This window comes from Aquimarina sp. MMG015, assembly GCF_018100855.1.
Classification (GTDB): Bacteria; Bacteroidota; Bacteroidia; order Flavobacteriales; family Flavobacteriaceae; genus Aquimarina; species Aquimarina latercula.
Genome location: NZ_JAGJEB010000004.1, coordinates 1 through 425350 on the forward strand (window position 1 = coordinate 1; position 425350 = coordinate 425350).

Here is a 425350-nt window from a genome sequence, read left to right on the forward strand (position 1 = left end):
TGCTAAAAGACGTTATAGGTAATTCGGAAATCTAATTATTCATCAATCAAAAACTAATCATCATGAGAACTTTACAAAACATACGAAACATATCACGAAATAGTGGTACTCCGCAATATAGCAGATTCGTAAATTATATCACGCAATTCTACGATTATGAAGGAAATATTATTACTGGAAACAAACGGTACACTTACCAAGTTGAACGATAAAACAATAAACTGAATTATGGAGTTTATACCATAATTCAGTTTTATTTTTTATATCCACTAAACTCTACATCTTTTCTAAACCATTCTTCTTTCTCCCAACTATGATCCAATGTTATTTTATAATTAACGATACTGGTAACATCAGCTATCAAATCTTGTTTCATAAATTCTAAATAATGTGGCTTAACAATATATCCACCCCAATAATCAGGTTTAGTAATTTCTTTATTCCTAAATTGAATTCTATATTTTTTCAAACGTTCCTCTAATACGTTTCGAGAAACGATTACTTCGCTTTGATTAGATACCCAAGCACTTAATTTACTTCCTTCTGGACGAGATTCAAAATATCCTTCTGAAATATTTTCTGAAAGCTTCTCTGCCCTGCCTAAAATTAATATTTGGCGTTTTGAGTTCACCCAATTAAACAGTAAAGAAACTTTACTGTCATTTGCGATAGCTTTTCCTTTTTCGCTATTGTAGTTTGTAAAAAACAGAAACCCTTCCCAAGTAAATTTTTTAAGCAATACTACCCTACTTTTAGGAAAACCATCCAAACCTTTTGTCGACAATATCATGGCGTTCGTTTCATCTTCGGGATATGATTTATCTACTTCAAAAAACCATTTCTGAAAATGTTCTATTGGATTGTGATCATCAGATCTATACATCATTGTTTGAGTTTTATCTTTCTTCCGATATAATTGGTTAAAATGGTTACATAAATAATTACAGAAATAGAGCTTAACGGCATTAGTATAGCCGCCACAATAGGAGATAGTTGCCCAGTAACAGCAAAATACAACCCTATAACATTATATAAGAAAGATAAAACAAAACTTGATTTAATGACCTTCATTGTCTTTCTAGAAATTATTAAATATTGTGGAATTTTGTCAAATTGCGAAGCATCTAAAATAGCATCGCAGGCTGGAGAAAAAACATTCACATTCTCGGAAATAGCAATCCCTACATTACTTTGCGCCAAAGCACCTGCATCATTAAGACCATCGCCTATCATAATTACTTTTTGTCCAGATTCTTGTAATGATTTGATATAATCTAATTTATCATCTGGCTTATGATTAAACTTTAATGTCGTTTTTTCTGGAAGTATATTTTTCAAATGTTCTCTTTCTCCTTCGTTATCTCCAGAAAGAATAGATAGTTTATATCCGCTATTAAGAATATCAAAAACATTCTTAATATTCTTTCTGTATTGGTTATGAAAAACATATCTCCCTTTATATTTATCATTCGTACTTATGTGCACATTGGTGTTTTGTGTTTCTGAAAATTGATTATTTCCAACAAAGTTCGAAGAACCTATTTTAATAGTACTTTCAGATATCTTGGCCTCAATTCCTTTTCCTATGTGTTCCTGATATTCATCAAGCGTATAAATATCGTGATCTTCTAGTATTTTATATAATGCTCTACTTAGCGGATGATTAGAAGCTCTTAGGCTATTTTTAAGTAATGATTCTTCTTCAGAAGTTAACTCGACTCCCTGATACTCGATATTACTTTCAGTATTAGTAGTAATAGTTCCAGTTTTATCAAATATTATACTATCCATTTGAGCTAATCGCTCTATTACATCCGCATTCCTTAAATAAAATTTATTTTTTCCAAAAATCCGCAACATATTCCCTAAAGCAAAAGGTCTAGCTAACGCCAATGCACAAGGACAAGCAATAATCAAAACAGCAGTAAAAACATTAATAGCTTTATTGACATCAATAAAGAACCAAAAAAGGGTTGTGATTACGGCAATGCTCAAAATAATAAGTGTGAAATATTTACTAACCGCATCTGTTAGATTAGTAAAACCGATAGACTTATCTTTTTTAAATACATCATTACTCCATAAACTCGTAAGATAACTTTGTTCTATAGTTTTAGTGGCTTCAATTTCTATAGCTCCATACAATTGCTTTCCTCCTGCAAAGAGTTTATCACCTGATACTTTGTCAATCCATTCACTTTCTCCGGTTACAAAACTATAATCGATTCTTGCTCTTCCTTTAATCAATACAGCATCTACAGGTATTAACTCTTCATTACGTATAAGCAATCGGTCACCTTCTTTGATGTCATACAGCTGAATACCTTCTTCAATATATTTCTTATTGTTTTTAGTACGAACTAATCTTGTAACTGCAATTGGAAAATAGGATTTATAATCTCTTTCAAAAGATAAAAAAGAATAGGTTTTTTGTTGAAAAAATTTACCTAACAATAAGAAAAACACCAACCCAGTCAAACTATCAAAAAAGCCTGTTCCCAAATCAAATATAATTTCAGAGGTGCTTCGAATAAAAAGTACTGCAATACCCAATGCTATAGGCACATCTATATTCAATATTTTAGATTTTAGTCCCTTATATGCAGAAATAAAATAATCCTGAGCTGCATAGAAAACAACAGGTAACGAGAAGGCAAACATTAACCAACGGAATACATGTTTATACTGTTCTAACCAATATTCTGATACCTCAAAATACTCAGGAAAAGATAAAAACATAACATTACCAAATGCAAATCCAGCAATTCCTAACTTATATATCAAACTTCTGATATTATTCTTTTTACCTTCTGAATAATCATCTAAGCTTATATATGGCTCATAACCAATTGAATTAAGAAGTATAATAACTTTTTTTAGCGATGATTTTTCTTTATTAAAGGTGATTCGAACTGTCTTCTTTGGAAAATTGACCTGTGAATTAATAATAGAAGGTTCTAACTTATGTAGATTCTCTAAAACCCAAATACATGAGCTACAATGTATATCAGGAATATAAAGTGTACAAATTGCTGTAGTATCATCACTAAACTCAATTAATTTTTCTGCGATAGAAATAGTATCAAGATAATTATATTTTTTTTCAATCTCTTTAGGAATGTTACCAGGTGCAGATTGTAGATCATAATAACAATCTAAATTATTACTAGAAAAAATATCATATACTGTTTTACATCCATTACAGCAGAATGTTTTCTGATCGTACGTAATTCCTAATACAGCATCACAATCACTTCCACAATGATAACATGTAGATTCTATCATAAGTATCTAATTTGAAATACAAAAATGAAAAAGACAACAAGTATATAATATGATAAAAATCATAGTTTTAGCTCTAACGAAGATTTAGTTTTGGAATATCACTTTAAAACTACTGATGATGAAACGGATTCTATTACCAACTGATTTTTCTGACAATTCTTGGAATGCTATTGACTACGCTACAGAACTCTTTAAAGATGAAGACTGTATCTTCTTTCTATTAAATGCTTATAGTAAGATTATTTATGAATCAGTGCATATTTCCGATGTACCTCACAAGCGAAGTATTGAAAATACTATAAAAACGAATGCTATAACCAACCTAGAACATATAAAGAAAACTATTAAACACACTACCATCAATGAAAGACATAAGTTTAATATCATTGCATCGTTTGGAACGCTAACTGAAGTAATACAAGAGTTTGTGAAATCTAAAAAAATAGATCTTGTCATTATGGGAACAAAAGGTGCATCCGGAACAAAAGAGGTATTTATGGGTAGTAATACTGTTCGTATTATTAATACTATCAAAAATTGTCCTGTTATAGCCGTTCCCGAAAACTTTACCTTTATATCAAAACCATCGGAGATTACATTTGCTACAGATTTCACTCATTTCTATAGCAAAGAAGAGCTTCAACCTATAGTAGAATTAGCAAAATCATTTGACGCAACCATTAGAATAGTTTATATACAACAACAAAAGGGCGTTCTAACAGAAGAACAAAAATTTAATTTAAGAATGCTTCAAAAATACTTTAAAGACATTACCTATTATCAACACACCCTTTCTAAAAGCGACTCAATTTCAAAATCAATACAGGTTTTCTCTGAAGAGCTTGACATTTATCTACTTGCTATGCTAAATTATAAACATAGCTTTATGGACAGACTTACTAGAGAACCTGTAATTAAAAATATGGCATTCCATACGCAAATACCCTTAATGGTAATTCCTGAATTGGGTATTAGTTCTGCCCTTTCTAAGACTATAAAAAGTAATTCTAAACTAGAAGAAATTAAATAGTATTTCAAACTTTCTTAAATAAGAATAATTGGTCATTATTATTACTAATAATGACCAATTATAACAATCAAAGTTGTTGTTTATATCTTCATATTTTTTATTAGAAAACAACCAAAGCATATTAATTATCAATCAGGATAACTGATCTTTTAAAAGTAAGTAGCTGATAAAAGTCATAGTTTTAAATTCTATTCTTCTCTAGTTTTGAGAAAACAACTAATAATAGTTAGAATAATGAGAAAAATATTAATTCCCACCGATTTTTCAGAAAATGCAATGAATGCAATTAAATATGCAACAGAGCTATTTAAATATGAAAAGAGTGAGTTTTTTATCTTTCATGCCTATGCAGATGAAGTATATGATAGCAATGAGCTAGTTTCTAGAGAAACTTTAGAAAAACTAAAAGAACAGACACACAAAAACTCTGATAACCAGTTAGAAAAAATACAATCTACACTGCTTACGATTTCTCCAAACCCTAGGCATGAATATAAAATCTTATCAATTTTTGGAACACTTGTAGATGAATCTAATGATCTCGTAGATCGAGAAAATATAGACATCGTTATTATGGGCACCAAAGGTAAAACAGATGATCGTGACATCACATTTGGGAGCAATACATTACAAGTACTTAAATATGTAAAATCTCCTGTATTAGTAATACCAGAAAATTATAAGTATCAACAACCAAAAAACATTCTTTTTCCTACAGATTATATGTTGCCTTATAAAAGACGAGAATTAAAATTACTCAGTACATTGTCTAAAAGTTTTAGATCTTCTATTAATTTTTTATATGTGTCAAAATATAAAAAACTTTCTATTCGACAAGAAGATAATAAAGTCTTTATTCGAGAATGTTTACCAGATGCAGAAATGTTCTTTCATACTATTGATGATAAAGATGTAACTACGGCTACAAATCAATTCATTGAAAAAAACGAAATCAACATGTTAGTTATGGTAAACTCTAGACATTCATATCTTGAATGTGTATTACACCAATCCACCATAGATCAGATTGGGTTACATATAAAAATACCATTTCTAACTATGCAAAATTTACAACGAAATTAAATTACAAGAATTATGAAACGGATTCTATTACCAACTGATTTTTCTGACAATGCATATAACGCAATACGATATGCGATGCAATTTTTCAGAAACGAAAAATGCACATTTTACCTCCTTAACACCTTTACACCAGTATCTTATAACGTAGGGTATCTTATAGAAAATCCAATGCCATATGGTTTGGAAGATATCGCAAGGATGAATTCAGAAAAAGAGATCGAACTTATAGAGACTAAAATAAAAGAAGAGTTCAACAACTCAAAACATAGTTTTGAAAGAATTTCTGCCTTTAATATGTTGATTAATGAGATTAAAGATACAGTAGAGCGTTATGATATAGATTTGATCGTAATGGGGACCAAAGGAACAACAGGTGCCAAAGAAATATTTATTGGAACCCATACCATGTATACAATCAAAAATGTAACATGTCCTGTATTAGCAGTGCCTTCTGGTTTCGAGTTTGAAGAACCAAAAGAAATCCTCTTCCCTACAGATTATTACCTTAGTCCAACTAATAAATATCTTTCTTTTATAAAAAACATCTGTGATAATCACACATCAAGACTACATATTCTTAATGCATATTATGGTATCCCATTAGATAAAGATCAGGAAAAGATAAAAGATTTCGTGGATAACTATTTTAAAAACAATGCTCATATTTTTCATATTGCAGATGGCATGGATGTTATAGAAGCGATTGAAGATTTCCAAAAAATGAATATCATAAATATGCTTGTTATGGTACATAATAAACATTCTTTTTTTGAAAACCTTTTGTTTAAACCTGTAATTAATCAAATAGCACATCACACTAACATTCCATTTTTAGTAATCCCTTCAGAAAAAAGAATAGGATCAAATAAAAAAAGTGATCACATCGACATAAAGGGAAAAGAAAAAGAGAACCAAGATATAATCATATAACAAAAAGTCAGAATAGTTAGGTGAATAAGAATACGTTATAGAAAGATGAAAAAAATATTAGTAACAACAGATTTTTCTAACAAAGCTTGGAATGCTCTTGTATATATCCTTGAATTATATAAGAACATTCCTTGCGAACTTCATATTCTTAATACGTATGATCTAAATTCTGCCCAATTAGTTACTACGATAAGCTCACAAAGAGTTGGTAATTTCTATACATCTATCAAGATAATGTCAGAAGATCGATTAAAAAAAACTCTAGAAGATATTCAAAACACCAAACTCTCTAAAAATCATACATTTCAAACAGTTTCTAAACCTGGTTCATTAACCAAAGTTTTAAGACAAATGACTGCACAGTACAAGTTTGACTTGATTCTAATGGGTTCCAAAAAAGTTTCAAATTCGAAACAATTATTTTTAGGAAGTACTGTAAAAAGAGTTTTAGAAAGTGAATTTAACTCCCCTATCCTTATAATTCCTGAAGATGTAATTTTTAAGCCAATCAATAATATAGCATTTGCTACAAATTTCGAAAGGATTTATTATAAATCAGAAATTAATCCAATTATTGATTTAGCCAAACACAATAATGCCACTGTAAAAATGGTCCGTGTTTACGATGGATCAAAACTAAATACAGTACAACATTATAACACCACCACTCTAGAGGGCTTTTTCAGAAATGTGAAATTTGATTTTCACATGATACCAGATTCTTCTAATATAGAAATTGGAATTCAATCTTTCATAGAAGAACAAGAAATAGACCTATTAGCAATGATTACATATAAGCATAATTTTATTGAACGTCTAACCAGAGAAGCTGTTATCAAAAAAATAACATTCCACACCAAAATTCCTTTCCTAGTAATTCCCGCAGATCATATCTAACTATAGAGATAATTAATTAGTAATCACCTCCAAAAAGGTACTGTTATTTTATTTCAAATATGAGAATTATCATAGTATTCATAGTGTTTAAAAAATACTTTTATAGTAAATAAACAAAACTAAAAAACAATGAAAAGAATACTTGTTCCCACCGATTTTTCAGACAACGCATATAGTGCTCTTTTTTATGCTACAAGATTATTCCAGAATCAACCGTGTCAATTTTATATTCTTAATACTTTCGAAGTTAACACACCACTACTTACTGGAAGAATTGATACTAGCAAAGGAGATGATTTATATCAAGAGTTAAGCACTAAGTCCAGTGACTCCCTAGCAACAACATTTCATTCAATCGTTAGAGATTCGGAAGATCTTAAACATACCTTCGAAACTATCTCTATATCAAAAGATTTAACGGAAACAATTAACAAAACTATCAAAAATAAGGATATTGATTTGGTCGTTATGGGTACAAAAGGAGTTACTGGTGCTGCCTCTCTTTTTATGGGAAGTAATACCGTAAAAGTGGTACAAAAAATAAAACATTGTCCTGTTTTAATTGTTCCTAATGAGTTTGATTTTGATAAACCAATAGAAATTGCATTTCCTACTGATTTTAAACGTTTTTATCTAGAAGCAGAAATAAAGCCATTATTGGATATCGCCTCTTTATTTGATTCCAACATACGTATTTTTCATATCAACGAAGATGAAAATTTAGACGATATACAAGAATATAATTATAATCTATTGAAACGACATCTTTCAAAATTCACCCATAGTATACATTGGATTTCTAAAACTGGACAAAAGACTTCACTAATCAATGAATTCATTGATGAATTTGATATCAACTTGGCTATTATGATTAATTACAAACATAGTTTAATAGAAACCATAACACATGAACCTGTAATTAAAAAAATAGGATTCCATCCATCCATACCTTTTTTGGTAATTCCTGATGCTACCTGATAATTATCATATTTTTTAACTATGATCAATTATATATTTATCTCATTAATCTTTAAAAACCGATCTGATGAAAAAGAAAATTTTATTACCAACGGATTTTTCTAAAAATGCATGGAACGCAATAAGTTACGCAATCGAATTATATAAAAATGAAGAATGTGATTTTTATATTCTTAATGCATTTAATGCTACTGGATATGCCTTAGAAAGTATGATGATTCCTGAACCAGGAGAAAAGATGTATGACGAAGCTAAGGAAAAATCAGAAAAAGGATTAGGAAAAATATTACAACGCCTTTCTTTTAGAGATGAATCTACAAATCATAAGTTTATTATGATTTCTCAATTCAATAGTTTACTAGAAAGTATAAAAGATATAGTAAATAAACAAGATATCGAAATGGTAATCATGGGAACTAAAGGATCCACAAACGCAAGTGATATTATATACGGTAGTAATGCTATTCAGGTCATGGAGAAAATAAGAAACTGTCCAGTGATGACAATTCCTGAAAATACAATCTACAAAGAACCAAAAGAAATCGTGTTTCCTACTGATTACAAGACACAAGTAAAACGTCGAGAATTACAATATCTAATTGAAATTGCAAAAATTAGCAATGCAGCTATACGTTTTTTACACGTTTCTGAAGAAGATACTTTAGATGAAGAGCAAATAAATAATCAAAACTTGTTAAAAGAATATTTTGAACATATACCTCACACATTTCATACGCTACATAATGTAGATGTAAAAGGAGGACTCAGTGCTTTTGTAGAAAGTAGAAATAGTGATCTGATTACTTTTATAAACAGAAAACATTCTTTCTTCGGAAGTATATTTTCCAGACCCCTGGTTAAAAATTTAGGATACTATTCTAAAGTACCAGTATTAGCATTACACGATATTAAAAATTAAATCAAATTGATTATGAAAAACATAGGAATATGGATGGATAAGGAAAAAGCTTATATCATCAACGTAAAAGAAAACAACGAAGAAATGATTACAATTTTTTCGGAAATAGAAGATTACAGAATACATGGAGGTTCTGGAACTAAAATAAAAGGTGGACCTCAAGATGTTGTTCAGGACAGCAAATTCTTAGAACGTGAAAAACATCAATTCAAATCTTATTTTAAAAAGATTATCCCTCTTATTAAAGACTCTGATGCTATTGTAATTTATGGCCCAGCAGAAGCTGGAGAAAAATTCAAAAAAGAATTAGATGAAAATTATTATAGTCTTAGTAAAAAAGTAAAAGCTGTTCTTAAATCAGATAGTTTGACCGAAAACCAAACGAAAGCTTTGATAAGAGATTATTACAAAAATAATAAGTCACATATTCTTAGATAAGTATCCTTCATACTTATCTAAGAATTCTAATGTATTAAACTTTTAAGCTTTTAAATCTATGAAAAATGAAGATTTCAATATCAGAAAATCTTCTGGTAAAAAAGTGAAGTTTTCATTGAGTAAATTAAAGAGTTCACTTAGTAGAAGCGGAGCAGATAACAAAACAATAAAACATATTGTTGACACTGTAAAAGATGAATTATATCAAGGGATTTCTACAAAAGAGATTTACAATAGGGCTTTTTCATTATTAAAGAAGGAAAAAACTGTATTTGCTTCAAAATATAAACTTAAAAAAGCCATCTATGAATTAGGCCCTACTGGATTTCCTTTTGAACGGTTTGTAGCCGCTGTATTAAAATTTTCTGGATATCAGGTTCAAGTAGGACAAATTGTTTCTGGCAAATGCGTTACTCATGAAGTTGATATTATCGCAAAGAAAAACTCGGATTTCATTATAATTGAATGTAAGTTTCATAGTGAAGAAGGGCGTAACTGCAATGTTAAAATTCCATTATATATTTATTCTAGATATCAAGATATCATTGCGCACTTTGGAGACAAAGAAAAAGATCCATTAATTCCTAATCAAGGTTGGGTTGTTACTAATACTAGATTCACAAAAGACGCTATTCAATACGGTAGTTGTATCGGTTTACATTTACTTAGTTGGGATTATCCTAACGGGAATGGCCTTAAAGATCGAGTCGATCGCTTAGGATTATATCCCATTACAGTATCCACAATTCTTACCAATCGCGAAAAACAGTTTTTGCTAAGTAGAGATGTTGTTCTTTATCAACAACTAAAAGGAGATGTATTTTACCTTGACCATTTAGGAATTTCTGAAAACAGAAAACAAAAAATACTAAATGAGATAAAAATGTTATGTGATTTATAAAACATTAATATATGCCATCTATTAAAATTCAATTTCTTGGAGCAGCAGGAACTGTGACTGGATCAAAAATCTATATAGAAACTCCACAAAAAAACATATTAATTGACTGTGGTATGTTTCAAGGCATTAAGGAATTAAGAAAGCTAAACTGGACACAATTACCAATTAAAGCTTCAGAAATTGATATAGTTCTATTAACTCACGGACATCTAGATCATACAGGGTATCTTCCTAGATTAATTCAACAAGGGTTCAATGGTGAAATCATTGGAACAGCACCAACCCTTGCAATTACAGAAATCATTCTGAAGGACAGCGCAAAAATTAATGAAGAAGAAGCAGATAGGGCTAATAGAGAAGGATACTCTAAACATGATCCAACATTACCTTTTTACACCATAAAAGAAGTCGAAAAAACAGTACATCATTTTAAAGCTAGAGAAAAAGACATCTGGTTTTCTTTATCAAAAGATATTGAATTTAGATTTAGATATAACGGACATATTATCGGTGCGTGTTTTATAGAATTACATCTTTTCGGAAAAGATTTCGTTTTCTCAGGTGATATAGGGAGACCAAAAGATCTACTACTTAAGCCTCCTGAAAAACCGGAATGGGCAGATTTTCTTTTTATAGAAAGTACCTATGGTAATAAACTTCATCAAGATCAAGATATTGAAGAGAAACTAATTGGATTAATCAAAGAAACATTATATAAACAAGGAACGTTAATTATACCTTCTTTTGCTGTAGAACGTTTACAAACTTTAATGTACCTTTTGTGGAAGTTATATCAAAAAAATCGAATCCCCAATATCCCAATCTATGTAGATAGCCCGATGGGAAGTAACGTATTATCCGTATTTGAAAAATTTTCGGATTGGCATAAATTATCCAAACAAGATTATAATTCTTTATGTGATCATATCAATATTGTTACATCATACAAAGAAACTTGGGAAGTAATTGATAATCTCAGACCCAAAATTGTAATTGCCGGAAGTGGAATGGTAACTGGGGGCAGAGTATTAACATACCTAAAACAGCTTGTAGATAATACAAATACTTCTATTCTTTTAGCAGGATATCAAGCTGAAGGTACAAGAGGCAGACAATTACAAGATGGAGTTCATGAAATCAAATTATATGGTAAATATTATACTGTAAAAGCAGAAATACATCATATAGAAAGTCTATCAGCTCATGCTGATCAATATGAATTATTAGATTGGGTAAGTAAGATCAAAAACATCCCTGAAAAGGTTTTTCTAATCCACGGAGAGCCATCTGCATCGGAAGCATTTGACACCAAATTAAAACATACTTTAAATTGGAAAACACATATCCCTAAGCTCCATGAGGTCCTAAATATTACTGTTTGAAATATATTAGAAACGTGACCATTATCATTTTTCAGGTTTTAATCATTAGCTAATTTACTACTATAAATATGATATAATAATCATTCTTTTAGTAACCATTAAAAATTAAACTATGACAACTGAAACAAACACAATGAGCAGTGACTTAAAGGATATCCATTTTGATACTCTAGAATGGAAGTCCAGCCTTCAGTTTATAGAAGGAGAACTATTGTTTATCAATCAGCTATTACAATCCTATGTTTTCGAACCAACTACTCCTAATCTTTTTGAACGATTACAGCAGTTTAGACAAGGAATCGAAAATATTGAGAAAGAAATCAGCAAACTGCACCAAAAAATAAGAAAACATGAAAGTGAACTAGGTGGTATGTTGGAATGTGACACTATCTCCTGTGATCATTATTATTTCGATGAGCATAAAGAACTTCGAAATCATTTCTACAATTTTTACAAAAACTTTCGTGCACTAAAATCAGAGGTGTTTCAATATGCAGGAGGAATTCTCAAAAAAAACAAAAATAATTAAATAAGCTGATAATTGTCATTTTATTCAACCTAACAACTAACTACTTTTATTTCAATTAATTAAAACACTAATAATTAAAACCTAAACATTATGTCAATAATTAAATTTAACAAAAACAGATTCCCGTGGTTTAACGACAAAGTTTCCAATTGGATGGATACTGACAACTTTTTTTCCGATGATTTTTTCGTTAAAGATAGAAATCTACCGGCAATGAATGTAAAAGAACGTACGGACGATTTTGAAATTGAGCTTGCAGTTCCTGGGTTTTCAAAAAAAGATATTGAAATAACCTTGGAAGATGATGTGCTACATATTTGTGCAGAAAAACGCAATGAAGAAGTAGAAGAAGATAACGATTACGCCCGTAGAGAATTTAACTACAGTTCCTTTGATCGAAGGTTACAAATGCCTGCTAGTATAGATCAAGACGAAAAGATTAAAGCTACATACAATAACGGAGTTCTTACTCTTAATCTATTAAAAAAAGAAGAGGCAAAAGAATTACCTAAAAAAGTAATCGCCATAGATTAATCTCATTCATAAAGGCGAAGGATAATTATATGTAGTTATTTTTTGCCTTTTAATGTTTTATTATAAAATTAATAATGAAACCACAACCTATAGATACTAAATATATAGAATGGAAAAGTGCAGAAGAATTGCATCAAATTTCCATGAATTGGATTTCTGAACTAAAATTCATCAAAGATGAACTTACATTTTTAACGGATCTTATTATAAATGTTGCTTCACCAATAATCTCAAAAAAGATTTTTGCAAAAAGTAACAAATTAATTAAAGAACTAGATCAGAAGAAAAAAGAACTTAATCCAATATTAAAAAAACTGATTGAACACTGTAATAAGCTCATTATACTAATCGACGGTGTTGATCAGCTAAAGGAAGAAAAAAAATACAAAAAAGAGCATCAAGAAATATCAATAAAAATCAGTAATTATTTTGATAATTATAAAAAAAACAAAAGAGAAACTTTTGATCTTGTTAAGGATATTATTAAGAAAAAGAAACAAAAGAAATTACTTAATTAGTTTGATAAGCTTTCGATGAAAAAAATGAAAAAAATAGTGTTCACCGTTATAGCTCTTTTAATCGGAGTCTGGGCATGGTATGAATATACATATTCTATGGATACTGTTATTCCTTTTGAGGTAAATAACAAAAATGCTAAAACAAAAATTTTAATAGCATCTCAGGGCAGTAAATTTAAAGATTCAGTAGTTCAAGGAATTTTAAGAAAATACGAAAAAGATACTATTTATTTTAAAGTAATCGATGTATATACACTATTTACAGTAAATATTGAAAAATGGGATGCCTTAATACTTATCAATTCATGGGAATATGGTAGTCCTCCAAAAAATGTAAAAAAGTTTATTAAGAATCATCCGAACGAACTAAATAAACTTATCGTTTTATCAACAGTTGGAAGCAGTAATATTGTTTTAAAAGATGTAGATGTGATTTCTGGAGAATCTATTATTGAAAAAACATCTACATATGTAGAAGTTGTAACGAACCGACTTAATCAAATAATAAAAAAGAAACAATGAATAAAATAGAAACATATATCATTTTGTTAATCTTGGGATTCTTGACAAGCTGCTCATCCAGTGAACTTATAGAAGTTTGGAAAAATCCTGATATTGAAAGTTTTGAGGCTAACAAAGTATTGGTAATAGGCATGACCTCTGATCTTGATGGGAGAAAAGTATTCGAAAAAAAGCTCACTGCAGCACTCAAAAAAAATGGAGTCAAATCAGAGAAAAGCCTTGACTTCTTCCAAAAATCATTTACCGATTCTCCAAAAACAGAAGAAGACCTAATAACTATGGAAGGTAAGCTTTTAGAAGCCGGCTTTGATGCTATTTTATTATCCAAAGTATTAGCTGTAGAAGATCGATTAACCGTAGTACAAGCTTATCGAAATATGGATAAAGATTTCAGAAATTTCAAAGATGATTACTACAAAAACCAAGATATTTACTACGAAGAAGATTATTATGAAGAGTATGAAATCTATCACGCAGAAACATCTTTGTATTGCATATGCCCTGATAAAGAAAGAGAATTAATTTGGAAAGGATCTATCGACATTACAGAGCCCGAAAACGTAAAAAAGGCTGTTAGTGATTACGTAAAAGTATTGATTTGGGCATTAAAAGGACAGAAATTATTAATTATTGAAGAAGAAATTACCAATGAAAATATTGATCTATAGTGCCAAGGATTTTGAAATACCTTTTCTTGAAAAAGCAAACAAAGATATCCATCAGATAAAATACGCCCCAGAAAGGCTTACTTCCAAAACGGCTATGATGGCTATAGGTTTTGATGTAGTTTCGATTTTTTCCGCGGATGATGCTTCTTCAAAAACACTTCGATTATTAAAAGAATTCGGAATAAAATATATCACCTTGCGATCTGCTGGTTATGATAACATACACTTAGGAACTGCAAAAAAATTAGGTATTAAGGTAGCCCATACCCCAGATTATTCTCCATACGCAATTGCAGAACATGCTATAGCATTGTTATTAGCATTAAACCGAAAACTAATTTTATCAAATCAACAGTTCAATGATTACAATTTTTCCCTAAGTAATTTAATTGGATTTGATCTTTACAATAAAACAGTTGGTATTATTGGAACTGGTAGAATTGGAAAAGTAATTGGAAAAATATTACGAGGATTTGGTTGCCATGTAATTGCAACTGATATTTATCAGGACATCAACTTTTCTCAAACAAATAATATCAAATATGTTTCTTTAGAGCATTTATGTAAACAATCTGATGTTATTATGCTAAGTATGCCTCTTAATTCAGAAACTCATTATATGATTAATGCAGACCTAATACATCTAATGAAAAGAGAGGCATATATCATAAATATTTCTAGAGGAGCCGTTGTAAATACTTTAGAACTCATAGAAGCCTTAAAATGGAATAGAATCGCTGCTTATGGATCTGATGTGTATGAATATGAACACGATTTATTTTTCTACGATCACTCTAAAAATAAACCTGATGACTCGTTATTGAAACAATTAATAGATTTACCCAATGTTTTAATAACTCCACATCAAGCATTCGCAACAACCGAAGCATTAACTAACATAGCAGAAACCACCTTTTATAATATTAATTGTTGGGAACAAAATAAAGCTTCTGATAATGAAATCATTCCAGAATTAGTGGGGTAACCTATCTTTAATCAAACCGTATAGAAATGTTCCTAAGATGGAAGCTATGATCACTATTACAATTGGTAAATACCCTGCACCTAACAAAACGAACATTGGTCCTGGACAAGCTCCAGCTAACGCCCAACCTAGACCAAAAATAATCCCTCCTATCATATAACGATAAAAACTTTTTTCTTTTGATAGAATAACTATTTTATCTCCAAAAAAAGATCTCACTTTATATCTTTTAATAAATTGAACGATAACAATACCAAGTCCTACAGCGGATCCTATGATACCATACATATGAAACGATCCAAATTGAAACATTTCATAAATTCTAAACCACGAAGCAGCTTCTGATTTAAACAAAACAATTCCAAAAAAAACACCAATTACTAAATATACAACTGTACGCATATGCTTAAAATAATAAAGGAAAAATTAAATGGATCATCACCAAACCACCAATAAAGAAACCAACAACAGCAATAAGTGATGGTATTTGTAAATTACTTAAACCCGAAATCGCATGACCAGATGTACAACCTCCTGCATAGCGAGCACCAAAACCAACTAATATTCCACCAATCACAAGAATAATTATTGTTTTTGGAGTCATCATAATTTGATCAGAAAATAACCTACTTGGTATGTAACTTTCTCCAGCATCCGCAAAACCTTTTGCTTGAAGATCTTTTACCACATTAGCATTCAGATTTACTTTAGTATCAAAAGACAAGTAATTTTCTGCAATAAAACCACCTATAATTATCCCAAAAACTACTACAAGATTCCATCGCTGGGATTTCCAATCAAATCTAAAAAAATCAGCAGTTTTACCAGCACCGCAAATAGTACACATTGTTCTTAGATTGGAGGACACACCAAACTTTTTACCCATCATAAGCAACAAAAACATTACCAATGTTATCAATGGTCCTGACACATACCAAGGCCACGGTTCATATAACCAATTCATTCTTTTACAAATTATATTTTAGTGCAATAACTTACATTTTTTAGCTAGAATCAGTAACCTAAGTTACACAAGAATATTTTTGAAACAATTAATCAAAATTTTTTTTGGAAAGAAACGACCTGTAGCCACTTTGTATGCTTTATACTCATCGAAAAATTCAAGTAATTTTTCTTCTTCGTATTTAGTCTTGAAATAAAAAAGTATATAAATAGTAGTTGCTACAATTAATTTAAAAATAGAACCTATATAAAGTCCATATCCAAATACAACATATAATATTCCTGCATATAGAGGATGCCTTATAAATTTATAAAGACCTGTTTTAACTAATTTTGAATTTAATTTTGGCGTTGGAAAAGGTGATAGGTTTTTATTTAACTGTAATAAAGCAACTAACACAATCAAAACACCCAAAACAAACGTAAATAAACCTATTCGATTTATAAATGGTAACCAACCAATACTTACTATTTTTACATCAATTACGTACACAAAAAACAGTACGAATTGTACTAAAACGAAAATAAAATCATTGTTTTCTAATTTCATAATTTAAAAAAATAGATTCATATCTAAAAAAACCTGTCATCATTTAAATGACAGGTTAATAAGCAACATCATTAATTAAGTTTAGTTCTTTACTTTACAGGTATTTAAACCTACCAGTGAGTATAGAGGGCAAAAACTAACAAAACCAGTTACAGCAAATATTCCTGCTAATCCCAATAAAACATATGCAACGGCACCTTGAATAATGTTAAAATAATAAAGTAGCGCAATTGTAATAGCAACAATCAATCTCAAAATACGATCTGTATTTCCCATGTTCTTTTTCATAGTATATAATATAAAATTAGGTTTTAAAAAATTGAATAAGAAGAATTATTATGGTAGTAATGCTTATACATAATAAACAGACTATTAAAAATTTAATCTCCTTACGCATTTTCATCTTCAATATTTTGGGTTATTGAGGAACAAATTTATCTTAGAGGAAGAATAAAAACTGTGACAAATGTTACAACTACACAAATTTTATGATGACCATTCAAAATTTAAGATCAGGACTAGGTAATATTGACATCTACTTATTAGATCAAATACTAAAAGATAGATATTCCCAAAATGATAAGATCTTAGATGCAGGATGCGGAAATGGTAGAAATATACATTGGTTTTATGAAAATAAGTTTAACATCTATGGATTAGATCGGGATGTAGAACAGATCGAATATGTGAAAAGTATATATCCTGATTGGAGTACTAAATTTGATGTATCCTCTTTAGATACACTGAAATATCAGAATAATTTTTTTGATCATATTATTTGCAGCGCAGTACTACACTTTGCTTCTAGTACAGACCACTTCAATTCCATGTTTTCAGAACTTATACGTGTATTAAAACCATCGGGAACTTTATTTATAAGAATGACTTCTGATATTGGAGTAAAAGATAAGATATCCCATATACATAAGGGTGTATATAGATTAGGAGATGAATCAGATCGATTCTTGCTAACACAAGAGTTACTCTCTTCTATTATGCATAATCATGGGCTATCATTTTTAGAGCCCTTAAAATCCACTAACGTACACGATCTAAGATCTATGTCTACGGTAGTACTTCAGAAGATTTAAGTTACATCAATCAGTTCTATCTCACCTTGTTTTAAAAATATATGACCTTCTTGCTCTAATTTTTTAAGTAATCTAGATATTACTTCTCTAGAAGACCCTAGATCATGCGCAATATGTTGATGCGTCGTATTAAGAACATTTCGCCCTTTTAACTTGGCTTCTTTTTTTAAATACTCTAATAATCGCTTATCCTTATTAGAAAATGTCAATATTTCTATAACATCTAATAATTCTTCGAACTTAAGGTTAAAGAGGTCATAAATAAACTCATTCCATTTCGGATATTTCTTTGCAATTACTAGTGCTTTATCTGCTGGTATGACCACCACTTCAGAATCTTCTTCAATCACCGCTTTTACCTGACTTTCTTGATTACGAATTAAAGTAGTAACTGACATTACACAACTTTCTCCTGGCTGTATATAATACAATAAAACCTCGTTTCCATTAATCGGCTCTTCTTTAAATACTTTTGCTAAACCCGATATTAATAGTGGGATGACTTTAACATATGAGCCTTGTCTAAGAATAACCGTGCCAGCCTCAAATTTATGAATACTACTAATTGCTACAAGCTCTTTCTTTAAATCTGGCATTGTAGTCAATTTTGGAAAGTAAGTATCTAAAGCTTCAGAAATCAACGGTGTTTATTTTTTACTAATTTAATCAATAATTGATTCTATATTATATCATTTTTCTGAATACGAACTCCAAGCTTTATAACCACCTTTAAAATCATATACTTCATTAAAACCTAGTTTAACTAATAATTTAGCAGCGCGATGACTTCTCCAACCAGAATAGCAATAAATATATACTGGTTTTTTTTTATTTAGTTTTTGAAATTCTGAAACAAATTTTTCTCTATTCGCAATACTTATATTTATTGCGTCATCTATATAACCATTAGTATACTCCTCTACAGTACGTATGTCAACAAATTGCACATTCTTACCAATTACTTTTTCTTTAATTGAATTGACATCAACAATCTTTATTGAATTGATTTCTTTAGTAGAAGAATTTCTAAAATAATCCTGAGAAAAACCAAAAAAGATGTTTCCTAAAATTAATAAAAAAGTTACATAATATTTTAACGATATTATTTCAAATCTTACTACATCTTTCATGAATTATTTTAAGGTAGTTGGACATACGTAATCTGTCGTTTCTAAACCAGTTTCCTTAATAGCAGCAAAACCACCAGCAACATCTATAAGATTATGAATACCTCTACTCTTCAAGATCGAAGCAGCAATAACAGATCGATATCCTCCTGCACAATGTATATAAGCCATTTTATCCTCTACAAAATAATGCATATAATCATTGATAAAATCTAATGGCGAATTTTTTGCATTCTCTAAGTGTTCGGCAGCAAATTCACTCTCTTTTCTTACATCAAAAACATGTACTTCTTCTCTTTCAATAATGTTTTTAAGCTGCATCGCTGATATTGATGATATTGTATCAACTTCTTTTTTAGCTTCTTTCCAAGCTTCAATTCCTCCTTCTAAATATCCTAAAGTACCATCAAAACCTACTCGAGATAATCGAGTAATCGTTTCTTCTTCTCTACCTATTGGTGTTACTAATAAAATTGGTTGTTGCACATCTGCTATCAAAGTACCTACCCAAGGAGCAAAACTACCATCTATTCCAATAAATATAGATCTTGGAATATGAGCTTTTACATATTCGTTTTGATGTCTAACATCTAATACAATCGCACCGGTTTCATTAGCCAACATCTCGAAATCTTCTGGAGACAATGGTCTTATTCCTCTTTCTAATACCTCATCTATATCTTCGTATCCTTCTTTGTTAAGTTTAACATTTAAAGGGAAATACTTTGGTGGAGGTAACAATCCATCAGTGACTTCGTTTACAAATTCTTCTTTAGTCATATCTGCTCTCAATGCGTAATTCACTTTCTTCTGATTACCCAAAGTATCAACCGTTTCTTTCATCATATTTTTACCACAAGCAGAACCTGCTCCATGTGCTGGATATACAATTATATCATCATTTAATGGCATAATCTTATTTCGCAAACTATCAAATAACGTTTCTGCCAATTCTTCCTGCGTAAGGTGAGCAGCTTTCTGAGCTAAATCTGGACGTCCAACATCCCCAAGGAATAAAGTATCTCCACTAAAAATGGCATGATCCTTACCATTTTTATCACGCAATAAATATGTAGTACTTTCCATAGTGTGGCCTGGAGTATGTAAGGCTACAATAGTTATATTTCCTAATTTAAACTCTTGTTCATCACTAGCAATAATAGCTTCAAAAGAAGGATTGGCATTTGGTCCATAAATGATCTTCGCACCTGTTTCTTTAGCGAGTGTTACATGTCCACTCACAAAATCCGCATGAAAATGTGTCTCAAAAACATATTTAATTTTTGCTTTGTCATTTCTAGCTCTTTCTATATAAGGTTTTACTTCTCTTAACGGATCTATAATTGCAACTTCACCTTCACTTTCAATATAATATGCTCCTTGTGCTAGACACCCAGTATATATTTGTTCTATCTTCATTTGTTCTATTTTTTATTTTTAAAAATACTACTCAGATTGTCATTTTACAGTAACAATTGTTACAGATAAAACAATCTAAATTTTTGTTAAGTCAATTCTTTTATCAGTATATAAATTCCCATTATTAAAACGAACCATCCAAAGCCTTTTTCTAATTTTTTTCCTTCAATAAAATTGGATAAATATATCCCAAGAAAAATACCTAGGATAGAAATTCCAGTAAAGGAAATTAGGAAAATCCAATCTATATCTAGATTTTCTACATCGCCCACAAACCCAATCAACGATTTGATTGCAATAATTAATAGTGATGTAGCCACTGCTTTTTTCATTGGTAATTTTGCGAATAAGACCAATGCTGGTATTATTAAAAACCCTCCTCCTGCTCCAACAATTCCGGTTAATACACCCACTATGAAACCTTCTATTATAATTAAAGGATAATTATATAAAACTTCTTCCTTTTTCTGCAATGTATCTTTTCCGTTTTTTATCATAGAAACCGAAGCCAATAACATAATCATTGCAAAAAACACCATGATTCCTATATTTTTAGTAATCACAAACTCTGCTACAGAAAAAAGATTGTCCGGTATCGCAGGAACCAAAAACTTTCTTGTACCATACACTGCTATAAAAGCCGGAATTGAAAATACCACTGCAGTACGTAAACTAACAATGCCTTTTCTCAGGTTCTTAATAGCTCCAATTAATGCCGAAGACCCTACAACAAATAATGAATAAGCAGTAGCAGTCACAGGATTAATATGCATTAAATAAACAAAAATCGGTACTGTTAGTATGGAACCTCCTCCTCCTATTAAACCTAGCACTACTCCAATTATCAATGCGCCAAAATATCCAAGAACTTCTACTATTTCCATCAATTTTTTTTGACAAAAATAATTTTAGCTTATGTTAGTCACAGTAACATTAGTTACACACTATTATAGACTTATGACTTTTATACTATTTCTATTTAATTCTATTCTACCATCCACCTCTAGTTTTTTTAACAGTCTAGAAATTACCACTCTAGAGGTATGCAAATCATAGGCAATTTCCTGGTGCGTATTATGTACAATAGTATCGCTATTTACTTTGATTTTATCTTTAAGATATTTTAGTAATCGTTCGTCCATATTAAGAAAAGCAATGTTATCTATAGCCTCAATTGCTTCCATCAATCTTTTATGATAACTTTCGAAGACAAAACTTCTCCATGAACTATATTTTGTGGTCCACTCTTCCATTTTTTTTATTGGAATCATGATAAGTGTAGAGTCCATCTCCGCGATTGCTTTTATTTCGCTTTTATGATGCCCCATACAACATGAAAGGGTCATTGCGCAAGTATCCCCTTTTTCTAAAAAATAAAGTAACAACTCATCGCCTTCCTGATCTTCTCTTAATATTTTGATTGCTCCATTAATAATCAAAGGCATTGACTTAATGTAACTACCCGGCTTAATAAGTATATCACCCTCGAGTACTTCTTTAGTTATAGAAACCTTACTAATTTCTTCTAAAAGCTCTTTCTCAAAAAAATGACCATAATTATTATTCAGTTCTTCAATCATTCTGATTTATTCTATTTTTGGTTTTCAAAATATTGTTCTAATTGTTGTTTGGCTTCCTGATAACCCAACTCAAAAATTTGATCTAAATTTCCACTACTAAAGAGCCCATGATTGGTAAGTTTCTTTGGTTGAATCACCAAATCACATTCATCAAATTTTGTTTCAGAATTGGGCATAGCTCTTAAATAATATGCTCGTTGCATAACATTATATGCATGCTTAAAATCTGTGAGTTTAGGTTTTCGGATAGGAGTAACATCAATTCCTATGATCATATCACATTGTTTTTTTATCGGCGTGATCGGAAAATTATCCAAAATTCCTCCATCAGAATATAATTGATCTTCAATCTGTATCGGAGAAAACACACCCGGAAAAGCAGCTGAGGCCAATATAGGTTTAATTAATTCTCCCTTATTAAAAACCGTTACTGTTCCTGTCAAAAGGTTCGTAGCAGTAACAAAAAGTTTTTTCTCCAGACTTTCGAAAGAGTTTTCATTAAAATAATTGATTAAATCATCGTAAAATTTTTCTGAATCTAAAAACCCTGCCTTTTTTCTGGTAAACCTATTTAATTTAAACAGCGGTGTTTTACTAAAAAAACTCTTAATCTTTTCTATAGAATGTCCAGCAGCATATAACGAACCTACAATTGCTCCTGCACTGGTCCCAGAGACATAATTCGGAAACAAACCAGCTTCTTCTATTGCTTTTATTGCTCCTATATGTGCTACACCTTTAAACCCTCCGCCAGAAAGGACAAGACCAACATTTTTTAAAGTTTCCATCTTTTTATATTTTAAAGAACTGGGCTAAAAATTTTAGCTGCTCCTTCTTTTAGTTTTTCTACCCAAGGTCTATCTACAAAAGTACTATAGTTCAGCTGAACACTTTGTTTACAATCACTTAAAAAATCATTTTTCAATTCCATAGCAAAACTATCATCATATATCACCACATTTACCTCGTAATTTTGTTCAAAACTTCTAATATCTAGATTAGTAGTACCTACCGAAGAAACGGTATCATCAGCAACAATTGTTTTACTATGTAAAAAACCATTAGAAAATAAGTATATTTTAACACCAGCTTCCATCAACCCTTCAAAATAAGATCGCACACACCATCTAACAATTATGTTATCAGAAACTTCCGAAAGCAGTAACCTAACTTCTACTCCACTCAGCGCAGCTACTTTTAGGGCTTCCAAAATAGCCTCTCCAGGAATGATATATGGATTGGCTATATATACATAGCTTTTGGCTTCGTTTATTAAAGAAAAATACATTTGCTGAGTAGACGAAAAATCCTCATCTGGACCACTATGTACCGTCTGAGCTGTCATAGTTCCTATTTCTTTATAACTTGTAAAATAAGATGTATTTAAAATATTTTCATTATTACTTACTAGGTACCAATCCATCACAAAAATAGCCTGTAAACTATGTATTATTGGTCCTTCTAATTGCAAATGCATATCGTTCCACATTCCTAAATCAGAATCTCCTGTAACATATTTATCCGAAACATTAATACCACCTGTAAACGCTATTTTATTATCAATTACAATAATTTTTCGATGATTACGGTAATTTAATGATGAAAGAAATTTACCGAATTTGATTGGCAAAAACCCATATATTTCTACACCTATATCTTCAAGCTTTTTGATATATTTTTTACTTAATGATAAACTTCCGATACCATCATATAAAATGCGTACCTGAACACCTTCTTTTACTTTCTTTTCAAAAAGCTCAAAAAGCCCGTCAGCCAATATTCCATTCTCGAAAATATAATATTGCAAATGGATAAAATGCTCTGCTTTTTTTAAGCTTTCGAATATTGCTCGAAAAGTGGCATTACCGTTTTTAAGAAGTTTCAATTCATTTCCAGCACTTGGTGAGAAACCACAATTCTTCGTAATAAGTTCTATTAATTTTTGATGTTCCTGATATTCATTTTGCTGTACCGGTTGATAATAACTTTCAGCTTTTTCTAAATATGTATTAATCTCACCCGTTCTTTTTAATTGAAATAACTTGTTTTTCCTTCGATTTCTGCCAAGTAACAAATAAAACAACATCCCACCCACAGGGATTGTAAAAATAACAAGTATCCAAGCTAACGTTTTGGTAGGACGCATACCATAAAGTATCAGTCTAATAACAATAACTAAGCCCGCTAAAAAATATATGATAAGAAAAGTAAAATATACCATTTATATTTCTTTATTAAAACATCAATTCTTCATAATAAGTAAAGGAACTCTAGTTCTATAACTGATTTTCGAAGCCTCAGAGCCATAGAAAAATCGTTCAATAAATGTTTCCTTTTGAATAAACATAGCATTCATATCGATATTCATTATTTGGACAAAACTATCAATTGCTAATGCACTAGGAACATTGGTAATTGAATGAAAGGTATGATTAATATTCTTAAAAAAATCTTTTAATTGTTTCTTATCATCAAATTCTGCAATAGTTACAGTATCATCTTCTTTTATTTTTAGAATTCTTAAGGAGGACTTATACTTTACCACCGTATCTACTAGAGGGTCCATACCTTCCGTATTAAAATGATCGTTATCATCAAGTGTATATAACACAGTTTTTAAATTTTCAAAAACATATCCTTGAGGAATCACAAGAACAGGGCAATCTACCTTACGAATTACATTCAGTGTGTTACTTCCAAAAACCACTTCTCTGGCCCCAGTGGCTCCATTTGATCCCATAATAATCAAATCAATTTTTTTAGATTTTACTGCCTGTTTAATCGCATCAGTAAAAACATCATAATCCGTAATTCCTTTAAAAGAATACTTCTGATTTGTAGTTTCCTTTTGGAGGTATTTTGTTAACTCATTAAGTTTTTCTTTAGATGTATTAATCACAGATTGATGAACCGAGGTATTCATAGGTGCAGCCATAAGATCATCAGTCATATAAAGAGAAGCTTTTTGAACGTTTAAGATATAAAAAGTACAAAGCTCATTTTCAAAAAAACGCATTGCATAATTAATAGCATTTCTTGAATTTTCTGAAAAGTCGGTAGGAAGCAGGATATTTTTCATTTTAAAAAGATTTTATATGATAAAAATAGCCTAGATACCTATTAAGAACTATGATATTTATCAGCATAAAAAATAATCAATCCGTTAATTTTGTTTAAACATTTTTAATAAATGTTAAACATTTCATATCTTTACAAAAAAGAAGATTTGAAACTTATTAAAAAAGCTTTAGAGTTTGGGAGCAGAAAGATAAGTAATATGACTACTAGTAATCGGGTAGCGGCATCCAGAGAGGCTAAATCTCTAATTCTGGCTATTAATGAAATCTATAAAAAGACACAAGAGTCTAATATTATGGGTATTAGGAAGCTTGTTACTGCGAAGAAAAGAAAAATAGAAAAACGTCTTAAAGGCGTGCCTACAATATGATTGTTTTTAATGCACAGAAAATTAATTAAGTATGCTTTTAGAAACCACATATAGAAATAAAAAAAACAAAGCTCTCATTAATGATTTGGTAGGAAAACCATTTTCTATATTAAATGCAATTAAACTTAAGGGCATTGGATCGAAACGCATGATTATTGAAGATGTTAGTCCTAATCTAAAAAAGGTTATTAATAGTATATCTGATGTTAATTATGGTAGTATAGAATTACGACCAAATGGTATTCTAATAGCTATCAATAAAGGATTGCAAAATTTCACTTGGGCAATACCTTATTATCAGTTTTACCTTTATAATACGAATGGAATAAGTATTCATGCACAAGGAAAATTTGTTCATTTTAGAAATAATCGTACACATCAAGAAAACGCTTCTTTCTTCAAAAAATTAATGCGATTAAAAGTTGAATATGATCAACGGTTTCCACATGTTGATTCTATTTAAAATAAAAGAACTATAAAACTCCAATTCACTTCAAACCTTATTATATAAAAGTCTCCGATATGCTTTAACAATAATAGATACCGTTAAATCATATCCTAAAAAAACAGTTTATATTCGTTATTCCAATTCCTTGTAAGGGATAAAAAATTATAATACCTTTTATTATTTAATTTAAGAATTAGCATATGGGGAACGCCAAACAAACATTTTATGGACATACACCAGGACTAGTTCCTGGATCTGTCGTATACGTTGGTAAAAAAAGCACCAGTGATTTATTTATAGACGTATTCAACTATAATAAAGAATCTTATGAAGAAAAAGAATTAAAAAATATTGAAGAAGCATATTCTTTTATTGATTCAGAACCTACAACTTGGATAAACGTTAATGGTCTTAACCATATAGAGACAATTGAAAAATTAGGCAGGCACTGCAATTTACATCCTTTAATACTTGAGGATATCGTTAACACCCAACAAAGGCCTAAGATTGACGAGTATGACAATTACCTTTTTGTAGTTCTAAAAATGATTTATTTTAATGAAAAAGGAGAGCTTTCTATAGAACATATTAGTTTCGTTTTGGGAAATGGATTTGTCATTTCATTTCAAGAATCAGATGGAGATGTTTTTGATTCCATTAGAAATCGTATTCGAAATAACAAAGGTAGAATTCGAACTATGGGATCGGACTACCTTCTTTATATTTTGATGGATGCTATAGTGGATAATTATTTTAACCTAATCGAAGTGATCGGTGATAAAATAGAAGAATTAGAAGATGATCTTTTTGAAAATAAACAAAATGATAATATTACCTACCAAATACAAACGCTTAAAAAAGAAGTTCTTAAAATTAGAAGAGCAGTACTCCCACTTAGAGAGGTAGTTAATAGAATCGAAAAAAGTGAACATAAATTAATTACAAAAAAAATACGATTATACCTTAGAGATCTATATGATCATATCATTCAGGTATCCGAAAATATTGAAATTTATAGGGATATGATTTGGGGGTTAATGGATATGTATATGACAACTATTAGCAATAAGATGAATGAAGTAATGAAAGTACTAACGATTATTGCTACCATATTTATTCCCCTTACTTTTATTGCTGGGATATATGGTATGAACTTCGAACATATTCCTGAACTTAAGTTTAAATATGGTTATTTTGTGCTTTGGGGAGTAATGATATTTATTTTTGTAGCTCTTATATATTTTTTTAAAAGAAAAAAATGGCTTTAAAACAATATCCAAAAATCAACATTCATGTTAAAGTATCAAACAGAAATTTTTCTTACTATCGTACTGGTGATCATAATGATCATATTATTATTATTAAGTAAAAAAGCGATACAACGATTTGGTTTTATTAGATCCATCGAAGCGAATCGTAGAAAAATCATCTTTAAACTAAGTCATCTTCTAATTTACGTGATTGCCATATCGATACTTGCAATTATTTGGGGAGTAGATCGCAAACAATTTGCTGTTTTTATTTCATCTGTAATGGCCGTTTTAGGAGTAGGATTCTTTGCTCAATGGTCACTACTATCCAGTTTGACTGCAAGTGTTATCTTATTTTTCAATCACCCTGTTAGAATAGGAGATCGCATCCGTATCCTTGATAAAGATTTTGATTGGACAGGTGAGATTATTGATATTACTGGTTTCTATTTATTTATGAAAACAGATGATGGAAGAAATATAACAATCCCTAATTCATTAGTAATGCAAAAAGGGATTGAAATACTTGAGAAAAAATAGTATCTGTTATTCTTTTATTGCTTTTTTAAATGCATCTATACCACCTACTATAGGAACCGTAATAGATGTTTCATCTAGATCAATAGTAAGTTCAGTCCCAGGTTTTGGTAATAGTGTAAACTTACTATCACTAGAAAAAATCATTAATCCAATTTGTTGTCCTTTTTTAATTACCTGATCATCTGGTTGTAAATCAAAAGACAGTTCATAGAATGAACCTGGTTTTAGCGGTTTGCTTTCTGTTAACGATTTATGATTTTGTGGATCAGCCCAACCACGAGTAATTATATTATCCGTGATTTTTTTCGCATTCTTTTCCCAAGGTAAAGAGACTAACCAAACCGAGAAATTAGCTGCAGGTTTGCTACTAGCAAGTTTTACAGTTACTTTGGCAATTCCTGATATGTGAATATCTTCTGTTAGTACCGGAGTTGAATATAGCAAACGATGGTTAGATTCTTTTAATATCGCTAACGAATCACCTGAAAAAGTATAGTCATCGATCAATTTTTCTACACCTAGTTTAATTGGTTTTTTAATACTTAACAACCCAACTTCTAATCCTCCAATATTGGGAAAAAGAGCCACATCTGATGCATCCGGATTAGGATATTCTTTATAGGCAACCGGATGCTCTCGAGAATCGTTTTCTCTAACAATCCAAGCACGAGCATCTTTTTCTACTCCATTTTCTATTCCGTGCAAGTATCTTGTAAACCATCTATTCATTATTCTAATTGGAGGAGGACCTCCATGACCATTTTGATGATAATAAATCTGAGATGGAATACCCATTTCTTTAGCTTTCCTATATATCCTGTAACTATGTTCTGGCATTACATTCCAATCATTAAATCCATGAGACATCAATAATGCGGCTTTCATAGGCTTCATATCATTTAGATAATCTCTACCTGCCCAGAAATCGTTATAATCGCCTGTAATTCTATCCATTCCATTTTTCATCTCAGTATCTCGTACTGTTTTATTATTGTATGGACGTTTGGACTCATCTCCACTATGAATAAAATCATATAGTACATCTATATCCTCTCCTAAATATCCACCTGGAGAACGTACCAAACCATTAGATCTATAATAATGATAATACGAGGTATTTGGTGCAATTGGAATAATAGCTTCTAAACCTTTGACTCCAGTAGTTGCAGCTGCTAACGGAATAGTTCCGTTGTAAGAAGTTCCCGTCATCCCAACTTTTCCTGTAGACCAATATGCTTTAACTTTCTCCGTACCTTTTTTTTCAGTGTATCCATCAATGCGACCACATAACCAATCAATCACTGCTTTCGGAGCTAACGATTCGTTATCACCACCCACGGTTGGAGCTCCTTGCGATAATCCAGTACCCGGAGAAGATGAATGAACTACAATATATCCTCTTGGAATCCATTTTTTTATATGCGAATTAGAAATAATTGGTCTTTTACCTCTACGCACTACTTCTGTATGTGTTCTTGGTTTTGGTTGTTCCCCTAATTCATGATGTACATCCCAAAACAATCCATCTATGTCGGCAGCAACACCCGCAAAATATGGACTAGAAACATAAATAACAGGTAGCTTCAATCCTTCTGTTTCTGTTTGATACGGACGTGTCACAGATACGTGCATTCTATCCAATATTCCATCACCATCTGTATCAAATTCTGTAGGCACCCATAGATCGTGACGAATCCATTTAGCAGGTGTATTAAAAGCTTCTACTATTTGCGCTTCGCCATCCTTAAACAAAGGAACTGCTTTTTCTTGTGCGTTTATTGAAGTAATTGAGAATATAAATAATACTAAAAAGTGTATGGTGATTTTGTGAGTCATTGTTATAATAATTTATGAAATATCATCCCGTAGTCAAAAAACGATAGTCTATTCACTGTGTCAAACAAATATAGAATACAAATATGATTTTTTTTATTTCCGAAAGAGAAAACAAAAAACTTTACATTATTTTAAGAGAACAGTGTAAACTTTAAAAGAAACTTAATCTATAAAACATTTAATATACTCTTTTATATTTATATTTAATCTGATAGTATAAATACACCTCTAGAAATATTGCTTTATAAATTAATATACCTGTTTAGAGTATTCTATGAAGACTCCAAACTAAAATTTTGATACTTTATATATTACAAATAGAGAATTCTGATTTATCTTCATAACTAACTCTATTAATTAAGTTAATCCTACAAAAATAACTCTTTTGTTTTTTTTAGGTGTTTAAACCAAAAAAATGTACCTTTGATCTAACACAATCAACTTTTTTGAATAACATAATAAGCTTAAGGTTAAAATTCATTAACAACCCCTATTAGAATTTTAAAGTTTATGAGGTTATTATGGTAGTATCTAAATTAGAAATTTCTTATCCACAAAAAATGATGAACCAGGTTGCAGGTTTCATATTTCGTTTATTTCTGGGGTTCTTTACATTTGTAATAGGCGTATTATCTATTGTTTATATTTTATTATGGGATTTTATACGTGAAAAAATACTTCGAAGAAAACCTATTGAAAGCCCATGTTTTGAAAAAGTCTTACATAACGATGAAGTTCGTATGAAAAATGAAATGATAGGTTCTTCTAAATCAGAAAAAACAGTTCCAGAAGTAAAAAAAATTGATTTATAAAATTGTCTTTTACTAAAAAAGAAAAATACAATATTTTCTATATCATATAATAATTAAACATTTAACCCAGAACCTTAATTTTTAATAAAGATTCCGGGTTATTTGTTTCTAGAATATAAAACTATTCAATTTATCTTTTCACTATTCTACAGGTTTCGTTAACACCTTTTCCAATTATTCTCAGTAAATAAATACCGGTTGGTATAGAATTGTTTTGATTAATACTATAGTATATCATATTATCTCCTTTATCAAGACTTTGATTACTTATATTTTGTCTTACTCCATTAATATTATACAGTTCTATATTTACATTTTGATCTACTTTGGAGTGTATTTCAATAGTTAACTGATTATTATTTTCATCTACTATCGTAGGATATACTTTAATATTATTTTCTACAATATTATCGCAGGACTCTACCATGATTAAAACTTCATCAGTAGCCTGGCATCCATTTTCATCAGTAATAGCAACGGTATATGTTGTAGTTTCTGTAGGAGACACATTAATGGTAGAAGTAGTTTCATCTGTCGACCATTCATAAGTCACTCTACCATTAGAAAACACTATATCAATATCGCCAATAGTATACTCACTATCTGTTGTTTGTATCCACCCAGAAGCTCCATTAGCACTAGATTCAATTTCTGTACTATTTGCTCCTGTTCCTATCTGAAATGCAGGTCCTCGCCTTATAAATGTTGTAGACCACGATCCATCCGTAGACGATATAATTCCTGAAATATTTGTATAATACTCCCAACCATCACTATTAATTTCATTACAGATGCTTGGTTTAGGACTACCTTCCGCAGCTACTATAGTTCTACCTGAAAAAGTAGCTTCAAAATTAAACACTTCGTTTGTTACTGTATAATCCAGAATTGTTCCTTCTAAGGTTGCTGTACCATTGTCCAATTCTGTCCACTCTAAATCAATATTTGAAAAATATCTATTAACTTGTCCATTGTATAACCATAAAACGTAATTCTGAGGATCACCAGTACAAATAGTTGTATTTAATATATCTCCTTCAGAAATAGTACTTGTTACTATCGGAGTAAGATCTACATCTTCTCCAGAACATATTGTAATATCATCTCCCAGATCTACGGATAAGTCACATGCTTCCACAAATATTGTAATCGTATCTATTATTATACAATCACCTATCGTCGCAGTAACAACATATGTTGTGGTTTCTATCGGTGATACTATTGGAGCTTGTGATGGAGAAACTGTTGTAAAGAAAACGTTTCCATCTACAGACCATTCTCTATATTCTACATCAGAAATTGCATTTAAACGAACCGATTCACCTTCCTGAATCGTTCTATCATTTCCTGCATCAATCATAATATCATCACAAGAAAGAACAGTAATCACTACCATATCTTCAGCAATACATTCTCCAAACCTAGCTCGAACTGTATAAGTAGTAGTCTCAGTAGGAGAAACGGTAGGTGATGCAGATGGAGAACCTGTAGAGAAAAACACATTTCCATCAATAGACCATTGAACAAGATCAGCTCCTGAAACAGGTATCAATGTAACTGAATCTCCTTCTAAAATAGTTTGATCTTCTCCAGCTTCAATAGCCACTTCATTACTAATAACATTAATTGAATCTGTTGCCATACAACCATCTTCATTTGTAACTGTCACTGTATATTCTCCAGCTTCACTAATTTGAATACTAGCAGTATTTTCTCCTGTAGACCATTCATAAATCATGGATCCATTTACAACACAGTTCCCTAAGTTAAAATTAAAGTCTCCTATCTCATATAAATCTTCATCTGTGATGAACCAACCTGAACCTCCTGCTCTTCCGGATACTAACTCTGTATCATTAGCGCCTTTTCCAACTTGAAAAGAAGGTCCTCTTCTTGACACATTAATAACATCATTGGTTGTTAATGATGTAATCGTTCCATTGAATTCTGGATAATATTCCCAACCATCTGCATTTACATCAGAAGAACAACCATGTAGTCTAGGACTTTCTGCTGGTGGAATTGTTGTTTTCTGTGTAAATACCACAGAAATTTGATAAGTATCATTTGCATCTTGACTATTTACCGCAATTCCTTCCATTCTAGCTGTAGTATCATCAACTTCTTCCCACTGTACATTTTCGTTAACCAAATACACTCTATTCTGCTGATTACCCAGACTTACAAGATATGTATTGATACCACTACAGAAATTAGTATTCTCTACATCAAAAGTAGTACAAGCTCCTGCATCGTTTCCGGAAATAATCGGTGTAATAGTAATAGGCTCGTTATTACAGATTGTTCTATCATCTCCTAAATCTATCGAGAAATTACAAGGTTCTACTGTAATTGTTACTGTATCTTCATAAACGCACTCTCCCTTAAAGGCACGAACTGTATATGTAGTTGTTTGTTCAGGAGATACTGTTGGGGATCTGCTTGGAGAAACTGTAGTGTAAAATATAACTCCATCTACAGACCATTCTCGACGATCGATTTCAGGATCAGATATTGGATCTAAAGTCATAGAATTACCTTCTACAATTGTTTGATCTTCTCCTGCATCTATTACAAATTCCTCGATTACAACTTCAACGGAATCCATCGCATTACATCCTTTACAATCTTCAACAGAAACAGTATATGTACCACTTTCTGAAACAGTAATTGATGGTGTAGTTTCTCCATTAGACCAAAGATAATTTACTTCGTCCGTTGTCTCTGATGAATTACACGGTCCAATATTTATATTGAAATCTCCTATTTTATATACGCTATCATTAGTATCAAACCATCCAGAACCTCCTAATCTTCCTTTCTTCTTTTCTGTAATATTAGCACCTTCTCCTAATTGAAATGCTGGTCCTCTTCTTGAAAGATTTATTGACCAACTATTATCTTCTTTAACAATAGTTCCAGAAAATTCTTTATAATATTCCCAATCTGAAGAGTTTTCTTGATTACACCAATGCTCTTTTGGGCTACCTTCTGGGGCTGTTTTAGTTCCATTTGTAAAAATAACATCAACAATATAATTATCGCGACCATCTGTTACCATACCCTTAAGCGTAGCCTCTTCATTTCCTAGTTCTTTCCATTCTAAATCTACATTAGAGAGGTATTTAACATCACCATTATCATCAGATAGCCAAACCACATATTTGTTTTCTTGTCTATCACAAAATTTCGTATTCTTTATCTTATATCCAACACACGAAGTACACTCTTTCTGATTAGCAGAAGTAGCTGTTAAGGTTACCATCTGTTCGTCACAAACAACCTGATCAGTTCCTGCATCTACAGAAATTGTACAAGAAGTTCTATTTTCAATGTTCTGTGCACTAATTGAAGATATCAAAAAGAGACCTATTAGCATCATAACAGATCTTAACATGAATGCTTTTTCTCTAAAAATATCCAAGTGATATTGTTTCTTCTTTCTATTCTCTAGAAAAAAAGGTTGAGTAATCTTCGGAGCCATAATTTTATATTTTAGAATTAATTAAGTGATTTATGTAACCATAAATTAATAATATTTAAATTTTAATTTACGATCTAGCTAAAGAAATAATAACGAAAAACGTTAAAACACAATATTATATCTATAAAAAGCAAAGCACTATTAAAAATGTAGGATGAAATTGTATTTTACTCAAAAATCATTCAATTCATTTAACTGATAATCAACGGATAAACTTAAAGCACAACTTCAATCAAGGTTACATGATTAAAAGTTATAAAAACTCTTTACTTTATTTATTATTCATAATTCTCTTCTTCCACCACGGTTTTTTCTCTATTACACCACCACCATATGTATATCCATAATAATTTTTACTATGTGTCTCGACATCGTTAATTAAAACAGTCATACTAGAAAAACGTTTATTTTGATAAAGGCTATCTGCTACAGATAAAAGCCTCTTATCTGTAAAACCTGATCTTACTACATAAATGCATAGATCTACATAATCCGTGAACAATAATGCATCGGCAACTAAACTCACTGGCGGTGTATCAATAACAACATAATCATACTGAGTTTTTAATGCTATAATTAATTTTTGGAAACGTTTACTTTTTAACAACTCAATTGGATTAGGAGGAATAATTCCAGAATTTATTACATCCATATTTGGAACATTGTCTAAGCCAATAATGATATCCTCTAAAACAAGTTTTTCATCTCTTATATAGTTAGTCACTCCCACAGAATCTTCTAAATTAAGATACTCTAAGATTTTAGGTGATCTAAGATCTAATCCTAACAAAGCCACTTTCTTATCTGGGTCGGCTAAAGCAATGGCAAGGTTTGTAGAAATAAACGTTTTACCTTCTCCTGTAGCAGAAGATGTTACCAAAATAGTTTTTCCTTTATCTGCATTTTCAGAAAGTAAAAACTTTAGATTACTCTCAAAAATTCTAAATGACTCAGCCACTATAGAGCGATTATCTCTAGAAATAAGAAATTGTTCCTTAGTATCTGTACCTGGTATTTCAGCAACTATCGGTATATCAGTAAGTTTCTGAACTTCTTTTTTCCCTTTAACTTTTACATCCAAAAGATCATAGAAAAAAATCACTATTGAGGGCAGCAAAAAGGATAGTAGTATGGTTACTAGAAAAACAATACGTTTTTTAGGTTTAACCGGGAATTTAGAGCTATAAGCTCTTTCTATTATTTTTGCATTAGCAACGGTAGCAGCAAGTGAAATTGCAGTTTCTTCTCTTTTCTGTAATAAATAAAGATATAATGTTTCCTTAATTTCTTGTTGTCTAACGATATCTCTTAACTCTCTTTCTTGTCTAGGTAAAGAATTGATTTTAGAATTCATCACCGCATCTTGTCGCTCTAAATTTCTTAATTTAATTTTTAAAGAAGTCTTCTGATTATTTAGACTCTGTTTTAAACTTAATTTGAGGTTTTCAAGTTTCTCATTTAGGCTAACAACAATAGGATTTTTTAGGGTAGTCCCATTAAGTACCTCATCCCTTCTAAGAGCAATTTCATTATATAGAGTAATTGTACCTGAGATAGAACCATCAGAAAAACCAAGATTTGCTGGCAATAATCCTTCACTATTCTTTTTTAAGTAATCGTTCATAAAGTTAACGAGTCCAATTTGAGTACTGGTTTCTAGAACTTCTTTTTTATTTTCGGATGAATTTTCTAAAAACAATTCTGCTTCAGAGGTTACATTCGTTAGACTATTAGAAGTTTTAAAAACTTCTACTCCTTGTTCTATATCCGATAATTCTGAATTGATAATAGTAAGTCGTTCTTTAATAAAACTTGCTGTATTTTCATAAATCAAGTTTTTGTCCCTGATGGCATCAAGATTATATTCTTCTATCAATCCATTTAATAGATCTTTAGCCTTCGCTCTAGTAGTAGTATTTATGCTCAAAGAGATCACATTTGCATCTTTATTAACCAAACCGATACTCACTTTTGATTTATACTCTTCTACCACATCCATTATTGGTTGTACAGAAAGATAAATTTCATTGTCTAGAAAAAGTTCTATAAAATTATTATCTGGAACGAGAATAACATTACCTATTCTTGTTGATATTACTTCGCCAAAAACTCCTTCTTTAATAAAATCTTTTTCTTCTTCTTTAATTGTAAATGAATTTTTCGAATGAATTGTAATTGTAAAATCGGCCGATATATCCTGTAGCAATGAATCCTTTATAAACTTGGCTTCAAAAGGTTTATTCTCATATAATTCTACTAATCTTTTCGAAAACTTTGTCTTGGTAAAATATTGATGATGCGCATTAAGTTTCCTTATTACATTCTCAAACAATGGTCGAGATTTTAGAATCTCTATTTCATTTTCTACCTCTTTATTATTTGTCTCTACAATATTTAAATCTTCAAAAGCGGAGAGTTCAGATAACATTCCTGTTTTTTCTCCTTTGATCAAAATAGTTGCTGTTACCTTATATTGAACCGATGTATATTTTAGATACAGAAACGCTAATATGATGAACAAAATACCTGATACAAGAAACAGTTTCCAAAATCTTAGATATTTACTTATATGATCTTTTAAGGTAAGATTACTTGATTCTTGTTGATATTCGTAATCCATGTTTGTATTTTGCTTAATCTCCACAGAATTAACGTGTTAATAATATTCCTAAAGACACTAGTACAGATGCTACAGATATCCAAATTGGAGTGTTCTTATTGTAAGAAGATGACTTTATCTGTGCGTTATTAGGTGTCACATATATTGCATCGTTTTGTTTTAAATAAAAAACTGGGGAATTAAAAATTTGATCAGAAGTAATATCTACTCTATAGTATTTATATACTCCTTCTTGTTCTCTAATTACTAAAATATCATTTCTTACTCCTGTAATAGTAAGATCCCCCGCCAAGCCTAACGCCTCAATAATACTAATACGTTCGTTAGGAATTGTATAGGTGCCTGGGTTATTTACTTCTCCTAAAACCGTTACTTTAAAATTAACCAATTCTATATGGACTATAGGAGTCTTTATATAAGATGATAATTTTGTTTTCAGTAATTCTGTTGCCTCTATTAATGATAATCCAGCCAATGGTACCTTCCCTAAAACTGGGAAATCAATTGTCCCATCTTTTCTTAATAAATAAGTAAGCTGTTTTTGTTGTCCAACTGCACTACCTGGAATCGCATTGAAAGAAACCGCGGGTAAGTTAAAAGGCTCTAGTCCTTGCATATCAGAAGAAGAAACTGTGATAGCCAGTAAATCATCTGCTTGAAACGTAGTATTGTATTCTATTTTAATTTCCTTCTCTTGAGCATTTCTTATATCCTTAAAATAAACTACATCTTTACGAGAAGCACAAGAAACTAACAAAGATATAATCAATACGAAAAAAGGAAAGTTTTTCAAATTTTTAATAATCATGTATAAATATTTAACAGAATAAGGGTTAATTAAGTTAACAACTTCTTTTACCACGAAGAAGTATATTTTTCATGATTTTAATTAGATAATCGATATCAGTTTTTATCGGAGCTTTTTCATATGCTTCCAGATACTTTGTTTCTGAAGCAACAATCTCGTCTAAAGTTTTTGGCATATCCGCATAAAACGGTGGAAGTAAACCTGGTTTCACTTTTGTTCTTTTTTCCTGAAGTTCTTTAGGATATAAGCTAAAGTAATGACTACTTAAAGGTCTTACTCCGATTAGTTTCATTTCATTTTTAATTAAATTAATAATCATCGGAAGTTCATCAATCCAATACTTCCTCATTATTTTTCCTTCATGTGATATTCTAAAATCATTTTTGATTTTACCACCTTCCTTTAGATTGTTTTTTTCAAAAACATATTGTTGTAAATATTCAGAAAACGGATACATAGTTCTAAATTTATAAACCTTTATCGTCTTCCCATTTTCGCCTAATCTATTTAATTTTATCAAAGGACCATATGTTGGATCGTGATCAAAAATAGGTTCCTTTATTTTTCTAGCTACAAAATAAAGTTCATTATTAATTGTTCTTTCTTCTAAAATTTCGAATCCACAAGAATATAAACGTCCAAAGGTTTCTGCTTTTGTTAGCACTCTTCCCTTTCCTTTAGTAATATGAAAATACAATCCCTTGGTCCATTTTAATTTAGGAATCACTCGTGTAAGAATAACGTCACCTAAATAATACAAATAATTTAATGGTTTTGGGAGTTTTTTGAAAATCCTATTTTTCCGAACAGCGTGAGTTTCTACTTTATTTATAAAAACTCCTCCCTTAGGTAGTTTAGAATTAACAGACTGAAAGTATTTATTTATTCTTCTAAAATCATTAACCCTCTTAAGATTAACAATTGTTCGATATCTATCTTTCGTTATTTTCTCTATATTAAATCTTGTTCGTGTAGAGATAATATGAACGTCATTGGGTTTATAAGTAGCATACTCTGAAATAAAATCAAAGATTTCTTCTCCAGCTTCTTTAACAACTAACTCTTTAATACTCACGTCCCAATCTTGATCAGAGATGGCATAAACATTCTCTAAATCTTCAGAACTCAATAACTTTTCGATTTGTGAATCGACAAATGGGGCAAATTTGGTAATCATTTTTGTGTGAGCCTTTAGTTAAGTGTGAATGACCCATATAAAGAATAACAATTATTCAAAACAATAGTATTTTAGGAACTATGTAAATAATTAATTATCAAACCCTATACTACGTATCAACGGTTTTATTTAAATAATATTATATTAATTTCAAGCAACTTATATAAGTCTAATGACAAAACTTTTAGATACATTAAACATGTTACTTTTACACATAAAACCAAAAATCAAGTTATCTATGACTAAATGAACTATCAATTTAAATTTCTAAAATCAAATTAAAAATGTTTCTAACTTACTTAATAATTTATCCAAAAAATTTGAATGGTTTTTCGATAAAATGAAATAAAAACTGCTTAAATGCAATTTTTACTACAACTTATTTATGATTCTTAAAAGACTTAAATAATTACAAAACCCTTGTAGCTCTATTCTTTATTTACTCACAAAAAAATACTTTTTCACAAGGTTTTTCATGTTTTGTAATATAAGTTCTTTAGTCCATAATACTCTGTTATCACTCCATCGTTGCGGATGGAATGTAAACATTAATTGATCAGCCAAAGAATCGGATGATTCAATAATTTCCGTTGTTGTATGAAAAGTTTTATTAAATGATGTTTGTACCTTATCTCTAACACTAACTGCATGACCATCCCAACGACGACCAGTATCTGTAATGTAATAAACTTGTTCAAAATCTACATCAAAATAAGGCTCTGCAATAATCTCAAAATCTTTATAATTGTAAGTTTTCCAAAGATCCTTAGAATCATACTTAGACATTGGACTACCATGCATACAGATTGTTGTTACGGGAGCCAACTCACGAAGCGCTTTTAAGTTTTTACTAAAATCTTCTATCCCTTTTTTCAAATCTCCATTACAGGTTGTTAAGCATTCATAGTGATATCCTATTTCATGTCCTAAAGACGCTATCTGCTTGATGATATCTTCATCCCAACTTTGAGGAACCGCTCTAAAATAATATGTTCCTTTCACTCCTTTATTGGCTTGTATTTTTGCAAATTCTAAAGAATTTTGAGGTAATAAATCAACATCATGCCTCAATACAATGGCTCTTTTATTAGGCCTGTTTATGAATTCCTCGAATGTCTGAAATGAATAGTCTTGATTAATTAATGACTGTAATAAGTCCTTATACTTTTTTACGGTAAAATCCATTAGCTAAAATTATGGTAATATTTTGGGTCGTTTTTCATAGTCCGATGGCTCTGAGGAAAATTTTCCACAAACCATATTAAAAATGCAGTAACATCTATTTTATCTTTTAAAAGTTGTTCTCTCTTTTTTCCAAAAGCCTCTTGCAGATTAGAAGTATTTTCTAATTCCTTAATTTTCTCCATAACTCCTTCTCCTTTCTGAAAATTAAAAAGTAATCCATAATCTACCTGCTCATCAATTGTACCTGCCATAATACTATTTATATATATTGCGGGAGTACCTAAAATTGCGCTTTCTGATGCCATCGTAGCGCCTTCTCCAATGAACATTTCCGCAAAAGCCAATACATCATGCATTTTTTCTGGAGGTATTTTTATTTGATATTCTTTAAACTCATCGGGTAACTGACCTTCTGAAGAAATAAAAACTTTATATTTTTTATCTAAATGTTGAAGTAACTCTCTTTTCTCTGTCATAGTCAACCCTGATTGATTAACATCATGGCTTGCATTCCAAGACACAAATCGTAAAACAACGTAAGGAGTTTGTTCTGGTATACCCAAAGTGTGATAAACTTTAACATCAGAAGTAAAATAATTCGGATGTAAATATGCCAACTCGTGATATCCTGCATATTCGATTTGTTTGTCTCCTAAACTCTTATGAAAAGCTGTAGAAGTAAGGACACTTTTTGTAAACGGCAAATACAATTTTACCTGTTCCATGTTCCCTGTATCTTCTAGAGATACATGAGGTTTTCTTAATATTGCTGAGGCATGAGCTGCATAAGGTGACCCGTGACTCATAAACAAATCTGGTTTAAATTTAAGTCCTTGTACAACTGTCATGAAATCGAACTTTAATAATCCAAACATTTTTCCAACTGTAGAATTATATTTTTTACCAAATGAGACAAATTCAAAACCTTCTGCTTTCATCAGTTCTATTTCAAACTCTTTTTGTCTACATGTAAATAAGAAAGTATGCCCTTTTTTCTGCATTTCTTTAGCCAAGTTCTTAAACAAATGCACATGACCTGGGTGACCTATATCGATAAGTATACGCATTTAAATACTTTTTAAAATTTTTACAGCTGTTTTTCCTACTTTATATAATAATGGTTGTGTGACATTGAGAAATCTACCGTGTTCAACCTGCTCTCCACCAAATTTAGATTTAAATTCTCGTACACCATAATCTTCATCAGGTTTTCCTGCTCCCATAAAATCAAATCGAGGAATTTTATTTTTAACAGCGTAATCCATTGCTGCCCAGGTAGCTAATATACTAGGGTATATATTTTTATAAACTCCATCTTTACCGCAAACGAACCATTCATAAATAACTTTGTTATCCAAAACGGGGCATACAATTCCACCAAGTACTTCTTCCTTATATATTATCAAAAAAAACTTAGCAACCTTATCTTTCCACATTCTAATAAAATAATCCAAATTAGGCAATGGAGTTTTAACTTTGGTCTTATATAAATTCTCAAGAATCGCATAGTATGCTTCTATTTCGTTTTGATCTTGCGCTTCCTTTATCTCCGCTCCTTCTTTTAAACTCTTTTTAACTTGTCTTAGTTTACTACTGCTCATTCGTTTACGCATAACAGCCTCATCCACACAGTTTAAATGAAAATTAAGATGTGGTACATACTCAAAACCTGCTTTTTTGAATACTTCTTTATAATCTCCATAATCATTTAAATTTCTCATCTCTATATATATTGCTTTCTTTTTAAGATAACTTACAGCATATGTTAATACTTCCAAAATATTTTTCTCTTCTGCATTGTCTGATATTATTGGACCACCATAAATAATCGCGCGACTAGTAAGACCAGCTTTCACACCTTTTTCTTTCTGAATAATTCCTGAAAGAAAAACTACAATTTCCTTGTCTTTTTCTAAAGCAAAAGTAAAAACTTCAGTTCCTACAGATTCAAAAAAATGAAGTGCTACTTTAGATTGAAAAAAATTGGCCGTATTACATTTAGACAATTCTGTCCACTGTTTTTCTGATATATTATCTATATTGGATTGTATCATGTTTAGTTTCTTAAGGCTGAGAGTTTTTATAAACATTCACCAATTGATGTGCAATTAGTTCCGAATCTAAATAATTAATATTTGCTCTTCCTTTGGTTTTATCCTCTAAATTGAGGGCTTCTTTTATTTTTTCTGAAATTTCTTTTGGATCAAATTTTGTTACAAAACAGCCTTTAGTGGATGAAATAACTTGTTTTATATCCCCCACATTAACAGCTACAATTTTACAATTGCAAGCCATTGCTTCTTTAATCACATTTGGTGATCCCTCCCAAAGACTGGTTAATAAGATAACATCAGATGCGTTAAAATAAAATGGCATTTTCTTATTAGGAATATCCACTAGTTTTTGCAATATTACCTCATCATTATCTATTAAGGAAAAAGCTTTCTTCGCCAATGCAAAATTTTTCTCAGGTCTATCAGGGTTCGCAGCAAATAAAATATGTTTCTTATTATAATCCCAGCCTGTTTCTATAATTGCCTCTGATCTAGGAATCTGCTTAAACTTTTTAAAGTTTACTCCATTAGGTATAACATTGGCTTTCTTTAATCCTGAATCATCCTTCATGTCCTGAGATTTTACAATAACTTGTTTCCAAAACAACCAGCTAAAAAGTTTGATTACATATTTTAATATTGCCGACGCCTTAACGTCACTCCCCATCAATGAAACAATCAAGGGTTTTGCACCAGCTAAGGATGCAACAATAGCGCTTAATGAGTAATGCGCGTGTACCACATCAAAATGTGTGTTTTTTAGAAATTTATTTAACGTAAAAATGTTTTTAAAATACCCTATAGCTCCTTTTCCTTTAATGGTAAAAAAAGTTACCTGATGACCTAATTCCATAATAGATTCTCCTTGATTTTTAGTCAATGAAGAAATACCGTTTTTAGAATTTCCGCTACTTACAAAAAGTATATTCATTTTGTTTACTACTTCAAAAAGGATATGATACTATCGACATATACTTTTTCGATTTCTAATTTTTCCTTTACAAATTCCCATCGCCCTTTTTTGTTAGAAAAATACCCTTTTGAGTAAGGTATACCTGCCGTTCCAAAGTACAGAGATTGAAACTCTATGATATAAAATTGTTTTCCATCATATGCTATATCTATAGAAAGATGTGGTACATTTAATTTTCGAAAAACATCGAGCGCCACATCAAACATTCCTTCTGGCGCCTCAGCATCTAAATCATATAAATAATTATCATATCCACCACCACTTGCTTTAATACCTCTTCCCTTTAATATCGGTCGTTTAAAAGTATATAGTCTATCTCCAAAAACATATACTTTCCAATCGTTTTTAAGGTTAGGAATAAAATCTTGCACAATAAACTTATCACGATAAATAGATTCTTTGATATACCCTTTATGTTTTAAAGCCCTACCATAATCCTTAGCATCTTCTAGGTAGTTCCTTTTTTGACTACTTGCTTTTACCTTAGCAATTAATTCTTGCTTACTTTTCACGAGGGCTACTCCCCTACCAGACGCCCCCTCGGATTCTTTAAAGACACAAGGAAAAGAAAGTTCTTCTATCGATCTTTCAAGATCAGACATGGAACCAAAAACTCTTGATTTTAATGGAGGCTGCATATCATAAACTTCGCGCATTAATTCCATAAACACTTTGTTATTGTTAGCTCTAAGGTGCTTATATTCTGGAAGAACTTTAGTCCCTACAAGTTCCAGTGCAAACACGACATCTTCTATATATGATTTATAGCGATATCCTATATCTTCTGAAGAGGTATAGATTACAGGAATATTTTTGATATCTTCATCCTGAACAGATATCTCGTTAAAGCATTTAAAAATTATCTCATAGTCTGAATCTTTAAAATAACTTGATAATTTATTTTTATCCATACCACTGCGGTAAGGAGTATCGAAATGCTTGGATCCAAATTTTTCTTTATAATCGGTAAGTGCTATAATTTTATTCATTAAGCAAGTATTTATTTGATTGATTAGGGTTTTGTTTTAGCGCACTTATAAGAGAAATACTCATCAATAAAGTATCTCTTTCTTTTTCATTAGTATAAGGGGAGAGTCTATCTAAAATATTGAGTACATATTTTTGATCTATCCATTCTGTTTCTTGGATTAGACTTTTAAAGTTATTCTGTTGCGCTAAGGTTCCTGAAATAATTCCAAGGTTATCCAGGTTCGTTTGTTTAACTTTTCTTTTTAATCGCTTTTTAATAAATGGGAACAAAATATTGAATAAACCAAAAGGTTCTCTTACATCTTTTGGACGATATCCCTTTCCTGTTTTTTGATGATAAATTTGAGTATTGGTTTTTTTAATAATGTCCGCATATATGTACTGACCCTTCATCCTTTTCAAAGGGTTTTCTGTAAAAAAATCGTTATTCGCACCTGCGTATTGTGTTTTTAGAAGTTCTTTTATGAAGGTATAATCCAGAAAAGGAGTTCTTACCTTGATATAGCTCATCTGGATATAAATCCATTGCCCAAAAAACTTCCTAAAAATCTCTTCAAACACAAACGTGTAGAATTGTTGGTTTGGTGTAAGGTCCTTCGGGATTGATTCTTTATAGTTAATTAATTCTTCTATTAATTCCTCTAATTCTTCGGCAAAATCTTCTCTATTAATAATCAATAAAGGCTTTGCTTTTAATATTCGATCTCTAATTTCATCTGCAGTAGTACTAGTGAAAATATCCACCAAAGCTTGTGAAGTTACAGCTCCGGTTAAATGTAATGCCCTGAACAACTCACTTCCTACGACTCCCGAAATAAGATATTTAGATTTTTTGGCTATTTCTTTAGTACTATACAAAAAATGTGAATAAATCAATCCGTTACCACTAGGGTATAAACTATTATATTCATTTGCATTTTCTATGTAATGTTCTTTAATATACTCCTTGTCCCCTAAGTCAAAATATTGATAAGGTATATTAATATCCTTAGCATTCTCTTTCGGTATTGCTACGTCCTCATTTTCTAGTTTTCCAAAAGAAAAAGTATTGAATTTTTTATCAAAATGTGTAGCGCAACTTACTAATGTTCGACCATCAAAACCACTAGTGAAAGCAATATCAAAAGTATCTTTCGGAAAATACTCTTTAGTAGTTTCTATGAATAATGCACTTATTTTATCCGCAGTTTTTGATCCTTTATAAGGTTCTTTAGTAAAAAGAGAAACCGTATCGAAATGTTTTTTGATCGTACTTTTTTCTTTAGTTAATTCTAAAAAACAATGACAAGGTGTTAGTTCTATTCCTTTATAGAGTGTTCTATTAAAGAATCCATAATTAAACAACAAACTCTCTAAAATGAACTTTTTGTCCATTTCGAATTTCTTATCTGATTTTTTACGGATATATTCTATTGAAGAGGATATATATTCAAAATCTGAGGTATGATAAAGAGGTAGAACATTTAGAAAACTGCTATATATTTTCAGGTGATTTTCTTCTATTACAATAGCATAAAAATTACCTTTCAATTTAGGAATTTGATTAACATCTATTGTAAACAATTGCTCTTTAGTCCCTATATAATCTCCAAAAACTAGTATTCTAACATCTCCTTCAAGATATTCTTCATACTTTTCTCCATCAATATTTAGATACCAAGCATCAGTTAATTTTAGTTGATGCTCCTTAGGCAATTTATCTTTTGATTTTGATATGATAAAATGATCCATCATTTATAAGAGTCCTCTGTTAGAAAGTTTAAATAAGTTCCACATTAAAATAGCTAGGAAAATGAAGCATAAGTATATTTTCCAATGCATTATTTTTTTTAGATAATTTGTAAAAATTCCATCTGCCATGAAAATGATTAAAAATGGTAATGCTAATACCTGAAATCTATCTTGAAATGAAATTCCAGAAATTGCTAGAATTAAAATATATCCTATAGAAAAGCTGGATATAAAAACAGACCCTTTATTTCTATGTTTTACAATCCTAAAAAGTCCAACAAAAACAAAAAAGTACAAACTGTTTCGTATGATCTCATTAAAAAAATGCGCATAGATTCCTAATTGAGCTTCTTCAAAATTTAATAAGGATGGAAATGGGGTAACAATTGCTCCGGCAATTAATAAAGGTGCTACAATCGCTTTGGTATAACTAATACCTCTCGATTGTGCCGCATATGACAGTTCGTTATCAAATTGATTTTGGCTAGCGGCAATAATAGTATCAACACTCTCCTTCATCCCTAATTGTTCCACAACAATATAGCTGCCATAGACCATTAAAACAGAAACACATATAGATAATATACGATAATTCTTTTTTCTAGTTTTTAGAAATATAATCTGTAGTAAAATACATATCAACAATAAAGGAGCTATTACCGTTCTAAAATATAACGTAATTGCTACCTGAAAGACAATAAGTGCTAAAATAAGCCACTTAAACCTAGCATTGTGTACTAGTTTTATTATCAAATATCCAACATTGACAATAATAAACATCAAAAAGGTTTCTTTTAGCACCATACTACTAAACCACAAGAGAGGCGGCATTAGCATCACTAAGATTCCAGATAATCTGGCTCGTTTTTCATCAAAAACATACTGCGTAATTTGATAAATCCTTATTGCTATCAAACTCCCTACAAGAATATTAAAGATTTTAACGACCAAAGGATACGCACCAAAAATATAATATAGAAAACCAATAATAACTGAAAAACCATAATCCGAAGCTCCTTTCCAAAACCCTGATAGTTCATTCTGAATGCTAATTCCCTTTTCAAGTGCTTGCTCTACCAATTCTCCCGAAATATGGTAATTTACAGAATCAATCGCACCAATTTCAAAAGGTAGACTATCCGCATCAAAAGACATCGTAAGCACATACATCGCAATTACCGCCAATGTTCTATATACGACACTATGTAAAAATAGTTTCTTTTTGAATTGTTTTGTAAATTCCCAATACTTTGCATATTGATATAAGGCTACAAAAAACAGAAATATAGTTCCTAATCCTCCTAATAGAATTAACAATGGCATCGTATATTCCGAAAACAACAATATGTGGAATAACAATACTACTATTGAAAATAGTATTGCAATACTTGAGTATGTTTTATTCCAGATCATAGCGCTTTATAAGCTTTTAAGTAAGATTGATGAACTTGATTAATCGAATATTTCTTTGAAAAAGAATCTTTCGCATTTAATTTCAACAACTTTCTTTCTTCTTCTGATAACCGTAAAAAGGTTAAAACATTGTTACAAAATGATTCTATTGTAAAATCCTTTGTAATAAATCCATTATATCCATGATTAACTACGTCCTTCATTCCTCCTGCAGGAGTAGAAATTACAGGAACTCCCAAGGATAAGGCTTCTAAAGCAACAATTGGCATTCCCTCTTCTGTAGAAACCACACATAAAGCATCTGCTTGTGTTATAAAATCAGCAGCATCATTCTGTACTCCAGAGAAAAAAATGTTTTCAGATATTCTTTTCTCTTCGCTTACGTTGCCTACCACTAAACACTTTATTTGAGGATACTTCATTTGTAAAATCTTACAGGCATCAATCAGTAATGAAACATTTTTAAATGGAGAATTATTAGCTATCATTAAAAATTTAAAATCCGTTTCCTTACATTTCAAACTTTGATTCCAATAATCTTTAACCTGCTGCTGACTTCTTAGTGGTTGATACCTTTGTATTCCGTTTTCTACATATGTAGTTTTTAATTTAGGAAAATTCAGTTTTAATTCTTCATAAATTGATCTTGACACACAAATGTGCAATACACTGTTATTTAAAAATCGTAACCTATTGCACAACCTCATAACTGGTTTCCAAATAGTAAAACTATTATGCATGGTATGCACATACTTATACTTCTTTCTTATGAATGATAATCCGTATACATAATATAGTGGATTGTGTAAATGCACATGAATGATATCGGGTCGTTCTATTTTTAAAATCCGATCTAATTCAATAAATTGAATACCACTATACTTCTTTTTCCAATCAAGCTGAATCAACTTTATTCTAGCGTTAATTTTAGAAATATAATTATGATATCCATCTGATTGCCTCAGTACAACGACTATTATTTCATCAGTCTCAGATTGTTGGTTAGCGAATTGAACCACAAAATTCTCAGCACCACCTAAATTTAAAGTTGATATGATATGTATAACTCTCAAGATGCTTTTCCTATTTTCTTTCGGATAATAGATTTTATTTCTTCATATTCGTCAAATTTCAAAAGATGCGCGCAGACTATATATCCAATTCCTACAGTACATATTCCTAATACAAGATATAATAATTGATCCTCTATAAAACTCCACAAAAAATAGCTCCCTGCAGTTAAAAATATACTAACAAAGGCATATTGTAACATGTCAATTATTTGTTTGAAACCAGAATAACCGATATATTTTCCACTATAATAAGCATATGTAAAAAAGCCTATAAATGATACTATGACATATCCCACAGCGATTATTTCTATCCCAAAACTATAGGTGATACCCAATGTTATTACAATGAGGATATTATTAATAATTTCTAATTTTAAGAATAAATCAGAACGTCCTTTTGCATTAATAAAATTAGAGTTGATCGCATTGATAGGAAAAAATATAACTCCAATTGCCAAAATTTGAAGTAAAACAACTGTTGGTAACCATTTTTCTGTTAATAACACTAGTACTAGTGGATTTGCAAAAGCTATTAAAATAGTTATCATAGGAAAAAGAAGAAAGGAAGTTAACCGAACACTTCTTTTCATAATTTTCCTAACACGTTCATCATCTTCTATAACATCTACCAATATAGGAAATGTAACATTTTGCATGATCGTTGTTACTAATGTTGCGGGAATTTGCTTAAAAAGAGTAGCTCGGGTATAATACCCTAATTCTTCAGATTTGTATATTTTACCAATTACTACTAAATATATATTTTGAAAAGCAGCATATAATAATGTAGATGCTAAAATTTTTGACCCAAAATTAAATAGTTTTTTTAAAGCGTTTATACTAAATATAAAGGAAGGTCTCCAATCATTAAAAATCCAAAACAAGACTGAAGTAGCAAAATTTCTAGATAAATATTGTAACACCAATGACCATACTCCTAAACCTGAGAGTGCACAACCAATCCCAACAAAAGCACCGATTAAGCCAGAAGTAATATTCACAATAGCTTGTGCCTTAAAATTGATTTTTTTAATCAAAATAGTTCTCTGAATGATCGCAAAAGATGAAACAATTACATTAAGGCCAACTACTTTAATAAGGTCTATCAACAAAGGCTCTTCATAAAAGTCCGCAATAAAAGGAGCTACTATATAAAGTATTCCATAAATACAGATACTTATCAAAAAGTTAAAAAAGAAGGTTGTAGAATAATCTATCTGATTTGCTTCTTTTTTTTGGATCAGAGCTCTACTGAAACCACTTTCTACAATAGCCTGAGATACGGTTATAAAAATAGTGATCATTCCTATAAGTCCATAATCTTCAGGCAATAATAAACGGGCTAATACAATTCCAAAAACAAATTGTATCAACATCGTTGATGATTTATCTACGCCACTCCAGATTACTCCGCCAACAGCTTTTTTCTTGAGGCTGGTCACTTATCCAAATAATTTAAATGTTTAATCTATGAGATTAAACATTACTTTTTAAAAGTCCATCCTTAGTAGACTTTAGAAAAGGATGATAATCATTCTTTAATTCGGAAATAGAAGCATTTCGGATATCGTGAACAATTTCTATAGATTGTCTTGCATCTTTTAGTCCATAACCATTGCCATTTAGGATTGATTTGTAACTATTTGTATGCAATTCAGTAAATCCTCCACTAAATTCAATTTCTTCTCCATTTACGGTAATTGATCGGTAAGTTCTTTTTCCTTCTTTTTTAACCTTTTCAGGAATATTATTGTAATCAATAGATAAAAACCATCGTACTCTTGCTTTCTCAAATTCTAAATATCCTGCAGCCGTATCATCGGTAAGTTTATGAACCACATTTTTAGTTACTTTACCAAATATCCATGATAACATGTCATAAAAATGCACTCCTATATTTGTTGCTATTCCTCCAGATTTAGAAACATCCCCTTTCCAAGAAGTATAATACCAATTTCCTCTAGAAGTTAGATATGTTAAGTCAATATCATATATTTTATCTTTTGGTCCTTGATCAACTTTCTTTTTTAAAGCAATAATACTTTCATGAATTCTAAGCTGCAAAATCGAATATACATTATGTTCTGATTCATTTTCAATCTCTATCAGCTGATCCACATTCCAAGGATTTATAACTATTGGTTTTTCACAAATAGCATGTGCTCCTCTTCGTAATGCCATCCTTATATGAGAATCATGAAGGTAATTAGGAGTACAGATACTAACATAATCTAATGCTATGTTTTTCCTCCTTTTTATTTTCTCTATATGCCTATCAAACCTTTCGAACTCCACAAAAAAATGAGCTTCCGGAAAATAACTATCCATAATTCCAACACTGTCGAATTTATCTAAGGCTGCGATTAAATTATTATTGGTATCCTTAATAGCTTTCAAATGACGGGGTGCGATATATCCTCCTACCCCTACAATAGCAAAGTTTTTGTTCATTTTTTTTGTTTTGAGACAGTTTTATTTTCTAATCTATATGTTTCGTTACTTTCTGGGCAAACAGACCATCCATTGGTATCAAAATTTAATCGATGTCCATATTCACTCATCCAACCTATTTGTTTTGCTGGATTACCAACTACTAGAGCATATGATTTAATAGTTTTTGTTACTACAGCACCAGCGCCTATAAAAGCATATGCGCCTATATCATGCCCGCATACAATGGTAGCATTCGCTCCAATGGAAGCACCTTTGCCGATATGAGTTTTAGTATATTGCCCTCTCCTATTAACTGCACTTCTTGGATTAATCACATTGGTAAATACGCAAGAAGGCCCCAGAAAAACATCATCATCACAGATCACTCCTGTATATACTGATACATTATTCTGAATTTTCACATTATTACCAATAATCACTTCTGGAGATATCACTACATTTTGTCCTATATTACAATTTTCTCCAATTTGACTTGAAGACATTATATGAGAAAAATGCCATATTTTGGTTCCTTTACCAATGCTACAGTTATCATCCACATAAGATGATTTGTGCACAAAATATTCTTGGTCCATTTATTATTTAGTTAAAATCATCATCCTTAAGTCTTATAATAAAACCAAGGTTATATTGAATATAATTACTTCCTACTTTACTATTATCCACTGAAAAATTTCCAGTAACCTGTCCATTAAGACGTAAACTCTCAGTAATATAGTAATTAACACCTATACCAACATTAGCCGTTGTTGCCATTTCGCCATTATAAAATCCAACGCCAACGCCAGAACTCATATACCCTTCATACATTGCTCTATACTTATTAAGATATAGATTTGTTAGGTAATATTTAAACATTCCTTCTATTCCAAAAAAATTGGTATCCTCTCTTGCTATACTTCCATTTACATTTTTACCTTCCAAAAATCTATTAAAAGATCCAGCAACTTCAAAACCATAATCATTCTTAAATCTTTTCTCTATGACAATTCTAAATGGATTACTATAATTATAGTTGTCTTTAACATCAAAAACTCCATTAATTCCTTCTCCAGAATCATAAATCACATTTAATCCAAATCCAAGAATCCAAGGATTATCATCATCAAGATATGCTTGTGAATTAACATCTATCGTCGTAAACATAAAAAAAAGACATAAGCATATGCTAACAACTTTCATCATACATTTTATTAATCATAACGTAAAGAGAACATTTATTCGTATACCTCCATAACATTTTACAGCTTTGGAATACACATATTTTTCATTACTCTGATAAGTTTATAGCAATTAGTACAACCTAAATAGACAATCATAATCAGGTTATTTTTAATCACAATTTTTCCTATATATCACGAATTTTACAATTTTCAATCTTAATACTTCTATTGCGTATTTTAAAAAGTGCTTATTATCGATCAAAACGCAAAATTTTCGTTAACTGTAAAACAAAACTAGAATTACAAACTTCATTTTATAAAAAAACAGGTTACCAAAAGGCGACCTGTTTTCTATATAAATGCTTTTAAAATTAATATGTTAAAAAATTCTATCTAATTTCAATTTTAGTAGTAAGGTTTTTGTCATCAATATTTAATTGAAGAATATATATCCCTGTTCCAAGTTGAGAAACATCAACAGTATTTACTGTATTCTTCTCTAAATTCTCTGAAATCATTTGTTTTCCTATAATATCAAAAATTTGAACAGTTCCTTTATTATATAAAAAAGGGATTTGAATATTTACTTCGGATAATACAGGGTTCGGCCAAATTCGTGTATTACTTTCATTAAATTCATCTACAGAAAGTGTATTTCCTAATCCAATACCTGCACCTCCACTAGAAGTAAACACATACAACTCTAACGCTTGATCTTCATTTCCTGATGAAGGTGTAAGCAAACCACTTGCTATAATTGTTATAGATTGCCCAATAAATCCTGATATATCCGCATTACTTTCATTAAGCACATTTGTTGTTCCTTCTTCTCTTATCTCCAAAACATAAGCTGTAGGGTCTAATGTTTGGTATCCGTCAAAATCGGTATATGAAATATTATCAACTAATTCCGCTCCATTTGTAATTGCTGTTTCGAAAATATCTACTGATGGAGTATCTGGTGATCCGTGATGTACTAAAACATCTACTTTAGTATTATCATTAGCTGCTTGTCTTGCTAAATCATATATTTCATAATTCAATGCACTAGCGCCAGAACCATTAACTAAACCATCTACCACAATAATATAATCGTTATTTTCATCTAGAGTTACTATTTCCGATAAAACTGGAATAGAAGTAGCAGTAGCATTAGCAGGTCTAACATCAATTTTGAGGTTAATTTTTGCAAACGTTTCGAAAAAAGGGCTCGCTACTCTAAAATTCACATCCTCAAATGTTAATACATTTTCTACATAAACATCTACTGGGCCAGCATCCGGACTATTATGAATCAACTGAACTGAAGCCTTAGGAACTGCAGGAATTTCTAATCCAACGCCACCTCCTCCAAGTGCACTAAACACGAATAATCCAAAATCATCTCCATCACTATTTACCGTAGGATCTAAAAATCCACTAGCAACAAGTACAACTGCATCACCAGCTAAATTAACCCCTTCTAAATCGGTTAACGTGGCATCATAAGCTTCTATAGTTTCTACAGTAGCTTCATCAGTAACCTTTATAACATAATCAATAGAAGGCAATGATTTATATCTTCCATTAGTAGTTTCAGAATTATCTCTTCCAACAAAAGTTCCATAATCAGCACTATTAAAAATTGCTGGTGCTCCCGGTGCTGCCGCTCCATCAATAATATCAATCTCTGTTGGAGCATCCACTCCTCCGTGATGCAAAACAATATCCGTATTAGAAACTCCATTTAATCCAGATTCTTGTCCAAAAGCATAACTAAAAACATCAAAAGGAATATTTGGTTCATATCCTGTGTCACTTACTATACCATCAGCAACCAAAATATATGTAAATCCATCTGCTAGGTTTAGTTGTTTGGTAAAAATAGGACTACTATTATCCACTGCATCAGGAGCAGTAATATCAATTGTTAATGCCGTATCTGTTGGAACGGTTAAAAATGGAGAAGCTGTTCGAAACATTATGTTATCCAAAGAAGCATCTGGGATACTTCCATTTACATAAATATCTACCGTGGCGGCTGCCAAATCTGGTGAATTATGTATTAACTGAACTCTCGCTGTTTGAGCGATTGTATAATTCCCTATTAACAGGAAAACAAACATAAATAGGTAAGTTGATTTTTTCATGGTTATGACGATTAGTGTGTAATAATTTACTTAACACACTCAATTTAAGGTATTTAAAAACCTTAAGCATTCGAACATTTAATAAAATTTTACCAATAAAATGTTATAAAAAACCAAATTTTAGCAAACCTCTTTGGAGTTTACCAGTAGCGTATTTATCAGAAAAACAGGATCAAGCTAATATTATAAAACAAAAAAAAGACAAGCTAAATGCTTGTCTTTTTGAGTGACCCAGGAGGGATTCAAACCCCCAACCCTCAGAGCCGAAATCTGATGCGCTATTCAGTTGCGCCACTGGGCCTATTATTTTTTTAAGACAACTTAGCTTTTACAATAGTAGAGATCGTTTTTCCATCAGCTTTACCAGTTAATTGTCCGGACGCCATTCCCATCACTTTCCCCATATCTTTCATACCAGAAGCACCAGTTTTAGCAATTATACCTACAATTACCTTTTCTATTTCTTCCTCGCTCATTTGCTCAGGTAAAAACTGCTCGATTACTTGTGCTTGATCAATTTCTGGTTGTGCTAGATCATCTCTTCCTTGTTCGGTAAAAATACTTGCACTATCCTTACGTTGTTTTACTAATTTCTGTAATAGTTTTAACTCTTGATCTTCTGTTAATTCTTCTTTTGCTCCACTTTCGGTTTGAGCTAATAAAATAGCAGATTTAATAGCACGCAATGATGTTAAAGCATTGGTATCTTTAGCTTTCATTGCTTCTTTCATGGCTGTCATTACTTTGGCCTGTAAACTCATAACTAGTGGTTTTAATCTTTTGGATTGCGAAGATAAAAAATAAACCGATAATCCATTTTAGATTATCGGTTTAGTTTATTTATTATTACTAAATTTTTGGATTCCAGTCTACACTGGAATGGCAAATATTACATCCTTTCGAACAATACTAATAGATTTTTAATCTACATTATCATGTAAAAAGGAATTGTTTTTTCGTAATTGAATATCATCATTGCTATCTGTACCTAATGAAGTTCTAGACAATTCAGACGACCCAGGCTTAGAATCTACATCTAATCCGGCACGTTTATAAGCAGGTTCTTTCTCAATATCATCAATATTAGAAGCATTATTTCTAAACTTATAATTAAACTCCTTCATTTTAGCTCTGCGTTCTGCAGCTCTAGCTTTTAGAGTTTCTGAAATCGGTTGATCTACAGGATCAGCGTTTTCTGAAGGTTCTTGTTCTGGAGTTGGAGCAACAGTCTTCTTTTCAAAAGCTACTTCCTTATCCTCCTCTATTACCTCAGCTGCAGGTTTAGCATCAGTAAGTCTTTTCTCTTCTTCCATATACTCTTCAAGACTATACTTACGAACTCCTCCCGCTACTGTTTCGCTTACTGGAACTACTTCTATAGGTTCATTTACCTCAACTTCTAAAATATCATCTGTTAGATCGAAAACAATTGGTTTTTCTTCTTCTTCCTGTTTTACAACAGGAGGTGTAGGATCAATCGCTTCTATATTTTGCTCTTCATTTCCACTTACAGGCATATCAAAAGCCAATGTAAATTGGTCTTCCTCCTTCTCCTGTTCTTCCTTAGCTAATGCTATTTCATTTGCGTCATTAACCTCTATTTGATTAATAATATCTTGAGCATTAATAATCACAAAATCACTATCTACGGAGAAAGGGCTTACCTCTTCATGATCTACAACATCTATATTCTTTAAAAATTCTGTTGTCGGTAATAACAAAGATTCATTAATGTCCTCTTCCTCTTCTTCTATTAACTCATGTTTAATAATTATCGGTTCTTCCTTAACCACTTCTTTTTGTGGTACAGGAGTTATCTCAGGAGTACTTTTAGAAGTTGATTTAGGTGTTAAATCTTGGGTTGTTGCTCTTTGTTCTTCTTCTAATGTATGAATTATTCTTTTTGTTTCAGTATTAACAATTTCATCTTGTTGTTCTACATCAAAACCGGTCGCAATAACAGTTACAGAAATTGCATCTTCTAATGACTCATCTTCTCCAACTCCCATAATGATGTTGGCACCATGACCAGCTTCTTGTTGAATATGATCATTAATTTCTCCAATTTCATCAATAGTAATTTCTTCTTTTCCAGAAACAATTAGCAATAATACATTTTTAGCTCCTGTAATTTTATTATCATTAAGTAATGGTGAATCCAATGCTTTTACAATAGCATCGTGAGCACGTTTAGCTCCTGAGGCATTAGCAGACCCCATTATTGCTGTACCACTATTACTAAGTACTGTTTTTGCATCACGTAAATCTATATTCTGCGTATAGTGATGTGTTATTACTTCTGCAATTCCTCTAGATGCTGTAGCTAATACCTCATCTGCTTTAGAGAAACCTGCTTTAAAACCTAAGTTACCATATACTTCTCGTAGTTTATTATTATTAATAACAACTAAAGAATCTACGTGCGCACGAAGTTTTTCTACACCTAACTGTGCTTGTTCATTACGCATTTTTCCTTCGAACTGAAACGGAATAGTAACAATCCCTACCGTTAGAATATCTAACTCTCTTGCCATTTTAGCAATAATAGGCGCCGCACCTGTTCCTGTTCCTCCACCCATACCAGCAGTGATAAAAATCATTTTGGTATTGGTGTCTAACATTCGTTTTATCTCTTCATAACTCTCTACAGCTGATTGCTCACCCACTTCTGGATTTGCACCAGCTCCTAATCCTTCTGTAAGAGACACTCCCAACTGTATCTTATTCGGAATAGGACTATTTTCTAATGCTTGCGCATCTGTATTACAAATAACGAAATCAACTCCTTTGATCCCCTGCTGGAACATATGATTAATGGCATTACTACCACCTCCTCCAACTCCAATAACTTTAATTACATTTGATTGATTCTTGGGTAAATCAAAAGAAATGTTTTCGAACTCCTCGTTGTCACTCATAATTGCTAATTTTCTTGTTCTCTTACTTTTATTTTTAAATATCTTAATTTTTTATTCTAAAAAGAGGCTTACTTATCTACATCTTCAACGCTCGGTTTTACTCTGCGTTATCAAGAAACTCCTTGAACTTTTCCGTCCATTTCTCCAGAATATTTTTTCTAGGTCTGCTATCAACTACTGGCTTTTCTTCCTCGATACCTTCTCCCTCAATAGTTGCTGTTTCTTCTTTCTGCTCCTCTTCTACTACAGCTTCTTTTACCGCTGCTTTTTTCTGTTTACTAATATGTACAAGACTATCCATAACCAAACCAACTGCTGTCGCATACATTGGACTTGTAGTTTCTGGATCACTATTACCTGCTAAATGCTCATTTGGATATCCAATTCTGGTATCCATACCTGTTATATATTCTACTAGTTGTTTTAGATGTTTTAATTGTGATCCTCCACCTGTTAATACAATTCCTGCAATTAACTTTTTCTTTGGTGACTCATGACCATAATTTTTTATTTCTAAAAAAACCTGTTCTATAATCTCCACTACACGGGCATGAATAATTTTAGATAAATTTTTTAACGTAATCTCTTTTGGTTCTCTTCCTCTTAATCCTGGAATGGAAACTATTTCATTGTCCTTATTTTCTCCTGGCCAAGCAGATCCAAATTTAATTTTAAGCAGTTCTGCTTGTTTTTCTATAATGGAACAACCTTCTTTTATATCCTCGGTTATTACGTTCCCTCCAAACGGTATAACCGCTGTATGACGTATAATTCCATCTTTAAAAATTGCTAGATCTGTAGTTCCACCTCCTATATCAATTAATGCTACACCTGCTTCTTTTTCTTCTTGACTTAACACAGCGTTTGCAGAAGCTAGCGGCTCTAACGTAACATCCGATAATTCTAATCCAGAACTTTTGACACACCTTCCGATATTACGAATAGAAGTTACCTGACCAACTACCACGTGGAAATTAGCCTCTAAACGCCCACCATACATTCCAACAGGTTCTTTTATTTCTGCCTGCCCATCGACTTTATATTCTTGCGGAAGTACATGCAATATTTCTTCTCCTGGTAGCATTACCAGTTTATGAACCTGATTACAAAGTGTATCAATATCATCTTCATCAATAACCGCATCTGCATTAGGACGTGTGATATAATCACTATGCTGTAAACTTCTTATGTGTTGACCAGCTATTCCTACTGTTACTTCACTTATTTTTACTCCAGAAACACTTTCTGCTTCCTGAACCGCTTGTTGTATAGATTGTATTGTTTGTGTAATATTATTTACTACGCCACGATGTACCCCAAGGCTTTTGGACTTACCAACACCTAAAACTTCCATCTTTCCATACTCATTATACCGCCCGACCATAGCAACAATCTTAGTTGTTCCTATATCTAATCCTACCGCTATTTCATGTTCTTCTCTTGCCATATTGGTATCATTTTATTGTACACACAACTTGATTCCTAAACTGTAAACTAACTTTCTTATATTTTTCTAAGCTTTTATCTTTTAAAGCTTTTTGATAAAAGGCTTTAAAATTTCTAACCTTACTACCTAAATTTTCAATTTTTCCAAAAACTACGTCGAAATCATAAACACGCAATCCTAATTCATAATGTCCGCTTACATTTCGATAAACACTCACTACGTGTTTTTTTAAAAACTCATCTTTCTGAATTTTTCGTAATAATGGAAAAACTTCTGAAACTTCTCGTTCTGAAACATTGCTTACTAGAGGAACATGAGCTGAATAATTATCCGATAATGGCATCGTATTTCCAGTAACATCAACATAAAAAGGAATAACCGCATTTACCCTAGCTATTGGAGTACGCTGTTTAATTCTCGCCTTAAGTTGCCCGTTTACTGTAAGATACACATCTGAATCTTCTATCATTTTGTGTGTATCCAGCCCCTTCTCTACAATATTCAAAACTAAAATTTCTTTACCTACATCCGTCACCCCTACCTGATTTTGTATTAACAATTTATTAACCGTTAATTCATTTATGTAAGGATTCTGTTCTTCAACGAATTCTATTTCTACTTCTTTTATCTTTCTTTTCTCGTTTCTACCCCCTGTAAAAGCAAAAAGAAATATGATCAATCCAACGAGACCAATAAACTTTGCGTATGTTAAAATCTTCTTCATACCGTCAACAATGCTTCTTTTATAACACTTACTTCTTCTCCTATATCCCCTGCTCCAATTGTGGTAATCACCTGAGCATTACTTTTCAAAATTTCATCTACTAAATGATTCTTTTTTACTAATTTTTTATCGTCGAGATGTATCATTTCTAATAACCATTCTGAAGTCACCCCATCTATTGGCAATTCTCTAGCAGGGTATATATCTAACAATAATAATTGATCAAATTGCCCTAAGCTTTCTGCAAACTCTAATCCAAAATCTTTTGTTCTGGTAAACAAATGTGGTTGAAAAATTGCCAAAACTTTTTTTCCTGGATGCATTTCTCTTATCGCTTGATGTAATGCATTAATCTCTGTAGGATGATGTGCATAATCGTCTACAAATACAAGATCATCGGATTTAATTTGATAGCTAAAACGTCTTTGAACTCCTTTAAAAGAAAATAAAGCCTTTGCTAAGGCAGCGGTCGGGGAGCCGTAAAGCATTGCCATAGCAAAGGCTGTGATAGCATTTAACAAGTTATGTTTACCTGGCAGGTTTAAATGCAAATCCTTAATAACTTGAGTTGGTGTTTTTAAGTCAAAAATATAGGTCCCATTATCAATCTTAATATTTTGAGCACAATAATCAGCTCCATCTTCTACCCCAAATGTACTGCCCGATAAAGGCAAACCATTACAGACTAAAAGATGATCCTTCGCTCTAGAAGAAAACTCAATAAAGGATTCTTCTAATGCATTTGCTTCTTTATAAATATCAAGATGATCAGCGTCCATAGAGGTAACAGCTACAACATCTGGATACAACTGTAAAAACGACCTATCAAATTCATCTGCTTCTACCACTACCACATCATTTCCTTCTAGAACTAGGTTCGAATTATAGTTCTCACTTATGCCGCCTAAAAAAGCGGTAACTTTTGCTCCACTCGCTTTTAATAAATGTGCTAAAATAGCAGTTGTTGTTGTTTTTCCATGAGTTCCAGCCACTGCTAACGTATACGTTCCTTGAGTAATAACACCTAAAACTTCTGCTCTCTTTTTAATTACAAAATCATTACTCTTTAGATGATTTAATTCTGAATGAGTAATAGGAATTGCAGGAGTATAGACAACCAATGTTTCCTTAACATTTAAAAATGAGTTTGGAATTGCCTTGATATCATCTTCGAAATGAATAGAAATTCCTAGATCTTCTAAATCTGATGTTATTTGTGTGGAGGTTTTATCATACCCTGCCACATTTTTTCCTAAAAACTTAAAATATCGAGCAAGCGCACTCATACCGATACCACCGATACCGATAAAATATATATTCTTTATATCTTTTAGTTCTTTACTCATTATTCAACCTAACCATTATCTTTTCTAATTAGTTGCTCTATTTCATCAACTATATCTTTCGTAGCATTTGGTAATGCCATTTTTTTTATTGCGTGTGTTAACTTAATTTGCATTGCCTCTGATGACAGTAATTGAGAAACAGTTTTCTGAAACTTTTCATCTAGCTCAATTTCTTTTAACATCTTAGCCCCATTTTTACTTACGATTGCATCAGCATTTTTAGTCTGATGATCCTCAGCTACGTTTGGAGAAGGAATAAACAAAGTTGGTTTTGCTACAATACATAATTCTGAAACAGAACTAGCTCCAGCTCTAGAAACAATTACATCAGCTGCCGCATATGCCAAGTCCATGGTATCTAGAAATTGGTGAACCTGAACATCTTTATTACCATCGTATTTTCTATATTCATCGTAGTACAACTTTCCACATTGCCAAAGTATTTGAACTCCTTTTTCCTCAAAAAACATCAATTCTTTCTCTACTAATTGATTCACTCTCCTAGCTCCAAGACTTCCTCCGATCACCAAAATTGTTTTCTTTTCAGAATCTAAATTATATTTAACAATCGCATTCTCTCTTTTACTTTTAATTTCTAACAAATCTTGCCGAACCGGATTGCCTGTTTTCACTATTTTATCTTTAGGAAAAAAGCGATCCATATTATCGTAAGCAACACATATTTTATTAGCCCCTTTTGCTAACCATTTATTCGTAATACCTGGATAAGAATTTTGTTCCTGAAGCACTGTTGGGATTTTTGCTGAATTTGCTTTCTTTAACAAAGGTCCACTTGCAAATCCACCTGTACCTATTACTACATCAGGAGCAAACTTTTTAATAATCTTTTTTGATTTCCAAAGACTACTCAACAACTTAAAAGGAAACAACAAATTACTCAATGATAATTTACGTTGGATACCACTTATCCACAATCCCTCTATCTCATAACCCGCTTCTGGAACCTTTTGCATTTCCATACGATCCTTAGCTCCTACAAATAATATAGCCGCTTCTGGGTACCTAGCCTTTAATTCATTAGCTATAGAAATTGCAGGATAAATATGTCCTCCTGTTCCTCCACCTGATAATATGATTCTTGGTTGTTGTTTCATATTGCTTCGCTCAACACCTCTAACGGGTTTTGTTCTTTAGTATCTAGATTATCTTTTACAGTATCATCAGTAGTTCCTTCTTCTTCTGACACACTTCTTTTACTACTTATACTTAACACCATACCTATTGCCATACAAGTCATCCAAATTGATGTCCCTCCGCTACTAACCAAAGGAAGGGTCTGACCTGTAACTGGAAACAATTCTACAGCAACGGCCATATTAATTAATGCTTGAAATACGATGGGCAATCCTACACCTATTACTAATAATTTCCCAAAAACATCTTCACTTTTATGGGCGACAATAACCAATCTAAACAACAACATTAAGTAAAGAAACATTAGAAAAACTCCTCCAACTAATCCCCACTCTTCTATAATAATTGCATAAATAAAATCCGAAGAAGATTGTGGCAAAAAATTTCTTTGCACACTTTTGCCAGGACCTTGACCTATTACTCCGCCTCTTGCAATAGCTATTTTTGCTCGTTCTATCTGATAATCTTCTGGCGTATCCTTATCATTAAAAAAGTTTTCTGCTCTACTTACCCAAGTATCAACCCTATTAGGAAAAGCATCCGGAAACGCTTTTGCGGTAAGAATAAAGAATGTTAGTGCTAACAAACCTGTTCCTAATACAACCACAATATGTTTCATTGGATATCCTCCCAAAAAAACCAACATGATTACCATAGAAAAAATAATGGCAGCAGTAGAAAAATTAGCAGGTAAAATCAACATCAAAATGACAAATACAGGCAACCAAAGCGGTATTAACGACTCTTTAAAAGTTATTTTTTTATCTCTTATTTTAGATAAATATCTCGCCACATAAGCCATCAACACAACCGCAGCTAAGGTGGAAGTTTGAAAAGTAACACCAACAAATGGCAAACGAATCCATCTACTTGCATTAGCACCTCCGATAGTATTATTCTGAGCCATAGTAAACAACAACAAGACTACAACAACTGGCAACATAATAATCGAAAGTCCTTTAAAATAATGATATGGGATCTTATGGACCCAATACATAATTCCAAACCCTAAAAGCAAATGTGCAAAATGCTTTACCAAAAACACAAAGGTGTTTCCATTCCCATATAAATATGCTAAGTTACTACTCGCACTATAAACAGGTAGAAAAGAAAATAATGCCAACAGAGCAACGATTGCCCATATTACCTTATCCCCTTTTATATTTCTTAAAACCTTTGTCACTTTATATTTCTATTATTTTAATATTACAATTCTCGAACTGCCTCTTTAAACTGTCTACCACGTTCTTCATAGTTTTTAAAAAGATCAAAACTTGCGCAAGCAGGCGATAATAAAACATTTTCGTTTCGTTCCGCAATCTTATACGCCATATTCACAGCTTCTTTCATAGACTGCGTCTCTACAATATTATCTACGCAATTACCAAAAGCATTAATTATTTTAGAATTATCTACTCCAAGACAAATAATTGCTTTTACTTTTTCGTTAACCAAAGGATACAACTCTGTATAATCATTTCCTTTATCAACACCTCCAACTATCCAAACTGTCGCAGACTTCATGGCATCTAATGCATAAAAAGTAGCATTAACATTTGTGGCCTTCGAATCATTCACGTATTGAACATTATTAATTTTCAATACATTCTCTAATCGATGCTCTACTCCATGAAAATTCTCAAGACATTCTCGTATAGTAGTCTTTCTTATTTTCAATAATTGTGATACAGTGGCAGCAGCCATAGCATTTTTCACATTGTGATTTCCTTTTAATGCTAAATCTTTTGTTGGCATAGTAAATTCGTTGTTGTCTATTGTTATTGTTATTTTTTCTCCTTCCAAATACGCTCCATTTTCTACTTTATTTCTTAAAGAAAATGGTAGCAATCTTGAACGAACAGGATGTTTTTCTATATACTTTTTGATTACTTCATCATCTCCATCATAAATAAAATAATCCCGCTCTGTTTGATTCATCGTAATCCTAAATTTTGAAGCGATATAATTCTCAAATTTATAATCATATCTATCCAAATGATCAGGAGTTATATTAGTCAGTACAGCAATATGAGGCGCAAAATCTTTAATACCATCAAGCTGAAAACTACTTAGTTCTAGCACATAACATGGAGCATCATGTTCTACAACTTGTTTAGCAAAACTATCTCCAATATTTCCTGCTATATTCACATCTATCCCTCCATTTTTAAGCACATGATGTGTAAGCATTGTGGTAGTAGTTTTTCCATTACTTCCAGTTATACCTACAATTTTTGCAGATGTAAATTCTGAAGCAAATTCAATCTCTGAAATTACTGGAACTCCATTTTGATGTAGTTTTTTTATCAACTCTACCTTATCCGGGATTCCAGGGCTTTTCATGACTACATCGGCAGTAAGAATTTTATCTTCTGTATGCTTTTGCTCTTCCCATTCAATTTCAAAACTTCTAAGAACGTTTTTATAATGATCTGTAATTATTCCTTTATCAGAAACAAATACCTTAAACCCTTCTTTTTTACCAAGAATAGCCGTTCCAACCCCACTTTCTCCTGCTCCCAATACAACTAGTCTTTTCACCTTATCTAACTTTTAAAGTAATCACCGCTATAATTGCCAGAAAGATTCCAATAATCCAAAATCTAGCTACAATCTTACTTTCATGAATTCCTTTTTTCTGATAGTGATGATGCAATGGTGACATTAGAAATATTCTACGTCCCTCCCCATATTTTTTTCTTGTATACTTAAACCAACTCACTTGCATCATTACAGATACGACTTCTATAAAAAAGATTCCACATACAATAGGGATCAAAAACTCTTTTCTGATAGCAATCGCGATCACAGCTATTATTCCTCCTATTGTTAAACTCCCCGTATCGCCCATGAAGACCTGAGCTGGATATGTATTATACCATAAGAAACCTACTAAAGCACCGGCAAACGCAGCAATATAAATGGTCATTTCACCAGAATTTGGTATATACATAACATTTAAATAATCCGAAAAGACGATATTACCAGATACCCAAGCAAACAATGCTAGTGTGAGCACAATAATTGCAGATGACCCCGCTGCTAACCCATCAATTCCGTCGGTTAGATTAGCGCCATTAGACACTGCTGTCACAATAATAATTACGATTGGTATAAACACCAACCAAGCATACTTACCTAAATCAGGGCTAATCCAAGTAATTAAACTTGAGTAATCAAATTCATTATTCTTAAAAAAAGGAATTGTAGTTTTTGTAGATTTAAATGCAGGATTAAAATCCGATTCTCCATCTACATTAGTAATTTGTGCAATATCTGCTCCAGGTTTCTCTTCTTTAATAGTGATATCTTCGTGGAAATACATTGTACAGCCTACTATAAGACCTAGACCGACTTGACCGATAACTTTAAACCTACCTGCTAAACCTTCTTTATCCTTCTTTTTAATTTTTAAATAATCATCAGTAAACCCTATAACACCCATCCATAAAGTAGTAATAATCAACAAAATGATATAGATATTATCCAGCTTAGCAAAAAGTAATGCAGGAACAAGTGTGGCTAAAATTATTATTATCCCACCCATTGTTGGCGTACCTGCTTTTTCTGCTTGCCCTTCTAACCCAAGCTCTCTGATACTTTCCCCCATTTGTTTTTTTCTCAAAAAATCAATGATACGTTTACCATATATAGTAGAGATCAATAGCGATAAAATAATTGCCATGGCAGCTCTAAATGTGATAAACTGAAACAAAGATGCTCCAGGAAACTGGTACTCATTTTCTAAATATTGAAATAAATAATATAACATATGTATCTTTACCTTTTACCCTAATTCAAATCAGACTTAATGCAGAGGATTTATTTATTTTCCTATTTTTTTTAGTTCTTCTTTTACTATTTCGAAATCATTAAAATCTATCCGTTCTCCATTAGTTTCCTGATAGGTTTCATGACCTTTTCCTGCTATTAAAATAATATCATTCTCTTCGGCAAACTGACAAGCAGTTCTTATTGCTTGTTTTCTATCGGAAATAGATATTATTTTTTTATAATTCTGCGGCTCAACTCCCTTTTCTATATCTTCTATAATCTGCTCAGGATTCTCCGTTCTAGGATTATCACTAGTAAAAACAACCTTATTACTTAATGTTGTAGCGATATTACCCATTACTGGTCTCTTTCCTTTATCTCTATCTCCTCCACAACCTACTACCGTAATCAAAGTTTCGTTATTAGTACGGATGTCATTGATAGTCTCCAAAACATTTTTAAGCGCATCTGGAGTATGAGCATAATCTACTATAGCTGTAATTTTTTTACTAGAAATCAAATATTGAAATCTACCACTAACACTCTCTAGATCACTTAATAACTGTAGAGTCTCCAGTGTTTCTAACCCTAGCAATTCTGCTGTTCCAAAAATTGCAAGAAGATTATATGCATTAAAGCTTCCTATTAGTTTCGTCCAAACATCATTATCATTTATTTTTAACAACAATCCTCCAAGACCATTTTCAAGAATCTGCCCTCTAAAATCCGCATAGGATTTAAGAGCATAAGTATATTGTTTTGCTTTTGTGTTTTGAAGCATGAAGCTTCCATTCTTATCATCCTTATTAGTTAAAGCAAATGCTTTGTTACTTAACTCATCAAAAAATACTTTCTTCACATCTCTATATTCTTTGAAAGTATTGTGGTAATCAAGGTGATCATGTGAAAGGTTTGTAAATACTCCTCCTTCGAAAACCAATCCAGATGTACGTTTTTGATCAATTCCATGAGAACTTACCTCCATAAAACAATACTCAACTCCAGTATCATTCATTTCCTTTAAATATTTATTGATAGTCAAAGAATCGGGCGTAGTATGTGTCGCTTTATATGCGGTATCATCTACTAAAATTTTTACCGTAGACAACAGACCAACTTTATAACCTGCTTTCTTAAAAAGCTGATACAATAATGTAGCAATAGTTGTTTTTCCATTGGTTCCCGTTACTCCAACAAGTTTTAAATTCTCTGAAGGAGATCCATAATAATTAGCAGCAATAATAGCAAGTGCCTTTTGAGCGTCTTCTACCTGAACATACACCAAACCATCTACCAAAAATTCCGGCATGGTTTCGCATACAATAGCAATAGCTCCTTGATTGATTGCTTTCTCTATATAATCATGACCATCTACAACAGTTCCTTTAATTGCTACAAAAACATCGTCATGTTCAATTCTTCTAGAATCAAATTCTACCTTATTAATACTCGTTGCTGTGTTTCCAACAACGGCATCCATAGAAACTTTATATAAAATATCTTTTAATTCGATCACGATAATTCTATCCTAATAGTTTGATTTATTTTTACTTTAGTGCCTGGTTCAATTGATTGACTTTTCACTTTACCAGAGCCTTTTACCTCTACTTTTAATCCCATATTTTCTAAAAGAGAAATTACATCCATCGCCGGCATTCCTTTTAAATTTGGCATTATGGTTTTATACTTTCTTGCTTTCTGAAAGTACTCCTCATAACTCTCAGATATCTCTTCACTTTCTGCGATATCAGCAGAAACTTCATCAATTACAGGTATATCATTATATACTTTTAAAGCAATGGTTTTAAATACGGGCGCTGCTACTATATTTCCGTAATACCCTTTTTCTTTATTTGGTTTATGAATAACTACAATACAAGAATATCTAGGATCATCTGCTGGAAAATATCCAGCGAAAGAAGATATATATTCTCGTTCCTTATCTTTTCCATAATTACCCCAACAAGTCCCTGTTTTTCCAGCTATCTGAAAACTCTCTGTATGTATATTATCAGCAGTTCCTCTCACCACAACATTCTTCATCATTTCCTGAACAATCTTTGCTGTTTCTTTAGAACATATTGCTGAATTAAGAACTTCCTTATCAAATCTTTCTTTGGTTTTATCCCAAGCTTTTACTTCTTTTATAAACCTAGGTTTCACCATCTCTCCGTCATTTGCAATAGCATTATAAAAAGCTAATGTCTGCAGAGGAGTTACAGCTACTCCATATCCATGAGCCATCCAAGGCAATGTAGTACCATACCAATCTTTATCACCTGGATATGGAATCTTTGGCTTACCTTCCCCTTTAATAGATAGTCCCAATGTTTTATGTAATCCCATATTCATTAATCGGTTTACAAATTTCCTTGGATCATCTTTATAATTTGCATCTATAATCTTAGCAAAAGCTGTATTGGATGATAATTCAAATGCTTTTGCAGCTGATATCTTACCATACCCTCCCCATTTAGAATCTTTTACAACTCTATCATAAAACTTAACACGACCATTCTCTGTATCTACTATATAACTAGAATCAATAACCTTATCCTCTAAGGCTGCTACCATTGCCATCAACTTAAAGGTAGAACCTGGTTCGTGTGATTCTCCAACCGCATAATTCAGCTTCTCATAGTACTTCCCAGATTTTGTTCGTCCGAGGTTAGAGATTGCTTTAATCTCTCCTGTTCTTGTTTCCATAACAACCACAGTTCCATGCTCCGCTTCGAATTTCTCTAATTGAGCCAATAAAGCATGGTGAGTAATATCTTGAACATTAACATCAATTGTCGAAATCACATCATACCCATCTTGAGGTTCCACTTCATTAGCATCACCAATAGGTTTCCATTGATTTTTTGCTATTTTTTGCTTTTTACGCTTCCCTTCTTTCCCTCTTAAAAACGGACCGTATGCACCCTCTAATCCAACTCTAGTATAATACCCTTGCTCATCTTGGCGCTCATAACCTACCGTTCGTTCTGCTATTTTTCCAATCGGATGTTCACGAATCGTGCGTTGTTCTACAATAAGCCCTCCTCTATTAGCCCCATATTTAAAGAGAGGAAAACCTTTAACTCTTATGTATTGAGAATACCCTAAATTTCTTTTTATTAAAAAATATCTATTCTTATTATCTCTTGCTCTTCTTAATTTATCATCATAATATTCTGATGATCTTCCGAACTCTTTTGCTAATGCTATAGACAACTCCTTAATATTCTCTCTAAAATCCTTATCCGTAACCGTTACAGCATCAAATCTAATATCATACTTAGGTACTGATGTAGCTAATAAATTACCTTTACTATCATATAAGTTACCGCGATTAGCAGGTATATCAAATGTTCTAAAAACACGCTCTTCTGCTTTTGCACGATACATATCCCCTTCTACAAATTGTGTTTTCACAAGCTTTACCAAAACCAAAATTGCGAAGATAAACATACACCCCGAAATGAAGTATAATCTATTTAATATGTTCTTATCCTTTACTGCCAAAACAACTTACTCTTTTACTATTATTTTTTGTGGTGGTTTCGTTGGTCTTTTAATTCCTTTTTTTGTCATTTTTTCGATTACAGAAGATTCCATTTTTAACTGCATCAATTCTGTTCGTCCATCTACAAATTGCGTTCTTAACTCCCTAACTTCATTATTAAGTTTTGCAATCTCATGGACTTTACTTTCTGCATTATGCGAGCTAGCAATCATAATAATTGCCAAAAACGACAAAAAGAGTAGCATACGCCAATTCTTCATCGCATCATCAGCAATAAGAAATTTTCCTTTTAATATATCGTATACCGTTTGCTTCAAATCTTTTCTGCTATTCTTAGTTTAGCACTTCGCGCTCTATTATTTATTTTAATTTCTTCTTCATTTGGAACAATCAAACCTCCTACTTTCTTAAAAGGAACTGACACATTACCATACAAATCCTTTTCTGGTTCCCCCTCAAATAATCCGCTTCTGATATACCTCTTTACTAATCTATCTTCTAAAGAATGATATGATATCAAACTTATTCTTCCTCCTTTACCTAATACTTCTTCCGTTTGTATAAGAAACTCCTTAAGAACCTCTATTTCTTGATTTACTTCTATTCTTATAGCCTGATATATCTGTGCTAAAATCTTATGTTCTTTATGTCTAACCATAAAAGGTTTCAACACCTCTTTTAGCTCCGCACTAGTTTTAATCGGTTTATCGTTCCTAGAATTAACAATTGCTCTAGCTAGTTTAGGAGCATTTCTTAATTCTCCATACTGCAAAAACATTTTTCTTAAGTCTGATTCATCATATTCATTAATCACATGATAAGCCGATAATTCGCCATCTTGATTCATCCTCATATCCAAGTCAGCTTCAAATCTGGTAGAAAATCCTCTTTCTGCAACATCAAACTGATGAGAGGAAACTCCAAAATCCCCTAAGATTCCATCTGCTTTTTTAACCCCATAAAAACGCAGAAAACGTTTAATGAACCTAAAATTCTCATTAATTAAAACAAATCTATCATCATCGATTGCATTTAGTAACGCATCTTTATCTTGATCAAAAGCATATAATTTACCATTTACTCCTAATCTCTTTAAAATCTCTCTAGAATGTCCTCCTCCCCCAAAGGTGACATCCACATATACACCATCTGGTTTTATCGCAAGACCATCAACGGTTTCTTTTAGTAAAACCGGGTTATGATATTCCATCTGTTTCATCATCTAATCCCATTACTTCTTCTGCGAGATCTGCAAAATCAACAGCGGTATCATCTATCACTTTTTCATATTGAGTTTTATCCCATATCTCAATAATATTGACAGCAGATGACAACACTAACTCCTTAGTAATCCCAGCAAAACTGACTAAATCCTTTGGTATCAAAAGGCGCCCTGTTGAATCTATTTCAACAACTTTAACTCCTGCCGTAAACCTTCGGATGAAATCATTATTTTTCTTTTTGAAGCGGTTTAACTTATTCATCTTTTGCATCAGAAGATTCCATTCTTCCATCGGATACAATTCTAAGCAAGGCTGAAAAACAGCTCTTTTTAGCACAAACCCCTCCTGCAAAACAGGTGAAAGTTGTTTTTTAAAAGCTGCAGGTATCATCAGACGCCCCTTAGCATCTGCTTTACATTCGTATGTACCTATAAGATTTACCACTTTTTCTTTCTTACCTCTATAATTAGTCAAATATATTGAAAAATTTACCACTTTTTACCACAATCTACCACATTGTTAATAAGTTGTCATCAAAAACCAGTCAAAGAAGCATGGATCAACATTAATATTTTGTTAATCAACAGAATATTCTTTTAGCTATAAAATCTTGGTTTTGACGTATTCAGGATCAAAAAAAATGACCGATTAAAAAAAACTAAAAAAATCATATCGCACTATTGATAAAAAATCTTCAAACTAATTATGAAAATGCTATATTTGCTTTTAATTCTTGTAAGAACTATTAATGAAGCACGAATTAAAAAAAGACGGAAAATTTAGTTATCTGGAACTCGGAGAAGGCACGCCAATAGTTATTTTACATGGACTTATGGGCGGTTTAAGTAACTTTGATGGTGTAAGTAATTATTTTCCAGAAAATGGATACAAAGTATTGATACCAGAACTTCCTTTGTATGAAATGCCGTTGATAAAAACCAGCGTAGGTACTTTTGCTAAATACCTTAAAGATTTTATCGATCAACTTGGATACAAAGAAGTAATTCTTTTAGGAAATTCTCTTGGGGGACATATTGGATTATTATGTACTAAGATGTTTCCCAAAAAAGTTAAAGCTTTGGTAATTACAGGAAGCTCAGGTCTATATGAAAGTGCCATGGGAGAAAGTTATCCTAAGCGTGGTGACTATGAATACATTAAAGCTAAGGCAGAAAATGTTTTTTATGACCCTGCAATCGCTACCAAAGAAATTGTTGATGAAGTGTACGCAACAGTTAATGATAGAAATAAGTTAATTAGAACACTTGCTATTGCAAAAAGTGCTATTAGACACAATATGGCTAAAGATCTTCCTAATATGAAGACGCCAACATGTATCATATGGGGTAAAAACGATAATGTTACTCCTCCAGAAGTTGCAGACGATTTCAATAGACTATTACCAGATTCTGACCTTTACTGGATTGACAAGTGTGGACATGCCGCTATGATGGAACACCCTGAGGAATTTAACACTCTATTACATTCCTGGCTTAAAGAACGTAATTTCTAAGCAACAAAATTTATGAAGATTAGCAGTGCTGAATTTGTAATGAGTAACAGCGATGTAGCGAAATGTCCTAAAAACAATTTGCCAGAGTATGCCTTTATAGGAAGATCAAATGTTGGTAAATCCTCTTTAATTAACATGCTAACCAGTCGAAAAAGTCTAGCAAAAACTTCTGGTCGACCCGGAAAAACTCAATTAATAAATCATTTTCTAATTAATAAAAATTGGTTTTTGGTAGACTTACCAGGATATGGCTACGCAAGAGTTTCTAAATCATCTAAAAAAGTATTTCAGAAGTTTATTACTGCATATTTTTCTAAAAGAACTCAACTAGTATCTGCATTCGTATTAATAGATTCGAGACATGAGCCACAAAAAATTGATTTAGAATTTATGCAGTGGCTTGGAGAGAATCAAATTCCTTTTTCCATAATTTTTACTAAAGCTGATAAACTCACAAAAACTAAGTTACCAAGCAATATTGAAGCGTACAAAAATGAAATGTTACAATATTGGGAAGAAATGCCTAATTATTTTATCACCTCCTCTTCATCTGGACTTGGCAAAGAAGAAGTACTAAATTACATAGAAGAAATCAATCAGCAAGTCGCTAAATCTTAGATTAGCTTAACACTAAGAATTTCTATTAGATCTTCTACCGATTTAATAGATTTTAATTCTTCGGATTTAACCAGAATTTCTAATCCACTCTTTTTTTGCTCTAAGATTACTGGAAATATAAGCTCTTGGTATTTAGGTTTTTTATGCTTTTTCAAAAATTCATTTTTATATGAAAAAATCATTGTATTTGAAGATTTCTCTCTAAATACTTTCCAGACTTTCTTTTCCGAAAAATTCCCATGAGTCAAATTACATAGGCCACAAGAATACGTGGATGGACTTATTATCTTATGAGCAAAATCTAAATATTTATTCCAACTACTGGAATCCGCATTATAAACGAATAAAATTGTCCTTTTCAAAATCAATATTTCATCTATTCATGATAACAGCAGGCCAATCAAACTCACTGAACACACAAAAAAATTACTTTTGTTTAAGCTCTAGTTTTTCTGCAAAATAATCACAGAAATCTTTCATTGTAGCTGACATTTTTTCGTCTTGTGTCGCTCTATTAAAAGTTTCACTCATAGAAACTAATGTCTGATGAAAAAATACTTTCATTTCATCCACAGGCATATCTTTTGTCCACAAATCAATACGAAGACTTTCTTTATTTTTATTATCCCATACTGATAATAACATAGCCTTAGTTTCTTCATTCTCTATCCCTCCATCCTTTGCGGTCCAATTTAGTTTTTCCGGAACTTTATTCTCATCAAGTTCTATTTCAATTTTGATTTCGGATTTATGCGTGTTTGCCATTATCTTGCAGGTTTATATTTAGAAGCGTTAAAAATTGTTTCGGCGTCTGTTAGTAATAATTGACGCAAAGATACATTGTTATTTTTCATATATGAACTAACAATCTTCCAACCTATATACTGACCAACCCTATCTGGTGCTTCTTGATCAATTTCCTCCAAATAAAACTTAGAAAAAGGTCCTGGATATAGAAATCGAGGTAGAAGATCTGCCTCTGTACTATATAATAATTGACGATCAATAAAGTACCTCCAAATTTCTTCTTCATTTGCTTCTATCCAAGCAAACTGATCATCTTTATACGCCATTTTCTCGCTATCCTCAAAATCCGGCAAAAACAGGTCTTTCAGATACATTTCTTTCCCATAATATATCATATTTGCTAAAAAAGTTCTGCTTCTAGGAAATTCTACTAATTGTCGAGCATAGATTGTAGCCACATCAGGTAAAATCTGAATTCTAACAAAACGATCCTTTAAATATGCCTGAATACCGCTATAAAAATAATGATCTGATCCTAAATAAGTATCAAGAGAAATAATCAATAAATTATCTGACAATATTACTTTACGCTGGTAATCTACATTAGAGGTAACAGTAATAACCCTAGGCACTGTAACTTCTGGGAAATAATATTTTATATGCTGCAATAGCGATTTTAGTTCCTCTTGCTCATTTGTGAAGTTACTGAACTTCTTTTCTACTTCTCGATTAATCTCTAATTGCAACGTATCCTTAGTCTTCTGTATCCAAATACTATCGTCATATTTTTCTGGAAATAAAAAGGGATATTTAGACTTTACATCTGCTAAATTCTCAGGTGTTACATCCGCAAAAACTCTGTCAAAACGTTCAATTCCAATTTCTACAGGTATTTTTGCTATCTCTTCTTCTATTTTATTTTCATCAGCACAAGACCATATTATGCAAAAAATCACTATTATTTTTAAAAATTTACTATACTTCATTCAAATATTATAATATCTATATAAATAATTACTCTTACTCTTTAACGCTAGCTTTTTTTATTAATTTTATAACCACAAATGTACTATTATCAAATTAGGTTTTATACACTAGTAATAGTTTAAAGACATATCATCTTAATAAAGAATTAAAAAATATAAAATATGCAAACTGAAAAAGTAATTGATCACATTGTAAATTGGCTTAAGGATTATGCTACGAATGCAAATATCAATGGTTTTGTTGTAGGAATAAGTGGTGGAATTGACAGCGCAGTTACCTCTTCTTTATGCGCCAAAACGGGTCTTAATGTATTATGTGTAGAAATGCCTATACACCAGGCTCAAAGTCAAGTAAATCGTGCACAGGAACACATTTCTCAGTTAAAAACTCGTTTTAATAAAGTATCCGATACACGAGTTGACCTTACACCCGTATTTGAAGGGTTTAAAAAATCTGTTCCGGAAGGTGATTCTGAAAGCCGGTTAAACCTTTCTTTAGCTAACACCAGAGCCAGATTAAGAATGACCACATTATACTATTTAGCAGGTCTAAATAGCTACTTGGTTGCGGGTACTGGAAATAAAGTTGAAGATTTTGGTGTTGGTTTTTATACTAAATATGGTGATGGTGGCGTTGATATAAGTCCAATAGCAGATTTATTAAAGAGCGAAGTTTATGAATTAGCAAAGGTATTAGAAGTACCGGAATCGATACAAACTGCTACTCCTACAGATGGTTTATTTGGAGATAGTAGAAGTGATGAAGATCAGATTGGAGCAAGTTACGACGAACTGGAATGGGCTATGAAAATGAAGGATTTAGGTAAGAAAAGTGATGATTTTTCTGACCGAGAGCAAGAAGTTTTCAAGATTTATTCTCGTCTAAATACGGTAAATCAACATAAAATGATACCGATTCCTGTCTGTGAAATACCCGTTAATCTGATTTAATTAACGCTTTATCGATAACTTCATAAAAACAAGTTTACGACTGGTAGTTCTTATTAATTTTGCATGGAAAACAAATATCAGAATTACCCCTAGAGATGTTAACCCTTTAAAACAAAAAATTAACATTTATCAATTGTAAACAAGAATGACAAACGTACTAATCGCAGATCATCATCCTATTACTAGAAAAGGGATCGTTTCTTTACTTAGGAACTCTGAAGATTTTGAAATCATCGGAAAAGTAAGTAATGGAAATGAAATGTATGATATTTTGAAATCTAATACTCCAGATATTTTAATCATGGAATTAGACTTGCCGCAGATCAATGGCATTATGGCATTGCGAACCATAAAAAAAGAATTCACAGGAATTAAAGTTATAATTTTTAGCTCTCACCCTGAAGAAATGTACGCACTAAGTGCTATTAAAGCAGGTGCTTCTGCATATTTATCAAAAACCGTTGCTACAAAAACGCTTAAAAAAGCTATCGAACGTGTAGCGCGTGGTGGTATTTATCTTAATGACAACTTAACTCAGCAGTTGGCGAATGGGAACACCAACGAAAATAACATGGTTGTTAAATACAAAAAGCTTTCTTCTCGAGAAATAGAAGTTTTAAATCTATTATCCTCAGGAAAGCGTAATAAGGATATTGCCAGTACTTTATCTATTAATGAAAAAACGGTAAGTACATACAAAACAAGATTATTAAAGAAACTTAAAGTAGACAATCTAGCTGATTTAATCCATCAATCTAGATTACTACATATCAATTAGATAACTCTATTAAGTTTTCGGTATAATAGTCTTCTTAGAGTATAATAATTATTTATATCCTCTAGGATGTTCCTATTATCTTCAAAATTTTGAGCTTTCACTTCTTGTGAAAGCTCATTTATTTTTTTATTTATTAAGTATCTGCGTAAATTCAGGATTGTATCTGACACATATTGAGAAACAGAATGTTCTTTTTTCTTAACATGTATCTCCATATCCGACCATCTATGAAGTGCATGGCGTTCTTCGTCCATCATAATCTCCGTAATTTCATAAGCTACTTCTGGAGGTATTTGATTTATAAAATGATCAATCTTAAAATTTTCTTGCTGATTTAATTGATCTATTAATATTTTATACACTTCTTTAAAAGTGCTTTGAGTAAACTCAATTTCATCTTCTTGAAGATCCAAGTATATTTTCTCAAAAACTTTGGTAGTGTATAATTCTGGCTCTAAAAACAACTCTCCTTCATCATTTTCTTTCATCACTAAATCCTCAAATTCCTCTTCATTAGTGCCATATAATAGTAGAATTTCAATAATTTTTTTCTCTAAACCATTTTGCTCATTAATCTTAGGTTGTTGCTGAGTTTGCTGTTTTACAACTTCTAAAGGTTTCTCGGACTGCTTCTGCTGTTTTCGTTGATCTTTGATATCAACATTTCTGAGTTGAGCTAAAGTATCAAATAACACATCTTCTGAGATATCCATAATGCGAGAACACTCTTGCACATAAATTTCTCTTTTAATTACGTCAGGAATTTTAGAAATACTAACAACCATATCCCTTACCAATTCTGCTTTCTTAATCGGATCTGTTTTAGATTCTTCCTGAAGCAATGAAGCTTTAAACCTAATAAAATCTTGAGCATTTTCCTGAAGATAAACAGTCAACTCCTCCAAAGTATTCTGTTTCGCAAAACTATCAGGATCCTCGCCATCAGGAAAGCTACAAACTTTCACATTCATCCCTTGTTCTAGAATCAAATCGATACCTCTGATTGATGCACGCATACCAGCAGCATCACCATCAAATAAAACTGTAATATTTTTAGTAAGTCTATTTATTAATCTGATTTGATCCGAAGTCAGGGCTGTTCCAGATGAAGAAACAACATTCTTCACTCCTGTTTGATGAAACTGAATTACATCAGTATACCCTTCTACAAGAAAACAATTATCTTCTTTTGCTATCGATTGTTTTGCATGGTAGATACCATAAAGCACCTTACTTTTATGATAAATATCACTCTCAGGAGAATTTAAATATTTTGCGGCTTTTTTCTCGTTAGTTAAGATCCGCCCTCCAAAACCTAATACTCGACCAGACATAGACTGAATAGGAAACAAAACCCTTCCCTTAAATCGATCAAATTGTTTTTCTTCCTTAATTATAGTGAGCCCAGTTTTTTCCAAAAACTCGAGCTTATATCCTTTTCTTATAGCTTCAGAAGTAAAAGCATCCCAGGTATCAGGAGAATATCCTAGACCAAACTTTTGTATAGTTTCAGTCGTAAATCCTCTTTCTTTAAAATAAGATAATCCTATAGCCTTACCTTGTTCTGATTTATGTAAAATATTCTGGAAGAAAGTATTAGCAAATTCACTAACAAGATACATACTTTCTCTTTCATTAGCTTGTTCTTTTTGCTCATCAGTTTGCTCTGTCTCCTCTATTTCTATATTATATTTTTTAGCCAAATATTTTATCGCTTCAGGGTAGGTGAAATGCTCATGTTCCATAAGAAATGCAACGACATTACCACCTTTTCCACTCGAAAAATCCTTCCATATTTGTTTAACAGGCGATACCATAAAAGAAGGTGTTCGCTCTTCACTAAAAGGACTCAATCCTTTAAAGTTACTACCCGATTTTTTTAGCTGGACAAAATCCCCTATCACTTCTTCTAGTCGTGCAGTTTCAAATACAGCATCTATGGTTGATTTATGAATCATTAAGCAAAAAACATAACGTTATATAGCCAACAAAAATAACATAATTAATAGATTCATTCCTTTCTAATAATATAAACAAAGAGGCTGCCTTAAAAAAGACAGCCTCCTTGTGGCTAAATTATATTTTTAAATAATTTATTATTCAGCAACAACAAACTTTCTAGTTATCTCTAATTCTTCTTTATTAGAAACAAAACGAATAAAATATGTCCCTGAAGCTAAGTTACTTATATCAATTTGCTTTTGAGTTCCTTGGTTAGAAATTTCTTTCACCAATTGACCATACATAGAAAATATCTTAACATTATCGATTGATCTATTCCCTGTAGCTACATTAAGAGTTCCTGTAGCAGGAATAGGATAAATTTTGAAAGCATCAGCGTCTTCTGATCTAAGATCACTTAATGGATAAGTATCTATTCTAGCTCCTGATCCTTCTACACAGAAATCAGTAGCCTCTGAAGCGGTAAATTCTCCTCCACTTACAATAGTACCAGCATCACTAGATAGTGTATATGAACCGTTTCCAAATCCACAGCAAATTCCATCGCCAAATGAATCAGAAATTGTAAATGTGTAGGTACCATTTCCTAAGTCAGAAATAGTCTCAGTAACAGTAGATCCGTCAGGATTAGCAGTAGAATAACTCTCAGAAGCAACCACACTTCCTTCAGAATCTGTTAACGTCCAGGAAGTTTCTTGTGGATAGTTATCAAAAGTAATACTTAAGGTAACATCTCCAGAAACACAATCTCCACCGCCTGTTCCACCATCAGCTGTTACTTGCACATTATCTATTGCTGCATCAGCTCTCCAAGTACCACCAGTAACTCTATTAAATCTTAATTGCACACCTGTACCTGCATAATCAGCTAAATCAATACTAGCAGTTTGCCAAGAATTACCTTGGTTTCCACTTCTTGTCCAAATACTAGCCCAAGTTACACCTTCATCATTACTTGCTTCTACACTAAGAGATCCAAAGTCATTTGCACCAAACATATGATACTGGAATGAGAAAGAAGCAGAAGTAGCTCCTGTAAGATCAAAACAAGGAGATGTTAAAATTGCTTGCTTATTAGGGAACCCTGTACCACTACCTGAAGCTTCTACATATATATAATTAGATCCATCCACAGCACTAGAAGGACCTGTTCTATTTGATGGAGTTCCATTAGCATCTACAGTCCAATCAAGATCATCACCTGAATTTTGTATCCAATCTCCAAGACCAGCCTCAAAACTTTCTGCGTATGGAGGCAATACACCACCTAAACATCCTGAAGCCGCTGGTGTTGTTACACTCGTTGCATCACTTGCTACAGATTCATTTCCTGCCGCATCTTTTGCTATAACAGTAAATTCATAGGTAGTTTCTGCAGTTAACCCTGTAATTACAACAGTAGTATCAGAAACTGTAGCTACTACTACACCATCTTGTAATACATCATATTCTGCTACACCAACATTATCGGTTGAAGCATCCCAACTAAGCGTTGTTTGACCTGCAGTAGTATTCGAAGCAGTCAAATTCGCAGGAGCAGTTGGAGCTTCCGTATCAGGAGCTTCTGTAGTTACTGATAGCGCTGCACTAGCTGCAGATTCATTTCCTGCAGCATCTTTAGCTACAACAGTAAAGTCATAAGATGTAGATGGTGTTAATCCAGTTATATCTGCAGAAGCCGTAGCAACTGTAGTTACTAAAGTTCCATCTTGAAATACATCATATGCTGTAACTCCGATATTATCTGTAGAAGCATCCCAACTAATTGTTGTAGAAACATCTGTAGTATTAGAAGCCACTAAGTTCGTCGGAACTGTTGGAGCTTCTGTATCTGGAGTATCTGGTTCTAGTTTAAAAGCAACTACATGACTTCTTCTAACATTAGGAGCTGGCCCTTTCATATATTCACCAATATGCCAGAAGGTCATATCATCCGTAGGATCTATTGTCATTTGAGCATAATCCCCATAACGTCCATCACCTCTGTTATTTTGAGCATCCCCATCAACAACACTTTGTTCCACTAGTGTCATTGTTCCTGAAGGATCACTTGCTAATCGTCCAGTATATCGTATCGATGTAAATACAGTACTACTTACTACTGTATAAGCAAGACCTATATTACCCTGTGCATCTTGTGCTATACTACCACAAAAAGCACTCAAACCATCTGGTTGCACATACGTACCTTCTTGGAAAATAGTCCATGGTTGACCATCACCAGTTTGTCTTAATTCATACCAACGAATACCTGCAAGACTATCCGTACCATCTAAATCTACTACAAAATTTAGTACAATAGAGTTATGCGTTCCAAAACGTCTATAATTTGTCATATACATCATAGTAGCTTGTAATGCATCTATATCAGGTCCATTGCCTGGTTCATCCAAATTCTGGAAAGACCCACCATCAAATACACTATCAAAAGGTGTAGTATCAATTTCTTGAGGTTGAGAAATAGTTGAATTAGCAATATTTGTCCAATCTACGTCGGTTGTCCATACTTTTATATGATCCTGAGATACTCCTGCCCATGCATCATCTTGTAAATATAAAATTGAATGCCCTACTCCCACTGGTGGTAAGTTAGGACCTGTAGAGTTTGATCCACCTGGGCTATAAAAACCACTCGTTGAAACGCCTGGCAACGGAAAACCTACAAATTGAGCATTTGGATCTCCAGCTAACATTAAATCTCTTTCTAAAGCATATACCACTTGACTAGTATCAGCTGAGTTTTGATCTTTATTAGCTGTGATATAATATCCATCACTCCAAATAGATAATTTTTCATAATCCGGAAACGATCCTGTATTAAATCGATAAGTAAACCATCCGTCATTCACTGGATCAGGTCCTTGTCCTATCGCTAGTAAAATACCATTTGGAGTATTACTAAATTCCATAATGATAAATCTATCAGCATAGTTATCATATACCACTATAGGATCTCCTAAAGTTTCGCCAGGAAATAAAGTACCTAAAGATGCTTCTGGCACTAATACATTACCTGATCTATCCAAAATACCAAAACCTGAGTTAAATGCATACACATAATGATTTGGTCCAATAGCACCTGTAGGATCATTTAGTACTGTACCAATATGAGCATCAAAAGAAGCAACTTGAGTACTAGTAGCGGTTCTGGTAGTGTTATTTTTTTGTCTAGCCATTAAAGGATCATTCTGACCAACGGCCGGTACTCCTTTTCCTGGAACAAAAGTATTAGAGCCTAACCTTTTTGGTGGAGCGGTATGTTCCATTCCTTTCGCAGCAATGATATTATCCATTTTTGACAATGCAGGTACGCTTCTCACGTATTCAGCTTTACCTAACAAGCTGGCTTTTTGGGGGTTTTGTTGAGCTATAAGCCCAAGACTACAAAGCATAAAAAATGCTACATAATAGAATTGTGTTTTCATATCTAAAATTTGGTTAACAGTTACATAGTTATATACCAATTTTTAGCATAAGTAGTATTTCAAAAACTTGTACTTGGGCAAATACAAGCCTGACTGGACTATTAAAAAAACCTTTATAATTTGACTATCAAAAGGGATTCTAAATATATACTATTTAGATTAAGAATAAAAAAAAATACATGTCATAAAATACTTACAATCAATAACTTACTTTAAAACCGTAACGTTTTTAAGGTATATATCTTCATTTTTATATTTAACAGTTAACGATTTATTGTTTATTATTTAACAAAAATAAAACTACTCTACTTTTCATAGTATTTTAATAGAGTATTCTTGACACCCTGCTAAATCTCAATAAAATAACTCACATATTTTTTTAAAAACAAAAAAGAGTTGTGATTACACACAACTCTTTTCCCCATAAAAAACGGTTAACACTTAAAAAATAAATTATAATAAAATTTGTTCTCGTTCTAATTCCAAAATAAAAATTGAATAGAGAACCTTACCGATTATGGTTATTATCAAAGGTCAAAACGCAACCCCAACGACACATTGTTCTGATCAACGGTCGCATTTTTGAATATTGGAGATAAATCATACTTAGCATATATAGACATATCACCAAAACCAATATAGGTACTTAATCCATATATTAAATCGCTAGTATTATAATCTCTTTTTATTTTATCTTTAATTCTATCTCCATCTTCCTTATATTTTAATTTTTGTCTTGTACTAATGTTCGCTCCTACATATCCTCCCAATCCAATTCTAAATTTTCCATGTGTTTCGAACCTTAATTTTTCTTCAGTTTCTACTTTTTTTGAAGCACCAAACTCTAAATGTAAAGGCACTACGATATTATCCATTCTAAATTTAGATTTATCCAACTCCACTCTAAACTCTTCTAATTCCGTTTGATCTCCGTTTTGCACAAAATATCTATTATCTGTAGGCTTTAACCCGTTAGATTGATATGAAATCCCGTATTTAACCCTCATAAAGTTTGAATTCTTAAAAACCCTTGTTTTCCAAGCTAATCCTATCTCAAAAAACCTACTACCGGCTATTTTATAGTCAGAATCATCCAACGATTGCCCATCGACTATTGCATTATTTAATCCAAAAGCTACTACTAAATCTGAATATGTTCTTCTATCATATCGTACCTTGGTCTTCTTTCCATTTTTTACATTAATCCCAAATAAAATGTCTCCATCATCTCTATCTTTTGCCCCTATACCAATGGACAATTTGGTTTTACCATTTAAATAATTAATATCATTTCGTTCTAATAATGCTATTTGATTATCAACAATTACTAATCTATTTTCGATATTTAAAGCATGTTTTTGAGCAGCAATTTCTTTTAACTCTTGCGCTTCTGCTGTAGTTAACTCTCCTTTTACCAATCGCTCGTTAATAGCTTCTACTTCTTTCTTTAAACTCTCTTTTTCCGATAATACTATTTCTTCTTTTTGCTGTTTTAATATTTCTATTTCTTCTGAATTATTTACATCCTGCGCATTTAAAAAATGGACACTAAGTGACATGGTCGTTAACACGACATACATTATTATTGTTCTCATAAAAAATTTGATTTCCACTTACTTTCCCCTCTCAAATTAGAGAGGGAATTAGTAAGAATTGATTGATGAATGTTTATTAATTATCTCTCTCAGCAACGGTTGTTTTTAATTTTTCAAAACCTGTTTTAAGTGCTTCAAAAACACGATTTTTAAAAGACTCATCTAGTTCTGATTCTACGTCTAGAAGCAGAGCTGATGCACTTACCGTATTTGATTTTAAAATTTGTTGTGTTGTGATTTCGAGTTGAGCTTTTCGGAGTAATGCTTCTATCTCTTGATCAGTAACTTTTTTATTATTTTTTTCAAGTTCTTTTATTTGAGCTACCAAACTAGAAACCTTACTTTCTATAAGCTCTGTAGTTATATCCAGCGAATTGCTTTCTTCAGTTAATTTACTATCAATTGTATCTGTTCGCAAGGTTATAGCTTCATTTGTTTTTTCATCAAACATATTTTCTGGAATTACTATTTGGTCACTCTTAGGAGTTTCCTTTTTAACATTCTCATGTTTTTCCGTTCTCTTAGTTTCTTCCTTGTTTAGATCTGCTACAACAATTTCGGTTACTTCTTTTTTAGTTTCTTGTTTATTCTCAATAATATTAGATACTTGTTCGGGCTCTATAATCTCCTCTACTACGGCATCTTTTAACATATCTTGGTTAAAATCCTCTTCTGTAACATTAACAAATTGAGGGTTTGATGGTTTTATTTTATTATTAGATCGAATTAGAAATGTGGTTACAATTAATAATCCTACAAAACTAGCTGCAATACCAACCCACCAATATTTTTTAATTTTTTTTTGACCTAGTTGATTATCTAACTTATCCTCTAATTTATCCCAAGACCCGTGAGACGGACGTATTGAACGCTGCTCCAACTTCTCTCGTATACTATCTTCAAATTTTAATGGCGCCATTACTAATCTTATTTTGTTGGTTTAACTTTTGCTGTAACATTTTCCTTGCTTTAAAAAGTTGCGACTTTGATGTACCTTCACTAATTTCAAGCATTTTGGCAATCTCGTTATGTTTATATCCTTCTACAGCATACAATACAAACACCATTTTATATCCTTCTGGCAGACTATCTATCAAATCCTGAATTTGTTCTACTCCTAACTCTATATTTATATTATTCCAAGATTCTTCAGTATGATAAGCAATATCTTCTGTGAAAACTACTTGCTTTTGTTTCCTTAAAAACGATATTGATTCATTTACCATTATCCTTCTTATCCACCCTTCAAAACTTCCTTCGAAATTAAACTGTTTTAAGTTTGTAAATACTTTTAAAAAGCCACTTAGCATTACTTCTTCTGCGTGATGAATATCTCTTACATAACGACGACATACTCCCAGCATTTTTGCCGAATGTTTTTCATACAACTGATGTTGAGCATCTCTATGCTTATTTGCAGCCTTTTTTATCAGCTGTGTTTCGTTTTTATAAAACTGAATAACTTTCAAAGTAAAATCAATTATTTAAGACTCTCTATTTACATAGACGCAATTAAATTCAAAAAGGTTGTCTGGCCACAGAAAAAAATATTTTTTTTAATCAAGCTTTTCTATATCATCTATAACCCACTGTAATTCCTCGTCTTTATCATTTAAAGTTTTTTTGATAGAGATATCCGGCTTAATCCCATAACCATCAGGCTCTATTTGATAAGGTGCATTTATTTTCATTAATCCTACTCTCATATTAATTCTAGAATTGGGTAATTCTACTTTTGCATACATCCCTGCTACTGTTCCATTATAAGCTCCTCCGGTTTCTTCTCCAACAAATGTAGCTCGTTTAGTTGCTTTTAAATGAGTAGAAAGAATACTACTTGCAGAAAAACTTTCTCCATCAATCAACACATACACCTTACCTTTAAAAGAATTTGGCTTAGGTTTTCTTAATTTACTATGCTTAAATTTAAAATAAGCTTCGCCATCTTCTTGCTTTACTTTAAACATTTGATATATTCCTAATATAGGTGATAGCATTGTAGCCATGGTTTTTGTTCCCCAAGACTTTGTATGAAAATATGGATATAAAAAACTTAAACGTCCTGTCATTTTAGATTTTTCTATAAACACGTATTCTTTATCCGTTAAATAGGAATATAAATCATCAATCTCTGTAAGTCTACCACCAAGATTACCTCTTAAATCAAGTACTAAATTTCTGCATTTTGAAGAATCAATTTTAGCAAAACTCTCTTTATAAAAATCTTTATACCCGCCATTGGTAAAACTTCTAATATTCATATATCCAACTAGTGTATCGGATTCTAAAAATGAAAAATTTCGATTATAATCTTTTGTTTTTTTGTTATAACCATATTTAAAATTTTTCTTCCGCGTTTTCTTTCTAAGTTCTTTAGCTATTTTCTTATCGACTTTACTCCACTTTTTATCTTGAACACTAGTAGAATCTTTTTTGGTTGAAACTTTAGTTTTATCATAATCTGCATATATATATTTAGAATACAGACTATCCTTTAATTTTAAATGCAACAATATGCTATCGTTTGGTTTATGAGTATTTGAATAAAAAAAACCGAAACGACTGCCTACAAACTTCGGCATAAACGTCTTATTAAAACCATCACTAGCGTGCAATTTATTAAAAGAATCAAGCAAATCATTTACATTTTCATTCTCTACTTTAACAACTTCTGATCCTTCTATTATAGTTGTATCTCCTTTAAAAATTTTTCTTACAAATAGTTTTTTATCGGATGTTTGAAACGATACAGAATGAAAAGGTGACGACCTTTTACCTTTTTCTTTTATCTGCTCTTTAGTTTGTTTTATAGATGGAACATGTATTGATAAATGGCCTTGTTTTATACTGGTAAAAACTGGCGCAAATAAATTATAAAATTCTTTTGTAGTTAATGGCTTTGTTAACTCACTCTTTAATTTATTTATGCTTTCTTCCAACTCTTCCTTAGATACATACCAATAAACATCAGGGTGTAATTTTACCAGTTTTTTATATGCATAATCAACATCTTCTCGTAAATCAATAGGGTTGTGAGTTTTATTTATTTGTTGGTTGTATTTCTCTACAGATGCACAACCGGATAATAATAAGATTGAGAGATATAAAAATAGTTTTTTTTTCATAGATATTTTTATTTAAAAATCGAGCAACTTTATTCTAAATGATAGACGTCAAAAAGAATAAAAAGGTTGTCTTGGTACAAAAAAATAATTAACTATTAATATCAAAACCAATACCATAATTATGTTTTTTAGATAAAAAACACGGTAATTACTTGATTTTGGATGTTGGAATTCTGCTTAGATTATTTCTTACGGTCAATAACGTAATTAACCATTAATTGTAAAGAGGATTTATATTCGGATTCTGGATATTCTGAAAGTATAGTTAACGCCTCTTCTTTAAACTTATGCATTATAGTTGTAGCATATTCTAGTCCTCCACTTATTTTTACAAAATCAATAACTTCTTTTACCCGTTTTTTATTCTTATTATGATTTTTAACAGAGTTAATTAGCCATTTCTTTTTTTCTTTGGAGCAATGATTTAAAGTATAGATTAGGGGCAATGTCATTTTTTGTTCCTTAATATCTATTCCCGTAGGTTTACCTATTGCTGTATCCCCATAATCAAATAAATCATCTTTGATTTGAAACGCCATCCCAATTAGCTCTCCGAACTTCCTCATCTTTTCTACGGAATCAGAATCTGGTTCCACAGAACAAGCACCGACGCTACAACATGCCGCTATTAAAGTAGCTGTTTTCTGACGAATAATCTCATAATAGATTTCCTCTGTAATATCAAGATTTCTTGCTTTTTCAATTTGTAACAACTCCCCTTCTACAATCTCTCTAACTGCAACTGAAATAATTTTTAATAAATCAAAATCATCGTTATCAATACAAACTAACATGCCTTTTGATAGTAAATAATCACCAATAAGTACGGCTATCTTATTTTTCCAAAGCGCATTTACAGAAAAAAAACCTCTTCTACGATTAGAATCATCAACTACATCATCATGAACAAGACTTGCTGTATGTATCAGTTCTATAACAGAAGCTCCTCGATAAGTACGTTCTTTAACCTCTCCGCCAGATACCATCTTAGCAACGAGAAAAACAAACATAGGGCGCATCTGCTTTCCTTTTCTGTTTACTATATAATGAGTAATCCTATTAAGTAAAGCAACTTTGGAATACATTGATTGAGAAAACTTTTGCTCAAAAAGCTCCATCTCATCAATTATAGGTAATTTTATTTGCTCAACAACTTTCAATCTAAAGTAGATTATTTTGTTTTCTAACTAGTTGCGAAGATAGTACAATCCATAATTAGGGTCAAAACACTTGATAAATAATTTACAAGGAAGATATGTTCTAAGATTTATTTGCCAATTGTCCACAAGCTGCATCAATATCTTTACCTCTGCTTCTTCTAACATTTACCACAAAACCTCTAGACTCTAATGCATTAATATATTGCTCTATCGCAGAATCAGGAGCTTGTTGAAATTCTCCATCATCAATTGGATTATACTCTATCAAATTAACCTTACAAGGAACGTAAGAACAGAACTTTAATAACGCATTTATATCCTCTTTCCTATCATTTATACCTTTCCAAACAACGTATTCATATGTAATCCTACTTTTCGTTTTCTCATACCAGTACTCTAGTGATTCTCTTAAGTCTGTAAGTGGGAAATTCTCATTAAACGGCATAATAGCAGTCCTAACTTCATCTATTGCCGAGTGCAACGAAACAGCTAACCTAAACCGTACTTCGTCATCGGCCATTTTTTTTATCATTTTTGGCACTCCTGATGTAGAAACGGTAATTCTTTTCGGAGACATTCCTAGTCCTTCTGGAGAAGTAATCTTATCAATTGCTTTAATAACATTATTATAATTCATCAACGGTTCACCCATACCCATAAAAACAATATTGGACAATGGGCGGTTGTGATATAATCTACTTTCATTATCTATAGCAACAACTTGATCATAAATCTCATCTGGATTGAGGTTTCTCATTCTTTTTAGACGTGCCGTAGCACAAAATCTACAATCTAAACTACAACCTACTTGAGAAGAAACGCAGGCAGTAGTTCTGGTGGGTGTAGGAATTAAAACAGATTCTACTACTAATCCATCATGAAGTCTAACGGCATTTTTAATCGTGCCATCAGTACTTCGCTGCATTTGATCAACACTGATATGATTAATAACAAAATTATCTTCGAGTATTTCTCTTGTAGTTTTTGAAATATTCGTCATATTATCAAAACTATGTGCTCCTTTACTCCACAACCATTCGTATACTTGATTTCCGCGAAAAGCTTTATCTCCGCTTTCTACAAAGAATTCGCGTAATTGCTCTTTAGTTAAAGCTCGTATATCTCTTTTTTTTGACTTCATTTATATGCAAAAGTATGTAAAAGATATAGGATCTCTAACAGAAGGTATAAACTATTTAAGAAATATCGCTAGAGGGGATCTAGCATTAGAATTTTACAGTACGAAAATCTTCTCTGTTATCTTTTTTGGATGATTTAATACGCTTCCATTGCTGCACTCCACCGCTACCGCGATACTTAACATTAAGCACATCGCTGTCATCTTTATCAATCCAAATCTGGCACTCGGATATTTTTCCAGTTCTTATATCAGTAAACTTACCATTAGTGTACTTAAATTCACTTTTATTCTTCAAGTGTTTAAGTATAACTAATCCTTCTACTGGTTGATTTTTATCATCACCTTGACACTCGTAACAAACTGCATCTCTTTCTGATTGACGCAACATCTGTTGGATAGAACCAAAAACCTGATTTTTGATCATATATAATTGAACTATATTGATCGCTACTCCAGTTTTTTTATCATATGCTTTCCATTGTCCTAGTACTGGATTGGCATCATACGTTCCTAACAAATCTTCTTTAAGTTGTACATCAACAGGATTCTCTCCTAACCATATTTTAAAAAGAGCTTGCTTAAACTCTAAACTATTGGTAACAGCTCCAAGTCTTTCTTTGTTTTTATACAAAGTTAGCTTTTGATCTTTTGTATATATAATTTTAAAAATCTCATACTTGTTAATTGTTTTAGGAAGAAGTTTGATAAAATCCCTTATTTGATCTTCCATCAAATAGCTGTTTCCATCTGTAGCTCGCTCTAATCCGTTTCTAATAATCTCTTTTAAATCATCATTAGTAATATCAGAAATTGTCTTGATGGTAAGTGCCATCGTAGCATCTTTATCGGCTACCATAAGACCATCTTCCACTCCGTCAACTTCGAAATCCAAATATAAACCGATTGTATAGAGTTTCTCTCGCTCTCCTGCTCCATTAAGCATTAGCTCATTATTTTCAAATACATCTATATCATTATAGTGAAGATTACCTACCTTGGTTTGAGAAAATGAAAATAAGGTTACAAAAAATAAAACAATGTGTAATATTCTGTTCATAGGTTAATTTTAAAATTACTTAGGGTGCTCGCAAGAAACGATTAATTTTTCAAAAATATAGAACCAACAATTAGCTGTATTCATTTTTTCGACAAAAAACCAAATTAACCGACATCTTACTCTTTTTAAAACTACGGTAAAACCGTATTTTTTCAAAAAGCTCCGCAAAATACTTATTTTTTATGAAATAAACATTATAACTGATTAATTTTAAGATTTCTACAACAAATATTTAAATCTATACTTTATGTACTCACAATACAAAATGTAGGATTTACAATACATAAGCAAACAAAAAGGCTCCACTTTTAAACAAAATAAAGTGAAGCCTTTTAGTATACATTTTATAAAATGTTAGATGATTAACATTGCATCACCATATGAGTAAAACTTATATTTTTCTTTTACAGCTTCTTCATAAGCTTCCTTAATAAAATCATGACCAGCAAAAGCAGACACCATCATTAACAGTGTTGATTTTGGAGTATGAAAGTTCGTAATCATACTATTTGCTATACTAAAATCGTAAGGAGGAAAAATAAACTTATTTGTCCATCCTCTAAACTCATTCAAAGTATTATCTGAAGAAACAGAACTTTCTAATGCTCTCATAACCGTAGTTCCCACTGCACAGATTCGTTGCTTATTAGCAATTCCATTATTGATAGTTTCTGTTGCACGAGCAGTAACATATGCCTCTTCACTATCCATTTTATGTTTAGATAAATCTTCTACCTCTACCGGATTAAAAGTACCTAAACCAACATGAAGTGTTATTTCTGCAAAGTCTACTCCTTTTATTTCCAAACGCTTCATTAGATGTTTAGAAAAATGCAATCCGGCGGTTGGAGCTGCTACCGCACCTTCATTTTTTGCATAAATCGTCTGATATCTTTCTTCATCTTCTGGTTCTGCATCTCTTTTTATATATTTTGGTAAAGGAGTTTCTCCTAAGTCCGTAAGCTTTTGTCTAAACTCATCATATGATCCATCATATAAAAAACGAAGTGTTCTTCCTCTAGAAGTAGTATTATCAATAACCTCTGCAACTAAACTTTCATCATCTCCAAAGTATAATTTGTTTCCTATTCTGATCTTACGAGCAGGGTCTACCAACACATCCCAAAGACGTGTTTCTGAATTTAATTCACGTAATAAAAACACCTCAATTCTAGCTCCAGTCTTTTCTTTGTTACCATACAATCTAGCAGGAAAAACTTTAGTATTATTTAAAACCATAACATCATTAGGCTCGAAATAATCTATAAGATCTTTAAACTGTTTATGCTCTATTGTTTGATCCTTTCTATTAAGAACCATTAGACGTGCCTCATCCCTGTTTTCTGAAGGATATTCTGCTAATAGATCTTGTGGAAGGTCAAAATTGAAATGTGATAACTTCATTAGTGTCTGTTTTTTTTGGAGGTGCAAATATACAATCTCGACATAGGGGTTGTCAAGTAAATCACCATTTAAATTTTTATTTACAGTACTTTAAAATCTAATTTTTTCAAATCATTCCAAAAATCAGGGTACGATTTTGATACCACATCTGCATCATTAATAAGCAATGTTTCTCTTAGTGCTAAAGGAGCAAAAGCCATCGCCATACGATGATCGTGATACGTATCTATAGATATTTCTGACTTAATTGATTTGGAAGCTGCCAACCTTAAGGAATCATCAGTAATTGTAACATTTCCTCCTAATTTTTCTATTTCTATCTTTAGCGCTTCTAATCTATCTGTTTCTTTAATTTTTAATGTATGCAAACCAGTAAGATAACACGATTTACCTAGCCCAAAACAAGTAACAGCAATAGTCTGTGCAATATCTGGAGAATTAGATAAATCTAATTGTAACTCATCTGACTCGATAGCCGCAGAACTTTTGGTTAGTGTTATTTGATTGTTATGAAAAGTAGTTTCTACCCCTAGTTTTTTGTATATCTGCGCTAACGCAGAATCCCCTTGGTAACTATTTTGCTTATAACTACCCAAAGTAACACTCCTATTGTCCGACAAAGCCACAATACTATAAAAATAAGAAGCAGAACTCCAATCTGATTCTACAACAACCAATTTTGGTGTAGCTACTTTTAAAGGATGTATATTAATAACATTATTTTCGAAAGTTCCTTGAATCCCAACATCCTTAAGCAAACTTAAAGTCATTTTTATGTAAGGAATCGAGGTTACTTTTCCCTCTAAAACGATCTCCAAACCTTCCGGCAAAGAAGATGCAATCAACATTAAAGCAGAAATATACTGGCTGCTTACATTCGCGGCTAAAGAAACCTTATTTGTTTTTGGTTCTTTTCCAATAATTCTAATTGGCGGATATCCTTCTTCTTTCTCATAAGTTATTTCACATCCTAATTGCCTAAGTGCATCTACTAGGATTTTTATTGGTCGCTCTTGCATTCTTTTACTCCCAGTCAGAATAGTTTCTCTACCATTCTTTACTGCAAAATAAGCTGTAAGAAACCTCATTGCTGTACCCGCATGGTGAATATCGATTACCTCATCAGTACTTGCCAATGCCGCCTGCATTAATTCTGAATCATCACTATTTGATATATTCTCTATTTTAATTTCAGGATACAATGATTGTAAGATTAACAATCTGTTTGTCTCACTTTTAGAACCAGTAATTTGTAGAACATTATCCTTAATATTCGAAATGTGATTTAATTTCAAATTCATTTTATCTATTGGATTTACGTTTTCTTAATTCAAAATAATACCCCAGAATCATCCCATATGTTAATCCTCCTACAACACGAGAAGTTATATACCTTACCCAAAGACCATTATTTATTTTTTCATCTATAAAAGTATCGAATGCCAAGCCACCATATTGCATTAAATGTTCAATAATACTAAACAACACAACAAAAACAAGACCTAAAAGAAGTACAGATTTCCAATATCTTTTTGAGGAAATAATTGATTTAAACATTATTTTAATTTATTATTATTATGGTGACGATCGTGATCTCTTTTTGTCTTAATATCCAACTTTTTATCGAAAGCTTCTTGAAGATCGATACCCGTTTGGTTTGCTAAGCATAATACTACAAACATAACATCTGCTAGTTCTTCTCCTAAATCTTTATTTTTATCACTTTCTTTTTCACTTTGCTCACCATATCTGCGCGCTATTATCCTTGCCACTTCTCCTACTTCTTCGGTAAGTTGTGCCATATTGGTAAGCTCATTAAAATATCTTACTCCATGATTCTTAATCCAATCATCTACCGCTTTTTGCGCATTTTGAATATCCATTCTTTATATTTTTTTAAGAACTACTTGTTCGTTCTCTTTTTTTATCACTTGATTATAGAATTCCTTAATAGTTGGGTAATAGTTAGCCGGAATTACTGGAGATGTAACTGTTTCATCCACCATAACCTGAATTACCCCATTAGAAACATTTGATCTAAAGACAAATTTACCCATATTATCTGGTAATTTAAATGCTGATGTTTTTGGATACTCCACAACCTCATACCCTTCAGGTATTTTAATATTTACCATATATTTATTTGAAAAACCATACCCGAAATCTATAGGATATTTTCTGTCATCAGATTTAAAAACATTTTCTTTATCCCTCAAAAATAATAAAGGTGAAAAGAATATCTCGTTATCAATAGCCTCTATTTGATCTTCTATTACAAAATTAAATTTTTCATTAACACCTTTTCCATACTGGTTCACTCCTTTTACCGTGTATTCTTCTAATTCAGTAATTCCATATTTTTTCTCAAAACGCTCCGCTTTGCTTTCATCATCTTTAGATGAATTTTCAACTCTATAACTATGAGCTACATAATCCTTATAATCAACACTTAATTTACCTTTTGCAATACCTTCTTGATCTATTTCACATTGCATTCTATAGGATTTAACAGAAGGTTTTACTGGTCGAAAATTAACCATTTGGGAAGTACCATTTTTAGCAATTACTCTTCCCATTCCTTTTATAATTCTATCTGGCAAAACATTAGGAACTCCATGTTTGTCGGTGGCATCTAAATATATTAAGCTACCATCTGCTAGCTTAACCCTACTTATTACATAATTAAAACCATCAATTGTTGGGAACAATGAAATTACCTTATCACTTGTACTACAAATCACTGGATTAGCATCAACACCTGCATAAACAAGCATAGAAGTAAGCATTAAATTTATTTCGGCTACACTACCAGTATTTTCTTTATAAGCCTTTTTAGTTCCTATTTTTGTAAAAACTCCTCTTCTCTTATCCCAAGACATCTTTTTCTTCAAATAATCATAAATCTTTACAGTTTTGTCTAATTCACTACTAACATCACTTACTAGTTTGTTTATATCTTCTTTATAATAATTATTTCTTTTAAGCTCATCTCCAAAACTTGGGTTTTCATAAATAGTTTTTGCAACATCTTCCCAAGTGGTTGAACGGTAATCTGCCGGTTCATTAGGATATTTAACATAAGATAACTCATAATTAATTGAGGATATATAATTCTGTATATTTCCAGAATATGGCTCATATTTAAACGCAGGAATACTAGATGAATTAATTGTATTAATATTAATACGATAATCAACTTTACTATTGGAGTACTTAGTATTTCTACCTTGGGTACTTACACCACTTGACCTAGACTTTGATGTCAGATTAATAACATCTTGAGCACTTGACTCCTTAAGATTTATTGGTAAATACCCACTAGTAAGTTTCTTGAAATTAAAATATTCCGGCATCTTAATTTGAACTTCAAGCTTATTTATCGGTATTATATTTTGCAAGTAAATTCTATCGATACTGTAAACAAAAGGAGACGTGATTTTATATTTAAACTCTATTACAGACCCATCTTGTAGGGATGGCATTGTAAATTTTATCTGATCTCTATTTTCTGTGTATTCATTTTTAAATATACCGTCTTTCTTTAATTTAGTTTCTATGATTTTATCTCCTACATAAGAATAAGTAACCCCTTTAAGACCACTCACTTTCTCTTTATTCCCTCCATATTTATACAAAAAAATCTCTTCTGTTGCATGATCAGAACCGTTTTTATTATAAAGCTTAATACGCTTAAACACTTCTGTTATTAACTGAAAACCGTTTTGCTGATTAAAGTTATAATAAACCTTCTTATTTTCATATAACACTGCAGCATTTGCTGAACTATCTAGTGGATATGATTTTTCGATTAATTCTGCTTTTGATACTTTACCAAACTTATATTCTTGTGCAATTGTATTTACTGATACCATCAGCAATACAATTATAATTGCTTTATGTAATTTTCCCATTGATATTGATTGATTAGTTGTTATTGTTGTTTTAGTACTATTTTCGTTTTATCAGCTTTCTGGATTTTAGACATAAATTGTCTATATTCTTCATACTTTTCTTTAGGATATCTACCGTCGTTGATTCTTAATTTTCTAACATACTTAAGAGTAGATTGATCCACTTGCTCTATACTACAAGAATATGTCCCAAAAATTGTTTCAAATACTTTTTCCTGAGGAAGTTTATTAACTATATACCCTACGGGCACCTTTATTATATATTCGTCTGTATCAACATACCCTCTAGAGATTACCAGAGCTGTTTTTCTGTCTTTATATTTAGGCTTCTTACTGTTAACTCTATTAAAAACATTAGGTATAATTAAAAGCCTACTGCCAGCTTTGGTAGCATAATTTGTAGCATTTACCTTCACTGTCTCATTATAGATAACATCATCCTTATTGTCACTAAGTTCCAAAGACATAACATTTAGATTATTGATGTAATCCCAATACTCTTTATAATATAGTTTTTGATCTTTAACAGACTTTAATTTTGTTAAATACCTCCAGTCATACTGTAACCCTTTAGATGTTGAAGTAACTTCACCTACCATGGAAGCATCTTCTTGCAAGTAAATTGTTGCTTTAGTATCTAAGGTGTTTTCTTCTGGTTTATATTTTTTAGTTCTTTTAATTTTCCCCCCATCTGGTGTAATAACTAGAACATCTCGATCATCAGTAAAATCTCCAATAAAATTAAATGGAGCAGTTTGACTTGTACATTCTAACCAAATATCTTCTTCGTTATCTACATCAGGTATATTTAAAATTACATGATTACCTTGCATTGAAGCAAAATCATTATCTATATCTCTTTTTTTAGAATCTCCATATACGATAGTATAATACGCTTTAATATCTTGAGATTCTAAAAGCGCTTTTGTATAATTTGTTAAAGCTTTACAATCTCCATACCCCAATCTATCTACATCTTCTGCTTTCATGGGCATCCATCCCCCAATTCCCAATTGCACACTTATGTATCTAGTCTTGTTTTGCACATACTCATAAATCAATTTTGCCTTTTCTTTTTTAGAAGTAGCGTCCGAAACTAAATCAGATATTTTTTTGATGACCTCTTCTGGCAATTCATCTCTTCCAGAAACCAAATTTTGATATTGCCATTTACCCATAGTTTCCCAATCATCTGCTGCACCTTCAACATTAACTAAAGAAAAACTTCCTAAAGTTATTTTACCTGTAGGTACCAGTTCCGAAAAAGAAGGGCTTTGGTATTCTTTTTTAAGGGCGGGAACTCTAGATAAAGTATAAGATACTTCTTGATTTACTTTTTTAATTTCTACTGAATATCCTTCAAATGCCTTTTCTTTTGTTCTTAAAGGTATTTTTTTAGGATTAATAATAGTATAAGATGTGTTCTCGATACTTAAACCATAATCGGTAATAGGAAACCAAGGTTCTATAAATGCCGAATTTTTAGTTTCTACCTCACTTTCATAAACCAATGTATAGGGATACTCCACTGGAGTATGTTCAAAATAAATAAATCGATTATCTCCTATTAAAGAAAATCCATCATACATACTTCTATCACTAAAGTCTTTTCTCTTAAACTTCTTGATTTCTTGACCTAAAGCATTAAAGACTGTGGCGCGTGCTCTTTTTATTTTTGTTTCGGGGTCATAAGGCTCATAAGAATCAGCTAAACGATTACCATATTTATTCAATACAGTTACAATCCGCTTTGTTTTAACTACAACAGAATTTATAGAATTAATCTCTATTACAACATCTTCTGATCTTACTATAGCATTTGCATTATCCGTAAGTATTGAGTCTAAAAGTATGACCTGTAAACTAAAATCTTCTTGGCTATTAATTCCTGAAAAAGTACACAGGAAAAAGGCAACTAAAATTAGTTGTAATTTTTTAAGCATATCAAATTTTATTCTGGGGTGTGATTAATTATTCTTTGTTCTTAGTATCAATAATTATGGTTACTGGTCCGTCGTTAAGTAATGAAACCTTCATGTCTGCTCCAAAAACTCCAGTTCCTACTTTCTTTTTTAAGTTTTTTTCTAGCTCTTTTATAAATTCTTCATATAAAGAAATTGCTTTTTCTGGCTTTGCAGCTTTAATAAAACTCGGCCTATTTCCTTTTTTAGTGCTCGCATGTAATGTAAATTGACTAACTACTATTGCGTCTCCATCAATATCAAGAATACTATTATTCATCATATTATTCTCATCACTAAATATTCTTAGCCGACTTATTTTTCCTGATAACCATAATACATCATCTTTAGAATCTTCATCTTCAACTCCTAACAAGATGAGAAGACCCAAACCAATCTTCGAAATCTTGTCTCCTTTTACTTTAACTGATGCTTCAGAAACTCTTTGAATTACAGCTCTCATTATGTATGTGTCTTTTATAGAGGAAATGTTACCCTGAAAAATAAAATTTTATTCTTCATCGTAATTATTTTTTCGATAATGCTCTTCTTCTCCTTCGAGGATTTGCAAATAACTTTTATATCGAGACCAAGCGATCTCTTCCTTATCTAGCGCTTCTTTAACAGCACATTTTGGTTCATTTATATGTAGACAATTATTAAACTTACATTGTTGTTTTAGTTCGAAAAATTCTGGAAAATAGTCTCCAACTTCTTCTTTATCCATATCGACGATTCCAAAACCTTTGATACCCGGAGTATCAATAATCTTAGCATCAAAACTAAGGTCATACATTTCAGCAAAAGTAGTAGTATGTTGTCCTTGTTGATGTTGATCACTAATTTCGGCTGTTTTAAGAGATAAATTAGGCTCTATTAAATTAACCAATGTAGATTTTCCCACACCACTATGTCCAGAAAACATACTCACTTGACCTTCCATTAAGGTTTTAACTTTGTCAATATTTTTTCCTGTTTTTGCAGATATCCCTATACACTCATATCCTATATTTCTATATAAAGCAGCTAGATACTTTATTTCTAGGAGTTCATCTTCATCATAAGTGTCAATTTTATTAAACAATAAAATTGCCTTAATATCATAGGCCTCTGCAGTAACTAAAAAACGATCTATAAAAGCCGTAAAAGTTGGTGGATTATTAAGAGTTACTAATAAAAAAACCACATCAATGTTTGCCGCAATGATGTGAGTTTGTTTAGAAAGATTTACTGATTTTCTAATAATATAATTCCGGCGTTCTCTTATATTTTCTATAACACCGGTTTCTCTATCATTATTAGTTTCTACCTTAAAATCCACCCTATCGCCTACAGAAACTGGATTGGTACTTTTTATACCTTTTATTCTAAATTTACCTTTTATACGACACTCATATACAGTGCCGTTATCAGTTTTAACGGTATACCAACTTCCGGTAGATTTATAAACGGTTCCTGTCATAAACGCAAAGATGCAAATAAATCTCTATACCCAATAGGTATTATACACATTTAAGATTTAGCTACTTTTTTCTGATGATTTATAGACTCTTGATGGATTGCTTTATAAATTCTTAACATGAACTCTTCACTTAATCCCTTTTCTTCTCCTTCAAGAATCATTTTACCTAAAATTTCATTCCAACGTTTAGACTGCAATATCGCAACATTCTGTTTAGCTTTGGCTTTACCAATCTCATCAGAAATTTTCATTCTTCTGGACAAAACATCTAATAATTGATTATCGGCTACATCGATTTTTGCACGTAATTCATTTAAAGTTCTTTGGTATGATTCATCGACTCCTACTTCTTTACGAATTCTTAAATCTTTCATATGTTGAACTAAAGTTTCTGGTGTAATCTGTTGCGCGGCATCACTCCAAGCATTATCTGGATCATAATGCGTTTCGACTATTAATCCATCAAAATTTAGATCTAAAGCCGTCTGCGAAAGGTCAAAAATCAAGTCTCTTCTTCCCGCAATATGGGATGGATCTAAAATAAGTGGTAAATCTGGAAAACGATTTTGCAAATCAATTGGTATTTGCCATTCTGGGATATTACGGTACTTCGTTTTTTCATATGTCGAAAACCCTCTATGTATTACCCCCAAATTTTTAACATCGCACGTATAAAAACGCTCTACAGCTCCTAACCAAAGTGATAGATCTGGATTAATTGGATTCTTGATCAATACTGGATTATCAATCCCTCTACAAGCCTCTGCAATATCTTGCACTATAAAAGGAGAAACTGTACTTCTGGCACCTATCCATAATACATCTACTCCATGTTCTAGGGCCAATTCTACATGATGAGGATTTGCTACCTCAGTAGCTATCTTCATTCCTGTTTCTTCTTTAGCTCGCTGTAACCATTTCAACCCTAAAGCTCCAACACCTTCAAAATTACCTGGTCTAGTTCTTGGTTTCCAAATTCCAGCACGCAACACTGTAGCGTCAGAATCTTTAAGTTGATGCGCTATCTTAACTACTTGTTCTTCTGTTTCTGCACTACAAGGCCCTCCTATCACCAATGGGTGATCCAAGTTGTATTCGTCTAACCAGTTTCTAAGTTCTTTTTTATTCTCCATTTTTATTTTTTTATTCTCTATTAATAATCTGTTTTTAAGTGGTTATTTTATGAAATTCCTTTCAAAATTGTTCTTATATGATTAGTGTCTTCCATTTCTTTATAAATTTCTACAAAATTATCTTCTTCCATCAACTCTTTAAACTGTGTGAGATTTGCTATATACTCAGTTAAAGTTTCGACTACATTTTCTTTATTGTGTTTAAAAATGGGTGCCCACATTTCGGGAGAACTTTTAGCTAATCTTACCGTAGATGCAAACCCACTACCTGCCATATCAAAAATATCACGTTCATTCTTTTCTTTCTCAATTACGGTTTTTCCTAACATAAAAGAACTAATATGTGACAAATGAGATACATATGCAATATGTTTATCATGAGAAGCAGGGTCCATATATCGTATCCTCATTCCTAATCTTGTAAAAATCTCCATTCCGCGCTCCTGTAATTTAAAAGCCGTCTTTTCTACTTCACAAATAATGTTAGTTTTACCTCTATACAAATTAGCAATTGCTGCCTGCGGTCCTGAAAACTCTGTTCCGGCTATCGGATGTGCCGCCAAATAATTTCTTCGTTTCGGGTGATCACTTACTGAATTACATAATTTCTTCTTAGTAGAACCTACATCAAATACCAAACAGTCATCATGTATAATATCTAAAATTTCCGGTAATAGTTTCACGGTTACATCTACCGGAATCGAAGTTATAACAACATCTGCTTTTTCTAATGCTGAAAAATTTGCTTTCTCATCGATTAACCCAAGAGAAATTGCTTTATCCAAATGCTCTTCATTTTTATCTATACCGTAAATTTTCGCTTCGTTAAATGCCGCTTTGACATCAATTGCAAACGAACCTCCTATCAACCCAATACCTATTATGAATACTTTCATGCTTCTACTTGTAATCTTTTTATTGCTTCGTTTATATTCTCTTTAGTAACACATAAAGAAAAACGAATATAACCTGCTCCATTACTTCCAAAAATATCACCTGGAGTTATAAAAACACTATTTTCATATAATATCGTATCGATAAACTCAACAGCGTTAATTCCTTTTGGTAGTTTTGCCCAAACAAACATTCCTGTCGCTGTTTTATCATAGTTGCAACCAAGAATTGAAGCTAATTCCCAGATTAACTTTCTACGTTCTTTATAAATAGCATTCATATTAGAATACCAATCATCAGATATATTCAATGCAGCTATAGCTCCTTTCTGAATCCCTTGAAACATACCACTATCCATATTACTTTTTACTTTTAGAATAGCTTCAATTTTTTCCTGACTTCCATTAACCATTCCTACTCTCCATCCGGCCATATTAAATGTCTTACTCAACGAATTTAGCTCAAGTGCAACATTTTTAGCTCCAGGAACAGATAGAATACTTATTGGGTTATCATTTAGAACAAAGCTGTAAGGATTATCATTAATCAATAAAATATTATGATTTGTTGCAAAATCTACTAACTTTTTAAACAAATCCATACTACCATTGGCTCCCGTGGGCATGTGGGGGTAATTAATCCACATAATTTTCACCTTACTTAAATCATTTTTAGCTAAAGCTTTTAAATCTGGTTCCCACCCATTCTCCGCCACCAAATCGTAATAAACAGGTTTGGCTCCAACTAAATTAGTTACAGATGTATATGTGGGATATCCAGGATTGGGAACCAAAACCTCATCTCCTTCATTAAGATACGTTAATGATATATGCATAATTCCCTCTTTGGATCCCATCAAGGGTAAAATTTCATTTTCTGGATCTAGAACTACCTTATATTTATTTTCGTAAAAGTTTGAAATAGCTTCCCGTAATTCTGGGATCCCCTGATAACTTTGGTACTTGTGAGCTCCATCTAAAACAACGGCATTTTGAATAGCTTCTACAACTTTTTTAGGTGGATCCAGATCGGGACTACCTATAGCCATATTTAGAATTGGCTTACCTGAAGCCGCTAGCGCCCTTACCTCTCGTAATTTTTTAGAGAAATAATATTCCTCAACCGTTTCTAATCTTTTTGCAGTTTGAATACTCATCCGTTTTGATTTTTATATTCTCCTAAAATTTTAAATTCTAATGCCATTATTTTTAATAAAGAAACAGCTTTTTGATAATCCTCATATGCACTAAACGTAACATCTACAAAAAAGGAATATTTCCAAGGCATGTTAATTACCGGCAATGACTGAATCTTAGTAAGGTTCAAACCACAATCGCTCATAACATTAAGAACTGTTGCTAAACTTCCTCTTTTATGATCCGTTAAAAATTTTAAAGATGCTTTATTAATTTCTTTACTATCCACTCCAGAATCTTCTCTAGTTGTTAGTATAAAGAATCGTGTACAATTTGATTTAATTGTCTGAATTTCTTTTGCTAAAACATTTAATTGATAAATATTAGCAGCAGTTTCTCCTGCCACAGCAGCAACGCCTTTTAATCCTTGTTCTTGAATTCTTTTTGCAACATCTGCGGTATCTGAATCTTCTACTAATTTAATATGTGGTTGGTCTCTAAAAAATTCTTTGCACTGAAGCAAAGCCATAGGATGAGAATATACCTCTTTTATATCGGAGATTTCTTGTCCCTCTAAAGCCATTAAACAATGATGAATTGGCTGAAAATACTCCCCACATATTGTTAGATTATGTTCATCAATATATGCATAATTAGGAATAATCGAGCCTGCGATAGAGTTCTCTATTGCCATCACAGCATCAGTACTTTTCTTTCTCTCTAGACTATGAACCAGTTCTTGAAAAGACATACATTCATCTACATCTATTTGATCACCAAAATATGCTTGGGCAACCCCATGATGATATGATCCTTTTATTCCTTGTATAGCAACTTTCTTTCTCAAACGTTTTAAATTTTTATTTCAAAAAAAAATCCCGATTTTTCATCGGGATTCTAATTTATAAATTTTGGCTTATTCATTTACATAGCGATCCCGATCTTACTTTTAAAATAAAAGAAGAAAAAATAAAATCGGTTCCAAGTAAACAAATTGCTCATTGTTGTTTCTTTAATACGTTGCTAAATTAGCTAAAACTATTACCATACAAAATATTTTTTCATTTTTTTCATTGATTCAAACCTATTATCATCAAATATCAAATTTTTAATATGAATCAATGAAATATTTTAAACAAATCAACCTGTACAATAAGAATCTTTTAAGTTTTTAAACACTAACAAACGTTAGTAATTATATTACTCCCAGCTCTTTACCTACTTTAGTAAATGCTTTTACTGCTTTTTCTAAGTGATGTCGATCATGTCCAGCAGATAATTGTACTCTTATACGAGCTTTACCTTTTGGTACCACGGGATAGAAAAATCCAATAACATAAATTCCCTCATCTAATAATTTTGCAGCAAACTCTTGCGCTAAAGTAGCTTCATAAAGCATCACAGGAACTATAGGATGATCTCCAGATACTATATCAAATCCTGCAGCAGTCATTTCTGATCTAAAATATTTAGTATTCTCCTCCAATTTATCTCTAAGTACAGTTGAAGAACTTAACAAATCAAGTACTTTAATCGAAGCTCCTACAATTGATGGTGCTACTGTATTAGAAAACAGATAAGGCCTAGATCGTTGCCTTAGCATATCTACAATTTCTTTTCTTGCTGCTGTAAAACCCCCAGAAGCTCCACCAAGCGCCTTACCATAAGTACCTGTTATAATATCAATTCTTCCCATTACATCCCGGTACTCATGAGTTCCACGTCCAGTTTTTCCAAGAAAACCTGTAGAGTGACACTCATCGATCATCACCATGGCTTCATATGTATCAGCCAAATCACAAATTTTATCCAATTGCGCAATGGTTCCATCCATAGAAAAAGAACCATCTGTTACAATCAATACCCTTCTAGATCCTTTTGCTGCTTGTAATTGTTTTTCTAGATCCACCATATTATTATGTTCATATCTAAAACGCTTTGCCTTACACAATCTGATCCCATCAATTATAGAAGCATGATTCAATGAATCTGAAATAATAGCATCCTCCGCTGTAAGAATAGGTTCAAACACTCCTCCATTTGCATCAAAAGCTGCTGCATATAGAATACAATCTTCCATTCCAAGGAATTCTGCAGTTTTCCGTTCTAATTCTTTATGAATATCCTGGGTACCACAAATAAACCTTACAGAAGATAATCCATATCCATGAGAATCTATAGCATCCTTACCCGCTTTTATAACATCTGGATGAGAAGAAAGTCCTAAATAATTATTTGCACAAAAATTTAAAACATGTTTTGTGTTTGTAGTATCTATTTCTGCTCCTTGTGGAGTAGTTATTACTCTTTCTGATTTATACAAGCCAGCAGATTTAATATCATCTAACTCTTTTTGTAAATCGTCTTTAATATTTGAAAACATTACGGTATTCTTTATTTTATTATTTACTAATTAAACTCAAATTATAAGTCTATAAAACAAAATTTCTAAAACATTAGAAGTTCTTTACTTTTTGAACCTGTTTTATATTTCTGTTGTAGTTTTTCAATCATAATTTCAGTAATATCTTTGAGATCATAACGTGGTTGCCATCCCCAATCTTTTTTAGCAGAAATATCACTAATTGATTTTGGCCATCTAGAAGCTATTTCTTGTCGGAAATCAGGGGTATAATTTACATTAAAATCAGGGTATAATTTACGAATTTCGGAGACTACATTTTCCGGAGAAAAACTAATTCCCGAAATATTATAAGATGTTCTTACTGCTATATTTTCTTTTGGCGCCTCCATTAATTCTATCGTAGCTCTAATAGCATCCTCCATAAAAATCATTGGAAGCATCGTATCTTCTTTTAAGAAGCAATCAAAGTCTTCTCCTAGTACTGCTTTATGATATATATCTACCGCATAATCGGTTGTACCTCCTCCAGGTAACGATTGATAACCAATCACACCAGGATACCTTATAGACCTAACATCTAAACCATATCTAAGAAAATAATACTGTGCCCAATTTTCTCCCGCAGCTTTACTAATACCATATACTGTAGCAGGATTAAGATATGCATCATCTGGTGTGTTTTCTAAAGGTGCACCTTCTCCAAATACCGCAATTGAACTTGGGAAAAATACTTTATCGATATCATTTTTTCTTGACACCTCTAGTACATTAAACAAAGTCTTCATATTAATATCCCAAGTAGCTAATGGTGTTTCCTCTCCTTTAGCTGATAAAATTGCCGCTAAATGATAAATTTGGGTAATCTTATATCTTTCTATAACTTCTTGAATCCTATTCCTATCAGTAGCATCAACAATTTCAAATATGCCTTTAAAATCCTCATTTTGTCTAAGGTCTGAAGCTATTACATTTTCTATTGTATACTTTTTTTGAAGCTCTTTTGTCAATACGGAACCTAATTGTCCATTTGCTCCAATTACTAAAACTTTTGTATCCATATTCCTCTTAAAATTTTAACACACAACAAGTATTATTCACTTACTAAATTAGCAAATACAACTTTTATATCCGATATATACCAATATTTAAGTAATTATTCCTTTATATTGCCCATTATATCGTTTTAATTACTTTTAAAGGATGTGTAACTCTCTGTTTTAAAGTAATTTTTAATTAACATACATGGACCATTTAGATCAAACTGACATCACAATTCTTAGAATTCTTCAAAAAGATTCTAAAAAAACGGCTAAAGAAATTGCTGCTATTCTTAATTTAACACCATCTCCTGTTTATGAAAGAGTTAGAAGGCTAGAAAAACAAGGGATTATAAAAAAGTATGTAGCTATATTAGATAAAAAGCTAATAGACAGATCTATAACTACTATTTGTCAAGTATCTATGAGATATCACAATGAAGCATTTATTGAAAAATTCGAAGAACAAATTCAAAATTTAGAAGAAGTGCAAGAATGTTACCATATGGCCGGGCAAGTAGATTTTATCTTAAAAATCCACACTAAAAGTTTAGAAGAATACCATGATTTTGTAAAGACCAAACTTTCTAAAATTGAAAATATTGGGGTTTTAAATAGCACATTTGTTTTAAAAGAAATCAAACATTCATCAGAATTCTATATTTAACCTGAACGATTGGATAAATAATCTTTAAGCCAAAATGCTGTTTTTTTCATTTTTCTATTGAGTGTAATTTTATCCATACCAATTATTCCGAATTTTGGAATATATCCTTCGGCCCATTCAAAATTATCTACAAGCGTCCAAAGTAATATCCCTTTTAAGTTGATTTCTTGATCAGAAACCTTTTTCATACCCTCTATAATATGTGTGTAGTATTCTATCCGTTTAGCATCATCTTCTTTTTCTGATAAGGCCATTCCACATTCTGTAAGCCACAATGGTTTTTCTGAATCATACATCGAAAATCTTTCCAAAAAATACTGAATCCCATTTGGATATGTTTCCCATCCCATAATAGAAACAGGTGCTTTTCTTTTGCTTGGTTTAACAGGGATACTACCTAAATAAGGAATGTACCACGCACTTTTAACCACTTCTCGAGCGTACGTCTGAATTCCCCAAAAATCAAAATCAACTTTCATTTCTTCCATATCACCCTGTTGTACAAACCGCTTAATTCTTTTTACGAGAGGAAGTTCATTCTCAGGGTACCCCAAACCTATATAGGGTTCAATACATAAACGATTCATTAATGCATCTATTCGACTCGCTGCTCTTAGGTCTTTTTTTCTTTTGGAATGCGATTCAATTTTTGTGCAACTAATAGCGGTGCCAATTTTTATATCTTTTTGACCTTTTAAAACTCTATAACCTCTGGCCTGAGCTAATAAAATATGATGAATACTAGCACTAAAACTTTTAATCCCTCGCTTGCCAGGAGCGTGTATTCCTAGAAAATATCCTGCTCCAATACACACAATCGCTTCATTAATAAGTATCCAATTTTTTACTCGGTCGACAAAATAAAGCTTAAGTACTTTAATATAATTTTCGTAATCAGTAATTATATCTCGATTTTTCCAACCACCTTTATCTTGTAATTTCTGAGGTAAATCCCAATGATATGTGGTAATCCATGGTTCTATACCAACTTCTATACAATAATCAATTACTTTATTATAGAATGCAATTCCTTTTTCATTAATTACTCCTGATCCATTGGGTAAAACTCTTGACCAAGAAATTGAAAAACGAAATATTTTCAACCCTATTTTAACAGATAAATCAATATCTTCCCTATATCGTTCGTAAAAATTTGTTGCAACCTGGTTATTTGATTTATCCTTAATACTTTTTGGTTTATTAGTAAACGTATCCCATATAGAAAGGCCTCTACCATCCGCATTAAAACCACCTTCAGTTTGGGCTGCTGCAGTTGTGACTCCCCAAATAAGATGGTCAATATTACTCATTGATAAATAAAACTCAAAGAAAGAATAGTTACTAATGCTTGAATAAGCTCTTCTTAATGTATGGATATATAATAAAGAAAATTACCTTTTGAATATTATAAATCACCTTGGTAAAAAAACGAACTATGTTATTATTTATTCTACTAACTAACATATAAATTGGTTTTGATTTTTAAAGTTAATAAAACAGATCCAACATATGTTTACCTAAATATTATCTAAATGTTATGATCAGTTTTTTAATTTTTTATTGGTTATCGATACAATAAATATCGTTTTATGTACTTTTGAACATAACGGGTAGTTATAATATGTGTTTATGTCAATTTCAGTTTCAAATATTACGAAAATATATGATAATCAAAATGCTTTAAAAGAAGTTTCTTTTAAAGTAAGTCAGGGAGAAATTGTTGGTTTTTTAGGACCTAATGGTGCTGGAAAGTCTACGATGATGAAAATCCTAACTACCTATCTAGCCCCAACCGAAGGAGAAGCTATCGTTAATGGTTTTGATATACATAAGGAGCCTATAGAAGTACAAAAAAGTGTTGGATATCTTCCTGAACACAATCCTTTGTATTTGGAAATGTACGTTAGAGAATATTTATTATTCAATGCGCAGGTGTATAAAATATCAAAATCTAGAATAGAAGAAGTAATTACATTAACTGGTCTACTCCCAGAGTCTAATAAAAAAATCAGTCAATTATCCAAAGGATATCGACAACGTGTAGGGCTGGCATGTGCTTTACTACATGATCCAAAAGTTTTAATACTTGACGAACCAACAACAGGTCTTGACCCTAATCAGTTAGTAGAAATCAGAGAACTTATCAAATCAGTCGGTAAAGAAAAAACAGTTTTTCTATCTACACATATTATGCAGGAGGTGGAAGCAATGTGCGACAGAGTGATTATAATTAATCAAGGCGAAGTTGTCGCTGATAAAAACTTAAATGAAATGACTGATCAAATGGATCAACTCATAGAAGTTGAATTTGATTATAGAGTAGAAGAAGCTTTTTTATTAAAATTTGAACATATAAAGAATGTACAAAACATCCATGGATTTGTATATCAACTTACATTTGACACTACTACAGATATGAGATCAGCAGTTTTTGATTTTGCTCATGATAATGAATTGAAAATTCTTCAACTTTCAAGAAAAAATAAAGATTTAGAAAGTCTATTTAGAGAATTAACTAAATAGTATTTTTTAATAATAGTATTAAAAAGCACTTTCAAAATCATTCAAAACCTCCTTCAATTTTGCAACTGATATAGGTTTTACTATATAATCACTTACTCCTTCGTAAGATGTAGCTTTAAGAACATCCTCTGGATCAACTGATGAAGAAACAACATAGATAAGTATTTCTTTCTCGCAAGGTATCTTAATGAACTCATCCAAAAATTGCCATCCATCCAATACTGGCATATTTAAATCCAACAAAATAATATCTGGTAGCTTTTCCTTTGCCGAAATAATCGCTCTTAAATTATTTAATGCTTCTTGGCCATTTTTAAAAACCAATATTCCTTCACAAAAGTCAATGAGTTGCATAACCTTTTTAATCCCAAAAACAAAAATAGGGTCGTCGTCTATAACACAAGCAATATCAATTCTTCTCATATTTCATATAAATTTTAAAAGTTGTTCCTTGATTAACCGTACTAATTACTTCTATCTTTCCTCCAATTGCTTCTACTTGATTTTTAGTAATAAACAATCCTATTCCCCTCGAATTTTTAATATTAGGATGAAAGGTTTTATACATTCCAAATAGCTTAGATCGATGCTTAACCAAATCAATACCCAATCCATTATCCGTTATCGATAAAACCACGTATTTCCTATTTGCAACTGCACTAAGGGTTATATGACTCTTTCGTTCCCTTGATCTATATTTAATACCATTTGTAATAAAGTTGAGTAATATACTATCTAAATAAGCTGGAATAGCTAATACATCAATATCATCATCAACTAAATTATTAATTTCTACTTTAGACTCTAATGCTATAGCAGAAACACCTCTTACGACCTCATCAATAACATCTTTAAGCTGTATTGGCACTAAACTTTTATCAAGCGAAGTATTGATCAAAACTACCTCATTTAAATGAGCAATAGTATCAGAAAGATTACTTGAAGCAGTCTTAAAAAGTTTAATGATTTCATTGTCTTCTATTTCCGGGTTTTCCTGTAAAAATAGATCCAGCAACATTTCAAAATTTCCTGAATGAGATTTAAGATTATGAGAAACGATATGAGCAAAGTTTTTTAATCTTCTATTCTGCTCTTCTGCTACCTTCAATAATGACTTTAATTCTTCCTCTTTTTTTATTCTAGTAATATCCGAAACATGAATTATAAGACCACCTATTTCAATATCATCTGAATACCAAGGACGTAACTCCCAAGATAACCACTTAAATTTGCCACTTTTAGTTTCTATTTTCTCTTCATAATTCTTAACTATATTTCCTTTTAAACAATTATCAATATTTATTTTCCTTGCTTCACTGATTTTAGAAAAAATCTCATAATATGATTTACCAATAATTTCAACATCTTCTATCTCATACACTTCTAACCATTTTTGAGAAGCTGCTAAATAATTCATTTCATTATCTAGCATTGCAATTGCGCTAGGAGTTTGCTCTATAAAAAGTCTGTTTCTCTCAAAATCTCTCTTCTTTTTAGTAATCTCTTGATGGGATCCAACCATCCATTCAGGATTTCCATTTTCATCCCAGCTTACTACTTTTCCTCTATCTAAAACCCAAATCCATTCACCATTTTTGTGTTTCATTCTAAATTCACACTCGTAAAAAGGGGTTTTATTAAGAAAATGATCTTTTAGAAATTTGTTTGATCTATCTTGATCTTCTTTAGTGGAATGTTCTAACCAAGTACTTAAAGAAATTGGTTCTAGTTCTGAAAGTGAGTATCCTATAATTTCTGCCCAACGTTCATTGAGAATTGTTTCTCCTGTTTTAACATTCCATTTCCAAGTACCTAGACCGGTTCCATCAATTATGTGTTCAAAAAAAGCTGACTGAAGTTTAAGTTCTTCTTCTTTTATTTTAATATCTGTGATATCAGTATGTGCGCCTAACATTTTAACAGGCTTCCCATCTTCATCTCGTAACATCATACCTCTGCACCGAACCCACACAGTATGTCCTAATTTATGTCTAAATCTAACTATCTGATCATAAGGGCAGGTAGGATCTTCTGCATGGCTTGCAAAATTGGCATATACATTTTTTAAATCTTCTTTAAACACAATATCCTGCCAAGAATCTACTTTATGAGGCATTTTCTTGGGATCATATCCAAATGTGGTCCAATAACTAGAGTTCATCCATACGTTTTCTGGGTCTAATAGATCCCAAAACCACAGCCCGTCCAACGCTCCGACTTGTAAAAAATCGAATATTGAACTTTCTTTTTTAACTAGATCGTATAATTCTTTTTGCAAATAGTGTTCCCCGCTATCCAAAATTGGATCTACATCTATCTTTTTTTCAAGTTTCATTGTCTTATTCATTTTATTATAACAGAAGGGGTATGTAAGTAGGAATTTACTTAAAGTTAAGGAAAATTCCCTTAAAAAATATGTTAATAAACCTCAATAATATTATGGTCTCAACTTTATAAATATATTTTTAGATTATCCTGTATAAACTAAACCTCGTAAAAGTTAATCTAAATTAGTTGTAATAGAATTATTGATTTTAACTACATCATTTAAATCCTTGATAGTATCTGAAAGCTTAGATGATGTAATTTTAAACATCTTAATAATATCAGATTCTTTTATCTCAGGATTTTCTTGTAAAAATTTTTCTAAGAGTCTTTCTAAATTACTTGAGTGTAATTGTAATTTATGAGATACAATATGAGCAAAGTCTTTTAAACGTGTGTTTTGATTTTCGGTTACTTTTAAAATTGACTTAAGCTCTCTCTCTGCTTTTTTTATATCACTAATATCGGTTGCAACACCTAAATAACCTATTATATTTCCTTTTTCTTTTATTGCAGTAATCGTAAGTTGCACTGGGAATTGAGTTCCATCTTTTCTTACAAGTGTCCATTCTCTCGTATAGTATTTTTCTTTATTTGCTAATTCAATAAAAACCTTAAACCCTTCTTTATACTCCCCTAACTCTGTTGACAACTCAATTTCAGCCATCTTTATCTCATCTTTTAGATGAATAATAATTGGACTTTCTTTCAATAAAAGTTCATCTCTAGAATATCCCAATAAGTTTTCTGCTCCTTTATTAAATATGTTAATGATACCTGATGTATTTGTACCAATAATAGCAACTCTAGTACTCGACTCTAAAACTCCTTCTAATTTTGCAAGGGCCTTATGTAATTTCCTCCTAGTATTTATATTCTGAGTAGTATCCGTTATTTGAGAAATGAAATAAAGTGGTTTTTGATTTTTATCCTTCACCAAAGAGACTGATAACAACGTATAGACTTCCTGACCGTTCTTATGAATATATCTTTTTTCTAAATGATAATACGGTATTTCATCTTTTAAAAGTTTATTCAATAATCCCAGATCTTTTTTTAGATCATCAGGATGGGTAATATCCTGAAAAGTCATCTTAGTAAGTTTTTCTTTAGAATACCCAATCATATTGCAAACTGCATTATTCACTTCGATCCATCTTCCGTCTAAGCCAATGATCGCCATTCCTATAGCTGCATTTTCAAAATTTCCTCTAAATGCTTCTTCACTCACTTTAAGTTTATCTTCAGCCATTTTTCTTTCAGTAACGTCATGCATAGCCACAACCGCACCTTTTATTTCTCCATCTGCTCCTATTAACTGAGAACCATTAGTTACTACTTTTCTTATAGGACCAATTTTAGGGATTATAGTTAACTCTTGATCTTTTACCTCTTCTCCTTTTAAAGCTTTTAATAGTGGTATTTCTTCTTCTTTTAATGGTGTTACACCATCTCTCTTATAAAGACCATAGTGTTGAGATAATTCTGTAATTGGAATAGATCGTACTGGTAAACCATGCCATTTTTTCGTCGCATTATTAAATAAAGTCAATTTACCGTTTTGATCACAGGATACTATCCCTACGTTAACACTGTCTAAAATTGCTTCTAAAAAAACTTTACGTTCTTCATTAATGGCTTCTGCTTTTTTTAGTTTAGAAATGTCAGAAGTATGCATTAAAACTCCAGCAATTTTTCCTTCTCTATTATACCAAGGCCTGAGTTCCCAGGAAATCCATTGTAAACATCCCTCTTTACCTTTAAGACAATCCTCTTCTTTTCTAAGAACATTTCCAGTGAGACATTCTTTGTAATATTCGTTCCATTTTTCTTCCATTTCTGGAAAAACTTCATACTGAGTTTTTCCAATTATATTTTGACCTACAATATTATAATCTTCAAACCATCTTCTAGATGCCGCCAAGTACCTCATATTTGTATCAAACATTGCCATTGCACTTGGGGCTTGACTTACAAACAATCTATTTTTTTCTAATGCTTTTTTATTATCAGTAATATCGACCTGAGACCCTACCAACCATTCTGGATTATCCTCTTTATCCCAGCTAATTATTTTACCTTTAACCAAAGCCCATATCCATTCTCCATTTTTATGTTTTAGTCGAATCTCACATTCATAATACGGTATTCTTTTTTCATAATGTTCCTGCAATATTTTAGTTGTCTTAATATGATCCGAAGGATGCATAAAACTAACCCAAGTATCTAGAGAAATAGGCTGTAATTCAGCAAGTGAATATCCAATAATATTAGCCCATTGTTCATCAAACAACACCTCTCCTGTCCTTAAATTCCATTCCCAAGAACCTTGATTTGGACCTTCAAGAACATCCTCATATTTTTCGACTAATTCTTGTAATTTTTCTTCAGTTCTTTTTAATTTACTTAGGTCTGTATGGATTCCCAACATTTGAGTTGGTTTTCCGTCATCATCTTTTATTATTAAACCATTAAATTGTAGCCAAACGATATGCCCTAATTTATGCGTATAACGAAGAACCTGTTCGTAGGAATCAGAAAGGTGATGAGAATAGTTTTCAAGGTTATCTGAAATTTTTTTTAGATCTTCATCTTTCATAACATCCTGCCAAGAGGATATTTTATCAGGCATATGCTTTGGATCATAGCCCAACGTATCCCAAAAATTTTTATTAACCCATTCATTTTTAGGATTTTTCAAATCCCAAAACCAGAGGCCATCCCATACAGAATCTTGAATAAAGTCAAAAATCTTATCTTCCTTCTTAATAAGTTGATAGAGTTTTTCTTTTAAAAAATTTTCATTTAGGGGAATAAAATCTCTAGACGTAGTTTCCTCGCTATAGGCCATACAATTTTGTTAAGATTAAAATGTTTGATCAGCGGGGTACTTAAATTTACGCAATATCATTAACTTTTTATTACGGAAAAACCTTTTATTTTAAAAGCTTAAACCACAATAAAATTACACGTAAAAATGAGTGTTTTACTTTTAATACAAAAACATAAACTACTCATTAACAATCATTTGTATTAAAAAACATTATCAATTGATTATAATAAAAAAACAAATAGAGTATGAAAAAACTAACAAAACCATATTTAAAAAAAAGGGAAAAATCCCTAATATTAGTTATGATTTAAATAAAATCAGGAAATTAATTAAAAATAAGTCGGCCAGTAAAAAATTCATCAACCTCTATTATTGGAGGTGTATTTACAGAAATCACATCACCTGTGCTTCTTATTTCACCTTTTATGGATTGTTGAGGATTTACAATGATCTTATTTGTACCTCTATGAAGAATTTCCACATGTTCAGAAATAAGCTCAGCTCCATCAAATCGTCCTGTTCCAGAAAAAAAACCGACATAAAGTTCTGTAACTTTTCCTTTAACAAAGAAAGAAGCTATATTATTACCCACAACAGACAAGCTTTCATTATCCAATTCCATAATAAAAGTGCCTGTAATATTTCCTCCATTATCTTCGTTAAAGTCTTCTGACAATAATCGTAAAGAGGGATATCCTAGTACTCCATCTGAAGAAATATCAAATTGCGTTTCACTCCTAATTTCAGTAATATTTGGAGAAGTAACAAAAACTTTAGTTTGATTAAAATCTCTCACAAAATTACAATCATTGCTATTACTTAACACTAAACGATCTCCTTCAACCGCCGCGGATACTTCATCCAATAAGTTATCACCTGTCTCTATTACGACCGAAGCTACTTCTCCCTCTTTTAAGATTAACTCTACATTAGGATTTACTAAGATTCTTGTAAAATCAGCAACCTCAACCTCTTGTCTTATTATACCTCCCGTTCTTTGAAAACAGTCCAACGCATTTTCAGAATCACAGGAAACCAGACACAAACCTAATATTATTATGATAACTCTTTTCATAATCTATACCCTATTGAAAACTCTACTGCTTCCGCTTTAGCTGCGTGAGATCTAACAGTAATTGAACCAAATATATTTTTGTTAAAATAATATCTTGCACCAAAACGATTATACACTTGACCTTCGAAATCGTATGGATAATACACATAATATCCTAACTGTGTCAAAATCGATATCTTATTAATTCGTAATTCATGTCCTAAAAAAATACCAACTCTTTTGGAATCTTCGTCACCTGTAGTTCCGTCTTCAAAATTTCCAGTTGACCTAAAATCTATGAACTTTTTTAAAGCTTCTGAAAAGAATAATTCCGCTCCCAATTGAACACTACTCTTTTTATTCAATCTCTTATCTGCAAACGCTGCAATTGTATAAAATGGATGCTGACCAGATCCAACAACATCACTTTCATTAATTCCACTGCGGAACATAAAACCGTAAGAAATAGGTTCCGAACCTTTAACGTCCCCTTTTTCTTTTTTAATATATTCTGGATACGTACTATCCAAGACATAATTAAACCCTGCGTTAAAAACTAGTGTATTTGTACTTTTATTAGGAGCTTTAAAATTAGCATTAGAATAATGAATTACCCCAAACCCTAATTGCACTCCAAGTCCACCTATTAAATTTTCTTTTTTTAGATTCAACATTGCAAAGGTAGAACTCATAAAATGAGATCCGTAAGCTACATTTCTAAAATTATTATCTTCATCATATGGGTTTGTATTATAAGCTAACCCCTGTCCAAGTCTAAGCATTAAAACCCGCTTAAAAAAATAAAAATTATAATGAGCGTAGAGTCCGAAGTTTTCTCCTAAAAACTCATTATCCATATCTTGATAAATAAATGATACTCCATAATCGGGAGAATTATATAACCGCTGCCAGTCTTTGTTTCCAAAAGTCTTTCGGTTTATTGAAAAAAGAACTCCAGAGGGATGCCCAGTAATTAAATGAGAAATATCCGGATTGTGTTTCAGGATTGTTCCATAAAAATTATTGATATCAAAACTATAATATGGTTTATCTTCTTGAGATTGCACCAAATACCCTAGAAGAAAAAGTACTAAACAAAGATGTTTTATCATTCCGACAAATGTAAGATAGCATCATTAGGTTTCCAAAACCTTACTACTTTTTAAAATACATTTGCTGCAATTTTTTTTATGTTATCAGATTTACCCATTGAATAATAATGCAAAACAGGTACTCCGTATTCCATTAACTCCTTAGATTGCTGTATTGCAAATTCAATACCGACTTCTCTTACTTCTTTATTAGTTTTACAACTCTCAACTGCCTTAACAAGTTCATCTGGCATATCTAACTTAAATACCTGTGGAAGTAATTGCAAATGTCTTTTTACAGCGACTGGTTTAATTCCTGGAATGATTGGCACATTAATCCCGGCTTCTCTTGCTTTTTCGACAAATTCAAAATATCTTTTATTATCAAAAAACATTTGAGTTACAACATAGTCTGCACCTGCATTAACTTTATCCTTCAACCTTCTTATATCCGAATCCATAGAAGGAGCTTCTAAATGTTTTTCGGGATACCCTGCTACTCCAACACAAAAATCAGATTGGTTATCACTCTCTATAACTTCATGTAGAAACCTACCACTATTCATATTCACAATTTGTTCTACCAATTCATTGGCATAACAATGACCTCCTTTTGTAGGATTAAAATACTTTTCCTCCTTCATTGCGTCTCCGCGTAACGCCATAACATTATCTATCCCTAAATAATGACAATCAACTAATAGATATTCTGTTTCTTCTTTTGTAAAACCACCGCATAATACATGCGGAATAGTATCGACATTATATTTATGAGTTATCGAAGCACAAATCCCAACTGTCCCGGGACGCATACGAGTAAGCTTTTTATCTAGTAACCCATCTCTATCTATATAAATAAATTCTTCTCTAGAAGTAGTTACGTCGATAAATGGAGGTTTAAACTCCATTAAAGGATCAATGTTATTATATAATTCTTGAATACTTTTTCCTTTTTGTGGTGGTATTAGTTCAAAAGAAAATAATGTTTTTCCTTTTGCATTTTTTATATGATCTGTAACCTTCATCTAATTTATAGTTCTTAGTTGGTAATCTTTTATTTTAGTCAATAATATTAGGACTTAACCATTTTTGCGCATATTCGAAGTCAATATTTTTTCTATTGGCAAAATCCTTCACCTGATCTTCTTTTATTTTCCCTAATCCAAAATATCTAGCTTCTGGGTTTGCAAAATAATATCCCGAAACTGATGCTGCAGGCCACATAGCAAGTCCTTCTGTCAATTCAACCCCTATTCTATCTTTTACTTGTAACACTTCCCAAATTGTTAATTTTTCTAAATGATCTGGGCAAGCTGGATATCCTGGTGCTGGTCTAATACCCTTATACGATTCTTTAATTAATTCTTCATTTGATAATTTCTCTTCTTTAGCATAACCCCAATCTTCTTTTCGAATTTTCTGATGTAAACATTCTGCAAAAGCTTCGGCAAGACGATCTGCTAAAGCTTTAATCATTATCGAATTATAATCATCCAGATCTGCTTCAAAAGCTTCTGCAAGTTCTTTGGTTCCAAAACCAGTAGTCACACAAAAACATCCCATATAATCTTGTATCCCACTTTCTTTCGGGGCAACAAAATCAGCCAATGCAAAATTAGGTTTGCTAGCATGCTTCTTTAATTGCTGTCTCAATGTCCTAAATTTAAAATCTTTTGAGTTTGATTTAATTAAAACATCATCATGATCCACAGTATTGGCCTCAAACAAACCATACACCGCTTTTGCGCCAAGTAGTTTTTCATCAAATACTTTTTGTAATAATTCTTGTGCATCTTCATACAATGAAGCGGCTTGTTCCCCAACAACTTCATCTGTCAAAATTGCTGGATATTTACCATGTAAATCCCATGATCTAAAGAAAGGTGTCCAATCAATAAAAGATTCTAACTTTCTTAAATCAAAATCTTCAATAACCTGAATTCCTAACGTATTTGGTTTTATAATTTCTGAAGAAGACCAATCGATCTTATATTTATTTTTTCTAGCTTCTTCAATAGACAAGTATTCTTTTTGTTTTGTTCTTTTAAGAAACCCTTCTCTAAATTTTTCATAATCATCTTTGAGATCTCCTACATATTTTTGATTACTTCTTTTATTCAACAAATCTCCAACAACAGTAACTGCTCTGGACGCATCATTTACGTGAACTACCGCATTTTTATATTGAGGATCAATTTTAACAGCGGTATGCGCTTTTGATGTAGTAGCTCCACCTATCAATAAAGGAACCTTAAAATTCCTACGCTCCATTTCTTTTGCTAAAAACACCATTTCATCCAGTGAAGGTGTAATCAAACCACTTAATCCAATGATATCTACTTGCTCATCAATAGCAGTTTGAATAATCTTTTCTGGGGGGACCATTACTCCCATATCCACAATTTCATAGTTATTACACCCTAGTACTACAGACACTATGTTTTTTCCTATATCATGAACATCTCCTTTTACCGTAGCCATAAGAACTTTACCCGCAGAACCATTACCTTCGGCCTGTTTGGGATTCTTTTTCTTTTCTTCTTCGATATAGGGTAATAAATAAGCAACTGCTTTTTTCATCACCCTAGCGGATTTCACTACTTGTGGCAAAAACATTTTACCAGATCCAAAAAGATCTCCTACTACATTCATACCAACCATCAAGTTACCTTCGATCACTTCAATTGGTTTCTCTGCAGCTAATCTTGCTTCTTCTACATCTTCAACTATATATTGATCAATCCCTTTAACGAGTGCTCTAGTAATTCTATTTTGTAAAGATTCTTCTCTCCAAGAAAGGTCGACCGTTTTTTCTTTACTAGTCCCTACAACAGTTTCTGCAAAATCCAATAATCTTTCTGTGGCATCATCTCTTCGGTCTAAGATCACATCTTCTACATGTTCAAGGAGATCCTTAGGAATATCATCATACACCTCTAACATTGCAGGATTTACAATACCCATATTCATACCAGCTTTTATGGCATGATATAAAAACACTGAATGCATTGCTTCCCGAACAGGATTGTTTCCTCTAAAAGAAAAAGAGACATTACTAACACCTCCGCTTACACTGCAATGTGGTAGGTTTTCTCGAACCCATCTTGTAGCTTCAATAAAATCAATAGCGTTTTTTCTGTGCTCCTCCATTCCCGTGGCAACAGGAAATATATTTAGATCAAATATGATATCCTCAGGAGGAAAATTCACCTGATTTACTAAAATATCATAAGATCTTTTAGAAATTTCGATTCGACGTTCATAATTATCAGCTTGGCCAACCTCATCAAAAGCCATAATTATTACAGCAGCTCCATATCGTTTAATTTTTTTGGCGTGAGCAATAAACTCTTCTTCACCTTCCTTAAGACTAATAGAATTTACTACACATTTTCCTTGTACCACCTGTAAACCAGCTTCAATAATATCCCATTTAGAACTATCAATCATAATAGGAACTCTTGCAATATCTGGTTCTGCCATAATTAAGTTTAAAAACCTAACCATCGCTTCTTTTCCATCAATTAGGCCATCATCCATATTGATATCTATCACCTGTGCACCACCTTCTACCTGATGCCTAGCTATATCTAAAGCTTCGTCAAACTTTTCCTCTTTTACTAAACGTAAAAATTTACGTGATCCAGCAACATTTGTTCGTTCTCCTACATTAATAAAATTAGTTTCTGCTGAAACAATCATGGGTTCCAATCCGGATAATTTCAGATATTTTCTTTTTTGCTCCGTACTCATAATCTATGCTACAACTTCTACTGATCTTGGTTCATACTTTTTAGCTAAATCCGCAATCGCTTTTATATGCTCGGGTGTTGTTCCACAACATCCTCCGATAATATTCACTAAACTTTTATCCATATATTCCTTAATCTGAGATGCCATTTGTTCTGGAGTTTCATCATATTCTCCAAAAGCATTTGGTAATCCCGCATTAGGATGTGCAGAAACTCCAAAATTAGCTTTCTGGGCTAACACTTCTAAATGGGGAGTTAATTGACTTGCTCCCAAGGCACAATTAAAACCAACTGATAGCATTGGTATATGAGATACCGAAATTAAAAATGCTTCTGCAGTTTGTCCGGATAGTGTACGGCCACTTGCGTCGGTTATCGTACCACTTATCATAATTGGCACTTCTATATTTCTTTCATCTTTCACCTCTTCAATTGCAAAAAGTGCAGCTTTTGCGTTTAAAGTATCAAAAATAGTTTCAACTAAAAGAATATCAGAACCTCCATCAAGTAAAGCTTCTACTTGTTGTTTATACGCCACTCTTAGTTCATCAAAAGTAACTGCTCTAAACCCAGGATCATTTACATCTGGAGACATACTTGCAGTTCTATTTGTAGGACCAATGGACCCTGCCACAAATCGAGGTTTATGAGGTTCTTTCTCTGTAAATTCATCAGCTACTTCTTTTGCTATTTTAGCAGATTGATAATTTAGTTCGTAGACCAACTCTTCCATCTCATAATCTGCCATCGCAATTGTAGTCCCCGAAAAGGTATTGGTTTCCACAATATCGGCTCCTGCCTCGAAATACAACCGATGCACTTCTTTTATAGCTTCGGGTTGTGTAATGCTTAATAAATCATTATTCCCTTGCACTGGAATCGGCCAATCTTTAAATCGTTCTCCTCTAAAATCCTCTTCTGTATACTTATGACGTTGGAGCATAGTACCCATAGCACCATCAAGCACAAGAATTCTCTCTTCTAATATTTTTTTTATGTCTTTCATTTATCCATCTTCAAGCTAATACTTCTTAAATCTATTTTTAAACGATAATGAAATACTAAGGCGGGCTTTATATAACATTATCGAATAACATTAAATCTCCTTTATAAAAGGAATATTTTAAAATATATCAAGAAAAATAAATGGAAATAGCAAAAGCTATGGTCATTTGTTATCTATTTCGTTTAGTATACGAATAGAACGTAGCACCTTCTTTAAAAGATAAAGGGTTGCTAAGGTATCATAGGGTCTATTCCCTCCACCTTTCTTGATAACATTTAATAATTATATGAACTAAACAGTTTTATAACCGTTATGATTACAAATTAAAGGCATAGCCTTTTGTTTTGCAAGTTTATTCTACATTTTTAAGATTCAGGAGCTAATTCTACTTCTAAACCATCTAATTCTGGAGTAATTGGAATCTGACATCCAAGTCTACTATTATCCTCTACATAAAAAGCTTCTGCTAACATTAAATCTTCATCTTGGCTCATTTCTGGAAGCTCATGATCTGATAAGACATAACATTGACAAGATGCACACATCGCCATACCACCACAAGTTCCTTCTACAGGAAGTTCATAGGCTTTGCACACTTCCATAAGGTTCATTGCCATATCAGTAGGAGCCTGTACTTCATGAATTTCTCCTTCTCTATCTTTTATCTTTATGGTAACGTCTGACATATTATCGTCTTAATCGTATAAAAATCCTCGCAAATATACCGAAAAATGATCAGTATTAATTGCGAGGATTATGATATAATAAATTCTATACTATTGCTTTTACTACTTCTTTTTTAGCTTCTTTTTTAGATCCATCAAATCCTTCAACTCCTCCAACGGTAGTATACTTCATTACATATTTCTTGTCTGGGAAGATCCTTTGATAAGCACTTTGACACATAATGGCTGCTTCATGAAATCCTGAAAGAATTAGTTTTAGCTTTCCTTTATATGTATTAACATCTCCTATTGCATAAATACCAGGAATATTTGTTTGGTAATCGTAAGAGTTATCTACTTTTATTGCATTTTTTTCTATTTCTAATCCCCAATCACCTATTGGTCCTAATTTTGGCGAAAGTCCAAATAATGGAATAAAATAATCTGTATCAACATTGATATCTCCCTCTGTTTTATGTTTGATCCCAACAGCGGTAATATGATCATCTCCTTTTAGTTCTTTTACTTCTGCTTGAGTGATTAAATTTACTTTTCCTAACTTAGTTAATTCAGCAACTCTTTCTACAGAATCTAAAGCTCCTCGAAACTCATTTCTTCTATGTACTAGTGTTACCTCACTAGCTACATCTGCTAAGAAAATAGTCCAATCCAATGCAGAATCTCCTCCTCCAGCTATCACAACTCTTTTATCTCTATATACTTCTGGATCTCTAATAATGTAAGCAACTCCTTTATCTTCAAAATCCGTAATATTTGGAATAGGTGGTTTACGAGGTTCAAAAGAACCCAATCCACCAGCAATTGCTACTACAGGCGCATTGTGTTTTGTTCCTTTATTGGTGGTTACCAAAAAGGTATCATCTTCTAACTTCTCAATAGTTTCTGCTCTTTCTCCTAAAGTAAAACCTGGTTCAAAAGGCTTTATTTGTTCCATCAAATTATTCACTAAATCACCAGCTAAAATCTCAGGAAAACCTGGAATATCATATATTGGCTTTTTAGGGTATATTTCAGAACATTGTCCTCCTGGTTGAGGCAATGCATCTATAAGATGTGTTTTTAACTTCAGTAATCCAGCTTCAAAAACAGTAAATAAACCTGTTGGTCCAGCTCCAATGATTAGAATATCAGTCTTGATCATGTTCAACTTCTTTTTTTCCTATTAATCCTTTGGTAAATTCATTAAGTGTTTCCACTTTTTCTTCGAAATCACCTTTTATTGTTTTTCTATATTCGTTTAAATTCTTAACTAAATCATCTATGTTTTCTGGAATTACTTCTTCGAAAAACTGACGTAGTCGTTTTGCTGTTGTTGGTGACTTTCCATTTGTCGAAATAGCCACTTTTACGTTTCCTTTGGTTACAATACCTCCCATATAAAAATCACAATACGGAGGATTGTCCGCTACATTTACCAATTTACTTCTTTTCCTACAGTCTTTATACACTTGTACATTGACTTTTGGAACATCTGTAGTAGCAATCACAATATGTTTCCGTTTAAGAAAACGTCTGTGATATTTCTTTTTAATCATCTCCACCCCAAACTTATTAGCTAAAGTAATTGTATCGTCTCTATACATTGGGGACACCATTGTTACTTTAGCATCTGGACTAGATTTTAGTAAGAACGTAAGTTTTTCTTCGGCTACATTTCCCCCTCCTACAATTAGGATCTCAAGGTTTTTAACTTTCAGAAAAACGGGATATAAATTATTTCTTTCTTCCATCTCTACATCTATCCTGAACTATCAAGATACGATTTCTTCTTTTACTTCTCTATAAATCGAAGCTAATTTTGCTCTTTGCTCTACTACTTCTCCAATTACAATAATCGCTGGTGATGATAGTTTTTTATCTAATACAACCTGCTCTATTGTTTTTATTGAACCAAATCCAAATTGCTCATTTTCAGTAGTTCCATTCTGAATAACAGCAACTGGAATATCCTCCTTATTTTCGGCTGCAAAGATACTAACTATTTCGCTTAGCTTGCTCATCCCCATTAAAATTACCACAGTTGCATTTGATTTAGCTGCCAGGCAAACATCCTGCGATAATTTATGGGATTTCGTTGTTCCTGTAATTACCCAAAAACTCTCGGAAAACCCTCTTTTTGTTAACGGAATTCCTTGATATGCTGGAACTGCTAAAGAAGATGATATCCCTGGTACCATATTAGTTTCTATACCAAATTTTTGAACATAATCAATTTCTTCCGCTCCTCGTCCAAAAATAAATGGATCACCTCCTTTTAATCGTATTACATGTCCATGACTTTTAGCTCTACTAACGATTAACTCATTAATCTGTTCTTGTTGATATGAATAACATCCTTTTCTTTTTCCTACAAATATCTTTTCTGCTTTAGGCGAATATTCTAATAAGGATTCATTGATAAGTGCATCATATAACACCACATCTGCAGACTCCAATGCTTTAATAGCTTTTAACGTAATCAAATCTGGATCTCCTGGTCCTGCTCCAACTACCGTTAATTTCGGTGTTTTAGTACTCATTTCTATTTACTTATTATCTTTATTTTAAATATTTTACAACCTTGTAAAGATATTATACATTTTCTACTTCCAGTGCTCTAAATGCTTGCACTTTTTGCAAAAATTGCCCTGCTTTTTTAATATAATCCACTGCAAAATCCTTGCTCGGTGCGTTTTTTTGAATCTGATATATCAAATCCGCGAACGTTCCATCAAGATTGATCTTCCCACTTACTACAAATTCTGTATCAAATTGACTTATAATACTCGCATGTGTATTTGTTTTCTTGTTCTCTGCAAGTAATAATGCTTTAGCGGAATTAACTAAAGAACTATATGCATGATATATAGCATCAGAATATACTTCATTCTCAAAAGATACTTTTGCATTTTCTATCTTTTCTTCACTTTCTAAAAATAATGTTGCTATTAAATCAATTACTACACCAGCACATTCTCCAATCCCTATTGCTTTTACATATTCTTGTTCAGTCCCCCAGTCTATAAAATCTTCTTGAGTTAAATTTTCTACATTGGACAAATCCGTAAGTAAGTTATAAAAATACTTTTCTCCTTTGTCTTCATAATATGTTACAAAAGTCTTACCATTTGCATTTTCTTCATAATCATCTAAAATTCTACGTAATGCTTCTGGGCCTCTTCTACTAGGAATTTTTACTACTTTATCTGCAAAACGTCCTTTTCCATCACCTAGGTTTCCTCCTCCTAATAACACTTGTAATGCCGGTGCCACCAACTTATCTTTGGTTCTTACTGACATTCCCTGAAAACCGATATTAGCCATATTGTGTTGACCACAAGCATTCATACATCCACTAATCTTAATTACCAGATCCTCTTTTTGTAAATATTGAGGGTATTCAGTTTTTATAACTCTTTCTAATTCTTCGGCAATACCAGTACTACTAGCAATACCTAGGTTACAGGTATCAGTTCCTGGACAAGCAGTAATATCAACCGCTTTATTATATCCTGCTTCTACAAATCCTAATTTTTCTAATTCTTGATAGAAAAATGGAAGCAATCCTTCTTTTACAAAAGGAATTAAAATATTCTGACGAAGAGATAATCTTATTTCTCCTGCAGCATATTTCTCTACTAAATCAGCTAGTAACCTGGCTTTATCTGTGTAAAAATCACCTAATAGAACTTTAACACCAATTGCTACATATCCTTCTTGTTTTTGAGAAATCACATTAGTAGATTTCCATAAATCAAAAGCTTTTTGGTTCTTAACCTCTACCTCAGGAATTTCCACCGATGCTGGAATTGATGCCACATAAGCTTCTGCATCAATGGACACTGTTTTCTGCGCAATTGCTTGTTGTTCTGCTTCTACTAATTCTTTAAAAGCTTCTACACCAATATCCTTTACCAAGAACTTCATTCTTGCTTTTGCTCTACTCTTACGTTCCCCATGACGATCAAAAATTCTCAAAACTCCTTCCATTAAAGGAATAATCTTATCGGTCGGCAAGAAGCTATATAATTCATCTGCATGTCTCGGTTGTGAACCTAATCCTCCTGCAAGCATCACTTTAAACCCTCTTACCCCATTTTCTATTTTGGCAATAAAACCAAGATCATGCATATAAGATAATCCTGTATCTTCTTCTGTTCCTGAAAAAGACACCTTGAATTTACGTCCCATTTCCTGACATATTGGATTTCTTAAAAAGAAACGAAACAACGCATCTGCATACGGTGATACATCAAACGGTTCTTTTGGATCAACCCCAGCAGTTTCTGAAGCAGTGACATTACGAACGGTATTACCACAAGCTTCTCTAAGTGTTACATCATCTCTTTCTAACTCCGCCCAAAGCTCTGGAGTTCTATTTAAATCCACATAATGAATCTGAATATCTTGTCTTGTTGTTATATGCAATCTACCCCTAGAATATTCATCCGAAACGTCACAAATTCTTCGTAATTGATTGCTCAACACCTTACCATAAGGTAATTTAATACGAATCATTTGCACACCTTCTTGCCTCTGCCCGTATACTCCACGAGCTAGACGTAGGCTACGAAATTTCTCTTCATCAATCTTCCCTTTATGGAATTGCTCTATTTTATTCGCTAATTCAATAATGTCTTTTTCGACAATTGGGTTTTCTATTTCTGTTCTAAAACTTTGCATTTTCTTTCGTATTTCAACCTTTAAAAAAGGACATACTTATGACTTTTGTATAAAGGTTTTTTAATTCTAAAAATTCCTGTTTTTTCTTATCAGTAAAAGATTTTTATCTATTGGATAAAACCTACTCCTGAAGTATTATTGGTTTGAGAATCTATTAATATAAATGACCCTGAAGCTTTATTCTTACTATAAGAATCGATAGCCAAAGGTTTACTTAATTGTATTTGAACTTTTCCTATTTCATTTAGACTTAGTGAATTCTTAGCGGTATCTTCTCCAGAAAAATCAGTAGCAACTGTTCCACTAATATTCTTCACTTTTGCTAAAACTCTACTACTTCCACTTTGGATGAAATAATTTGTTCCAGGATTTAGGTCTTTATTATCCATCCAACAAATTGTTGCGGTTAATTGCTTTTCTACCTTAGGCTTCTCCGACGATTTTACAATCATATCACCACGACTTACATTTACATCATCTTCTAATGTAATCGTACAAGAACTACCTCTACCTGCTGTATCAAATTTTTGATCAAAAAAGAAAATCTCTTTCACTTTGGATGTTGTTAAAGAAGGTAAAATTGTTACCTCATCACCTACAGAAATATCTCCTCCATATAATTTACCAGCATATCCTCTAAAATCATGAAATTCATCTTTTTTAGGTCGAATTACTGTTTGTATTGGGAAACGCACTTCTGCTTTTTCATACACATCTTGCGCATCTAATTCTTCTAAATGTTCTAGTAATGTTTGACCACTGTACCAAGGAGTATTCTCTGATTTGTCTACAACATTATCACCCTGCAAAGCACTAACTGGAATAAAAGTGATGTTTTGTTCTTTGTAATCACTTTTAGCTATCAACTTTTCAAAATCTTCTTTGATCGCCTCATATTTATCCTGAGAAAAATCAACCAAATCCATTTTGTTTACCGCCACAATCACATCTTTTACTCTCAATAAATTATTAATAAAAAAGTGACGATATGTTTGTTCAATTACTCCTTTTCTAGCATCAACCAAAATAATAGATGCCTGAGAAGTCGAAGCTCCAGTAACCATATTTCTGGTATATTCTATATGACCAGGAGTATCAGCTATAATATAACTTTTCGTTTTTGTAGAAAAGTAAATGTGTGCTACATCAATAGTAATACCTTGCTCTCTTTCCGCAACTAATCCATCAGTAGCTAATGAAAAATCTAGGTAATCAAAGCCATTGGCTTTACTTCTAGTTTCGATTGCCTCTAGCTTATCTGTTGTTAATGACTTTGTATCGTATAAAATACGTCCAATCAAGGTACTCTTACCGTCATCTACACTTCCTGCTGTTGCTATTTTTAATACGTCCATTTTATTACTCATTGATCGTTTACAGTTAGTTATCAGTTGATTGTTTAAATCTTACAAAATCAACCTACTAATACGATATATTCTCAATTAATTCAATTCTTATTTTCTTTTATCTGTTAACCATCAAAGATTAACTAACAACTATCAATTATTTCTAAAAATATCCTTGTTGTTTTCGTTTTTCCATGGCTGCTTCAGATCTTTTATCATCAATACGAGCTCCTCTTTCTGAGATCGTAGACTCTCTAATTTCTGAAACTACCTTATCAATAGTAATTGCATCAGAAAGCACTGCTGCTGTACAAGACATATCTCCTACGGTACGAAATCTAACTAATCGTTCCTCTACTAATTCATCATCTTCTCTATGCACGACATCATCTTCTGCAGACCAAATCATACCATCTCTAATAAATGTTTTTCGTTTATGCGCAAAATATATAGAGGGGATTTCAATATCTTCTTTTTGGATATAACTCCAAACATCAAGTTCTGTCCAATTACTAATCGGAAATACACGTACATTCTGACCTAAATCAATTTTACCATTAAGATGATCAAAAAGCTCTGGTCGCTGATTTTTTTCATCCCACTGACCAAAATCATCTCTTACAGAAAATATACGTTCTTTTGCTCTCGCTTTTTCTTCATCTCTTCTTGCTCCGCCAATTGCAGCATCAAATTTAAATTCTTCCAACGCATCAAGAAGTGTAGTCGTTTGCAAACTATTACGACTAGCATACTTACCTTTCTCCTCTATCACTTTACCTTGATCAATAGAATCCTGAACATTACGAACTATTAATTCTACTCCAAGTTCTTTTACCAAACGATCTCTAAACTCAATGGTTTCAGGAAAATTATGCCCTGTATCAATATGTAAAAGCGGAAAGGGAATCTTACCTGGATAAAATGCTTTTTGCGCTAATCTTACTAGAGTAATAGAATCTTTACCCCCCGAAAAAAGTAATACAGGCTTTTCAAATTGGGCCACGACTTCTCTAAAAATATAAATCGCCTCACTTTCTAAAGGATTCACTTTTAGCACTTTTTCATCCACAATTTGTTCTTTTATATGTTCAATTACTTCCATGTAATTTAATCTTTTTTTTATATATCTTGACCTAATTAGTATGAATCCCGCATTCTCTATTATCTAGAACTTTTGTTGGATCGAAATACTTAAATTCATTTGGTAAATTATGTTGTTCCAAATACACATCTAACTCCGCATCACTATAGTAATAAAAAGGGCTTACTTTTAAAACTCCATCATTACCCAAACTCAAAATATCTAATGAATCTCTTAATGCCGTTTGTCCTTTTCGAAGATTGGTAAACCATACATCCGGTTTAAAATCATTCATAGCTCGTTTAAAAGGTTCTAGCTTTACTTGTTGTGTAAAAATTTTATGTTTTGGATCATCAATATCAGGAATACCCATCACTACATCCCTATGCGCAGCTGTTTGTTTTGGAACGTACAATTGTACATTAAGTTTAAGTAAATTAATCACTTCTTCTGCATGCTTATATGTATTAGGAGTATTGTATCCAGAGTCACACCAGATAACAGGAATATCAGATAATGCTATAGAACTCACATTAAGAATAGCAGCTTCATACGATCTAAAATTAGTAGTTACTACTGGAGTTTTCGCATTTAAAACAGCCCACTGAGTAATCTCTAAAGGAGTTTTATCCTTTAAAGCATTATTTAAATTCTGTATTTCCTTTTCTGTAAATTTCATTTTTTTAATTCTTTTTCTGTTACTTCTAATTTAATCAAGAAGTAAACCAGCAATTATCTTCCCCATTTAATACGATTCCAAATTCTTTCATGAAAAAAGTAAAGGATCATTTTTGTTACAAAATCAATTGATGCGATAGATGTAGCCAATGCTATTTCGCCAGTTAACACATAAGAAACAATTAATGTGTCCAACGTGCCAACTACTCTCCAACTTATAGCCTTGGCGATACTTCGCAATGGTTTCTCCGAAGTCCTATCAGTCTCATACGATGTTTTCTTCGTAGCTACTTTATCTAATATCATTTGATCTACAATCATTTTTTACTTCAAAACCTATTACCCTATCGGAATAGTAGATTATTAAACAAATGTATATATAAAAATCTATTTCTTAGTCTTAAAAACTTTAAAAAATTACTAGAAATGAAAGAATTATGATATTATTAATAAAAAGCCTAGTGATTTAGTAGATTATTATTCAAACAAGTCATGTTATAAGGAATCCAGCACAATAATTTCGATTTTTTGACTACTACTATTATTGAAAACATCCCAAACTTTAATTTCTAAAGTATGGTGCCCTTTTGATAATGTATCTAATGGATAAGAGATAAACCCTTTCTTATAACTATTGTCATAATTGGAAAAATAATTGTTTAATATTTTCTTTTCTCTTGTATGTCCATCAATAGTCATTGTCATTTGATGCCCAATTCCCATTCTAGAAACATTGATTCCGTCCTCATCAGCGATCTCTATTTTTAGTTCTGCATTAGCCTTAACAACATTAATTACCTTTGTTTTTTCACCTTCAATAAAAACTCTGATCTCTGGTCCATTGATATTCGATGATTTTACTTTTGATAATCCACCCAACAATATATCTTCTTGCACCCCAACAGCGTCTTCTAAAGCATTTTCAACTTTAGCATATAAGATTATTTTACACTTCCCTACAGATAGGTTTATATCTTTTGGGATCACAAATTCGAAATCAAACAATCCCTTTTTAATTTCAAAACTTCCATCATATATTACAACGTCTTGATCTTTGTATTTTAACTGTATAAGATCTCCTTTTCTATTTTTAATTCTATTATTACCTAGTGTCTTTTTACTAAATTCTTTGTCAAATATCTTAACATAAATCTCCCCATCATATTTTTTTATAACATCTTGAGACACATCTAATAGTTCTCCAGATATTCTAATCTTGTCTAGAGCTCTAATTGTATCATTAAACTTTTTAATTGGTATTTCATTAATCTTAGTAATACGAATAGTAGGTAAAGGCATTTGAAGAGACATTACTGGGTCTCCAATAAAAAACACACTTCTTTTATCTTGATACCCTAGTTCATTTTTTAGTTTTAACACTACTTCTGATGGTTTCAAATGAGAATCTTTCTCAGAAAAAAGAGAATTGATTATTTTATTATTTATTCTAACTCCAGCACTCATAAAAATTTCTCTAGTAGTTGCAATCATAGCTATTGCACCTCCGTTTGGGTTTTTAAAAATATGCTCTCCAACAGAAACTTCGAAAGGATTATCAAACCGAGTAGCCAGACAGGTAACAGTAACAAACAACGGTAGCTTATCTTTATTTTTAAGTTTGATTGCTTCTTTTTTAGTAAAGAAAAACTCCGTACCAAACCCTTCCTCTTCAGCGTGTCCAAAATAATCTAAAACAGCAACACCTTCCTCGATTTTCTTTATTAGTGTCTTCGTAACGTTTGGATATCGCTCACCGCTGGATGTTGATTCTTGAATAAATGCATCGCTATATACTTTAGAGATATTTAAAAAAGGATATTTTTTAATCAAAGAATTTCCTACATTATCTAAGCTTCCTTGGATACGTTGCTCCCAGACTTTATCCACATCATCCGACAGTAAGAGTATGTTGTTTTTCCAATCCCCAAAAGAATTTTTCTGATGATATCCTATAATTTTATTAACTACATCATTAGCAGCTATATCAGTATCAACCAATATTCGTCCAAGAGCAATATCTAGATTATCTTTCAATTTCATTTCTCCTTCTTCTGGATCCATCATTGCAAAAAAATCATCTGACACATACGATCTAATGTTTGAAAAACTATTATAACTCATAAAACTTGGAACATCATTCTTTTTATATATCTGATTCCCTTCTGTATCCATCATTTTATGTTTATAATCGAATGTAGCATTTCCTAAGAAACATACATATGCCAGTTTTTTAGCATCAGATGAAGCATTTTCATAGACATATCTTATAAAATTTCTAATCGCTCCTATGTCTTGTTTACCGCTACTAAATTCATTATAAATTTCATGCACGGGTGCTACTTTGACATTCATATTATTATGCTCCCTATGAAAATTTGCCAATCGATTTGCCGCTAAAAGTTTATCTTTTGATGTAATTATTATATAATCTAAGTCTCTAAAATTATTCTCTTTATCTAAGAAAACAGTTCCTTTCAAATCTTGATTTTCTACTTTGCAATTATTTGGCTTTAATGGATAATAAAAATCATTCTTAGGAATAGCAATAAACCTTCTTGTTTGATTAAGGCTTGTCTTAAAAGAAAACTTTTCTGAAAAAGAAATATTCCTAAAAACGGCTATTGAATCTGTATTAGTCACATCCCATATTTCGGTAATTTCTTTGGTATTCTTTAATTGTATCTCCCCTATTTTTTTAACGGAATTAAAAGTAGGAATTTCAAACTTCAATTGCTTATCAGATAAAACCAATGATCTTTCTGCCGAAATCTTTATGTAATCTAAATAACTCTTTCCTAATACCTGATTTTCTGTTTCATATTTAATGTTAATATGGATAGAATCTGAATTATTCGTCATCATTTTTTCTACCCAACCTTCTTTAGCAATACTTCCTTTTGATAACTTTTGAAACTTAACACCTTCTACTTCTTTTTGGTTTATTTTGACACTAAATCTAGAAGACTTATCGGATTGAGCAGCTGCAACAATAGTATAGTAAACCGGCATAAAATCCACCTTGTTAGGAAAATAAAACGAAAACTGCTTTTCTTCATTATTTTTAATTTCATCTCCTAACCACCTGCGCCCCATCAACCCAAGATTATATTGATCTATTTCATAAAACTGACCTTCTCTAAATGTAGTAATAACTGTATCGACTTTTTTGTTTACAGATTCTGAATTGAATATTCTATTTCCTTTTTTTCCAGATGTAGTAATAAAATAATAAGATTTATTATCATATGCATTGATATGAGTTTTACTATCGGTATTATACCCTTTGGTACTTTGACCATAAAAGAGGATGTAGTCATTTTTAGAAAGAACACCATTTTCTCCCCCAACTACTTTAATAGCATTTTCCTTTAAATCAAACTCTTTATTTTCGCTGTTTTTAAGAGGAATCATTTGCCCTCCATTTCCGTAAATTTTTATTGTCGTAGGATCTATTGTAGCAACATCGACCCCTAAATCAGATAAAAAATCAGGAGTAATTTTATATACCCCTGTTTTCTCAATATAAAACTTGTACCAATCCCCTTTTGCCAACACAGAATTAGACATAGGGATTTTTTTTAGAACTTGCCGGGCTGTGCTCGTTCTTTTTTTAGGAATTTGTTGTATTTGATTTCCATAAAGCGAAGCACTCAATAAAACGATAAAACATAATAAAACACTTCTTTTCATAAAAATAAAATGATAAAATAAATATACATTTTATATCTCACGAATTGTTCCATTGTTATCTATAAAGAAATCATATTAGTGATGATTTGAAAGTTCTTTGTATCTAATCATTAATTATAAATGAGATTACACTTGCTAGGAAAATTATATTTCTTCTAGTGCTTGTGCAATATCAGCTATTACATCATCAATATGTTCCAACCCCACAGAACATCTTACCATTCCATCTGTAATACCAACAGCTAATTTATCTTCAACTGCTAATTTACTATGCGTTGTAGAAGCTGGATGTGTAACAATAGTTCTGGTATCACCCAGATTTGCAGAAAGTGAACACATTTTAATACTATCAAAAAATGTCTTTCCTCCCGCTACACCATTTTGAACTTCGAAAGCAACAATATTACCTCCTAATCGCATCTGTTTCTTAGCCACTTCATATTGCGGGTGTGATTTTAAGAAAGGATATTTCACCCAATCCACCTTAGGGTGAGATTCTAAAAACTCAGCTAATTTTAAGGCATTTTCGCAATGTCGATCTACCCTAACAGCTAAAGTTTCTAGGCTTTTGGATAATACCCACGCATTAAATGGTGATAACGCTGGTCCAGTATTACGAGAAAACAAATAAATCTCTTTTATCAATTCCTTCTTACCGACAGTTACTCCTCCTAATACACGTCCTTGCCCATCAATTAATTTTGTAGCTGAATGAATCACAAGATCAGCTCCAAACTTTATCGGATTTTGTAAATATGGTGTTGCAAAACAATTATCAATAACCAATAACAGTTTATGCTTTTTTGCAATCTTACCTAACAACTCCAGATCCAATACATCTACTCCTGGATTTGTTGGAGATTCTGCATAAATGATTTTTGTATTAGGCTGGATTAAACTTTCTATTGTATCAACCTCATTAACTGGAAAATAACTTGTTTCTATATTCCATTTAGGAAAATACTTCGTAAACAAAGAATGTGTTGATCCAAATACTGACCTAGCAGAAACGATGTGATCTCCTGCGTTTAATAATGCGGCAAAGGTAGAAAACACCGCAGCCATTCCCGTTGCAAATGCATAACCATCCTCTGCTCCTTCTAATTTACAGATTTTATCAACAAACTCTGTTGTATTGGGATTACTAAAACGACTATATAAATTACGATCTTTCTCTTCTGCAAAGGCAGCTCTCATTTCTTCAGAATCTTCAAAAACAAATCCAGATGTTAAATACATCGGTGTAGAATGTTCTAAAAACTGAGTTTTCTCAGTTTGAGTCCTTACCGCTTGCGTTTCAAAATTTTGGCTTTTTAAGCTCATACTTCTTCATTATTAACTACAACCTTATATGTTACAGTAGCTGTAGGCTCCAATGTTTTAGACACGGAACAATATTTTTCGAATGATAATTGTGCTGCTCTTTTAGCTTTTTCGGGTACTATCTCTCCTTCTAAATAAACCGTAACAGAAATCTCTTTGAATGGTTTTGCCCCATCGACTTCCACTCGTGACCCATCAACTTCTGCTCTGTAATCAGTAATTTCCTGACGTTGTTTCTTTAATATAGAAATAACATCAATAGCGCTACAACCAGCTACCCCCATCAACACATATTCCATAGGACTTGGTGCCAAATCATGACCTCCAACTTCTGCTTTGCTATCAATATGGGTTATATGACCTCTTTCATTTTTTAATTCAAAATGATAATCATTATCTATTCTTTTTAATTCTATTTTCATATGTTCAAATTTTTTTAATCACTTATTAATGCATTAAAAATTGAGATCGAGCTCAGTAACTACGTTCTCTTTTTTTAAAATTCAAATATCTTTCATAAACTAAAAATAACTTTAATTCGTAGTTATTCTAATTTATCTTTTTTCAGTTAACCTCAATATATCTCCAAAAACTCCTCTGGCAGTAACCGCAGCTCCTGCTCCTGCTCCTTGTATCACTATAGGTTGATCTCCATATGACTCTGTATAAATCTCGAATATAGAGTCGGAACCTTTTACTTGTCCTAACGCACTGCTTTCCGGAACAGATACTAATTTAACATCTAAAATTCCTTTTTCTTCAAATAAATCACCGTGAAGATCCCCAATATATCGCAAAACATGATCGGGTTTCTGTTCTTCTTTTATTTTTTGATATACTGGGTCTAACTCTTTTAACCTTCCTAAAAACAAATCAGCCTCTCCTTCTCTTAAACTTTCAGGAATTAAATTATGAATATTGACATCTACAAATTCATTACTCAAGTCAAGTTCTCTAGCCAAAATCAATAATTTTCTTCCTACATCATTACCACATAAATCCTCTCGAGGATCAGGTTCTGTAAATCCTTTATCAATAGCCTCTTGCAGCACTTCACTAAACAGTCTTTGTTCTTTAGAAAAAGTATTAAATAAATAACTTAATGAACCAGAGAAAACTCCTTTGATTCTAGTAATATTTTCTCCAGATAAATGTAACAACTTAATAGTATCTATTAAGGGCAATCCAGCACCAACATTAGTTTCATACAGATATTGTTTTTGAAATTCTTCTAACTTTCTTCTAAGTTCTTTATAAAAATCAAAACTTAGCGTATTTGCCACTTTATTAGAGGACACCAAATCAAATCCATTTTCAATCAAAATGGTGTAATTATCAGTAAATTCTTTACTAGCAGTATTATCTATAGCGATCAGATTTTCTAAATGATGCTCATCAGCAAATTTTATAACATCTTCAATACCATAAGAGTTCCCTTGTTTTAGATCAGTTTTCCAATTAGTATCAACTCCATTTTTATTAAAAAGTACTTTTTTAGAATTTGCAACCGCAAAAATATTAAGATCAATCTTTTTTCTCTTTTCAATATCATCTGCAGATTTTAAAATTTGATCTATCAAAGTTCCACCAACAAGTCCATGTCCAAACACAGCAATATTTATTTTCTTTGCTACTCCAAAAATCTCCCCATGAATAACATTTAATGCTTTATGAAGTTGACTTTTATATACAACTAAACTCACATTCTTACCTGTAACTGTATTGTTAAAAAGTAATGGGATTACCTGATTTTTAATTAATGAATTATAAGGTTTATGAAATGTACTTAAATCTTGTCCTATAATAGAAATTACAGAAACTTCATTTATTATTGTAATTCTATTTACATCTTGCTTATGAAAATCCACTTCGAACTCTTGTTCCAAAACTTTTTTAGCTTCTATTGCTTTTTCTGAAGTTACAACAAGACCTATTCCTCTCTCGGACGAACCTTGTGAAATAATGCTTACACTGATATCTTTATAAGCTAACGCTTTAAATATTCTAGCATCCACTCCTACTTTTCCTAAAAGTCCTCTCCCTTCTAAATTGATTAAAGAAACATTCTCCAAAACAGAAAGAGATTTTATTCCTTTATTACTATTCTCTGCAGTAATTAATGTTCCATCATTATGACCGTCAAATGTATTTAGAATACGAAGAGGTATATTTTTTTCAATTAATGGTATTATAGTTTTAGCATGGAGAATATTAGCTCCAAAATACGCCAACTCATTTGCCTCAGTAAAAGATAATTTTTCAATCTTTTTTGCATCACTTACTAAATCCGGATTCGCTGTGTAAATTCCACTTACATGGGTAAAATTCTGTAACTCTTCTGCATCTAAGTAATTGGCTAAAAGCGCAGCAGTATAATTACTTCCATTTCTTCCTAAAGTTGTTGTTTCATTATTAGTATTAGAAGCAATAAAACCAGTTACAATATTAACCGTTGAACCATTATATTTTTTAAAATGTTTAATAACATTTTCTTTAGATAGCTTATCTAACGGTTGTGCTTCTCCAAACTTACCATCGGTTTTTATTAACTCTCTGCTATCTGTAAAATTGGCTTTTATTCCTTTTTCTTTAAGTATGTGAGTAAGTAACTTAGCAGAGATTACTTCTCCTTGAGATAATACTTGATCTTTAATTCTTTTGCTGTAGTCACCTAACAAAGAAACTCCTTCAAAAAGCTTATCCAATGTTTCAAACTCCTCATCAACTTTAAAACTACCGTAATCATTTATTTGATATTGTTTAAAAGCCTGTAGTTGTTCTTGATAACTTTCATTTTTAACAGCCCTATTCAATATTTCTTCTAATTGATCGGTAGATTTCCCTCTAGCAGAAAGCACAACAGTAATTAACTCACCATTATTAACCTTATCTTCTATTATATCAACCACTTTATGGATACCTTCACCATTAGCAAGTGATTTTCCTCCAAACTTTAAAATCTTCATTTTGTCCTATTTTAAAATACATCTGACAACAACCTACTCAGTTGGTCAAATTCTATAAGAAACGCATCATGTCCGTGAACCGAATCAATTGTATGATGCCAAACATTTTGCTTTACTTCCTTTAACTCCTGAAAAGTAATCTCATCTTCTTTTGCCGTAAAAAAGCCATCAGAATTGACACTTACGATATGAATATTCGATTTGATATTAGCCGCCAAATCCTTAAAACATCCTCTCCCTTCTGTTATATCAATATTGGCAAGTATATAGTTCAGCTCTTTATATGCGGAAAGAGTAAATCTTTTATTTAACTTTTTCCCATGATGAAACAACCAACTTTCCACATTATACATTCCCTTTTCACCATTAAAAGTCCTATGAAACTTTTCCTTAAATGACTCAGGCGATCTATAGATAAGCATCGCATGCAATCTTGCATCATGCACAGGATTCTTAGAGTTTAGTAAAATCTGCTCTTGTATTAAACAATTAGCTTTTAACCAATCTGTAGATTTCCAGTCTGTAGCTACTGGAATTAAATGATTAATCAATCCTGGCGCTAATGCTGCAAGTTCCCAAGCAATACCTCCTCCAACCGATCCTCCTATAGCAGCATATAGTTTTTGAACATTCAGTTGTTTTATACCTTTTTCAAAAATCGCTGCGATATCCCTTGCCGTAAAAAGTGTATAATCCGTAATTAAATTTTTCTCATCTCCATCATATCCATTACCTGGAATATTAAATGAGAGCACCGTATATTTATCTGTATCAATACATTTACCTTCTCCAATCAGTCCATTCCACCAACCATTGGGGCCACAAACATCAGAATTACCCGTTAACGCATGATTAACCAAAACTACGGGGCCTTCTAACAAAGGTTTACCAAAGACTTCATAAAACAGTGGAATTCGTTCTATTTCTAGCCCTTTGGTAGTTATAAAATCTAATATTTCAATTTTTTGGAGCATATATATTAAGCCTACTATTTATAAAGAGTCTACTTCCCCTTCTTCTAATCTCAAGGAAAGGGTTAGCATCTCAATGCTTGTCAATCTTAATTACTTTACTTTTTCACCTACTTTAGAAAATGCGCTTTTTAGATCCGTTTTTAAATCTTCTATATTTTCTAAACCAACAGAAAGTCGTATTAAGTCCTGTGTTACTCCTGTTGATTCTTGCTGTTCTTCGTTTAACTGTTGATGAGTAGTACTTGCAGGATGAATAATTAAAGATTTTGAATCTCCTATATTTGCTAATAAAGAAAATATCTCGGTTTCATTTGCAACTGTTTTTGCTGAATCGAAACCACCCTTTATTCCAAAAGTAACAATACCACTCTGCCCCTTTGGAAGGTATTCTTTTGCAAGTTGATGATACGTATCACTTTCTAATCCTGGATATTTTACCCAAGTAACCTCATCTTGCTCTTTTAACCATTTTGCTAATGACAAGGCATTTTCACTATGTTTTTTAATTCTAATCTCTAAAGTTTCTAAACCTTGTAAAATCTGAAATGCATTAAAAGGACTTAGTGCAGCTCCATAATCTCTCAATCCTTCTATTCTTACCTTAGCAATAAAAGCAGCAGCACCTAAAGCATCGTGATATACTAATCCATGATATCCTGGAGAAGGTTCTGTAAACTCTGGAAACTTGCCACTTGACCAATCAAAGGTTCCTGCGTCTATAACAACCCCTCCTAAAGAAGTTCCATTTCCGCTTATGTATTTTGTTAATGAATGAATAACAATATTAGCACCATGTTCTATTGGGTTTAATAAAGCTGGAGTAGCCACCGTGTTATCTACAATAAGTGGAACTTTATATGCTTTTGCTTCTTTAGAAATCGCCTTAAGATCTAATACATCTAGTTTTGGATTACCTAATGATTCTACAAAGAAAACTCTTGTATTTTCCTGTACAGCATTCTTGAAATTCTCAGAATCCGAAGGGTCGACAAACGTAGTTGTTATTCCAAACCTAGGTAACGTAACGTTTAAAAGATTATAAGTTCCTCCGTATAAACTACTAGAAGCTACAATATGATCTCCTGATTTTAGTAATGTTAACAATGTAGTATTAATAGCTGCTGTTCCAGATGCCGTAACTACAGCAGCAATACCGCCTTCTATTGTAGCCAATCGCTGTTCTAAAATATCATTTGTTGGATTATTTAATCGAGTATAAATAAAACCTGGTTCAGATAAATTAAAAAGATTAGCCGCATGATCTGCATCATTAAAAACATAAGATGTAGTCTGATAAATAGGAACTGCTCTTGTCCCTCCATTGTTTTTCACGTCATGTCCTGCGTGTAAAGCTTCTGTTGCAAATTTTTGTGCACTCATAATTTTCTATTTTAAATTTTAAATAATTGATAAAATTCAAATACATCAAACACTCTTAAAGCGTATGGTATAGAAAATTAAAAAGAAAGGAAACGACAATTACAAGTACTGCAATTTGTATCGAGTTATCTTTTTCGTCTACAACGAATAGAATTTAGCACCTTCTTTATAACTAAAGGGTTGCTAAGGTTTCATAGGGTCTATTCCCTCCACCTTTCTTAATAACTTACTAATATGTATAAGAAACTTCGGGACAAAGCTAGTAATTATTTTTAAACTAAAAACAATTTCCATAAAAATTGTTTTGATCGAAAAAATCACCCTTAAAAGGTTTTTTTTATTGGAAGAAAATTAATGATACGTTAAATCCTTTCCAATATTATCATTTTTTTTACCTTTGCCGCATTATTAAAAAGGGATAGATTTGACTGATTGCAACCCTAAAGAGCTGAAATTATAGTATTCATATCAAAACTGATAGAATCAATTCAGTAAATAAATGCTAAAGCAGTTCGGTACAATACTATAATTATCGAAAGCTTCTTTATTGCAATCCTGTCATAATTTATTATAGTTTATTCTATAAAAACAACGAAGAATGGCGTATTTATTTACTTCAGAAAGTGTATCTGAAGGACATCCGGATAAAGTGGCAGATCAAATTAGTGATGCTTTATTAGATAACTTTTTAGCCTTTGATAAAGATTCGAAGGTAGCTTGTGAAACTTTGGTAACTACTGGACAAGTGGTTCTTGCTGGAGAGGTTAAATCAAAAACATATTTAGATGTACAGCAAATTGCAAGAGAAGTAATTAACGAAATTGGGTATACCAAAGGAGCCTACCAATTCAGTGGAGATTCTTGTGGTGTAATTTCTCTTATCCACGAGCAATCACAGGATATCAACCAAGGTGTTGATAGAGAAACTAAAGAAGAGCAAGGAGCAGGTGACCAAGGAATGATGTTTGGGTATGCAACCAAGGAAACTGAAAACTACATGCCCTTAGCATTAGACATTTCTCATAAAATCCTTATTGAACTTGCTAAATTAAGAAGAGAGGGTACAGAAATTCCATATTTACGTCCTGATTCTAAAAGTCAAGTTACTATTGAATATAGTGATGATAATGTACCACAACGTATTGTAGCAATTGTTGTCTCTACTCAGCATGATGATTTTGATATAGATGATGATGTTATGCTGGCTAAAATAAAAAATGACATCGTTTCGATTTTAATTCCTAGAGTAGTTTCTCAATTACCAAAATATATTCAGAATTTATTTAATGATCAAATAACGTATCACATAAACCCTACTGGTAAGTTTGTAATCGGAGGACCACATGGAGATACTGGTCTTACTGGACGTAAGATTATTGTTGACACTTACGGAGGTAAAGGTGCTCATGGTGGAGGTGCTTTTTCTGGAAAAGATCCTAGTAAAGTTGACCGTTCTGCAGCTTATGCATCTAGGCATATAGCCAAAAATTTAGTTGCTGCTGGTGTTGCAAATGAAGCATTAGTTCAAGTTTCTTATGCCATTGGAGTAGTAGAACCTACTTCTATTTTTGTTGACACTTATGGCACTAACACGTTAGGTATTACTGATGGAGAAATTGCAGAAAAAGTAGCTGAAATATTTGATATGAGACCAGCTGCAATAGAAGAACGTTTAAAATTACGTAACCCTATATATAAAGAAACTGCAGCATATGGACATATGGGAAAAGAACCAAAACTAGTTACCAAAGTTTTTGAAAGCCCATATTCTGGAAAAGTAGAAAAAGAAGTAGAATTATTTACTTGGGAAAAACTAGATTATGTTGATCAAGTGAAAAAAGCTTTTAAAATATAATTTATTTAACGTAACTTTATAATCTCCAATACTTTATATATCTAACTTTTAAGAATTAGTCATTTTTCTAATGTAGTCGGATACTATAACATGACCTACGAATACTAAATAATTGAATTGCCTGTTATTAATAAAAGATATATTTAAGGCGCAATGATCAAATTATCAAAAAGTACTAAAATGAGATTAAAAATTGGAATTACTTTCATTATGTTTTGTGTTTGTAGCTTATCCTTTGGACAAGACTATAAAACCAATACAAAATCTATAAAAGAGGTTGATGTAAAAATTGAAGAAGGATCTTATAATCAAGATAATTCAGTTTCTGCGGATAGACTTATTATTAAAACTTCTGAACAAGGAGCATCAGAACAACAAGGTTTTACTTCTTCCGCAAGTTACAGTGATGAAGAATGGGCTGACATAAAAAAACAAATATTAGATACTAAAAAAAGAATCAATGATGGGCGAGAGATTTTTGCTTCTAAGGTAGTTGATACTATTTTTGTTACTATACCGGCTTTAAGTAGTAAAGAATCTCAATTATCTGGCTGGTAAATTAAATACCACATTATTATAAATTAACAAAAGATCGCTTTTCCAAGCGATCTTTTTTTTTATAATTCGTTATAAATCAGAACCTTTTTTAGGGTAAGGGAATATGCACTATTAAAAAAAGGGGTGTTTTCCCTCTAGAAACAACTTTATATATAACGTAAATTAGCATCTGAAAATCAACCCATTATAAAAAAAGAAAAGTTATGAAATTTAAAATGGTAATCATAGTAGTTTTGATCTGGTTTGGTCAAAACGCATTTGGACAAGCTAACACAGAAAAAAATAACACAGTAGAAGACACTCCTCATAATACTATAGTAGTAACTAATGAAAATAGTGAAGTAGTATACAATGATAAGGAATGGAAGAAAATAAAAAGACAAATTCGAAGAAATAAGAAAAGAATTACAAATAGTAAAAACGGAATTCATAGCTACAAAAAAGTAGACACCATATTTTTAGAAATAAAAATCTCTAAAACCAATTCTCAAATTACTAATTGGTAACATCAACTTATTGCATACAAGGGTCATTTGTTAAAAGGGTATTTACCTATTTTTTTGAATGAAAATAGGGGTATTTACCTGATACAAACATTACGGTTTTAATGTAATTTAGATTCGGATTTAATTTGTAGTTTCATACCATATATAATTATACAATGAATCTTGGTATTCATAGTGTACTGAAGTTATAAATATAAAATAAGTCCCCATCTATATTTGAATTTAATCAACCAAAAAAGTATCAATAACTTAAAACCATACCCGTCATGCCAAAATCAAATTATTGTTTAATTGACCCTGATGGAGGTCCCTTAAAGGTTAAGGTAACCGCTAATAATGGAATTAGATCTGGTTCCATATTTATTCTTTGGGAATTGCAGAATGGAAAGTGGGAAAAGAAAGAAAAATTTAATGTAATTACTGGAGACGATGGCGTAGATGAATTTATTCTTCTAGAAAAACCAAGTGATATTGAAAATGATTCTCTTGCTTGGTCTATCAATGCTTGTTCCATGATCAATAATGTAGAGCGAGGAGAATTCAGCATTACAGTAATTCAAGACGAGGAAAAACGATGGACAAAAGATTCTTCACGCCTTGTACCTAAATGTTCTGATGGAAAACAATTAAAATTTGGAAATCACGTAATCTTCAAGCATCTTATTAATGATAATTTCTCAACATCTGACTTATGGAAAGATACAGAATAAGTTGCTCAATTTTGATACTCTTGATAATGCTCACAGGGTATTCGCAAGATGCTGAACAGCCAGGCGATAATCAGGAAGCATATTCTTTTAAACTAGACTATAATGTTCCTGAAAGCCCCGCTTTTGCTGTGCTAGATGCTAACCCTACTACTGTTATGCGTGCTAGTACTCCTCAAGAAATCATTACACAATTAGCCAGTAATTTTCTTAGTGGAAATGAAGTTAGTCCAGGATTAGCTTTTGATTTCAACCCATATTTCACATTTGGAGGGAGATTAAAAAACGTAAAAGAATATCGAAATAATTATGGAAAGAGATTTCTAGCAAATCTTCAACTCTCATTTGCGACCATAAATTCAATGGACTTTCCGGATGACCTATTATTTTCTGGAGGGATAAGAGCTACTCTTTTCGACAGTAAAGACATCATATTTGACCAACAACTAGGACAAGATATTGACAATGCTCTTCTTCCAAACGACTCTGACGAACCAGGACCTATGAATTCTGACGACCAAGGAACTATAGTAGACAATCCAGCATTAAAACAAGCATACATCAATGCTAAAACACGCTATATGGAAAAAGCTGGAGGTTCGCTTGCTCTTGGTTATGCGATTGCCGGAAGAGCTAGAGATAATTCTTTTAAAACAGATAGTATTGTTACCTATAGACATCAAGCTTGGCTGGTGGGACAATATGATTTAGGTAAAAGTGGGATGAGTATTAACGGAATGATCATGTATCGATATGATCAAACACCACAGACCACGGATAATGATGGTTTGATTAGCGGGATTGCATTAAGAAAATATGGACAGAAATTAATTCTATCTGCCGAGATTTACCATGACAGCATGAAAGAAAGTATTGATTTCGGCGGGTATGCAGAAGCATATCTTATACCAAGTATTACACTATTTGTATCACTCAAAAAAGAAACAAACGCTATCACCGGTGATGAGGATGTTATATTAAAACCAGGAATAAAATGGAACTTTAGTCAAGCTAAGAAATAAGAGTTTTTAATCATGAAACCAACTGTTACAATCATTTACAATGTTGTTCTTGCAATAACTTCGGTATTATTGCTATACAGTTATTTTTATGTTCTCGTATATGATAAGGATTTTTTCACTGAAGAACATACACATAATAGATTAAGTGAAAATGCCAAAACAGTTGAAGATTCTTCTTCGGTTAACATACAACCGATGCCCGCTAGTCCCATAAAAATAGATACGATCATAAGAGATACCTCTAAAACTACCTTATCTAAAACAAAAGTAAACTTATCAGTTTCAACAGATCTTGAGAAAAAAGATTCATCATTAAAGGAAAAAGAAAAAGAAGTTGAACCCGTAAATTTCTTAGATATGTTGGTCGTTATGTTTTTAGCTGGTATGTTAGGAGGAGTACTAGCAAATCTACGTGGAATTTTTGAGTTTTATCGTGAAGAAAAAATGTTCCCGGATCACTTATTTATTCCCTATTTAATAAGACCATTAACCGCAGCAATATCTGGATTATTAATATTTTTCATATCACACTTAATTATTTCTTCGACTGCAAATCCTACCTATGACAATGAGTATATATCTTTTAGAGGAATGGTTTCCTTTATGAGTCTTGCTATTATTTCGGGTTTTGCATCACAAGAATTTACAGAGCGATTAAAAGCTGCAGCAGGAACATTATTTGGGATTTCTCCTGCTCAGACTTTGGAAAAACCAAAGAGTATTACCGAAGAACCCGATCCAAGTAATCCAAATCCCGCCGCTGATTCGGATAGTGACAATCCTGATCCAAATGCAGAAAAACCTGCTCAAAACACAACATCTCCATCTAATCCCCAAGCGTCCCCATCGATCCCTCAAGCTCAGCAAAAAATGGGAAAATCGAGATATATAAATCGAGATTAAGAACACCCATTTTACACGTTGAAGATTGCAACTCCACTTTATGATAAATAAAACGGAGATAGATTTTATAAAAACAACATAAAATAATAAATCATGGGAAAAACACTTCGTGTCTGTCTGGCAATGGGAGGAGGAGTCTCTTTAGGTTCTTTTTCTGGTTCGGCATTAACCGAGGCATTAAAATTATTAGTGCTTTATGGTAAAGACAAAAACAAAAATGATTATGATAAAATAATCGTTGATGGAATGAGTGGAGCTAGCGCCGGCGCAATTGCTTTGACTATAATGCTTAAATGCCTTATTGATTACCAAGCAATGATGCCACTATTTAGTGAACAACTTACCCAGAAAGAATTACTTGATGAAATTATAAGAGACTACTTTAACGGAGATATTTCGAAAGCAGAAGAATACAAAGATAAGTTTGAAACATTAAAAGCATTACAACTTGCTCAAAAGATCCAATATAAATTATGGGTAGACGAAGTGAACTCCTTAAAACTATACGGTTCCAAAGCTCAGGATGACTATGAGCCAAAACCTAATGAATCTTTTTCTTTACTAGACAGAAAACTTCTAGAAGATCTTACCAAAAAATATTTAATGGCTTCTGATGGAGTAGATATTTCGAGAAGACAGCTTTTAGATCCAAAACGAGTCATTTTTGCTTGTTCCTTAACCAATTTATTACCAATTGAGATAGATTTTTTTAAAAACGGTAATTCCAACAAGGATCGATTACAGCAAAACTTTTTGAAATCTGTAGGGTCAGAAAATCATTCAGAATTACGTGTTATAGATTTTGTGTTTGATGAAAACGAAGTGCAAAAAGCGCAAAAAGAAACAGATTCTAGATGGTTAAAATTTTGTAATACTCCCGATCCAAATATCCCAACACATTTTAAGATGACTGATCAATCTGCCTGGGCGACAATTTCGGCTTCTGCACTTGGCTGCGGAGCATTTCCTATTGCTTTTGAACCCGTAGTCTTAAAAAGGTTTAAACAAGAGTTTGGTGATAATGATAATAACACAAACTGGCCTTCTTCTTTTATCAAAATACAAAACGAAATCGACACTCATACATCGAAGGATAATACCATCTTTAAACAGAATAGTTTTTTTGCAGAAGAAGGAGAAAATATACTAGACTATAACAGCTTCAATTTCCCATATATTGATGGAGGAACTTTCAATAATGAACCGATTCGTGAAGCATTTAAAATAGGAACTTTTCAAGATTTTGGACGAATTACCGAAAACGAAGAAAGACTCATTCTATTTGTAGATCCAATTGTTAGAAAAGAACAATATCATTCATTTAAAGTATCGGCCTTCTCTCCTATTAAAATGTCCAACCACGAAGTAACTTTCAAAAAAGAATTAGGTAAACTTCTGGGGAACACTTCTAGTATTTTAGGTGTTTTAACAAACCAAGGTAGTATCAAAGAAGAACATAAAATCATTGACATAAAAGAAAATTTCGAACTGCGAAACACTATCTTCAATTATCTAGACGCTAATAGTGATATGAGTAGTAATCTAAATATTGAAATTATTGCTACCGCTTTCAATAAAATTGCTAAAAATCTCAAAAATGGAATCATATCTTTAGGTACCAGAGATCCTATGATATATTTTTTAGCAGAAATTAAAAAGAACTGCGATAACAAAAATGGTGATCAAAATACTTGTATTAAAATACTTCAAGAAGATTTACTAGCTCTTAAAGATCTTATTGATGAAAAAATCCGAAAATCAGAACCTCTTAAGATTGATAAAGTATATGAAAAACTTCAACTAACTAAGAAAGAGGATAAAAACATTTTTGCTCAGACAGTATTTAAAGTAATCGCTGATTTTGCATTAAATACAGATGGAAAAAATGAAAATGCATATCGCGCAGCAATACTACCAATTAATAAAAATCTAAACACCATAGAGTTACCAGGAAGCGAAATTGAGGCTTTTGGTGGGTTTGCATCTCTAAAAGCTAGAAAATATGCTTTCGAATTTGCTCGTTTAAGCACTCTATTATCTCTAAAAGAAACTACTGGTGGGTTTAGACCAGAACGTCCTTTCATTGCTAATGAAGGCTTTTCTACTTTAGAAAATCAATTTACCAATAAAATTAAAAGCATCGATTTTTTTAATGATAAAAATCAATATGCTGATGAACTAGAAAAGAATCTTTTTAATCCATCAATTGTTCGTATAAAAGGAGTTTTATTAAGTAATAAATACTTAAAATTTATATTATTAAAAGTCCCTTTTGTGGCAACATCATTATTGGGAACTATCGCTATGCCATTCGTATCTATTGGATTATTAGCATCCTCTATTTTTAAGAAATCACCTTGGCGTGGTTCTAATATTTTGAAAGATATCATCAGTAAAAGTGTAGATTCGATCAATTATATGCCATTAGAAGCCGTAACGATTTCAATTTTAAGTGATACACAGCTCAATAAAAAACTTTTAATAAGGTGCTCCGATAATTCTATAAAAAAACGAAATTCCATAGAACATATAGTAGAAACATCGGACAATAAAATTAGATATCAGTATTATTTTCAGGTTTCACTTTTAGAATATATAAAACAAGAGAATTCCATTCACGCAGATACCATATCGCAAAATGCAGATTCTTTAAAAATAAATTCTCAATTTATACAACGACTTGGGTTATCACTTTCTAATAAAGTAAAAATGCCTAATGATATTGATGGAAACCTGAATCCAGAAAATAAACGCATCGCCCTAGAGAATAATTACACAGATATTATCACTGAAATGCGAATTGACAGATTTAATCTACCACTTTTAAACAATTCAATAAATAATGCTTCAACAGCGCTACATTATTCTCTAAAGAATATCAATTACCACGTAAATCCATTATTAGAGATTGATTTACAAAAACTAACAGAAGGGTGGTATTTTAAAGAACAAACCGAGTCACTGGATAAAAAATTACTTCGTTAATTTATCATATAATATATCGGTGTAGTTTTTGATATACTATAAAAAAAACATCATATTATGAAAACTGATACCTATACAAAATCTATTCTAACAATTATTGCAATTGCTTTAAGCATTATCGCAATAAAAGACATTGATATTATACCAAAAGCATACGCTAATGACAACTCTATATTACCAAATTATGGATTGATTCCTATTAATGAAGACGGAACGATCACAGTTAAATTAGCAACCAACGAGGAACTAGATGTAAATATCAAGAGTATTAGTACCTACGATAAACTCAAAATTGACATTAATAAAGTCAGCACAAGCGAGGAATTAAATGTCAACATTGATGAAATCGGCGGAAGCTATGTTTCCAGTGGTGGTCCTATCAAAGTAAAAGTCCAGAATTAGTCGTGGATACAAGTAAATTTCATTCTCAAAATATTATAAAAAAACTAAGTATGATTATAATCCTGCTGCAGCCGAAGTAATTTTATCCAACGCTCCGCTTATCTTATTTAGCACCTCTTCCTTATCCAGTATATCATGACGTTGCTGTAAGTATTTAGGATCGTTATAAGAAATTTTCACAGTACCGGAATCATCTTGAAAAACTAAAATTTTCTGCGGAAGATCTAATCCTGTAGTTTGAGCACTTTGCATCAATGGAGTTCCCAATTTAGGATTTCCAAACATTATAATTCTAGTTGGATTTAACTCTAATCCAACAGATGCTGCATTGGCTTGATGATCTAATTGCGCTATGATTTTTAGATTCGGATTATCTTCAATAATTGTTACCAATTTATTATAGGTATCATCAAAACTGTTAGTACTTTGTTTTGTTATAATTCCTTGTTTCGGTGTAATTTCCATTTGTTTTTCTAATTCAGGTTGCGCACTATTAGACGTATCCTTTTTAACTTGATTACAAGAAAATAGGAGTATATAAAAAACAAAGCAAAAAACTATTCTTTTCATAGTGAGTTTGGTTTAATATAGTGGTTGGTCATCATTTTTACTGTAATCACAATCATTGACATTAACATACCAGATCATTTTTACGTTATCAGAAAACTCATCACTTTGGTTAACATCAGAATTATCAAGATATACTTGTGTCATTTCTCCGGTTGTTCCTAAAATAGAATACCAAGAATGTGTTTTTATTAAGTTCAAATGAGGTAGTTCTCTAGAGGGTGCTTGGCCCATGATTTCTGATAATTGGGCAAAAACATGGCCTTTACTAATGGTAATAAATTGAGCTTGTGCAGCATGCTCTACAGTTATAACTTGTTTTAGTCCGTCTTTTTTGTACTCATTATAGATCCCCCAACCTACTCTAATGTTACAACCTTGACGAACTGCTTTTTTTAAATCACTTATATCCCCGGACAAAGGATTTCCTTCGCTATCATTTCTGTAGATTTCTTGCCATCCTTTAATCTCATTAGTAGCGTTTTCATGTTGTTTTCCAATATTACAAGAACTCCATAAAACTACTATGAAGAGCATCGTTATATTTCTAACCATCCAATTACTTTTTACTCTAAAGATAGTCGAAAAGCAAAACAAATTCTAATTTCGCATGCTTATATTTGTGCTCTCAAGGGATTTTTCAACCTTTATTATGTTCGTAATTACTGAGGTATTAGGAGGGAATTTAATAACCAAAGAAGAATACTAATTACTTATCCAGTTATCAGCCTTTGGAAATTTAAAAGGTCTGTCGGTGTATAGTTCTTATTACACGTGATCATTTATTTCTTAGTCCCAATTGCTATATTAGTACTTCCTTCTGGATACAAAAAATATCCATTATCTGTATAATGAATTACAAAATTAACAACTGTGGGAATAGCAGCATTAACAGTTTTACGAGAAATACCATTCCAACCATGCTTAGGCATTCTGTCTTTCAATATTCTTGGTGTCCAACTGCCAGAATTTAAAATTAAATATTTGATATCTACAGTCTCATCAATAGCAACTGCACTGCTATTTTGGATTTTAATATTTTGAATAGTTCCCGTTGTAGAAATTACAAAACTGCATAAGGAATATCCTTTTTTATTATTTGTGGTATATGTTTTCCCTAAATATGAATAAAAATCATTCCCTTTTTGTGAAGATTGATACCCAACATTTTTATAACCTACCATATACTTAGTACAAGATTTACATTCTTTTAAGCTTATAGTCTTAGAAACTTCTATATTTCCATCTAACGAAATATAAGGATTTGAAGAATACGTGGTTTTAGACAAAGCTCCTAATGGATACTCTTCTCCCTTTATAAACTTCCCTTCATTATATTCTTCTTTATAGATCAATCGATTATTGGACTTGCTTTTTAAAGTCCAAATACCATCTGGTAATCCACTCTTTACTTTTCCTTTTACAACAGCATGCCTTCTTCCTCTATCGTTCTTGAAACTTCCATACCCATTCTCTACTTTCTTATTACCTCTTTTTGTGTAATATTCTAGTATTTTAACCTGATCATCTTCATAATTATAGGTTATGTAAGGTTTACCGCTTTTATACCAATGTTTCCAGACACCTACTTTCTTTCCTTTTTCATAATTACCTTCCATTAATTTATTACCATTATCAAAATAAACCACAGCATTTCCTTCTAACTTACCATTTTCCATTGTAGTTTTTACCGCTATACTATTATCCATGTAGTAATCTTCAAAATAGCCATCAATAATAAGATTCTCTGGATTCACCTTAGCTAATCTGTAGAAATAAGCACAGTCTTGAGTTATCGGTTGTTCGGCACTATCTAGATGAATTCTCACACTGTCTTTTGCTATAAACTGAAAACAAGGATCTGTTCCTTTTTGAGCGTTAATGTGTTGAATACAAAGTACTAAAACTACAATTATATATTTATTCATTTTCTATTTAATTCAGATTCTATAATTATAGTGTCATTAAAGCATAAAATGTTACCACTTCTATTTCACTTTTTAATTGTATAAAAAAAGTATCTGGATTAACTAGTTTTTGGTATATTACCTAAATCTCCTATAGTTTTGTTATTGTTTTTTATTAGAACCTAAAATCTAACTTTAACATTATAAATCTAGGTAACAAACGATACTCCGTCGTAGAAGAACTAAAATCATTAATAGAATTAGTTATAAACCTTCTTGTATTCAATAAATTTTTAGCTAATAATGATAATGTCATATCCTTCTTTTTAAAAACATATTTACCTTCTAAATCCAAAAAGTAATAGTTGCTATTATTATCTGTATTATTAAAGCCATACCTCTCAGATTGCACTTCTAAATTTAATTGATCATTTATTCTCACAAATAGATCCAAAAATGAAAGGTTGTTATTAAATGAATTTTTGGTAGTAACCTTCGTTTCTGAATATGAAAACTTGGAACCTAAGTGATAATTAAATCTACCACTAAAACCCGAACGTAACTCAAAACCAAGTGTATAGTTTCTAAACTCTATATTTCTTATGTCTGCATTATTTATAATATTCTGATAATCTGAATAAGAATAATTCATTTTAAACTTTAAGCCTGATCGGATATACTTCAGGTATAGATTCATATTTGAACTTACAAAAATTCTGTTTCGATCATTTATTTTTATCTGCTCTATAAGTGAATACTCACTTTCTATGATAGCATTTGTAGAAAAATAATCATCATCTTTAGTATAAAAAGCTGTAATATTACCAAAAAAATTATCCCCTAAGTTTCCTATATTATAATTCACTGAATAGCTTGAAGAAGCAAGTTGATCAAATTCTCCAATACCTTTATTAAATGATCGAAAATCTGTTAATATATAATTATCATAAACATCTAAAACGGTAGTATTAGATGTTTTGTAACCATAAGAGAGCGATAGTTCATTTTTTTTATTGATTTTCAATTTGGTAATTAATCGAGGGTTAAAATAAAAAGGATTCGACTTTTCATTAATTACTAAGCTTTTAAACTCATTTTGCAAATAATAAAAATCCCCATGCAAAACTATATCAACAGGTTTTAGCTTATATCGATACTTCATCTTTGTATAAAGATTTTGCGTAGTATATTTACTAGAATTTTGAAACCCATCAGGTAAGACCAGACTTGATTCATCTTGAACAAGAGAAAACGAAGAAACAAGTTCATCACCACGATACGTGTTTCCTATTTTAATTTCCAATAAATTACCTTTTTTAGTTTTATTAAAAAAATGAGCTTCTATACCTGAATACTGTAAATTATTAGTAATACTTTGAAAAGCACCATCCATGTTACCGAATTCTGGAAAAAGGTTATCGTATAAAAATCTATTGATTTGATAATTCTGTGGAGCTTTCTGTTCTAAATAACGAGCGGTTACTAATAGAACTTTATTATTACCAAACTTGTTTGTGTATAATAGTTTTTTATCAAGAAGTTTATTTTTAGTTTTTAAGGTTTCATTAGTACTTTCTTCATTAAAAAGAAAACTATTTGTATTTCTTTCTAAAAGATTATTATAACTAGTCTCATATTCTAGCATTATGTTTTTAGAAAAATTGTAAACCAAATCGAACTTCACAGAACCAGTTTTATTGTTTTTTCTCAAACTTTTATTAGTACTATTGATAAAGGTTTCATTATCTAGATTAAACGTTTGTAGTTCGTTTGTTCGAAAACTATTTTCATCACTATGATAAGAGCCTTGTACTTTAATTTTTGTTTTAGGACTAATTCTAAAGATAGAATTAGCCGAGACAAGCTCCGCATTATTAAAATTAGTTCTCTCTCTTTTTAATACAGGGAAAAAAGAAGGGAAGAACAGTAAAGATTGGATACGTTCATTGTCACCAATACTAACCTGCTGTCTTTTTTCAGGTTGTAATAATTGATCAATATCTCCAACAGCATCGTACCCAATATTATTAAAATTGGTCAAAAAGTAATATTTATTCTTTTTAGAGACCGATATTAAATTTGCTTTTAGTTCATACCTGTTATTTAAAGTTATATCATAACCAGTGGATATATTCCCGAACCATTTTAATTTAACATCTTCATCCAACTTTAAGTTTAATGCTATCTTATCACTATTTTCAATACCTTTTAATAACCTATTGTCAGAATATTTCTGATAAACCTCCACTTTACGAACTGATTGTTCCGGCATGTTTTTGGTCAACACTTTATATCCTCTGTCGAAAAAGTCATCCCCTTCTATCATTACCTTTTCTATTTCTTGACTACCTATTTTTATGGTACCGTCATCTGTAATATTAAAACCTGGTATGTTCTTTAGTAAATCCTCCACTGTACTCTCGTTTCCTTTTCTAAACGATTTTGCATTAAATATTACAGTATCCTCTTTTACCGTTATTGGTCGTTCTGCTTTAATAACTACTTCAGATAATTGATAAGATTCTTTATCCAAGACTACATCATATTGATGTTTCTTATGGTTCTTAGTAAGATCTACAGGTATTTTTTTTTCTGCATACTCCAATGAAGAATAAACCAGATCAAATGAACCTATTTTCCCTGTTTCTATCGTAAAATTACCTTTTTCATCAGTATAGGTATAGGCAACGGTAATTTTGTTTTCTAATCGTTGTAAAGAGACACTAATATTTTCTAAACCAATACCATCAACCCCTAAGACAGTTCCGGTAATTATATGCTGCCCTTGTATATTTTGAAAAAAAACTAGAAATAGAAAAAAAGTAATACAAAAACTAATTTTTCTTGTCATTATCTTTCGTTTTCTCTTTATCCAATCGTTCCCCACAATCATCGCAATCACCTCCACTTAGACGAATTGGTGAACTTCCTTTAGGTCGAGAAGCATTTAATCTACTTTCTAACTCTTTAGTTTCTTGTTTTGCAATTTTGTTATATTCTTCTTCGCTTATTGCTTTAGAAAAATTAACACCTTTTACTTTCCCTTTAATATCTATAACTTCTGTATTAATACTTATAGATTTAGCCAAATAATATAGTATCTGATTTTCCTCATATAGTTCCAGAATCATTCCGCCAAGACCGTGAAACATTGCAGGTCCGAAAGGAGCAGGAATCTCATTAGTAAACCAAGCAATATAGGTTCGGCCTTTATAAACAGTTTCGGCTCTTTGACAAGTAAAACGATCTATTTTTTTAGTTTCCTCTAATAATTCCCAATTAAACCTATGATATGTGTTTTTTACTAAGCGTTCTTTATTTCTATTAAACAACCTAATATAAAATTCTTTGTTCTTGTGATTATGTAATTGAAATCTAGAGGTTCTTTCGATTGAACTATCTGTATTACTCGGATATATTGTTGATCCATCTTGTAAAGTTTTAACGTTTTTACTTTTTTCGAACCATTCAAAATACGATTGTTCTTTATTAAAATACAACGTCTTTTCTTTAATATTCATTTCTGGATTTCTGTATATTTCTTCATAAGTAATTCTACCAGAATATTTATCTTTTTCTTGTCCATAACTATTAATATTACTGGTAATTATGAAAAAAAACAAAAATGTTCTTTTAATCATGTCTTGGTTATTTTATTATATCCGAACCATAAAGGTCCGGATATAACTTATTACTAAATCTTATTTACTGTGCTGGTTGAATATCTCTACAATCTACTTCTTCCCAATCACTGCACTCCTTATACTCATATCCATCAGTACCAGTTCTCGTTACACAATGCCTTGCATAACAAGTCGTTGAGCCATCTTCAGCTTTTTCAACTAGGTATTCAACAATTTTATCCTGGTCATTGGATGATGTCTCAGAACCAAGAGCAAATATAGCCGTTGTAGCAACGAGCAACATTAAAGTTAGAACGATTTTTTTCATTTTTATTATAATTAAAATAATTTGCACCTACTCTATTATCTAAAGGCTTTTCGGTTTCCGCCTTGTCCGTTGCGCAACGGTTTTTTATTTAGATTATCTATACCGTAAGATTGTAGGGTCTTTTGGTATTTATATCTTATATTATAATTATAGAGCTTTAAACCCTATACTTCGAGAACCTCAGTCCTCTTATTAGTAACTAAGCCTAATAAAGTCCTACTAAACAACTGTTATACTGTTAATTCGGCATAGATAGGATCGTTTTGTACCATCTGAAATAAACGATCTTTAATCATACACTTCTTTTTTCTGGTATACCCTTCTGTATACCCAGTACTATTAGCAATGTCACGCATGCTTTTTCCTTCAAAAAATAATCCTAATACCAATCTGCTGCTATCCGTAAGTTTAGTTATATGTCTATAAAACACTTCTTCTTGATCCCTAATAGTCATCTTATCGTACAAAGACGTATCATTGTCCTCTGCTTTTTGAACGATAGGTTCGCTGTATTCTAACATCCTTTTTTTTCTTGATTGATTCTTCCAAATATTTTTACAAACCCCTATAAAATATGCATGAATCGATTGGTGCAATTCTAGATCCCCTGTTCGTAATTTATGATACACTAATATCATTGCTTCCTGAAAAACATCTTCTACATCCTCTGTTGTGCCTTGATATTTTAGAATAATCTTTCTAACAGCTGGTAAGTTTTTCTTATAGAATGATTTTAGGACATCGTTATTTCCTGTAATGATTCCTTCTACGATATATTGATTTTTTGTTGAGTTCATATTTTATTTTCCTTACTTTACTTTTTTACTCTTTTCCTTTAAAATTTGAATGCAAAGTCCCTGTCGATGACAACAGACATCGCCTATAAAACTTCGCAACACTTGGTTGCAACAGCTTATTTAAAAAACTTTAATTATTGGGTTATTAGGATCGGACTAATTAGCTTAATTCTTAGACACTAAACTTTTTAAGCTCATTACGGAAACCTATAAGATTACTATTAATTTTTACAGTAGTTTTGTAACTGATCAGATTTTTGAACTACGTTTTAACGTTGAAGCAAATATATGGGTGAGAATTACGTTAGTGCAAGGGGAAGTGGTCTCAATTCTAGAATATCGAGTTCGATATTCTAGAATTGAGACTATGAATTCTCTGTTTAAAAAAAACTGATTTTAAAACCTTAATGTTATGTTTATTTACCAAAAAATTGTATAAATGTAATATCTCTATATTTGCTAGGTCATTTATTTGGAATAGTTATCCCTTAAATTCTTGTCAATAATTATTAATTTTTTAAAAGAAGAGTTTTATGCTCAAAATGTACTTACGAAATATTATTTATTTTATAATATTTATGTTTTGTCAAAGTCATCTTAGTCAGGAACAACATTTACCCTTTTTAGACTCTTTGGAAAATTTAGACATTAAAGAATTAACCAATAAATTTAACAAAAAGATAAAAACAAGTAAGGAAGAAGCCAATATTTATGCTAATTTAATACTACAAAAACATAAGAATAATGGGGATAAAAAAGGCATAGTAGAGGGGTATACTTTAATGGTAAGATTACACCAAAATGATTTAGAAAAAAGAATAATTTACTTGGATAGCGCGATTTCGTTAAGCAAGAATTCTAAGAATATATATTACCCAACTATCCTCTTTGTTTATAAAGGAGTTATATATGCAGACAATGGCATATTCAATAAATCACTTAATAGTTATCTCAAAGCCTTAGAGTCCGCTAAAGAAAAAAAAGATCTTGTTTATGAATATATTATATATCATAATATAGCCTTGTTAAAAAGAAGAATTGGTAAGTATGATGAGGCTAAAATTCTTTTTAAAAAATGTTTAATATATGAAAAATCGAGATTAGATAAATCTAAAAATGTTTCAAATAGTTATCTAGAAACGCTAACTGAATTAGTTACTACCCATAGAAGGAATAAAGAGATAGATTCAGCTTTAATTCTAAATAAAGAAGGATTAGCAATTTCAAACCAAAGAAAAATCCATTGTCTTTTTAAACTAAATGAAGGTATTTTAAATTATTATAACAATAATTATGTTAAGGCTGTTAATGATATTAAAATTGCGTTGAATGAACTTTATAAACCAGAAAATGATTCTTACTCGGAGTATTATAATCTTATAGATGGATATTTTTTTTTAGGAAAATCTTATGAAGCTATAAAAGAAAGAAACACAGCAATTAAATATTATAAAAAAGTTGATTCACTGGTTAGTTCTACCAATTATTTAGTCCCAGAAATTAGATCTTCTTATGCCACAATAATAGATTATTACAAATCGGAAAAGGATGTAGAGAAACAGCTTCATTATATAAGAAGATTAATTAAATATGATAGTATTTTAGATCACAATCTAGTTGATTTGAATGTTAGTTTAAGTAAAGACTATGATACTCCTAACTTGTTAATGGAAAAAGAAAGACTTATTAATTCATTAAGAACAAGAAATAAAGAATCGAATGTACACTTGAAAATATCAATTATTTCGATAATAATAATTTTTACACTTTTCCTATTTAACTACAAAAGGAAAAAGAAATATAAGTTACGTTTTGAGGAACTGATGAACAAAAATCAAAGGAAAGAGCCTATCAATATAGGTCAAGAAAATGAATTGGAAGAATTGTCTTTAGATATCTCAAAAATTTTAATAAACAAAATTTTAAAAGGTTTAGATGAATTTGAAAGTAACAATGGCTTTACGCAAGTTAACTTAACGTCTAACTTACTTGCTAAACAATTACAAACAAATTCCAAATATCTTACTAAAGTTATTAAATATTATAAGCAGAAGAATTTTTCACCTTATATTAATGATTTACGGATTGAGTATATTATCAATAGAATAAAAACTGAACAGAAATTACAAAATTATACCATAAAAGCCTTGTCTAAAGAAGCTGGTTTCAATTCCACAGAAGTATTCTCAAAATATTTCTATAAGAAAACTGGAATCTATCCTTCTTATTTTATTAAAAAAATACAAAATACTGATAACAAGTAATTTAAGGCATTTAACTTACTCTTAATTCTAGAATTAAGAGTACATCTAAGAAAAATAGTTTAATTAAAACCATTATATTTTTAGATTTGATGGTGAATTAAAACAATAAAGAAATATGAAAAAAAGTAAGAGATTAAATTTAAAAAAAATTACGGTATCCAAATTAAATGATGTTCAAGCAAGACAAATTTATGGAGGTACACAAGACAGTCCCAATTGTGGAGAAAAATCAAAACCAGGAGAACCAATATGTCCTGATCAAGACCCCACAAAAGATACTAATTGTCCAGATCATTAATTATTTTAACAAATATTTATTAAAAGTAAAATAGATATGAATTAAATGTATCAAGAATTTTATTTTCGATACATTTAATTCTTAATTAACCTTATGAAATCCTAGAAAATGACTTCTAAAAAAAGTTTGCTGTTCAACATTTTTTTTATTTTTATTTTATCCGTTTCCAGTTGTTCAAAAAAAAATAATAATAATTATCTAGTGAATTCAGTTCTATCAGTAGATACATATCATGGCAAACAGATTGAAGACCCATATCGCAATCTTGAGGATTTGGAAGATTCAACTGTTATTAAATGGCTTAAAGAAGAAGGTAAGTCGGCTTTCAGTACTTTAGAAAAAATACCAGGAAGACAAAAACTAATTAATAAACAATCTTCCTATACGAAGAAAAATGAAGCTTCATTTGGGATCATAAAATACAGTAGTAATGGAAAGTTTTTTTATACTAAAGGAAACTCTAACGAAAAGGCATCTAAGATTTTTTACAGAGAAAATTTAAATTCGAAAGAGATTTTCATATATGACAGTAAAGATTATTCTGATAAAGATGATTATTCCATTAGTTATTTAAAACCAGATTGGAAAGGTGATAGAATTGTAATCGGTTTATCTAAAAAAGGTGAAGAAACATCTGATATTATTGTTTTAGATGTCATAACAAAAAAAATACTACCTGGAATTATTAAGGATTGCTTAACCAGTTTTGCTGGTGTCCATTGGCTTTCTGATAATACCGGTTTTATTTATTTATATAGCGTTAATAACGACCCTAAGAGTGATCAGTATTGGATGGATATGCAATCAGTACTATATAAACTAGGAAGTGATCCCAACAAAAAAAATATTGTTTTTTCCAAAAAAAATAACAAGAAGCTTGGATTGTTGTCAGCGGACTTCCCTCTTGTCTATAACTATGATTCAAAAGATGGTTATTTATTTGCAGTAGTTGGAGGTTCAGATTCTACTTATGATATTTATTTTAAAAGAGAAGAAGATATTTTAAACAAAAATATTTCTTGGGAATTATTAGCTAGAAAGGAAGATAAAATAAAAAGGTTTAGAATTAATCGAGATAATCAATTGATTTATTTAACCACTAAGAATGCTCCAAATACTCAATTGTGTATTACTCCAATGTCAAATATTAATTTCGAGTCTCCTAAGATTTTGGTTAAAGAAAAAAAAGAAAGTACAATTACTAAATTTCACATAACCAAGGTTGGTCTATATTTTACAGTACAAAAAAATGGAATAGAAGAAAAACTATATAAATTAGATAAAGGTAAAGAGGTAGAAATAAAATTGCCAAGAGAAGATGTCGCGGATATAAATATTCAATCTCAAAGTATTGAACAAAATTTTTTAAAAATTAGCACATGGGGCCATCTATCTTCTGCGATACACTATATCTACAATTTTAATACTGAAAAATTCGAAATCGAACCAATTATTCCTGTAAAAGAATACTCTGATTTCAGTAATTTAAAAATTAAAAATTTAGAAATACCTTCTCACGATGGAGTTTTAGTTCCTATTACAATAATTTACAAAAAAGATATGATAAAGGACGGAGAGAATCCAACACTTTTTTATGGGTATGGTTCTTATGGATCAGCTAGTGGTGTTTCATTTAATCCAAGTTTTCTAACTTGGGTAGTGGAAGGTGGAGTCTTGGTTTATTCATATGTTAGAGGTGGAGGACAAAAAGGTGAAGCTTGGCACAAAGATGGTTACAAAACTACTAAACCAAATACTTGGAAAGATATGATTGCGACTACTGAGTATCTCATCAAGGAAGGTTATACTAGTTCTGAAAAAACTGCTATATGGGGATCCAGTGCAGGAGGAATACTCGCAGGAAGGGCAATGACAGAAAGACCAGATTTATATAAGGCTGTAATACTAACTTCTCCTGCTTTAAATATGTTAAGATCAGAAGTCCAACCAAATGGTCAAAATAGCATAAAAGAGTTTGGTACAGTAGAAATAAAGGAGGAATTTGAAGCTTTACTTGAAATGGATTCTTATCATCAGATTCAGAAAGGAATAGAATACCCAGCTACTCTTGTAACTGGTGGAATGAAGGATGGTCGAGTAGCAATATGGGATCCTGCAAAGTTCGTAGCCAAATTAAGAGAATACAATAAGGAAGATAATCCGATTTTATTTGCAGTGAAATTTGATGAAGGCCACGCTGGAACAGGTGCTTCTAAAACAGGGTATTACGAAGTATATGCCAATACTTTTGCTTTTGCTCTATGGCAAATGGGTTATGAAGAATATCAACCTAAGTTATAGAGAATCTTAATAACGAGATTGTGAAGTTTTTCTATCTAATTAGAAAAGCTTCACTCCATTTAAAGGAGGTCTTTGAACTTAAATAATAAAGAATAGATAATCCCATTCCAGCAACACCGCCTAACAAATTCATAGAAGAGATCCATTGTTCTATATTTGAGTATTCCTTGTATCCTGCATAACCATCTTTATGTACAGCTAAATCAAGGGCTATTTTACTCCAGTTTTTTGAGGATTCCATAAACGATAAATCGTTAGTCTCGTTATACAAATGTTGATAAATATGCATCACTCCATATGCTCCATGACATATTCCACCATCCTTTATTCCTGCCTCAACCATGTCCTTTCTATAAGTAGTTTTTTTTAGAATGCGGATACTTTCTTCCAAAAGTATATCGTCTTTTAAAATTTGACCCGCTTTTAAAAGTGAAACTCCAATTCCCAAATCCCCGTAACACCATGCTAACCTAGAATTATAGATATCGGATTCTTCTTCCACGATCCAATTAGGGAATGATGATGTTAATTTAATACCCTGATGCCTACAACTTAAAATATAAAAACAAGAGGGACTTAGTAGTTTTTCTATTTGGTGAGAAAACTCTGAATATACTGCTAACCTTGAGAGAAAATTGATAATACTTGGTATTCCATGTGCCAACCCTAGATTGTAGCCTTTTGCTATATATTCTCCAGATCTGATCTCAGATTCCCATTTTACAACTCCATTTTTAGTTATTGCTTTTTCAGAAATAGCATCAATTAAAACGTTAAGGTAATCTTTATATCTATCCTTTAAAGCTTTAGACGTTACATTTTGATATCGTTTTAAGTAGTAAAAACCAATCCCAATAGCTCCATGCATAAAATCAAAATCATTGTCTGCAATAAATGCTTTCATTTTATCAAAAAGATATTCATCTACATCTTTCGTGATGATATCCTCTTCTAATTCTACAAAATGCTCTTCTTTTAGTAATTCTAGAACCCAGAGTGCTCCAGCAATACCATCACAAAATGTAGGATAGCTATAACCCTTTTCAATTCTGTTAAAAACTTCCTTGATAATCTGACTTCCTTTTTCTCTATGTTTATCATCACTCTTATAATCAGCATAGTAAAAATGAAACATAGCATTTCCAGAAATACCGGTTAAAGCACCAATTTCAACATTATCATCATCTAAATGTAAGAGACAATCAGCTATTTCATCTAATTTATTCTCAAGGCGTTCGTTTAAGGTCATATGTTTCTAAATTCATTGATATAACAATATAATCAATAAGTATTTTATTTAAAAAACTTCATTTTCAAAGGTAACATTATTCCATCTTAGCACACTTATTAATATACTGTTATTAAAAACATCAATTCGCAAAATGAATAAAATTATAAAACTACTGATTGTATTGGCTATCTTTCATCAATATGAAATATCAGCACAAACCAAGAAAGTATCTAGAGATTGGACTTCTTTTACACAAACAATAGAAGTAAAAACGGACAAAAAAACAAAATTCAAATTACAAGGGCTGATTAAAGTAGATAGAACAGACACTACAGGAGTAGCTGCATTATGGGCAAGAGTAGATAACACAAATGGAGAGAGTGGTTTTTTTGACAATATGATGGATCGACCGGCTACCAAAAACGAATGGAATACATATACCATTGAAGGTGAAATTGACAAAAATGCTAAAAGCATTAACTTCGGAGGATTATGCTTAAATAATGGTAAATTTTATTTTGATGATATAAAGTTATCCATACAAAGCAAGAAAGGGGATTATGAACCAATATCACTTACCAATGCGTCCTTTGAAGATCCTGTGAAAAATGAACTTATTCCTGGATGGAATCAAGGTGTTGGTAGAGGAAAAGTAGTTCTCATCAAAGAATTCACAGCGCAATCTATAAAAAATGATGGCAATACATCAAAAAGTTTATTGATCGAAGGAAAAAATATCGTAAACAGTTATGTCATTAAAACGGATGAAGAATTTTCTCCACAGATAGGAGTTATGATATCAATGCTCAATAACCTAAGTACCCGTGTAGAAAGACGAGTGCAGGATTTAGACATCCGACAAACCGATCATCTAATGGATGAAAAAGCCAATCGTATCGGTGCCCTAATTATGCACCTTGCTGCCGCGGAAGTTTATTACCAAGTTTATACTTTTGAGAAAAGAGGTTTTAACGAAGAAGAGAAAGAAAAATGGATGACGGCTTTAGACCTAGGAGAAAAAGCAAGGGATCTTTATAAAGGGAAACCAATAGATTATTATCTAAATATTTATAAAGAAGTGCGTACTAAAACTATAGAAGAGTTTAAAAAACGTAATGATTCTTGGTTAAATGATATGAGGCCTGGATCTATTATGAATAATCACTATGCTTGGTTTCATGTAATGGAACATCAGTCCAGTCACTTAGGGCAAATGCTAATGATGATAAAAAGAATTCCTGAAGAAAAAGAGCAGAAAAAAATCGAAGTAAAGAAAAATATCGATCAGTAATCTAAAATCTCTTATGAATCAATTGCAAAACATCACTCAATTTATTAAAACCAATATTTTATATTTAATAAGAGTAGCCTGTAGATATTATATAGCATATAATATGTTCTCATATGCTTTTGGTAAGATTCTTAAAACCCAGTTTAACATGGGGCTTAGCTATCTCACTGATACGGGACTTGATAATTTTAATGGTTTTATGTTTACTTGGCTTTATTATGGATACTCTAGAAGTTATGGGTTGGTCATAGCCACTACGCAGATCATCGCAGGATTGCTATTATTGTTTAGAAAAACAGAACGATTAGGGGTTGTATTATTCCTAAGTTTTATGGTAAATATCTTATTTGTAGATTTTTTTTATGAGATTGATGGCGCATTATGGCATGCGGCAAAACTTACGGCTTTAGGTTTCTTTTTACTATTTTCAGATTGGAAAGGATTTAAAACCTATTTCCTAAAAGCTTTTGAAACAGTACAACTAATACCACAAATAGTACCGCAGAAGTTTAAAAAAATATACTGGCTTAAGTTTTTAATTATTCCAGTTATGATCTGGTACGCTTATGATTACATAAATAATCTTAAACAAAATTATATGACCGAAAATGAACTTCATGGTATTTGGAGGATCGTTTCTGGAAATCACGATCCATCTAATCGATTGTATAAGATAACATTTGATTATCACAATCAAATCAAAATTAAAGATTTCTCCAAAAACCTATATTTTGGAAATATTGAGTTAGATACTGTGACCAAAACAATCCAACTACAAGGAAAGCATTATTCTGAGGAAGCTTATCATTTTCTAAATGATAGTTTAGCAAAATTACCAGTTGCTCAACAAGAAGATAAGAACCTTAGTAAAGAAATAAAAAATTATTACCATACGATCAATGAATCATTACCTTTTGACAATGTGAAATATACATATCGTATAAAACAAGATACTTTAATTCTAAGTTCATCAACTCATCGAGAACTAAAGTTTATAAATTGTACTGAGGATTATATAAATTGAGTTTTTAGAACTCTTCTCTAGACTAAAAAACACTATGCAAACCATTCAAAAAAATAGCAAGTTACTATTATTTATATTCTTCTTTATTTGCATTTCGCTTATAAATAGAACTTCTTATTTTGATCAACAGACTAAACTGTATTTAGCTATAGGTTGCGCTGTAGTTGCTATCTCATTCGTGATCTTTTATTGGTCTAAAAAGGAGAATAGAAAATCTTATAAGAACAATACATTTAAAAACAAAATAGGCATTCTTATTGGAGCTGTCGCTGTGACTTTAGCGATATATGTTTACCAGATGATATAACGGAAAACTACTGACTAGTTACTTGTTCCTTTTAAATATTGCTCAATTTTGCTTATTTCTTTAGTTTGTTCTGGAGCATTATAGTTCAACCAAAACTCTGCATTGTATTCGCTTGAGTGATTTTCTATACTACTATCAGAATTCATATTTCGAGTAAATGGGTATTTCTCTACATTATCTACAATGATTTTGTTTACGAACAATTCTTTTTTTGGTTCTTTTACGAATAGTAATTTACTAGGAGTTTTAGTATCATAAATATTCCAAGTATCTTCTTCCCTTTGATATTTTAAGTACATTTTGTTCCTATATTCCTGATATTCAAAAATTACATTATAATACACTTGTTCTCCTCCGTGTGTTAATCTTCTTTTCCACGATTTTCCTTTATATGCAGTTCGCGTAAGCTCCATTCTTACAAAGGCAAAAGATTCTGTATCTATGTATAGTGTTGCTTTCTGAAAAGGTGCATCTGTTCCTTTTATTTTATATACATACTTCTGATTATAAGGCAAGATATCCTCCAACTCATATTTCCATCCATTTTTTCCTTTAATGGGTCCATAATCAAATCTTATAAAATCATCTTCTATTAAGTCGATAATTGAATTTTTTCTTTCCCACTGTTTGTTCCAAGGATTTTTTTCTGCGATATAGCTATTTCTTATGGCTACAAGCTCTACTTTAGCTTCGACTTCTTTATTTGTAGGTTGATTGTAAAACTTAGCTGCACATTCTAAATACTCTACATATGTACTATCTTCTTTTTGCAAATCACGAACAAAACCTTCCAGAATATAAGACTGATCAGGGTAGTTATTAGGAATCTCCTGATATGCCTTTTTTACTATCTGTTTTGCCGATAATTTCTTCTTTTTTGTCGTTGTAATCACCACTTCACTAAGAGCATTTACTTCTGCACTTAGAAATATTTGCTGATCAAGATTAAAATCATCAACATTTTTCTCTATAGAACTATATCCTAAACTAGATATTATAACTGTGCCATTTCCTCTATTAGAAATATGAAAAACAAACTTCCCTTCTTCATTCGATATTGTACCAATTGCCTGCCCTTTTAGATATATAGAAGCAAATGAAATCGGTTGGTTGTTTTCTTTATCTAAAACTTTCCCTGTGATGGTTTTGTTGCCATTTTGTGCAATGGAAATAACAGTGCATAAAAAGACACTTACGGAAATAACAAATCTAATAATTGTATGCATAGTAAGATGACGAGCCAAAACTAATTTCGTTACTTTTTTTGAATACTAAAATCTTTTTTGCTTGAACATGTAACTTGCCACACTCAATATAACTATACACCTCATCAATCAATTTTAGCACCAATCTCCTATTATCAAACGAGATACACCTATAAAACCTAAACTACTTATGTCAATATTGTATCGCTACTAAAACCAAAATTACAGATTATATTTCACACTTAAAATCCAATATCTTGGTTGCACTACATAGCTAGATGTACTATTAAATAATTCATTAAAACTATCTCTATTGATACTTTCAGTATCTAATAAATTGGTAACGGAAAATTTATACTCCCATTTACTATCTGGTTTCTGATAAAATACCTCTGCATCCCAAAAACTATATTCATTTAAGGTAGTTTCGGTATCTCGATAATTATAGTAACTATAAGAAGATTTTAAAAGGAAGCCTTTGGCAAAAGTCCAATCTAATCTGGCAAAAGGGCGACTGGTATAGAAAGTACTTTCTGCACCATTATTATCATAATCATTCACTGTAATACTATAACCAAGATCAAAATTAGGTCCTTTCTTAAAATTTGTAGACCATTCTGTCTGATACGTTTGTGTAAGACTAATACTCTCACTAGGCAATGTGTTGACTATATTATTAAAACTAGACCAACTTACATTAGCACTTAGGTTTCCTTTGATCTTACCAAAAGTCCTCGTAAAATTACCACTACCGGATAAAACCTGATCGGCAAGATTAGAATTTATCGGTGTATTTACCCTATTGATCCCAGATACAACACTCGTATTCTTAATAGGATTACGTCTATTGGTATAACTTAATCTAGCGAAGATATTGGTGTAATTAAACATATTGAAACTAAAATAGTTTAAAGAGTAGTTATCGTACAATGCATTCTCTAAACTTCTATTTCCCTGAGATAATGAGTTATAATTATTAAAAACATATCCTTCTGCCAGATTATTTATATCTGTATAGTTGGCGGTAATTGAATAATTAAATCGTAGACTCTCACTTTTTTTAAACTGTACTAAAGCAAAAAAATCTGGTAATACCTGCCACTCATTCTGATTGATCGTTGTATCCAATTGCTCATCTTTTAAATCATAATTATGAATACTAACTCCTGGATTAAAGGTAAAGATTCCAGTAATAAACTTATAATGTACTCCAGCATATAAATCATTAAAATTATAAGTAACATCATTAGTAAATTCTTCTGACTCAAAATTATTTTGATTTCCATCATCTAAAATTTGAAAAATATCAGAATCAAAGTTTTGTTTACTGAATGTGGATCCTAGCGTAAAATTAAGATTACTCTTTTTGTTCAACACATAGTAATAATCTAATTTAGCATCTAGTTTACTGGTAGTTACATTTTTTTGTTGATTGATATTATATCGTTCTGAAGATTCTAAGGGATCAAAGGTATCCACATCCGGATCAGCAGGGTCATTAATTTGTGTAAAAACTCCTCTAAAAGGAATTTCTGACCTAATAGCGTTATAAAATGGATCTTCTTCTTGGAATAAATGTTGAGCTTCAAAAGAGAAGATATTTTTTGAATTTAGTGTATAATATGCATTTAAATTTTGTTGTACAGAAAAAGGGTCATTTTCTAATCGTTCGTTAATATCTTCAGAAATATCATCTCTTACAGAAAGAAAAGTATCATCCTCTTCTTGTTGAGAAAGTTTCCCAAAAACATCATAATCTAATCGAAAGTTACTACTCGGTCTATAACTTGCACTTAGTTTTAACAATCCTAAAGTGCTACGTTGCTCTGTATTATCAAAAGTTTCCTCTATTGTATTGTCAGTAGGATCAGCAGTATCATCAATATACGTTCTTCTTGTATTGGTGATCAAATCTGTTTTAGTATTGCTTACAATTCCATATCCACTAATATCTAATGTTTTACTAGCAGACATACTAAAATTGGCAGCTCCAAACTTGGTGTTAATTTCATTAGCTCGATCATTCTGTAGCACGGCAAATGCCAAATCATCACTTGTTATATTAAACGAAGTCCCTCCTCTACCTAAATTTCTAAAACCTCCTGTAAAATTAAAGTAGTCCCTTCTAGAAAATGGTACTTCTCCTATATCATTAAAATCGGTTAAAATATTAATACTATATTTTGGATTATAATAAAACAATTTAGGTTTTACCAAATATCGTTCTGTTTCTCCTACTCCTGCTCCTACGGTTATATCTCCGAACCAAAAATTCTTTTTACCTTCTTTCAGTTTTATGTTAATCGCTACCTGATCCTGGTTATTACGAAGGCCGCGCATTTGGCCAACATCTTCATAATTTCTTAATACTTCTACCTTATCTAATGCATCTGCCGGAATATTTTTTGTCGCCAATTTAGAATCTCCATCAAAAAAGTCTTTTCCTTCTACCATTACTTTAGAAACTGTTTTTCCTTCGACTTCTATTTCTCCGTCATCATTTACTTCTATCCCCGGTAGCTTATCTAAAACATCACCTAATTTTTTCTCATTACCATTGGTAAAAGAATCTGTATTATATACCAATGTATCTCCTTTTACTACTACTGGTATCTCATAAACGATTTCTACTTCATCAAGACTATTTGCTTCTGAAGTCATCTCGAAATCTACTTTTACATCTTCAGTCTTTACAATACTAGTTTTATCTTTTGCAGAAAGCCCTATAAAACTTACCTTAAGTAAATAGGTTTCATTAGCAGGAACTGATAAACCATATTTTCCTTTACTATTCGTAATTCCATAAGCGGTCATGGAATTATCACTTTTTTTATAGGCTATTACATTTGCCATTTCTAATGGATTACCAACTGAATCTTTAACAAATCCCGTAATCTGAACTTTCTGTGCAGACATAGTGATTCCTACCAACAATATGGCATATAGTATTTTTTGCTTCATTTCTTTGATTAATTTTTTTAAACGAATTTTAATTTCTGCGTCCTCCGCCTAAGCCTCCTCTTCCTCTTCGTTGTGTACTGAATTGTTCGATCATTTCTTCCACTTTCTTCTTTGTAATTTCATCAAACTCAGCTTGTGAAACATCTTTCCCTTTTGTTGGTGGTTTGATTTCTTCTTTTTCTTCGGCGTTTAGCACAATTTTATTACACAATAGTGTTGTTCTTCCCTCTTGTACTTCTAATATTAAACCTGGTAATCCCCAATAAGATCCTGGTCCTTGGTTTACCGGAATTTCTGGTGTATACCAAGCAGTAACTTCAATTTCTTCTAGTGATTCTGGCATATCCGGAGCATTATCTGCATTTGCCTGATCATCAGATCCGTTTTCTCTTTGATCTCTTTGTTCCCTAGCCTTTCTTCTCATAGCTCTAAAGTCCATCACTTCATTCACTTTTTTAGTAGTGGTTGCTTTAAAACAGGTATAATTTCCAATTTTTTTAGTCTCATTAACTAAAGTCCAATTATATTTTGCTAGTGAATCTTTGATCAAGAAGTTTTTTCCATAAAATTCTCGTTGATCATAATATTGACCATCTTTTATACTTTTATAATAATTATTAGATGTAAAACCAGAAAGCATAGCTCCCCATCTTCCACCACCTCCACCAGATGCATCTAATTGTGCTTCTTCCTTATAGGTCGCGGCACTTTTATTAAAAGTAAGCACAAAGGTTTTTTCCATGACAGATTTCATTCTATCGGCAATAGCTTTTTTCTGGTCTTCCGACATTTGTCGTCTACCAAAATCCATATCCATTCCTGTTTTACTGAAATAATAGGCTTTTCCCTGAAAATCCTGTGCGATTGTTAAAGAGGTTACAAGAATAGTAACCCATGTACATATAGTCTTCATATTAGGCAGTTTTAAAATATTTAGACTCTATGATTAGCACTAGGTTTAATCAATAAAAGTTAATTATATCCTAAAAAAACAACAGTCTTCTATTAGATTAATCGTTTCAATAAAATAACTACTCGATGTACTTCCCCTGATTTATTTTTTACTTCTATTTCTACCTTTTTTTGATCATGCTTTAAATGCTTCTTCCAGAAGTTTAGTTCCTTCCCACCATATCCATCTATTTTAAGTAATTCATCTCCTTCTCTAATACCTTTTTCATACGCTTCACTAGATTGTACCACATGACTTACTAATATTTTGCCTTCTACCTTTTCTATACCTATTCCGCTAGTAGGAAATTCAAATGGAGTATTAAACTTTTCATTAGGTTTGAAATAAAATAATTTCTTTTCATAATCTAGTACCATGTCGAATCTATTAATAATTTGTGCTCCTAAGATTCCAGTATAATTGGAAGAGCCTGATACTCCTTCTTTGCCTTCTGAAATATCAATTGGTAAATCAGTAAATTCGAAATCGTTGAATCTTAATTTTTCTATAGTTCCTTTCGTATAAGTTGTAGATTTATTCAGCCCTCTTGCCTTGCCTTTAATTGTTTTTCCTGATCTATTTCTAAGATCATTTTTTACAGCATATGGTGTATTAAACAATACATTCATATTTGCACCACTATCAAATAGAAAATTTCCAGTTAGCGTATTACCATCATTTAAAGTAAAGGTTAAATCAATTTGAGGAATAGGTGTTCCATCAAATTTCATTGGAATCTTAGTGTATAAATCCAATCCTGAAATCAAATCACCTTCATTATATAATGTGATCATTTTTTTCTGAAAATCAAAGCTTGTTCGATACTTCCTTAAAACATCATACCCTATGATACCTTGAATTTTTCTACCAGATCGTTGAGAAAGCTTTTGTAAATCTACAAGAACTAAATTCGAGTTATCAAATACGACTGCTCCTATCTTGACAGTTTGATTTGTAGCGATATTATAGGTTTGCGATCCATTTGCACCTTGTGCATTTTGCGAATAATTAGATTTTATATTCAATCTTTCGGCCACTGCACTGTCCAAAACTCCAATCGATGCTCCAGTATCGAACACAAAATCTAAATATTCTTCTTGATCATTTACCCGTACCTTTATAAAAACGAGGCCGTCTTCTTCAAAAGGTATAGTGGTTACTTGTGCTTTTATGTTAAAAAACACAAGTATGAATAATACTAATAAAATCCTGTTCATTTTTTGATTGTTTTGATCGATGATTATGATTATCCTCCTATTCTAATTTCTATACTATTACCATCATCTCGGCGCGGCATTCTATCTTGCATTTCTTTCATTTTTTTACGCATGATTTCTTCAAATCTGGTCTCAGTTACTTCTTTACCCTTTGTTGGCTCCTCAATTTCTATTTTTTTACTTGGATTTAAAACAATTTTATTACATAAAACTCGCAAATCTCCGTCATTAACCTCCATAATGAGTCCTGGTAAACCCCAATAGTTTGCTGGACCATTGTTTACGGGTATTTCTGGCGTATACCATACTACTACTTCAATCTCTTCCGTTTCTGGTTCGGATTTTTCTTCTTCTCCATTAACTCGTATATCCCTAATAATTTCCTGAGTTCTGGTCATGGTCGCTTTATAACAATTATAGTTTCCTATTTTTTTAGTTTCATTAGATAGTTTCCAATTATAATGGGTTAAAGTATCTTTTACTAAAAACATTTTGCCTAACATATCTCGTTGTGCAACAAACTTCTCTTCCTTTGTATTTTTGAAAAGAATATCTGAGGCTCCAGATCCTGCGATCATTATTTGCATTCCTGAAGCGGGTTGTGGAGCTCCTAAACTTTCTTCTTCCTTATAGACTGATGTTTCTTTATTGAATCGTAGTGTATATTCTTTTTGAAATTGCTTACGCATCATTTCATGAATCTGTTTCTGCATTTCAGAATTCACCTGTGTACTATCTAATTGTATCTCTAATTTCCTATCTGTGCTATAGGTTGCTATCCCTTGAAAATCTTGTGCCGAAATTTTTGCTATAGCGAATAATGTTATTAGTATTATTAATCTTATCATTTTTGTTTATTTTAAAAGGGTTTCTAGTTTACGTTTTAGTTCTGTAGCTTCTCCCATTTTCATTCCACCATTTTCATCTCTTATATAAGGTATTCCACCTTCTATATTTTTTACTACGCCGTTTTTATCAAGTATAATATTATTAGGGAACGATTTCATTTCTAATGCGTCTGTATATTCTCTAGCGTCTATAACATGTCTGAAATCAAACTTATATTTCTTTAGAAATTTTTCTACTTTTTCTTTGGATTCATAGGTTATAGCAACAAAATTTACACGTTCTCCAAAATGTTCTTTTAACTTATTTAATTCTGGCATTTCGTCAATACATGGAGGACAATTAGTAAACCAAAAATTAAGCAACGTTGGTTTTCCTTCTAAATCGCTAATATTTATTTGATCCCCTTGTAATGTTATTAAAGAAGACGCTAACATTTTTTTTCCTTTATATGAATTAAGCTTTGTTTTTAAATTTAAAGTACCATTCAGATTTACATGAAAACCAAAATCATGGATTATCGAATCCTTTCTAAAATCTGTGTCTTTTATCTCTATCTCAACTACAGCTTTTTTATTGATCTTTTGGATTTTATCTTTCATTTTACTTTCTGCTTCTTTTAACTCTGCCTCATCTAACAAAATTCCATCATGACCCCTATAATACGTTGATTGTGCGCGGTTAATAAAAGAAGTCAAAAGAAGAAAAAGAGTAACTACTGTTAAGATCCGTGTTTTCATGTTAATTTTAGTTTATATGATTTGTACACTACAAATATGGAAGCCAAATGCTAACCAAACCGTTAACCAGTGTTAACGAGTGTTAACTGGTTCTTTTTATATCAGTTAAGAATCCTATTTTTGAACTATGCAAAAAAATAGTTACAGAAGTATATTGTATTTTATTGCCTTTGTAATTCTAGTTACTCTGAGCATTCAGGTATATTGGAATCTAAAGAATTACGAAGCAAGTAAACAACAACTAATTAATGAAGTACAGATAAGTTTAGACAATGCCGTTGATCAATATTATACCGAATTAGCAGAAAAAAATACGATTGGTTTTTCTTCAGACTCCTCTAATATTGGTAGTTTTCTAAAGAAAAGTAGTTTTTCAAACCTTTTAAAAAAAATAGATTCGGGAACGGTTGATTTTAAAAGTTATACATTTTCTGAAGGCTTAGATCATAGTGATATAAAAATATATAGAGGTCTTTCTGTAGATAGTATCGATCGAATGGATCAGCATCCAAACTTTTGTATAGATTCATCTAAAATCATCGAATTTCCAGACGGATTAGAAGAAATAGAGAATGGTGATTCTAGAAAAAAAGCTTTTGAGCAACTTACATCGAAAATCATAATTTCGATTAATGAAGATTCGCTACAACTAGAAGTTTTAGACACTATAATAAACAATCAATTAAAGAGGAAACAGTTAACCATTAGTTATGGAATTACGTTTCAAGATCAAACCGGAACATCGTTCTTATTTAATGAAAATGTTATCAATCAATCTGATTTAAAAACTAAGACAAAATCTTACTATTTACCTAGAGGAAGTTCTTTAGAACTATCTTTTATGAATACTACACGTACAATTCTAAAGAAAAACTTATTCGGTATTGCTTTATCATTTTTATTAGTTAGTGCTGTAATAGGATGTCTTTTATATCTTTTGAATATTATTAATCGTCAAAAACAATTAGCTGAATTAAAAAATGATCTCATCAGTAATATTACTCACGAATTTAAAACTCCGATTGCTACAATTAGCGTAGCCTTAGAAGGTATACAAAATTTTAATCGTGAAAATGATCCTGAAAAAACTAAAAAATATATTGACATGTCTTCTAATCAATTGGGCAAGTTAAATACCATGGTAGAGAAAATATTAGAGACCGCTACACTGGATAGTGAAGAACTAGAGTTAAATCTCGAAGAAGTAAACTTAGTCGATTTAACCCAAACAATAACTAATAGACATCAAACAAATACTACAGAAAAAAACATTAGTTTTCATCATACTCATGAAAATATTTGGAAAAAGGTGGATGCATTTCATTTCGAAAATGCTATTAATAATATCATTGATAATGCCATTAAATATGGAGGTAATAACATTGATATATATTTAAAAAATACACATCCTAATATTACACTAGAAATTAAGGATAACGGAACATCTTTAATTAGATCACAAAAAGATAAAATATTCGAAAAATTTTATAGAGTTCCGAAAGGAAATACGCACGATGTAAAAGGATTTGGTATAGGATTATTTTACACCAAAACTATTATTGAAAAACATGAAGGAACAATAGAATTACTTCTAGATCAAGATCAAACTAATTTTAAAATCACACTACCCAATGGATGAAATTATCGAAATAGTACTAGCAGAAGATGAGCCATCTTTGGGGCAAATTATAAAAGAAAGTTTAGAAACCAGAAACTTTAAAGTGCATCTTGCCCAAAACGGCGAAGAAGCCTATAAAATATACAAATCCATAACCCCAAAGTTATTAGTGTTAGATGTTATGATGCCCAAAAAGGACGGATTTACTTTAGCAAAAGAAATCAGATCAGAGAATGAAACTATTCCAATAATATTTCTTACCGCAAAATCGCAAACACAAGATGTCGTAGAAGGGTTTACTATCGGAGGAAATGATTATCTAAAAAAGCCATTTAGCATGGAAGAGCTTATCGTTAGAATCAATAATTTACTCCATAGGACTAAAACACAACAAAGTTCAGAATCATTAGAGATAGGAAAATATACCTTTGATTTTCCTAAACAACTTCTTACTTACGATAATCAATCACATCAACTCACGCATAGAGAAGCTCATTTATTATTTCACCTCATTAAAAACAAAAATCAAGTATTAGATCGTTCTATGATTTTAAAAAAACTTTGGGGTGATGATGATTTTTTTAATGGCCGCAGCATGGATGTGTTTATTACCAAACTAAGAAAAAAATTAAAACAAGATGATTCTATACAGATTATCAATGTAAGGGGCTTTGGTTACAAATTAGTTTGTTAAAAACGGCCTTATTTTTGTACTTTGCTATTTCATGAAACAAATTATTCTGTTTTTAATCTTATTAGGGTTTATTCATAAGGGGTATACCCAGAGAAACGTAATAGCACAAGACACTATAGCATTAAAGGCTGATCAGTTTTTAGGAATTGATTCTTTTGGTGCAATTTATTATGCTAAAGACAATATTTTTTATAAAAAATGGAATAATCAAGAATGGCAATTTGGTGATTTTATTCTTGGTCAACTTACTCAAGCATCGGTATTAAATCCTTTAAAAATCTTATTGTTCTATGAATCCTCGAACACTATTGTGTTAGTTGACAAATATTTATCGGAAATAACCCGAGTGAATTTTAATACAATTACTGAGTTTAAAAGTGTTTCTCTTGTTTCTCCAGCAAATGATAATAGCAGTTGGCTTTTTGACAACAACACTCAACAATTAGAGGTATTTAACACCAATTCTGAAAAAACATTAGTCGCTACACAACCCATTAATGAACTCCCTACATTATTACGCAGTAACTTCAATTATTGCTGGATACTTACTTCCGAGAACCTTTCTCAATTCAACATTTATGGAAGTTTGTTAAACCGAAATGAGAACGAGGGATATAATGATATCAGAATTATAAATAATGATTTGATAGTTCTAAAAGATGATGGTTTATATTATCGTTACACAAAGACCGGAGAAATTGAAAAAATAAATCTTCCTGAAATTCATATAAAACAGTTTTATGTTACTAATGAAATCCTTTATATTTACGACCAAAGTAAGATTTACAGTTTTGACCTAACACTCCAAAAAAAATAATCACTTATGCATGTAGCTATTGCAGGAAATATTGGTGCCGGAAAAACAACACTAACCAAATTATTAGCCAAACATTATCGATGGGAACCTCAATTCGAAGATGTATTAGAAAACCCTTATCTAGAGGATTTCTATAATAAAATGGAGCGCTGGTCTTTTAATTTACAGATTTATTTTCTTAATAGTCGTTTTAGGCAGATCCTAGAAATACGCGAAAGTGGTAAAGATATTATTCAGGACAGAACCATTTATGAGGATGCATATATTTTTGCTCCTAACCTACACGCTATGGGACTTATGACGAATCGTGATTTTGAAAATTACAAATCACTTTTTGATCTTATGGAAAGTGTTGTCGAAGGTCCTGACTTACTAATCTATTTGCGCAGTAGTATTCCTAATCTGGTTGCACAAATCCATAAACGCGGACGTGAATATGAGAACACCATTAGCATCGACTATCTTAGTCGATTAAATGAACGATATGAAGCCTGGGCACACGGATACGACAAAGGTAATTTACTTATTGTAGATGTTGACCATCTTAATTTTGTCGATAACCCCGAGGATCTTGGTAGTATAATTAATCGTATTGATGCAGAATTAAACGGATTATTTTAAAAATAATAAAGGCCTTTCATACTGAAAGGCCTTCTTTTTCAACTTACATTAATAAGTTTTCTACTCTAACGTCTTCTTAAGATGTTTGTTCACCACCTTCAGTTTCTGCCTCCTTGTTATCTTCTTTTACCGCTTTATCAAGAGTACTTTCTACTTCTTCTCCAGCTTCTTTTACTGCTTTTTCCGCTTCTTTTTCGATCTCTTCAGCTTCTTTTAAAGCTTCTTCTGCAGTATTTTCAACTTCTTTTTGTACTTCGCTGGTTTCTTCGGTAGTACTTTCTGTTTCCTTATTAGTTTCTCTACAAGAAACAAACATTACATTTAAAGTAAATAAAAACGCTAAGGCCAAAATTACTTTTTTCATAATTAAAAAATTTTAGTTGTTATTATATCGGTATAACGGTATTCTAATCCCACTATTTCTATTACCTTGGTAATGTTTTCACAAAAAATCTTAATTTTTTTAACAGAATGAATTTCAGCGATTTATTTCAATTTCTTTCAGAATTACAACAAAATAATAACAAAGAATGGATGGATACTAACAGAAAATGGTATCAACAAATTCGAAATTCTTTTATAGATTGGTTAGATCATCTGGAGGTAGAACTTGCCAAAATTGATCCAGAATATTATCCGACTTCAGGAAGAAAAGGAATCAATAGAATTAATAACAACTTACTTTTTCATCCTAACAAACCTGTATACAAAGATCATTTCGGTGCAGGATTAGATCAATTATCTAAACAGGGAGACTTCTATATCGAAATAGGCCTTTCTCAATGTGTCTTAGCTGGAGGATATTGGCGACCAGAAAGTAAAACACTGCAAAGTATTAGAGAAGCTATTGATTATAATGGAGAAGAATTAAAAAAAATTCTTGCTAAAAAAAGTTTCCGAAATACCTTTGGTAATTTATATGATGACGGCAATTCTCTTAAAAAAGCACCTAAAGGGTACTCTATGGATCACGAACATATAGATTTATTGCAAAAAAGAACTTTTGCAGTAGCTTATGAATTACAAAAGGAAGATGTACTACACTCTGATTTCACGCAAATAGTGATTCAGGTATATCGAGAAATGCTTCCATTTAGAAGGTATCTAAGAGAAGCAATATCTGTTTAGAGTTTTGCAATCTTCTCGGTTAAATAAGCAACAATCATATCCGTTGCTCCGGTATTGCTATTGATAAAGTGTCCAGCGATCATTCCAGTTTTTTCTCTAAATTTCCGATCATCAACTAATTTATTCATAATAGCACTAAATTCTTCAGAAGTAGATATAGAATATAAACCTGCTAACTTTTGCAATTGTTTAGCTTCTCTAAATTTTTCAAAATGCTGACCGATAATAATTGGAATCCCAAAAGTTGCTGGCTCTAATATATTATGTAATCCAGAGGTACCCATTGCTCCTCCTACATATGCGATATCGCCATAACTATATACTCGCGATAAATAACCAATTGTATTCATAATAAAAACCTGATGGTTTTGTAAACTCTTTCCTTCTTTTTCTGAAAAAATAATAGTCTTTTTGATTATTTTTTTCTGTAAAGACTGCACTCCACTATTTTTTATTTCATGCGGGGCAATAATAAAACATAAATTTTCACTAGCCTGATTTACAAAATCTGTAAATACTTCTTCATCTTCTGACCAAGAGCTACCTATAACTATACAAAGTCTATCTCCTATAAATTCTGAGATAAAATCTACTTTATTATCCATTTCTATTTGATGAGATACCCGATCAAATCTAGTATCACCACTCACAGTAACGTTGTTGAAATCGACTTGACTTAATAATTGCTTAGAAATTGTATCCTGTACAAAGAAATGATCTACCGTTTTTAAAGCATTACGCATAAAACCTCCATACCACTTAAAGAATGCTTGATCTTGTCTAAATGCTGCAGAAATTATGGTAATTGGAGTATTGTTCTTTTTTAACTCTCGTAAGTAATTAGGCCAAAACTCATACTTTACAAAAATTGCAAGCTTAGGATTCACCAATTCTACAAATCTTTTAGCATTTTTCTTTGTATCTATTGGAAGATAAACAATACTATCAGCGAGGGTGCTATTTTTTTTTATCTCATATCCTGAAGGGGAGAAAAACGTCACCAATAACATATAGCTAGGATATTTCTTTTTTATCATCTCCATCACAGGAACACCTTGCTCGTATTCTCCAAGCGAAGCACAATGAAACCAAACTATTTGATCTTCTTTTTTTAGTTGTTCCTTTAAAATTTCGAAAACTGTTTTCCTTCCTTTTACGAACAAAGTAAGTTTAGGACTTAAGAGTCCTATTATAGGAAGCATACTATTGAAAACTGAAATAAGGAAATTATAGAAAAAATTCAAAAGTCTTGATTTAATACATCGCTAAAATACGGCTCTTTCCTGTAAAAATTGATAAACATACGGTGCAAAACCTGAAATTTTCAAATTATCAAAAACACATAATAATTATCATTTTACTAAAAATATATTTAAAATTTTACGTTTTTAACAAATTTTGTTTATTAAAATTCTTAAATTAACACCAACTATCACGCAAACTCAAATCTTATGAAATTAAAACTTACTCTAATTGCTTTACTATCCTGTGCAATACTTTTTTCTCAGAATTTTTTAGAGGTACAACTGCCTACACCTGATAAACTCAATCCATTTTTTGTTGGTCCGCTTTTTAAATCAACCATTCATTATGGAGCGACCCCTGCAAATTATAACGGAAAAGTGATTGTTTTTAATCACGGATATATTGATCTAAATCAAAGTCAATTTTTATTTGATAATTCTTTTTATCAAAAAACATATAATGAAGGATATCAGGCTGTTTTCGTTGCTACAACAAGAGGTGGTGGCATATGGGTCAATGGAGAACTACTTGCAGAGTCCATTGACATTGTTACAAACAAATACAATGTCGCAGATGTATATATCATAGCCCATAGTAATGGAGGGAAAGCCGCAGAAGCTGCTATGATTCAATATGGAAAAAAAGATAAGATACAACAAGTTTTTGCTTTGGGAACTCCATATTGGGGAACTTATCTAGCCGACATTTCTCAAATGCCTTGGTTAAACTGGGCTTGGCGATTGACTGGTTTAAATGAAGGTGCTAGAACCTCTACCACTTATTATTGTCGAGATGTAGTTCGCCCATATTTAGATAACAATGAAAATAACGAGCCAGAAAAATTTGTTGTTTTAGGAGCTTCCGGATATTTCAATGGATCAAATCTTCTTGCCAGAGCCGCTTTTACGGTTACCGGTGGAATTTTACTTCCTATCCAAGGTGCAAATGATGGTGTTGCACCTTATAGAAGTACGCTAAGGCCTGGAGCAACATATGTCTTTAAAAAAAATGATTATCGCGCATTCTTTGATCATATAGATGTAAGTTTTGGACAATTTAGTTGGCCTTATGTAAAATCATACATACAAAATCGTTCTCAAAAAAGTAATCCATCTTTTGAAAACATAAATCCAGAGAATTACATCACCACTAGTAACTATTACATCATACATTCTGAAAATGAATACGACGAAATAATTTTTGACAAAAACTCTAGATTTGCAGTAGCCGAAATTATACACGAAAATCCTAAAGCTACGTTTCAAGGCATTAACAAAAAACAAACAGATCAGTTAAAAATTAATACCCAAGGCAATCATAGATCTGTAATCTCTCTTACTTCTAATAATATCAAGTTACAAAGTAATTCTCGTTTTGCTGCCTTTGTAAAACAAAATAATGGAATCACGATGTCATTAGAAAATCAAATAAGAAATAAATATCCTTTATTAAAAGTTGATATTTCTTCAACACAAAAAAACAATTCTTTACTTACAAACATAGAAACACGCGGTGTAATTATTAGAACTTCTAATATTGATGGAACACAAGTACAAAGTGATCCGGAAGTAATTACTTTTGATAAAATCAACGATAGTTTTTATTTCGATACCAAAAATCTGGAAGAAGGTGTATACAGCTTGTTTCTAAATTCAGAAAGTACAGGTAATTTTAAAAGAAGTATTATCTCTGGTTTTGTAGTAGGAGATATTAATAAGGCTTTGACTTTTAATACGGAAGTAAATAAGCCTTTAGATAAAAACGAAAAATCAATAAAATTATCACCAAATTCGGTAAAAAATTATGCTTTACTATCACTACAAGGATATTCTATATCCGATAAAATATCTTTAGCAGTATACGATATAACTGGCAAAAAAATGAAGAGTTTTGAAGTGAAAGTAACCCAAAATTCAGAATATAATATTTCAGAAAAATTAGAGCAATTATCCTCTGGGATATACCTTTTACAAGTAAATCACGAAAAAACAATAAAATTCGTTAAGGAATAGTTTTATAAATATCTAGAAGAAAGGCTGTTGCTAAAATGACACTATTTTGATTTTATCCGTTAATAAAAAACAGATCAAAACTAAGTATCACATTGGCAATGGCATCATTATTTTGTACTTTCGTCCGGTTACAAAACACATCCTATGAAGAAGATTCAAATGGTTGACTTAAAGGGTCAATACGAACAAATAAAAGAACGTGTAGACTCCTCTATTCTAGACGTTATTTCATCTGCTGCATTTATTAATGGCCCTGAAGTACATAGTTTTCAGAAAGAATTAGAGGAATATCTTGATGTAAAGCATGTGATTCCGTGTGCGAATGGAACAGACGCTTTACAAATAGCAATGATGGGATTAAATTTGAAACCAGGAGACGAAGTAATTACTGCAGATTTTACTTTTGCTGCGACAGTAGAAGTAATCGCATTATTACAGTTAAATCCGGTACTTGTGGATGTAGAAAAAGATTCTTTTAATATTGATCCCGATGCTATACGTAAGGCAATTACTCCTAATACAAAAGCGATCGTACCTGTTCATTTATTTGGCCAGGCTGCCAATATGGATGAAATTATGAAAATAGCAAAAGAACATGATCTATATGTAATAGAAGATAATGCTCAAGGAATTGGTGGTAGTTATAAATTTAATGATGGTAAAGTTGCTAAAACGGGAACTATTGGTCATGTATCTTCTACTTCATTTTTTCCTTCTAAAAACTTAGGATGCTATGGTGATGGTGGAGCTATTTTTACGAATGATGATGATCTAGCACATACCATTCGTGGTATTGTAAATCACGGAATGTATAAAAGATACCATCACGATGTGGTTGGTGTAAATTCTCGTTTAGACTCTATTCAGGCTACAGTACTTAGAGCAAAATTACCTAATCTGGATACTTATAATAATGCTAGAAGAACAGCGGCCAGAAAATATAATAAAGCTTTTGAAGGAATTGAGAATATTATCACCCCAAAAGTGAAAGGAAATAGTTGTGACACTAATGAGAATATAATTTGTGACACTTGCGATTGTCACGTATTTCATCAATATACATTGCGTGTTGTCAATACAGATAGAGACGCGTTAGTACAACACCTTAATGATCAAGGAATTCCTTGTGGTGTATATTATCCAATACCCTTACATAAACAAAAGGCTTATCAAGATGATCGCTATGATGAAGCAAATTTCACAATTACTAATCAGCTTATAAAAGAAGTGATTTCATTACCAATGCATACTGAATTAGATAATGAGCAAATTGATTTTATTACAAAAAACGTTATCGATTTTGTAACGAAATAGACAAAAAAGCTAGTAAAATTAGGTTAGAAAATAATTTTAATCTCTTTTACATATATATAAATAACCCCGTAGTTAATAACTAAATACAACCAATAAATACCCACAATGGATTCACTTTGCATCTGTTATAACCTAGTTGACCATAATAATTTACCTGGAATCCCTCCATTACCAGAAGCGTATATTGTACCTGTTACAAATGACCGATTAGGATATGTAGAAAAACAGGCTACTCCAGCAACATTAAAAAGTTTTGAGATACCATATTTAGAAACAGCTCATGAACAATTGCTAGAAATATGTTCCAGTTTAAAAACAGCTGTTTTAGAACAACAGTTTAGACCCGCTAAAAAAAGAAAAACATTCGGTTTAGCTGACATTCTAAAAGATCCTAAAATTAAAGATGTTGTTATTAATTATGTAAACAATAAACTTTCTGACTTTTATGAGTTAGTTATAAAAAACGAATACTCTGTAATACATAATGCGCAGAGAAAAGATCCGTTTGAAGTACATAGATTATCGATTGGAAAAAGTATCCTCAACCCTATTCTAGAATTTACAAAAACTGATGAAGGAATTGATTATGCCTTTTCGTTAAAGGATGAAGAAAAGGTAATAATCCCTCAAAACCATAGTATTCAAATTTTATTAAATGAACCGTCTTGGATTGTTGTAGATAAATCCATACACCACATTAACAATCTGAATGCCAACAAACTAAAACCTTTCTTTAGCAAAGAAAAGATTACCATTGCTAAGAAACACATTAAAACATATCTAGATAAAGTAATTATTCCTGTTATCAAAAATGTAGATGTAATTGCTAATGGCTTCGAAATTGTAATTCATAAAAACATAGCATCCTACAAACTAGAAATTATCCAAGATTTTATAAAGGAAAATTATGTTGCTAAGGTAATTTTTAATTACGGAGAAGCTAGTTTTGATTACAATAGCAATAAAAAAACATCTTCTGATGTACATTTTGGAGATAACGAAGAAATCCAGATCACCCAAATAAAAAGAGATCCAAAGGCTGAAAAAGAAATAATAGATTTACTAGAGTCTAAAGATTTAAAGGTAAATGCAAACCTTTTATTAGAAACTACAACTTCTGATGATCCTTTAGCAATTTTTAACTGGGTACAGAATCACCATAAAGATCTTGAAAAAGAAGGTGTCGAAATCATCCTACCGGATTTAGATAATAAATCTGTAAATCTTGATTCACACGAAATCGAGATAAAAAATAAAAAAAAAATGACTGGTTCGATGTCAAAGGAATAGTACAAATTGGTACAAAAGAAATTCCTTTTTCGAAATTTATTAAATACATAAAAGATAATAATCGCTTCTTTCCAATGGATGATGAAACCATTTTCATTATTCCATTGGAATGGATGACTCGTTATAAAAAATTAGCAAATTTCGGAAAAGTAAAAGAAGATAGTATCCTTGTTAACAAAGGAAATTACACACTACTTAAAGAAATCGTTGACCCAGAAGAACTAGAAATAAAGGATACAATTGATTTAAAATATCAATCATCTTCTAAACTAAAAGCTACATTAAGACCATATCAAGAAGAAGGCGTAAAGTGGTTAGTAAAACACCAAGGAAATCATCTGGGAGCTTGTCTTGCTGATGATATGGGACTTGGAAAAACATTACAAACTATTGCAACTCTTGTTTTTTCAAAAGAACAACTAAAAACAGAACAATCAACTCCAAAAACCGTTCGACTAGATCTATTTAGCGATCCCCTGGAAATAAAAACGTATTTAAAAGCTCTAATTGTTTTACCCTCTTCTCTTATTTTTAATTGGGCGCAGGAAATACTAAAATTTGCTCCGCACCTTACTATTACAAAGTACATCGGGAGTGATCGAAAAAAAATAGCTCCTTATTTAGAAACCTATGACATCATACTGACCACCTATACCACTTTAGCTAAGGATATTTCTATTTTACAAAAAACAACATTCACCTATTTAATAACAGACGAAAGTCAGCAGATTAAGAATAAAGAATCTAAAATATTTAAAGCTATTAATGATATTAATACAACTCATAAAATTTCGCTAAGCGGAACTCCTATAGAAAATTCATTATCTGATCTTTGGTCCCAAATGGAGTTTATCAATCCAGGAATGTTGGGAAGTTTTCCGTTTTTTAAAGATCATTTTAAAATTCCGATTGAGAAATATCAGAACGAAGAACGCATTAAAGAACTAAAAACACTCATAGAACCTTTTATATTAAGAAGAACCAAAGAACAAGTTGCAAAAGATCTTCCTGAGTTATCTGAGCAAATTATCTACACAGAAATGCTTAATGAACAAGAAAAAGCATACGAATCTCAAAAATCAGCTGCAAGAAATCTATTACTAGGTATTGATCCTATTGCCACTAATAAAATACATGTTTTAAACACCTTAACTAAATTAAGACAACTAGCCAACCACCCTAAACTATTAGATTCCACAACAGAAGATTCTTCGTGTAAATTCAAGGATGTTACTTCTTATCTAGAGACCTTAGCTAAATCCCATAAAAAAGCCCTAGTATTCAGCTCTTTTGTATCTCATTTAGAGATCTATCAAACTTGGTGCAAAGCACAAAACATATCCTTTGTTAGTCTTACTGGTCAAACAAAAAACGCTGATAGAGAAAAAATAGTTAATGAGTTTCAGAAAAATGATTCCATCTCTTTATTCTTTATTTCACTAAAAGCTGGTGGAGTTGGTCTTAATCTAACCAAAGCTTCTTATGTTGTTTTATTAGACCCTTGGTGGAACCCATTTATAGAAAAACAAGCTATTGCTCGGGCCCATCGTATTGGACAAAACAACAATGTTATGGTTACTCGTTTCATCACTAAAAATACGATAGAAGAAAAGATTCTTCAATTACAAGAAAGAAAACAGCATCTTTCTGATGAAATCATAGATATCGATACTATACCTGACTATATAGAAAATGATCTAGTAGAATTATTAAGGTAACATTTTACACACACTTAACTTTTTGTAATATCTATACAGGTTAAGTGTCCTTAAGAAAAAGTAAACAAATGAAACGATTTTTTTTAGTTCTCTTAATTATTATAAATCTTTACTCATGTTCATCTCAGGAATCTATAATTCTAGAGAAAAAGAAAATTGATTGGCAACTTTATCCTAAAGTATTTACAGATTCTTCTAAAACTAAATTTAAAGATAGATTTCGTTATTCCGAAAATGTAGACATGTTCGAAATCACTTATCTAAGTGATGGGCTAAAAATTCAGTCTTTCGCTTCAGTTCCCAAAGGAGACAAGAAATATCCAGTTATTATCTACAACAGAGGAGGGAATAGAGATTTTGGTAATTTAAATGTATTGTGGGCATCCATTAGGTTTTCAAAACTAGCAAGTGAAGGTTATATTGTAATTGGTTGTAATTATAGAGGATCTGGTAAAAGTGAAGGAATGGAAGAATTTGGAGGAAATGATATAAATGATGTCTTAAATTTATCTAAAGTAATTAAAGAGCTACCAAAGGCAGATACAACACGTATTGGGATGTATGGTTGGAGTCGAGGCGGAATGATGACATATATTGCTCTTACCAAAATGAACAATATAAAAGCGGCTGTTACCGGAGGCGCAAAGTCTGATCTGAGAACAATCGATAGACCTAATATGGAAAAGGGTGTTTATGCTGAGTTAATTCCCAATTATCATCAAAACAAACAAGCTGAACTAGAAAAAAGATCAGCAATAGTATGGGCAGATAAATTCTCTACTAAAGTTCCTATTTTATTATTACATGGTAATGCAGATTGGAGAGTAAAATCAACCAATTCCTTAAAACTAGCTTTAGAATTTGAAAAATATCGAATACCCTATAGATTAAAAATCTATGAAGGAGCAGATCATGGTATCAGTCAGTTTAAAGAAGAAAGAGATCAAGATATAATCGATTGGTTTAATAAATATTTAAAAGGCAACGCAGCATTACCTGATATGAAATTTCATGGTAAATAGCCATTATTACCAGCCTATATTTCTAAAAGAAATCATAATCTATTAATCAATTAGATTAATTTATTTTAAATTGTTCATCTGATAATATACACAAACAATTTCACTCAATTTATTAGCTTATGAAATTCTTTTACACTTTACTTTTTGTTTTAATAAGTATTACAATTACTGCACAAGACACATATCTGCATTGCGGAAAATTAATTGATAGTAAAACTGGAAAAATTCTTCCTGAAAGAACCATTGTGGTTTCTGGAAACAAAATAAGCAAGGTAGAAATCGGTTATACAGAGGGAGATAGCAATGATATAATTGTTGATCTCAAAGACAAAACAGTTATGCCGGGACTTATCGATATGCATGTTCATATGGAGAGTGAATCCAATCCGAAGGCATATTTAGAACGTTACACTCATAATGATGCAGATGTTGCCTACAACTCTGTAGGATTTGCCGAAGCTACTTTGTTGGCAGGATTTACTACTGTAAGAGATCTTGGAGGAAGCGGTGTAAACATCTCTTTAAAAAAAGCAATTGCTCAGGAAAAAATAATAGGTCCACGAATTTTTACGGCCGGAAAAATTATTTCTAGTACTGGAGGACATGGAGATCCCACTAATGGAAGTAAAAAATCTATTATAGGAGATCCAGGACCTAAAGATGGTGTTGTAAACGGCGTAGAAGATGCTAAAAAAGCTGTAAGACAACGTTACAAAAACGGAGCAGATCTTATTAAAATAACTGCCACAGGAGGTGTATTAAGTGTTGCTAAAAGTGGTTCTAACCCTCAATTCAAACTAGAAGAAATAAAAGCAATTTGCGAAGCCGCTAAAGACTATGGATTTCATGTTGCAGCTCACGCACATGGTGATGAGGGTATGCAACGTGCTTTAAATGGTGGAGTAACGACCATAGAACATGGGACTCTAATGAGTACTAAAACAATGGATCTAATGAAAAAAAAGAAAGCTTACTTAGTACCTACGATTACCGCTGGTAAAGAAGTAACCGAAAAAGCAACAATTGATGGGTATTATCCAGCCATTATTGTTCCCAAAGCATTAGAAATAGGTCCAAAAATTCAAAATACATTTAAAAAAGCTTATAAACGAGGAGTACGAATTGCATTTGGTACCGACGCAGGAGTTTTTAAACACGGCCAAAATGGAAAAGAATTTGGATATATGGTTGAAGCCGGAATGCCAGCTATAACAGCTATACAATGTGCAACTATCGTTAATGCAAAAGTATTAAACATGAGTAAAGAATTAGGGCAAATAGCTCCAGATTTTATAGCGGATATAGTTGCAGTAGACAAAGATCCTAGAGATGACATCAAAACTATGGAAAATGTAGTTTTCGTTATGAAGAATGGTAAAATCTATAAGCAATAGTTCTTTACAACTATAAATTATTAAAAAAGATATATCTCAAATAAAAGTGAAAAAAATATCACAATACATTATTCTAGGAATTATTGTCTTATTTGGGGTATTCTATTTATATACAAAATTTTCGGCAGCAGAAAAAGGAGATTTAGCTCCAGATTTTGAAACGACTCTTATTGATGGCACTCCTTTTAAATTATCAAATCTACAAGGAAAATATGTACTGTTGGATTTTTGGGGTTCTTGGTGCGGTCCCTGTCTTAAAGAAAGTCCTGAACTGGTCGCAATCTATAAAAAACATGATAACCAACTTACTATAGTTACGGTTGCTCTTGAAAAGAATCTAAAGTCTTGGAAAAAAGTGGCTGATAAATTTGGGTATACATGGAAGAACCAAATTGTAAATCAAAATCGTTTTGTTTTATTATCTGATATTGCAAGAAAATATGGTGTTTCAGAAATTCCAGCTAAATTTTTGATCTCCCCAAAAGGGGAGCTTATGGGAACTTATACATTTGAACAAATTGATTATTTATTATCAAACTCCATTAACAATTAATACAACTATTTTTAACCTCTTATCTATTAATATAAAAATATCCCGCTCTATCTTTTGCTCCAGTTATGTTCAATACATAATAATAGGTCCCCTCAGGCAGTTCTGATTTTTGAGAAATTGTGACTCTACCTTCAGAAATACCAGCAAAGTTTTGATTTTCATGATATGCTTTCTTCTGAAAAACTAATACTCCCCATCGATTATATATAAATAATTCGTTATCCGGAAAATTTGATAATCCCTGAATCTTAAAGGTATCATTCATTCCATCTCCATTAGGTGATACAGCAGTAAAAATTTCTAAATCTCCATCTAATAATCTATTTGATGATCCAAAAGTTAATACTTCATAATCATCCGGGATAATTGCTTTAGAAGAAATTTCACCTTTGTTTACATCACCAAACACTGAGGTATTTCCTAAATTAACCCACTTACGAAGTTCTTTACTCCAACCTACCACTCTTAAATCGTTAAGATCTCCAACTAATGTAGGTATATTACTATTACTATCCCATGTTAGAGTAACTCTAGTTTCATTACTACCATCTAAATCCCAAAATTCGAAAATACTTACACCAAATAATAAATCTTCATACATCTCAGTATCAAAGCTATCAACAAAAAAATTTGGCGTATTAGGGTTTTCAAAAAAGTACGCAGCTCTGGAGCCATTACTAGCAGCTTCATTCTCAATTTTTATAGGTCTTAACCTAAAATCATCACCTACAGGAAAAGAAAAATCTAAGTTTCCATTTAAAGTAGCATACCCATCGACATACCTATCATCATGTTCTCCTAAATATGGAGCATCATTTATGTAGTCTAATGAAACACTTTTCTCATCTCTATCAGTTATTACTCTACCATTTACAAATTCTTGAAAGTTAGTAACCCCTACGCCGATTTCTAAAACCAAATCATCTTTAACATCGATTTCTAAATCATGAAATACTGGTTCGTTATTTCCAGAAACTGTTAAACTATTATCGTTATAAAAACCTGTCTTTCCTGCGTTATTGTCAAACTCTCCATTATTGATAACATTTATATGAAAACCTATCTGAGCGGTTGAATGAATTTGAACATTACCGAAATTATGAAAAGCCTCTTGAGTAAATCCAGAAAAGCCAATTAAAGTGATTATTATAATTCTTAAATACGACATTTACTTTGGGTTTTTGTATTCGTTACCGTAAATATAATTTGAGAAGTCCCATAAAAACCTTGGAGCCAGATAGGATGACATTTTATACCCGCGAATGGAAAAACACCTCTGTTAAGTCGTTATATGTTCGTTAAAACGGAATAAGTATCGTTCAATGGAAGTTATTAACCGATGAATAGAACTGTGAAGTAAAAAGTATTATTTTAAATTAGCAGAATAGAACTTTTAATAGATAAAAAAGCTCTATTCATTCAGTATTAAATTATTATTGTATGCAATGTAACATTATCAAACTCGCAGTCATTTTTTTTTCGTTTATTAAACTAATATCGGCTCAAGAATCAAATCTTGTTGTTTTCGAAAACCTGATTGATAAAGAATGGAAAGCTATTGGTACTTGGGGAGATGGAACGGCATTTAAACAAGAAACGATATTTAAATTTGACCTTAACCGTACAATTGTCATAGCAAAATCAAAAGGGTTTATAGATAAAAAACAAACTAAATATGGTTCGCGAAATCATGGGATACGAAAATTTGATCAGGAAACCAATACCATTAAATTTTGGGAGTTCGATATCTTCGGAGGTGTTACTGAAGGAATTGTTATAGTTGATGGAAAAAATATTTTATACCAGTATCAATATGGGAGTTCATTGGTAACTGATATGTGGGAATATATAGATAATAACACTTATAATTTTAAAGTCGGAAATTATGTAGACGGGCGCTGGAAACAAATATATCTAGAGACTCAATTTAGAACCGAAAAAATCAAAAAAAAGTAACTAAAAACAATTTTTAAATTAAGTATTATCAATAAAAAACCTCGAAAACTATTTAAATTTTCGAGGCTTCCTTATAATTCTTTTATATTAAATAGATGCAGAAATAGTTTCCATAGATCTATCTACTTTTTTCACTAATCCCGATAGTACTTTTCCTGGACCAACCTCTGTAAATGATGTTGCTCCATCTTTCATCATATTCTGCACACTTTGTGTCCATTTTACAGGAGCAGTTAACTGAGCAATTAAATTCTTTTTGATTTCCTCAGGATCAGTCACTGCAGTTGTAGTCACATTTTGATATATAGGGCAGTTTGGTGTATTGAAAGTTGTTTCTTCTATTGCTGCTGCTAACTCTTCTCTAGCAGGTTCCATTAACGGTGAATGAAAAGCACCTCCAACCGGTAATACCAAAGCTCTACGAGCACCTTTTTCTTTCATAAGCTCACAAGCTTTTTCTATAGCTTCTACTTCTCCAGAAATAACTAACTGACCAGGGCAATTATAATTTGCAGCCACTACAATACCATCAATTTCTTCACATCCATTTTCTACTACCTCATCATCTAATCCTAAAACGGCAGCCATTGTAGAAGGTTTTAATTCACAAGCGCTTTGCATCGCTAATGCTCTCTTAGAAACTAATCTAAGTGCATCTTCAAAATTTAATGTTCCGTTAGCCACTAAAGCAGAAAACTCACCAAGAGAATGACCTGCTACCATATCTGGTTTAAAACTATCTCCTAATACTTCACTTAAAATTACCGAATGTAAAAATATCGCCGGCTGAGTAACTTTTGTTTCCTTTAACTCATCAGCAGTACCTTCAAACATGATTTTAGTTATTTCAAAACCTAAAATATCATTGGCTTTATGAAAAAGTTCTTTTGCAATTTCTGAATTCTCATATAAGTCCAGTCCCATTCCTGAAAATTGAGCCCCTTGACCTGGAAAAACATATGCGTTCATGTACTGTGTCTTTTAAAATTTTAACAAAAGTAAGTATAAATACCAAGAGTAATTAACTTAAAAAATGTTTTTAAATAGCCTATTTGATTTTAAAACTTCTAAAGAAATCTACTTTCCTGGTTTTAGAAATGGATAACTTTTTTCCATCGTCCATTACGACAAACCCTCCATCAGACTTACTAATACGAGTGATGTGATCTTTATTGATTAAACTAGAGTTGTGTATCCTTAAAAAACCAAAACTCTCCAGCAGATACTCATAATATTTTAAATTCTGCGAAGCCAAAATATGTTTATTATTATTTAGTGTCAATTGAGTATAACTTCCATCTGCTAAACAATATAAAATCGAACTTATGGAAACAATTTCATAGCCATCAAAGGTGGGAATAGATATTTTATTAAACTTATCTTTTTCTAACTTAAGTTGCTCTATCAGTTCTTTTGCATTATTAGCAAAATATCTTCTCTCCAAGCCTTCTAAAAGTCTATTGATAGCTTTTTTAAAGTCATCAATATCGATAGGTTTTAAAAGATAATCTAGTGCCATATACTTAAAAGCTTCTAGCGCATGATTATGTGCAGACATGAAAATTATCTCAAAATCAATTCTTGTAAACTTTTCTAAAAACTCGAAAATACTTCTAGTACCAATCTGAATATCTAAAAATGCTACATCAATTGTATATGATTTCAATAGAGTCTGGGCCTCTTCGAACGTTTGTGCAGTACCTATAATTTCAATTTGCGGATAGAATGTTACTAGTAAAGATTGTAAATTTTCTATACCGTTCAATTCATCATCTACTATAATGGCATTAATTATTTTTGTCATACATATTCTTTAATGGCAGAATTAATATACTTCTAGTTCCTTTTACCTCATTATTTTTATCAAAGAGATCTTCAAAATAATATCTAGCATCCTTATACCCTGATTTTACCAGTATGTCTATTCGTTGTTTTGTATTAATCGAAGTAATTCCGATAAAACCTTTTGGCTTAGACATTTTTATTTTTTGAGCTTCTTTTCTTCCAATTCCATTATCTTGTACAATAATTTTTAAGTTACTATTAAATGGTTCTATTGTTAAAGAAACATGGCCTCCATCTGGTTTATTACTAATACCATGAATTATGGAATTTTCTATGATAGGTTGTAAAATCATTGCAGGAATATAGGGGTTCTGTTCTTCGATATTGCAATCTACCTTTAATGTAAAATCCAGTTTATTTCTGAATCTTATTTTTTCTAAATCTACATACACTCTAATAAGGTCTAATTCCTTTTGTAACCTGATAAACGAATCATTCGAATTATCAAGAATTAACCTAATTGATTGAGAGAACTTACTTAGGTAGTTATATGCACTAAACTTATCTGACTTTAATATCGAGTTTTGCACTCCATTTATCGTATTAAAAATAAAATGAGGGTTCATTTGAGATCTCAAAGCAAATAATTTCATCATAGAAATCTGCTTCTGCTTTTCTACCAAATACACTCTATTGCGATATACATATACTACAATCATTCCTATAATTGCTATTAAAACAATACTTACTATCCAAATGATTCTTTCTATATCCGATTCGAATTCTTTTTTATCTTCTGCTTTCTCTTTTGATAAAGAAGCATAAGCAACATCTTTTTGTTCAATTACTTTAGAAGATTCTATTTTTGAAATTTGTTCAGAAAAATTCTCATCTAATAATTTAGATTCGAGTGAATTAAACTTTTCATAATACAAAAGTGCTTCCTTATAGTTTTCCGTTTTTTTATGATATCTACATAAGTCTTTATAGGCATCAATAATCGCTGTCTTTATTTCGTACTCTTCTGCAATTGACAAAGCTTTATTAAGATTATATTCTGCTTTCTTATAAGCTCCTATATCAAGATACACATTGCCTAAAGTACGATAGGTTTGTCCTACTCTACTATCAAACAATTTATCTGGCTTAATTGCTAAAGATTTTTTGGCATAGACAAGACTAGAATCATACGCTTTTACTTTATAATAGTTAAATGCTAGATTGTTATAACACGTCCGTCTTTGATTATAATACGTCAGATTATCGTCTAGAATTTCACTTAATATCTTCTTATACAATACAATTGCATTTTCAAAATTTTCTAATTGAGTTTCTATTACTGCTAAATTTATATAACTAGTAATTTCTCTATCTTTTTCACCCAATAATATTGCAACTTCTAATGCTTCAGAGAATATATCTATTGATCTATCATTTTTATTTAGCTTAGAGTATAAAATTCCCAGCCTATTTAATGATTTATGCTTTTCTACAGAAGGTTTTTCATCTTTAAAAAAGTAATATGCTTCCATTAGATTGCTCAATGATTCTTTATAATCACTTTTTCTTTGAAATAATAACCCAATGTCTGATTGAATATCTGCAATTAAAAAATAATCTTTCTCATCATTTGCAATACGTTTAGCTCTATTAAAATAATTATACGCTAAATCCGCATCTTCCGAATACATATAAATGACACCTAATCGTTTTAGACTACGAGCATATAGACCATAATCCTTATGTTCTAAGGATAATCTCTTAGAAACTTCTGCATATTGTAAGGAAGTATCCATATCTACATCCTTGTAATACAAACTAAGATGATAAGATGCTCTAGCCTGTTCAACATCTTCACAAATGGTATAAATAGTTAACAAACTATCTTTTATCCCAACGTTTTTCTTAGTTTGGGTTTGCGATACTGTTACTAAAGTAAAAAGTAAAAAAAACCAACATATATTTTTATTATACAATTTCAACTTGATAGCATAAGTTTTTCATCCATAACTGTGTTTTTTTTGAATACTACTTTAAAATAGATAAAGCAGATAATTTTAGTAATTACCTGCTTGATTAACTGTATTTTGGTTAAATCTATTGCGAATGATTTTATTCTTTATAAATTTTAATAGTTTTTTGGTCTCCACTAATCTTAGAATATATACTTATCAAATACATCCCTTTAGGAAGATCTTCTATAGCAAAAGTCGATTTGACATCATCGGTTTTGGACTGAAATGACTTAAGAATTTTCCCCTCTAGGTTTATAACCTTAATAGAAAGTGATTCATTTTTTATATGCTCTATAAAAAATGAATTCGATATCGGGTTAGGATATATTTCTAAGGCCTCCATTGTTGTCTCTCCATTTCGGTTTTGACCACAAGGAAGGTTTCCAAAATCAAAATTCCCATTACAATATAACCATTCTGAAGAACCACATCCTGTTCTACTAGAATAATCTTCTGTTTGATACAAAGTATCACAAATTTTAATCCAATCGATATAGGCATTTAAGTCACAAGAACTATTATCATCATTTACAAAAGCTATCTTAATATTTTGACCTTCCTTATAATTGACATAACGATACACTTCTATATCATTAGTTAAAGTAAACTGAGCTACCGATTCATTGTCCAAAAGTATTTCTATTTGCTCGCCAGAGCAATTTCCTTTTGCTCCTACTTCTAAAACTTGAGTGACAGTATTTCCCGAAACGCAATCAATATTTGGCTTATTTAGGTTACCTAATCGATTGTTCCAATCTCCTCCAACCGAAGTTATATAGACCTGAAACTGATATTTACCTATTCCTAAAGGAGTGTTTTCTGGTATAAAAACCGGAATATCGATAGTTCCTAAGCCTTCCGAAACTCTAATCCTATTAGTTTTATAAACAGTATAAGGGCTAGAATCTAATTGAAAAACAATGGATATATCTCTATTCTCTTTTGCTTCATATGATACTGTGATATTTATTTCCTGCCCACCGACGACTTCATTAGGAACTAATGTAGAAACAATCATATCATCAAATGTATTTATTGTTCCTTGAAACTCCTTAGCTCCTATATCAATTGATCCTCCTATAATAGTTCCAAATCCTACATTAACGCCTCTATCGATAGCGGGACTATTAGATTGAAGATTCATATCCTGAACTGGAAAATTATTATTTTCGGTAGGAGTAAATAATTTTGCAGAAGCTCCATTGATATTAAACGGATTCGATGTAGTTGCTAGTAGGATAGTTTGTGATTCACTTAATGCTTGAATGTTTTTTAATTTTGGATTTACAATAAAATCATTAGAATTTATCGGCTCTGGATTACCAGTTATGTTCCAATGTATATTTTGATCATAGGTTATATTTTCGTCCTGATATCTAGATATTGTAGTTTTTGAATCATTAGAATTATATAAAATATTATTCTTTACACGGGCATTTTTAACTCTTCCTATCGATAATTGAGAATCTCCAACAGCAATCGGATATGCAGGATTAGATATGCGTGTACTTTGTGCATTATCAAATAAAGTATTGTTGTATACATCAACATTGTCACTAGAGAACACATTAATTCCTTGCCCTCCATTACCATAACAAATATTCCCTATTAATAGTGTTCTACTATTATATGGAACTCCGTTTTCTTTTTGATCTTGGATGTGATCATCAACAATGATTCCATTACCATCCGTAATTCTATTACCTCCACCAAGAAAACCTCTAAGATTCACATTATATCTAGAAACATTATTTTTATATATAATTCTATGATTTGGATATTCTGGAAAGCTGCTAACATCTAAATTTGCTGGTTGATATGACGAAATTCCGCTATTTCCATTCTGACTTCGAAACGCACAATGTTCTACTAAATTTCCTTCTATTAAAACGACTTCTGATCCACCAATAGCAATTCCATTTCCGGGAAAATCATGTACATAATTATTACGAATAATAATATGATGCGAGCCGTTATCTATTCCAATAGCTCTTCTTGCTCTCCAAAGCTCCAAACCAAAAGAGGGATTATCTATCATTCCTTTCACATCTTGATTAGCAGGAACAAATTCTAAGTTTTCTATAATTACATACGAAGACCCTAACATATCAATTCCTTTTACTGAAGCTGAAACTATTGTAGGTAATTTTCCTTGTGCATCAGGTATTCCGGAAAAAGTTATGTATTTTCCTTCGGATCCAGATATAGACATAAATATTTCGCTCCATGGACTATCATTCCCACCCGTATATATTCCTGATAGAATTCTTACAGTATCACCTTCATTTACAGAATTTACTGCTTTCTGAATTGATTTAAATGCTACATTTTGATCTAGTCCTGAGTTATTGTCATTCCCGTTTTGAGAACTCACATAATATGTTTTTTGTGCACTTGCAAAGAATCCAACCAACACACTTAACATTATTATTAATTTCATTTTTTTCATAATATTATTCTATAAACAATGGATATACTTACTGTAAAAAAGAAATATCAAGTACAATTACTTGATATTCCTTTTCAGTTTAATTAATGATTATCTATAAGGATTTTTTTGGTCTCTTTTGTTTTAGTAGTCAAGTCGTACAACTTTAGTATATACAAACCATTATTTAGGTGATTTGTTAAAATGATACTCGTATTAGATACATTATTTTCTTCATAGACCTTTTTACCTATCATATTATAAATTACTACTGTATATTGTTCAGAGCCTTTTATAGTAATCTTGCTATCAGTTACAGGGTTAGGATATATCTCAAAAGTGTTCTGAATACTCTCATCCGGAGTTTTATTATCACAACCAATAGCGCCGAAATCGAAATTACCATCACAAAATAACCACTCCGAATTTCCGCAACCTGTTCTGGAAGCAATATCTTCCGTTTGATATCTTGTAGCACATACTTTTATCCAATCTATATAAACATTTTTATCGCAATCGTTTATGTTGCCATCATTTATAAAAGCAACTTTTATATTCTCATTATTTTTATATCCTTCATAAGTATATACTGATATATTCGTGTTAAGAGACCATTCAGATACTTTTTTGTTGTCAATTAACAACTGAATTTTTTCGCTTCCACAGTTTCCTTTCGCTCCTATTTCAATAGTTCCTACTTGATTTGAATTAGCTCCGTTTCCAAAATTAATGTAACCATTACAGTGAATTGCTTGTGTAAAACTTCCTCCACCACAACTTACCTCCCAGGCACCTGTATTTTCTTCCCTAGATTCTGCCTGGATTCTTTCTCCATTGATTTCTAACCAATCGATTTCTACATCTCGCCCAGTATCATCATTGATAAAAGCGACTTTAAAGTTTCCTGAAGTCTCTGGAACTGACAAACTATAATTAGCAAAATTATTAGTAAGCGTTATAGCATTATCAATTCGCACATCATTATAGCGTACTTCAATTTTCGAATTATTAGTTCCTTTTGCTCTAACTATAATATTGTCCGGATTATCAACATTATCAATACAATCAATATTTACTTTAGAGATAGTATGTAATCTTTCATTCCAATCCCCACCTTGTGGTGCTATAAAAACTTGAAATTTGTAATCATTATCAGCTACAGGAGTATTTGCATCAATAGGAACTTCTAATTCTATAGTATCTGTCCCTTCTTGAACATTTGTTCTTTTTGATCCATAAACGGTATACGGGCTTCTGTTCAATTGAAAAACAATTACAAGATCTCTATTAGTACTCGAGGAATACTCTATTTCAACAAAAGCGTTTTCTCCTTTCGCAACTTGATCAGGAGTTATTAAAGACTTGATCATATCTTCATCAGTTCCTCCTGTATCATCACAAGATGATGGAGGTGTGTTTACAGTCCTAAAATGATCCCTGTTCCATTTCCCTTCTGCAGTAAGATCATTATTATAATTCCAATTACCATTTGGACTAGCCGATCTATTAAGGGATGAACTAATTTCGTTTTTATTACTTAATGACCACTTACAATAACTAATATCATTATTATCCATCCATTGTTCCCAACGGTTCCACTCGGCAGCATCTAGATTGTTATTAGGTCCATAATTAGTTCCAACTCTTCCACATTCAGTCATAAACAATGCTAAGCCTTTATTAATTGCATAATTACCCTTATCTCTCAATGATTGTTTATGCGCTCCGGCATATGCATGTATCGTATAGGCTATATTACTTACTGGTTTATTATTAATATCTACGGTCAAAGGATTGTCTGCTGCTATGTCTACTCGTTGCGAATAAAAAGGCGTCCCTACTACTATAATATTATTGGGGTCATTTGCTCTTATCTCCGCTATTACTTCTCTAGAATAACTTTTTATCTCGTTCCAAGTACCAACTGCATTTCCATAATCTCCAATAGGTTCATTCCAAATCTCATAGATAATATTAGGATATGCTCCATACTCCTTAGACATTTGCCTAAAAAAAGTTTTAGCTTGTTCTTTATAATTAGGATGGGCATGAAAATCTATTACCACATAAATCCCATGTTCAATAGCAGCATCTACAACTGATCTAACCTGATTTACAGAACCAACAGGATCATCTATATAATCTCCACCCCCTCCGCGAACACCCATAGCAGCTCTGACTATTTCTACTTTCCAATCATCCCTTAACCATTTTAATGCATTGCTATTCCAATATTCGCCTCCTTCCCATTGATGCCAGAAATAACTCATTCCTTTCAACTGAGTATTTCTATTACATTTATCCTTTATTTTCGTTCCCTCTACTCTTAATTGTCCGTGTCTTTCTACAATTGTTTGGGCTGACAACTGAAATATCGTGAATAGCATCATTACGATCATTAATAGGTTTGTTTTTCTCATAATAAAGATTGATTTGTGTTAGACCTCTAAAATAAAAGCTAAAACGATCGGTAGAAATGCTCAATTTGATGAACGACCATTCTCAATCAATGGTTGACCTCTATTAATTTGCAGTGCGTTTTTATTAAAAAAGAAAAGAATACTAAACCATTCCTTAGGAATATTTTTTAAGTATTGATTGAATTTGTGGTAAATAAGAATCTCCAAATAAATTAAGATGCACTAATAAATAGTATAATTGCCAAATTTCCATTCTTTTTTTCCAACCATCTATTAATGGGAAAATGTCATTATAAACCTCAAACAATTCGTGTTCAAAACCTCCAAAAAGATGCATCATTGAAATATCCATTTCTCTAGGAGCATAAGCCACTGCTGGATCTATTAAACAAGGAAAACCATTAATATCAATTATAAAATTACCACTCCACAGATCTCCATGTATTAAACTAGAAACTTCATCCGAAATTTCGTTTTCAATAGCAACATAAAAACTATCCAAACTCGAAAAAGAAAAACCTCTTTTAATAGCCATTTCGAATTGTGGTTGTAATCGCTGAGTTATATAAAACTCTGAAGCGGAAGAATATTTGGAGTTATATTGTGGTAAACTTCCAATGTAGTTATCACCTTCAAAACCAAAATAGGGTTTACTTTGCTTATGTAAATTTGCTAGTCGTTCACCGAATATTGACCAAAAATCTGGAGTTTTATTTCCAGACTTTATATATTCTAAAAGCAAAAAAGATACATCAGCATCTTTACCAAACAACAGCACCTCAGGTATTTTAAATATAGTAGCATCTATCAATTCTTGTAAGCCCCTTGCTTCTGCTTTAAACATTCCAGGAAATTTAGACACACTATTCACTTTAACCACCATTTCTCTATTATTTGTGGTTAAAGAAAATACTTCATTGATATCTCCGCCGGATAAAGATTTAGTAGAAATGATTCTCTCAGAAAGAAGATTTTCTAGATGTTTTATGAGTCTTTTTGACAACAAACCAAAAACTCTTACTTCTTATTATAGGTCAAATATGTAAATGCATATTCATGTCGCTCATCTGCACCATGAAGCTCTTTTTTATCAACAGTCCATTTCTCCATATCGATTTCTGGAAAAAAAGTATCTGCTTCGAATACCCCATGAACTCTTGTAAGTTCAATACAGTTAGAATATTCCATTCCAATATCATAAATCTCTCCACCACCAATAATAAAAGGCTGTGGATCATCTTTAGCTATTTTTAAAGCTTCTTCCATAGAATGAACTACAATAGCTCCTTCTGGCTTATAATTTTGATTTCTAGTTATTACAACATGTACACGATTTGGTAATGGTTTTGGAAATGATTCAAAAGTCTTTCGACCCATAATAATATGATGTCCAGTAGTTAATTGTTTAAAACGTTTAAAATCATCCGGTAAATGCCAAACCAGATCATTATCTTTTCCTAACGCATTGTTTTCTCCTGCCGCCGCAATCATTGTAATTATTTGGTCTTTCTTAGATACTACAGGCGCCTCAATAACTTTTGATTGTTGTTGTTTAATAAATTCTTCTTTCTTTTTAACCAATTCATCTTTTGGATACATCTGATCAACATCCTTCTGAATCAATGCTATTTCGGCTTTTTGTTTAGCAATCAATCGTTCCATCTGCTTACTTGTCCATTCCGTACCCATAAACTTGTGAAATAACCATACATTACAAAAGTGTAATACCAACAAAAATGCCCAACAAACTACGGCTATCAAACACCAGTCAATACCAAAAAAAGTAATCTCCTTACCAATTCCGACTAATAGGTTTAGAATAATCAAAAACACCGATCCAACTAAAAATACTATAAAATGCTGAAATAGTCTTTTCTTTTGAACAATCCGTTTACGAGCATGTTCATATAATTCGCGCTGTACAGGATCAATTTGTGGAGTTTCTTTTCTTTTTGAAAACATTTTAATAGTACCTTAGTAATGCTTGATTAATTATCAAAGTAAATATAAAGGTTTTACCAAAAAACCGTAAAATAACTTATGAAGAATTTAAAAAAAGAATTTCCCGTATTATCTCAAAACACATATCTTAACACGGCCTCCTCCGGCTTATTATATGATTCATTATTAGACTATAGACAGGAGCATGATCTCGATTTTCTCATTGGAGGAAGTATGTTTAGGGAACATCAAGAAAAACTTTTAAATTCAGTAAGGACATCAATTGGTTCGTTTTTAGGCTGCAAATCAGAAAATACTGTATTAACACCGAATTTTTCTTTAGGTTTTAATACCATATTAAACGGGTTAGAAAAAAATAAAAAAGTACTTCTTCTAGATGAAGATTATCCTTCTATAAACTTTTCTGTAATAAATAAAGGGTTTAATGTATGCTATGCTAAAGTGAACACCTCGTTAGAGGAAAATATCGAAAAAGCTATCGCTAAATATAACCCTACTGTTTTTGCTTTTAGCTTAGTACAATACATTAGCGGTGTAACAATAAATCTTGAATTCCTTAAGAAATTAAAACTAAAAAATCCTGATCTTTTAATAATTGCTGATGGCACACAGTTTTGCGGAACTAGAGTTTTTGATTTTGACACTTCAGGAATTGATATTCTTGGATGTAGTGGGTACAAATGGTTATTAGGAGGTTATGGCAACGGATTTTTATTATTTAAAGAAGGCATTCTTAATAAAACAACACCGGATACTTATAAAAAAGCTTCCTCAACTGCTAATTATGATCCTTCATACACAAATCTACAAGCAAGATATGAATGCGGACATTTGGACACCTATAACTTCGGAAGTTTACAGTTTTCTTTGGAATTTTTATCCAAAATTGGTCTTCCTAAAATTGAAGAAAACATACAAGAACTAAAAGAGTACACAAAAACAAAATTAGCCTCCTTAAACTTATTAGAAACTGATGTAATAGAGAGGAATGATCATAGCTCTATTTTTAATATAAAAGGAGATCAAAAATTATATAATACACTAAGGGAAAGAAATATAATCACCTCTCTAAGAGGAAATGGAATACGAATAAGTCTGCATTTTTATAATACTATCGAAGATATTGACACCCTATTAACCTACCTATAAAACCTTTTCATGACACGTGCATTATTTCTACACTAGTTGTAGAAATAGTATAAATAAATATTGGGTTAAAATATGTAATCAGCGATTCTCATTCAGGTTTTAAAAATGGTATGATTTTTTGAAGTAAATAAACAATTATTGCAGAACTGATTACCAACCACAAAGTTATAACAGATAACTACAAATTAGTACTAACCAAATATTGCTTTAATATATATAAATATACTAGCAAAGAAGTACCTTTCTTGTTATAACGATATAACCATATAGATTGCTCAATTTTCTTAAAACGTAACACAAAATATCATGAAAAAACTTAACTTATTACTCACCCCTTTATTTTTATGCATTGCTTTTTTAACTACTTCGCAAGAAGTACCGATATCTAATATCGAATCAAACGATATAATTGCTAAAGTTATAGGAAAAGAAGATAAAGTATTACACATGTCTGCTAATCTAGTAGTAGATGAACCAGAAGATTTATTTGTTTATATTGATAGAGCAAAAGCAGCTGGAGCGAATACTGTTCTATATTCTGATTCTAAATTAAATACGTATGGACTAGAAGGGACTGCAGGGTCTAGATGGGATGAGCGAATCCAAGTATTGGTTGATGGAATTAAAGAAAGAGGAATGAAATTACATTTCATCACTATTTCCATGGGATTTGCAGGTTCACTAATAGCATCTAACCCTAATTTAACTACTGGATATCCTATTGAAGAACAAGAATTAAAAGCTATAGATGGCGAACTTAGACCTATTAAATCTTCTAATCTAATTAATGGAGATTTTGAAGACTTTGATGGAAACAAAGTTCTGCAATGGAAATTTCAAGATGCAATCGGAGAACGAACTTTTATTGACACCAATATTAAAAAAAGCGGTAATGCTTCTTTTAGAGCAGAAGCTACTAACAATGAAGATTCTAGAATTTTTACAGTTTTTGATGTGAAACCATTTCATCAATACACATTAAAAGTTTGGATCAAGACCGAAAATCTAACTGCAAGAAACTTAGCAGCATTAATTAGAGATGAAAATAATAAGGACCGTACTTTAACAAATTTACATATATCTCTTCCAAATGATAACGGAGGTAGAAAATATTACAATAGTCCTAATAACTTAACTACAGAAGATTGGGAAGAAATACGTATTGGATTTAACAGTTTAAATGCTACTGAAGTTAATTTAGCATTAGCGGTCTTTGGAGGTCAACAAGGTACAATTTGGTGGGATGATTTAGAAATTATTGACTCTCCAACTCTTAACTGGTTAAATCGAGAAGATTTACCAACATCTCTAAAACATAATAATGGACAAACACTTACATTTGGAACTGATGTAGCTCCAATATCAGATGATCAACTTGGTGTTTCTGGATTTTCTGGAGCTTTCGACACGCAACATTTATCACCTAAAATACTCATTAGCAGTACTACAAATATAAAAGAAGGCGATATAGTAAAAATAAGCGGATATCACGGACTTCCTACCGCAAGTGGACAAGTATCCGCTTCTTGGAATCATCCCGAAATATATAGTAGAATGCGAAGAATTCATCAAAAACTAAGTAATGATTTTGAACCTGACGGCTTTTTATTGAATTATTCTGAAATAAGAACAGGAGGATGGGAACCTTTAGATACTCAAATCGGAAATTCTGGTGCTGCCTTATCAGCTAGTATCCAACGATCTTTTAAAGATCTTTTTGAAGTTGCGCCAGATGCAGCATATTATTTTTGGAGTGATATGATTGATCCAGAGCATAATGCCATTGCAGATTATTATCAAATTAATAATACCCTAGATCAGTCTTGGGTTAGCGTAGATCCAAATAAAGTTATACTTGCAACTTGGTGGGAAGGTCAAAAAATTATAGATAAAGGTACAAAATCGCTCAAGTTTTTCTCTGATCTAGGCTTTAAACAGATTGTAGGAGCATTTTACGATGCAGATGTTGAACTTAACTTTAATCAGTGGCAGACAGCAGCCCAAGATACAGAAAACATCATTGGATCTATTTATGCTACTTGGGTTAAACCTCGTAATTATACACAAATAGAAAATTTTGGTTCCCTTTGGTGGTCACAAAATCAAGCAAACGATGAAATCGTATCTATAGATGGTCCTGACACAATTTCTCCTGGTGGTACCGGAATAATAAATTTAGAGTATTCAGCATCGGTAACTAGAGATATTATTGTTTCCTTGCAACTTAATAGAGCTCCGTGGACTAACTATGGTGTTAAAATCACTACAGTTCCCGCAGGAACAAATAATATAGAAATTGAAGTTGTAGTAAATGAAGATATACCAATAGCGGATAACGATTATAAATGGTTATCCTATATAGTTCCAGAAAATGAAAATTGGAATAACCGTTTTGATGATCTTCAAGAAATTAATATTAGCGCTATAAATAATGACACAGAAATAGATATTAGTGGAACACTATGGAGATTAGAAAATAAAGCTACCAAGCAATGGATAAGAACTAGAGGATGTTCGAATGATTATAGTGAAATCACGCCATTAGTAATGACTTCAACCAATAATACTGGAAATTGCACAATCTTTGAATTCATACCAACAGATGAAGGATATTACTATCTACAAAACAAAGGAACAAATGGAAGATATCGTCCAAAAAATTGTAGTAATACTGCCAATGATTCTATCGAAATAGTTCAGGTAAGCTCAGCTTCTTTTGGCTGGTGCGAGCAATGGAAATTAATAGAAACGGATGAAGAAGGGTATTTTAGAATCCAAAATAGACAAACAAACAACTGGATAAGATCCAAAGGTTGTTCCGCTAATATTGACGAATCTATTGCAATCACACAGGTATCACAGGGCTACACAGGCAACTGTACCAAATGGAAACTAATTGATACTAGTAATAATCAAATTAACAGAGATTTTATAGACACTAATATAGATGATATAAAGCTATTCCCAAATCCGGCCAATAGCGAAATATCCATTCAAAAATCTACAAGTAATACAAACGAAATTGTAGCTATTAATATTTATGACTTACAAGGAAGAAAACAACTAACGGTTGATTCTCAAAAACTCATAAGTAATGGAAACAATATTGAGGTATCACATTTAACCACTGGTATGTATATATTATCAGTTGACTATCATAAAAAAGAAACTCAGAATTTACAATTCATGATAAGTCATTAATATTTTTCTCTAAGTTTATGTAATGGTTTAACTTCTAAGAATTACTGTAGAATTATAATACTAGTTTAGGTTAAAGATACTACATCGTTATCGTTAATATTTAATTGTTAATTGTTCATTAAATTATTGAAAATCCGAGAGTTTACACTTTTATTTTTTAATGTTTTGTGGTAATTTCCCTTAAATTTTATTAACCAAGAATTAATTTTAAACTAAAATTATGGCAATAACCAAACAATACTTAAAGTCAAAACCTATCTGTAAAGTTACTTTTTCTGTTCCGGCAAAAGAAGCAACTAATGTTTGTGTGGCTGGAGAATTTAATGAATGGAATACTGAAGCAACGGTATTGAAAAAGTTAAAAAATGGTACATTTAAGGGGACTTTAGATCTTCCGAAAGATCAAAAGTTCGAATTTAAATATGTGGTAGATGGTCAATGGACCAATGAAACTGAAGCAGATGGATATCAATGGAACGATTTTGCTGCTGCAGAAAATAGTTTATTGGTTCTTTAACTAATATAATTTTAATTGGGGTTGTAGTTATTATTCTACAACCTCAATACCTTTCCAAAATGCAACGTAACCTTTTATTTGCTTAGCAAGGTCACTTGTTTCTGGATAAAACCATGCCGCATCTGTATTTTCCTTGCCATTTACAGTTACTGTATAATAAGATGCAACTCCTTTCCAAGGACAGTTGGTATGCGTTTCACTTGATTTAAAAAACTCCTTTTTAATAGCTTCAGGAGGAAAATAATGATTATTTTCAATCACTTTGGTATCATTGCTTTCTGCAATTATTTTATTATTCCATATTGCTTTCATAACTATTTTATATGCTTTTTTTTAGATCTAAATTATCTATTCTGATTTCTTGAACACATAATTCTTATAATATTTATTTTCATCTGTAAACGATTTACTTATCTCTAATCCAGATTCTTCTGCAAGCCATTTTACTGTATCATCATCATACTTCTGAGAAATCTCTGTATGAATACTTTCCCAAGCTTCAAAGTGAACCTGTATCGATAAACAATCAATATCAACTGTTTGCTTTTTAGTACTTACTAGATAACTTTTAGCGGTTCCGCTTTCTGGATCATACACTTCCCAATGAGTAAATGCATCCAAATCAAAATTACCTCCTAGCTCTTTATTGATTCTAGCCAAAACATTCTTATTGAACGCGGCCGTTACACCAGATTTGTCGTTATAAGCATCTAAAACTTTCTGAGGATGCTTCTTTTGATCGAATCCCATAAAAATAAGATCATCAGGATGCATGACAGCGTTTAATTTTTTCAAAAACTGAATCGCTCTAGGATGTAAAAGATTACCAATATTAGAGCCCAATACCATAATAACTTTTTTACGATCACTAATATGCTGCAATCTATCTAACACTTCAAAATATTCTCCTATCTGACCTTGTACACTAAGACTAGGTAACTCTTGTTCTAGATTAGAAACCAAACCATCAATTGCATTTTTACTAATATCTATGGGATGATACGTAACAGGATATTCTTTTTCGAGCAGTTCTCTTAATAAAACTTTTGTTTTCTTTCCATCGCCCGCACCAAGTTCTACCAGATCAAATCCTTCTTTATCAGAATCAAAACTTTTTAAAATATCGGCCTTATGTAACTGAAAAATATTAAACTCTGCATTAGTTAAATAATACTCTGGCAAGTCCATAATCTGCTGAAACAACTTATCACCTAATTCGTCATAAAAAAATTTGGAAGATAAATATTTAGGAAAAGCTGTTAGTCCTTCGTTTACTTCTTTGCCGAAAGCACAAAGCAATACATTTTGATCTTTAGAATTCATGTAATGGGGTTATTTATTTTTTACTAGTCGCAATCCATTAAATTGCCATCTTAGTTGAGGGTGAAAAAAATTACGATATGTAGGTCTTGTATGATTATTAGGAGTAGCCACAGAACCTCCTCTAAGCACTTTCTGATTTACCATAAATTTTCCGTTATACTCGCCAAGAGCTCCAGGAGCTTTACTATAGTTAGGATAAGGCAAATATGCACTTTCAGTCCACTCCCATCTTATCCCCCAATCAAAAAACTGTTGAGATGCTTCCCATTCAAATTCTGTCGGAAGACGCTCTCCTTTCCATTGAGCAAATGCAAAGGCTTCATAATATGATATATGAGTAACAGGAGCTTCTAAATCCAATTCTATTAATCCCCTCAATGTATACTGAGAATATCTTTCATCTATATTATGCCAATAAAGCGGTGTCTTAATATCATTAGAATTAATCCAATCCCAAGCTTCTGCATGCCACAACAAACTATTCTTATACCCTTTATCATTTATAAAATCAAGGTACTCCCGATTAGTTGTCAAATTATTGGCAATATGATACTCCTCAATAAACACTTTATGTGAACTAAGTTCATTATCATAACAAAATCCTTCTCCCTTATAACCAATCTCGTACAACCCTTCATTAATCTTATGATATCCAGTTGAAGGATTTACTTTCGGATTCTCATTAAACGTATCATTATATTTTGGTAATAACGGATTGTTACCTAGAATATATTTTATATCCGTTAATAATAACTCTTGATGTTGTTTTTCATGATGAATACCAATCTCCACAAGTGCTCTAATCTCTGTATTATCATTATCTTCTAAAAATGAATACAAACTATTAGTTACATAGTCTCTATACTCATAAACTTCACTAACCGTAGGTCTAGAAAGATTACCTCTATTAGTTCTTATAACTCGTTTCCCTACACTTTCATAATAACTATTAAAAACATATGCAAAATCATTATGAAATCGAGTATAATCCGTTTTGTATTTAGCAAGAATAAACTCTTCAAAAAACCAAGTAGTATGTCCTAGATGCCATTTTGGTGGAGAAACATCAACTATGGGTTGAACAACATAATCTTCTGTTTGAAGGGGGGCACAAATTTCTTCTGTATGAGATCTTGTAGCTAATAAAGAAGAAAGCAAATTATCAGTAATTACCATAAAAAAAGAGCGTATTCGATTTACGAATACACTCAAATTTAATGATTTTTATTATTTCACTACTTGATAACAGAGTTAATCCAATGTTAAAAACTCAAATATCTATTTTGGTTTGATAAAAGTAATTGGCACCTCATATGCTATAGCAATAGGCTTTTTACCCCATTTTCCAGGTTTCATTTTAGGAATAGCTCTAATAATTCTAACAGCCTCTCTTTGTAGATGTCTATGACCTCCTTTAACATCTATTACCTCAGCCTTACCTTTGTTATTAATTATAAAATCCACAGTTACTGTGCCTTCTAATCCATCTTTTTCCGCAATTTCAGGATATCTAAAGTTTCTAATAATATGGTTTCTAAGATTATTATCAAAACATTTTATAGGAGTTTGTCTTGATTTATCGCATTTAGGCCATATAGGAGTAATCCCTTTTTCATTAGCATTATCTTGAGACAGGATAACATTATCCTGAGCAAATAAAAAGGTGGAACATAAAATTGTTGCAATAAGTAGTAGTTTTTTCATAGTATTCAGTTTAAGTTTTGGGGGGTTAAACTGCAACTGCACCTTTAATATGAGGGTGCGGATTATAGTCTTCCAGTATGAAGTCATCAAAAACGAAGCCAAAAATATTTTCTACCTTAGGATTGATCCTAATAATTGGTAATTTTTTAGGAGTTCTAGACAACTGTAATTCTAATTGTTCTTTATGATTATTATAAATATGAGCATCTCCAAATGTATGTACAAACTCTCCCGCTTCATAACCGCAAACTTGTGCCATCATCATTGTAAACAAGGCATAAGAAGCTATATTAAATGGTACTCCTAAGAAAATATCAGCACTTCTTTGATATAACTGACAAGATAATTTCCCATTAGCTACATAAAATTGAAAAAAGGCATGGCAAGGAGGCAATGCAGCTTTTCCATTCGCCACATTTTCCGAAAAAGATTTAGATGTATCCGGTAAAACACTAGGGTTCCACGCAGATACCAACATTCGTCTACTATCTGGATTATTTTTTAGAGCTTCGACGATTTCTTTAATTTGATCAATTTCATCTCCATTCCAATTACGCCATTGATGTCCATAAACTGGTCCTAAATCTCCATTTTCATCTGCCCATTCATTCCAAATACGAACTCCATTTTCCTGTAGATACTTAACATTTGTATCTCCATTTAAAAACCATAATAGCTCGTGTATAATAGACTTTAAATGAAGTTTCTTGGTAGTCACCATTGGGAAACCTTCGCTCAAATCAAAACGCATTTGATATCCAAAAACACTTTTGGTTCCTGTTCCCGTTCTGTCTTCCTTTTCATTTCCATTTTCTAGCACATGACGTACCAGATCCAAATATTGCTTCATACTCCCTTACTAACTTTCTTTTTGAGTTTGTTAAAATTATACTAATTCCTGTCAAATATACAAAAAATAGGTTTTGAGATATCGTTTAATGCGTAGATTATGAAATACTTGTAAAATCTAATCCACAATTACATTTTTAACAAAAAAATCTATCTTATTTTATCCGATAATCATTCCGGCGATAGTGGCTGATAAAAGTGAAGCGATCGTACCACCTATTAAAGCTTTCATTCCAAACTCTGATAATGTTTTTCGTTGTCCAGGTGCAAGAGAACCAATCCCTCCAATCTGTATTCCAATTGATGCAAAGTTTGCAAAACCACATAACATATACGTAGCCATGATTACTGATTTATTATAAGTCAAATGTGTCACGTTTGCTACATTTTTTAAATCGGCTAATTGTATATAACCAACAAACTCACTAGCAGCTAACTTAATACCGAGAAGTTGTCCCATTAAAGCGATGTCTTCTTTTGCAACTCCAATTAACCACATTAATGGTGCAAAAATATAGCCCAAAATAAGTTCAAGAGATAAACTTTGGTATGCTGTGTTTGATGCAATCCAAGTATTAACAGATGTTATATCTCCGACCCAACCTAACATACCATTAAGCATTGCAATAAAAGCCACAAATACTAACAACATAGCTCCAACATTTACTGCCAGTTTCAAACCTTCAGTTGTTCCATTTGCAATAGCATCTAAAATATTAGATCCTATTTTTTCTGAAGAAACATATACATCGGTATTAATTTCTTCTGTCTGTGGAAATAATATCTTAGAAATAATAATCGCTCCTGGTGCAGCCATTACAGATGCAGCCAACAGGTGTTTTGCAAATTGCAATCTCAAAATCGGATCGTCTCCTCCCAAAAAACCTATATATGCTGCTAATACAGCTCCCGCAACAGTTGCCATACCACCGATCATAACCAATAGCATTTCGGATTTATTCATTTTTTCTAAGTACGCTTTAATCAATAAAGGCGCCTCTGTTTGACCTAAAAAAATGTTACCAGCTACACTTAAACTTTCTGCTCCTGATATCTTTAGCGCTTTAGTTAATAACCAGGCAAGTCCCTTTACTACCTTTTGGATGACACCTAAATAAAATAATAATGAAGTTAAAGCCGAAAAGAATATAATAGTGGGTAATACTTGAAAAGCAAATATAAAACCAAAAGTATCCATATCAACAACCAAACCTTCAAACAGAAATTTACTTCCTGCCCTAGTAAAGTCTAATACACTAACAAACAGGCTTCCTACCCATTCGAATATTGTTTGAACAAACGGAACTCTCAAAACCCCAATAGCAATAACTAACTGAAAACAAACACCTAGGCCAACTGTTTTCCAATTAATTGCTTTTCTATTACTACTAAATAGAAATGCAATAGCTAGTAAGACAATCATTCCTAAAACTCCTCTCCAGAAACTCGAAAAAGAAAAACCTTGATTAGGAATTAGTTCACTATTTGTTGGTACAGGAGCAACGTCGGTTATTTCCTTTTTAGGAATAAAAGAATATATCACATCTCTTTTAGATAAAACTAAAGTAGAATCTGTAGTACTTCGAATTTTATATTTTATAATAGAGTCCTCTGCGATATCAGGAAAAAACAACAACACATTACCTTGAGCAAGGTAATCACCTTTAAGATTTTCTAATCGATTATTAAACTTATAAGAAAACAAACCTTCTTCTAAATTTAAATAATCGTTGTCTCCAACTTTAAATATATTATCAGAGGCTCCTTCAACATTCTTTAGAATCCATTCTTTTTCTATAGACTGTGCTGATAAAATAGTAATAGTAAATAATGATAGTAGGAGAAATAGTAGTCCTTTTTTCATATAATTAGAAAGTAATAATATATTATTTCGGAATATGTGATAAACGTCTTCAAAACTAACCTCGTTTTGAAATTTCATCTCTTATTCTGGCTGCCAATTCATAATCCTCATTGCCAACAGCTTGATCCAACATGCGATTTAATTCTTCGAGAGATAAATCTTGATAACTAGTTTCTTTACCTACCATTTCTACATCATCTGAAACTAATTCATCTACAAGTAGACTTTCAGCATCATCATCATCTTTCTTAGGATTTACCTTAAGATAAATTCCCGCTTGATCCAAGATGTTTTTATACGTAAAAATAGGCGCTTGAAAACGCAATGCAAGTGCTATGGCATCACTCGTTCTAGCATCTATTATCTCTTCGATCTTATCACGCTCGCAAATAATACTTGAATAAAAAACACCATCCACTAACTTATGAATGATTACCTGTTTAACCACTACATCAAATCGATCAGCGAAGTTTTTAAATAGATCATGAGTTAATGGACGAGGAGGTTTAATCTCCTTTTCTAAAGCAATTGCTATGGATTGTGCCTCGAATGCACCAATAACAATTGGTAATTTTCTTTCTCCATCTACCTCGCTTAAAATTAATGCATAGGCCCCATTTTGGGTTTGACTGTAAGATATTCCTTTTATGTTCAGACGAACTAAACTCATAGTAATTTTCAATAAAAAAAAGGCTGTTTGAACAAATGGACTTTACCTGAGTTCAAACAGCCCTTGATTGGGCACAATTTATGAAAATTATGCGTTATTCGCCTTAAATTCCTTTAATTTTTCAATTAACTGAGGTACTACCTCAAAGGCATCACCAACAATACCATAATCTGCAGCCTTAAAGAAAGGTGCTTCAGGATCATTGTTTATTACTACTTTTACCTTACTAGAATTAATTCCTGCAAGATGTTGAATTGCTCCAGAAATCCCAACAGCAATATATAAGTTGGTAGCTACAGGCTTTCCTGTCTGTCCTACATGTTCACCGTGAGGTCTCCACCCCATATCACTTACGGGCTTAGAACAAGCAGTAGCGGCTCCAAGAACATCAGCTAACTCCTCTATCATTCCCCAATTCTCTGGCCCCTTAAGACCTCTACCTCCAGAAACCACAACTTCTGCATCTGCAATAGATACTTTATCCGTTGCCTTATCTACTGATGTTACATTAACACCAAAATTTGCATCCGATAATGATGGATCAAAACCTTCTGCTGCCGCAGCACCTTGAGTTTCTTTTAATCCGAATGCGTTATTAGATAATCCTACTATTTTTACATCTGTAGAAATCTCCGTAATATTAAACGCTTTATTCGTAAAAGCTGTTCTTTTTACAGTAAAAGGAGCTACATTTTCAGGTAATGCAACAACGTTAGAAGCATATCCTGCATCAAGATTAACAGCTAACATAGAAGCTAAAAACTTACTATCCGCACTAGAACTAACTACTACAACTTTTGCTCCTTCTTTTTCCGCCGCTTGCTTCAATGAATCTGCATATGCTTTTGCACTAAACGTAGCTAGTTTATCGTTTTTAATTTCTAAAACTTTATCTACTCCATATGTTCCAAGATCACTACTATTCTCCACGTTAACGCTAACTGCGGTAACAGTAGTACCTAGCATATTTGCTATTTCTTTTGCATAGGATGCAACCTCAAAAGCAGCTTTCTTAAATTTGCCTCCTTCACTTTCTGTGTATACTAAAACTGACATATATACTGTTTTTTTATATTGAATCTAATACCATTATTATGATAGTAGACATTCTTTAAAATTATTATATTGCTTTAGCTTCGTTATGTAATAACTCAACTAATTGACCTACATTATCAGGAGAAACCAAAGTTACATCTCCTTTTGGAGCTGGTTTCTCGAACTTAACAGCTTTTGTTTCTTGTGTAGCCTCTATAGCTTCTATAACGGTAAGCGGTTTTTTACGAGCCATCATAATTCCTCTCATATTAGGAATTCGAAGATCACTTTCTTCTACCAACCCTTTTTGACCACCAACTACAAGTGGTAATGTAGTTGTCGAAGTTTCTTTTCCTCCATCAATCTCACGAACTGCAGTGGCAGTATCTCCTTCTATCTCTAATCCAATACAAGTATTTACAAAATTAGCACCTGTTAGGGCAGCTAACATACCTGGCACCATACCTCCATTATAATCAATAGATTCTCTTCCTGCAATTACAAGATCATATCCCCCATCTTGCACAACTTTAGCCAGTTGCTTTGCCACATAAAAACCATCTGTAGCTTCTGTATTAACTCTAATTGCATTATCTGCTCCAATAGCTAAAGCTTTTCTTAAAGTAGGTTCAGTTTCAGCTCCTCCAACATTTACAACATCAACAGATGCACCTTGTTTTTCTTTAAACCACATAGCGCGTGTTAATCCAAACTCATCATTAGGATTAATTACAAACTGTACTCCATTTGTGTCAAACTTTGTATCTCCTTCAGTAAAATTAATTTTAGAAGTAGTGTCCGGCACATGGCTAATACAAACTAATATCTTCATTTTATATAGGTATTTTTTGAGAATTTAATAATAAAAGCGAAGGTACAAATAAAATGTCGAATTTACTATGCGTGCATAGTAAATTTTTCAATTTTCAATGATTAGTAAAAGGTATTAATTGCTACTTTTGCCTTTCGTGTAGCACAAAAATAATTATTTTAGAAATGAAAACGATACAATTCAGAGAAGCAATTTGCGAAGCAATGAGCGAAGAAATGCGCCGAGATAAATCTATTTATCTTATGGGTGAAGAAGTAGCTGAGTACAATGGAGCTTATAAAGCTAGTAAAGGTATGCTTGATGAGTTTGGCCCAGATAGAGTTATTGACACTCCAATATCTGAGCTAGGTTTTTCTGGTATAGGGGTTGGTAGCGCAATGAATGGTAATCGTCCGATCATAGAATTTATGACTTTCAACTTTTCATTAGTTGGAATTGACCAAATCATTAATAACGCTGCAAAAATGCGTCAAATGAGTGGTGGACAATTTAATATTCCTATCGTATTTAGAGGACCTACTGCATCTGCTGGACAATTAGGTGCTACACACTCTCAGGCTTTTGAAAACTGGTTTGCAAATACTCCAGGACTAAAAGTAGTAATCCCTTCTAACCCTAAAGACGCTAAAGGTTTATTAAAATCTGCTATCCGTGATAATGACCCAGTTATTTTCATGGAAAGTGAGCAAATGTATGGAGATAAAGGTGAAGTACCCGAAGGAGAATACACAATACCACTTGGTGTTGCAGAAACTATTAGAGAAGGTGCTGATGTAACAATCGTGTCTTTTGGTAAAATTATTAAGGAAGCCGTAAAAGCTGCAGATGAACTTGCGAAAGAAAACATCACCTGCGAAATTATAGACCTTAGAACTGTACGCCCTCTAGACTTGGATGCTATTTTTACTTCAGTAAAAAAGACAAATCGACTTGTTATTCTAGAAGAAGCTTGGCCATTAGCAAATATCGCATCTGAAATAACGTATCAGGTTCAATCTAATATTTTTGATTATTTAGATGCTCCTGTCATAAAAATAAATACAGCTGATACTCCAACACCTTATTCACCGGTTTTATTTGAAGAATGGTTACCAAACAGTAAAGATGTTGTTAAAGCTGTCAAAAAAGTAATGTATAAATAAAAGGAACCCTTTTTCTTTGCGTCTGATAGATTTTTAAATTTTGATTTGCTGCATCATAAAAGTTGGCTCGAAATTTGATGAAATATCACAAGTTTACAAACGTCAATTTTTAGGGCACTTTGAAATTTTGAGTTTATATATTTAAAAATGTTTTGTGTTAAGCTCTATAATCAAAAGCTTAACACAAAACATTTTTGGATTTGTAAAATATAAGAGGTAGGGTTTTTATATATTGATGTGTTTTAGATAGAGCAACATTAAATTGATACTATAGAATTAGGTTACAACATACTAATTGACTAATAAAAAAAGGGCTTAATTGCTCCTTTTTGATTTTTTAAAATCAAATTAATTTAATGATGCTAATCATAATTATTTAAAAATATTAGATGAAATATTGGGTTTTAGGGTTATTATTTTTTGCTTTTAGCAACTCCTTCGTTTTCGCACAAACTAAAGTAAGTGGTTATGTTTATGATAGTAATAAACAATCCGTTCCATTTGCAAACATTGTTTTCGTAAATTCAACTATTGGAACTATTACGGATGAAAATGGTAAATTCTATATGGAATCTGATCAAAATCACAGTAGTATTAAGGTATCTTTTATTGGTTTTGAAACAAAAACAATAAAACTTTCTAAACGCACCACTTATAACATGGAAGTTGTTTTAGAAGAAGAGGCGGCCTCATTAGACGAAGTTGTCATTTATAAAGGAAAGACTTCTAAAAAAAATAACCCAGCTATAGATATTCTTCGTAAAATTTGGGATAATAGAAGAGAAAATGGTGTTAAAAAGTTTAAGCAGTATAATTATGATAAGTACGAAAAACTTGAATTCGATCTAAACACCATTGATAGCGCTCTAGTTAATAGTAGAATTTTTAATGGTATGGAATTTATTTTCGAAGATATTGATACTTCGAGAATTACCGGTAAAACCTACCTCCCTATCTTTCTTAACGAAGCAATTTCTAAGGTATATGGTGATAATGAGTTAAACGAACTTAAAGAGGTTTTAAAAGGTAATAAAAATGCAGGTTTTAGCGATAATCAAACTCTTATAGCATTCGTAAAAGATTTATATTCTGATTACGATATCTATGACAATTATCTAAAGTTTTTTGACAAAAGTTTTACCAGTCCTCTTTCTAGAACTGGGATCAATGTATATAATTACGTCTTATCAGACAGTGCTTACATAGGAAACAAATGGTGTTATAACATTATCTACTATCCTAGAAGAAAAAATGAACTTACTTTTAAAGGAGATTTTTGGGTAAATGACACTACTTGGGCAATCAAAGAAATCAACCTAGAAGTTACCAAAAGTGCTAATATTAACTGGGTAAAAGACTTATACATCGAACAGGAATTTGATGTTCTTAATGATTCCATTTTCCTTATTACCAAAGATTATTTTCAATCAGATTTTGCTTTTAATAAAAAGGAGAAATCTAGGGGAATGTATGGTAAAAGAACTACCCTTTATGATAATTACAAATTTGACCAAAAGAAAGATAAAAAATTCTACCAAAGCCAAGTAGACCCTTATAATCAAGATATTTATAATAGAGACGATTCTTTTTGGACTAACGCCAGAATGGAAGATCTGAACAAAGACGAACAAAAAGTATACAAATTACTAGACACCCTTAGAACAGTAAAAGCTTTTAAAAGACTTTATAACGTAGGTACCATATTAGCTACAGGTTATGTAGAATTTAATGGATGGGATTTTGGTCCTTTATTCTCTACAGTGGGATATAATACGATTGAAGGGTTTAGATTAAGAGCTGGAGGTCGCACGTATTTTACTGCAAATGATAGATGGAGGATAGAAGGATATGGAGCTTACGGTTTTAGAGATAATAAGTTTAAATACGGAATTTCTGGAAAATATCTAGTAGACAGAAAGTCAAGATTAATAGTTTCAGCTGGAAATCGAAGAGATGTAGAACAATTAGGAGCCAGTCTAACTAACACAAACGATGTCGAGGGACGAAGTTTAGCCTCTTCATCGATAGTTGCCACAGGTGATAACAGTAGATTAACATCAATTAACCTATCGGCTTTTTCGATGCAAATAGAACCACGAAAGAATTTCACTATAGGAGTCACTGGATCATATAGAACATTAAAACCAGCAGATGATGATTTATTTAGTCTTGACTTTTTCGATCCTGAAACTGGTGAAATAAAATCTGAAATTAAGCAAGCAGAAATAGCTACTACGCTGGCCTATTATCCAGGACGTAAAACAACCGGATACGGTGTAGATAAAATAACAGTAAACGATGGCGACTATGCACAATTATTCCTTAATTATTCTTTAGGACTAGATCATATCTTAGAAAGTGATTTTGAGTATCAAAAACTTCAATTCTTCTATAGGCAACCATGGAATATTGGTGGTTTTGGTGTTCTTAGTAGCTCTTTAGAAGTAGGTAAAACGTTTGGAGAAGTACCTTTAGGACTGCTAAGTGTTGTACCTGGTAATCAGACATACTTATCAATTCAAAATACATTTCCGTTATTAAATTTTTACGAATTTGTTACAGATACTTATGCCGCTGTACATATTGAACATAATTTTAATGGTAGAATTTTTTCTAGAATACCGTTACTTAGAAAATTAAATTTACGAGAACTTGTTGGCATTCGAGGAGTTTGGGGTGAGTTATCTGATGAAAATATCGCACTAGATGCCTCTGGTTTCTTACAAACTGTAGGAGCTCCGGATGAAGAAATCTACTGGGAATATAGTGTTGGAGTTGGAAATATCTTTAAAGTATTCAGAATTGATTTTCACTTTAGAGGAAATTACTTCGATAACCCTGATGCCCGTGATTTTGGAGTAACAGGATCTTTCGGGTTCTATTTCTAAAAGAGATAAATTCTATATGATTTAATCTCTTTTATCAAGCTTTATATTTTTGCTTATTTATTTTATAAACTGTACTATTATTTTTACGAAAAGGTTTAAGGTTACCGTAACATTAAATATTAGCACAAAAATCTGTTATTTTTGGTTATAAATTTTAACCAAACCCTTGTAATACTTATATTTGCCGCCCATAAAAATGAGAATAATAATATGAGCGCAGCAAATCGCGATAGTTTCGATGTACTAATCGAAATTCCAAAAGGAAGCCGAAATAAATACGAATACGATTTTGATATAAAAAAGATCCGCTATGATCGCATGATCTTTTCTTCTATGATGTATCCAGCAGATTATGGATTTATCCCAGAAACTTTGGCATTAGATGGTGACCCACTTGATGTTCTAGTATTGGTAACAGAACCTACATTTCCTGGATGTGTAATAGAAGTTAAACCAATAGGTGTTTTTCATATGACGGATGAAAAAGGTCCAGATGAAAAAATCATTTGTGTACCTGTAGCAGATCCTATCGCTAGTCGTTTAGCCGATCTAAAAGAAATGAATCCACACCTTATAAAAGAAATAGAACATTTCTTCCAAGTATACAAAGATTTAGAAGAGAAAAAAGTAGATGTTGGTGGCTGGGGAAATATAGATGAAGCCAGAGAAATTATCAAAGCCTGTGTAAAACGTTTTGAGGATATGCCAAATAAACCAAAAGGTTTATTCAGTATTCACTAAAGTCCATACAAAAAATAAATAAAAGCGCAATATTTTGTAAAGAATATTGCGCTTTTTCTTTTTAGCTTTATTTTACTACATTTAGTGACTAATTAACTAAAAATACATTTAATGGAATCAAATATGATTTATATGCCAATTGTTTTGGCATTACTAGGGCTTATTTATATGCTGGTTAAAAAATCTTGGGTAATGAAACAAGATGCCGGTGATGGAAAAATGAAAGAAATTTCAGATCATATATACGAAGGAGCCTTAGCTTTCCTAAATGCAGAGTATAAATTACTTGCAATATTTGTAGTAATAGTAAGTGTTTTACTTACCATTGTATCTTTTGTAGTACCAACTACTCATTGGTTAATTGTTATTGCTTTTATATTTGGAGCGGTTTTCTCTGCCTTTGCAGGTAATATAGGGATGAAAATTGCTACCAAAACAAATGTAAGAACTACACAAGCAGCTCGTAATAGCTTACCAAATGCGCTAAAGATTTCCTTTGGTGGAGGTACAGTAATGGGTCTTGGTGTTGCAGGTTTAGCAGTTTTAGGATTAACTGCTTTTTTCATTGTCTTTTTTCATTATTTTATGGGAGGACAATGGACCAACACATCTGATATGACTGTTGTTCTGGAAACTTTAGCAGGATTCTCCTTAGGAGCTGAATCTATTGCTTTGTTTGCTCGTGTTGGTGGAGGAATTTACACAAAAGCCGCTGATGTAGGAGCAGATTTAGTTGGAAAAGTAGAAGCAGGGATCCCAGAAGATGATCCTCGTAATCCCGCTACAATTGCGGACAATGTTGGAGATAATGTTGGAGATGTTGCAGGTATGGGTGCAGATTTATTTGGTTCCTATGTAGCCACAGTATTAGCGGCAATGGTATTAGGTAATTATATCATTAAAGATATGGGAGGAAATATTGTCAGTGAAGGGTTTGATGGTATTGGACCTGTTTTATTACCTGTTGCAATAGCAGGAGCTGGAATTATTATTTCTATTATCGGAACGATGCTTGTAAAAATAAAAAGTAACGATGCTAAAGAAGCCCAAGTTATGGGAGCTCTTAATATCGGAAACTGGACATCAATCGCATTAGTAGCTGCATCTTGTTTTGGTCTATGTACATATATGCTTCCTGAAACCATGAAAATGGAATTTTTCGGAGAAGGTTTAATAGATATTTCTGCAATGCGGGTATTTTACGCTACATTGGTTGGTCTTTTTGTAGGAGGAGTAATTTCTGCCGTTACTGAATATTATACAGGTTTAGGCAAAAAGCCTATATTAGAAATTGTACAAAAATCAAGTACTGGAGCAGGAACTAACATTATCGCTGGTCTAGCTACTGGTATGATTTCGACTTTTTCTTCTGTCTTATTATTTGCAGGAGCTATTTGGGCATCTTATGCTTTTGCTGGATTTTATGGTGTAGCTATGGCTGCATCTGCTATGATGGCTACAACGGCAATGCAATTAGCAATTGACGCTTTTGGACCTATTGCTGATAATGCAGGAGGAATTGCAGAAATGAGTGAACAAGAACCAATCGTAAGAGAGCGAACTGATATTTTAGACTCAGTAGGAAACACGACAGCCGCAACTGGAAAAGGATTTGCTATTGCATCTGCAGCGTTGACTTCCTTAGCTCTATTCGCTGCATATGTAACATTTACAGAAATTGACGGAATCAACATCTTTAAAGCACCTGTATTAGCCATGTTATTTGTTGGTGGAATGGTACCTGTAGTATTCTCTGCTTTAGCGATGAATGCTGTAGGAAAAGCAGCAATGGAAATGGTATATGAAGTGCGTCGACAATTTAAAGAGATTGCCGGAATTATGGAAGGAACTGGAAAACCAGAGTATGACAAATGTGTCGCAATTTCTACTAAAGCCTCTTTAAGAGAAATGATGTTACCAGGATTGCTGACTATAGGGTTTCCATTAGCAATAGCTTTTATTCCCATGATTTTTGGAATGAATAATCAGGCTATAGCAGAAATGTTAGGTGGATATATGGCCGGAGTTACAGTTTCTGGTGTTTTATGGGCTATATTCCAAAATAACGCCGGTGGAGCTTGGGACAATGCTAAAAAATCATTTGAAGCAGGTGTAGAAATAAATGGAGAAATGACTTACAAAGGTTCCGATGCTCACAAAGCAGCCGTAACGGGAGATACAGTTGGAGATCCTTTTAAAGATACTTCTGGACCATCCATGAACATCTTAATTAAATTAACATGTCTAATCGGTCTTGTAATTGCACCTATTCTTGGCGGACACACTTCTGAAACTGCCGTTGCAACAAATGAAATAGAAGTTATAGAAACAACATCTTCTTCTGATAAAATAGGAAAACTAATTCAAGTTGAAATGAATATGGATGGTGATATGGCAAATGCTAAAGTTACCATAACTAAAACTGTCAATGGAAAAACTTCTACCGAAGTAAAAAAACTTAAAGGGACTGAGAAAGATGTAAAAATAAAAATTGAAGAAATTAAAGCTTCAATAAAATAATATTTAAAGCTATTTAATAAAAAACCTCGCTATTTAGCGGGGTTTTTTATCTTTATATTGCAGCATAATTACAATTATAATGTTCAAAAAAAAACCATTACGAATTAATTCTTACTTAGGATATGGAACTACAAACAGATTAAGGGCAACTGGAAGAGCACTAGAAGATGAGAATGTCAATTTCGATGGAAATACAGGAACTTTCAAAACATTACGAAACATTTATCGACAGTTCGAAAGTGATGAAATTAGAAAAGCGCATATCGATCTAAAATTATCTAATGGACAAAAATACACTACAACCACGGATGCCGAAGGATACTATAATTTTGATGAAATTATATCAAACTCTAATGAATTACTAAATAAAGAAGGATATATTAATTATATAGTTTCCTATCAAACTACAGGTAACAAGAATGTAATTCAATCAAATATCTTTAAGGGAAAAATGTTAGTTCCTTCTAAAAAAGCTTCTTATGGTATAATCAGTGATATTGATGATACAATTCTGCATACTGGTGTAGCATCTATCTTAAAGTGGCGAGTAATTGCAAACACTTTTTTTAAAAATTTTGATAGGAGACTGCCGCTTGAAGGAACTGTCCAATTTTATCAGAAACTTAAACTAGGCAAAGCCAAAAAATCAACTAATCCAATTTTTTATGTTAGTAATAGCCCTTGGAACTTATATGATTATTTAACCGCTTTTTTAAAAAAACATTACTTCCCAGAAGGACCTATTTTATTAAGAGATTTTAGAACACCCTTTGACAAAACACCAAAACCAACGGCTCCACATAAACAGTCAGAAATTTTAAATATCCTAAAAATATATCCTAATTTAAAGTTCATACTTATTGGAGACAGTGGCGAAAAAGATGCACATATTTATACAGAAATAGCAGGACAATTTCCCGACCGAATATTAGCAATTTATCTGAGAAGTGTTAATCACAAGAGAAAAGAAAAAAGAATCATGGATATTATTAATTCTTTTACCATTACTCCTATCCTACTTGTTCACTCATCACAAGAAGCGGAAGAACACGCAAGAAAGCATGGATTTATAGATTAATTTTTTAAACTTCTAACTTCAGAAGTCAAAACCATCATTGCATCCTGTAATTGTTTAATACTTGCAGTATCAGAATTTGCATCAATATTAAAACTCAGTTTACTGTTCACTTCCCAAACCTCTACTATTTGATGTGTGTGGATTGTAAATGGTAAGTAATCAGTGTTTAGAGAAATTAACGTCAATACCGAAGAATCTTCATTCTTTCTAACTTTCTTTACCACTACACTATCCTGTAAAACTACAACATACAAAGCATTACTACTCAATTCTGAAAGACTATTTATAGCTTTTCCAATAACCCACTCTTTAGGCTCCAAAACAGGCAACATACTATCTCCTTCTACCTGAAACCCTCTATACGTAGCATTCCTATACTCTGGCAATGGTATATCAAACGCAGGTAATTGTTGATACCAATCCACATCCTGAACGTTATGCGGATAACCAGCTGCCGCCTTTACATTTACAAGAACAATATTTTCATTATTCTCCGAATCCACGGTAACAACCTTAGGTGTAACATCACCATTATGTAACTGAATTCTCTTTTGATCACTCTCGCCAAACAACCATAAAGGATTCACTCCAAACTCCTGAAGTAATTTAGAAACTACTTTTCCTGAAATCTTTGTTTTTCCTCTTTCTATATCCGCAGTAGAATTTTTAATATTCAAAATTTTAGCAAAATCAGATTGCGTAAAATGATTTTCCTCGCGGATTGATTTAAAGCGTTGAATGGTTTGGTTAGTTAAATTATCCATACAACTATTATTTATTTATTAGCATACATTTCGGTTACTCCGGTTAGGGATAATTATGTAACAAATATACTGTTTTTTGGAATAATTCCAATTTTAACACTATTTCATTTTTATTTTATTGGAATAATTCCATAAATTTGGAAAAATTACTAGTCAACTATAATCTTATGAGATCACAAATTGTATTACATCGACCGGAATCGGAAAAAATCATTAAGTATTCATTAAATAATTCTATCCCAGCAACAGAAGAACTTTATGAGGGTTTAACCAAAAAAGGATTTTATTTCATTAGGAATCATAAGGTTGGCAATTATATTTTTGACTTTTATTGTCCTGTATTAAAAATTGCTATAGAAATAGATGGATATGCCCACGAATTTTCTGATGTATATAGTCAGGATGCTCCTAAAAAATTGCACATTCATTCTTTGGGTATAACCGTATTGCGTTTTACAGATTATCAAATCCTTGTTGACATTGAAGAAATATTTAGAGCATTAAAGCACGAAATCAAGACATCCAATCAAAATTCGTATGTCGTTTGATAGAATCACTGAAAAACTATCGATTCTTGCCGATGCAGCTAAATACGATGTATCTTGTGCAAGTAGTGGAGGAAAAAGAGCAAATACGCAAAAAGGATTAGGCAATAATACTGGAATGGGTATATGCCATAGTTATACAGAAGACGGACGCTGTGTATCCTTATTAAAAATTTTACTTACCAATCACTGTATATTTGATTGCGCATACTGTGTTACAAGAAAAAGCAATGACATAAAAAGAGCCGCATTTAAAATCCAAGAAGTAGTCGACCTGACCATAAATTTTTACAGAAGAAACTATATAGAAGGTTTATTTTTAAGTTCTGGAATCTTCAAAAATTCTGATTATACAATGGAACGCTTAGTAGCCGTGGCAAAGAAACTAAGACTAGAAGAGAATTTTAATGGTTACATTCATTTAAAATCAATTCCTGGTTCAAGTGATGAACTTATGAGAGAAGCTGGACTTTACGCTGACCGATTAAGCGTTAACATAGAAATTCCTACAATATCAGGACTAAAACTTTTGGCCCCAGACAAAAAACATGAAGATTTTATAAAACCTATGAGAAAGGTGAAAAATGAAATCATTCGGTATAAATCTGAACGAAAATCGATAAAAAACACTCCTAAATATGCTCCTGCAGGTCAAAGTACTCAGATGATTATTGGAGCGACAGGAGAGAGCGATAGAGATATTATGTATTCTGCAAACTATTATTATCAAAAATTTAATATGCGTAGAGTCTATTACTCAGGTTATATACCAATAACCACGGACAATCGACTACCTTCTATACAGACTGAGGTGCCAATTTTAAGAGAAAACAGATTATACCAAACTGATTGGTTACTTCGCTTTTATGGATTTTCAATCCAGGAATTATTAAACGATCAACATAAAAACCTAGAGTTAGATATAGATCCTAAATTGAGCTGGGCTTTACGAAACATGGAAGTTTTTCCGATTGATATTAATACAGCTGATAAAAATATAATTGCTAGAGTACCTGGAATCGGAATGCAATCCGTATACAAAATACTACAAGCTAGAAGATTTAGAAAATTAGATTGGTCACATCTTAAGGCAATTGGTATCTCTCTAAACAGGTCCAAATATTTTATAACCTGTAACTCTGCAATTTTTTTTCATAAAGATATAGCTCCATTAAACTTAAAAAAACTTATTGTGAATACTTCCAAAAGTAAGCACAATAAATATTTTACAAATCAACTAAGCTTATTTCCTTAAACGTAATACTATGAATCCACAAACTATTTTACAATACGATGGAAGTTTTGATGGATTCCTATCATGTGTTTTTATGATCTATGAACAAAAAATTGATTCGCCAATTATACAAAAACAACAAGAAATAAATAATCAACTATTTACGATTTCAGAAACAATCTATACAGATAAAGCTAAAGCCAAAAGAGTCTGGAAAGGTATCAAGGGTAAAACTGACATATCACAACAGAAAATTCTTTTCAGGGCATTCTTAAGTGAAATTAAGGGTGTCGAAAACACAATATTTTCCTATATAAAGAATACTTTTAAGGCCACAAATTCTAAATTCATTGATTATAGCAACAAAGATATTCTTAAAATAAGTCAAGTAGCTAAAATGGTTAGTAGAGAGAAACACCGTATGGAAGCTTTCGTAAGATTTAAAAAAACCAAAGATAAAATCTACACTGCTACTATAGAACCTGATTTTAATGTACTACCTTTATTAATACACCACTTTACGGATCGCTATGCGGATCAAAAATGGTTAATCTATGATATTAAAAGAGCTTATGGAATATTTTATAACCTTCAGAAAGTAGAGATAATTACTTTAGACTATTTTTCCAAACACACTACTACAATTAACAAAGAATATTATACTAATGATGAGTTGGAATTTCAACAATTATGGAAAACGTATTTTGACAACGTTAATATAAAATCCAGGAAAAATTCAAAACTACATATACAACATCTTCCAAAAAGGTATTGGAAATACTTGATCGAAAAAAACAATATATAAAATAAAATGTTAAATTTGGCGTTCAATAACCCAATTAACTATATCTATCAATTATGAAAAGATTATTTTTAGGAGCAATTGCTCTAACGTTAGCTGTTTCAGTAACTTCTTGTAAAGACACAACAAAAGCAGAAGATGCTGCTAATGAAGCTGTTGAAGAAGTAAAAGAAGCTGCTGAAGAAGCGAAAGAAGCTGCTGGAGAAGCAGTTGAAGAAGCAAAAGAAGCTGCTGGAGAAGTAGTAGATTCAGTAAAAGCTGCTGCTGGAGAAGCAGTAGACGGTGCGGTTGATGCTGCAAAAGATGCTGCTGGTGATGCAGTTGATGCTGCAAAAGACGCTGCTGGTGATGCAGTTGATGCTGCAAAAGATGCAGTAAAAGACGGAGCTAATAAAGCTACTGATGCACTTAAAAAGCAATAATATATAGTCATATATATGTAAAAACCCTTCCAATTTGGAAGGGTTTTTTATTTACTAATCGAACCATTTTACTTTCTCTTCGACTGGATTTCTTTTAGAAGATAACTCATCTTCTTTATCGTAATTACCTATATAAAGAAAACCTAGGCACCTTTCTCCTTCTTCAAGTTCAAAAAACTGGTCTGCATATTTTATTGATACGGGACTACTCCAATAGCATCCAACGTTATTAGCTGCGCATGTAAGCCACATATTCTGGACAGCCATAGCAGTTGCAGCTATTTCTTCCCATTCTGGAACTCGTTCTTTAGCATCTCTTTGCATACATATAGCTATAATAGTATCAGACGCATCACATTTATCTTTAATCTTTTTGACTTTAAATGGCGAAAACTTATCATCTGGTGTGATATCCGTATAGGTATCCGATAAAAAACTTCCTAATCTATCTTTTGTTCCTCCACGTACGACCTTAAAACGCCATGGTTCCGTTAAACGATGTGTAGGAGCCCAATTTGCATTCTCCAATAAGTTTTTAATAAATTCTTTAGAAACTGGCTTATTATTATATTGAGAAGGAAAAATTGCCCTTCGTTCTCGAATAACCTGATTTAAATATTCATTATTCATGAATTTTATGTTTTTAATGTAAAGTTATTATTAATATTGAGACCAATAAAAAATAAATCCCAATTTAGATCTTGAATTTGCGAATTCGTCTTCATACAAAAGAACAACTTGATAATTTATCGCTATCTGGAAAGAAATTATCAAAAGTATTAATAAGCTTAAAATTAATCAATAAACTGTTCGGAAATCACAAGCAGCTAGCTAAAAGTACTCTTGATTATTGTATTAAAAACCCTCAAAAAAAACCAATTCGTATTGTTGATATAGGTTGCGGAGGTGGTGATAGTATTTATAACGTTTTTAGTAAGCTTAATAATAATGGTATTCAAGGTAATTTTCTTGGAATTGATGGAAATCCACAAACTATTAACCACGCTAATTCTTTATATGCTAAAGAGGATCAAATACAATTCGAGATTGGTGATATTCTAGATCCTGCATTTATAATTCCTGATTGTGATATTATCATAAGTAGTCATTTTATATATCACTTTGAAGATGAAGAACTAATTAAATTTATAAAAAGAATACAAGAAAAAGGAATTAAGCATATTATATTTAGCGAATTAAAAAGAAGTAAAACTGCTTATTTTTTATTTAAGTATTCAAGTATTTTTTTACCCATTTCTAAATTAGCCAAACAAGATGGATTAATTGCAATACAAAGGGCTTTTACCATTAATGAATTAGAAAATATTATTAATAAAAGTGACGTAAAAAAATATACTGTACACAAAAAAACATGGTTTAGAACCTTAACCAAAATAGATCTTTAATTATGAAAGAAATCCTTATTCAAAATCTAAAAGAAATAAAGGAAACTCCTAAAACAATGATCTTCACATATATTATAATATATTTTTTATGGGGATTAGGAATGAATCAGTTTGGTGCAGAAATGGAAATTGCAAGATTTAGTTATTGGTGGCAGGTAATCACTTGTTATATCTTGTATATGGTTCCGATTTCAATTTTATTAAAAAAATACAACTTCTTTAATCAATATGCATACGGATTAGTGGCTATGGGTATTCTCGAGTTTCTGGGGTATTGGTTACAAACTTCTTATGTATATCCAAATAACATACTAGACCTATTATTTAATCCTCAGAATTTTAGTTTGGGAATGGCTTTATTTTTTGCTTTATACTTTCCTGCTGGAAACTGGCTAGTTAACAAAGTTCATAGCCTAATTTTCAAAAATTGATATAAACTTTGTTTTTTACTTTTTAACCAAGATAAATTGCTGCTTGCCTTGTTTTTTAACTCGATATTTATCTTGAATATCTTCTGCACCTTTTAGATCCAAAGAATCCTTAACAAAAGTTATCCAATCTTGTCGATGCACAATCACATTATCTAAAACCACATCTGATAAATCAGCATCATCTAACTTAGTTCCCCATAAAGTAGCTTCTGTTAAATCTGCTTCTGTCAAATCTGCTCCATATAATTTCGCATTTGTTAAATCACAACTTAATAATTCTGAATTGGTTAGATCGGCATTAGTAAGATTAGCTCTTTTTAATATCGCATCAGATAGATTTATTCTTTTTAAATTAGCGTACACCAATTCCGCTCGCTCCAAATTAGCCGCAGGAAGATTAACTTCTGATAAATTAGAATGGTTTAAATTGATATACTTTAAATTAACTCCTCTACCCAAGAATATATCTTTAAAATATGTGTAACTAAAATCAGAAGCATCTAAAATCTCTCTATAAGATTGATCTGCTAGGTCACTTCTTATCAAACTAAATAACAATTGACCTTTTTCTGGACTGATTTTTTTATCAATAAGCTCCCCATCTTCTTCATATCTATAGGGTTTCATCGCTCTAGACAAGCTCGCTATTCTTGCTTCTAAAACGGGACTAATATTACGCTCACTAGAACCCTTATATTTTAGTTCCTCACTTAGATCAGAAAGCAAATTATCCATAATAAAAACTAAAGAGGATCTTCTCTCGGCTTCTATTAATTCATTTTGATTATCTACTAACTTATTCTGGTTAATTACCAGTTTTGTTTGGTATAACAATATAACAGAAGGTATAAGTGTCACAAACAACCCAAAAAGACCAATTCTAGTAATACGCCAGATAATATTAGAAGAAACATCAGAAACGGTATCGACAGAAACAGTTTTCGTTTCCTTGTACTCACTGATAGCATTAGTAATACTTTTCTTAAGTTTTATTCCTAAGAGCGGAACACTAGATTTTTTAAGTAACCAAAAACCAACACTTTTTTTCTTTTCTTTTCTTTTTTTAATCTGATCTAATCGATCCTGAAGTTGTTGTTTTTCCTTCTCTAGCTGCTTTATTTGTTCTTGCTCGGTCACTTTACTCTAGGGTTTGGGATTTTGAATCTCCAATATATTAAAGTTAAATGATTAATACCAATTAAAAAAAAGAAAGCCTTTTTATAAAAAAAAGGCTTTCCAAATCTAACATAATAAAATATAGTCCAAAAAAACCATACCCTTACTTTATATAATTAGAAATATCTTCTGTAATACTTTCTACCAACGAAGTTCGTTCTCCATCATCTACTTGATTAATAATCTTTGCTAAAAGCAGTAAGTAACTCGCAACATAATCACTTTTCTTATTCTCATTCACATACTCTTTACCCTCAACCGCTATGAAGGTAATTAGATTACGTATAACCTCTCTTAAATCCGAAATACTTAACTCCTCTTTCATTTTTCAAGTAGATTTGTTTCTAAATTTTATAATGAAAGTAAGGTTCTAACTTTCTAAAAATGAATATAAAACTTTAGAAAAATAGTAATTCTCGATAAAAGGCAACTTTTATCGATTTAGAGAATTTTGTAGAAATTTAAAGGAAAAATGTACAGTTAACGAAGGCTCATAAAAGCGCTATCATTAAAATAGTATAATTGATTAAAAGTTTAATCAAGTTGTTCTAACAACTCTTTAGCTTCTAGTTTTTTAAAATTCAAACCATTGTCAATCAATAATTTAAACTCATTCTTCGCTTTCTCCAGCTCATTAATCTTTAAAAAACATAACCCTAAATACCAATGAGCTTTAGAAGAATCAAGACTATCATTGTTCAGTAATTTTGTAAAAGATTCAATTGCATCTTCATTCATATTTAGTTCTAATTGATTGGCTCCTAAATACAAAAGAATTTGTGAATTCAACTCTTGATTATTTTTTAACGTAAGTTTTTCTATCAAGATTAATGATTCATCGTATTTTTTACTTTTGAACAGTTTTTCTATATTGACTAACTCAGTAGCGCTATCTCTTTGAGTTAAAGAAGGCAGTACATTCCAATCTTTATACTCCGCATATAATTGACTATTATCAACATCTTTATTAAACTGCCCTAAAAGAAACAGTCCTGCGATAAAAATAGCTGCTATTCCACCAGCATAAACAAAAATGCGTTTCATTTTAGATGTTTGTGACTCTTCGAAATATGATTGTTCTGCTTTACCAATTGCGTCTTTAACAGACCCTCCTTTATCTCCCTTAAAAAATTCTTCATACTCTCTTACTTTTTTATAAGAAGGCTTTTTATCCGTTAAGTTCCAATTTTCACTATCGTAAATGGTATTCATTTCTTGATAAAGAGTTAGAGCTTCTTTTGCATCTGGATTTCTATCTATTTTTTTTAGAAAAACGATCGTTTCCTCCTTGGTCATTTCACCATTGAGGTATTTCTCTATTTCCTGCTCCATAGTATTCAAAACTCTTTTAATTCGTTATAACGCATATCGGCATGTATAGCTTCTTTTAATTTCGATTTACACTTAAAAATCCGTTGTCTTACCGTATTTTCTGATCCATACCCTAGCTTTTCTGCTATTTGTACATAAGGTACTTTATTAAAAAAAAATGCTAGTACTTCTCTACAATTCTGCGATATTTCTAATAATTTTTCTTGAAATAACTCCCACTTCTCCTGTTCATATGTCGCCAAAGCTATTTCTCTTTCTTCATGAACAAGATCCATAACTCCTTCATTTGTTACCCTCATTTTTGATAATTTTGAAGCTCGTCTCCATAAATTCTTGCAGATCGTTATAAAGTACCCTTCAAAACTAGAAGTAATCTTGAAATTTTCATTCTGTGCTCTGGCAGATAATTGTAACAATGCTTTTTGCATTACATCCTTTGCATCATCTTCTGATCCATCGTGACTAACTATGTAAGACTTTACTTTAGGATACAACCTATTATATATTTCCTTAATACCCTTATCATTACCTGATTTAAGGCTCTGTAACAGGTAATCATCAAGCTTTTTATTTGCCATGGAATCTCTAAGTAATTATAGAATAATTTCTATACGAAGAACACAAACATAACTATAATTCGTGAAACTTTGTTAGGGGAATAAGACTGTTTTTTTATGGGTTAACTGCTCTTATTAATTGACTTTTTAAGAAAGAAAAAGGGAAATATAATTATCTATAAACCGCACAAAAAACACTACTTAAATACGCTTAAAATCAAATGATTAACGTCAAAAAATAATTTCAAAGCCAAATCAAATTATACTATTTAAACAAATTATCTTAAATATTTGGGTAACATTTCTACTATTTTCGAATCCGGTCTATGAATATCAACTAAAAATGTGGTTTAGGAATATATCATATGACTTTACACATTTTAAAAAACAAACTAATTATCATGAAAAAAAGTATCATAATAGTAACATGGATATACATTGCATTAATCGGAGTATGGGGATGCTCCGTTGATGAAGATATTATAACTCAAAACACTGGTTTCGGAGAAGTTTTAGAAAAAAATATTCCTAACAATCCTATAGTACCGGAAATTATTAGAAATCAAGTTGTGGTAAAATTTACGGATTCCACTTTAAACGAGACCCAAAAAAAGAACCTGCGATCTGATCTTGAGCAAACTTATGATTTTAAAATATTACAGAAGGAAGTTTGTGACTGCGATCCCCAAGGGCCAGAATTATGGACAATAGATACCCTATATACAGATTTTATGGGAGTACAACACTTAGTAGAAAATCTAGTAACTAATTACGAAGATAACTCTGGTGAAGAAGAAGTTGAAGAAGGCAGAGCTATATTTGATTATCAATTCTACATAACTATTGCCAATAAGACTTTATCTGGTCACTACAGTAGTCGTTTAGGGGATAAAATAATATCATCAACCAATCCTGATTATGTAAATATTGCAATAGTGGACACAGGAATTGACTATGATTATTTTAATGACCCTATCTTATACAGTACAAGGGGTGAATCGAATGGAAGCTTTGGAGATTCTGGATGGGATTATGTGAATCACGATAAAGATATGAGAGATGATAATGGACATGGTTCTAAAGTAGCAAAAATCATTAATTCCGAATTAACAGCTAATCAAATTCCGCATCAACTATTATCTATAAAAGCCTTTGATGAGAATGGACGTGGTAGTTATTATGATATCGTTTGTAGTTTAAACTATATTTCGAAATTGAACAATATCGATATTGTAAATATGAGTTTTGGATGGTATGGTTTAAAAAAACAAAAAATTCTAAAAAACAGCATTGAATCTATGGAAAATAATGTACTATTTATTGCTTCTGCTGGTAATCGAGGATTAAATGTTGATGAAGAAATCGCTCATTTTCCATCTGGATATGCAATAAAGAATCTTTTGGGAGTTGGTGGTTATGAAATTGAGGTCAGTGAGCAAGTGGAGATGCCAGATTTACTAGATTTCATATCTATAGTAGAATCAAATTATGGCCCATCGACTATAGACATAGCTGCACCAATAAACGGATATTTCTATACTATGGATACCGAATCAAACCTCACAATTAACCCTACAGGAACCTCTTTTTCCGCAGCCTATATAGCAGCTATAGCCGGAAAACTATATGACAAAGAACTCACTTCATTACAGCTCAATAACGCGATATTAAATAGCGCATATAAGGTACAAGGATTACAAAATTTTATTCAACAAGGTAGAGTGATCGTTAGAAGATAATATAAATGCATATGTCCCTACATTCAAAAATTTAAAAGCAATAAATCGTAGGTATAATTTCATTGCTTTTGTAAAGTGTAATTTTCATATTTTTAATGTATGAAAATTACACTTTTTTTCTTGCTACTAAGTATTATTCCTTTCACCATATATTCGCAACAAGACAAAGATGAATTTAACAAACTATTGAGTTTATCTATAGATCTGGAACTGAAAGAGCGCAAAATAGATTCTTTCTTTGAACACACAAAGGAGCAATATGATATAGTCCTTGCCGACAATTATCATGACTATGGAGTCTTTCTATTTAAAAAACGGAAAAAAACTAATGAAAGAGAAAACCTTCGTAAAGCAATTTTGTTTACAAAAAAATCCTTGTCAATTAAAGATAGCCTACAAATTAAATCATCCAAATCATTAGATAAAACATTATATAATTTAGGGTTTTTCAATTCTAGAATTCAAGAATATTTTAAAGCTATTACTTACCTCATACGTTTATCTGAAACAGGGCAACTTGATAAAAAAATAGTTGCTAACTCAGAACTTTCTATAGCATATAAAAATATAGGGGACTACCACAAAGCATTAAGCACTATAGAAAAAGCTATTGGGTTGTGTCCAAATAATTCTAAATATGATAAAAAAAGAGTTAATTTCTATTTGCTCAAGGCCGACATATACTCTTCTATGGGGTATAAAAGACATTCAAATAAAATTAAGTCAAGTCTTCAAAAAGCGGATTCTATCCTACAATCCGTTTCTTACAACCCTGTAAAACAAAAAAACAGCATATTCCAAATAGAAGGAAACCTACTTCTTAAAACAGAAAACTATCGTGAAGCCATTACCAATTTCTCTAACGCTATTAGTAGATTACATCCTCTGGATTCAAACTATAGAGCCATAACGCACAATAGTTTAGGGCTTGCATTTTTAAAAATAAAACAATTAGATAGTAGCAAACTGCATTTGGAAGAAGCAATTAAATATAATCCCAGTTATACGCCTGCCTACGAAAATCTTGGTGATTTTTATATCACTAAAAAAGAATTCAAAAAAGGATTACTGTTCTATCAAAAAGCTATACAATATACTTTTGATCCAACTAAGACCTATGATTACAAAAACATTATTAAAGAAGAAAATTTAGAACTAATACCTAATAAATACTATACTCTAAATCACTTAATCCAAAAAGCCAATGGTTGGATGCAGTATTATAACCACGACAAAAACCAAGATCATCTCATACAGGCTTTAAAAACTTTTAAAATTGCAGATAAATTAGTTGATATTATTCGTTTCGAGAGCTCTGAATATAAATCTAAGTTATATTGGAGAGAACAAGCTTCATCTTTGTACATGAAAGCTGTAGAAGTATCTTTTCTATTAAAAAAATCTGAAGACGCCTATTATTTTATGGAAAAAAATAAGGCGATACTCTTATTAGAAGATATTACTAATGAACAAGCAAAAGAGAATGCTCAACTACCTTCGGAACTAGCTAGCAGAGAATATCAGCTAAAACAAAGTATCTATCTATCAGAAAACAAATTAAATATACTAGACAACACATCAAAAGATAGTATTCTAGCAGTGAAAAAAGAAATCTATCAACATAAGCGCAGCTATGAGGTCTTTGTAGATTCTCTTAATATCAAGTATCCCGAGTACGCAATTAACAAGCAAAAAGTTAAGGTTCTACCCTACTCGAATTTTACAAAGAAGTTTATTTCAGACAAAGAAGTTGTATTACAATACATTCTAAATGATGATCAAGGATATGGAATTCTTCATGCGAAAGGCAAATCCATAATTTTCGAGATTCCTAATCCAAAAGAATTAATTCGGGATATCAGTATCGCAAACCATCAAGTTACTACTTGGTTTAAAGATCAAGACCAATTAAGAGCTTACCACAAAATAGCACATCATATTTTTAATCAACTTATCCCAGAGAATGTTTATTCGGTAATTAAAGAAAAAAATGTAACAATCATTCCTGATTATGCATTGCAACAACTTTCTTTTGAAACATTGATTACATCAAAACATGATCATAGTTATTTAATTAAAGACACCGAAATTAGGTATGCTTATTCTATGAGTTATTTAGATCAAAATAAAAACAAAAACAGAAACCCTGAACTCAATTTTTTAGGTGTTGCGCCAATAGATTTTAATATAGATAATTTAAGCTCTTTAATTCATAGTAAAAAGGAAGTGACCAACATATCCGATATCGTTTCTGGAGATATCTTATTAAAAGAAAAAAGCATTAAGGATAGTGTTATTAGCAATTTTGATAAATACAATATCTTACACCTATCTACACATGCTGATGTTGGAGCTATAACAAATCCTTGGATTGCTTTTAGAGATCAAAAAATGACATTACAAGAAATATACGCCACCAAAAATCAATCAGAAATGGTAGTGCTTAGTGCTTGTAAAACCTCTTTAGGAAAAATCAACAAAGGCGAGGGTGTAATGAGCCTAGCCAGAGGTTTTTTCTATGCAGGTACCAATAGCGTAGTCTCTTCTTTATGGTCCGTAAATGATAAAGCTAATCAAGAATTGATGATTGACTTTTACAAAAATATCAATAAGGGATTTACAAAATCTTCCGCTTTACGAAATGCTAAACTACACTACCTAAACACTCATGATGGTAGTGAATTATCTCCTTTTTATTGGGGTTCGTTAATACTTATTGGTAATAACACTCCTATTTCCTTGGATCAAAGTATTAACAATTGGTATTGGTTTTTTACATTTTTTATGATCGCATTAGTTGTTTTTATTTATTATTTAAAAAAATCATAATTGACACTGCACTCTCTGAATAAATTAATCCATAAACCCATTATAAATTTAAAATACACCTCATAAAAGAAGAATATTTCCAAATCTAGAATGGGTTTATTGTTTTTATATTAAATCAATGCAATCGCTATTTCTTATTTGCAACAATTATTTTATGTGTTTTTACAAAACCATTATTATCAGAAAATTTAATAATATAAATTCCTTCCATATAGGAGCTCATATCAATTTGGTGGCTATTTTGTTTAACATTTTCAGAAACTAATTTAACTCCTTTAAAATCAAATATTTCAACAGCAACTCCATCCGTATTATAAATATTAGATTCAATTTTCATATATATCTGATCCGATACCGGATTAGGGTATAACGTAATTACATAGGGATTAACTTTGTCTATTTCCTGAGACAATAATGTACTATCTGTACTTTGCTTATTATGCAATTCATTACTGCGATACATACTAGATAGTTCGGGCCACTTTTCATAATACAAAAAATCATATCGTTCATAATATTTTAATGCAAGTACATGTTTTTCATTATGTGGTGTTGCTTTTACCGTTAAGTAATCATTTTGAACCCCGTTTAAATACCAATTATCAAGCCTCCCTGTTCCTGAATTATTCCAGTTTTGCTGAAAATCAGTTCCATTATAATCAGCAGTTGCTGACCAAACATTGTTAATATTCAAAACCTCATCTGTTGGATCTTGATCAAAATTACCTATCAATATTTTTTGTTCATTATTTAGAGGTAATATCTGCATATGTGCAAATTTTGAGTCTCCGTATTGACTCCAAACCCAATTCCACTGAGAAGTATTTGTATTAAATCTCAAAACTGTAACCCAAGTATTTACCCAAGTCAACAATTCATCTGTATTAGTGACAGTAAATTTACCAGGTGTATATCGATTCCTATAACTTGCATCCACTCCTCCTATTCTGCCGCTACCACTATTGGTCCAACGTTGGCTAAAAATTCCTCCATCAAAATCAAACAGACTCGACCAATTATAGGAGAACCCCAATAGTTCATCTTTTCCATCTCCATCAAAATCTCCTATCTGAAACTGATCCGAGGATCTAATATGCCAGGTAGAAATATTAAAACTACCATAATTACTCCATTTAAAATACCATGAATTAGTTGTTGCATCAAATCCTTGTAAGGTTGCCCAAGCATTACTTACAGACATAGACAATAGATCCGTAATTCCATCACCATCAAAATCCCCTGTAAAGTGTCTATCACCATCATTCATATACCAAGACCCAATCCATCGACTTCCGTTATTATTCCAGATATCATACCAGTCTGTTCCTGTATCACAAGAAAAATCTTCCATTCCGGACCACGTGGTACTACTCATAAAAAGAAGTTCTTCGTCCGTATCTCCATCAAAATCTCCTACCAACTTATGGTCTCCATTATTAAAATACCATCCTCCTAATCTTCTTTTATTTCTTTCATTAGTCCAAGTCATCTCCCAATCATTTCCTACAGTAGAAGAATTTATATTATTTAGACAACTACCATACGAAGTGAGATGATTCTGAGTTCTAATTACGCTAGACGGGTTAAAAAAATACCCAGTAGAACCATAGCACATAATACCTGGATTTATATTACATTCTGTATTACCAGAAACTTCAAATGGATGAGGCATATCTAATACATGCCCTATTTCGTGTGCAATCGTCATAAACGCGCTAGAAACATCACCAATTACCGTACAGGCATAAGTAGGAATGCGACAAACTGTTCCTAAATAAGCAATTCCCCCTACAGTTAAGCTTCCGTTATCATTTTTCATACGTCTTAATCCAGTAAATAGCATATTTAGATCTCTGTTCACCCCGGCAAAAATCGAAGGACTATTTGCTCTCAATTCTCCCAATCGATCTTCTGCAATAATAGATGTATATGGATCTGTACTTGATGTATGTACGTTCTGACCAGTAACACTAAAAAGAATATTAAAATAAATAGAAAAAATTCCTTCTGTTTGGTTTAACAAGGATAAGATTTTGGCATTAGAACCTCCACTATTTCTATATTTTTGATAGTGTTCATAATCCGCATCGGTTGCGATTTCCAAATATTTTGGTGTACAATTTGTTGTACCACTTTTTGCAGTAAAAGTTTTACCTCCAATACTGATTTTTTCCTCGTCTTCTATTGCTACAATTACCTGTTGACATGCTCCTAATGACTCTTCTTTTAGGTCATTCATTCGGTATACCAACAATAAATTTTTCACTTCATTATTTTTCAAAAAACTACGAGTGGACTCAAAAAACAACCAATCATCTTTTTCCTTATCATAGATATATCCCCAAAAGTTATCTTTTGTGATAGTTACTCTAACTACATTATTTCTGTTTTTATCTGCAAATCCTTTATATGTATCAACATGATCAATAATGTTGGTAGTTTCTCCTCGCTCATTAATAATTTCTCCATTAATCGCTTCTACATACTCTGGGCTTCTGATATCATTAGATTGTAAACTTATTATATATTTCCATTTTTCTGCAGCTATCACTAATTCAGAAACATAATTATCTTTATTAACATGTTTATAAACCTCTTCAAAATTAAAATCAAAAAGCTCATATCTCTCTATATACTCCTCTAAACCGGCTACTGTTTCGTTAGAAGTTGTTAATTGAAATGTCTTGGGCACATACGTATCGATGTGATCAAAATCACTTCCTTCTTTTATTTGTTCTTGTCCATAAAGTATGGTAATCCCAAAACTTATAAACAAGAGATTTTTTATGAATGATTTCATTGCTTCAGTATATTTTATCCACCTCCATATCTTTTACCTATAGAGGTGGATTGTTATATTAATTATTTATGGTCCAAACCCCAAGATCTGTACATCCAGAAGGATTCATTGTCACTGTAGACAAGTCTATAATAGATGTATGGATTGGTCCCCCAGGGATACATAAACACAAACAAGCATTTAATTGAAATACGCTATCAGGACATACCCAAAACTCTACAAATCCATTTGCATCTGGTGTAAAATGTCCAGAAAAACCATTATAAGTAAGTCCGGTAGCCCACACATAACATCCTGGGTCACCATTCGTATATACAACCTGTACACGTACACATACTAACGCATTTGCACAAGGATCATCTGCATTCCATGAACTATTAACCGATGTAATCTCTCCGCGTAAGACGTTTCCTTGGTTAATCAAAACTCCAGAGATATCCCAGTATCCTGTATCTCTATTTAGCTCATATAAATTGACTTGTTCTGGAGTATTTTCTGTCCGTATGGGAAATGAAGTATCAATAGCAACGCCTTCGGCCAAATCTAAAGGAATATTTTCTTCAGGAATTGTTGCTGTTATTTCGATCATACCGAAAGAAGTTAACGGATATAGAGTACCATCTTCTTCGTTTTCTGCAATGTAACTTCCTGGAGCACTTCTTAACTCTAACTGATTTGTTATATCTATATAAGTTGCTCTAATCTCTACTAAACCACTGTAAGGTTTTCCTTTATAACTGAATGCATTTGGCGGTATTGTTATCTGTCCATCAGAAGCTACAGAGATTTCTGCTCCTTTTTTAGAATCAATCACATGAGCTTTAGCTCTTTCTTTCATCAAAACGAACAATTTTGTGTTTTCTTCAATTACTTTAGATACAGTCACAAAACCCTGATGTTCTATAGTTAATACATCACCAAGACTAAAACTATTTTCTTTTAAGATAAAGCTTCCTTCTGCATCACTTATTCCTATTATTTTTCCTTTAAGTTTTATCGTTGCATTATCTATTGGTTTATTATTTGTAGTCTGAAGCGTTCCACTCAGTCGATCTAATACTCCTTCTTTTTTCAAAGTGGTTTCCAATACAACCTCCTTTTCTGATGCTGTAAACTCATCATTACAAGCATAAAAAAAGGTTATAATTGCTAGCAAAGTGATCAAAAAAAATGATTTTAAATTTTTCATTTATTCTATATTTTAAGTTGATTTAAATCTTTATTGTATTGCTAACTGTTGGGTTATTACTTCACCAGAATTTCTTATAATTCTAACAAAATACATTCCTTTAGAAACCCTAGAATCAATCTCCAAAATGATATTCTCTTTCTGAACTGAAAAAGATAACGAGGTACTTTTTCCAGAAAGCTCCACCAGTTCTATACTTTTAATTGGATCATTAAAAGATCCCGAAATGGTAAGTGTATTTCCTGACTGTACCGGATTAGGATACATCTCTAACTTAGATAGATTAGTATCTTTATCATCTGAAGAATTCTCTCTTTCATATTCTTCATATAATTCATAAATAGCACCCGAATTAACTAACTCATTAATTTCTTTGGTATAAGCACTATCTGGCTCAAAAGGATACTCTTTAGTTTCTAAAATAAAACCTCCAATATTATTTTCACTTTCTTGTATCTGAACTCTAAAATATTTTCTAGTTTCTTGCCATTCTTTGCAATCATTCCAGATTCCGTGTTTCACATAATACCAAGTATTTATTAAAAGTCCTTGAAAAGAAGCCACATCAGAATTACAGCAAAATCCACTGATTACATTATGGTTTACATCATACACCTGCCATCCATGATACACTGAAACTGGATTGCTATCTGCCTGCACATTTACACTTACCTGACCATTAAAATTAGAACTTACACTTAATGCAAAATCAGTAGTGTATCCAGCCCAACTAACAGAACTAGGAATAATTTTTCTAGTTTCTTGCCACGGATAACAATTTTCATCAGAATCTTTCCAAACTCCATGTTTGATATAATAATTTTTAGTCCTACTCAGTCCACTATACGTTACGGTTGTTCCACCTTGGATAGGTCCTATTTGTGTACCTCCATTAGCAATAGAAGTTGGTGTTTCGAATAATCCCCACCATTGATACGCATTTGGATTTGTTGCTGTTACCTGTACTGTAATGGTTCCATTACCAGCACAGCTAGTATTCATGATAAAATTAGAATCTAATCCTACATTAGGCAATACTGTAAATCGCTTGGTTAAAGGCAACCATCCGATACAATCATTACCCAATGCTACTTTGATTTCATATTCATATCCAGCTTCAAAATTCACATTATTACCGGCAAATAGAGTCGTTAAATTAACTGTTTGCAATTGTCCTGTAGTCCAACCTAATCCAGATACATACTGAAAACTACCCGTACTCCCTATTGGTCTTCTCCATGCATCTATAAAATAACGAACCTCTCCTTGAGAAGCGCTTCCGTTTAATAGAATTGTCTCTCCATCACAAAAAGTATCTTTAGTATTAGCATCAGTATCCTCAAAATGAAAATCTACTTCAAGATTTTGTTCTTCGATCACGATATCATCAATTGCCATTTCTGCCTGCTTTACTCCTCCTGTATATAGCGGATTTATTAAAAGTCTAGCATAGTTTGCATTAGGTGTAAATGTAGTTGTAACCAAATGCCAGTTGTTTCCTAAATATGTGCCTATGGTATTAGAAAAAATAGTTTGTTCATTCAAAATAGTTCCATTCTGGAAATTAACAGCTCTTACATTTATAGTACCGTGATCACTTATATCTTGATTACCTCTATCATTAGTTCTTACTTTAAAAGAAACTGCATAACATTTTCCGGTCTCAAATGCGATAGGAGTTTGTATACTTTCATAATGATTAGTGGACCCTCCTGACCACATCCAAGCATGTGGATTAGACGATACGCCGTGCAATGAAGGACTCCCAGAAAAGGAGTTCCAATTAGGAACGCAATTATTGCTGGTGGTAGTAAACGCAAAACTATAATCATTACAATTTGTATTGTAATTAGAAAAATCTCCGTTAGTAACAAGATTTTGTGCTACCCCCAAGTTAACCGACACTATTGTAAAAAATAGTAGTAAAATATTTTTAAAATTCATTGTATTAGTTTTAAAAGAAATGCCTACTCATACGCTTTTCGGCTGCCGCGTTTTGCTTCACAAAAAATTATACAGGTTGATCAGACCTAGAAACAATTGCTTATTTGGTAGGAAGAGCATGTTTATATCTAAATGTTACCCTGGGTTTTTATTTTTTTTTGAAATAGATGATTTTTCATAATAAATCATCAGTGATATACATCAAAAAATAAGTGAATCAATAAGGAGAAAAGAAGAGCAGAAATGAGATGAGTACGAAACCAGAATGTGAAATCATTATATTCGAACTAAGTAATTATTTTGAATTAGACTTTATTTAACTTACTAAATGTGTTCTTTTAAAATGGTGGTTTTAATGAAACTCGAATTTGAGAAGTCTGAAAGACGCACTCAAATCCGTAAGTTGAATTAATCCCGCCTATGCGGCGGGATCCCATAAATTCCGCCTCTAAGCCCATTAAGTTCAATAAATCGGTTCATTTTATAAGTTTACGAATTCACATATAATTGAACTTTTTTTTATCTAAAGATCTCTTATCGATATTCCTTCTCAAAATTTCATATGCAATAGGTGTATTACAAAATGTATATAAAATTTCAGGGAAAAAATAGTCTATTAATTTTATTTAGTTAACTTAGAAGCAACAAATAATTATAATCACCCCATGTCTGAAGATTTCTTCGGGTATGGGGTGGTTTTTATTAAAACTAATTGAAAATATATGGGATATATATTCCATATATCATTGTTGTACAAAATGCAAAACCAAAATTATGGCGAAAAAGAAGGTCACATCTAAAAAAGTTGCAAAAAAAGCTTCATCTGTTTTAAAAAGCAAAAACACTTCTAAATCATCTAAATCAGCAGCTGGAAGTGCTTTGTCTCAAACTAAAGCACCTAAAAAAACAACTTCAAAAAAAGCAGCCTCAAGTGCTTCAAAAGTTTTAAAAGACGGCAGAACTTCTAAAGCATCAAAATCTGCTGCTGGAAGTACTCTAGCTCAAAAGACATCAAAAAAGAAGAAAAAATAACATCATTAATAAAAATGACTACATATCAAGTTACAATCTTAATTTTGAATTTATTATTTGTAATAGCCGCTTTAGCCTGGATGTATTTTCAGAGTTTTTTAAAAGCAAAAGGTAAAAATTTAGCAACCAAGCAAGACATAGCAGATATCACTAGAAAAGTTGAGTCTGTTAAACTTGAATATTTGAGACAAATTGAGGATTACAAAAAGGATTTAGAAATAAGGTATTCATTAGAACCGACTATTTTAAAGACGAAAATATCCGTTTATGAAACAACTACAACACTGCTTAAAGTAATATTTGCAAGAAAGAACAACATTGGTAATGAATCTCAATTAAATCAACAAATTTTTAATGACATCCTCAAATTGATAATAATTATTAATTCTAATTTCAAATTAAGAGAATTTTTAAAAGATGAAATCAAAATGCTACAAGAAGAGCATAATAAAATAATGGAATACATTGATCATTTAAAACAAGCTAAGCAAGAAACATACGAAATAAAACTAGACTTAATAATTGAAGGCTTAGAAGATCTTCAACAAAAAATAGTTCAATAAAACGATAATCATAAATCTTTTAAAACCATGGAAGAAAGAACAAATCAAATTGTGGAAGAAGTTAAATCTATATTAATCAAAAATCATCCTGAAATAGTAGTGTGTGGCACCCCATATCCTGATGAAGAAGTTATGATAACTGTGTTTTGGAATAGACTAAGCGCTATAATGTGGAGAGATAGTAGCTCTTTTAAATTTAAGATAGATGATTATGATCAAACTCTTAACGAAACAATAATTCCTTTTTCTGAATCTAATATTTTTAAAGTTCAATAAAACGACACATGAAATTCAATAAGTTATTAGCATTGATTGGAGAGTTCAGAGAAAAACCTTGGGAATTTCGTATGAAACTTTTTAGTTTGGATTATGCTAGTAATTGGAGTGGAGGGATTTGGAGCCCAACAAACAATTATATAGAAGTTTCTAGTTGTTTAACTGCGTTTTCTGATTTAGAAAACATTCAAATAAATCCAATTGAAGACAGGTATATAGGAAGATTAGTTCCTAATATAATTTATGATCATACTCAGGATGTTTGCGATATACTAAAACATCATGATCTGGAATATAAAATACAAGAAAAAATAATATTGATAAAAGTTCAATAAAACGATTAAAACCTGTATTATAATGTATGGAGGATCAAGAAGAGATAAAAAAACAGATTTCGGATTTAGAGACTAAATTATTAGAACAAGAACATAGACCTCTAACTATTCTTAGAAATTATTCTAATCGTAATAAGTATCCAAAAGGAGACCCTAGGAGAAGAGCCGTTTTTGTATCTTTTTTTTGGAGAATGTTTTTTTCCCCAGGAGTAATCGCTACAGGTGGAGGAATTATTGCTCTTATATCGTTAGTTTTACTTTTTTGGCAATCAAAAATTCTAATTCAACAAAATGGACTTATTGTCGATCAAAATAACTTGGTAAAATATCAAAATCAAAAAATTACAGATCAGAATTATTTAGTGGAAGCACAAAGAAGATCTACTCTTCAGTTTGAAATATCTGAGATATTAAATCGGGTTGATGAAGAATTGAAAAAAGACAAGGAAAGAAGATTATCTAACCAGTTAATTGGAAGAATAATAGCTGCCACAAATTCTTTAAAACCCTACAGGAGTTATGAGAATGATACTTTAAGTCAACCATATAGTTACGAAAAAGGTCACTTATTTATCAGCTTAATTAAAAGTAAAATTAGTGGTGAAGATTTGTCTGTTATTTTCGCTGATGGTGATTTTTCTGGTATGATTTTAAAAAACATTACTTTAGGAGAACGTATAAAAATTAATCAAAAAGATAGTTTAAATGTTAATGAGAAATTATCCTCAGGATCTTTAGTTAAACTTGATAAAATAAAATTCAGCAATTGCTATTTTAAGAATGTAATAATGTTTTCAATGCATTTTTCTAATGAAATCATTTTTGAAAATTCTATCGTAGATAATCTTTCATCAAATTTCTCACTTTCAAAAAAAATAGTTTTATCAGAAACCCTTATCTCAAATTCGTATATTCAAGTAGGAATTCTAAAAGAATCGGAATCCATAAAACCTATATCTTATGGGGATGTGGGTGATGCCCTTTTTAATGAGCCAACAACAATTCATCTTAACAATTCTGATATTGAAAACTCTATAGTTAGATTATCATACAATAATACTAAATTTAGCAAAGATCATTTATTTATACAAAGTGATAATAATAATCATATCCGTAACTCTTCATTCATAGGATATGAAGCTTTATTTTATTCTAGGCTCAATGGTAATTTGAAGATATCTAATTGTTACTATTCTCCTCCTAAAAATAATAGAAAAATCTTTTTATCAATGGGGAAAATTAAAATTCAAAATTTATATAGTAGAGATTCAATAGAATTAATTGATATAGGGTCGGATAAAGTAATACAACCTAAAATGATGCCTAGAATATCGTTCCCTGAAAAACCTCCTTTCAAGTTTTTAGGTGAATACCAAAATAGCTATTTATTAAGTGAAAGTACAGATCCAGTACATGTATATAATACTTACTATAGCTATACATTAGATGACAAAATAAAAACTCAATAAATTGATGGATGCTACTGTGAAATATCATAACAAATAAAGTTCAATAAAACGATGGGAAAAAGATTTGAGTATAGAGATTTAATTGAAATAATAAATGAGTCTGACACATCATATCTGTCATATAAAGTTTTATTGTTTACTAATGAATGGAAAAAATTTAGGGATCAGATAGTTAGAAGGGATAAGGGGCAATGTAAAAAATGCGGTGAATTACCAAATCAGTTAGCTTGGCATATCGGTCAAGATTGTGGGATTTATGAACGCCCTCCAACTTGGTACGAGAAGGAATACATGGGAGAACAAATTATTTATTGTTCCAGACACGTGGTACTAAATGTTCACCATAAATACTATATAAAAGATAAATTTCCTTGGGAATACAGCTTAGATGCATTAACAACTCTCTGTTCAGAATGTCATGAACAAGTTCATCAAAATGATGATATTTATATATACCAAGATGAACATTTAAACAAATTTACAATTTTGAAGAATTGCACAAAATGTAAAGGAACTGGGTATCTAAAAGAATATTATTATAATGAACATGGGATTTGTTTTGATTGTCTTGGGTATGGATCCAAAGATAAAGCATTCACATATAACATTTAAAAGTTCAATAAAACGATAATTAACAATGAGTATTTTATTTATTTCAATCGGAGCTGTTATCGGAATAATTATTTTGGGCATAGGAATTGTTTATTTGCGATATTTTATTCCATTGCGTTCACAAGAAAATGGATTTGAATATGTATATGTAAATAGTGATGGAAATGTACGAGAATTATATGATGATGAGATTGAATATTTGAATGAGAAATTTAATCCAACTGATAGCGCAAGACCGTATATTAAAAGTAGATATAAATCATTAGCCTCAGATCAAAAAATGTCAGGTTTTATACAACGGAATAGAGTTCCAAGAAAAGTAGAAATAAAAAACGTTGTGCGGCAAAGTATCATAAAAAAAACAGAACACGAAGTTGATGAAACGGGAGCTTCAGGTATATTTACGAAGTCACCAAATTTCTAATTTAGCTTTTAGAGTAAAAGTTCAATAAGTTATTAGCATTGATTGGAGAATTCAGGGAAAAACCTTGGGAATTTCGTATGAAACTTTTTAGTTTGGATTACGCTAGTAATTGGAGTGGAGGGATTTGGAGCCCAACAAACAATTATATAGAAGTTTCTAGTTGTTTAACTGCGTTTTCTGATTTAGAAAACATTCAAATAAATCCAATTGAAGATAGGTATATAGGAAGATTAGTTCCTAATAGAATTTATGATCATACTCAGGATGTTTGCGATATACTAAAACATCATGATCTGGAATATGAAATACAAGAAAAAATAATATTAATAAAAGTTCAATAAAACGATTATAATAGATAAAATTACATGGAATACAAAGGACATACATCCCTTATATTTTTGTTGCGGCACATATGAAAAAGACTTTTCTAATATTGATTAATATTTTTATCATGATGATTTTGATTTCTTGTGTAACCAAATACAAAATTCAAGAAACGGAATATCAATTTATTCCGTACAAAGGAAATGAAGTGTTAGTATTTGAATCGAATAGAAGTAAAAAAGATACAATTAGTTTAAAAACATACAAAGGTTGGTATAAAACAGAAAGAGTTCCTTATAGAATTTTTCATAATAAATATGAAAAATATGGGATTGATTTAGTACATCATAGTTCAAAAATCGTAGATTCTATTCCAGATTTTTTAATCGAAATATTCGCATTTGATTGGAAAGGATTAAGAATAAATATAAGAACCAAATCTGACAACCATAACTATGTAAACAAAACGAGCTTTACTGTGTTTGAATTTGATAGTATACCAAATACAGAAATGAAAATTAATCAAATTATATATTCAGACGTAAAAGTAATTTTAGGTGAGAATGATGAAAACAAAACTGGGAATCAGGTTAGTCAATTTTATTGGAGTGAAAAGAATGGGTTATTGGGATGGGATATCAATAATGTTGAATGGAGATTGAATAAAAGATACGTGCCACAACAAAATATAAAAATGGATTAAAACACCTTTTACACTAAATATTAAAGTTCAATAAAACGATGATAGTACTTGAATTTATAGGCGCACTATTAAGATTTACATACTACCGAATAATTAAAAACGAGAAAATTTCATTTACTGATATTTGGAAAACTTTTGATTTTAAACATAAAGATGCTTTTTCAAACGATCAAACAAATTCTGAAGTAGGTATATTATTTACTATTTTTATTATACTTATCATAATTCTGTTTTTTTGATTTGGTAGGTGGAAAATAATGAGAGATAAAACTTAAATAAACGATGAATTTACCTAAAAGCATAATAGTATTATTTTTATTCATAATTGGCTGTAATAATAATGATGATGGGATAGCTCTTGTAACCCGAGAAGATGGCTCTACAGAAATACCAATAACAAGTGTACTTCAAATTCAAGGAACTTGGAAATTTGTAAAAATAACATCAAATGTGTCAGTAGATTTAAATAACGATAGCATTAATAATTTTGATTTATTTAATGAGTTAGATCCTTGTATATTAGATGATCAATTATATATGAGTGAAGGAAGTTCCTTCAATATAAGAGCTAAAGATTTAACCTGTAATGATTTTGAGGAAATCAATAGTGTAGTTCTAGGAGGAACTTATGGATTAGTGCTTGATCCTAGAAGAAATTTTATATCTCTATTACATAATTCCATTACCGATTACCCTCTTAATAGTAATGGAATTATCTTATGTTTAGACATAATTGAATTATCTTTTCCAGATGATGATAAAAATTACATAGAGTTTTTAATAGAAAATGGAATAGGTTTTGAAGGAGCTAATGGTGTTATTTTTCTTATGCAAAAAGTTCAATAAAACGATAATTTGAAAGCATTCTTAATCATATTTTTTTTAGTAGTAATTGTTATTGTATATTTTGTTTGGTATCTAAATAAAAACCGATGTCCTAAATGTAACGCAAGCTTTTTTTACTACAACACTATAGAGAAAAAAGATTTAGGTTATGATCCACATTATAATTTTGTAAGAATCAATCAACAAACGTACAATTGTTTAAAATGTAAACATACCTGGAAAGAAATAACCAAACATGATGAAAGGAATTATTAAAAGTCTAAATAAACGATGAACATACTTCAGGAAAATCCGGAATTGGTAAAAACTCTAATCGCATTACTTGTAACACTAATAATTTCAATGCTATCAGATAAAATTATAAAAGCTTTAAAACTAGGAATATCAAATAAACAGTTTATAGTAATTGTATTCGTCGTTTATCTTATTCTAGATTTTATAGTATTTTAATTAAAAGTTAAAATAAGTCGACAATTAAATAACTATAGATAAGATACTATGATAAAATTAAATCAGTCTTTAAATTTCGAAATAATTAATAAACAGTCTTCAAATAAAATTAAAGGCGGGGATCACGGAACTAGAAAATTTATTGAATTTCCTGGTATTCCAATTAATGAATCATCTTTTGAAACAAATGAAGGAGGGTGATTTTTAAATCCATAGTTGGATAAAGTAATGATCACTCAATAGAAATATAAATAAGTCTAAATAAACGATATAAACATACAGAATGATTGATATTCACAGTAGAAAAGAGTTTATTAATTTTCTAGAAGGTCTCTTAAAAGAGTATCAAGAACATCCAGAGAATTGGGAAAACCATAAGATGGAAGATTTTTTAGAAGCTATGATACGATATTCTGATGCTGTTCAGCAATATTATAAAAACACAGATCAAGGTATTAATGCAGATGAAGCCCAATGGAAAGTATTTGCAGATATTATCAAAGGAGCTTCTATGTATGAATAATCAATATATTTAAAATAAGATGTTATTAAAACTACTAAAAAAACCATACTTACTTTTCTGGGGTATTATTCCCTTATTATTGCTTCTTTCCTATTATGAAGTTGATCAAACATTAGATATAAATATTCATGACACTTATTATGTTTTTTCACGGCAACAATTAATAACCCTAATAAGTATCCTTTTTGGCCTAACTGGTTTTACATATTGGTTGTTAGAACGTTTCAATTTTAAAACTGCAACCTTATTAAATCTCTTACATTTAATTTTTACGATTGGAATTATCTTGATAAATAACATCCAAGAACTTTTAGGAGACTATTTTTTAGGCAAAAGCTACTATACAAACTCTAATGTTCCCAATTCATCTATTTGGCTCTTTATTTTGATTATCAGCATAGGACAAATCATTTTTGTAGTAAATATTTTTTTAGCTATTCTGAAAGGAAGAAGTTATACAACTAAAGTCTAGTAAACTGCCAATGTTGGGGTCTTCTGTTCTTGAAAGCCTTACCTAACTTATCGAAGTGCATTTCTCTCAAAGTTGTAGCCATCGAACTAAGGTATTTTTTTCAAAACAAGAAACGCTTAAAAACAAAAAAGCCTTCAAAATCAAAAGATTAAGAAGGCTTTAAGTACTCGGGACGGGACTTGAACCCGTACGTCCTAATGGACATTGGATTTTAAGTCCAACGTGTCTACCAATTCCACCACCCGAGCGTGGTATATTTCCTCAGAGCGAAAGACGAGATTTGAACTCGCGACCCTCACCTTGGCAAGGTGATGCTCTACCCCTGAGCTACTTTCGCAGTAATTTTATGAACTTCGCAATTCGTTATTGCGGATGCAAATTTAAAACATTTCTAGTAATACCAAAGTCTTTTCGCAAAAAAGTGTAAAAAACTTTACACTGTAGAAGCTTTCTTCCTGGTTAACATACGTTTAATCTCATTTAATTTCATCAAAGCTTCTACAGGAGTAAGCGTATCAATGTCAATATTTACAATTTCATCCTTAATTTCTTCCAATAGTGGATCATCTAGGTTAAAAAAGCTTAATTGTAGCTCATCCTCTTCCTGAATCCCTTTTATCTTATCCGTAAGCTCCTCGCTACTATGTGATTTTTCTAACTTCTTTAGCATCTTATTTGCTCTATGTAGCACTTGTTGAGGCATTCCTGCCATCTTAGCTACATGGATTCCAAAACTATGCTCACTGCCTCCAGGAACTAGTTTACGAAGAAACAATACATTATCTTTTAATTCTTTTACTGCTACATTGTAATTTTTAATCCTCTTAAAGGTTTCACACATTTCATTAAGCTCATGATAATGCGTAGCAAATAAGGTTTTAGGTCTCGCTGGATGTTCGTGAAGAAATTCGCTTATCGCCCAAGCAATAGAAATTCCATCATAGGTACTTGTACCACGACCTATTTCATCAAGCAATACCAAACTTCTATCGGATATATTATTTAGAATATTTGCGGTTTCATTCATCTCTACCATAAACGTGGATTCTCCCATAGAGATATTATCGCTTGCTCCTACTCTAGTAAATATTTTATCTACGGCTCCAATTTTAGCCTCATCTGCGGGAACAAAACTTCCCATTTGTGCTAATAAGACGATTAAGGCTGTTTGTCTCAATATTGCAGACTTACCACTCATATTAGGTCCCGTAATCATAATCATCTGCTGATCTTCCTTATTTAAAGAAACATCATTAGCTATGTACTGTTCTCCTGGTGGTAATTGTTTTTCAATTACTGGATGACGTCCATTTTTAATTTCTAGCGTATAGGAATCATCTATCAACGGACGTGTATAGTTGTTTTCTTCAGCTAATTGAGCATAAGAACATAAACAGTCCAATTGTCCGATCAAACTAGCATTTAATTGCACCGGCTTGATATACTCATTCATCCAAATAATTAAATCACTAAACAACTGTTGTTCTAGCGTTAGAATTTTTTCTTCGGCTCCAAGAATTTTAGCTTCGTATTCTTTTAACTCTTCTGTGATATATCGTTCTGCATTAACCAGTGTTTGCTTCCGTATCCAAGTTTCAGGAACTTTATCTTTATGGGTGTTACGTACTTCGATATAATACCCAAAAACATTATTGGAGGCTATTTTTAAAGAAGTTATTCCGGTAGCTTCTGTTTCCCGCTCTAACATCTTATCTAGATAATCTTTTCCAGAAAATGCAATCGAACGTAATTCATCTAATTCGTCTAAATAACCATCCGCTATGGAATTACCTTTCAGAATATTTACAGGAGCTTCTTCATTCAGCGTTTCTTTTATTTTGTTCCGCAACAATTCGCAATCATGCAAGGTATCCCCTATTACTTTTAAGGCCTCATTATCACTATTAGTTGCTTGCGCTTTTATGGGAACTATTGCTTCTAAAGAGTTTTTTAATTGAATAATTTCTCTAGGATTCACTTTTCCTGTAGCAACTTTAGAAATCAAACGTTCAATATCTCCAATTTGTTTAATCTGATGTTGGACCTTCTGGTGTAGTGTTCCATTATCTAAAAGGTATTGAACTACTTCATGACGTTTTTGAATACTAACTACATTTTTAAGTGGTAAAGCTAACCAACGTTTTAGTGTACGTCCTCCCATTGGAGAAATTGTTTTATCAATAACATCTATTAATGTTACAGCATTTACCGCATTAGGGTTATACAATTCCAAGTTTCGAATTGTAAAACGATCCATCCATATATACTCATCCTCTGCAATCCGTTGTATGGAAGTAATATGTTGTAATTTATGATGCTGCGTTTCTCCTAAATAATGAAGAATTACCCCTGCCGCTATAACACCTTCTTGTAAATGATCTACTCCAAAACCTTTTAGAGATGTCGTCTCAAAATGAGCATTTAATGTCTCATTTGCATAATCCGTTTTAAAAACCCAATCTTCTAGAAAAAAAGTATGAAAATCATTTCCAAAATCATTTTGAAAAGCCTGTTTTTTAGGTTTAGGTATTAACACTTCACTTGGGCTAAAATTACGTAGTAATTTATCCATCTGTGCTACATCGCCTTGAGCAGTCAGGAACTCTCCTGTAGAAACATCTAAAAATGCAACACCTAATTCTTTTTTACCATAATGCAGCGCACACAAAAAATTATTAGTTTTACTCTGTAATACCTCATCATTTAGAGCAACTCCAGGAGTTACTAATTCAGTCACTCCCCTTTTTACAATCGTTTTTGTCTGCTTAGGATCTTCTAATTGGTCACAGATTGCCACTCTTTCTCCTGCCTTAACTAATTTAGGCAAGTATGTGTTTAGAGAATGATGCGGAAATCCTGCCAATGCAGTTTCGTGCTCACTTCCATTACCTCTCTTGGTCTGTACAATATTAAGAATCGCTGCTGCCTTAATAGCATCTTCTCCAAAAGTCTCATAAAAATCACCTACTCTAAATAGTAATAATGCATCCGGGTATTTAGCCTTAATAGCATTATACTGCTTCATTAGCGGTGTTACTTTCTTTTCTTTTTTTACTTTTTTTGGTGCCAAGAGTATCTAATTTTTCTACTGTGGCTAATGTAGGTATTCTCCATTTTTTTTTGAAACCTAACCAACAGGAGTTATTCATTTTTATTCACAATTTATTTAAAGGCAGTTGGCAGTATTAAGTTTCCAGTCGGCAGTGTAAAACCAAATCTAGAGCATAAACATTCCAAAACCTCTTCGTAGTTCTATTAATATTATATAATATGCAAAAGAGGAAAATTATACCTTTGACAAAACTTCAAAACAAATATGGATTTTAAAAATCTACTAGCATATAAAAAATCTTTTGATTTGGCTATGAAAATATTTGAGATTACAAAAAACTTCCCTAAAGAAGAAAAATACTCCCTTATTGATCAAATAAGACGATCTTCGAGAAGTGTAACTGCAAATATTTCTGAATCATATAGAAAACGAAAATATCCTAAACACTTTATAAGTAAACTAACAGATTGCGATTCGGAAAATGCAGAGACTCAGACTTGGCTTGAATTTTCTTTAGCTTGTAAGTATATTGATCAAAAAACTTTTGACCAACTCATTTCGCTGAGTTTAGAAGTAGGAAATCTAATAAATTATATGATTAACAACCCCCAAAAGTTTGGTGTCAAAGAATAGATTAAATCATTAACACAAAACATTTACTGCATATTGCCAACTAGGCACTATAAACTTTTAGAAATGAATAGAAAATTAAAAAATAGCGAACTTGATCGTAAAACGGTTGCTGAATTCAAAGAAGCAGAAAAAACTCCTTTGATAATCATTCTAGATAATATTAGAAGTCTCAATAATATTGGATCTGTCTTTAGAACTGCAGATGCTTTTTTAGTTAAAAAGATATATTTATGCGGTATTACTGCTACTCCACCACATAAAGACATTCAGAAAACCGCCCTTGGAGCAACAGAAACTGTAGATTGGGAACACATAGAAGACACTATGGATTTAGTTATTAAATTACAATCTGAGAATATAAAGATTTTATCCATAGAGCAAGCAGAAAATGCTACTATGCTACATGATTTTAAACCAGAACCTAATCAAACCTATGCGGTGATTTTTGGGAACGAAGTAAAAGGTGTTCAACAAGAGGTCGTTTCTGCAAGTGATAGTGTTATAGAAATCCCTCAGTATGGTAGTAAACACTCTCTAAACATTTCGGTTAGTACTGGAGTAGTAGTTTGGGATTTGTTTTGTAAGTTTAAGGCTCACTAACTCAATTATTATTTCATAATGAAACACATCTCTATACTACTGGCCATCTGTTTAACTTTAATTGGTTGCAACCAAAAAAAAGAAGAACCTAAAAAAGAAGAATCCATGACAGAGGCTCAACTAATCTCCAAGGCAAAAGAAATACATAAAAATGTCATTACATTAGACACTCACTGTGATATTAACATAAAAAACTTTACCGACTCTATTAATTACACGCAAGATTTAAACTCTCAGATTACATTACCTAAAATGAAAAAAGGTGGTTTAGATGTTGCTTGGTTTATTGTATACACAGGTCAGGATTCATTAAATACAGAAGGATTTAAAAAGGCCCATGAAATCGCTATGTCTAAATTTGATGCCATCCATCGATTAGTTGACACTCTAGCTCCTGATCAAATAGCATTAGCAAGGAATTCTGATGATGTACGCAGCATTCATAAATCAGGTAAAAAAGTGGCTATGATAGGTATTGAAAACGGATATCCTGTCGGAACCGATATCAGCAATGTAAAAAAGTTTTATGACCTTGGTGCCAGATATATGTCATTATCCCATAATGGTCATAGTCAACTGTGTGATTCTAATACGGGTGAAGCGGACGACATTTGGTTACATAACGGACTAAGTGATCTTGGAAAAGAAGTTATTGTAGAAATGAATAAATGGGGTATTATGATTGATGTGTCTCATCCATCAAAAGAATCTATGCGCCAGATGATCGAACTTTCTAAAGCTCCAATTATAGCTTCTCACTCATCAGCTAGAGCTTTATGTGATCACAGTAGAAATCTAGATGATGAACAACTACAATGGTTAAAAGAAAATGGCGGTGTTGTTCAGACAGTAGCTTTTACTTCGTATCTAAATACAGAAAAGTTTGAAAAGAGAGTCGTTAAAGAAGTAGAAATTGGTAAACAGATAGCTGATTCTATGGGAGTAACTTGGCTAGAACGAGAAGAAGTAATGAATCTTAGTTCTGAAGAAAAAGAGACTTATTACGACTTTTTAGGGAAAATGGCCGCGATACGAAGAGCTAAAGTTAAAACAATGAATGATCTTCCTCCCGCTGTTGATGTTGTAGATTTTGTAAATCACATAGATTATATGGTTGATAAAATTGGTATAGAACACGTAGGTATTAGCTCTGATTTTGATGGTGGTGGTGGAATTGAAGGCTGGAGTGATGCTTCAGAAACTTTTAATGTAACCCTAGAACTAGTAAAACGTGGATATACCGAAGTCCAGATCGAAAAATTATGGAGCGGTAACTTACTTCGTGTATTGGATGAAGTTCAAAAAGTTGCTAGCGATCTTCAAAAAGGATAATTTAATCCTTCAATTGATCTAGAATCCAGATATAATCTAATCTGTTTGAAATAAAATCCCTTTCGGATATATCTATAATCTTAACATTAAGGTGTGACTGTGCTTTTATAAATCGCAAATACCCTTTATTGATTTTATCCAGATATTCGGCAGGGATTTTCTGTTCATAATCACGTCCCCTTTTTTTAATATTTTCTAGCAAACGCTCTGTATTTTGATACAAATATACATAGAGACCTGGCTTAGGTAAATCTCTGTACATTATATCAAAAACCTTTTTGTACAATTTATATTCATCTTCCTGAAGCGTTACTTGAGCAAAAATCAGTGATTTAAAAACATCATAATCACTTACCACAAAATCTTTAAAAAGATCAAACTGACCAATATCATCTTGCAATCGCTGATATCGATCGGCTAGAAAGGACATTTCTAAAGGAAATGCGTATCGCTCCATATCCTCATAAAACTTTGGTAAAAAAGGGTTATCTGCAAAACGCTCTAACACCAATTTTGCATTAAACTCTTCTGAAATCAAATGAGCTAAACTTGTTTTACCCGCACCAATATTACCTTCTATGGTTAAATATTGAACTGCAGATAATGAATATTCATCTTTTGGATTTAATATAACCTCTTTTACCCTTGTTACCTCGGATGCATCCTGAGTACTCTCTAACAATTGACTCACTGTTTGTTCTAAAATCGGATGTTCATATCCTCCTGATATTTCTTCCAGAGGTTTCAACACAAATATCCGATCTTGCATTGATGGATGTGGAACCACGAGCTTTTGAGTTTGTATAATTCCTTCAGAGGAAAAAACAACGTCTAAGTCTATTGTTCTAGCTTCATAACCTTGTTTATCTGTTCTGTTTCTTCCTAAAGAGTTCTCAATCTCTAATAATTTATCCAAAACTTCTTCAGTTGTATAAAAAGTCTTTATTAAGACACAAGCATTATAAAAATCATCACTACTAAAACCCCAGGCTGGAGTTTGATAAACCCCAGAAATTTTCACAACATCACCTATAGTATGATAAACAGCTCTTATAGCTTTTTGAAGATAATCTAACCGGTTTCCGATATTACTACCTAATGAAATATGTATATGATTGGGTGTTTTCAATTTCGGGTTTTTTATATTCTGATAATAACTCCGTATTTTTAAGAGCAAATTAAGGAAAACAAAACCACTTCACCTTATTTTTGCGCGAAGTATTATGAACTAATTGTATTTTGAATAACACTCCTCTGAATCTAAAAGACAAAATCGTAGCATACAGAATTTACTTAATTCTTGGAGCTTTATTTATTTCCTCATTAGTAGCCTCAAACCTTATATTTCAGAAGTTTTTTTATTGGGATTTTTTCGGTGTGTATACTTTCGAGATTTCTGTTGGAATATTACCGTATCCTATTACTTTTTTAATAACAGATATTATTAGTGAAGTATATGGAAAAAGAAAAGCTAACCAAATAGTTACCGCAGGTATTTTTGCTTCTTTCTTTTCCCTACTAATTATCTATGCTTCTAAAGAAGTTCCTGCAACCAGCTGGTCACCGATCAATGACGATACATTTACAGAGGTTTTTGGTGCAACCGCAATAGCTGTTTTTGCATCGATGATGGCATATCTTTTTGCTCAATATATAGACATTCAGGTTTTTCACTTTTGGAAAAAAGTTACGAAAGGAAAACATCTTTGGATCAGAAATAACTTCTCTACATTTTCTTCGCAATTTATAGACACACTTACCGTCCTGGTATTATTATGCTCTACAGAAATCATCGATTGGGATCGTTTTGGAATACTTTTACTTAATGGTTTTTTATTTAAAATATTAGTAGCCGCATTAGACACTCCTATTCTTTACCTAAGTGTTTTTATACTAAGAAAAAGGTTCAAATTAAAACAAGGAGGAGAATTAGCATTAGAAATTTAAAAAATCTAACAAATAGTTAACTCAAATACCGCAACATTGTACCTTTGTAAATCGTTACTTTACACAAAAAGCAATCATAATGGTTAAAAAAGCCCTCAAAATCTTCGGTATTCTTATAGTTATTCTTGTAATAGCAGTTATTTCTATTCCTTTACTTTTTGGAGGAACCATTAAAGATAAAATACGATACTTAGCAAACGAACACGTAAATGCAAAAGTCGATTTTGCAGATGTAGACATTAGTTTACTCAGAAGTTTTCCAAAAGCATCTGTAATCATTGATGAGCTTTCTATTATTAATTTTGCTCCTTTTGAAGGAGATACGCTAGCGTATGCTAAAAAGATATCTCTGGACATGTCCATAAATGAACTTTTTAAAGGCGCCGAAGAAGCTATTAGTGTTCAAAAATTCATAATCGACGAAGCCAATATTGCTATAAAAACAGACTCTTTAGGGAATTCCAATTTTGATATAGCAAAAGAATCAGGAGAAACAAAAACTACCGATAACGAAGAAGGAGGTTCTTTTACTTTCGAATTAGATCATTATGAAATAAATAACAGTAAGCTATTGTACAAAGATGATGTAGGAAAGATTGCTTTACTTATGACTAATGTAAATCATAGTGGTGACGGATCTCTATCTGGAGAAAATATTATATTAGACACTGAATCTAGTTCTGAAGTCTCTTTCAGCTTAGATGACACCCAATACCTGAATAAAAACGCACTAAAACTTGACGCAGAATTAGAACTAGATCTAGAAAATCAACGATACGCTTTTAAAGAAAATAAAGCACTGGTAAATCAATTGCCATTAGAATTCGAAGGATTTGTACAATTATTTGAGAAATACACCGACGTTGATCTTAGTTTTAAAACACCAACTTCAGATTTTAAAAACTTTCTAGCGGTTATACCAGAAGTCTATGCTAAAAACCTAGATGGCGTACAAACCACAGGAGATTTTTCGGTTAATGGTGTTATTAAAGGAAAAGCTGATGATGTATATATCCCAAAAATGGATATCCAAATTGCCTCTCACAATGCTTCTTTTAAGTATCCAGATCTTCCAAAGAGTGTTCAAAACATTAATATCGATACTCAAATAAAAAATGATACTGGTTTAGCAGATGACATCTATGTTAACATCGGAAATCTTACTTTTAAAATTGACCAAGATACTTTTGCTGCCAAAGGAAGCCTAAGAAATGTTACTACAAATATGATTGTGGATATGGCAGTAAACGGGACTTTAAATCTTGCTAATTTGGATAAAGCATATCCTTTAGAACTAGAACAACAACTTAATGGAATACTTAAGGCAAATGTAAATACGAAATTTGATATGCTATCTTTAGAAAAAGAACAATATCAAAACGTAAAAAGCGCTGGAACCATTAGTTTGGATAAGTTTACGTATGCATCACCAGAATTACCGAGTGAGATAAACATAGAAAAAGCAAATGTAAATTTTAAACCAGAGACCATTACACTGGATAAAATGCAAGTGACTACAGGAAAATCGGATCTTGCTGCTCAGGGAACTATAAACAACTTAATGGGGTTTCTATTTTCTAAACAAGATCTTAAAGGAACCTTTGATGTTACTTCCGAAGTTTTTGCGGTAAATGATTTTATGGTCGCTGGAAATGAAACAGCTGAAGAACAGACTGAAGAAGAAACATCAAGTGACCCTCTTAAAATCCCATCTTTTATTGATGCTACGTTGAATTTTGATGCAAAAAAAGTAATTTACGATAATCTAGAATTACGAAATACCAAAGGGAGTGTAAAAATAAATGACGAAACAGCATATTTACAGAACGTAACATCTAACCTTTTTGATGGTGGATTAGCGTTTAATGGGAAAGTATCTACTAAATCCGAAACTCCGAATTTTGGGATGAATCTAGATCTAAGTAAAATAAATATTGCGAAATCATTTTCAAGCCTAGAGCTATTGCAAGGTTTAGCACCGATCGCAAAAGCACTAACAGGAGCATTAACAACACAAATCAATATAAATGGTAACCTAAACAATGATCTTACTCCAGTTCTTAATTCTGTAAAAGGAAATGCACTAGCAGAAATATTAAATGCTAAAGTAAACACTGCGCAAACACCACTACTATCTAACTTAGATAGTCAGTTAAATTTTTTAGACCTAGACAAGCTAGACTTAAAAGACATTAAGACATCTCTTAGTTTCGATGATGGAAAAATCAATGTAAAGCCATTCGATTTTGATATAGAAGGTATTAAAATAACTGCAGGAGGAAGTCACAGTTTTGATATGAACATGGATTATAACGTATCATTGGATGTCCCTGCAAAATATTTAGGTAACGAAGTTGGTGGATTACTCTCTAAACTTAGCGATCAAGAATCTAAAGACATGACAGTAGCACTTCCGATTGGAATATCAGGAAATTTTTCGAACCCGAAAATCAATCTTAATACTGGTACAGCAGTTAAGCAACTTACACAACAAATTATAGACAAACAGAAGGAAAAAGCAACCGGTAAAATCGTTAACGAAGGAACTAAGGTACTTACAGATTTATTAGGTGGTTCTAAAAAAGATAAAGACTCAACAAAAACAACTACGGACAAACCAGAAGATAAATTAAAAGATGCAGCCAAAGATATTTTAGGAGGTTTTCTGGGCAAGAAAAAGAAAAAAGACACAACAGGAACTAAGAATTAAACTTGTTTTTATCTATCCTATATAGAAGATTCTTATCATTTTTTTAATTATAATGTGCTAATACTCCATTTTGCATAAAAATTACTATTGGAATTAACCATCATTAGTAATAAATTTTTTTTATGTTTATTTCTTAGTACATTAGTACTGGGAAAACTACAAAAAAGCATGGGATTTTAATTGGATATAGCAATATTTATAAACCTTTTAAAATCAAAATATTAAAACTTCGCAAACGATATCTCGTATATTAAAAAGTTATTTCATTAAAGAAATAATGGTTGTCGCACAATAAATTTGTTAAAATTGGATTAACTATTTAGTAAAGTTAGATCCAATACCTCTAATTCTTATAATTATAATTTTACCCGAAAAATAAACCCCGCAAAAAGTTATGAAACCAGCTATTTTCCCCCTTGCATTTCTTATATTTTTCCCTTTGTTTTTATCATCTCAAAACGCAATGAATGATAATCCTATGAAATGGACAAAAGGATGGACCAACTTTGACCCTAATCACGAAGCATATCCAGAACCTGATAGCGACATTCCCAATATCATTGATAGAGACACTTATTTATCAAATGATTCAGTATACCTATTGTCTGGTAATACTTATGTAACCAACGGAGCTACGCTAACTATTCAAGAAGGCACAATTATTAGATGTGATAATGAAACCTCTACAAGCTTAGTAATTACTAAAGGATCGCAACTAATAGCAAGCGGACTTAAGGGGCAACCTATAGTTTTTACATCTAGCAAATCTCCTAAAGCGAGAAAAAGCGGAGATTGGGGAGGAATAGTAATTGCGGGATCTGGGATTATAAACTCTCCATCAGAAGCAGGAATTATTGAAGGAGATTTTCTTCCTCATTATTCATTATATGGAGGAAACGATGATCAAGAAATGACTGCAATTATGACTTATGTGAGAATTGAGTATGCAGGAAAAAAAATCAATCAATCAAAAGAGTTAAATGGATTATCTCTGTATGCTTTAGGAAAGAAATCTATTCTAAACAACATTATGATTAGCCATTCTGCCGATGATTCTTTTGAATTTTTCGGAGGTACATTTAATATAAATAATCTAATTTCTTATAAAGCCAAGGATGACGATTATGATTTTACCTTAGGATATAGAGGAGAATTATATAATATTGTAGCCGTTAGACACCCTTATATATCAGATGTTAGTGGATCTTATGCAATTGAGATAGATGGATATGATAAAAAATTAGGGTTGACCTCTAAAAAACTCTCTTATGTAAAAATTTCGCAGGCTACTTTAATTAATCTCTCTGACAACAGCAATTACCAACATACTACTGCTGCGATTTCTTCAAAAAATTTAGCACAACTAAATTTTCTAGATTCAAAAATATCGGGATTTGCTAATGTGGTAAAATTTGACAATTCTTATAGATCTTTTACTGAGTTAGCTAATTCATTTTCTTTAGAAAATAGTATCTTTAACGTACACGATGCAAATGTTTTAACCAATTTAGAACCAAAATCAGAAGCGCAGAAATTATTAAAATATAATATGTTTACAACACAGTTTAGAAATGTTTCTGATCTATTTGAGAAACCTCTAGACAATAAAAACCCAGAATTTACATTAAAACAAGCACGTGATAGTTACACAGTAATGCAGTAAAATAAAATTTACGCTATAATTATTTAACAACCTAATGATGAAATCGATTACTAAAATATTTTTTTTCCTTTTTATAGTTACTACCAGTTTTGCTCAAACTAAAAACAATATTCTTTTTGACCAGAGCACAATGATTAACAAGTTTCACACTATTGATGAATTAGAAAATCTAAAAAAGGGACAACTTGTTAAATTATATATAGAGAGAGCAAATGAAATCATTACCGTACTTCCATATATAGCATTAACTAATGAAGCTAATGTTAGTCTTTCAGATATTGGAATAAAAGAAAACTCGGACAATCAAAAACTTCTAAAAAAACATCACGAGACAACTACGGATGCCTTTGGAAGCACTAGTAATTTAATAACAGAGTTCGTGCCTTATGCTGATACTGAAAAAATAATATGGTCCATTTTATATTATGAAGAAATGATCAAAAAAATTCGGATCGGAGTCAACGGAAATTTTTAGAACAATATTAAAAACAGCCTGATGGCTGTTTTTTTTATCCCAAAACCCCCTATCCTATCTCAACTAATCTCAATTAAAAAATCTTGTACTATAACTTAGAAAGAGTGTAGTCAAGAATCCTTTCTACTTACTAATTCTTACAAAAAAATGTTAATAAATCATTTTTTCTGTAATCTTTATTACGTCTTATCGAACTAAATGGTGTTACTAGTTAACAAACCTTGATAGAAAAACTGATCAACTACAAAAGATCTAGTGAAGGTATAACTTAAAAAAAGAAGTTATGAAGACAAGAGCAATATTAAGTTTATTTTTAATTATTACAATATCAGTTTCGGGCTTATCTCAAAATGATTTCAACCCAAATACCATGAAATGGATGAAAGATTGGACCAATTTTTCACCAAATAACACCAATTACCCAGATTACGAAGAGCAATTACCAAACATTATCAACGAAGACACCTTTTTGAGTAGTGATATTGTCTACTTTATTTCTGGTGATGTATATGTTGTAAACAATGCCACTTTAACTATAGAAGAAGGAACACTAATAAAAGCAGACACTGAAAAATCAACAAACCTCATCGTATCTAGAGGAGCTAAACTTATCGCCAATGGAACTAAGGCATCACCCATCGTATTTACCTCTAACAAATCCAGAAACTCAAGAAAAAGTGGAGATTGGGGTGGAATAACTATTATTGGATCCGGTAAAGCCAATACTGTAGAAGGAGAAGGAAGTATCAAGGGTAAATTTAATCCTCTATACACCATATTTGGAGGAAACAAAATGGAAGAAGAAACTACAATATTAAAGTTTGTAAGAATCGAATATGCAGGTAAATCTACAAATGGATTATCCTTATATGCACTGGGAAGCAAGTCTGTGGTAGAAAATGTAATGATAAGTTATTCTGCAGATGATTCTTTCGAATGGCACGGAGGAGCCTCTACCTCTAGAAATCTAATCTCATATAAATCAAATGATGATGATTTTGATTTTACGCAAGGATACCGAGGAGAGCTTATCAATATTTTAGCAGTTAAACACCCATATATCACAAGTAATAATGGATCATATGCAATTGAAGTAGATGGTTATAATAAAAACCTAGGTTTTGACAATTCCAAAATATTATCCAGTATTGATATCACCGGAGCCACATTAATTAGTTTAGCAGATGAAAGCAATTACAACCACACTAGAGCTGCAATTTCTATAAACAACTTAGGCGAGCTTTATCTTAATAGCTCCAACATATCTGGATTTTCTGATGTAGTAAAACTAGATAAAACATTTTCTACCCTTAGAATGATAGAAACGGCTTTTAAACTAGACAATAGCTTTTTTAATGTACACAAGGAAGGTGTAGTTACCCATAACAATATCAAAGATGACACATTTAACCTTTTGAAATACAATCGATTTACTAAAACATTTCAGCAACCAGAAGAAATATTTAGTGATCCATTAGATAAATCAAACCCAGATTTTTCATTAAAAAACTCACTAAATAATTACATGGTAATCCAGTAAGTAATCCAACCACAAACAAAAAAAAAGAACCATGAAAAAAACAACTATACTATTACTATTAGTGCTTACAATAGGTACTTTAAGTGCACAAACTAAAAAGAAGGGAGTCCTCTATAATGATGATAAACTAATTAATAGATTTCATACTATAGATGAACTACAAGATCTTAATAAAGGAGCCTTAATTGAATTATACTTGGAACGAACAAGAGAGATTTTTATAGTACTACCATACTTATCGTTATCGAATCAACCGGGAACTAGTCTAAGTGATATTGGTATTAAAGAAGACTCTGATAATATTAAAGTTGTAGAAAAAAATAATGAAATAGCGGATAGAGCTTTCGTTTATACTACAAACACCGTAAAAGAATTAGTCCCCTACTCAGATACGGATAACATTATATGGGCAATCTTATATTTTGAAGAAATGATTAAAAAGATGAGATTAGGCAAGGATGGAAATATATAAATTATTGCCCAGTCAAAAAGGGAATTAATCATCGACAAAAGGTGCAAAAATCACGTTTATAATTCACTGAATTAAACGTGATTTTACTTTTTTAATAATGAAACATTTACATAAAGGAGAAAAATTAATCAAATTTCAAAAAAACGTAAAAAACACAAATACTTAGAAATCAATATTTTAAATAAAAAAAGATTTTGAAAATAAACTAAAAAACTCTTTAAGATCATTATTGTTTATCTTTTTCATTAAATAATTAAACAATACATAAAATACTGAAAATCAACACCGTAAAATCTTATTAAGTAGGAATAATACTCTTAAAATTTTCATAATTACATGTAAAATGACGACGAACGTACATATTTTACGGTAAACACGTAACCAACTATCAGAAAAGTATATTAACTTAGTAACCCTAAAGTAGAAGAGAGAATTTTCTTCTAAATTTTAACCCCAAAATTAAACTTTTATGAAACTAAGATGCGCCTTAATTACGTCTATTCTTTTATGCATTACTATTTTAAACTCTAACGCACAAGATTTCAATACTAATGACAGCAAATGGACTAAAGGTTGGACCAATTTCACTCCAAACAGCACAAACTATCCTGAAGCAGAAGAAAAACTTCCAAACATTATAGCAGAAGACACTTATCTAAGTAATGATACAGTGTATCTATTATCTGGTAATGTATATGTAATAGGAAATGCAATATTAACCATACAAGAAGGAACCGTAATAAGAGGAGATCATGAAAATCCTGCGAATCTAATTATTAGTAAAGGTTCTAAACTTATTGCGGTTGGTACAGAAGCCTACCCAATTGTTTTTACCTCTAACAAAGCTCCTAAATCAAGAGCGAGTGGAGATTGGGGTGGTATCATAATAGCTGGCTCTGGAAACGTAAATTCAGTTTCTGGAAATGGTATTATAAAAGGAGATTTTAACCCTCAATATGCCGTATATGGAGGAAATAATCCAGATGAACAAACTACAGTACTAAGATATGTTAGAATAGAATTCCCAGGTAGCAAATCAAAGGGAACTGATCAATTAAACGGTTTATCGTTATTCGGAATTGGTGCCGCTTCTATTGTAGATCATATAATGGTTAGCTATTCAGGTCAAGATTCATTTAATTGGACTGGAGGTAATAACAACATAAGAAACATGATTTCTTATAAAGCAGAAGACGATGATTATCAGATTTCTGAAGGTTTTAAAGGAGATCTTGATCAACTTATGGCAGTTCGTCATCCATACATCAACAGCCCAAAGGGATCTTTTGCTATAGAGATTGACGGATATGATAAAAATCAAGGATTCTTAAAGCCAAATGCAATTACTGATGTAACTATTACTAATTCGACTTTTGTTAATTTATCTGATAACTCGAATTATATGCATACGGCGTCTGCCATTTCTGCAACAAATTCTGCTTTGGTGTATTTACACAATTCTAAAATTTCAGGATTTTCTAATGTTGTAAAATTCGATGAATCATATACTTCTCTAGCTGTACTAGAAAGAGCTTTCAAAATGGACAACAGCTTTTTCAATATTCATGGAGAAGGTGTAGAAGTAAGCTACAAACCAAATGCTGGAGTTTTAAATATTTTGAAATACAATCGATTTACTAAAGACTTTGTTAGTGTTGATAAATTGTTTGAAGACCCTACAAGTAAATCAGCACCAAAGTTTCATCTTAAAAAGGCAATGAATAATTATATGGTAATGCAATAGATGCTGACCATACCTATTAAAAATAACATTTTTTTGTCCCAGGTTCCCCAAATCCTGTAAACGAATTTAATCCGGCAATACAAATTATGCTTAAATCAAAACTATTAGTAGGTTTCATCTTTTTCTTGTCCATCCATTATATCAATGGCCAGCAAAAAGATGAAGCCGTTTTTTTCAATCAAAGAGACCAAATAACTAAATTTCATACTATACGTGATTTAGAAGATCTAAAAAAAGGACAACTCATTCAACTTTATCAAGATCGTATAAAGGAAATCATTACTGTTCTTCCGTTTCTATCTCTTACTAATGAGCCTGGAGTTAGATTAAGCGACCTAGGAATTAAAGAAGATTCGGGACACATAAAATCTCTTAAAAAAAGTGTAGAAACTAACAAAGAAGCAATCAACGTAACTCAGAATTCTATAGAAGAACTGGTCCCCTACGCGGATACAGAAAAAATCATACTAACAATTTTATATTTCGAAGAAATCATAAAGAAAATGAGAATCGGAGTTACTAAAAACTTTTAACTTGAGGTTTAAATAAAAAATTAAGAAAAAGACAGTATTAATACTGTCTTTTTCTTTTGCAATAGATAAAATATCGTATATTATTGTAAGGGTATTTTAGAATTCACTACTAAGAAAACATGATTACATTTTATCTGTTTTTGGGAATATTAACTTCGATCGCTGGCGCGCTTCCACTTGGAGCTGTAAATATTGCTGTAATCAATACTACTATTAAAGAAGACACAAAAAAAGCTTTCCGAATAGCTTTAGCTGCTGGTGTTGGCGAAGTACTATTAGCTCTTTTCGCATTACATTGTAGTATGGAATTGACAGATTTTTTTGAAAACAATCGATGGATTCAGATAGTAATTATTTCTATATTCTTAATTATCGGAGTTTATTTTTTAGCAAGAACTAACAAAACAGAAACTGTCAAAGAAATTAAAAAAAATAAGTTTGGAAAGTCTAAATTCTTAACCGGTTTTTCCCTTGCTTTTCTAAACCCACCTGTTATCATATATTGGATAGTAGCAATATCATTAACCAATAAACATCTATTTGAGCTTACGCTATACACACCACTAATTGCCTTATTTCTTTTCTTTTCTGGTATATACTTAGGTAAAATTGGAACGCTTTATTTATACAGTAAATGGGGTAATAAAATGGCAAGTAAATCTAACAACTCTAAGACTAAATTATTTAAAATTATTGGAATTGCTTTAATAGTAATTTCAGTTGTTCAGGGATTAAAATTCTTCATAGTCTAAAGGCACAATTAACATATACTTTTTTAAAACTGTTTTATACCTATTTTAATATTCAAAAACAGTCTACATTTGCATACGATTTTGATAAAAAGATGCAATGAAGGAAAACCACCTAAATCCAGAATTAATATTGTCCAAGGATGATATGACACAATATGGATATACAATAATAGATCATATAGTAGAACATTTTGACAATCAAGACTCTAAAAAACCAGTAGCAATAGCAACTCGCGAAGAAATGGATAATCTACTAACTGAAGATATTCCAACCAACCCTACCGATGCCAATAAAGTTCTTGATTTTGTCATGAAGGAGATTATACCACAAAGTACGATTGTATCCCATCCAAAATCATTTTCTTTCGTTCCGGGACCAAGCAATTACATAAGCGCAATGGCAGACACGATAGCCACGGGTTTCAATATCTTTTCAGGTGGTTGGGCGGCTTCTCCGGCAGCAGCAGAATTAGAAATTCTTACCATGAATTGGTTATTAGAAATTTTTGGGTTTGGTACTAAACAAGGAGGTGGTATTTTTACTAGTGGTGGATCTATGGCTAATCTAACTGCTCTAGTAACCGCAAGAAGAATTAAATGCGGAGATGACTTTTCTAAATCAGTAATCTATTTATCGGATCAGGCACACTCTTCGAATATTAAAGCGATCAAAGTAATTGGCTTCAAAAAAAGTCAAATAAGGATTATACCGACAGATCTCGAGTTTAAAATGTCTTTAAACAAATTAAAAAATGCAATTGCCAAAGATCGTCTACAAGGGTTAGAACCTTTTTGTATGATAGCTTCTGCTGGAACCACTAATACAGGAACCGTAGACCCATTAGACGAAATTGCAAAAATCTGTACCAATGAAAAGCTATGGTTTCATATAGATGGAGCCTACGGAGGAGCTGCAATATTAGCTGATAATGGGAAAGAATTACTAAAAGGTATTGAAAAAGCAGATTCGTTAACAGTAGATCCTCATAAATGGTTTTTTCAACCATATGAAATGGGATGCTTACTTATAAAAGACCACAATTGGCTAAGTGGAACATTTAGCGAAAAACCTGAATACTTGCGAGATGTCGAGGGAAATGAATCAGAAATCAATTTTTATGATCACGGGATTCAATTAACTCGCAGTTTTCGTGCTCTAAAATTCTACATGTCATTAAAAACTTTTGGTTTAAATTCTTTCAAAAAAGCGATACAATACAATATAGAATTAGCAGAACAAACTGAAAATATTCTCAGAAAAAGCTCTAAATGGGAAGTAATTTCTCCAGCTACGTTAGCCGTTATTAATTTCAGGTATCATCCAATTGACAAAAATTTATCTGAAAAAGAAATTGATATTATCAATCAGAAAATCTCTGAAAAAATAATGAACTCCAGAGAAGCATTATTAGTTACAACAGTGCTTTTAGGGCAAGTAGTATTAAGAATGTGTTTAATAAATCCTAGAACTACAATTACTCACATAACTGAAACTATTGAACAATGCGAATTATATGGAGATGCTTTACTTTCCTTAGAGGAAGTCAATTAAAGCATGGTTAACTGTACCACATACCCTTCATTATTTCTAACATTAAAAACGGTATCATCTTCAAAAATTAGATATTGACCTTTGATACCTTTCAGAATTCCTGAGTATTCGGGTGTTTTCTCTAAATTTAAACTTTTTAATTTATTAGGGTAGTCCAATACAGGAAAATCAAGTTCTGTTTCTTTATTATTATCTATAAAATATTCCTTAGCCTCTTCGGGTATGAATTCTTTTAGCTTATCACGGTATTCTTTTAAATCCTTATCTTCAATCTCATTCTTAAGCATTTTACGCCAATTCGTTTTATCAGCTACATGATCCTTAAGAGCAACTTCGGTAATTCCGGCTAAATATCTATTGGGAACCTCAACAATCTCTATTGCCTCGTGCGCTCCTTGATCAATCCATCTCGTTGGCACTTGAGATTTTCTTGTAACTCCCACTTTTATATTACTCGAATTAGCTAAATACACAATATGAGGTTGAAGTTGAGCTTTTTTCTCAAAATCCAAATCTCTATCTTCTATCCCTAAATGTGCCTTACTTAATTCTGGACGCATCACCCAATCTCCAACCTGAGGTTGATTATAAAAATCATCATAACAATATCCTTGTCGATAAATTTTTTTGTTTTTGCCGCAAGCCAAACATTTATACCCAATAAATTTTATGCTTAAGGATTTATTCAATAACTGATTTACATGGATAAAGTCCGAATCAAACACTAAATAATACTGAATTGGACTCCCTATCTCTGTCTGCATTTTAGTAAGTACTCCCTGATATTGCATAAAAAGTTTAGTTATAAGTTAAATCTTATAAAAAGAATGTTATTATTTTTATTATTTTAGTTTCCGATGAAAGTCAATCACACAATCATATTAATGCTAATTTCAGCTCAAAGATACATCAAAAAATGCCAATCCCTTTAGTCAATTCTATAGCTAGCTGGTTCTTAAAAAAGCGTTTTCACCAGATGGAGCTCTTCCTTAAGTACCCCAATGAAGTACAGCTAGAATTATTACATGTTCTACTGGAAACAGCCAGAAATACTGAGTTTGGCAAAACCTATGACTTTTCTTCTATCCATAATTACGAAACCTTTAAAGAACGAGTTCCTATTAGATCTTATGAAGATTATGAAGAAATGATCGAACGGAGTAGATTAGGAGAACACAATATATATTGGCCTACCCCAATTAAATGGTTTGCCAAATCTAGTGGAACTACAAATGCAAAAAGCAAATTTATTCCTGTTAGCCAAGAATCTCTAGAAGATTGTCATTATGCCGCAGGGAAAGATCTATTATGCATGTATCTTAATAACAACGAAAATTCCAAGCTATTTACAGGAAAAAGTCTTCGGTTAGGCGGAAGCAAAGAATTATATAAAGAAAACGGCACCTCTTTTGGTGATCTGTCAGCTATAATCATTGATAATATGCCCTTTTGGGCAGAATATAGCTCAACTCCAAGCAATGAAGTTTCTTTAATGAGTGATTGGGAAACGAAGATGACGGCGATCGTTAATGAGACTATTCAAGAAAATGTTACAAGTCTAGCTGGAGTTCCATCTTGGATGCTAGTTTTATTAAATCAAGCACTAGAGACCACTGGACAAGAGCATTTATTCGAAATATGGAATAACATAGAAGTATACTTCCATGGAGGAGTTAGTTTTGAACCATATATTGATCAATACAAAAAAATATTGCCAGGAGATTCCTTTAAGTATTATGAAATCTACAACGCATCAGAAGGTTTTTTTGCAATTCAAGATCAAAACGAATCTTCCGAGCTTTTATTAATGCTCGATTATGGAATCTTTTATGAATTTATACCTATGAATACCTATGGCACAAATAATGAAAAAGTAATTTCTTTAAGTGACGTAGAAATTGGCATCAATTATGCCGTTATAATTACCACTAATGCAGGTCTATGGAGATACAAAATTGGAGATACCGTACGTTTTACTTCTATAAATCCTTATAGAATTAAGGTCTCCGGAAGAACTAAACACCATATTAATGTGTTTGGAGAAGAATTGATTATAGAAAACGCAGAAGAAGCTTTAAGAAAGACTACAAAAGATACTGATTGTGAAATTGTGGATTATACAGTAGCTCCTATTTTTATGGAAGGTAAAGAAAAAGGAGCTCATGAATGGATGATTGAATTTAAAAAACAGCCTAAAGATCTTACGCTGTTTACCAAAATCTTAGATCAAAACCTTCAGAATATCAATAGTGATTATGAAGCTAAAAGATATAACAACACTACTTTAAATATATTAAAGGTTAACAAAGCAAGACCTCAATTATTTTATGATTGGCTTAAGAAAAATAACAAATTAGGAGGTCAGCATAAAATCCCAAGGCTTTCTAATTCTAGAAAATATCTTGATGAGTTATTACAATTAAACAAGGTAAATTCTTATTCGATTTAAGGATGTTATAAATTGTAATTTAGCGAAGTAAATCTCCCAGAATCTATTTTTAGAAATACGGTTTTACCACAAAAACAATACGTAATAAATTCTGTTTTTTGTTAAAAAACAAGTATTTCATCGGCAAAAAAAAACGATTTGTCTAAAAAATAAAAAATATCTTTCGTACCCTTTATTTTCATATTAAATTTGTTTTCAGTTAGTTACAAAACAAACGTCCCAAATATGAAAAAGTTTTTACTCAGTATTGTTTTTATTTCGTTCTCTATCGCTGCAAGTGCACAGGAAATCAACACAGAAAAAAACATTGAAGAGAATACCACTTCTAAAGAGTTACCTTTGATAAGTAATCATATATCTTTATCGACAATCAATACTACAGCAAAAACTACAAAACTAGATAATGTATGTTACGGAGAGACTTCTAAAGTTGCATTTTATGAAGTTTTAATATCTAAAAATGGTTTTGATATAAACCTTAAAGATAGCACTGATCTTGTTATAAAAAACACTGAGGAAATTATTTCAAAAAAAATAGAAGAGACTTTATATTCTGAAGAAGAAGAATAGTAACCAACCATATATTGTAAAGCACAATAAAAAACTCCTTAGATATTAAATCTAAGGAGTTTTTTATTTCTATTAGGTAAAGAACTTACTCTATGAAACTGCTTTAAGTTTATTGATAGTGGATTTATTTAGTTTTTTCTCTGCATAATCTTTAGTTACCCTTAATTCAGTTTCTTCACTTTCTGGTAACTCATACATTGCATCTGTAAGAATCGCTTCGCACAATGAACGTAATCCTCTAGCTCCTAACTTATACTCTACAGCTCTTTCTACAATATAATCTAAAGCTCCAGGTGTAATCGTAAATTCGATATTATCCATTTCGAACAGCTTTTTATACTGCTTTATGATAGCATTCTTAGGCTCTGTTAAAATTGCTCTTAATGTATGATTATCCAATGGATTCATATGAGATAATACTGGAAGACGCCCTATAATCTCAGGAATCAACCCAAAATCTTTTAAATCCTTAGGGATTATATATTGTAATAGATTATCCTTCTCTATAGTATCCTCTGACTTAGATGCGCTAAATCCCATGGCCTGCATATTCAATCGCTTCTGTATAGCATTTTCGATACCATCAAAAGCCCCTCCTGCAATAAAAAGAATATTCTCTGTATTTACCTCAATAAACTTTTGATCTGGATGCTTTCGTCCTCCTTTTGGCGGAACATTAACTACAGTTCCTTCTAACAGCTTCAATAAAGCTTGCTGCACTCCTTCTCCAGAAACATCTCTTGTTATACTAGGATTATCACTCTTACGTGCAATTTTATCGATCTCGTCAATAAAAACTATACCACGTTGCGCTTTTTCTAAATTATAATCAGCAGCCTGCAATAAACGTGTAAGAATACTTTCTACATCTTCACCAACATATCCTGCCTCAGTAAGAACAGTAGCGTCAACTATTGCTAATGGTACGTTTAGCATTTTAGCGATAGTTTTAGCTATCAAAGTTTTACCAGTACCTGTTTGCCCTACCATAATGATATTACTTTTCTGTATTTCAATATCATCATCAGTACTTGGCTGTAATAAACGTTTATAATGATTATACACGGCAACAGACATCACTTTCTTAGTGAATTCTTGACCGATTACATATTCATCCAAAAACTTTTTAATAGCCATGGGCTTACGAAGCATTAATTCAGAGCTCAGTTCTCCTGTCTCTTCATCTCTAGCCTCTTCAACAACAATTCCGTGAGCTTGAACAATACAACGATCACATATGTGAGCGTCCAAACCTGCAATCAATAAATTGGTCTCTGGCTTTTTTCTTCCACAAAACGAGCATTCTAAATCTTCTTTCGGCATAATTATCTATTTCAAAAACTTGTTTGCTATTCAAAATTATAACAAACATTACTAGGGGCGCAAAATATAAACTTTGCTTTTATTTTAATTATATATTATTCTCTTGTAAGTATTTCATCAATCATACCATACTCAAGAGCTTTATCAGCTTTCATCCAATAGTCTCTATCACTATCTTCATAAACTTTATCATATGTCTGACCTGAATGTTTTGCTATAATTTGATATAGTTCTTCTTTTAATGTCAATATCTCTCTCGCAGTTATTTCGATATCACTTGCCTGACCTTGGGCTCCTCCAAGCGGCTGATGAATCATTACTCTACTATGAGGTAATCCAGAACGCTTTCCTTTTTCTCCAGCACATAATAATACAGCTCCCATAGATGCTGCCATTCCTGTACAAATAGTAGCCACATCTGGTTTAATAAATTGCATTGTATCGTAAATCCCTAAACCTGCATAGACACTTCCACCAGGAGAATTTATATATATCTGTATATCTTTAGAAGAATCAACACTTTCTAAAAACAAAAGCTGCGCTTGTATAATATTCGCTACCTGATCGTTAATACCAGTACCCAAAAAGATAATACGATCCATCATTAATCGAGAGAATACATCAAAAATAGCTACATTCATTTGACGTTCTTCTATAATATTAGGAGTCATACCTACTGGATACATACTACTTATAATTTGATCATAGTAATTACTATTGATACCGTGATGTTTCGTAGCGTATTTTTCGAATTCTTTTCCGTAATTCATATGTTCTTTTTCTGAAATTTTGTTTTTATAAAAAAGGCGTTAACCAAAACTTGGTTTAACGCCCTAAATATAAGTATAAATTCCTTATTAGTATGTGTTGATTATTTGTAAACTTCTTTTACAAAATCATCAAAACTTACTTCTTTTTCTTTCAATTTAACATTCTCTTTATAGTATCCAAGTAATTTCTGGCTCATAAGTTGCTCAGAAATCCTTTTTACCTCATCCTGATTAGATAAAATTCTTGCTGCTATATCTTCTAACTCTTTATCTTCTGGAGACATTTGACCAAACTGAGCCATTTGTCCTTTTATCAGGTTTTTAGCGAATTCTTTTAACTCTTCAAAAGTAACCTGAAGGTTATTATCATTAATTAGCTTTCCTTCGATTAACTGAAAACGTAATCCTTTCTCGCTTTTCTCATACTCATCTTTTGCCTCATCCTCTGTCAAAGGTTGCTCTCCAGTAGCTTGAATCCACTTTTGTAGGAACTCAGCAGGTAAATCAAATTTAGTATTTTCAAGTACACTTTCTGTCACATCATTTAGCAACTGCTGATCCGACTGCTGAACAAACTGGCGATCTGCATCTTCTTTGATCTTTTCCTTAAGTTCAGTAACAGTTTTTACTGTATCCTTACCGTAAATTTTATCAAATAAATCTTGATCTAATTCAGCTAATTCTTGATTGTTAATTTCAGAAATAGTAAAAGTTACTTCAACTTCTAACCCTTTAGCATCCTCTTGACTAACTTTTAACGCATTTATCAAATCTTGATCATCAGAAAATAAGCCCTTTGTTTTCAAAGTAAGTACATCACCAACTTTAGAACCAATAAACTTATCTAAGTTTCTTTTTCCTTTGATCTTATCTAACGAAATAGTAGTTTGATTGTTAATTTCTTTTTCTTCGTTAACAAAAGTACCAGCAATTAAATCATCCTTCTCTGCAGCATCCTTTGGTACTAATTTACCATATTGCTTTTGGATTGTTTTGATTTGATTATCGATCATTTCTTCACTAGCTACAATCTTGTAATGTGTTATAGCTTTCTTACCATTAAGTTTTACCTCAAATTTTGGCGCCAAACCTAATTCAAACTCAAAAGAATAATCATCAGAATCCCAGTCAAAGTTTTCTTGCTCTTTCGGTAATGGATTTCCTAAAACATCTAATTTCTCCTCTGTTAGATACTTATTTAGAGCATCTTGTAACAATTTATTTACCTCATCTACTAAAACTGCTCTCCCATATTGCTTTTTTACCAATCCCATAGGAACATGGCCTTTTCTAAAACCAGGAATATTGGCATTTTTGCGATAATCTTTAAGAATGTTATCTACCTTATCGCTATAATCTGCTTTTGCAATATCTACTGTCACTACAGCATTTAAATCGTCTAATTGCTCTTTTGAAATATTCATTATCTCTACTTTTTTGTACTAAAAATCGGGTTGCAAAAGTAATACTTTTTTACAACTCAACAAAGTTTTAACTTCCTGAAAAACAGTTAGCTTTTATCTTTCTTTAAAATAGAGTATAATATAGATTGAAACACGGATAACAAAACACTAAATATTAATGCCCATAACCAACCGTTAACTCCAAAACCTGAAACAAAATGATCTGCTATTAATATTATCGCCGCGTTAATTACCAATAAAAACAATCCCAAAGTAACAATAGTAACTGGAAGCGTTAAAATAACCAACAAAGGTTTTACGACAGCATTTAGAACTGCCAAAAGTACCGCCACAATAAGAGCGCTAACATAACTATCCACATTAACTCCCGGTAAAATCTCTGCCAACACCAATACAGCAATTGCACTGAGAATCATTTTTAATAAGAATTTCATTATATATAGGTTTAGATTGATTCTCAAATTACCAAAAAACAATACAATAAAAAAACCTGCTATTAAAATAATAGCAGGCTTATATATTTTATATTAACTTAAAGCAAATTAATTCACCTCGTTACTAAGTGTAACAGTTCCGTAGTCTCCAGGATTAACAGAAGGCAAAGTAGCTCCATAAGTTTCTTCGATCTCTTCTAGCACTGCATTCGTTAAAATCGCATGTGCTCTTGGTGTAGGATGCACTCCATCTAAAGAGAATCCACCACCAGTTACAAAAGCTGAAGTTACAACTCCAGAATCAAAAGGAATACCACTACCCGCAGCCTGACTTAAGATTGACTTTACATCTACAAAAGCTAGACCATTAGCAGCCGCTAATGCTCTTATAGTAGCGTTAAAAGAATCCTGAGCACTAGTTACTGCAGCTTGTTCTGCTTCTGTTAATACATCAGCATCTCCTAAAGGAACGGAAACCCCTGTAATCAAACTACCGTCTCCTGTAAGATCAACACCTATATTACCTGCTGATGTTAATGGAATTAAGTCTGAAGAAGTAGCCTGTCTTAATTGACCTAAAAGCCCAGCTGTTTGAGAATCTAAGTTAAAAGGAGCTCCTTGTATAATTGTTGAGATATCAGTTAATGATTCATCTACTATAGTTACAAAGTTCTGACCAGCTACAAAATTAATTTGTCTGCTTCCAGCTTCTTCAGCAGTTATTACACCAAGTCCCGCCAATCCAGGAAGTATTTGAGTATTATAAGCAGCAAATTGCGAATTTAAAAACGCAGCAGTCTGCGCATCTAAAGGTACTGCATTAGTTGGTACAGTTGTAAAAAATGGAAGTGATGTTACACTTGGCAAATTAAGAACTACACCTTTTGCTCCATTTGCAGTAAGAGCATCTAACAAATTACTATAAACAGAAGCAAAAACATTACTATTAGTAATATCACTTCCTCCATAAGTAGTAGGATCTATATTTCCAGTAACATTGTGATCTTCTCCCACACCTCCGGAAGTAGCATAACTTAAGATGTCATTATTACCTATCCATAAACTAAAGAATGTTGGACTTTGTGCAACTGCATCTGCAATAACTGTAGCGTCTGCAGAAGAAGCAAATCTAGCAAAATAAGGGTTTGCTAAACCTGCAGCAACACCTGCAACATTTCCATATCCAGGAGCAGCTAAATGAAAACTTTTAGCTCCTGGAACTCCCATATTATTAAAAGAAGCACCTAGGTTATTTGATATTTCAGTTGTCGGCATCGCGCCTGTGTAAGGTGTAGGGCCAGGATTACCGTCTGCATCAAAAGCTAATACCAATCTATTTCCTAAAATCTGAGTCCCTCCCAATAAGGCTCCACCAGCATTATCCGCCATTAAAGGCTGGGTAAAGTCTCCTCCACCTGCTAAAGCAAATTGTTGAGATAATATGTTTGGGTATGAATTCTCTTGCCCCGTTATATACAAAGCATTATCTGCAAAACCAGCAGTTAGCGAATTTCCTAAAGCTACATAATTAGAAAAATCAGCTTCTCCACTAGTATACACACCAGCATCATCAATTGGATTGTCAAACTCTGGCTCACAAGCTACTAAACCTAATGCCAGAATTGCTAAATATTTTATATTGTTTTTCATCTTCATTTTATAATTTATAAGTTAAACCAAGTCCTGGCGCAAATGCGCTTGATTTATATGTTCCTCCAAATGGAACATTCTGCCCATTTTCTTCATAAAAATCGTAGGATGCATCAACCTCTTCAAACCTTAGATAAAAGAAAGAAGCGTCAATTGCTAACTTAGGAGTAATTGCAAAACTTACACCTCCTGAAAAACCTTGAGAATCGTTACGAGGTGTTTCTGGTGCAAAAAATCCAGATTGAACAGGAGATTCATCAATATAGTATCCTGCACGAAGTGAAATCTTAGAAGTTGCGTCATATTGCAATCCAAAACGATAAACCGAAGAGTTCTTATAATTACGTGGATTAATAGAAGTTGCTCCATTACCAAACTGTAAATCTAAAGATTCGTACACATCCCAGAACTGTCTGTTATAATCAAAAGCAAACAACCACTTATCATGGAACTGATAAGAAAGTCCTACTGTCAATTCCGCAGGCAATGGCAATTCTGCGTTAAAAGTAGTAGTTCCATTTGCAGGAACACCGGGAGCAGTAGTAACAGGGAAATTAGAAAAAGTCGCCTCTCCACCTTCTGCTTCAAGAATAATTTCACTACGGTAACTAAATCCTAATCTAAAATTTTCTGTTGGGTTAAACATAGCACTTACGCTCCAACCCCAATTATTAACTCCAGAATCATCTATAGTAATATTAGCACGATTTCCATCAATATCCGTAGTCGTTCTATTAGCATTTCTATTAAAATTCACAGAACCTGTAACAAAAATAGGTCCTCCCCCAATACTAAACTGGTCAGATAATTTAATAGAAACTACAGGTTGAATATAAATTGCAGCTAATTCAATATTATTTACTAAATGGGAACCAGCCCAATCTGTTGGCCAAGTTACCTCACTACCATAAGGAGTGTACACCCCAAGTCCTAGTGCCAACCAATCATTCACCTTATAAGATCCATATAAGTTAAGCGGAGTCCCAACAGAACTATCAGTTTCTGAAGAAATCCCAAGATCTGAATTTTGATAAATAACATCGGTAAAAATACCGCTCGCACCAGCACTTATATTCAGCTTATTTTCTAAATATACAAGACCAGCTGGATTAAAGAATACTAACTCCGCACTATTTACCACGGCAACACCTGTGTGCCCCATAGCCATAGCTCTCTGTCCTTGCACACTAACTCTATATCCACCGGCATATGTGACCAATGTCACTAAGGCGAATAGAACTAATAATAGTAGTTTTTTCATAATAAATTAAAATTGTTTTTGTTTTTATAAGAATAAAGCACCAAATTTAGTAGAAAATACCAATTATCCAACTAAATCATTAAAATATTATGCATACATAACATTTTTTGTTCAATTTTTGAGAAATTCCAACAAAGTCAATAAAAATTCTGAAGGGTTCTCGGCATGCAACCAATGTCCAGCGTTAGAAATCTCCCCTATTTTTGACTTAGGAAACTGTTTCTTTATAAGATCTATATCTTCGTCTATTATGTAATTAGATTTTTGTCCTCTCAGGAAAAGAGTATCGCCAGCGTACAAGTATTCTTCCGATAACGCAACCCCTATTTCAGAAGAATTACGAATCAAACTATTTAAATTCATGCGCAAACCTAGTCGACCTTTTTCTTTCCAAAACAGATTTTTCATTAAAAACATACGGACACCAGCATCTCTGACATAAAGCTCTAATGCTTTGTCAACATCTCCTCTACTTTTTAAAACTTCAAAATCTAAAGAATCCAATCCATCTAGGATATCCTGATGATGTAACGGATAATATTTCGGACCTATATCCGCTACCACCAATTTATCAACAATGTCAGGATACTTCGCAGCAAAAAGCATTGCCGTTTTACCACCCATAGAATGACCAAGCAACACTATATCCTCAAGCCCATGATCTCTACAATACTCCAACAGATCTAAAGCAAGAATTTCATAATTAAACTCATCACTATGTGGACTCCGCCCATGATTTCTCTGATCGATCAAATGTATTTGATAGCCTTGTTCAGATATTTTCTTAGCTAGGGTCTTCCAATTATCTCCCATACCAAGAAATCCATGTAATATTACAAATGGAGTACCTTCTCCAAAAACATTTGCATGTAACTTCATTATTTATTTGAGTTTATGTAGATACATATTTACCACATTTTCTAATCCAAGATATAGTGATTCACTTATCAGAGCATGTCCAATAGAAACCTCAAGCAAACCAGGAACATTTCCTTTAAAAAACTTGATATTATCCAGCGAAAGATCATGACCTGCATTCACACCTATATCAAGATCCATAGCAATCTTAGCACACTCCGCATATGAACTAATAACACTTTCATCTCCCTTTGTATACGCTGATGCAAAATCTTCAGTATATAATTCTATTCTATCAGCTCCCGTTTCTTTTGCACCTTCTACCATATTCTTTATTGGATCCACAAAAATCGAAGTTCGAATACCATTTCTTTTAAATTCTGATATAACTTCAGACAAAAAGCTCTTGTTTTTTATAGTATCCCAGCCTGCATTACTAGTTATAGCATCTATTGAATCTGGAACTAATGTTACTTGCGTAGGTACAATATCAGTAACCAATTCTATGAATTTTGGAATTGGATTCCCTTCAATATTATATTCTGTATGTACAATTGGTTTTAAATCATAAGCATCCTGATATCTTATATGTCTTTCATCAGGCCTAGGATGTATCGTAATACCTTCTGCCCCAAAACTCTGAACATCAGCAGCAACTTTAAGTAAATCTGGAGTATTACCTCCTCTAGAATTACGTAATGTTGCAATTTTATTGATATTAACACTTAACTTTGTCATAGTTTTTGATATAACTTTAATAAATAACAAAAATACGAACTTGAGAGTGCCTCGGTTACATATTTTTGATTAATTTGCACAAAAAGCCCCGGGAATATGAAGACAAGTTTATACATAGTAAATGAAATAGCGCCACTTGCCACTTCTGCTAAAGTTGTGGATGCACAATTATTATTTAATGAGCTTACGTATACTCATTTCCCTGTTTTGAATGACAAAACGTATGTAGGTTGTATTTCTGAAGCAGACGTTAGGTGTTTCGAAACTGAAAAAAAATTAGAATCCTATGTATACGCTTTGGAAGGTTTTTTTGTTAGAACTGATGCTAATTGGCTTGATATATTAGAATCATTCGCTCAAAACCACTCTAATATTATGCCTGTTCTTGATGATGCAAACAATTATCAAGGGTATTTTGAATTAAGAGACATCATGAATCTCTTTAACGAAACTCCATTTCTTAGTGAACCAGGCAATATTTTGATTGTAGAAAAAGGTGTTTTAGATTATTCTTTTAGTGAGGTTTCTCAAATTGTAGAATCTAACAACGCTAAATTACTTGGACTTTTCATTTCTAATATGGAAAATGATGTAATTCAGATTACGTTAAAAATAAATGACAGTGACATCAATAATATTGTACAAACCTTTAGAAGATATAGCTACAATATTGTTTCTAAACACCACGAAGATTCTTTCCTAAACAACCTTAAAGAAAGATCTCAATATTTAGAAAAATACCTTAATATATAAATTAAGACATCGAGTAATAACTTAAACAAACTAAATTATAATGAAGATAGGTATTTACGGCCAGTTCTATCATGAAAAATCTGGGATATACATCCAACAATTACTCGAAGCTCTAGACAAAAATAATATCGAAGTAGTAATTGAAAAGAACTTTCTTGAGTTAATTGATCTTCATGATGATATTGACAAAAGTTACTCCCATTTTAGCACGTTCGAGGAATTAGACCATTCTTATGATCTTTTCTTTAGTATCGGTGGAGACGGAACGATATTAAGGACCATTACTTATGTAAGGGATTTAGGAATTCCAATTGCCGGTATTAATACGGGAAGATTAGGATTTTTAGCAACTATCCAAAAAGAAGAGATAAAAGATACTATTGATTTAATTCTAGATAAAAAATATTATATATCACCAAGAACGATTGTAACTATAGATACCGTTCCTCCTTCTAATAAATTCGGAGTGTTAAATTTTGCTATGAACGAAATTGCAGTCAGTAGAAGAAATACAACTTCTATGATTACTGTACACACAAGTCTTAATGATGAATTTTTAAATTCATATTGGGCTGACGGTTTAATTGTATCATCGCCTACAGGCTCCACAGGATATTCGCTTAGCTGCGGCGGTCCAGTCATGATGCCAGATGCAGAAAGTATGGTACTTACACCTATAGCTCCTCATAATCTTAATGCTCGGCCGTTAGTTATTCCTGATGACAAAGAAGTTAAACTACAGGTTTCTGGAAGAGAAGACACTTATCTCGTATCGTTAGATTCAAGAATACATACCTTACCAAATGAAACCACTGTTGTTATCAAAAAAGCTCCTTTTAAGATTAATATGGTAGTTTTAGAAGGTGATAGTTTCCTAAAAACATTGAGAAAAAAAATGCTTTGGGGTGAAGATAAACGTAATTAAACAATAAAATCTACTAAAAAGTGTTTTTTAATTCATACTATTTTACTCAAATTCTTGTGTAGTAAAGTTAATTGTTATATTTGCAAACTTTTGAAAATCTATGAGATACTTAGCATCCTTTGTATTAATTTTGTTTTTTGGACAAACTATCAACTGCCAAACCTATGAGGTTGGGCTAATGCTTGGTGGTTCTAACTATATTGGTGATGTAGGATCTTCCTATTATATAGCACCAAATGCGCTTGCTATTGGAGCAATTGGAAAATGGAATAGAAGTAAAAGACATGCTTTTAGAGCATCCTTTTTATACGCTAATCTAAAATCAAATGACGCTAACGGTGATGATAGAAGAGTCCAAAGAGGTTTCAGCTTTAATAATTCTGTAAAAGAATTTTCTTTAGGATTGGAATTTAATTTCTGGGATTGGTATCTATATGATTCTCAACCACAGTTTACTCCATACCTATATACAGGTTTAACCGGTTTCAATTATAGTGCAAAAGCAGTTGATCCTATCAATGGAAATCAGATTAGCTCCTACAGCGAAAGATGGAGCGCATCAATTCCTATGGTAGTTGGAATTAAGAAAACAATTGGAAGGCACTGGGTACTTGGTGCAGAAATTGGAGCAAGATATACATTCACTGATAATTTGGATGGTAGTGATCCAGACAGTGCATTTGGGACAGGATTTGGTAATTTGGATAATAATGATTGGTATGTATTTACTGGAATAACATTATCCTACACATGGGGAAGAATACCATGTTATTGTGCATTTTAAAATAATGATTAATAAAGAACAACTTAATTCTAACATTCCAGAACACGTAGCCATCATTATGGATGGTAACGGAAGATGGGCTAAAAAGAAAGGGCTTTTTAGAGCAGTAGGTCACGAAAATGGAACAAAAGCGGTTAGAGAAGCAGTAGAAGGGGCTGCCGAAATAGGTATTAAATATCTTACACTATATGCGTTTTCTACTGAAAATTGGAACAGACCAAAGTTAGAAGTAGAGACTTTAATGAAACTTTTAGTAAGTTCTTTAAAAAAAGAAATTAAAACGCTACAAAAAAACAACATCCGCTTAAATGCAATTGGAAATCTCCAATCTTTACCTCAAAAAGCAAGAAAAGAATTACTGGAAGTCATTGAAAAGACTAAGGACAACAAGCATATGACACTTTCATTAGCACTTAGTTATGGTAGCAGAGAAGAGCTAATAAAAACTATTCAAGATATAAGTATTAAAGTTAAAAATAATGTACTTTCGCCACATCTTATAAATGAAGCAGTCATTAATGAGCATTTGTATACCAAAACACTACCAGATGTAGATTTATTAATACGTACCAGTGGAGAACAACGTATTAGTAATTTCTTATTATGGCAAATTGCGTATGCAGAATTATATTTTACTGAAATATTATGGCCTGATTTTAAAAGAACAGATTTGTTTGAGGCCATTTTAAATTATCAACAAAGAGAGAGAAGATTTGGAAAAACTAGTGAGCAGCTTAGTTAAAAAGATGACAAAAAAATTACCTTTTACGTATTTAGCATTCATTGTAATCTTATTAAATACGGTATCAATTTCAGCACAAAATTTGCCTGGAACTTCAGGAAAAGAGTATATCATTGGCGATATAAAAGTTACAGGTATATCTACTTACAGTGAGAACACTATTATTACCTTCACAGGTCTTAAGAATGGTGAGCGAATTGCATTACCTGGAGACAAAATAAGTGCGGTAATAAAAAAATTATGGGATCTTGAATTATTTAGTGATATTAATTTTTACATCACGAAAGTTGAAGGAGAAAAAGCATTTCTTGAGATCAATATTCAAGAGGTTCCGGAATTAAATCAAGCAAGAATTGAGGGTGTTAGAAAACGTAAAGCTGAGGATTTAGTAAAAGACAATAGTCTTAATCCAGGAGCTAAAGTAACAGAAAACCTAATTACTACCACTCGAAATTTTATTACCAATAAATATCGTAAAGATGGTTTCCTTAATACAAAGGTTATTATTAACACTACTCCTGTAAAAGACACTATACCTACCAATAAAGTTAATATGTTGGTTCGCATAGATAAAGGCGATAGAGTAAAAGTTGATAAAATTAGAGTTGAAGGAAATGAGCAATTCTCTGATGGTAAGGTGAGAGCAGCGATGAAAAATACCAAGCAGAAAAAATTCTGGAGATTCTGGAAACGCTCAAAGTATATCAAAAATGACTATCAAGATGATAAAGAAAGTATCATTAGCAAGTATAAAGAAAAAGGATATAGAGATGCGCGAATTACTTCTGACTCCTTAATCGTAGAAGACGACAATAGTGTTTCTTTAAATCTTGCCATAGAAGAAGGGAACAAATATTATTTTGGAAATATTAATTTCCTAGGTAATAGCGTCTATACAGATAATCAGTTAGCAAGACAATTGGTAATTAAAAAAGGTGATGTCTATAATGGGGTTTTACTAGAGAAACAGATTGCAGACAATACCAAACCAGATGCAAATGACCTTACCAATCTATACCAGAACAATGGATACCTATTTTCTAACATTGATGCTGTAGAGACGAATGTAAAAAATGATACTATCGATTTTGAAATACGAATTCGAGAAGGAAAATTAGTTCACTTTGATCATATTACTGTAACTGGAAATGACAAAACAAATGATCATGTTGTTTATAGAATCTTAAGAACAAAACCTGGTCAGATTTATAGTAAAGATTTAGTTGTTAGAACAGTTAGAGAAATTGGACAATTAGGATTTTTCGATCCAGAACAATTAGAACCTCAGTTTCAAAATGCAGATCCTCAAGCAGGAACTATAGATATTAATTATCCAGTTGTTGAAAAAGGAGCTAGTCAAATTGAACTACAAGGTGGTTTTGGTGGTGGAGGTTTTGTTGGGACGTTAGGATTAGCATTCAGTAACTTCTCAATTAGAAATATTTTTAACAAAGAAGCTTACAGCCCACTTCCTATGGGAGATGGACAAACCCTACGGATAAGAGCACAGGCAAGTCAGTTTTTTCAAACCTATAGTTTATCTTTTGTAGAACCTTGGTTAGGAGGAAAAAGACCATTTCAGCTTTCTACTTCTTTTTCTCATACGATTCAGTTCTTATTTAATCAAAGAACTAGAGATGTAAATAGAGATAGTAAATTCTTGATCACTGGTGGTTCTATAGGAATTGCAAAAAGATTAAACTGGCCTGATAATTATTTTACTTTATCCCAAGCAGTAAGTATACAGCATTATAATCTTAAAAACTACAACACACGTTTATTTACTTTTGGTGATGGATCTTCAAACAACCTTGCTTATACTATTGGAATTAATAGAAATAACACAGCTGTAAATCCTATTTTTCCAACATCTGGATCAGAGTTTAATCTAATTGCCAAACTTTCATTACCATATTCTATATGGGATGGAACCGACTATGGCGAATTAGCTGAAGAAAGAAGTGATTTACTTGCAGAGCAAGAAGATCTTGTAGTTAATGATCCTACAAACACTAGAATTGGAGAGATCAGTACTGAAATAGGAGAAATAGATCAAGAACGTTTTGATTGGTTAGAATACTATAAAATTAAGTTTGACGCTACTTGGTACACAACTTTAACTAAATTAGGTAAACAACCTTTAGTATTAAGAACAAGAGCTGAATATGGTTTTCTTGGAGCATATAACAATAATCGAGGAAATATTCCTTTCGAAAGATTCTTTTTAGGTGGAGATGGTTTAGGTGCAACAGCACTTGACGGAAGAGAGGTTGTAGCCTTAAGAGGGTACCCTAATCAATCACTTATTCCACTAAGTAGAGCAAATGATCCAGATTTTGTTGAAGATGGGGCAACAATTTATAATAAATATTCGTTAGAACTTCGTTATCCAATTACTCTAAAACCATCAGCATCCATATATATGCTGGCGTTTTTAGAAGGAGGAGCTTCATATGATAGCTTTAGAGGATTCAATCCATTTCAATTAAATCGTTCTGCTGGAGCAGGTTTACGTATCTTTATGCCAGCCTTTGGATTGCTGGGTATTGATTTTGGGTACGGTTTTGACCCAATTCCAGGTACGACAGGAAATAATGGATGGGAGACTCACTTTATCATTGGACAACAATTTTAATTTTGGCACGATTATTTCTATAAACAAAACAGGATCATGAAAACAAAAGTTCTTTTAGTATTAGCAGCTATCCTTTGGTTATCTTTCTCCAATACAGCTGAAGCTCAAAAAGGTATTAGAGTCGGATATATCGATATGGATTATATTTTAGAAAATGTACCTGAATATAATGAAGCCTCTGCAGATTTGGAGACAAAAGTTCAGAAATGGAAAGTGGAAATTGAAGCTGAATTAAAAGAAGTTGAAGAAATGAGAAAAGACCTCAATAATGAGCGTGTTCTTCTCACTAAAGAATTAATCGAAGAAAGAGAAGAAGATATTTTCTTTAGAGAAAAAGAGATCCTAGAATATCAACAAAAGCGATTTGGTCCTAATGGCGATTTGTTTATTCAAAAGAAACGATTAGTGCAGCCAGTACAAGACCAAGTTTTTGTTGCAGTACAGGAAGTAGCAAAAAATAAAAAATATGATTTCATATTTGACAAATCGGCAGACTTAGTAATGCTTTATTCTGCTGACAGACACGACATAAGTGATCAAATATTATTAAGAATCAATAGAGCTTCTAAAAGAAAGCAAGTAAACAGTAAAAAAGAGAAGAAGGCATTAGAACGAGCTGAGAAAAGAAATTCTGAACAAGAAAAAGAAGTAACAGATAGAGAAAAGTCAACTTCTAAAAAACAAGCTGAGAGAGAAAAGCTATTAGCCGAAAGAAAAGCTGCAAGAGATTCTATCAGAGCAGCAAAGAAAAAAGAATTTGAAGCTAGAAGAGCTAAACTGTTAGAAGCGCAAAAAAGAAAAAAAGATTCTATAACAGCATTAAAAGAAAAATTAAAAAATGACTCTCAATCTGACGATGATGATAATAAAGATGGAGAAACTAACGATAATTAGAGAAATTAATTTTTAAATTTATAACACACTTAATATTATTAAAATGAAAAAGTTTAGAACCCTATTAGTAGCTTGTGCATTAATCCTTGGAGCATCAAGTTTCGTAAATGCACAATCCAAAGTAGCTCATATTGCATCACAAGAGCTTGTGGAGGCAATGCCTGCTTTTAAAGCTGCCAAGAGTGAAATTGAAAAACTAAACAAAACATACGAAGCTGAAATCAGAAATATGGTTTTGGAATTACAGAATACAATGAAAAAGTACCAGGCAGAAGCTCCTTCTAAGACAGAAGAAGAAAATGCTAAAAGAGCGCAAGAAGTTCAGGCTACTGAAAAAAGTATCGGTGATTACAGACAAAATGCTTTACAAGATCTTCAGAAAAAAGAAATTGAATTGTTAAAGCCGATATATGAAAACGCTCGTGTTTCTATCCAGAAAGTTGCGAGAGCACAAGGATTTCAGTATGTATTAGATTCTACAACAGGAACAGGAGTTATCCTAGCTGATGGTAAAGATTTAATGGCAGATGTAAAAAAAGATTTAGGTATCTAAAAAATTACTTTTAGAACATAAAATAAAAAAAACAGTGAGTCCAAATACTCACTGTTTTTTTTATTTTTGAGAAGTACATCATTATAAAAATGAAAAAACAAGCAATCGGTATTTTTGATTCAGGAATTGGAGGGACATCTATCTGGAAAGAAATTGCAATTGCGCTTCCGAATGAAGACACAATTTATTTAGCTGATAGTAAATTTGCCCCCTACGGAAAACGTAGTAAAGAAGAAATAATATCACTAAGTATTAAAAACACAAAAAAACTCTTAGAGTTAAATTGTAAAATAATTGTTGTGGCCTGTAACACCGCGACGACAAATGCTATAAAAACTCTTAGAAATCAATTCGATGTCCCATTTATTGGCATAGAACCGGCAATAAAACCTGCCGCTCTTAAAACAAAAACTAAAAAAATAGGCATCTTAGCCACTAAAGGCACCTTATCTAGCGAACTCTTTGCTACTACATCAGATTTATACACTAATAACACAGAAGTAATAGAAGTAATCGGAACAGGCTTAGTAGAACTCATTGAAGCTGGTAAAATCTATAGCGAAGAAATGCTTACCCTCTTATCTTCCTACATCCAACCTCTTGTAGAAAAAGACATAGATTACCTTGTATTAGGTTGTAGCCATTACCCCTATCTAATTCCGGTTTTAAAAAAGATTCTTCCTAAAAACATCATAATTATCGATTCTGGTGAGGCCGTAGCAAGACAAACTAAAGTTATTTTATCAAATAATGATTTATTAAACGAAAACGCTTCAGAAGGATCACATATATTCTTTACTAATGGAAGACTTTCGGTTCTTCAAAATATCCTTAAAAAAAGTAATATCTCAACAGACACTAATCAATTAGAGTTTTAAAAGTATCTTAATTAAAAAACTTCTTTTTAATAATTTTAGTTAAAAAAAGCGCATTTTGTTGATTTTTAACACTTCATATATTCATTGAGATTATTTTTTTGTTTAATTCGATAATCTATTAGTTGTTAAACACTTACAGCCAACAAGATATTAATAAACCTTTTTACCCCTATAGTAATTATGAAGAGGAGCATTATAGCGCTTTTTGGATTATTATTTTGCGCAAATACCATTATTGCTCAAAATGATGTCAAAATTGATGGAAGACTGAAACCACACTTAGATAAATTCTTTGAATATTGTAAAGAATACAATATTCAATATTATGATAAACTATTTAAACTTAAAAATATTGATATAGTCGATACTCTTACCGTCTCATCCAAAGGATCTACACTAGGTATGTTAACCAGAGATAAAAACAACAACGTAGAAAATATAATAATTAACTGGATTACAATGTTAGATCCAGAAATATTGAAAGTAGTTGCATTTCATGAATTTGCACATTATTTTCTGGAGTATCAAAAACATATTTGTGATGACTGCAACCAAATTATGGCTGTAGTAAATACTAGTTATTTCGATATTATAAAAGATTGGGATAATCAAGTAAAAACATTATTCTTAGATTCTCCTGCTTATAAAACAAGAAAAACGGTAGCATATATTGAACCCTACAACACCAAAAACACCATAGCTAATTGAGTCTATTTTACTTAAAGTAATCGAGTAACGTACCTTTTTTAGAAGAAGATACCATAAGCTCTTTTCCTGATGATAATTGGACACTACCTCCTTTACCCTTTTTATATTTTACTATAGTGTTTACATTAACCAAATAACTCTTATGGATTCTAACAAAACCATGTTCTTTTAAAGAATCCTCGAAATACTTCAATGTTTTGCTGACCAACTTTTGTCCTTGATTGAGAAATATCTTTGTATAATTATCATCGGCCTGACAATATAAAATTTCGGAAACTTTTAATACCTCAAAACCATCTTGTTGTGGTATCGTAATCTTGCCATCAACTGTAGGAGATATTTTTGGAGTTAATACTTTATCTTGTAACTCCTTCTCACGTTCTTTTATATGACCAACATGATCTACTGCCTTTATTAGGTTATCAATTGCTATAGGTTTCAATAAATAATAAGTAGCTTGTGCATTTAAAGCATCTACAGCATAATGATCATAGGCAGTTACAAAAACAGTTTCGAATGTTCTATCTGGTACTTGCTCCAATAAATCAAAAGCATTTCCATAAGGCATTTCTACATCAAGAAATAACAAATCCGGATTATTCGATTCCAAAAGTTTCAATGTTTCCTGAACACTGGCTGCCTCTCCCAAAACCGTCACAGATGGGCAATATTTATTCAAATAATTTTTAAGAATCGCTCGGCTATTTGCCTCATCATCCACTACAATTGCTGTTAAATTCACAGTTTTAATTTATTTATAAGTTATTATATTTTTTAAAATCAATTATCCTTGTTAAGTAATAATTTAACTTTAGTTCCTGCTCCATCCTCCTCATGAGCTAAATCGGATATAAAAACATCAACTTTATCTTTATACATAGTATTGAGTATCTGAATTCTTTTTTTGATATTACTCATCCCTTGTGATTTCTGCTTCTTTTGGTTTAGTGTTTTTAATGACATTGACTTTTCTCTTCCAATTCCATTGTCTGCTATTATTATTTCGATAGTATCGTTATCCTTCTTTTTAAAATCTATAGACAACAACCCTTTTTCCGATTTATATCGTAATCCATGCCAAACAGCATTTTCCACATATGGCTGTAATAACATTGGAGGTATCATATATTGTTTAATATCTATTTCTGGATCAACATCTATCCTATACTCAAACTTATCCTGAAACCTAAAATGTTCTAATTGCACATATAACTCCAGTAATTCTATTTCTTTTTCCAAGGGAATAAAATCTTCTTCACTATTTTCTAAAACAGCTCTCATTAACAATGAAAAATCTGTAAGATATCTATTTGCTGCTCTTTCATCGCTGGTTGCTATAAAAGTGTTAACAGAATTTAAAGCATTAAAAATAAAATGAGGATTCATCTGAGAACGCAAAGATTTAAGCGCTAATAAATTATTAGCATACCGTTGTTGTTTTATGTTTCGGTACATTAAATAAGCAGCAAAAAACAATAAAACAGATAAACCAATCAATGAGTAGATAATTACTTTTTGTTGTTCGGCTAATTCTTGAGATTTAAATGCCAATTGATACCTACTCTCATTAAGCTCTCTATCCTTTTCTAAAGTTGCTATACGATTAGCTTTTTGAACAAGTTCGCGATTAAATCTTGTCGCTTGTGATATTTCTTGTTCTTTTTGAATATATAATTTATCTATGATAACTTCATATTCTTCAAAAGCTTCAGAAGCTTTTCCTAATTCTCCCTTTTCTCTATATACCTCACCTAATTTCCTTGTAGCATCTTTCTGAACAACAAGATCATTTTCTGAAGCAGCTTTCTTAATACTTTCTTCTAAATAAGGTATCGCTTCATCATATTCTGATTGAGCAGCAAATGCATTTGCTATTTTATAATTCTGAACTTGTGAAGTAATTGCTCTGTCCTCAGCAGCATTAGATTCGCGTGTAACACTATCTTTTTTGATTGGACTAAACGCTTCTTTCTCTTCTATATCCTGAATATCCTCTAGAGCTTCTTTACGTAACTGTATCTCTTTATCAAAGCTATTATTCTTATTATAAAAATCAGCGGCTTTTGCCCTTTGTATAGCTGAAGATTTTTTACTTCTTTTACTTGCAAGCTGCACGGAATTTCCAAGATATTCTTCAGCATCATCAAGATTTCCTTGAATCTGAAGCATTTCTGCAAGTTTAGAATTTAATTCAATAACATTGTCTTCGGCATTGTTCTTTTGAGCAAACGACAGTGCTATATTATAATTACTAATTGCATTTTCGTTATCTCCATTACCTTTATAACTATCTCCTAATCCTCTATAAATTTGTATTCGTTGTGTCGCGTTTAATCTTGATTTCTTTAACTGATTAAAAGTTCGCAGAGAAGCATCATAATCTTTAATCTGTAATTGAGCGTTTCCTAACTTAATTTTTACGTCGGCGTTAAACTTATTACTTAAACTAGTTATATAGTTAGTTTCCGCTAAATCCGGTTGTTTCCAATATGCATAAATATCACCCAAAGTCTCAAAAAGTTCAGCCTTTTTCTCATCTCCAAAAGTATCACCATCTTCTATGGTTTCTAAAGCTTTTGTTACATAATCAATACTAGTGGTTGCATCTTTTTTCATAGAACTTCTTGCAGCAGCAAGATGTAATCCATATTCTGCGGATAATTTCTTTTGCTTTCTATCACTTCCTCTACTTAATGATTCTGGATCTTCTTGAACTTTTACATCAATTCTTTCTCTACTTTGAATAGTATGATAAACCGTGTTAAAATTATCGTGACTAATAATAATCTGATCTCCTATTTTAGCTTGTATTTTAAAATCCCCTAAATTATCAGTGCGGTATGTCTTACCACCTATAACTCTAATTTCTACATTTTTTAAAGGACGCAGACTTTCATCTTCCTTTACAGTACCTCTTATTGTAACAGTATTATTACTGGCATTCTCAAGTGTTCGTGCATTATCCTGAGCGTACTCAACATTTGGCAAAAACCACATTATCAGTAAAATAAAATAAAATTTATTCATCATATATTAAATAGTCAAGGTAAACTTAATCCAATTATATGGGATATTAAAATTCGAATTTGACGAGAATTCCTATTTTCATCCATTTCTATATAAAAAAAAGATACTTCCCTAACTCAATAGCGTTTTTCACTCATCCATAATAGTTTCTTGCTCATTAATGATTTTTATCTAAAAAAGATCATCATAGTTTTAGCCTAAATTAAAAAAAGTAACAATTATGAAAACAATATATGTATGGAGTCTATTATGCTTATTAATCGTTCCTATCTCCTGTAATGCTAAAAACAATAATGATTCTAACCTAGCATTAAAGACTGAAAAATCATATGAAATTTACACTACTAAAACAGATCCAGATACAAGAAACATTCAGGTTGCTCTGTTATTAGACACTAGCAACAGTATGGATGGTTTAATTGATCAAGCAAAAGCTCAATTATGGGAAATCGTAAATGAGTTATCCTATGCAAAATGTGGTCATTATAATATAAAACTTCAAATTGCTTTATATGAATATGGTAACGATCGTTTACCTTCTCAAGAAGGTTATATTAGACAGGTACTACCTTTTTCTGATGATCTAGATGAAATATCTAAAGAACTTTTTTCTTTAACGACGAATGGAGGAAATGAATATTGTGGTAAAGTAATTAACACATCAATAAATCAACTTGATTGGAAAAAAAATAATGATCACCTTAAATTAATTTTCATAGCGGGTAATGAACCATTTACTCAAGGTCCAATAAATTATAAGGATGCTGCCACTGATGCAAAAGAGAAAGACATTACTATTAACACTATATTTTGTGGTAATTATAAGCAAGGCATCCAAACTAAATGGAAAGATGGAGCCAACCTTACTAATGGAGAATATAGCGCTATTGATCATAATAGAGAAACTATACATATAGCTACTCCTTATGACGATATTATCTTACAACTAAATAGAAAACTAAACAATACATATATCTACTACGGTAACGAAGGTTCTAAAAAAATCGGTTTACAAGCGGAACAAGATCGTAATGCGAGATCATATAGCGCAGCTAATGCTGTTAGTAGAACTATTAGTAAAAGTTCTGGATTCTACAAAAACAAAAGCTGGGATCTTGTGGATGCAGCCGAAGACAAAGATTTTGAATTAGAAGAAATTGAAAAGGAAGAACTACCACAAGAGCTTAAAGATAAATCCAAAACAGAAATAAAACAATATGTAGCTCAAAAAAGTAATGAACGAAAAGAAATACAGAAGAAAATACAAGAGTTAAATAAGAAGCGTTTGGTGTATATCAAAAATAATAACAAAAAAGATGATGCCAATTTAGAAGCCGCATTAATCAAAGCGATTAAAAACCAAGGAGAAAGAAAATCTTTTAGTTGGAAAAAATAAAACATATGAAAACGATAAAAAAAAGTCTAGTCATTTTACTAATCCCAATAACTATGATCTCTCAAAAAAACAATGAACTACAACACTCAAAAGTTGATTATAATTCATTTATAGAAATTACAGAAGAAGTTATGGAACATAGACAATCGAGATTAATACACTTAGATACGTTCCTTGATTTTGCCACCGAACCAAATACCATTTTATTAGACACTAGATCCGAAGCAGCTTTTAACAAAAAACATCTAAAAGGAGCAGTCAATTTAAATTTTTCAGATTTTACTAAAGAAAAATTAGCGAAACTCATCCTTAACAAGGAAACCAGAATCTTAATCTATTGTAATAATAATATCGATGGGGATACTATAAATTTCCCTTCAAAAAGTATTCCTTTAGCGTTAAATATCCCTACATATATTAACCTATATGGATATGGTTATAAAAACGTTTATGAATTATCATCTTTGGTTCCAATAAAAGACAAACGACTAAAATTTACCGGAACAGACGTTAAATAAAAAAAGCAAGCTTTGAAAAGCTTGCTTTTTTGTTTTTTATCAATGTAAATATTCTTAATTGTTAACGGCAGGACAATGACAATTCCATCTTTCTTTTCGTTTGCCAAAGTCATATCCTAATGTCAGCTGATGAAAACCTCCATTACTTAAGACAACTGAATTGGATTGATAACTATAGGTGTACCCTACCATCCAATTCTTATAATTTATTCCTAGAAAAGGAGTTATATATTGAAGTTTTTGACTTTCAATTTCTGCACCTGTTTGAGAAAATTCTGCACCATCAAAACTTCTTCTATAAGACAGTCCTCCCCACAATGTAGCCAATTCTCCAAATCTTCTATATACTTTTAAATTTCCATCTATCGTACTTTCTTTAGTTTGATCTGTTGATTGATATAAAATTGATGGCTCTAAGCTCCAAGGACCATTTGATAGTCCAAACACATATCCTACCGAAAAAATATACCTTCTCTGGTTATTTGATTCTAGGATAGTATTATTAGCATTATCAAAAATTTCTCTGGTAGAAGGTAAAATATTCTTAACCGTAAAATGAGCATACCAATCAAGATAATGGTAAGACATACCTACATCCAAATTAAAATATCCACTTTTTTGTTCTCTTCCAATAATAACAGGATCTGGATCTAATGGATCATCTAGTCCTCTTTCATCTACATTAGACTGTATAAAAGCTCCACTAATCCCAAAAGACAACATATTAAGATCAGTTCGATCTCTCGAAAACAATAGATGATACGCAAAAGTCGTAAATACTCCCGTTTGCGAGAAACGCCCATTCTCATCTCGATATACAATAGCTCCCAGACCGACTTTATCACCAGTTCTAAAATTAACATTAGCCGATTGTGTACTAGGCGCATTATCAACATCAAACCACTGTTTTCTAGCAGTAAGTCTTATTTTATTCGCATTAGAAGCTCCTGCCATAGATGGGTGAACCAAATATAGATTGTCAGAAAGATAATCTGCATAAACTGGAATTCCTTCCTGAGAAAAAATAAGTTGTGAGGTCAATATAGCAAACAACAAATAATATTTCTTCAAATTCATTAGAGGCTTTAGGTTTAAAAAAAAGGAAAAACTAGGTTAATTATTTCAATATAAACTATTTAATACAGCTTATATTGTGGGGCTTTAATATTTCTTTTCCCAAATTAAAATATTATTTCTTGCCAGCTTCAAATATATAAATTTTTACAAGAACATATCTTTAAAGCCCAGTATTAAAACATTCTTAATCTTATAAACCCTACTCCATATGGAATTACTTTTTAGTAAATTTGCCAAAAATTAGATTATGGAAAAGATTTTTGAAATAAAAATAGAACCAACTTCTAATGCAAGTATTATAAAGTTTGAGGCCAATTATTTTTTAACTCAACATACTAGCTATGAATTTGAAAATATAGATCACGCCAAAAATTCTCCCTTGGCACAGCAGTTATTTTACCTTCCTTTTGTAAAAAGAGTATTCATTGCTCAAAATTTTATTGCCATAGATAAATTCGATATTGTGGAATGGAGTGATGTACAAGACGAAGTTGCAGAACAAATAAAAACCTATTTAAATAGCGGGCAACCTGTTATTAGCGAAACTTCTTCAACAAAAAAAGTACCTATTACTATTTATGCAGAAAGTACACCTAACCCTGCGGTACTTAAATTTGTAGCAAATAAAAAATTAGTAACAAGTGGGCACGAATTTAAGAGCATTGATGATACTAAAGAAGCTCCTATCGCAGAAAAACTATTCCATTTTCCTTTTGTAAAAGAAGTATACATTGATGAGAATTATATCTCAATTAATAAGTACGATATGGCAGATTGGAATGATATCACCTTAGAGATAAGAGAGTTCTTAAGAGAATATCTAGAAGAAGGTAAAGAAGTTTTATCAGAAAACGCTACTGCATCAAAAAGCCAAGTAGAGAAACAGGCAGAGGCTGATTTTGAAAAACTAGATGACACCTCTAAAGATATTGTAAATATTATAGAAGAATATATTAAACCCGCTGTTGCTAGTGATGGAGGTAATATTATGTTCGATTCTTATGATCCAGAGAGTAAAGGTGTAAAAGTAATTTTACAAGGAGCCTGCAGTGGATGTCCATCCTCTACTTTTACATTAAAAAATGGTATCGAAAATATGCTAAAAGAAATGCTAAAAGACAAAGTAGAGTTTGTAGAAGCTATAAATGGGTAGTTTATCGAATAATCTTTAATGATATCGAAAAAACCATAAAAATAATAGCGGTAAATATTAAAAAAAGAACAAAGTATCTTGTATATTAGAGACTCTTTTATAAAATATTAACCAAAAAATTATTAAAATGGCAATTGTTAAAGTAATAGAAGTAATAGCATCATCAGAAAAAGGTTGGGAAGATGCAGCTAGAAATGGTGTCAAAGAAGCTAGTAAAACAGTTAAAAACATCAAATCTGCTTGGGTATCTGATCAAAAAATGATTATTGATGACAATCAAATTAAAGAGTATCGAGTAATTTTAAAGATTTCTTTCGAAATAAAATAATTAATTACTTCTATATTATAAAAAGCATCTCACAAATAATGAGATGCTTTTTATATATCTCATTAAAAAGATATAAATCTATTTCATTCATTCAATTATCAAAAATTTAATTTTTTTTAAAAAAATATATTATTAATTCAATCCTATTTTTATAGCCTCTCGTAATATTTGTTTCAATAAGTAAATCAAGCTTTTAGCTTTTTATTTGAAGTTTTTTCTTACAAAAAAACATCGTTTTCGTTCATTTTTTACTGTTTTACCACAGAAAAACGATGCTAATTTTTTAATAAAATTCAATATTTCTAATTGATATACCGTAAAAAATGTTATTCTATTAAAGAATTGATAAAAATTATGTATTAAAACTTATATTTTTGCATTTAAACTCCCTTTTCATTAAGTTTAATTCACCTAAATCAATATACCGTGAGAAAAATATTACAATTTCTATTTCTAATAATGTCCCCGGTTTTATTTGCACAATTACCGCAATCTTTATTAAAACCAGCCAAGAGAGTTACTACTTTTGATGAGTATGATGGTTCCATATTTAAGAGCCTTAAATACAAAAATGCAAGTGTCATAGATGAAAAGTCTGGAACTTTTGACACCAAGCTCCGTTATAATGCCTATAATGATGCTTTAGAACATAAAAAAGGTTCAGAATTATTTGAACTTGTAAAGAATCCTACAGCTCATGCCAGGATAGATGGAGATTATTATTACTACTGTAGTTTTAAGACACAACGTGGTTTAAAAAGACCAGGATACTATGTTCTTGTTGAATTAAACGAGCAATACAGAATATACAAAAAGTATAATGTAAAAATTACTGAACCGGATAAAAGAGGATCAGCCAGTGGTACGGCTACTCCAGGAAAGGTTCAAATAAAAACCAAATACTATTTAGAAGAACGTGGTGTAATCATGGAACTTCCCATGAATAAAAAGAAGGTTTTAGCCGCTCTTGGCGATAAGGAAGAGGAGTTAAAAATGTATATGAAAAAGGAAAAGATAAAGGTTAGAAAGGAAGAAGATTTAATCCGTCTCGTTTCTAGATATAATGCACTAAAAAATATGGATGGCAATCCTTCGAGAAGTCTCCTAAGCACTAGAAGTAGAAGGAATTAAAAACCTTAGAAAAATATAAGCTCTAATAATTTAGAGTAAATAATTAAAAAAGCTGTCTATGTAGATGGCTTTTTTGTTTATTATATCCTTTCACAACAATTAAGGAATGGTATATCTATTAACCTGCGACAAAATCTTTTAAGTAATAAGGCTCAAAATAACTAACATCTTCAAAATCCTTTTCTAAAAACTTAGTATAGCCTAAGATTCCCATCTCCACAGCGGATGGTAACTTATCAGTTATAAACTTAGCATTCTTATGATTACAGATCTCTTCGAACTTAGCTACCCCATTACCTATAAAAAATACTTGCTTGTTTTCTAAATACGTACTAAAAGAGTCCTCTGAAAGCACTTCTGCTTCAATGGTTCGTACTTGTTTATAATCACTTGAAAAAACCGCAGAATATACTTCCATTCTCCTTGCATCTAGCATAGGAACAACAAAACCTTCCATTGATTTTACTTGTAAAGCAAGTCCTTTTAATGTACTAACAGATATTAGAGGAATATTTAAGCCAAAACACAAGCCTTTTGCAGCAGAAACACCAATTCTAAGACCTGTGTACGAGCCGGGTCCTTTGCTTACAGCAATTGCATCAAGTTTATCTAAAGCTATCCCAGCTTCTTTCATGACAATTGTTATGAACTGATGTAAACGTTCTGCGTGAGAATATTTAATGTCGTAATCTTCCTTAAAAGCAATTACTTTACCATCTTTAGACAAAGCAACCGAACAATTAGTTGTAGAAGTTTCTAAACAAAGAATATAAGGCATCTTTTAAAAAAATTTATGCAAAGATACCCTTATTTATTATATTATTCTTTAGTCTCTTTCTTATCGCTTTTAGAAGATACTTTATCGCCTGTTTTTAGTGTTTTGGTCACGACATTATAAGGTCCTATAATAACATCTTCTCCAACCTCTAAACCTTCTGTAATTTCTATATTACTATCGTCCTGAATACCTGTTTTTATCACTCTTAATTTAGCCGCTCCTCCATCTTTCACAAATACACATTCGAACTTTTCATCAGACTCCTTTAGCTTTTCTTTCGTATAAGATCTCTTCACATTACTAGAAGTGTCACTTTTTATAACTATCGCACTGATAGGTACACCGATCACTTGTTCTCTTTTATTGGTAATAACATCCACAGTTGCGGTCATTCCTGGTCTAAAAGGAGAATAGCTCTCTGGTTTATCTTTTATTAAGTCTTTATATGATTCTTCAAGAATACGAACCTTTACTTTAAAATTAGTAACCTGATCTGCACTCAATGTGCTTTCTGCAGAATTTGCAATTTCCGTAACTAACCCTTTAAACTGCTTTTTAAGATAGGCATCAACCTCTACTATAGTAGAATCGCCTAGGGATATTTTTACAATATCATTTTCATTAACATCTACTTCAACCTCCATGTTACTTAAATTGGCAACTCTCACTATTTCCGTTCCTGCCATTTGTTGTGTTCCTACCACTCGCTCCCCTAATTCTACGGATAGTTTAGAAACGGTTCCGCTCATAGGAGCATAAATAGTTGTTCTACTAAGGTTATCTTTTGCTTCATTTACAGTAGCTTGAGAACTCTTTACACTATAAAAAGCTGACTGCTTTGCTGCTTCTGCCACCTCATATGCAGAAACAGAACTATCCCATTCTGCTTTAGAAATAACTCCTTTATTAAACAGCTCTTTGTTACGATCATAACTTAGCTTTGCTTCTTTAAGACTTGCTTCTGCCTGTCGTAAACCAGCTCTCGTATTTTCTAAAGCCGCCTGAGACCTATTCAATCCTGACTGTATAATATCTGGATTAATTCTTACTAACAAATCTCCTTTATTTACTTGTTGCCCTTCTTTAATTGGTAAATCAATTATTTCACCCGAAACCTCAGAGGATAACTTAACCTCCACTTCAGGCTGAATTTTACCTGTTGCAGAAACAGTTTCAATAATATCAAGTTTTTCAATTGTCGATATTTCAACTTCTTTCAAGTTTCCGTCTTTACCAAACAATCCTGCCTTTTTACCAAAGACCAGTCCTATAACCAAAACGACAACAATTATTAATATGATTAGTAAAGTTTTTCTACTCATGGCTTACTTTAAAAAATTAATTCTATTGGATGAAATTACGATCTTTTGGGTAACAGCCCAAATAGACCATTATTTATTTACAATTTAATATCTGCTATTTTTATTCCAAAATAAAGCTCTAACACCTTAATTTTGAATATATAATCAAACTTTGCTTGCACCTCATTACTTTGTGCATTTTCTAATCTAAACTTTGATTGACTAAAATCAAAGGCATTAGTTCTTCCTACATCGTACCTATCTTTAGCGTACTCATATGCCCTTTCTTGAGCTTTCACTGCAACAAGAGAAGCTTCATATGCTTCTGCGGATCCCTTGGCATCTAAATATGCCTGATACACATTACTATCAAGATCTAATTCTGCTTGCTCTAATTGAAACGCTGTCTGTTTTACATTAACCTTACTCCTTTTTACATTTACTCTTGACGAAAACCTATTTAAAATAGGAACACTTAATTGTAAACCATAAGAAAAACCATCATTTTCATACAATTGTTTCACAAGACTTCTATCAAAAAAATCGTTATCAGCCCATCTTGTATTATATCCAAAAAATGCACTTAAGGTTGGGTAATATGCTCCTCTTGCGATCTGTAAATCCTTTTCAGCAATTAATTTATTTTGTTCAGCTATTTGAACTTCATATCTAGCTCCTCTAGCACTAGACCTGATTTCTTCAATTGATTTATTTAGAATAGATGCTGAAGGAATTAGATATTCTTGTTCTGCGATATCAAACTTCTCATAATCCTTAATTAACAATGTTTGCGCTAGTCCAACGCGAGCAATTAATACTGCATTTTCTGCCTGTACAATACGCGTTAATTCATCTGCCGAAGTAGCTTCTATTTCTAATAGATCTCCTTGTGGCAACACACCAGCATCTACTAAATCTTTGGTACGTTTAAGTTGTTCTAAAGTAATATCATGTTGTTTCTCTATTACTTTTAAAGATTCTTTATTTAATAAAACTTGCAAATAACTATTAGCAACAAACAATGCAATATCATCTTTTGATTTACCTAAATTATATTGACTTAATAACTTATTCATGTTAGCTCTTTGTAACTGTCTAAAATTACGTAAACCATCAAACAAAGTAAGCCCTAAATTAGCACCACCTGTTAAGGATGTAAATGTATTACTCTCGAAAGTATTGGTTACTGGGTTAATATTGGCTCCTGTGTTTGAAGAAAGGCTAGCCGAGGTATTAACTGTAGGCACAAAATTTCCTATTGCCGCTAATTTATCTATCTCAGCAGTTTCGATATTAAGTGCAGATTGCTTAATTGTAATATTATTTTCTAAAGCATATTCTACGCACTCCCTTAACGTCCACTTTTTTTCTTGTGCTTGCGTAGCGATCATCCCAAGAAGGATACAGCAAATAATTGAAATTTTAACTTTCATCCGTTTTTCTTTATTTTAAGAGGTCAGAATGGAGGCTCACCAAAAACAATAAAGTTTTTTAGTTTACTTCACAATACCTATTTGTATACTATTGATTGTTATTGTTACACTTTTTGTTAAAAAAAATTAATTCCCAAACTCTGGCTTCTTAATTTGATTCCAAACTTTGATCTTATCTTCTTTGGTAATTCCACTTTTTACTTCAACATTAATCCCGTCACTAACACCTAACTCTACATCTCTATTTTCAAATTTTTGTTCTCCTATAGCTACTTCTACAAAAGGTTTTTGGGTTTTAGGATCATATTGGATAAGTGATTCCTTTAAAGCCATCACGCTATCGACTTTTGCTAAAATTATGGATGCATTAGCACTTAATCCAGCTCTTATAAAAGTTGTGTCTTTTTTATTTAAAGTTCCTTTTATTTCAAATTGAATTGCTCCATTTTCTTCTTTTCCTTTTGGTGCAATATAATCTAAAACCGCATCAAATTTTTTATTCTCTATGGCTCCTACCGTTATTTCTAAAGGTAAATTTTCTTTTATTTTTCCTACTTCACTTTCGTCAACATTACCCTCAAAAATCATCTGACCTACATCAGCAACCGCGGCAATTGTAGTTCCATCATTAAAGTTATTAGACTCTATAACCTGATTTCCTTCTTTTACAGGAACCTCTAGAATCATACCTGTTACAGTCGAACGAATTAAGGTGTTTGCCGCACTTCCCAAACCTCTGGTAGTACCAGTTCTTACAATCTGATAATTCTGTTGAGCAGCTTCATAGTTCTGTTTTGATTGTTTGTATGTAACATCTGCACCATCAAATTCATTCGCCGATATTACTCCTTTGTCAAATAGTTCTTTCTGACGATTAAAAACCTTTTCTTGATTATCTAAATCTATTTTTGCAGTTTGTACTGCATTTTTAGCACTCTGTAAAGAAGATACATTAGGAATCACCCTAATTTTAGCTATTAAATCTCCTGACTTAATCTGATCACCAGCCTCGATATAAATTTCTTCTATTATTCCAGAAATGTTCGGCTTTATTAAAACCTCTTCTTTAGGAACTATACTTCCGGTTGCAACGGTTTTTTTTATAATTGTTTCTGTCGTGCTCTGCTCTGTTTTATAGGTAACAGGATCTTCTTGGTTTTTTTGATATAAATAATACAAGGCCCCTCCGAATATAACTACAATGAGAAGCAAAATAATAACAGTGATTGTTTTTTTCATTTTCAGTATTTATTGATTCTTTACTATTGTAACAGTAAATTTGATTGATTTTACATTTAATCTGCTCTTAAAGCATCTATTGGTTTAGTTTTTATAGCTACTTGCGCTGGTATCAAACCTGCTAACAGCCCACTAGAAATTAAAATTAACAAAGCTACGAAAACCACTGTAAGGTCCACACTAGGATTAGCAAACATGGTTTCATCACTTGCTGGCATTCCTTCTAACAGTTTATTTACCAAAAATATAACACCTGTAGAAACAGCAATACCTGTCATTCCTGATATGATTGTTAGAAAAATCGATTCTAATAATATTTGTCCTCGCACGGACCAAGGTGACGCTCCCAAAGCTCTACGAATACCAATTTCTTTGGTCCTCTCTTTTACTACAATCAGCATAATATTACTAATTCCAATGATCCCAGACAACAACACTAAAGTTCCAACAAAATATGCTACTCCCCTAAGTGCTATAAAAAGTCCATTAATTTTGCTAAATTCTTCATACAAATCGAAATTTCCAACTGCTCTATTATCTTCTGGGTGAATTGTATGATTCGTTTTCACAACATCGATAATACTTTTTTTAAGACTTGTAATTGAGTTATCATCCTCTGCGGTAATTGCCATCCAACCGACATTATCTGCACGATTAAAAGCTTGCGAAAAAGAAGTAAAAGGAACAAATATCTCTTTCTGACCTTGTTCACGGTCTCCATTATTAGATTTTTTCATGTAAGTTCCAATTACCATAAAACTTACTCCTTGTATTTTTATATACTCTCCTATTGGTTCTTCCCCAAATTTAAATAGCTCTTTCTTCACTCCTTCTCCAATTACTGCTACTTTTCTATTATTATCTATATCACCATAGTTAATAAACCTGCCAGAAGTAATTGTTATTGGATCTTGATTAATTATTTCTGGATAATCTCCATATACATTGAATGCACCTGCATTAAGACCTCTAATAACATTGTTTGTCCCACCAAAACCTCCTAATTGGTTTCTGGGTGATATATATTTCAATCCAGGAACCTTTTCTCTAATAGAGCCAACATCTCCTATCTTAAAATTATATCTTCTCCCTTTTGGTAATCCTTTATATGGCTTAGAAGCAACTTGAGTCCACATAAACATCGTATTAGTCGCTATATCTCCAAAACCGCGCTTAACACCATTTTCCAAACCTTTACCTGCTGCTAATAAAATAACAAGTATAAAAATCCCCCAAAACACTCCAAAAGCGGTAAGTAAAGTTCTAAACCAATTCGCTGTCAGCGCCTCTATAATTTCATTCCATCGATCTCTATTAAACATATTATTCGTCTCTAAGTGCTACAATAGGTTTAATTTTTGCTGCTCTCCAGGCAGGAAAAAACCCTGCAATTGCTCCTGCAAAAATCAATATAAATACGGTCGTCAAAGCGACATTAAAATTAACCGAGGGACTAGATATAAAATCAGTTTTAATCATTGGGCCTAATAGCTCTAATAAAATTAATCCAAAAATTAATCCTGTAAACCCAGCAATAGCGGTCACAAATATTGCTTCGTGTAAAATCATACCAATTATAGAAGAAGGCATTGCTCCTATTGCTTTGCGAATACCAATTTCTTTAGTTCGTTCTTTAACAATAATAAGCATGATATTACTTACACCTACTACTCCTGCAATAATTGTACACACACCTACCCACCAAAAAAATGCCTTAATCATAAAAATTAGACTATAGAACCTTTTAGCTTGTTCCAAAGAATTCCCTATACCAATAGCTCGTTCATCTGTTGGAGCTATTATATGCTTATTTTTCAAATATGTAGTTATTCCTGCAACGAATTCTTCTGACTTAGCAACAGCCGTTTCAAAATCTTTTTCTGGTTTAAGAGTATAAGACAAGTTGTTGATATTTTGCCCTCTATTAAATACTTGTTGCGCTGTGGTGGATGGAACAGAGACCTGTTCTTCTTCGCGTTCACCACCTTTATCAGTATATACTCCAACTACTTTAAAAGGGATATCATTTAATTTTATATACTTTCCAATAGGATCTTCATCATTTTTGAATAAAGCTTCCTTTACTTTGTTACCAATTGCTACAATTTTCCCTTTTTCATTAATATCTTGTTGATTAATGAATCTACCTGAAACCATTGATTGATTTTCTATAAATTGAAAACCCGGAAAAATCCCTTCTATCCTATAATTCCCTGACTCCTTTTTGTAAGAAATAACCGAATTCCATATTCTAACTCTAGAAGATTCATACTCGATCACATCCTCATTCGTTTTATGAATAAAGTCAAAATCCTCATTAGTCATACTAAAAAATCTCCCTGGATTTAAGCCTTTGTATTCTACAGAAGTTGGTCTTGTCCAAACCCAAATACTATTGGATGCATCCCCTTCAAATTCTTGAGAAATTCCATTCTGCATTCCCTGACCTACTCCAAGAAGAATTACTAGAATAAATATCCCTGAAGCAACTGAAAGTCCTGTTAAAAAAGTACGTAGTTTATTCTTAGCAATCGTATCAAATATTTCTTGCCAACGCTCTATATTAAACATATGAATTTGCTCTTACTTGTTCTACTATTCCATCATCAATGATAAGACCATCCTTAAGATTTACTATTCGTTTACTCATATGAGCTATATCTTCTTCGTGGGTTACAATAAGAATAGTTTTCCCTTCGTCATTAATTCCTTGTATTAACTCCATAACCTCATAAGAAGTTTTAGTATCGAGTGCTCCTGTAGGCTCATCTGCTAACAAAACCTTTGGCTCAGAAGCTAAAGCTCTAGCAATCGCCACACGCTGCTTTTGTCCTCCCGATAACTCATTCGGAAGATGAGTTGCCCAATCAGCCAAACCAACTTTTTCTAAATAATGAAGTGCTTTATCTGTTCTTTCTTTTCTCTTAATACCTTGATAATACAATGGCATTGCTACATTATCTAGCGCATTTTTATAATTAATAAGATTGAATGATTGAAATATAAACCCTAAGAATTTATTCCTATACCTAGCTGCTATTTTTTCATTCAAGTCTTTAATAGGTATGTTATCCAAAAAATAACTTCCTGTATCCGCTTCATCTAACATTCCAAGAATATTAAGCAACGTAGATTTTCCAGAACCCGAGGATCCCATAATAGCTACAAGCTCACCTTCTTTAACATTAAAATTGATTCCCTTAAGGACATGAAGGGAATTGCTTCCCATTTGGTAAGATTTATGTAAGTCTTTGATTTCAATCATAATACTAGATTAAGATTTAATAGACATCAAATGATGCCAGCTTCAATTTAAAATAAGACTTACACTATACGGTGTAATACATTATAATTGATGAATTTCTAGTCTCCCCTCTAGAAATAATTTAAATTGGTTAGTGTAGTCTTATACCATAAGACTTCTCCTACACCACATTCGTTACACTTCAATATGTTATGAATATGTTAAAGATTTAAAGTCAAGAAAAATTAAAATAAAATCAGTCTTTGATCGGCTTCTTTTTATTTCTGTAAATGAAGTACCCTACAACCCCAATAAGAACATAAGGAATAATCATTAAATACACGATTCCATTGTTAATCCCTTTAGCTGTGTTTTGTCCTTCTTCACTTTCTAATACCGCTCTGCACATAGCACATTGCGCATCCATTGAAACTGTAAAGAATAACAACAAAACTAATATGTAGAATATTTTTGTTCTCATTTTGAAATATTATCTAAGTGAATATGATCAATTAGACTTTTAAATTTACGTATAATATGGTGAAATCATCAAATAAACTATTACCCCGGTAATTGCTACATACAGCCATATCGGAAATGTAATTTTTGCAATCTTCCGATGTCTATCAAAACTTTTAGCCAAAGCTCTAACATATGTTATTAAAACAAATGGGATCACAACAATAGATAAAACAATATGTGTAATTAGTATGAAGTAGTAAACATATTTAATCAATCCTTCTCCACCAAACTTTGTAGAATCACTTGTCATATGATACGCTACATACATCACTAAAAACAAAACAGAACATGTAATCGCAAATTTCATGAGATTTTCGTGTAATTGCAACTTCTTATTTTTAATAGCCCAAAGTGCTGCTATAAGAACCACAGCAGTCAATCCATTAATACTCGCATAAATTGGTGGCAAAAAGGTAAGCGGTTCAACATCATAACCCAATTTACGAAGGTTTACACCAAATAATGCTGCTACAGCTAGCGGTATTACTATGGACAATATAACAATCCATTTATTATATTTTTTTTCTACCTCAGAAGTACTTTTACTCATTTTCTTTTAATAACTTTTTAATATCCTCCAATAGGATTGTTACCTGTTCTTCTTCTCCGTTTTCGTCCTTTTTTTCATCAACTCCGATAGTTCCTCTATAATAAATGATAGGATTTCCGGAGGCATCATAACGTGATCTAATGTAACCTTCTTGATCTATTAGTGCAAAATACCCATTATGTTCAAATCCTCCTGGAACCTCTGGGTTTTCTGCTGCATAAATATTAAAACCAGCATTAGCCAATTCATATAAATCTTCTCGCTCCCCTGTGAGCAAATGCCAATCTGGATTTACTATTCCATAATTCTCTGCATACTTTTTAAGAATCCGTGGTGTATCTCTTTTGGGGTTAATCGTAAAAGATGCAATTCCAAAATTTTGATAATCTTTAAGTTTATTTTGTAAATAAGCCAGATTTCGACTCATTTTTGGGCAGATAGTAGGGCAGCTAGTAAAGAAAAAATCTACTACATATACCTTTCCCTTATAATCATGATTAGTAATTAACAAACTATCCTGATTTAAAAATGCAAACTCCGGAACTTTTCTAGGCTTACCATTAATCTTTATGTATGAAAGTTTTTCATTAGCCACAGGATTATCCGCACTCATTCTATCATTTTTAACAATAGAAGTATCCTTTACTCTATTTACAATTTTAGGGATAAAAATGATCCCAAAAATCAGAATTATAAATGATATACCAACGTATGAATATTTTTTCATCCCTTATTTTTCTTTTCGATCTGCTTTATATTTCTTAAGAGCTAAACGGTACTCAGCTAAGATAACTTTTACGTCATCAACCATTACATTATTTAAATCCGCAACAGAACTAGTATCATATCCATAGACCTCTAACTCATTTTTCTCTTGATTCTCTTCTCTACCCCTTAGATTTACATTCTTATCTATAATAAAAACAAAATTAGAAGCATTTTTTTGATTGAGTTTATAAGGCGTCTGAAGTCCTTTAAACAAGCGTTGTACACTCTCAGGTGTTCCGAAAACAAATTTCCAACCGGATACATCAGTAATGTCATCTAACTCTTCTAAAAGATCTTTTACTGCATTCTCGCTACCATATGGCAATGCCATTACTAATTGAAAATCCCTGAATTCGCGATTTTTATTATAAATCTTTTGATTTAAATTAAAAACATTTCCTTTTTTATCCTGAATATCTTCACCAAAAAAACCTAATATTGTAATCTTATCTTCTAATGTAATTTGTTCTCCTGTAAGGCTTTCAAAATCGTCCAAATTTCCTATAGACTCTTTTAACACAGGAAGTTTAGAAAAATTATCAACTGCTGAAGCAAAAAACAGATACATCACTATTGGTAGTATAAACAGTATTCCAAGAACTAAAAATTTTTTCATTAAATCGTTTACTTTACTTCGATTACAAAAATAAAAAAGACGGCTGAAAACAACCGTCTTTTACTATCTTTTATTATGCTTTTAACTTAAAAACACAAACGGATTTTAAATTAAAAGTCCCAGCTTTTGTGTCCAGCTTTAAATACTTCATAAATATAATCACCTTCTGTTAATAATATAAATATTAAATAACTGATAAGGAATACTGCTGTCCATACTACTGCTCTACGCAAACCTTTAGTTTCACCTTCCATATGCATAAAAGACCAAGTAATATAATACGCCTTATATATAGTAAGAATTATGAAAATCCAATTAAGTAATTTCATACTAATTACTGTAGTCTCTATCAAAAATGCGGGTTTAATAATACCCAAAATTACTTCTACTATCGTAACTACAGATAATAAAATAAATACTTTCCAGATTTTAGCCGTATTCGATTCGTGATGTGCTGTATCGTGTGCCATAATATCTATTATAAATTCTTTTAATTATTAAACTAGGTAGAAGAACGTAAATACGAATACCCAAACTAAATCTACAAAGTGCCAATAAAGCCCTACTTTTTCGACCATTTCATAGTTCTTCCTTCTCTCGTATGTTCCCAAAATCACATTGAAAAATATGATGATATTAATTACAACACCTGATAATACGTGAAATCCATGAAATCCAGTAATAAAGAAAAAGAAGTTAGCAAATAGAGGTGTTCCGTACTCGTTATGAACTAGGTTAGCTCCTTCTACGATACCAACAGCATCCGTATTCAATCTTCGTAAAGATTCTTCTCTAGATAATATTGTTTTTTCTCCTTTTTCAGTAAGTATCTGCGTTCTTATAAGAAGATCACTTCTTTTAGAAAACCCTTCTCTGATCTCATCAACAGTATATGTAGGTAGTGTACCTTCCTTATCATACCAAACACCCAATTTACTTTCATGCTGAAGCCTTTCTTTGTGATTATCCACTACAGCAATATCATGCAATGCCACTCTATGACCATCTTTATCAACAAATTGTAGTATTTGACCACCCTTTGTTTCGACAGCACCATATTCTCCTTTAATGAAATTTTTCCACTCCCACGCCTGTGAACCAACAAAAATAGCTCCTCCGATAATAGTAAGGAACATATATAGTATTACTTTCTTTTGTTTCATTTGATGGCCAGCATCAACGGCTAACACCATAGTTACAGAAGAAAATATCAATATAAATGTCATCAATGCAACATAGTACATTGGTGCATCTACACCATGAAGAAACGGAAAGTGATTAAACACTTCATCCGCTATTGGCCATGAATCAATAAATTTAAATCTTGAAAAACCGTAAGCAGCAAGAAACCCAGAGAATGTAAGCGCATCAGACAGGATAAAAAACCACATCATCATCTTACCATAACTCGCCTTGAGTGGTTGATTGCCTCCGCCCCAAGTTTTACCTTCTGTACCTGTATTAGTAACAGCTGTTTCCATATAAAGAATTTGGTATTGTTAAATTTTCCACAAAAGTAATCAATTTTATTATCTCACGAAATATAAAAATAAAAAGAGATAAACCCACAAAACATCTACGAAATGCCAATACATAGCACCCAGTTCTAAACCAAGGGTTTGCCCTCTTTTATACTTTTGTTTAAAATGATTATAAATTACGACTAAAAGTACTAGTAGCCCAACAATTACGTGAACTATATGTAATACTACAATGATATACAAAAAAGTTGGAACAATATTCGCAGAGGGCCCTGTAAAATAATAACCCTGTGACATAATATCTTCAAAGCCTTGAAACTGCATAAAAACAAACAGCACTCCTAAACCAAATGTAGCTAACAATAAGAATGTTGCTAAACCTCGGTTTTCATTATCAATAGCCTTTTTGGAAAGAAAAAAGGATATACTACTAGCTATAATTACCAATACACTTAAAATAAAAGCATTTGGAAAAACTAAGTCTGTTAACCAATCTTCTCTTGTTTTACTTACTACATAAGCACTGGTAAGACCAGCAAATGTCATGGTCATGCTAATCATAGCAAACCACATCATGGTCTTTTTTGCTCTTTTTTGTTTTTCGCTTGTTGTTCCTTGGGTTAAATCCATGCACGAATAAATTTATCTGCTACATATATAATCTGTAACAATGTAATATAAGACACACTAGCTAACATTAATTGTTTTGCTGTCTTAGCATCTTTGACTTTATATAAACGAATTGCATATCGCAATAAAAAAGCTCCTAATATTAGTATCAAAACTCCAGAAACAGGAGTAATATATAATTTACCAGTAACACCAAACACTGGTATTAGTGAAGTTACTACTGTCCAAACAGTATATATAACAATCTGCGTTGCTGTACTTTTATCCTTTTTACCGGTAGGCAACATAAAGAAACCTCCTTTTTTATAATCATCAAACAAGAACCAACCTATTGCCCAAAAATGAGGGAATTGCCAAAAAAATTGTATCATAAACAAGGTGCCAGGTTCTATTCCAAAATCATTAGTAGCTGCAACCCAACCTAACATAAACGGAATAGCACCAGGAATAGCGCCTACAAATACAGACAAAGGCGTTTTCGTTTTTAACGGTGTATATAGACTTACATAAATAAATATAGAAATCGCACCAAACATTGCTGTTTGAGGATTAATAAAATACAGCACGGAAATACCAGAAATAGTAAAAACCGCTGCTATAATAAATGCGGTATTAACAGACATTCTTCCAGATGGAATAGGCCTATTTTTGGTCCTATCCATTAAAACATCTAAATCTCTCTCTATAATTTGATTAAAGGCATTAGAGGCTCCAACCATAAAATATCCTCCTATTGATAAAAGCAGCAGTGTACTCCAAGAAATAGTATCTACTCCTAAAAGATAACCAGCTACAGAAGAGAACACTACACTTAATGCCAAACGCATTTTAGTGATCTCTTTAAAATCCTGAATAACAGAAACTTTGGCAGTATCGACTTGGGTTATACTCAAATTTTGCACGTTAACTAAATGTCTTTTTAAAAAAGTTGTGCAAAGATATGCCTTAAATGGATTATAGACAACTTATAACTATTTATAATTCACCTTTTAACAACTGTTTTATCTTAATACAGTCATTTAACCTTAATTAAAAGACTAATTATGAAGCATGATTAACTTTTAGAAAAAATACACTTTTAAAGAAAACCCATCTATCCAAGACAAATGGGTTTTTAAAACTTAATTTTGAATTTTAAATGTAATTGGTAAAATATATTTAACCTTAACAGGCTCTTTTCCTATCTTCCCAGGTCTCATATTCGAGAATTTTTTCACTACTCTTCTTGCTTCTTTTTCTAAAGCCGGGTGTGGCGCTCTAACCATAACCTCATTTATAACACCATCTTTATCCACTTGAAACTGAACGTGAATCCTTTGCAAACCCTTAAGACCATAAATTGCTCCTAGATCAGCATTAAATTTTTTTGAAACGATTCGTTTAATTTTACCAGAAAGACAAGATATTCTTTCATCATTAGTACTTAAACCTTCACATCCTGGGTAAATAGGCGCTATTGCAACTTTATCAATGTCATAAATAACTTCCTCTTTATCAACTACATCAGAAATAGAATCAACCGGAACTTCTTTAGAGTCTGAATCACCTCCTTCTTCGATTAGTGCTTTTTTAAACTTTTGCAAAACAATATCATCATCGACCTTTTTTAGCTTTGTCCAATCCGGCTCCTTTATCGTTTTTGTTTTAACTACAATCTTTTTCTTAGTCTTTTCTTCAACCTTAAAAACATCCATTGTAAAACTTACATCTTCCTTTTCGTTAGAGGCAACATCAGGAGGATCTACAACAGAAATAGAAGTATATGTCTGGAACATCACATAAGTGAATAATAGGCTTGCTATAAGCCCAATTTGAAAGTTTACCAATGTACTTTTTCGTACATTCGCATCATGCTTGTTACTCATACTATTTAGTTTTAACGTTACAATTAAAATCTGGATCAACAAGCATACCAAAAAAGAATCCCGTTTACGATTATCGTAACGGGATTCTCATATTATATATCAACTATACTTAATCCTGAATCTTAAATACTATAGGCAATTGATATTTTACCGTCACTGGTGTTTGACGTTGTTTTCCAGGAGTCATTGTTGGAAATAAACGAATTACTCTCTCTGCTTCTTTTTTTAGTTTTGGATGTGGGGCTCTTACTTGTATATTCTGAATCGTACCATCTGCTGCCACATCAAATAAAGCATATATTCTCTGCACTCCACTAAGTCCATAATCACTTCCTATACCCGTATTAAATTTTCTAGAAATGATTTTACTAATCTTCTCAGAAAAACAGGCTGCTTTTTCTTTATTCGTTTTTAAGCGTTCACAACCAGGAAAAATAGGCACATCCTCTACTACTGAAAAAGGTACATTCTCAGGAATTTCCTCCTCTTCCTTATCCTCTATTGCATCCGGATTAAATGAAGCTGTCTCCTCAGGCTCTTCATTCTTAAACTCTTCCGTTACATCATCTAAAGTCACATCATCTTCTACAACTTCAAAATCCGTTGGATCTGGAATAGGCACAGGCTTCTTTTGTGCGACCACTTTTTGCTCTGGCTCTTGATAAACCTCAAATGCTCCATCCCAAACAAATGACTCATCTTCTAAAACTACTTCTTTATCTGAAGCTTTATTGATAGGCTGCGAGGTGTACACCTCAAACATCACATAAGTGAATAATAGACTTGCTACAAGTCCAATCTGAAAGTTTACCAATGTACCCTTTCGCACATTAGCATCATGCTTGTTACTCATATTATTTAGTTTTAACGTTACAGTTAATTCTAAACACAACAAGCATACCAAAAAAAGAATCCCCTTTGTAATAATTACAAAGGGGATCTAATATTTTAAAAAAGTACTTTACTTAATCCTGAACCTGGAAAACAATCGGTAAAGAATACAGTACACCTACTGCTTTACCTCTTTGCTTACCTGGCGTCATTTTAGGTAACATTTTTATAACTCTTTGAGCTTCTTTTTCTAATCTTGGGTGTGGTCCTCTCGCTTGAACACCAACAATCTTACCAGTTCTATCAATTTTAAAACGAACATATATTCTGTTCACTCCCGAAAGACCTAGTTCACTCCCTAATTCTGTATTAAATTTACGGTTAACAAATTTCTTAACCTTATCACTCATACATTTCTTCTTTGCAGTATTACCAGCTTCTTTTTCACAACCCGGAAAAACTGGTACGTTTTCAATTACAGCAAAAGGAACGTCCGCAATTTCTTCTTCCTCTTCAACATCTTCTACTTCTTCTACCTCAACAATCTCTTCTTCCTGATTAGTTTCCGTAGATTCTATAATAGTTTCCTCTACCTCTTCTTCATCTTCAACAACATCAATAATTTCTGGTGCTGGTGGTGGAGGTGGTGGAGGTGGTGGAGTATTTAAATTTTGAGTAATAGGAACTTCCTCTTCCTCTAATTCATCAAGGTTAACTTGACCTATGTCGATATTACTTCTATCATAGGTTTTCCACTCTATACTTTGCCAAGTGACAAACAAAACTAAAATTAGTCCCAATTGTAAAAATAAGGCACTTTTTTTGGTCAAATCTGCTTTCGGATTTTTCTTCGGTTCCATACTACAATGTTATTATATGATTGCTAAAATAGCTAATTTCTTTTGTAATTTCCAATTAAACGTAAAAATGTAAACCTAAAAATCCATTTTTTAACTTTTAAGCACACATCATATCTACTTCATAAAACGTGTAAAATGCCACAAAATCAATATTTACGACACTTTCATCCTAAAGCTAACTAATTTATTTTTAAGCACTACCATTACTATTACTGCCAAAATAATGCCAGAAGTATTTGCTAAAACATCATTCCAATCAGAATTTCTGTAGCTTGTTAATACAGCTTGAAAAAATTCCATTAACAATCCAAACAGGAATCCAAAAATAGCTGATAACCATAAACTCTTTGAAAAACTCATTGGTTGCTTTCTTGAAAAAAAGAAAGGTAAAAACCAAACAATTGCAAATACAAAATATGCTAAAAAGTGTCCGATTTTATCGCTTCCTTCAACCTTAATATCAATTGGAATAAAAACTTTTGCTAAAGATAACCAAGTTATCACACAGGTATACAATACCGCTAGCACAAGCAAATATCTACGCACCGATAAGCTCTTTGTACCCATCAGCAGATAAAAGATCATCTATTTGAGATGCGTCTGCTATTTTAATTTTTACCATCCAACCATCACCATATGGATCATTATTAACTAATTCAGGATCGCTCTCTAAAGTCTCATTGAATTCTGTGATTTCTCCTGTTAATGGTAGAAATAAGTCTGAAACTGTTTTAACAGCTTCTACTGTTCCAAAAACTTCTTCTTGTTCCAGCTCTTCACCAACTGTCTCAACTTCTACATAAACGATATCACCTAATTCACCTTGTGCAAAATCAGTAATCCCTACTGTAGCTATATCTCCATCAATCTTGATCCATTCGTGATCTTTTGTATATTTTAATTCTGAAGGAATATTCATCCGAAATAGTATTTATATGTTGTTATTATTTTGAAGACGAAAATAAATTTATTTTATCAAATTTTAGAAAAACAGCTTTAAAATTTATAAAAATTTAATTATTCACTGATTGAATAGAAAAAAAGCAACAAATCTTTTCTAATATATTACAATCTATCCTTATTAGTTCCCAAAATTATACCTTAATGTAAAACCTCCTCTAATTGTAGTTTGCGGGAAAGCTGTAGAAATTGAATACTTAGAAAAAGTATGATCATAAAACAGTAACGCCGTTAAGTTTTTACTTAATGCGTAGTCTGTAGTAAACTTAATACCATATATATCCTGTCCCGCAGTAACTTGCGTATTATCTATATCTAAATATCTAATTATCGTTTCATTCTGACGCAATGATAAATCAGCTCTAAAATTAAGATCACTTTTTAAAGTAGTCTTTTTCCCAGCAATCTTAGTAACAAAAGTTAGATCTTGCACCCTATACCCAAGACCTATAATATATTCATTACCCTGAATCTCCGTAAGTAAATTATTATCAAAACTTAGTGAAAGCGCTCGATCTTTTTTCCATTCGGCAAGAATTTTTATAGAATTTTTCATTTCCATATCTAGCCTAATCAATGGACTAAATTGCTCCGTAAGATTAACATTAGCATATAATTCAGGATTCTTAAAATTATCTCCTTGATCTAATTCATCTGGATTATTAGGATTAAACTCTAGGTTTGTCTGAAATTGATTAATCGTATAATTAGCGCGATATCCGTGTGCCATTGAGAACCTCTTGAAACGTTTTTTAAACCATTTTAAGTTCATCAAACCAGTATATTTAATATCCCAATTAGGTAGAGGAACATCTCGGAATGCTCCTTTCTGAACATTTTGAGGATCTGCTCCTGTATACGCTGCTAGGAACGCAGGCAAAAGAACCGCTTGATTCGTAGGACCTAGACCAACCGGAAAATTATTTCCAGTTCCTGGATCTATTCCTCTTTCCAGCGCTAAACGCCTTGCTATAACGAGTCTATTTTCTCGAAACTTATCGAAAGTTTCTGAGTTAAATTCGTCGCTTTTCTTAAAAGCAGTCCCAATTAACAAAGTGGAAACAGTATAGTTACCAAAAGTATTACCCGTTAAAGACGAATATGGATTATCTAAATTTATATTCCCATCAAAATTATCCTCTACATCTAAATTAACTCTATAATTCTCCGTATATGTTTCGGAATAATTTCTATTAGCACTAATATCAATCTTAAGATCCTTAAGTAAGTCTACTGAAGCCTGTATATTTAGTTGCCTACCTTCTACTTCACGATATTGTTGGTTAAAATCCTGATACAAAGTCAACCAACCATTTCTTGCAGCTAAATCCCTTATCTCTGCTTGACTACCAAATGTAAAACCAACCGTAGGTTTTAAAGTTCCAACAAATCCTGGTTCCCGAATATAACCTGGCAAGAAAATACCGTTATCCTGTTGATAATTAATATTAACTTTCTTAACCGCAGTCACCAGACCTATTGCAGTATTAAGCACTTTATCTCCTATAGTAAGTTTACTAGATTTCTTTTTAGTTCTTTTCTTGGAATCAGCTAAAGCCGGTTTAGCAGTATCTTTACCATCAGCTTCTTTTGATTGCTTCTTTTTCTTTGCTCTATTCCTTCCAGGTTTCTTCTTGGTTAAACCAACATATTTATACAAGGTTCCCATATCTAAAGAACCATTTACAGTATGAATATTTGCATTCTGTATTGTATTACCCAAATCAGGTATCCCATCCAGATTCTTCAGAGCTTCACTTCCTTTAGTCCATTGAAAATCTGCAGAATAAGAATATGTTGTCCTCAAGAATTTTAACAATGGAATTTTATTAAAAGGAATCTCATAATTAACCTGCAACTGTTGGCTATGGAAGTTAGGATCACCAACATCAAACAAACCACTCCAAACACCTATGGAGTCATCCACATTACCTTCATCATCAATAAAGTTCTTTACAATTCTATTATTAGCCGAATTAAAACTAAAATTAAGCGATTTTGTTAAATTGTAATTAATCCCATATTGCCAATCAAACAAGAAATTACGTTGAGTAAGTGCAGGCAACCTTAAATCATTTGGGCCTAGTGTTATATCTCTAAACACTTGCTCATTAAATTGCCTAGTAATATTAGAATTAACAGAAATACTTGTTGGTAATAGATTAAAATTAAAATCCTTAATTAAATCAAAATACTTACTCCTACCTAAAAATTTTATCTTTTTAAAGGGTTCAACTTCTTTAGGCTGAAAACTAAAATCATATGTTCCACCTAAACGAACACTCTGATCTAATGAATTTTCTATTTCAAAATCATGATGATCAGTTTGATTGTATGTCCCCGAAAAAGCCAAATTTTCTACATCATAAGGCATAGGTTTACTATCACCAGTTCTATCCTTTCGAAGCCCAATTACGTTAAAACTCTGTCTTTTGGTATAATTAACAGATTGCCTTCTTATACGCTCTTTTTCTTCAGGATCTGTCTCATTATCAAGTCTATCCTGTAATTCTAAATCCAGAAATTCCGGATCATATTGTGGCGTGATAAGCTCTTCTCCTCTACTATAGTTAAAAGGCACTTGTAACCCCCATTTCTTCGGCAATAGTTGACCTAAATTTACATTCGTAGTAAGGTCATATTGTTTAACATCTTCGATACTTCGTTCATTTGGCCCTTGTTCTATACCGCCAAAACCTATTGTACTAATCCTACCAGAAGCACTTACCGTAGCAAAATCCGCAATATTAGCATCCATACTTCCTACAGCTGCCCAACCACCTCTATTCTTAAGATCACTTAGACGCATTTCGTTAAACCAAACAGAACCAGATTCATTTGTATTACTAGCATTCTTAACACCAACCATCATCACCTGGATATCTCCAAAATTCGGATTTCCTTTGATCCCAACTCTTAGATTATTTGGGCCATTAAAAAAATTAAGGTTTGTACTACTTAAGGAGCCATCTCCTATTACTGTTGCTTTTACTTCTTGCAAAAACTCTAAAGGTAAATTTAGTCTATTAGCTTCAGGCCAGACTTCATCTGGAACTCTAGTAGCTATGTCTGAAACTTGAAGTGGTAATTCTATCTGATAAAAGTTATTTGTAAAATCATTCCCCATCCTTACAAAGGCAACTAACTCGTCATTTGTCAATGAAGATTGTCCTGGAAGATTTTCTGCATGTAAGAATAATTCAAGGTTTTCATATTGACGCATGTCTACATTAAAATTTTTGTAAACACCCCTAGAATCATCTGTTTGAAGATCATTAACTGTTAACGCTAAGGATCTTTCATCTTCCCGTATTGTGGTATTATTATTTATCAACTCTTCCCTTCTTACTCCAGGAGGAGTTACGTAATTAGGAGTTTCTTCTTCACTAACTGAAGTCACTAACACTTCATTATCTCCAAAAATATTTAATCCACTTGTAGGATCATTTGTAACATTTCCAAGCTGGACGTACCTTCTATAATCTCCTCGAACAAGATCCATTGTCGCGAATCTTAATATTACTGGCTCATCAAAACCAGTAACAACCATTCTCATAAATCTAATAGATCTAAAATCACTTATATTTCTTGCGTTTGTTGGTTCATAAATAGGGACTTTAAAACGAAGCCATCTATATCCATGATTCTGACCATTTAAGATAGTTCTGTTTCCTTCTCTAATATCAGTAACAAATCCTGTACCTCCATCAGCACCAACATCCATACCAGGAAAGATTGGTATTTCGTACTCAAAATAACTATCTATTGTATTCATGGTATTATCACGATTCACATCCTCTGCAGTTGGAAAAGTGGTATTCCCCCGATCTTCATTAGAAACACTTGTTGGGGAGTTCCCTTGTGTACCATTATAATCGTTATAACGCTGAACGATATCTCCTTCTGCCTGTAAAAAATATCTATAATTATCATTTGCTGGATCAATAGGATCGAAATTTGGAAAAGAAGCTCCTTCTTCAGTATCACTTAACCCATCATATCCTGCATCTTGATTTACTCTTGCCTGACCTTCTGAATCAAACGCATAGATCAAAGATTGATTAATTGGAACTTTACCGAAATCCGTAGGAGAAGTATCAGTATCTGTGCCATCCGCAGGAAGTCCATTTTCGTACTGCTTCCTACCATCTTTTAAAACATCCTCACTAATATTACCTAGGTTAAAAACAATCGTACCGCCTGTTGCATTTGTCAATGGAGCACCTCCACCTCCTGGATCAAAAAATGGATCCATTAACCAAAATTCGATAAACTCTACATTTGATTGCTCAAAATTAGTAGATGTCAATTGACGAGTTATTCCTGCAAAATTATCTTCAGGATTCGGCAAAACATTATCAGCAGCAGCCAGATCATTATAATTATAAGGGCCACGCTCTGATGGTCTATAATGAAGATCTAAAGGAAACAACGACAATGTCTGTCCAGGTGGTCTATCTGTATCAGGAAAAATTTCATCTAGAAACACCCTTCTTGCTGGGTTAAACTCCTCATCCTCATCAGAAATACCACTAGGCTTGTCATTCGTATAAAAAATAGGATCAACTGTATACCAAGATAAATCTGCCCTTCTAAATCCTGATTCAATTCCATCTAGAACAGCATCACTACTTCTAGAATCAAAACCAATTGGCACACTAGATAATTCCCAAGATAATGCAGAACTCACATCAATTTGTGTCTGCGCTCCTTCAAAATCATCTATATAAGTCGTTACTTTTCCTCCAAAATCCGCACCTTTGGGAGCACCAGCAATCAAATAAGCACCTTCTGCTCTAACAGAAACATTAGAAGGTACATCTGTATCTATATTAGGTAACTTATTAACCATCCTAGTTAGGAATGGAACTTCCGTAGAGTAATTAACATTAAAACCTAACAAGGTATTGTTTATAGGTTCAAAGTCGTAACTAGATTTCTGAGTAATCGGCCTTTCATTAAGATTTAAATAGGTTCCACCAAGAATAAAATTATCACTGAATTTATGCTCTATATTAACTCCTGTAAAACGTTTAGTTTGCTGTCCAAACACAGCATTATTTTCAGTAGAAACCTGAATTGGAGTATTAGAAGCCAATAGGGCTTCATCTAATATATTAACCCTACCTAATTGATAGTTTACAGTATAATCGACTCCTTCTTGTAGCGTTCTTCCACCTGCAGTAACCGTAACAGATCCCTGCGGAACATTAAATGCTCCTAAAGGTATTCCATCTTGCCCAGAGGATTTATACCTACCTTTTAGTTGAAAATATTTATTTTCGGCAGCTTGTTGATCTGCTATTACTTTTGTCTCTGTATATAATTCTCTAAATACATATTTACTTTGATTTCCATTATAATTTAATGGATTATTATAATCATCAGGGTTAGTAATTCCGTCATTATCTAATTTATTAAAAAGATGCTGTCCGAAAGGTTCTACGGTTGTAAAAATCACTCTTCCATTTTCTGGATCAATGGTTAATCCAGGAACATAATCAAAGAAACCATCTCCCGAACCATCAGCTCCCTGCACTGGGTCATTATTAGGATTTAACCGATCCATATTAAAAACACTCAACAACCTTGTCTCTGCAACATCATCAGGAAGCACTGTTGTTGCACCCTCTGCCTGTGTAATATAATTCACTGGAGACGGATTGGTATACACTATATTTAATCTAAAATCTTCTGAATTTAATCTAAATGCTCCTGTACTATAGATGTTCTTCATCATTAGATCCCAAATCGGAAGATCTACATTAGTTATAGGACTTTTTAGCATTTTCACTACCAAACTATTACTAGAACCTGCTTCAATACCAGTACCTGAATCATCTCCGATAGTAGCATCCACACCATCATTTGCGAACTCCCCTACCTGAAACACTTCTCCTCCAACGGTGTATTGAAAAGCAACAGCGAGAACTTCGTCGTTATTTAATTTTTGATTTAAGGATATATACCCCAATTGTGTATTTAGCGTATACTCGCTTTGATTTAATTGTCTCGCATTTTCTAAAACCGCATAATCAAATCCCTCATTAAATCCTGAAATTGCACCTGTAAAACCTTGTTGCACAGTTGGTATCTGACGAACAGCATCCGTAATAGGTCCTCCAGGACCTATTGCAGAAGGATCTAAATCATTATTTCCATTATCAGGAAAAGATCCTGCTGGCTGATTAAACAAAGAAACTGGTATTGTAAAATTACCCGTATCAGGAGATTCTCCTAAATCCTGAATTGCAACAATATTTCTCGCATCTGTTAGCGTTTGTGCACTCGTAGCTCTATTCGTTAACCAAACCTCTATCCTAGTAATTTGAATATTATTATTAATAAAAGGATAATTAGTTAAAGCTTGATCATAAGTATCTCTAAAATAATGAGATAAAAAGTAGTGCCTATTATCATCATACTCTAAAGCAAAAATTTCAAAATCTTCTACGGTTCCTCCTCCCTGAACATTTACGGATCTTGTTTCTGACCTTTGTTCAGAATATACAGCAGTAACACTAGTTTTACCAAACTGCAATCCAAGTTTTGCTCCAAAAAGACTCTGAGATCCTTGAATTAATGAGTTATTAATTGGCATTGTAACATTACCAATTTCGATACTTCTTATGATATCATCTTCCGTAGGAGTATATTCTAACTTTATTTGATTTTGGAAATCAAAGGTTGATTCTGTATCGTAATTTGCGGTAATCTGCAATCTTTTTCCAACTTTACCTAACAAACTAAGACTAATTCTTTGATCAAAATCAAACGTAAAATTACTTCTGTTTCTTGGTGAAAACGCTGGATTATCTTGTTTTGTATACAAAATTCCCAAATCCATTTCAACAGATCCCTGGGGTATTATCTCAATTTCATTTCCGCCGAAAATCGATTCAAAAAAGTTTGAGTTTACATAAAAAATAGGGAGAAGATTTTTACGCTTCTCTTCGCTCCCGTCTGTTTTTCCACTAAAAGCACTTATTTTTTCTTTAAAGTAATCTCTTCTTTGTTCTTGTTCAACTAGAGCTTCAAATTCTTCTGGAGTAAGAAATAAAGGATACCTAACATTAAACGACCCTAACATTTCACGATATATATAGCGATTTGTTATTGGATCATATTCATACTTGGCAACTATACTATTAGGATCTGGTAAGGAAATTTCTCCTAAAGAAAATGTAGTACTTGTGGAATCTCTTACTGTTTCATTCTCTTGACCAAAAAGTACTCCCCCATATAGTACGATTAAACAAACTAGTCTTTTCAAAAATTTAAAATATAAGGAATGTAATGAACTCAATGTTTTTATAAATTTTTTAGTGCTTGTTTAATAATATTTTCTACTGTTTCGTCGGGGCTAACCTTAAGAATTTTATCAACAACTTTTTCTGATTGTTTTCTATTAAATCCAAGGGTTTCTAATGCAGATAACGCTTCATCTTTATTAGTATTGTTTTGGGATACAGAAAGTTCATCAATATTATAAACTTTAAGAATTTTATCTTTTAGATCAATAATTACACGTTGGGCCGTTTTCGCTCCAATTCCTTTTATAGATTGTATGGTCGCTACATCATTAGATGCTATAGCATCTTTTATCTGATCTGGATGCAAAGAAGAAAGCATAGTTCTTGCTGTACTTGCCCCAATTCCGGAAACAGAAATCAAAAGTCTAAAAATCTCACGTTCTGATTTTTCTGCAAAACCAAACAATGTATGAGAATCCTCTTTTACCTGTAAATGTGTATATAATTGTAAAACTTCCTGATCTGGAATTAAAGAGAATGTATGTAATGAAACATGTAAAAGATATCCGACACCATTACAATCTATTACTACGTCTGTTGGATTTTTTTCTACAAGTCGCCCCTTGATTTGTGTAATCATTAGTCAAATGAGTGTTAAGCATCCAAAAGTAAGAAAATTATCCTACAAAACCGTTTAAAAAAATAAGCTTCAAAAACTTATATTTTTTGAAGCTTATTTTACTATTAAAATTTTGTAAATATCACTTAACAACTATACATCACTCGACGTAAGTGAGAACATTTCTTTTTCTCTTTTTTCCTTTTCCTGGGCATCTATTACAGCAACCGCTGCTACATTAACCATCTCTTCTACACTAGCACCTAACTGAAGTATATGAACTGGTTTTTTCATTCCCATCATTATCGGTCCTATGGATTCTGAGTTATTTAATTCTTTCAGCATTTTATACGTACTGTTGGCAGAATCTAAATTAGGAAAAACTAAAGTATTCACTTTACGACCGTTAAGCTTAGAGAAAGGGAATTTATCTTTTCGCATATCTCGATTTAAAGCAAAATCCATTTGCAATTCTCCATCCACAACTAAGTTAGGATAATAACGATGTAAGTATGAAACTGCGTCTTTTACTTTAGAAGCATTAGGATGTTTTGAAGATCCAAAATTAGCGTAGGATATCATCGCTATAACGGGGTCAACACCGAACATCTCTACTGTTCTTGCCGTCATTTGAGCTATCTTCGCTAACTCCTTAGAAGTAGGATCAATATTAATAGAAGTATCGCTAATAAACAATGGTCCTTTATTCGTCATCATTACATTCATGGTAGCAATCCTAGTAGCTCCTTTTGCCAATCCAATAAGCTCTAATATTGGCTTTAATACTGTTGGATAACTTCGAGAATATCCTGACAACAATGCATCCGCATCACCTTCATTAACCATCATCGCAGCAAAGTAATTACGCTCTCGCATCAATCTTTGAGCTCCATAAAGAGTTATTCCTTTTCGGCTATTATCTTGCCAATATTTCTGAGCATACCTGTTTTTTCTATCAATTTCTTCATCTGCCTTAGGATCGATAATAGTAACCCCAGCAGGATCAAAATCAAGCTCCTTCATTAGTTCTGCAATAATATCTTTACGACCTAATAATATTGGAAAAGCTATTCCTTCTTCTTTTACTGTTTGTGCTGCCTTTAAAACATCTAAATGATCTCCTTCTGCAAAAACAACTCTTTTGGGGCTTAGCTTGGCGCGATCCATTAACAATCTCACCAATTTATTATCATTCCCCATTCGTTCTAAGAGCTCACTTTCATACTTATCCCAATCCTCGATCGGTTCTGTAGCTATGCCGCTTTCTATTGCAGCTTTAGCAACTGCTGGAGGAACTTTGGCTATCAATCTAGGATCAAAAGGCTTTGGTATAATATAATCCCTACCAAAATTAAGTCTAGTTTCTCCGTATGCTATATTTACTTGCTCTGGCACTGGTTCCTTAGCCAAATCCGCCAGCGCTTTTACAGCCGCCATTTTCATTTCTTCATTTATACCAGTTGCCCTTACATCTAATGCTCCTCTAAATATAAATGGAAAACCAAGAACATTATTTACCTGATTAGGATGGTCACTTCTTCCTGTAGCCATAATAATATCCTTACGCGTTTGTACCGCTAAATCATATCTTATTTCTGGATCAGGGTTTGCCATGGCAAATACAATAGGGTCATTAGTCATTGACAACAACATTTCTGGATCCACTAAATTAGCCATAGATAAGCCTATAAACACATCAGCATCTTTCATAGCATCTGCAAGGGTATCAAGATTTCTATCTGTTGCAAATTCTGCTTTTTCTGGAGTTAGGTTATCTCGATCTTTACGAATTACACCTTTACTATCAGTCATTACTATATTTTCAGCTTTTGCTCCAAAAGCTTTATATAGTCTTGTACAAGAAACTGCTGCAGCTCCAGCTCCACTAACCACTATTTTAACTTTATCAATATCCTTTCCAGCGATTTCTAGTGCATTTAACAAGGCTGCGGCAGAAATAATAGCTGTTCCATGTTGGTCATCGTGCATTACCGGAATATCTAGTTCCTCTTTTAGACGCCTCTCTATTTCAAACGCTTCTGGAGCTTTAATATCCTCTAGATTGATTCCTCCAAAAGTAGGTGCTATATTTTTTACTGTTTCAATAAATGCATCTACATCTTTAGTGTCAACTTCAATATCAAATACATCAATATCTGCAAAAATTTTAAACAACAACCCCTTTCCTTCCATAACAGGCTTAGAAGCTTCTGGACCAATATCACCTAGTCCCAAAACAGCAGTACCGTTAGATATTACCGCTACTAAATTTCCTTTTGCAGTATACTTATATACATTTGCTGTATCTTTTTCAATTTCTAAACAAGGTTCTGCTACACCAGGAGAGTATGCCAATGACAAATCCCTTTGAGTTGCATATTTTTTTGTAGGTACTACTTTGATTTTACCAGGAGTGGGTTTCGCATGATAAATTAGCGCTTCTCTTCGTTTACTTTCGATACTCATATTATATCAATAAAATTGTGTGCTATACAAAGGTACAAGTCTATGCGAGATGCAAAAGACAAAACTAGGTAATCTTTAAAAAAATTAAGGTTTCAAAAAACTTTGTAGTTTTTTGTGAATTATATTGTAGATTATATAATTATTTACCTCTTTTACTAAATATATCGTTAGGATCTACTAACTGATCTAATTGGGATTTTAATTTTTCATCTAAAATATTTAATCCTAATTGATAAGATGCGTTCATCCACCCAAATCCACTTGGAGTTATATAATCAAATTCTGTCCCGACATTGCCATATTCTGCATATACTTTATGCGTACATTTTACTACATCATACTTTTCGGGAATAGTTCCGTTATAATTAACGGCGTTTTTTGTAATCATCCATAACCAGCGATAAACCAATTCTTGAGCTTCTTTTTCATAACCATAGTTTATAAGACCTCTCCATATCATCATCTGATGTGGTGCCCAACCATTAGGATAATCCCATTGACGTTGTGGTGCATTCGGATCTTCTTTATTAGAGATATCTGTAGTTGCTGCAACACCCCCTTTTTGAACTAAATTATTAAACAAACTTTCTACCAATGAAGCAGCCTGATCTTTACTACTTAATCCAGCCCAAAGCGGATAATAATTAGTTGCTGATTCTATCTTTTGTTGTGTTTTAGACACAAAATTATAATCATAATACATCTTCTTTTCTTCATCCCACAACAGATCATTCATTATCTTTTTTCTTTTCTCTGCTTTTTCTAACCAAAAGTCAGATGAAAATTCTTTAGAATCAATACTAAACTTATCCTGAAATGCTTCTCTTATCAAATATGCTATATCCTGTTCGTATTTATACAAAAGACTATTAATCCCTACAGTATTTAAATGCACACACACATCATCTAATCTATTAGAAGTATCATGTCCGCTTTCTCTCATTGATCTATCATGGGTAAAATACAAATCAAGTTCTTCATCTATAATTTCGCCTGAATCATATTTCTCTACAAACTCATCTAAATTAAGCTTATGTTTTGCTGCATACTTATTTAATATAAAATCAAAATGTCCTTTTTCTGTTTCTGGTGGAATCCCAATTCCCTCTCCATAGAAACGACTTAACCCAGTACTTGTTAAACGAACATCTTTTTCTGACCAAACAGTTTCATATTCTTTAATCACCATTTTTAGATTATCTGACAACCAGTTTCTTGATACGTTTGGATTCTTCTGATATATTTCTCTTACTAAAGAACTAAAAAATGGAGGTTGTGTTCTGGTAAGATAATAACTTCTATTAGCGTTAAGGATTTTACCATAATGTTCAATCTGATACCCAAAATTATCCGCCATAGACATGGCTAAATCTTCTCGACCATCAATTAATAATCCAACAGACTCAAAATAGCTATCCCAGCCATACATTTCATTAAATCTTCCTCCAGGAACTACGAAAGGTTTTGCTTTATAATTTCCGCTTTCATCTATCTTATGAGCTAGATTTAATATTCCAGAAACTTTATTTAATGTTTTTACATATGACGGAGTAATATTCTCTGGTAATATTATAACTTTTAACTTTGGAATATCTGATTTTATAGTTTCGAAATAAGTAATTGCTTCTTGATCATTAAATGGCACATACAGCCTAAAAGTATCAGTCTCTGATTTAGTATCCTCTAATACTTTTGCTAATCCTTTTTTATCCACTGATCTTGTTAGGTTATCCCAATATCTAGTTTTAATTAATCTTGAAATTCGACTACTTGGAGACTCTATAATTCTATCCAAAGAAATAGTATTGTTCTGATCTGCAATAGCCAATTCCTGAAGCAAATTAGACAAATGATAAGTACCTTCTATCAAGTTTATTTCTCCATATGAATCAATAAATTCGAATTGTTTGGGGCCTTTATCATCAATGGTTATTTTCTTATCACCATCTGTATCTTCTTGTAGAATCAACTTGTCAAGTGTTTTTTGATGACCCAAATATTCAATTTTCTTATCTTTATTACAATTAAAAAGGAGTACCGAAAGTAAACACGTAATTAGAACCCTAAACTTAAAATTTCGCATATTTAATTATTTAATTTACCAGAAAAAACCAACTACAAGAGCCGTTATTACCAAAAGTATTACAGATAAAATTCTATAATTTTTATACCAAGGTAAACCTATTAGCTCCTTAGATTCTTCTTTAAACATTTCCTTTTTATAAGTATACTCCTTTATTTGCTCTTCTGATTGTGCTCTTGTCATCAAACTTACAATCATATGAAGAATGACACATATAACAAATAACCAAGTAGCTTTTGCCAAGAAATGTAATTCATTTATAACAGGTATCCAATCAAAAGTTTGTGATAAAATCATAAACACAGCCAAAGAAAAACCTGTTAATAAGCTTACAATTGAACCGTTTCCATTAGCCCGCTTCCAAAAAAGACCTAATACAAAAGTAGAAACTGCTGGAGGACATGTATAAGCAATCACTAACTGCAAATACGTCCACAAAGAATCACTTACACTTTCGATAAATGGAACCCAAGAAATAGCCAAAACTACTAAAATGACTGTTGTAATTTGTCCAACTCTCACTAGTTGCTTACTGGTAAGTTCAGGTTTTAGCTGTTTCACAAAATCCATAGTAACCAAAGTTGACGCAGAATTAAATGTCGCAGAAACGGATGACATCATTGCTGCCATTAGTCCTGCTACTACCAAACCTAACACTCCCACTGGTAATAATTGAAATAATAAAACTGGATAGGTAAGATTTGGACAATCAGAAAGGTTGTTACAAATAGTTCCATCGGTTAACGTATAGTTCAAACTAGTAATATCCAAAGTACTAAATAGCAGTAATGCTAATACACCCGGAACCACCATAATAAAAATCACTGGTAATTTTAGAAATCCTGCAAACAATGCTCCCCAACGACCATGATTAAGGTCCTTTGCTCCCAAAACACGTTGCACCATAAATTGATTATTTGCCCAAAAATAGAACCCTAATAAAGGGACTCCTGTTAACAAACCCCACCAAGGCATAAACTCATCATTACTAGGCCTGACTAAACTAAATACTTCATCAGCATTGGCTGGTATATATTTCCCTTCATCTAAGCGATTCCCAAAATTAACATCTCCAGCAGATAACATAGTATCCAATTTTGCCATCATTCCTGACCATCCTCCTCCTAATTGATCAAAAGCAAAATATGTTAACAGACAGGAACCAATAATAAGCAATATTGCCTGAATAACCTCTGTTTGAATTACTGAATTCAATCCACCTGGAATAGTATATGCTGCAGCCGCAACTGCCAAAATAACCAAGATTAATGTAGAATCCATGGATGGAAACAATAGTGTCAATACAATTTTACCTACATAAAGTCCCGCTGCAGTATCCACTAAAATGTTACCGACTACGGTGATAAATGAAAAATAATAACGAGACCTCTTATCATATCTTCGCTCTAAAAATTCTGGCATTGTATAAACTCCAGATCGTAAATAAAAAGGAAGAAAGAATATTGCGAAAAAAATCAGTACTACAACTGCATACCATTCATAATTATAAACATTAATGTTTGTCTGATAAGCATCAGATGCAAGTCCAACTAAGGTAGAACTAGAAATATTTGCAGAAAACAATGCAATACCTACAATTGGCCAAGTCATTGTTCTTCCGCCTAAAAAATAATCTTCTGAACTTCCCCTTTTTGATTTTGATATTCCGTATATAATAATTCCGATGAGATACACTACAATTACTGTAATGTCGATATAAGATAATTCATTCATGTGTGAAATGTTTAGTACTTGATACTGTATTAGAATCTTAACTTAAACAATAAGACAAGTTAAAATTAGTCAATATTTTAGCTAAAAATCCAATGAATATACAAGTTTCTTAAAAAATTATTAACGTTTTGATACCAAAAACAGGTAAAACAATATATACAACCGTTTGTATTATCAAATCGTCAAACAATCAACATATTTATTTTAAAAATTGGATGTTCCTATGTAAGCCAGAAAATTTAGTTCGTTTCACTGCGGATTTTTGAAAAACTTTAGAAAAAACTTCTTGGGTAACTTCTTCCCAATCTTTCTTAGTCATCTCTAACAATTCTGGTTTAGGATTAAAAAGTGGTTCACTATGTGATTTAGAAAAACGATTCCAAGGACATACATCTTGGCATATATCACAACCAAACATCCAGTTATCAAATTTTCCCTTATAGTCCGAAGGAATCTCTTCTTTCAATTCAATTGTAAAATAAGAAATACATTTACTACCATCTACCACATATGGATCTACGATAGCCTGAGTAGGGCATGCATCTATACAAGCAGTACATGTTCCACAATGATCTGTAACGGGTGTATCATATACCAACTCCAAATCAATAATCAATTCTGCTATAAAATAAAATGACCCAACTTTTTGAGTAAGCAGGTTACTATTTTTACCAATCCATCCTAATCCACTTTTTGCTGCCCAAGCTTTATCCAATACTGGAGCGGAATCAACAAAAGCTCTTCCGTAGACATCGCCTATCTCTTCCGAAATAAATTCTTGGAGTTGCTTCAGTTTTGATTTAATCACATGATGGTAATCTTGACCGTAAGCATATTTGGAAATCTTAGGAGCATCTGAATCTTTTTGCGTCTCGGAAGGAAAGTAATTAAGAAGTAATGATATTACACTTTTAGAATCCGGAACTAACTTTGTCGGATCGAGCCGTTTGTCAAAATGATTCTCCATATATGACATTTGTCCGTTCATATTTTTATGCAACCATTTTTCTAACCTAGGTGCTTCTTCTTCTAAAAACTCTGCTTTACTTATACCACAAGATAAAAAACCAAGGCGTTTAGCTTCGGCTTTTATCAAAGATGCATATGTTTCAGATTTATTAATCATAAGCAGTATATGAAAACGTTTTTGAAAGCTTTAAATATATGGCAAGTTGTGTAGAAAATAAACGATTACTTCCGGTTTAGCTACAAGCCAAATCACTTTATTTTATTTTTTTATTCTTCTTTTATTAATACTAAATCATAAAGATTTGGATACTTTGCAAATAACCCCTAATCTTTTGGCTGAAAACTAACCTCTCTATCAGGGAACTATAGTTTAGCTTGTAAGCTTATTTCTTTTTACAAAGAAGTATTACTTCTTTTTCGTACTTATCGTCCGAGTTACACCATTCGAGTTTTTTATTCACTTCTTGAGGAACAACCTCTTTTTGATGTTTCTTAAATCCAAATTTGGAATAAAAACCTAGTAGATTTTCAAATGGTAAGCACCAAATTACAGACTCTTTATAAGGATTTTTGTCACATAGATTGCTTACAATATTTTCAGCAACCTTTAAACCTCTAAAATCAGGAAATGTATAAATCCCCCCAAGTTCGATATTGTTTTCATCAATCTTTACTAACCTTCCAAGTCCAGCGTTATTATTCCCGACCTTAGCAATAACAATAAATTCACTATAGTAATTAGATTTTACAAAACCAATTTCAGCATACTTCGAATTAATCCACTCGATTTCATTTTTGTCAGCTTGAACTACTGTGACTGTTTTCATATTTACTTGACTTACATACAACACAAAGATAAAACAACTCTATATTCATTTGGCAAATTGTATCTTTAGACATCAATTATTCAAGTACATGCGACAACTCTTTTTATATACTTTCTTTTTTATTATACATTTTGGTTATTGTCAACAAGAATTTCCAGCTTCTGAACAAGATAACTATTTTGAATTCTTAAACCGTATTGCTAGCAAAGATTCAACAATTAATAATACATATAAGAGATATAAGTGCTCCGAAAATTTCTTCGGAACCATCGACTACTATCGAGAAAATGAAAAACTTCGTTTTATTATTCACGCCTATAAGCCCCACGCTTATGAGGATGCAATTCTTGAATATTATTATATAGAGAATGACTCACTAAAAACAAATGCTGTGTTCAACTATATTATTAAATACAACACAAAAAGTTTTGAAAGTAAAAATGTTCAAAAATTTGGAGCTGAGAAAATTACAGAGATTCAAGAGGACCTAAGTATTTTTAGTCCCAAAATGAATTCATTAAATTGTTTTACAAGAATGCTCCCAAGTGATGGAGAGTCTTGGATTAAAGATGCTTATTTAAATAAGCTTACCCTTTACAAAAAAGCACCATGTAAGGAGGCTGCAGTCGAAATTCTTGACAAATATAACCAATTACGAAAGGCTGAAAAGAAACTAATCACTTACCATAGAACACTCGGATGTTTGTTCCATCTATGGTAATTCTTTTTAAAGATACTACTGATTTATTATTTATTTCTTGGAGTAAACTTCAGAATTGCATTTACTGGTTTCAAAGTAATCAATGGCTTAATCTCAATTTCTGATATGGATGTAGAAATTTTATATTTTCTGATTAATTCACTAACTGCATAAATCATTTCATACATCGCAAAATTACTACCTACACACATCCTTGGTCCTGCACCAAAAGGAAAATACCAATCAGAATATTTCTTTTTATTATCTGGATGAAAACGATCTGGATCAAAAACAGTAGGATTCTCCCAGAAATCTTTATGTCTATGTATCTCAAAAAATGAGATAAGCACTGTCGTACCTTTTGACAATTCTATATCATTAAACTCATCTTTCTCAATATTTACTCTATCCGAGAAATATGCTGGCGGGTACAAACGCATAGATTCTTCAATACATTGAGCAACATATTTACTCTTCTCGAATTGCTCCATTAAGGATAATTCTTCTCCGTCATATTTCGCAATTTCTGTATATGCTGATTCCTGAATTTCGGGATGTAATGCCAACAAGCTTAAACAAAAAGATAATGCATTAGAAGTAGTTTCGTGTCCTGCAACAAACAAAATCAATATCTCATCTATCAATCTTTCATTATCCATCGAACTACCATCTTCATATTTAGAACTTAACAACATGTCCAAAAGATCATCATATGTATCTTCAGATCTTCGTCTTTCTTCAATAATGGTATTCAATATATCTCTTGCTTCCTGGGTTAACGTAAGTGTGCTTTTTATTTGACCGCTAAGATAAAACCACCATCTTTTATATGGCTGTCTAATTTCTCTAATTAAGGATTTTTGCGCAGCTTCCGTTATATGTTGTAATCTAGCCATAGTATTCCCAGTATCGGTATAGCTAAACAATGATTTTGCTACTACCTTAAAAGCCAAATCATTCATTAACGGATAAATATCCATAGAAACATTAGGCTCTATTCTGGACAGTTCTTCGCATATGGTTTCTCTAATGGTTTTTGCAATTACATCTATTTTCTTTTTATAAAATGCTGGCTGTATCAGTCTCCGTTGTCTTAACCAATGATCTCCATTGGAAGTTAACAAACCATTACCTATATACTTTCCTAAGTCTTTAGTTTGTAGTGGAGATTTATAATATTTTCTATGTTGATTTTGCAACATATGTTTTGCAAAACCTGCATCTCTGGTAAAAATAACAGAATTACCAAATCCTAAATTAACTTCGAAAATATCTCCATGTTTTTCAAAATTCTTATTATGAAATGGCAATGGGTTACTAAGAATATTTTTAGCATTCTTAAGAACTTTAAAAAAAGAGACTTTAGGGACTGGCATATTTTTAATACTTTTTATTATAAGACTAAAACAATCCTCCTTGGATTCCTCCTTTTACTCGTCCTAAATGTTTATAAGCTGCTTCTGTAACCTCTCGACCTCTTGGTGTTCTCATAATAAACCCTTGTTGAATCAAAAAAGGTTCATAAACTTCTTCAATAGTTTCAGCACTTTCACTTACAGCTGTAGCCAACGTAGTAATCCCAACCGGACCACCTTTAAACTTATCTATTAATGTCGTAAGAATTTTATTATCCATTTCATCTAGTCCATGAGCATCCACATTGAGCGCTTTAAGGGCAAATTTAGAAATCTCTATATCAATCTTACCATTACCTTTAATTTGTGCAAAATCACGTACTCTACGCAATAACGCATTAGCAATCCTAGGAGTCCCTCTACTGCGACCTGCTATTTCTATAGCCGCTTCTAATGAAATAGGAACATTTAATATATGAGCACTTCTTTCGACAATCGTGGCAAGTAATTCGGTTGTATAATATTGTAATCTAGATTGAATTCCGAAACGAGCTCTCATAGGTGCTGTTAAAAGACCTGACCTAGTTGTTGCTCCAACTAATGTAAAAGGATTTAAATTAATCTGTACTGTTCTTGCATTAGGACCACTTTCGATCATTATATCAATCTTATAATCCTCCATAGCCGAGTATAAATACTCTTCAACTATTGGGCTTAATCGATGAATCTCATCTATAAATAAAACATCTCGATCATCAAGATTGGTTAACAAACCTGCCAAATCACCTGGTTTATCCAAAACTGGCCCGGATGTTACCTTTATACCTACTCCTAATTCATTGGCTAAAATATGCGCTAATGTAGTTTTACCTAAACCTGGAGGGCCATGAAACAGTGTATGATCCAAAGCTTCATCTCTTAAATTAGCAGCTTGCACAAAAATCTTTAGATTCTCAAGAACCTGATCCTGTCCCGAAAAATCCTCAAATGCAAGAGGTCTTAATGCTCTTTCTATATCAAGATCTTCATTAGAGTAATTTTCACTTGAAGGATTCAAATTTTCGTTCATTACTAAAAGTATATTTTTTAAAGTGAATTCTGAATTATATTAACCGCATAAACAAATATACTAGAAAAAGAAAGATCGGCTTTAATATAACAATGCTTTACCCACTTAATTATTAAATTCAATATATAACAAATGAAATAGCTTAAAATTATACCTTGTAATAGATATCCTATAAATTATATGCTAAATAAAATTAGATCCTTTAGTTTCTTCCATTGGCTTAGTACTTACCAAGAACTTTAGATAAAATAACATAGCAATTACATCTACAGAATATATAATAGCTTCAAAAATAACATTGTTATAATATAACTCTTGAATAGGAACTAAAGCATTAACTAAAGCACAACTACTTGCTGCAATTAGTAGGTAGTAAGAATATTGATACTTATTTCTCAAGTAAATAATAAAACAACACCCTAAGAAGTAGAGTAGAGAAATAACTATTATTACACCATAACCAATAGCATCTTGAAAGCCAGGCATGGTCATATTAAAAATAGAAAGAGTAAGATAAATAACTAATAATACACCTATTACCACAGAAGGAGAAAGCATTTCTTTATACTTAATATCTTTTAAAGAAATAAACGGCAGTAACAAGTACGAGCATAAAAAGTAATACAACATCAATAATATGCTTATATATTCAAAATAAAGATCAAAATTCTTTAAAACAAGAACATCATTTATAATAATGATACCGATAATTAATGGATACAGCACACTTACCTTCTTCCTATTGTCAAAATAAATCCAAATCAGTGTTAAAGAAGAGATTGGTTTTATAAAAACCAACACTGAGTTCCCATAAAACAACCCACAAAAAAATACTACTACAATACTTATATAACAAAAGACATATGCCGGGGATAGGTAGCTCAATTTTGAATTTTCTATTTATACTCTAAAATAGCATTAAAATTATACTTAACAAACTACTTAAGTATACTTCTATATACCATTAATAAAGTAAAATAATATCCTCAAAAATAAATAAGCCCTTTTGAGATTAACTCAAAAGGGCTTATTCATTTTTATAATAGATCAGTTAATGATGCATTTCCTCTTCTCCGTCCTGTAATGGAGTGATTTGAGAAACATAATCCTGTCCAGGAATTACATACTCACCATCTTCTCTAGTTTTACTATAATCATAAGGCCATCTATATACATGTGGAATTGCTCCAGGCCAGTTTCCGTGCATATGCTCTACAGGTGTTGTCCATTCCATAGTATTAGATTTCCATGGGTTTTGAACCGCTTTCTTTCCGTAGAAAATAGAATGTATAAAGTTATAAAGGAATACCAATTGTGCAGCTGCTGTAATCAAAGCAAATACAGTAATTAAAACATTGGTATCCGCTAAATCATCAAAATATGGGAAATTACTGTTTGTATAATAACGACGTGGCAATCCAGCCATTCCAATAAAGTGCATTGGGAAGAAAACTCCATATGCCCCTATCGCTGTTACCCAAAAATGAACATATCCAAGATTTTTATTCATCATCTTACCATACATCTTAGGGAACCAGTGATATACTCCAGCGAATAAACCATACAATGCCGAGATACCCATCACCAAGTGAAAATGCGCTACTACAAAATATGTATCGTGCACATTAATATCAAGTGTACTATCTCCAAGAATAATTCCCGTAAGTCCACCTGTTATGAATGTAGATACTAGACCTATAGAAAATAACATTGCAGGATTGAGTTGTAGATTACCTTTCCATAATGTCGTAATATAATTAAACGCTTTTACCGCAGATGGTATTGCAATTAATAAGGTTGTAAATGTAAATACCGATCCCAAGAACGGATTCATCCCTGAAATAAACATATGGTGACCCCATACGATAGTAGATAAAAATGCAATTGCCAAGATTGAAGCAACCATGGCTCTATATCCAAATATAGGCTTACGCGCATTCGTTGCAATAATCTCTGATGTTATACCCAAAGCCGGTAATAATACAATATATACTTCTGGGTGACCTAAGAACCAAAATAAGTGTTCAAAAAGTACAGGTGATCCCCCTTGGTTATGCAATACTTCTCCGGCAATATAAATATCACTTAAGTAGAATGAAGTTCCAAAACCCCTATCCATTATTAATAATAATGCCGCCGAAAGTAAAACCGGGAAAGATACCACACCAATAATCGCTGTTACAAAAAATGCCCATATTGTTAATGGCATACGCGTCATTGACATCCCTTTTGTTCTTAAATTAATTACGGTTACCACATAATTTAATGAACCTAATAATGAAGAAGCGATAAAGATTGCCATAGATACTAACCATAAAGTCATACCAGTACCAGAACCTCCGATAGCTTGCGGTAAAGCACTTAATGGCGGGTAAATAGTCCATCCAGCAGATGCAGGTCCTGCCTCTGCAAACAGAGATAAAACCATTATTACACTACTTAAAAAAAACAACCAATATGAAACCATATTTAAGAAGCCAGAAGCCATATCTCTAGCACCTATCTGCAATGGAATTAGAAGGTTACTAAATGTACCACTTAAACCTGCCGTTAATACGAAGAATACCATAATCGTACCATGTATCGTCACCAAAGCAAGATACATACTAGGGTCCATTACACCATCTTCTCCAAACTTACCTAATAAGACCTCAAAAACAGTAAATTTATGATCAGGCCATGCTAATTGCATTCTAAACAATAAAGACATTGCAATACCAATGATTCCCATAATCAATCCAGTAATCAAATACTGCTTGGAAATCATCTTATGATCTTGACTAAAAATATATTTAGTTATAAATGTCTCTTTATGATGATGTCCGTGATCGTGATCTTCTGCGTGACCATCTACGTGTGCTATTGCTGACATACAGTTATTCTTTTAATAAAAATATAATAATTTCTCTTTTTCTCTTTCTTAGTTGCTTGCTTGAGCAGATAATTGCTCTTTAAATGTCTGTTGTGTTTTTAACCAAGCATTATAATCTTCTTCTGATTCCACTACAATCTTCATTTGCATATTGTAATGAGAAGCACCACAAATCTTGTTACATAATAAGTAGTAATCAAATTCGTAATTTTCTAAAGCTTCATCTCCTGCTGCAACCAATTGTTTGCTCTTTTCTCTTCTAATCTTATTAATAGTGGCTACTTTTTCTACCATAAACTCACTATTACGCATTTCATCAGAAGTTAATATCGGTGTATATGCAAACTCTGTAATCATACCAGGAACTACATTCATCTGTGCTCTAAAAAACGGCATATAAGCAGAATGTAATACATCCTGAGAACGCATTTTAAAGATCACTTTTCTATTAACAGGAAGGTGTAGTTCATTTACTATTTTATCATCCATCCCATAAGAATCAGATGCATCTAACCCTAAAGTATTAACACCTTCTATAAAACGAACATTAGCCTTTCCTAAAACATTATCTTCTCCAGAATATCTTGCTCTCCAATCAAATTGATATGCATATAATTCTATAATTAACGGATCACCTTCTTCCTCATCGATATTCATAATATCAGTCCAAGTAAACAATCCATATATAATCAATCCCGCTAAAACAATCACAGGAATAATAGTCCAAATAAACTCTAACTTATCATTATCAGCAAAGAATAATGCTTTGTTATTTTTATTTCCTCTATACTTATATGAAAAGAAATGTAACAATCCTTGAGTGATGATCTGAACAAACATAATCAACACCATAGATATTAACATTAACCTATCGTATTCAATCCCGTGCTCAGAAGCCGATTCTGGAAGGAAAAAACTATTATATTGAACAAAGCAAAATATGGTTAGGATATATATGAATACAACAAAAGCAAGCATTAACTTACCTTGTAAGTTATTATCCTTGTCGTTAGCTACTTGAGAGTTATCAGCTCCTTTAACTTGAGATAACTTCAATATTTTAGACATCTGCCATAAGGAGATTCCTATAAGTGCTATAACTACTATGGTTAAGAATACAGTCATTTTTTATCTATCTTCTTTTTTACGATCTAATTTTTAATAATGAAAGTGTTTACTTTCTTCAATATAAGGATTCCCTTTAGCTAATAATGGTGCTTTAGTAAGTGCTTTGAATACTACGTATAAGAATAATCCTAAAAACAACAATACCGCGCTAATTTCCGTAACACCAATAAACCAAGATTCACCTACTGTAGCCGGCATTACCATATTAAATATATCAACATAATGTCCACATAAAATAATAATACCTGCCATCACTACAAACCAGTTAATACGTTTATAATCACTGTTCATAAGAACTAATAAAGGGAATATAAAGTTCATAACTAACATACCAAAGAATGGTAATTTATAATCCTCAATACGAGTTATAAAATATGTTACCTCTTCAGGAATGTTAGAATACCAAATCAACATAAACTGAGAGAACCAAAGATATGTCCAGAATATACTAACACCGAACATAAATTTCGCTAAATCATGAATATGACTATTATTCACAAATTCCATATATCCTTTAGACTTAAGGTAAATAGTTATTAATGCAATCGTAGTTATTCCTGAAACAAATAAACTTGCAAAAACATACCATCCAAACAAAGTACTAAACCAATGTGGATCAAAACTCATAATCCAATCCCAAGAAGCCATAGATTCTGTATAAATAAAGAACACCAAGAATCCTGCTGAGATTTTAAAACTCTTTTTATACCACTTGTTTCCAGTAGCATCTTCATCTTGTTTTCTAGAGTATTTTACCGCAAAATGACGATACAACATCCATCCTCCTAAGAAAATAGCCGCTCTAATTATAAAACCAGTTCCATTTAACCACCCAGATTTACCTTGAATTAATTTATCATGAGCAACTACCTCAGGATCAGCCCAAACAAATAAATGATTTACATGAAACCCTGATAAGGCCAGTATTACAAATAATATTATACCTCCAGGCACCAAATATGCTGTGATCGCTTCCATAACTCTAAAAAGTACCGGAGACCAACCTGCTTGCGCAGCAAATTGAATTGCATAAAATGCTAACACACCTAACGCAATCATAAAGAAGAAAAAAGCAGCTACATATAATGCTGCCCATGGCTTATTTTGCAATTGATGTAACGTATGTTCATAATGTGAATCTCCTCCATGCGCATCTTCTTTACCATGGGTTTCGGTTCCATGACCTTCAGATGCGTGTGAATCAGTTGTTGCCTGCGTATCACCATGTCCACCTCCGTGAGCATCGTGTGCTGCCATCATTTCTTTTACCTCTTCGATAGTATTAGGAGCAGAAAGGAAACCATAAGTTAGCCCTATTGCACCAATAACTACAAGAATGATAGAAAATAATCTTAATTTACTTGATAGCGTATACATATTTATATAATATCGTTATTCTTAACTTTTAACAAATGCACTAATGTGCGTTATCGTGGTTCTCTTCTGTTGTGTTGTGAGCAGTCTCTTCTACTTTTGCAGAAACCACTTCTGTATCAATACGAGCAGGTTTCCCTTCAAGATCAGTCTTTAACTTTTGTACATATTGTACAATCTGCCAACGTTCGTTCTCATTTGTCTGAGAAGCATATGATCCCATAGAATTAATACCATAATACATTACGTGATAGATACTCCCTTCAGTAATTGCTCTACCAATATCGTCGTAACTAGGAACACCAAGAATTTTTTCCCTTTTTACCAAGGTTCCTTTTCCATCTCCTTTTTCTCCGTGACAAATCGCACAGTAAATATCATACAATGCTTTTCCACTCTCCTCATTCTCCTTAGTATATCGAATAGGGTTTCTTAAAGAATCTTTAGCTAACTGATATCCCTCTGGTGCATTCTTATAATCATAAGGCATCCAACCTCTTGGAACAGAACCCTCCGCAGGTAACATAGCTTCTTGACCTCCTGGAAAAACTCCATACTGGCCATAAGTTTCATAACCTACAGGCTCATACATATTAGGCATATATTGATAATTAGGTTTTGAATCTTTTTTACAAGAAACAATTGTAATCATCATTATTGCAACTACTATTATATTTAAACTATTCTTCATTATTACTAATGGTTATCTTCTTGCTTATCTATTACTTTAATCTCTACAGCTCCCGTATTGCTTAAGAAACTTGTCATCGCATCTACATCTTGATGACTTGCATCTATTTCCATTAAGAAATGATCATCTGTAGTTCTTACATCCGGATTTTCTGCTTCTTTAAATGGCCATAGTTTACTTCTCATATAAAAAGTTATAACCATTAAATGCGCTGCAAAAAACACAGTAAGTTCGAACATGATTGGAACAAATGCAGGCATGTTTTCGATGTAGCTAAAACTTGGCTTACCACCAATATTTTGTGGCCAATCTTCTATCATAATGAAATTCATCATAGTAATCGCTACTGTGAGTCCAACACACCCATACATAAAGGATGTTATTGCAAGTCTAGTAGGAGCCAATCCCATTGCTTTATCAAGACCGTGAACAGGAAAAGGTGTGTAAACCTCTTCAATATGATAATGTTCTCCTCGAACCTGCTTCACAGCGTCCATTAGGACATCATCATCTGTATATAATGCATGTATAACTTTAGATGCCATACTTCTAGTTGTTTTTTAATTTTTCAGCTTGCCCAGCCCAATCGTCACGTTGTGCTCGTCCTGGGAAAGACCCTGTAATACTATCTAATAAATTGTACTCTGTTTCGGTCATCTTACTTACCTGATCGAAAGTATAGATTCCAATTTCATTCAATTTTTTCTCCATTACTGGACCAATACCGTTCACTTTCTTAAGATCATCAGCTGTCTGTGTAGCCGAATCAAAAGTTCCTAAGTTACCTAATAAGTTATTGATATCATCTTGACTAGTATCCTCTACATTCTTAACTTCTTCAGACACCTCTTCAACTATCTTTTCCTCAGATGTAATCTTAGCAGCTACTTTAGGCAACTCATCTCTATGATCAATACCAGCCTCTCTTAGCTTTTTATATTTCTCTCCAGAAGATTTCAATATTGTTTTCACTTCTGCTTGTGCAATTACTGGGAATGTACGTGCATACAATAAAAATAATACAAAGAAGAATCCGATCGTACCTATAAATATTCCAATATCTACAAATGTAGGAGAGAACATTGTCCAAGATGATGGTAAATAATCTCTATGAAGCGAAGTAACAATAATCACAAAACGCTCAAACCACATTCCTATATTTACTACGATAGATATAATAAATGAGAACATTATACTTCTTCTCAATTTTGGAAACCACATAAACTGAGGAGAGAATACATTACAAGACATCATCGCCCAATAAGCCCACCAGTAAGGACCAGTTGCTCTATTTAAGAAAGCATACTGCTCATACTCTACTCCAGAATACCAAGCAACAAACAGTTCGGTTATATACGCAACTCCAACTATTGAACCCGTAATCATTATTACAATGTTCATTAATTCTATATGTTGTATTGTAATATAATTTTCTAGGTTCGACACCTTTCTCATTATAATAAGTAATGTGTTTACCATTGCAAATCCAGAGAAAATGGCACCTGCCACAAAATAAGGAGGGAATATAGTTGTATGCCATCCAGGAATAACAGATGTTGCAAAGTCAAAAGATACAATTGTATGTACAGAAAGTACTAATGGTGTTGCTAAACCTGCAAGTACTAAGGAAACTTCCTCAAAACGCTGCCAATCTTTTGCTCTACCACTCCATCCAAAAGAAAGTATACCATATATTCTCTTATTAAATGGTGTAATAGCACGGTCTCTTATCATCGCAAAATCAGGCAGTAATCCAGTCCACCAGAAAACTAAAGAAACTGAAAGATATGTAGAGATCGCAAATACATCCCAAAGTAATGGAGAATTAAAGTTTACCCATAAAGATCCGAATTGATTCGGAATAGGTAATACCCAATATGCCAACCATGGACGTCCCATGTGAATTATTGGAAATAAACCTGCCTGAATAACCGAAAATATGGTCATCGCTTCTGCAGATCTGTTAATCGCCATTCTCCATTTCTGACGGAATAACAATAATACAGCAGAAATTAATGTTCCTGCGTGACCGATACCTACCCACCATACGAAGTTGGTAATATCCCACGCCCATCCTACTGTTTTATTAAGTCCCCAGGTACCAATACCTGTGGAAATTGTATAAATTATACAACCTATTCCCCAAAGGAAAGCAATAAGCGCGATAGAAAAGACAATCCACCAAGATTTATTTGCTTTTCCTTCAACCGGTGCAGCCACATCCACAGTTACATCGTGGTAGGTTTTATCGCCAGTTACTAAAGGTTTTCTTATAGGTGCTTCGTAATGAGACATAATCCTTTATAATTGAATTGATTCTTTATTTAGTTAATTAGGCTTCCGTAGTATTTCTTACTTTCGTTTGATACATAACATTTGGTTTAGTACCTACGTGTTCAAGTAAATGATACATACGATTATCCTCTGTTAATTTAGCTACTTTACTATCCTTATCATTTATATCACCAAATGTCATTGCTCCAGAAGAACAAGCAGCCGAACAAGCAGTTTGGAATTCTCCATCCTTAATTGCTCTTCCCTCTCTTTTAGCATCCAAAATTGTTTTTTGAGTCATTTGGATACACATAGAACATTTTTCCATAACCCCTCTTGAACGAACAGTTACATCTGGATTTAATACCATACGCCCTAGATCATTGTTCATATGATAATCAAATTCATCGTTTTCATTATACAAGAACCAGTTAAATCTACGTACTTTATAAGGACAGTTATTTGCGCAATATCTTGTTCCTACGCAACGGTTATAAGCCATATGATTCTGACCTTGTCTTCCGTGTGATGTTGCCGCTACTGGACAAACAGTCTCACAAGGTGCGTGATTACAATGCTGACACATTACTGGCTGAAATGCAACTTCTGGACTATCAGAAGGAACTTCCATTTCACCAAATTCAGATAAAGAACTACCTAAACCAGAAATAGCATCTTTCTTATTATTATCACCTTCAAAACTTTCTTCTGAAGAATAATAACGATCAATACGCAACCAATGCATATCACGCGATCTTCTAATCTCAGACTTCCCAACTACAGGAACATTATTCTCAGCATGACAAGCAATAACACAAGCTCCACATCCTGTACAAGCATTTAAATCTATAGAAAGATTAAAATGATGCCCAACAGAACGATCAAACTCATCCCAAAGATCAACTTCTGGCGAAGTAACATCAAACTCAATATGATCTTTACTTACCTGAGGCATCTTATTCCAATCTTTTGGATTGCCCGTATTAAATATCTCAAGAGTCGTTTCTTTAATAATATCTCCACGACCCATCAATGTATTATGTAACTGTACACAAGCAAATTCATGTGTACCCTCAGCCGCTGAAACAGAAACAGATTGTACCGCATTTTGATTCTGGTATAATGCAAATGCATTAACACCTACTTGCATTTCTTCTTTTACACCAACTATCTTACCGTACCCTAAAGCTAAACCAATAGTTCCTTGTGCTTGCCCTGGCTGAATGATTACCGGTGCAGTCACATTAACTCCATTCACCGTAACAGTTGCATAACTACCATTTAAAGCTCCATTCGCGACATTTTCATTCATCAAGCCATTAGCCTCTGCATCTGCTCTTGAAACTGTTAGATAATTATCCCAAGAAGCTCTGGTTATAGGATCAGGCATTTCTTGTAACCAAGGGTTATTAGCCTGTTGCCCATCACCTAAAGCAGTCTTCGTATATAATGTAAGTTCTAATCCATTTGATTTTGCAGTAGATAATCTCCTAGCAGCTGCACCAACATTAGGTCCAGCAGGCGCCGCATCTACTACTTCTGCATCACCCTCTGGAGTAGCTATTGCTGTTTCCAAAGATTCCTTAGCTAGTATTGGCTTCACCAACACTCCATCGTGTAATGCTTGATTCCATGAAGTACCTCCTAGTACGCCTGTCCAAGCATCCTTAATATAATCGTTATAAGCAGCAGTATTACCTGTCCACTTCAATAGTGTTTCTTGAAATTGTCTAGTATCGAATAAAGGGCGAATAGTAGGCTGCATTAAACTGTAGCTACCTTTCTTTAATTCTACATCTCCCCAAGACTCTAAATAATGAGGTGTAGTCGCAACATAAGTACACTCAGATGCGGTAGCATCATTATGCATACTAAATGCAACAGAAACGTCTACTTTCTTAAGACCTTCCTTAAACTCACTTGCATTCGGAAGAGAATATGCTGGATTAACACCTGCTATTAAAAGTGCACCAACACGTCCTGCATTCATATCCTTCACCAACTGAGCTACCGCCTTGGCATTACCTTGACGAATTTTTCTTGGTGTAGTTTCATTAAATGCTTTACTACTAATATGCTTATTAATAGCTAAAACTAACAATTGAGCATCCACATCTTGAATACCAGAAACTACAACTGCATTGCTCCCTGCTTTCTGTATATGTTTAGCCGCTTTAACAACTTCGGCATCCAAACCAGCATCCAATGCTCCTTTAGATCCGGCACCAGTAACATATTTATATAAAGCTGCTAACACCTGTTTTTGTTGAGTAGGCGTTGCTTTTACTCTTTTATCAGCATTTGCTCCAGATAATGACATATTTGCTTCAAAATGGATATGTTTAGACATTTTCCCATTTTTAGGAACACGTCCTTGTGCATATCCACTGTCATATCCTCCTCCTTGCCAATCTCCTAAGAAATCAGCAGCTATACTTACAATAGTATTTACTTTAGAGAAATCATAATCAGCTAATGCTCTTTCTCCATACATCATTTCGTAAGCGTCTAATGCTTCACTATACGATATAGCATCATATACAACTTGAGAAACATTAGCATATTTTGCTTTAAACTCTGATATCAATTTAGATGTAGAAGGGCTAGCAAATGTCTGAGTTAACAATACAATTTGTTTTCCTCCTAAACTATTTAGTTTAGTTCCAACCTCTTTATCAAGGACATCCCAACTAATATCTTCATCTCCTTTTTTGGGACCTTGCAAACGGGTACTATCATACAATGATAATACTGAAGCATGAACTCTAGCATTTGCCTCTCCATTAGAAGTAGCCAGATTATTATTCTCTACCTTGATTGGACGACCTTCCCTTGTTTTTATTAAAACACTTGCAAAATCATAACCATCTGCAATAGTAGTCGCATAATAATTTGCAACACCAGGAACTATTCTTTCTGGCTGCACTACATATGGTATTGATTTAATTACTGGTCCTTCACAAGCTGCTAAAGATGCAGCCGCTGTACTAAAACCTACATATTTAAGAAAGTCACGACGTGAAGTCGAAGAACTTTCCAGAGATGATTTATCTCCTAAAAACTCATCCGTAGGAATCTCCTGAACGAACTCATTTTGTTGTAGCGTCTCAACAATAGAGCTATTTTCGTTTAGCTCTTCAACACTTTTCCAGTATTTCTTGTTTGATGACATATATAATTGATATTAGCTTCTTACTTATTTTTTCGCTTAAACGACGAATAAATCATTTTATTAATAGTGGCACTTACCACATTCCAGACCACCCATCTGAGCAGCTGTTAACTTATCCACTCCATACTTCTTAGACAACTCTTTGTGTATCTTATCATAATACTCATTGCCTTCCATTTTCACATTAGTCTCTCTGTGACAGTTGATACACCATCCCATTGTCAATGGAGCATGTTGATACATAATTTCCATTTCTTCTACAGGTCCGTGACATTTCTGACACTCTATACCCGCTACACTTACGTGCTGAGAGTGATTAAAGTATGCAAAGTCTGGTAAATTATGGATACGCACCCATTTTACAGGCTCAGTTTCGCCAGTATAAGACTGAGAACTCTCATCCCAACCAACGGCTTTATATAACTTCTTAATTTCACCGTCATAAAACTCCTTCGAGTAATCAGCTGTTGCGGTACCTTCAGCAACCTCACTAATTGATTTGTGACAGTTCATACAAACATTAAGCGATGGAATTCCTGAATGTTTAGAAACTCTAGCTGAAGAGTGACAGTACTTACACTCTATCTTATTGTCTCCTGCATGTATTTTATGAGAATAATGTATTGGTTGAATTGGCATATATCCCTGATCAACTCCAACTTGCATAAAATAACCATAAACAAAGTATCCACTAGCAAGCAATACAAATATTGCAGAAACCAACACTAAAAATTGATTTTGCACAAATGCTTTCCATATTGGAGTTCTAGCTTCTGCTTCAGGTAATTCCACACCATTTGCTTCTGCAAAACTCCTAAGTGTTTTATTAACTAAAAACAACACTACTACCAACATTAGGAACACTAATGCTAAAGCTGCTAAAATTAAATTAGAAGACACTCCAGAACCACTAGATTGACTTGTAACTTCACCAGGTGGCGGTGGAGGCGGATCAGCTTTTGGCACCATAACATATGCCAAAATATTATCAATATCCGTATTTGTTAATTGAGGAAAGGCATTCATCGGAGTCTTCTTGTACTCTTCAAAAATCGCAACTGCATCTGCATCTCCAGAAGCAATCATTGCCGCACTATTCTTAATCCAAGAATACAACCATTCTGTATCTCTTCTCTCGGTAACTCCAAACAATGCTGGACCTGTCATTTTCTTATAACGCTTGTGACAAGCAGCACATAGCGATTTAAATAACGCTTCTCCCTTTGCAACATCACCACCAGCAGTAGATTCCACAGCAGCGGCTTCAGTTAACACAGCTTCTTCCTGAGCAAAAACTGGATTCAATAAAGAGAACAAAAAAACAGTTCCTAAGAGTAGGAGTTTTGAGGCTGAATTTCGGTATTTCACCTGTTTCATATTATTAAGTAGAATTATCGTCTAAATTTTGGTATGGTTTTTTCATTATTTGTAAAAAATGATACAAAAACCACGTCCATTTAATTCGACAGCAAAAGTACTATAATAAGTCGATTTTAGAAATGTTAGCGAAGTGTTAAGTGGTAATTTATAATAATTCTAAATAATATTTTTAAAGGATTTTGAGTTATTAAACTTTACCTTTGTATCAAATCTATTTGTAATGAGAATTTTAAACAAAAAAAACAACCTTTTATTATTAGGTTTTTGTTTTACAGGAATCACCTATATAAGCGCACAAGATTCTACTAATTTGGATAATCCAACTGTTTTTACCACTGTAGAGATGACTCCACCAGCCGAACCAACCATTACTATCAACCAAGATCCACGAATCAACCAGCTGCTAAACATTAAAACCAAAATGGATAAAGACGGTGTTCTCAGTGAGAACTACAGGATTCAACTATATACGGGGGACCTAAAAAATGCAAACACAATTAGAAACAATGCAGAAAAGTCTTTCCCTCAATGGAGAGCAGACATCGTTTATGAAACTCCAAATCATAAAGTATGGATAGGTAATTATCGAAGTAAATTAGAGACAGATCGAGCATTAAAAGAGATAAGAGAAGAATTTCCTAACGCATTCCCTTTTAAACCAGAAAAAAAATAAATATCAAAATCCATATCACAAACATAAAAAAGCCTGATCAATATTGATCAGGCTTTTTTATTATAATCCTATATGTATATCGGTTTTATAATTTTTTCTTCACAGCAACTTCCTGGAAAGATTCTATTACATCACCTATCTTAATATCATTGTAATTTTTAACCTGCAATCCACAATCATACCCTTTAGAAACCTCTTTCACATCATCCTTAAATCTCTTTAAAGAAGCAAGCTCTCCAGTATACACAACTACACCTTCACGTATCAAACGAATTCCAGCATTACGTATAATTTTACCTGTCTGAACCATACAACCTGCAATTGTTCCAACTTTAGATATCTTGAATGTTTCTCTAATCTCAGCAGTACCAGTAATTTCTTCCTTCATCACAGGAGAAAGCATACCTTCCATTGCATCTTTTAGATCATTAATCGCATCGTATATAATCGAATATGTTCTGATATCGATTTCTTCTTTATCAGCAACCTGACGGGCATTACCTGCAGGTCTCACATTAAACCCTATTATAATAGCATCAGAAGCAGATGCTAGTAACACATCACTTTCTGTAATTGCTCCTACTGCTTTATGGATTATATTTACATGAATCTCTTCTGTCGATAGCTTCTGGAATGAATCCGTTAACGCTTCTACCGAACCATCAACATCACCCTTAAGAATAATATTTAATTCCTTAAAGTCTCCAAGTGCAATTCGACGTCCAATTTCATCAAGTGTAATATGTCTCTGTGTACGTACTGATTGTTCTCTATGCAACTGAGCTCTTTTAGAAGCTATATCTTTTGCCTCTCTTTCATCTTCTAAAACACTAAACTTATCACCTGCCTGAGGAGCACCATCTAGACCCAAAATAGATACTGGTGTTGAAGGACCTGCTTTCTTAACGTTCTTACCACGTTCATCCTGCATTGCTTTAACCTTACCACTATTCTTTCCGGCCAATACATAATCTCCAACTTGTAGTGTACCTGTTTGTACTAAAATTGTTGACACATATCCTCTACCTTTATCTAAAAATGCTTCTACCACAGTACCAGATGCCAATCTATCCGGATTCGCCTTAAGTTCTAATATTTCTGCCTCCAGAAGTACTTTTTCTAAAAGTTCTTTAACTCCTTGTCCTGTCTTAGCAGAAATATCATGGGATTGAATTTTTCCACCCCAATCTTCTACCAATAAATTCATAGAAGCTAATTTTTCCTTAATCTTATCAGGATTAGCTTCTGGTCTATCTACTTTATTTATAGCAAAAACAATCGGAACACCAGCAGCTTGCGCATGACTGATCGCTTCTTTTGTTTGCGGCATTACGTCATCATCTGCAGCTATCACAATAATTGCTAAATCCGTTACTTGAGCACCACGAGCACGCATTGCTGTAAACGCTTCGTGACCCGGTGTATCTAGGAATGCAATCTTTTGACCATTTTCTAATTGAACACCGTACGCACCAATATGCTGCGTAATACCACCACTTTCTCCTGCTATTACATTCTCTTCACGAATATAATCTAACAGAGAAGTTTTACCGTGATCAACGTGTCCCATTACAGTAACAATAGGTGCTCTAAGTACAAGATCTTCTGGAGCATCTACTATTTCTTCTATTGATTCTTCAATATCAGATGTTACAAAATCAACTTCATATCCAAATTCATCTGCAACAATAGAAAGGGTTTCCGCATCTAAACGTTGGTTCATAGTCACCATAATACCTAATGACATACAAGCTGATATTACTTGAGTTGTAGGAACATCCATCATCGTCGCCACCTCAGAAACCGTAACAAACTCAGTTACTTTAAGAACCTTACTTGCCTGTTCTTGCTGAGCCACATCATCTTCCACTTTTTGGCGATGCTGATCACGCTTATCTCTACGATATTTAGCTGCTTTGGATTTATTTGATTTCCCTTGAAGCTTCTCAAGAGTCTCTCTTACTTGTTTTTGTACTTCTTCTTCACTAGGCTCCTCCTTAACTACAGCAGGTCTCTTTCCTTTTCCTGGACCTCGGTTTGGACCTCGGTTTCCTGGACCACGCCCACGATTACCGCCTTGTCTATTACCTGGTCCTCCAGATTTAGCTCCTCCACCATCTTTGCTAATTCTTCTACGACGTTTTTTTGGATCGCTATCGGAAGACTTCGATTTATCTTCTTTCTTTTTTGGAGGTTTCTGAAACTTAGTTAAATCAATTTTTTGACCAGTAAAATTCGGACCATCCAACTTCTTATACTGAGTTTCTACCTTTACAGGTTCTCCCTGAGGTTCCGGTTCCTTAGAAGCAGGAGATTCCTTTTTAGCTGGCTGCTCTGCTGGTTTAGAAGCTTTCTTTTGTTCCAGATCTATCGCTGCAACTTTAGCTATTTTTATACCTTTTTTAGCAGGCCTATTAGAAACCACTTCAGGAGCCTTTTCTTTCACTTCCTCTTTCTCCTTTTCAACTTCTTTTACCTCTTCTTTCTTAGGAGCTTCTTCTGTTGCTGCTTTTTCTTCGGGCTTCTCAACAACTTCTTCTTTCTTATCCAATTCTATTTTACCTACTTGTTTCGGTCCAGTCAATTGGGCTTTGGCTTTCACAACTTCACGAGCTTCAGCGCGCTTACGTCTCTCCTCTTGTTCCGTTTCAATCTGCACTCTGAGCGCTTCTTTCTCTTTTCTTTTTTCCTCACCAACCTCTTTTGAAGCTACCTTCTTACTCTTGTCTGTCTGGAACTCATCAAACAACAGCTGATAGATCTCCGAAGAAATCTTTGTGGTAGGACGCGAGTCTATCTCATGACCTTTTGAATTCAAAAAGTCAACAGCCCGATCTAGCGAGATATTGAATTCGCGTAATACCTTATTTAATCTCATTGTTTTTGCTTCAGCCATAAATGCCTTATTATTTTATGCTCAAATATAAATTAATTGAAGTTATTAATCTTCAAATTCTGATTTTAATATTCTAATAACTTCACTAACAGTCTCTTCTTCAAGATCTGTTCTTTTTACTAAGTCTTTAATATCTTGCTCCAAAATACTCTTAGCTGTATCTAATCCTATTTTAGCAAATTCTTCTATAATCCAAGAGTCTATTTCATCAGAAAATTCTGATAATTCAACATCTTCTTCAACCCCTTCTCTAAACACATCAATTTCATAACCTGTTAATTGACCAGCCAATCTAATATTGTGCCCTCCACGTCCGATTGCTTTAGAAACTTCTTCTGGCTTCAGCATAACTTCTGCTCGGCTACCCTCTTCATTAAGCTTAATAGAAGTTACTCTTGCTGGACTTAAAGCCCTAGTAATAAACAACTGAAGGTTATTCGTATAATTTATAACATCAATATTTTCATTACCAAGTTCTCTTACGATACCGTGGATACGAGATCCTTTCATACCAACACAAGCTCCAACTGGATCAATTCTATCGTCATAAGAGTCTACAGCTACTTTAGCTTTTTCTCCTGGTATTCTAACAACTTTCTTAACAGTAATCAAACCATCAAAAACCTCTGGAATCTCAGACTCGAACAACTTCTCCAAAAACAATGGAGATGTTCTAGACATAATAATTGCTGGTTTATTACCTTTTAACTCCACAGATTCAATAACTCCTCTTACATTTTCTCCTTTTCTGAAAAAATCTGAAGGTATTTGTCTATCCTTTGGTAAAATAATCTCATTACCCTCATCATCCAACAAAATAATCGCTCTATGACGAATATGATGCACTTCTGCAGTATATATCTCTCCTTCTAATTCTTTAAACTGCTTATAGATATTAGTGTTATCGTGTTCATGAATTTTAGAAATTAAATTCTGACGTAAAGCCAAAATTGAACGTCTACCTAAATCTATTAACTTCACTTCTTGAGAAACGTCTTCTCCTATTTCAAAATCTGGTTCTATTTTTTGCGCTTCAGAAATTGATATTTCCTGATTTCCATCCTCAACTTCACCATCAGCAACAACCACACGGTTTCTCCAAATTTCTAAATCCCCTTTATCAGGATTTATAATGATATCGAAATTATCATCACTACCAAATTTCTTTTTTAATGCATTTCTAAACACATCTTCTAAGATCGCCATTAGCGTAACACGATCGATTAACTTATCATCCTTAAATTCTGAAAATGACTCTATTAATGCGATATTTTCCATATCAATTTATAATTAAAATGTTATCATAACTTTAGCTTCCTGTATTTCATCATAAGAAACAGAAGCCTCCTTTGTTACCGTTATTTTTCCTTTTCCTACTGGTTTTGGCTCTCTTGCTTTCCAAACCAAATCTATACTATTATCAGACACAGAAACCAACTCTCCTTCAATAGTATTACCTCCTTCGGTTTTTACCTTTAACTTTCTACCTATATTCTTTTTATACTGACGTCGATGAACTAAGCCTTCAGAAACTCCAGCAGACATTACTTGTAAAGAAAAATCTTCTTCTTCTCGGTCTAAATTATGCTCAATCGCTCTGCTTAAAGCTATACAATCCTCTACAGTTATACCACCATCACCATCAACAATAATCTCTATGATGTTACCAGGATGTATTTTTTGACTGATCAAGAAAAGAGAAGGCCTTTCTTCTAGGGCTTCTGCTAATAAACTTTGAACTTTATCTTTTAATAACATAGGCAGATAAAAAGAGGGGACTTTTCGTCCCCTCAATCTGGTTTTTTAATTTCAACGGTGCAAAGATAGTAATAATATCTTAGATTCAAAATCTACTTAAGAATGAATTTATTCGTAAATTTAAATGACTGTTAGCTTATTACAACCTAACGATTTTAAGAATCATAGGGGAAATACATTTTTTAATCTACAGTTTACGCAAACAAAAAAATAACTAACCTAAACCAAGTACTACTTGGATATTGATAAATTTCTCTTAAACACACTTAACCATGATTAAAAGAATTCTAGTACCTACTGATTTTTCTACTCAAGCAGAAAGCGCCTTAAAAGTAGCAGCGCAAATCGCTAAAAAGAACGATTGTCAGATCTATCTTTTACATATTTTAGAAATGCCAGTTCATCTGGTCGATTTAATGTCTTCTGGAGCTTCCGCTTCTGCGCCGGAAGCCATATTTTTTATGAAACAAACACATAAGAAGTTTGAAGAAGTTTTAGCTAGTGACTACCTAAAGGATCTAGAAGTAATCGAAACTGTTAGTTTTGAAGATGTTCTCCGTGGAATTATGGATTCGTGTGACAAGAATGATATAGACATGATTATAATGGGTTCCCACGGATCCTCCGGGTTTGAAGAATTATTTATTGGCTCTAATGCCGAAAAAGTAGTTCGAACTTCAGAAAAACCTGTGCTTGTAATTAAAGAAGATTGTGACATTTATAATGTTAACGACCTTGTGTATGCTACTAATTTTGATGATGAAGATAAACCATCATTAATATCAGCGCATGAATTTGCTAAACAACTAGAAGCAAAATTACACTTAGTGTGGATAAACACAGCAAATAGTTTTAAAACAACTAGAGAAACGGAAGAAAAAATGAATCTAATGATTGCTGATCTACCTATTGACAACTACTCACTAAATATTTACAACGACATCAATGTAGAAAAAGGAATTTTAAATTTTGCAAATTCTGTAGATGCAGGCCTTATAGGAATTAGCACACACGGAAGAAAGGGATTATCTCACTTTATTAATGGAAGTCTTGGAGAAGACGTGGTAAACCATGCTAAAAGACCCGTTCTAACCTTCAAAATATAATTTAATCTTACTTATAAATAAAAAAGAGCTACACATTATGTGTAGCTCTTTTATGTTGGTCTACTAGGGCTCGAACCTAGACTCTTCTGGACCAAAACCAGACGTGTTGCCAGTTACACCATAGACCAATGCGTCATTGCGGGTGCAAATTTAATATATTCTTTTTGGTCTGCAAACATTTTTTTAAAAAAAATTCATTCTTTAGTTTTTATCCTATTTATTGAGCCAGTTTTATTTATCACTTATCCAAAATATAAACTTCTGTTAAGCGTTTGCTAAAAAAACTAATAGAGAAGTATTTTTATTACTAAATTCGCCACACGTTATAACAGTTATATCTTATGAGCACATTCAACTTTAAAAAGTGGAATAAAATATTAGGATGGGTAGTTTTTGGAATCGCCCTTTGTGTATACTCCTTAACCGTAGAACCAACAGCTAGTTTTTGGGATGCAGGCGAGTATATAGCTACATCGTCTAAATTACAAGTTGGACATCCGCCGGGAGCACCTCTATTTCAAATGATAGGCGCTTTTGCTTCCATATTTGCTTCAGACCCCACGCAGATAGCGCTTGTTGTTAATATGACCTCAGCTTTCGCTAGTGCTTTTGCCATTCTCTTTATGTTTTGGTCAATCACTATCCTTGTCAAAAAATTAATTATAACGGATGAAAGTTTTACGGATGGTAAAGCTTTGGCAACCTTAGGGAGCGGCTTAGTTGGGTCTTTGGCATTCGCTTTTACCGATAGTTTTTGGTTTAATGCAGTAGAAGCAGAAGTATACGCAATGGCTACCTGTATTTTATCTGTATTGTTTTATTTAGGATTACTCTGGGAAAGAGACATGCATAACCCGAGAGGCAACCGATGGTTAATTTTAATTGCTTTTATTGCTGGACTTTCATTTGGAGTTCACTTTATGGGATTACTTTCCATACCAGCAATAGGATTGTTATATTATTTCAAAAACTATAAGGTTACTATAAAGAATTTTATTGTTGCTAACATCGTAGTGGTAGCAATACTTTTATTTATATTTAAGTTACTACTACCTTCCACTTTAAAATTGTTTGGATGGTTTGAGGTTACTTTTGTGAATAGTTTTGGAATGCCATTTAACTCAGGGACTATATTTTTAGGCCTCATTATAGCAGCGGCATTTTATTTCATTCTTAAATACACGCGCAAAAAGGAATTCCCTTTAATCAACTCTGCTGTACTATGCGTGTTATTTATATTCATTGGTTTCTCTTGTTGGATCATGCTTCCTATAAGAGCTAATGCTGGAACAGTCATAAATGAAAATAATCCAAACAATGCTCGTGAATTACTCGCTTATTATAACCTAGAACAATATCCAGAAACTCATCTATTTTATGGACCACAATTTACTGAAATATATGCCGGACTCGATGAAGACGAACCTTATGAAGATGACAAACCTAAATATGAGAAAAATCTAAAAACTGGGAAGTACGATATTGTAAACGACTGGAAAAATGCTAGACAAAACATAGATGATGATCATAAGGCATTTTTACCAAGAATGTGGAGTACCGAGCATATTTCCAATTACATGGACTTCACCGGACCGATTAGGTTCACTATAAAACCAGAGTACCAAGATGAATCCGAATTACTTGAAGCTGTTACGCAATTTAGAAGAGAATATGCGGTAGGTAAATTAGACAATGACGACTACAATAAATTCTTACGCTCCTTTGGTGATTATTTAAATGTAGAAAAACCATCTTTTGCATCTAACGTTTTATATCTCCTTGAATATCAAATAGGATATATGTATTGGAGATATTTTATGTGGAATTTTGTGGGTAGACAAGATGATAATCAGGGAAAATATAGCAATCTAGAAGGTAATTGGCTTAGTGGAATTAAATTTATTGATGAAATACACTTAGGATCTCAAGACAATTTACCTGGGGATGTATTAAAAAACAAAGCTCGTAACACCTATTACTTTTTACCATTATTGCTTGGTCTCATTGGTTTTGTGTTCCAAGTACAAAAGGATAAGAAAAATTTCTGGGTGCTATTAGCTTTTTTCTTATTTACAGGATTGGCCCTAAAAATATATCTTAACGAAAGACCTTTTGAACCAAGAGAAAGGGATTATGCCTTAGTTGGTTCATTTTATGTATTCGCTATATGGATAGGTTTTGGAGTATATGCATTATTCGACATTCTTAAAAACTCATTAAAACCAAAATTACTAGCTCCTCTAGTAACTACAATATGTTTACTCGCCGTACCCGTTTTACTGGCTGCTCAGAATTGGGATGACCACGACCGTTCGAATCGATATACAGCACAAGCTATGGCAAAAATGTACCTTCAATCATGCCAAAAAGACGCTATACTTTTTACAATAGGTGATAATGATACATTTGCATTATGGTATGCTCAAGATATAGAAGAATACAGAACTGATGTAAGAACAGTAAATACTAGCTTATTTGCAACAGATTGGTACATCGATCAGATGAAAAAAGCTGCATATGATGGTAAACCAATCCCATCTCAGTTAACACACGAGTTCTATAGGTTTGGAAACAATGATGCTATTTATTACAAACCAGTCACTAATGATACTATGCTTATCAAAAACTGGATGCGATGGATTGAGACTGATGATCCTAGAACCAAAGGTGACTTACAAAATGGAAAACAAGTAAACACTTTTCCAACGAAACACATAAGAATTCCTGTTGATAAAGAAGCCGTTCTTAGAAATGGAATCGTATCACAAAAAGATGCTCATCTTATAGTTCCTTATATAGATATACATTTAAAAGGTGATCTACTATTTAAAAATCGATTGCTAATGTTAGACATGATTGCTAACAATAACTGGGAAAGACCTGTATATTTTACTGGTGGAAGTTTTGGTGATGATGATTATTTATGGATGAAAGATTATTTACAATTAGATGGTGTTACCTATAAACTAGTTCCTATTAGAACTCCAATAGACAAACGAAACCCTTATGACATGGGACGTATTGATACAGACCTTATGTATAACAATGTTACTAGCTGGGATTGGGGAAATAGCGAAAACCCCAACATTTACCATGATCCTGAAACTCGAAAAAACGCTATTACTTATCGTAGTAATCTAGCTAGATTAGTAGAAGCATTGATTAATGAAGGCAAAAAAGATAAGGCTAAAACAATTCTAGACCTTGGGATGGAAAAAATGCCAATAGAATTCTATGAGTATTACACGCTATTAGAACCATATGTAAGTGGATACTACGAAGTAGGAGAAAAAGAAAAAGCGCGTGATTTATGGAATAAAATCGCAAAAAAATATCAAGAACAATTGACATACTTCGGGAGCCTTACTTTAGAACATCAATATGAATATGCTAGTGAGATAGTAAGTAATGTAGAAAGATATAGAAGTGTTGTAGATCTTCTAATAATCAATCAAGACAAAGAAATGATTGAAGAAAAGGCTGAAGAATTTAATAGATACCTAAGATTATTTACAAGACTTTATTCTGAAGATGAAGAGTATGACAATCAAGATGTTTTGGAAGATCAAGAGCAAGATTTGCAAAAAGAACTTCTAGATAGTCAAAAACCATTAGATACTTTAGAAGAACTACCAAAATCATAACACAACTGAGCCTTTTAACTAAGGCTCTTTTTTTTGATCAATTTGGATTTAATACCTAATAAAACGCCTAACAGTATTAAGTTACTATTTCCCAACTATACTTGGGATTTCTACACTTGCGAAGAAAAGAAGATTTATCTAACCTTTGATGATGGCCCTATTCCCGAAGTAACCGATTTCGTATTAGATCAACTAAAACTGTATAACGCAAAAGGCACTTTTTTTTGTATTGGTGAAAATATTAGGAAAAACCCAATGATTTTTAAAAGAATAATTTCAGATGAACATAGTATTGGTAACCACACTATGAATCACTTGAAAGCGAGGAAAAATAGCTTTTCTACATACATTGAAAATGTTTTAAAATGTGAAAATGAAATTTTAGAACACACTAAAATTAACCACAAACTGTTTAGACCTCCTTATGGACAATTAAATAAGCGTAAATTATCAGAGTTAAGGAAACTAAACTATGAAATTATATTATGGGATGTGTTATCCAAAGATTGGGACAAAAATACCTCACCAGAACAATGCTCTATTAATGTCGTTGCAAACGCAAAAAAAGGTAGTATTGTTGTTTTTCATGATAGTATTAAAGCATTTAAAAACCTTAGGGTAGCATTGCCTAAAGTACTTAAGCATTTTTCTGAAAAAGGATTTATATTTGAAAAGATTTAATCTTAATCAATCTAAGAAAGTTCTTTTTTAAACATACTCTTTCATAAGACCTATAAGCGTGTTCGCATCTTGCTCTCCGCTTTGTCTCCAAACCATTTCTCCTTCTTTATAAATCATTAATGTAGGAAGACCTTTAATACGAAGCGCTGTAGCCAACTCCTCATTTTTATCCACATCTATCTTTATCACTTTAGCTTTATCGCCAAGAGCAGCAGCCACATCCTTTAACACAGGATGCATGGATACAGAAGGTTCATTCCATTCAGTATAAAAATCCAGCAAAACCGGAACCTCAATACCTATTAACTCTCCAAACTTTGACATGTTCTAAAAATTTTATTATCTAACTATGCTATACTAACGAACAAAGCTGATATATAATTGTAAATATAACACTTTCTTCGAATTATGCGGGTTTAGGACCTTTTCTCAATTCTATAACAGTAATTTCCGGCCAAATCCCTACTCTTCCGGGAAAGGCATGAAAACCAAACCCTCTATTTACATTAAGATAACGCCCCATATCATTATACATACCAGCCCATTGTTTATAAACATACTGTACAGGACTCCACTTTAAAAACCCAGGGATTTCTATTCCAAACTGAAATCCATGAGTATGCCCACTAAGCGTTAAATGATAATGATTATCATGCTTTTTTACCTCATACTCCCAGTGAGATGGATCATGACTTAATAAAATTTTAAAATCTTCTTTGGAAACACCATTCGATGCTTTTGCCAAATCTCCTGCCTTTTTAAAATTATGCCCCCAATTCTCCACACCGACTATAGCTATTCGGTCATCATCTTTTTCTATAAACGAATTATCATTTAACAACAATTGAAAATCAATTTTAGAATGCACTTCTTTAATAGCTTCAAAATTAGCTTCTTTTTCTTCTTCTGAATCCCAAGTTACATATTCACCATAATCATGATTTCCCAAAATAGAATATTTCCCAAAAGAAGGTGTTTTTAAACCCTTAAAAATATCAATCCAATCATCCATTTCACTAGCCATAGTATTTACAATATCCCCAGTAAAAACTAATAAGTCAGTTTGCTGCTGATTTATTAAATCTACAGCATATTCAATCTTTTCAACCTCATCAAAACTACCAGAATGAATATCCGATATCTGAGTTAACCGAAAACCATCAAATGCATTTGGTAAATCATCAAAATATAGAACATGATTAATAACTTTAAAATTATACTTACCTCTAAATATACCATGCACTAATCCTGCAAAAGGTATTGCAGCTACCCCTAAAGCTATTTGACTTATAAATTTTCTTCGACTTGGTAAATATTGAGTCGCATTTCCGTCAAAAAATGTATTTGTAAGATAAGTATACCCTGCTACGCAAAGCCTTATAATATCCTCCCCAAACATAAACAACACTAAAATCAACTTAGGAACTAAGGTGACTAACAACAAACCACTTGCTCTTAATGAATATTTTGTAGGACCTACACTTCTATCGTAGTTAGCAAAAACATATATAACATACCCTATTATGAGTAATGAGATAATCAAATATACTATTTGGATCCATTGATTTTTTGATAAAGTGCGAATTACTTGATAAGCATATAATTCTATTAAAACATAAAGCACTAAAGGAATAATCCAACGCATATTAATTCTAAGTTTTATTTACTTAACAAAACTATCTCACCTTTTGTCAATCATAAGTATATTTAAGTAAAAATTAACTGTTTATCATTGAATCATTATAAAATACTATCATTACTAAGATACACATATATCAAACACCATAAATCTTAGAATTTTCTTTCATATGTATAATTTTTATTCGTACCTTCGTTCAACTATTTAACTATAGGGATGTACAAAAAAAATCTACTTTATTCATAAAATATTACTATCGTATTTATAGCAATTGATAACATTGTTATCAATTTTATTTTGGGGCGAAATGCCGTCATTCATTGACGGCATTTCTTATTTAGTATAATTTTGAAACGATTTTCAGCAATCTTCTTTTTATATTGCATTTCTAAAAACTGAACATACACTATGTCACAAAAACGTCTTTTTCTTCTGGATGCATTCGCACTTATTTTTCGCGGATATTATGCTTTAATTAAAAATCCAAGAATCAACTCTAAAGGGCAAGATACCTCAGCAATTATGGGGTTTGTAAATTCACTTTTTGATGTAATCAAAAGAGAAAAACCAGATCACTTAGCAGTTGCATTTGATAAACAAGGAAGCAAGGATCGTTTAGAGATATTTCCAGAATATAAAGCTAACAGAGACGAAACTCCTGAAGCTATAAAAATAGCTGTTCCTATTATACAGGAAATCTTAAAAGCAATGCATATCCCTATTATTGAAAGAGCTGGAGTAGAAGCTGATGATTTAATCGGAACCATTGCTAAACAAGCCGAAAAAGAAGGGTACCAAACATATATGGTTACACCTGATAAAGATTATGCCCAATTGGTGTCCGAAAACATTTTTATGTATCGCCCAGCTCGCATGGGCAATGGTATTGAAATCTGGGGAATACCCGAAGTACAAAAAAGATTTGAAGTAGAACATCCAGAGCAGGTGATTGATTACCTTGGAATGATGGGAGATGCTGTAGACAATATTCCCGGCTTACCAGGAGTTGGTGATAAAACTGCCAAGAAATTCATTGCTGCTTATGGATCTATGGAAGGTCTTTTTGAGAACATAGATCAGCTAAAAGGCAAGATGAAAGAAAAAGTAGAAGCTAATCAAGAATTAGGACTTCTTTCTAAAAAATTAGCAACGATTATCCTCGATTGTGATGTTACTTTCGACGCAAAGGATTATGAAATTTCTGAACCGGACGCAAAAAAAGTACAGGAAATTTTTGAAGAGCTCGAGTTTAGAAGATTGACTGATCAATTCACTAAAATCTTCTTTCCATCTGAATCTTCTAACCCAACAAAAACTGCTTCTTCAAATAAGCAATCGGAACAAGCTGGTGCGGGTCAATTTTCATTGTTTGGTGGCAATCAAGATACCAATACTGCTACAGATTCATTTTCTAGTAGAAAAACAATTGCAAATACAGAACATTTTTACCAGAGTGTAGCTCCTGGAATGGCAATGAAATTATTTATTCAAAATCTACTTAAGCAGAAAAATGTTTGTTTTGACACAGAGACAACTGGACTCGATCCTCTTACTGCAGAATTGGTAGGAATCTCATTTTCTTGGGAAGCAGGAAAAGGGTTCTACATTCCTTTTCCTGAGAATCAAAATGAAGCTCAAGAATTAATCGAACAACTAAGACCTTTTTTCGAAGATGAAAATATTACCAAAATTGGTCAAAATTTAAAATACGACATCAAAGTATTAGCCAAATATAATCTAGATGTAAAAGGAAAATTGTTTGACACTATGCTAGCTCATTATCTAATCAACCCAGATATGAGACATAATATGGATGTCCTTTCAGAAACCTATCTTAATTACACACCAGTTTCAATAACTGAGCTGATAGGAAAAAAAGGGAAAAACCAATTATCTTTCAGACAAGTTCCACAAGAAAAGCAAACGGAGTATGCAGTGGAAGATGCCGATATTACATTTCAACTTAAAGAACACTTTACTCCAGAACTTAATGAAGCTAATATATTATCTCTTTTTGAAGACATAGAAGTTCCTTTACTAAGAGTTCTAGCAGCGATGGAGATAGAAGGAATTAATCTAGACAATGAATTTTTGCAGTCATTATCAGAAGAACTGAACAATGACATTAAAACGTTAGAAACTGACATATATAAAGAAGCTGGAGAAGAGTTTAACATTGCTTCGCCTAAGCAATTAGGAATCATTCTTTTTGAAAAAATGAAATTGGTCGACAAACCAAAGAAAACAAAAACTGGTCAATATTCTACCGCAGAAGATGTTTTATCGTACCTAGCTAAGGATCACAAAATCATTCAAAACATACTAGATTATCGTGGATTATCTAAACTAAAAAGCACCTATGTAGATGCATTACCTAACCAAATTAATGAATCTACAGGTCGTGTACACACAGATTATATGCAAACTGTAGCCGCAACTGGGCGACTTAGTTCTAATAATCCTAATTTACAAAATATCCCGATTAGAACAGAAAGAGGAAGGCAGGTTAGAAAAGCATTTATTCCAAGAGATGCTGAACACATTCTATTAGCAGCCGATTATTCTCAGATAGAATTAAGAATCATTGCTGCATTAAGTGAAGAAGAAACGATGATCAATGCTTTTAAAAGCGGAGAAGATATTCATGCATCTACCGCAGCAAAAGTTTTCAATGTACCTATTGAGGAAGTTACTAGAGAACAACGTAGTAATGCTAAGACTGTAAATTTTGGAATTATATATGGCGTCTCTGCATTTGGACTGAGCAATCAAACCGATCTTTCTCGAAGTGAAGCCAAAGAACTTATAGACACCTACTACAAAACCTATCCTAAACTACGTAATTACATGAGCGAACAAGTAGATTTCGCTAGAGAAAATGGTTATGTCCAAACAGTATTAGGAAGACGTCGTTATCTTAAAGATATTAACTCCGCTAACGCCGTTGTTAGAGGAGCAGCAGAACGAAATGCAGTAAATGCACCAATACAAGGTAGTGCTGCGGATATTATCAAAATTGCAATGATCAATATTCATCAAAAATTAAAAGAGGATAATTATAAGACAAAAATGCTACTGCAAGTACATGATGAATTGGTTTTTGATGTATACAAACCTGAATTAGAAAAAATACAATCTCTTATAAAATCAGAAATGGAAAATGCATATACACTTGCAGTTCCTTTAGATGTAGATATGGGGTTAGGAGAAAATTGGCTAGAAGCCCACTAACCTGTAACTGCACTTAGTATTATTATATTCATATTTAATAACATAACCAATCAACACTTATTTTATGGAACAACTTTTTACCGTTGAAAGTCTCATTACCCTATTAATGCTTGTACTACTGCAAGCGGTTTTAGGATTTGATAATCTCCTTTACATTTCTTTAGAATCAAAAAAAGCACCTCCAGAAAAACAAAGTTTCGTAAGAAAAATGGGAGTTGGATTAGCAATTGTACTTCGTATAGTTTTGCTTTTTGTACTTATGTCTGTAATACAATTTTTCCAAGAACCTTTCTTTAGTCTTCATGACAATAACATTCTTGAGTTCGAATTTAATGTCCATAGCTTAATTGTTCTTGCAGGAGGTGTATTTATTATATATACAGCAATCAAAGAAATTTGGCACATGATGTTACTTAATGAGCACGAAGAAATAGAAAAAGATGATAAAAAAGGTTCTATAAACAAAGTTATCTTATGGATCGTAATTATGAACTTGGTTTTTTCTTTTGACTCTATTTTAAGTGCAATGGCGTTAACCAGCGATATGGAATATGTACCGCAACTTGTTTTGATGTCTATAGCAATTGTACTAGGCGGTGTTTTAATGATCGTTTTAGCTGATAAAGTATCTAACTTTCTTCAGAAAAATAGAATGTATGAAGTATTAGGGCTTTTTATATTATTCATAGTAGGTATTATGCTATTATCAGAAGGAGGTCATTTAGCACATCTCCATATTTTTAATAATGAAGTTACACAAATGAGTAAAACAACATTCTATTTTGTAATTGTTGTACTTGTAATTGTAGATATTGTGCAAGGTCGTTATCAGAAAAAACTATTAGCAGAAAAGCAACACCAAGAATCACTAGCAAAAAAAGACAAGTAACTCCTTTTTTTAGTAAAAAGAAATAAAAAGCGCTTCCCTGTTTAAGGAAGCGCTTTTTATTTTAACCACAATAACAAATAACTTATTGACGCGTAAAAACTAAATCTACAGCTCCTAAGTCTTCAACTTCATCTGTAAAAGAAAGTGTTGTCTCTGTAAGTGTAATCATCACTGTTCTTGGATCCATTCCAGTTGGAGTAAATGTTAATTGACCACTTGCTAGAGCCCATTCACCTGTTACCTCAAGTATAAGACCTGTGCAGTCAGCAGTAACTACCGGAGGTAAATCTGGAGTTACATTAACATCAATCTGTGTTACATTTTGATTATATGTGTTATCATCACTTACCACAATTGTATCTTCAAAACAAGGTAATTCTTCTAATAAATTAGTAGAAGCATTTCCGTCCATATCTAGATCAACTGGCAACGCTCCAGAAGCAGAAGTAAGCTCCCAAGTTCCAACTAATGAGACCATATCCGGGACCACATCCCCTCCATTGTCGTCATCGGAACTACAAGAGGTAAAAAACAATGCAATAGAAATAGCAAAAAGAAAAAAATTAGTTTTCATGATTTTTGAGTTTTAAATATTAATAACGATTTATTGTTCCTTCTTAGTATTTGCAAAATACACCTTATTTACTTGAAAAACCATTCACTCTCCACTACCCTCCCATTGTTGCAGTAAAAAAATCATAGTAATTCAAAAATGTCGGTATTACTGGACCATTAAAAGTGTTTGGCCCATTAAACAATACGCAAACGCCTATCTTATTTTCTGGGTCTATCATTAATTGCGTTTTATACTGATTTACATTTCCTCCATGATAGACAACCTTTCTATCTCTGTAATCTAAAACCCTCCATCCTTTTGCATAATAAGAGTCAGAAACACCATCCCACAAATTCACGTACGTATCTTTATCACTTGTGCAGATCATCGGATTAAATATTTCTATTAAGCTTTCTTTAGAAATAATATCAGGACGATTTCCAAGTAGCACTTTTAAATATTCTGCCATATCAGAAATAGAAGCATTAACCCCTCCAGCGGCAGCAACATTATAATAGTTTTCATGAAGATTTGTTAAATAATATTTCTTAGAATAATGATTCCATTTATGTGGTAACGCAACATTAGGGTTTTTCTTAATATCTGAATAACTACTGGATGCATTTTTCATTCCTGCAGGCACAAACAATCGTTCTCTTAACAATGCTTCAAATGACTTTCCCGTATTATTCTCCATCACCTTCTCTACTACAGAAAAAACAGCATTCTGATATTCATATTCAGTGCCTTCTTTAGCTACAACACCATTCCTTTTAAAGTTTGCAATAATGTTCTGCAATGACATCCCTTTATGAATCAATTTAGAATTAGTATACTTATATAATCCTGACGTATGAGACAACAAATGATTAACAGTAAGTCTTTCTGCTTGTGCTTTATCTCTTAAGTTAAATATACCTACTGATTTTTTAACATTTTGCTTCCACTTAATCTCATTATTATCAGCCAAATTTCCAGCTAGCACTGATGTAACTCCTTTTGATAGACTTGCTATTCTAAATACCGTATTCACATCTACAGAATCAGTTGTATGGATCTCTTTTACACCAAAACCTTTTTTGTACACAACTGTAGAGTCTTTAACAATCACTATAGCAGCTCCAGGACATTCTGAAATATTAAAATTAGTTGCAAAAAACTTCTCGTAATGATCCAAAAAAAGTGACAATGAATCTTTTTTAGTTAACACAGGCTCTGGATCAGTAACAACAACCTTTTTCTGTTCAGTTTTAGAAGTAGTACATCCGATAATACATATAGAAACAAAAAGCCCTAAAATTTTTTTCATATTATAATCTTCTTAAGTATTGCAAAATACACGTAAAAAATCTTGATGAAAAACTTTCTTAAAACCTTTTTAAAAATTTTATAATACGAACCTATAAGTAGCCTTAATCAAAAATGTGTTTTCTGGTTGCTGACCAAAAATCTGATTGTCTAAACTCCTAAAAAGATGATCTCCTGGATCACCCAAGCCATTAACTCCTTGTGACCATACAAGAAAAATCTCTGATCCTGGTATATACTCCCAACGTAAAACCAAATTCGATCGAAACTGTACAAAAGCAAAATCAGGATTATCAATAGTATAATCTATTACGCCATCTAAGTTTTCATCCACAGAGTATAAATCATCCGCAAAAGAAATTTGATTATCATTATACAATGTAACTCTCTCATTTAAATCCGAAGCAATAGGATTATTCACATAATTAAAATCTGTATAGGTACCTCTGGAAATAAATGGTTGTCCATAATATTGAATAGTAAGATTAGGGTTGATATTATAATTTAGACGAACACTTGCGCTTAATGTCTGCTGATCGATTCTAGCGGTTATATATCTTGGGGTACCTGCAAAATCTACTTCTGTTACATACTGAGTTTTATTAGGATTCCTCTCGAATTCTGGATTTAAGGAAATACTTAATGCATTAAATGGTTGGTATCTCATCCTTAACACATATCTATGAAAGGTAAAATTATTTTGTCTAGCGCCAGAATTAACATACCCCATAGTAAAATTAAACTTTTTCCTACTGTCCGAACCAAAAAACAGAAAGGCAAAATTCTCTTCAGAAAATCTCCAGCGAGGACCCCCTCTTAATACTGTGTTTGTATAAATTCTGGGCTTATGAGCTGCTCCTACTTCTGTCCACCAGTTATTTTTATAGTTAATAAAACCATTAAACTCATATTGAATTCTATTAAAATTTCCTTCAAAATCAAATGCCGAAGTTTGCTCAAAATTCAGATTTGCTCTTCTATAAAATTTAGTAGGTTTTAAAAACAAATATCTAACATTAGCAAATTGTCTGATATCATCAGCTTGCCTTAAAAACCCAACGTCATTTAACTCTAATTCTGGCGACCTCCAAAAAACCCCTCCGGTATACCTCCAATTTCCACCACCTGATTTACCACCGATAAGCTTACCGCCAGTACCCGTAAGTGAAGTTCTATTAGGATCTACTTTTACATGATCTGCATCTACTCTTTGAAAAAGATGTGTTAATTCATTTTGGGTCGCTTCTATGGCTTCTTTAGACCCTTCTACATGACTTGTTACTAAATTTCCTTCGACAAAATACTTTCTATCTTTCCAATTATGTCTAAAATCTAATCCTGCGGTATATGCTGATTTTCTTAAAAAATTTAGATTATTTTCTCTTAACCCAACTAATTCTGAAGTCTCATCGGTATTAGGATCTTCATAATCAATATTCAAAATATCACCGAGATTTCTATTCGTAGCCGTAAAAATACCTCCAATATACGTATTACGATCATTAAAATCTTTCTGAACTCTACCAACAAAATAATTTGTCAAAGGCTCTACAATAGTTTCGCGCCTGTTACCATCGGCGTCTTCTACTTTCGCTATTTCTCGCTGTGTTACACTTTCTAAGACTCCGATTGACCAACCATTCTTTGTTTTTCCACTAAACTTAGCAGCACCTAATATTGTTGTATTAGTTGGCCTATCAACAAACTCTGTATTAATAGGACTAGATCCTATAGAACCTTGTGGACTTCTTCCAATTCTTCTGGAATAAAAGACATTATCTTGACCATTCGCAAAACGATAATCAAAAATATTTTTATTCTCCACAAAAAACGGTCTTTGCTCTCGAAAAAATATCTGAAAACCATCCAATGCTATAGCCGCAGGATCTGCTTCTACTTGTCCAAAATCAGGATTCACCGTTAAATCCATTGTAAGATCATTAGTAATCCCAATTTTAGCATCTAATCCTCCATTCAATTTAAAATCATCTCCATCTCTAAAGGGGTTACCATCTTCTTCGGGGAAAGTGTCATATTGAGTAACAACAAACGGTTGAATCTCTAACTGTTTTTGCGGCTCTATATCAATTAATCCGTGTAACTCGCCAAACTCACTAACCCATCCAGGCGCATCCTGAGGTACTCGCTGCCATACAGATCGCTCTTCTTTTCTAAAAAATCTTCTGTTTACCTGTAAACCCCATATTTGTTCTTTACTCTTACCAAATTTTAATTGACTTAAAGGAATCTTAACCTCTGCTGTCCATCCTTGATCATCTATATTAGTTGCTGTATACCAGATAGGATTCCAACTACCATCCCAATTATTACCATTATCAGATATAAACTCATCTCCTTTTACACCTGCGGCAGTAATTGTAAAAGAGAAGCCTGTTCGTTTATCATGATAACTATCTAAATTAATTTCTACCCAATCTCCAGCAAAACCATCCCTTCTAGATAATCTCTTTTCTATTTTGTCGGGTTCTGTATCATAACATCTATAAGCGATATATAGGTATTTTTGATCATACAAAATTTTAAATTTTGTTTGTTGACTTGGAGGTGTATTCTCATCTGGCTCATTTTCAATAAAATCTCCAGACCATTCTACCAGATCCCAACTAGATTCTTCAATTAATCCATTAATTGTTGGTGCTTCTGAACCATTTAGAGGTTTCGTAGTATAAACTCTTTTTTTCACCACTGTAGAATCTTGAGCATTCGAAAACAGTGTAAAAAGAAGGAATCCTAGCACATGGATCGCGTACTTCATGTTGATTAGTTTTGTTGATTGATGTTTAATACAGGACATAAATTATGAATCTTTGTCACAGTTACTATCTATATTTAGTAAAAAATTAACACCAAAAAGATATTTTAAGTTTAAAACCCATAAAAAATCATCAGAAATTGATCTATCTGAAAACCAACGCATCATAGACACAAAATAATATCAATTACCTGTTTGCTATATAAATATATAATTGTACATTTGCACCCCTATTTTATATAGGAAAGGAATGTTTAATTAGTAAAATTAGTTAGTGTGGACACATTAAGTTACAAGACAGTATCTGCCAATAAGGCAACCGTTTCTAAGGAATGGTTACATATAGATGCTGAAGGACAGACTTTAGGACGTCTATCTTCTGTAGTAGCAATACTATTAAGAGGAAAGCATAAGCCTAACTTTACCCCACATGTTGATTGCGGTGATAATGTAATTATTACAAATGCCGAAAAAATCAATTTAACAGGAAAAAAGTGGACTGATAAATCGTATATCCGTCATACTGGTTACCCTGGAGGGCAAAGAAGTCTTACTGCTCAGGAGTTATTTGACAAAAACCCAGAGCGTTTAATCGAAAAAGCGGTAAAAGGAATGTTACCTAAAAACAAATTAGGAGCAGCTTTATTCCGTAATTTAAAGGTACATGCTGGAGCAGATCACAAGCAAGATGCTCAGCAACCAAAAACTATTAACTTAAAAGAATTTAAGTAATGGAAGTTATTCACAAAATTGGTCGTAGAAAAACGGCTGTAGCTCGAGTTTACCTTAAAGAAGGTTCTGGAAAAGTTACGATCAACAAAAAAGATCTTAACGATTACTTTCCTACCGCTACATTACAATACAAAGTGAACCAACCTTTTGCCCTAACAGACAATGAGGAAAAGTTCGATGTAAATGTAAACGTATATGGAGGTGGTATCACAGGACAGGCTGAAGCAATTCGTCTAGCAATATCTAGAGCGATGTGCGAGTTAGATCAAGAAAACAGAGCAACCCTTAAACCAGAAGGTTTATTGACAAGAGACCCAAGAATGGTAGAGCGTAAGAAATTCGGACAGAAGAAAGCTCGTAAGAAATTCCAGTTCTCTAAACGTTAATTTATTAAAACAGTATTTGTTGTTATCCCCGATTTTAGGGAGGTTAGTTTAGCATCTAAATATTCAAGGCCTTATCAAAAGCGATAGCCACTTGAATATTGCTAATTCAACAGAACGTAAACTATTACAAAAATGGCAAACAATATCGAAGTAAAAGACTTACTTGATGCAGGTGTACATTTTGGTCACCTGACAAGAAGATGGGATCCTAATATGGCACCATATATTTATATGGAGCGTAATGGAATCCACATCATCAATTTATACAAAACAGCTGCAAAGATTGACGAAGCAAGTGAAGCTTTAAAGAAAATCGCAGCATCTGGTAGAAAAATTCTTTTTGTTGCTACCAAAAAACAAGCAAAAGAAATCGTTGCTGAAAAAGCAGCAAAAGCAAACCAACCTTACATCACTGAAAGATGGCCTGGTGGAATGCTTACTAATTTCGTTACTATCCGTAAAGCCGTAAAGAAAATGGCTGCTATCGATAGAATGAAAAAAGATGGTACTTTCAACACATTATCCAAGAAAGAGCGTTTACAAGTAGACCGTTTAAGAGCTAAATTAGAAAAGAACTTAGGTTCTATCTCTGATATGACTCGTCTACCTGGTGCATTATTTGTTGTAGATATTACTCGTGAGCATATTGCGGTAAAAGAAGCTCAGAAATTAAACATTCCAATTTTTGCAATGGTTGATACTAACTCTGATCCACGTCAGGTTCAGTATGTAATCCCTGCAAATGATGATGCTTCTAAATCAATCGACAAAGTAATGACTTATGTAAGTGATGCTATTATCGAAGGATTAAGTGAAAGAAAAGCTTCTAAAGAAGCTCCTAAAGCAGATGCTTCAGCAAAAGCTGAAAAAAAGGCACCTGCTAAAGCTGAAACTCCAGCAGCACCTGCTGTAGAAGCTCCAGCTAAAGTTGAGGAAGCTCCAGCAGTAGCTGAAGCAGCCAAGCAAGAAGAAGAATAAACATTCATTGATTGCTTTCAATCATTAAGAATCATATTATTAAAGAATAAGTTACAAAACTTAACTTTAATATAAATTAATGAGTCGTTTAGTTCTTTACTTTCACAATAGTAAAAACTAAGCGACTTGTTTTTTACACAAACACATTAAATATTTAAACGATATGGCAAAAATTACAGCCGCAGAAGTAAGTAAATTACGTAAAGCTACAGGTGCCGGAATGATGGATTGTAAAAAAGCACTTGTTGAAGCTGATGGAGATTTTGACAAAGCAATAAAAATCCTTAGAGAAAAAGGACAAAAAATAGCTGATAAAAGAGCTGACAGAGAATCTTCTGAAGGAGCAGTTATCGCAAAAGTTAATGACGCTAAAAATAAAGGTGTAATTGTTTCTCTTAACTGTGAAACTGATTTCGTAGGTAAAAACGACTCTTTTGTTTCTTTAGCAAAAGAATTAGCAGAATTAGCTCTTAACAGTTCTTCTAAAGAAGAATTATTAGCTGCTGATTTTAACGGAATGAGTGTTCAGGACAAGCTTATTGAACAAACAGGAGTAATCGGTGAAAAAATCGAAATTGGAGACTTTAAAGTTTTAGAAGCTCCTTTTGTAGGGTCTTATATCCACGGTAATAAAATTGGTGCTCTTACAGGATTATCTTCTAGCATTGATTCCGCAGAAGCTCTTGCTAAAGATATCTCTATGCAGGTTGCATCTATGGGTGCGACTACATTATCTTACAAAGATTTTGATCCAGAATTTGTAGCATCAGAAACTCAAGCAAGAATCGCTGCTATAGAGAAAGAAAATATTGAGCTTGGTAGACTTGGTAAAACATTAAAAAATGTTCCTCAGTTCATCTCAAGATCTCAGTTATCTGATCAAGTAATAGCTGAAGCTGAAGAAAAACTTAAAGCTGAACTTAAAGCAGAAGGAAAGCCAGAGCAAATTTGGGACAGAATCCTTCCTGGTAAATTAGAAAGATTTATTTCTGACAACACTACTCTTGATCAAGAGCAATGTCTTCTTGATCAAAACTTCATTAAAGATGAAAAGAAGACTGTTGGAGACTACGTAAAAACATTAGGAGATGTTTCTGTAGTAAGTTTCGAAAGAATCTCTCTATAGTCGAACACTAAAAATAAGGATTAATTTCCTGTGTTAAAAATCAAAAACCGCTTCGATTGAAGCGGTTTTTTCGTCATTTTTCGAAATACTTTCTAGTAGTTTCCGAAACATTTTCTTTAACATTTTGGACCCCTCCAAAATGCTACCCCAAAAAAGACTAACTCCCCAATCAGTCTAGAATACAAATCACACTTTCGTGAATTTGTAAGTTCAAAAAACGCTTCTTCACTATTTCAAAAATATTCCTCATCTCCCTCTGTTATGTTTTCCTTTGGCAAACCTATGACATTCTTAAAGACCAATCAATAGGGGCGTCAGGGGAAAAGAACCCTTTTTTATTAGTCATTCGATATTTACAATACTCTAAAGCTTTTATTTTTAGATTTACCTTTACTTAGTAAAGTATTTTCTAAATTAAGAATATCATTATATTTGCACCACAGTTCAAGCAAATGATGAAATACAACAGAATATTACTAAAATTATCAGGAGAAGCCCTGATGGGAGAACGTCAATACGGAATCGATCCTAAAAGACTAGCAGAATATGCTAACGAAATCAAACAGATAACTGATAGAGGTGTAGAAGTTGCCATTGTTATAGGAGGCGGTAATATTTTTAGAGGTGTTGCAGGAGCCAGCAAAGGCATGGACCGAGTGCAAGCCGATCATATGGGAATGCTTGCTACTGTAATTAATGGATTAGCATTACAAAGTGCTTTAGAAGATGCCGAAATTCCAACAAGGCTTCAATCTGCAATAAAAATTAATGAAGTAGCTGAGCCGTTCATCAAAAGAAGAGCGATTAGGCATTTAGAAAAAGGAAGAGTTGTAATTTTTGGTGGAGGAACCGGTAACCCTTATTTTACTACAGATTCTGCAGCAGTATTAAGAGCTATAGAAATTAACGCCGATGTTATTCTTAAAGGAACAAGAGTAGATGGAATCTACACAGCAGATCCCGAAAAAGATTCTCAAGCCACTAAATTTGATTTTATTACATTTGATGATGTTTTAAGCAAGGGACTTAAAGTTATGGATACAACCGCCTTTACGTTAAGCCAGGAAAATGAATTACCTATCATAGTTTTTGATATGAATAAAACAGGAAATTTATTAAAGGTCATTTCTGGAGAATCTATCGGAACAAAGGTAAATCTGTAACAAGACAAAAAGTGGCTCGTTTTTTGATCAACTAAAAAAAGAAAAGAATTATATTACGATGAACGAAGAAGTAGATTTTATTCTGGATTCAACTAAAGAATCTATGCAGGGTGCTATCGCCCATTTAGAAAAACAACTAATTGTTATAAGAGCAGGAAAAGCATCACCAGCAATGCTTAGTGGCGTTATGGTTGAGTATTACGGAAATCCTACGCCATTAAACCAGGTAGGAAATGTAAATACACCAGATGCAAGAACAATTACGATCCAACCATTCGAAAAATCTTTAATTCAAGAAATCGAAAAAGCAATTTTGATGGCTAATCTTGGTTTTAATCCTATGAACAATGGAGAAAGCGTTATCATTAGTGTACCGCCTCTAACCGAAGAACGTCGTAGAGATTTAGTAAAACAAGCGAAAGCAGAAGCAGAAGACTCAAAAGTTGGTGTACGTAATGACCGTAAAAATGCCAACAATGAAATTAAAAAATTAGAAAAAGATGGTTTATCTGAAGATATGGCAAAAAATGCCGAATCAGATATTCAACAATTAACTGACAGTTACATCAAAAAGATTGATGAAATGTTATCAGTTAAGGAAAAGGAAATTATGACTGTATAATACTTTTTCAAAAACAATAATATACAAAAGTGTTTTAAGAACAAAACACTTTTGTATATCTTCAATTACTATGAATCAAATCGGATAATGCAAAACAAACTCTTCTGTTTATTATTTTTTACTCATTTTGTTGTACTATCTCAAATTAGCATTACCGGAAAAGTAATTGATCAAAGCACCAACCAAGCATTGCCGTTCGCTACGGTAAAAACGGATCATAATTCATATGCACTAACCTCATCGACTGGAGAATTCGTAATACGATGCGAAAGTTATCCAATAAACTTAACTGTTAGCTACATAGGGTACACTACCAAGAACTTCTCCATTAAATCAGAAGATATTGTTAAGGTAGAAATACAGCTTTCTCCTAAATCAGAAAATCTAGCAGCAGTAAAACTTGATATCCCAGGAAGCGTTGCTTCTAATATTATCAAACAAGCTATATCAAATAAAACAAAAAACAACCCTAACAAGGCATTAAAAAGTTATAGCTATAAAACTTATAATAAATTTAAAATTACTGAAGATAATCAGGCTACGTTTGAAACTCCGGACACTACAAAAGTAGATATGGAACGGATTTTTAATGACGCACATTCTTTTCTTTCAGAAAAAGTTAGCCTACATGAGTTTAATAAGGGGCGTGATGAAAAAGAAAGCGTTCTTGCTTCGAGAATGACAGGTTTTAACAAACCAGTTTACAATGTTCTAGGCATTAAAATTCAATCCAATTCGCTGTATAAAGAAAACTATGTAATCTTTAATAACAGATATGCTGGACCTTTATCCAATAGGGCCCTCAAAAACTATTATTATAAAGTTTTAGATACTACCCAAGGAAAAAGGCCTGCATACGTAATTCTATTCCAACCTAGAAGATCCAAAAGAATTGCCAGTTTAGAAGGTGTTTTATACTTAGACATGGAAACACTTGCTATCCAAAAGGCAGTAGCAGAACTAAGAGGAGAACTCAATGTCCTAGTAAATCACGATTTTAAATATGATCCAAAAGAAAAATTATGGTTCCCACTAAATCAAGAAGTTACCATAAGACCGGGGATCGGAAAACAGAAAGTAACTTTGTTTGGTGGACAAATATCTGTCGGTAGATTAGGGAATGACAAGAAAAGTTTTACCGGCAATAATGATTTTCTAATTTCAAAAACAGATTTCTTTGACTACAATACCAAAAAAGATGTCAAAATTAAACTGCAACAATCTGCTATAGAAATAGATCCTGAAGCCACTACCAGAGATGAAGATTATTGGAATAAATATCGAACAAGTGCAATTACAGCAAAAGATCTAAATTCTTTTTCAATAGTAGACAGTATTGTTCAAGCTCAAAATATTGAAAGAAGAATAGACGTTATTCAAAGTTTTAATATTGGGTATTATCCCGTTGGTTTTTTTGACTTTGACCTAACCTATCCTATAAAATATAATAATTTTGAAGGTTTACGTTTAGGAATCGGAGGTTTAACCAATGAGAAATTCTCTAAACGATTCCGCACCGAAGGATACTTAGTTTATGGATTTCGAGATGGAAGGTTTAAATTCGGTCTTGGCGGCGGTGTTTTACTTAATAAAGATTCAGGATCTTGGTTAAACATAAATTACACAGATGACCTCAAAGAAGTTGGAAGTTTCTTTTATCTAACCGACAGACGTGTTTATTCTTTATTTGAACCACGCTTAGTAAATATTGATTTTTATTATAAACACAGAACCTGGAGCACAAGCTTACAACATAGAATTTTACCTAAATTATTATCCGAAACTCAATTTTCTGTAAGTAACATTGATCAAACAGGAGGCTATACATATCTCAATAATGGTAATTCCTTCTCCAGCTACAAAACAGCAGAATCCACAATTGCACTTAGATGGAGTCCATTTAGTAAATTCTTAAAAACTCCGAGCGGATTTAAAGAAATACAAGATGGTTATCCAAAAATAACAGCTCAATACACCCAAGGATACAAAGGCGTATTTGATAGTGATTTTAACTATAGTAAAATTGGAGTCAAAGCGGAATACATTATTAACCGCCTTAATCAATCGAGCACTAGCTTACTTCTTGAAGCTGATGTTGCCAGCGGAGATATCCCATTAACACATTTATACCACGCATATCCCAATGCCCCAACAAAAGAAACTATCTTTCAGAGGTTTTCTGTTGCAGGACGAAGAAGTTTTGAAACCATGTATTTTAGTGAGTTTTTTAGCGATAGATTAGCTACACTGCAAGTCAGACACCGATTAAGGCCTTTTAAAATAGCTAGTTGGCTAAAACCTGAAATGGTTTTAATAACTCGATACGCTATTGGAGATGTAAGTAATCGTGATAAGCACCAAGGAGTTAATTTCAATTCCCTACAGCAAGGATATCAAGAATCTGGATTCGAAATAAATAAGCTTTTTGCTGGCTTTGGGTTGAGCTTTGCCTATAGATATGGGGCATATCATTTACCAAAACTAGAAGACAATATCGCTTTTAAATTCACTTTTTACTTAAAGCTTTAACTCATTATTATTTATTCATTTTCTTTTGAATATTTTTTAAGTATTAAAACCTCAAATTCTTACATTTGCACAAGGAAAATAGAGAATGGCAAAGTTATTAACTTTCGGGTTTTGGAATACATTGGCTGGAATTATACTCCGTAATAGAGCAGCTATATTTATAATTATTATTGGAATTACAGTTTTTCTAGGTTTTCAATGGAAAAATATGCGATTTTCTTTTACAGAAGCAAATCTTCTTCCAGATGATCATGAGGTAAACATAAAGTATCAAGAATTTCTAGAGAAATTTGGTGATGAAGGCAACCTTATTGTTATGGCCGTAAATGATAGTTCTCTATTTACTCCAACAAAATTAAAGGCCTGGAATGATTTTAATAATTCATTCAAACAATATAGTGAGATTGACCTCGTGATTTCTGTAAGCGATCTAAAAACGCTTAAAAAGAAGGATAATCCAGCTAGATTCGAGCTAGTATCTTTTATAAAAGATAGTATTTATACAGATGAGAAAGTTTCTGCATATCAGCACGAACTCTTTAACAAATTACCTTTCTATGAAGGCTTAATCTACAGCAACAAATCAAACACCATACAGAGTGCTATTTATTTAAACAAGGATATTGTTAATACAATTGTTCGAAAAAAGTTTATTGAAAATACTTTAAATCCAAAAATCAAAGAATTTGAAGAAAAATTCAATATGGATATAAAAGTATCTGGTATGCCATATATCAGAACTATGAATTCTCAAAACATCATGGATGAGATTCAAATATTCATTTTAGCAGCATTGCTAGTTACCTCCTTAATCTTCTTTTTCTTTTTTAGATCATTTAGAGCCACTTTTATTTCGATGACAGCAGTTATTATAGGTGTTATGTGGGCATTTGGTCTACTAGGCTTATTAGAATACGAGATTACCGTTCTTACGGCAATTATCCCTCCTCTTGTAATCGTTATTGGAATTCCCAATTGTATTTTCTTAATAAATAAGTATCAACAAGAAATAAAAAAACACGGAAATAAAGCTAAATCATTACAACGAGTTATTACCAAAGTCGGGAACGCCACTCTAATGACTAACGTTACTACCGCAGCTGGTTTTGCAACCTTTGCCTTAACGGAGAGCAAACTACTAAAAGAGTTTGGTATTGTCGCTGCGCTAAACATTGTTGCACTATTCATATTATGCTTATTAGTAATAACCATTATTTACAGTTATATGCCTCAACCAAAAGAAAGGCATTTAAAACATCTAGGTAAGCGATGGGTAGAACGACTTGTAAACTGGATGGAACACGCTGTTAAAAATCGAAGAATCACTATATACACATCCTCTTTAATCATCCTTATAGCAAGCATAATCGGCATTTACACGATTAAAGTTTCCGGAAGTTTACTAGAAGACATGCCTAAATCGGCTGGGTTTTTCCAAGACATTCAATTTTTCGAAGATGAATTTGATGGTATCATGCCATTAGAAATATTAATCAACACAAAACGTAAGCAAGGGGTTCTAAAATTACCAACCTTACGTAGAATGGAGCAACTGAGCGAATTAATCGAAGAAACACCAGAATTATCTAAACCTATATCAATAGTCAATTTAGTAAAATACGCTAAACAGACTTATTATAATGGAAATCCAAAATACTATCAGTTACCAACAAGTCAAGAACGAAATTTTATTCTGCCTTATGCCAAAAGCTTTGAATCCGAAGCTGGAGCTATGAATAGTTATGTAGATTCAACAGGGCAATACGCCAGAATTACCACATTCATGAAAGATGTTGGAACTGAAGAAATGGAAAGAATAGAGGCCAATCTAGCACCAAAACTAGAAAAACTATTCCCAAAAGATAGATATGAAGTTACATTTACTGGTAAAGCTCTAATATTTCAGAAAGGAACCACCTATTTAGTTTGGAATCTTATCTTTTCATTAGGATTAGCAATTGTCTTGATCGCACTTTTTATGGCATGGATGTTTAGGTCATTTAAAATGATCATTATTTCCCTTATCCCAAACCTACTACCACTACTTATGACAGCAGGTTTAATGGGGTTTTTAGGAGTTCCAATAAAACCATCTACAATATTGGTTTTCAGTATTGCTTTTGGTATCTCTGTAGATGATACAATTCATTTCTTAGCTAAATACAGACAAGAATTAAAATCTAACCATTGGAGGATTCGTAAATCCGTTTTTGCTGCTTTAAAAGAAACTGGCGTAAGTATGTTTTATACATCCACAGTTTTATTCTTTGGGTTTTCGGTATTTATGATCTCAAGTTTCGGTGGAACTAAAGCACTTGGAGGATTGGTATCTGCTACATTGCTTTTTGCAATGTTAGCCAATCTTTTACTACTCCCTTCTTTATTACTTTCTTTAGAGCGAAGTATAGCAAATAAGAAAACCTTAAAAGAACCTGCTTTAAAAATTATCGCAAGTGATGAAGAACTTCTTGAAGAAGAAGAACAATAATATTGCTATAATTTAATCTAAAAAAAGAAGTCTCACTAGTAAACTAGCGAGACTCCGTGTAAGATAGATTACCCCAAAACCTATCGAACTAAACTTAACGTAAACACAATCGTCATAATTGCATATGCAATATACATCCCCTTTTTGTATTTTGAAACCCATTCATGGGGGGGAATTCCCCCTTTCGATAAAATAAACAAAGGTTTAACTTTTTTTTTGTAATCCAAAATTGGATTAAAAAACCATAATCACTTTGTAACCAAATACTTAAAAAAAATTATTTTGTAAGAATTTTTTACCTTCTTTTTGAAAAAAGCAATAAAAAAAACTATTTTTTCCCCAAAAAACTATACTTTTACGGTTTTTACATAGAATTCATCTAGAAAAAACCGTCGGATTATATAATCGCTTAAAATCACTCTATTTTTGTTATCACAAAAAAATGAAATTCAAGATCTATAGAATTTAAGTATTTTTTGAAGAGTAAGACTATGCATCAATTCGATTAAAAATTTATCTTTGCTACCTTGAATTTTTTAACGGATAATCTGGAATAAATTCAAATTTAGGTAGTTCCCTAAAAAGTATAGAAATAAAAAGTAACGCAACTGTATTATTAAATAGATAATATTGATTGTGTATTGCATCCAATAGATGTAAAACATACAAAAATAAGATTGATGAAACATACTAAAGTAATAGACGTACTACAAAGTGATCAGCTATTGCAGCCTGTCTGTGTAAAAGGATGGGTTCGTTCTTTTCGTAATGATCGTTTTATAGCGATAAATGACGGATCAACAATTAAAAATATTCAATGCGTAATTGAAGATAATACAATAGATGCTTCGATTATAGAAAAAATAAATATCGGCGCTGCACTTTCAATTACTGGTACGTTAACAGAAAGTGAAGGTAAAGGCCAACGTGTAGAAATAAAAGCTACAAGTATTGAAATTGAAGGCGAAGCTGATTCTGAAGAATTAAAACTAACTATCCTTTCTCCTAAACGTCATAGTTTAGAAAAATTAAGAGAGCAAGCTCATCTTAGGATTCGTACCAATACATTCGGAGCAATTATGCGCATGCGATCGAAACTATCGTTCGCTATTCACGAGTATTTTCAAAAAAATGACTTCTATTATGTACATACTCCTGTAATTACTAAAAGTGACGCAGAAGGAGCAGGAGAAGCTTTTAAAGTAACGAACCTTGATCTTAACAACATCCCAAAGGATGGAAATGGCGAAGTAGATTACAAACAAGATTTCTTTGGAGGAGAAACAAACCTTACAGTATCTGGTCAATTAGAGGCAGAAACTTACGCAATGGGATTAGGTCAGGTGTACACTTTTGGACCTACATTTAGAGCAGAGAATTCTAATACTTCTCGTCATCTTGCAGAATTTTGGATGGTAGAACCTGAGGTTGCTTTTTGTGATTTAGATGGTAATATGGATCTAGCAGAAGATTTTATAAAATATGTTATTCAATTTGTTTTAGATAACTGCCAAGACGACCTTGCATTTTTAGAAGAACGATTAGTTCAGGAAGATAAACAAAAACCTCAAGCGGAAAGAGCAGAAATGCTACTTAGAGATAAGTTAAAATTTGTTTTGGAGAATAATTTTAAGCGAGTTAGTTATACTGAAGCTATTGAAATATTAAAAAACTCTAAACCTAATAAGAAAAAGAAATTTAAATTTCCAATTAACGAATGGGGTGCAGATTTACAAAGTGAACACGAACGTTTTTTAGTTGAAAAACATTTTAAATGTCCAGTAATATTATTTGATTACCCAGCTGATATTAAATCTTTTTATATGAGACTTAATGAAGATGGAAAGACAGTGAGAGCAATGGATATTTTATTCCCAGGAATTGGAGAGATTGTAGGAGGTTCTCAGCGTGAAGAAAGACTTGATGTGCTTAAAGAAAAAATGGCAGCTTTAAATATCCCTGAAGAAGAATTATGGTGGTATTTAGACACACGTCGTTTTGGAACTTGTAAACACAGTGGTTTTGGACTAGGTTTCGAAAGACTGGTATTATTTGTTACTGGAATGGGTAATATTCGTGATGTAATCCCTTACCCTAGAACTCCATTAAATGCAGAATTCTAAAAACATAGTTTAATTTCTATGTTTCTTTAATAAAATCTCAGAAATTAGATCATAAATCACCTTTTGATTACCATCTAGTTCCTGAGATTTATTTTTTGCTTTTTGAATTTTTTCGTAATGTGGAACCTTTCCTGTTTCTGCCAATAACCTCATTGCATCTTCAAAAAAATCATCCAAAATAGGCATTACGTACTCACTTGCGGTATTAGTATCCCTAAGTCGAATAAACTTCTTTGCATATGCCAAAAACACCTGAGGATACTTAGCAAAAGTAATAATTGCTTCCGTAAAATTTTTCTTGACCTCTTCAGAGGTAACCGAATTTCTAAATTTTAATTTTGTGTTATCAATATGCTTTAGAGTATACAGAAGTGCACTTTCTTTTATAAAATTACCATAATCATTTACAGAGTAATAATAAATCTCCATACCGACATTGGTATTTATTATTAATACTTCATCTCCTATACTATCTTTAAGAAAAGACTGAAAAGTAGCTAAAGTGGATGAAGACATTAACAAACGCCTTTTTATATCGGTAGAACGAATATTAACAGATTTTATATATTGTACAACTGAATTAATACTCATTAAATTACATTCGATAATTCTGAAAAATCAATTCCCTGATTCTCAGCATGCATTGCTGCAGTATATCCATTATTATCCTTAACACCAACGTCTGCTCCATTTTGAATCAACAATTTTATAATTTCTTTCTGACCAAAAGTTGCTGCAAATATTAAAGCAGTGGCATCATTGTAACTTTTAATATTAACATCAGCACCCGAAGAAATCAATAATTCTGCAATCTCGTAATGCCCTTTAAAACAAACACCCATTAGAGCAGTGTTTCCAGAAGCATCTTGTTCGTTTATATTTGGGTTATAACTAATAATAAGTTTAACAATATTCAGAAAACCGTAATAAGTAGACAATAAGAGAGGTGTAGATCCTCTTTGATCTTTTGTATTAACCAAACTACCATCCTTGGCAAGAAAGTTTTGAACACTTTCTAAATTCTGTGATCTAATCGCATCAAAAATTGTATCCATTGAAATAAAGTTGCAATAATTTTATATAAATAAGCTAAATACGCCTAATAACTACTGAAGATATCAAAAAAAAGATCAGCAACATTCTAATTAGGAGAAATTTATAATTTCTAAGGCAAAACTTACACTAAAATCTAATTTTTTCTAAAAGCGGGTGAGTTTTACTCGATGAATCAGTCATTACACAGAAATCTCCAGAAGCTACTATCAAACTTATATCAAAAACATTTAACAAATGAATACCTTTAGCACTTTTTATAACGAACCGCTTTTCATACCCATTCCGCCCATGCTGAATTGCTGATCTCAATATATTTTTAAAATCATACATGGGTATCATTAATAAATTTTTCTCCTTAAGAAACAGATCAGGATCAATAATTAAAAATAGGTTCAAAAAAAAGAGAAGTTAAATACTCCTCTTTTTTATATATTATGGATAAAATAATTATCCTAACTTTTCTTTCATTCTAAATAATTCCTGCTCTATCATCTGTAATTTACCTTCCATCCCATCCGCAAATTCTGGGATACGTTTACAAAATACGTAACGTACTCTCCACATTTCTTTTATTTCCGAAATCGGATACTCGTCATCCTCGATATTTTTATGATCTGCACGTAACACCACGCTATTTTTAGTAATATATAATCTTCTAAAGATTAATTTAGTGTCCGTTAAAGCAACTACCAAAGTTCCATTATTCAATTTCTTAATGACATCCGATGGTACTTTTTCTCCAATTACAATATCTTTTGGATAAAATCCTTGATCATGATTAGTCATTTCTAAATTCAATACGGTATACCCTCTAAAAACCTTAGCTGGATTTACCGGTAATTGAATCGTAGGAAGCTCTTTTATAAAATTATCTTTATTATATAATGATATATACTCCCCAGATGTACTTTCAGTAATACAAGGAATTAGTGCAAACTGTTCACGTTTTACATCTTCTGCATATGTAGTTAGATCTCCCTTAAACTTTAAAAGCTCATTTACGGTCAGTTCACTAGTTAGCAACTTATCTATTTCAATGCTAAAATAATTAGCTATTTTAATAATCGTATCTATCTTCGGTTCACTCCTACCTTCCTCATAAGCCCCTAAAGTCCCTCTTTTTAAGTCAAAAAGCTCCGCAAAAGCTTGTTGACTTAAACTTTTTACACTTCTAATTTTTTTAATATTTTTTCCAAAAAATGACATTTTTGCTAATTTTATTTGCAATTATAAAAATTTATTGTACCTTTACACTAACAATATTAGCTAATATATTTAATAAATGCTAATTTTAGTAGAAATACTTTTAAATAAGTGTATTGATTTTGGGCAAAATCAAAAAACATACTAAAAATTTTAGCAAACAACTAATTCATTAATCATAAAAAATAACATACCCATGATATCCGCAGTGCAATACATTGTCAATTTAGCCGTCGATATAGTAGAAAAGTTATCGTACTTTTTGTAATATTGATATAAGGTCAGAAACAAGAAATAAATTACTAATAATCAGTCAAAACAACCATCACATGCAAGATCACTTCCAATTGGTGAAAGATTATTTATTGAAACTTAATTTTAACATCATTCACGAAAACAGTGGAGATGGAATTATTATGATCAGTAAAGAAAATGAAGGAATTAAAAATCTAATTATTGGCGTAGCATTACCAATTTTGATTATTGAACAACATATTTTCAATATAAAAAACAAAAACGAATTGGTGTATCGTAGCTTACTTCAAAAAAACAGGGACATCGTTCACGGAGCTTTTGTTCTGGATGAAACTGGAGAAAAAGTAATCTTTAGAGACACCTTACAATTAGAAAATCTAGATTTAAATGAGTTAGAGGGAACCCTAAATTCTTTAAGCCTACTATTAAGTGAATACTCGCAACAAATTATAAATTTTTCAAAATATTAATATTATGAACTTTTTCAAAAGACTATTTAAAATAGGTGAAGCAGAAGCACATTCTGCTATAGATAAGATGGAAGATCCAATCAAAATGACCGAACAAGGAATACGGGATATGAAAGTTGATCTCGAGAAAAGTCTAGAAGCTTTAGCACAAGTAAAAGCTTTAGCTATTCGATCTAAAAATGACACCGAAGAGTTTACAGCAAAAGCCGAAGATTATCAGCAAAAAGCGATGCTTATTCTTAAAAAAGCGCAAAGTGGAGATCTAGACAGTGCGGAAGCAGACCGATTAGCAAAAGAAGCATTGATTAAAAAAGAAGAATCCTTACAGCACGCAACACGTGGTAAAGGGGAAACAGAAAAATTCGAAGGCTCAGTGTCTCAATTAGAAAAAAATGTAGATGAGATAAAACAAAACATAAGCAAATGGGAAAATGAGTTAAAAACTCTAAAGGCAAGAGTAAAAGTATCTGCAGCTACTAAAAACGTAAATAAGCAAATGGCGGAAATAGATAGTTCTAGTACTGTTTCTATGTTAGAAAGAATGAAAGATAAAGTAAATCAAGAAGAAGCGTTAGCAGAAGCTTATGGAGATATTGCCAATGCATCAAAATCTATTGATGAAGAACTTGACAAAGCAGTTGATATCACAAAAACAAATGCAGAAGATGATTTAGCGAAGCTAAAAGAGCAATTAGGTCTGAATGATAAAAAGAAATAGAAGTGATTAATAATCAGCTACTTTTAGTCTAATCAGCAAAGTATTAACAAAAAAACTAATAAATCATGGTAACATCTACGACAGAAAAGATACCTAATAAAGAAGTAATTCAAATTTTAGGAATAGCAAGAGGAAGTACAGTGAGAGCAAGAAATATTGGTAGAGATGTTTTTGCAGGGCTAAAAAACATAGTTGGTGGTGAAATTGAAGAGTACACCAAATTGCAAGCGCAATCCAGAGAACAAGCTTTACAGCGAATGAATCAAGATGCGCAACGATTGGGAGCAGACGCAGTTATTAATGTTAGACTCACAACCTCAATGGTAATGCAAGGAGCATCAGAAATCTTGGCATATGGGACAGCAGTAAAACTTAAATAATTGAGTTATGGAAGAACTATTTGTAATACTGTTTTGGGGAGCCATCATAATAACCCTTGTTGGTCTTGCTATTAGAAGAATTATGATTTACAAAACAGAAGACTTTGAAAAGAGGGATAACTAAAGAACTATTGATTAACTAAACAACTAAAACATTGAAAGAATTAGTAGAAATAGCTTTTTCGCAAGTAAACATTGTATTAACCATATTAATGATTTTATTAATCTTGTACTGGTTATTCACAATGATTTCAGGAGTTGATTTCGACTTAGATGTTGACGTAGATATTGATGTGGATGTGGATGCAGATCTAGATATGGATACGGATAGTAATATCGAAGGAGGCAATCTAGATTTTGAAGATATTGCCAATACAGAAGTAAATAAAGAAGATATTGTTGGAAAAAGAAGAAAACCTTTAAAATGGTGGCAAATTCTATTAATTTATTTCAACTTCGTTGGGCTTCCATTTATGTTCACATTTACTTGCTGGATATTTATATGGTGGTTATGTACTACAATAACAACAAGTTTGACTTACAGTTATAATAGTGATATTGGATTCATTTTTTTCCTTGCTGCAATTATCCCTTCTTTATTAATAACTAAAGTTTTCACTACTCCTTTCAAAAGTTTTTTTAGAAATCTAAATAAAGATGGAGATGCTCCAATCGACTTAATAGGTAGAAAAGGAGTAATTCAATCAACAATATCAGAAGACAAAATGGGTTCTGCAGAAGTAGTAGTAGAAGGAAATCCAATGTCTATATATGTCAAGTCTTTAAATGGAGAGCAAATAAACTATAACCAAGAAATTTTAATTATAAAACAATCAGGAGACAAAAATTATTACTATGCGCAGTCTTATGATGACTAAAATAAGGAAAATATGTCCGAAAATTTAATTCCATTTATGGGCATTGCTATTGGTTTAATAATATTAATTATACTATTTAATTTTATAATCCTTATTATTTCGTATAAAAAACCTAAACAGGGACAAGCAATCATCCGATCAGGATTAAAAGGCGTTAGGATTGGACTCTATAGAGGAATTTATGTAATACCATTATTTCATAAAATGGAATACATCGATCTTACTTTAAAAAAAATAAATATTGAACACAAAGAAAATCAAAGTGTTATTTGCAAAGATTTTATTCGAGCGGATATAAAAGTTAATTTTCACTTAAGTATATCAAATACTCCGGATGACATCTTGAGAACTTCAACCCTTATCGGATGTGAGAAAACTTTCGATGAAACTAAAATAAAAGATATATTTCTAACTAAATTTTCGGAAGTTTTAAAAACTATTGCTTTCACATTTGAATACGGAGAATTACATAATAAAAAAACACAATTTAGAGATGAGATTATAATACTCATAGGAACTGATCTTTATGGCTACGTTCTAGAAGACGTTATTATTGAATATATAAAACAGACTCCTATCACTTTTCTAAATCCAAATGACGTATTAGATTCAAAAGGAATAAAAAAAATAAAAGAATTAACTGAAATTAAAAATTTTAAAAACTAATAAACACTAAACTATTATGACAGGCATCTTACCATTCATTGGCATAGGAATAGGCTTAATTCTATTCTTAATCATTGTATACTTTGCGATCATCGCAATGTTTTATAAAAAAATCCCTCAAGGACAAGCACTTGTTCGAACAGGGTTCAAAGGTACTCAAGTAGCAACCGATAAAGGGCTTTACGTAGTTCCAGTATTTCACAAAGTGGAAATTATGGATATATCCGTTAAAAAAATTCAAATAGAACGTTTAGGAGGAGATGGATTAGTCTGTAAGGACAACATGAGGGCAGATATAAAAGTTGCCTTTTTCGTAAGAGTTAATAGTGATGTAGATTCTATTAAAAAAGTAGCCCAAACTATTGGTTGTGAGAGAGCATCTGAGGTATCAACTCTAGAAGGACTTTTTGAAGCTAAATTCTCTGAAGCCTTAAAAACCGTAGGTAAGAAATTTCAGTTCACAGAGTTATATGAAGCACGACGAGAATTTCGAGGAGAAATTGTAAACATTATTGGTACAGATTTGAACGGTTATACATTAGAAGATTGTGCAATTGATTACTTAGAACAAACACCCGTTTCATTCTTAAAAATGGACAACATATTAGATGCTGAAGGTATCAAAAAAATTACAGAATTAACCGCTGCACAAAATATGAAAGCTAACCTCATCAAGCGTGATGAAGAAAAAGTGATTCGTAAACAAGATGTAGAAGCGCGTGAAGCAATTTTAGAATTAGACAAGCAATTAGCAGAAAAAGAAGAACAACAAAAACGTGAAATTGCAAATATTAAAGCACGCGAAGAAGCAGAAATGCTAAAAGTGTCAGAAGAAGAACGTTTAAAATCAGAAACTGCACGTATTGCTACAGAAGAAAAAGTAAAAGTTGCAGAAGAAAATATGCAGCGCCAGATCATCGTAGCAGAAAAAAACAAACAGCGTACTGATGCCGTAGAAACGGAAAGAGTAGAAAAAGATAGAATGTTAGAGGCTACAGAACGCGAGCGTATCGTAACCTTGGCTCAGATCGAAAAGGAAAAAGTAGTAGAAGTTGAAAAGAAAAACATTCAAGATGTAATTCGTGATCGTGTTACCTTAGAAAAAGGAGTGGTAGAAGAGCAAGAAAACATGAAAGATATAGAGGCTTTTAAAACTGCTGATCGTGAGAAACAAGTAAAAATTACTATAGCAGAAGCGAATGCAGAAGAAGCATTGATTACTACAATCAAAGCTGCTGAAGCGCAAAAAGAAGCAGCTAAGCAAAAAGCAGAAGAAATTAATATCGAGGCACAAGCACAAAAAGAAGCTAGTGAAAAAGAAGCTGAAGCTCGTAAAACACTTGCTGAAGCAACTGCCAAAGAAGAAGCGACTATTGGTATGTCTGAAGCACAAGTAATGCATGCAAAAGCAGATGCTAACGAACGTCAAGGATTAGTAGAAGCAAATATTATAGAGAAAAAAGCGAAGGCTGAAGCGGCTGGTATATTAGCTAAAGCTGAAGCAATCAAGGAAGAAGGATTAGCAGAAGCTGAAGTAATTAAAGAAAAAGCAATTGCAGATGCTGCCGGAATCGAAGAGAAAGCAGAAGCTATGAAAAAACTTGATGGTGTTGGTAAAGAACACGAAGAGTTTAAATTGCGATTAGACAAAGAATTACAAGTAGACTTGGCTGAAATAAACATCCAGAAAGAAATTGCAGATGCACAGGCAGAAGTAATCGGAGAAGCACTTAAAGCTGCTAACATCGATATTGTAGGTGGAGAAACTATGTTCTTTGATCAAATAGTTGGTCAAATAACTAAGGCCAAAGGATTTGATAGACTGGTAAAACACTCTGATAATATTCAGGATGTAAAAGATGCTATTTTAGGAAGTGATGATGTAAAAGGAAATCTTTTAGAAAAAGTAAAAGAATTTGCTACCAAATACGGAGTATCATCAGAAGATATCAAAAACCTTACAATCGCTAACATTTTGATGGATCTAAAACAGAAATCTAGCAATGAAGAAGAAAACACTTTATTCAGTAACCTGTTTAATCTAGCAAAAGGACTAGGGTTATCAGACCAGAAATTGAAATAAAATTCATAAAAATTCTCCTCCTTTATTTGGAGGAGAATTAAATCCGCTTAAATGTGGAAATAAAACAGTAGGAATCTGCAATACTTTATGAATACCATCATAAATACATTTTTAGACCCATAAAAGTCAATCCCAGAAAGTCTCGAACTCTCTTTGGGGTAGCGAGTGATTGACTAGATGGGATTTGTTTAACTTTTAAATACGGTTTAATTATGAGCATAGCAGCCATGGTTGCTTCGATTAAGTTTAATGATCGAAGAAATAGAAGAGAAGCCTTTAGTAATATAAGCGGCACTATAGACACCAAAAGTCAAGGCATTAAAATAGAGCCCGTTTCTGAAGAAACTTTGAAAGAAATCAGAGATAAGCTAAAAAAACAAAGATTAACAGTTTTTAAAAAGCAATTAATAGTTTCTGTGTTTTTAGTAGTTCTTATTACATCCTTCATAATATACATAGTTTAGTTATGGGAGGATATGGCCATAACTTAAGCAATCTTCTTAAAAACAGTAGAAGAAAAGAACGAAAAGCCTATGATGGATGGACAGAAAGTGACGAAGAAAGTCAAGCGATCAAAGTAGAACCTATTTCTGAAGAACAATTGCAAGAAATTAGAGATAAATTAAAAAAACAACGACAAGCACTATTTAGAAGAAGATTGATTGGTTTTGGATTGATAATGCTTTTGGTTGTTGGAATTATAGTTTATACATCTATTTAAAAGATAAAATTATGAACAAAAAATTTATAGGATTAATAGCAGTTTTATTAATGGCAATTGGAGTTTTAGCATTCAACACCTATTATAAAAAAGAAGGGTTGATAAAAAATGGCACTAGCACAATCGCGGTAATAGAAAAAATTTCGACAAACAAAATTGACAATGAATTCTCACCCACTGTAGAGAATATTCATGTCAAATATAAATACACAATTAAGAATAAAGATTATACGAAAACACAGGAGATTTCAAGACATGAACACGATTTGTATTTCTCTAAAACTGGTAAAATAGGAGATTCTGTTATGATAATCTATGATTCTGAAAAACCTACGAATTCTAGAATTGAAAAAATTAAACTCAAGAAATAGTTTTGTAAACTCAGCGTGACATCGGAACTAAAGATTAAATAAAAATCTTTACAAAAATAAGAGATATGACAACTGACATTCATTATACAGAGAAGCAAAAGTTTAGCCAATCTTGGTTATGGCTGTCAATACTCATTTCTGGAATCGTAGCTTTACTCTATCTATTTAATAACAAAGATGTAGGAACTACTACCCTTGTAATCACTGCTTCCTCTTTTGCATTAGTAATTTTAATTTTTGCTTTAATGAAGTTAGAAACGCAAATAAAAAATGACGGAATTTACATCCGATTTTTTCCATTTCATATTAAATTCATACAGTATGATTGGGGTAGTATTAAACAATTATATATTAGAAAATATGACCCAATATATGAATATGGTGGATGGGGAATAAGAATGAATATTAGAGGAAAAGGCAAAGCCTTTAATATTTCTGGAAATATAGGATTACAATTGGAATTCCTAAACAACAAAAAATTATTAATAGGTACCAATAAACCTGAGAAACTTTCTGAAGCTTTGAAAAAAATTGGCAAACTTTAATCGACGCTAAAAACACGTAGAGTAACAACTATGGAAGAAACCAACACAAATAACATACAACTAGACGGCGGAACCTACGAGATCATCCAAAACCGTTTGCAAAAACAAAAAGGAGAACTCCAAAACCGTTTAACACAATTAAATGACGCAAGAAAAGAGGTTTTCGGTAGTGTAGAAACAAAGCTTATTGCTAATAATCGTATCAATACAGAGAATAACTGTATTGCAAGAGATATTGTAACTATAGGAAAGTTTTGTCTTTTTGGATACAATGTACATTTTGGGTTACGAACGGAAATAAAATTAGATGATGTATTTAGTATTTACACATACGCTGATGATCACTTTATAAATAAAAAATTAGATCTTATCAACGATGCTGTTTTTATTGATGACTTCACCAACTTATATAAATACTACAGAAACACCATCTTCTCCAAATTCGCTATTGTTGGTAATTACCTACACATGGTCTTTCAGCTAAGCGAAAGTGTTTCTGACATAAAAACCTTTAAATGGTTAATAAACGAAGACACACTTACCTATGTGGATAATCGTAGTGAACATGAGTTTAAATTTCCAAAACAATATGAATTCGAATGGGTCGAAGTCACACGTGATATGCATCGGTATGGAACACACCCACATATTTCAATTTTAGACAAAGTATTTGTAGAAACTGTAGGTGGAGATCTTACCATTAAAATAGAAGATAATACCGATGATGGAAAAGGAATATATGATGAAGCCGTAGAACACGTAGATCAGACACTTGATGATGGTCAATATCGATATGCCAATCTTGGCAATTTAATTGCGTTAGAGATTAAGCCGTTCCAGGAAGCTCCTAGATATTTTGTGTATAATCATAAAGTACAAGAGGTTAAAAAAATTGAATGCATTAAGGATGCCTGTGTATTACTGCCAGATGATCAAGGAATTATATATCCTAATGGATATTACTTACAATCTGGGGAAGTAAAAATATTCACCAATGAGATTTCTGATGTACAATTTCAGGAAAAAATCAGCTCCCCTAATGGAGAGGATTTCTTATATGTATTCTATGAAAGTGAAAAAGGGTTATATACCTTAATGTCCTATAATGTTATAGAACAAGAAGTAAAAACTCCTATTATCTGTAATGGTTTTACGATTTTACAAGATGGCGAGTTATGTTATTTCAAGACGGAAGATGAGCAAACTAAACACCATGTTATTCAGATATGGCAAACACCGTTCTTAAAAGGAAATGAAATCCCTTCAGAACATACAGATACTTTATTATATAAAATTGGCAATAAAGATATTGTAAAAGCAATGGCAGAATGTCACGCCCTCATTACATTATTAAATAAAGAGGATAACTATGATGGATTGTATGATGATTTGGCCAAGTCATCCAGTGATATTATAGATAGTTATTATTGGATTAGAGAAGATGATACATGTAGATTAGATATCCCATTAGGAGAAATTAGTAATGCGGCTAATGCGGCTATAGATGAGTTCGAAAAAGTAGTACAGCTTAGAAGAACCGCTGCCAATGTGACTAAAGAAACAAAAACAGCCGCTGAAGGTATTTTTGGCAAAATAAAAAGTAGTTCTTTTCGGTCTATTGATGATTTTGTACAAGTATTATCTCAACTACGAACTTTACGTGGAGAAGTTATTGGTTTAAATGATATACGGTACATTGACAAGCAATTTATTACCGATCTTGAAACCGAAATTGCAGAACAAACTGATAAAATCTCTAAGCGTTGTGTACAATTTCTGCTTGATGATAAAGCATTATTACCATACCATGCTCGCGTAGAAGAAAAGCAACAAGAGTTAGAAACCATCAAAAAAGTAATAGACGCTAAAAAATTAGAAGATGAAGTAAATCAAATTGCTAAAGATCTGGAAATGTTGATTGATATTGTGTCAAATCTACAAATCGAAGACACTTCGCATTCTACCAAAATTATTGATAATATCTCTTTAATTTTTGCAACTATTAATCAGCTCAAAGCTGGTATCAAGAATAAAATAAAATCATTGGGAAGTAAAGAGGCTAATGCCGAGTTTGCAGCTCAGTTAAAACTTGTAGATCAGAGCATTATTAACTATCTCGATATAGCAAATACTCCCGAAAAGACAGACGAATTATTAAATAAAGTGTCTGTACAACTAGAAGATTTAGAAGGAAGATTTGCCGATTTCGAAGAGTTTATTACTCAGATCATTGAAAAGCGCGAAGAAGTATACAATGCGTTTGAAGCTAGAAAAAACAGCTTGATCGAAGCTAGAAACAAAAAAGCTGTTGCCCTTGAAAACGCGGCAAACCGAATATTAAAAGGTGTAACCAAAAAAGCATTAAGTTTTGATTCTACAGCCGATATTAACGGATATTTTGCATCTGACCTAATGATCAACAAACTCCGAGACATCATTACGAATCTAATGGAGTTAGACGATGCAGGTAAAGCAGAAACTATTGAAACTGCTTTAAAAGTTGCTAAAGAGGATGCAACAAGAAAACTAAAAGACAAACAAGATCTTTATGAAGATGGTGAAAATATTATCAAACTAGGAAAACATAAGTTTGGTGTAAACAAACAACCATTAGACCTAACAATTGTATATAAGGACAGTACATTACAATACCATCTAACAGGGACTGATTTTTATCAAGAAATTAAAAATGAAACCTTACTAAAATCCAAAAAGTATTGGGATCAAGAATTAATTTCTGAAAACCAGGTGATCTATCGTTCTGCATATTTAGCGTATAAATTATTTACTACTAAAAAAGACGAATTAGCAAATTTAGGAGAGAATGAATTATTAGAACTTATAAAATCCGAAAGTAGTAAGAACTATGCAGAAGGGTATGTAAAAGGAGTTCATGACGAAGATGCTGCAATGATTCTAAAAGTTTTGGTAAACAAAAACAAGGATCTTGGTTTATTACGATATGACTCACTATCTAGGTCGTATGCGCAATACTTTTGGCATAGTTTAAATACTGAAAAGAAATCCTATTGGAATGAAACTATCAAAGCCTCTGGAGAAGTTTTAAAAATCTTCTCAGATAGTACAGAATATAAAACTGTACTTAAAGATTTAGAAAACGAAATTGTAATTTTCGCTGATGAAGCAAAGTTATTTGACAAAAAATATAAAAATACTATTAGCAATTATCTTTTTGATGAATTACAAACAGATGACATCTTTTGCATTAGTCAAACTGCAAATGAATTACATGATTCCTTTTTAACTGAATTAAAGAAGAAAAAGGTACTTACCAAATTTAAGAAGTCATTAGAATTAACAAATGAAAAAAGTCAGAAAGATTTAATACGCTTAACATTACAATGGATAACCGCCTATCTAAAAACACATCATCCTAAGAAAATTGAGTATGCACAAGAAATTGTTTGTGTTTTATTATATAAAAAGGAATCAATTTCAGAAGTAGTACATGTAAATCCTTCACAAACTATAGAAGGTTTAAATGGAAGTCACCCTACTATTAATGATGGTAACTTTGACTTTAGTTATCACCAATTTATTACTGAATTATCAGATTTCGCTACTATAGAAGTTCCAGCATTCGAAAGATATCGAGAAGCAAAACACACAGTAACCGAAAACTTGAAATCAGATCTTAAACTTGAGGAATTTAAACCTAGAGTATTATCATCTTTTGTGCGTAACAAATTAATTGATCAAGTCTATTTACCATTATTTGGTGATAATCTTGCCAAGCAATTAGGAAGCGTTGGAGATAATAAACGAACGGATAGAATGGGAATGCTATTATTAATTTCCCCTCCAGGTTATGGTAAGACGACTTTAATGGAATATATGGCTAATCGATTAGGATTAGTATTTATGAAGATTAATGGTCCTGCTATCGGTCATGAAGTTACCTCTGTAGATCCAATGGCAGCTAATAATTCTGCAGCAAGAGAAGAGTTAAAAAAATTGAATTTAGCCTTCGAAATGGGTAATAACGTAATGTTATATTTAGATGACATTCAACATTGTAATCCAGAATTTTTACAGAAATTCATTTCACTAGCAGATGGAACTCGCAAGATTGAAGGCGTCTACAATGGAAATCCTAAAACCTATGATTTACGCAGTAAAAAATTCTGTGTGATTATGGCAGGAAACCCATATACAGAAAGTGGAGACAAATTCCAGATTCCTGACATGTTAGCCAATAGAGCTGACATTTATAATCTGGGAGATATTATTGGTGATACAGCAGATTTATTTAAGTTAAGCTTGATCGAAAATGCATTAACTTCCAATCCAGTGTTGCACCAGTTGAGCAGTAAATATTTCGAAGATATTTATGGCCTAATTGAAATGGTCGAATCTGGAACGCAAGAAGGCATAGAATTACAAGGAAATCATACCAAACAAGAAGTACAGGATTATCTAGCGGTATTAGAAAAAGTAGTGACAATTCGAAATACAGTAATGCAAGTAAATGCCACCTATATTAAATCAGCAGCGATGGAAGATTCTTACCGAATTGAACCTTCGTTTAAGTTACAAGGATCCTATCGTGATATGAGTAAACTAGTTGCCAAAGTAGTTCCTATTATGAATGAGAAAGAATTACAAACCTTACTCCTATCTCATTATGAAAATGAATCTCAGACATTGACTAGCGCCGCAGAAGCAAACCTTCTTAAATACAAAGAATTAACTAACACTATTGTTGATGAAGAAACTGCACGTTGGAAAACCATCAAGGAAACCTTTGTAAAAAACAATAAACTAAAAGGGTTTGGTGATAAAAACGAAATGGCGCAGGTATTAGCCCAGATGATGCAATTTAGTGAACATTTATCTGGTATTCAGGAAGTATTAAAAAAGGGATTAGAAAAATAGTAATATGATAAGGTTTAAAACAATAGTCGGTTCCTTAATTTTGTTTGTTTGCATTTGTTCTCTAAACGGTTGTACAAGAAATGATAACACACAATTAGTTAAAGATTATTACAATCAACTGAACCAGAGTAACTATTCTGAATTATCCGAATTTATTGGAGATAGTATAACTATTAGCGAAGGTGATTATAACATGAACTATTCTACAAACGATTACTATCAATTCTTTCAATGGGACTCTGTATTCAATCCTAAATATGAAATATTAGCCATTAAAGAAATTGATAACAAAGTAGAAATAAGTATCTCCAAAACATGTACTCGAATTGAATTTCTAAACCAAAAACCTCTCATCTCTACGGAAATAATAGAAATCAAAAATCAAAAAATTTCCAAAATCAAAAATATAGAAATGGACTCTGATTTTAAGCTTTGGAATATTAAGAGAGGTCAAATGGTAACTTGGATCAAAAAAAACCATCCAGAATTAGATGGTTTTATATATGATCAGACCAAAATAGGTGCACAAAACTATTTAAAAGCAATCGATTTGTATACTAAATCTGAGAAATAAGAATAAAATGATTAAATATGTAATTCGCTAAAACAAATTATCAATGAAGATAAATTACAGCGACTTGGTGTTAAATAAAAACATTCAATATACTCACAACCCTTTTGGAGGTATTGATGACGAAGAGCTATTAGACATTATTGATCCTAAACATTCTTTTGAAGAATTAATCAAAATATTAAACCAAGATCATCCCATTATTATTCAGTTTTTGGGTAAAAAAGGAAGAGGTAAAACTACGCATTTAAGAGCACTACATCAATTAATATCAAATTCGGAAATACACTTTTTAGACCGTAATAGTTATAAAAAAATAACCAACCCAGATAATAGGAATTTATTAATCGATAGCGTGCATCACATCCCTTTAAGAAAAAGGTTGCAATTATGGAAAAGCTCGAACACTTCTTACGTGGTCACAACTCATATACCTCGAAATATAGAATTTCTTTTTTGTAAAAGAAAGTACAAAACTATCCATTTTAAAGGGTTGTCATTAATAAAATTAGAAAGCATCTTAAAGAAAAGGATTGCTCAATATTCATCTATAGAACAAAATAAAGTTATTATAGACACTACAGCATTAAAAATGTTATTGAAACATTATGGAGATAATATAAGAGGGTTATTAAATTTTTTATACGACTGTTTTAAAGTAGAATTTTATGGCTATTAAAGATTATATAAATGTATTTTATTCATTCGAAAACAATAATGGTTTTTCGATAAATACAGGAAATAGTTTTGATATTCGTATTAACCCACAATTGGATATGACGTTTGATCGTGTTATATGCAGTTTACAATACCAAGTCATAGGCAAAGCAATTAGTAATAAAAGTAAAATATCTTCTTTAACTATTGATCAAAATGGTTCATGGAAAAAAAAGAATAATTACAATTATGCCGGAAAATTTGAATTAGGAGATCTACCTCCATCATATAATGGAAAAAATCTGCAAATAATTTGGTGGTTATATTTAGAAGTAGAATTTAAGGAAGAATCTAAATCTAGAATCCAAAACTTACTCTTAAAAGATGTTTTTATTTTTAGCCTCATTAAATCATTTGATGGAAAACATCAAAACAAAAATGTAGTCTCTCTTACAAATCCCAACTACGAATACGCTATTAATAATTTTGATAAAGTATATAAAATTGATCCTTACCTATATTTTATTATAGGGGTTTTCATAATGATCATTACAATGATACTTTATTTTGGTGATATCCTTAAAAAATATTTCTGGATACCAGCAATTGCAGGAATAGGTATCGCTGGGTATGGTCAATACAAAATAAATAGTATTGGATTACTTAAAGAGATTAGGTTTAAAGGCACTCATATTGATAACGAAAAATTTAATTTAGAAATCGCCATACTTAAAAACGAAAAGAAGATATCTTCAGCAAAAATTCGTTATAAGATAATAGAAGAAGTCATTGATGATCGAGGAACTACATCTACTACCTATAAGGAAAACATCTATAACTCAGAAACCAAATCAATCAATCAACCAGTAGCTAAAGTTTTAAGCATTGAATTACAATATCCTTCAAGAAATATCCCTATAGATTTTTCAAGAACAAATGTTCGTTTTTATAGCCAGATTGAAATTAGCTTTCAATTTAAAAACAATACTAGCGGAGTTATAAAACAAGTTTTCCCTTTGACCAAAATTTCATAAATTTCACCTAAAAACTTATAATCTCATAAAAAAAGGGCTGAAATTACTAGTAATTTCGGCCCTTTCAGAAAAATAGTTAGGTAGTTAGTTACCTCTACTGTTTTATAAACTTTAATGTATTCTGATTTTTTCCATCTCTTAGTACCATAAAATAAACCCCAGAAGGGATTCTAGATATATCAACAGTATTACTTTCAGATTCCGAAATAGTTATAGAAGACATAACTTTTCTTCCCGTAATATCGTAAATAGCCGCTTTTCCTTTAGTCAGTCCTTGTATATTAATAATATCCTGGGCTGGATTAGGATATAAACTAGATTCTTGAAGATCAAAATCTTCTACGGATAATGCACAGTCAACCAAAACTTCATCCGGTCCTGTTCCCGTTGGTTTGGTATAAGTTTGCGATAATACAAACTTATCCATTTCTACTCCATCTTCTCTCATAGAAAAAGAAATAGTATGTATTCCAGCAGATGGAACATCTATATATATTAGTTCGGCTTCTCCACAATGGTTTGCATTAGTTCTTTGTTTACTTTCCCAAGTCCATTGATTTTTTCCAGCACACCACTGCATTCGTTGTCCTGATGCTGGCCAAGTACCATTAATCCCAACATGAATTCCATTATCTTCGGATCCTGTGGAATATAATCGTACCCATACAAAATACCTTCCAGGAGTAGTAAATTTCACTTTGTAATCCAAAATACCAACCACACCAGGTGTATTAGAAAAACTTTCTCCATTAACTAGTGGATCATCGTGCGTAACTCTTGTATCTGGTAAAATTTCCAAGTAACCATCTCCACTAGCAGAAGCATGGTGACTAGGGTCTGGATCTGGTGTTGGCGTAGAAACAGTTCCATCTTGAAAATACCATTTTCGCTTATCCGTTTTTGACTGGCTTTCAAAATGCTCTGCCTCTACAGCAACGATTCCATTTTCTTCTAAAGCTACACAACTATTGCTTTCATCTCCACCGCCTCCATCATCATTACAATCTAATTCTAACATAAGTCTTGGAGCATTCGAACCTTCTTTAGATGAAAAAGAAACGTCATTCCCTCCAGTTTGTTTAATTACCAAAGAAACTGTTTCTCCCGCACTAATCCCAGATAAATTCCATTCATATGATTGTCCGTCACTATAGGTCGTATTTAACGATCCTAAAAGAGCTCCTTCTTCAGGTTTATTGCTATTCGACAAGGTACTTTCTGTCCAGTTATTTGATGTTCCTTTATACACTTCGATAAGTCCATTACCTCCATCCGTACTAACAGAAAGTTGAAGTTTTACTCCCGTAATAGTTTCTGATGGAGTTGGCACCACAAACTGTAAATAAGACACTCTATTACCACTTTCTACTCTCAAGTCTGAAGTATTAAACAACGTAGTTCCTTGCAAATAAGCATCCTGAGAAGCCGAAACATTTTGCAAATTATTACAATCTGTTCCATCAGATTCTCCCTTAATTAAAGCTACCCAGTCATTATTGTCTGGTGCTGAGATCGAACTAGACACGGTAGTTGCACCACTTAAACTCCCACCTGATCTTGGGTTATACCATTGCACTTCCCATGTTCCTGAAGGCAAATCTATATTAGTAGATCCTCCATCAGGGAGATATACTGCATAGACTTCACCAGCTTTAGCAAAAACATAATCATTACCATTAGAAGTAATTTCATCTGCACTTATCATTTCTGTCAAGTAAGGCTGTAAATAATTATTGAAGAAATCAAGAGCATATCCTCCTTCTTTATACTTATTACCTCGTTTCCTATGATCATTTCCATTGATATCTCCATCATCATCTGTGTAACCACTATAATACTCCACTCCTGTTCCTCCAGCCATTAATGTAGCCCATAAAACATCTTCTCTTACTTCTTTGTCAGAAACTCGAATTCCTTCTCCAGCGCTACCTTGTTCATCATTAGCAACGATCCATTTTTTACCAGCATTTCTTGATTTTTCAAGCCATCTTCTTACATCATTATGCACATTACTTTTATTAGTCTGTATGGATGCTCCTGTAAGCTCAGAACTAGATCCTAGTAATGGATCATATCGTTGATCTTGTTGATTCGGGTATGTATGTATTACTATATTGTGATCATAAGGGTCTAAGTCTTTAATGTAACTAGCTGTACTTTTTGCAACATTATCAGTAAGCGTTGTTTCTTCGGTAAGGTTCCAATTAAGTGCTAAATGATGCCCAAAACGAGCAATCAGCTCTCGATAATATAATTTTCTTTCTCTTCCAAAACCATTTCCATCCATCAAATTATCATTTTCAGTTTCCATGGTTTTAAAATGTAGATAAATACCTTTTTTATCAGCATATTCCATGACTTTTTCCCATTGTGCCATCTTAGAAACATCAAAACGATCTTTATTCACTTTACTCCACTGCTGATTTCGCGCAGTATTTCCATATTCCTCAAGAGACACTTGTAAAGTATGCGGAAAAACTGCTCCTCCATCTCCACTCGAGTTCCAAGTCAAAAAAGACATTACATTAGCACCTTGCTCAGAAAGATAGTTTAACATTCCTAAAATCTCTGTTCCCTTATCATTGTCCCAAGTATAAGTGCTTGCATCTGCGGCAACATAATCTTGTTGATGTGGTTGCCAGGTTTTACTTCCTATCTTGTTTAAATTATTATTATAACTAGGTGTAGCATCAAAATCTACATAATTCAGCGCATTTTCTGGAGAGTCAGCTCCTGCCTTTATAAACCAAGGACCATTAGGGTTATCTGGATCATTTCCTATATGCTTTAAGTAATGTTCTCCTACATATTTTAACCTTCCTAGGTCTTTACTTCTAAAATCCCTTCCTAATTTATCAGATTCTATCACGTTAAAAGACCCTGTCACTCCATCCATAAATCCAGCACTAGATCCACCGGCATTAATAGCCACATCAGATCCTGTAGTAAACTGGGCGGACCAATTCCAAGTTCCTATTTGACTAGGACTAAAATGTACTTGCCAGATATTACCCGCATCACAACTGGAATCAGCAGCATCAGAACATCCCGCATAAAAACCTGGAACTACATAACTCAAACTTCCATTAGTAAATGTTACATCCAATCTATAATCCGAAAATGGATTTGTAGTTGCAGATTCTGAAGTATTAGGCCCTTCAAAAGATAATGTGATTTTATGCCAACGTTTTAGTTCTCCTTGAGGATCTTGGGCACTGACAGCAAGTACACTAAATACACATAGTGCAATAAGTTTTAATCGAGTTGAAATAATCATTGTGTGGTTAATTTTAATATTGAGTTCTTTTTAATTGACTCCGAAAAATTTACGAATTTAAAATCCCTAATTCTCAGTTATAAGTTCAGTTATATTCAAAAAAAGTGTAATTAAACTATAACGTAATCAAGCACACTATAGTGTGCTTTGTCTACCTCTAAATAGTATTCGTAAACAAAAAACCAATATTCGCAAACATTTGATTATTATTCGAATAGAGCCTATAAAGATCTGTTTCTTCAGAAAAATCTAACTAAAAAACTTGTACCTCTTTAGATATAAAGCAATTCATATTTTGTAATAGTTCTAAAAAATGTTTACTTTTACATAAGCACTTATATAAATACTTATGAAAGATTCTTTACAAGAATTTGGAGAATTAGGTTTAGGTTCCAGATTAAATAGATTAAGTGAATACTTAATGAAAGAAACTCAAATTATATATAATAGATTACAGATAGATTTTGACCCCTATTTATTTCCAATTTTTAAAATTATCGTGGATCAAAAAAACACTACAACTTCAGAAATACAAGAACAATTACAATATACACAACCAGCGATCACACAAGCTATAAAAAAGCTTCTAACAAAAGGGTTAATTAAATCCGAAGTAGATAAAACCGATAAAAGAAAAAAACTTTTCCAACTATCTCCCAAAGGTAAAAAAACACACGTCCAGCTCATTCCTGTCTGGGATGCTATTGACAAACAAGTAAAATGGCTTACCGAAGGATCTTCTATTAGTTTAACTCGTCATTTAACGTATATGGAAAATCAGTTTAAAGAAAAATCTTTAAGTAAACGCATATTAGAAAACATAAAATAATCACTATGGACTCCAAAGGACAAATAGAAATCATCCCGTTTGACTCAAAATACTCAAAAGACTTTGCAGACCTCAATGTTGCCTGGCTAGAAAAATATTTTGTAGTAGAACCTCACGACGTTGATCTTTTAGAACGATGTGAAGAAACCATTATCCAAAATGGAGGATATATTTTCTTTGCTAAGTCTAATACTACAATTGCAGGAACATTTGCACTCATCAAAAAACAAAATGGAATTTATGAATTAGGTAAAATGGCCGTTTCACCAGAATTTCAAGGACAACAAATAGGGCAAAAATTGATGTCATTTTGCATAGATTTTGCAGAAAAACAACACTGGACAAAAATACTTTTATACTCTAACACTGTCCTAAAAAATGCAATTCACATATATAAAAAATTCGGTTTTGTAGAGATTGATTTAGAAAACGATTCTCCTTACCAACGAAGCAATATTAAGATGGAATTAAAATTTTAAATAAAATAAAGCCCGCCTTACAAACACACATGTTAGGCGGACCTTTTCATTAGATAAACGTCTCTACTTAATTACTAGAATTTATGGTTATTGTATAATTTTTTCCGTAATTATTATCCCAATATTCCTTCCCGTTTACTCTGTAAACTACCGCATATTCCAGTTGATTTTGTGAAGCATTCAACCCCACATACCCTTGCCACCTTTCTATACCAAAATTGTTAGGACTCCGTATTGTATAAAATGGGCCATTTGACCAAAACTGTCGATATATCAATGGCAAATACTTTTGGGTTTCCCATCCATCAGAAGAATAAACTACTCCAACTTCTTTGTTAGGAGCTAGATTTCTAACATCTACAGTAATACTGAACCTATTTTTATCTTCATAAGGAGAATACGAGAAGCTTGCAAAATCAGTATCTACGCTAACATTAAGGCTTGCGTCTGCAAAGAAAGCACCTTCTGTACGTGACATTGAATAATTAGACCCATTATTGTTATCCCAATATGTAACTCCATTAACATCGTACCTTATAACAAATTCTTTATCGTATACTTGATCAACACTATATCCTCCTAAACTATATGTGCCAGACCAAATCTCATTTTGACCATTATCTATACTCCTATCATATGCTAATGGTATTTCGTCCCAACTTCCATCTAATTTTTGATGATATACATTCACATTCTTATCGTAGGCCAAGTTTGCTACTTTGACCGTAAATTTTCTAGTATAGGACTGATAACCTCTATAGAAACTATAGCTTGTCCAAGCTTTTGTAAGCTTTACAGGACTTAAGTTTTTAAGAAGCGGATCATTCTTAGTTATAGTGTCTTTTTGGTTTTCAATAAAATCATCTTCTGTGTTACAAGATAGAACGACTAAACTGATAAATAAATAGAAATACTTTTTCATTATAAATGATTTGTGTTTATATAGTTGATTAATAATTAACTTTATTTAAGGTGTAATTATTTCCATAATTATTATCCCAATATTCTTCTCCATCCACTTTATAAACAACAGCAAATTCAATAGATTGCACATCATCCGGGACTCTAATAGATGTATTATAAATGTCAACATCAAACTGATTTGGACTCATAATATAATGCGCATATCCAACCCTAAAATATCTTTGATACGTTAGTGGAACGGTACTTTTTGTTACCCAACCATCAGTAGTGTAAACAACCTCTGCTGTAGCCACTGCTCCATAATTACGCTTAGCATTTATATTGATAACAAAAGATCTTCCCGCAGATCTTGTAAAACTTTTATTTATCTCAACTTCTGTTTCTGAAGATAAATAACCTCCAGTATTTACCAACATACTGTAGTTCTTACCTTGATTATTATCCCAATATGTTTCTCCATTTACTGTATATTTTACTACAAAATCTGTACTATAGACTTCGTTGTCAGGAGTAACCTCTCCAACCCAAATCTCCTCATCATCTCCAATAGATTGTTCATATGCAAGGGGAATATCAGTCCAATTACCATCATTCATTAGATGATGAATGGCTACTTCTTTTTGATATGCTAAATTTTTGATCTTTACTTTAAACTTCCTTTGATAATTTATCTGCACAGGACTGCTTCTATTCGCTGTCCAAGCACTCAATAGTTTTACATTCTCAGAACTGTTTTTTGAAGCTAGTTCAATCGATTTTGATTCAAAGTTCATAGTATCTATATCCGAAGTACAAGAATATAGAGCTAGAATTACACTTAGTACTACATAAATTTTTCTCATAATTTTGGTTTTAAGTTTTTGTTGTTAAGACGATAATTGCAAAAAATACTTTTCGAAAAGTTTAGTTCTTAGCTTTTGCAGCTACTATGAAGTAAGCGAAGAAAAATTCCCTTAACAATTTCAAGGGATATTTTTAACATATTTTTTAACGAAAAACGTTTTCGGAAAGACTAGATTTTAACTTTTTTTTGTGCTTTGTTTTTTTGGAATTATGGAGTGTAATTATTTCTGCTTTTTAAATAAGAAAACTATTGTTGATATCGAAAATATTTCGTCTTAATTCCGAAAATATTTAGTAGGCATACCCAATAAAAATTGGCAAAACGCAAACAAAATTAGTTTTATAGTTCTTATCAAGAAAAAATACTCCTACAATAAAAAACCACAGTTAATCCACTTTTTATCAAAGGGGTCTTTCCCCCTTTTTTTCAAAAAGACAAAACAAAACACTATCCATTTTAGCGCAACAAAGCCACTGTAAATCAAGACTTTCTTTAGCTCAATTTGCAATTGCAGCCGTTCTAAATTTTTTAAAACTATTTAAAATGGTATTTTTAATTCATAAAGCTTAACAAAAATTAAGTTTTAGCTAACTAATATTTTGGTTAAAACCAAAATCACACAAACACTTATTAAACCTATCAAAAAATGAAACTACAAACCAACCCTATCAAACAGTACCTGATAATTGCTTTTGCATCTTTATTAGTGATTTCCTGTAAAGACAGTGTACAGACTAACACAGCAGAGGTAGAAAAATTTAAAACTACTATCAAACAAAAAGACAGTGTTATTAACGAGCTAAAGAGACAATTAGGCAATATCTCTAATGACAAAAGGGCTCCTGAAAACATCATACAGTCTGGTTTTGCTAAGAAGATTTATCATTTATACAATGACAGAGAAGATCTAATTAACGAAGTTGTTGGAAAAGATGGTGTAGGTGAACCGTTTAAAGCAACACGATCATTATTTTATGACATCGATGAATTACAAAAATACATTCGATATGTAAAAACAAAGTCTCGTAAAGCTGGAGAGAAACCATCTGGATTTAGATTCTATTTTGCATTATACCCAGAAGATTATGTTAGAAATAAAGAAGATAAACGATATGCTAATAGACAAACTTTTTTCATTGCACCTACGAAAGCAGTAAAGGATGCTGCAGGAAACATAGAACACTTAGGATATACACTAGACAACAATTTTACCGTAGAATTGTTAACTGAAAAAATTGGACTGGATAGTAGAATGGACAAAGATGGAAATTTGCAGAAAGCAAGCTTTTTTAACTTTAGCACATTGTTAGAGGATGAAGAGAATAGTTTGATTGCTAATGAATTAACCGGATCACCTCCAAAGGGAAAACAATAGTAAAACAAAAATGAGTTTAAGTAATGAGTTTTTAAATATCTTAATGAAAATCGGTATTGGAGTAGAAACAACAACCGCTATTTTTGCTACAATCTATTATTATAAATATAAAAATACCGTTTTATTAAAATATTTTATTTATTTACTATGGTACGTGGTATTTAATGAATTACTAGGGTATTACATAAGATCATTGGATCTTAAAAATGCAATTATTCATAATATTTACAACTTAGTAAATTTCACTTACTTGTTATTATTATACAGACATCATTTTAAAAACAAAAAAAACAAAAAAGCAGCAGTACTTTTTATTATTTTGTACATTTTAACTTTTGTTGTTAATGGTTTTTTTGAAAATTATTTAATAGAACATCAAAGGTTTCCGTACATAATTGCTGCGATATTTTTAGTAATTACTATTTTACTGTACTTTTTTGAAATCTTAAATTCAGAGCAGGTTCTACATGCCAAAAAGAATCTACTCATTTGGATAAGTTTTGGACTATTGATCTACTTTGTAGGGAATCTCCCTTTTAGAATTTTAAGAAATTATTATTTAGAATTGACCGATGCTACGATACATTTTTTAGTAATATTCACTTTAACAGTTATAATGCATTTTTGTTTTATTATTGGGTTTATATGGAGCAACAGGAAACAGCAATATTAATAGCCACTGCAGTACTTGTAGTATTGGTAATACTAATTCTAACACTTTTTTGGGTATTCCAAAGAAGAAAGAACAGTTTATTATTACAACAAAAGGAGGCAGAGAAAAAGTTTGAAAGAGCTATTGCTGAGACCCAAATAGAAATACGAGAAGAAACTTTGCGTAATATCAGTTGGGAATTACACGATAATATCGGCCAACTACTTACCTTAGCAAAAATACAGGTAGACGTAGCTAAAGAAGATCCTAAAAGACTTCCCGAAGTAACAGAAACGATCACTAAGAGTCTTACAGAGCTGAGAGCTTTGTCTAAATTGATCAACCCTGATGCTATTAAAAGCTTAAGCCTTACAGAAGCAATCGCGCTAGAGGTAGAACGTTTTAATAGATTACAATTTATTGAGGCTACCTTAAGCAGTAATACCGAGGTAAGAGCATTAGATGATAAAGCGGAGATAATTATTTTTAGAATATTACAAGAGTTTTTTAGTAATACCATCAAACACTCTAAAGCCTCTAAACTTAATGTAAACGTTCGGTATGATCAGGAAAAACTGGTCATTGACGCAAAAGACGATGGCGTAGGATTTGATATGAAAGATCTTAAATCAAAGAAAAAAACTGGTATAGGATTATGTAATATGCAAAATAGAGGTAAATTAATAAATGCAGAAGTTAGCCTAAACTCTGCTAAAGGTAAAGGAACAGCTATTAACTTGATGTACTATTATAAAAAAATAGAAACAGAAGAGGAAGACAACTTATAATAAAGCCTAAACAACAGGTTTTTCACACAAAACATATACCCATGAAATACTCAGTAGTTATTGTAGAAGATCATATCTTATTATCCCAGGCATTAGCAGGGTTAGTAAATGGATTTTCTAAATTCAAAATATTATACCTGTGTAAAAACGGACGCGAACTACTCACGAGACTAAAAGATCCAAAAAATATCCCAGATATTGTACTTATGGATATCAACATGCCCATCATGAATGGAATCGAAACCACAATTGCGCTAAAAGAGGAATATCCAGATGTTAATGTACTCGCTCTTTCTGTAGAAGAGGATGAAAAAACAATTCTTAAAATGCTTAGAGCTGGTGCCAAAGGATATTTACTAAAAGACACTGAAAAAAGTATTTTAGAAAATGCATTAGTCGAAGTACAAGAAACAGGCTTCTATCACACCAAAGATGTCACTAATTTATTACTAGGTTCTCTAAATCCTAAAAAAGAAAACAAAGTTGTACTAAAAGAGCGTGAAATGGAATTTATTAAACACGCCTGCACGGAAAAGACATATAAAGAAATAGCTAGCGATATGTGTCTAAGTCCCAAAACTATAGAAGGCTATCGGGATTCTATTTTTGAAAAACTACATTTAAAAAACAGAACTGGTTTGGTAATTTATGCAATAAAGAATAAAATTTTTATTCCGTAATTTCTGTAATCTATCATTATAACGATTGTAAAAAATCTTCTTGATTAAGGTAATAAATCGATTTTGGCGCGTTTATTGATCAGTTGCATAAAATAGTTTTATGTAACACATATAAAACTATCATCTTTTTAAGAAAACTAACCATCGATTACCTACAGAAATACGCCGTATTTTGTTTATTTTTGTGAGTATAAGAACATTGACATTTTTATGCTAAAGCAACAACTAAATTTTAAACTTTCTCAAAAACTTTCTCCTCAACAAATACAGTTGATGAAGCTAATTCAGCTTCCAACTCAAGCTTTTGAACAACGTTTAAAGCAAGAAATGGAAGAGAATCCTGCACTAGATAGCGGTAAGGAAAAAGCTGATGAATACGAGGATGCGTTTAGCAACGAAAATACGGGTGAAGACGATTACGGTAACGAAAAAATAGAAACCGACATCAATGTAGATGAATATCTTAGTGATGATGAAATCCCTAGTTATAGATTAAGCTCCAACAACTATAGTGCTGATGACGAAGAAAAAAATGTTCCATATGCATCAGGAACATCATTTCATCAACATTTGGTAAATCAATTAAACACCTATCGATTTGACACAGAAGAGCGTGAAATTGCAGAATTTTTAGTAGGAAGTATTGACGAAAGTGGTTATATCAGAAGATCTGTAGCTGATATTTTAGATGATCTTGCTTTTACTCAAAACGTATATACTACCGAAGAAAAAATTGAAAGTATTTTCAAAACGGTACATCAATTAGATCCGGCAGGTGTTGGAGCAAGAAATCTTCAAGAATGTTTGTTGATCCAACTCAATAGAAAAGAAACTACCATACCGATCAAATTGGCAACAATGATCTTAGAAAAATCTTTTGATCACTTTAGCAAAAAGCATTATGAAAAGCTTTTGACTAAATTTGATATCAACGAAGATTTATTAAAAGAAGCAATTGAAGAAATCGAACACCTTAATCCTAAACCTGGTGGAGCTTACGCAGGAAACAATAAACTCATAGAGCATGTAGTCCCAGATTTTACTATTAGAATTGCAGAAGGTGAGTTAGAACTTACACTAAATGGTCGTAATGCTCCTGAATTACACGTATCTAGAGAATATAACAATATGCTTCAAGGCTATAAAGCTAGTAAAGAGAAATCAAAATCTCAGAAAGATGCGGTTATGTTTATAAAGCAAAAATTAGATGCTGCCAAGTGGTTTATTGAAGCAGTTAAACAGAGACAGCAAACACTTTTTTTAACAATGAGTGCAATAATGCACTACCAACAAAGTTATTTCTTAAGTGGAGACGAGCGTAATCTTAAACCTATGATCCTAAAGGACATTGCTGATGAGATTGATATGGATGTAAGTACAGTTTCGAGAGTAGCGAATAGTAAATATGTGGATACACCATACGGAACTAAATTAATTAAAGAATTTTTCTCCGAATCTATGACCAATGATCAAGGAGAAGAAGTTTCTACAAGAGAAATCAAAAAAATACTGGAAATTACAATAGGAGAAGAAGACAAGAAGAAACCGCTTACTGATGAGAAGTTAGCTAAAATTCTAAAAGAAAAAGGATATCCTATTGCCAGAAGAACTGTAGCCAAGTATAGAGAACAATTAGATATCCCTGTCGCTAGACTACGAAAAAAGATTTAATGAACTTTTTACTAAAAAGTATTTCTTATATTTTTCATCCTATATTGATGCCTATAGCAGGCTCAGTTATTTATTTTATTACCGCTCCAAGGTTTATTCCAGAAAATATTATTCAAGCTAAAATTTTTGGACTGGTGGTAGTCACAATACTTATCCCAATCGTGCTTTATTTCTTTCTTCGTACAATTGGTGTTGTAACCTCTATCCACCTAGAAGATGTAAAGCAGCGTAAGATTCCTCTACTTTTACAATCATTAATACTACTTTTAGTAGTTAAGATGATTATAGATGCATACAATTATCCTGAATTATACTTTTTCTTTCTTGGTGCATTATTGTCATCTTTAACAGCAATTTTTATTGTATTTTTTGATATAAAGGCTAGTTTACACATGATTGGTTCTGGAGCAGTAACCATGTTTACTATTGCGTTGAGCATTCATTTTGAGACAAACCTTATACTTCTTATTGCAGCAATGATTTTTGCCAATGGTTTAGTAGCCACATCAAGATTACATTATAAAGCGCATACGAACCTTGAACTCACATTAGGTTTTCTGATTGGTGTAATTCCCCAATTGACTTTAATTAATTTTTGGTTATAAGATATAGAACATCAGACCTATCTTAGCAGTAGTTAGACCAACTTCTTCATTGCCAATCTTTGCATTATCATTAAATAGAGGGTTTAAACTATAATAAAAATGAAAATTAAATGTATTCCAACCAAAAGTAAAGGTTGCGCCTACCCTCCAACGATTTAATTCATCGATTTTAGTTTGTCTAACTCGATTTCCCGGTTGTTCAAATTTAGCATCAAAATAATAAAGGTAACCAATCCTTAGCCCAGTATAAATTCTCCAAAACTTATGAGTTTCCGGCACAGATGTTCTCCACCTAAACTCTAATGGTGATTCTACGATATGAGTAACGAATTTATTTTTATCAAAATCAACACCATCAAGACTACTAAAAATACTCTGTCCAGAATCTAAGTCTTCACCTATAAAAAGATTTTGACCATATGTATTTACAGAATATCCTAACCCTAACCCTATAGCTATATTTCTTTTCTTATTTATTGGCATATCCCTAGTATACCCCAAATGCAAGCCTCCAGAAAATCCTGATTGACTTATATCAGAAGGAGTATTCCAAAGCAAATTAAAAGTAAAACCCGCATAAAATTGATCTTCTCTATATAAAGAATCTAGCACTTCTTCTTTTTGCAAACCTAGCGTATCCACCTCTTGAGCATATCCAGAAATCGTAGCTATAGAAGCACACACAACTACCAATAGTTGCTTAACTTGATTAACATATTTATACATCAAACTCATATAGTTCACTAAAATAAATCTATTTCTTTAGAAATAATGGCACTTTTTAAAAAAGAATAAGAATTCCACGAGTACTCATGGAATTCTTATAAACATCCTTTACTACATCATTCTAAATTTTTAATCGCATCACCTGTTTGTGTGGTATAATTAATCTTAAGCATTTGAACGGATCTTAACTCATTTTTGATATCACCTACAAGTCCCATTTTAGTACTCTTATCAACTTTTAAAGCGGTCGTTAAATATGGTCTCAATTCTTTTGGTTTTGACTTCATCTCCTCCAAAACAAAAGGTTGGATTTCTCGAATATCAGCAAATTTATCATTAAGCTGAACTCTAGCTTCAGTACCGATATTTTTATATCTAGAGCTAGGTTTTCCTGCATAAATATGTATTACCATATTCTTTTTATCCAACTTCTCTACCTGATCAGCATATGGTAATTCGTTTTTAACAATCAACGTATCCTTACGCATAACAGTCGCAACCATAAAGAAAAACAGTAGCATAAAAACAATATCTGGTAAAGATGCTGTAGAAATTACTGGTAAGCTTGCTTTTTGTTTATTTTTAAATATAGACATAATCAATGGTTTTTAAATTATTATAATGAAGCGGTAACTGGTTCAGCTTCTGAAAGCTTTTCTGGATACATTAACCTAATTTGTTTTATTTGATCCTTAAGAAGTGTTTTATCACCGGAATAATTAGCATCCTTAAGATATGCTTTCATTAACTTAAAAGACATCCCATAGACCCTAAGAGCCTCCCTATTCCTTAATTCCTCATATGCACTTATAAGTTCATTCTGAACTGCTATATAAGCCTCATAGTTCGTCTCTCTACTATTTACAAGAGATATAACTGCTTTATCAGGATTGTCCGAAGACTTAGGGTCTCTTGCCCCTTTGCAATAGCTACAAGACTCTGCTTCTACTCCACCACCGTTATCTAAAAAGGCGATTGCTGCCGTTTTCAGATCTTTTAAAGCCAAAGGTCTCTTCTCTACAAACAATTCATTTAATTGATTTAGCTCTACTCGAAACAAATTTTTCTCTTTAATAAGGATATTACTCTGTTTATCCTCTGGTGGCGGAGGCAACCTTCTACTAATACCATAATCAGTCTCAATCGTAGTACTTACTAAAAAAAAGATCAATAATAAAAAGGCGATATCCGCCATGGATCCTGCGTTTACTTCTGGTGCTAATCTTCTAGCCATAATAATTTATATTTAGTTAATAATCACTTACTAAATCACAGGTGATATTATTAAAAACAAGTATTTGGAAATCCAACAATGCTACTCTACAAAATCACATAAGAGCAATTCGTGTAAAACATCAATTAGATTGTAACCGTATATTTCTATCAATTCAATATCACAATTTGGAAGGTTAGATATTGATCATATGAGCAGACCACAGTTACATTATAAGCAACAATTGTTATGCCACTATAGCGTATTAGCAGAGAAGAATATCAAAATAATTATAAACCCTTAAATATAAATAGCAAGTAAAACTATAAAAGATCATATTGGTTTTGAAGAATATAATGGCTAATTTATGAGGTATTAAACAAAAAAAAACCTGCTACTAGAGCAGGTTTTTTTTAATATATTAAAGTAAATCTTTAACCGTTACTGTATATTACCGGTAGCTTCACCTTGTCTTGTGGTATAGTTAATTTTCAGCGCTTGAACTTCTCTCAATTCTTTTTTAATATCGCCAACAAGACCCATATTTGTTTCTGTATCCACTTTTAGAGCAGTAATCAGAAAAGGAACTTCCTCTTCCCTTTTAGCAGCTCTTTCAGCTAAAATAAAAGGTTTGATATCACTTACTTCAGCAAATTTATCATTTAACTGAATTCTCGCCTGAGTACCAGCACTTGCTGAATATCTCGAACTTGGTTTTCCAGCATAAATATACATTACTAAGTTTTTCTTATCCAACTTTTCTGTCTGATCAGCTTGAGGTAATCTATTTTCTATTTTAAGATTATTCTCCCTCATTACTGTTGCAACCATAAAGAAAAACAGTAACATAAATACGATATCAGGTAAAGACGCTGTTGAAATAGCGGGTAATTCACCACCTTTTTTCTTTTTAAACTTAGACATAATTACGTTTTTATGTTTTACTTATTTCTTTGGTTCTGCTTCAGATAGTTTTTCAGGAAACATTAACTGTATCTGTTTAATCTGATCTTTAAGTCTGTCTTTACTACCTGAGTAATTCACATCCTTAAGTTCTGATTCCATCTGAGTAAATGACTTCCCGTATAATCGCTCTGACTCTCTATTTCTTAGTTCTGTATATGCCGCAACTAATTCATTTTGCACAGCTATATACGTACCATAACTAGTTTCCCTGTTATTACGTAGAGAGATTACAGCTTTCTCCGGGTTATCCGAAGAACTTGGACTTTTTTCTCCTTTACAGTAGCTACAAGCTTCATCACCGCTTCCTCCACCATTATCCAAAAAGGCAACAGCAGCAGCACGTAAATCCTCCAACTTCATTGGAGCTTCCTCTACTAAAAGGTCATTATTTTTGTTCAATTCTACCACAAAAATATTTTTTTGCTTAAGAATTGGAGGCTCAACGGTTTCATCTAAAGGCGGTGGTAACTTACGACTAATACCTCTATCCGTATCAATGGTTGTAGTAACCAGAAAGAATATAAGAAGTAAAAATGCAATGTCCGCCATAGATCCTGCGTTAACCTCAGGTGCTGATCTTCTTGCCATATTATTTACCTATTAATTTTTTAACTCCAGATAATGCCATCATACCGACAGCTATTGCTGCTAAAAAGTAGAAGGCATAAATACCAGTTCCTACTAATTTAGATCCACTTGCTGAAAGCACTTCTCCGTCTTTCATCGGTGTTTCAACTCCTTCAGCCATAACATATCCTATACCAATCACCACTAAAAAAGCAACGATTCCTATACCAGCTTTCTTAAGACCTGCAGGGTTTTTAGCTAATGCTGAAAAAACTGCAACCAAAGTTGCTATTACAATAATAACAAAAATTACTAAAGTAAGATTGTACATAGGGCTAACCAATGAAGTAGCTTCTGCGAAAGCCGATGAAGAAGTATCTTTCACCAAATCCTTCGCTTCTGTAATACCATAGTTATCCATAAGTGTTGTAAAATTACCATTCATTAAGAACAATAATATAGCACCTATTGCACCTACCGCGAGAACAACGTATGATAATATTTTTGAAATTTTCATGTGACTAATTTTTTACTGAGCTGTTATTATACATAACAACTATATAATTAATAATAAATGTTTTTATACTCTATCGATTTTATTAATCTGAAATAAAATCTAAAAAGGCATTTACTATTTTTTGTTTTTGTAAGCTACTAACATATCGATTAAAGTAATCGATGCATCTTCCATATCATTTACTATACTATCGATCTTAGCAATAATGTAGTTATAAAATACCTGAAGGATAATTGCAACAATAAGTCCAAATACCGTAGTAAGAAGTGCTACTTTAATACCACCTGCTACAAGAGATGGTTGCATATCTCCAGCCGCTTCAATTTTATCAAATGCATCAATCATACCGATTACTGTACCCATAAACCCAAGCATTGGTGCAAGAGCAATAAATAAAGATACCCAAGATACATTCTTCTCTAATTGTCCCATTTGAACACCTCCGTAAGCTACTACTGCTTTTTCCGCAGCATCAATGCTTTCGTCAGCTCTATCAAGACCTTGATAATATATAGATGCAACAGGTCCTTTTGTATTTCTACAAACTTCTTTTGCTGCTTCTACTCCACCACTATTTAAAGCATCTTCTACATTTTGTTGAAGTTTCTTACTATTCGTAGTAGATAAATTTAAAAAGATAATTCTTTCAATTGCTATCGCAAGACCAAGAATCAAACATAAAAGAACGATTCCCATAAAACTAGGACCTCCTTCTATAAAACGTTTTTTCAGGTTTTGGTGAAAGGATTCCTCCGCTGCTGCAGGCTCATCTGCATCCTGAATAGTTGTTGTTACTGGAGCAATTAATAATTGCACGTTTGCCGTTAACTGGGCTGGAGCAGTAGCTGCTTGTATATTTCCAAAAGCCATTACTGTTGCGATTGCCAGAATAGAAAATAGTCTTTTCATTGCGCTGATTCTTAATTTTAATTAGTTAAAGGGTTAAAGATAAAAAAATATTACAAAATCCATTAAAAATTTAATAATAATGCAGAGAGGAAGGGATTCGAACCCTCGATACGCTTTTGACGTATACACACTTTCCAGGCGTGCGCCTTCGACCACTCGGCCACCTCTCTAAAAATTTTTGCCTAAAATGGTTGAGCAAATAACAAAAAAAATGTTAACTACTAAAATTTGGGGCGTTAATTTTCTGACATTTCACCTCGCAATGAGGTTTCATAAATGGTTTTGAGGACTTTAAGAGGTAATTTTTCTCCTAGTAAATACATTAGTTTCGCTATTGCTGCCTCTGTTGTTATGTCTTTTCCTGATATAACTCCTACCTTTTTTAACGCAACGCTAGTATCATACTTCCCCATTTCCACACTTCCACCTACACATTGTGTCACATTTATTACAGGTTTTCCTTGTTTTATCTGTTCAGAAATAATATCCAAAAACCAAGATTTCGTCGTTGTATTTCCTGACCCATAAGTCTCAATAATTGCTCCTTTTATCGATTCTGAAGAAAAAATACCCTGTAAGATGGCTTCATTTATTCCAGGAAACATCTTAATCACTACAATATTATTATCAAAATGTGTATGATATACCATTTTCTTTCTACGATTAGTTACTCGTAAAAAAGAAGTGTTCACTTTTAAATGCACTCCAGATTCCACTAATGTAGGATAATTAAGAGATTGGAACGCCTTAAAATGCTCCGCATTTATTTTTGTGGTTCTATTTGCTCTAAGCAATTTATACTCAAAATACAGTCCTACCTCTGTCACTACAGGCTTTCCTTTTTTTTGTAAAGCTGCTATCTGCACTGCAGTAATTAAGTTTTCTTTAGCGTCTGTTCGAAGATCACCAATTGGTAATTGTGATCCCGTGAATATAATTGGTTTCCCAAGATTTTCGAACATAAAACTTATGGCAGAAGCCGTATAAGACATCGTATCACTACCATGTAGTACCACAAATCCATCATACATTTCATAATTACTATTTATAATACCACCTAATTCTTTCCAACGCTCTACATCCATGTCGGAAGAATCAATTGGCTCTTTGAAACTTTTAGTTTCAATATTACAATCTAGCTGTTTTAATTCGGGTATTTTTAGCAGTAGCTCATCAAAATCAAAAGCAACTAAAGCTCCTGTTTCGAAATTTTTAACCATACCAATAGTACCTCCAGTATAAATCAATAAAATATTTGGTGAATTCTTCATTGCAAAACCTCCATTTGTTGGTCTGACAAATGAACAAAAATAAAATTAAAACACATTCACTATATACCGAATATATCCTTGGAGTTTTTGGTTGTTATGCTTGCTATTTCTTCTGGTGACTTCTTATAAACATCGCATAATTTTTCTACAACTTGAACTAAATAAGAACTCTCATTTCGTTTACCTCGATATGGAACTGGTGCTAAATAAGGGGCATCTGTTTCTAGAACAATATGTTCTAAAGGAAATTCATTTAAGAATTTATCAATTTTTCCATTTTTAAAAGTCACAACACCTCCAATACCTAATTTCATATTATATCCTATTGCACGTCTGGCATCATCAATTGTACCAGTAAAACAATGAAAAATCCCAAACAAATCTTCGCCTTTCTCGGATTCTAAGACCTCGAAGACTTCTTCAAAAGCTTCTCTACAATGAATAACTATTGGCAGTTTATATTTTTTAGCTAATTGAATTTGAGATCTAAATGATTCTTGTTGTTGTTTAATAAAAGTTTTATCCCAATATAAGTCTATACCTATTTCTCCTACAGCATAAAACTTTCGATCACCCTCGTTATCCAAACGTTTTTTTATCTCTTCTTCTACATGTTGAAGTTCTTCTTTGTAATTTTCTTTAACATGAGTTGGATGCAACCCCATCATTAAAAATACATTATTAGGATATTTTTTTTCAATATCATACATGGATTGGGTGTATCCCGAATCAATAGCTGGCACAAAAAAACGTTCTACTCCTGCAGAAATTGCTCTTTGCATCATTTGATCTTGATCTTCTTCAAAAGACTCACTATAAATATGGGTATGCGTATCGGTAAGTATCATGCCGCAAAAATAACCAAAATTTACACAAAGAATTTTGCATAATTACAATTAAAGCATGCTACGATTTAAAAACGAATACATAGTAAATTAAATCATATTTGTTTAAGCAACTCTTGGGCTTTCTGATAATCTTCGGCTTCATTAGGTAATTGTTTCAATAGTGACTTACATTGATCTTTTTCTCCTTGTTTCAATTGGTTCAAAGCCTCAAACCAAATCGCTTTATACCTATATACAGACTTCCCATTTTGTAATTTACCAAAAACCTCGGAAGCTTTTTTATATTTATCCTGTTCTACTAAGGTAATCCCTAAATAAAAATTATACTCAGAATTATCAATATCATTTTTCAATAACTCAGAAAGATGTATCTCTGCTTCTGAATACTCTGCAGAATTAAATGCATCTTCAGCTTTTTTAATCAACTCATCATCAACACCTCTCTCTGTGATTGATAGTTCCGGAATTGATACAAAATCATTATATGAGGAACCCGTTTTCACAAAAGTATACACACCTAAAAGAATTGCTAAACTTGCCGCCACAGCATATCCCCAAGAAGGAATTTTTAATACCTTGGTTTCTTTTTGAGTTTGTTTCTTTTCAAAAAATGATTCTCCTATACTTTTTAGATTATTTTCCAAATCAGCTCTTTCTTCATCAGCATTAACGTTAGCTTCTAAATAAGAGCTCCATCGTTTATAAAGTCTAAATTCTTCAGCTACAGATTTATCTTGCTCTAAGATTTTAGAAAATATTTCTTGCTCTTCTACAGAAAGCTCATTGTTAATTTTACCTTCAAAAAGCTCGTATTTTTTTTCTGGGGTCATAACAAGTTTTTTATTTTATTATACTTAGGAGAGCTTTGCATCATTTTTGTTAATTGACCGATACATAGAGATTTTTTCTTTCTGACATACCCATAAGATTGCCCTAATTTTTCAGCAACTTTTTCCATTGATTTTATAGAAAACGTTGCTTTTAACAATTCTTTACAAGCATTTCCTAATTCGTTAAATATCTCTGCAAAAAGTGCATTCTTAGCTTCAAAAATCATTGTTTCTTCTACATACTGCATGTTCTCATCATTTATAGATACAACCTCTTCGTTAATTGTTACCTTATTTACAGAATTCTTTTTTAGTTCATTAAGCCATTTTCTCTTGCAGAGCAAAAAGAAATACGCATCAAAGGGACAAGTAAGTATTAATTTCTTTTCTCTAGCCTGATTATATATTGTAATCAACGTTTCCTGAATGATGTCCTGAGCATTGGAATCATCTCCACTATTCTTTTTTATATAGTTAACGACTTTTGGTGCAAATTTTTGATACACCTCTTTAAGCACGATACTATCATTATCCAAGAGCGCTTGTATATATTTTTGATCTGAATGTGCCTGGTTTTTTTCCATAAACGATTTGTCTGGACAACTAAATTAAAAAAGTTTTTAAGAAAAAGGGTAACAAAAAATCAATGGTGTTGATATGAAGATGTAAACAATAAAAATAAGAAAGTCCGAAACGGATATTAAAAACAAAAAACATGAAAACAAATAGTACAACAATTACTTTACTGAAAAATAGTAAGAAAGTAAAACAGACAATGACTCATTTTTTATTCTTGGGGTTCTCTATTTTGCTATTGGCCAGTTGTAGTAAAAATGATGATAATGACATTATCATTACGCAACCAATTTTAGGAGGATTAGAATTACAAACTGAAATATTAGAAAATAGAGAAGACGCTTTACAAAGTTTTACCTTAAACTCTGGAGGTGCTGGAGAAGTATATGGAGAAGACGGTACCATTTTATATTTTCCTGCTAACAGTTTTTTAGACCAAAATGGAGATCCGGTAACAGGAGTAGTAGATATAGAATTAATTGAAATCTATAACAAAGCAAAAATGTTACTTACTAAAATGCCAACTAATGGAAAACGTCCTAATGGAGATGTAGAAACACTGGTGTCAGGTGGAGAGTTTTACATAAACGCAACTCAAAATGGAGAACAATTAGAACTTGCTAATGACTTTATGCTTTTTGCTCCAGCAGATGAATTTGATGAGGATATGAGAATATTTAATGGTGAAGATAATGACTGCGATGGTGAAAATTTAGAATGTGATATTGTATGGGAAGAAGATGAGCAAGCAGGTTTAGAACCAATGCAAAGAGAAGGTCCTAATGGGCAAGGAGTAAGCGGATATGGAGGTTTTCTTAGTAATTTTGGATGGACAAATATTGATCGTTGGTATAATGATCCAAGGCCAAAAACAATGCTACAAGTTGATGTGCCAGAAGGTTTTGACAACACCAATAGCAACGTATATGTATCCTATGATGGAGAACCTACTGCGCTAGCCTTATTAGACATCTATGATCCAGAAACAGGTCTTTTTTCTGAGCATTACGGATTAATCCCTATAGGCTTAGAAGTTCACATTATTTTCGTATCCGTTCAAGATGACCAGTATGTTTATGCAATCCAAGGAACTACTATAGAGGAAAATCACTTAGAAATAATTGGAACTACAAATACTGGAACTGAAGCAACATTAGTTGCATTAATAAACGATCTCCCGTAAAAAACTCACACTGGAATATGCATATTAGGTAATGGGGGTTACAGCAAATTTCAGCAAAAATTCCGGAAGGGTTTACTTTCCGGAATTTTAATTCACTAAGGATATAAACTTAAGTGATTTAACTTTTTGTTTATCTTTATTAACACTAACAAAAAATCATGAACAAATCTGCGGCTTTAATATTCATTATATTTTTTCATTTTTTCTGTAATGGACAAACAATAATTAATGACACTATCGCCAGAATAGCTCCAATATCTCACGAAATACAGGGCAATCAAGTAATTTATGGAGCAAAAATGCCCGTTCTTAATCAAATCGCTGGTGCACCAAAAGCCTTTTACACCTATTATTGGGAATTTGGTGATGGCACGTATAGTTTTAAAGAAAAACCAACACACTCGTACAAAAAGAAGGAAACCTATACAGTTAAACTATGGGCTACTAATAATTATGACAATGGAAAACCGCCAATTAGTAGACCGAAATCTGTAACAATTACGGAGACAGAAGATGAAGTTTCCATTGAAAATACATCTCCGTTTAAAGAAGATCAAGATTTAATATTAAAACGAAATCGTGAACCAATTCCTAATCAAGAAATGGTGTTTATCACTAGTTATAAAAACAATAACAATTATGCTTCTAGCGGAAAGCTTTACTTATTTTACAATGACCGTCAATTTAAAAATGATAATTTTATATTAGAAGATACTCGGTTACATCATGGAGAACGAATTACACCATTAGATCTTATTTCATCTAATCTTCCTGAAAATGATAGCCATACTTTTTTAGCGTCTAATAATACTTCTTTTTTGTATAACAAAACTCTTGTTACACAGGACACCACTAAACGAAAAAATCTACCGCTTACATTAGAAGAATCAAAAGCTTTATATCGAAATTATCAAATAATAGAATTTGACAACATGAAACCTGGAGAGGAACGAAATATTTTCCGAACATTGCAAACCACTCCAGAAATGATTAAAGACACTAGTGCAATTGTCACATTAAGAAGTGTCTATGTTCCTGATAATAACTTTGATAACCATACTGTAAAAGACACTGAAATGGAAATTGTCACTTCACATGACCCTAATAAAATGTCTTCTAATGGCTGGTTAATGAATTATCGATTAGTAAGGTTTAAAAAGCTAAAACTCAAAGTACGATTTCAGAATAACGGAGAAGGTCCTGCTAATACTATTAAATTAAAAGTTGACACTCCAGAAATGTTTGACAAGTCTACTTTAAAAATAGATAGCATGTATCCCGAATGTCCAATTTGTCCAAAAGAACGGGAGGTGAACTACAGCTGCTTAGATACGATTCTAAAAAAGGATAAAATTATTTTTCAATTTAATAAAATCTACCTTCCTGGAAGTGAGCAAAAAAACGTAGAGGAGATTGACTCCACCAAAGGTTTTGTAAAGTACTCTATGAAGTTTGGTAAGAATTTTCATAAAAAAAAGACCCGAAGCAGAACAGCAATATATTTCGATAAAAATGAACCTATTATTACCAATTATGCCACCACTAGATTCTCTCCAGGAATTTCTATCGGAGCAAAAGCCGGTTACATCTTAGTTCCTGAATTAAATAGACAGAGAGAATACTTCGTTGGTGCAACGCTATCGCCATTTAAATCCTACCGAATGTACTATCAGGCAGAATTATTATTTTCTTCTGCTTCTTATGATGATATCCAAAATTTTGAAACTAATACCATAAATCCAGATGGATCCAGAAACTTAGTAAGATTTTCAGAATTAAATCAATTTAACAATATATCTATATACGCCGTACCAGGATCGATTAGATACAATTTTAATAATTATCTAGCAATGGGTGCTGGTTTACAATTAAAATTAGATATGACCAGCAGTAATGACCAAGAAACCACAGGAGAAGCTTTTATTATCGGCAACAACGGAGATCTCAACCCTAATCCAGATCTAAACTCTTTTGTAGAAAACACTATAGATGATAGTTTCACAAATCTACAAACAGGAGTATTCCTAGGTATGAATATCGGAGCTGTTCGTATCGGCCCCAGTATTGGAATTCGATATGTTTATAATTTTGATACTCCAAACTCTCAAATTCAATTCTATGGAATTTGGAAGTTTTAGAAGCATCATTTTAATTTTTGTTTTATTGTACTTTGGAGATTCTGCAGCTTATTCACAGCAAAAAAACAAAACTTCGGATTTTTTATACCATCAATTAGACCAATTCCTTTCGGATCCTACCGCTTCTAATTTAAATAGACTAACTAAAATAATTAATTCAAAAGAAAACCAACTACAGACTACCGAAGATAAATTAGCCTGGGTTATAACCAATACGAATATCGGTTACTATAAGACCCATTTTAACAATCTATCTGGCGCAATAGTCCATTATGAAAAAGCCTGGAAAGCTTTTCAAGATAACAACATTAAAAACTATGATATTGTTGAAAACTGTCTACAACCTTTAGGAAATTTATATCTTAAAATTGGTGATTTACAAAAAGCAAAAAATACAATAACAAGCTATTTATATTTAGCAGAACAGCAACAAAATTTGCCTCAGATAATTTCAGCGATTACAAACTTATCTATCGCATACAACAATCAAAGTAATTATCAACAAGCTATAACCATACTCCAAAAAGGAGAAAAACTTGATTCTAAAAACGTAAACATCCTAATCAATTTAGCAACGAATTACTTAGGTATTAACGAACCAGAGAAAGCCCAAAGCTATGCCTTAAAAGTAATAGCTATTGATCCTTCGCAAACTAATGCTTATCAACTATTAGCAGCAATCGCGTTGGAAAATAACGACATACATAATGCTCAGCATTATATAAATAAAGCAAAAATTCAACTATTAGAACAATCAAATACCACAACTAGAGATCTTGCAAAATTACAATTAGCTTTTGTAGATATTTTACTTTCTAAATCTTCATTTACCGAAGCAATAGAAATTATAAAAGAAATTTACAGTATTCTTTTACCTACATATTCTAAAAAAACTGATATCCCTAAAAAAAACCATCTTATAGCGGACAGAATTCTACTTAAAACTCTTGATGTACAAGCATATATTTACGAACGGTTAAACAAACCTATTTTTGCAATTGAGTCTTATGAAGCTGCTTTCATAGTAAATTCTAAATTAAACACAGTATATCCATTACAGGACACAAAAATAATTCAGCACAGTCAAAATCGAAATCGGACGGAACAGTATATAGATATTTTATATTCTTTGTATAGGAAAACCAAAAACATTAAACATATACATAGAGCATTTGAAGCAGCTGATAATTCTAAAGCACCTTTTGTAAACGAAGCACAACTATCAAAACAATTGCTATCCGCATATAAAAATGATTCTTTAGTAAAGAAAAACAAACAACTAACATATCAACTTGCATCCTACGAAACCAGTATCTTACAAGAAAAACAACAAGCTGATAACGCTGATATTGAAAAAATTCAAAAATGGACCAATCTACATAACAATAAATCTATTAAGCTTAAGGAATTAAACACCATATTAAAAGAAAAATACCCCGAACTATTACCCCCTCATAACACCATATCTATTCAAAAACTCCAAGAAAAGCTAAAACAAGATGATATTACTTTAATCGAATATTTTTTCGGAAAAGAAACCACATATCAGTTTAGAATTGATGCTCACTCTATCAGTTTACAAAAAATTGGTAATAGTGAAAATTTTAGAAAAACTATTAAAAGTTACATTTCCTATTTTAATACCCCTTCAGCTATTAACGATGATGTGATTTCATTTTCAGAAAGCAGTTTTAATGTGTATAAAATTTTAAAAATCCCAAGTTCTAAAAGAATACTAGTTGTTCCTGATGGATTGTTAAATTTCATTCCTTTTGAAACATTACTTACTAAAAAAACAAGTTCTTTTAGTTTTCAAAACATGCCATTTTTATTAAAATCTAGTGTTTTGGTTTATGAAAACTCCGCCAGTAAATACGTGAGGTCTATTAAAAACACAAACAACGATAGAAGCATATTAGGGATATTTCCTGTTTTTGAAAAAACCAACCTAGAACTTCCCTTCTCAATAAAAGAGCAACAATATATTGAACAAAAATTTAATGGTACTTTTCTCAAAAAAGAGAATGCGACCTATACAAATTTTCTCAATAAATCAAAAAGTCATACTATTTTACACCTATCAACCCATGCTGAAGCTGGAAATTTTTCTAGACCTGCTTCTATACAATTTAGAAATCAAAACATCCCGGTAAATCAATTATATGGACTAGCATTAGAAACAGACTTAGTTGTTCTTAGTGCTTGCGAAACTGGCATAGGTACTCTAATTTCGGGAGAAGGACCTTTGAGTATCGGTAGAGGATTTCAATATGCAGGAGTTCCTAATGTATTATTTTCACTATGGAAGGTTAATGACAAAACTACTTCTGAACTCATGAACTATTTTTACCAAAAACTATACGCTACTAATTCGAACGCAGAAGGATTACATAACGCAAAATTAGACTATCTCAATTCTAAAAAAATCTCTAATATTCAAAAATCACCGTATTACTGGGCTGCATTCATTTATTATGGTGCATACCAGACTCCAACCTCAACCAATTATAACTGGATTTGGATAACAGGTATTTTCTTATTAATTATACTATTTTTGTTTGCGATCCGACAAAAAATAAAATGACTACACTACGCCAATTCCTAATTAACAAAGAATATCAACGTATCAGACTTGTATACACCAAAACAAATCATTTTGAGGTAAAAGCAAAGCTTAATGGTATAGAAGGAAATTTTATTTTAGATACGGGAGCGTCTAATTCATGTGTAGGTTTTGATGCTGTGGAAAAATTTAATCTTTTTGCTCAAGATAGTGATGTAAAAGCAGCTGGTGCTGGCGCGACCGATATGGTTACTCAACTTTCTAAAAAAAACACATTACAATTAGGCAAATGGTCAAAAAACAATGTTTCCCTTGTTTTATTTGACCTAACACATGTAAATACTGCTTTAACCGCTCATCAAGCCGAACCTGTTGATGGAATAATTGGCGCTGATATTTTAAAAAAAGGAAAAGCAGTAATTGATTACGAAAGAAAGTGCGTATACTTAAAATAACCTACCATTCCACTTATTAGATCATTTTTCTCTACTACATATTTGTCTGGTTAGCTTAACCGATCTTCCTAAACTTTCTTAAAACAAGAATACACTCCTAAGTATTTTTCACCACAAAGAATTGCTTAATAGGATTTTTTTAAATTCAGGTGATTCTACGTATACCATATTTTTTATTCTTCACATAACTTTGATTCAAAGGGAAAATTACAACTATCTATTTATGAAAACAATTCTCATCGGAGCATTTCCAATTTGCCTATCTATCTACAAATATCTTTCTGAAAATGAAATGTTAAGCGCTATCTGTTTTGAAGAGTTGGTAGGACAAAATTCAAACAATTTTTGGTCCAATTCCATACAAAATGAAGGATATGAAACATATAGAATTGACAAACAAAATATTCATACAGATTTTAGAGAATGGTTAAAAAATAAAAATCCTGATTTAGTATTAGTTTGTGGTTTTTCTATTAAGGTCCCCGAAGATATTTTGGCAATTCCAACATACGGGTTCTTAAATGTACATTTTGGGAAATTACCTGAAAATAAAGGCCCTGATCCATTATTCTGGTCTATAAAACAAGGAAAAAAACAAACTGCAATTACAATTCATCAAATGAATAAGGATTGGGATACTGGTAAAATTCTATTAGAACAACCTATTCCTATAATTCCCGGCGAAACGTTGGGAATGGCTAATTCTAAAATGAGTTATATGCTTGATGGACTTATTAAAAAAGGAATTCAGCTGGTAAGTGATATTAAAAACTTTAAACCTCAACCTACAAAAGAAATTACGTATTACAATAGGCCTTCAGAGAAGGATACCACAATATCTTGGGAGACACAAACTGCTGACGAAATAGAAAATCTGGTGAATGCTTGTAATCCCAAATATGGTGGAGCAACCACCTACTACCAAGGATCACCGATAAAAATAATAGAAGTTTCTCCTGTGGATAGTCAACCCTTATTAGGCAAAACCGCCGGTGAGATCATACATGCACATCCTCAAGAAGGACTATATGTATACTGCAAATACGGGAAAATATTAAGAATAAATATAATCAGCTCGGATGCAGGTATTTTATCTGGAGTAAAATTCGTTCATCTCGGAGTGCGACAGGGGCATTATTTCAACAACAATATAGCATACAAACAGCGTAGTGTTGTCTCATAAACAACAACTATATAACAGACAATAATCAAACCAAATTATTAATCTTAAATCAATTCAATATGGAAGGATATACTTCAGAAATACGCTTATGGGGGCCAAATTGGGCTCCAAGAAACTGGGCACTTTGTAATGGTCAATTATTATCCATCGCTCAGAACACAGCATTGTTTTCTTTAATAGGAACTATCTATGGAGGGGATGGGAGAACTTCTTTTGCATTACCGGACTTGAGAGGTCGCGTACCAATTGGTCCTGGTCAAGGAATAGGATTATCTCTACGCCGAGAAGGACAAAAAGGGGGAACAGAAATTAACACATTGAATGTGACACAAATTCCATCACATACTCATGGTGTGATCATTAACAATCCAGGAGAAATCGCTATACCTGTTAATACATCGTCTGGAGATGAAGATGAATCGAATCCTGGAGCAGGAGTTTTAGCAAATACTGGAGCAGACAATTATGCAAGTTCGCCAACAGCAAATGCTAGTTATGCCGGTGCCAATATCCCTGTATCCGGATCACAAATTGATATCGGAAATACCGGTGGGAATCAGTCAATTAATAACATGCAACCATATCTGGGGGTTAATTACGTCATATGTCTTCAGGGAACTTTTCCGTCTAGAAGCTAATCTTTAAAACTTTAAGAAATCATGGAAGGATACATTTCAGAAATTCGTTTATGGGGTCCCAACTGGGCTCCAAGAAGTTGGGCCTTGTGTCATGGACAACTATTACCAGTCTCGCAGAATAATGCTTTATTTTCTTTGATAGGAACTATCTATGGCGGGGATGGCAGAACTACATTTGCACTACCAGATTTAAGAGGACGAGTACCGATAGGGCCAGGAAATGGACCAGGATTATCTCCGTATAGCGAAGGACAAACGGGTGGTACCGAAATAAACACATTGAATGTTACTCAATTACCAATTCATACACATAATGTAATTATTAATAATGCTGGAGAAATAGCAATCCCTGTTAATACCACGTCAGGAGATGAAGATGAATCAAACCCTGGAGCAGGAATTTTAGCAAATACCGGAGCTGACAATTATGCAAGTTCTCCAACAGCAAATGCTAGCTATGCCGGTGCTAATATCCCTATATCCGGATCACAAATTGATATTGGAAATACTGGTGGAAGTCGACCTATTGGGAACATACAGCCCTTTTTAGGTTTAAACTACATTATATGTCTTCAAGGAATTTACCCTTCCAGAAGCTAATCATTAAAAAAAGAGAATATTCCCTGTTCTCTTTTTTTTGCTTAACTTGTTTCAAAGAATTTTTCTAAAATTATTTATGTAACAAAACTACTAACGAATGAAACCAATCTTAAATATTGCAAAATTACCTTTAATCTTTATCTTATTATTTTCAATTAATTCTAGAGCTCAAATTCAGGATGGAACTATCGATGATCCAGGTGATATTGCTTTTGTAGGGTATAATGACAATCCAGATGGATTTTCTTTTGTCTTTTTAGATGATTGCCCTGACGGCACTACAATTAGATTTACGGATGAAGAGTGGACAGGAACCGCGTTTGCCACCCCGACCGGAGAAGGAGAAGTTCTGTGGACAAATAATACTGGAAGCATTATATCTTCCGGAACAGTAATCAACATAGAAAACGCCAATGATGAGATATTAATATCTACGAATCTAGGAACTGCATCAGAAATAGAAGGAGGTTTTGGAACAGCAGTTATTGATGAGCTTTTTGCTTTTACAGGTACCAGAGCAGCCCCAGGTGTGTTTTTATCATTCATAGGAGATATTCTTGGAAATTCATTAGCTGGTACAGGATTAACTAATGGAGTAAATGCACAAATCATTGTTAATGAAGGATATTATTCAGGAACTACATCTTGCAATGGAACAATTGCAGAATGTGCAGCGATGATTAATAATTCTTCGAATTGGACTTTCGGAACTTTTACGTTTCCAACAATGGTTCCAGGTTCTTTTACAGGTACTGCTTTTGGAGGCTGTTCGGATCCAGATGTACCTACAGTTACTTTCTTACCTGCTACGGTTTGTAATGGTAGTAACGCTACTTTAAATATTTCTGGTAATTTAAATGACGCAACACAATGGGTAGTATATACTGGTTCATGTGGCGGAGCACAAATTGGCACCACATCAACGGCTTCAATTATAGTTACTCCCACTTCGCCTTCAACAACATATTTTATAAGAGGAGAAGGTGGTTGTGTAACACCTGGATCGTGTGGCTCTGTTTCCGTTACAGTGAATAATCAAGATGATGCTTCTTTTAGTTACAGTGCGAGTGCGTATTGCGCGAGTGATGCGGATCCTACTCCAACAATTACTGGACTTACAGGTGGAACATTCTCTTCTACCGCTGGTTTAAGTATCAATACTTCTACTGGACAAATTGATGTATCTGCTTCAAGTCCTAATACATATACGGTAACGTATACAACCGCAGGAACTTGCCCGAACTCATCGAATGCTTCTGTAACCATCAACGCATTGGATGATGCGTCTTTTAGCTATGG

General features: G+C 32.1%; 372 protein-coding genes, 5 tRNA genes, 2 pseudogenes and 2 riboswitches. Of the genes and pseudogenes, 158 read left to right on the forward strand and 221 right to left on the reverse strand.

The window, feature by feature from the left end; translation table 11 throughout:
- The first annotated feature begins 62 nt into the window (after positions 1-62).
- Positions 63-212: a hypothetical protein gene (locus J8L88_RS08820; protein WP_155839795.1), complete on the forward strand. Its 150-nt coding sequence runs from the start codon at positions 63-65 to the stop codon at positions 210-212.
- Between the two features lie 41 nt (positions 213-253).
- Here J8L88_RS08820 and pdxH read toward each other — a convergent pair whose 3' ends face one another.
- Both pdxH and J8L88_RS08830 read right to left on the reverse strand, forming a co-directional pair.
- Positions 254-886 (reverse strand): pyridoxamine 5'-phosphate oxidase, encoded by a 633-nt coding sequence (gene pdxH, locus J8L88_RS08825; RefSeq protein ID WP_118389271.1) that lies wholly within the window; start codon positions 884-886, stop codon positions 254-256.
- Positions 883-3285: a heavy metal translocating P-type ATPase metal-binding domain-containing protein gene (locus J8L88_RS08830; protein WP_211060554.1), complete on the reverse strand. Its 2403-nt coding sequence runs from the start codon at positions 3283-3285 to the stop codon at positions 883-885. Before J8L88_RS08830 ends, pdxH begins: the two co-directional genes overlap by 4 nt.
- 118 nt (positions 3286-3403) lie before the next feature.
- Between J8L88_RS08830 and J8L88_RS08835 the strand changes: the two genes are divergently transcribed.
- The 15 genes from J8L88_RS08835 to J8L88_RS08905 all read left to right on the forward strand — a co-directional run bounded on the left by J8L88_RS08835 (position 3404) and on the right by J8L88_RS08905 (position 15599).
- Positions 3404-4315, forward strand: coding sequence for a universal stress protein (locus J8L88_RS08835; protein WP_211060555.1), 912 nt, complete (start codon positions 3404-3406; stop codon positions 4313-4315).
- Between the two features lie 234 nt (positions 4316-4549).
- Positions 4550-5398: a universal stress protein gene (locus tag J8L88_RS08840; RefSeq protein ID WP_211060556.1), complete on the forward strand. Its 849-nt coding sequence runs from the start codon at positions 4550-4552 to the stop codon at positions 5396-5398.
- 12 nt (positions 5399-5410) lie between these two features.
- Positions 5411-6328, forward strand: coding sequence for a universal stress protein (locus tag J8L88_RS08845; protein ID WP_211060557.1), 918 nt, complete (start codon positions 5411-5413; stop codon positions 6326-6328).
- A 45-nt stretch (positions 6329-6373) separates the two neighbouring features.
- Complete coding sequence (locus J8L88_RS08850; RefSeq protein ID WP_211060558.1) at positions 6374-7225, forward strand: universal stress protein; 852 nt, start codon at positions 6374-6376, stop codon at positions 7223-7225.
- A gap of 129 nt (positions 7226-7354) precedes the next feature.
- Entirely contained in the window at positions 7355-8203 is an 849-nt protein-coding gene (locus J8L88_RS08855) for a universal stress protein (RefSeq protein ID WP_211060559.1), read from the forward strand.
- A gap of 67 nt (positions 8204-8270) precedes the next feature.
- Positions 8271-9122: a universal stress protein gene (locus J8L88_RS08860; RefSeq protein ID WP_027395834.1), complete on the forward strand. Its 852-nt coding sequence runs from the start codon at positions 8271-8273 to the stop codon at positions 9120-9122.
- 12 nt (positions 9123-9134) lie between these two features.
- A complete protein-coding gene (locus tag J8L88_RS08865) occupies positions 9135-9560 on the forward strand; it encodes a hypothetical protein (protein WP_027395835.1) in 426 nt (141 codons plus the stop codon).
- Positions 9561-9618: 58 nt separating this feature from the next.
- Positions 9619-10461: an ATP cone domain-containing protein gene (locus J8L88_RS08870; protein ID WP_027395836.1), complete on the forward strand. Its 843-nt coding sequence runs from the start codon at positions 9619-9621 to the stop codon at positions 10459-10461.
- An 11-nt stretch (positions 10462-10472) separates the two neighbouring features.
- Positions 10473-11843, forward strand: a complete 1371-nt coding sequence (locus J8L88_RS08875) for an MBL fold metallo-hydrolase RNA specificity domain-containing protein (protein WP_211060560.1) — start codon at positions 10473-10475, stop codon at positions 11841-11843.
- A 112-nt stretch (positions 11844-11955) separates the two neighbouring features.
- On the forward strand, positions 11956-12372 hold the full coding sequence (locus J8L88_RS08880) for a hypothetical protein (RefSeq protein ID WP_027395838.1): 417 nt from the start codon (positions 11956-11958) through the stop codon (positions 12370-12372).
- A gap of 90 nt (positions 12373-12462) precedes the next feature.
- Positions 12463-12906, forward strand: a complete 444-nt coding sequence (locus tag J8L88_RS08885) for an Hsp20/alpha crystallin family protein (protein ID WP_027395839.1) — start codon at positions 12463-12465, stop codon at positions 12904-12906.
- Between the two features lie 74 nt (positions 12907-12980).
- Positions 12981-13424 (forward strand): hypothetical protein, encoded by a 444-nt coding sequence (locus J8L88_RS08890; RefSeq protein WP_118389250.1) that lies wholly within the window; start codon positions 12981-12983, stop codon positions 13422-13424.
- 24 nt (positions 13425-13448) lie between these two features.
- Complete coding sequence (locus J8L88_RS08895) at positions 13449-13946, forward strand: hypothetical protein (RefSeq protein ID WP_035086857.1); 498 nt, start codon at positions 13449-13451, stop codon at positions 13944-13946.
- Entirely contained in the window at positions 13943-14614 is a 672-nt protein-coding gene (locus J8L88_RS08900; protein ID WP_027395842.1) for a hypothetical protein, read from the forward strand. The genes J8L88_RS08895 and J8L88_RS08900 overlap by 4 nt, the downstream gene beginning before the upstream one ends.
- A complete protein-coding gene (locus J8L88_RS08905; protein ID WP_371813631.1) occupies positions 14577-15599 on the forward strand; it encodes a 2-hydroxyacid dehydrogenase in 1023 nt (340 codons plus the stop codon). Before J8L88_RS08900 ends, J8L88_RS08905 begins: the two co-directional genes overlap by 38 nt.
- On the opposite strand, the gene J8L88_RS08910 is transcribed toward J8L88_RS08905, so the two are convergent.
- The 4 genes from J8L88_RS08910 to J8L88_RS08925 form a co-directional block, all read right to left on the reverse strand.
- Positions 15588-16001 carry a DUF6691 family protein gene (locus J8L88_RS08910; protein WP_027395844.1) on the reverse strand — a complete coding sequence of 138 codons (414 nt, stop codon included), beginning with the start codon at positions 15999-16001 and terminating at the stop codon, positions 15588-15590. The two genes, J8L88_RS08905 and J8L88_RS08910, sit on opposite strands and share 12 nt — an antisense overlap.
- A gap of 4 nt (positions 16002-16005) precedes the next feature.
- The gene (locus tag J8L88_RS08915) at positions 16006-16563 is read right to left on the reverse strand and encodes a YeeE/YedE family protein (RefSeq protein ID WP_118389244.1); all 558 of its coding nucleotides are present in this window, start codon (positions 16561-16563) and stop codon (positions 16006-16008) included.
- Positions 16564-16626: 63 nt separating this feature from the next.
- Positions 16627-17112, reverse strand: coding sequence for an isoprenylcysteine carboxylmethyltransferase family protein (locus J8L88_RS08920; protein ID WP_211060561.1), 486 nt, complete (start codon positions 17110-17112; stop codon positions 16627-16629).
- Positions 17113-17193: 81 nt separating this feature from the next.
- Positions 17194-17400 carry a DUF2892 domain-containing protein gene (locus J8L88_RS08925; protein WP_027395847.1) on the reverse strand — a complete coding sequence of 69 codons (207 nt, stop codon included), beginning with the start codon at positions 17398-17400 and terminating at the stop codon, positions 17194-17196.
- 200 nt (positions 17401-17600) lie between these two features.
- Between J8L88_RS08925 and J8L88_RS08930 the strand changes: the two genes are divergently transcribed.
- Positions 17601-18203 (forward strand): bifunctional 2-polyprenyl-6-hydroxyphenol methylase/3-demethylubiquinol 3-O-methyltransferase UbiG, encoded by a 603-nt coding sequence (locus J8L88_RS08930; protein WP_233557625.1) that lies wholly within the window; start codon positions 17601-17603, stop codon positions 18201-18203.
- Here J8L88_RS08930 and J8L88_RS08935 read toward each other — a convergent pair.
- The 8 genes from J8L88_RS08935 to J8L88_RS08970 all read right to left on the reverse strand — a co-directional run bounded on the left by J8L88_RS08935 (position 18200) and on the right by J8L88_RS08970 (position 25408).
- Positions 18200-18799 carry a Crp/Fnr family transcriptional regulator gene (locus tag J8L88_RS08935; RefSeq protein ID WP_233557624.1) on the reverse strand — a complete coding sequence of 200 codons (600 nt, stop codon included), beginning with the start codon at positions 18797-18799 and terminating at the stop codon, positions 18200-18202. The two genes, J8L88_RS08930 and J8L88_RS08935, sit on opposite strands and share 4 nt — an antisense overlap.
- 93 nt (positions 18800-18892) lie before the next feature.
- The gene (locus J8L88_RS08940) at positions 18893-19333 is read right to left on the reverse strand and encodes a rhodanese-like domain-containing protein (RefSeq protein WP_118389236.1); all 441 of its coding nucleotides are present in this window, start codon (positions 19331-19333) and stop codon (positions 18893-18895) included.
- Positions 19334-19336: 3 nt separating this feature from the next.
- Positions 19337-20749 carry a rhodanese-like domain-containing protein gene (locus J8L88_RS08945; protein ID WP_118389234.1) on the reverse strand — a complete coding sequence of 471 codons (1413 nt, stop codon included), beginning with the start codon at positions 20747-20749 and terminating at the stop codon, positions 19337-19339.
- Between the two features lie 86 nt (positions 20750-20835).
- Complete coding sequence (locus J8L88_RS08950; RefSeq protein WP_211060562.1) at positions 20836-21633, reverse strand: sulfite exporter TauE/SafE family protein; 798 nt, start codon at positions 21631-21633, stop codon at positions 20836-20838.
- A 63-nt stretch (positions 21634-21696) separates the two neighbouring features.
- A complete protein-coding gene (locus tag J8L88_RS08955; protein WP_027395852.1) occupies positions 21697-22329 on the reverse strand; it encodes a Crp/Fnr family transcriptional regulator in 633 nt (210 codons plus the stop codon).
- Between the two features lie 11 nt (positions 22330-22340).
- Complete coding sequence (locus tag J8L88_RS08960; protein ID WP_118389230.1) at positions 22341-23117, reverse strand: patatin-like phospholipase family protein; 777 nt, start codon at positions 23115-23117, stop codon at positions 22341-22343.
- Between the two features lie 11 nt (positions 23118-23128).
- Positions 23129-24550 (reverse strand): cardiolipin synthase, encoded by a 1422-nt coding sequence (gene cls / locus J8L88_RS08965; protein WP_211060563.1) that lies wholly within the window; start codon positions 24548-24550, stop codon positions 23129-23131.
- A 21-nt stretch (positions 24551-24571) separates the two neighbouring features.
- Positions 24572-25408: a universal stress protein gene (locus tag J8L88_RS08970; RefSeq protein WP_211060564.1), complete on the reverse strand. Its 837-nt coding sequence runs from the start codon at positions 25406-25408 to the stop codon at positions 24572-24574.
- A gap of 147 nt (positions 25409-25555) precedes the next feature.
- On the opposite strand from J8L88_RS08970, the gene J8L88_RS08975 reads away from it, so the two are divergent.
- From J8L88_RS08975 to J8L88_RS08990, 4 genes are all read left to right on the forward strand, one after another.
- Positions 25556-25777, forward strand: coding sequence for a hypothetical protein (locus J8L88_RS08975; protein WP_211060565.1), 222 nt, complete (start codon positions 25556-25558; stop codon positions 25775-25777).
- 31 nt (positions 25778-25808) lie between these two features.
- A complete protein-coding gene (locus J8L88_RS08980) occupies positions 25809-26240 on the forward strand; it encodes a hypothetical protein (protein ID WP_091407515.1) in 432 nt (143 codons plus the stop codon).
- Positions 26241-26425: 185 nt separating this feature from the next.
- A complete protein-coding gene (gene corA / locus J8L88_RS08985) occupies positions 26426-27493 on the forward strand; it encodes a magnesium/cobalt transporter CorA (protein WP_118389226.1) in 1068 nt (355 codons plus the stop codon).
- A gap of 24 nt (positions 27494-27517) precedes the next feature.
- A complete protein-coding gene (locus tag J8L88_RS08990; RefSeq protein ID WP_118389224.1) occupies positions 27518-28015 on the forward strand; it encodes a mechanosensitive ion channel domain-containing protein in 498 nt (165 codons plus the stop codon).
- A 6-nt stretch (positions 28016-28021) separates the two neighbouring features.
- Here J8L88_RS08990 and J8L88_RS08995 read toward each other — a convergent pair whose 3' ends face one another.
- The gene (locus J8L88_RS08995; RefSeq protein ID WP_211060566.1) at positions 28022-29851 is read right to left on the reverse strand and encodes a Xaa-Pro dipeptidyl-peptidase; all 1830 of its coding nucleotides are present in this window, start codon (positions 29849-29851) and stop codon (positions 28022-28024) included.
- Between the two features lie 521 nt (positions 29852-30372).
- Here J8L88_RS08995 and J8L88_RS09000 point away from each other — a divergent pair.
- Complete coding sequence (locus J8L88_RS09000; protein ID WP_118389219.1) at positions 30373-30663, forward strand: hypothetical protein; 291 nt, start codon at positions 30373-30375, stop codon at positions 30661-30663.
- A gap of 130 nt (positions 30664-30793) precedes the next feature.
- On the opposite strand, the gene J8L88_RS09005 is transcribed toward J8L88_RS09000, so the two are convergent.
- The 32 genes from J8L88_RS09005 to mraZ all read right to left on the reverse strand — a co-directional run bounded on the left by J8L88_RS09005 (position 30794) and on the right by mraZ (position 70456).
- A complete protein-coding gene (locus J8L88_RS09005; RefSeq protein ID WP_211060567.1) occupies positions 30794-34147 on the reverse strand; it encodes a T9SS type A sorting domain-containing protein in 3354 nt (1117 codons plus the stop codon).
- A 271-nt stretch (positions 34148-34418) separates the two neighbouring features.
- Positions 34419-36767 (reverse strand): polysaccharide biosynthesis tyrosine autokinase, encoded by a 2349-nt coding sequence (locus J8L88_RS09010; RefSeq protein WP_211060568.1) that lies wholly within the window; start codon positions 36765-36767, stop codon positions 34419-34421.
- Positions 36768-36795: 28 nt separating this feature from the next.
- Positions 36796-37575 (reverse strand): polysaccharide biosynthesis/export family protein, encoded by a 780-nt coding sequence (locus J8L88_RS09015; RefSeq protein WP_035086922.1) that lies wholly within the window; start codon positions 37573-37575, stop codon positions 36796-36798.
- Positions 37576-37609: 34 nt separating this feature from the next.
- Positions 37610-38752, reverse strand: coding sequence for a sugar transferase (locus J8L88_RS09020; RefSeq protein ID WP_051336395.1), 1143 nt, complete (start codon positions 38750-38752; stop codon positions 37610-37612).
- Between the two features lie 435 nt (positions 38753-39187).
- A complete protein-coding gene (locus tag J8L88_RS09025) occupies positions 39188-39937 on the reverse strand; it encodes a hypothetical protein (RefSeq protein ID WP_027395886.1) in 750 nt (249 codons plus the stop codon).
- On the reverse strand, positions 39937-41004 hold the full coding sequence (locus J8L88_RS09030; protein WP_211060569.1) for a DUF354 domain-containing protein: 1068 nt from the start codon (positions 41002-41004) through the stop codon (positions 39937-39939). Before J8L88_RS09030 ends, J8L88_RS09025 begins: the two co-directional genes overlap by 1 nt.
- Complete coding sequence (locus tag J8L88_RS09035) at positions 41005-41991, reverse strand: peptidoglycan bridge formation glycyltransferase FemA/FemB family protein (protein WP_027395888.1); 987 nt, start codon at positions 41989-41991, stop codon at positions 41005-41007.
- 10 nt (positions 41992-42001) lie between these two features.
- Positions 42002-42922 (reverse strand): glycosyltransferase, encoded by a 921-nt coding sequence (locus J8L88_RS09040; protein WP_118389206.1) that lies wholly within the window; start codon positions 42920-42922, stop codon positions 42002-42004.
- Between the two features lie 8 nt (positions 42923-42930).
- Positions 42931-43953, reverse strand: a complete 1023-nt coding sequence (locus tag J8L88_RS09045; RefSeq protein WP_211060570.1) for a RimK family alpha-L-glutamate ligase — start codon at positions 43951-43953, stop codon at positions 42931-42933.
- The gene (locus tag J8L88_RS09050; protein WP_211060571.1) at positions 43946-45688 is read right to left on the reverse strand and encodes a hypothetical protein; all 1743 of its coding nucleotides are present in this window, start codon (positions 45686-45688) and stop codon (positions 43946-43948) included. The genes J8L88_RS09045 and J8L88_RS09050 overlap by 8 nt, the downstream gene beginning before the upstream one ends.
- Complete coding sequence (locus J8L88_RS09055; RefSeq protein ID WP_035086862.1) at positions 45689-47098, reverse strand: glycosyltransferase family 39 protein; 1410 nt, start codon at positions 47096-47098, stop codon at positions 45689-45691. It lies immediately after the preceding gene.
- On the reverse strand, positions 47095-48171 hold the full coding sequence (locus J8L88_RS09060) for a glycosyltransferase (RefSeq protein WP_211060572.1): 1077 nt from the start codon (positions 48169-48171) through the stop codon (positions 47095-47097). The genes J8L88_RS09055 and J8L88_RS09060 overlap by 4 nt, the downstream gene beginning before the upstream one ends.
- On the reverse strand, positions 48168-49613 hold the full coding sequence (locus J8L88_RS23755; RefSeq protein WP_027395893.1) for a lipopolysaccharide biosynthesis protein: 1446 nt from the start codon (positions 49611-49613) through the stop codon (positions 48168-48170). Before J8L88_RS23755 ends, J8L88_RS09060 begins: the two co-directional genes overlap by 4 nt.
- Before the next feature lie 34 nt (positions 49614-49647).
- The gene (locus J8L88_RS09070; protein ID WP_027395894.1) at positions 49648-50622 is read right to left on the reverse strand and encodes a Gfo/Idh/MocA family protein; all 975 of its coding nucleotides are present in this window, start codon (positions 50620-50622) and stop codon (positions 49648-49650) included.
- Positions 50619-51200 carry an acyltransferase gene (locus J8L88_RS09075; protein WP_027395895.1) on the reverse strand — a complete coding sequence of 194 codons (582 nt, stop codon included), beginning with the start codon at positions 51198-51200 and terminating at the stop codon, positions 50619-50621. The genes J8L88_RS09070 and J8L88_RS09075 overlap by 4 nt, the downstream gene beginning before the upstream one ends.
- A 7-nt stretch (positions 51201-51207) precedes the next feature.
- Positions 51208-51771, reverse strand: a complete 564-nt coding sequence (locus tag J8L88_RS09080; protein ID WP_027395896.1) for a hypothetical protein — start codon at positions 51769-51771, stop codon at positions 51208-51210.
- A 406-nt stretch (positions 51772-52177) separates the two neighbouring features.
- Positions 52178-53917, reverse strand: coding sequence for a DUF4397 domain-containing protein (locus J8L88_RS09085; protein WP_211060573.1), 1740 nt, complete (start codon positions 53915-53917; stop codon positions 52178-52180).
- Between the two features lie 227 nt (positions 53918-54144).
- Positions 54145-54218: transfer RNA gene (locus J8L88_RS09090), tRNA-Arg, on the reverse strand.
- A gap of 10 nt (positions 54219-54228) precedes the next feature.
- Positions 54229-54678 (reverse strand): GatB/YqeY domain-containing protein, encoded by a 450-nt coding sequence (locus tag J8L88_RS09095; RefSeq protein ID WP_211060574.1) that lies wholly within the window; start codon positions 54676-54678, stop codon positions 54229-54231.
- A gap of 159 nt (positions 54679-54837) precedes the next feature.
- Complete coding sequence (gene ftsZ / locus J8L88_RS09100; RefSeq protein WP_118389163.1) at positions 54838-56835, reverse strand: cell division protein FtsZ; 1998 nt, start codon at positions 56833-56835, stop codon at positions 54838-54840.
- A 97-nt stretch (positions 56836-56932) separates the two neighbouring features.
- Positions 56933-58282 (reverse strand): cell division protein FtsA, encoded by a 1350-nt coding sequence (gene ftsA, locus J8L88_RS09105; RefSeq protein WP_118389161.1) that lies wholly within the window; start codon positions 58280-58282, stop codon positions 56933-56935.
- A 7-nt stretch (positions 58283-58289) separates the two neighbouring features.
- Positions 58290-59006: a cell division protein FtsQ/DivIB gene (locus J8L88_RS09110; RefSeq protein WP_027393122.1), complete on the reverse strand. Its 717-nt coding sequence runs from the start codon at positions 59004-59006 to the stop codon at positions 58290-58292.
- Entirely contained in the window at positions 59003-60352 is a 1350-nt protein-coding gene (murC, locus tag J8L88_RS09115) for a UDP-N-acetylmuramate--L-alanine ligase (RefSeq protein WP_211060575.1), read from the reverse strand. The genes J8L88_RS09110 and murC overlap by 4 nt, the downstream gene beginning before the upstream one ends.
- 8 nt (positions 60353-60360) lie before the next feature.
- Positions 60361-61467 carry an undecaprenyldiphospho-muramoylpentapeptide beta-N-acetylglucosaminyltransferase gene (murG, locus tag J8L88_RS09120; protein WP_027393120.1) on the reverse strand — a complete coding sequence of 369 codons (1107 nt, stop codon included), beginning with the start codon at positions 61465-61467 and terminating at the stop codon, positions 60361-60363.
- On the reverse strand, positions 61464-62690 hold the full coding sequence (locus J8L88_RS09125) for an FtsW/RodA/SpoVE family cell cycle protein (protein WP_027393119.1): 1227 nt from the start codon (positions 62688-62690) through the stop codon (positions 61464-61466). The genes murG and J8L88_RS09125 overlap by 4 nt, the downstream gene beginning before the upstream one ends.
- Before the next feature lie 23 nt (positions 62691-62713).
- A complete protein-coding gene (murD, locus tag J8L88_RS09130; protein ID WP_118389159.1) occupies positions 62714-64048 on the reverse strand; it encodes a UDP-N-acetylmuramoyl-L-alanine--D-glutamate ligase in 1335 nt (444 codons plus the stop codon).
- Between the two features lies 1 nt (position 64049).
- Complete coding sequence (gene mraY, locus J8L88_RS09135) at positions 64050-65279, reverse strand: phospho-N-acetylmuramoyl-pentapeptide-transferase (protein WP_027393117.1); 1230 nt, start codon at positions 65277-65279, stop codon at positions 64050-64052.
- A 54-nt stretch (positions 65280-65333) separates the two neighbouring features.
- Positions 65334-66797, reverse strand: coding sequence for a UDP-N-acetylmuramoyl-L-alanyl-D-glutamate--2,6-diaminopimelate ligase (locus J8L88_RS09140; protein ID WP_211060576.1), 1464 nt, complete (start codon positions 66795-66797; stop codon positions 65334-65336).
- Positions 66794-68734 carry a penicillin-binding protein gene (locus J8L88_RS09145; RefSeq protein WP_247666450.1) on the reverse strand — a complete coding sequence of 647 codons (1941 nt, stop codon included), beginning with the start codon at positions 68732-68734 and terminating at the stop codon, positions 66794-66796. The genes J8L88_RS09140 and J8L88_RS09145 overlap by 4 nt, the downstream gene beginning before the upstream one ends.
- 60 nt (positions 68735-68794) lie before the next feature.
- Positions 68795-69106, reverse strand: coding sequence for an FtsL-like putative cell division protein (locus J8L88_RS09150; RefSeq protein WP_108801995.1), 312 nt, complete (start codon positions 69104-69106; stop codon positions 68795-68797).
- Positions 69103-69999 (reverse strand): 16S rRNA (cytosine(1402)-N(4))-methyltransferase RsmH, encoded by an 897-nt coding sequence (gene rsmH / locus J8L88_RS09155; protein WP_027393113.1) that lies wholly within the window; start codon positions 69997-69999, stop codon positions 69103-69105. The genes J8L88_RS09150 and rsmH overlap by 4 nt, the downstream gene beginning before the upstream one ends.
- Positions 69986-70456, reverse strand: a complete 471-nt coding sequence (mraZ, locus tag J8L88_RS09160; protein WP_027393112.1) for a division/cell wall cluster transcriptional repressor MraZ — start codon at positions 70454-70456, stop codon at positions 69986-69988. The genes rsmH and mraZ overlap by 14 nt, the downstream gene beginning before the upstream one ends.
- Positions 70457-70760: 304 nt before the next feature.
- Here mraZ and J8L88_RS09165 point away from each other — a divergent pair, with 304 nt between their 5' ends.
- Together J8L88_RS09165 and yihA are read left to right on the forward strand one after the other, a co-directional pair.
- Complete coding sequence (locus J8L88_RS09165; protein WP_118389153.1) at positions 70761-71525, forward strand: alpha/beta fold hydrolase; 765 nt, start codon at positions 70761-70763, stop codon at positions 71523-71525.
- Positions 71526-71537: 12 nt separating this feature from the next.
- Positions 71538-72143 carry a ribosome biogenesis GTP-binding protein YihA/YsxC gene (gene yihA / locus J8L88_RS09170; protein WP_027393110.1) on the forward strand — a complete coding sequence of 202 codons (606 nt, stop codon included), beginning with the start codon at positions 71538-71540 and terminating at the stop codon, positions 72141-72143.
- On the opposite strand, the gene J8L88_RS09175 is transcribed toward yihA, so the two are convergent.
- The 3 genes from J8L88_RS09175 to gldB all read right to left on the reverse strand — a co-directional run bounded on the left by J8L88_RS09175 (position 72140) and on the right by gldB (position 73876).
- Positions 72140-72505, reverse strand: a complete 366-nt coding sequence (locus J8L88_RS09175; protein WP_147404004.1) for a GTPase — start codon at positions 72503-72505, stop codon at positions 72140-72142. The genes yihA and J8L88_RS09175 overlap by 4 nt on opposite strands.
- A gap of 64 nt (positions 72506-72569) precedes the next feature.
- Positions 72570-72908, reverse strand: coding sequence for a gliding motility protein GldC (gldC, locus tag J8L88_RS09180; RefSeq protein ID WP_027393108.1), 339 nt, complete (start codon positions 72906-72908; stop codon positions 72570-72572).
- Complete coding sequence (gene gldB, locus J8L88_RS09185; RefSeq protein WP_211060578.1) at positions 72908-73876, reverse strand: gliding motility lipoprotein GldB; 969 nt, start codon at positions 73874-73876, stop codon at positions 72908-72910. Before gldB ends, gldC begins: the two co-directional genes overlap by 1 nt.
- Before the next feature lie 162 nt (positions 73877-74038).
- Between gldB and nadE the strand changes: the two genes are divergently transcribed.
- On the forward strand, positions 74039-74827 hold the full coding sequence (gene nadE / locus J8L88_RS09190; RefSeq protein WP_027393106.1) for an NAD(+) synthase: 789 nt from the start codon (positions 74039-74041) through the stop codon (positions 74825-74827).
- A gap of 145 nt (positions 74828-74972) precedes the next feature.
- Positions 74973-75605 (forward strand): response regulator transcription factor, encoded by a 633-nt coding sequence (locus J8L88_RS09195; RefSeq protein ID WP_091407582.1) that lies wholly within the window; start codon positions 74973-74975, stop codon positions 75603-75605.
- Here J8L88_RS09195 and dnaG read toward each other — a convergent pair.
- The 23 genes from dnaG to J8L88_RS09310 all read right to left on the reverse strand — a co-directional run bounded on the left by dnaG (position 75602) and on the right by J8L88_RS09310 (position 104394).
- Positions 75602-77563: a DNA primase gene (gene dnaG / locus J8L88_RS09200; RefSeq protein WP_211060579.1), complete on the reverse strand. Its 1962-nt coding sequence runs from the start codon at positions 77561-77563 to the stop codon at positions 75602-75604. The two genes, J8L88_RS09195 and dnaG, sit on opposite strands and share 4 nt — an antisense overlap.
- A gap of 138 nt (positions 77564-77701) precedes the next feature.
- Complete coding sequence (locus J8L88_RS09205; protein ID WP_211060580.1) at positions 77702-80992, reverse strand: fibronectin type III domain-containing protein; 3291 nt, start codon at positions 80990-80992, stop codon at positions 77702-77704.
- A gap of 527 nt (positions 80993-81519) precedes the next feature.
- Positions 81520-82587 (reverse strand): hypothetical protein, encoded by a 1068-nt coding sequence (locus J8L88_RS09210; RefSeq protein WP_211060581.1) that lies wholly within the window; start codon positions 82585-82587, stop codon positions 81520-81522.
- 76 nt (positions 82588-82663) lie between these two features.
- On the reverse strand, positions 82664-83506 hold the full coding sequence (locus J8L88_RS09215) for a hypothetical protein (RefSeq protein ID WP_211060582.1): 843 nt from the start codon (positions 83504-83506) through the stop codon (positions 82664-82666).
- Entirely contained in the window at positions 83487-84056 is a 570-nt protein-coding gene (locus J8L88_RS09220; RefSeq protein WP_027393102.1) for an RNA polymerase sigma factor, read from the reverse strand. The genes J8L88_RS09215 and J8L88_RS09220 overlap by 20 nt, the downstream gene beginning before the upstream one ends.
- A gap of 87 nt (positions 84057-84143) precedes the next feature.
- Positions 84144-85712: a S41 family peptidase gene (locus J8L88_RS09225; protein WP_211060583.1), complete on the reverse strand. Its 1569-nt coding sequence runs from the start codon at positions 85710-85712 to the stop codon at positions 84144-84146.
- A 182-nt stretch (positions 85713-85894) separates the two neighbouring features.
- Complete coding sequence (locus J8L88_RS09230; protein WP_108802008.1) at positions 85895-86872, reverse strand: polyprenyl synthetase family protein; 978 nt, start codon at positions 86870-86872, stop codon at positions 85895-85897.
- Between the two features lie 100 nt (positions 86873-86972).
- Positions 86973-88013: a 23S rRNA (adenine(2503)-C(2))-methyltransferase RlmN gene (gene rlmN, locus J8L88_RS09235; protein ID WP_108802009.1), complete on the reverse strand. Its 1041-nt coding sequence runs from the start codon at positions 88011-88013 to the stop codon at positions 86973-86975.
- Between the two features lie 85 nt (positions 88014-88098).
- Entirely contained in the window at positions 88099-89070 is a 972-nt protein-coding gene (locus tag J8L88_RS09240) for a chalcone isomerase family protein (RefSeq protein ID WP_211060584.1), read from the reverse strand.
- A gap of 354 nt (positions 89071-89424) precedes the next feature.
- Complete coding sequence (gene queA, locus J8L88_RS09245; RefSeq protein ID WP_027393098.1) at positions 89425-90474, reverse strand: tRNA preQ1(34) S-adenosylmethionine ribosyltransferase-isomerase QueA; 1050 nt, start codon at positions 90472-90474, stop codon at positions 89425-89427.
- Between the two features lie 80 nt (positions 90475-90554).
- Positions 90555-91775: a 3-phosphoshikimate 1-carboxyvinyltransferase gene (locus tag J8L88_RS09250; RefSeq protein ID WP_211060585.1), complete on the reverse strand. Its 1221-nt coding sequence runs from the start codon at positions 91773-91775 to the stop codon at positions 90555-90557.
- A gap of 1 nt (position 91776) precedes the next feature.
- Positions 91777-92031, reverse strand: coding sequence for a hypothetical protein (locus J8L88_RS09255; RefSeq protein ID WP_233557547.1), 255 nt, complete (start codon positions 92029-92031; stop codon positions 91777-91779).
- On the reverse strand, positions 92031-92357 hold the full coding sequence (locus tag J8L88_RS09260; RefSeq protein ID WP_211060586.1) for a nucleotide pyrophosphohydrolase: 327 nt from the start codon (positions 92355-92357) through the stop codon (positions 92031-92033). Before J8L88_RS09260 ends, J8L88_RS09255 begins: the two co-directional genes overlap by 1 nt.
- 3 nt (positions 92358-92360) lie before the next feature.
- Positions 92361-94385, reverse strand: a complete 2025-nt coding sequence (locus J8L88_RS09265; RefSeq protein WP_211060587.1) for a DUF3857 domain-containing protein — start codon at positions 94383-94385, stop codon at positions 92361-92363.
- Positions 94386-94405: 20 nt separating this feature from the next.
- The gene (locus J8L88_RS09270; protein ID WP_211060588.1) at positions 94406-96328 is read right to left on the reverse strand and encodes a DUF3857 domain-containing protein; all 1923 of its coding nucleotides are present in this window, start codon (positions 96326-96328) and stop codon (positions 94406-94408) included.
- 28 nt (positions 96329-96356) lie between these two features.
- The gene (gene dtd / locus J8L88_RS09275; RefSeq protein WP_211060589.1) at positions 96357-96809 is read right to left on the reverse strand and encodes a D-aminoacyl-tRNA deacylase; all 453 of its coding nucleotides are present in this window, start codon (positions 96807-96809) and stop codon (positions 96357-96359) included.
- A 48-nt stretch (positions 96810-96857) separates the two neighbouring features.
- Entirely contained in the window at positions 96858-97808 is a 951-nt protein-coding gene (gene rsgA / locus J8L88_RS09280; protein WP_027393093.1) for a ribosome small subunit-dependent GTPase A, read from the reverse strand.
- A gap of 50 nt (positions 97809-97858) precedes the next feature.
- Positions 97859-98941: a bifunctional 3-deoxy-7-phosphoheptulonate synthase/chorismate mutase type II gene (locus J8L88_RS09285; protein WP_211060590.1), complete on the reverse strand. Its 1083-nt coding sequence runs from the start codon at positions 98939-98941 to the stop codon at positions 97859-97861.
- Between the two features lie 47 nt (positions 98942-98988).
- The gene (locus J8L88_RS09290) at positions 98989-99837 is read right to left on the reverse strand and encodes a prephenate dehydrogenase (protein ID WP_118389133.1); all 849 of its coding nucleotides are present in this window, start codon (positions 99835-99837) and stop codon (positions 98989-98991) included.
- Positions 99834-100991 (reverse strand): pyridoxal phosphate-dependent aminotransferase, encoded by a 1158-nt coding sequence (locus J8L88_RS09295; protein ID WP_027393090.1) that lies wholly within the window; start codon positions 100989-100991, stop codon positions 99834-99836. Before J8L88_RS09295 ends, J8L88_RS09290 begins: the two co-directional genes overlap by 4 nt.
- Positions 100988-101818 carry a prephenate dehydratase gene (locus J8L88_RS09300; RefSeq protein ID WP_027393089.1) on the reverse strand — a complete coding sequence of 277 codons (831 nt, stop codon included), beginning with the start codon at positions 101816-101818 and terminating at the stop codon, positions 100988-100990. Before J8L88_RS09300 ends, J8L88_RS09295 begins: the two co-directional genes overlap by 4 nt.
- A 348-nt stretch (positions 101819-102166) precedes the next feature.
- The gene (gene kbl, locus J8L88_RS09305; RefSeq protein ID WP_211060591.1) at positions 102167-103354 is read right to left on the reverse strand and encodes a glycine C-acetyltransferase; all 1188 of its coding nucleotides are present in this window, start codon (positions 103352-103354) and stop codon (positions 102167-102169) included.
- Positions 103355-103419: 65 nt separating this feature from the next.
- Positions 103420-104394: an NAD-dependent epimerase/dehydratase family protein gene (locus J8L88_RS09310; protein WP_118389125.1), complete on the reverse strand. Its 975-nt coding sequence runs from the start codon at positions 104392-104394 to the stop codon at positions 103420-103422.
- Positions 104395-104578: 184 nt separating this feature from the next.
- Here J8L88_RS09310 and J8L88_RS09315 point away from each other — a divergent pair, with 184 nt between their 5' ends.
- Positions 104579-105040 (forward strand): Lrp/AsnC family transcriptional regulator, encoded by a 462-nt coding sequence (locus J8L88_RS09315; RefSeq protein ID WP_027393087.1) that lies wholly within the window; start codon positions 104579-104581, stop codon positions 105038-105040.
- Here the strand turns inward: J8L88_RS09315 and J8L88_RS09320 are convergent.
- Positions 105037-106350: a glycoside hydrolase family 1 protein gene (locus J8L88_RS09320; protein WP_211060592.1), complete on the reverse strand. Its 1314-nt coding sequence runs from the start codon at positions 106348-106350 to the stop codon at positions 105037-105039. The two genes, J8L88_RS09315 and J8L88_RS09320, sit on opposite strands and share 4 nt — an antisense overlap.
- Positions 106351-106669: 319 nt before the next feature.
- Between J8L88_RS09320 and gldA the strand changes: the two genes are divergently transcribed.
- The gene (gene gldA, locus J8L88_RS09325; protein WP_211060593.1) at positions 106670-107563 is read left to right on the forward strand and encodes a gliding motility-associated ABC transporter ATP-binding subunit GldA; all 894 of its coding nucleotides are present in this window, start codon (positions 106670-106672) and stop codon (positions 107561-107563) included.
- Positions 107564-107581: 18 nt separating this feature from the next.
- Here gldA and J8L88_RS09330 read toward each other — a convergent pair whose 3' ends face one another.
- The 23 genes from J8L88_RS09330 to J8L88_RS09440 form a co-directional block, all read right to left on the reverse strand.
- Entirely contained in the window at positions 107582-107986 is a 405-nt protein-coding gene (locus J8L88_RS09330; RefSeq protein ID WP_027393084.1) for a response regulator, read from the reverse strand.
- Positions 107973-109898: a PAS domain-containing protein gene (locus tag J8L88_RS09335; protein WP_211060594.1), complete on the reverse strand. Its 1926-nt coding sequence runs from the start codon at positions 109896-109898 to the stop codon at positions 107973-107975. Before J8L88_RS09335 ends, J8L88_RS09330 begins: the two co-directional genes overlap by 14 nt.
- Before the next feature lie 165 nt (positions 109899-110063).
- A complete protein-coding gene (locus J8L88_RS09340; protein ID WP_211060595.1) occupies positions 110064-112739 on the reverse strand; it encodes a PAS domain-containing protein in 2676 nt (891 codons plus the stop codon).
- Positions 112740-113046: 307 nt separating this feature from the next.
- Positions 113047-113796, reverse strand: a complete 750-nt coding sequence (locus J8L88_RS09345) for a head GIN domain-containing protein (RefSeq protein WP_211060596.1) — start codon at positions 113794-113796, stop codon at positions 113047-113049.
- A complete protein-coding gene (locus J8L88_RS09350) occupies positions 113793-114887 on the reverse strand; it encodes an acyloxyacyl hydrolase (protein ID WP_211060597.1) in 1095 nt (364 codons plus the stop codon). The genes J8L88_RS09345 and J8L88_RS09350 overlap by 4 nt, the downstream gene beginning before the upstream one ends.
- Before the next feature lie 50 nt (positions 114888-114937).
- Positions 114938-115891 (reverse strand): methylenetetrahydrofolate reductase [NAD(P)H], encoded by a 954-nt coding sequence (gene metF, locus J8L88_RS09355; RefSeq protein WP_027393081.1) that lies wholly within the window; start codon positions 115889-115891, stop codon positions 114938-114940.
- A gap of 34 nt (positions 115892-115925) precedes the next feature.
- Entirely contained in the window at positions 115926-118619 is a 2694-nt protein-coding gene (metH, locus tag J8L88_RS09360) for a methionine synthase (RefSeq protein WP_211060598.1), read from the reverse strand.
- Between the two features lie 3 nt (positions 118620-118622).
- Positions 118623-119624 carry a homocysteine S-methyltransferase family protein gene (locus tag J8L88_RS09365; protein ID WP_118389109.1) on the reverse strand — a complete coding sequence of 334 codons (1002 nt, stop codon included), beginning with the start codon at positions 119622-119624 and terminating at the stop codon, positions 118623-118625.
- Positions 119625-119790: 166 nt separating this feature from the next.
- Positions 119791-119899, reverse strand: a riboswitch (SAM riboswitch).
- Between the two features lie 90 nt (positions 119900-119989).
- Positions 119990-120310, reverse strand: coding sequence for a 2Fe-2S iron-sulfur cluster-binding protein (locus tag J8L88_RS09370; RefSeq protein ID WP_027393078.1), 321 nt, complete (start codon positions 120308-120310; stop codon positions 119990-119992).
- An 85-nt stretch (positions 120311-120395) separates the two neighbouring features.
- Complete coding sequence (locus J8L88_RS09375; RefSeq protein WP_027393077.1) at positions 120396-121451, reverse strand: NAD(P)/FAD-dependent oxidoreductase; 1056 nt, start codon at positions 121449-121451, stop codon at positions 120396-120398.
- Positions 121438-122040 carry a bifunctional precorrin-2 dehydrogenase/sirohydrochlorin ferrochelatase gene (locus tag J8L88_RS09380; RefSeq protein WP_211060599.1) on the reverse strand — a complete coding sequence of 201 codons (603 nt, stop codon included), beginning with the start codon at positions 122038-122040 and terminating at the stop codon, positions 121438-121440. Before J8L88_RS09380 ends, J8L88_RS09375 begins: the two co-directional genes overlap by 14 nt.
- 21 nt (positions 122041-122061) lie before the next feature.
- Positions 122062-122829, reverse strand: a complete 768-nt coding sequence (gene cobA, locus J8L88_RS09385; protein ID WP_027393075.1) for a uroporphyrinogen-III C-methyltransferase — start codon at positions 122827-122829, stop codon at positions 122062-122064.
- 52 nt (positions 122830-122881) lie between these two features.
- Complete coding sequence (locus tag J8L88_RS09390) at positions 122882-124972, reverse strand: HEPN domain-containing protein (RefSeq protein WP_211060600.1); 2091 nt, start codon at positions 124970-124972, stop codon at positions 122882-122884.
- Between the two features lie 107 nt (positions 124973-125079).
- Positions 125080-126327 (reverse strand): sulfate adenylyltransferase subunit 1, encoded by a 1248-nt coding sequence (locus J8L88_RS09395; RefSeq protein ID WP_211060720.1) that lies wholly within the window; start codon positions 126325-126327, stop codon positions 125080-125082.
- A 154-nt stretch (positions 126328-126481) separates the two neighbouring features.
- Positions 126482-127420 (reverse strand): sulfate adenylyltransferase subunit CysD, encoded by a 939-nt coding sequence (cysD, locus tag J8L88_RS09400; protein ID WP_211060601.1) that lies wholly within the window; start codon positions 127418-127420, stop codon positions 126482-126484.
- Positions 127421-127451: 31 nt separating this feature from the next.
- Entirely contained in the window at positions 127452-128078 is a 627-nt protein-coding gene (locus J8L88_RS09405; protein ID WP_211060602.1) for a phosphoadenosine phosphosulfate reductase family protein, read from the reverse strand.
- Positions 128079-128131: 53 nt separating this feature from the next.
- Complete coding sequence (locus J8L88_RS09410; RefSeq protein ID WP_027393070.1) at positions 128132-128398, reverse strand: DUF2061 domain-containing protein; 267 nt, start codon at positions 128396-128398, stop codon at positions 128132-128134.
- Positions 128399-128572: 174 nt separating this feature from the next.
- Positions 128573-131644, reverse strand: a complete 3072-nt coding sequence (porU, locus tag J8L88_RS09415; RefSeq protein ID WP_211060603.1) for a type IX secretion system sortase PorU — start codon at positions 131642-131644, stop codon at positions 128573-128575.
- Positions 131645-131911: 267 nt separating this feature from the next.
- Positions 131912-133090, reverse strand: coding sequence for a PLP-dependent aspartate aminotransferase family protein (locus J8L88_RS09420; protein ID WP_027393068.1), 1179 nt, complete (start codon positions 133088-133090; stop codon positions 131912-131914).
- Positions 133087-133512: an OsmC family protein gene (locus J8L88_RS09425; RefSeq protein WP_211060604.1), complete on the reverse strand. Its 426-nt coding sequence runs from the start codon at positions 133510-133512 to the stop codon at positions 133087-133089. Before J8L88_RS09425 ends, J8L88_RS09420 begins: the two co-directional genes overlap by 4 nt.
- Before the next feature lie 132 nt (positions 133513-133644).
- Positions 133645-136056, reverse strand: a complete 2412-nt coding sequence (gene thrA / locus J8L88_RS09430) for a bifunctional aspartate kinase/homoserine dehydrogenase I (protein WP_027393066.1) — start codon at positions 136054-136056, stop codon at positions 133645-133647.
- 11 nt (positions 136057-136067) lie between these two features.
- The gene (locus J8L88_RS09435; RefSeq protein WP_027393065.1) at positions 136068-137030 is read right to left on the reverse strand and encodes an alpha/beta fold hydrolase; all 963 of its coding nucleotides are present in this window, start codon (positions 137028-137030) and stop codon (positions 136068-136070) included.
- A gap of 90 nt (positions 137031-137120) precedes the next feature.
- Positions 137121-138410 (reverse strand): O-acetylhomoserine aminocarboxypropyltransferase/cysteine synthase family protein, encoded by a 1290-nt coding sequence (locus J8L88_RS09440; protein ID WP_027393064.1) that lies wholly within the window; start codon positions 138408-138410, stop codon positions 137121-137123.
- 122 nt (positions 138411-138532) lie between these two features.
- A riboswitch (SAM riboswitch) is annotated at positions 138533-138638 on the reverse strand.
- A gap of 370 nt (positions 138639-139008) precedes the next feature.
- Between J8L88_RS09440 and metK the strand changes: the two genes are divergently transcribed.
- From metK to J8L88_RS09480, 8 genes are all read left to right on the forward strand, one after another.
- Positions 139009-140265 (forward strand): methionine adenosyltransferase, encoded by a 1257-nt coding sequence (gene metK, locus J8L88_RS09445; RefSeq protein WP_211060605.1) that lies wholly within the window; start codon positions 139009-139011, stop codon positions 140263-140265.
- Between the two features lie 180 nt (positions 140266-140445).
- Positions 140446-140823: a hypothetical protein gene (locus tag J8L88_RS09450; RefSeq protein ID WP_035085251.1), complete on the forward strand. Its 378-nt coding sequence runs from the start codon at positions 140446-140448 to the stop codon at positions 140821-140823.
- Between the two features lie 203 nt (positions 140824-141026).
- Positions 141027-141329 (forward strand): hypothetical protein, encoded by a 303-nt coding sequence (locus tag J8L88_RS09455; protein WP_027393061.1) that lies wholly within the window; start codon positions 141027-141029, stop codon positions 141327-141329.
- A 266-nt stretch (positions 141330-141595) separates the two neighbouring features.
- Positions 141596-142039 (forward strand): hypothetical protein, encoded by a 444-nt coding sequence (locus tag J8L88_RS09460; protein ID WP_027393060.1) that lies wholly within the window; start codon positions 141596-141598, stop codon positions 142037-142039.
- The gene (locus J8L88_RS09465) at positions 142021-143058 is read left to right on the forward strand and encodes a hypothetical protein (RefSeq protein WP_147404355.1); all 1038 of its coding nucleotides are present in this window, start codon (positions 142021-142023) and stop codon (positions 143056-143058) included. Before J8L88_RS09460 ends, J8L88_RS09465 begins: the two co-directional genes overlap by 19 nt.
- Positions 143059-143070: 12 nt before the next feature.
- Positions 143071-143961 carry a hypothetical protein gene (locus tag J8L88_RS09470; protein WP_027393058.1) on the forward strand — a complete coding sequence of 297 codons (891 nt, stop codon included), beginning with the start codon at positions 143071-143073 and terminating at the stop codon, positions 143959-143961.
- A gap of 93 nt (positions 143962-144054) precedes the next feature.
- Positions 144055-146946 carry a patatin-like phospholipase family protein gene (locus tag J8L88_RS09475; protein WP_211060606.1) on the forward strand — a complete coding sequence of 964 codons (2892 nt, stop codon included), beginning with the start codon at positions 144055-144057 and terminating at the stop codon, positions 146944-146946.
- Positions 146947-147003: 57 nt separating this feature from the next.
- Positions 147004-147348, forward strand: coding sequence for a hypothetical protein (locus J8L88_RS09480; protein ID WP_211060607.1), 345 nt, complete (start codon positions 147004-147006; stop codon positions 147346-147348).
- A gap of 54 nt (positions 147349-147402) precedes the next feature.
- Here J8L88_RS09480 and J8L88_RS09485 read toward each other — a convergent pair whose 3' ends face one another.
- The 7 genes from J8L88_RS09485 to J8L88_RS09515 form a co-directional block, all read right to left on the reverse strand.
- Positions 147403-147918, reverse strand: coding sequence for a DUF302 domain-containing protein (locus tag J8L88_RS09485; protein ID WP_211060608.1), 516 nt, complete (start codon positions 147916-147918; stop codon positions 147403-147405).
- Positions 147919-147930: 12 nt separating this feature from the next.
- Positions 147931-148470, reverse strand: coding sequence for a hypothetical protein (locus J8L88_RS09490; RefSeq protein ID WP_211060609.1), 540 nt, complete (start codon positions 148468-148470; stop codon positions 147931-147933).
- A 227-nt stretch (positions 148471-148697) separates the two neighbouring features.
- Entirely contained in the window at positions 148698-149843 is a 1146-nt protein-coding gene (locus J8L88_RS09495) for a toxin-antitoxin system YwqK family antitoxin (RefSeq protein WP_211060610.1), read from the reverse strand.
- Between the two features lie 154 nt (positions 149844-149997).
- Entirely contained in the window at positions 149998-152673 is a 2676-nt protein-coding gene (locus J8L88_RS09500; protein ID WP_211060611.1) for a carboxypeptidase-like regulatory domain-containing protein, read from the reverse strand.
- Positions 152657-153463, reverse strand: a complete 807-nt coding sequence (locus J8L88_RS09505) for a GLPGLI family protein (protein ID WP_211060612.1) — start codon at positions 153461-153463, stop codon at positions 152657-152659. Before J8L88_RS09505 ends, J8L88_RS09500 begins: the two co-directional genes overlap by 17 nt.
- A gap of 64 nt (positions 153464-153527) precedes the next feature.
- Positions 153528-153749: a hypothetical protein gene (locus tag J8L88_RS09510; protein ID WP_211060613.1), complete on the reverse strand. Its 222-nt coding sequence runs from the start codon at positions 153747-153749 to the stop codon at positions 153528-153530.
- A gap of 254 nt (positions 153750-154003) precedes the next feature.
- Positions 154004-154570 carry an RNA polymerase sigma factor gene (locus J8L88_RS09515; RefSeq protein ID WP_211060614.1) on the reverse strand — a complete coding sequence of 189 codons (567 nt, stop codon included), beginning with the start codon at positions 154568-154570 and terminating at the stop codon, positions 154004-154006.
- 578 nt (positions 154571-155148) lie between these two features.
- Here J8L88_RS09515 and J8L88_RS09520 point away from each other — a divergent pair.
- The 3 genes from J8L88_RS09520 to J8L88_RS09530 all read left to right on the forward strand — a co-directional run bounded on the left by J8L88_RS09520 (position 155149) and on the right by J8L88_RS09530 (position 159433).
- Positions 155149-156834: an AraC family transcriptional regulator gene (locus J8L88_RS09520; RefSeq protein WP_211060615.1), complete on the forward strand. Its 1686-nt coding sequence runs from the start codon at positions 155149-155151 to the stop codon at positions 156832-156834.
- A 115-nt stretch (positions 156835-156949) separates the two neighbouring features.
- Positions 156950-157132: a class I lanthipeptide gene (locus J8L88_RS09525; protein ID WP_211060616.1), complete on the forward strand. Its 183-nt coding sequence runs from the start codon at positions 156950-156952 to the stop codon at positions 157130-157132.
- A gap of 201 nt (positions 157133-157333) precedes the next feature.
- Positions 157334-159433, forward strand: coding sequence for a prolyl oligopeptidase family serine peptidase (locus J8L88_RS09530; protein WP_211060617.1), 2100 nt, complete (start codon positions 157334-157336; stop codon positions 159431-159433).
- A 31-nt stretch (positions 159434-159464) separates the two neighbouring features.
- On the opposite strand, the gene J8L88_RS09535 is transcribed toward J8L88_RS09530, so the two are convergent.
- Positions 159465-160682 (reverse strand): lanthionine synthetase C family protein, encoded by a 1218-nt coding sequence (locus J8L88_RS09535; RefSeq protein ID WP_211060618.1) that lies wholly within the window; start codon positions 160680-160682, stop codon positions 159465-159467.
- Between the two features lie 133 nt (positions 160683-160815).
- Between J8L88_RS09535 and J8L88_RS09540 the strand changes: the two genes are divergently transcribed.
- From J8L88_RS09540 to J8L88_RS09550, 3 genes are read left to right on the forward strand one after another with little or no spacing between them, the layout of a single operon-like run.
- On the forward strand, positions 160816-161955 hold the full coding sequence (locus J8L88_RS09540; protein WP_211060619.1) for a DUF664 domain-containing protein: 1140 nt from the start codon (positions 160816-160818) through the stop codon (positions 161953-161955).
- Positions 161956-161968: 13 nt separating this feature from the next.
- The gene (locus J8L88_RS09545) at positions 161969-162979 is read left to right on the forward strand and encodes a hypothetical protein (protein WP_211060620.1); all 1011 of its coding nucleotides are present in this window, start codon (positions 161969-161971) and stop codon (positions 162977-162979) included.
- 34 nt (positions 162980-163013) lie between these two features.
- Positions 163014-163286, forward strand: coding sequence for a hypothetical protein (locus J8L88_RS09550; RefSeq protein ID WP_211060621.1), 273 nt, complete (start codon positions 163014-163016; stop codon positions 163284-163286).
- Between the two features lie 14 nt (positions 163287-163300).
- On the opposite strand, the gene J8L88_RS09555 is transcribed toward J8L88_RS09550, so the two are convergent.
- The 6 genes from J8L88_RS09555 to J8L88_RS09580 form a co-directional block, all read right to left on the reverse strand.
- Positions 163301-164512, reverse strand: coding sequence for a carboxypeptidase-like regulatory domain-containing protein (locus J8L88_RS09555; protein ID WP_211060622.1), 1212 nt, complete (start codon positions 164510-164512; stop codon positions 163301-163303).
- Between the two features lie 201 nt (positions 164513-164713).
- Positions 164714-167452, reverse strand: a complete 2739-nt coding sequence (locus J8L88_RS09560) for an outer membrane beta-barrel protein (protein WP_211060623.1) — start codon at positions 167450-167452, stop codon at positions 164714-164716.
- Between the two features lie 28 nt (positions 167453-167480).
- The gene (locus tag J8L88_RS09565) at positions 167481-168365 is read right to left on the reverse strand and encodes a GLPGLI family protein (RefSeq protein ID WP_211060624.1); all 885 of its coding nucleotides are present in this window, start codon (positions 168363-168365) and stop codon (positions 167481-167483) included.
- A 92-nt stretch (positions 168366-168457) separates the two neighbouring features.
- Complete coding sequence (locus J8L88_RS09570; protein ID WP_211060625.1) at positions 168458-169621, reverse strand: aspartyl protease family protein; 1164 nt, start codon at positions 169619-169621, stop codon at positions 168458-168460.
- A gap of 29 nt (positions 169622-169650) precedes the next feature.
- On the reverse strand, positions 169651-170469 hold the full coding sequence (locus J8L88_RS09575; protein ID WP_118389068.1) for a GLPGLI family protein: 819 nt from the start codon (positions 170467-170469) through the stop codon (positions 169651-169653).
- 6 nt (positions 170470-170475) lie between these two features.
- Complete coding sequence (locus J8L88_RS09580) at positions 170476-171207, reverse strand: TlpA disulfide reductase family protein (protein ID WP_211060626.1); 732 nt, start codon at positions 171205-171207, stop codon at positions 170476-170478.
- Between the two features lie 127 nt (positions 171208-171334).
- Here J8L88_RS09580 and J8L88_RS09585 point away from each other — a divergent pair, with 127 nt between their 5' ends.
- Genes J8L88_RS09585 through J8L88_RS09600 form a run of 4 tightly spaced genes read left to right on the forward strand, consistent with a single transcriptional unit; the run spans position 171335 to position 174957 of the window.
- Positions 171335-172846 carry a sensor histidine kinase KdpD gene (locus J8L88_RS09585; RefSeq protein WP_118389066.1) on the forward strand — a complete coding sequence of 504 codons (1512 nt, stop codon included), beginning with the start codon at positions 171335-171337 and terminating at the stop codon, positions 172844-172846.
- Positions 172839-173519, forward strand: coding sequence for a response regulator transcription factor (locus J8L88_RS09590; protein ID WP_118389065.1), 681 nt, complete (start codon positions 172839-172841; stop codon positions 173517-173519). The genes J8L88_RS09585 and J8L88_RS09590 overlap by 8 nt, the downstream gene beginning before the upstream one ends.
- A gap of 31 nt (positions 173520-173550) precedes the next feature.
- On the forward strand, positions 173551-174336 hold the full coding sequence (locus J8L88_RS09595; RefSeq protein WP_211060627.1) for a hypothetical protein: 786 nt from the start codon (positions 173551-173553) through the stop codon (positions 174334-174336).
- A gap of 6 nt (positions 174337-174342) precedes the next feature.
- Positions 174343-174957 carry a deoxynucleoside kinase gene (locus tag J8L88_RS09600; RefSeq protein ID WP_027393042.1) on the forward strand — a complete coding sequence of 205 codons (615 nt, stop codon included), beginning with the start codon at positions 174343-174345 and terminating at the stop codon, positions 174955-174957.
- Between the two features lie 76 nt (positions 174958-175033).
- Here the strand turns inward: J8L88_RS09600 and J8L88_RS09605 are convergent, their stop codons facing one another.
- Positions 175034-175321 (reverse strand): hypothetical protein, encoded by a 288-nt coding sequence (locus J8L88_RS09605; RefSeq protein ID WP_118389063.1) that lies wholly within the window; start codon positions 175319-175321, stop codon positions 175034-175036.
- Between the two features lie 107 nt (positions 175322-175428).
- Between J8L88_RS09605 and J8L88_RS09610 the strand changes: the two genes are divergently transcribed.
- Positions 175429-176085 (forward strand): DUF2461 domain-containing protein, encoded by a 657-nt coding sequence (locus tag J8L88_RS09610; RefSeq protein WP_118389062.1) that lies wholly within the window; start codon positions 175429-175431, stop codon positions 176083-176085.
- On the opposite strand, the gene J8L88_RS09615 is transcribed toward J8L88_RS09610, so the two are convergent.
- Positions 176082-177287 carry a 3-deoxy-D-manno-octulosonic acid transferase gene (locus J8L88_RS09615; RefSeq protein ID WP_211060628.1) on the reverse strand — a complete coding sequence of 402 codons (1206 nt, stop codon included), beginning with the start codon at positions 177285-177287 and terminating at the stop codon, positions 176082-176084. The genes J8L88_RS09610 and J8L88_RS09615 overlap by 4 nt on opposite strands.
- Positions 177288-177536: 249 nt before the next feature.
- Between J8L88_RS09615 and J8L88_RS09620 the strand changes: the two genes are divergently transcribed.
- From J8L88_RS09620 to J8L88_RS09650, 7 genes are all read left to right on the forward strand, one after another.
- Positions 177537-179342, forward strand: coding sequence for a T9SS type A sorting domain-containing protein (locus J8L88_RS09620; protein WP_211060629.1), 1806 nt, complete (start codon positions 177537-177539; stop codon positions 179340-179342).
- Between the two features lie 144 nt (positions 179343-179486).
- Positions 179487-180656, forward strand: coding sequence for a DegT/DnrJ/EryC1/StrS aminotransferase family protein (locus J8L88_RS09625; protein ID WP_211060630.1), 1170 nt, complete (start codon positions 179487-179489; stop codon positions 180654-180656).
- Positions 180657-180761: 105 nt separating this feature from the next.
- The gene (locus J8L88_RS09630) at positions 180762-181946 is read left to right on the forward strand and encodes an SNF2 helicase associated domain-containing protein (RefSeq protein WP_118389059.1); all 1185 of its coding nucleotides are present in this window, start codon (positions 180762-180764) and stop codon (positions 181944-181946) included.
- Between the two features lie 74 nt (positions 181947-182020).
- Complete coding sequence (locus J8L88_RS09635) at positions 182021-183664, forward strand: DEAD/DEAH box helicase (protein ID WP_211060631.1); 1644 nt, start codon at positions 182021-182023, stop codon at positions 183662-183664.
- 68 nt (positions 183665-183732) lie between these two features.
- A complete protein-coding gene (locus tag J8L88_RS09640) occupies positions 183733-184686 on the forward strand; it encodes a S9 family peptidase (RefSeq protein WP_211060632.1) in 954 nt (317 codons plus the stop codon).
- 119 nt (positions 184687-184805) lie between these two features.
- Positions 184806-186080 carry an amidohydrolase family protein gene (locus J8L88_RS09645; protein WP_211060633.1) on the forward strand — a complete coding sequence of 425 codons (1275 nt, stop codon included), beginning with the start codon at positions 184806-184808 and terminating at the stop codon, positions 186078-186080.
- A gap of 46 nt (positions 186081-186126) precedes the next feature.
- Positions 186127-186633: a TlpA disulfide reductase family protein gene (locus J8L88_RS09650; RefSeq protein WP_158594411.1), complete on the forward strand. Its 507-nt coding sequence runs from the start codon at positions 186127-186129 to the stop codon at positions 186631-186633.
- 19 nt (positions 186634-186652) lie between these two features.
- Here the strand turns inward: J8L88_RS09650 and J8L88_RS09655 are convergent, their stop codons facing one another.
- Positions 186653-187801: a gliding motility-associated C-terminal domain-containing protein gene (locus J8L88_RS09655; RefSeq protein WP_211060634.1), complete on the reverse strand. Its 1149-nt coding sequence runs from the start codon at positions 187799-187801 to the stop codon at positions 186653-186655.
- Between the two features lie 272 nt (positions 187802-188073).
- On the opposite strand from J8L88_RS09655, the gene J8L88_RS09660 reads away from it, so the two are divergent.
- Positions 188074-188589, forward strand: a complete 516-nt coding sequence (locus J8L88_RS09660; protein WP_211060635.1) for a hypothetical protein — start codon at positions 188074-188076, stop codon at positions 188587-188589.
- Positions 188590-188676: 87 nt separating this feature from the next.
- On the opposite strand, the gene fabD is transcribed toward J8L88_RS09660, so the two are convergent.
- The 7 genes from fabD to J8L88_RS09695 all read right to left on the reverse strand — a co-directional run bounded on the left by fabD (position 188677) and on the right by J8L88_RS09695 (position 199199).
- Positions 188677-189558, reverse strand: a complete 882-nt coding sequence (fabD, locus tag J8L88_RS09665; protein WP_211060636.1) for an ACP S-malonyltransferase — start codon at positions 189556-189558, stop codon at positions 188677-188679.
- A 79-nt stretch (positions 189559-189637) separates the two neighbouring features.
- Positions 189638-190393: a LytTR family DNA-binding domain-containing protein gene (locus J8L88_RS09670; RefSeq protein ID WP_027393032.1), complete on the reverse strand. Its 756-nt coding sequence runs from the start codon at positions 190391-190393 to the stop codon at positions 189638-189640.
- On the reverse strand, positions 190377-192254 hold the full coding sequence (locus J8L88_RS09675; RefSeq protein ID WP_211060637.1) for a tetratricopeptide repeat protein: 1878 nt from the start codon (positions 192252-192254) through the stop codon (positions 190377-190379). Before J8L88_RS09675 ends, J8L88_RS09670 begins: the two co-directional genes overlap by 17 nt.
- A gap of 232 nt (positions 192255-192486) precedes the next feature.
- Positions 192487-194829, reverse strand: coding sequence for a T9SS type A sorting domain-containing protein (locus tag J8L88_RS09680; RefSeq protein ID WP_211060638.1), 2343 nt, complete (start codon positions 194827-194829; stop codon positions 192487-192489).
- A gap of 92 nt (positions 194830-194921) precedes the next feature.
- Positions 194922-197237 (reverse strand): cellulase family glycosylhydrolase, encoded by a 2316-nt coding sequence (locus tag J8L88_RS09685; RefSeq protein ID WP_211060639.1) that lies wholly within the window; start codon positions 197235-197237, stop codon positions 194922-194924.
- A 154-nt stretch (positions 197238-197391) separates the two neighbouring features.
- Positions 197392-198240: a fructosamine kinase family protein gene (locus tag J8L88_RS09690; protein WP_247666452.1), complete on the reverse strand. Its 849-nt coding sequence runs from the start codon at positions 198238-198240 to the stop codon at positions 197392-197394.
- Between the two features lie 14 nt (positions 198241-198254).
- Positions 198255-199199: a dihydrofolate reductase gene (locus J8L88_RS09695; protein WP_118389049.1), complete on the reverse strand. Its 945-nt coding sequence runs from the start codon at positions 199197-199199 to the stop codon at positions 198255-198257.
- Between the two features lie 78 nt (positions 199200-199277).
- Here J8L88_RS09695 and J8L88_RS09700 point away from each other — a divergent pair, with 78 nt between their 5' ends.
- The 3 genes from J8L88_RS09700 (at position 199278) to J8L88_RS09710 (ending at position 204066) form a co-directional block, all read left to right on the forward strand.
- Complete coding sequence (locus J8L88_RS09700) at positions 199278-200348, forward strand: aminotransferase class V-fold PLP-dependent enzyme (protein ID WP_118389048.1); 1071 nt, start codon at positions 199278-199280, stop codon at positions 200346-200348.
- 306 nt (positions 200349-200654) lie between these two features.
- On the forward strand, positions 200655-203549 hold the full coding sequence (locus J8L88_RS09705; protein WP_211060641.1) for a T9SS type A sorting domain-containing protein: 2895 nt from the start codon (positions 200655-200657) through the stop codon (positions 203547-203549).
- A gap of 220 nt (positions 203550-203769) precedes the next feature.
- A complete protein-coding gene (locus tag J8L88_RS09710; protein WP_027393025.1) occupies positions 203770-204066 on the forward strand; it encodes an isoamylase early set domain-containing protein in 297 nt (98 codons plus the stop codon).
- A gap of 30 nt (positions 204067-204096) precedes the next feature.
- Here the strand turns inward: J8L88_RS09710 and J8L88_RS09715 are convergent, their stop codons facing one another.
- The 9 genes from J8L88_RS09715 to J8L88_RS09755 form a co-directional block, all read right to left on the reverse strand.
- Entirely contained in the window at positions 204097-204378 is a 282-nt protein-coding gene (locus J8L88_RS09715; RefSeq protein WP_027393024.1) for a DUF427 domain-containing protein, read from the reverse strand.
- Positions 204379-204414: 36 nt separating this feature from the next.
- Complete coding sequence (gene egtD, locus J8L88_RS09720; RefSeq protein ID WP_027393023.1) at positions 204415-205389, reverse strand: L-histidine N(alpha)-methyltransferase; 975 nt, start codon at positions 205387-205389, stop codon at positions 204415-204417.
- A 9-nt stretch (positions 205390-205398) separates the two neighbouring features.
- Positions 205399-206565 carry an ergothioneine biosynthesis protein EgtB gene (gene egtB / locus J8L88_RS09725; RefSeq protein ID WP_211060721.1) on the reverse strand — a complete coding sequence of 389 codons (1167 nt, stop codon included), beginning with the start codon at positions 206563-206565 and terminating at the stop codon, positions 205399-205401.
- 102 nt (positions 206566-206667) lie between these two features.
- Entirely contained in the window at positions 206668-207093 is a 426-nt protein-coding gene (locus J8L88_RS09730) for an energy transducer TonB (protein WP_159092100.1), read from the reverse strand.
- 25 nt (positions 207094-207118) lie between these two features.
- Entirely contained in the window at positions 207119-207943 is an 825-nt protein-coding gene (locus tag J8L88_RS09735) for a thymidylate synthase (RefSeq protein WP_211060642.1), read from the reverse strand.
- A gap of 159 nt (positions 207944-208102) precedes the next feature.
- On the reverse strand, positions 208103-209806 hold the full coding sequence (locus J8L88_RS09740) for a NupC/NupG family nucleoside CNT transporter (protein ID WP_211060643.1): 1704 nt from the start codon (positions 209804-209806) through the stop codon (positions 208103-208105).
- 55 nt (positions 209807-209861) lie between these two features.
- Positions 209862-210476, reverse strand: coding sequence for a bifunctional nuclease family protein (locus J8L88_RS09745; protein WP_211060644.1), 615 nt, complete (start codon positions 210474-210476; stop codon positions 209862-209864).
- 87 nt (positions 210477-210563) lie between these two features.
- Complete coding sequence (locus J8L88_RS09750) at positions 210564-211532, reverse strand: electron transfer flavoprotein subunit alpha/FixB family protein (RefSeq protein WP_211060645.1); 969 nt, start codon at positions 211530-211532, stop codon at positions 210564-210566.
- A 64-nt stretch (positions 211533-211596) separates the two neighbouring features.
- Positions 211597-212343 carry an electron transfer flavoprotein subunit beta/FixA family protein gene (locus J8L88_RS09755; protein WP_027393016.1) on the reverse strand — a complete coding sequence of 249 codons (747 nt, stop codon included), beginning with the start codon at positions 212341-212343 and terminating at the stop codon, positions 211597-211599.
- Positions 212344-212507: 164 nt separating this feature from the next.
- On the opposite strand from J8L88_RS09755, the gene J8L88_RS09760 reads away from it, so the two are divergent.
- The 5 genes from J8L88_RS09760 (at position 212508) to J8L88_RS09780 (ending at position 220712) form a co-directional block, all read left to right on the forward strand.
- Positions 212508-213485, forward strand: a complete 978-nt coding sequence (locus J8L88_RS09760) for a pyruvate dehydrogenase complex E1 component subunit beta (RefSeq protein ID WP_118389043.1) — start codon at positions 212508-212510, stop codon at positions 213483-213485.
- A 389-nt stretch (positions 213486-213874) separates the two neighbouring features.
- Complete coding sequence (locus J8L88_RS09765) at positions 213875-216373, forward strand: DUF5686 and carboxypeptidase-like regulatory domain-containing protein (RefSeq protein ID WP_027393014.1); 2499 nt, start codon at positions 213875-213877, stop codon at positions 216371-216373.
- Between the two features lie 210 nt (positions 216374-216583).
- The gene (locus J8L88_RS09770) at positions 216584-217114 is read left to right on the forward strand and encodes an inorganic diphosphatase (protein ID WP_027393013.1); all 531 of its coding nucleotides are present in this window, start codon (positions 216584-216586) and stop codon (positions 217112-217114) included.
- Between the two features lie 111 nt (positions 217115-217225).
- On the forward strand, positions 217226-219634 hold the full coding sequence (locus J8L88_RS09775) for a sodium-translocating pyrophosphatase (protein WP_118389042.1): 2409 nt from the start codon (positions 217226-217228) through the stop codon (positions 219632-219634).
- Between the two features lie 79 nt (positions 219635-219713).
- Complete coding sequence (locus tag J8L88_RS09780) at positions 219714-220712, forward strand: App1 family protein (protein WP_211060646.1); 999 nt, start codon at positions 219714-219716, stop codon at positions 220710-220712.
- Here the strand turns inward: J8L88_RS09780 and J8L88_RS09785 are convergent.
- Positions 220709-221476 carry a LexA family transcriptional regulator gene (locus J8L88_RS09785; RefSeq protein WP_211060647.1) on the reverse strand — a complete coding sequence of 256 codons (768 nt, stop codon included), beginning with the start codon at positions 221474-221476 and terminating at the stop codon, positions 220709-220711. The two genes, J8L88_RS09780 and J8L88_RS09785, sit on opposite strands and share 4 nt — an antisense overlap.
- Before the next feature lie 167 nt (positions 221477-221643).
- Here J8L88_RS09785 and J8L88_RS09790 point away from each other — a divergent pair, with 167 nt between their 5' ends.
- The 4 genes from J8L88_RS09790 to J8L88_RS09805 are packed head-to-tail and all read left to right on the forward strand — an operon-like array spanning position 221644 to position 224479.
- Complete coding sequence (locus tag J8L88_RS09790; RefSeq protein ID WP_211060648.1) at positions 221644-222024, forward strand: endonuclease domain-containing protein; 381 nt, start codon at positions 221644-221646, stop codon at positions 222022-222024.
- Positions 222014-223276, forward strand: a complete 1263-nt coding sequence (locus tag J8L88_RS09795) for a putative DNA modification/repair radical SAM protein (RefSeq protein ID WP_211060649.1) — start codon at positions 222014-222016, stop codon at positions 223274-223276. Before J8L88_RS09790 ends, J8L88_RS09795 begins: the two co-directional genes overlap by 11 nt.
- A 10-nt stretch (positions 223277-223286) precedes the next feature.
- The gene (locus tag J8L88_RS09800) at positions 223287-224060 is read left to right on the forward strand and encodes a TIGR03915 family putative DNA repair protein (protein ID WP_211060650.1); all 774 of its coding nucleotides are present in this window, start codon (positions 223287-223289) and stop codon (positions 224058-224060) included.
- A 53-nt stretch (positions 224061-224113) separates the two neighbouring features.
- On the forward strand, positions 224114-224479 hold the full coding sequence (locus tag J8L88_RS09805; protein ID WP_051336102.1) for a hypothetical protein: 366 nt from the start codon (positions 224114-224116) through the stop codon (positions 224477-224479).
- 54 nt (positions 224480-224533) lie between these two features.
- On the opposite strand, the gene J8L88_RS09810 is transcribed toward J8L88_RS09805, so the two are convergent.
- A complete protein-coding gene (locus J8L88_RS09810; RefSeq protein ID WP_027394110.1) occupies positions 224534-225109 on the reverse strand; it encodes a nitroreductase in 576 nt (191 codons plus the stop codon).
- 71 nt (positions 225110-225180) lie between these two features.
- Between J8L88_RS09810 and J8L88_RS09815 the strand changes: the two genes are divergently transcribed.
- Positions 225181-225885, forward strand: coding sequence for a methyltransferase domain-containing protein (locus tag J8L88_RS09815; RefSeq protein ID WP_211060651.1), 705 nt, complete (start codon positions 225181-225183; stop codon positions 225883-225885).
- 2 nt (positions 225886-225887) lie between these two features.
- Positions 225888-226316 carry a hypothetical protein gene (locus J8L88_RS09820; protein WP_027394108.1) on the forward strand — a complete coding sequence of 143 codons (429 nt, stop codon included), beginning with the start codon at positions 225888-225890 and terminating at the stop codon, positions 226314-226316.
- A gap of 15 nt (positions 226317-226331) precedes the next feature.
- On the opposite strand, the gene J8L88_RS23760 is transcribed toward J8L88_RS09820, so the two are convergent.
- The 4 genes from J8L88_RS23760 to J8L88_RS09840 all read right to left on the reverse strand — a co-directional run bounded on the left by J8L88_RS23760 (position 226332) and on the right by J8L88_RS09840 (position 229402).
- Entirely contained in the window at positions 226332-227453 is a 1122-nt protein-coding gene (locus tag J8L88_RS23760) for a pentapeptide repeat-containing protein (protein WP_051336205.1), read from the reverse strand.
- Between the two features lie 142 nt (positions 227454-227595).
- Positions 227596-227817 carry a hypothetical protein gene (locus tag J8L88_RS09830; protein WP_027394107.1) on the reverse strand — a complete coding sequence of 74 codons (222 nt, stop codon included), beginning with the start codon at positions 227815-227817 and terminating at the stop codon, positions 227596-227598.
- Positions 227818-228026: 209 nt separating this feature from the next.
- A complete protein-coding gene (locus J8L88_RS09835) occupies positions 228027-228824 on the reverse strand; it encodes a tol-pal system YbgF family protein (protein ID WP_211060652.1) in 798 nt (265 codons plus the stop codon).
- A 5-nt stretch (positions 228825-228829) separates the two neighbouring features.
- A complete protein-coding gene (locus J8L88_RS09840; RefSeq protein WP_211060653.1) occupies positions 228830-229402 on the reverse strand; it encodes an RNA polymerase sigma factor in 573 nt (190 codons plus the stop codon).
- A 380-nt stretch (positions 229403-229782) separates the two neighbouring features.
- Here J8L88_RS09840 and J8L88_RS09845 point away from each other — a divergent pair, with 380 nt between their 5' ends.
- The gene (locus J8L88_RS09845) at positions 229783-231120 is read left to right on the forward strand and encodes a S8 family serine peptidase (protein WP_211060654.1); all 1338 of its coding nucleotides are present in this window, start codon (positions 229783-229785) and stop codon (positions 231118-231120) included.
- A 99-nt stretch (positions 231121-231219) separates the two neighbouring features.
- The gene (locus tag J8L88_RS09850) at positions 231220-233949 is read left to right on the forward strand and encodes a CHAT domain-containing protein (RefSeq protein WP_211060655.1); all 2730 of its coding nucleotides are present in this window, start codon (positions 231220-231222) and stop codon (positions 233947-233949) included.
- A gap of 127 nt (positions 233950-234076) precedes the next feature.
- On the opposite strand, the gene J8L88_RS09855 is transcribed toward J8L88_RS09850, so the two are convergent.
- Genes J8L88_RS09855 through J8L88_RS09865 form a run of 3 tightly spaced genes read right to left on the reverse strand, consistent with a single transcriptional unit; the run spans position 234077 to position 239882 of the window.
- On the reverse strand, positions 234077-236749 hold the full coding sequence (locus tag J8L88_RS09855; protein WP_211060656.1) for a T9SS type A sorting domain-containing protein: 2673 nt from the start codon (positions 236747-236749) through the stop codon (positions 234077-234079).
- Positions 236750-236807: 58 nt separating this feature from the next.
- Positions 236808-237938: a hypothetical protein gene (locus J8L88_RS09860; RefSeq protein WP_211060657.1), complete on the reverse strand. Its 1131-nt coding sequence runs from the start codon at positions 237936-237938 to the stop codon at positions 236808-236810.
- Positions 237939-237968: 30 nt separating this feature from the next.
- Positions 237969-239882, reverse strand: a complete 1914-nt coding sequence (locus J8L88_RS09865; RefSeq protein ID WP_211060658.1) for a T9SS type A sorting domain-containing protein — start codon at positions 239880-239882, stop codon at positions 237969-237971.
- A 774-nt stretch (positions 239883-240656) separates the two neighbouring features.
- Between J8L88_RS09865 and J8L88_RS09870 the strand changes: the two genes are divergently transcribed.
- The 12 genes and pseudogenes from J8L88_RS09870 to J8L88_RS09925 all read left to right on the forward strand — a co-directional run bounded on the left by J8L88_RS09870 (position 240657) and on the right by J8L88_RS09925 (position 247439).
- Positions 240657-240914, forward strand: coding sequence for a hypothetical protein (locus tag J8L88_RS09870; protein ID WP_211060726.1), 258 nt, complete (start codon positions 240657-240659; stop codon positions 240912-240914).
- Positions 240915-240928: 14 nt separating this feature from the next.
- Positions 240929-241477 (forward strand): hypothetical protein, encoded by a 549-nt coding sequence (locus J8L88_RS09875; protein ID WP_211060659.1) that lies wholly within the window; start codon positions 240929-240931, stop codon positions 241475-241477.
- 27 nt (positions 241478-241504) lie between these two features.
- Positions 241505-241753 (forward strand): hypothetical protein, encoded by a 249-nt coding sequence (locus tag J8L88_RS09880; RefSeq protein WP_211060660.1) that lies wholly within the window; start codon positions 241505-241507, stop codon positions 241751-241753.
- 8 nt (positions 241754-241761) lie between these two features.
- A complete protein-coding gene (locus J8L88_RS09885) occupies positions 241762-242088 on the forward strand; it encodes a DUF6678 family protein (RefSeq protein ID WP_211060661.1) in 327 nt (108 codons plus the stop codon).
- Between the two features lie 26 nt (positions 242089-242114).
- Complete coding sequence (locus tag J8L88_RS09890; protein ID WP_211060662.1) at positions 242115-243557, forward strand: hypothetical protein; 1443 nt, start codon at positions 242115-242117, stop codon at positions 243555-243557.
- A 51-nt stretch (positions 243558-243608) separates the two neighbouring features.
- Positions 243609-244169, forward strand: a complete 561-nt coding sequence (locus J8L88_RS09895) for a hypothetical protein (RefSeq protein WP_211060663.1) — start codon at positions 243609-243611, stop codon at positions 244167-244169.
- 25 nt (positions 244170-244194) lie between these two features.
- On the forward strand, positions 244195-244593 hold the full coding sequence (locus J8L88_RS09900) for a hypothetical protein (RefSeq protein ID WP_211060664.1): 399 nt from the start codon (positions 244195-244197) through the stop codon (positions 244591-244593).
- A gap of 29 nt (positions 244594-244622) precedes the next feature.
- Positions 244623-244934: pseudogene (locus J8L88_RS09905) on the forward strand (DUF6678 family protein); the annotation flags it as partial.
- Between the two features lie 110 nt (positions 244935-245044).
- Positions 245045-245620 (forward strand): hypothetical protein, encoded by a 576-nt coding sequence (locus tag J8L88_RS09910; protein ID WP_211060666.1) that lies wholly within the window; start codon positions 245045-245047, stop codon positions 245618-245620.
- Positions 245621-245902: 282 nt separating this feature from the next.
- Positions 245903-246466, forward strand: a complete 564-nt coding sequence (locus J8L88_RS09915; protein ID WP_211060667.1) for a DUF5004 domain-containing protein — start codon at positions 245903-245905, stop codon at positions 246464-246466.
- 498 nt (positions 246467-246964) lie between these two features.
- A complete protein-coding gene (locus tag J8L88_RS09920) occupies positions 246965-247117 on the forward strand; it encodes a hypothetical protein (protein WP_211060668.1) in 153 nt (50 codons plus the stop codon).
- Between the two features lie 82 nt (positions 247118-247199).
- Positions 247200-247439 (forward strand): hypothetical protein, encoded by a 240-nt coding sequence (locus tag J8L88_RS09925; RefSeq protein ID WP_211060669.1) that lies wholly within the window; start codon positions 247200-247202, stop codon positions 247437-247439.
- Positions 247440-248075: 636 nt separating this feature from the next.
- On the opposite strand, the gene J8L88_RS09930 is transcribed toward J8L88_RS09925, so the two are convergent.
- From J8L88_RS09930 to J8L88_RS09945, 4 genes are all read right to left on the reverse strand, one after another.
- Positions 248076-248159 (reverse strand) — tRNA-Leu (locus tag J8L88_RS09930).
- Positions 248160-248176: 17 nt separating this feature from the next.
- Positions 248177-248248, reverse strand: a tRNA-Gly gene (locus J8L88_RS09935).
- A 96-nt stretch (positions 248249-248344) separates the two neighbouring features.
- Complete coding sequence (gene mutS, locus J8L88_RS09940) at positions 248345-250936, reverse strand: DNA mismatch repair protein MutS (protein ID WP_211060670.1); 2592 nt, start codon at positions 250934-250936, stop codon at positions 248345-248347.
- The gene (locus J8L88_RS09945) at positions 250923-251060 is read right to left on the reverse strand and encodes a hypothetical protein (RefSeq protein ID WP_158594424.1); all 138 of its coding nucleotides are present in this window, start codon (positions 251058-251060) and stop codon (positions 250923-250925) included. The genes mutS and J8L88_RS09945 overlap by 14 nt, the downstream gene beginning before the upstream one ends.
- A gap of 167 nt (positions 251061-251227) precedes the next feature.
- Here J8L88_RS09945 and J8L88_RS09950 point away from each other — a divergent pair, with 167 nt between their 5' ends.
- The 3 genes from J8L88_RS09950 to J8L88_RS09960 all read left to right on the forward strand — a co-directional run bounded on the left by J8L88_RS09950 (position 251228) and on the right by J8L88_RS09960 (position 253528).
- On the forward strand, positions 251228-251596 hold the full coding sequence (locus tag J8L88_RS09950) for a four helix bundle protein (RefSeq protein WP_211060671.1): 369 nt from the start codon (positions 251228-251230) through the stop codon (positions 251594-251596).
- Between the two features lie 63 nt (positions 251597-251659).
- On the forward strand, positions 251660-252196 hold the full coding sequence (locus J8L88_RS09955; RefSeq protein ID WP_211060672.1) for an RNA methyltransferase: 537 nt from the start codon (positions 251660-251662) through the stop codon (positions 252194-252196).
- 18 nt (positions 252197-252214) lie between these two features.
- Entirely contained in the window at positions 252215-253528 is a 1314-nt protein-coding gene (locus J8L88_RS09960) for a dipeptidase (RefSeq protein WP_211060673.1), read from the forward strand.
- A gap of 1 nt (position 253529) precedes the next feature.
- On the opposite strand, the gene folK is transcribed toward J8L88_RS09960, so the two are convergent.
- On the reverse strand, positions 253530-254657 hold the full coding sequence (folK, locus tag J8L88_RS09965) for a 2-amino-4-hydroxy-6-hydroxymethyldihydropteridine diphosphokinase (protein ID WP_211060674.1): 1128 nt from the start codon (positions 254655-254657) through the stop codon (positions 253530-253532).
- A gap of 110 nt (positions 254658-254767) precedes the next feature.
- On the opposite strand from folK, the gene J8L88_RS09970 reads away from it, so the two are divergent.
- The 10 genes from J8L88_RS09970 to J8L88_RS10015 all read left to right on the forward strand — a co-directional run bounded on the left by J8L88_RS09970 (position 254768) and on the right by J8L88_RS10015 (position 266916).
- A complete protein-coding gene (locus J8L88_RS09970; protein WP_371813638.1) occupies positions 254768-255475 on the forward strand; it encodes a queuosine precursor transporter in 708 nt (235 codons plus the stop codon).
- 79 nt (positions 255476-255554) lie between these two features.
- Positions 255555-258185, forward strand: coding sequence for an AsmA family protein (locus J8L88_RS09975; protein ID WP_118388982.1), 2631 nt, complete (start codon positions 255555-255557; stop codon positions 258183-258185).
- A gap of 394 nt (positions 258186-258579) precedes the next feature.
- Positions 258580-259848 (forward strand): hypothetical protein, encoded by a 1269-nt coding sequence (locus J8L88_RS09980; protein WP_118388981.1) that lies wholly within the window; start codon positions 258580-258582, stop codon positions 259846-259848.
- Positions 259849-259978: 130 nt separating this feature from the next.
- On the forward strand, positions 259979-260323 hold the full coding sequence (locus J8L88_RS09985) for a hypothetical protein (RefSeq protein ID WP_147404113.1): 345 nt from the start codon (positions 259979-259981) through the stop codon (positions 260321-260323).
- A gap of 283 nt (positions 260324-260606) precedes the next feature.
- Entirely contained in the window at positions 260607-261863 is a 1257-nt protein-coding gene (locus tag J8L88_RS09990) for a hypothetical protein (protein ID WP_211060675.1), read from the forward strand.
- Between the two features lie 31 nt (positions 261864-261894).
- A complete protein-coding gene (locus J8L88_RS09995) occupies positions 261895-262335 on the forward strand; it encodes a hypothetical protein (RefSeq protein ID WP_108802186.1) in 441 nt (146 codons plus the stop codon).
- Between the two features lie 469 nt (positions 262336-262804).
- Complete coding sequence (locus J8L88_RS10000; protein ID WP_051336151.1) at positions 262805-264079, forward strand: hypothetical protein; 1275 nt, start codon at positions 262805-262807, stop codon at positions 264077-264079.
- Positions 264080-264165: 86 nt separating this feature from the next.
- Positions 264166-264612, forward strand: a complete 447-nt coding sequence (locus J8L88_RS10005) for a hypothetical protein (protein WP_027393498.1) — start codon at positions 264166-264168, stop codon at positions 264610-264612.
- A gap of 119 nt (positions 264613-264731) precedes the next feature.
- The gene (locus J8L88_RS10010) at positions 264732-265364 is read left to right on the forward strand and encodes a LysE family transporter (RefSeq protein ID WP_027393497.1); all 633 of its coding nucleotides are present in this window, start codon (positions 264732-264734) and stop codon (positions 265362-265364) included.
- Between the two features lie 97 nt (positions 265365-265461).
- Positions 265462-266916, forward strand: a complete 1455-nt coding sequence (locus J8L88_RS10015; RefSeq protein WP_211060676.1) for an aminotransferase class V-fold PLP-dependent enzyme — start codon at positions 265462-265464, stop codon at positions 266914-266916.
- On the opposite strand, the gene J8L88_RS10020 is transcribed toward J8L88_RS10015, so the two are convergent.
- Positions 266913-267707: a DUF2797 domain-containing protein gene (locus J8L88_RS10020; protein WP_118388976.1), complete on the reverse strand. Its 795-nt coding sequence runs from the start codon at positions 267705-267707 to the stop codon at positions 266913-266915. The genes J8L88_RS10015 and J8L88_RS10020 overlap by 4 nt on opposite strands.
- Positions 267708-267832: 125 nt before the next feature.
- Between J8L88_RS10020 and J8L88_RS10025 the strand changes: the two genes are divergently transcribed.
- Entirely contained in the window at positions 267833-269365 is a 1533-nt protein-coding gene (locus J8L88_RS10025) for a GH3 auxin-responsive promoter family protein (protein ID WP_035085559.1), read from the forward strand.
- A gap of 225 nt (positions 269366-269590) precedes the next feature.
- A complete protein-coding gene (locus J8L88_RS10030) occupies positions 269591-269935 on the forward strand; it encodes a hypothetical protein (protein ID WP_027393493.1) in 345 nt (114 codons plus the stop codon).
- A gap of 90 nt (positions 269936-270025) precedes the next feature.
- On the opposite strand, the gene clpX is transcribed toward J8L88_RS10030, so the two are convergent.
- The 8 genes from clpX to J8L88_RS10070 form a co-directional block, all read right to left on the reverse strand.
- Positions 270026-271258, reverse strand: a complete 1233-nt coding sequence (gene clpX, locus J8L88_RS10035; protein WP_027393492.1) for an ATP-dependent Clp protease ATP-binding subunit ClpX — start codon at positions 271256-271258, stop codon at positions 270026-270028.
- A 95-nt stretch (positions 271259-271353) separates the two neighbouring features.
- Entirely contained in the window at positions 271354-272028 is a 675-nt protein-coding gene (gene clpP / locus J8L88_RS10040) for an ATP-dependent Clp endopeptidase proteolytic subunit ClpP (protein ID WP_027393491.1), read from the reverse strand.
- A 101-nt stretch (positions 272029-272129) separates the two neighbouring features.
- Positions 272130-273452 carry a trigger factor gene (gene tig / locus J8L88_RS10045; RefSeq protein ID WP_118388975.1) on the reverse strand — a complete coding sequence of 441 codons (1323 nt, stop codon included), beginning with the start codon at positions 273450-273452 and terminating at the stop codon, positions 272130-272132.
- Between the two features lie 86 nt (positions 273453-273538).
- A complete protein-coding gene (locus tag J8L88_RS10050; RefSeq protein WP_027393489.1) occupies positions 273539-273886 on the reverse strand; it encodes a phage holin family protein in 348 nt (115 codons plus the stop codon).
- Positions 273887-273994: 108 nt separating this feature from the next.
- Positions 273995-275536, reverse strand: a complete 1542-nt coding sequence (locus J8L88_RS10055) for a G-D-S-L family lipolytic protein (protein ID WP_211060677.1) — start codon at positions 275534-275536, stop codon at positions 273995-273997.
- Between the two features lie 7 nt (positions 275537-275543).
- Positions 275544-276797, reverse strand: a complete 1254-nt coding sequence (locus tag J8L88_RS10060; protein ID WP_027393487.1) for an OmpP1/FadL family transporter — start codon at positions 276795-276797, stop codon at positions 275544-275546.
- 111 nt (positions 276798-276908) lie between these two features.
- Positions 276909-277676: an alpha/beta fold hydrolase gene (locus J8L88_RS10065; RefSeq protein ID WP_027393486.1), complete on the reverse strand. Its 768-nt coding sequence runs from the start codon at positions 277674-277676 to the stop codon at positions 276909-276911.
- Between the two features lie 3 nt (positions 277677-277679).
- Positions 277680-278393, reverse strand: a complete 714-nt coding sequence (locus tag J8L88_RS10070) for a pyridoxine 5'-phosphate synthase (protein WP_211060678.1) — start codon at positions 278391-278393, stop codon at positions 277680-277682.
- 96 nt (positions 278394-278489) lie between these two features.
- Between J8L88_RS10070 and J8L88_RS10075 the strand changes: the two genes are divergently transcribed.
- From J8L88_RS10075 to J8L88_RS10115, 9 genes are all read left to right on the forward strand, one after another.
- A complete protein-coding gene (locus tag J8L88_RS10075) occupies positions 278490-279146 on the forward strand; it encodes a CBS domain-containing protein (RefSeq protein ID WP_027393484.1) in 657 nt (218 codons plus the stop codon).
- 40 nt (positions 279147-279186) lie between these two features.
- On the forward strand, positions 279187-280071 hold the full coding sequence (locus tag J8L88_RS10080; RefSeq protein WP_027393483.1) for an NAD kinase: 885 nt from the start codon (positions 279187-279189) through the stop codon (positions 280069-280071).
- Positions 280072-280171: 100 nt separating this feature from the next.
- Positions 280172-280855, forward strand: coding sequence for a DUF6089 family protein (locus J8L88_RS10085; RefSeq protein WP_027393482.1), 684 nt, complete (start codon positions 280172-280174; stop codon positions 280853-280855).
- 4 nt (positions 280856-280859) lie between these two features.
- Entirely contained in the window at positions 280860-281597 is a 738-nt protein-coding gene (locus tag J8L88_RS10090) for an isoprenyl transferase (RefSeq protein ID WP_027393481.1), read from the forward strand.
- Positions 281598-281601: 4 nt separating this feature from the next.
- Entirely contained in the window at positions 281602-284232 is a 2631-nt protein-coding gene (locus tag J8L88_RS10095) for an outer membrane protein assembly factor (RefSeq protein ID WP_211060679.1), read from the forward strand.
- Positions 284233-284268: 36 nt separating this feature from the next.
- Entirely contained in the window at positions 284269-285126 is an 858-nt protein-coding gene (locus J8L88_RS10100) for an OmpH family outer membrane protein (protein WP_027393479.1), read from the forward strand.
- 43 nt (positions 285127-285169) lie between these two features.
- The gene (locus tag J8L88_RS10105) at positions 285170-285679 is read left to right on the forward strand and encodes an OmpH family outer membrane protein (RefSeq protein ID WP_027393478.1); all 510 of its coding nucleotides are present in this window, start codon (positions 285170-285172) and stop codon (positions 285677-285679) included.
- Between the two features lie 89 nt (positions 285680-285768).
- Positions 285769-286557, forward strand: coding sequence for a glutamate racemase (gene murI / locus J8L88_RS10110; RefSeq protein WP_027393477.1), 789 nt, complete (start codon positions 285769-285771; stop codon positions 286555-286557).
- Between the two features lie 180 nt (positions 286558-286737).
- On the forward strand, positions 286738-287265 hold the full coding sequence (locus J8L88_RS10115; RefSeq protein ID WP_027393476.1) for a hypothetical protein: 528 nt from the start codon (positions 286738-286740) through the stop codon (positions 287263-287265).
- Between the two features lie 7 nt (positions 287266-287272).
- Here J8L88_RS10115 and J8L88_RS10120 read toward each other — a convergent pair whose 3' ends face one another.
- Positions 287273-288007, reverse strand: a complete 735-nt coding sequence (locus J8L88_RS10120; protein ID WP_027393475.1) for a LytTR family DNA-binding domain-containing protein — start codon at positions 288005-288007, stop codon at positions 287273-287275.
- Positions 288008-288045: 38 nt separating this feature from the next.
- The gene (locus J8L88_RS10125) at positions 288046-290295 is read right to left on the reverse strand and encodes a histidine kinase (protein WP_233557468.1); all 2250 of its coding nucleotides are present in this window, start codon (positions 290293-290295) and stop codon (positions 288046-288048) included.
- Positions 290296-290512: 217 nt separating this feature from the next.
- On the opposite strand from J8L88_RS10125, the gene J8L88_RS10130 reads away from it, so the two are divergent.
- Both J8L88_RS10130 and J8L88_RS10135 read left to right on the forward strand, forming a co-directional pair.
- Complete coding sequence (locus J8L88_RS10130) at positions 290513-291688, forward strand: VWA domain-containing protein (RefSeq protein WP_211060680.1); 1176 nt, start codon at positions 290513-290515, stop codon at positions 291686-291688.
- Positions 291689-291693: 5 nt separating this feature from the next.
- A complete protein-coding gene (locus tag J8L88_RS10135; protein ID WP_081415624.1) occupies positions 291694-292206 on the forward strand; it encodes a rhodanese-like domain-containing protein in 513 nt (170 codons plus the stop codon).
- A 54-nt stretch (positions 292207-292260) separates the two neighbouring features.
- On the opposite strand, the gene J8L88_RS10140 is transcribed toward J8L88_RS10135, so the two are convergent.
- A complete protein-coding gene (locus J8L88_RS10140) occupies positions 292261-293283 on the reverse strand; it encodes a type IX secretion system membrane protein PorP/SprF (protein WP_118388970.1) in 1023 nt (340 codons plus the stop codon).
- A gap of 247 nt (positions 293284-293530) precedes the next feature.
- Between J8L88_RS10140 and J8L88_RS10145 the strand changes: the two genes are divergently transcribed.
- The 3 genes from J8L88_RS10145 to J8L88_RS10155 all read left to right on the forward strand — a co-directional run bounded on the left by J8L88_RS10145 (position 293531) and on the right by J8L88_RS10155 (position 295895).
- Complete coding sequence (locus J8L88_RS10145; RefSeq protein WP_118388969.1) at positions 293531-294436, forward strand: NifU family protein; 906 nt, start codon at positions 293531-293533, stop codon at positions 294434-294436.
- Positions 294437-294563: 127 nt separating this feature from the next.
- Positions 294564-294764, forward strand: a complete 201-nt coding sequence (locus J8L88_RS10150) for a dodecin family protein (protein ID WP_027393469.1) — start codon at positions 294564-294566, stop codon at positions 294762-294764.
- Between the two features lie 459 nt (positions 294765-295223).
- Positions 295224-295895 carry a hypothetical protein gene (locus tag J8L88_RS10155; RefSeq protein ID WP_211060681.1) on the forward strand — a complete coding sequence of 224 codons (672 nt, stop codon included), beginning with the start codon at positions 295224-295226 and terminating at the stop codon, positions 295893-295895.
- A gap of 118 nt (positions 295896-296013) precedes the next feature.
- Here J8L88_RS10155 and tsaB read toward each other — a convergent pair whose 3' ends face one another.
- The 27 genes from tsaB to J8L88_RS10290 form a co-directional block, all read right to left on the reverse strand.
- On the reverse strand, positions 296014-296673 hold the full coding sequence (gene tsaB / locus J8L88_RS10160) for a tRNA (adenosine(37)-N6)-threonylcarbamoyltransferase complex dimerization subunit type 1 TsaB (protein WP_118388967.1): 660 nt from the start codon (positions 296671-296673) through the stop codon (positions 296014-296016).
- 41 nt (positions 296674-296714) lie between these two features.
- Positions 296715-297995 carry an efflux RND transporter periplasmic adaptor subunit gene (locus J8L88_RS10165; RefSeq protein ID WP_211060682.1) on the reverse strand — a complete coding sequence of 427 codons (1281 nt, stop codon included), beginning with the start codon at positions 297993-297995 and terminating at the stop codon, positions 296715-296717.
- A gap of 77 nt (positions 297996-298072) precedes the next feature.
- Positions 298073-299407, reverse strand: coding sequence for a TolC family protein (locus J8L88_RS10170; protein WP_108802211.1), 1335 nt, complete (start codon positions 299405-299407; stop codon positions 298073-298075).
- A gap of 126 nt (positions 299408-299533) precedes the next feature.
- Positions 299534-300646, reverse strand: a complete 1113-nt coding sequence (locus tag J8L88_RS10175) for an efflux RND transporter periplasmic adaptor subunit (RefSeq protein WP_027393464.1) — start codon at positions 300644-300646, stop codon at positions 299534-299536.
- Positions 300647-300702: 56 nt separating this feature from the next.
- Positions 300703-301968: an ABC transporter permease gene (locus J8L88_RS10180; protein ID WP_027393463.1), complete on the reverse strand. Its 1266-nt coding sequence runs from the start codon at positions 301966-301968 to the stop codon at positions 300703-300705.
- A 1-nt stretch (position 301969) separates the two neighbouring features.
- Complete coding sequence (locus J8L88_RS10185; RefSeq protein WP_027393462.1) at positions 301970-303217, reverse strand: ABC transporter permease; 1248 nt, start codon at positions 303215-303217, stop codon at positions 301970-301972.
- Positions 303210-303911 carry an ABC transporter ATP-binding protein gene (locus J8L88_RS10190; RefSeq protein WP_027393461.1) on the reverse strand — a complete coding sequence of 234 codons (702 nt, stop codon included), beginning with the start codon at positions 303909-303911 and terminating at the stop codon, positions 303210-303212. Before J8L88_RS10190 ends, J8L88_RS10185 begins: the two co-directional genes overlap by 8 nt.
- 235 nt (positions 303912-304146) lie before the next feature.
- Entirely contained in the window at positions 304147-304371 is a 225-nt protein-coding gene (locus J8L88_RS10195) for a hypothetical protein (protein WP_118388964.1), read from the reverse strand.
- 45 nt (positions 304372-304416) lie between these two features.
- The gene (locus J8L88_RS10200; protein WP_118388963.1) at positions 304417-304962 is read right to left on the reverse strand and encodes a DUF420 domain-containing protein; all 546 of its coding nucleotides are present in this window, start codon (positions 304960-304962) and stop codon (positions 304417-304419) included.
- A complete protein-coding gene (locus J8L88_RS10205) occupies positions 304955-305689 on the reverse strand; it encodes an SCO family protein (RefSeq protein WP_118388962.1) in 735 nt (244 codons plus the stop codon). The genes J8L88_RS10200 and J8L88_RS10205 overlap by 8 nt, the downstream gene beginning before the upstream one ends.
- A gap of 3 nt (positions 305690-305692) precedes the next feature.
- On the reverse strand, positions 305693-306346 hold the full coding sequence (locus J8L88_RS10210; protein ID WP_027393457.1) for a hypothetical protein: 654 nt from the start codon (positions 306344-306346) through the stop codon (positions 305693-305695).
- A 110-nt stretch (positions 306347-306456) separates the two neighbouring features.
- A complete protein-coding gene (locus J8L88_RS10215; protein WP_027393456.1) occupies positions 306457-306816 on the reverse strand; it encodes a cytochrome C oxidase subunit IV family protein in 360 nt (119 codons plus the stop codon).
- Positions 306817-306843: 27 nt separating this feature from the next.
- Positions 306844-307827 (reverse strand): cytochrome c oxidase subunit 3, encoded by a 984-nt coding sequence (locus J8L88_RS10220; protein WP_118388961.1) that lies wholly within the window; start codon positions 307825-307827, stop codon positions 306844-306846.
- Between the two features lie 48 nt (positions 307828-307875).
- Positions 307876-308457: a cytochrome c oxidase subunit 3 gene (locus tag J8L88_RS10225; RefSeq protein ID WP_118388960.1), complete on the reverse strand. Its 582-nt coding sequence runs from the start codon at positions 308455-308457 to the stop codon at positions 307876-307878.
- Complete coding sequence (gene cyoE / locus J8L88_RS10230) at positions 308448-309350, reverse strand: heme o synthase (protein ID WP_211060683.1); 903 nt, start codon at positions 309348-309350, stop codon at positions 308448-308450. The genes J8L88_RS10225 and cyoE overlap by 10 nt, the downstream gene beginning before the upstream one ends.
- A 228-nt stretch (positions 309351-309578) precedes the next feature.
- On the reverse strand, positions 309579-310322 hold the full coding sequence (locus J8L88_RS10235; protein WP_211060684.1) for an energy transducer TonB: 744 nt from the start codon (positions 310320-310322) through the stop codon (positions 309579-309581).
- A 109-nt stretch (positions 310323-310431) separates the two neighbouring features.
- A complete protein-coding gene (locus J8L88_RS10240; RefSeq protein ID WP_211060685.1) occupies positions 310432-311175 on the reverse strand; it encodes an energy transducer TonB in 744 nt (247 codons plus the stop codon).
- A gap of 112 nt (positions 311176-311287) precedes the next feature.
- Positions 311288-312013: an energy transducer TonB gene (locus tag J8L88_RS10245; RefSeq protein ID WP_027393450.1), complete on the reverse strand. Its 726-nt coding sequence runs from the start codon at positions 312011-312013 to the stop codon at positions 311288-311290.
- 153 nt (positions 312014-312166) lie between these two features.
- A complete protein-coding gene (locus J8L88_RS10250; protein WP_158594405.1) occupies positions 312167-312559 on the reverse strand; it encodes a VanZ family protein in 393 nt (130 codons plus the stop codon).
- Entirely contained in the window at positions 312552-312932 is a 381-nt protein-coding gene (gene gcvH, locus J8L88_RS10255; protein WP_027393449.1) for a glycine cleavage system protein GcvH, read from the reverse strand. Before gcvH ends, J8L88_RS10250 begins: the two co-directional genes overlap by 8 nt.
- Before the next feature lie 162 nt (positions 312933-313094).
- Positions 313095-320246: a cell surface protein SprA gene (gene sprA / locus J8L88_RS10260; protein ID WP_247666453.1), complete on the reverse strand. Its 7152-nt coding sequence runs from the start codon at positions 320244-320246 to the stop codon at positions 313095-313097.
- A gap of 38 nt (positions 320247-320284) precedes the next feature.
- Entirely contained in the window at positions 320285-320866 is a 582-nt protein-coding gene (ruvA, locus tag J8L88_RS10265) for a Holliday junction branch migration protein RuvA (protein ID WP_091407910.1), read from the reverse strand.
- A gap of 132 nt (positions 320867-320998) precedes the next feature.
- The gene (locus J8L88_RS10270; protein ID WP_027393446.1) at positions 320999-323311 is read right to left on the reverse strand and encodes an NADP-dependent malic enzyme; all 2313 of its coding nucleotides are present in this window, start codon (positions 323309-323311) and stop codon (positions 320999-321001) included.
- A gap of 139 nt (positions 323312-323450) precedes the next feature.
- Entirely contained in the window at positions 323451-325394 is a 1944-nt protein-coding gene (locus J8L88_RS10275) for a trehalase family glycosidase (RefSeq protein WP_211060686.1), read from the reverse strand.
- Positions 325395-325409: 15 nt separating this feature from the next.
- Positions 325410-327128, reverse strand: coding sequence for a sodium:solute symporter (locus tag J8L88_RS10280; RefSeq protein WP_027393444.1), 1719 nt, complete (start codon positions 327126-327128; stop codon positions 325410-325412).
- A 199-nt stretch (positions 327129-327327) separates the two neighbouring features.
- Entirely contained in the window at positions 327328-328254 is a 927-nt protein-coding gene (queG, locus tag J8L88_RS10285; RefSeq protein WP_035085553.1) for a tRNA epoxyqueuosine(34) reductase QueG, read from the reverse strand.
- 226 nt (positions 328255-328480) lie between these two features.
- On the reverse strand, positions 328481-328924 hold the full coding sequence (locus J8L88_RS10290) for a GNAT family N-acetyltransferase (RefSeq protein ID WP_211060687.1): 444 nt from the start codon (positions 328922-328924) through the stop codon (positions 328481-328483).
- An 88-nt stretch (positions 328925-329012) separates the two neighbouring features.
- On the opposite strand from J8L88_RS10290, the gene J8L88_RS10295 reads away from it, so the two are divergent.
- Positions 329013-329645, forward strand: coding sequence for a hypothetical protein (locus J8L88_RS10295; RefSeq protein WP_211060688.1), 633 nt, complete (start codon positions 329013-329015; stop codon positions 329643-329645).
- A gap of 26 nt (positions 329646-329671) precedes the next feature.
- Here J8L88_RS10295 and J8L88_RS10300 read toward each other — a convergent pair whose 3' ends face one another.
- From J8L88_RS10300 to J8L88_RS10350, 11 genes are all read right to left on the reverse strand, one after another.
- The gene (locus tag J8L88_RS10300; protein WP_035085551.1) at positions 329672-331000 is read right to left on the reverse strand and encodes a cytochrome P450; all 1329 of its coding nucleotides are present in this window, start codon (positions 330998-331000) and stop codon (positions 329672-329674) included.
- Between the two features lie 25 nt (positions 331001-331025).
- Positions 331026-332048: a Holliday junction branch migration DNA helicase RuvB gene (gene ruvB / locus J8L88_RS10305; protein ID WP_211060689.1), complete on the reverse strand. Its 1023-nt coding sequence runs from the start codon at positions 332046-332048 to the stop codon at positions 331026-331028.
- Positions 332049-332231: 183 nt separating this feature from the next.
- The gene (locus J8L88_RS10310) at positions 332232-332933 is read right to left on the reverse strand and encodes a hypothetical protein (protein WP_155839691.1); all 702 of its coding nucleotides are present in this window, start codon (positions 332931-332933) and stop codon (positions 332232-332234) included.
- A 166-nt stretch (positions 332934-333099) separates the two neighbouring features.
- Complete coding sequence (locus J8L88_RS10315) at positions 333100-334920, reverse strand: cbb3-type cytochrome c oxidase subunit I (RefSeq protein WP_108802235.1); 1821 nt, start codon at positions 334918-334920, stop codon at positions 333100-333102.
- A gap of 48 nt (positions 334921-334968) precedes the next feature.
- On the reverse strand, positions 334969-336045 hold the full coding sequence (locus tag J8L88_RS10320; protein WP_027393436.1) for a cytochrome c oxidase subunit II: 1077 nt from the start codon (positions 336043-336045) through the stop codon (positions 334969-334971).
- A gap of 33 nt (positions 336046-336078) precedes the next feature.
- The gene (locus tag J8L88_RS10325) at positions 336079-337425 is read right to left on the reverse strand and encodes a quinol:cytochrome C oxidoreductase (RefSeq protein ID WP_118388954.1); all 1347 of its coding nucleotides are present in this window, start codon (positions 337423-337425) and stop codon (positions 336079-336081) included.
- Between the two features lie 40 nt (positions 337426-337465).
- A complete protein-coding gene (locus tag J8L88_RS10330; RefSeq protein WP_211060690.1) occupies positions 337466-338113 on the reverse strand; it encodes a cytochrome c in 648 nt (215 codons plus the stop codon).
- Between the two features lie 5 nt (positions 338114-338118).
- Entirely contained in the window at positions 338119-338658 is a 540-nt protein-coding gene (locus J8L88_RS10335; RefSeq protein ID WP_027393434.1) for a DUF3341 domain-containing protein, read from the reverse strand.
- A gap of 4 nt (positions 338659-338662) precedes the next feature.
- Positions 338663-340411: an NrfD/PsrC family molybdoenzyme membrane anchor subunit gene (nrfD, locus tag J8L88_RS10340; RefSeq protein ID WP_118388953.1), complete on the reverse strand. Its 1749-nt coding sequence runs from the start codon at positions 340409-340411 to the stop codon at positions 338663-338665.
- Between the two features lie 34 nt (positions 340412-340445).
- Positions 340446-343559, reverse strand: a complete 3114-nt coding sequence (locus J8L88_RS10345) for a TAT-variant-translocated molybdopterin oxidoreductase (RefSeq protein WP_211060691.1) — start codon at positions 343557-343559, stop codon at positions 340446-340448.
- A 60-nt stretch (positions 343560-343619) separates the two neighbouring features.
- On the reverse strand, positions 343620-344936 hold the full coding sequence (locus tag J8L88_RS10350; RefSeq protein WP_211060692.1) for a c-type cytochrome: 1317 nt from the start codon (positions 344934-344936) through the stop codon (positions 343620-343622).
- Between the two features lie 223 nt (positions 344937-345159).
- On the opposite strand from J8L88_RS10350, the gene J8L88_RS10355 reads away from it, so the two are divergent.
- Positions 345160-345612, forward strand: a complete 453-nt coding sequence (locus tag J8L88_RS10355) for an SPOR domain-containing protein (RefSeq protein WP_081415620.1) — start codon at positions 345160-345162, stop codon at positions 345610-345612.
- Positions 345613-345697: 85 nt separating this feature from the next.
- Here the strand turns inward: J8L88_RS10355 and infB are convergent, their stop codons facing one another.
- Genes infB through rimP form a run of 3 tightly spaced genes read right to left on the reverse strand, consistent with a single transcriptional unit; the run spans position 345698 to position 350266 of the window.
- Positions 345698-348508, reverse strand: coding sequence for a translation initiation factor IF-2 (infB, locus tag J8L88_RS10360; RefSeq protein ID WP_027393430.1), 2811 nt, complete (start codon positions 348506-348508; stop codon positions 345698-345700).
- 45 nt (positions 348509-348553) lie between these two features.
- Positions 348554-349786, reverse strand: coding sequence for a transcription termination factor NusA (gene nusA / locus J8L88_RS10365; protein WP_027393429.1), 1233 nt, complete (start codon positions 349784-349786; stop codon positions 348554-348556).
- Between the two features lie 12 nt (positions 349787-349798).
- Positions 349799-350266 carry a ribosome assembly cofactor RimP gene (gene rimP / locus J8L88_RS10370; protein ID WP_211060724.1) on the reverse strand — a complete coding sequence of 156 codons (468 nt, stop codon included), beginning with the start codon at positions 350264-350266 and terminating at the stop codon, positions 349799-349801.
- A 272-nt stretch (positions 350267-350538) separates the two neighbouring features.
- On the opposite strand from rimP, the gene J8L88_RS10375 reads away from it, so the two are divergent.
- Complete coding sequence (locus tag J8L88_RS10375) at positions 350539-351372, forward strand: universal stress protein (RefSeq protein ID WP_247666455.1); 834 nt, start codon at positions 350539-350541, stop codon at positions 351370-351372.
- A gap of 55 nt (positions 351373-351427) precedes the next feature.
- On the opposite strand, the gene J8L88_RS10380 is transcribed toward J8L88_RS10375, so the two are convergent.
- Positions 351428-351500, reverse strand: a tRNA-Gln gene (locus J8L88_RS10380).
- A gap of 213 nt (positions 351501-351713) precedes the next feature.
- Here J8L88_RS10380 and J8L88_RS10385 point away from each other — a divergent pair.
- Together J8L88_RS10385 and J8L88_RS10390 are read left to right on the forward strand one after the other, a co-directional pair.
- Complete coding sequence (locus J8L88_RS10385) at positions 351714-355016, forward strand: DUF2723 domain-containing protein (protein WP_118388949.1); 3303 nt, start codon at positions 351714-351716, stop codon at positions 355014-355016.
- A gap of 33 nt (positions 355017-355049) precedes the next feature.
- On the forward strand, positions 355050-355697 hold the full coding sequence (locus tag J8L88_RS10390) for a polysaccharide deacetylase family protein (protein ID WP_342667687.1): 648 nt from the start codon (positions 355050-355052) through the stop codon (positions 355695-355697).
- A 27-nt stretch (positions 355698-355724) separates the two neighbouring features.
- Here the strand turns inward: J8L88_RS10390 and J8L88_RS10395 are convergent, their stop codons facing one another.
- Positions 355725-356021: a co-chaperone YbbN gene (locus J8L88_RS10395; RefSeq protein WP_027393424.1), complete on the reverse strand. Its 297-nt coding sequence runs from the start codon at positions 356019-356021 to the stop codon at positions 355725-355727.
- A gap of 82 nt (positions 356022-356103) precedes the next feature.
- A complete protein-coding gene (locus J8L88_RS10400; protein ID WP_035085545.1) occupies positions 356104-357342 on the reverse strand; it encodes a metallophosphoesterase in 1239 nt (412 codons plus the stop codon).
- A gap of 402 nt (positions 357343-357744) precedes the next feature.
- Here J8L88_RS10400 and polA point away from each other — a divergent pair, with 402 nt between their 5' ends.
- The gene (gene polA / locus J8L88_RS10405) at positions 357745-360567 is read left to right on the forward strand and encodes a DNA polymerase I (RefSeq protein WP_211060693.1); all 2823 of its coding nucleotides are present in this window, start codon (positions 357745-357747) and stop codon (positions 360565-360567) included.
- A gap of 64 nt (positions 360568-360631) precedes the next feature.
- On the forward strand, positions 360632-361456 hold the full coding sequence (locus J8L88_RS10410) for a TerC family protein (RefSeq protein WP_027393421.1): 825 nt from the start codon (positions 360632-360634) through the stop codon (positions 361454-361456).
- An 82-nt stretch (positions 361457-361538) separates the two neighbouring features.
- Here the strand turns inward: J8L88_RS10410 and J8L88_RS10415 are convergent, their stop codons facing one another.
- The 3 genes from J8L88_RS10415 to J8L88_RS10425 form a co-directional block, all read right to left on the reverse strand.
- The gene (locus tag J8L88_RS10415) at positions 361539-362030 is read right to left on the reverse strand and encodes a lipocalin family protein (RefSeq protein ID WP_211060694.1); all 492 of its coding nucleotides are present in this window, start codon (positions 362028-362030) and stop codon (positions 361539-361541) included.
- Between the two features lie 94 nt (positions 362031-362124).
- Positions 362125-363321: a serine hydrolase gene (locus J8L88_RS10420; protein ID WP_211060695.1), complete on the reverse strand. Its 1197-nt coding sequence runs from the start codon at positions 363319-363321 to the stop codon at positions 362125-362127.
- A gap of 78 nt (positions 363322-363399) precedes the next feature.
- The gene (locus tag J8L88_RS10425; protein WP_027393418.1) at positions 363400-366096 is read right to left on the reverse strand and encodes a DUF5916 domain-containing protein; all 2697 of its coding nucleotides are present in this window, start codon (positions 366094-366096) and stop codon (positions 363400-363402) included.
- A gap of 273 nt (positions 366097-366369) precedes the next feature.
- Between J8L88_RS10425 and rplM the strand changes: the two genes are divergently transcribed.
- From rplM to asnS, 9 genes are all read left to right on the forward strand, one after another.
- Positions 366370-366825, forward strand: a complete 456-nt coding sequence (gene rplM, locus J8L88_RS10430) for a 50S ribosomal protein L13 (protein ID WP_027393417.1) — start codon at positions 366370-366372, stop codon at positions 366823-366825.
- Positions 366825-367211: a 30S ribosomal protein S9 gene (gene rpsI / locus J8L88_RS10435; protein WP_027393416.1), complete on the forward strand. Its 387-nt coding sequence runs from the start codon at positions 366825-366827 to the stop codon at positions 367209-367211. Before rplM ends, rpsI begins: the two co-directional genes overlap by 1 nt.
- 132 nt (positions 367212-367343) lie before the next feature.
- On the forward strand, positions 367344-368189 hold the full coding sequence (gene rpsB, locus J8L88_RS10440) for a 30S ribosomal protein S2 (protein WP_027393415.1): 846 nt from the start codon (positions 367344-367346) through the stop codon (positions 368187-368189).
- A 163-nt stretch (positions 368190-368352) separates the two neighbouring features.
- Positions 368353-369315, forward strand: coding sequence for a translation elongation factor Ts (gene tsf, locus J8L88_RS10445; RefSeq protein ID WP_027393414.1), 963 nt, complete (start codon positions 368353-368355; stop codon positions 369313-369315).
- Positions 369316-369770: 455 nt separating this feature from the next.
- Positions 369771-370478, forward strand: a complete 708-nt coding sequence (gene pyrH, locus J8L88_RS10450) for a UMP kinase (protein WP_027393413.1) — start codon at positions 369771-369773, stop codon at positions 370476-370478.
- 58 nt (positions 370479-370536) lie between these two features.
- Positions 370537-371100, forward strand: coding sequence for a ribosome recycling factor (gene frr, locus J8L88_RS10455; protein WP_118388945.1), 564 nt, complete (start codon positions 370537-370539; stop codon positions 371098-371100).
- An 87-nt stretch (positions 371101-371187) separates the two neighbouring features.
- The gene (locus J8L88_RS10460; RefSeq protein WP_211060696.1) at positions 371188-373629 is read left to right on the forward strand and encodes a DUF5686 family protein; all 2442 of its coding nucleotides are present in this window, start codon (positions 371188-371190) and stop codon (positions 373627-373629) included.
- 85 nt (positions 373630-373714) lie between these two features.
- Positions 373715-376117 carry an RND family transporter gene (locus J8L88_RS10465; protein ID WP_027393410.1) on the forward strand — a complete coding sequence of 801 codons (2403 nt, stop codon included), beginning with the start codon at positions 373715-373717 and terminating at the stop codon, positions 376115-376117.
- A gap of 680 nt (positions 376118-376797) precedes the next feature.
- Entirely contained in the window at positions 376798-378240 is a 1443-nt protein-coding gene (gene asnS / locus J8L88_RS10470) for an asparagine--tRNA ligase (RefSeq protein ID WP_027393409.1), read from the forward strand.
- Positions 378241-378249: 9 nt separating this feature from the next.
- Here asnS and J8L88_RS10475 read toward each other — a convergent pair whose 3' ends face one another.
- From J8L88_RS10475 to J8L88_RS10485, 3 genes are all read right to left on the reverse strand, one after another.
- On the reverse strand, positions 378250-378756 hold the full coding sequence (locus tag J8L88_RS10475; protein ID WP_211060697.1) for a hypothetical protein: 507 nt from the start codon (positions 378754-378756) through the stop codon (positions 378250-378252).
- A 74-nt stretch (positions 378757-378830) separates the two neighbouring features.
- Positions 378831-379295 (reverse strand): ankyrin repeat domain-containing protein, encoded by a 465-nt coding sequence (locus J8L88_RS10480; RefSeq protein ID WP_211060698.1) that lies wholly within the window; start codon positions 379293-379295, stop codon positions 378831-378833.
- A gap of 448 nt (positions 379296-379743) precedes the next feature.
- The gene (locus J8L88_RS10485; RefSeq protein WP_211060699.1) at positions 379744-380502 is read right to left on the reverse strand and encodes a helix-turn-helix domain-containing protein; all 759 of its coding nucleotides are present in this window, start codon (positions 380500-380502) and stop codon (positions 379744-379746) included.
- Between the two features lie 326 nt (positions 380503-380828).
- On the opposite strand from J8L88_RS10485, the gene J8L88_RS10490 reads away from it, so the two are divergent.
- The 14 genes from J8L88_RS10490 (at position 380829) to J8L88_RS10555 (ending at position 394744) form a co-directional block, all read left to right on the forward strand.
- Positions 380829-381224: a molecular chaperone Tir gene (locus J8L88_RS10490; protein ID WP_027393404.1), complete on the forward strand. Its 396-nt coding sequence runs from the start codon at positions 380829-380831 to the stop codon at positions 381222-381224.
- A gap of 4 nt (positions 381225-381228) precedes the next feature.
- The gene (locus J8L88_RS10495; protein ID WP_108802269.1) at positions 381229-381942 is read left to right on the forward strand and encodes a PspA/IM30 family protein; all 714 of its coding nucleotides are present in this window, start codon (positions 381229-381231) and stop codon (positions 381940-381942) included.
- A gap of 65 nt (positions 381943-382007) precedes the next feature.
- Positions 382008-382322 carry a YbjQ family protein gene (locus J8L88_RS10500; protein WP_027393402.1) on the forward strand — a complete coding sequence of 105 codons (315 nt, stop codon included), beginning with the start codon at positions 382008-382010 and terminating at the stop codon, positions 382320-382322.
- Positions 382323-382534: 212 nt separating this feature from the next.
- A complete protein-coding gene (locus tag J8L88_RS10505; protein WP_211060725.1) occupies positions 382535-383200 on the forward strand; it encodes a hypothetical protein in 666 nt (221 codons plus the stop codon).
- A gap of 12 nt (positions 383201-383212) precedes the next feature.
- Positions 383213-383866, forward strand: coding sequence for an SPFH domain-containing protein (locus tag J8L88_RS10510; RefSeq protein ID WP_211060700.1), 654 nt, complete (start codon positions 383213-383215; stop codon positions 383864-383866).
- A gap of 16 nt (positions 383867-383882) precedes the next feature.
- The gene (locus tag J8L88_RS10515; protein ID WP_211060701.1) at positions 383883-385949 is read left to right on the forward strand and encodes a flotillin family protein; all 2067 of its coding nucleotides are present in this window, start codon (positions 383883-383885) and stop codon (positions 385947-385949) included.
- A 212-nt stretch (positions 385950-386161) separates the two neighbouring features.
- Positions 386162-386413 (forward strand): hypothetical protein, encoded by a 252-nt coding sequence (locus tag J8L88_RS10520; RefSeq protein WP_155839690.1) that lies wholly within the window; start codon positions 386162-386164, stop codon positions 386411-386413.
- A gap of 2 nt (positions 386414-386415) precedes the next feature.
- Positions 386416-386670, forward strand: a complete 255-nt coding sequence (locus J8L88_RS10525) for a hypothetical protein (protein WP_027393398.1) — start codon at positions 386416-386418, stop codon at positions 386668-386670.
- A gap of 11 nt (positions 386671-386681) precedes the next feature.
- Positions 386682-387041 carry a DUF3592 domain-containing protein gene (locus tag J8L88_RS10530; RefSeq protein WP_027393397.1) on the forward strand — a complete coding sequence of 120 codons (360 nt, stop codon included), beginning with the start codon at positions 386682-386684 and terminating at the stop codon, positions 387039-387041.
- Positions 387042-387106: 65 nt separating this feature from the next.
- On the forward strand, positions 387107-387586 hold the full coding sequence (locus J8L88_RS23535; RefSeq protein ID WP_118388937.1) for a hypothetical protein: 480 nt from the start codon (positions 387107-387109) through the stop codon (positions 387584-387586).
- Positions 387587-387616: 30 nt separating this feature from the next.
- Positions 387617-392482 carry a DNA repair ATPase gene (locus tag J8L88_RS10540; RefSeq protein ID WP_211060702.1) on the forward strand — a complete coding sequence of 1622 codons (4866 nt, stop codon included), beginning with the start codon at positions 387617-387619 and terminating at the stop codon, positions 392480-392482.
- A gap of 4 nt (positions 392483-392486) precedes the next feature.
- Positions 392487-393056 (forward strand): hypothetical protein, encoded by a 570-nt coding sequence (locus J8L88_RS10545; RefSeq protein WP_211060703.1) that lies wholly within the window; start codon positions 392487-392489, stop codon positions 393054-393056.
- A 43-nt stretch (positions 393057-393099) separates the two neighbouring features.
- The gene (locus tag J8L88_RS10550) at positions 393100-393732 is read left to right on the forward strand and encodes a hypothetical protein (protein ID WP_211060704.1); all 633 of its coding nucleotides are present in this window, start codon (positions 393100-393102) and stop codon (positions 393730-393732) included.
- Positions 393722-394744 (forward strand): hypothetical protein, encoded by a 1023-nt coding sequence (locus J8L88_RS10555; protein WP_211060705.1) that lies wholly within the window; start codon positions 393722-393724, stop codon positions 394742-394744. The genes J8L88_RS10550 and J8L88_RS10555 overlap by 11 nt, the downstream gene beginning before the upstream one ends.
- Positions 394745-394838: 94 nt before the next feature.
- Here the strand turns inward: J8L88_RS10555 and J8L88_RS10560 are convergent, their stop codons facing one another.
- Positions 394839-398021, reverse strand: a complete 3183-nt coding sequence (locus J8L88_RS10560) for a DUF5060 domain-containing protein (RefSeq protein ID WP_211060706.1) — start codon at positions 398019-398021, stop codon at positions 394839-394841.
- A 349-nt stretch (positions 398022-398370) separates the two neighbouring features.
- Here J8L88_RS10560 and J8L88_RS10565 point away from each other — a divergent pair, with 349 nt between their 5' ends.
- Positions 398371-398850, forward strand: a complete 480-nt coding sequence (locus J8L88_RS10565) for a MarR family winged helix-turn-helix transcriptional regulator (protein ID WP_027393392.1) — start codon at positions 398371-398373, stop codon at positions 398848-398850.
- Between the two features lie 5 nt (positions 398851-398855).
- Positions 398856-399329: a GNAT family N-acetyltransferase gene (locus J8L88_RS10570; protein ID WP_118388933.1), complete on the forward strand. Its 474-nt coding sequence runs from the start codon at positions 398856-398858 to the stop codon at positions 399327-399329.
- A 67-nt stretch (positions 399330-399396) separates the two neighbouring features.
- On the opposite strand, the gene J8L88_RS10575 is transcribed toward J8L88_RS10570, so the two are convergent.
- Complete coding sequence (locus tag J8L88_RS10575) at positions 399397-400251, reverse strand: carbohydrate-binding protein (protein WP_211060707.1); 855 nt, start codon at positions 400249-400251, stop codon at positions 399397-399399.
- Between the two features lie 28 nt (positions 400252-400279).
- On the reverse strand, positions 400280-401095 hold the full coding sequence (locus tag J8L88_RS10580) for a carbohydrate-binding protein (RefSeq protein ID WP_118388932.1): 816 nt from the start codon (positions 401093-401095) through the stop codon (positions 400280-400282).
- 648 nt (positions 401096-401743) lie between these two features.
- On the opposite strand from J8L88_RS10580, the gene J8L88_RS10585 reads away from it, so the two are divergent.
- The 6 genes from J8L88_RS10585 to J8L88_RS10610 all read left to right on the forward strand — a co-directional run bounded on the left by J8L88_RS10585 (position 401744) and on the right by J8L88_RS10610 (position 406868).
- Positions 401744-402472 (forward strand): hypothetical protein, encoded by a 729-nt coding sequence (locus J8L88_RS10585; RefSeq protein ID WP_211060708.1) that lies wholly within the window; start codon positions 401744-401746, stop codon positions 402470-402472.
- A 10-nt stretch (positions 402473-402482) separates the two neighbouring features.
- Positions 402483-403145 (forward strand): hypothetical protein, encoded by a 663-nt coding sequence (locus tag J8L88_RS10590; protein WP_159092126.1) that lies wholly within the window; start codon positions 402483-402485, stop codon positions 403143-403145.
- Complete coding sequence (locus J8L88_RS10595; protein WP_211060709.1) at positions 403118-403912, forward strand: sensor histidine kinase; 795 nt, start codon at positions 403118-403120, stop codon at positions 403910-403912. The genes J8L88_RS10590 and J8L88_RS10595 overlap by 28 nt, the downstream gene beginning before the upstream one ends.
- Positions 403913-403953: 41 nt before the next feature.
- Positions 403954-404592 (forward strand): response regulator transcription factor, encoded by a 639-nt coding sequence (locus J8L88_RS10600; RefSeq protein ID WP_027393385.1) that lies wholly within the window; start codon positions 403954-403956, stop codon positions 404590-404592.
- A 210-nt stretch (positions 404593-404802) separates the two neighbouring features.
- The gene (rpoN, locus tag J8L88_RS10605) at positions 404803-406263 is read left to right on the forward strand and encodes an RNA polymerase factor sigma-54 (RefSeq protein ID WP_027393384.1); all 1461 of its coding nucleotides are present in this window, start codon (positions 404803-404805) and stop codon (positions 406261-406263) included.
- A complete protein-coding gene (locus J8L88_RS10610) occupies positions 406263-406868 on the forward strand; it encodes a hypothetical protein (RefSeq protein WP_027393383.1) in 606 nt (201 codons plus the stop codon). Before rpoN ends, J8L88_RS10610 begins: the two co-directional genes overlap by 1 nt.
- On the opposite strand, the gene J8L88_RS10615 is transcribed toward J8L88_RS10610, so the two are convergent.
- The 12 genes from J8L88_RS10615 to J8L88_RS10670 form a co-directional block, all read right to left on the reverse strand.
- The gene (locus tag J8L88_RS10615) at positions 406863-407594 is read right to left on the reverse strand and encodes a porin family protein (RefSeq protein WP_051336146.1); all 732 of its coding nucleotides are present in this window, start codon (positions 407592-407594) and stop codon (positions 406863-406865) included. The genes J8L88_RS10610 and J8L88_RS10615 overlap by 6 nt on opposite strands.
- Positions 407595-407710: 116 nt before the next feature.
- A complete protein-coding gene (locus tag J8L88_RS10620; RefSeq protein WP_027393381.1) occupies positions 407711-408190 on the reverse strand; it encodes a biopolymer transporter ExbD in 480 nt (159 codons plus the stop codon).
- A 20-nt stretch (positions 408191-408210) separates the two neighbouring features.
- Positions 408211-408828, reverse strand: a complete 618-nt coding sequence (locus J8L88_RS10625) for a biopolymer transporter ExbD (protein ID WP_211060710.1) — start codon at positions 408826-408828, stop codon at positions 408211-408213.
- A gap of 420 nt (positions 408829-409248) precedes the next feature.
- Entirely contained in the window at positions 409249-409731 is a 483-nt protein-coding gene (locus tag J8L88_RS10630; RefSeq protein ID WP_027393379.1) for a biopolymer transporter ExbD, read from the reverse strand.
- A 21-nt stretch (positions 409732-409752) separates the two neighbouring features.
- Complete coding sequence (locus tag J8L88_RS10635; protein WP_027393378.1) at positions 409753-410361, reverse strand: biopolymer transporter ExbD; 609 nt, start codon at positions 410359-410361, stop codon at positions 409753-409755.
- 1 nt (position 410362) lies between these two features.
- Positions 410363-410857 carry a phosphoethanolamine transferase domain-containing protein gene (locus J8L88_RS10640; RefSeq protein ID WP_211060711.1) on the reverse strand — a complete coding sequence of 165 codons (495 nt, stop codon included), beginning with the start codon at positions 410855-410857 and terminating at the stop codon, positions 410363-410365.
- A gap of 114 nt (positions 410858-410971) precedes the next feature.
- Entirely contained in the window at positions 410972-411766 is a 795-nt protein-coding gene (locus J8L88_RS10645; RefSeq protein WP_027393376.1) for a MotA/TolQ/ExbB proton channel family protein, read from the reverse strand.
- A gap of 82 nt (positions 411767-411848) precedes the next feature.
- A tRNA-Ser gene (locus J8L88_RS10650) sits at positions 411849-411936 on the reverse strand.
- A 66-nt stretch (positions 411937-412002) separates the two neighbouring features.
- Positions 412003-413037 (reverse strand): asparaginase, encoded by a 1035-nt coding sequence (locus J8L88_RS10655; protein ID WP_027393375.1) that lies wholly within the window; start codon positions 413035-413037, stop codon positions 412003-412005.
- A gap of 59 nt (positions 413038-413096) precedes the next feature.
- Positions 413097-413885: a TatD family hydrolase gene (locus J8L88_RS10660; RefSeq protein WP_027393374.1), complete on the reverse strand. Its 789-nt coding sequence runs from the start codon at positions 413883-413885 to the stop codon at positions 413097-413099.
- Between the two features lie 92 nt (positions 413886-413977).
- Positions 413978-414715, reverse strand: a complete 738-nt coding sequence (locus tag J8L88_RS10665) for a tol-pal system YbgF family protein (RefSeq protein ID WP_027393373.1) — start codon at positions 414713-414715, stop codon at positions 413978-413980.
- Positions 414712-415299 (reverse strand): RNA polymerase sigma factor, encoded by a 588-nt coding sequence (locus J8L88_RS10670; RefSeq protein ID WP_211060712.1) that lies wholly within the window; start codon positions 415297-415299, stop codon positions 414712-414714. The genes J8L88_RS10665 and J8L88_RS10670 overlap by 4 nt, the downstream gene beginning before the upstream one ends.
- Before the next feature lie 131 nt (positions 415300-415430).
- Here J8L88_RS10670 and J8L88_RS10675 point away from each other — a divergent pair, with 131 nt between their 5' ends.
- The 8 genes and pseudogenes from J8L88_RS10675 to J8L88_RS10710 all read left to right on the forward strand — a co-directional run.
- A complete protein-coding gene (locus tag J8L88_RS10675) occupies positions 415431-416474 on the forward strand; it encodes a hypothetical protein (protein ID WP_211060713.1) in 1044 nt (347 codons plus the stop codon).
- Between the two features lie 158 nt (positions 416475-416632).
- Positions 416633-418612 carry a PKD domain-containing protein gene (locus J8L88_RS10680; protein WP_211060714.1) on the forward strand — a complete coding sequence of 660 codons (1980 nt, stop codon included), beginning with the start codon at positions 416633-416635 and terminating at the stop codon, positions 418610-418612.
- Positions 418593-421196 carry a CHAT domain-containing protein gene (locus J8L88_RS10685; protein WP_211060715.1) on the forward strand — a complete coding sequence of 868 codons (2604 nt, stop codon included), beginning with the start codon at positions 418593-418595 and terminating at the stop codon, positions 421194-421196. Before J8L88_RS10680 ends, J8L88_RS10685 begins: the two co-directional genes overlap by 20 nt.
- The gene (locus J8L88_RS10690) at positions 421193-421630 is read left to right on the forward strand and encodes a retropepsin-like aspartic protease (protein WP_027393368.1); all 438 of its coding nucleotides are present in this window, start codon (positions 421193-421195) and stop codon (positions 421628-421630) included. Before J8L88_RS10685 ends, J8L88_RS10690 begins: the two co-directional genes overlap by 4 nt.
- 223 nt (positions 421631-421853) lie before the next feature.
- Positions 421854-422813: a methionyl-tRNA formyltransferase gene (locus tag J8L88_RS10695; RefSeq protein ID WP_211060716.1), complete on the forward strand. Its 960-nt coding sequence runs from the start codon at positions 421854-421856 to the stop codon at positions 422811-422813.
- Between the two features lie 59 nt (positions 422814-422872).
- A complete protein-coding gene (locus J8L88_RS10700; protein WP_211060717.1) occupies positions 422873-423451 on the forward strand; it encodes a phage tail protein in 579 nt (192 codons plus the stop codon).
- Between the two features lie 21 nt (positions 423452-423472).
- Entirely contained in the window at positions 423473-424051 is a 579-nt protein-coding gene (locus tag J8L88_RS10705) for a phage tail protein (RefSeq protein ID WP_211060718.1), read from the forward strand.
- Between the two features lie 97 nt (positions 424052-424148).
- Positions 424149-425350: pseudogene (locus J8L88_RS10710) on the forward strand (hypothetical protein); the annotation flags it as partial.

What these genes read in the sequence shown, in the direction of transcription:
- J8L88_RS08820 (WP_155839795.1), top strand. Translation starts at nt 63, where the DNA reads ATGAGAACTTTACAAAACATACGAAACATATCACGAAATAGTGGTACT.
- pdxH (WP_118389271.1), bottom strand. Translation starts at nt 886, where the DNA reads ATGATGTATAGATCTGATGATCACAATCCAATAGAACATTTTCAGAAA.
- J8L88_RS08830 (WP_211060554.1), bottom strand. Translation starts at nt 3,285, where the DNA reads ATGATAGAATCTACATGTTATCATTGTGGAAGTGATTGTGATGCTGTA.
- J8L88_RS08835 (WP_211060555.1), top strand. Translation starts at nt 3,404, where the DNA reads ATGAAACGGATTCTATTACCAACTGATTTTTCTGACAATTCTTGGAAT.
- J8L88_RS08840 (WP_211060556.1), top strand. Translation starts at nt 4,550, where the DNA reads ATGAGAAAAATATTAATTCCCACCGATTTTTCAGAAAATGCAATGAAT.
- J8L88_RS08845 (WP_211060557.1), top strand. Translation starts at nt 5,411, where the DNA reads ATGAAACGGATTCTATTACCAACTGATTTTTCTGACAATGCATATAAC.
- J8L88_RS08850 (WP_211060558.1), top strand. Translation starts at nt 6,374, where the DNA reads ATGAAAAAAATATTAGTAACAACAGATTTTTCTAACAAAGCTTGGAAT.
- J8L88_RS08855 (WP_211060559.1), top strand. Translation starts at nt 7,355, where the DNA reads ATGAAAAGAATACTTGTTCCCACCGATTTTTCAGACAACGCATATAGT.
- J8L88_RS08860 (WP_027395834.1), top strand. Translation starts at nt 8,271, where the DNA reads ATGAAAAAGAAAATTTTATTACCAACGGATTTTTCTAAAAATGCATGG.
- J8L88_RS08865 (WP_027395835.1), top strand. Translation starts at nt 9,135, where the DNA reads ATGAAAAACATAGGAATATGGATGGATAAGGAAAAAGCTTATATCATC.
- J8L88_RS08870 (WP_027395836.1), top strand. Translation starts at nt 9,619, where the DNA reads ATGAAAAATGAAGATTTCAATATCAGAAAATCTTCTGGTAAAAAAGTG.
- J8L88_RS08875 (WP_211060560.1), top strand. Translation starts at nt 10,473, where the DNA reads ATGCCATCTATTAAAATTCAATTTCTTGGAGCAGCAGGAACTGTGACT.
- J8L88_RS08880 (WP_027395838.1), top strand. Translation starts at nt 11,956, where the DNA reads ATGACAACTGAAACAAACACAATGAGCAGTGACTTAAAGGATATCCAT.
- J8L88_RS08885 (WP_027395839.1), top strand. Translation starts at nt 12,463, where the DNA reads ATGTCAATAATTAAATTTAACAAAAACAGATTCCCGTGGTTTAACGAC.
- J8L88_RS08890 (WP_118389250.1), top strand. Translation starts at nt 12,981, where the DNA reads ATGAAACCACAACCTATAGATACTAAATATATAGAATGGAAAAGTGCA.
- J8L88_RS08895 (WP_035086857.1), top strand. Translation starts at nt 13,449, where the DNA reads ATGAAAAAAATAGTGTTCACCGTTATAGCTCTTTTAATCGGAGTCTGG.
- J8L88_RS08900 (WP_027395842.1), top strand. Translation starts at nt 13,943, where the DNA reads ATGAATAAAATAGAAACATATATCATTTTGTTAATCTTGGGATTCTTG.
- J8L88_RS08910 (WP_027395844.1), bottom strand. Translation starts at nt 16,001, where the DNA reads ATGCGTACAGTTGTATATTTAGTAATTGGTGTTTTTTTTGGAATTGTT.
- J8L88_RS08915 (WP_118389244.1), bottom strand. Translation starts at nt 16,563, where the DNA reads ATGAATTGGTTATATGAACCGTGGCCTTGGTATGTGTCAGGACCATTG.
- J8L88_RS08920 (WP_211060561.1), bottom strand. Translation starts at nt 17,112, where the DNA reads ATGAAATTAGAAAACAATGATTTTATTTTCGTTTTAGTACAATTCGTA.
- J8L88_RS08925 (WP_027395847.1), bottom strand. Translation starts at nt 17,400, where the DNA reads ATGAAAAAGAACATGGGAAATACAGATCGTATTTTGAGATTGATTGTT.
- J8L88_RS08930 (WP_233557625.1), top strand. Translation starts at nt 17,601, where the DNA reads ATGATGACCATTCAAAATTTAAGATCAGGACTAGGTAATATTGACATC.
- J8L88_RS08935 (WP_233557624.1), bottom strand. Translation starts at nt 18,799, where the DNA reads ATGCCAGATTTAAAGAAAGAGCTTGTAGCAATTAGTAGTATTCATAAA.
- J8L88_RS08940 (WP_118389236.1), bottom strand. Translation starts at nt 19,333, where the DNA reads ATGAAAGATGTAGTAAGATTTGAAATAATATCGTTAAAATATTATGTA.
- J8L88_RS08945 (WP_118389234.1), bottom strand. Translation starts at nt 20,749, where the DNA reads ATGAAGATAGAACAAATATATACTGGGTGTCTAGCACAAGGAGCATAT.
- J8L88_RS08950 (WP_211060562.1), bottom strand. Translation starts at nt 21,633, where the DNA reads ATGGAAATAGTAGAAGTTCTTGGATATTTTGGCGCATTGATAATTGGA.
- J8L88_RS08955 (WP_027395852.1), bottom strand. Translation starts at nt 22,329, where the DNA reads ATGATTGAAGAACTGAATAATAATTATGGTCATTTTTTTGAGAAAGAG.
- J8L88_RS08960 (WP_118389230.1), bottom strand. Translation starts at nt 23,117, where the DNA reads ATGGAAACTTTAAAAAATGTTGGTCTTGTCCTTTCTGGCGGAGGGTTT.
- cls (WP_211060563.1), bottom strand. Translation starts at nt 24,550, where the DNA reads ATGGTATATTTTACTTTTCTTATCATATATTTTTTAGCGGGCTTAGTT.
- J8L88_RS08970 (WP_211060564.1), bottom strand. Translation starts at nt 25,408, where the DNA reads ATGAAAAATATCCTGCTTCCTACCGACTTTTCAGAAAATTCAAGAAAT.
- J8L88_RS08980 (WP_091407515.1), top strand. Translation starts at nt 25,809, where the DNA reads ATGCTTTTAGAAACCACATATAGAAATAAAAAAAACAAAGCTCTCATT.
- corA (WP_118389226.1), top strand. Translation starts at nt 26,426, where the DNA reads ATGGGGAACGCCAAACAAACATTTTATGGACATACACCAGGACTAGTT.
- J8L88_RS08990 (WP_118389224.1), top strand. Translation starts at nt 27,518, where the DNA reads ATGTTAAAGTATCAAACAGAAATTTTTCTTACTATCGTACTGGTGATC.
- J8L88_RS08995 (WP_211060566.1), bottom strand. Translation starts at nt 29,851, where the DNA reads ATGACTCACAAAATCACCATACACTTTTTAGTATTATTTATATTCTCA.
- J8L88_RS09000 (WP_118389219.1), top strand. Translation starts at nt 30,373, where the DNA reads ATGGTAGTATCTAAATTAGAAATTTCTTATCCACAAAAAATGATGAAC.
- J8L88_RS09005 (WP_211060567.1), bottom strand. Translation starts at nt 34,147, where the DNA reads ATGGCTCCGAAGATTACTCAACCTTTTTTTCTAGAGAATAGAAAGAAG.
- J8L88_RS09010 (WP_211060568.1), bottom strand. Translation starts at nt 36,767, where the DNA reads ATGGATTACGAATATCAACAAGAATCAAGTAATCTTACCTTAAAAGAT.
- J8L88_RS09015 (WP_035086922.1), bottom strand. Translation starts at nt 37,575, where the DNA reads ATGATTATTAAAAATTTGAAAAACTTTCCTTTTTTCGTATTGATTATA.
- J8L88_RS09020 (WP_051336395.1), bottom strand. Translation starts at nt 38,752, where the DNA reads ATGATTACCAAATTTGCCCCATTTGTCGATTCACAAATCGAAAAGTTA.
- J8L88_RS09025 (WP_027395886.1), bottom strand. Translation starts at nt 39,937, where the DNA reads ATGGATTTTACCGTAAAAAAGTATAAGGACTTATTACAGTCATTAATT.
- J8L88_RS09030 (WP_211060569.1), bottom strand. Translation starts at nt 41,004, where the DNA reads ATGCGTATACTTATCGATATAGGTCACCCAGGTCATGTGCATTTGTTT.
- J8L88_RS09035 (WP_027395888.1), bottom strand. Translation starts at nt 41,991, where the DNA reads ATGATACAATCCAATATAGATAATATATCAGAAAAACAGTGGACAGAA.
- J8L88_RS09040 (WP_118389206.1), bottom strand. Translation starts at nt 42,922, where the DNA reads ATGAATATACTTTTTGTAAGTAGCGGAAATTCTAAAAACGGTATTTCT.
- J8L88_RS09045 (WP_211060570.1), bottom strand. Translation starts at nt 43,953, where the DNA reads ATGAATAAAATTATAGCACTTACCGATTATAAAGAAAAATTTGGATCC.
- J8L88_RS09050 (WP_211060571.1), bottom strand. Translation starts at nt 45,688, where the DNA reads ATGATGGATCATTTTATCATATCAAAATCAAAAGATAAATTGCCTAAG.
- J8L88_RS09055 (WP_035086862.1), bottom strand. Translation starts at nt 47,098, where the DNA reads ATGATCTGGAATAAAACATACTCAAGTATTGCAATACTATTTTCAATA.
- J8L88_RS09070 (WP_027395894.1), bottom strand. Translation starts at nt 50,622, where the DNA reads ATGAACAAAAACTTTGCTATTGTAGGGGTAGGAGGATATATCGCACCC.
- J8L88_RS09075 (WP_027395895.1), bottom strand. Translation starts at nt 51,200, where the DNA reads ATGGACCAAGAATATTTTGTGCACAAATCATCTTATGTGGATGATAAC.
- J8L88_RS09080 (WP_027395896.1), bottom strand. Translation starts at nt 51,771, where the DNA reads ATGTTTACGACGATAGATGTTAATTCACAAGCATATCTTGATGATGAT.
- J8L88_RS09085 (WP_211060573.1), bottom strand. Translation starts at nt 53,917, where the DNA reads ATGAAAAAATCAACTTACCTATTTATGTTTGTTTTCCTGTTAATAGGG.
- J8L88_RS09095 (WP_211060574.1), bottom strand. Translation starts at nt 54,678, where the DNA reads ATGAGTTTACAGGCCAAAGTAATGACAGCCATGAAAGAAGCAATGAAA.
- ftsZ (WP_118389163.1), bottom strand. Translation starts at nt 56,835, where the DNA reads ATGAGTGACAACGAGGAGTTCGAAAACATTTCTTTTGATTTACCCAAG.
- ftsA (WP_118389161.1), bottom strand. Translation starts at nt 58,282, where the DNA reads ATGGCAAGAGAAGAACATGAAATAGCGGTAGGATTAGATATAGGAACA.
- J8L88_RS09110 (WP_027393122.1), bottom strand. Translation starts at nt 59,006, where the DNA reads ATGAAGAAGATTTTAACATACGCAAAGTTTATTGGTCTCGTTGGATTG.
- murC (WP_211060575.1), bottom strand. Translation starts at nt 60,352, where the DNA reads ATGAGTAAAGAACTAAAAGATATAAAGAATATATATTTTATCGGTATC.
- murG (WP_027393120.1), bottom strand. Translation starts at nt 61,467, where the DNA reads ATGAAACAACAACCAAGAATCATATTATCAGGTGGAGGAACAGGAGGA.
- mraY (WP_027393117.1), bottom strand. Translation starts at nt 65,279, where the DNA reads ATGTTATATTATTTATTTCAATATTTAGAAAATGAGTACCAGTTTCCT.
- J8L88_RS09145 (WP_247666450.1), bottom strand. Translation starts at nt 68,734, where the DNA reads ATGTTTATCTTCGCAATTTTGGTTTTGGTAAAGCTTGTGAAAACACAA.
- rsmH (WP_027393113.1), bottom strand. Translation starts at nt 69,999, where the DNA reads ATGGAATATCATAACCCGGTTTTACTAAAAGAAACCGTTGATGGTCTT.
- J8L88_RS09165 (WP_118389153.1), top strand. Translation starts at nt 70,761, where the DNA reads ATGAAGCACGAATTAAAAAAAGACGGAAAATTTAGTTATCTGGAACTC.
- yihA (WP_027393110.1), top strand. Translation starts at nt 71,538, where the DNA reads ATGAAGATTAGCAGTGCTGAATTTGTAATGAGTAACAGCGATGTAGCG.
- gldC (WP_027393108.1), bottom strand. Translation starts at nt 72,908, where the DNA reads ATGGCAAACACGCATAAATCCGAAATCAAAATTGAAATAGAACTTGAT.
- gldB (WP_211060578.1), bottom strand. Translation starts at nt 73,876, where the DNA reads ATGAAGTATAGTAAATTTTTAAAAATAATAGTGATTTTTTGCATAATA.
- nadE (WP_027393106.1), top strand. Translation starts at nt 74,039, where the DNA reads ATGCAAACTGAAAAAGTAATTGATCACATTGTAAATTGGCTTAAGGAT.
- J8L88_RS09195 (WP_091407582.1), top strand. Translation starts at nt 74,973, where the DNA reads ATGACAAACGTACTAATCGCAGATCATCATCCTATTACTAGAAAAGGG.
- dnaG (WP_211060579.1), bottom strand. Translation starts at nt 77,563, where the DNA reads ATGATTCATAAATCAACCATAGATGCTGTATTTGAAACTGCACGACTA.
- J8L88_RS09205 (WP_211060580.1), bottom strand. Translation starts at nt 80,992, where the DNA reads ATGAAAACACAATTCTATTATGTAGCATTTTTTATGCTTTGTAGTCTT.
- J8L88_RS09210 (WP_211060581.1), bottom strand. Translation starts at nt 82,587, where the DNA reads ATGAGAACAATAATAATGTATGTCGTGTTAACGACCATGTCACTTAGT.
- J8L88_RS09215 (WP_211060582.1), bottom strand. Translation starts at nt 83,506, where the DNA reads ATGGCGCCATTAAAATTTGAAGATAGTATACGAGAGAAGTTGGAGCAG.
- J8L88_RS09225 (WP_211060583.1), bottom strand. Translation starts at nt 85,712, where the DNA reads ATGAAAAAAAAACTATTTTTATATCTCTCAATCTTATTATTATCCGGT.
- rlmN (WP_108802009.1), bottom strand. Translation starts at nt 88,013, where the DNA reads ATGAAGTCAAAAAAAAGAGATATACGAGCTTTAACTAAAGAGCAATTA.
- J8L88_RS09240 (WP_211060584.1), bottom strand. Translation starts at nt 89,070, where the DNA reads ATGAACAGAATATTACACATTGTTTTATTTTTTGTAACCTTATTTTCA.
- queA (WP_027393098.1), bottom strand. Translation starts at nt 90,474, where the DNA reads ATGAAGTTATCACATTTCAATTTTGACCTTCCACAAGATCTATTAGCA.
- J8L88_RS09250 (WP_211060585.1), bottom strand. Translation starts at nt 91,775, where the DNA reads ATGAATTTGAAATTAAATCACATTTCGAATATTAAGGATAATGTTCTA.
- J8L88_RS09255 (WP_233557547.1), bottom strand. Translation starts at nt 92,031, where the DNA reads ATGTTTAAATCAATTATTTCCTCAAAAAGATATTGGAAATCTGTACTT.
- J8L88_RS09260 (WP_211060586.1), bottom strand. Translation starts at nt 92,357, where the DNA reads ATGGATATTCAAAATGCGCAAAAAGCGGTAGATGATTGGATTAAGAAT.
- J8L88_RS09265 (WP_211060587.1), bottom strand. Translation starts at nt 94,385, where the DNA reads ATGGGAAAATTACATAAAGCAATTATAATTGTATTGCTGATGGTATCA.
- J8L88_RS09270 (WP_211060588.1), bottom strand. Translation starts at nt 96,328, where the DNA reads ATGCTTAAAAAATTACAACTAATTTTAGTTGCCTTTTTCCTGTGTACT.
- dtd (WP_211060589.1), bottom strand. Translation starts at nt 96,809, where the DNA reads ATGAGAGCTGTAATTCAAAGAGTTTCTGAAGCATCAGTTAAAGTAAAA.
- rsgA (WP_027393093.1), bottom strand. Translation starts at nt 97,808, where the DNA reads ATGACAGGAACCGTTTATAAATCTACCGGAAGTTGGTATACCGTTAAA.
- J8L88_RS09285 (WP_211060590.1), bottom strand. Translation starts at nt 98,941, where the DNA reads ATGGAGAATAAAAAAGAACTTAGAAACTGGTTAGACGAATACAACTTG.
- J8L88_RS09290 (WP_118389133.1), bottom strand. Translation starts at nt 99,837, where the DNA reads ATGAAAGTATTCATAATAGGTATTGGGTTGATAGGAGGTTCGTTTGCA.
- J8L88_RS09295 (WP_027393090.1), bottom strand. Translation starts at nt 100,991, where the DNA reads ATGAGTATTCAAACTGCAAAAAGATTAGAAACGGTTGAGGAATATTAT.
- kbl (WP_211060591.1), bottom strand. Translation starts at nt 103,354, where the DNA reads ATGTTTTCAAATATTAAAGACGATTTACAAAAAGAGTTAGATGATATT.
- J8L88_RS09310 (WP_118389125.1), bottom strand. Translation starts at nt 104,394, where the DNA reads ATGGATACAAAAGTTTTAGTAATTGGAGCAAATGGACAATTAGGTTCC.
- J8L88_RS09315 (WP_027393087.1), top strand. Translation starts at nt 104,579, where the DNA reads ATGGACCATTTAGATCAAACTGACATCACAATTCTTAGAATTCTTCAA.
- J8L88_RS09320 (WP_211060592.1), bottom strand. Translation starts at nt 106,350, where the DNA reads ATGAGTAATATTGACCATCTTATTTGGGGAGTCACAACTGCAGCAGCC.
- gldA (WP_211060593.1), top strand. Translation starts at nt 106,670, where the DNA reads ATGTCAATTTCAGTTTCAAATATTACGAAAATATATGATAATCAAAAT.
- J8L88_RS09330 (WP_027393084.1), bottom strand. Translation starts at nt 107,986, where the DNA reads ATGAGAAGAATTGATATTGCTTGTGTTATAGACGACGACCCTATTTTT.
- J8L88_RS09335 (WP_211060594.1), bottom strand. Translation starts at nt 109,898, where the DNA reads ATGAAACTTGAAAAAAAGATAGATGTAGATCCAATTTTGGATAGCGGG.
- J8L88_RS09340 (WP_211060595.1), bottom strand. Translation starts at nt 112,739, where the DNA reads ATGGCCTATAGCGAGGAAACTACGTCTAGAGATTTTATTCCCCTAAAT.
- J8L88_RS09345 (WP_211060596.1), bottom strand. Translation starts at nt 113,796, where the DNA reads ATGAAAAGAGTTATCATAATAATATTAGGTTTGTGTCTGGTTTCCTGT.
- J8L88_RS09350 (WP_211060597.1), bottom strand. Translation starts at nt 114,887, where the DNA reads ATGATAAAACATCTTTGTTTAGTACTTTTTCTTCTAGGGTATTTGGTG.
- metF (WP_027393081.1), bottom strand. Translation starts at nt 115,891, where the DNA reads ATGAAGGTTACAGATCATATAAAAAATGCAAAAGGAAAAACATTATTT.
- metH (WP_211060598.1), bottom strand. Translation starts at nt 118,619, where the DNA reads ATGAGTACGGAGCAAAAAAGAAAATATCTGAAATTATCCGGATTGGAA.
- J8L88_RS09365 (WP_118389109.1), bottom strand. Translation starts at nt 119,624, where the DNA reads ATGAAAGACATAAAAAAAATATTAGAAGAGAGAATTCTTGTGCTTGAT.
- J8L88_RS09370 (WP_027393078.1), bottom strand. Translation starts at nt 120,310, where the DNA reads ATGTCAGACGTTACCATAAAGATAAAAGATAGAGAAGGAGAAATTCAT.
- J8L88_RS09375 (WP_027393077.1), bottom strand. Translation starts at nt 121,451, where the DNA reads ATGATCAAGACTGATATTCTAATCATTGGAGCTGGACCAACAGGTTTA.
- J8L88_RS09380 (WP_211060599.1), bottom strand. Translation starts at nt 122,040, where the DNA reads ATGGAAGAAAGAAATAATTTATATCCCGTTTTTCTGAAAGTTAAAAAC.
- cobA (WP_027393075.1), bottom strand. Translation starts at nt 122,829, where the DNA reads ATGAGTACTAAAACACCGAAATTAACGGTAGTTGGAGCAGGACCAGGA.
- J8L88_RS09390 (WP_211060600.1), bottom strand. Translation starts at nt 124,972, where the DNA reads ATGCAAAGTTTTAGAACAGAAATAGAAAACCCAATTGTCGAAAAAGAC.
- J8L88_RS09395 (WP_211060720.1), bottom strand. Translation starts at nt 126,327, where the DNA reads ATGGACGTATTAAAAATAGCAACAGCAGGAAGTGTAGATGACGGTAAG.
- cysD (WP_211060601.1), bottom strand. Translation starts at nt 127,420, where the DNA reads ATGGAAGTAATTGAACATATAAAAGAACAAATTGTGGATGAAAAAGTG.
- J8L88_RS09405 (WP_211060602.1), bottom strand. Translation starts at nt 128,078, where the DNA reads ATGAAATTTACAGAAAAGGAAATACAGAATTTAAATAATGCTTTAAAG.
- J8L88_RS09410 (WP_027393070.1), bottom strand. Translation starts at nt 128,398, where the DNA reads ATGATTGTAGATCAAATGATATTAGATAAAGTAGCTACGAAGAAAACA.
- porU (WP_211060603.1), bottom strand. Translation starts at nt 131,644, where the DNA reads ATGTCTAATTCTGTGTTGGCAAAAGGGGATTGGTACAAGTTTTATATT.
- J8L88_RS09420 (WP_027393068.1), bottom strand. Translation starts at nt 133,090, where the DNA reads ATGAGCTTAAAAAGCCAAAATTTTGAAACGCAAGCGGTAAGGACTCAA.
- J8L88_RS09425 (WP_211060604.1), bottom strand. Translation starts at nt 133,512, where the DNA reads ATGAAAATAGAATTAAAAAGAATAGATAATGATTATCATTTTGAATTA.
- thrA (WP_027393066.1), bottom strand. Translation starts at nt 136,056, where the DNA reads ATGAAGATTTTAAAGTTTGGAGGAAAATCACTTGCTAATGGTGAAGGT.
- J8L88_RS09435 (WP_027393065.1), bottom strand. Translation starts at nt 137,030, where the DNA reads ATGCTCCAAAAAATTGAAATATTAGATTTTATAACTACCAAAGGGCTA.
- J8L88_RS09440 (WP_027393064.1), bottom strand. Translation starts at nt 138,410, where the DNA reads ATGAGTGCACAAAAATTTGCAACAGAAGCTTTACACGCAGGACATGAC.
- metK (WP_211060605.1), top strand. Translation starts at nt 139,009, where the DNA reads ATGGCGTATTTATTTACTTCAGAAAGTGTATCTGAAGGACATCCGGAT.
- J8L88_RS09450 (WP_035085251.1), top strand. Translation starts at nt 140,446, where the DNA reads ATGAGATTAAAAATTGGAATTACTTTCATTATGTTTTGTGTTTGTAGC.
- J8L88_RS09455 (WP_027393061.1), top strand. Translation starts at nt 141,027, where the DNA reads ATGAAATTTAAAATGGTAATCATAGTAGTTTTGATCTGGTTTGGTCAA.
- J8L88_RS09460 (WP_027393060.1), top strand. Translation starts at nt 141,596, where the DNA reads ATGCCAAAATCAAATTATTGTTTAATTGACCCTGATGGAGGTCCCTTA.
- J8L88_RS09465 (WP_147404355.1), top strand. Translation starts at nt 142,021, where the DNA reads ATGGAAAGATACAGAATAAGTTGCTCAATTTTGATACTCTTGATAATG.
- J8L88_RS09470 (WP_027393058.1), top strand. Translation starts at nt 143,071, where the DNA reads ATGAAACCAACTGTTACAATCATTTACAATGTTGTTCTTGCAATAACT.
- J8L88_RS09475 (WP_211060606.1), top strand. Translation starts at nt 144,055, where the DNA reads ATGGGAAAAACACTTCGTGTCTGTCTGGCAATGGGAGGAGGAGTCTCT.
- J8L88_RS09480 (WP_211060607.1), top strand. Translation starts at nt 147,004, where the DNA reads ATGAAAACTGATACCTATACAAAATCTATTCTAACAATTATTGCAATT.
- J8L88_RS09485 (WP_211060608.1), bottom strand. Translation starts at nt 147,918, where the DNA reads ATGAAAAGAATAGTTTTTTGCTTTGTTTTTTATATACTCCTATTTTCT.
- J8L88_RS09490 (WP_211060609.1), bottom strand. Translation starts at nt 148,470, where the DNA reads ATGGTTAGAAATATAACGATGCTCTTCATAGTAGTTTTATGGAGTTCT.
- J8L88_RS09495 (WP_211060610.1), bottom strand. Translation starts at nt 149,843, where the DNA reads ATGAATAAATATATAATTGTAGTTTTAGTACTTTGTATTCAACACATT.
- J8L88_RS09500 (WP_211060611.1), bottom strand. Translation starts at nt 152,673, where the DNA reads ATGACAAGAAAAATTAGTTTTTGTATTACTTTTTTTCTATTTCTAGTT.
- J8L88_RS09505 (WP_211060612.1), bottom strand. Translation starts at nt 153,463, where the DNA reads ATGATTAAAAGAACATTTTTGTTTTTTTTCATAATTACCAGTAATATT.
- J8L88_RS09510 (WP_211060613.1), bottom strand. Translation starts at nt 153,749, where the DNA reads ATGTTGCTCGTTGCTACAACGGCTATATTTGCTCTTGGTTCTGAGACA.
- J8L88_RS09515 (WP_211060614.1), bottom strand. Translation starts at nt 154,570, where the DNA reads ATGAACTCAACAAAAAATCAATATATCGTAGAAGGAATCATTACAGGA.
- J8L88_RS09520 (WP_211060615.1), top strand. Translation starts at nt 155,149, where the DNA reads ATGTTTTGTCAAAGTCATCTTAGTCAGGAACAACATTTACCCTTTTTA.
- J8L88_RS09525 (WP_211060616.1), top strand. Translation starts at nt 156,950, where the DNA reads ATGAAAAAAAGTAAGAGATTAAATTTAAAAAAAATTACGGTATCCAAA.
- J8L88_RS09535 (WP_211060618.1), bottom strand. Translation starts at nt 160,682, where the DNA reads ATGACCTTAAACGAACGCCTTGAGAATAAATTAGATGAAATAGCTGAT.
- J8L88_RS09540 (WP_211060619.1), top strand. Translation starts at nt 160,816, where the DNA reads ATGAATAAAATTATAAAACTACTGATTGTATTGGCTATCTTTCATCAA.
- J8L88_RS09545 (WP_211060620.1), top strand. Translation starts at nt 161,969, where the DNA reads ATGAATCAATTGCAAAACATCACTCAATTTATTAAAACCAATATTTTA.
- J8L88_RS09550 (WP_211060621.1), top strand. Translation starts at nt 163,014, where the DNA reads ATGCAAACCATTCAAAAAAATAGCAAGTTACTATTATTTATATTCTTC.
- J8L88_RS09555 (WP_211060622.1), bottom strand. Translation starts at nt 164,512, where the DNA reads ATGCATACAATTATTAGATTTGTTATTTCCGTAAGTGTCTTTTTATGC.
- J8L88_RS09560 (WP_211060623.1), bottom strand. Translation starts at nt 167,452, where the DNA reads ATGAAGCAAAAAATACTATATGCCATATTGTTGGTAGGAATCACTATG.
- J8L88_RS09565 (WP_211060624.1), bottom strand. Translation starts at nt 168,365, where the DNA reads ATGAAGACTATATGTACATGGGTTACTATTCTTGTAACCTCTTTAACA.
- J8L88_RS09570 (WP_211060625.1), bottom strand. Translation starts at nt 169,621, where the DNA reads ATGAACAGGATTTTATTAGTATTATTCATACTTGTGTTTTTTAACATA.
- J8L88_RS09575 (WP_118389068.1), bottom strand. Translation starts at nt 170,469, where the DNA reads ATGATAAGATTAATAATACTAATAACATTATTCGCTATAGCAAAAATT.
- J8L88_RS09580 (WP_211060626.1), bottom strand. Translation starts at nt 171,207, where the DNA reads ATGAAAACACGGATCTTAACAGTAGTTACTCTTTTTCTTCTTTTGACT.
- J8L88_RS09585 (WP_118389066.1), top strand. Translation starts at nt 171,335, where the DNA reads ATGCAAAAAAATAGTTACAGAAGTATATTGTATTTTATTGCCTTTGTA.
- J8L88_RS09590 (WP_118389065.1), top strand. Translation starts at nt 172,839, where the DNA reads ATGGATGAAATTATCGAAATAGTACTAGCAGAAGATGAGCCATCTTTG.
- J8L88_RS09595 (WP_211060627.1), top strand. Translation starts at nt 173,551, where the DNA reads ATGAAACAAATTATTCTGTTTTTAATCTTATTAGGGTTTATTCATAAG.
- J8L88_RS09600 (WP_027393042.1), top strand. Translation starts at nt 174,343, where the DNA reads ATGCATGTAGCTATTGCAGGAAATATTGGTGCCGGAAAAACAACACTA.
- J8L88_RS09605 (WP_118389063.1), bottom strand. Translation starts at nt 175,321, where the DNA reads ATGAAAAAAGTAATTTTGGCCTTAGCGTTTTTATTTACTTTAAATGTA.
- J8L88_RS09610 (WP_118389062.1), top strand. Translation starts at nt 175,429, where the DNA reads ATGAATTTCAGCGATTTATTTCAATTTCTTTCAGAATTACAACAAAAT.
- J8L88_RS09615 (WP_211060628.1), bottom strand. Translation starts at nt 177,287, where the DNA reads ATGCTTCCTATAATAGGACTCTTAAGTCCTAAACTTACTTTGTTCGTA.
- J8L88_RS09620 (WP_211060629.1), top strand. Translation starts at nt 177,537, where the DNA reads ATGAAATTAAAACTTACTCTAATTGCTTTACTATCCTGTGCAATACTT.
- J8L88_RS09625 (WP_211060630.1), top strand. Translation starts at nt 179,487, where the DNA reads ATGAAGAAGATTCAAATGGTTGACTTAAAGGGTCAATACGAACAAATA.
- J8L88_RS09630 (WP_118389059.1), top strand. Translation starts at nt 180,762, where the DNA reads ATGGATTCACTTTGCATCTGTTATAACCTAGTTGACCATAATAATTTA.
- J8L88_RS09635 (WP_211060631.1), top strand. Translation starts at nt 182,021, where the DNA reads ATGGATGATGAAACCATTTTCATTATTCCATTGGAATGGATGACTCGT.
- J8L88_RS09640 (WP_211060632.1), top strand. Translation starts at nt 183,733, where the DNA reads ATGAAACGATTTTTTTTAGTTCTCTTAATTATTATAAATCTTTACTCA.
- J8L88_RS09645 (WP_211060633.1), top strand. Translation starts at nt 184,806, where the DNA reads ATGAAATTCTTTTACACTTTACTTTTTGTTTTAATAAGTATTACAATT.
- J8L88_RS09655 (WP_211060634.1), bottom strand. Translation starts at nt 187,801, where the DNA reads ATGTCGTATTTAAGAATTATAATAATCACTTTAATTGGCTTTTCTGGA.
- J8L88_RS09660 (WP_211060635.1), top strand. Translation starts at nt 188,074, where the DNA reads ATGCAATGTAACATTATCAAACTCGCAGTCATTTTTTTTTCGTTTATT.
- fabD (WP_211060636.1), bottom strand. Translation starts at nt 189,558, where the DNA reads ATGAACGCATATGTTTTTCCAGGTCAAGGGGCTCAATTTTCAGGAATG.
- J8L88_RS09670 (WP_027393032.1), bottom strand. Translation starts at nt 190,393, where the DNA reads ATGACAAAAATAATTAATGCCATTATAGTAGATGATGAATTGAACGGT.
- J8L88_RS09680 (WP_211060638.1), bottom strand. Translation starts at nt 194,829, where the DNA reads ATGAAATTAATAATAATGTTAAGTGTGTTGGTTGGATTCTTTGCAAGT.
- J8L88_RS09685 (WP_211060639.1), bottom strand. Translation starts at nt 197,237, where the DNA reads ATGAGAAAAACAAACCTATTAATGATCGTAATGATGCTATTCACGATA.
- J8L88_RS09695 (WP_118389049.1), bottom strand. Translation starts at nt 199,199, where the DNA reads ATGTTTTCAAAAAGAAAAGAAACTCCACAAATTGATCCTGTACAGCGC.
- J8L88_RS09700 (WP_118389048.1), top strand. Translation starts at nt 199,278, where the DNA reads ATGAAGAATTTAAAAAAAGAATTTCCCGTATTATCTCAAAACACATAT.
- J8L88_RS09705 (WP_211060641.1), top strand. Translation starts at nt 200,655, where the DNA reads ATGAAAAAACTTAACTTATTACTCACCCCTTTATTTTTATGCATTGCT.
- J8L88_RS09710 (WP_027393025.1), top strand. Translation starts at nt 203,770, where the DNA reads ATGGCAATAACCAAACAATACTTAAAGTCAAAACCTATCTGTAAAGTT.
- J8L88_RS09715 (WP_027393024.1), bottom strand. Translation starts at nt 204,378, where the DNA reads ATGAAAGCAATATGGAATAATAAAATAATTGCAGAAAGCAATGATACC.
- egtD (WP_027393023.1), bottom strand. Translation starts at nt 205,389, where the DNA reads ATGAATTCTAAAGATCAAAATGTATTGCTTTGTGCTTTCGGCAAAGAA.
- egtB (WP_211060721.1), bottom strand. Translation starts at nt 206,565, where the DNA reads ATGGTAATTACTGATAATTTGCTTTCTTCTTTATTAGCTACAAGATCT.
- J8L88_RS09730 (WP_159092100.1), bottom strand. Translation starts at nt 207,093, where the DNA reads ATGAAAAAACTACTACTTATTGCAACAATTTTATGTTCCACCTTTTTA.
- J8L88_RS09735 (WP_211060642.1), bottom strand. Translation starts at nt 207,943, where the DNA reads ATGAAGCAATATTTGGATCTGGTACGTCATGTGCTAGAAAATGGAAAT.
- J8L88_RS09740 (WP_211060643.1), bottom strand. Translation starts at nt 209,806, where the DNA reads ATGAAAAAAGGACTACTATTTCTCCTACTATCATTATTTACTATTACT.
- J8L88_RS09745 (WP_211060644.1), bottom strand. Translation starts at nt 210,476, where the DNA reads ATGAGTTTAGTTCGTCTGAACATAAAAGGAATATCTTACAGTCAAACC.
- J8L88_RS09750 (WP_211060645.1), bottom strand. Translation starts at nt 211,532, where the DNA reads ATGTCAGTTTTAGTATACACAGAAAGTGAAGGAGGCAAATTTAAGAAA.
- J8L88_RS09755 (WP_027393016.1), bottom strand. Translation starts at nt 212,343, where the DNA reads ATGAAGATATTAGTTTGTATTAGCCATGTGCCGGACACTACTTCTAAA.
- J8L88_RS09760 (WP_118389043.1), top strand. Translation starts at nt 212,508, where the DNA reads ATGAAAACGATACAATTCAGAGAAGCAATTTGCGAAGCAATGAGCGAA.
- J8L88_RS09765 (WP_027393014.1), top strand. Translation starts at nt 213,875, where the DNA reads ATGAAATATTGGGTTTTAGGGTTATTATTTTTTGCTTTTAGCAACTCC.
- J8L88_RS09770 (WP_027393013.1), top strand. Translation starts at nt 216,584, where the DNA reads ATGAGCGCAGCAAATCGCGATAGTTTCGATGTACTAATCGAAATTCCA.
- J8L88_RS09775 (WP_118389042.1), top strand. Translation starts at nt 217,226, where the DNA reads ATGGAATCAAATATGATTTATATGCCAATTGTTTTGGCATTACTAGGG.
- J8L88_RS09780 (WP_211060646.1), top strand. Translation starts at nt 219,714, where the DNA reads ATGTTCAAAAAAAAACCATTACGAATTAATTCTTACTTAGGATATGGA.
- J8L88_RS09785 (WP_211060647.1), bottom strand. Translation starts at nt 221,476, where the DNA reads ATGGATAATTTAACTAACCAAACCATTCAACGCTTTAAATCAATCCGC.
- J8L88_RS09790 (WP_211060648.1), top strand. Translation starts at nt 221,644, where the DNA reads ATGAGATCACAAATTGTATTACATCGACCGGAATCGGAAAAAATCATT.
- J8L88_RS09795 (WP_211060649.1), top strand. Translation starts at nt 222,014, where the DNA reads ATGTCGTTTGATAGAATCACTGAAAAACTATCGATTCTTGCCGATGCA.
- J8L88_RS09800 (WP_211060650.1), top strand. Translation starts at nt 223,287, where the DNA reads ATGAATCCACAAACTATTTTACAATACGATGGAAGTTTTGATGGATTC.
- J8L88_RS09805 (WP_051336102.1), top strand. Translation starts at nt 224,114, where the DNA reads ATGAAAAGATTATTTTTAGGAGCAATTGCTCTAACGTTAGCTGTTTCA.
- J8L88_RS09810 (WP_027394110.1), bottom strand. Translation starts at nt 225,109, where the DNA reads ATGAATAATGAATATTTAAATCAGGTTATTCGAGAACGAAGGGCAATT.
- J8L88_RS09820 (WP_027394108.1), top strand. Translation starts at nt 225,888, where the DNA reads ATGAAAGAAATCCTTATTCAAAATCTAAAAGAAATAAAGGAAACTCCT.
- J8L88_RS09830 (WP_027394107.1), bottom strand. Translation starts at nt 227,817, where the DNA reads ATGAAAGAGGAGTTAAGTATTTCGGATTTAAGAGAGGTTATACGTAAT.
- J8L88_RS09835 (WP_211060652.1), bottom strand. Translation starts at nt 228,824, where the DNA reads ATGGAGCAGGAAATAGAGAAATACCTCAATGGTGAAATGACCAAGGAG.
- J8L88_RS09840 (WP_211060653.1), bottom strand. Translation starts at nt 229,402, where the DNA reads ATGGCAAATAAAAAGCTTGATGATTACCTGTTACAGAGCCTTAAATCA.
- J8L88_RS09845 (WP_211060654.1), top strand. Translation starts at nt 229,783, where the DNA reads ATGAAAAAAAGTATCATAATAGTAACATGGATATACATTGCATTAATC.
- J8L88_RS09850 (WP_211060655.1), top strand. Translation starts at nt 231,220, where the DNA reads ATGAAAATTACACTTTTTTTCTTGCTACTAAGTATTATTCCTTTCACC.
- J8L88_RS09855 (WP_211060656.1), bottom strand. Translation starts at nt 236,749, where the DNA reads ATGAAATCATTCATAAAAAATCTCTTGTTTATAAGTTTTGGGATTACC.
- J8L88_RS09860 (WP_211060657.1), bottom strand. Translation starts at nt 237,938, where the DNA reads ATGAAAAATTTAAAATCATTTTTTTTGATCACTTTGCTAGCAATTATA.
- J8L88_RS09865 (WP_211060658.1), bottom strand. Translation starts at nt 239,882, where the DNA reads ATGAATTTTAAAAATATTTTACTACTATTTTTTACAATAGTGTCGGTT.
- J8L88_RS09870 (WP_211060726.1), top strand. Translation starts at nt 240,657, where the DNA reads ATGGCGAAAAAGAAGGTCACATCTAAAAAAGTTGCAAAAAAAGCTTCA.
- J8L88_RS09875 (WP_211060659.1), top strand. Translation starts at nt 240,929, where the DNA reads ATGACTACATATCAAGTTACAATCTTAATTTTGAATTTATTATTTGTA.
- J8L88_RS09880 (WP_211060660.1), top strand. Translation starts at nt 241,505, where the DNA reads ATGGAAGAAAGAACAAATCAAATTGTGGAAGAAGTTAAATCTATATTA.
- J8L88_RS09885 (WP_211060661.1), top strand. Translation starts at nt 241,762, where the DNA reads ATGAAATTCAATAAGTTATTAGCATTGATTGGAGAGTTCAGAGAAAAA.
- J8L88_RS09890 (WP_211060662.1), top strand. Translation starts at nt 242,115, where the DNA reads ATGGAGGATCAAGAAGAGATAAAAAAACAGATTTCGGATTTAGAGACT.
- J8L88_RS09895 (WP_211060663.1), top strand. Translation starts at nt 243,609, where the DNA reads ATGGGAAAAAGATTTGAGTATAGAGATTTAATTGAAATAATAAATGAG.
- J8L88_RS09900 (WP_211060664.1), top strand. Translation starts at nt 244,195, where the DNA reads ATGAGTATTTTATTTATTTCAATCGGAGCTGTTATCGGAATAATTATT.
- J8L88_RS09910 (WP_211060666.1), top strand. Translation starts at nt 245,045, where the DNA reads ATGATGATTTTGATTTCTTGTGTAACCAAATACAAAATTCAAGAAACG.
- J8L88_RS09915 (WP_211060667.1), top strand. Translation starts at nt 245,903, where the DNA reads ATGAATTTACCTAAAAGCATAATAGTATTATTTTTATTCATAATTGGC.
- J8L88_RS09920 (WP_211060668.1), top strand. Translation starts at nt 246,965, where the DNA reads ATGATAAAATTAAATCAGTCTTTAAATTTCGAAATAATTAATAAACAG.
- J8L88_RS09925 (WP_211060669.1), top strand. Translation starts at nt 247,200, where the DNA reads ATGATTGATATTCACAGTAGAAAAGAGTTTATTAATTTTCTAGAAGGT.
- mutS (WP_211060670.1), bottom strand. Translation starts at nt 250,936, where the DNA reads ATGAAGCAGTATAATGCTATTAAGGCTAAATACCCGGATGCATTATTA.
- J8L88_RS09945 (WP_158594424.1), bottom strand. Translation starts at nt 251,060, where the DNA reads ATGAATAACTCCTGTTGGTTAGGTTTCAAAAAAAAATGGAGAATACCT.
- J8L88_RS09950 (WP_211060671.1), top strand. Translation starts at nt 251,228, where the DNA reads ATGGATTTTAAAAATCTACTAGCATATAAAAAATCTTTTGATTTGGCT.
- J8L88_RS09955 (WP_211060672.1), top strand. Translation starts at nt 251,660, where the DNA reads ATGAATAGAAAATTAAAAAATAGCGAACTTGATCGTAAAACGGTTGCT.
- J8L88_RS09960 (WP_211060673.1), top strand. Translation starts at nt 252,215, where the DNA reads ATGAAACACATCTCTATACTACTGGCCATCTGTTTAACTTTAATTGGT.
- J8L88_RS09975 (WP_118388982.1), top strand. Translation starts at nt 255,555, where the DNA reads ATGGTTAAAAAAGCCCTCAAAATCTTCGGTATTCTTATAGTTATTCTT.
- J8L88_RS09980 (WP_118388981.1), top strand. Translation starts at nt 258,580, where the DNA reads ATGAAACCAGCTATTTTCCCCCTTGCATTTCTTATATTTTTCCCTTTG.
- J8L88_RS09985 (WP_147404113.1), top strand. Translation starts at nt 259,979, where the DNA reads ATGATTAACAAGTTTCACACTATTGATGAATTAGAAAATCTAAAAAAG.
- J8L88_RS09990 (WP_211060675.1), top strand. Translation starts at nt 260,607, where the DNA reads ATGAAGACAAGAGCAATATTAAGTTTATTTTTAATTATTACAATATCA.
- J8L88_RS09995 (WP_108802186.1), top strand. Translation starts at nt 261,895, where the DNA reads ATGAAAAAAACAACTATACTATTACTATTAGTGCTTACAATAGGTACT.
- J8L88_RS10000 (WP_051336151.1), top strand. Translation starts at nt 262,805, where the DNA reads ATGAAACTAAGATGCGCCTTAATTACGTCTATTCTTTTATGCATTACT.
- J8L88_RS10005 (WP_027393498.1), top strand. Translation starts at nt 264,166, where the DNA reads ATGCTTAAATCAAAACTATTAGTAGGTTTCATCTTTTTCTTGTCCATC.
- J8L88_RS10010 (WP_027393497.1), top strand. Translation starts at nt 264,732, where the DNA reads ATGATTACATTTTATCTGTTTTTGGGAATATTAACTTCGATCGCTGGC.
- J8L88_RS10015 (WP_211060676.1), top strand. Translation starts at nt 265,462, where the DNA reads ATGAAGGAAAACCACCTAAATCCAGAATTAATATTGTCCAAGGATGAT.
- J8L88_RS10020 (WP_118388976.1), bottom strand. Translation starts at nt 267,707, where the DNA reads ATGCAATATCAGGGAGTACTTACTAAAATGCAGACAGAGATAGGGAGT.
- J8L88_RS10025 (WP_035085559.1), top strand. Translation starts at nt 267,833, where the DNA reads ATGCCAATCCCTTTAGTCAATTCTATAGCTAGCTGGTTCTTAAAAAAG.
- J8L88_RS10030 (WP_027393493.1), top strand. Translation starts at nt 269,591, where the DNA reads ATGAAAAAGTTTTTACTCAGTATTGTTTTTATTTCGTTCTCTATCGCT.
- clpX (WP_027393492.1), bottom strand. Translation starts at nt 271,258, where the DNA reads ATGCCGAAAGAAGATTTAGAATGCTCGTTTTGTGGAAGAAAAAAGCCA.
- clpP (WP_027393491.1), bottom strand. Translation starts at nt 272,028, where the DNA reads ATGAATTACGGAAAAGAATTCGAAAAATACGCTACGAAACATCACGGT.
- tig (WP_118388975.1), bottom strand. Translation starts at nt 273,452, where the DNA reads ATGAATATTTCAAAAGAGCAATTAGACGATTTAAATGCTGTAGTGACA.
- J8L88_RS10050 (WP_027393489.1), bottom strand. Translation starts at nt 273,886, where the DNA reads ATGAAATTCTTATTAAAAATGATTCTCAGTGCAATTGCTGTATTGGTG.
- J8L88_RS10055 (WP_211060677.1), bottom strand. Translation starts at nt 275,536, where the DNA reads ATGAAAAACAATATAAAATATTTAGCAATTCTGGCATTAGGTTTAGTA.
- J8L88_RS10060 (WP_027393487.1), bottom strand. Translation starts at nt 276,797, where the DNA reads ATGAAAAAACTACTATTATTAGTTCTATTCGCCTTAGTGACATTGGTC.
- J8L88_RS10065 (WP_027393486.1), bottom strand. Translation starts at nt 277,676, where the DNA reads ATGAAGTTACATGCAAATGTTTTTGGAGAAGGTACTCCATTTGTAATA.
- J8L88_RS10070 (WP_211060678.1), bottom strand. Translation starts at nt 278,393, where the DNA reads ATGACAAAGTTAAGTGTTAATATCAATAAAATTGCAACATTACGTAAT.
- J8L88_RS10075 (WP_027393484.1), top strand. Translation starts at nt 278,490, where the DNA reads ATGAAGACAAGTTTATACATAGTAAATGAAATAGCGCCACTTGCCACT.
- J8L88_RS10080 (WP_027393483.1), top strand. Translation starts at nt 279,187, where the DNA reads ATGAAGATAGGTATTTACGGCCAGTTCTATCATGAAAAATCTGGGATA.
- J8L88_RS10085 (WP_027393482.1), top strand. Translation starts at nt 280,172, where the DNA reads ATGAGATACTTAGCATCCTTTGTATTAATTTTGTTTTTTGGACAAACT.
- J8L88_RS10090 (WP_027393481.1), top strand. Translation starts at nt 280,860, where the DNA reads ATGATTAATAAAGAACAACTTAATTCTAACATTCCAGAACACGTAGCC.
- J8L88_RS10095 (WP_211060679.1), top strand. Translation starts at nt 281,602, where the DNA reads ATGACAAAAAAATTACCTTTTACGTATTTAGCATTCATTGTAATCTTA.
- J8L88_RS10100 (WP_027393479.1), top strand. Translation starts at nt 284,269, where the DNA reads ATGAAAACAAAAGTTCTTTTAGTATTAGCAGCTATCCTTTGGTTATCT.
- J8L88_RS10105 (WP_027393478.1), top strand. Translation starts at nt 285,170, where the DNA reads ATGAAAAAGTTTAGAACCCTATTAGTAGCTTGTGCATTAATCCTTGGA.
- murI (WP_027393477.1), top strand. Translation starts at nt 285,769, where the DNA reads ATGAAAAAACAAGCAATCGGTATTTTTGATTCAGGAATTGGAGGGACA.
- J8L88_RS10115 (WP_027393476.1), top strand. Translation starts at nt 286,738, where the DNA reads ATGAAGAGGAGCATTATAGCGCTTTTTGGATTATTATTTTGCGCAAAT.
- J8L88_RS10125 (WP_233557468.1), bottom strand. Translation starts at nt 290,295, where the DNA reads ATGATGAATAAATTTTATTTTATTTTACTGATAATGTGGTTTTTGCCA.
- J8L88_RS10130 (WP_211060680.1), top strand. Translation starts at nt 290,513, where the DNA reads ATGAAAACAATATATGTATGGAGTCTATTATGCTTATTAATCGTTCCT.
- J8L88_RS10135 (WP_081415624.1), top strand. Translation starts at nt 291,694, where the DNA reads ATGAAAACGATAAAAAAAAGTCTAGTCATTTTACTAATCCCAATAACT.
- J8L88_RS10140 (WP_118388970.1), bottom strand. Translation starts at nt 293,283, where the DNA reads ATGAATTTGAAGAAATATTATTTGTTGTTTGCTATATTGACCTCACAA.
- J8L88_RS10145 (WP_118388969.1), top strand. Translation starts at nt 293,531, where the DNA reads ATGGAAAAGATTTTTGAAATAAAAATAGAACCAACTTCTAATGCAAGT.
- J8L88_RS10150 (WP_027393469.1), top strand. Translation starts at nt 294,564, where the DNA reads ATGGCAATTGTTAAAGTAATAGAAGTAATAGCATCATCAGAAAAAGGT.
- J8L88_RS10155 (WP_211060681.1), top strand. Translation starts at nt 295,224, where the DNA reads ATGTCCCCGGTTTTATTTGCACAATTACCGCAATCTTTATTAAAACCA.
- tsaB (WP_118388967.1), bottom strand. Translation starts at nt 296,673, where the DNA reads ATGCCTTATATTCTTTGTTTAGAAACTTCTACAACTAATTGTTCGGTT.
- J8L88_RS10165 (WP_211060682.1), bottom strand. Translation starts at nt 297,995, where the DNA reads ATGAGTAGAAAAACTTTACTAATCATATTAATAATTGTTGTCGTTTTG.
- J8L88_RS10170 (WP_108802211.1), bottom strand. Translation starts at nt 299,407, where the DNA reads ATGAAAGTTAAAATTTCAATTATTTGCTGTATCCTTCTTGGGATGATC.
- J8L88_RS10175 (WP_027393464.1), bottom strand. Translation starts at nt 300,646, where the DNA reads ATGAAAAAAACAATCACTGTTATTATTTTGCTTCTCATTGTAGTTATA.
- J8L88_RS10180 (WP_027393463.1), bottom strand. Translation starts at nt 301,968, where the DNA reads ATGTTTAATAGAGATCGATGGAATGAAATTATAGAGGCGCTGACAGCG.
- J8L88_RS10185 (WP_027393462.1), bottom strand. Translation starts at nt 303,217, where the DNA reads ATGTTTAATATAGAGCGTTGGCAAGAAATATTTGATACGATTGCTAAG.
- J8L88_RS10190 (WP_027393461.1), bottom strand. Translation starts at nt 303,911, where the DNA reads ATGATTGAAATCAAAGACTTACATAAATCTTACCAAATGGGAAGCAAT.
- J8L88_RS10195 (WP_118388964.1), bottom strand. Translation starts at nt 304,371, where the DNA reads ATGAGAACAAAAATATTCTACATATTAGTTTTGTTGTTATTCTTTACA.
- J8L88_RS10200 (WP_118388963.1), bottom strand. Translation starts at nt 304,962, where the DNA reads ATGAGTAAAAGTACTTCTGAGGTAGAAAAAAAATATAATAAATGGATT.
- J8L88_RS10205 (WP_118388962.1), bottom strand. Translation starts at nt 305,689, where the DNA reads ATGAAAAAATATTCATACGTTGGTATATCATTTATAATTCTGATTTTT.
- J8L88_RS10210 (WP_027393457.1), bottom strand. Translation starts at nt 306,346, where the DNA reads ATGAAAAAATTTTTAGTTCTTGGAATACTGTTTATACTACCAATAGTG.
- J8L88_RS10215 (WP_027393456.1), bottom strand. Translation starts at nt 306,816, where the DNA reads ATGGCACACGATACAGCACATCACGAATCGAATACGGCTAAAATCTGG.
- J8L88_RS10220 (WP_118388961.1), bottom strand. Translation starts at nt 307,827, where the DNA reads ATGGAAACAGCTGTTACTAATACAGGTACAGAAGGTAAAACTTGGGGC.
- J8L88_RS10225 (WP_118388960.1), bottom strand. Translation starts at nt 308,457, where the DNA reads ATGGATTTAACCCAAGGAACAACAAGCGAAAAACAAAAAAGAGCAAAA.
- J8L88_RS10235 (WP_211060684.1), bottom strand. Translation starts at nt 310,322, where the DNA reads ATGAGTAACAAGCATGATGCGAATGTACGAAAAAGTACATTGGTAAAC.
- J8L88_RS10240 (WP_211060685.1), bottom strand. Translation starts at nt 311,175, where the DNA reads ATGAGTAACAAGCATGATGCTAATGTGCGAAAGGGTACATTGGTAAAC.
- J8L88_RS10245 (WP_027393450.1), bottom strand. Translation starts at nt 312,013, where the DNA reads ATGGAACCGAAGAAAAATCCGAAAGCAGATTTGACCAAAAAAAGTGCC.
- gcvH (WP_027393449.1), bottom strand. Translation starts at nt 312,932, where the DNA reads ATGAATATTCCTTCAGAATTAAAATATACAAAAGATCACGAATGGATC.
- ruvA (WP_091407910.1), bottom strand. Translation starts at nt 320,866, where the DNA reads ATGATTACACAAATCAAGGGGCGACTTGTAGAAAAAAATCCAACAGAC.
- J8L88_RS10270 (WP_027393446.1), bottom strand. Translation starts at nt 323,311, where the DNA reads ATGAGTATCGAAAGTAAACGAAGAGAAGCGCTAATTTATCATGCGAAA.
- J8L88_RS10275 (WP_211060686.1), bottom strand. Translation starts at nt 325,394, where the DNA reads ATGCGAAATTTTAAGTTTAGGGTTCTAATTACGTGTTTACTTTCGGTA.
- J8L88_RS10280 (WP_027393444.1), bottom strand. Translation starts at nt 327,128, where the DNA reads ATGAATGAATTATCTTATATCGACATTACAGTAATTGTAGTGTATCTC.
- queG (WP_035085553.1), bottom strand. Translation starts at nt 328,254, where the DNA reads ATGATTAATAAATCTGAAACATATGCATCTTTGATAAAAGCCGAAGCT.
- J8L88_RS10290 (WP_211060687.1), bottom strand. Translation starts at nt 328,924, where the DNA reads ATGAAAACAGTCACAGTAGTTCAAGCTGACAAAAATGAAATCGAGTGG.
- J8L88_RS10295 (WP_211060688.1), top strand. Translation starts at nt 329,013, where the DNA reads ATGCGACAACTCTTTTTATATACTTTCTTTTTTATTATACATTTTGGT.
- J8L88_RS10300 (WP_035085551.1), bottom strand. Translation starts at nt 331,000, where the DNA reads ATGCCAGTCCCTAAAGTCTCTTTTTTTAAAGTTCTTAAGAATGCTAAA.
- ruvB (WP_211060689.1), bottom strand. Translation starts at nt 332,048, where the DNA reads ATGAACGAAAATTTGAATCCTTCAAGTGAAAATTACTCTAATGAAGAT.
- J8L88_RS10315 (WP_108802235.1), bottom strand. Translation starts at nt 334,920, where the DNA reads ATGTCAGCAATAGCACACGTAGATGGTCACGCAGAAGATCACGATCAC.
- J8L88_RS10320 (WP_027393436.1), bottom strand. Translation starts at nt 336,045, where the DNA reads ATGACTGTATTCTTAACCATAGTAGTTATAGCACTTATAGGAATCTCC.
- J8L88_RS10325 (WP_118388954.1), bottom strand. Translation starts at nt 337,425, where the DNA reads ATGTATACGCTATCAAGTAAATTAAGATTATTTTCTATCATTCTTGTA.
- J8L88_RS10330 (WP_211060690.1), bottom strand. Translation starts at nt 338,113, where the DNA reads ATGAAGAATAGTTTAAATATAATAGTAGTTGCAATAATGATGATTACA.
- J8L88_RS10335 (WP_027393434.1), bottom strand. Translation starts at nt 338,658, where the DNA reads ATGGCATCTAAAGTTATACATGCATTATATACAGATGATGATGTCCTA.
- J8L88_RS10345 (WP_211060691.1), bottom strand. Translation starts at nt 343,559, where the DNA reads ATGTCATCAAACAAGAAATACTGGAAAAGTGTTGAAGAGCTAAACGAA.
- J8L88_RS10350 (WP_211060692.1), bottom strand. Translation starts at nt 344,936, where the DNA reads ATGAAACAGGTGAAATACCGAAATTCAGCCTCAAAACTCCTACTCTTA.
- J8L88_RS10355 (WP_081415620.1), top strand. Translation starts at nt 345,160, where the DNA reads ATGAGAATTTTAAACAAAAAAAACAACCTTTTATTATTAGGTTTTTGT.
- infB (WP_027393430.1), bottom strand. Translation starts at nt 348,508, where the DNA reads ATGGCTGAAGCAAAAACAATGAGATTAAATAAGGTATTACGCGAATTC.
- nusA (WP_027393429.1), bottom strand. Translation starts at nt 349,786, where the DNA reads ATGGAAAATATCGCATTAATAGAGTCATTTTCAGAATTTAAGGATGAT.
- rimP (WP_211060724.1), bottom strand. Translation starts at nt 350,266, where the DNA reads ATGTTATTAAAAGATAAAGTTCAAAGTTTATTAGCAGAAGCCCTAGAA.
- J8L88_RS10375 (WP_247666455.1), top strand. Translation starts at nt 350,539, where the DNA reads ATGATTAAAAGAATTCTAGTACCTACTGATTTTTCTACTCAAGCAGAA.
- J8L88_RS10385 (WP_118388949.1), top strand. Translation starts at nt 351,714, where the DNA reads ATGAGCACATTCAACTTTAAAAAGTGGAATAAAATATTAGGATGGGTA.
- J8L88_RS10395 (WP_027393424.1), bottom strand. Translation starts at nt 356,021, where the DNA reads ATGTCAAAGTTTGGAGAGTTAATAGGTATTGAGGTTCCGGTTTTGCTG.
- J8L88_RS10400 (WP_035085545.1), bottom strand. Translation starts at nt 357,342, where the DNA reads ATGCGTTGGATTATTCCTTTAGTGCTTTATGTTTTAATAGAATTATAT.
- polA (WP_211060693.1), top strand. Translation starts at nt 357,745, where the DNA reads ATGTCACAAAAACGTCTTTTTCTTCTGGATGCATTCGCACTTATTTTT.
- J8L88_RS10410 (WP_027393421.1), top strand. Translation starts at nt 360,632, where the DNA reads ATGGAACAACTTTTTACCGTTGAAAGTCTCATTACCCTATTAATGCTT.
- J8L88_RS10415 (WP_211060694.1), bottom strand. Translation starts at nt 362,030, where the DNA reads ATGAAAACTAATTTTTTTCTTTTTGCTATTTCTATTGCATTGTTTTTT.
- J8L88_RS10420 (WP_211060695.1), bottom strand. Translation starts at nt 363,321, where the DNA reads ATGAAAAAAATTTTAGGGCTTTTTGTTTCTATATGTATTATCGGATGT.
- J8L88_RS10425 (WP_027393418.1), bottom strand. Translation starts at nt 366,096, where the DNA reads ATGAAGTACGCGATCCATGTGCTAGGATTCCTTCTTTTTACACTGTTT.
- rpsI (WP_027393416.1), top strand. Translation starts at nt 366,825, where the DNA reads ATGGAAGTTATTCACAAAATTGGTCGTAGAAAAACGGCTGTAGCTCGA.
- rpsB (WP_027393415.1), top strand. Translation starts at nt 367,344, where the DNA reads ATGGCAAACAATATCGAAGTAAAAGACTTACTTGATGCAGGTGTACAT.
- tsf (WP_027393414.1), top strand. Translation starts at nt 368,353, where the DNA reads ATGGCAAAAATTACAGCCGCAGAAGTAAGTAAATTACGTAAAGCTACA.
- pyrH (WP_027393413.1), top strand. Translation starts at nt 369,771, where the DNA reads ATGAAATACAACAGAATATTACTAAAATTATCAGGAGAAGCCCTGATG.
- frr (WP_118388945.1), top strand. Translation starts at nt 370,537, where the DNA reads ATGAACGAAGAAGTAGATTTTATTCTGGATTCAACTAAAGAATCTATG.
- J8L88_RS10460 (WP_211060696.1), top strand. Translation starts at nt 371,188, where the DNA reads ATGCAAAACAAACTCTTCTGTTTATTATTTTTTACTCATTTTGTTGTA.
- J8L88_RS10465 (WP_027393410.1), top strand. Translation starts at nt 373,715, where the DNA reads ATGGCAAAGTTATTAACTTTCGGGTTTTGGAATACATTGGCTGGAATT.
- asnS (WP_027393409.1), top strand. Translation starts at nt 376,798, where the DNA reads ATGAAACATACTAAAGTAATAGACGTACTACAAAGTGATCAGCTATTG.
- J8L88_RS10475 (WP_211060697.1), bottom strand. Translation starts at nt 378,756, where the DNA reads ATGTCTTCATCCACTTTAGCTACTTTTCAGTCTTTTCTTAAAGATAGT.
- J8L88_RS10480 (WP_211060698.1), bottom strand. Translation starts at nt 379,295, where the DNA reads ATGGATACAATTTTTGATGCGATTAGATCACAGAATTTAGAAAGTGTT.
- J8L88_RS10485 (WP_211060699.1), bottom strand. Translation starts at nt 380,502, where the DNA reads ATGTCATTTTTTGGAAAAAATATTAAAAAAATTAGAAGTGTAAAAAGT.
- J8L88_RS10490 (WP_027393404.1), top strand. Translation starts at nt 380,829, where the DNA reads ATGCAAGATCACTTCCAATTGGTGAAAGATTATTTATTGAAACTTAAT.
- J8L88_RS10495 (WP_108802269.1), top strand. Translation starts at nt 381,229, where the DNA reads ATGAACTTTTTCAAAAGACTATTTAAAATAGGTGAAGCAGAAGCACAT.
- J8L88_RS10500 (WP_027393402.1), top strand. Translation starts at nt 382,008, where the DNA reads ATGGTAACATCTACGACAGAAAAGATACCTAATAAAGAAGTAATTCAA.
- J8L88_RS10505 (WP_211060725.1), top strand. Translation starts at nt 382,535, where the DNA reads ATGATTTTATTAATCTTGTACTGGTTATTCACAATGATTTCAGGAGTT.
- J8L88_RS10510 (WP_211060700.1), top strand. Translation starts at nt 383,213, where the DNA reads ATGTCCGAAAATTTAATTCCATTTATGGGCATTGCTATTGGTTTAATA.
- J8L88_RS10515 (WP_211060701.1), top strand. Translation starts at nt 383,883, where the DNA reads ATGACAGGCATCTTACCATTCATTGGCATAGGAATAGGCTTAATTCTA.
- J8L88_RS10520 (WP_155839690.1), top strand. Translation starts at nt 386,162, where the DNA reads ATGAGCATAGCAGCCATGGTTGCTTCGATTAAGTTTAATGATCGAAGA.
- J8L88_RS10525 (WP_027393398.1), top strand. Translation starts at nt 386,416, where the DNA reads ATGGGAGGATATGGCCATAACTTAAGCAATCTTCTTAAAAACAGTAGA.
- J8L88_RS10530 (WP_027393397.1), top strand. Translation starts at nt 386,682, where the DNA reads ATGAACAAAAAATTTATAGGATTAATAGCAGTTTTATTAATGGCAATT.
- J8L88_RS23535 (WP_118388937.1), top strand. Translation starts at nt 387,107, where the DNA reads ATGACAACTGACATTCATTATACAGAGAAGCAAAAGTTTAGCCAATCT.
- J8L88_RS10540 (WP_211060702.1), top strand. Translation starts at nt 387,617, where the DNA reads ATGGAAGAAACCAACACAAATAACATACAACTAGACGGCGGAACCTAC.
- J8L88_RS10545 (WP_211060703.1), top strand. Translation starts at nt 392,487, where the DNA reads ATGATAAGGTTTAAAACAATAGTCGGTTCCTTAATTTTGTTTGTTTGC.
- J8L88_RS10550 (WP_211060704.1), top strand. Translation starts at nt 393,100, where the DNA reads ATGAAGATAAATTACAGCGACTTGGTGTTAAATAAAAACATTCAATAT.
- J8L88_RS10555 (WP_211060705.1), top strand. Translation starts at nt 393,722, where the DNA reads ATGGCTATTAAAGATTATATAAATGTATTTTATTCATTCGAAAACAAT.
- J8L88_RS10560 (WP_211060706.1), bottom strand. Translation starts at nt 398,021, where the DNA reads ATGATTATTTCAACTCGATTAAAACTTATTGCACTATGTGTATTTAGT.
- J8L88_RS10565 (WP_027393392.1), top strand. Translation starts at nt 398,371, where the DNA reads ATGAAAGATTCTTTACAAGAATTTGGAGAATTAGGTTTAGGTTCCAGA.
- J8L88_RS10570 (WP_118388933.1), top strand. Translation starts at nt 398,856, where the DNA reads ATGGACTCCAAAGGACAAATAGAAATCATCCCGTTTGACTCAAAATAC.
- J8L88_RS10575 (WP_211060707.1), bottom strand. Translation starts at nt 400,251, where the DNA reads ATGAAAAAGTATTTCTATTTATTTATCAGTTTAGTCGTTCTATCTTGT.
- J8L88_RS10580 (WP_118388932.1), bottom strand. Translation starts at nt 401,095, where the DNA reads ATGAGAAAAATTTATGTAGTACTAAGTGTAATTCTAGCTCTATATTCT.
- J8L88_RS10585 (WP_211060708.1), top strand. Translation starts at nt 401,744, where the DNA reads ATGAAACTACAAACCAACCCTATCAAACAGTACCTGATAATTGCTTTT.
- J8L88_RS10590 (WP_159092126.1), top strand. Translation starts at nt 402,483, where the DNA reads ATGAGTTTAAGTAATGAGTTTTTAAATATCTTAATGAAAATCGGTATT.
- J8L88_RS10595 (WP_211060709.1), top strand. Translation starts at nt 403,118, where the DNA reads ATGGAGCAACAGGAAACAGCAATATTAATAGCCACTGCAGTACTTGTA.
- J8L88_RS10600 (WP_027393385.1), top strand. Translation starts at nt 403,954, where the DNA reads ATGAAATACTCAGTAGTTATTGTAGAAGATCATATCTTATTATCCCAG.
- rpoN (WP_027393384.1), top strand. Translation starts at nt 404,803, where the DNA reads ATGCTAAAGCAACAACTAAATTTTAAACTTTCTCAAAAACTTTCTCCT.
- J8L88_RS10610 (WP_027393383.1), top strand. Translation starts at nt 406,263, where the DNA reads ATGAACTTTTTACTAAAAAGTATTTCTTATATTTTTCATCCTATATTG.
- J8L88_RS10615 (WP_051336146.1), bottom strand. Translation starts at nt 407,594, where the DNA reads ATGTATAAATATGTTAATCAAGTTAAGCAACTATTGGTAGTTGTGTGT.
- J8L88_RS10620 (WP_027393381.1), bottom strand. Translation starts at nt 408,190, where the DNA reads ATGTCTATATTTAAAAATAAACAAAAAGCAAGCTTACCAGTAATTTCT.
- J8L88_RS10625 (WP_211060710.1), bottom strand. Translation starts at nt 408,828, where the DNA reads ATGGCTAGAAGATTAGCACCAGAAGTAAACGCAGGATCCATGGCGGAT.
- J8L88_RS10630 (WP_027393379.1), bottom strand. Translation starts at nt 409,731, where the DNA reads ATGTCTAAGTTTAAAAAGAAAAAAGGTGGTGAATTACCCGCTATTTCA.
- J8L88_RS10635 (WP_027393378.1), bottom strand. Translation starts at nt 410,361, where the DNA reads ATGGCAAGAAGATCAGCACCTGAGGTTAACGCAGGATCTATGGCGGAC.
- J8L88_RS10640 (WP_211060711.1), bottom strand. Translation starts at nt 410,857, where the DNA reads ATGAAAATTTCAAAAATATTATCATACGTTGTTCTCGCGGTAGGTGCA.
- J8L88_RS10645 (WP_027393376.1), bottom strand. Translation starts at nt 411,766, where the DNA reads ATGAAAAGACTATTTTCTATTCTGGCAATCGCAACAGTAATGGCTTTT.
- J8L88_RS10655 (WP_027393375.1), bottom strand. Translation starts at nt 413,037, where the DNA reads ATGAAGAATTCACCAAATATTTTATTGATTTATACTGGAGGTACTATT.
- J8L88_RS10660 (WP_027393374.1), bottom strand. Translation starts at nt 413,885, where the DNA reads ATGATACTTACCGATACGCATACCCATATTTATAGTGAGTCTTTTGAA.
- J8L88_RS10665 (WP_027393373.1), bottom strand. Translation starts at nt 414,715, where the DNA reads ATGACCCCAGAAAAAAAATACGAGCTTTTTGAAGGTAAAATTAACAAT.
- J8L88_RS10670 (WP_211060712.1), bottom strand. Translation starts at nt 415,299, where the DNA reads ATGGAAAAAAACCAGGCACATTCAGATCAAAAATATATACAAGCGCTC.
- J8L88_RS10675 (WP_211060713.1), top strand. Translation starts at nt 415,431, where the DNA reads ATGAAAACAAATAGTACAACAATTACTTTACTGAAAAATAGTAAGAAA.
- J8L88_RS10680 (WP_211060714.1), top strand. Translation starts at nt 416,633, where the DNA reads ATGAACAAATCTGCGGCTTTAATATTCATTATATTTTTTCATTTTTTC.
- J8L88_RS10685 (WP_211060715.1), top strand. Translation starts at nt 418,593, where the DNA reads ATGGAATTTGGAAGTTTTAGAAGCATCATTTTAATTTTTGTTTTATTG.
- J8L88_RS10690 (WP_027393368.1), top strand. Translation starts at nt 421,193, where the DNA reads ATGACTACACTACGCCAATTCCTAATTAACAAAGAATATCAACGTATC.
- J8L88_RS10695 (WP_211060716.1), top strand. Translation starts at nt 421,854, where the DNA reads ATGAAAACAATTCTCATCGGAGCATTTCCAATTTGCCTATCTATCTAC.
- J8L88_RS10700 (WP_211060717.1), top strand. Translation starts at nt 422,873, where the DNA reads ATGGAAGGATATACTTCAGAAATACGCTTATGGGGGCCAAATTGGGCT.
- J8L88_RS10705 (WP_211060718.1), top strand. Translation starts at nt 423,473, where the DNA reads ATGGAAGGATACATTTCAGAAATTCGTTTATGGGGTCCCAACTGGGCT.